Annotated in this window: 427 protein-coding genes, 5 tRNA genes, 1 other RNA gene, 1 pseudogene and 1 riboswitch (2 of these 435 cut by a window edge); of the genes and pseudogenes, 258 read left to right on the top strand and 176 right to left on the bottom strand. The window is 68.4% G+C overall.

From position 1 onward, the window contains the following. The 47 genes from ACV7NL_RS19335 to ACV7NL_RS19105 all read left to right on the top strand — a co-directional run. Window positions 1-199, top strand: partial view of a VRR-NUC domain-containing protein gene (locus ACV7NL_RS19335; protein ID WP_463356546.1) — the final stretch only. It extends 233 nt beyond the left edge of the window; 199 of the gene's 432 nt are visible here — the last part of the coding sequence; its start codon lies off the left edge, out of view; the stop codon is at window positions 197-199. Beyond that, on the top strand, window positions 196-444 hold the full coding sequence (locus ACV7NL_RS19330; RefSeq protein ID WP_463356545.1) for a hypothetical protein: 249 nt from the start codon (window positions 196-198) through the stop codon (window positions 442-444). The genes ACV7NL_RS19335 and ACV7NL_RS19330 overlap by 4 nt, the downstream gene beginning before the upstream one ends. Continuing rightward, on the top strand, window positions 441-1,025 hold the full coding sequence (locus tag ACV7NL_RS19325; RefSeq protein WP_463356544.1) for an MT-A70 family methyltransferase: 585 nt from the start codon (window positions 441-443) through the stop codon (window positions 1,023-1,025). Before ACV7NL_RS19330 ends, ACV7NL_RS19325 begins: the two co-directional genes overlap by 4 nt. Window positions 1,026-1,032: 7 nt before the next feature. Then, window positions 1,033-1,512 (top strand): HNH endonuclease, encoded by a 480-nt coding sequence (locus tag ACV7NL_RS19320; RefSeq protein WP_463356543.1) that lies wholly within the window; start codon window positions 1,033-1,035, stop codon window positions 1,510-1,512. Beyond that, window positions 1,509-1,730 carry a hypothetical protein gene (locus ACV7NL_RS19315; RefSeq protein ID WP_463356542.1) on the top strand — a complete coding sequence of 74 codons (222 nt, stop codon included), beginning with the start codon at window positions 1,509-1,511 and terminating at the stop codon, window positions 1,728-1,730. Before ACV7NL_RS19320 ends, ACV7NL_RS19315 begins: the two co-directional genes overlap by 4 nt. Next, window positions 1,727-3,136 carry a replicative DNA helicase gene (locus ACV7NL_RS19310; protein ID WP_463356541.1) on the top strand — a complete coding sequence of 470 codons (1,410 nt, stop codon included), beginning with the start codon at window positions 1,727-1,729 and terminating at the stop codon, window positions 3,134-3,136. Before ACV7NL_RS19315 ends, ACV7NL_RS19310 begins: the two co-directional genes overlap by 4 nt. After that, the gene (locus tag ACV7NL_RS19305) at window positions 3,133-4,170 is read left to right on the top strand and encodes a DUF1376 domain-containing protein (protein WP_463356540.1); all 1,038 of its coding nucleotides are present in this window, start codon (window positions 3,133-3,135) and stop codon (window positions 4,168-4,170) included. The genes ACV7NL_RS19310 and ACV7NL_RS19305 overlap by 4 nt, the downstream gene beginning before the upstream one ends. A gap of 106 nt (window positions 4,171-4,276) precedes the next feature. After that, the gene (locus ACV7NL_RS19300; RefSeq protein WP_463356539.1) at window positions 4,277-5,038 is read left to right on the top strand and encodes a hypothetical protein; all 762 of its coding nucleotides are present in this window, start codon (window positions 4,277-4,279) and stop codon (window positions 5,036-5,038) included. Beyond that, window positions 5,035-5,370 carry a hypothetical protein gene (locus ACV7NL_RS19295; protein ID WP_463356538.1) on the top strand — a complete coding sequence of 112 codons (336 nt, stop codon included), beginning with the start codon at window positions 5,035-5,037 and terminating at the stop codon, window positions 5,368-5,370. The genes ACV7NL_RS19300 and ACV7NL_RS19295 overlap by 4 nt, the downstream gene beginning before the upstream one ends. Next, the gene (locus ACV7NL_RS19290; protein WP_463356537.1) at window positions 5,367-5,651 is read left to right on the top strand and encodes a DUF7352 domain-containing protein; all 285 of its coding nucleotides are present in this window, start codon (window positions 5,367-5,369) and stop codon (window positions 5,649-5,651) included. The genes ACV7NL_RS19295 and ACV7NL_RS19290 overlap by 4 nt, the downstream gene beginning before the upstream one ends. Beyond that, window positions 5,648-5,938, top strand: a complete 291-nt coding sequence (locus ACV7NL_RS19285) for a hypothetical protein (protein WP_463356536.1) — start codon at window positions 5,648-5,650, stop codon at window positions 5,936-5,938. The genes ACV7NL_RS19290 and ACV7NL_RS19285 overlap by 4 nt, the downstream gene beginning before the upstream one ends. Then, complete coding sequence (locus tag ACV7NL_RS19280; RefSeq protein ID WP_463356535.1) at window positions 5,935-6,156, top strand: hypothetical protein; 222 nt, start codon at window positions 5,935-5,937, stop codon at window positions 6,154-6,156. Before ACV7NL_RS19285 ends, ACV7NL_RS19280 begins: the two co-directional genes overlap by 4 nt. Continuing rightward, complete coding sequence (locus ACV7NL_RS19275) at window positions 6,156-6,395, top strand: hypothetical protein (protein WP_463356534.1); 240 nt, start codon at window positions 6,156-6,158, stop codon at window positions 6,393-6,395. Before ACV7NL_RS19280 ends, ACV7NL_RS19275 begins: the two co-directional genes overlap by 1 nt. Window positions 6,396-6,457: 62 nt before the next feature. Next, window positions 6,458-7,171, top strand: coding sequence for a transcription termination/antitermination protein NusG (nusG, locus tag ACV7NL_RS19270; RefSeq protein WP_463356533.1), 714 nt, complete (start codon window positions 6,458-6,460; stop codon window positions 7,169-7,171). A gap of 165 nt (window positions 7,172-7,336) precedes the next feature. Next, window positions 7,337-7,413 (top strand) — tRNA-Met (locus ACV7NL_RS19265). Between the two features lie 19 nt (window positions 7,414-7,432). Continuing rightward, on the top strand, window positions 7,433-7,768 hold the full coding sequence (locus ACV7NL_RS19260; protein ID WP_463356532.1) for an HNH endonuclease signature motif containing protein: 336 nt from the start codon (window positions 7,433-7,435) through the stop codon (window positions 7,766-7,768). Between the two features lie 2 nt (window positions 7,769-7,770). Further along, window positions 7,771-8,022: a hypothetical protein gene (locus ACV7NL_RS19255; RefSeq protein WP_463356531.1), complete on the top strand. Its 252-nt coding sequence runs from the start codon at window positions 7,771-7,773 to the stop codon at window positions 8,020-8,022. Window positions 8,023-8,158: 136 nt separating this feature from the next. After that, window positions 8,159-8,752, top strand: coding sequence for a transposase (locus ACV7NL_RS19250; RefSeq protein ID WP_463356530.1), 594 nt, complete (start codon window positions 8,159-8,161; stop codon window positions 8,750-8,752). Beyond that, window positions 8,749-10,488, top strand: a complete 1,740-nt coding sequence (locus ACV7NL_RS19245) for a terminase large subunit (RefSeq protein WP_463356529.1) — start codon at window positions 8,749-8,751, stop codon at window positions 10,486-10,488. The genes ACV7NL_RS19250 and ACV7NL_RS19245 overlap by 4 nt, the downstream gene beginning before the upstream one ends. 6 nt (window positions 10,489-10,494) lie before the next feature. Continuing rightward, window positions 10,495-11,787, top strand: coding sequence for a phage portal protein (locus tag ACV7NL_RS19240; RefSeq protein ID WP_463356528.1), 1,293 nt, complete (start codon window positions 10,495-10,497; stop codon window positions 11,785-11,787). Further along, complete coding sequence (locus ACV7NL_RS19235) at window positions 11,780-12,844, top strand: head maturation protease, ClpP-related (RefSeq protein ID WP_463356527.1); 1,065 nt, start codon at window positions 11,780-11,782, stop codon at window positions 12,842-12,844. The genes ACV7NL_RS19240 and ACV7NL_RS19235 overlap by 8 nt, the downstream gene beginning before the upstream one ends. A 14-nt stretch (window positions 12,845-12,858) precedes the next feature. Next, window positions 12,859-14,121, top strand: a complete 1,263-nt coding sequence (locus tag ACV7NL_RS19230; RefSeq protein ID WP_463356526.1) for a phage major capsid protein — start codon at window positions 12,859-12,861, stop codon at window positions 14,119-14,121. Between the two features lie 68 nt (window positions 14,122-14,189). Further along, window positions 14,190-14,501 carry a hypothetical protein gene (locus tag ACV7NL_RS19225; protein WP_463356525.1) on the top strand — a complete coding sequence of 104 codons (312 nt, stop codon included), beginning with the start codon at window positions 14,190-14,192 and terminating at the stop codon, window positions 14,499-14,501. 23 nt (window positions 14,502-14,524) lie between these two features. Further along, complete coding sequence (locus tag ACV7NL_RS19220) at window positions 14,525-15,796, top strand: hypothetical protein (RefSeq protein WP_463356524.1); 1,272 nt, start codon at window positions 14,525-14,527, stop codon at window positions 15,794-15,796. Continuing rightward, window positions 15,793-16,743 (top strand): hypothetical protein, encoded by a 951-nt coding sequence (locus tag ACV7NL_RS19215; protein WP_463356523.1) that lies wholly within the window; start codon window positions 15,793-15,795, stop codon window positions 16,741-16,743. Before ACV7NL_RS19220 ends, ACV7NL_RS19215 begins: the two co-directional genes overlap by 4 nt. 93 nt (window positions 16,744-16,836) lie before the next feature. After that, entirely contained in the window at window positions 16,837-17,697 is an 861-nt protein-coding gene (locus ACV7NL_RS19210) for a fibronectin type III domain-containing protein (protein WP_463356522.1), read from the top strand. A gap of 11 nt (window positions 17,698-17,708) precedes the next feature. Then, on the top strand, window positions 17,709-18,416 hold the full coding sequence (locus tag ACV7NL_RS19205; RefSeq protein WP_463356521.1) for a hypothetical protein: 708 nt from the start codon (window positions 17,709-17,711) through the stop codon (window positions 18,414-18,416). A 63-nt stretch (window positions 18,417-18,479) separates the two neighbouring features. After that, complete coding sequence (locus ACV7NL_RS19200; protein ID WP_463356520.1) at window positions 18,480-20,027, top strand: hypothetical protein; 1,548 nt, start codon at window positions 18,480-18,482, stop codon at window positions 20,025-20,027. 306 nt (window positions 20,028-20,333) lie between these two features. Beyond that, a complete protein-coding gene (locus ACV7NL_RS19195) occupies window positions 20,334-21,704 on the top strand; it encodes a hypothetical protein (protein ID WP_463356519.1) in 1,371 nt (456 codons plus the stop codon). Continuing rightward, window positions 21,701-21,976 (top strand): hypothetical protein, encoded by a 276-nt coding sequence (locus ACV7NL_RS19190; protein WP_463356518.1) that lies wholly within the window; start codon window positions 21,701-21,703, stop codon window positions 21,974-21,976. The genes ACV7NL_RS19195 and ACV7NL_RS19190 overlap by 4 nt, the downstream gene beginning before the upstream one ends. 85 nt (window positions 21,977-22,061) lie before the next feature. Then, window positions 22,062-22,715 (top strand): hypothetical protein, encoded by a 654-nt coding sequence (locus ACV7NL_RS19185; protein ID WP_463356517.1) that lies wholly within the window; start codon window positions 22,062-22,064, stop codon window positions 22,713-22,715. Beyond that, the gene (locus ACV7NL_RS19180; RefSeq protein ID WP_463356516.1) at window positions 22,712-23,041 is read left to right on the top strand and encodes a hypothetical protein; all 330 of its coding nucleotides are present in this window, start codon (window positions 22,712-22,714) and stop codon (window positions 23,039-23,041) included. Before ACV7NL_RS19185 ends, ACV7NL_RS19180 begins: the two co-directional genes overlap by 4 nt. Then, window positions 23,041-23,721, top strand: coding sequence for a hypothetical protein (locus ACV7NL_RS19175; RefSeq protein WP_463356515.1), 681 nt, complete (start codon window positions 23,041-23,043; stop codon window positions 23,719-23,721). Before ACV7NL_RS19180 ends, ACV7NL_RS19175 begins: the two co-directional genes overlap by 1 nt. Window positions 23,722-23,779: 58 nt before the next feature. Then, window positions 23,780-24,004, top strand: coding sequence for a hypothetical protein (locus tag ACV7NL_RS19170; RefSeq protein WP_463356514.1), 225 nt, complete (start codon window positions 23,780-23,782; stop codon window positions 24,002-24,004). 3 nt (window positions 24,005-24,007) lie between these two features. After that, window positions 24,008-24,469 (top strand): phage tail terminator-like protein, encoded by a 462-nt coding sequence (locus ACV7NL_RS19165; protein WP_463356513.1) that lies wholly within the window; start codon window positions 24,008-24,010, stop codon window positions 24,467-24,469. A gap of 117 nt (window positions 24,470-24,586) precedes the next feature. Next, window positions 24,587-25,060 carry a phage tail tube protein gene (locus tag ACV7NL_RS19160; RefSeq protein ID WP_463356512.1) on the top strand — a complete coding sequence of 158 codons (474 nt, stop codon included), beginning with the start codon at window positions 24,587-24,589 and terminating at the stop codon, window positions 25,058-25,060. A 42-nt stretch (window positions 25,061-25,102) separates the two neighbouring features. After that, the gene (locus ACV7NL_RS19155) at window positions 25,103-25,528 is read left to right on the top strand and encodes a hypothetical protein (RefSeq protein ID WP_463356511.1); all 426 of its coding nucleotides are present in this window, start codon (window positions 25,103-25,105) and stop codon (window positions 25,526-25,528) included. Continuing rightward, on the top strand, window positions 25,453-25,947 hold the full coding sequence (locus tag ACV7NL_RS19150; protein ID WP_463357170.1) for a phage tail assembly chaperone: 495 nt from the start codon (window positions 25,453-25,455) through the stop codon (window positions 25,945-25,947). The genes ACV7NL_RS19155 and ACV7NL_RS19150 overlap by 76 nt, the downstream gene beginning before the upstream one ends. A 19-nt stretch (window positions 25,948-25,966) precedes the next feature. Continuing rightward, a complete protein-coding gene (locus ACV7NL_RS19145; RefSeq protein WP_463356510.1) occupies window positions 25,967-29,242 on the top strand; it encodes a phage tail length tape measure family protein in 3,276 nt (1,091 codons plus the stop codon). Window position 29,243: 1 nt separating this feature from the next. Further along, on the top strand, window positions 29,244-29,813 hold the full coding sequence (locus ACV7NL_RS19140; RefSeq protein ID WP_463356509.1) for a hypothetical protein: 570 nt from the start codon (window positions 29,244-29,246) through the stop codon (window positions 29,811-29,813). Continuing rightward, entirely contained in the window at window positions 29,798-30,211 is a 414-nt protein-coding gene (locus tag ACV7NL_RS19135) for a DUF6950 family protein (protein ID WP_463356508.1), read from the top strand. Before ACV7NL_RS19140 ends, ACV7NL_RS19135 begins: the two co-directional genes overlap by 16 nt. Next, complete coding sequence (locus ACV7NL_RS19130; protein ID WP_463356507.1) at window positions 30,204-32,303, top strand: phage tail protein; 2,100 nt, start codon at window positions 30,204-30,206, stop codon at window positions 32,301-32,303. Before ACV7NL_RS19135 ends, ACV7NL_RS19130 begins: the two co-directional genes overlap by 8 nt. Further along, window positions 32,303-33,019: a hypothetical protein gene (locus ACV7NL_RS19125; RefSeq protein WP_463356506.1), complete on the top strand. Its 717-nt coding sequence runs from the start codon at window positions 32,303-32,305 to the stop codon at window positions 33,017-33,019. The genes ACV7NL_RS19130 and ACV7NL_RS19125 overlap by 1 nt, the downstream gene beginning before the upstream one ends. A 36-nt stretch (window positions 33,020-33,055) precedes the next feature. Then, complete coding sequence (locus ACV7NL_RS19120) at window positions 33,056-34,135, top strand: hypothetical protein (RefSeq protein WP_463356505.1); 1,080 nt, start codon at window positions 33,056-33,058, stop codon at window positions 34,133-34,135. Next, window positions 34,132-34,989 (top strand): hypothetical protein, encoded by an 858-nt coding sequence (locus ACV7NL_RS19115; RefSeq protein ID WP_463356504.1) that lies wholly within the window; start codon window positions 34,132-34,134, stop codon window positions 34,987-34,989. The genes ACV7NL_RS19120 and ACV7NL_RS19115 overlap by 4 nt, the downstream gene beginning before the upstream one ends. Then, the gene (locus tag ACV7NL_RS19110) at window positions 34,989-36,422 is read left to right on the top strand and encodes a hypothetical protein (RefSeq protein ID WP_463356503.1); all 1,434 of its coding nucleotides are present in this window, start codon (window positions 34,989-34,991) and stop codon (window positions 36,420-36,422) included. Before ACV7NL_RS19115 ends, ACV7NL_RS19110 begins: the two co-directional genes overlap by 1 nt. A gap of 62 nt (window positions 36,423-36,484) precedes the next feature. Beyond that, a complete protein-coding gene (locus ACV7NL_RS19105; RefSeq protein WP_463356502.1) occupies window positions 36,485-36,628 on the top strand; it encodes a hypothetical protein in 144 nt (47 codons plus the stop codon). Between the two features lie 28 nt (window positions 36,629-36,656). Here ACV7NL_RS19105 and ACV7NL_RS19100 read toward each other — a convergent pair whose 3' ends face one another. Then, a complete protein-coding gene (locus ACV7NL_RS19100) occupies window positions 36,657-37,370 on the bottom strand; it encodes a hypothetical protein (RefSeq protein WP_463356501.1) in 714 nt (237 codons plus the stop codon). Window positions 37,371-37,508: 138 nt separating this feature from the next. On the opposite strand from ACV7NL_RS19100, the gene ACV7NL_RS19095 reads away from it, so the two are divergent. The 5 genes from ACV7NL_RS19095 (at window position 37,509) to ACV7NL_RS19075 (ending at window position 41,698) form a co-directional block, all read left to right on the top strand. Next, window positions 37,509-38,174, top strand: a complete 666-nt coding sequence (locus ACV7NL_RS19095; protein WP_463356500.1) for a lysozyme — start codon at window positions 37,509-37,511, stop codon at window positions 38,172-38,174. Window positions 38,175-38,239: 65 nt separating this feature from the next. Then, window positions 38,240-38,752, top strand: a complete 513-nt coding sequence (locus ACV7NL_RS19090) for a hypothetical protein (RefSeq protein WP_463356499.1) — start codon at window positions 38,240-38,242, stop codon at window positions 38,750-38,752. Window positions 38,753-38,775: 23 nt separating this feature from the next. Beyond that, window positions 38,776-39,237, top strand: a complete 462-nt coding sequence (locus ACV7NL_RS19085; protein WP_463356498.1) for a hypothetical protein — start codon at window positions 38,776-38,778, stop codon at window positions 39,235-39,237. After that, a complete protein-coding gene (locus ACV7NL_RS19080) occupies window positions 39,227-39,673 on the top strand; it encodes a hypothetical protein (RefSeq protein ID WP_463356497.1) in 447 nt (148 codons plus the stop codon). Before ACV7NL_RS19085 ends, ACV7NL_RS19080 begins: the two co-directional genes overlap by 11 nt. 558 nt (window positions 39,674-40,231) lie before the next feature. Continuing rightward, window positions 40,232-41,698, top strand: a complete 1,467-nt coding sequence (locus ACV7NL_RS19075; RefSeq protein ID WP_463356496.1) for an Ig-like domain-containing protein — start codon at window positions 40,232-40,234, stop codon at window positions 41,696-41,698. Window positions 41,699-42,016: 318 nt separating this feature from the next. On the opposite strand, the gene ACV7NL_RS19070 is transcribed toward ACV7NL_RS19075, so the two are convergent. From ACV7NL_RS19070 to ACV7NL_RS19050, 5 genes are all read right to left on the bottom strand, one after another. Continuing rightward, window positions 42,017-43,057 (bottom strand): hypothetical protein, encoded by a 1,041-nt coding sequence (locus ACV7NL_RS19070; RefSeq protein WP_463356495.1) that lies wholly within the window; start codon window positions 43,055-43,057, stop codon window positions 42,017-42,019. A gap of 180 nt (window positions 43,058-43,237) precedes the next feature. After that, window positions 43,238-43,561: a hypothetical protein gene (locus ACV7NL_RS19065; protein ID WP_463356494.1), complete on the bottom strand. Its 324-nt coding sequence runs from the start codon at window positions 43,559-43,561 to the stop codon at window positions 43,238-43,240. Next, window positions 43,558-43,698: a hypothetical protein gene (locus ACV7NL_RS19060; protein WP_463356493.1), complete on the bottom strand. Its 141-nt coding sequence runs from the start codon at window positions 43,696-43,698 to the stop codon at window positions 43,558-43,560. The genes ACV7NL_RS19065 and ACV7NL_RS19060 overlap by 4 nt, the downstream gene beginning before the upstream one ends. A gap of 89 nt (window positions 43,699-43,787) precedes the next feature. Continuing rightward, window positions 43,788-44,078 carry a hypothetical protein gene (locus ACV7NL_RS19055; protein ID WP_463356492.1) on the bottom strand — a complete coding sequence of 97 codons (291 nt, stop codon included), beginning with the start codon at window positions 44,076-44,078 and terminating at the stop codon, window positions 43,788-43,790. Then, window positions 44,068-44,448, bottom strand: a complete 381-nt coding sequence (locus tag ACV7NL_RS19050; RefSeq protein WP_463356491.1) for a hypothetical protein — start codon at window positions 44,446-44,448, stop codon at window positions 44,068-44,070. The genes ACV7NL_RS19055 and ACV7NL_RS19050 overlap by 11 nt, the downstream gene beginning before the upstream one ends. Before the next feature lie 448 nt (window positions 44,449-44,896). Between ACV7NL_RS19050 and poxB the strand changes: the two genes are divergently transcribed. The 3 genes from poxB (at window position 44,897) to ACV7NL_RS19035 (ending at window position 49,507) form a co-directional block, all read left to right on the top strand. Beyond that, window positions 44,897-46,672 carry a ubiquinone-dependent pyruvate dehydrogenase gene (gene poxB / locus ACV7NL_RS19045; protein ID WP_463356490.1) on the top strand — a complete coding sequence of 592 codons (1,776 nt, stop codon included), beginning with the start codon at window positions 44,897-44,899 and terminating at the stop codon, window positions 46,670-46,672. Between the two features lie 347 nt (window positions 46,673-47,019). Beyond that, the gene (locus ACV7NL_RS19040; protein ID WP_056184177.1) at window positions 47,020-49,062 is read left to right on the top strand and encodes a calcium-binding protein; all 2,043 of its coding nucleotides are present in this window, start codon (window positions 47,020-47,022) and stop codon (window positions 49,060-49,062) included. 301 nt (window positions 49,063-49,363) lie between these two features. Then, complete coding sequence (locus ACV7NL_RS19035; protein WP_156633981.1) at window positions 49,364-49,507, top strand: hypothetical protein; 144 nt, start codon at window positions 49,364-49,366, stop codon at window positions 49,505-49,507. A 140-nt stretch (window positions 49,508-49,647) separates the two neighbouring features. Here the strand turns inward: ACV7NL_RS19035 and ACV7NL_RS19030 are convergent, their stop codons facing one another. Together ACV7NL_RS19030 and ACV7NL_RS19025 are read right to left on the bottom strand one after the other, a co-directional pair. Further along, entirely contained in the window at window positions 49,648-50,268 is a 621-nt protein-coding gene (locus tag ACV7NL_RS19030; RefSeq protein ID WP_463356489.1) for a PilZ domain-containing protein, read from the bottom strand. A 212-nt stretch (window positions 50,269-50,480) separates the two neighbouring features. Then, on the bottom strand, window positions 50,481-52,382 hold the full coding sequence (locus ACV7NL_RS19025; RefSeq protein WP_463356488.1) for a putative bifunctional diguanylate cyclase/phosphodiesterase: 1,902 nt from the start codon (window positions 52,380-52,382) through the stop codon (window positions 50,481-50,483). Window positions 52,383-53,075: 693 nt separating this feature from the next. On the opposite strand from ACV7NL_RS19025, the gene ACV7NL_RS19020 reads away from it, so the two are divergent. The 8 genes from ACV7NL_RS19020 to ACV7NL_RS18985 all read left to right on the top strand — a co-directional run bounded on the left by ACV7NL_RS19020 (window position 53,076) and on the right by ACV7NL_RS18985 (window position 63,071). Next, entirely contained in the window at window positions 53,076-53,819 is a 744-nt protein-coding gene (locus ACV7NL_RS19020) for a (Fe-S)-binding protein (RefSeq protein WP_056184171.1), read from the top strand. Beyond that, window positions 53,816-55,480, top strand: coding sequence for a lactate utilization protein B (locus tag ACV7NL_RS19015; protein WP_156376033.1), 1,665 nt, complete (start codon window positions 53,816-53,818; stop codon window positions 55,478-55,480). The genes ACV7NL_RS19020 and ACV7NL_RS19015 overlap by 4 nt, the downstream gene beginning before the upstream one ends. Further along, window positions 55,477-56,073, top strand: a complete 597-nt coding sequence (locus tag ACV7NL_RS19010; RefSeq protein WP_056184166.1) for a LutC/YkgG family protein — start codon at window positions 55,477-55,479, stop codon at window positions 56,071-56,073. The genes ACV7NL_RS19015 and ACV7NL_RS19010 overlap by 4 nt, the downstream gene beginning before the upstream one ends. An 819-nt stretch (window positions 56,074-56,892) precedes the next feature. Continuing rightward, window positions 56,893-57,753 (top strand): transglutaminase-like domain-containing protein, encoded by an 861-nt coding sequence (locus ACV7NL_RS19005; RefSeq protein ID WP_056184357.1) that lies wholly within the window; start codon window positions 56,893-56,895, stop codon window positions 57,751-57,753. A gap of 137 nt (window positions 57,754-57,890) precedes the next feature. Then, entirely contained in the window at window positions 57,891-59,288 is a 1,398-nt protein-coding gene (locus ACV7NL_RS19000) for an ethanolamine ammonia-lyase subunit EutB (RefSeq protein WP_463356487.1), read from the top strand. Further along, window positions 59,285-60,100 (top strand): ethanolamine ammonia-lyase subunit EutC, encoded by an 816-nt coding sequence (eutC, locus tag ACV7NL_RS18995; RefSeq protein WP_463356486.1) that lies wholly within the window; start codon window positions 59,285-59,287, stop codon window positions 60,098-60,100. The genes ACV7NL_RS19000 and eutC overlap by 4 nt, the downstream gene beginning before the upstream one ends. Window positions 60,101-60,454: 354 nt before the next feature. Continuing rightward, window positions 60,455-62,185, top strand: coding sequence for a dihydroxy-acid dehydratase (gene ilvD / locus ACV7NL_RS18990; protein ID WP_463356485.1), 1,731 nt, complete (start codon window positions 60,455-60,457; stop codon window positions 62,183-62,185). Continuing rightward, entirely contained in the window at window positions 62,172-63,071 is a 900-nt protein-coding gene (locus tag ACV7NL_RS18985) for a tetratricopeptide repeat protein (RefSeq protein ID WP_056184156.1), read from the top strand. The genes ilvD and ACV7NL_RS18985 overlap by 14 nt, the downstream gene beginning before the upstream one ends. A gap of 46 nt (window positions 63,072-63,117) precedes the next feature. Here the strand turns inward: ACV7NL_RS18985 and ACV7NL_RS18980 are convergent, their stop codons facing one another. Then, complete coding sequence (locus ACV7NL_RS18980; RefSeq protein WP_056184154.1) at window positions 63,118-63,747, bottom strand: glutathione S-transferase family protein; 630 nt, start codon at window positions 63,745-63,747, stop codon at window positions 63,118-63,120. Window positions 63,748-63,829: 82 nt separating this feature from the next. After that, window positions 63,830-64,624 (bottom strand): exodeoxyribonuclease III, encoded by a 795-nt coding sequence (xth, locus tag ACV7NL_RS18975; protein WP_056482173.1) that lies wholly within the window; start codon window positions 64,622-64,624, stop codon window positions 63,830-63,832. 127 nt (window positions 64,625-64,751) lie between these two features. Between xth and ACV7NL_RS18970 the strand changes: the two genes are divergently transcribed. The 5 genes from ACV7NL_RS18970 (at window position 64,752) to ACV7NL_RS18950 (ending at window position 70,930) form a co-directional block, all read left to right on the top strand. Then, window positions 64,752-65,456 (top strand): ceramidase domain-containing protein, encoded by a 705-nt coding sequence (locus ACV7NL_RS18970; protein ID WP_463356484.1) that lies wholly within the window; start codon window positions 64,752-64,754, stop codon window positions 65,454-65,456. A 172-nt stretch (window positions 65,457-65,628) separates the two neighbouring features. After that, window positions 65,629-66,951 carry a homoserine dehydrogenase gene (locus tag ACV7NL_RS18965; protein WP_463356483.1) on the top strand — a complete coding sequence of 441 codons (1,323 nt, stop codon included), beginning with the start codon at window positions 65,629-65,631 and terminating at the stop codon, window positions 66,949-66,951. 136 nt (window positions 66,952-67,087) lie between these two features. Next, window positions 67,088-68,080 (top strand): class II fructose-bisphosphatase, encoded by a 993-nt coding sequence (gene glpX / locus ACV7NL_RS18960; protein WP_056184148.1) that lies wholly within the window; start codon window positions 67,088-67,090, stop codon window positions 68,078-68,080. Window positions 68,081-68,369: 289 nt separating this feature from the next. Further along, window positions 68,370-70,037 carry a methyl-accepting chemotaxis protein gene (locus ACV7NL_RS18955; RefSeq protein WP_463356482.1) on the top strand — a complete coding sequence of 556 codons (1,668 nt, stop codon included), beginning with the start codon at window positions 68,370-68,372 and terminating at the stop codon, window positions 70,035-70,037. Window positions 70,038-70,147: 110 nt separating this feature from the next. Continuing rightward, window positions 70,148-70,930, top strand: a complete 783-nt coding sequence (locus ACV7NL_RS18950) for an SGNH/GDSL hydrolase family protein (protein ID WP_463356481.1) — start codon at window positions 70,148-70,150, stop codon at window positions 70,928-70,930. An 11-nt stretch (window positions 70,931-70,941) separates the two neighbouring features. On the opposite strand, the gene ACV7NL_RS18945 is transcribed toward ACV7NL_RS18950, so the two are convergent. From ACV7NL_RS18945 to ACV7NL_RS18930, 4 genes are all read right to left on the bottom strand, one after another. Beyond that, window positions 70,942-71,817 carry a tetratricopeptide repeat protein gene (locus tag ACV7NL_RS18945; RefSeq protein WP_056184142.1) on the bottom strand — a complete coding sequence of 292 codons (876 nt, stop codon included), beginning with the start codon at window positions 71,815-71,817 and terminating at the stop codon, window positions 70,942-70,944. A 261-nt stretch (window positions 71,818-72,078) separates the two neighbouring features. Continuing rightward, entirely contained in the window at window positions 72,079-73,188 is a 1,110-nt protein-coding gene (locus ACV7NL_RS18940; protein ID WP_348772984.1) for a 5-(carboxyamino)imidazole ribonucleotide synthase, read from the bottom strand. A gap of 48 nt (window positions 73,189-73,236) precedes the next feature. Further along, on the bottom strand, window positions 73,237-73,734 hold the full coding sequence (gene purE / locus ACV7NL_RS18935; protein ID WP_247635497.1) for a 5-(carboxyamino)imidazole ribonucleotide mutase: 498 nt from the start codon (window positions 73,732-73,734) through the stop codon (window positions 73,237-73,239). A gap of 136 nt (window positions 73,735-73,870) precedes the next feature. Further along, entirely contained in the window at window positions 73,871-74,089 is a 219-nt protein-coding gene (locus ACV7NL_RS18930) for a YdcH family protein (protein ID WP_056184136.1), read from the bottom strand. 242 nt (window positions 74,090-74,331) lie between these two features. Between ACV7NL_RS18930 and ACV7NL_RS18925 the strand changes: the two genes are divergently transcribed. The 6 genes from ACV7NL_RS18925 to ACV7NL_RS18900 all read left to right on the top strand — a co-directional run bounded on the left by ACV7NL_RS18925 (window position 74,332) and on the right by ACV7NL_RS18900 (window position 78,940). Next, window positions 74,332-74,514: a YdcH family protein gene (locus ACV7NL_RS18925; RefSeq protein ID WP_056184134.1), complete on the top strand. Its 183-nt coding sequence runs from the start codon at window positions 74,332-74,334 to the stop codon at window positions 74,512-74,514. Between the two features lie 240 nt (window positions 74,515-74,754). After that, window positions 74,755-76,725, top strand: a complete 1,971-nt coding sequence (locus tag ACV7NL_RS18920; RefSeq protein WP_463356480.1) for a propionyl-CoA synthetase — start codon at window positions 74,755-74,757, stop codon at window positions 76,723-76,725. 96 nt (window positions 76,726-76,821) lie between these two features. Next, on the top strand, window positions 76,822-77,940 hold the full coding sequence (locus ACV7NL_RS18915; protein ID WP_463356479.1) for an NADH:flavin oxidoreductase/NADH oxidase: 1,119 nt from the start codon (window positions 76,822-76,824) through the stop codon (window positions 77,938-77,940). 84 nt (window positions 77,941-78,024) lie between these two features. Further along, the gene (locus ACV7NL_RS18910; RefSeq protein ID WP_056184127.1) at window positions 78,025-78,384 is read left to right on the top strand and encodes a hypothetical protein; all 360 of its coding nucleotides are present in this window, start codon (window positions 78,025-78,027) and stop codon (window positions 78,382-78,384) included. A gap of 33 nt (window positions 78,385-78,417) precedes the next feature. Next, entirely contained in the window at window positions 78,418-78,600 is a 183-nt protein-coding gene (locus ACV7NL_RS18905; RefSeq protein WP_056184125.1) for a hypothetical protein, read from the top strand. A 25-nt stretch (window positions 78,601-78,625) separates the two neighbouring features. Then, a complete protein-coding gene (locus ACV7NL_RS18900; protein WP_056184123.1) occupies window positions 78,626-78,940 on the top strand; it encodes a hypothetical protein in 315 nt (104 codons plus the stop codon). A 9-nt stretch (window positions 78,941-78,949) separates the two neighbouring features. On the opposite strand, the gene ACV7NL_RS18895 is transcribed toward ACV7NL_RS18900, so the two are convergent. Then, complete coding sequence (locus tag ACV7NL_RS18895) at window positions 78,950-79,795, bottom strand: phosphodiester glycosidase family protein (RefSeq protein ID WP_463356478.1); 846 nt, start codon at window positions 79,793-79,795, stop codon at window positions 78,950-78,952. Between the two features lie 243 nt (window positions 79,796-80,038). Between ACV7NL_RS18895 and ACV7NL_RS18890 the strand changes: the two genes are divergently transcribed. Then, entirely contained in the window at window positions 80,039-80,530 is a 492-nt protein-coding gene (locus tag ACV7NL_RS18890) for a hypothetical protein (protein WP_056482203.1), read from the top strand. A gap of 163 nt (window positions 80,531-80,693) precedes the next feature. On the opposite strand, the gene ACV7NL_RS18885 is transcribed toward ACV7NL_RS18890, so the two are convergent. Beyond that, window positions 80,694-81,089: a DUF4174 domain-containing protein gene (locus tag ACV7NL_RS18885; protein WP_056482206.1), complete on the bottom strand. Its 396-nt coding sequence runs from the start codon at window positions 81,087-81,089 to the stop codon at window positions 80,694-80,696. A 356-nt stretch (window positions 81,090-81,445) separates the two neighbouring features. Between ACV7NL_RS18885 and ACV7NL_RS18880 the strand changes: the two genes are divergently transcribed. From ACV7NL_RS18880 to ACV7NL_RS18850, 7 genes are all read left to right on the top strand, one after another. Beyond that, a complete protein-coding gene (locus ACV7NL_RS18880) occupies window positions 81,446-82,477 on the top strand; it encodes an NADP-dependent oxidoreductase (RefSeq protein ID WP_056482209.1) in 1,032 nt (343 codons plus the stop codon). 221 nt (window positions 82,478-82,698) lie between these two features. After that, a complete protein-coding gene (gene ssb, locus ACV7NL_RS18875; protein ID WP_056184115.1) occupies window positions 82,699-83,283 on the top strand; it encodes a single-stranded DNA-binding protein in 585 nt (194 codons plus the stop codon). 501 nt (window positions 83,284-83,784) lie between these two features. Next, window positions 83,785-86,445: a DNA gyrase subunit A gene (gene gyrA, locus ACV7NL_RS18870; protein WP_443136753.1), complete on the top strand. Its 2,661-nt coding sequence runs from the start codon at window positions 83,785-83,787 to the stop codon at window positions 86,443-86,445. Window positions 86,446-86,619: 174 nt separating this feature from the next. Continuing rightward, entirely contained in the window at window positions 86,620-87,120 is a 501-nt protein-coding gene (coaD, locus tag ACV7NL_RS18865) for a pantetheine-phosphate adenylyltransferase (protein WP_056482212.1), read from the top strand. A gap of 48 nt (window positions 87,121-87,168) precedes the next feature. Next, entirely contained in the window at window positions 87,169-87,741 is a 573-nt protein-coding gene (locus tag ACV7NL_RS18860) for a peptidylprolyl isomerase (protein WP_056184108.1), read from the top strand. A 1-nt stretch (window position 87,742) separates the two neighbouring features. Further along, the gene (locus tag ACV7NL_RS18855) at window positions 87,743-88,222 is read left to right on the top strand and encodes a hypothetical protein (protein ID WP_463356477.1); all 480 of its coding nucleotides are present in this window, start codon (window positions 87,743-87,745) and stop codon (window positions 88,220-88,222) included. Window positions 88,223-88,226: 4 nt separating this feature from the next. After that, window positions 88,227-88,685 (top strand): peptidylprolyl isomerase, encoded by a 459-nt coding sequence (locus tag ACV7NL_RS18850; protein WP_056184106.1) that lies wholly within the window; start codon window positions 88,227-88,229, stop codon window positions 88,683-88,685. 197 nt (window positions 88,686-88,882) lie between these two features. Here the strand turns inward: ACV7NL_RS18850 and mobA are convergent, their stop codons facing one another. Then, window positions 88,883-89,503 (bottom strand): molybdenum cofactor guanylyltransferase MobA, encoded by a 621-nt coding sequence (gene mobA / locus ACV7NL_RS18845; RefSeq protein WP_056482215.1) that lies wholly within the window; start codon window positions 89,501-89,503, stop codon window positions 88,883-88,885. A 4-nt stretch (window positions 89,504-89,507) separates the two neighbouring features. Then, a complete protein-coding gene (locus ACV7NL_RS18840) occupies window positions 89,508-90,647 on the bottom strand; it encodes an Mrp/NBP35 family ATP-binding protein (protein ID WP_056482217.1) in 1,140 nt (379 codons plus the stop codon). A gap of 462 nt (window positions 90,648-91,109) precedes the next feature. Between ACV7NL_RS18840 and ACV7NL_RS18835 the strand changes: the two genes are divergently transcribed. The 3 genes from ACV7NL_RS18835 to ACV7NL_RS18825 all read left to right on the top strand — a co-directional run bounded on the left by ACV7NL_RS18835 (window position 91,110) and on the right by ACV7NL_RS18825 (window position 94,499). Further along, window positions 91,110-92,429, top strand: coding sequence for a GGDEF domain-containing protein (locus ACV7NL_RS18835; protein ID WP_247635505.1), 1,320 nt, complete (start codon window positions 91,110-91,112; stop codon window positions 92,427-92,429). Between the two features lie 65 nt (window positions 92,430-92,494). Further along, window positions 92,495-92,998, top strand: coding sequence for a pyridoxamine 5'-phosphate oxidase family protein (locus ACV7NL_RS18830; RefSeq protein ID WP_056184098.1), 504 nt, complete (start codon window positions 92,495-92,497; stop codon window positions 92,996-92,998). Between the two features lie 208 nt (window positions 92,999-93,206). Then, the gene (locus ACV7NL_RS18825; protein WP_463356476.1) at window positions 93,207-94,499 is read left to right on the top strand and encodes a nicotinate phosphoribosyltransferase; all 1,293 of its coding nucleotides are present in this window, start codon (window positions 93,207-93,209) and stop codon (window positions 94,497-94,499) included. A 92-nt stretch (window positions 94,500-94,591) separates the two neighbouring features. Here the strand turns inward: ACV7NL_RS18825 and ACV7NL_RS18820 are convergent, their stop codons facing one another. Beyond that, window positions 94,592-95,671, bottom strand: a complete 1,080-nt coding sequence (locus ACV7NL_RS18820) for a methyl-accepting chemotaxis protein (protein ID WP_056184094.1) — start codon at window positions 95,669-95,671, stop codon at window positions 94,592-94,594. A gap of 568 nt (window positions 95,672-96,239) precedes the next feature. Here ACV7NL_RS18820 and ACV7NL_RS18815 point away from each other — a divergent pair. Further along, window positions 96,240-98,213, top strand: a complete 1,974-nt coding sequence (locus ACV7NL_RS18815; RefSeq protein WP_463356475.1) for an AI-2E family transporter — start codon at window positions 96,240-96,242, stop codon at window positions 98,211-98,213. A gap of 136 nt (window positions 98,214-98,349) precedes the next feature. Further along, window positions 98,350-99,138, top strand: coding sequence for a histidinol-phosphatase (gene hisN, locus ACV7NL_RS18810; RefSeq protein WP_463356474.1), 789 nt, complete (start codon window positions 98,350-98,352; stop codon window positions 99,136-99,138). Window positions 99,139-99,141: 3 nt separating this feature from the next. On the opposite strand, the gene ACV7NL_RS18805 is transcribed toward hisN, so the two are convergent. Beyond that, window positions 99,142-100,122 carry an alpha/beta fold hydrolase gene (locus ACV7NL_RS18805; protein ID WP_247635509.1) on the bottom strand — a complete coding sequence of 327 codons (981 nt, stop codon included), beginning with the start codon at window positions 100,120-100,122 and terminating at the stop codon, window positions 99,142-99,144. A gap of 180 nt (window positions 100,123-100,302) precedes the next feature. Between ACV7NL_RS18805 and ACV7NL_RS18800 the strand changes: the two genes are divergently transcribed. After that, window positions 100,303-100,776: an Hsp20 family protein gene (locus ACV7NL_RS18800; protein ID WP_247635510.1), complete on the top strand. Its 474-nt coding sequence runs from the start codon at window positions 100,303-100,305 to the stop codon at window positions 100,774-100,776. Window positions 100,777-100,848: 72 nt separating this feature from the next. Here the strand turns inward: ACV7NL_RS18800 and ACV7NL_RS18795 are convergent, their stop codons facing one another. After that, a complete protein-coding gene (locus ACV7NL_RS18795) occupies window positions 100,849-101,166 on the bottom strand; it encodes a hypothetical protein (RefSeq protein ID WP_463356473.1) in 318 nt (105 codons plus the stop codon). Between the two features lie 55 nt (window positions 101,167-101,221). After that, window positions 101,222-101,689 (bottom strand): RNA polymerase subunit sigma-70, encoded by a 468-nt coding sequence (locus ACV7NL_RS18790; protein WP_463356472.1) that lies wholly within the window; start codon window positions 101,687-101,689, stop codon window positions 101,222-101,224. Between the two features lie 326 nt (window positions 101,690-102,015). On the opposite strand from ACV7NL_RS18790, the gene ACV7NL_RS18785 reads away from it, so the two are divergent. Together ACV7NL_RS18785 and ACV7NL_RS18780 are read left to right on the top strand one after the other, a co-directional pair. Beyond that, a complete protein-coding gene (locus ACV7NL_RS18785) occupies window positions 102,016-102,882 on the top strand; it encodes a Kdo hydroxylase family protein (RefSeq protein ID WP_463356471.1) in 867 nt (288 codons plus the stop codon). Window positions 102,883-102,915: 33 nt separating this feature from the next. Further along, entirely contained in the window at window positions 102,916-103,215 is a 300-nt protein-coding gene (locus ACV7NL_RS18780; RefSeq protein ID WP_463356470.1) for an antibiotic biosynthesis monooxygenase family protein, read from the top strand. 6 nt (window positions 103,216-103,221) lie between these two features. Here ACV7NL_RS18780 and ACV7NL_RS18775 read toward each other — a convergent pair whose 3' ends face one another. Together ACV7NL_RS18775 and ACV7NL_RS18770 are read right to left on the bottom strand one after the other, a co-directional pair. Beyond that, window positions 103,222-103,650, bottom strand: a complete 429-nt coding sequence (locus tag ACV7NL_RS18775) for a hypothetical protein (protein ID WP_463356469.1) — start codon at window positions 103,648-103,650, stop codon at window positions 103,222-103,224. A gap of 59 nt (window positions 103,651-103,709) precedes the next feature. Then, complete coding sequence (locus tag ACV7NL_RS18770; RefSeq protein ID WP_056184072.1) at window positions 103,710-104,057, bottom strand: hypothetical protein; 348 nt, start codon at window positions 104,055-104,057, stop codon at window positions 103,710-103,712. A gap of 253 nt (window positions 104,058-104,310) precedes the next feature. Between ACV7NL_RS18770 and hemC the strand changes: the two genes are divergently transcribed. Next, complete coding sequence (hemC, locus tag ACV7NL_RS18765) at window positions 104,311-105,234, top strand: hydroxymethylbilane synthase (RefSeq protein ID WP_056184069.1); 924 nt, start codon at window positions 104,311-104,313, stop codon at window positions 105,232-105,234. A gap of 31 nt (window positions 105,235-105,265) precedes the next feature. On the opposite strand, the gene ACV7NL_RS18760 is transcribed toward hemC, so the two are convergent. Then, window positions 105,266-106,315, bottom strand: a complete 1,050-nt coding sequence (locus tag ACV7NL_RS18760) for a GSCFA domain-containing protein (protein WP_463357169.1) — start codon at window positions 106,313-106,315, stop codon at window positions 105,266-105,268. Between the two features lie 108 nt (window positions 106,316-106,423). Here ACV7NL_RS18760 and ACV7NL_RS18755 point away from each other — a divergent pair, with 108 nt between their 5' ends. After that, the gene (locus tag ACV7NL_RS18755; protein WP_463356468.1) at window positions 106,424-107,395 is read left to right on the top strand and encodes a WcbI family polysaccharide biosynthesis putative acetyltransferase; all 972 of its coding nucleotides are present in this window, start codon (window positions 106,424-106,426) and stop codon (window positions 107,393-107,395) included. A 10-nt stretch (window positions 107,396-107,405) separates the two neighbouring features. On the opposite strand, the gene ACV7NL_RS18750 is transcribed toward ACV7NL_RS18755, so the two are convergent. Then, the gene (locus ACV7NL_RS18750) at window positions 107,406-107,831 is read right to left on the bottom strand and encodes a response regulator (protein WP_056482263.1); all 426 of its coding nucleotides are present in this window, start codon (window positions 107,829-107,831) and stop codon (window positions 107,406-107,408) included. 147 nt (window positions 107,832-107,978) lie between these two features. On the opposite strand from ACV7NL_RS18750, the gene ACV7NL_RS18745 reads away from it, so the two are divergent. The 6 genes from ACV7NL_RS18745 (at window position 107,979) to glmM (ending at window position 115,186) form a co-directional block, all read left to right on the top strand. After that, entirely contained in the window at window positions 107,979-108,368 is a 390-nt protein-coding gene (locus tag ACV7NL_RS18745) for an Hpt domain-containing protein (RefSeq protein ID WP_082503801.1), read from the top strand. Between the two features lie 377 nt (window positions 108,369-108,745). Further along, window positions 108,746-109,267, top strand: a complete 522-nt coding sequence (pal, locus tag ACV7NL_RS18740) for a peptidoglycan-associated lipoprotein Pal (protein WP_056184345.1) — start codon at window positions 108,746-108,748, stop codon at window positions 109,265-109,267. A 202-nt stretch (window positions 109,268-109,469) separates the two neighbouring features. After that, window positions 109,470-110,438 carry a tol-pal system protein YbgF gene (ybgF, locus tag ACV7NL_RS18735; RefSeq protein ID WP_463356467.1) on the top strand — a complete coding sequence of 323 codons (969 nt, stop codon included), beginning with the start codon at window positions 109,470-109,472 and terminating at the stop codon, window positions 110,436-110,438. Window positions 110,439-110,494: 56 nt separating this feature from the next. Then, a complete protein-coding gene (gene tilS, locus ACV7NL_RS18730) occupies window positions 110,495-111,460 on the top strand; it encodes a tRNA lysidine(34) synthetase TilS (RefSeq protein ID WP_463356466.1) in 966 nt (321 codons plus the stop codon). A 227-nt stretch (window positions 111,461-111,687) separates the two neighbouring features. Continuing rightward, window positions 111,688-113,604 carry an ATP-dependent zinc metalloprotease FtsH gene (ftsH, locus tag ACV7NL_RS18725; protein WP_056482272.1) on the top strand — a complete coding sequence of 639 codons (1,917 nt, stop codon included), beginning with the start codon at window positions 111,688-111,690 and terminating at the stop codon, window positions 113,602-113,604. Between the two features lie 238 nt (window positions 113,605-113,842). Further along, window positions 113,843-115,186 (top strand): phosphoglucosamine mutase, encoded by a 1,344-nt coding sequence (gene glmM / locus ACV7NL_RS18720; protein ID WP_463356465.1) that lies wholly within the window; start codon window positions 113,843-113,845, stop codon window positions 115,184-115,186. Between the two features lie 30 nt (window positions 115,187-115,216). Here glmM and ACV7NL_RS18715 read toward each other — a convergent pair whose 3' ends face one another. Continuing rightward, window positions 115,217-115,543: an MmcQ/YjbR family DNA-binding protein gene (locus tag ACV7NL_RS18715; RefSeq protein ID WP_082503832.1), complete on the bottom strand. Its 327-nt coding sequence runs from the start codon at window positions 115,541-115,543 to the stop codon at window positions 115,217-115,219. A 218-nt stretch (window positions 115,544-115,761) separates the two neighbouring features. Here ACV7NL_RS18715 and ACV7NL_RS18710 point away from each other — a divergent pair, with 218 nt between their 5' ends. From ACV7NL_RS18710 to ACV7NL_RS18695, 4 genes are all read left to right on the top strand, one after another. Further along, window positions 115,762-116,643, top strand: coding sequence for an outer membrane protein (locus ACV7NL_RS18710; protein ID WP_463356464.1), 882 nt, complete (start codon window positions 115,762-115,764; stop codon window positions 116,641-116,643). Window positions 116,644-116,926: 283 nt separating this feature from the next. Further along, a complete protein-coding gene (locus ACV7NL_RS18705; RefSeq protein ID WP_056184052.1) occupies window positions 116,927-117,781 on the top strand; it encodes an outer membrane protein in 855 nt (284 codons plus the stop codon). A 202-nt stretch (window positions 117,782-117,983) separates the two neighbouring features. Continuing rightward, window positions 117,984-118,907: an outer membrane protein gene (locus ACV7NL_RS18700; protein ID WP_056482277.1), complete on the top strand. Its 924-nt coding sequence runs from the start codon at window positions 117,984-117,986 to the stop codon at window positions 118,905-118,907. Between the two features lie 80 nt (window positions 118,908-118,987). Next, complete coding sequence (locus ACV7NL_RS18695) at window positions 118,988-119,251, top strand: hypothetical protein (RefSeq protein ID WP_156633979.1); 264 nt, start codon at window positions 118,988-118,990, stop codon at window positions 119,249-119,251. A 6-nt stretch (window positions 119,252-119,257) separates the two neighbouring features. Here the strand turns inward: ACV7NL_RS18695 and ACV7NL_RS18690 are convergent, their stop codons facing one another. Continuing rightward, complete coding sequence (locus tag ACV7NL_RS18690) at window positions 119,258-119,806, bottom strand: HNH endonuclease (protein ID WP_056184046.1); 549 nt, start codon at window positions 119,804-119,806, stop codon at window positions 119,258-119,260. Between the two features lie 599 nt (window positions 119,807-120,405). Here ACV7NL_RS18690 and ACV7NL_RS18685 point away from each other — a divergent pair. Both ACV7NL_RS18685 and ACV7NL_RS18680 read left to right on the top strand, forming a co-directional pair. After that, on the top strand, window positions 120,406-123,093 hold the full coding sequence (locus ACV7NL_RS18685) for a DUF3772 domain-containing protein (protein WP_463357168.1): 2,688 nt from the start codon (window positions 120,406-120,408) through the stop codon (window positions 123,091-123,093). A 31-nt stretch (window positions 123,094-123,124) separates the two neighbouring features. Next, window positions 123,125-123,622, top strand: coding sequence for a CAP domain-containing protein (locus ACV7NL_RS18680; RefSeq protein WP_463357167.1), 498 nt, complete (start codon window positions 123,125-123,127; stop codon window positions 123,620-123,622). 124 nt (window positions 123,623-123,746) lie between these two features. On the opposite strand, the gene ACV7NL_RS18675 is transcribed toward ACV7NL_RS18680, so the two are convergent. From ACV7NL_RS18675 to ACV7NL_RS18665, 3 genes are all read right to left on the bottom strand, one after another. Then, on the bottom strand, window positions 123,747-125,435 hold the full coding sequence (locus ACV7NL_RS18675; RefSeq protein WP_463357166.1) for a methyl-accepting chemotaxis protein: 1,689 nt from the start codon (window positions 125,433-125,435) through the stop codon (window positions 123,747-123,749). Between the two features lie 336 nt (window positions 125,436-125,771). Then, on the bottom strand, window positions 125,772-126,605 hold the full coding sequence (locus tag ACV7NL_RS18670; RefSeq protein ID WP_056482287.1) for an OmpA/MotB family protein: 834 nt from the start codon (window positions 126,603-126,605) through the stop codon (window positions 125,772-125,774). 61 nt (window positions 126,606-126,666) lie between these two features. Beyond that, window positions 126,667-127,440: a motility protein A gene (locus ACV7NL_RS18665; RefSeq protein WP_056184035.1), complete on the bottom strand. Its 774-nt coding sequence runs from the start codon at window positions 127,438-127,440 to the stop codon at window positions 126,667-126,669. Between the two features lie 247 nt (window positions 127,441-127,687). Here ACV7NL_RS18665 and ACV7NL_RS18660 point away from each other — a divergent pair, with 247 nt between their 5' ends. Further along, window positions 127,688-129,463 carry a glucan ABC transporter ATP-binding protein/ permease gene (locus tag ACV7NL_RS18660; RefSeq protein ID WP_056184033.1) on the top strand — a complete coding sequence of 592 codons (1,776 nt, stop codon included), beginning with the start codon at window positions 127,688-127,690 and terminating at the stop codon, window positions 129,461-129,463. A gap of 163 nt (window positions 129,464-129,626) precedes the next feature. On the opposite strand, the gene ACV7NL_RS18655 is transcribed toward ACV7NL_RS18660, so the two are convergent. Continuing rightward, on the bottom strand, window positions 129,627-130,451 hold the full coding sequence (locus tag ACV7NL_RS18655; protein ID WP_463356463.1) for a transglutaminase-like domain-containing protein: 825 nt from the start codon (window positions 130,449-130,451) through the stop codon (window positions 129,627-129,629). Between the two features lie 127 nt (window positions 130,452-130,578). Then, window positions 130,579-131,463 (bottom strand): YihY/virulence factor BrkB family protein, encoded by an 885-nt coding sequence (locus ACV7NL_RS18650; RefSeq protein ID WP_463356462.1) that lies wholly within the window; start codon window positions 131,461-131,463, stop codon window positions 130,579-130,581. Between the two features lie 156 nt (window positions 131,464-131,619). Here ACV7NL_RS18650 and ACV7NL_RS18645 point away from each other — a divergent pair, with 156 nt between their 5' ends. Beyond that, window positions 131,620-132,492 (top strand): DMT family transporter, encoded by an 873-nt coding sequence (locus ACV7NL_RS18645; protein ID WP_056482293.1) that lies wholly within the window; start codon window positions 131,620-131,622, stop codon window positions 132,490-132,492. A 212-nt stretch (window positions 132,493-132,704) separates the two neighbouring features. Further along, window positions 132,705-134,387 (top strand): acyl-CoA dehydrogenase family protein, encoded by a 1,683-nt coding sequence (locus tag ACV7NL_RS18640; RefSeq protein ID WP_056184026.1) that lies wholly within the window; start codon window positions 132,705-132,707, stop codon window positions 134,385-134,387. A gap of 169 nt (window positions 134,388-134,556) precedes the next feature. Here ACV7NL_RS18640 and ACV7NL_RS18635 read toward each other — a convergent pair whose 3' ends face one another. Continuing rightward, complete coding sequence (locus tag ACV7NL_RS18635) at window positions 134,557-134,739, bottom strand: hypothetical protein (protein WP_056482791.1); 183 nt, start codon at window positions 134,737-134,739, stop codon at window positions 134,557-134,559. A gap of 125 nt (window positions 134,740-134,864) precedes the next feature. Further along, window positions 134,865-136,139: a glycosyltransferase family 4 protein gene (locus tag ACV7NL_RS18630; RefSeq protein WP_056482296.1), complete on the bottom strand. Its 1,275-nt coding sequence runs from the start codon at window positions 136,137-136,139 to the stop codon at window positions 134,865-134,867. A 163-nt stretch (window positions 136,140-136,302) separates the two neighbouring features. Here ACV7NL_RS18630 and ACV7NL_RS18625 point away from each other — a divergent pair, with 163 nt between their 5' ends. From ACV7NL_RS18625 to ACV7NL_RS18595, 7 genes are all read left to right on the top strand, one after another. Next, the gene (locus ACV7NL_RS18625; RefSeq protein ID WP_463356461.1) at window positions 136,303-137,556 is read left to right on the top strand and encodes a glycosyltransferase; all 1,254 of its coding nucleotides are present in this window, start codon (window positions 136,303-136,305) and stop codon (window positions 137,554-137,556) included. A 127-nt stretch (window positions 137,557-137,683) separates the two neighbouring features. Then, window positions 137,684-138,046 carry a phasin gene (locus ACV7NL_RS18620; protein ID WP_463356460.1) on the top strand — a complete coding sequence of 121 codons (363 nt, stop codon included), beginning with the start codon at window positions 137,684-137,686 and terminating at the stop codon, window positions 138,044-138,046. Window positions 138,047-138,323: 277 nt separating this feature from the next. Continuing rightward, window positions 138,324-139,025, top strand: a complete 702-nt coding sequence (locus tag ACV7NL_RS18615) for a hypothetical protein (RefSeq protein WP_463356459.1) — start codon at window positions 138,324-138,326, stop codon at window positions 139,023-139,025. Between the two features lie 121 nt (window positions 139,026-139,146). Beyond that, complete coding sequence (locus tag ACV7NL_RS18610) at window positions 139,147-140,625, top strand: Do family serine endopeptidase (RefSeq protein WP_463356458.1); 1,479 nt, start codon at window positions 139,147-139,149, stop codon at window positions 140,623-140,625. 152 nt (window positions 140,626-140,777) lie between these two features. Then, window positions 140,778-141,758: a hypothetical protein gene (locus ACV7NL_RS18605; protein WP_463356457.1), complete on the top strand. Its 981-nt coding sequence runs from the start codon at window positions 140,778-140,780 to the stop codon at window positions 141,756-141,758. Between the two features lie 75 nt (window positions 141,759-141,833). Continuing rightward, window positions 141,834-143,150, top strand: coding sequence for a replication-associated recombination protein A (locus ACV7NL_RS18600; protein WP_463356456.1), 1,317 nt, complete (start codon window positions 141,834-141,836; stop codon window positions 143,148-143,150). Window positions 143,151-143,381: 231 nt separating this feature from the next. Continuing rightward, entirely contained in the window at window positions 143,382-144,878 is a 1,497-nt protein-coding gene (locus ACV7NL_RS18595) for a carboxypeptidase M32 (RefSeq protein ID WP_463356455.1), read from the top strand. A 63-nt stretch (window positions 144,879-144,941) separates the two neighbouring features. Here ACV7NL_RS18595 and ACV7NL_RS18590 read toward each other — a convergent pair whose 3' ends face one another. Beyond that, on the bottom strand, window positions 144,942-147,056 hold the full coding sequence (locus tag ACV7NL_RS18590) for a putative bifunctional diguanylate cyclase/phosphodiesterase (RefSeq protein WP_463356454.1): 2,115 nt from the start codon (window positions 147,054-147,056) through the stop codon (window positions 144,942-144,944). Window positions 147,057-147,697: 641 nt separating this feature from the next. Here ACV7NL_RS18590 and ACV7NL_RS18585 point away from each other — a divergent pair. The 8 genes from ACV7NL_RS18585 (at window position 147,698) to ACV7NL_RS18550 (ending at window position 155,744) form a co-directional block, all read left to right on the top strand. Then, window positions 147,698-148,945 (top strand): Hsp70 family protein, encoded by a 1,248-nt coding sequence (locus tag ACV7NL_RS18585; RefSeq protein ID WP_056482794.1) that lies wholly within the window; start codon window positions 147,698-147,700, stop codon window positions 148,943-148,945. A gap of 90 nt (window positions 148,946-149,035) precedes the next feature. Beyond that, window positions 149,036-150,466, top strand: a complete 1,431-nt coding sequence (locus ACV7NL_RS18580) for an RluA family pseudouridine synthase (RefSeq protein WP_463356453.1) — start codon at window positions 149,036-149,038, stop codon at window positions 150,464-150,466. A gap of 175 nt (window positions 150,467-150,641) precedes the next feature. Then, window positions 150,642-151,118, top strand: coding sequence for a hypothetical protein (locus ACV7NL_RS18575; RefSeq protein WP_463356452.1), 477 nt, complete (start codon window positions 150,642-150,644; stop codon window positions 151,116-151,118). 30 nt (window positions 151,119-151,148) lie between these two features. Then, a complete protein-coding gene (locus ACV7NL_RS18570) occupies window positions 151,149-151,826 on the top strand; it encodes an HAD-IA family hydrolase (RefSeq protein WP_463356451.1) in 678 nt (225 codons plus the stop codon). A gap of 54 nt (window positions 151,827-151,880) precedes the next feature. Beyond that, the gene (locus ACV7NL_RS18565) at window positions 151,881-152,726 is read left to right on the top strand and encodes an ATP12 family chaperone protein (RefSeq protein ID WP_463356450.1); all 846 of its coding nucleotides are present in this window, start codon (window positions 151,881-151,883) and stop codon (window positions 152,724-152,726) included. 80 nt (window positions 152,727-152,806) lie between these two features. Next, window positions 152,807-153,802: a phosphatase PAP2 family protein gene (locus ACV7NL_RS18560; RefSeq protein WP_463356449.1), complete on the top strand. Its 996-nt coding sequence runs from the start codon at window positions 152,807-152,809 to the stop codon at window positions 153,800-153,802. Window positions 153,803-153,961: 159 nt separating this feature from the next. Beyond that, the gene (locus ACV7NL_RS18555) at window positions 153,962-155,494 is read left to right on the top strand and encodes an acyl-CoA carboxylase subunit beta (protein ID WP_056184002.1); all 1,533 of its coding nucleotides are present in this window, start codon (window positions 153,962-153,964) and stop codon (window positions 155,492-155,494) included. 121 nt (window positions 155,495-155,615) lie between these two features. Beyond that, a complete protein-coding gene (locus tag ACV7NL_RS18550; protein ID WP_274533552.1) occupies window positions 155,616-155,744 on the top strand; it encodes a hypothetical protein in 129 nt (42 codons plus the stop codon). A 51-nt stretch (window positions 155,745-155,795) separates the two neighbouring features. Here ACV7NL_RS18550 and ACV7NL_RS18545 read toward each other — a convergent pair whose 3' ends face one another. The 3 genes from ACV7NL_RS18545 to ACV7NL_RS18535 form a co-directional block, all read right to left on the bottom strand. Continuing rightward, window positions 155,796-156,746 carry a metallophosphoesterase gene (locus ACV7NL_RS18545; RefSeq protein WP_463356448.1) on the bottom strand — a complete coding sequence of 317 codons (951 nt, stop codon included), beginning with the start codon at window positions 156,744-156,746 and terminating at the stop codon, window positions 155,796-155,798. 167 nt (window positions 156,747-156,913) lie between these two features. After that, the gene (locus ACV7NL_RS18540) at window positions 156,914-157,072 is read right to left on the bottom strand and encodes a hypothetical protein (protein ID WP_463356447.1); all 159 of its coding nucleotides are present in this window, start codon (window positions 157,070-157,072) and stop codon (window positions 156,914-156,916) included. Window positions 157,073-157,430: 358 nt separating this feature from the next. Beyond that, entirely contained in the window at window positions 157,431-158,828 is a 1,398-nt protein-coding gene (locus tag ACV7NL_RS18535) for an aminotransferase (RefSeq protein ID WP_247635542.1), read from the bottom strand. Window positions 158,829-158,945: 117 nt separating this feature from the next. Here ACV7NL_RS18535 and ACV7NL_RS18530 point away from each other — a divergent pair, with 117 nt between their 5' ends. Continuing rightward, a complete protein-coding gene (locus tag ACV7NL_RS18530) occupies window positions 158,946-159,485 on the top strand; it encodes a hypothetical protein (RefSeq protein ID WP_056183995.1) in 540 nt (179 codons plus the stop codon). Continuing rightward, window positions 159,475-160,203 carry an HAD family hydrolase gene (locus ACV7NL_RS18525; protein WP_463356446.1) on the top strand — a complete coding sequence of 243 codons (729 nt, stop codon included), beginning with the start codon at window positions 159,475-159,477 and terminating at the stop codon, window positions 160,201-160,203. The genes ACV7NL_RS18530 and ACV7NL_RS18525 overlap by 11 nt, the downstream gene beginning before the upstream one ends. On the opposite strand, the gene ACV7NL_RS18520 is transcribed toward ACV7NL_RS18525, so the two are convergent. Next, on the bottom strand, window positions 160,200-160,682 hold the full coding sequence (locus ACV7NL_RS18520) for a MarR family winged helix-turn-helix transcriptional regulator (RefSeq protein WP_463356445.1): 483 nt from the start codon (window positions 160,680-160,682) through the stop codon (window positions 160,200-160,202). The two genes, ACV7NL_RS18525 and ACV7NL_RS18520, sit on opposite strands and share 4 nt — an antisense overlap. 139 nt (window positions 160,683-160,821) lie before the next feature. Here ACV7NL_RS18520 and ACV7NL_RS18515 point away from each other — a divergent pair, with 139 nt between their 5' ends. After that, window positions 160,822-161,601 carry a DUF1499 domain-containing protein gene (locus tag ACV7NL_RS18515; RefSeq protein ID WP_463356444.1) on the top strand — a complete coding sequence of 260 codons (780 nt, stop codon included), beginning with the start codon at window positions 160,822-160,824 and terminating at the stop codon, window positions 161,599-161,601. A gap of 6 nt (window positions 161,602-161,607) precedes the next feature. Here the strand turns inward: ACV7NL_RS18515 and ACV7NL_RS18510 are convergent, their stop codons facing one another. Next, a complete protein-coding gene (locus tag ACV7NL_RS18510) occupies window positions 161,608-162,525 on the bottom strand; it encodes an MBL fold metallo-hydrolase (protein ID WP_247635546.1) in 918 nt (305 codons plus the stop codon). An 82-nt stretch (window positions 162,526-162,607) separates the two neighbouring features. Then, a complete protein-coding gene (locus ACV7NL_RS18505) occupies window positions 162,608-163,636 on the bottom strand; it encodes a DUF2865 domain-containing protein (RefSeq protein WP_463356443.1) in 1,029 nt (342 codons plus the stop codon). Between the two features lie 1,040 nt (window positions 163,637-164,676). Here ACV7NL_RS18505 and ACV7NL_RS18500 point away from each other — a divergent pair. After that, on the top strand, window positions 164,677-166,374 hold the full coding sequence (locus ACV7NL_RS18500) for a methyl-accepting chemotaxis protein (RefSeq protein WP_056183982.1): 1,698 nt from the start codon (window positions 164,677-164,679) through the stop codon (window positions 166,372-166,374). Window positions 166,375-166,563: 189 nt separating this feature from the next. Beyond that, window positions 166,564-167,940 carry an Nramp family divalent metal transporter gene (locus tag ACV7NL_RS18495; RefSeq protein WP_463356442.1) on the top strand — a complete coding sequence of 459 codons (1,377 nt, stop codon included), beginning with the start codon at window positions 166,564-166,566 and terminating at the stop codon, window positions 167,938-167,940. Window positions 167,941-168,020: 80 nt separating this feature from the next. Here the strand turns inward: ACV7NL_RS18495 and ACV7NL_RS18490 are convergent, their stop codons facing one another. The 5 genes from ACV7NL_RS18490 to ACV7NL_RS18470 all read right to left on the bottom strand — a co-directional run bounded on the left by ACV7NL_RS18490 (window position 168,021) and on the right by ACV7NL_RS18470 (window position 180,976). Further along, window positions 168,021-168,170: a hypothetical protein gene (locus ACV7NL_RS18490; RefSeq protein ID WP_463356441.1), complete on the bottom strand. Its 150-nt coding sequence runs from the start codon at window positions 168,168-168,170 to the stop codon at window positions 168,021-168,023. Between the two features lie 209 nt (window positions 168,171-168,379). Then, on the bottom strand, window positions 168,380-169,756 hold the full coding sequence (locus ACV7NL_RS18485; RefSeq protein WP_463356440.1) for an aminotransferase class I/II-fold pyridoxal phosphate-dependent enzyme: 1,377 nt from the start codon (window positions 169,754-169,756) through the stop codon (window positions 168,380-168,382). Between the two features lie 37 nt (window positions 169,757-169,793). Next, complete coding sequence (locus tag ACV7NL_RS18480; RefSeq protein ID WP_156376037.1) at window positions 169,794-177,215, bottom strand: type I polyketide synthase; 7,422 nt, start codon at window positions 177,213-177,215, stop codon at window positions 169,794-169,796. 513 nt (window positions 177,216-177,728) lie between these two features. Then, window positions 177,729-179,849, bottom strand: a complete 2,121-nt coding sequence (locus tag ACV7NL_RS18475) for a glycosyltransferase family 2 protein (protein WP_463356439.1) — start codon at window positions 179,847-179,849, stop codon at window positions 177,729-177,731. An 80-nt stretch (window positions 179,850-179,929) separates the two neighbouring features. Next, window positions 179,930-180,976, bottom strand: coding sequence for a hypothetical protein (locus ACV7NL_RS18470; RefSeq protein WP_463356438.1), 1,047 nt, complete (start codon window positions 180,974-180,976; stop codon window positions 179,930-179,932). A gap of 274 nt (window positions 180,977-181,250) precedes the next feature. On the opposite strand from ACV7NL_RS18470, the gene ACV7NL_RS18465 reads away from it, so the two are divergent. Then, a tRNA-Val gene (locus ACV7NL_RS18465) sits at window positions 181,251-181,325 on the top strand. A 285-nt stretch (window positions 181,326-181,610) separates the two neighbouring features. Here the strand turns inward: ACV7NL_RS18465 and ACV7NL_RS18460 are convergent. Both ACV7NL_RS18460 and ACV7NL_RS18455 read right to left on the bottom strand, forming a co-directional pair. After that, window positions 181,611-183,395: an HAD-IIIC family phosphatase gene (locus ACV7NL_RS18460; RefSeq protein ID WP_463356437.1), complete on the bottom strand. Its 1,785-nt coding sequence runs from the start codon at window positions 183,393-183,395 to the stop codon at window positions 181,611-181,613. 195 nt (window positions 183,396-183,590) lie between these two features. Continuing rightward, window positions 183,591-183,908 carry a hypothetical protein gene (locus ACV7NL_RS18455; RefSeq protein WP_463356436.1) on the bottom strand — a complete coding sequence of 106 codons (318 nt, stop codon included), beginning with the start codon at window positions 183,906-183,908 and terminating at the stop codon, window positions 183,591-183,593. An 845-nt stretch (window positions 183,909-184,753) separates the two neighbouring features. Here ACV7NL_RS18455 and ada point away from each other — a divergent pair. From ada to ACV7NL_RS18420, 7 genes are all read left to right on the top strand, one after another. After that, the gene (ada, locus tag ACV7NL_RS18450; RefSeq protein ID WP_056183968.1) at window positions 184,754-185,875 is read left to right on the top strand and encodes a bifunctional DNA-binding transcriptional regulator/O6-methylguanine-DNA methyltransferase Ada; all 1,122 of its coding nucleotides are present in this window, start codon (window positions 184,754-184,756) and stop codon (window positions 185,873-185,875) included. 219 nt (window positions 185,876-186,094) lie between these two features. Then, window positions 186,095-188,443: a TonB-dependent receptor family protein gene (locus tag ACV7NL_RS18445; RefSeq protein ID WP_463356435.1), complete on the top strand. Its 2,349-nt coding sequence runs from the start codon at window positions 186,095-186,097 to the stop codon at window positions 188,441-188,443. Between the two features lie 302 nt (window positions 188,444-188,745). Further along, window positions 188,746-190,362 (top strand): ABC transporter substrate-binding protein, encoded by a 1,617-nt coding sequence (locus ACV7NL_RS18440; protein ID WP_463356434.1) that lies wholly within the window; start codon window positions 188,746-188,748, stop codon window positions 190,360-190,362. A 173-nt stretch (window positions 190,363-190,535) separates the two neighbouring features. Continuing rightward, window positions 190,536-191,489, top strand: a complete 954-nt coding sequence (locus tag ACV7NL_RS18435; RefSeq protein ID WP_056183962.1) for an ABC transporter permease — start codon at window positions 190,536-190,538, stop codon at window positions 191,487-191,489. Next, window positions 191,489-192,418 (top strand): ABC transporter permease, encoded by a 930-nt coding sequence (locus ACV7NL_RS18430; RefSeq protein WP_056183960.1) that lies wholly within the window; start codon window positions 191,489-191,491, stop codon window positions 192,416-192,418. Before ACV7NL_RS18435 ends, ACV7NL_RS18430 begins: the two co-directional genes overlap by 1 nt. Further along, window positions 192,415-193,476 carry an ABC transporter ATP-binding protein gene (locus ACV7NL_RS18425; protein ID WP_463356433.1) on the top strand — a complete coding sequence of 354 codons (1,062 nt, stop codon included), beginning with the start codon at window positions 192,415-192,417 and terminating at the stop codon, window positions 193,474-193,476. The genes ACV7NL_RS18430 and ACV7NL_RS18425 overlap by 4 nt, the downstream gene beginning before the upstream one ends. Next, entirely contained in the window at window positions 193,473-194,492 is a 1,020-nt protein-coding gene (locus ACV7NL_RS18420) for an ABC transporter ATP-binding protein (protein ID WP_463356432.1), read from the top strand. The genes ACV7NL_RS18425 and ACV7NL_RS18420 overlap by 4 nt, the downstream gene beginning before the upstream one ends. A 326-nt stretch (window positions 194,493-194,818) precedes the next feature. On the opposite strand, the gene ACV7NL_RS18415 is transcribed toward ACV7NL_RS18420, so the two are convergent. From ACV7NL_RS18415 to atzD, 6 genes are all read right to left on the bottom strand, one after another. Continuing rightward, on the bottom strand, window positions 194,819-195,709 hold the full coding sequence (locus tag ACV7NL_RS18415) for an ABC transporter permease (RefSeq protein WP_463356431.1): 891 nt from the start codon (window positions 195,707-195,709) through the stop codon (window positions 194,819-194,821). Window position 195,710: 1 nt separating this feature from the next. Beyond that, entirely contained in the window at window positions 195,711-196,658 is a 948-nt protein-coding gene (locus tag ACV7NL_RS18410) for an ABC transporter permease (protein WP_056183951.1), read from the bottom strand. A gap of 92 nt (window positions 196,659-196,750) precedes the next feature. Continuing rightward, window positions 196,751-198,025, bottom strand: coding sequence for an ABC transporter substrate-binding protein (locus tag ACV7NL_RS18405; RefSeq protein ID WP_056183949.1), 1,275 nt, complete (start codon window positions 198,023-198,025; stop codon window positions 196,751-196,753). Between the two features lie 29 nt (window positions 198,026-198,054). Continuing rightward, window positions 198,055-199,047 (bottom strand): ABC transporter ATP-binding protein, encoded by a 993-nt coding sequence (locus ACV7NL_RS18400; protein WP_463356430.1) that lies wholly within the window; start codon window positions 199,045-199,047, stop codon window positions 198,055-198,057. Between the two features lie 76 nt (window positions 199,048-199,123). Continuing rightward, on the bottom strand, window positions 199,124-200,545 hold the full coding sequence (gene hydA, locus ACV7NL_RS18395; protein ID WP_463356429.1) for a dihydropyrimidinase: 1,422 nt from the start codon (window positions 200,543-200,545) through the stop codon (window positions 199,124-199,126). A gap of 3 nt (window positions 200,546-200,548) precedes the next feature. Further along, a complete protein-coding gene (gene atzD / locus ACV7NL_RS18390; protein WP_463356428.1) occupies window positions 200,549-201,655 on the bottom strand; it encodes a cyanuric acid amidohydrolase in 1,107 nt (368 codons plus the stop codon). 411 nt (window positions 201,656-202,066) lie between these two features. Between atzD and ACV7NL_RS18385 the strand changes: the two genes are divergently transcribed. From ACV7NL_RS18385 to ACV7NL_RS18360, 6 genes are read left to right on the top strand one after another with little or no spacing between them, the layout of a single operon-like run. Next, window positions 202,067-203,320 (top strand): urea ABC transporter substrate-binding protein, encoded by a 1,254-nt coding sequence (locus ACV7NL_RS18385; protein WP_056183943.1) that lies wholly within the window; start codon window positions 202,067-202,069, stop codon window positions 203,318-203,320. A gap of 9 nt (window positions 203,321-203,329) precedes the next feature. Continuing rightward, complete coding sequence (locus tag ACV7NL_RS18380) at window positions 203,330-204,202, top strand: branched-chain amino acid ABC transporter permease (RefSeq protein ID WP_056183941.1); 873 nt, start codon at window positions 203,330-203,332, stop codon at window positions 204,200-204,202. Then, window positions 204,199-205,290 carry an ABC transporter permease subunit gene (locus ACV7NL_RS18375; protein WP_056183939.1) on the top strand — a complete coding sequence of 364 codons (1,092 nt, stop codon included), beginning with the start codon at window positions 204,199-204,201 and terminating at the stop codon, window positions 205,288-205,290. Before ACV7NL_RS18380 ends, ACV7NL_RS18375 begins: the two co-directional genes overlap by 4 nt. Further along, on the top strand, window positions 205,287-206,030 hold the full coding sequence (locus ACV7NL_RS18370; RefSeq protein WP_082507844.1) for an ATP-binding cassette domain-containing protein: 744 nt from the start codon (window positions 205,287-205,289) through the stop codon (window positions 206,028-206,030). Before ACV7NL_RS18375 ends, ACV7NL_RS18370 begins: the two co-directional genes overlap by 4 nt. Continuing rightward, window positions 206,027-206,740 carry an ABC transporter ATP-binding protein gene (locus tag ACV7NL_RS18365; RefSeq protein ID WP_463356427.1) on the top strand — a complete coding sequence of 238 codons (714 nt, stop codon included), beginning with the start codon at window positions 206,027-206,029 and terminating at the stop codon, window positions 206,738-206,740. The genes ACV7NL_RS18370 and ACV7NL_RS18365 overlap by 4 nt, the downstream gene beginning before the upstream one ends. 54 nt (window positions 206,741-206,794) lie before the next feature. Continuing rightward, window positions 206,795-208,339: an amidase gene (locus tag ACV7NL_RS18360; protein WP_463356426.1), complete on the top strand. Its 1,545-nt coding sequence runs from the start codon at window positions 206,795-206,797 to the stop codon at window positions 208,337-208,339. A gap of 51 nt (window positions 208,340-208,390) precedes the next feature. Here ACV7NL_RS18360 and ACV7NL_RS18355 read toward each other — a convergent pair whose 3' ends face one another. Further along, window positions 208,391-209,161 (bottom strand): MOSC domain-containing protein, encoded by a 771-nt coding sequence (locus ACV7NL_RS18355; RefSeq protein ID WP_463356425.1) that lies wholly within the window; start codon window positions 209,159-209,161, stop codon window positions 208,391-208,393. 467 nt (window positions 209,162-209,628) lie between these two features. On the opposite strand from ACV7NL_RS18355, the gene ACV7NL_RS18350 reads away from it, so the two are divergent. From ACV7NL_RS18350 to ACV7NL_RS18330, 5 genes are all read left to right on the top strand, one after another. Next, window positions 209,629-210,381 (top strand): DeoR/GlpR family DNA-binding transcription regulator, encoded by a 753-nt coding sequence (locus ACV7NL_RS18350; protein WP_056183929.1) that lies wholly within the window; start codon window positions 209,629-209,631, stop codon window positions 210,379-210,381. After that, window positions 210,356-211,654 (top strand): allantoate amidohydrolase, encoded by a 1,299-nt coding sequence (locus ACV7NL_RS18345; RefSeq protein WP_463356424.1) that lies wholly within the window; start codon window positions 210,356-210,358, stop codon window positions 211,652-211,654. The genes ACV7NL_RS18350 and ACV7NL_RS18345 overlap by 26 nt, the downstream gene beginning before the upstream one ends. Continuing rightward, window positions 211,651-212,616, top strand: coding sequence for a phosphotransferase family protein (locus ACV7NL_RS18340; protein ID WP_463356423.1), 966 nt, complete (start codon window positions 211,651-211,653; stop codon window positions 212,614-212,616). The genes ACV7NL_RS18345 and ACV7NL_RS18340 overlap by 4 nt, the downstream gene beginning before the upstream one ends. Before the next feature lie 46 nt (window positions 212,617-212,662). Further along, a complete protein-coding gene (locus ACV7NL_RS18335; protein ID WP_463356422.1) occupies window positions 212,663-213,619 on the top strand; it encodes a phosphotransferase in 957 nt (318 codons plus the stop codon). A gap of 112 nt (window positions 213,620-213,731) precedes the next feature. Beyond that, on the top strand, window positions 213,732-214,535 hold the full coding sequence (locus tag ACV7NL_RS18330; RefSeq protein WP_056183921.1) for an inositol monophosphatase family protein: 804 nt from the start codon (window positions 213,732-213,734) through the stop codon (window positions 214,533-214,535). A 21-nt stretch (window positions 214,536-214,556) separates the two neighbouring features. Here ACV7NL_RS18330 and ACV7NL_RS18325 read toward each other — a convergent pair whose 3' ends face one another. From ACV7NL_RS18325 to urtA, 13 genes are all read right to left on the bottom strand, one after another. Beyond that, window positions 214,557-215,687, bottom strand: coding sequence for an acyltransferase family protein (locus ACV7NL_RS18325; RefSeq protein ID WP_463356421.1), 1,131 nt, complete (start codon window positions 215,685-215,687; stop codon window positions 214,557-214,559). Window positions 215,688-216,272: 585 nt separating this feature from the next. Continuing rightward, complete coding sequence (locus ACV7NL_RS18320; RefSeq protein WP_056183917.1) at window positions 216,273-216,917, bottom strand: NADPH-dependent F420 reductase; 645 nt, start codon at window positions 216,915-216,917, stop codon at window positions 216,273-216,275. A gap of 180 nt (window positions 216,918-217,097) precedes the next feature. Next, complete coding sequence (locus ACV7NL_RS18315) at window positions 217,098-217,544, bottom strand: Rrf2 family transcriptional regulator (RefSeq protein WP_056184331.1); 447 nt, start codon at window positions 217,542-217,544, stop codon at window positions 217,098-217,100. Window positions 217,545-217,710: 166 nt separating this feature from the next. Continuing rightward, a complete protein-coding gene (locus ACV7NL_RS18310) occupies window positions 217,711-218,763 on the bottom strand; it encodes an aliphatic amidase (protein ID WP_056183914.1) in 1,053 nt (350 codons plus the stop codon). 159 nt (window positions 218,764-218,922) lie between these two features. Continuing rightward, window positions 218,923-220,413, bottom strand: coding sequence for a carbohydrate porin (locus ACV7NL_RS18305; protein ID WP_463356420.1), 1,491 nt, complete (start codon window positions 220,411-220,413; stop codon window positions 218,923-218,925). Between the two features lie 138 nt (window positions 220,414-220,551). Beyond that, window positions 220,552-220,875: an FmdB family zinc ribbon protein gene (locus tag ACV7NL_RS18300; protein ID WP_056183909.1), complete on the bottom strand. Its 324-nt coding sequence runs from the start codon at window positions 220,873-220,875 to the stop codon at window positions 220,552-220,554. A 226-nt stretch (window positions 220,876-221,101) separates the two neighbouring features. After that, a complete protein-coding gene (gene fmdA, locus ACV7NL_RS18295; protein ID WP_463356419.1) occupies window positions 221,102-222,331 on the bottom strand; it encodes a formamidase in 1,230 nt (409 codons plus the stop codon). A 114-nt stretch (window positions 222,332-222,445) separates the two neighbouring features. Further along, entirely contained in the window at window positions 222,446-223,462 is a 1,017-nt protein-coding gene (locus tag ACV7NL_RS18290) for an alpha/beta fold hydrolase (protein WP_463356418.1), read from the bottom strand. 11 nt (window positions 223,463-223,473) lie between these two features. Beyond that, entirely contained in the window at window positions 223,474-224,163 is a 690-nt protein-coding gene (gene urtE / locus ACV7NL_RS18285; RefSeq protein WP_463357165.1) for an urea ABC transporter ATP-binding subunit UrtE, read from the bottom strand. 73 nt (window positions 224,164-224,236) lie between these two features. Further along, the gene (gene urtD / locus ACV7NL_RS18280; protein ID WP_056183903.1) at window positions 224,237-225,022 is read right to left on the bottom strand and encodes an urea ABC transporter ATP-binding protein UrtD; all 786 of its coding nucleotides are present in this window, start codon (window positions 225,020-225,022) and stop codon (window positions 224,237-224,239) included. Between the two features lie 8 nt (window positions 225,023-225,030). After that, window positions 225,031-226,182: an urea ABC transporter permease subunit UrtC gene (urtC, locus tag ACV7NL_RS18275; protein ID WP_463356417.1), complete on the bottom strand. Its 1,152-nt coding sequence runs from the start codon at window positions 226,180-226,182 to the stop codon at window positions 225,031-225,033. Window positions 226,183-226,196: 14 nt separating this feature from the next. Then, window positions 226,197-227,123, bottom strand: coding sequence for an urea ABC transporter permease subunit UrtB (gene urtB, locus ACV7NL_RS18270; protein WP_056183900.1), 927 nt, complete (start codon window positions 227,121-227,123; stop codon window positions 226,197-226,199). A gap of 205 nt (window positions 227,124-227,328) precedes the next feature. Next, window positions 227,329-228,588, bottom strand: coding sequence for an urea ABC transporter substrate-binding protein (gene urtA / locus ACV7NL_RS18265; RefSeq protein WP_056184327.1), 1,260 nt, complete (start codon window positions 228,586-228,588; stop codon window positions 227,329-227,331). Between the two features lie 313 nt (window positions 228,589-228,901). Here urtA and ACV7NL_RS18260 point away from each other — a divergent pair, with 313 nt between their 5' ends. After that, window positions 228,902-232,297, top strand: a complete 3,396-nt coding sequence (locus ACV7NL_RS18260; RefSeq protein ID WP_463356416.1) for an ATP-binding protein — start codon at window positions 228,902-228,904, stop codon at window positions 232,295-232,297. After that, window positions 232,290-233,198: a response regulator transcription factor gene (locus ACV7NL_RS18255; RefSeq protein WP_056183896.1), complete on the top strand. Its 909-nt coding sequence runs from the start codon at window positions 232,290-232,292 to the stop codon at window positions 233,196-233,198. The genes ACV7NL_RS18260 and ACV7NL_RS18255 overlap by 8 nt, the downstream gene beginning before the upstream one ends. Window positions 233,199-233,497: 299 nt before the next feature. Here ACV7NL_RS18255 and ACV7NL_RS18250 read toward each other — a convergent pair whose 3' ends face one another. Both ACV7NL_RS18250 and ACV7NL_RS18245 read right to left on the bottom strand, forming a co-directional pair. Then, complete coding sequence (locus ACV7NL_RS18250) at window positions 233,498-234,967, bottom strand: methyl-accepting chemotaxis protein (protein WP_463356415.1); 1,470 nt, start codon at window positions 234,965-234,967, stop codon at window positions 233,498-233,500. Window positions 234,968-235,076: 109 nt separating this feature from the next. Beyond that, the gene (locus ACV7NL_RS18245) at window positions 235,077-235,634 is read right to left on the bottom strand and encodes a hypothetical protein (protein WP_463356414.1); all 558 of its coding nucleotides are present in this window, start codon (window positions 235,632-235,634) and stop codon (window positions 235,077-235,079) included. A gap of 10 nt (window positions 235,635-235,644) precedes the next feature. Here ACV7NL_RS18245 and ACV7NL_RS18240 point away from each other — a divergent pair, with 10 nt between their 5' ends. The 3 genes from ACV7NL_RS18240 (at window position 235,645) to ACV7NL_RS18230 (ending at window position 239,216) form a co-directional block, all read left to right on the top strand. Further along, window positions 235,645-236,907 carry an SMP-30/gluconolactonase/LRE family protein gene (locus ACV7NL_RS18240; protein WP_463356413.1) on the top strand — a complete coding sequence of 421 codons (1,263 nt, stop codon included), beginning with the start codon at window positions 235,645-235,647 and terminating at the stop codon, window positions 236,905-236,907. Window positions 236,908-237,021: 114 nt separating this feature from the next. Then, window positions 237,022-238,008: an SMP-30/gluconolactonase/LRE family protein gene (locus ACV7NL_RS18235; protein WP_463356412.1), complete on the top strand. Its 987-nt coding sequence runs from the start codon at window positions 237,022-237,024 to the stop codon at window positions 238,006-238,008. Between the two features lie 35 nt (window positions 238,009-238,043). Beyond that, the gene (locus tag ACV7NL_RS18230; protein ID WP_463356411.1) at window positions 238,044-239,216 is read left to right on the top strand and encodes an SMP-30/gluconolactonase/LRE family protein; all 1,173 of its coding nucleotides are present in this window, start codon (window positions 238,044-238,046) and stop codon (window positions 239,214-239,216) included. 5 nt (window positions 239,217-239,221) lie between these two features. Here ACV7NL_RS18230 and ccmB read toward each other — a convergent pair whose 3' ends face one another. From ccmB to relB, 3 genes are all read right to left on the bottom strand, one after another. Then, a complete protein-coding gene (gene ccmB, locus ACV7NL_RS18225; RefSeq protein ID WP_200935841.1) occupies window positions 239,222-239,887 on the bottom strand; it encodes a heme exporter protein CcmB in 666 nt (221 codons plus the stop codon). Further along, window positions 239,887-240,543 (bottom strand): heme ABC exporter ATP-binding protein CcmA, encoded by a 657-nt coding sequence (ccmA, locus tag ACV7NL_RS18220; protein WP_056183888.1) that lies wholly within the window; start codon window positions 240,541-240,543, stop codon window positions 239,887-239,889. Before ccmA ends, ccmB begins: the two co-directional genes overlap by 1 nt. 175 nt (window positions 240,544-240,718) lie before the next feature. Continuing rightward, on the bottom strand, window positions 240,719-241,078 hold the full coding sequence (gene relB / locus ACV7NL_RS18215) for a type II toxin-antitoxin system RelB family antitoxin (RefSeq protein ID WP_244476882.1): 360 nt from the start codon (window positions 241,076-241,078) through the stop codon (window positions 240,719-240,721). A gap of 301 nt (window positions 241,079-241,379) precedes the next feature. Between relB and acnA the strand changes: the two genes are divergently transcribed. Continuing rightward, a complete protein-coding gene (gene acnA / locus ACV7NL_RS18210; protein ID WP_056183884.1) occupies window positions 241,380-244,079 on the top strand; it encodes an aconitate hydratase AcnA in 2,700 nt (899 codons plus the stop codon). A gap of 84 nt (window positions 244,080-244,163) precedes the next feature. Here the strand turns inward: acnA and ACV7NL_RS18205 are convergent, their stop codons facing one another. Next, the gene (locus ACV7NL_RS18205) at window positions 244,164-244,901 is read right to left on the bottom strand and encodes a class I SAM-dependent methyltransferase (protein WP_056482444.1); all 738 of its coding nucleotides are present in this window, start codon (window positions 244,899-244,901) and stop codon (window positions 244,164-244,166) included. Between the two features lie 307 nt (window positions 244,902-245,208). On the opposite strand from ACV7NL_RS18205, the gene ACV7NL_RS18200 reads away from it, so the two are divergent. Genes ACV7NL_RS18200 through dprA form a run of 3 tightly spaced genes read left to right on the top strand, consistent with a single transcriptional unit; the run spans window position 245,209 to window position 248,337 of the window. Then, the gene (locus ACV7NL_RS18200; RefSeq protein ID WP_156376058.1) at window positions 245,209-246,516 is read left to right on the top strand and encodes a dihydroorotase; all 1,308 of its coding nucleotides are present in this window, start codon (window positions 245,209-245,211) and stop codon (window positions 246,514-246,516) included. Between the two features lie 5 nt (window positions 246,517-246,521). Then, window positions 246,522-247,133, top strand: a complete 612-nt coding sequence (gene plsY, locus ACV7NL_RS18195) for a glycerol-3-phosphate 1-O-acyltransferase PlsY (RefSeq protein ID WP_463357164.1) — start codon at window positions 246,522-246,524, stop codon at window positions 247,131-247,133. A gap of 31 nt (window positions 247,134-247,164) precedes the next feature. Continuing rightward, on the top strand, window positions 247,165-248,337 hold the full coding sequence (gene dprA, locus ACV7NL_RS18190; protein WP_463356410.1) for a DNA-processing protein DprA: 1,173 nt from the start codon (window positions 247,165-247,167) through the stop codon (window positions 248,335-248,337). A 6-nt stretch (window positions 248,338-248,343) separates the two neighbouring features. On the opposite strand, the gene ruvX is transcribed toward dprA, so the two are convergent. Together ruvX and ACV7NL_RS18180 are read right to left on the bottom strand one after the other, a co-directional pair. Then, entirely contained in the window at window positions 248,344-248,850 is a 507-nt protein-coding gene (ruvX, locus tag ACV7NL_RS18185; protein ID WP_247635679.1) for a Holliday junction resolvase RuvX, read from the bottom strand. Window positions 248,851-248,942: 92 nt separating this feature from the next. Further along, window positions 248,943-249,488, bottom strand: a complete 546-nt coding sequence (locus tag ACV7NL_RS18180; protein ID WP_463356409.1) for an SMI1/KNR4 family protein — start codon at window positions 249,486-249,488, stop codon at window positions 248,943-248,945. Between the two features lie 228 nt (window positions 249,489-249,716). Between ACV7NL_RS18180 and ACV7NL_RS18175 the strand changes: the two genes are divergently transcribed. From ACV7NL_RS18175 to ACV7NL_RS18150, 6 genes are all read left to right on the top strand, one after another. Beyond that, window positions 249,717-249,854 (top strand): hypothetical protein, encoded by a 138-nt coding sequence (locus ACV7NL_RS18175; RefSeq protein WP_200935842.1) that lies wholly within the window; start codon window positions 249,717-249,719, stop codon window positions 249,852-249,854. A 131-nt stretch (window positions 249,855-249,985) separates the two neighbouring features. Beyond that, window positions 249,986-250,273 carry an Asp-tRNA(Asn)/Glu-tRNA(Gln) amidotransferase subunit GatC gene (gatC, locus tag ACV7NL_RS18170; protein WP_056482465.1) on the top strand — a complete coding sequence of 96 codons (288 nt, stop codon included), beginning with the start codon at window positions 249,986-249,988 and terminating at the stop codon, window positions 250,271-250,273. A gap of 106 nt (window positions 250,274-250,379) precedes the next feature. Then, complete coding sequence (gatA, locus tag ACV7NL_RS18165; protein WP_056183871.1) at window positions 250,380-251,876, top strand: Asp-tRNA(Asn)/Glu-tRNA(Gln) amidotransferase subunit GatA; 1,497 nt, start codon at window positions 250,380-250,382, stop codon at window positions 251,874-251,876. Window positions 251,877-251,886: 10 nt separating this feature from the next. Next, window positions 251,887-252,186 (top strand): hypothetical protein, encoded by a 300-nt coding sequence (locus tag ACV7NL_RS18160; protein ID WP_463356408.1) that lies wholly within the window; start codon window positions 251,887-251,889, stop codon window positions 252,184-252,186. A 68-nt stretch (window positions 252,187-252,254) separates the two neighbouring features. After that, a complete protein-coding gene (gene gatB, locus ACV7NL_RS18155; protein WP_056482474.1) occupies window positions 252,255-253,727 on the top strand; it encodes an Asp-tRNA(Asn)/Glu-tRNA(Gln) amidotransferase subunit GatB in 1,473 nt (490 codons plus the stop codon). Between the two features lie 292 nt (window positions 253,728-254,019). Further along, the gene (locus tag ACV7NL_RS18150) at window positions 254,020-254,259 is read left to right on the top strand and encodes an N-acetyltransferase family protein (RefSeq protein ID WP_463356407.1); all 240 of its coding nucleotides are present in this window, start codon (window positions 254,020-254,022) and stop codon (window positions 254,257-254,259) included. A 384-nt stretch (window positions 254,260-254,643) separates the two neighbouring features. Here the strand turns inward: ACV7NL_RS18150 and ACV7NL_RS18145 are convergent, their stop codons facing one another. The 5 genes from ACV7NL_RS18145 to ACV7NL_RS18125 form a co-directional block, all read right to left on the bottom strand. Then, window positions 254,644-255,654 carry an efflux RND transporter periplasmic adaptor subunit gene (locus ACV7NL_RS18145; protein WP_463356406.1) on the bottom strand — a complete coding sequence of 337 codons (1,011 nt, stop codon included), beginning with the start codon at window positions 255,652-255,654 and terminating at the stop codon, window positions 254,644-254,646. Between the two features lie 2 nt (window positions 255,655-255,656). Further along, entirely contained in the window at window positions 255,657-255,851 is a 195-nt protein-coding gene (locus ACV7NL_RS18140) for a DUF1656 domain-containing protein (protein ID WP_463356405.1), read from the bottom strand. Continuing rightward, window positions 255,851-257,866 (bottom strand): FUSC family protein, encoded by a 2,016-nt coding sequence (locus ACV7NL_RS18135; protein WP_463356404.1) that lies wholly within the window; start codon window positions 257,864-257,866, stop codon window positions 255,851-255,853. The genes ACV7NL_RS18140 and ACV7NL_RS18135 overlap by 1 nt, the downstream gene beginning before the upstream one ends. Next, window positions 257,863-258,339 carry a DUF4345 domain-containing protein gene (locus ACV7NL_RS18130; protein WP_463356403.1) on the bottom strand — a complete coding sequence of 159 codons (477 nt, stop codon included), beginning with the start codon at window positions 258,337-258,339 and terminating at the stop codon, window positions 257,863-257,865. Before ACV7NL_RS18130 ends, ACV7NL_RS18135 begins: the two co-directional genes overlap by 4 nt. A gap of 117 nt (window positions 258,340-258,456) precedes the next feature. Continuing rightward, window positions 258,457-258,744 carry a hypothetical protein gene (locus tag ACV7NL_RS18125; RefSeq protein ID WP_156633970.1) on the bottom strand — a complete coding sequence of 96 codons (288 nt, stop codon included), beginning with the start codon at window positions 258,742-258,744 and terminating at the stop codon, window positions 258,457-258,459. Window positions 258,745-258,974: 230 nt separating this feature from the next. Here ACV7NL_RS18125 and ACV7NL_RS18120 point away from each other — a divergent pair, with 230 nt between their 5' ends. After that, window positions 258,975-259,610: a glutathione S-transferase N-terminal domain-containing protein gene (locus ACV7NL_RS18120; protein ID WP_056183854.1), complete on the top strand. Its 636-nt coding sequence runs from the start codon at window positions 258,975-258,977 to the stop codon at window positions 259,608-259,610. A gap of 24 nt (window positions 259,611-259,634) precedes the next feature. On the opposite strand, the gene ACV7NL_RS18115 is transcribed toward ACV7NL_RS18120, so the two are convergent. Then, window positions 259,635-260,177: a DUF2147 domain-containing protein gene (locus ACV7NL_RS18115; protein WP_463356402.1), complete on the bottom strand. Its 543-nt coding sequence runs from the start codon at window positions 260,175-260,177 to the stop codon at window positions 259,635-259,637. A gap of 242 nt (window positions 260,178-260,419) precedes the next feature. Here ACV7NL_RS18115 and ndk point away from each other — a divergent pair, with 242 nt between their 5' ends. Together ndk and ACV7NL_RS18105 are read left to right on the top strand one after the other, a co-directional pair. Further along, window positions 260,420-260,842 carry a nucleoside-diphosphate kinase gene (gene ndk / locus ACV7NL_RS18110; RefSeq protein WP_056183849.1) on the top strand — a complete coding sequence of 141 codons (423 nt, stop codon included), beginning with the start codon at window positions 260,420-260,422 and terminating at the stop codon, window positions 260,840-260,842. 189 nt (window positions 260,843-261,031) lie between these two features. Next, entirely contained in the window at window positions 261,032-261,409 is a 378-nt protein-coding gene (locus ACV7NL_RS18105) for a hypothetical protein (RefSeq protein ID WP_056183847.1), read from the top strand. 18 nt (window positions 261,410-261,427) lie between these two features. On the opposite strand, the gene ACV7NL_RS18100 is transcribed toward ACV7NL_RS18105, so the two are convergent. Continuing rightward, on the bottom strand, window positions 261,428-262,591 hold the full coding sequence (locus ACV7NL_RS18100) for an AI-2E family transporter (protein ID WP_463356401.1): 1,164 nt from the start codon (window positions 262,589-262,591) through the stop codon (window positions 261,428-261,430). Between the two features lie 308 nt (window positions 262,592-262,899). On the opposite strand from ACV7NL_RS18100, the gene ACV7NL_RS18095 reads away from it, so the two are divergent. From ACV7NL_RS18095 to ACV7NL_RS18055, 9 genes are all read left to right on the top strand, one after another. Then, a complete protein-coding gene (locus ACV7NL_RS18095) occupies window positions 262,900-263,202 on the top strand; it encodes an acyl carrier protein (protein WP_055949487.1) in 303 nt (100 codons plus the stop codon). Window positions 263,203-263,279: 77 nt separating this feature from the next. After that, window positions 263,280-263,750 (top strand): 3-hydroxyacyl-ACP dehydratase FabZ family protein, encoded by a 471-nt coding sequence (locus ACV7NL_RS18090; protein WP_056184313.1) that lies wholly within the window; start codon window positions 263,280-263,282, stop codon window positions 263,748-263,750. Window positions 263,751-263,760: 10 nt separating this feature from the next. Beyond that, window positions 263,761-264,900: a beta-ketoacyl-ACP synthase gene (locus tag ACV7NL_RS18085; RefSeq protein ID WP_463356400.1), complete on the top strand. Its 1,140-nt coding sequence runs from the start codon at window positions 263,761-263,763 to the stop codon at window positions 264,898-264,900. Between the two features lie 69 nt (window positions 264,901-264,969). After that, window positions 264,970-266,268, top strand: a complete 1,299-nt coding sequence (locus ACV7NL_RS18080; RefSeq protein ID WP_463356399.1) for a beta-ketoacyl-ACP synthase — start codon at window positions 264,970-264,972, stop codon at window positions 266,266-266,268. Further along, complete coding sequence (locus tag ACV7NL_RS18075) at window positions 266,265-267,041, top strand: SDR family NAD(P)-dependent oxidoreductase (protein WP_463356398.1); 777 nt, start codon at window positions 266,265-266,267, stop codon at window positions 267,039-267,041. The genes ACV7NL_RS18080 and ACV7NL_RS18075 overlap by 4 nt, the downstream gene beginning before the upstream one ends. A 14-nt stretch (window positions 267,042-267,055) precedes the next feature. Next, entirely contained in the window at window positions 267,056-267,349 is a 294-nt protein-coding gene (locus ACV7NL_RS18070; RefSeq protein ID WP_056482501.1) for an SH3 domain-containing protein, read from the top strand. 221 nt (window positions 267,350-267,570) lie between these two features. After that, window positions 267,571-268,593: a zinc-binding dehydrogenase gene (locus ACV7NL_RS18065; RefSeq protein WP_247635667.1), complete on the top strand. Its 1,023-nt coding sequence runs from the start codon at window positions 267,571-267,573 to the stop codon at window positions 268,591-268,593. A 92-nt stretch (window positions 268,594-268,685) separates the two neighbouring features. Next, window positions 268,686-269,744: a lipid A biosynthesis lauroyl acyltransferase gene (locus ACV7NL_RS18060; RefSeq protein WP_247635666.1), complete on the top strand. Its 1,059-nt coding sequence runs from the start codon at window positions 268,686-268,688 to the stop codon at window positions 269,742-269,744. Window positions 269,745-269,748: 4 nt separating this feature from the next. Then, entirely contained in the window at window positions 269,749-270,519 is a 771-nt protein-coding gene (locus ACV7NL_RS18055; protein WP_463356397.1) for a DUF1223 domain-containing protein, read from the top strand. 157 nt (window positions 270,520-270,676) lie between these two features. Here the strand turns inward: ACV7NL_RS18055 and ACV7NL_RS18050 are convergent, their stop codons facing one another. The 3 genes from ACV7NL_RS18050 to ACV7NL_RS18040 form a co-directional block, all read right to left on the bottom strand. Next, window positions 270,677-271,957, bottom strand: a complete 1,281-nt coding sequence (locus ACV7NL_RS18050) for an aminopeptidase (RefSeq protein WP_056482507.1) — start codon at window positions 271,955-271,957, stop codon at window positions 270,677-270,679. Window positions 271,958-272,051: 94 nt separating this feature from the next. Further along, complete coding sequence (locus tag ACV7NL_RS18045; RefSeq protein ID WP_056482511.1) at window positions 272,052-272,345, bottom strand: DUF2218 domain-containing protein; 294 nt, start codon at window positions 272,343-272,345, stop codon at window positions 272,052-272,054. Window positions 272,346-272,667: 322 nt separating this feature from the next. Further along, entirely contained in the window at window positions 272,668-274,101 is a 1,434-nt protein-coding gene (locus ACV7NL_RS18040) for an FAD-binding oxidoreductase (RefSeq protein WP_463356396.1), read from the bottom strand. 158 nt (window positions 274,102-274,259) lie between these two features. On the opposite strand from ACV7NL_RS18040, the gene ACV7NL_RS18035 reads away from it, so the two are divergent. The 4 genes from ACV7NL_RS18035 to ACV7NL_RS18020 all read left to right on the top strand — a co-directional run bounded on the left by ACV7NL_RS18035 (window position 274,260) and on the right by ACV7NL_RS18020 (window position 275,824). After that, on the top strand, window positions 274,260-274,958 hold the full coding sequence (locus tag ACV7NL_RS18035) for a fumarylacetoacetate hydrolase family protein (RefSeq protein ID WP_463356395.1): 699 nt from the start codon (window positions 274,260-274,262) through the stop codon (window positions 274,956-274,958). Window positions 274,959-274,963: 5 nt separating this feature from the next. Continuing rightward, a complete protein-coding gene (locus ACV7NL_RS18030) occupies window positions 274,964-275,440 on the top strand; it encodes an NUDIX domain-containing protein (protein WP_056183827.1) in 477 nt (158 codons plus the stop codon). A gap of 124 nt (window positions 275,441-275,564) precedes the next feature. Beyond that, window positions 275,565-275,639 (top strand) — tRNA-Gly (locus ACV7NL_RS18025). 110 nt (window positions 275,640-275,749) lie between these two features. Continuing rightward, window positions 275,750-275,824: transfer RNA gene (locus tag ACV7NL_RS18020), tRNA-Gly, on the top strand. 80 nt (window positions 275,825-275,904) lie between these two features. On the opposite strand, the gene ftrA is transcribed toward ACV7NL_RS18020, so the two are convergent. Continuing rightward, window positions 275,905-276,900, bottom strand: a complete 996-nt coding sequence (ftrA, locus tag ACV7NL_RS18015; protein WP_463356394.1) for a transcriptional regulator FtrA — start codon at window positions 276,898-276,900, stop codon at window positions 275,905-275,907. A gap of 87 nt (window positions 276,901-276,987) precedes the next feature. Here ftrA and ACV7NL_RS18010 point away from each other — a divergent pair, with 87 nt between their 5' ends. From ACV7NL_RS18010 to ACV7NL_RS18000, 3 genes are all read left to right on the top strand, one after another. After that, window positions 276,988-277,386 (top strand): rhodanese-like domain-containing protein, encoded by a 399-nt coding sequence (locus ACV7NL_RS18010; RefSeq protein WP_056482520.1) that lies wholly within the window; start codon window positions 276,988-276,990, stop codon window positions 277,384-277,386. 201 nt (window positions 277,387-277,587) lie between these two features. After that, a complete protein-coding gene (locus tag ACV7NL_RS18005; protein WP_056482523.1) occupies window positions 277,588-278,718 on the top strand; it encodes a serine/threonine-protein kinase in 1,131 nt (376 codons plus the stop codon). Then, complete coding sequence (locus ACV7NL_RS18000; RefSeq protein WP_463356393.1) at window positions 278,715-280,247, top strand: DUF2336 domain-containing protein; 1,533 nt, start codon at window positions 278,715-278,717, stop codon at window positions 280,245-280,247. Before ACV7NL_RS18005 ends, ACV7NL_RS18000 begins: the two co-directional genes overlap by 4 nt. Before the next feature lie 16 nt (window positions 280,248-280,263). Here ACV7NL_RS18000 and ACV7NL_RS17995 read toward each other — a convergent pair whose 3' ends face one another. Further along, on the bottom strand, window positions 280,264-281,034 hold the full coding sequence (locus ACV7NL_RS17995) for an NAD kinase (protein WP_056183818.1): 771 nt from the start codon (window positions 281,032-281,034) through the stop codon (window positions 280,264-280,266). Between the two features lie 159 nt (window positions 281,035-281,193). Between ACV7NL_RS17995 and cutA the strand changes: the two genes are divergently transcribed. Then, window positions 281,194-281,538 carry a divalent-cation tolerance protein CutA gene (cutA, locus tag ACV7NL_RS17990; RefSeq protein WP_056183817.1) on the top strand — a complete coding sequence of 115 codons (345 nt, stop codon included), beginning with the start codon at window positions 281,194-281,196 and terminating at the stop codon, window positions 281,536-281,538. On the opposite strand, the gene ACV7NL_RS17985 is transcribed toward cutA, so the two are convergent. From ACV7NL_RS17985 to croR, 9 genes are all read right to left on the bottom strand, one after another. Further along, window positions 281,517-282,647, bottom strand: a complete 1,131-nt coding sequence (locus ACV7NL_RS17985) for a glycosyltransferase family 2 protein (RefSeq protein WP_463357163.1) — start codon at window positions 282,645-282,647, stop codon at window positions 281,517-281,519. The genes cutA and ACV7NL_RS17985 overlap by 22 nt on opposite strands. Further along, window positions 282,647-283,417, bottom strand: coding sequence for a lysophospholipid acyltransferase family protein (locus tag ACV7NL_RS17980; RefSeq protein WP_463357162.1), 771 nt, complete (start codon window positions 283,415-283,417; stop codon window positions 282,647-282,649). The genes ACV7NL_RS17985 and ACV7NL_RS17980 overlap by 1 nt, the downstream gene beginning before the upstream one ends. A gap of 58 nt (window positions 283,418-283,475) precedes the next feature. Beyond that, window positions 283,476-285,017 carry a phytoene desaturase family protein gene (locus ACV7NL_RS17975; protein ID WP_056183811.1) on the bottom strand — a complete coding sequence of 514 codons (1,542 nt, stop codon included), beginning with the start codon at window positions 285,015-285,017 and terminating at the stop codon, window positions 283,476-283,478. A 123-nt stretch (window positions 285,018-285,140) separates the two neighbouring features. After that, window positions 285,141-286,349, bottom strand: a complete 1,209-nt coding sequence (locus ACV7NL_RS17970) for an ABC transporter permease (RefSeq protein WP_056482538.1) — start codon at window positions 286,347-286,349, stop codon at window positions 285,141-285,143. Then, window positions 286,346-287,332 carry an ABC transporter ATP-binding protein gene (locus tag ACV7NL_RS17965; protein WP_463356392.1) on the bottom strand — a complete coding sequence of 329 codons (987 nt, stop codon included), beginning with the start codon at window positions 287,330-287,332 and terminating at the stop codon, window positions 286,346-286,348. Before ACV7NL_RS17965 ends, ACV7NL_RS17970 begins: the two co-directional genes overlap by 4 nt. A gap of 7 nt (window positions 287,333-287,339) precedes the next feature. After that, window positions 287,340-287,783 (bottom strand): DUF2141 domain-containing protein, encoded by a 444-nt coding sequence (locus ACV7NL_RS17960; RefSeq protein ID WP_463356391.1) that lies wholly within the window; start codon window positions 287,781-287,783, stop codon window positions 287,340-287,342. Continuing rightward, window positions 287,780-289,360, bottom strand: coding sequence for a phytoene desaturase family protein (crtI, locus tag ACV7NL_RS17955; RefSeq protein WP_056183801.1), 1,581 nt, complete (start codon window positions 289,358-289,360; stop codon window positions 287,780-287,782). The genes ACV7NL_RS17960 and crtI overlap by 4 nt, the downstream gene beginning before the upstream one ends. Before the next feature lie 216 nt (window positions 289,361-289,576). Next, entirely contained in the window at window positions 289,577-290,317 is a 741-nt protein-coding gene (locus ACV7NL_RS17950; RefSeq protein WP_463357161.1) for a TrmH family RNA methyltransferase, read from the bottom strand. Window positions 290,318-290,393: 76 nt separating this feature from the next. Then, a complete protein-coding gene (gene croR / locus ACV7NL_RS17945) occupies window positions 290,394-290,873 on the bottom strand; it encodes a 3-hydroxybutyryl-CoA dehydratase (protein WP_056183799.1) in 480 nt (159 codons plus the stop codon). Window positions 290,874-291,161: 288 nt separating this feature from the next. Between croR and ACV7NL_RS17940 the strand changes: the two genes are divergently transcribed. The 3 genes from ACV7NL_RS17940 (at window position 291,162) to ACV7NL_RS17930 (ending at window position 292,950) form a co-directional block, all read left to right on the top strand. After that, window positions 291,162-291,800: a cation efflux transmembrane domain-containing protein gene (locus tag ACV7NL_RS17940; protein ID WP_056183797.1), complete on the top strand. Its 639-nt coding sequence runs from the start codon at window positions 291,162-291,164 to the stop codon at window positions 291,798-291,800. A gap of 16 nt (window positions 291,801-291,816) precedes the next feature. Next, complete coding sequence (locus ACV7NL_RS17935; RefSeq protein WP_056183795.1) at window positions 291,817-292,662, top strand: metallophosphoesterase; 846 nt, start codon at window positions 291,817-291,819, stop codon at window positions 292,660-292,662. A 66-nt stretch (window positions 292,663-292,728) separates the two neighbouring features. Continuing rightward, the gene (locus ACV7NL_RS17930; protein ID WP_056183792.1) at window positions 292,729-292,950 is read left to right on the top strand and encodes a hypothetical protein; all 222 of its coding nucleotides are present in this window, start codon (window positions 292,729-292,731) and stop codon (window positions 292,948-292,950) included. Between the two features lie 21 nt (window positions 292,951-292,971). Here ACV7NL_RS17930 and ACV7NL_RS17925 read toward each other — a convergent pair whose 3' ends face one another. Next, a complete protein-coding gene (locus ACV7NL_RS17925) occupies window positions 292,972-293,349 on the bottom strand; it encodes a 4a-hydroxytetrahydrobiopterin dehydratase (protein WP_463356390.1) in 378 nt (125 codons plus the stop codon). A gap of 250 nt (window positions 293,350-293,599) precedes the next feature. Between ACV7NL_RS17925 and ACV7NL_RS17920 the strand changes: the two genes are divergently transcribed. From ACV7NL_RS17920 to xoxJ, 6 genes are all read left to right on the top strand, one after another. After that, entirely contained in the window at window positions 293,600-294,592 is a 993-nt protein-coding gene (locus ACV7NL_RS17920) for an ABC transporter substrate-binding protein (protein WP_247635651.1), read from the top strand. Between the two features lie 55 nt (window positions 294,593-294,647). Further along, window positions 294,648-295,385, top strand: coding sequence for an ABC transporter permease (locus ACV7NL_RS17915; protein WP_056183787.1), 738 nt, complete (start codon window positions 294,648-294,650; stop codon window positions 295,383-295,385). Continuing rightward, entirely contained in the window at window positions 295,366-296,136 is a 771-nt protein-coding gene (locus tag ACV7NL_RS17910) for an ABC transporter ATP-binding protein (RefSeq protein WP_463356389.1), read from the top strand. The genes ACV7NL_RS17915 and ACV7NL_RS17910 overlap by 20 nt, the downstream gene beginning before the upstream one ends. A 673-nt stretch (window positions 296,137-296,809) precedes the next feature. Next, a complete protein-coding gene (gene xoxF1 / locus ACV7NL_RS17905) occupies window positions 296,810-298,612 on the top strand; it encodes a lanthanide-dependent methanol dehydrogenase XoxF1 (RefSeq protein ID WP_056482568.1) in 1,803 nt (600 codons plus the stop codon). A gap of 135 nt (window positions 298,613-298,747) precedes the next feature. Then, window positions 298,748-299,353 carry a c-type cytochrome, methanol metabolism-related gene (locus ACV7NL_RS17900; protein WP_082503815.1) on the top strand — a complete coding sequence of 202 codons (606 nt, stop codon included), beginning with the start codon at window positions 298,748-298,750 and terminating at the stop codon, window positions 299,351-299,353. Next, on the top strand, window positions 299,353-300,207 hold the full coding sequence (gene xoxJ, locus ACV7NL_RS17895) for a rare earth element methanol dehydrogenase accessory protein XoxJ (protein WP_463356388.1): 855 nt from the start codon (window positions 299,353-299,355) through the stop codon (window positions 300,205-300,207). Before ACV7NL_RS17900 ends, xoxJ begins: the two co-directional genes overlap by 1 nt. An 89-nt stretch (window positions 300,208-300,296) precedes the next feature. On the opposite strand, the gene folK is transcribed toward xoxJ, so the two are convergent. The 16 genes from folK to ACV7NL_RS17815 form a co-directional block, all read right to left on the bottom strand. Further along, entirely contained in the window at window positions 300,297-300,791 is a 495-nt protein-coding gene (gene folK / locus ACV7NL_RS17890) for a 2-amino-4-hydroxy-6-hydroxymethyldihydropteridine diphosphokinase (protein ID WP_463356387.1), read from the bottom strand. After that, window positions 300,788-301,162, bottom strand: coding sequence for a dihydroneopterin aldolase (gene folB, locus ACV7NL_RS17885; protein WP_463356386.1), 375 nt, complete (start codon window positions 301,160-301,162; stop codon window positions 300,788-300,790). The genes folK and folB overlap by 4 nt, the downstream gene beginning before the upstream one ends. Beyond that, window positions 301,159-301,932: a dihydropteroate synthase gene (gene folP / locus ACV7NL_RS17880; RefSeq protein ID WP_156634000.1), complete on the bottom strand. Its 774-nt coding sequence runs from the start codon at window positions 301,930-301,932 to the stop codon at window positions 301,159-301,161. Before folP ends, folB begins: the two co-directional genes overlap by 4 nt. Window positions 301,933-302,364: 432 nt before the next feature. After that, window positions 302,365-302,745 (bottom strand): hypothetical protein, encoded by a 381-nt coding sequence (locus ACV7NL_RS17875; protein ID WP_056183771.1) that lies wholly within the window; start codon window positions 302,743-302,745, stop codon window positions 302,365-302,367. Further along, complete coding sequence (locus ACV7NL_RS17870; RefSeq protein ID WP_056482580.1) at window positions 302,726-303,451, bottom strand: hypothetical protein; 726 nt, start codon at window positions 303,449-303,451, stop codon at window positions 302,726-302,728. Before ACV7NL_RS17870 ends, ACV7NL_RS17875 begins: the two co-directional genes overlap by 20 nt. Next, window positions 303,448-304,605: a pyrroloquinoline quinone biosynthesis protein PqqE gene (gene pqqE / locus ACV7NL_RS17865; protein ID WP_463356385.1), complete on the bottom strand. Its 1,158-nt coding sequence runs from the start codon at window positions 304,603-304,605 to the stop codon at window positions 303,448-303,450. Before pqqE ends, ACV7NL_RS17870 begins: the two co-directional genes overlap by 4 nt. Beyond that, a complete protein-coding gene (pqqC, locus tag ACV7NL_RS17860; protein ID WP_463356384.1) occupies window positions 304,602-305,684 on the bottom strand; it encodes a pyrroloquinoline-quinone synthase PqqC in 1,083 nt (360 codons plus the stop codon). Before pqqC ends, pqqE begins: the two co-directional genes overlap by 4 nt. 142 nt (window positions 305,685-305,826) lie before the next feature. After that, window positions 305,827-306,729 (bottom strand): pyrroloquinoline quinone biosynthesis protein PqqB, encoded by a 903-nt coding sequence (pqqB, locus tag ACV7NL_RS17855; protein WP_463356383.1) that lies wholly within the window; start codon window positions 306,727-306,729, stop codon window positions 305,827-305,829. 58 nt (window positions 306,730-306,787) lie between these two features. After that, window positions 306,788-306,877 (bottom strand): pyrroloquinoline quinone precursor peptide PqqA, encoded by a 90-nt coding sequence (gene pqqA, locus ACV7NL_RS17850; RefSeq protein WP_055889187.1) that lies wholly within the window; start codon window positions 306,875-306,877, stop codon window positions 306,788-306,790. 217 nt (window positions 306,878-307,094) lie between these two features. Continuing rightward, entirely contained in the window at window positions 307,095-307,799 is a 705-nt protein-coding gene (locus ACV7NL_RS17845; protein ID WP_056183761.1) for a response regulator transcription factor, read from the bottom strand. After that, complete coding sequence (locus tag ACV7NL_RS17840; protein WP_463356382.1) at window positions 307,796-309,433, bottom strand: sensor histidine kinase; 1,638 nt, start codon at window positions 309,431-309,433, stop codon at window positions 307,796-307,798. Before ACV7NL_RS17840 ends, ACV7NL_RS17845 begins: the two co-directional genes overlap by 4 nt. A 268-nt stretch (window positions 309,434-309,701) precedes the next feature. Beyond that, the gene (locus ACV7NL_RS17835; protein ID WP_056183757.1) at window positions 309,702-309,908 is read right to left on the bottom strand and encodes a hypothetical protein; all 207 of its coding nucleotides are present in this window, start codon (window positions 309,906-309,908) and stop codon (window positions 309,702-309,704) included. 205 nt (window positions 309,909-310,113) lie between these two features. Next, the gene (locus tag ACV7NL_RS17830) at window positions 310,114-310,908 is read right to left on the bottom strand and encodes a formylmethanofuran dehydrogenase subunit C (protein ID WP_056482595.1); all 795 of its coding nucleotides are present in this window, start codon (window positions 310,906-310,908) and stop codon (window positions 310,114-310,116) included. Next, a complete protein-coding gene (fhcD, locus tag ACV7NL_RS17825) occupies window positions 310,905-311,861 on the bottom strand; it encodes a formylmethanofuran--tetrahydromethanopterin N-formyltransferase (RefSeq protein WP_056482598.1) in 957 nt (318 codons plus the stop codon). Before fhcD ends, ACV7NL_RS17830 begins: the two co-directional genes overlap by 4 nt. Before the next feature lie 49 nt (window positions 311,862-311,910). Further along, window positions 311,911-313,554, bottom strand: coding sequence for a formylmethanofuran dehydrogenase subunit A (locus tag ACV7NL_RS17820; RefSeq protein WP_463356381.1), 1,644 nt, complete (start codon window positions 313,552-313,554; stop codon window positions 311,911-311,913). Continuing rightward, the gene (locus ACV7NL_RS17815) at window positions 313,548-314,627 is read right to left on the bottom strand and encodes a formyltransferase (protein WP_463356380.1); all 1,080 of its coding nucleotides are present in this window, start codon (window positions 314,625-314,627) and stop codon (window positions 313,548-313,550) included. Before ACV7NL_RS17815 ends, ACV7NL_RS17820 begins: the two co-directional genes overlap by 7 nt. A gap of 405 nt (window positions 314,628-315,032) precedes the next feature. Between ACV7NL_RS17815 and ACV7NL_RS17810 the strand changes: the two genes are divergently transcribed. From ACV7NL_RS17810 to fae, 7 genes are all read left to right on the top strand, one after another. After that, the gene (locus tag ACV7NL_RS17810) at window positions 315,033-316,001 is read left to right on the top strand and encodes a beta-ribofuranosylaminobenzene 5'-phosphate synthase family protein (RefSeq protein ID WP_156633998.1); all 969 of its coding nucleotides are present in this window, start codon (window positions 315,033-315,035) and stop codon (window positions 315,999-316,001) included. 110 nt (window positions 316,002-316,111) lie between these two features. Further along, on the top strand, window positions 316,112-317,005 hold the full coding sequence (locus tag ACV7NL_RS17805; protein WP_056482610.1) for an NAD(P)-dependent methylenetetrahydromethanopterin dehydrogenase: 894 nt from the start codon (window positions 316,112-316,114) through the stop codon (window positions 317,003-317,005). Window positions 317,006-317,217: 212 nt separating this feature from the next. Continuing rightward, complete coding sequence (locus ACV7NL_RS17800; RefSeq protein WP_463356379.1) at window positions 317,218-318,168, top strand: ATP-grasp domain-containing protein; 951 nt, start codon at window positions 317,218-317,220, stop codon at window positions 318,166-318,168. Next, the gene (gene mch, locus ACV7NL_RS17795) at window positions 318,165-319,151 is read left to right on the top strand and encodes a methenyltetrahydromethanopterin cyclohydrolase (RefSeq protein WP_056482613.1); all 987 of its coding nucleotides are present in this window, start codon (window positions 318,165-318,167) and stop codon (window positions 319,149-319,151) included. The genes ACV7NL_RS17800 and mch overlap by 4 nt, the downstream gene beginning before the upstream one ends. A 187-nt stretch (window positions 319,152-319,338) precedes the next feature. Beyond that, a complete protein-coding gene (locus ACV7NL_RS17790; RefSeq protein ID WP_463356378.1) occupies window positions 319,339-320,250 on the top strand; it encodes an ATP-grasp domain-containing protein in 912 nt (303 codons plus the stop codon). Next, window positions 320,247-321,149 (top strand): triphosphoribosyl-dephospho-CoA synthase, encoded by a 903-nt coding sequence (locus ACV7NL_RS17785; protein ID WP_463356377.1) that lies wholly within the window; start codon window positions 320,247-320,249, stop codon window positions 321,147-321,149. Before ACV7NL_RS17790 ends, ACV7NL_RS17785 begins: the two co-directional genes overlap by 4 nt. A 219-nt stretch (window positions 321,150-321,368) precedes the next feature. Continuing rightward, window positions 321,369-321,881, top strand: coding sequence for a formaldehyde-activating enzyme (fae, locus tag ACV7NL_RS17780; protein WP_056183739.1), 513 nt, complete (start codon window positions 321,369-321,371; stop codon window positions 321,879-321,881). Window positions 321,882-322,017: 136 nt separating this feature from the next. Here the strand turns inward: fae and ACV7NL_RS17775 are convergent, their stop codons facing one another. Then, window positions 322,018-322,713, bottom strand: a complete 696-nt coding sequence (locus ACV7NL_RS17775) for a HisA/HisF-related TIM barrel protein (protein ID WP_247635639.1) — start codon at window positions 322,711-322,713, stop codon at window positions 322,018-322,020. 62 nt (window positions 322,714-322,775) lie between these two features. Here ACV7NL_RS17775 and ACV7NL_RS17770 point away from each other — a divergent pair, with 62 nt between their 5' ends. From ACV7NL_RS17770 to ACV7NL_RS17760, 3 genes are all read left to right on the top strand, one after another. Beyond that, complete coding sequence (locus tag ACV7NL_RS17770) at window positions 322,776-323,828, top strand: hydantoinase/oxoprolinase family protein (RefSeq protein WP_463356376.1); 1,053 nt, start codon at window positions 322,776-322,778, stop codon at window positions 323,826-323,828. Continuing rightward, on the top strand, window positions 323,825-324,025 hold the full coding sequence (locus ACV7NL_RS17765; RefSeq protein WP_056183735.1) for a hypothetical protein: 201 nt from the start codon (window positions 323,825-323,827) through the stop codon (window positions 324,023-324,025). The genes ACV7NL_RS17770 and ACV7NL_RS17765 overlap by 4 nt, the downstream gene beginning before the upstream one ends. A gap of 233 nt (window positions 324,026-324,258) precedes the next feature. Then, entirely contained in the window at window positions 324,259-324,804 is a 546-nt protein-coding gene (locus ACV7NL_RS17760) for a hypothetical protein (RefSeq protein WP_463356375.1), read from the top strand. 172 nt (window positions 324,805-324,976) lie between these two features. On the opposite strand, the gene ACV7NL_RS17755 is transcribed toward ACV7NL_RS17760, so the two are convergent. The 7 genes from ACV7NL_RS17755 to ACV7NL_RS17725 all read right to left on the bottom strand — a co-directional run bounded on the left by ACV7NL_RS17755 (window position 324,977) and on the right by ACV7NL_RS17725 (window position 330,945). Beyond that, window positions 324,977-325,888 (bottom strand): YncE family protein, encoded by a 912-nt coding sequence (locus ACV7NL_RS17755; RefSeq protein ID WP_244476898.1) that lies wholly within the window; start codon window positions 325,886-325,888, stop codon window positions 324,977-324,979. Window positions 325,889-325,941: 53 nt separating this feature from the next. Continuing rightward, complete coding sequence (locus ACV7NL_RS17750; RefSeq protein WP_056183731.1) at window positions 325,942-326,478, bottom strand: SRPBCC family protein; 537 nt, start codon at window positions 326,476-326,478, stop codon at window positions 325,942-325,944. 30 nt (window positions 326,479-326,508) lie between these two features. Beyond that, a complete protein-coding gene (locus tag ACV7NL_RS17745) occupies window positions 326,509-327,105 on the bottom strand; it encodes a DUF447 domain-containing protein (RefSeq protein WP_463356374.1) in 597 nt (198 codons plus the stop codon). A 4-nt stretch (window positions 327,106-327,109) separates the two neighbouring features. Continuing rightward, a complete protein-coding gene (locus ACV7NL_RS17740) occupies window positions 327,110-328,744 on the bottom strand; it encodes a DUF6513 domain-containing protein (protein WP_463356373.1) in 1,635 nt (544 codons plus the stop codon). Then, window positions 328,741-329,331, bottom strand: coding sequence for an amino acid kinase family protein (locus tag ACV7NL_RS17735; RefSeq protein ID WP_463356372.1), 591 nt, complete (start codon window positions 329,329-329,331; stop codon window positions 328,741-328,743). Before ACV7NL_RS17735 ends, ACV7NL_RS17740 begins: the two co-directional genes overlap by 4 nt. Then, complete coding sequence (locus ACV7NL_RS17730; RefSeq protein WP_463356371.1) at window positions 329,331-330,059, bottom strand: (5-formylfuran-3-yl)methyl phosphate synthase; 729 nt, start codon at window positions 330,057-330,059, stop codon at window positions 329,331-329,333. Before ACV7NL_RS17730 ends, ACV7NL_RS17735 begins: the two co-directional genes overlap by 1 nt. A gap of 340 nt (window positions 330,060-330,399) precedes the next feature. Beyond that, window positions 330,400-330,945: a DUF3280 domain-containing protein gene (locus tag ACV7NL_RS17725; RefSeq protein ID WP_082503839.1), complete on the bottom strand. Its 546-nt coding sequence runs from the start codon at window positions 330,943-330,945 to the stop codon at window positions 330,400-330,402. A gap of 243 nt (window positions 330,946-331,188) precedes the next feature. Here ACV7NL_RS17725 and ACV7NL_RS17720 point away from each other — a divergent pair, with 243 nt between their 5' ends. The 9 genes from ACV7NL_RS17720 to ACV7NL_RS17680 all read left to right on the top strand — a co-directional run bounded on the left by ACV7NL_RS17720 (window position 331,189) and on the right by ACV7NL_RS17680 (window position 340,354). Further along, window positions 331,189-332,436: an ABC transporter substrate-binding protein gene (locus tag ACV7NL_RS17720; protein WP_247637086.1), complete on the top strand. Its 1,248-nt coding sequence runs from the start codon at window positions 331,189-331,191 to the stop codon at window positions 332,434-332,436. Window positions 332,437-332,613: 177 nt separating this feature from the next. Then, a complete protein-coding gene (locus tag ACV7NL_RS17715) occupies window positions 332,614-333,630 on the top strand; it encodes a YVTN family beta-propeller repeat protein (protein ID WP_056183720.1) in 1,017 nt (338 codons plus the stop codon). Between the two features lie 236 nt (window positions 333,631-333,866). After that, window positions 333,867-334,301 (top strand): cupredoxin domain-containing protein, encoded by a 435-nt coding sequence (locus ACV7NL_RS17710; RefSeq protein ID WP_463356370.1) that lies wholly within the window; start codon window positions 333,867-333,869, stop codon window positions 334,299-334,301. Between the two features lie 12 nt (window positions 334,302-334,313). Further along, complete coding sequence (locus tag ACV7NL_RS17705; protein ID WP_463356369.1) at window positions 334,314-334,571, top strand: hypothetical protein; 258 nt, start codon at window positions 334,314-334,316, stop codon at window positions 334,569-334,571. Further along, window positions 334,568-335,311: an ABC transporter ATP-binding protein gene (locus ACV7NL_RS17700; protein WP_056183714.1), complete on the top strand. Its 744-nt coding sequence runs from the start codon at window positions 334,568-334,570 to the stop codon at window positions 335,309-335,311. Before ACV7NL_RS17705 ends, ACV7NL_RS17700 begins: the two co-directional genes overlap by 4 nt. Then, on the top strand, window positions 335,308-336,216 hold the full coding sequence (locus ACV7NL_RS17695) for an ABC transporter permease (RefSeq protein ID WP_056183712.1): 909 nt from the start codon (window positions 335,308-335,310) through the stop codon (window positions 336,214-336,216). Before ACV7NL_RS17700 ends, ACV7NL_RS17695 begins: the two co-directional genes overlap by 4 nt. 41 nt (window positions 336,217-336,257) lie before the next feature. Further along, window positions 336,258-336,881: a hypothetical protein gene (locus ACV7NL_RS17690; RefSeq protein WP_463357160.1), complete on the top strand. Its 624-nt coding sequence runs from the start codon at window positions 336,258-336,260 to the stop codon at window positions 336,879-336,881. Window positions 336,882-337,143: 262 nt separating this feature from the next. Further along, complete coding sequence (locus tag ACV7NL_RS17685) at window positions 337,144-339,585, top strand: TonB-dependent receptor (protein WP_463356368.1); 2,442 nt, start codon at window positions 337,144-337,146, stop codon at window positions 339,583-339,585. A gap of 409 nt (window positions 339,586-339,994) precedes the next feature. Continuing rightward, on the top strand, window positions 339,995-340,354 hold the full coding sequence (locus ACV7NL_RS17680; protein ID WP_056183708.1) for a hypothetical protein: 360 nt from the start codon (window positions 339,995-339,997) through the stop codon (window positions 340,352-340,354). A 118-nt stretch (window positions 340,355-340,472) separates the two neighbouring features. On the opposite strand, the gene ACV7NL_RS17675 is transcribed toward ACV7NL_RS17680, so the two are convergent. From ACV7NL_RS17675 to ACV7NL_RS17660, 4 genes are all read right to left on the bottom strand, one after another. Continuing rightward, window positions 340,473-342,362, bottom strand: a complete 1,890-nt coding sequence (locus ACV7NL_RS17675; RefSeq protein WP_463357159.1) for a hybrid sensor histidine kinase/response regulator — start codon at window positions 342,360-342,362, stop codon at window positions 340,473-340,475. Between the two features lie 458 nt (window positions 342,363-342,820). Beyond that, entirely contained in the window at window positions 342,821-344,359 is a 1,539-nt protein-coding gene (locus ACV7NL_RS17670) for an undecaprenyl-phosphate glucose phosphotransferase (RefSeq protein WP_056183703.1), read from the bottom strand. A gap of 78 nt (window positions 344,360-344,437) precedes the next feature. Next, a complete protein-coding gene (locus tag ACV7NL_RS17665; protein WP_463357158.1) occupies window positions 344,438-345,649 on the bottom strand; it encodes a glycosyltransferase family 4 protein in 1,212 nt (403 codons plus the stop codon). Window positions 345,650-345,982: 333 nt separating this feature from the next. Next, window positions 345,983-346,555: a polysaccharide biosynthesis/export family protein gene (locus ACV7NL_RS17660; protein ID WP_463356367.1), complete on the bottom strand. Its 573-nt coding sequence runs from the start codon at window positions 346,553-346,555 to the stop codon at window positions 345,983-345,985. A 186-nt stretch (window positions 346,556-346,741) separates the two neighbouring features. Here ACV7NL_RS17660 and ACV7NL_RS17655 point away from each other — a divergent pair, with 186 nt between their 5' ends. Then, the gene (locus ACV7NL_RS17655; RefSeq protein WP_463356366.1) at window positions 346,742-349,279 is read left to right on the top strand and encodes a Wzz/FepE/Etk N-terminal domain-containing protein; all 2,538 of its coding nucleotides are present in this window, start codon (window positions 346,742-346,744) and stop codon (window positions 349,277-349,279) included. Between the two features lie 435 nt (window positions 349,280-349,714). Next, window positions 349,715-350,107, top strand: coding sequence for a RidA family protein (locus tag ACV7NL_RS17650; RefSeq protein ID WP_056183696.1), 393 nt, complete (start codon window positions 349,715-349,717; stop codon window positions 350,105-350,107). 6 nt (window positions 350,108-350,113) lie between these two features. On the opposite strand, the gene ACV7NL_RS17645 is transcribed toward ACV7NL_RS17650, so the two are convergent. Next, the gene (locus ACV7NL_RS17645; RefSeq protein ID WP_463356365.1) at window positions 350,114-351,313 is read right to left on the bottom strand and encodes a GNAT family N-acetyltransferase; all 1,200 of its coding nucleotides are present in this window, start codon (window positions 351,311-351,313) and stop codon (window positions 350,114-350,116) included. A gap of 205 nt (window positions 351,314-351,518) precedes the next feature. Here ACV7NL_RS17645 and ACV7NL_RS17640 point away from each other — a divergent pair, with 205 nt between their 5' ends. Beyond that, the gene (locus ACV7NL_RS17640) at window positions 351,519-352,583 is read left to right on the top strand and encodes a polysaccharide deacetylase family protein (RefSeq protein ID WP_463356364.1); all 1,065 of its coding nucleotides are present in this window, start codon (window positions 351,519-351,521) and stop codon (window positions 352,581-352,583) included. Window positions 352,584-352,589: 6 nt separating this feature from the next. Here ACV7NL_RS17640 and ACV7NL_RS17635 read toward each other — a convergent pair whose 3' ends face one another. The 6 genes from ACV7NL_RS17635 to ACV7NL_RS17610 form a co-directional block, all read right to left on the bottom strand. After that, window positions 352,590-353,006 (bottom strand): hypothetical protein, encoded by a 417-nt coding sequence (locus ACV7NL_RS17635; RefSeq protein WP_056183690.1) that lies wholly within the window; start codon window positions 353,004-353,006, stop codon window positions 352,590-352,592. Window positions 353,007-353,109: 103 nt separating this feature from the next. Next, window positions 353,110-353,352, bottom strand: a complete 243-nt coding sequence (locus ACV7NL_RS17630; protein ID WP_056183688.1) for a DUF2842 domain-containing protein — start codon at window positions 353,350-353,352, stop codon at window positions 353,110-353,112. Window positions 353,353-353,452: 100 nt separating this feature from the next. Then, on the bottom strand, window positions 353,453-354,211 hold the full coding sequence (locus ACV7NL_RS17625) for an ABC transporter ATP-binding protein (protein ID WP_056184296.1): 759 nt from the start codon (window positions 354,209-354,211) through the stop codon (window positions 353,453-353,455). Then, on the bottom strand, window positions 354,211-354,963 hold the full coding sequence (locus ACV7NL_RS17620) for an ABC transporter permease (RefSeq protein ID WP_463356363.1): 753 nt from the start codon (window positions 354,961-354,963) through the stop codon (window positions 354,211-354,213). Before ACV7NL_RS17620 ends, ACV7NL_RS17625 begins: the two co-directional genes overlap by 1 nt. 178 nt (window positions 354,964-355,141) lie before the next feature. Next, complete coding sequence (locus ACV7NL_RS17615) at window positions 355,142-356,146, bottom strand: NAD-dependent epimerase/dehydratase family protein (RefSeq protein ID WP_463356362.1); 1,005 nt, start codon at window positions 356,144-356,146, stop codon at window positions 355,142-355,144. Window positions 356,147-356,703: 557 nt separating this feature from the next. After that, window positions 356,704-358,341, bottom strand: a complete 1,638-nt coding sequence (locus tag ACV7NL_RS17610) for an inorganic phosphate transporter (protein WP_463356361.1) — start codon at window positions 358,339-358,341, stop codon at window positions 356,704-356,706. Window positions 358,342-358,681: 340 nt separating this feature from the next. Between ACV7NL_RS17610 and ACV7NL_RS17605 the strand changes: the two genes are divergently transcribed. Beyond that, window positions 358,682-359,029 (top strand): GcrA family cell cycle regulator, encoded by a 348-nt coding sequence (locus ACV7NL_RS17605; RefSeq protein ID WP_274533550.1) that lies wholly within the window; start codon window positions 358,682-358,684, stop codon window positions 359,027-359,029. A 93-nt stretch (window positions 359,030-359,122) separates the two neighbouring features. On the opposite strand, the gene ACV7NL_RS17600 is transcribed toward ACV7NL_RS17605, so the two are convergent. Then, window positions 359,123-359,725, bottom strand: a complete 603-nt coding sequence (locus ACV7NL_RS17600; protein ID WP_463356360.1) for a hypothetical protein — start codon at window positions 359,723-359,725, stop codon at window positions 359,123-359,125. A gap of 336 nt (window positions 359,726-360,061) precedes the next feature. Here ACV7NL_RS17600 and ACV7NL_RS17595 point away from each other — a divergent pair, with 336 nt between their 5' ends. Then, window positions 360,062-360,625 (top strand): superoxide dismutase family protein, encoded by a 564-nt coding sequence (locus tag ACV7NL_RS17595; RefSeq protein WP_463356359.1) that lies wholly within the window; start codon window positions 360,062-360,064, stop codon window positions 360,623-360,625. A gap of 58 nt (window positions 360,626-360,683) precedes the next feature. Here the strand turns inward: ACV7NL_RS17595 and dxs are convergent, their stop codons facing one another. The 6 genes from dxs to ygfZ all read right to left on the bottom strand — a co-directional run bounded on the left by dxs (window position 360,684) and on the right by ygfZ (window position 365,932). Then, window positions 360,684-362,636 (bottom strand): 1-deoxy-D-xylulose-5-phosphate synthase, encoded by a 1,953-nt coding sequence (gene dxs, locus ACV7NL_RS17590; RefSeq protein WP_463357157.1) that lies wholly within the window; start codon window positions 362,634-362,636, stop codon window positions 360,684-360,686. 158 nt (window positions 362,637-362,794) lie between these two features. After that, window positions 362,795-363,073 (bottom strand): exodeoxyribonuclease VII small subunit, encoded by a 279-nt coding sequence (locus ACV7NL_RS17585; RefSeq protein WP_056186867.1) that lies wholly within the window; start codon window positions 363,071-363,073, stop codon window positions 362,795-362,797. A gap of 187 nt (window positions 363,074-363,260) precedes the next feature. Then, on the bottom strand, window positions 363,261-363,788 hold the full coding sequence (locus ACV7NL_RS17580; RefSeq protein ID WP_463356358.1) for a tyrosine phosphatase family protein: 528 nt from the start codon (window positions 363,786-363,788) through the stop codon (window positions 363,261-363,263). Further along, the gene (locus ACV7NL_RS17575) at window positions 363,788-364,390 is read right to left on the bottom strand and encodes an HD domain-containing protein (protein ID WP_056186873.1); all 603 of its coding nucleotides are present in this window, start codon (window positions 364,388-364,390) and stop codon (window positions 363,788-363,790) included. Before ACV7NL_RS17575 ends, ACV7NL_RS17580 begins: the two co-directional genes overlap by 1 nt. Continuing rightward, window positions 364,387-365,007: a DNA-3-methyladenine glycosylase I gene (locus ACV7NL_RS17570; RefSeq protein WP_247636616.1), complete on the bottom strand. Its 621-nt coding sequence runs from the start codon at window positions 365,005-365,007 to the stop codon at window positions 364,387-364,389. Before ACV7NL_RS17570 ends, ACV7NL_RS17575 begins: the two co-directional genes overlap by 4 nt. Window positions 365,008-365,077: 70 nt before the next feature. Continuing rightward, window positions 365,078-365,932, bottom strand: coding sequence for a CAF17-like 4Fe-4S cluster assembly/insertion protein YgfZ (gene ygfZ, locus ACV7NL_RS17565; RefSeq protein ID WP_463356357.1), 855 nt, complete (start codon window positions 365,930-365,932; stop codon window positions 365,078-365,080). Window positions 365,933-366,031: 99 nt separating this feature from the next. Here ygfZ and ACV7NL_RS17560 point away from each other — a divergent pair, with 99 nt between their 5' ends. Further along, window positions 366,032-367,369, top strand: a complete 1,338-nt coding sequence (locus tag ACV7NL_RS17560) for a dihydroorotase (protein ID WP_463356356.1) — start codon at window positions 366,032-366,034, stop codon at window positions 367,367-367,369. A gap of 133 nt (window positions 367,370-367,502) precedes the next feature. Here the strand turns inward: ACV7NL_RS17560 and ACV7NL_RS17555 are convergent, their stop codons facing one another. The 6 genes from ACV7NL_RS17555 to pdxH all read right to left on the bottom strand — a co-directional run bounded on the left by ACV7NL_RS17555 (window position 367,503) and on the right by pdxH (window position 371,527). Beyond that, complete coding sequence (locus ACV7NL_RS17555; RefSeq protein WP_056186885.1) at window positions 367,503-367,757, bottom strand: hypothetical protein; 255 nt, start codon at window positions 367,755-367,757, stop codon at window positions 367,503-367,505. A gap of 161 nt (window positions 367,758-367,918) precedes the next feature. Next, window positions 367,919-368,344 (bottom strand): TIGR02301 family protein, encoded by a 426-nt coding sequence (locus ACV7NL_RS17550; protein WP_056186888.1) that lies wholly within the window; start codon window positions 368,342-368,344, stop codon window positions 367,919-367,921. 62 nt (window positions 368,345-368,406) lie between these two features. Continuing rightward, window positions 368,407-368,883 (bottom strand): NUDIX hydrolase, encoded by a 477-nt coding sequence (locus ACV7NL_RS17545; RefSeq protein WP_463356355.1) that lies wholly within the window; start codon window positions 368,881-368,883, stop codon window positions 368,407-368,409. Continuing rightward, the gene (locus ACV7NL_RS17540) at window positions 368,880-370,025 is read right to left on the bottom strand and encodes a hypothetical protein (RefSeq protein ID WP_463356354.1); all 1,146 of its coding nucleotides are present in this window, start codon (window positions 370,023-370,025) and stop codon (window positions 368,880-368,882) included. The genes ACV7NL_RS17545 and ACV7NL_RS17540 overlap by 4 nt, the downstream gene beginning before the upstream one ends. Continuing rightward, window positions 370,018-370,740 (bottom strand): SDR family NAD(P)-dependent oxidoreductase, encoded by a 723-nt coding sequence (locus ACV7NL_RS17535; RefSeq protein ID WP_056186898.1) that lies wholly within the window; start codon window positions 370,738-370,740, stop codon window positions 370,018-370,020. Before ACV7NL_RS17535 ends, ACV7NL_RS17540 begins: the two co-directional genes overlap by 8 nt. Before the next feature lie 184 nt (window positions 370,741-370,924). Then, window positions 370,925-371,527, bottom strand: a complete 603-nt coding sequence (pdxH, locus tag ACV7NL_RS17530) for a pyridoxamine 5'-phosphate oxidase (RefSeq protein ID WP_280138740.1) — start codon at window positions 371,525-371,527, stop codon at window positions 370,925-370,927. Between the two features lie 199 nt (window positions 371,528-371,726). Between pdxH and ACV7NL_RS17525 the strand changes: the two genes are divergently transcribed. The 3 genes from ACV7NL_RS17525 to fabI all read left to right on the top strand — a co-directional run bounded on the left by ACV7NL_RS17525 (window position 371,727) and on the right by fabI (window position 374,466). Beyond that, a complete protein-coding gene (locus ACV7NL_RS17525; RefSeq protein WP_463356353.1) occupies window positions 371,727-372,284 on the top strand; it encodes an RT0821/Lpp0805 family surface protein in 558 nt (185 codons plus the stop codon). 200 nt (window positions 372,285-372,484) lie between these two features. Next, the gene (locus tag ACV7NL_RS17520; protein WP_463356352.1) at window positions 372,485-373,420 is read left to right on the top strand and encodes a DnaJ C-terminal domain-containing protein; all 936 of its coding nucleotides are present in this window, start codon (window positions 372,485-372,487) and stop codon (window positions 373,418-373,420) included. A gap of 203 nt (window positions 373,421-373,623) precedes the next feature. Beyond that, window positions 373,624-374,466, top strand: coding sequence for an enoyl-ACP reductase FabI (gene fabI, locus ACV7NL_RS17515; RefSeq protein WP_056186907.1), 843 nt, complete (start codon window positions 373,624-373,626; stop codon window positions 374,464-374,466). Between the two features lie 24 nt (window positions 374,467-374,490). Here fabI and ACV7NL_RS17510 read toward each other — a convergent pair whose 3' ends face one another. Further along, window positions 374,491-375,531: a polyphosphate kinase 2 family protein gene (locus ACV7NL_RS17510; RefSeq protein ID WP_463356351.1), complete on the bottom strand. Its 1,041-nt coding sequence runs from the start codon at window positions 375,529-375,531 to the stop codon at window positions 374,491-374,493. A 122-nt stretch (window positions 375,532-375,653) separates the two neighbouring features. Here ACV7NL_RS17510 and ACV7NL_RS17505 point away from each other — a divergent pair, with 122 nt between their 5' ends. The 5 genes and pseudogenes from ACV7NL_RS17505 (at window position 375,654) to ACV7NL_RS17485 (ending at window position 381,021) form a co-directional block, all read left to right on the top strand. Then, window positions 375,654-376,241 carry a histidine phosphatase family protein gene (locus ACV7NL_RS17505; protein ID WP_056481367.1) on the top strand — a complete coding sequence of 196 codons (588 nt, stop codon included), beginning with the start codon at window positions 375,654-375,656 and terminating at the stop codon, window positions 376,239-376,241. 143 nt (window positions 376,242-376,384) lie between these two features. Next, window positions 376,385-378,253 (top strand): annotated as a pseudogene (locus ACV7NL_RS17500) (amino acid adenylation domain-containing protein); the annotation flags it as partial. After that, window positions 378,251-380,473 carry a Pls/PosA family non-ribosomal peptide synthetase gene (locus ACV7NL_RS17495; RefSeq protein ID WP_463357156.1) on the top strand — a complete coding sequence of 741 codons (2,223 nt, stop codon included), beginning with the start codon at window positions 378,251-378,253 and terminating at the stop codon, window positions 380,471-380,473. The pseudogene ACV7NL_RS17500 and the gene ACV7NL_RS17495, both read left to right, overlap by 3 nt. 60 nt (window positions 380,474-380,533) lie before the next feature. Beyond that, the gene (locus ACV7NL_RS17490) at window positions 380,534-380,746 is read left to right on the top strand and encodes a DUF5397 family protein (protein ID WP_463356350.1); all 213 of its coding nucleotides are present in this window, start codon (window positions 380,534-380,536) and stop codon (window positions 380,744-380,746) included. After that, window positions 380,746-381,021, top strand: a complete 276-nt coding sequence (locus ACV7NL_RS17485; protein WP_463356349.1) for a virulence factor — start codon at window positions 380,746-380,748, stop codon at window positions 381,019-381,021. Before ACV7NL_RS17490 ends, ACV7NL_RS17485 begins: the two co-directional genes overlap by 1 nt. Window positions 381,022-381,141: 120 nt before the next feature. Here the strand turns inward: ACV7NL_RS17485 and ACV7NL_RS17480 are convergent, their stop codons facing one another. Continuing rightward, window positions 381,142-381,798 carry an alpha/beta hydrolase gene (locus ACV7NL_RS17480; protein WP_056186925.1) on the bottom strand — a complete coding sequence of 219 codons (657 nt, stop codon included), beginning with the start codon at window positions 381,796-381,798 and terminating at the stop codon, window positions 381,142-381,144. Window positions 381,799-382,130: 332 nt separating this feature from the next. On the opposite strand from ACV7NL_RS17480, the gene ACV7NL_RS17475 reads away from it, so the two are divergent. From ACV7NL_RS17475 to ACV7NL_RS17450, 6 genes are all read left to right on the top strand, one after another. Next, the gene (locus tag ACV7NL_RS17475) at window positions 382,131-383,291 is read left to right on the top strand and encodes a cysteine desulfurase family protein (protein ID WP_463356348.1); all 1,161 of its coding nucleotides are present in this window, start codon (window positions 382,131-382,133) and stop codon (window positions 383,289-383,291) included. 67 nt (window positions 383,292-383,358) lie between these two features. Beyond that, the gene (gene sufB / locus ACV7NL_RS17470) at window positions 383,359-384,828 is read left to right on the top strand and encodes a Fe-S cluster assembly protein SufB (RefSeq protein WP_056186931.1); all 1,470 of its coding nucleotides are present in this window, start codon (window positions 383,359-383,361) and stop codon (window positions 384,826-384,828) included. 282 nt (window positions 384,829-385,110) lie between these two features. Beyond that, the gene (sufC, locus tag ACV7NL_RS17465; RefSeq protein WP_056186935.1) at window positions 385,111-385,863 is read left to right on the top strand and encodes a Fe-S cluster assembly ATPase SufC; all 753 of its coding nucleotides are present in this window, start codon (window positions 385,111-385,113) and stop codon (window positions 385,861-385,863) included. Between the two features lie 2 nt (window positions 385,864-385,865). Then, the gene (gene sufD / locus ACV7NL_RS17460; protein ID WP_463356347.1) at window positions 385,866-387,188 is read left to right on the top strand and encodes a Fe-S cluster assembly protein SufD; all 1,323 of its coding nucleotides are present in this window, start codon (window positions 385,866-385,868) and stop codon (window positions 387,186-387,188) included. 67 nt (window positions 387,189-387,255) lie between these two features. Next, window positions 387,256-388,500, top strand: a complete 1,245-nt coding sequence (locus tag ACV7NL_RS17455) for a cysteine desulfurase (RefSeq protein WP_463356346.1) — start codon at window positions 387,256-387,258, stop codon at window positions 388,498-388,500. A gap of 56 nt (window positions 388,501-388,556) precedes the next feature. After that, a complete protein-coding gene (locus ACV7NL_RS17450) occupies window positions 388,557-388,937 on the top strand; it encodes an SUF system Fe-S cluster assembly protein (protein ID WP_055954150.1) in 381 nt (126 codons plus the stop codon). A gap of 11 nt (window positions 388,938-388,948) precedes the next feature. On the opposite strand, the gene ACV7NL_RS17445 is transcribed toward ACV7NL_RS17450, so the two are convergent. Next, window positions 388,949-389,545 carry a Uma2 family endonuclease gene (locus ACV7NL_RS17445; protein ID WP_463356345.1) on the bottom strand — a complete coding sequence of 199 codons (597 nt, stop codon included), beginning with the start codon at window positions 389,543-389,545 and terminating at the stop codon, window positions 388,949-388,951. A 177-nt stretch (window positions 389,546-389,722) separates the two neighbouring features. Between ACV7NL_RS17445 and ACV7NL_RS17440 the strand changes: the two genes are divergently transcribed. After that, window positions 389,723-390,100 carry a HesB/IscA family protein gene (locus ACV7NL_RS17440; RefSeq protein ID WP_056481384.1) on the top strand — a complete coding sequence of 126 codons (378 nt, stop codon included), beginning with the start codon at window positions 389,723-389,725 and terminating at the stop codon, window positions 390,098-390,100. Between the two features lie 33 nt (window positions 390,101-390,133). Here ACV7NL_RS17440 and ACV7NL_RS17435 read toward each other — a convergent pair whose 3' ends face one another. Continuing rightward, window positions 390,134-391,216 carry a GGDEF domain-containing protein gene (locus ACV7NL_RS17435; protein ID WP_463356344.1) on the bottom strand — a complete coding sequence of 361 codons (1,083 nt, stop codon included), beginning with the start codon at window positions 391,214-391,216 and terminating at the stop codon, window positions 390,134-390,136. A gap of 176 nt (window positions 391,217-391,392) precedes the next feature. Further along, a complete protein-coding gene (locus ACV7NL_RS17430) occupies window positions 391,393-392,985 on the bottom strand; it encodes a DEAD/DEAH box helicase (RefSeq protein WP_463356343.1) in 1,593 nt (530 codons plus the stop codon). Window positions 392,986-393,352: 367 nt separating this feature from the next. On the opposite strand from ACV7NL_RS17430, the gene ACV7NL_RS17425 reads away from it, so the two are divergent. Together ACV7NL_RS17425 and ACV7NL_RS17420 are read left to right on the top strand one after the other, a co-directional pair. After that, window positions 393,353-394,090 (top strand): aspartate/glutamate racemase family protein, encoded by a 738-nt coding sequence (locus ACV7NL_RS17425; protein ID WP_056186956.1) that lies wholly within the window; start codon window positions 393,353-393,355, stop codon window positions 394,088-394,090. Between the two features lie 632 nt (window positions 394,091-394,722). Next, a complete protein-coding gene (locus ACV7NL_RS17420) occupies window positions 394,723-395,589 on the top strand; it encodes an outer membrane protein (protein ID WP_463356342.1) in 867 nt (288 codons plus the stop codon). Between the two features lie 192 nt (window positions 395,590-395,781). Here the strand turns inward: ACV7NL_RS17420 and parE are convergent, their stop codons facing one another. The 8 genes from parE to ACV7NL_RS17380 all read right to left on the bottom strand — a co-directional run bounded on the left by parE (window position 395,782) and on the right by ACV7NL_RS17380 (window position 407,536). Then, window positions 395,782-397,857 carry a DNA topoisomerase IV subunit B gene (gene parE, locus ACV7NL_RS17415; protein ID WP_463356341.1) on the bottom strand — a complete coding sequence of 692 codons (2,076 nt, stop codon included), beginning with the start codon at window positions 397,855-397,857 and terminating at the stop codon, window positions 395,782-395,784. 254 nt (window positions 397,858-398,111) lie between these two features. Beyond that, on the bottom strand, window positions 398,112-400,079 hold the full coding sequence (locus ACV7NL_RS17410; RefSeq protein ID WP_463356340.1) for a PhoX family protein: 1,968 nt from the start codon (window positions 400,077-400,079) through the stop codon (window positions 398,112-398,114). A 92-nt stretch (window positions 400,080-400,171) separates the two neighbouring features. Continuing rightward, window positions 400,172-400,645 carry a hypothetical protein gene (locus ACV7NL_RS17405; RefSeq protein WP_463356339.1) on the bottom strand — a complete coding sequence of 158 codons (474 nt, stop codon included), beginning with the start codon at window positions 400,643-400,645 and terminating at the stop codon, window positions 400,172-400,174. 15 nt (window positions 400,646-400,660) lie between these two features. After that, on the bottom strand, window positions 400,661-401,290 hold the full coding sequence (locus ACV7NL_RS17400) for an alpha/beta hydrolase family protein (RefSeq protein WP_463356338.1): 630 nt from the start codon (window positions 401,288-401,290) through the stop codon (window positions 400,661-400,663). A 446-nt stretch (window positions 401,291-401,736) separates the two neighbouring features. Beyond that, entirely contained in the window at window positions 401,737-404,529 is a 2,793-nt protein-coding gene (topA, locus tag ACV7NL_RS17395) for a type I DNA topoisomerase (protein WP_056486776.1), read from the bottom strand. A gap of 158 nt (window positions 404,530-404,687) precedes the next feature. Further along, window positions 404,688-406,595 (bottom strand): AI-2E family transporter, encoded by a 1,908-nt coding sequence (locus tag ACV7NL_RS17390; protein WP_463356337.1) that lies wholly within the window; start codon window positions 406,593-406,595, stop codon window positions 404,688-404,690. A gap of 125 nt (window positions 406,596-406,720) precedes the next feature. Further along, a complete protein-coding gene (locus ACV7NL_RS17385) occupies window positions 406,721-407,104 on the bottom strand; it encodes a response regulator (RefSeq protein ID WP_056183028.1) in 384 nt (127 codons plus the stop codon). Window positions 407,105-407,308: 204 nt separating this feature from the next. After that, on the bottom strand, window positions 407,309-407,536 hold the full coding sequence (locus ACV7NL_RS17380; RefSeq protein ID WP_056183242.1) for a hypothetical protein: 228 nt from the start codon (window positions 407,534-407,536) through the stop codon (window positions 407,309-407,311). Between the two features lie 258 nt (window positions 407,537-407,794). Here ACV7NL_RS17380 and ACV7NL_RS17375 point away from each other — a divergent pair, with 258 nt between their 5' ends. The 4 genes from ACV7NL_RS17375 (at window position 407,795) to ssrA (ending at window position 409,856) form a co-directional block, all read left to right on the top strand. Continuing rightward, entirely contained in the window at window positions 407,795-408,967 is a 1,173-nt protein-coding gene (locus ACV7NL_RS17375; protein WP_056486779.1) for a zinc-dependent alcohol dehydrogenase, read from the top strand. Between the two features lie 182 nt (window positions 408,968-409,149). After that, window positions 409,150-409,341 (top strand): hypothetical protein, encoded by a 192-nt coding sequence (locus ACV7NL_RS17370; RefSeq protein WP_056183034.1) that lies wholly within the window; start codon window positions 409,150-409,152, stop codon window positions 409,339-409,341. Then, on the top strand, window positions 409,322-409,672 hold the full coding sequence (locus ACV7NL_RS17365) for a hypothetical protein (protein WP_200935904.1): 351 nt from the start codon (window positions 409,322-409,324) through the stop codon (window positions 409,670-409,672). The genes ACV7NL_RS17370 and ACV7NL_RS17365 overlap by 20 nt, the downstream gene beginning before the upstream one ends. Before the next feature lie 56 nt (window positions 409,673-409,728). Next, window positions 409,729-409,856: a transfer-messenger RNA gene (ssrA, locus tag ACV7NL_RS17360) on the top strand. Between the two features lie 372 nt (window positions 409,857-410,228). Here the strand turns inward: ssrA and ACV7NL_RS17355 are convergent. Both ACV7NL_RS17355 and ACV7NL_RS17350 read right to left on the bottom strand, forming a co-directional pair. Continuing rightward, window positions 410,229-410,909 carry a hypothetical protein gene (locus ACV7NL_RS17355; protein ID WP_247636639.1) on the bottom strand — a complete coding sequence of 227 codons (681 nt, stop codon included), beginning with the start codon at window positions 410,907-410,909 and terminating at the stop codon, window positions 410,229-410,231. Between the two features lie 80 nt (window positions 410,910-410,989). Then, the gene (locus ACV7NL_RS17350) at window positions 410,990-411,376 is read right to left on the bottom strand and encodes a hypothetical protein (protein WP_056183249.1); all 387 of its coding nucleotides are present in this window, start codon (window positions 411,374-411,376) and stop codon (window positions 410,990-410,992) included. A 469-nt stretch (window positions 411,377-411,845) separates the two neighbouring features. Here ACV7NL_RS17350 and ACV7NL_RS17345 point away from each other — a divergent pair. Beyond that, window positions 411,846-411,922: transfer RNA gene (locus tag ACV7NL_RS17345), tRNA-Arg, on the top strand. Between the two features lie 463 nt (window positions 411,923-412,385). Here the strand turns inward: ACV7NL_RS17345 and ACV7NL_RS17340 are convergent. The 5 genes from ACV7NL_RS17340 to ACV7NL_RS17320 form a co-directional block, all read right to left on the bottom strand. Then, window positions 412,386-412,640 carry a hypothetical protein gene (locus ACV7NL_RS17340; protein WP_463356336.1) on the bottom strand — a complete coding sequence of 85 codons (255 nt, stop codon included), beginning with the start codon at window positions 412,638-412,640 and terminating at the stop codon, window positions 412,386-412,388. A 163-nt stretch (window positions 412,641-412,803) separates the two neighbouring features. Next, window positions 412,804-413,169 carry a hypothetical protein gene (locus ACV7NL_RS17335; RefSeq protein ID WP_056486785.1) on the bottom strand — a complete coding sequence of 122 codons (366 nt, stop codon included), beginning with the start codon at window positions 413,167-413,169 and terminating at the stop codon, window positions 412,804-412,806. 79 nt (window positions 413,170-413,248) lie between these two features. Further along, entirely contained in the window at window positions 413,249-416,395 is a 3,147-nt protein-coding gene (locus tag ACV7NL_RS17330; protein ID WP_463356335.1) for an efflux RND transporter permease subunit, read from the bottom strand. A 25-nt stretch (window positions 416,396-416,420) separates the two neighbouring features. Continuing rightward, window positions 416,421-418,142 (bottom strand): efflux RND transporter periplasmic adaptor subunit, encoded by a 1,722-nt coding sequence (locus ACV7NL_RS17325; protein ID WP_463356334.1) that lies wholly within the window; start codon window positions 418,140-418,142, stop codon window positions 416,421-416,423. Window positions 418,143-418,232: 90 nt separating this feature from the next. Beyond that, on the bottom strand, window positions 418,233-418,736 hold the full coding sequence (locus tag ACV7NL_RS17320) for a hypothetical protein (RefSeq protein ID WP_463356333.1): 504 nt from the start codon (window positions 418,734-418,736) through the stop codon (window positions 418,233-418,235). A 324-nt stretch (window positions 418,737-419,060) separates the two neighbouring features. On the opposite strand from ACV7NL_RS17320, the gene ACV7NL_RS17315 reads away from it, so the two are divergent. Then, window positions 419,061-420,692, top strand: coding sequence for a multicopper oxidase family protein (locus ACV7NL_RS17315; RefSeq protein ID WP_463356332.1), 1,632 nt, complete (start codon window positions 419,061-419,063; stop codon window positions 420,690-420,692). 83 nt (window positions 420,693-420,775) lie between these two features. Here ACV7NL_RS17315 and ACV7NL_RS17310 read toward each other — a convergent pair whose 3' ends face one another. Continuing rightward, the gene (locus ACV7NL_RS17310) at window positions 420,776-420,979 is read right to left on the bottom strand and encodes a DUF2934 domain-containing protein (RefSeq protein ID WP_463356331.1); all 204 of its coding nucleotides are present in this window, start codon (window positions 420,977-420,979) and stop codon (window positions 420,776-420,778) included. 108 nt (window positions 420,980-421,087) lie between these two features. Further along, window positions 421,088-421,291, top strand: a riboswitch (cobalamin riboswitch). Between the two features lie 453 nt (window positions 421,292-421,744). On the opposite strand from ACV7NL_RS17310, the gene ACV7NL_RS17305 reads away from it, so the two are divergent. From ACV7NL_RS17305 to ACV7NL_RS17295, 3 genes are all read left to right on the top strand, one after another. Beyond that, window positions 421,745-423,859: a TonB-dependent receptor gene (locus ACV7NL_RS17305; protein WP_463357155.1), complete on the top strand. Its 2,115-nt coding sequence runs from the start codon at window positions 421,745-421,747 to the stop codon at window positions 423,857-423,859. Further along, window positions 423,859-425,322: a PepSY domain-containing protein gene (locus tag ACV7NL_RS17300; RefSeq protein WP_463356330.1), complete on the top strand. Its 1,464-nt coding sequence runs from the start codon at window positions 423,859-423,861 to the stop codon at window positions 425,320-425,322. Before ACV7NL_RS17305 ends, ACV7NL_RS17300 begins: the two co-directional genes overlap by 1 nt. A gap of 437 nt (window positions 425,323-425,759) precedes the next feature. After that, window positions 425,760-426,107 carry a hypothetical protein gene (locus ACV7NL_RS17295; RefSeq protein WP_056486808.1) on the top strand — a complete coding sequence of 116 codons (348 nt, stop codon included), beginning with the start codon at window positions 425,760-425,762 and terminating at the stop codon, window positions 426,105-426,107. 194 nt (window positions 426,108-426,301) lie between these two features. On the opposite strand, the gene ACV7NL_RS17290 is transcribed toward ACV7NL_RS17295, so the two are convergent. The 4 genes from ACV7NL_RS17290 to ACV7NL_RS17275 form a co-directional block, all read right to left on the bottom strand. After that, window positions 426,302-426,553 carry a hypothetical protein gene (locus ACV7NL_RS17290; RefSeq protein ID WP_056183076.1) on the bottom strand — a complete coding sequence of 84 codons (252 nt, stop codon included), beginning with the start codon at window positions 426,551-426,553 and terminating at the stop codon, window positions 426,302-426,304. Further along, the gene (locus tag ACV7NL_RS17285) at window positions 426,543-426,818 is read right to left on the bottom strand and encodes a hypothetical protein (RefSeq protein ID WP_244477045.1); all 276 of its coding nucleotides are present in this window, start codon (window positions 426,816-426,818) and stop codon (window positions 426,543-426,545) included. The genes ACV7NL_RS17290 and ACV7NL_RS17285 overlap by 11 nt, the downstream gene beginning before the upstream one ends. Window positions 426,819-426,924: 106 nt before the next feature. Beyond that, window positions 426,925-427,800, bottom strand: coding sequence for an SDR family oxidoreductase (locus ACV7NL_RS17280; protein ID WP_463356329.1), 876 nt, complete (start codon window positions 427,798-427,800; stop codon window positions 426,925-426,927). Between the two features lie 25 nt (window positions 427,801-427,825). Beyond that, complete coding sequence (locus ACV7NL_RS17275) at window positions 427,826-428,482, bottom strand: phosphatase PAP2 family protein (RefSeq protein ID WP_463356328.1); 657 nt, start codon at window positions 428,480-428,482, stop codon at window positions 427,826-427,828. 551 nt (window positions 428,483-429,033) lie between these two features. On the opposite strand from ACV7NL_RS17275, the gene ACV7NL_RS17270 reads away from it, so the two are divergent. Then, window positions 429,034-429,696, top strand: coding sequence for a DUF2147 domain-containing protein (locus ACV7NL_RS17270; RefSeq protein ID WP_056183086.1), 663 nt, complete (start codon window positions 429,034-429,036; stop codon window positions 429,694-429,696). A gap of 84 nt (window positions 429,697-429,780) precedes the next feature. On the opposite strand, the gene ACV7NL_RS17265 is transcribed toward ACV7NL_RS17270, so the two are convergent. Together ACV7NL_RS17265 and ACV7NL_RS17260 are read right to left on the bottom strand one after the other, a co-directional pair. Next, the gene (locus ACV7NL_RS17265) at window positions 429,781-431,007 is read right to left on the bottom strand and encodes a serine hydrolase domain-containing protein (RefSeq protein ID WP_463356327.1); all 1,227 of its coding nucleotides are present in this window, start codon (window positions 431,005-431,007) and stop codon (window positions 429,781-429,783) included. Window positions 431,008-431,079: 72 nt separating this feature from the next. Further along, on the bottom strand, window positions 431,080-431,574 hold the full coding sequence (locus ACV7NL_RS17260) for a DUF427 domain-containing protein (protein WP_463356326.1): 495 nt from the start codon (window positions 431,572-431,574) through the stop codon (window positions 431,080-431,082). Window positions 431,575-431,699: 125 nt separating this feature from the next. On the opposite strand from ACV7NL_RS17260, the gene otsB reads away from it, so the two are divergent. The 11 genes from otsB to ACV7NL_RS17205 all read left to right on the top strand — a co-directional run bounded on the left by otsB (window position 431,700) and on the right by ACV7NL_RS17205 (window position 441,024). Continuing rightward, entirely contained in the window at window positions 431,700-432,455 is a 756-nt protein-coding gene (gene otsB / locus ACV7NL_RS17255) for a trehalose-phosphatase (RefSeq protein WP_463356325.1), read from the top strand. Window positions 432,456-432,521: 66 nt separating this feature from the next. After that, a complete protein-coding gene (locus tag ACV7NL_RS17250; RefSeq protein WP_463356324.1) occupies window positions 432,522-433,532 on the top strand; it encodes a glucokinase in 1,011 nt (336 codons plus the stop codon). Between the two features lie 65 nt (window positions 433,533-433,597). Next, window positions 433,598-434,311 (top strand): DUF2459 domain-containing protein, encoded by a 714-nt coding sequence (locus tag ACV7NL_RS17245; protein WP_056487458.1) that lies wholly within the window; start codon window positions 433,598-433,600, stop codon window positions 434,309-434,311. Between the two features lie 86 nt (window positions 434,312-434,397). Then, on the top strand, window positions 434,398-435,924 hold the full coding sequence (locus tag ACV7NL_RS17240) for a Do family serine endopeptidase (RefSeq protein ID WP_056183253.1): 1,527 nt from the start codon (window positions 434,398-434,400) through the stop codon (window positions 435,922-435,924). A gap of 302 nt (window positions 435,925-436,226) precedes the next feature. Beyond that, window positions 436,227-436,397 carry a hypothetical protein gene (locus tag ACV7NL_RS17235; protein ID WP_244477047.1) on the top strand — a complete coding sequence of 57 codons (171 nt, stop codon included), beginning with the start codon at window positions 436,227-436,229 and terminating at the stop codon, window positions 436,395-436,397. Between the two features lie 102 nt (window positions 436,398-436,499). Further along, on the top strand, window positions 436,500-437,795 hold the full coding sequence (locus ACV7NL_RS17230) for an aspartate aminotransferase type Ic (RefSeq protein WP_056183107.1): 1,296 nt from the start codon (window positions 436,500-436,502) through the stop codon (window positions 437,793-437,795). A 96-nt stretch (window positions 437,796-437,891) separates the two neighbouring features. Continuing rightward, entirely contained in the window at window positions 437,892-438,365 is a 474-nt protein-coding gene (locus ACV7NL_RS17225; protein WP_056183110.1) for a hypothetical protein, read from the top strand. Window positions 438,366-438,417: 52 nt separating this feature from the next. Next, complete coding sequence (locus ACV7NL_RS17220) at window positions 438,418-438,945, top strand: hypothetical protein (protein ID WP_056183112.1); 528 nt, start codon at window positions 438,418-438,420, stop codon at window positions 438,943-438,945. Between the two features lie 9 nt (window positions 438,946-438,954). After that, window positions 438,955-439,818 carry a 3-deoxy-8-phosphooctulonate synthase gene (gene kdsA / locus ACV7NL_RS17215; RefSeq protein WP_463356323.1) on the top strand — a complete coding sequence of 288 codons (864 nt, stop codon included), beginning with the start codon at window positions 438,955-438,957 and terminating at the stop codon, window positions 439,816-439,818. A gap of 190 nt (window positions 439,819-440,008) precedes the next feature. Next, entirely contained in the window at window positions 440,009-440,338 is a 330-nt protein-coding gene (locus ACV7NL_RS17210) for a hypothetical protein (RefSeq protein ID WP_247635778.1), read from the top strand. Window positions 440,339-440,502: 164 nt separating this feature from the next. Then, window positions 440,503-441,024: a hypothetical protein gene (locus ACV7NL_RS17205; RefSeq protein WP_463356322.1), complete on the top strand. Its 522-nt coding sequence runs from the start codon at window positions 440,503-440,505 to the stop codon at window positions 441,022-441,024. A 21-nt stretch (window positions 441,025-441,045) separates the two neighbouring features. Here the strand turns inward: ACV7NL_RS17205 and queF are convergent, their stop codons facing one another. Continuing rightward, window positions 441,046-441,510 (bottom strand): preQ(1) synthase, encoded by a 465-nt coding sequence (queF, locus tag ACV7NL_RS17200; RefSeq protein ID WP_056183122.1) that lies wholly within the window; start codon window positions 441,508-441,510, stop codon window positions 441,046-441,048. 133 nt (window positions 441,511-441,643) lie between these two features. Between queF and ACV7NL_RS17195 the strand changes: the two genes are divergently transcribed. The 4 genes from ACV7NL_RS17195 to ACV7NL_RS17180 all read left to right on the top strand — a co-directional run bounded on the left by ACV7NL_RS17195 (window position 441,644) and on the right by ACV7NL_RS17180 (window position 444,622). Continuing rightward, window positions 441,644-441,847 (top strand): hypothetical protein, encoded by a 204-nt coding sequence (locus ACV7NL_RS17195; RefSeq protein ID WP_056183260.1) that lies wholly within the window; start codon window positions 441,644-441,646, stop codon window positions 441,845-441,847. A gap of 244 nt (window positions 441,848-442,091) precedes the next feature. Beyond that, window positions 442,092-443,381: a phosphopyruvate hydratase gene (gene eno / locus ACV7NL_RS17190; protein ID WP_056183125.1), complete on the top strand. Its 1,290-nt coding sequence runs from the start codon at window positions 442,092-442,094 to the stop codon at window positions 443,379-443,381. Window positions 443,382-443,473: 92 nt separating this feature from the next. Beyond that, complete coding sequence (locus ACV7NL_RS17185; protein WP_082504231.1) at window positions 443,474-443,914, top strand: thiol-disulfide oxidoreductase DCC family protein; 441 nt, start codon at window positions 443,474-443,476, stop codon at window positions 443,912-443,914. Window positions 443,915-443,968: 54 nt separating this feature from the next. Continuing rightward, a complete protein-coding gene (locus ACV7NL_RS17180; RefSeq protein WP_463356321.1) occupies window positions 443,969-444,622 on the top strand; it encodes a DUF1345 domain-containing protein in 654 nt (217 codons plus the stop codon). A 6-nt stretch (window positions 444,623-444,628) separates the two neighbouring features. Here the strand turns inward: ACV7NL_RS17180 and ACV7NL_RS17175 are convergent, their stop codons facing one another. Next, the gene (locus ACV7NL_RS17175; RefSeq protein WP_463357154.1) at window positions 444,629-445,678 is read right to left on the bottom strand and encodes an endonuclease/exonuclease/phosphatase family protein; all 1,050 of its coding nucleotides are present in this window, start codon (window positions 445,676-445,678) and stop codon (window positions 444,629-444,631) included. 107 nt (window positions 445,679-445,785) lie between these two features. On the opposite strand from ACV7NL_RS17175, the gene ACV7NL_RS17170 reads away from it, so the two are divergent. After that, a protein-coding gene (locus ACV7NL_RS17170) for a pentapeptide repeat-containing protein (protein WP_463356320.1) crosses the window boundary here: on the top strand, window positions 445,786-447,087 show its 5' portion. The gene runs 78 nt beyond the window's last position; the window shows 1,302 of its 1,380 coding nt (coding positions 1-1,302); it begins with the start codon at window positions 445,786-445,788; its stop codon lies off the right edge, out of view.

Genomic DNA, 447,087 nt, shown 5'->3' with positions numbered 1-447,087 from the left:
GAAGACCCCGACTGGCCGGCTCTCGCTCGAGCAGAAGCTGTTCCGCGGCCTCTGCTCATTCGTCTCCATCCCGTTCGTCGACACCTACGGTCGCGACGAGCCCATCGCCATCCTCGAGTCGTGGGGTGTCGTGCGGCCTCAGGTGAACGGCCCGGCAGCCTATCAGACCGATCCCTCACAGCGTGGAGCCCGGCCATGACCCGCGCCATCCTCCGCATATCCTCGTCGCCTGAAATCGAGAGCCAAGCCCGCGATCTCGTTCTCCGCGTCTGGAAGTCCGGCCAGAGCACCATCGAGGCGGCGCAGGCGATCTGCGTCCACCTTGAAGTCATGCGCGAGCCCTTGCCGAAGCTGAGCCTCGCTCAGGCTTACGCCGCCAACGTCATCGGTCGTCATCAAGACGCCCTCTACGCCGCCCGTCAGCAGGAGGCGCAGCGCGCATGACGTGGCCCTTCGGTCTCTTGGCGCCCTTCGGCTTCGACATCATCATGGTCGATCCGCCGTGGGCCTTTGCTCTTCGGTCCGACCGGGGCGAGTCCAAGGGCGCTCAGGCTCAGTATGCCTGCATGTCGCTCGAGGAGATCAAGGCCCTGCCTGTCGCGCAGCTCGCGCGCGGTGACGCCTTCCTGTGGCTCTGGGCCACGAACCCGATGCTGCCCCAGGCGCTCGACGTCATGGCGGCCTGGGGCTTCACCTTCACGACCGCTGGCACCTGGGTGAAGACGACCTCTGGCGGCAAGCTGGCTTTCGGCACGGGCTATGTCCTGCGCTGCGCTTCGGAGCCTTTCCTGATCGGCAAGTTTGGCCGTCCGCGCGCGGGCCGCTCCGTCCGTAGCGTCATCATGGGGCCGGTTCGCGAGCACAGCCGGAAGCCGGACGAAGCGTATGCCGCCGCCGAGGCACTGATGCCGGGCGCGATGAATCGGGCAGACCTGTTCAGCCGCGAGTCCCGTGAGGGTTGGTCCTCCTGGGGTCACGAGGCTGCGAAGTTCGACGCTTTGCACCTCGCCACGGCTGCGGAGTAGCGCGGACATGAGCAAGACCCGCCCCTTCCGTCGCGTTGAGGCTCTACGGCTCTCCTGCCCGAAGTGCGGGGCGCTCGGCGGCAAGCCGTGCCGCGGGCCGCGCGGGGCGCTGCGCCGGCTTCATCCTGAGCGCTTGGCCGCGGTGCCGTACCGCCCCTATCGCCGGCCCGGCCAGACCGTCTTGCCACTAGGCGACACCTCGCTGGCCACGGCGCCGAAGCCGGCAGCTGACGACTTCTACCTGACCGACGCTTGGCGCACCGTCCGGTACGAGGCCCTGCGCCAACATGGCGGGGCTTGTCAGTGCTGCGGCGCCACCCCTACGCCCGGCTATCCGCTCCACGTCCACCACATCAAGCCGCGGTCGCGATTCCCCGAACTCGCTCTCGTCGTCGCGAACCTTCAGGTGCTCTGCGAGGACTGCAACCTCGGTAAGGGCGCCGCGGACGAGACCGATTGGCGGCCGACATCGAGGGTGACGCCATGAGCATCGTGCACCTCACCGAAGAGCGCGATCGGCGCGCGACTGCAGCTTGGGACGCCTACGTGATGGCGAAGCAGCGCGCGGACGACACGCTGTCCCTGACCGATGGTCTAGCGGCTGGCAAGGCGTGGCGGACCTTCCTGACGCTGTTTCAGTCGGCAGAGCAGAATGAAGGCGATCGCGCGTTGGATGCCCGCCTTGCACAGAGGCATCGCGCATGACCGGGCAGGCCCAGGCGGAAATCACCATTCCCCATGCCCTTGAGGCCGAGCAGGGACTCCTCGGCGCCGTACTCCACGTGCCGGAGGCCTTGGACCGGGCCCGGGAGTACGTGAAGGCTGAGGACTTCTTCGAGGGCGTGCACGGGCACATCTTCGACGTGATGTGTCAGCGTCGCGACGCGGGCGAGACCATCGACTTCACGCTGATGAAGATGGTCCTCGGCAACGCCGATCTCGGTGGGCAGACGGTTGGCGCCTACATCGCCCGGCTGATCTCCAGCGCCACTACGATCAGCGGCGCTCCGGGCTACGCCAGGATGATCGCCGAGGCCGCGCGGATGCGCCGGGTACTAGACACGGCACAGCAGGCCGTTGCTGCAATGACGGCGGGCGCGGTCGCGAATCCAGCCGCTTATGCGGCCCAGATGATCGCTTCCCTCGACGAGGTGGCCAGCGCTGGTCTCAGCCAGGGCATGCGCGGCACGACGCTCGGCGCGAGCCTGGGGCGGGTCATGAAGCGCCTCAACCACATGCGGACGACGAACGACGCCTATGGGGTGCCCTTCGGCATCCCGAGCCTGGACCGCGCAACGCTCGGCATGGGCGAGGCCCAGTTCATCGTGCTCGCCGGCCGGCCTGCCATGGGCAAGACGGCGGTGGCGCTGCATACGGCGATCTGCGCAGCGCGCCAAGCGGGCCCAGTCGGGTTCATCTCGCTGGAGATGAGCGACGTTGAGCTCGGCCAGCGCGTGCTTGCTGCCGTCGCCTACAACCCTCGGGAATGGGAGCAGATCAGTTACCGCTCTATCGCGGAGGCCCGCAGTCTCTCCGACGATGCGCTGCGGCGGCTCTACGACGCCGAGCGCGAGGCGGCCCGCATCCCGATCTGGATCGAGCCTCAGCCGGCCGTCACGCTCTCGCAGATCGCCGCCCGTGCCCGGCAAATGGCGATGCGGGCGGAGCGAGCCGGTACCAAGCTCGCGGCACTGGTCGTGGACCACATGGGCCTCGTGCGCCCATCTCAGCGCTACTCGGGCAACAGAGTTCAGGAGATGACGGAGATCTCGGGGGGGCTGAAGGGTCTGGCGAAAGAGCTCAGCATCCCGATCGTTGGCCTGTGCCAGCTAAGCCGTGCCGTTGAGACCCGCGAGGACAAGCGCCCCGTCCTCTCTGACCTGCGCGACAGCGGATCGATCGAGCAGGACGCCGATGTGGTGCTCGGGCTCTTCCGAGAGGCCTACTACCTCGAACGCAAGATTGATCGGACCGACGCCGAGAACGATCGGCTCGCGATGCGTCGAGAGGTTCTTGAGATCGAGATCCTGAAGCAGCGCTCGGGCCCCACGCTTCGCATCGACTGCTTCTGCGATGTGGCGTGCAACGTCATCGCGGAGATGGTCCGATGAAGCCGGAATTCTACAAGATGGATTTCCGGGCCTGGAATGTCGGGACCGTCGACCTGACCCTTGAGCAGGAGGCGGCGTACCTGCGCCTCTGCCACGCGATGTACGACGCCCGCGGGCCGGTGCCCGAGTCCACCCGCTTGCTCCAGGGCCTCTTCCGGTGCGGGAACGTCAAGGCAACGGCTCTGGTCCATCAGCTTGTCGCAGCCGGCAAGATCGTCCGCACCGAAGACGGCAAGCTCACCAACGCGCGCGTCGTGGCCGAACTCGCAGGGCGCGAAGCGCTGTCCGAGAAGCGGGCGGCGGCGGGCGGCGCGGGAGGACGCGCAAGTCGAGTGAGTGCGGAGTGCGGAGCCAGTGATGCGGAGGTGGATACCCAGTGCACCACGAGTGCGCCAGAGGTGCGTACCGAGTGCACCACGAGTGAGACCGAAGTGAATGGCTTTAACCCATTGAAAGATAACGCCACAGGACAAGCAAATGCTTCGACATCTGAAAGCAGAGAAGAGGAGAGAAGAGGAGAGAAGACCCCTGTAGTCCCCAAGGGGACGGAACCCGAGGGCTTCGCCGAATTTCGAGCTGCCTACCCGAAGAGAAGCACGGCCTTCCCGGTCACCGAAGCGCGGAAGCGTTGGCTCGAGGCTCGGCGTCGCGGAGCCACACCTGCCGAGATCATCGCCGGCGCCAAGGGCTACGCCGCGGAGCAAACCCGTCTTGGCAAGGTCGGCACTGAGTTCGTGCAGTCCGCGAACGTGTGGCTGAACAAGCAGCGTTGGAAGGACTACCAGCCGCAGGAGCTCTCAGCCGCCGGAATCGGGCAGCCCGCCGAGTCCACCTACCTCGCTGGCCTGACGGATGATCGTTGGCGGGCTGAGGTTCGGCGCTGGCGCAACACCTTCGGCGCATGGGACCTCGCAGGGCACACGCCTCCCCCGGATGCACCCGCCACGAGGGTTCCATCGCACATCCTCCGTGAGTTCAACATCCAGCCTCGACCAGCCAGCCCGACTCATGAGCGCGGCCGACAGGCAGCTTGACCACCGGCAGCGGGGCCGCAGCCGTCCAAAGCACAGCCCCGCTGCCTACTCCGACCCCTCGCTACCAACGAGGGACCAGCGACCACCGAGATGCAGGAACATCACGATGACCGAAGCGACGCATAGCACTGCCCCGGCGCAGACGGCGAGCCTCCAGGAGGTTGCGCTGATCGAGCGGGACGGCGAGCCACGTGCTCGCGATCTCGAAATCGCCGAGCGCCTTGGGTTCAAGCAGCCCCGCGACATCCGAAAGACGTTAGCGCGCCACCGTGGCGCGCTTGAGGGGTTCGGCCCCGTCCTGGTGGTCGAGACCACCTATCGGGGGCAGAAGTCCGAGGAATGGCACTTGAACGAGGAGCAGGCGCTCTACGCTGCCGCCGTATCGGATGCGCCGAACGCGCCAGCGGTCCGGGCTATGCTCATCCGGACGTTCGTGGCTTGGCGCCGCGGTCACCTCGACGTTCCGGCCACCATCGACATGAAGGCCGTCGGCGGGATGATGAAGGGCATCCTGGCCAAGCAGTTGGGCGAACTCTTGCCGATGATGGTGCGGGAGCAGGTGGCGGAGCAGCAGCACTCGGTCGTGCGAGGCGTCAGCGCGGGGCAGGTACTGGCCATGGCGGGCCTTGGCGCTCGGAAGGGCCTGCGCGGGATGGCCCCGTGGGTCTCGCATCGCCTCCGTCGCTTCCACGCTCAGAAGGGCGCGGTGGTCCGTATGGCCTCGCTCGGCAGCAGCCAGGCCTACGTCTTCGATCCGCTAGTCGCTCGGGCGTGGCTGGACGAGGGCGGCCGGGCGGAGATCGAGCACAAGGCAGCCGAGCGGCGCGGCCAGGGCAAGCTGACATTGGTGCAGGGCGACCGGCCATGAAGGCGACCGTCACCACCCGCCCCGCCGTGACGACCGGCTCACCCGAGTGGCGTGCCGCTCTCTTCGCCCAGGCCATCGCCTACGCCGCCCATCTGAGCGGGCCCATCAGCCCGCATGCTCTTCACAAGCACCTCCGCACCTTCATCGGCCAGTCTGAGGACCGATGCGGATGGGAGGTCTGTGACGCTGTCCTGATGCTGATTCAGACCGGTCTCTTCACCGTCAACACCATGGGGGACGACGGAGAGACCATCATCTTCCAGGACGATACGATGCTGACGGTGGGTCCGATGCTGACGGCCTACGTCTACGGGGAGATCGGACAGCCATGAAGACGGTCTGGAAGTTCACCCTCAAGCTGCAGGCCGAACTGCAGGAGTTCACGGCGCCGGGCCTCGGGCGGATCGTCCACTTCGATATCCAGGACGGGCGCTACTGCTTCTGGGCTGAGGTCGTTCAGGTCGAGCCCGAGCGCACCATCAAGGTCGGCATCTTCGGCACTGGCAATCGCATACCGGAACCCTGGCTGCACTGCGGCTCCATTCAGGACGGCAGCTTCGTCTGGCACCTCTATCGGAGCCCAGCCGCACAGCCCACGGAGATCGCAGCATGAGTGAGAGCAAGCGTCGCGAGGCCGCCGGACACCGGCCGCCCGAAGGCATGATGAACGTCTCCGGCCGGCATGTGGCCGATCTCGCCCGAGGCGTCATGGACCTGCTGGAGAAGCCCTTTGCCGAGGGCATGCAGGCCGACGTCGCAGCTCACGCCCTCGTCGCCTCAGCCATCGACCTCTGGCGGGCGAACTACGGCGACGAGCAGGTGGCCACCGCTCTGAAGCAGGCGATCGACCGGCGGCTGGAGAAGCCTCTGGAATACTGGGGCGGGGAGCGCGGACGATGAATCGCATCCCCATCAGCGCGGCCCGGCAGATCGCCGAGGCCTACGGCTACGACCAGGTTGTCATCTACGCCCGCAAGGTGGGTGACGACCCCGCGCCCCACGGCGAGCACATGACGACCTATGGCGTGAGCAAGGAGCACTGCTCCGTCGCCGCCAAGATCTCCGACACCCTCCAGCGCTTCATGGGCTGGAAGCCCGCCACCAGGGAGATCGCGTGATGGATATTCGGGACAAGGAAAAGCACGAGCGCGTCGTCGACGTCTACCTGACGCGCGAGCAGTTGGACGACATCGTCGAGCGGGTCATTGCCGACAGGCTCGGCATCCCGGTCGACACGCTTCGCAAGCACGGCAAGTTCAAGATCGAACCCAACATGTGCGGCTCGCCGGAATACCAGAGCGGCTTCAAGGCCAGCTTGCGAGCCACGATTCCACTGGATTTGCCCAGCGAAGCCTGAGCCCCGCCGGCTGCCACCGGTCCTTCTCCCCATCCTCTCGTAGCGTATCGAGGATTCACACCATGGGTGCAAAGCTCCACGGCCAGCGTTTCCAGGCCCGAGTGACCCCGCAGCACAATGCCATCATCGCTCAGGATGAGCCGATCCCGGAGGAGCGTCGCAACAAGACGCCGAACCTTTGGGCCAAGGCTGTGCGCTGGTACGTCTGCACGACAGCGCCGAGCCGGGAGTTGTCGGCTGCCGCCAGCGTCAGGCAGATCCAGCTTGGTGGGCGCAGGGACGGCGAGACGCCCTTCCTGGCCTACGTCCCGTGCGAGTTCACCTGGAGGCGTGCGGTCCGTTCGAACCTGCGGGTGCCGCGCCGTGAGCAGCAGCGCCCCATCATGCGCTCGTACCTGTTCCTCGGCGTGCTCGGGGGCCTCTGCGATGTGACCATGGCGGCGCTGCGGGAGCGGGACATCGACCAGCGCAACGTCCACGGCCTCTCAGGTATCCTTGGCTCACCAACGGCAGGACCGCTGCGCATGAACGCCGAGGGCCTGCGCTGGATGCGGAAGCAAGGTGAGGACGAGATTGCGGGCCGCACCAACCTCAACCCACTAGCTGGCCTGCAGGCTGGCGATGAGGTGCGCGCAGGCTCGGGCGTCTTCAGCGGCTTTGCAGGTAGCTTCGTTGGTACGGCAGAGGGCGGCACTGTTGGCGTCATCTCGCTGACCGTGATGGGCTCAGCCTGCAACGTCAGCCTGCCGATCGAGGATGTGCACAAAGCGGCTTGATCATCGGCGCGGCCTATTGATTGCTTGACCTTTGGTAGGCCAGCCCTATTGTCCCTCGCGTGCCATCGAACGAAGCGGAACCGCTCGGATGGCTGCGAGGACGGATGTGAGGCCTATGCTGGCCCTGCCGCTTCTTACGTTGGGAAAGTCGTCCCTCAAGTTCATCGTGGCGTAGCGCAGTCCGGTAGCGCGTCAGGCTCATAACCTGAAGGTCCTCGGTTCGAATCCGAGCGCCGCAACCATTTCCAGCAGCGAGGCGACATGGCCCGCCTCACCACCATAAGCTCTCGCCTCTCCACCCTCGACACGCGCACCTCGCGCCCTCCGCCCAAGACGGCAGAGGCAGACCTCCTCACCCCAGAGCACAAGGCCTGGAGGCAGGAGGTGCTGAAGCGAGCAGGGTGGAAGTGCCAAGCCCCGGGCTGCACGGCCCACGGCAGGCGTGGCGGGGTCAGGCTCTACGCTGACCACATCATCGAGCGCCGGGATGGCGGCGACCCTCTGGACCCGAAGAACGGCCAGGCCCTGTGCCCGCCGCATCACCAGAAGAAGACCGCAGCCGCTAGGGCGCGTCGCATGGGCACGATGGGGGCCTGAGCATGCAGATCGGTCGCGTCGAAGGCTGCACTCGGGTGCTCGGCAAGAGCCAGGGCTACCTCGGCCTGCCCATCCGTGACGAGGTCATCACCTGCAGCGTGGGCGGACCAGAGACTCCAGCCATGACCACGGCCTGGCTGCCGACCCCCGATGAGCTTGCTGCCCTCCTGGCGGGCGCGCCCATCCACGTGCGGATCCTCGGCACGGCCCACCCGCCCATCATGGTCGAGGTGGGCGCCACCCCCGAGGGCTGACCGCCTGCCTACCAGGAGGTAGGGGGGCATCAAATGTTAACGGCGGCCTAGGGGTGTCACCGCACAGGGTCCCATTCGCAGATTTTATCCTGGTGGGTCGTTTCAGGTAGTGCGGAGTAGCGCGGACATCGCAGCCATGGCCAAGGCAAAAAAACCTATCGACTGGGCCGGGATCGAGCGCGATTTCAGCAAAAGCACAAGCTCAATCAGGGAGATAGCCCGCTGGTTCGGGTGCTCTGAAAAGGCCGTCCGCCTTAAGGCGAAGGAAAAGGGCTGGGCCCGTCCCGAGGGTGTTACTCCGCGTCCTGCTCCGCAGGCTCCGCCGACCCTCGACGAGGTCGTGGCCCCGCTCGTGGCCCGCATGAAGCCTACCGACGCCGAGCCAGTGAAGCCTGAAGCCATCCTCGACCGTGGCCGCGATCTCGTGGTCCGGATGATGGACGAACTGGAGGTCACCACCTCCTACATCGGCGAGATGGAGGAGCAGATCCTCGCCTCGACGCCGGGCAAGAACGACGGCAACCGCCGTGAGGCGATGATGAAGGCGGTCAGCCTATCTACCCGGGCCGGCACGCTGAAGAATCTGGCCTTGGCCGCCAAGACCCTCGCGGATGCGGCCGTGCCGGAGGGCAAGAAGAAGCAGCGCCAGGCCGGCGCGGACGAAGCAACCTCGGGCGGCGGCAAGTTCGCCCAGCGGACTGGCCCGCGGCTGGTGGCCAATAACTCGTGACCGCAAAGCCTGAGTGGACGACGGCGTGCCCGGACTGGGAGAAGCGAATCGTCGCCGGACGGTCGCTCATCCCGTGCAAGCCGCTGTTCCCTGAGGCCGCCGAGGATGCGCTGCGCGTGTTCAAGGCGCTCCGGGTGGTCGACCTGCCCGGACAGCCGACCTTCGGTGAGGTGAGCGAGCCCTGGGTCATCGACTTCGTGGCCGCCATCTTCGGCGCCTACGACGAGAGCACGGGCAAGCAGCTGATCCGGGAGTTCGGCCTCCTCATCTCGAAGAAGAACACCAAGTCGACCATCGGGGCGGGCATCATGCTCACCGCCCTGATCGTGAACTGGCGGCACAACGAGGAGGTGTTGATCCTCGCGCCGACGATCGAGGTGGCGCAGAACAGCTTCAAGCCGGCCGCCGCGATGGTGCGTGCCGACCCGGAATTGGACGCGGCGTTGGGGGAGGGCGGCTTCCTGCATGTGCAGGACCACCTCAAGACCATCACGCACCTGAGCACGAAGGCGGCCTTAAAGGTGGTCGCCGCGGATACCGACACGGTCTCGGGCAAGAAGTCAGGGCGCATCCTGATCGACGAGCTCTGGATCTTCGGAAAGCGGGCGAACGCCGATTCGATGCTGCGCGAGGCGACCGGTGGTCTGGTCTCCCGGCCCGAGGGCTTCGTGATCTGGCTCTCGACGCAAAGCGATGAGCCACCCGCCGGGGTGTTCAAGGCGAAGCTGGACTACTTCCGGGACGTCCGGGACGGCAAGATCAAGGATCCGAAGAGCCTCGGCCTCCTCTACGAGTTCCCGAAGGCGATGATCGAGGCCAAGGGTTACCTCGACCCTGAGAACTTCTACATCACGAACCCGAACATCGACCGTTCGGTGAGCCGGGAGTGGCTGCAAGACGAGATGGTGAAGGAGGAGGGCAAGGGCGAGGACACTCGCCGCACCTTCCTTGCGAAGCACCTGAACGTCGAGATCGGGATGAACCTCCGGGCCAATCGCTGGTCCGGCTCGGAATACTGGAGCGCTCGGGCGGATGTCGCCCTGGTCTCGACAGCGGATGATAGCCGCGCTGGGCTGCAGGTGATCCTGGACCGATGCGAGGTCGTCTGCGTCGGCATCGACGGCGGCGGCCTGGACGACCTCTTCGGCCTGACGGTACTCGGGCGAGAGAAAACAACTCGCGACTGGCTCGCCTGGACCCATGCCTGGTGCCACGAGGGGGTGCTAACGCGGCGCAAGTCAATCGCGCCGCGCCTGCGAGATTTCGAACGGGCCGGCGAGCTTACCATCGTGAACGACGAGCTCGGCGACATCGGGCAGATCGTCGAGGTAGTCGCCAGCATCAAGGATGCCGGTATCCTGGCCTGTGTCGGCGTCGATCCGGCCGGTCTCGGCGAGTTCATCGAGGCCATGGCCGAGATCGGTGTCACCCAAGAGGCAAAGCTCCTCGTGGGCGTGCCCCAGGGCTACGGCATGATGAACGCCATCAAGACCGCCGAGCGGAAGCTTGCGAACGGCACGCTCCGGCATTCCGGATCCAGCCTCATGGCCTGGGCCGTGGGCAACCTGAAGATCGAGCCGACCGCCACCGCCATACGGGCGACGAAGCAGAACGCCGGCGACGCAAAGATCGACCCGGTGATGTCCCTGTTCGACGCGGTGGTTCCGATGTCGTTGAACCCTGAGCCCGTCAATACGCGGTCGGTCTATGAGGGGCGGGGCCTCATACTGGTGTGAGGCCGAATGGGCATCCTTGATCTTTTCCGCTCCACCCCGAAGCCCGAGCAGGCCGCTGCAGCAGGGCCCGGTGTCGTAGCTGACGGCAGCGCGGTCGCCTTCTACGGGCTGAGCGACCCGGCGCTGGTCGAGTACCTGCGCTGCGGCAACGGCTCGTCGGCTGGCATCGAGGTGACCGTCGAGCGAGCAATGAAGAACCCGGCCGTCTTCCGGTCGGTCAGTCTCGTGTCCGAGTCCATGGGCATGCTGCCCACCCACGTCATCAACAAGGCGACGAAGGAGAAAGCGAAGGATCTGCCGCTCTATAAGATCCTGCATCGCCGCCCGAACGAGTGGCAGACGGCCTACGACTTCAAGACGCTTCTTCAGCTCCGTGCCCTAGTGCACGGGGACGGATACGCTCGGATCATCCGCTCCCGGGACTTCGCCCGGCGCCGCGACACGATCGTGGGGCTTGTACCGATTGACCCGATGCGGGTCACACCGATTCAGAACGCGGACTGGACAGTGTCCTACCGCTACAAGCCAGCCAGCGGCCCGAGCGTCCTCTTCGCTCCGCGGGACATGTTCCACCTTCGGGGCATCTCCCTGGATGGGATCAAGGGGATCTCGCGTGTTCGACAGGCGGCTGACGCCATCGGTCTCGCTATCGCAGCCGACCTGGCGTTGGGGCGTCTCTACAAGAACGGCAGCTTCATCAACGGGTATCTCGCTCACCCGAAGACCATCAGCGGCGAGGCCGTCGAGCGCCTGAGGCACTACTGGTCGAGTCGGTTCTCGGGCGCGGCTGACGCTGGGAAGACCCCGATCCTCGAAGAGGGCCTGGAATACAAGCCGATCGGCTCGACGGCGAAGGACGCGCAGTCTCACGAGACCCGCGGCCGGCAGATCGAGGAGATCGCCCGGATTTTCGGCGTGCCCCGGCCGCTGCTGATGATCGACGAGACCAGCTGGGGCTCCGGCATCGACGTCCTGGGCCAGTTCTTTGTGCGGTACGCCCTGAGTTCGTGGTTCGAGGCGTGGCAGCAGGCGGCCGAGCGGGCGCTTTTCAGCGACGAAGAGGCGGATCTCTACGAGATCAAGTTCAATGCCGGCGCGCTGCTCCGCGGGTCGATGAAGGATCAGGCCGACTTCTTCGCCAAGGCGCTCGGCGCCGGCGGGCAGCAGGCCTGGATGACCCCGAACGAGGTCCGCGAAACCCTCGACATGCCGTCACATGAGAACGGCGACGACCTCGGCAATCCGATGATGGGCCACAACGGCGGCCCGCCTATCCAGGAAGGGACGGCAAATGGCTGATGAACCCCGCAAGCCGACCCCGGCCGAGCAGCAGGATCAGACTGCCGAGACCGAGAGGAAGGGCAAGCCCAAGCTGGCGGCGAGCGAAGAGCTTGGGTCGCTGGTAAAGGCGCAGCGTCCTCAGGGCATGATCGGTCGCATCCGCGCGGAGGGTGAGGACCCGCGCGCGGCTCGCCCGAAGGCTCTGCCGGTGCCGCATCGGCGCAACGTCTCGGCTTACACCCCGCCGCCGGTGATCGAGCGGTGGAATGCCGACGCGGCCGGTGTCCGCGCCGTGGAGTATGGCGACAACGTCATCACGATGTTCGGCCCCATCGGCGAGGACTTCTGGACCGGAGACGGCGTCACCGCCAAGCGCGTGACTGCTCAGCTGCGCGCGATCGGGGCCCGCCCGGTCGAGGTGCACATCAACTCGTTCGGCGGCGACATGTTCGAAGGCCTCGCGGTCTACAACGTGCTGCGCGAGCACCCCTTTGACGTCACCGTGAAGGTGATGGGAATCGCGGCGTCGGCCGCATCCATCATCACGATGGCGGGCAACCGGATCGAGATCGGCACCGGCAGCTTCATCATGATCCATAACTGCAGTGTCATGGGCGGCGGCAACCGGCACGACTTCGCCGAGATGGCCGCTTTCCTCGAGCCCTTTGATGTTGCCATGGCCGGGGTCTACGCCGAGCGAACCGGCCTTGAAGTCAGCGTCATCTCCAAGATGATGGATGACGAGACCTACATGTCCGGCGCGACTGCGGTCGAGAAGCACTTCGCCGACACTATCATGGCCGCCGACAAGACGAAGGTCGACGAGAAGGCCAAGGCCGCCGACCACTCCGTCAACGAGCTTCGCGCGTTGGAGCTGCAGCTCGTCGCCTCCGGCATGTCGCGCACCGATGCGCGCGAGCGGATCAACAAGATCAAGGGCACGCCAGGCGCTGCCCATGAAGAGGGTACGCCTGGCGCTGCCCTCGAGCCCGGCCCTGCCGGGTCCGCCGAGCCAAAAGCAGGCGATTTCGATTGGTCCAGCCTTGCTGGACTGGCCGCTGTAATTCGTCCCTGAAGGCACCCACCACCATGAAATACGTTTCCGCTGCGGCGGCCCTCGCGGGCGCGTCCGCCATCGTCCGTCCGCGCGCGCTGCTGAGCCCCGGCATCCGCGCCGACGCCTCCGATCCGAAGGCCATCATCGCCGCCCTGCAGAAGGGCTTCGAGGACTTCAAGAAGGAGAACGACGACAAGCTGAAGGCTAAGGCCGACGTCGTAGCCGTCGAGAAGCTTGATCGCATGAGCGCTTCCCTCGGCGACATGCAGACGGCCTTCGACGACATGCAGAAGAAGCTGGCCGCCGCCACCATGCGGCCAGGCGAGCAGATGGGCGACCTGCCGCCGACCGACCCCGGCTACATCCAGGACTACAAGGCCTGGATGCGGAAGGGCAACGTTTCTGCCGCCATGGACAAGGGCACCGACACGAACGGCGGGTACTTGGCGCCAGTCGAGTGGGACCGCTCCATTGTCGCCAAGCTGAAGCGCATCTCGCCGATCCGCGCCAACGCTCGCGTCCAGAACATCTCGGTCGCTGGCTTCAAGAAGGTCTTCTCGGACCGCTCCGTTGGCTCGGGCTGGGTCGGTGAGACCGCCTCGCGGCCCGCGACCTCGACCCCGCAGCTCGGCATCCTCGATTTCACCCCGGGCGAGCTCTACGCCAACCCGATGATTTCTCAGCAGCTGCTCGACGATTCCGCCGTGGATCTGGAGCAGTGGCTCGGCGACGAGGTCGATACCGAGTTCGCGCGTCAGGAGGGCATCGCCTTCCTGTCGGGCAACGGCACCAACAAGCCCTACGGCATCCTGACCTACGTCGCCGGCGGAGCGAATGCTGCCCGCCATCCCTGGGGTGCGATTCCGACCATCAACTCCGGCGCGGCAGCGGCCCTCACCGGCGATGGCTTCATCAGCCTGATGTACGACCTGCCGTCCGAGTTCGCGATCAATGCGAAGCTCTACCTGAATCGGCTCTCGCTCGGTCAGGCCCGCAAGCTGAAGGACGGCCAGGGCAACTACCTCTGGCAGCCGTCCTATCAGGTGGGCGAGCCCCAGACCCTCGCCGGGGCGCCGATCATCGAGGTGCCCGACATGCCCGTCGTCGCGGCCGGCAACATCGCTGCCCTCTACGGCGACATGGAGGCTACCTACCTCGTGGTCGATCGTCTCGGCATCGTGGTGCTCCGTGACCCCTATACCAACAAGCCCTACGTGGCCTTCTACACGGTCAAGCGGGTCGGTGGCGGCGTCTACAACCCCGAGCCCATGCGGGCGCTCCAGATCGCGGCCTGAGCCCGGTCAGGTCGGCGGGCGTTCGGCTCGCCGACTCTCCCCACATCATCTCGCATCAGGAGGCCACCATGGCCGCGAACACCGATAAGGCGCCGGACGGCAAGCTGGCCGAGACTGAGGGCGCCAAGGCCGCCAACATCCCTGCGGCGACCAGCGTCGACACGTCCGGCGCTCCGCAGCAGGTGGTGCCGGACGTCGACATGAGCCACCCGGCCGTGGACGACAATCCGCGCGCCAACACGACGGTTGACCAGAACCGCATCGACTTCAACGACCCGACCATCCCGGGTCACGATGCGGTCGCTGATGCGCTCAACGCGCAGGGCGTGCCGACCAAGAGCGGCCAGGAAGCCGCTGCTTCGGTCAAGAACGCCAAGTAGCGTCCCAAAGCGAGGGTCGACCCATGCTCTTCCGCCTCTGGGCCCTGGCCCTCGCTTGCCTCATCTCGTCGGCCGCCTATGCCGACCCGCCGCCCGCTACGGCGCCGGCCTACCGCTCGAATGTTGCCCTGCAGCCAGTGTCGATCTACGACGCCGCCGGCAATATCGTCTCCGGGTTTGGAGGAGGCGGGTCTGGCGGGGCTTCGGCGGTGACCGGCTCCATGGAGCAAGATGTCCGCGGCACTGGCACGCTGAACGCGACATCGACCGCCTCCACTCTCGTCATCCCGATCAACGGTCAGTCGACCGTAGGCTTGACCTTCGCGGGCCTGACGGGGTCGGGCGCCACCGTTACCTACGAGCAGTCCAACGACGGCGGCACCACCTATACGGGCGTGAACGAGGTCAACGCCGGTACGGGCGTGCCTGCCGCCACGCGTACCGTCGACGGGCAGACCCGCGTTGCCGTCCAGGGCCGCACGAACCTGCGCCTTCGCATCAGCACAGCCGGTACCGGCACCATCTCCGTTGCCTGGACCGTCAGCGTCCGCGAGGGGCTGGTGACGCTGGCGTCGCCGCTGCCGCCCGGTACCAACGCGATCGGCACCTTTGGGCTGAACGGGCCCCTCCCGGCCGGCACCAATGCCATCGGGACGGTCACCGTGGCCAACCCAACCTCGGCAGGCTCCGTCACAGCACCCGGGACGACCGGCACAGCAGCCCAGGCCGTGCAGGGCGTCACTGGCGGTGTTCCGCAGAACGCGTTCGCCGGCCAGTACAACGCCACGCTGCCGACGCTTACCACAGGGCAGTCGGCCTACCTCTCGGCGGACAGCAACGGCAGGCTGATCCTGTCGAACACGAGCGCGCTTCCTGTGACGCTGCAGGGAGGGTCCAATAGCATCGGTGGTCTGACTGCCGTTGCGACCAACGGTGGCGTGGATGGCTTTTCGCGGATCGTGTCTTCGGCGGCCACGAACAACGCGACCGTCGCGAAGGCCTCGAGCGGGCGGCTCTACAAGATCTACGCCTGCAACACCTCGACCAGCCCCGTCTACATTCGGTTCTTCAACCTCGGATCGGCGCCGGTGCCTGGGACGAACACCGTGGCGATGAGCCGTGTGTTTCCCCCGGCTGCCGCAGGCGGGCTCGCCTGCACATCCTTCGACCAAGCGGATCTTGGATGGACCTTCAGCGTCGGCATCGCCTACGTCATGACGACCGGAGCAGCCGACAACGACAATACAGCTCTGGCCGCCGGTCAGATTGCTCAGCTCAGCGTTGAGTACAAATGATGCGCGCGCTCCTGGCTGCCGTCTTCGCCATTGTCTGGTCGGCTGCCGCATGGGCGGACAGCATTTCCCCGTCGATGTCGCCGGCTCCCAGCCCGTCGATCGCAACGGTGACGGGGACGATCTCAGCGCAGGGCGGCAGCATCTCGCTTGACGTCACCGGCTTCGCTTCGGCCAACATCTCGGTCGCCGGGACATTCGTCGGGCAGCTGCGCGTCCGCGGCGGCGCCGATGGTACCGCCTCGCTGGGCGGCCGGATCATTTTCAAGTCTGGCGTCGGATCGCTCGGTAAGAACACCATCGACGGCACGGGCGTAGCCTTTGCGAGTGACTACCGGGTCGTCGCCGGCGGCAAGATCCTGGTCATTGATGCCCCAGCATGGACTTCGGGCTCGGCCACCATCACCATCACGGCGTCGCCCTCGCCTTCGATCCTGTTCGTCAACGGACCGGTGCACAACGCCGTTGAGGAGGCCGTACGGGCCGGCCGAGCCTACTCGGCATCGACCTCAATCCAGACGGTCAACGCCGCGAACTTCCTGAATTCCCGGCTCTGCAACCCGGCCGGATCGAACACGATCGCCTATGTCTATCAGCGCCGCTTCGACAACAGCACCGGCGGGGCAATTGAGTATTACGGCGTGTCGAACCCGCTCGCTCTCTCGGGCACGGTCACGACTGTCACGCCGAACAACTTCATCGCTGGCGCTGGCCCCTCAGCCCTGACCCTGACGTGGTCGATGAACACGACCCGCCTCGACAGCAGCCCGACGACAGCCAGCCCGATCGGCGGCATCGCAGCCCCATCCTCTGGCACGCATGTCGATAATGTCCGGGTGATCACGCCGGGCAACTGCTTCGGCCATTTCATGGGTGGCGCTGGGGGCGGACTGTCAGCGGCGGCTCGGCTCGGCGTGGCTTGGTTCTGGATCGAAGAAACCCAGAACTGAGGTCGGCCGCAGGGCCTGAGCATCCGGAAAATCTGACCTTCCCAACACGACCTCGTTTGGGGCGCTCACTGCCCTCGCCTGGAGACACGCCTCATGCCAGATCCCGTGACTCCGAATGGCGCCATCACGCTTCCCCTTGAGCCCAGCAAGGTGCTGACGGTCAAAGCAGGGGCGGGTGCGAGCGGTTCGATCGCCGTCTTCAACGGCCAGACCGTCGAGACGAAGGAGCAGATCGCCGCCAACGCCACCAAGACCTACGGACCGTTCGCCAGCGCGCGCCTGGTGCGGATTTTCGCGCAAGCCGGCACGATCTCGTATCAGGTGGCCGCGTCGGTCTCCGCGCTACCGGCCCTCGCGCAGGCTGTGGTGTCCGAGGACGGCAAGACCATTTCAGGCATCGGCGTGAAGCCGTTAACGGCCGTCCTGGTCTACATGTTCGACACCGGCGTGCAGCTTGGAGCGCCTACCTCGCTGGCAGACGGAAGCTGGAGCCTGTCGCTCAAGACCGCCCTCAGCCAGGGTGACCGCATCGGATATGACCCGACCGTCATCGGTCCTGTGACCACGGTGGGGGCAATCGTCGGCGTGCCAGGGCAGGTGGCACAGCCGACCCTTGGAACGGCAACCGACACGACCCAGCCCATCTCGTGGTCCGCTCCGACCACCGGGGGAGCGCCAGACGACTACACCCTCGAGTACCGCGTGGCCGGGCAGGCCATCTGGACCGAGTTCCCGACTGTGGGCACCGACACGAGCGCCACGGTCACAGGGCTCACCGCAGCGACGGCCTATCAGTATCGCATCACCGCATCCAACGGCGCCGGCGCTGGCCTCGCGTCCGCGGTAGCCAGTGGCTCCACCGCCGCTGCTCAGCCCCCCGGCACCGCGCCGGACCTCGCTGCGAACTTCGACGACGAGTCGAACCTCCCCCTCAAGTCCTCCACCGGCGTCTAGGAGCCACCACCATGATGAAGCGTTCTCACGCGGCCCTGGCGGCTGCGCTCTCCCTGCTCGCCATCTCGCCGGCGGTCGCGGATTATTCATTCCAGGCGGGTGGCGCGACGGTCACTCAGGGCGCGACGGTGGTCGGCGGCAAGTCCCGCTCCCACTTCATCCTGTACGACGCGGCCGGCAACCCGGCCCTGACCACGGGCAATCCGGGATTCTTCAGCCTGTCCGGCGGGATCCCGGCCGGCACGAACGCGATCGGCACTGTCGGCGTCACCGCGCTTCCTCCGCTGCCCGCAGGCACGAACTCCATCGGATCGGTCACGGTGACCGGCGGCGCCACGGCGGCCAAGCAGCCGGCCCTCGGCACCGCAGGGGCGCCGTCCACGGACGTGCTGTCCATCCAGGGCGTCGCCAACGGGGCCGCGCTGCCGGTCGACACCATCGTTCGCAGCAACAGCACGGATCGCGGCGGCACGGTCACGGCAGGCGGCACTGCTCAGCAGTTCATGGCGGCCAACACCAGTCGCCGTGGCTACCTGTTCCAGAACCAGTCGACCGGCGACCTCTACGTCAACTGCCTGACGACAGCCGCCGCGAACCAGACCAGCCTGCGGATCCCGCCAAACGCACTCTACGAGACCGGGCCGCACCACGCCGGCACCGGCGCGTGCTCCGTGTTCGGGGCCACCACCGCTCAGGCGTTCTACGCGCGCGAATTCTGACGACGCGAGGGCGCCGCTTGCACTGAGCGGCGCCCTGCTATCCCGGCTTGAGAGGGCAGCCGCATGAACAGGTTCGTAAAACAGGCCCTGCTGCTTCTGATGGCGCTGTCGGTCGCCGTCAGTCCAGTCCAAGCCAGGATGACTTTCGACTCGGGGGGCACCGGCAAGCTCCGAGGCGTGGACCTCCGGAACCTCTCGTCCCTGATCAACCTGTCGGGCGCCGCCGCTCGTGTCGGCATCACCGACGCGTCTTACTGGATCCGGACTGGCGGTACCCTCGCGCGGACAACCGACACTGCCTACGAGACGAACCTCAAGGGGTCTTCCACCAGCCGGACGATTCCGATCCCGTCGGCTCAGCAGATCCCCGCCGGTTCGATCGGCTACGTCTCGATCAAGCATGAGGCCGTCAACGCCGATAGCTCGCCGCCGCTGTTCATCAATTGGGACGGCAATGCGAGTCTGCCCTCCACGACGTCCCCGCTCGTACCCACGGTCTGGTACTCGAACGACAGCACCGACGGATCGCCCGACACGGGCTCGTGGACGCAGGACACGGCGTTCACACCGTTCCGGCCGACCGCGGCTACCGATGCGGCCTACACGGGTCGTGGCCAGCGATACTTCTGGCTGACGACTACCGCTCGCTGGGTCCAGGTCCGCTTCGACGTGACCGTGTCGGGCATGACGCAGAACGTCACGCCGCATATCGCCTGCTCGTCCGGCCAGTGGATCTGGAAGCCGGGCATGTCGATCGTGCGCAATCAGTACACGAACATCTCGGCGGTCAACAATTCTCGGGCGGCCTTCATCGCTAACGTTCCCGGAAGCGATCCGTTTTTCTTCGTTACAGCCCGCAGCGGCGCCAATCAAACTCAGATCAAATCTGAGCAGGTGGACGTTGTTCTCGCAAGCGCGACCCTCAAGCGGAACCTTCGTGCCGCTGACATGGACCCTTGGGTCAACGACATCGCATATGTCAGTCAGGACGTCCGCCCGTACTCAGTTGCCCTCGGGAACGGTAATGCTGCGGTCATCCGCGCTCGCAGCGACGGCCTGATCGCCCAGGTCAAGAGCCTCGGTCTCGTCGTCACGGCCCCGGACCTGTCGTTCCTCAACTTCACCTCCGCTGACGCAACGGCCAACGCGAGCCCCTACGTCAACTCGGACTTCCAAAGCCCGAACGGCGCCTTCCCCTACAATCAGAATGTCTTTGGCCCCGCGATCAAGACTGGGCTGCCCATGTCGTGGGACAGCAGCTTCGATCTGCCTTGGGTGTCCAACTATGCCGGTGTTGCCGAGAAATTTGAGACTGACACGCCATATGCGGCGGGGGACAGCGTGCACCCCAACGGCACCGGGTATACGAACTGGCGGTCCCGCCGCGCTCCGCTCGACCGCATCCTGTTCGGTCAGGCGCCCGGCCAGAACACGCTGCAGACGCGGGTAGACGCCCTTGTGGCTCTCGGCGCCTCGGCGACTGCCGCTCAGAAGACTCGCCTCCAGGACGTGTTCACCGCGACGTATGCGATGTACCCCACGAACGACAACGTTGCGCTCTCGAACCGTAGTGCCCTCAGGGCGCGGCTCGATGCTGTATCGGTCCCTTAGACGGTAGCTCCCCTCCACAAGGAACTGCCCTTACTCAAGACGGCCAGGCTCTGACGCAAGACGGCGCGGCACTAACCAATACGGGGCCCTGAAATGGTACATCGGCGCAACCTTTTGCTGGGCGGCATAGCGGCTCTAGCCGCAGCAGCGGCGCCGATCCCGTTCGCCAGCCCGGCGCGCTCGATCGAACTCCGGGATGTCCTCTCGCAGTACAGCGGAGAGATTGACCCGCACCTTCCGCCGTACAGCGTCAGGGGCGACGCGCTCCAGGGTTCGAACGGCGCCGTTGACGGGAACACGTTCTCCTTGAACGTCTACACCTTCACCGCCGCCGACATCGGCAAGACGATCTATTGTGATGCGTTCGGCGGAGCCCGGACCCTCACGTCCCTGGTCGCCGGCAACCCGAACGCCGTGACCTTCAGCGGAACGGCCGCAGGCGCCGCCAGCGGTCGTGGATTCATCTTCGGCAGCGACGATACGGCCGGATGGCAGGCGGCGGTCGACGATGCCCGTTACGGCTCGACTGGCGTGTTCACCGGAGACCCCACGGCCGCGGTCGGGAACCGGAACTTCGGGCGTCTGGTCCGGATGCGATCCGGACGCCTCTACCTCATCGGCAACACCTCCGCGCAGTACAACGCAGGTGCCGGGCGTCTCGGTGCGCTCGTGCTTCATCGGCGAACCGGCGTCGTGGGCAGCGGCGCGGCGACCTCCGCCTTCGTGATCGCGCCTGGCTCCTACGGGTACGGGGTGGTCAACGACAACGCGACGACTACCGGCTCGAACAACGCGTTCTGCGATTTCATGACCTTCTCGAAGACCGCCGTCTTCGGGGCGAAAGGCTTTGGCCAAGCGAACATGCTTGGCTTGTTCCGGTGGTCGCTCAGCTTCCAGGGCTACGATTACACCGACGCCTGGAACACCTCCGACGACTTGCTGCTCGTCGATGCTCCGGGCGACGGCCTCTACGTGAGCGGCCGCGGCGAGTTCATGTTCTCGCGCATACGGTCACTCAACGCGGCCGGCTACGGGATGACGCTGTCGACCGTGGACAGCTCGTTCGTCCAGCTCAGCTCCGGCGGGGCCAGCAAGGGCGGCATCCGCGTCTATTCGAACCCCAACACTCGGATCAGCAACGCCAAGGCTTGGTACTCTGGCAAGGGCGGCGGCACCTCTTATGAGGACTGCGCCAACTGGGTGGTCGACGCCGATCAGGCGAAGAACGGTGTTGTCGCCTTCGACAATTGCGAGGGTCAGGAAGCGCGTGGCAGCGGCTGGGTCATCAAGACCGGCTATTGCACCTTCAGGGCCTGCCGAACCCAGGATGCGGGGCAGGCGAACGGCCTGGACGGGGGCGCCGCGCTTCCGGATATCCGCGCTGGCGTCCATCTGTTCGGCTCGGGCTGCATTGAGAACGACATCGACATCTTCGTTCAGGCAGGCGTCCGGATCTTCAGCAGCACGTCGACCTTCCTCGGCACCCACGCGCTGTACGTCGCCGCCGATGCCGCTAACAACCGGGGCAGCGTCGAAGCCATGGGGCTGCTGAGTTACACCGGCCGTGCCGCCAGCAGCGGCGGCTTCGCGCGCGCCGACACCACCAAGCTCGGTGGGCCGGGCGTCTCGAACGGCAAGAACACCCGCCTCCTCATGGACGGAGTCGCCCTGACATGAGCATCGAACCCAAGCCCGCTGCGGCGATCACATACCGGAAGGAGGCGCAGCGCCTCATGTTCCGGCTGGTGGACGACCCGACCCAGACCCTGCGCACAAACTACGTCGCGGCGGATCACGTCATCAAGCTCGAGCTCCACGGGCTGATCACCAAGACGGACAGCCTGTTCGGGATGGGCCACAACTATGCGCTCTACAGCCCGACGCCGGAAGGCATCGCTTGGGTAGCGGAAGAGCGCGCCCGCCGCGCTGCGAACCGCGCGGTCTCCTGACCTTTCGGGCGAACCGAGACTGATCCGGCGCCGACCGCACCTCGTGGTGCGCGAGCGCCAGATGCCGCCTTTGAGTGGGTTCCGCATGAGCGTTTCCATCATCACCCCTGCAACGGTGCGGCGCCTGACGACCACAGCCAACGTGCGGGGGGACCTTGGTCTCTCTGCCGAGACCCCGGCAGAGGCGCAGCTCCAGCGCTGGATCGACCAGGCATCTCAGCAGGCGGCCACCTACTGCCGGCGCTCTTTCGGACGTGAGACGGTGTCGGAGCGCTTCGACCTCTGCTGCCCTGGCGTTATCGGCGAGTGCGGCGGCATCCTGCTCGACCGTGCGCCGGTCATCACCATCGCAAGCGTGAAGGTGGGCGGAATGCTCCTTGCCCCCGACACCTACGCCACGGACGGGCGCATGCTCTACCGGATGGACGGGGACGAGCGCCGGGGGTGGGCCGGCCGCGATCTGGTCGTCCAGTATCACTCGGGCTGGATCCTTCCAGGTGAAGCACGCGAAGGCTCGCAATCTGGCACGGCGCAGGATCTACCGGCCGACATCGAGCGCGCCGTCATCCAGCTGGTTGCCGTCTCTATCTCGGCCGTGGGCCGGGACATGATGATCAAATCCGAGGACGTCATGGGCGTGGGCAGCCGGGACTTCTACGTCCAGGGGGCGAACGCTTCGCTGCCTCATCCCGAAGCCGAAGCCACTCTCTCGCAGTACCGCAGGCTGATGTTCGTATGACCCCGGCCGGTGCCATTGCGATGCTCGACCGGCAGATTGCGGCCCACGGGCAAACCGCAAAGCTTGAGCGGCTGTCGCCGGCGGCTATCGGCGATGTCCGAGTGTTCTTCCGGGGCTACAAGCCGGAGGAGCTGTCGGGCGGCATTCAGCAGGGCGACAGCACGGCTATCCTGTCGCCGACCAGCCTCAAGGCTTCCGGCCTGCCGGGCCTGCCCGCGGTGAATTGGAAGCTCACCGTCTCCGGGCGGAAGCGAAACGTCCAGGCAGTCGAGCCCGTCGAGATGGATGGCGTTCTGGTACGCGTGAATCTGTGGCTCCGGGGCTGATGGCCGTTCGGTCCTCCTTCCGCCTTGACCCAATCGCTCGGGACATCGCGCTTATCATCGACGAGGAGCTTTCACTGGAAGCGCAGGGCCGGAAGCTGGCCGAGGCTGCACAGGCGGCGCTGATCGAAGCCCAGGGCGTAAACCAGAGAGCCCTCGGCTACGTGCCGGATCACGACACCTACGTGGACGGCGCGAAGCGGGCGGATCTCGGCAGCGTCCGGGGCGGCAGCGTCATCACCTTCGAATTCCACCTGCTGGTCGACGTCATCCAGTGGGTTGACGAACAGCTGATCCTCCACTCGCCTGTAAAGAGCGAGCGCTACGCCCGGAGCCACGTCTGGTTCGCCGACGGCGTCGAGTTCGACCCGATGAGCCCGGTCCCGGCCGAAGAGTACATCGTGCTCAACGCCCAGCCGTACAGCCGGAAGATCGAGCGCGGTCAGAGCCAGCAGGCACCCGAGGGCGTGTACGAGGCGGTGGCCAACCTCGCCAAACGGCGCTTCGGCAACATCGCCTACGTCGGCTTCTCCTACCGGTCGTTCCCTGGCGGTGCGATCGGGAAATGGGCGCAGACGCAGGGCGCCCAGGAACTCGCCAAGCGCGTCCGGAGCGGACGCACCGCGGCGAAGCAGGATTGGCTGACGCGTCAGCCGTGCATCAAGATCGACCCGGGGCAGTAACACCATGCGATATGGCAACGTGAAGGTTCAGGGCGGCCCGGCCGGAAACGGCGTGACCGTGACCGATGTGGAGACGGGCGAGCCTATCAAGGGGATCGAGGCCGTCGACATCGAGGTGAGAGTGAACGAGCCGATCCGCGTCAATCTCACCGTCGCATTCGCGGAGATGAACCTGATGGGTAAGCCTTCTTTCCGGATGGCAGACCCCAGGACGGGCTCCATGCGGAAGATCGCGAAGGTGGTCTTCGCGGACGGCCAGGTCTTCGAGCCCGAGACCGAATAGGCCATGCCGCAGAAAGCTGTCGTGGATGCCGTCGAGGCGCGGCTGCTCGCTCGCTGGTCCTCGTCCGAGGCGGTCGCCTCACGCAAGGCGGGGGGCCTTCCTGAGTGCCCCGTGCTCGGCATCAACATCACGGGCGAGACGCCGCCGGACGGCGACACCTACCTCCAGGTTCAGTATCCGGTCGCGAACGTCAGCCAGATGGATCTCGCCGGCACGATCTACCGGGAAGAGGGCGCGGTCCGCCTCATCCTGAATGTGCAGCGCGGCGCCGATTTCGGGCCCGGCCTCACGATGGCCGACAGCCTCGCGACGCTCTTCCGTGGGCGCAAGTTCGACGGAGTGCAGACGTTCTCGCCCTCGAGTCCAGTCATCGACGACCGCAACGAAGAGGGCATGTATTTCTCGCTCAGCCTGAGCATCCCGTACGAGTTCGACTTCGTCGATCGGGGCGGCTTCTACGCCTAAGCGCGCGGCGCCGGCGGGCTCTTCCACTTCCCAAATTCCGACCTCTCGGAAGCCAATCCCTGCCGCGGGCGGGGTGTGTAACGCATGGGCCCGCGTGGCCGACATCAGGAGACCACCATGGGCGACATCACCACCGCTTCGGGCGCCAAGATCTTCATCGGTCCGGCCGTCCTGTCCACGACCGACACCGTTGCTGAGTTCGCATCGCTTCAGTTCACCGAGATCGGCACGGTCGAATCGCTTGGTGAGTTCGGTGACGAAGCGAACATCGTCAACTTCGCCGCGCTGAACGACGGTCGGCAGCGGAAGTCCAAGGGCGTGCGTGATGCAGGCAACTTGGCGCTGACCTGCGGGCGAGACCCCACGGATCCTGGCCAGGCAGCCATGATCGCGGCCGAGGCCACGAACAACAAGTTTGCCTTTAAGGTGACCTATCCGGATCGGCTGACGCCGGCCGGCACCGACACAATCGAGTATTTCCGCGGCCTCGTGTCCTCGAAAAAGGGCAACATCGGCAACGCCGACAATATCATCAGGCGCATGTTTCAAATCGCAATCGACTCCGCGATCGTCGAGGTTCCCGCCACCTGATCGCGCCAATCGCAGCACTCCCGACCCATCGACAGGTGATCAATGAAACTCGCAAGCCTCAAGATTGATTCCGCGCGCGTCGAGCAGGGCGACTGGGTTGGCTCCATCCCCGGCATGGGCGACCTCGAACTCAAGGTGCGCGGGTTCGGCAACTCGGACTACCAGCGCATCATCGCCAGGGAGCAGCAAGCCATCGGTCGCGACAAGCGCATCAACGGCCGCATTGATCCCGTGACCCTCGACGGCATCATGGCCCGCGCCATGGCGGACGCCGTTCTGCTCGACTGGCGCGGCCTCACCGGCGCCGACGATCAGCCGGAGCCCTACACGAAGGAGCTCGCGACCAAGCTCCTCACGGACCCCGATTTCCGGCCGTTCCAGGAAGCGGTGTCCTGGGCTGCCAACGTCGTCCAGGACGCGCGCGCCGAGCGCACCGAGGAGGCCGTGGGAAACTCTGCGAGTGCCTGAGGTGGCACCTTGATTGGGCTCCGAAGGCAAAGCTGATCGCGAACCTGGAGCGGAGGCAGCGCCCGCTCCCCGACGGATACCTCCGCCGGCCGCTGATTGAGACCGGCCTCCAGTTCTACTGGGCGTCGTTCTGGGAGCTGACGACAGACCGGCATCTCGGCTTCGGCGCAGAGAGCCGGATCCCCTCGGCGGCCATCCACCTCTACGCAGAGCGGTACGGCATCCTCTGCCCCGACGAGTTCGAGTGGTTCCTCGGCATCATCCGGGCAATGGATGCGGAATACCTTGGGCTTCGAGCCCCGCCCATCCAGAACCCGGTCCTCAACGAGGTCGCGGTCACTGACGTAAAGGGTGTGCGAGGCCTCCTGAGGCGTCTCGCAAAACGACAGCCGCCTACGGCTGATCAATCTCCGTCCTGACATCCATCGCGGACCTTCCATGCCATCTCTGAACACCCTGCGCACGGTGACGATCCGTCAGGTCTCAGAGGGGGCCGACAAGGTTCGCTCCGACCTCGACGGTTTGGCCGCTGCGCAGCAGCGTGTGGCGCAGGCCAGCGAAACGACCGCGACCGTTACGGAGATGTCGTCTCGGCGACAGCTCTCGGCCGCCGCTGCCTACGATAAGGTGCGAGCTGCGGTGGATGCGAACTTCCGCTCCCAGCAGCAGATGGAGCGCTCGACGCGGACCCTGGATCGCGCTCTCCAGCAGGGCATTATCGACGCGGGTGCCTACGAGCGGACCCTTGGGCAGTTGCAGGCTCGCTACGCCACTGTCGGGGCGGCAGCAACGGCCTCCATGCGGTCTCAGCGCGACGGGTGGCGTGAGCTTGGTGAGCAGGGCCGAACCGCGCTCCAGAACCTTGAGGCGAGCCGGAAGCTGGGTGCCCTGGGCGGAACGGCCGGGCCCGCAGCGAACCAGAACAATCGCCTTCGCTCCGACCAGGTCCAGAACCTCGTCTATCAGGGTGGCGACATCCTCTCGTCGCTCGGCAGCGGGTCGAACCTGTCGACGGTTGCCCTCCAGCAGGGTCCGCAGATCGCACAGGTCTTCGGCGGGGCCGGCGGCGCCAGCGTAAAGGGGGCTCTCGCCCAGGCCGGCGAGGCCGCCAGCGGACTGGCTGCGCGTGTCGGTATCGTCGGTGGTGCCATCGCTGGCATGACGACCCTGGCGCTCATTGGGGTTGTCGCCTGGAACTCCTACGACGACAGCCAGAAAGCCGTCCGACAGAGCCTCGCCGGCATTGGTCAGGCGTCCGGCGCGACTGTGGCGCAGATCAACGCGCTGGCTCCCGCCGCCGCGGCCGCCGGCAACGTCTCCACCCGTTCTGCCCGCCAGATGGCCAGCGAGTACGCTGCCACCGGCAAGATCGGCACAGAAATGTATGTCGGCCTCATCGGCTCGGCCAAGGACTATGCTGCCACGACCGGGCAGAACATCTCGGACGCCAACAAGGCGCTCGCGCAAGCCTTTGCCGACCCAGCCAAAGGCGCGGACGCGCTGAACGCGCAGCTTGGCTTTCTCAACGATACCACGCGAGAAAACATCCAGCGCCTTGCCATGCAGGGCGACCGGCTTGGCGCGCAGAGAGCGTTGATGCAGGCGTACGAGGGTAGTCTGACCAAAGCATCCGAACTTACGTCTGGATGGGGGCGTGTAACCGATAGCGTAACGACAAAGATTGGGAGCCTCTGGGACACACTTGGCCGTGGCGTCGATACAGCACTAGGTGGCGGCTCGCTTGAAGACCAGCTTAAGAATGTTGAGGTCCGCCTCGACGCGATCAAGAAGAACAACAGCAGCAGCATTTTTGGCCCAAACACTGCCCTACAGACGCAGATCCAAGGCGAGGCGGATAAGCTCCGCTCGCAGTTGCAGAAGAGGGATGCTGACGCTCAGCAGAAAGCCAGCAACCAGACCTCAACGCGCATCGGCGACATCGTGAAGGAGCTCAGCCCGGCGGCCGAGCAGATGAAGAAGATCGCGGACCAGGCTCAGGACATCCGGAAGAACCTGACCCGCCTGCCACTCGATGAGCAAGGCGCCGCGCGTGCCGCGATGGAAGGACTCGTGGCTCAGTCCCGCCAGTTGCGAGAGAACATGCAGGCCGGTGGCGCCGAGTACGCGGCGAGCTTGCGCGCAGCCGGCTTCCAGCAGCGCACGGCCGGGTTCAGCCCGACGGCGCAGACCGCCGCCGGCATCGAGAATGACATCGCCGAGCGCAGTCGCACGGCTGAGGCCAGCGGCACGCGTGAGGAGCAGCTTGCCCGTCTGCAGACGCTCGAGCTCGAGCGCGTCACCCGCCTCCAGACGCTGGAGAGCCAGACCTATCGAGACACTGCGACGGGCAGCGGCAGGTATTCTATGGGCGTCGGCCAGGCGCCGGCGCAGTACCGTGGCCTGATCTTCGATGCCGCGAACGCCAATGGTGTGAATGCCGATTTGCTGACTGCGCAGATCCGGCAGGAGAGCCGGTTCAATCCGAACGCCGTCTCTCCGGCGGGCGCGCAGGGCATCTCGCAGTTCATGCCGCCGACCGCCCGGGGTATGGGGCTGCAGAACGCCTTTGACCCGGCGCAGGCCATCCCGAAGCAGGCCGAGCTGATGGCTCAGCTGCTTCGCCAGTTCAACGGCAACGAAGTGGCCGCGCTCATCGGCTACAATGCCGGCCCGCGCACGGCTCAGCGGTTTCTCGCCGGCGGTAACGATGTCTCGACCCTGCCCCGAGAGACCCAGGACTACATCAAAGCCATCCTCACGCCACCGCCGGGCGCTGAGCAGATGGTGCGCGATGAAGCTGCCCGCCGTCAGGAGATCCAACTCGCCAACGACAACTTGCGCACCAACACCCAACTCTACGGCCAGAACGGCCTCCGGCTCGAGGCGGCGACGGAGGCGAACCGCCGCCTTGCCGAAGAGCAGGGCAAGGGCGTCGCGATCACGGACAGCTACCGCCAGAGCATCGTTCAGACCGCGACCGCGACGGCGACGGCCGCCCAGCAGCTGAAACTGGTCCAGTTCAGCCGCGACGTGGCCTTTGATCGCGAGCAACTGGGCCGGACCGCGCCTGAGGCTGCGGCCTACGCGCGGGCTCGGTCGCTCGTCGGCGACACCTCCACCCCTGGGGCTCAGAAGATCATCACCGAGAGCCGGGCAACGAACGAGCTCGTGGACGCCAAGAACATGGCCTCCAGTGCGCTGAGCGGCTTCTCTCAGGATCTGCGCAACGGCGCCACCGCGGCGCAGGCGGCCGGAAACGCTCTCGGTCGCCTCGCCGACAGCATCATGAACAAGGTCATCGACAGCGTTGTGTCGAGCGCCTTCGGTGCGGCTTCGAAGGGCGGCATCGCCGGCCTGTTCGGCTTCGCCACCGGCGGCATCATGACCAGCAACGGGCCGCTGCCGCTGCACTCATACGCGACGGGCGGTATCGCGAACTCGCCGCAGCTGGCGCTATTCGGCGAAGGACGCGGCCCGGAGGCCTTCGTGCCGCTCCCCGACGGCAAGCGCATCCCCGTTTCGATGTCGGGACCGGTCAACAGCAACAATCCGGCCTCAACCACCGACGCCCGCACATTCAACATGGACCTGCGCGGATCCACGCTGTCTCAGGGCGAAGTGCAGGCCGCCATCACTCGAGCCCTGGCCGCCAACAACTCGGACCGAGACCGGACGATGGGCCAGCGGTTCACGGCCTGGAAGGAGAGCGCCTGACATGCCCCGCATGCCAGCGACGATCGCCGCGCTCCAGCAGGGCCGCACGGTGCGCCCGATCCGCCTCGTGCGCCTCGACTTCGCCAGTGAGACGAAGCGGGTGCACCAGGGATTCGGGCCCATCCGAACGGCCGATGGTCAGGTCTGGTCTGGGCTTGGCGAGCTCGGGCAGATCTCCGAGATCGACCGCGCCGTGGTCCCCTCCGGCGGGGCGCCTGTGACCCTCACGCTCTCAGGCGTCGAGCCGGGCCTGATCGCCAAGACACTCGCGGCCTCGTCCGAGGTGAAGGGCCGGCCGGTCCGGATCTTTGACCAGCACTTCAACGACGACCTCGGGCTCCTGGACGCGCCTCTGGCCATCCTCACTGCCCTGATGGACCGCATGTCGATGCAGGATGACGGCGCCACCGCGACCATCACCGTCACCACCGTGACCTTGCTCTACAATCGCCGCAGGCCAGCGTTCGGCTATCTCAACGCGGCCTCGCAGCGGAAGCTCTACCCGGCAGATGGGGGCGCTGATCAGCTCTCCCGGCTCGTCCAAGCGACTGAAAAATGGCCGCAGTATTGAATCCGGCCCTCCTGGCGCACTTGCGCGCCGGAATGGAAGCCGAGTTCGACCGAGCGACTGGACAAGACTGCGCGCTCTGGGTCGCTACGTGGGTGGAGAAAGCCACCGGCATCGACCCGGCCGGACATCTGCGCGGGACCTACACCAGCGGGTTCGGTGCGCTCCGGCAGATCGCCCGCTGGGGCGGGTTCGAGGTGATGTGGCGCGTGCATATGGCCATCGCCGGCTTCGTAACGACCCGGGCTCCGCAGGAGGGCGACGTAGGCGTGGTGGTCGATGCTGCCGGCAACACGGTCTCGGCCATCCGCTTCGATGACAAATGGGCCGCCAAATCCGAGGGCGGCATCGTGGTTGAGGACTTCCGCATGCTGGTCGCCTGGAGCCTGAAGCGTGGTTGAGGCCATCGGCATCGCGATCCTGAGCGCAGTCGGCACCTCGGCCGCCGTCGCCACTACGGTCGGCATCGCTGGGATCTCGCTGGCGACCATCGTGGGCACCGCGACGGTGCTCGGTGGGTCGCTCCTGCTCCAGACGCTGACCACGCCCGACACGAAGCAAAAGGTGGCGGCGCAGCAGTTCTCGTCGCGCCAGTCTCTACCGCCGCGCCGGCGCGCCTACGGCACCGTCATGCTGGCCGGCCCAAAGGTCGAGTACCGGAGTTTCGCGGGCAAGTTCTACAATGCGATCTACCACGTGGAGGGGCCGATTGGTGCCTTCCTCGGCTACTGGCTCGAGGACAAGCGCACGGCCCTGCCGGAGGGCTCGCTCGGCGGTCCGTCCGGCATCGCGCCCTTTCAGGACAACGTGGTGCTGGAGGGGCATCTCGGCGGGACTGATCAGCCGGCCTCGGCGCTCCTGCAAGCCCTGCCGCAGTGGTTGATCGACGACCGCCTGCGTGGCTGTGCCTACAGCGTGATGATGGCCATAGCGCCGAAGGAGAAGAACTTCCCGAAGTCGTTCCCGTCAGGCACCTGGCCGGAGCACCGCGTGCTCATCCGCGCGTCGCGGGTCCGGAACCTGAACGACCCGGCCCAGACTGACGATCCGGCGACCTGGACATGGTCGGACATCCCGGCCCTGTGCATTCGGGACCTCATCACGCATCAGACCTGGGGCATGAAGGTGCCCTACGCGCTGATCGACGACGCCTCGTTTGCGGCTGCGGCGAGCCTCCATTTCCAGCCGGTAATCAATAAGGCTGGCGAGAGCTACCCGCGGTACTATCTCGGCGGCGCTTTCGACCTCACCGACGAGCCGGCCGACACCCTGCAGGGCATGCTCGACGCCTGTGACGGCCGCCTGTATCTGACGCCCGAGGGCAAGATCGGTATCAGCGGCGGCGAGTATGTCGCGCCCGAGGTGACGCTCACCGATCCCAAGATCATCTCAACGGGCCAGATCGAGGTTGGCTCGGGCAAGCGCGCCACCTTCAACCGGCTGAAGATTTCCTACGTCTCGCCCTTCCACGACTATCAAGTCATCGAGGGCGATCCTTGGGAGGATCTGGCCGGCCAAGCGCTCTCGGGGGAGATCCTGGAGGCTGACTTCGCGCGCCAGTGGGTGCAGAACCACAGCCAGCTTCGACGGCTGGCTAAGATCTACACAGCTCGGAAGAATCCACAGTACCGGATCACAGGCCTGGTCACCGATCGCTCCGGACTGCCAGCGCTTTTCGAGGATGTTATCCGGCTGACGCTTACCCGGTACGGTATCGACGCCGTGTTCACGGTCGAGCGGGCGGTGGCAGCCGGCGATGGCTCGACCTGCACCTTCGACCTCGTGTCGATCGATCCCGCAGCCTTCACCTTCGACACAGCGACTGAGGAGGGCATCACGCCAGTCATCCCCGGTGTCGATGCAGCGGCCGCACTGCCAGATCCGCCGATGGACCTTACCGTCAGCATTGAGCGCCGGCCGGTCAGCGGCGACCTCAACGCTACCTTCCTCGTGCTGACCACGGACGAGCCAGACCGCCAGGACCTCACCCTAATCGGGCGCTATCGTGCGGTCGGGGCTGCCGACTGGATCGACATGGCAACAGAGGGGGAAAGCCGCGGGCGGGTTGTCTCCTCGGTTTTGGCCGACGGGCAGTCCTACGAGGCGCAGGGGGCCATCGCGACCTACGGCCGGGCTTCGCAGAGCAACTGGACCGCGACAACCCCAGCAACCATCACCGCCATCGCAGACGACAGCTCGACGGGCGTACCCACTGGCTTCGTGGTCACCGGTGGCGCCGGTCAGGCAGCGGGCGCTTTTACCACGCCGAACGCAGCCAACTTCGGGTCTGCCAAGGTCTTCCGCAGCACCACGACGAACTTCGCGCAGGCGACGGCGATCCTCACCTACAATGGGTCGCCCAGCCAAGCCTTCGACTTCACGGATCAAGGCCGCCCACCTGGCACCTACAGCTACTGGGTCCGGGCCTACAATCGCAGCGGCTTCGGTGATGCTTCGAGCACATCCGGTCCGATCACGGTGACGGTGACCTGATGGCGACACTCTCCCTGCCGCCACGCCTGCGCCGGTTCACCGAGGGCTGGCGCATCGCCAACACCTCGCGCGGCGGCGGCGCCTCACTCACCGGGCAGCAGCAATTCATCGTTGGGCCGGCCGGGCGCTGGGAGGCGAAGCTCAGCCTGCACTGCCTGGACGATGACGACTACCTCGATGCCGATGGGTTCCTGGCCGGGCTGGACGGTTCGGCCAACGCGATCCTGTGCGGACCCGAGGACTGGCGCGGCCGCCCCTGGAACATCGATCCCCTGACGGGCGCCAAGATCACTCCGAACTTCGCCGCGCTTGACCTGTCCATCGACCCGGCCTTCGAGACCAACCCCAACACCACTGGGGCGCTGCAGTTCGCGCTGGCGGCTCCGGCAGCCATGAACGCCACGACCCTGTCGATCCAGAGGATCAAGGGCGGCGCCCTCAAGCGCGGGCAGTACCTCTCGATCAGCCAGCGACTGCACATCATCACAGGGCTGACGACGGGGGACCCGACTGACCCGGATAGCGGTCTCGCCATTGCCGGTACGATCGGCGTCGCGATCCGGCCCTGGCTCCGCACGGACTATGCGGCCGGCACTCCGGTCGAGTTCGCCAAGCCCGTTGGTCTCATGCGTCTGACCCCCGATGCAGTCGCCATGGTGGAGCGGACCACATCGCCTCTGTCCGATCTGTCGCTCGACCTCGTCGAGTACCTGTAGCGCACGCTGGCGCAATCGCTCCAATACGAGGCTCGCATGGCCCTAGACGAAATCGCGGCGAACGCGCCGTCGCTGACCTATGCCCGCATCAACGCGGCCATCCGCGCGATCAACATCCTGATCCAGCAGGTGGCCGCTGCCGATGAGGCTGATCAGGCGCAAACGCGTAATCTGCTATCGATCATCGGCGCGAGGGCCCCGCAGAGTCAGGTCGACATCCTGATCCAGCAGGTGGCTCAGAAGGCAGAAGAGGTCTCCATCGAGATCCTGGAACAGCTGCTCAGCATCGCGAACTCGGATCGGGTAAAGGGCGATGCTGCGACCCTCCTCGCCATCCTGCGCGGAGATCAGCCTGGAGTTTCGCCGATCGCCTTCTCAGCCACGGCAACCGGCTCGACGGAGGATGCTCCAGCGCTCAACGCCAACGGTCGAGTCTCGACCGCTCTGGGCGCGGCTTACCAGATCGCCGGCGCGGGCCTGATCGCTCCGCGCGGGACCATTGCCGTCGACCCCGACGCGATCTGGATCCTGCGGGCTCGATACTGGCGTCTCGCCGACGTGCTCGACCCCAACAACAACGCCGTCGACCTCGGCATCCAATGGCTCGATGCATCGGACCGCGATGCGGGCCAAACCTTGATCCGGCGCGAGACCAATCTGCTGCGCCAGGACGGCCCACGCTTGCTGACGATCCGGGTGCCATCTCTGGTGGGTGATGCGCCCGCCATCGTGCCGCCCAAGGGCGCCGTGGCGTGGCGCCCGTACCTACGGACCTACGGGGCAGACGGTGCCACGGCCATCGGCTTGCTCGGGGCGAGCAACGCCACTTTTGCCGGTGTTTACGCCCCCGACGTGTCGGCGCTCGCCGCGCGCATGGGCACGATCGAGGGCAAGATCGCGGCGGGACTGCCCTTCGCGACGCCGATCCTTCCTGCCTTCGCGGTCGCGGATCTTCCCAAGGCCGGCACTCCAGGACGCAAAGCCTTCGCTCGTGATGGTCGAGCGCCGAGCGCGGCCGGCGTGCTGGAGGCGGCAAACGCCGGCACGGGAGTCGAGGTGATCGATAACGGCTCGAAGTGGGTCATCAGCGGTACGAACCAGGCGGTGCAGGCATGAACGCGATCACTCCCCTTCAGCGCTGGAAGCGCGACGACTGGGTCATACCGTGCACCCTGCGCGATCCGGGCGGTGCCCCTGTGGACCTTACGGGTTCGACGGTCGGCGCCGAACTTTGGCTGTCCGGCTACAACGTGTTCCAGCCCCTCACAGTGGCCAACGGCGGCATCGTGCGGGTCTCGGATGCCGCCGGCCAGTTCACGGTGATCGCCTCACGCCTTCTGACCGCCCAGGCGCGCGGCGATGCGTCGGGGCTGGTCGCCAAGGACCGCACCCGGGTGCTCATCTACAAGATCGACACCTACGGCCGGCGGCAGACGCTCGGCGTGGTGCCCTTCGCGGTCTTCGACGGCGCGGAGAGCCTGTCGATCGACGAGATCCCGCAGGTCGCCCTCGTTTCCGAGAGCACGTCGTTCAATCTCGTGGTGGCAGCGGCGCAGGGCGCACCTGGACCCTCGCAGATCGGAGCGGCGCAGATCTCCGACGGCACCGACATCGGCCGGGCGCTGCTGAAGGCGCAGGATGCCGCGGCTGTGCGTGCGGCACTGTCCGTTGCCGCCTTCACCCGAGCGGCCGTCCAGGACACGAACTACGCGGTCAAGGTGGCGGACACCTACGTCGGGCTCGCCAAACTCACCGCGCCCCGCACGATCACGCTGCCGGCGGCCAACGCCTATCCGCAGGGGCAGCCCCTCTACGTCGCTGACGAGACGGGAGACTGCTCGACCGATAGATCCATCATCGTGGCCGCGGCCGGCTCCGACACCATCGTGGGCCAGCCGAACCAGATCATCGCGAGCCCCTACGGGAAGTTCGCATTCCATTCCAACGGCACCAACCTCTGGACCGTCTGATGCGCAAGCTTCTCCTTGCGGCCTTCGCCGCGTTCGCCGCTATCGCTCCAGCCGAGGCCGATCAGCTCCTCGGCCAAGGCCGGATCGATAACAGTAGCCGGGTGATACTGCCGGGCGGCCCGACCCTCGGGCGCTGGCAGGGCAACAAATACACCGCCACGCCCGACGCCCTCGTGCTGCCATCGACCGACCAAGGCTCCACGGGCAACCTGTCCGGGATGAGCGTCACTCCCTCAGTGACCGCTTCCGCCAACACGCTGGCGCGCCTGCTGGGCGACCTCTCTGGGTTCAAGGCTCCCGGCCTGACCGGATTCGCGAACCTCGACGCTGCCTACTTCACCCTGAACAGCCGGACTTTGATCAACTCGCCGCCCTCGGGCCCGCCGACGAATTGGCTCGGGAACGCCGCCGGTGGGTCGGCCTCGCAATACGCTTACGGCGGCATCGGTCAGACCGTATCCTTGTCAGGCATCGGCGACGTGGGCATCGTCGGCGCAACGCGCACGACGGATATGACGTCCTCCGGTCGACTCCCGATCGGCACGATGGGCTGGGGCTTCAACTTCCGCACCGATGGCTCGGTCGTCCCCCTGACGTCCGCCTGGGGAGGCTACTTCGAAGCGCGGCGCAAGACTGGCGCTGGCTCGGCGCAGGCGATGGAGATCAACGTCACCGAACTCGGCTCGACCGACGTGGCCGACATCAGCGCCAAGAACACCGCGCCGAACGCCTACTTCAACTACTCATCTGCGGCGCTCAATCTCGCCTCGGGCGGCAACTGCACGACCTTCGCAGGCTCGTGCTGGGATGGAACGAAGCTGGCCAACGCGGTCGATGCTTCGGTTGCGCTGGTGATCCACGGCAACGGGGCGAAGTTCCGGAAGGGCCTCATCTTCGCTCAGGACGGATTGACGGGCTGTGACGGAGCCGGCGGCAAGGCGTGCACGGCGATCGAGGCCGGCCGGGGCGCGACCTACGCGTGGATCGACAGCACGCTGAGGCAGGCTGCGAAGATCCGCGCCGATGTCTCCCCATCCGGTGACCCGCTTGGCATGACCTTCACCGATGGCGGTGTTCAGTTCGATGGCGGCGGCGCAGTGACGATGCAGGTCGCAGCCAAGGCGAGCGACGTGAACGGGCTCCAGGTGATCGGCGGTAGCGCCGCGGGCAACCCGGCACGTCTCGTCGCAACGGGAAGCGCCAACGCCAGCCTCGCCCTGTCGCCGAGTGGGGCCGGCACCGTGCAGATGCAGGCCCCCGTGCAGCTCGCCCTCTTTACGGTGGCGACGCTTCCGGCATGCAACGCAACCCGGGAGGGTGCGATGGCCTACGTCAACGATGCGCAGACGGTAACCTATCGGGCCGGCGTCACAGGTGGCGGCGGGTTGCGAACCCCCGTGTTTTGCACCGGTACGGCATGGGAAGCGCACTGACGTACTGATTGCAGCGTCGTCGGGCTCTGAGGCCTGACACCCCGACAAGCCGAAGGCCATCCATGACCCGCGCCCTGCTCGCCGCCGCGCTTCTGTGCGCGGCGGCTTCTCCAGCCATGGCCGCCCGTCACCGCACGGTCTGCGTGGCCGTCGACATAGAGGGCATCCCGTCCCTCGTATGCTCTCGGCCGGCCCGGCGCCGCTGATCCTTCCAGAGCCTGCTGGTGCTGGTCATCACGCGAGACTGAACTTGCTAGTCATATCCGTCACGATCTGACGAACCCCCCTGCATGCGTGCAGTGAGAAAGCAGCTGCATTTACGTCATAGCCTTCGATGATAAAGGCATGCCAGACCTCGATTTTCTCTGTAACGCCCGGCGTCGGAATGATGCGCTGTGTGGCCGGGTTTAAGGGCGCACCCATAATTCGCGCTCCGCCACCAAACATTGCTCCAGAGCCATATGAGACGCTAACGCCGCCTGGGCCGGTTAATGTCGTTCTACGCTCCTCGATGCGCTTCTGCGGCACCAAATCGATGTGCTTTCCGGCATTAGCTAGATCTGTGAGCGTCTTTAGCCATCGATTTGAGGTTGCGCTGAAGGGCTGGAGGCCATGAAGGTAGTCGTACAGAGCATGATGATCCTGCCTCACTGCTTTCCATCGCCAGCGGCCAAGCGAGCTATCAAATGCATGCTGGTCTGGAGTTACCGGGAAATAAATAACAGCACTATCCCGATCTGACCGCTGCAGGCTTGGGCTAACCTTACGATCCCAATACAAGCGTGCAGTCCGGTCGAGAATTCCACGAAGCTGTGCACATATCTCATGCGTTAGGTGCTCGGCCTTCGTAGTAACAGCTCTGCTGCCGAACGATAACTCATATTCAGCCATAAGCTCAGTATTCAACTCATCGGCCCGCTGCAACGAGTAGGATAGATTCTTATTCATCGGAGCTCCCCTATGGCTCTGGTAGGTAAGAAGCGACTCTTTATGAGTCCAGGTCCGCACGGTCACGGGACGCCGATTTCAAGGGCTTGCGGCAAGCCTCACCCAGGCCGTCTCTTCTATTAACCCCCGGAGACCATCATGGACCTTTCGCCCATCGGCGAAGCCGTGCTCATCGCCCGTGAGGGGCGGCGCCTGAAGGCCTATAAAGATTCGGTGGGCGTCTGGACCATCGGCATCGGCCACACCTCGGCAGCCGGCGCGCCGCTGGTGACCTCCGGGCTGACGATCACCTCGGCGCAGTGCGACGCCATCTTCGAGCGTGACGTGCAGAGCTATGTGGCGGCCGTGCGTAAGGGCCTGAAGGTGGCGGTCTCTCAGAACGCCTTCGATGCCCTGGTGTCCATCTGCTACAACATCGGGCCCGGCGCCTTCGCCGGCTCTACCTTTCTCAAGCGCATCAACGCTGGCGACACGGCCGGCGCCTATGACGCGATCCTGATGTGGAAGAAGCCGGCGGCGATCATCACGCGCCGGCAGGCCGAGGCGCAGCAGTTCGTCACCGCCTACGCCACCACGATGCCGCGGGCGACGACGATCGCCAAGCCCATCGCCGTGGCGGCGCCCGTCGTTGAGGTGATGCACGACGCGATCCCGACGCCCGTCATCGTGCCCGTTGCCCCGGGCGTCACCGCGCAGCCCAACCTACTGATGCGATTCTTGCGCTGGATCGACGACACCTACGGCGACAGCCGGAAGGCCACCGCGAACGACAACGCCGCGCCGAGCATCTGCCGCGCCGCTTGACCTGAGATCCCGCGCCGGCCGGGTCACGCCGCGCATAGCCCCCAACTCTGACCGAAAGCCACACCATGAACCGCATGCTCCCGCTCGCGGCGCTGGCGCTCGCCTGTGCCCTCTCCAGCCATGCCCTCGCTGCCGAGGTCGTCGCGCCCGTACCCGTAGCGCCAGCCGTCATCCTGCCCTGGGGCGACTGGGTCGTGGCCATCGGCCAAACCCTCACATCGGTGCTGCTGCCCGTCCTCGTCGCCCTGCTCGGCAAGGCCGTCTACCAGATCGCCCCCTGGGCCCGCCTTTTCCTGACCCAGGCCCGCCTCGAGCAGATGACCAAGGCCATCACCGACTACGCCTTGAACGCCACCGAGGGCGTCGTGAAGGGTCAGGCCCTGACCATTCCCGTCGGCTCGGCTGTGATCGCCAAGGCCGTGCAGCGTGCCGTCGATGCGGCGCCCGCAAAGGTGGTGGCGGCGGCTGGCGGCCCGAATGGGGTGGCCGAGCTCGTGTTCCGGACCCTGCACCTGCAGGACGGCGCCACGGCCGCGAACACCCTGGCGCCGGCCCAGGCCGCGATCGTCGCGAAGTGAGGACGACCGCCGGAGGCGCCGCCATGCACCCGATCCACAATCCGACCGCCATGAACAAGACGCGGTCTACCGAGTGGATGCTGTCGTGCATGCTCTTGGTCTGGGGCACCAGCATGCTCCGTCCCGAGGCGTTCTTCGACATGCCGGTCTACCGGATCATGGGCGAAGTCATGACGGAGTCGCGTTGGGGCATGGTGGCGGCTTCGGTCGCCATCCTCCGGATGGTCGGGCTTGCGATCAACGGGTGGTGGCGCCGGACGCCGGTGATCCGGTTTGTCGGCGCGCTCTCCGGCGGCCTGTGCTGGCTCGCCATCGGTTTCCTGATGCTGGTCGGCTCCTACGCCCTCAACGTGAGGCTGCCGGCCGGCTATGGCTGGTACTGGGTCTGCTTTGGCTTCGAGGGCTGGTGCGTCCTCGCGACCGGCTACGATATGTTCAAGAACGGTTCCCTCTCTGCCGGAGCTGCGCCGCGCAATGTCGCCTGATGACGTGAAGCAGTGGGTCGACATTCTGAACACCCTTCTGGCTGCGGGCAGCGGCGGTGGGATTATCCTCGCGATTGTCGGCTACATGCGGGCGAAGGCGGAGAAGCCCCACATCGCCGACAAGCCGTCGATTGGTTCGGCCGGCCTTGCCCAGATCGGCGGCATGGTGATGGGCCAGAGCGATCTTCAAAGCCTCATCGACGCTATGCGTGGGGTCTCAGCTTCACACGACCGCTGCACCCTGGCGCGAGAAGCTGATGTGGCGTCGCGGAAGAAAGAGGCTGAGGAGCATCGCGAACACGAGCGGCGCCTGCTGGAAGAGCGGCGCCAGCACGAGCAGCGCATGGCGGAGGATCGGCACCGCGAACACCGAGAGACCATCGAAGCGTGCCAAGGTCTTACTCGAGTCGTTCGGGAGATGCGCTGCGCGGGATAAGCCGATCGACGATTTGAGAAGCGCCGCTTTGATCACCGCAACGTGACCGCTGGTCAGGGCGACGGTCTGAAACACCCAATCCGCTGGGCTGGTATTCCAATGGCTGGAAAAAACCGCAGGTGGGAGACTAGATGGGATATGCGGAGCCGCCAGCCTCAGAGTGCGACGACAATCGGAAGCGTACATACCGTGCCATCACCCGGCATAGTGATGGACGCATCATCCATGTCCTGGACATTGAGGCGGACAGCGATGACGAAGCGATTTCAATCGTCACGGCGCGAGGCAGCGACATCCGGACCGACCTTTGGAGTGACCGTGGGCTCGTGAAGCGCTTCGGTTTCGGAGCTCCACTGTTCGGAACAAATCCAGCGCGGCGAAGTTCAGACTGCTCCCAATCATACGACCCGACCTTCACCCGCCCGGAGCAATCCGCGGCGGGTTTTTCGTATCTGGGCCTCCTCGCCGCCTTCAAACAACTACCTGTGCACAAAGTATCCATCTTGCTCGCAAACGGTTGACAACATACGGTGCCCCGGCAGAGCCCGAGGAAGCCAGATGACACTGATCAATCAGTTCCCGTTCAACATTGAGCGAAGCATAACAGTAGGTGTTGGCGATAGACTGCAAATTGATAATTCAGGAGTGAAGTACGGCGAAAACTTCATCCCGGCTGGCAATGGAAGCTTTCACTTTGAATATGAGTCATTCCCAAATGGCGGCGATTTTGATAACCCGTACGTTCTAACCTATCTTGTTCCGGATGACTCGGGTCACATAGATTACTATCAGGGCCTAAACATCCGAGGCCTAGACAACTTAACTCATTACGTTGTGACTGTTCTAAATGGCGATGGAAGCGCTCCCTCCCAGTCTGCTCCTATAACTGCAGAGGACAGCTTCAACGCAACCGCGGGCTCCCAGGGCACCTTCAGCAATGCCTTGCTGCTATCCAATGACTTCGACCCTAACAACGACGTGCTGAAGCTTGATTCCATCAAGGTTCTGTCAGGACCAGCTACTGCTGAAATCAATTACTCTTTCCAGAGCGACGGAAATTTCAGCGTCTACCCCGGCGCAACGCTACCTGACGGTTCACCAGATCCGACTTTCTCGGGGATAGTAGACCTTGAGTATGTCGTTTCCGACAGCCGCGGCGGCCTTTCAACGGGCACGGCTCACATTACGTTTAACGCCACGCAGCACAAGCCTGTGGCGGTCTCTGAGGCCTACGCGACGGGTTATCAGACGCTCTTGAAGATCGACCTTCCGGGTGGCGTCCTGGCCAACGATTCGGACGCCGATGGCAATGCTCTGATTGCGAACCTGAAGACCGGCCCAGCGCACGGGACACTCGATCTGAACCAGGACGGCTCGTTCTCCTACACGCCGGAAGCTGGGTACTCGGGCAAGGACAGCTTCATCTATGCCGCCAGCGACGGCACGTATGCGAGCGCGAACACGACCGTCGAGATCTCTATCGGCGCAGCGCCTCAGGCTCCGCAAAGCAGCTTCATGACGCTCACTGCCGGCGCAGATGACGCTTCGTATGCGAGCTCGAAGGTGGGCATGCTGATCCAGGCGATGGGCGGCGACGATTCGGTCACCGGATCGCGGTTCGACGACAGCCTCAACGGCGGCGCCGGTACCGACTTCCTTCGTGGTGGGGCTGGCAAAGACTTCATTACGGGCGGCGCCGGGTTTGATCGCGTCTCCGGCGGGATCGGCAACGACACCTTCGCATTCGCCAAGGGTGATCTAGTGAACCCGCAGGAGAATGGCGGCCGGATGGATCACATCATCGACTTCCATGGCGCCGGCGTCGGCGGTTCGGGCGAGAACGATTTCCTGCGCTTCAGCGGCTTCGGGAAGGGTGCGCTCGAATTCGATCACGACCTAGGCGGCGAGGCACACACCCAGATCTACAAGGTGATGGACGAGACGGGCGCCTACCAGGGCTCACTGATTGTTCAGATGGCTGATTCGGCCAAGCACCTTGCGGCTGGAGATTACGCTTTCGCCTGATGGCGACGGCGCTAGCACTTCGAGCAGAATAACCCCGAAGCTTATTCACCCGCCCGGCTTCGGCCGCGGCGGGTTTTTCCATTTTCGCTTAGGCAAGCACTACACACATTGAGTGCCAAATTGATTAAGCACCATCGGCATCCTCAATCACACTAACAAAATCGCTGAGAGACATGCTCCTCGGGGCAAATGAAAGCACACCTCTTATTCTATACGTAATTAAATCGTCGCGTACGGCGACAACAACGAGCACATCTTTAGTGTTGATCTTGCGGAATTTGGCCCCAGGCTTAATTTCAGAAACGTCCATGTTGCACCCTATTGTACGGGCGGTAGATTTCCGCCTCTTTTCAGAAGATCAAGATGCGGTCGAAGGACAGCCCAATTAGCTAACAATATGTCATTGTATTGCAAAGATTCCTCAGTGCGCAATGTGACAACGGCTGGGCTCTCGCGTCCATGAGCCAGCTCAAACATTTCTTCAGCCATGTGGCAGGCGCTATCGACAAGCGCATTGATATCCTTCAGTTCAGTTTCCGCAGATAAAACTTGATATCCCACCGACAATGCGTTGTACGCCCGAATAAAGCCGGGAGGGTGGTCATCCATATCTATATCGTCAATAGACCACACGCTTTCACCAAACAGCTTAAAGGTAGAGTAGATCGCTCCGATGACGAAAATTGCCCGGGTGGCGCCTATACCATGCCTGCTTTCCAGCTCTTGATTCAAGAAACCATTTGGAAATTGGTCGTGTATTTTTTGAGCGCTCGACAATCTTATGGCGTTCGCCACCCCGTACCCATCAGCATCCATTTCAAAAGTTTGATAATCAATACCGCTGATGTTTCCAGACTTATCGAACCGGAGCTCCTCCAATCTTTTTAATCCAATTTCGCAATTTACCAAGTCTACGTGCCCGTTCCAAAGATGACCTAACTCATGGTTTATCAAGAAATCCATTGCATATACGAACATCTGCTGAGCGATCAGCCCTCCAAACCCATGATGGTTGGGGATTAAAAAGCTCCCTCCATTGTAAAGCTGCTTAAACGTTGATTCCGCCGGATTTATATCGAATCCTAGCTCAGCAACATCTCTAGTATCAACGATGCTATGATTTCTCAAAAATTTTGTTGAGCAGACATCGAAATAATTTTTTAATATATAGATGGTTCCTGAGTTAACTCCGATGTTGTCTCCACCCTCTATTGAAGCAAAAGCGTTCAGCTCAGGACTTTCAACTATCGAAAAACCCACCTGATGACCAGGCCTCGTTGCGTCAGCCTTAGAAGTCACAATATTGTTTACTCTTACTGTAAAAGCATCGACTATGATCCGAAACACATCATTGTCCATGTGTGAACTCCATAAGTGCGTTTGAAAAAAAACGAATGCGGCTGATCCTCAGTACCTGAAGCGTGGCTCAGAGGTCGACAGCGATTGATAACTCTATTTTTCGCTTAGTGGTAAGGCATAAAACGCCAGGCTCATCTATTTGGCCTCATTCTATTCAAGTAGGTGATAGGATTGCGCCAATCACCGCGCGAACCCCTTTGCACCTACTCGCCGCCGCCTACCATCCTTCGTCTGGATCCAGGTCTCGGCCACGCAGGTGATCGCCGGCGGCCCGGCGTCATAGTCCCAGTACCAGGACGGATCGGCCTTCGGGCCGCGCTTCAGGTCGACCGCCTCTCGGAGGATCAGGCGCAGCCGGTACTCGCCCCGGTGCTGCCCCTCCAGCAGCGCGTAGACGCGGTCGCTCGATGCGATCCATGGTGCGCTTGGCGTCGGCGCCGGGAAGATGCGCGGGGCGTAATCGTCGGTCGTGATCTCGCGCCAAGGCGGCAGTCCGTCACTCACGGCAGCTCCTCCGCGCCTAACGCCTTCAGCAGTTCGCGGCCCGCTGGCGTGATGAACCGGCCCAGGTCGCCCGGCTTCGCGCTGTCCCACCGCGCCTGCCGCTCCACGACATACCCGAGTTCGATCAGCGCCGGCATGGCAGACGGATGAGCAGAGAGGCGGAGCCCGCGCGGGTGGAGTGCGACAGCACGGAGGGCTTCAAGGGCACGGCCGCGGATGGGCGGCTTCACGCCTTTTCGGGGCGGGCGAGGAGGATCGCCGTTCGGACGGCCCCTCGGCGCAGGTGCTCGGTAGCGTCCTGGTTCGCCACGGTAGCCTTGGCCCACGGGTGGGCCTTCACGGCGGCGGCGGGGTCCAGGGTATGGCCGCTATCGAATCGGAACAGGCTCACCGTCGCATCGCGCATGAAGACGTCGACCGCCGCATCGACCTCGGCGCCGGTGATCGTCTTCGCCTTGAACAGTTCGCCGGTCGTCGGGTGCTCAGCCATGGCGGCAAGATAGGGCTTAGCGCCCAAATACCCAGATCGGGACGGCGCCGGCTGGCCGGCCTGGCGTGTCTCGATAGAAGGTCGTGTTCACGAAGCGCATCTGGGTTTTCGTGATGCCCGACGCTTTCTCGGTGCCGAGCACCAGGGCGCCGCAGAAATCTGGACGGATTGTGCCAGCCTCGGGATGCACCCCGAACACGTCCAGCGTCGTCCAGCCGAGGGCGACCGCCTCGTCCGCCCAACGATCTAGGAAGTCGATGCACGCTTCATGCGCACCTCCCCACGATTGCAGGGTGTAGCCGGGGCAGGGAACGACGCTCGGCCGAAGGTTGAGGAAGCCCTGGCGCCAGAGCGCTGGGTCGGCAGGGACGATCTTCGGTTTCGCTGAGGCTGACATGGGGTCCGGCAGTTGGTGCGGGCCGGACGGGATAGTGGAAGCAGGGCAGGGTGCCTATGGCTGGAGGGGCACAGATGGACCCGATCCAGCGCCGAAACCGGTTTGCAACTGGTGGCCTAAGTCGTTGATCGGATTATCCGGCAAACCCACGCGGTTTGCAGGAATGTCCTTAGAACCCTAGTCGCGGGACTAATCTGGGGGACTAGGGGTCGGAGGTTCGAATCCTCTCGCTCCGACCATTTCCCCGCTCGGCGACGCCGCAGATTCTCCCCCCAAACCGGTCTCTCGTATACCAACACCGTTTCGTCGACGTCGCGAAACGCGGGGGTATGCGTTTCGTCGCGGTCACGAGGCGTGGTGGATGACAGATCCGCGCCCACTACAACCCTGGGGCGGAACCCCGGGGCGCGGCGTTGGGTTCGGCTCGGGTGAACCGGAGCCGAGCGCCATGACGAGTACCCCCACCAAGATCGTGACCGTCGCGGACCTGATCGTCGACACCCTCGACCAAGCCGGCATCCAGCGCATCTACGGCATCGTCGGCGACAGCCTGAACGCCCTGACCGAATCGCTGCGGGCGCGCGGGACCATCGATTGGGTCCATGTCCGGCACGAGGAGGTGGCGGCCTTCGCGGCGGGGGCGGACAGCCAGCTCTCGGGCAAGCTCGCGGTCTGCGCCGGGTCGTGTGGACCGGGCCACGTCCACCTGATCAACGGCCTGTACGATTGTCACCGGACCCGCACCCCGGTTCTGGCGATCGCGGCGCATGTCCCCACCGCCGAGATCGGCTCCGGGTATTTCCAGGAGACGCATCCGGGCGAGCTCTTTCGCGAGTGCAGCCATTACTGCGAGATGGTGGGCGACGCCTCGCAACTGCCGCAGGTGCTGGAGAACGCCATGCGGGCGGCGATCGGGATGAGCGGCGTCGCCGTGGTGATCATCCCGGGCGACGTCGCGCTGATGGACGCGCCGACCCGCGGCGTCGCGCCCAATGCCGGGCTGATCCCGCCCCGGCCCATGGTGCGTCCGGCCGAGCCCGAGCTGAACGCCCTGGCCGACCTGCTGAACGGCTCGGAGCGGATCACCCTGCTGTGCGGGCGCGGCTGCGCCGGGGCCCATGCCGAACTGCTCCAGCTGGCCGAGGCCCTGAAGAGCCCGATCGTCCACGCCCTCGGCGGCAAGGACGTGGTCGAGTACGACAACCCCTACGACGTCGGCATGACCGGGCTGATCGGCTTCGCCTCCGGCTACGCCGCGATGATGTCCTGCGACACCCTGCTGATGCTCGGGACCGACTTCCCCTACCGGCAGTTCTACCCGAAGGACGCCCGCATCGCCCAGGTCGACATCCGCCCGGGCCAGCTCGGGCGCCGGTGCAAGCTCGATCTCGGCCTCGTCGGCCATGTCGACGACACCCTGCGGGCGCTGCTTCCGAAGCTGACACCGAAGACCGAGCGCAAGCATCTCGACGCCGCCCTGAAGCATTACGCCAAGGCGCGGGAAGATCTCGACGACCTCGCCACCGGCGCACCCGCCAAGGGCTGGTTCGGACGCAAGACCGGCCCTCAGCCGATCCACCCGCAATACCTGACCAAGCTCGTCAGCGAGGCGGCCGCCGACGATGCGGTGTTCACCGCCGATGTCGGCACCCCGACGATCTGGGCGGCGCGCTACCTCAAGATGAACGGCCGGCGCCGGCTCATCGGCTCCTGGGTCCACGGCTCGATGGCCAACGCCATGGCGCAGGGCATCGGCGCGCAATCGGCCTATCCCGACCGGCAGGTGGTGTCGCTTTCGGGCGACGGAGGCTTCGCGATGCTGATGGGCGACCTCCTGACCCTGCGCCAGCAAAAATTGCCGCTGAAGATCGTGGTCTACAACAACGGCACCCTCGGCTTCGTCGAGATGGAGATGAAGGCCGCCGGCTACCTCGAGACCGGCGTCACCCTGGACAACCCGGACTTCGCCGCCATGGCCCGCGGCGCCGGCCTCCACGCCGTCCGGGTCGAGGACCCGGCCGAGCTGGAGGCGGCCGTCCACGACGTCCTGGCCCATCCCGGCCCGGCCCTCCTCGACTGCGTCGTGGCCCGCCAGGAACTCTCGATGCCCCCCAAGATCGACGGCCAGCAGGTGAAGGGCTTCAGCCTCTACGTGCTCCGCGCCGTGATGAGTGGGCGCGGGGATTCGGTGCTGGATCTGGCGAAGACGAACCTTTGGCGGTGAGGGCAGGGGCTGCCGAGCCGTAGGAGAAATCGGATGGGTGTCTCCAAGCACATCCACACCCACCGGTTTCCGGACCGCCTGCTTTTAAGCAATGAACAGCCTTGTTTAAATTCGCCCAAAGCATGCAACAGGGCCAAACATCGTTTTAATCCGCAAAAATATTGAAATTCGAACTTTATTTTTGCAAAGCCATCCAATTATTTCTGCTGGAAAGAACGTGAGATCAAAGAATTCCATATTCTGACTTTTGAGGCCTGAAACTTTCTTGGTTAACGATACGTAACCTCCAAGCTGCCGACCTGCGAGCCGCACGTGCATCTCAGGCTGCGAGCAAGGGAGAAGACGTAATGGCTACGATCAATGGCGATGGCGGCAACAACTTCCTGAATGGCACCGAAGAAGAAGATGTGATCAACGGCCTGGGCGGCAACGACACGATCGACTCGATTGATCGTCCGGAAAATATCTTCGCGGGATCAATCAATCCGAGGCGCGACCTCGTCAACGCTGGCACGGGAGACGACTTCGTGACCGGCGGCAAGCTGGATCAGCTTGATGGCGGAGAAGGCAACGACTTCTTACTTCTCAATTTCAATTTCAATGGTCCAGTTGCCGGCTCGGCTCAACCAATATCGTTGACCCTCGATGCAGATGGAACTGGCACGGCATCTGACGGCACCTTCATCACCGGCTTTGAGTCAGTGAACTTCAACCTGTCCGATATCGGCAACAACGTCGTGAACACCGGCAACGTCCAGGCTCAGATCACGGGTGGAAACGGGAACGACACGCTCACAACGGGATCCTCGGACGACTTCGTATTCGGGGGCGGCGGCAACAACATCATCTCGACCGGTAGCGGCAATGATACGATCAGTGCCGGCTCGGGGAATGACACGGTGCTCGGCGGTGATGGCGACGACACCTTCGGCGTCAACGTTTACACCGACGGCAGCGACCAGGTGAACCTTGGGGCGGGAAATGACACGGTCCGTTTCGATCGCTTCGATGGCGGCACCGGCAACGTCCGGCTGACCTTCACTTCGGCTGAAGTTGGTAACGGCAACACCAATGACGGTGGAAGCGCGGCAAACCAGGATGGGGGCCTTGCTGTCCGTGTCCAAGCCGAAGATGCGGACGGCAACCTTACTGGAGCGGTTTCCCGCTACGATGATGAGGGCATGACCTTCGTTGCCGGAACGCAGGGGGTCACCTTCGATGTCCGTGACCTCGTATCAGGTGCGGCGCGCGGCAACACCTTCGAGGGCGTCGTACTCGGAACCAACGGGAACGACGCACTGACGTTCTTCCCGCCTTTCCGCGCTGGGCAGGACTTCTACTACAACGCAGGGCAGGGCGATGACACGATCACCGCCGGGGCTGGCAACGACTTCCTGGTCGGTGGTCTCGGAAACGACCAGATGTTTGGCGGCGGTGGTAACGACACCTACATCGTCGACTCTTTGCGCGATGTCGTGACCGAAGCAGACAGTGGGGGTACCGATACCATCCTGACAGGCTTGGGTCGGTATGTACTTGCAGCGAATGTCGAGAACCTGACCTACACCGGTCAGGGGAACTTCACCGCCGTCGGCAACGACCTGGACAACCGCGTAACCGGCGGCGGCGGCAATGACATCATCCGCAGTGGCGCCGGCAGCGATACGATCATCGGCAACGGTGGTGACGATACCCTCGACGGAGGTACAGGTATCGACACGATGGTCGGGGGTGCCGGTAACGACGCCTACATCGTCGACAATGTTGGAGACGTCGTCGACGAGACAGGCGCGACGGGCATCGACAGCGTCGGCAGCTCAGTGAGCTACACGCTTGGTACCAACGTCGAGAATATGTCCCTCATCGGCATGGGTGCCATCAACGGCACCGGGAACGAACTCGACAATCGGGTCCTTGGAAACGACGCTGCAAACGTGCTCGTTGGTGGCGGCGGAAATGATCAGCTGATTGGGGCTGGCGGTGACGACACCCTACGTGGCGGCACAGGCAATGACTCCCTGAGCGGCGGCTCCGGCAACGACATCATTGCGGGTGATGCTGGAAACGACGTCATCACAGGTGGTCTTGGTGCTGACCGCCAGGGTGGCGGTGCAGGGGATGATACCTTCGTCATCGATTTTGGCGACTTGGCCATACGGGGCGCTACCGATCTGATCGTGGACTTCCAGGGCGCAGGCCAAGCCGGGGGCGATGTGATCCGCTTCAGCGGCTTTGCTGCAGACTCGACCCTGGAACTGGTTGGCACCTCGGGCAACGCGCGGGTGTACGAAGTGCAGGACGGTGCGGGTGTGTCCGAGGGACAGCTTCTGATCAGCGCAGGTGGTACGCTGGGTCAGGTGCTCACCACGAGCGACTACGCCTTCGCCTGAACCTCGGAAGGGACCCGGCTTGGTCCGGGTCCCTTACTTTGGAGCACCCGGACGCAGAACAGCAACGTCCACTTCGCCAATCACCCGCTCAAAAGTGGATCAGCAAGAACCACCCGACCTTGTCGGACTCTCTGCGCCCTCAGTGATTTGAAAGTGGATCGACACAGGGTTTGCCAAAGATCGGCCCGCCATCCGCGCGAAGACCGGGCCGGGTGGAAAGCCTCAGTCCGCTTTTGAGACGGTCGCATAAGGAGTTGCCGTCGGATCACAGGATGCGAGCCCGGTCAGGAGAGCGATTGTTTTGACCAGCCCGTTCTTTGTCGAAACGCTTTTGCAAAGCACGGCAGAGGCCGAGCCGGACCGTGCCTTCGAGTTCTGGCAGGACTCGATATCGGCACTGAGCGGTGTCGACATCTGGGGGGCAAAGCAAGCGCGCGCAGGGTGATGTGTCGACGTCCCCAGCCTTCGATGACGAACTGCGCCTCCTTGACCGTTCGGCGGCCTGAATTATTGAGGCAAGTCATTCATATCTTGGATGATCCTGTACCCGATCAACTGTACCAACCTCTTCAAAGTCAATGTCGGTCAAAGCACCAAGCTCGCATTGAACGTTTCGTCGCTGAACGGCAGGCGGAAGCGAATCGCGATGACGGTGTCCTCGACGCGGACCACGGTGGCGAAGCGCTTGCCGGCCGTCACGGCGGCGCCGACGATGGCGGCGGGGGTGGCGCGGAAGAGTTGGATCTTGGCGCCGGTCCTGGACAGGTCCAGGATTTCGCCGTGCAGCATTTCACCGGTTGTGATCGCGTCGTCGGCGAAGCGCACCTGCACCTCGCGGTGTTCCGGCACCAGGCGCAGGGCCTCGCGCTGCTCGGTGGTCCATCCGGCCCGGGTGGTCTTCCAGGCCAGCCGTGCGGTGATGCGCTTGCGGCGCTCCTCGTTGAGCGTCGGGTGCAGGGTCAGGCCGTCCGGGTTCCGCGCGGTGATCCGGCCGGGGACGGCGCCGATGCCGTCGAGATAGCACACCGCCTCGGCGAGCAGCTGGCCCGGGGCCTGGGTGAACACGGTCAGGGTTTGCAGATCGTTGGCCTGCGGATCATTCGGCTGCGGATCGTCGGCTTTCAGCTCGGTGAACTGCGCCGTGCAGGTGAATTCGGGGCCGTCGGCGACCATGATGCGGCCGGACAGGATCGTGGGTGCGTCCATGGATCGGATGTCGCCAGAGGGGAGGGGCAGGGCTCGGCCGCACCGGCCGGGATTTCTGGGGGAAATGAGACGCGTGCGAAAACCGAAAATCTAGCCGAAATCTTGCCGGCGGTCCTGTTTTCGAACCGGGTTTCCTGTTCTTGGGCGGGCGCTCATCAGGCGGGTCGTCCGACCGGTCACGATTCTGGTCCCGGTCACGGGTGTAGTCCCGCTCACGCTGCGGCCCGAGCGCGGTCGGCCCGGAGGAAGTCCCGGGCCGCCTCAGGGGTGAGGGGCTGGCTGAACAGGAAGCCCTGCACTTCGCTGCAACCCTCGCCGCGGACGCGTTCGAGCTGCTCCGACGTCTCCACCCCCTCTGCCACGATGGCCATGCCGAGGCGGTCGCCGAGGCCGACCACCGCGCGCACGATGGCGGCGGCGTCCGGCTCGGCGATGTCGCGGATGAAGGTGCGGTCGATCTTGATCTCGTCGAACGGGAAGTGGCGCAGGTAGCTCAGCGACGCGTATCCGGTGCCGAAATCATCGAGGGCGATCTTCACGCCCTGCGCCCGCAGGCGGTGCAGCGTCGCCACCGCGGCCTCCGGGTCCTTCATCAGGGCGCTTTCGGTGACTTCGAGCCTGAGCCGGCTGGCCGACAGCCCGGCCGCGTCCAGCGCCCGCCGCACCGCCTGTTCGAGGCCGTCGCGCACCTGCACCGGCGACACGTTGACGGCGACCCGGATCGCCTCGGGCCAGGCCATCGCCTCGCGGCAGGCCTCGGTCAGGGCCCAGCTACCGAGCGCCACGATCAGGCCGGTCTCCTCGGCCACCGGAATGAACTCGGCGGGCGCGATCACCCCGTGCTCGGGATGGCGCCAGCGCATCAGCGCCTCGCAGCCCGTGACCGTGTCGGTGGCGACGTCGACGACCGGCTGGTAGGCCAGGAAGAAGTCGCCGCGGCGGATCGCCTCCTTCATCTCGAAGGCCAGGCCCTGGCGCCGCGAATGGCGCGCGGCCAGGGCCGGGGCGAAGCGCCGATAGGTATCGCGCCCGAGGGTCTTGGCCTCGTAGAGCGCGATGTCGGCCCGGCGCAGCAGGGCATCGGCGCTGATGCGCTCGCGCCAGGCCAGGGCCGACCCGATGCCGACGCCGACCGCGACGCTCATGCCGTCGATCTCGATCGGCTCGCCGAGGGCCGCGATGATGCGGGCCGCCACCGCGTCGGCTTCCGCGAAACCGGCGGCCTCCTCTCCGAAACCGGCGGCAGCCTGTTCCAAACCGGCGGGACTCTGTTCCAGACCGGCGGAAGCCTGCAGCACCACCGCGAACTCGTCGCCGCCGAGGCGCGCCACGGTGTTGGACGCGCCCGCCGCCCGGCGCAGCCGCTCGGCCACCACGCAGAGCAGGCGGTCGCCGCCCTCGTGGCCGAGGGTGTCGTTGACCACCTTGAAGCCGTCGAGATCGCAGGCCAGCACCACCGCCGGATGCGGGCCGTGCTCGGCCTGCGCCAACGCCTGATCGAGGCGCTGGCGGAACAGGCGGCGGTTCGGCAGCCCGGTGAGGTCGTCGTGCAGGGCCATATGGGCGACCCGCGCCTCGGCCTCGCGCCGATGGGTGATGTCGATCTGGGTGCCGACCGCCCGCAGGGCGAGCCCCTGCGGATCGTGATCGACCACCCGCCCGCGGGTGAGCACCCAGACCGCGCTGCCGTCGCTGCACACCACGCGGTGCTCGCACTCGAAAGCGAGGGTGGCGCCCCGGATGTGCTCGATCATCACCGCGCTCAGGCGGTCGCGGTCGTCCGGATGGATGATGTGCTCCATCGGCTGGCGCGTCTCGACGGTGTCGCCGGCATAGCCGAGCCGGGCGAGCCAGGCCCGCGACACCCAGATCCGCCCGGTGACGAAATCCCAGTCCCAGATCCCCTCGACGCCGCTGTCCAGGGCAAGGGCGAGCCCGTCCTGGCCCGGCCGCATCGGACCTTCCCCGACGCGCGGGGCCGCCTCCGCCTCGCGCCCGAGCAGCCACGCCGACAGCCGCGGCGCCAGGGACCAGGCCGTGCTCATGTTCGGCGCCCTCCCGCGGTCGCTGTCGTCGTCGCGCTCGCCTGCAAAACTCAGGACCCTGCCGGTCATGCCGATGTCCTCGTCGGGTTTCTGGCCGAATTCATCGTCGAAGTCGGCGCGCGCTCGGGCGGTCGTCCCGCCCCGCACCGCGCACCGGGATTGCTGCTCGACCTGCCGCCATCCAGACCCCTCCCGGCAGGTGGACACCTGCAACCTGGAGCGTTTATCCCGGCCAGGAATTAAGGGTTCATGAAGCCTGCCAGCTTTTGCGGTCTTTCATTTTGTATTCGAGTGGACTCAACTTTTTTTATATAACATATGTCGGACAATTCCCGGAACCGGGGATGGACATACTTTGATCTATGACAAAGAGGCTTCTGAAATCCGACCCTCTGTCGCGGCTTACTGCCGCTCATACAAAAACGTATCGCCACCTTTGATACAGTGCCGGTTCAGCGGGCGAGGACCCGTGTCCGAAGACACGCGACCGATATCGACATCTGAGTTTCCGGGAGCACGACTTGCGACGGACTTGATCTCGGACGAGGCCGCACGACCGGAAGCTGTCCATCCCCACCGTGCGCAGGCGCCGAAGCTCCGTGGCCTGGACGGGCGTCTCCACAACGCAGCCCGGACCGGCCGAATGCGCTTTCCCCCGTGGCGCGGGATGGTCTAAACCGGGACCCAGAGTAGAACATTTCCAAGGCGGTCGGCGGCAGGCAATGCCGGGCGCGCGGGGCCAGGATTCATCCAGGACACATCATGCGCATCGGACTGTTCGTGCCGTGCTACGTCGACGCCTTCGAGCCGGAGGTGGGCATCGCCACCCTGGAGCTGCTCGAGCGCTTCGGCCTCGACGTCCAGTATCCCTTCGACCAGACCTGCTGCGGCCAGCCGATGACCAACACCGGCTGCCACGCCGAGGCGGCCGCCACCGAGGCCCTGTTCGTCAAGAATTTCTCCGGGTTCGACTACGTGGTGGCCCCCTCCGGCTCCTGCGTGCATCAGGTGCGCGAGCATCTGACGGCGATTCCGCAGACCGACGCGGTCAAGGCGGTGCGGGCCAAGACCTTCGAGCTGGTCGAGTTCCTGCACGACATCCTCAAGGTCGAGGAATTTCCCTGGGCCGAGTTCCCCCACAAGGTCGGCTACCACGGCAATTGCAACGCGCTCCGGGGTATCCACCACGCCCGCCCGTCCGAGCTGAACGCGCCGTTCTTTTCCAAGCCCCTCGACCTCCTCAAGAAGGTCAAAGGCATCGAGATCGTGGCCCCGGCCCGGCCCGATGAATGCTGTGGCTTCGGCGGCACCTTCTCGGTGTTCGAGCCCGCCGTCTCGGCCAAGATGGGCTACGACAAGGTGGCGGACCACGCCCAGGCCGGGGCCGAATACGTGGTCTCGGCCGATTCCTCCTGCATGATGCACCAGAAGGGCTGCGCCGAACGCCTCGGCGTGCCGCTCAAGTACATCCACATCGCCCGCATCCTCAATGGAGCGACCGCATGAGCGCGTCAGACGAACTCCGTCCCCGTGACGATGCGCGCCGCGACGGCGTGATCCATCCCGAGGTGCTGGCCGGCAGCGACGAGAGCGAGCGGGGCCAGGACGGCCAGCGCCTCCAGCACGCCGAGGGCGCCTCGCGGCCGATCTCGGCCAAGGCCATCTCCCCGAAGGCCCCCCGCGAGCCCCAGCCCCGCGGCGCCAAGATCCGGGGCGACCGGCCGATCGACCAGGCCGAGGCGGCCGAGCGCTTCCTCGCCGCACCGCTGCACCAGAAGGCGCACGACGCCCGGCTCTGGGATTTGCGCACCAAGCGCGACACCGCCGCCTTCGGCATCCCCGAATGGGAGGAGCTGCGCGAGCTGGCCTCGCAGATCAAGACGCACACCCTGGCGAACCTCGACCGCTACCTCGAGCAGTTCGAGGCCCAGGCCAAGGCCAACGGCGTTCACGTGCACTGGGCCGCCGACGGGGCCGAGCACAACCGCATCGTCCACGGCATCCTCAAGGATCACGGCGCGAAATCGCTGATCAAGTCGAAGTCGATGCTCACCGAGGAATGCGGCTTCCGGCACTACATGGCCGGCACCGGCATCGAGGTGATCGAGACCGACCTCGGCGAGCGCATCCAGCAGCTCGACAACGAGGAGCCGAGTCACGTGGTGGTGCCGGCCGTGCACAAGACCCGCTTCGACGTGGCCGAGGTCTTCTCCCGCACCATGGGGACCGACCCCGAGAACGACGACGCCCACTACCTCGCCGAGAGCCAGCGCATGCACACGCGCCCGCTCATCCTGGAGGCGGATGCGGGGCTGACCGGCTGCAACTTCGCCATCGCGGAGACCGGCACGGTGGTGACCTGCACCAACGAGGGCAATGCCGATCTCTCGGGCAACGTCCCGAAGCTTCAGATCCACTCCATCGGCATCGAGAAGCTGATCCCGCGCATCGAGCATCTCGGGGTGTTCCTGCGCCTGCTCTCGCGCTCGGCTCTGGGCTCGCCGATCACCCAGTACACCTCGCATTTCCGCGCGCCCCGCAAGGGCACCGAGATGCACATGGTGCTGGTCGATAACGGCCGCTCCGAGCGCCTCGGCATGGAGGAGTTCTGGACCTCGCTGAAATGCATCCGCTGCGGCGCCTGCATGAACACCTGCCCGGTCTACCGGCGCTCGGGCGGCCTTTCCTACGGCGCCACCTATTCGGGGCCGATCGGGCTGATCATCGACCCGACCTTCAACAAGCGGAAATACTCGACCCTGCCGTTCTCCTCGACGATGAACGGCAGCTGCACCAATGTCTGCCCGGTGAAGATCAACATCCACGAGCAGATCTTCGCCTGGCGGAAGGTCCTGGCGGAAGAACATCAGATCCCGCTCCTGAAGCAGGGCATGATGAAGGCGGCGGGCCAGGTGCTGAGCCGCCCCGCCACCTACCGGGCCGCCATCGGCGCCGCCGATTCCGCCCTCAAGGTGCTGCCGCGCTTCGCCGTCTACAACCCGCTCAACACCTGGGGGAAGGGCCGCGAGATGCCCGAGGCCCCGCGCCAGACCTTCCATGCCTGGTACAAGCAGAACCGCATGGGCAAGGCCGATCTCAAGAGCGCCGGCAACAAGAGCGCGGGCAGCAGGAGTTCGGGCAGCAAAATTTCGGACGGTGTGAAATGAGCGTCCGCGAAGCCACCCTCGCGCGCATCCGCCAGAACCGGCCGGCGGGCGACTATCCGCTGCCGGACGTGCCGCTGTTCGCGCCGCTCGTCGGCGACGACCACGTGGCCGAGTTCGGCGAGCGCCTGAAGCGCATGGGCGGCCGGCTGGCCGAGGTGGTCCCGGGCGCCGATCCCTTCGCCAGCGTGCGCGAGCGCCTCGACGGCGCGGCGGTCATCGCCTCGGCCGTCCCGGAGATCGCGGGCAACCGGGACCTGCGCGCCGTGGCCCGGCCGCAGGACCTCGCCGACGTCGACGTCGCCATCGTGCGGGCGGTGTTCGGGGTCGCCGAGACCGGCTCGGTGCTGTTCACGCAAGCCGAGTTGCAGGTGAATGCGGTCGCCTACCTCGCCCAGCACCTGATCGTGCTCCTCGACCCCGCCGACATCCTGGTGAACATCCAGGCGGCCTACCGCCGCCCGGATTTCGCCCGCGCCGATTACGCCGTGCTCCACACCGGCCCCTCGGCCACCGCCGACATCGAGGGCGTGCTGATCCACGGCGCGCAGGGCGTGCGCTCGCTCACGGTGATCCTGGTGCCGCGCCGGGACTGAAGCCTCGCCGCTTTGCGTGCGGCGAGGCTCGATTTGTCGCGTCAGGCCATCGCCATCGCCGTCTGCAATGGGGGTGGAACGAGCTTACGCATCCGCTTGGCCAGATTGGTTGGCGCGTTGCAGATCGTAACCAGACGCCAGACAATCGACCATCCGTCCTCGACCGTCGCCTTGGTGAAGGAGAAATTCGCCTGCGTCGGCTGGCGGACGCCGTTCTGGTCGCTGAGATAGTACTGCCAAACCGAGTAGGGATTCGGCGTCGGCTCAGTGAAGCTCTGGGCGAGGCGATAGAACCCCGCCGGATAGGGAATTCCGGTCCGGCCCGTGAATGGGGCAGGGTGGTATTGGGCGATCGAATTGACGATCTCGTTCTGATCGAACGTGATCTGGGTATAAAAAAATTCGGATCGGCTTGATACAGGTACTGCATGATGTTGGCGACAGTGTTTCCCTTCGTATTCGCAAGATCGACTTCGGTGCGGTAGAAAACACCGACGACACTGAATGAAACGCTCATAGACGATTCCTCTCGGCAGCCGTGATCGGCGTCAGGCCACTGCCGGTGCAGCGCGACGTTTCCCTCCTTCGTGTCAGCCAGGAAGGGAGATTCCCGCGAATGCATTGGAGGACACCTCAAGTTTTCTCGATTCGCGATGTTTCGAAACTTGAGATTTACAGTTTTTAAAAAATGTCCCAGAAACGATTGAGATATCCGCGCTCGCTTCCGGTCCGATCTCAGAATCCAACCAGCTCGGGCGCTCCCGCAGGCCCGAACCTTGCTATGCTGAGAGATAGGAAACGTCGCCGAAGGAGCGGATGGTGCGCTATCAACTGGGCTGCAATTTATCCTACAACATCCTCTCGGACACGACCTTCATCTTCAATCTTGAAGTGGCGCGCCTGCGCAGCGTCGAGATTCTCAGTGAAAGCTTGACGCTGAGCCCCGACCTCAAGCGCGACATTTACATCACGCCCGACCTTCAGAACCGCTATCTCGGCGTCAACGTCCCGGTCGGGCAGTTCGCGTTGGAATACAACGCCGAGGTCGATCTGACCGTGCACCGGGCCGACCCGGCGACGGTGAACGAGACCCCGATCGCGCAACTGCCCCTCGACATCCTGCCGTTCCTGCTGCCGAGCCGCTTCGTCTCGTCCGACCGGCTGACGCCGTTCGCGCTGGCCGAGTTCGGCGCGCTGCCGAAGGGCCACCAGCGCGTCAACGCGATCTGCAACTGGATTCACGACCACCTGACCTATCAGCCGGGTTCCAGCGACGGCGAGACCACGGCGCATGAGAGCCTGCTGAAGCGGGCCGGCGTCTGCCGCGACTTCGCGCATATCGGCGCCGCCTTCTGCCGGGCGCTCGGCATCCCGGCCCGCTTCGTCAGCTGCTACGCCCACGGCCTCGTGCCGAGCGATTTCCACGCGGTGTTCGAGGCCTATCTCGACGGGCGCTGGTGGCTGTTCGACGCCACACGGCAGGCCGACCTCGACGGGCTGGTGCGCATCGGCGTTGGCCGCGATGCCGCCGAGATCGCGTTCTCGACCCCCTGGGGCAACATGCAGCCGGTCAACCAGCAGATCCGGATCAGCCGCTCGGACGGGCAGGGCAGCCCGCCCCAGCGCACCGTCGACGCGATCTCCACGGAGGAGCCGGCCCCGCACGCGGGCGCGGCCTGAGGCGTCACAGGATGCGGTGATCCCCGGTTCCCCTGCCGCCGGGCGTACCGTACCCCTCGTGGCGAGCGGCGCGGCGCGGCCCATTCGCGGCTGCGTTCGAGGATGCGAATGTCTGTCCTTCAGGAGAGGGTCGAGCCATGGCCTATCGTCACATCGTCGGTCCACGCACCCACGTCTTCGCCGATCTCGCGACCCTGATGGCCAAGGCGACGCCGGTGCGCTCCGGCGACCGGCTCGCCGGCGTGGCGGCGGAATCGGCCGAGGAGGAGATGGCGGCGCGCTGGTGCCTCGCCGACGTGCCCCTGCGCGAGATCCTGGCCCGGCCGCTGATTCCCTACGAGGACGACGACGTCACCCGGCTGATCCTCGACACCCACGACGTGCCGGCCTTCGCGGACATCGCCCATCTCACGGTCGGCGACTTTCGCGAATTCCTGCTCACGGCCTCGTCCGAGACCCTGGCGCGGATCGCGCCGGGCATCACCCCGGAAATCGCGGCGGCGGTCAGCAAGATCATGCGCAACCAGGACCTGATCCTGGTGGCGCGCAAGTGCCGGGTGGTCACGCGCTTTCGCAACACCATCGGGCTGCCGGGGCGCCTCGCGGTGCGGCTGCAGCCGAACCACCCCACCGACGATGCCGCCGGCATCACCGCCTCGATCCTCGACGGCCTGTCCTACGGCTGCGGCGATGCGGTGATCGGCCTGAACCCGGCCTCGGATTCGGTCTCGACCCTGAGCGGGCTGCTCCACCTCTTCGACGACCTGATCCGGCGCCTGGAGATCCCGACGCAGGGCTGCATCCTCACCCACGTCACCGCCACGATCGAGGCGATGAACCGGGGCCTGCCGGTCGATCTGGTGTTCCAGTCGATCGCCGGCACGCAAGGGGCCAATGCCAGCTTCGGCGTGACCCTGCCGATCCTCCGGGAGGCGCACGAGGCGGCGCTGGCCCTCAAGCGCGGCACAATCGGCGACAACTGCATGTATTTCGAGACCGGGCAGGGCTCGGCCCTCTCGGCCGGCCAGCACCATGGCATCGATCAGCAGACCCTGGAGGCGCGGGCCTACGCGGTGGCGCGGCCGTTCCGGCCGCTGCTCGTCAACACCGTGGTGGGCTTCATCGGGCCGGAATACCTCTACGACGGCAAGGAGATCATCCGGGCCGGGCTGGAGGACCATTTCTGCGGCAAGCTCATGGGCGTGCCGCTGGGAGTGGACGTCTGCTACACCAACCACGCCGAGGCCGACCAGAACGACATGGACACCCTGCTGACCCTGCTGGGGACGGCGGGCTGCAACTTCGTCATGGGCATTCCGGGGGCCGACGACGTGATGCTGAACTACCAGTCGACCTCGTTCCACGACTCGCTCTACCTGCGCGAGGTGCTGGGCCTGAAGCGCGCCCCGGAATTCGAGGCCTGGCTCGCGCAGATCGGGCTCACCGACGCGGACGGCACCCTGCTGCCGGAGGGGCCGAGCGCCCGCCTCATCGCCGCCGCCCCCGGCCTGGGCGATCGGGGGATGGCCGCATGAGCGACGATCACACCACGACGGACGCCGATCCCTGGGCCCGCCTCGCGCGGCTTACCCCCGCCCGCATCGGACTCGGACGGGTCGGCTCCGGCCTGCCGACCCGCGAGGTGCTGCGCTTCGGCCTCGCCCACGCCCAGGCCCGCGACGCCGTGCACACGCCCCTCGACGGGGAGACGGTCAGGGCCGGCATCGCGGCGCTCGGCTTCGACACCCTGGCGCTGGCCTCCGCCGCGCCGGACCGGGCGACCTACCTGCGCCGCCCCGACCTCGGCCGTGCCCTCGGGGACGAGGCGCAGGCCGCCCTCGCGGCCCGGGGCGACGGGCCGGTCGACCTCGCCCTGGTGGTCGCGGACGGGCTCTCGGCGCGGGCGGTGCACGAGGGCGCGGCCGGCTTCCTCGCCGCCTTCCAGCCGCACATCGCGCGCGCCGGCTGGCGCCTCGCCCCCATCGTGGCGGCGACGCAAGCCCGGGTCGCCCTCGGCGACGGCATCGGCGCTGCGCTGAAAGCCCGCGCCGTGGTGGTGATCATCGGCGAGCGGCCCGGCCTGTCCTCGCCGGACAGCCTCGGGCTCTACCTCACCTTCGGCCCGCGGGTGGGGCGCTCGGATGCCGAGCGCAACTGCATCTCGAACGTGCGCCCGGCCGGGCTCTCGCACGAACTGGCCGCGTTCAAGCTCGACTGGCTGCTGACCCAGGCCTTCGCCCTGGGGATCTCGGGCGTGTCCCTGAAGGACGGCAGCGGGCCGGCCCTGGAGGCGGCGCCGGACCCGACGAAGCTCGGGCCCGGCCCGACGGGGCAGCCGCCCGCCTGAAGGCCCGGCCAAGCTCCGCCAAGACGCCGGAGCGCGAAAACCGCTGCGGGCGCAGGTTGTTCGGAAGGTTTTCCGCACCAAAGCGTGGCTGTGGCGGGGTCGCAACACCCTGAAAGCATCCCGACTTTGCCTTGGGAGACCCCTTTCGCCGCCGCGATCCCGCCATAAACCGGGACCACCTCAGCAACCGCGGTAAACGATAGTCCCCCCAACGCTTTACCGCGGAGTTCAGACGCTTTCCGAGAAACGGTCCGGTGGGACCGCGCGCCGTGGGTTTCCCCGGAACGCACCCACCTGTCCGCGGTCGCCCCGAGCTCACCCATGCGGATCAGGCCGGGGCGGCGAGACACCACGATGGACGCGCGTAAAACCGACAAGTCGAAGCTTCCGAGCCGCCATGTCACGGAGGGGCCCGAGCGCGCCCCCCACCGCTCGTACCTCTACGCCATGGGCCTCACCCGCGAGCAGATTCACCAGCCGCTGGTGGGCGTCGCCTCGTGCTGGAACGAGGCCGCGCCCTGCAACATCTCGCTGATGCGCCAGGCGCAGGCGGTCAAGAAGGGCGTCTCGGCCGCCAACGGCACCCCGCGCGAGTTCTGCACCATCACGGTGACGGACGGCATCGCCATGGGTCATGCCGGCATGCGCGCCTCGCTGCCCTCCCGCGAGGTCATCGCCGATTCAGTCGAGCTGACCATGCGGGGCCACGCCTACGACGCCCTCGTGGGGCTGGCCGGCTGCGACAAGTCCCTGCCCGGCATGATGATGTCGATGGTGCGCCTCAACGTGCCGGCGATCTTCATCTATGGCGGCTCGATCCTGCCCGGCTCCTTCCGGGGTCGCCCGGTGACGGTGCAGGACCTGTTCGAGGCCGTCGGCAAGGTCGCGGTCGGCGACATGTCCCTCGACGATCTCGACGAGCTGGAGCAGGTCGCCTGTCCTTCGGCCGGAGCCTGCGGCGCGCAGTTCACCGCCAACACCATGGCGACCGTCTCCGAGGCCATCGGCCTGGCGCTGCCCTATTCGGCCGGAGCCCCGGCGCCCTACGAGATCCGCGACAGATTCTGCATGACCGCGGGCGAGAAGGTGATGGAGCTCATCGCCAAGAACATCCGCCCGCGCGACATCGTCACCCGCAAGAGCCTGGAGAACGCGGCGGCCGCCGTCGCGGCCTCGGGCGGCTCCACCAACGCCGCCCTGCACCTGCCGGCGATCGCCCACGAATGCGGCATCAAGTTCGACCTGTTCGACGTCGCCGAGGTGTTCAAGCGGACGCCCTACATCGCCGACCTGAAGCCGGGCGGGCGCTACGTCGCCAAGGACATGTTCGAGGTCGGCGGCATTCCGCTCCTGCTCAAGACGCTGCTGGATCACGGCTTCCTGCACGGCGACTGCATGACCGTGACCGGCCGCACCATGGCGGAGAACATGGAGAAGGTGCATTGGAACCCGGACCAGGACGTGGTCCGCTCCGCCGCCACGCCCCTGACGCCGACCGGCGGCGTCGTCGGCCTGCGCGGCAACCTCGCCCCCGAGGGCGCCATCGTGAAGGTGGCGGGCATGTCGGAGGACAAGCAGGTCTTCACCGGCCCGGCCCGCGTCTTCGACGGCGAGGAGGCCTGCTTCGAGGCGGTCCAGAAGCGCACCTACCGGGAAGGCGAGGTGCTGGTCATCCGCTACGAGGGTCCGAAGGGCGGCCCCGGCATGCGCGAGATGCTGTCCACCACCGCCGCCCTCTACGGGCAGGGGATGGGCGACAAGGTCGCGCTGATCACCGACGGACGCTTCTCGGGCGCCACCCGCGGCTTCTGCGTCGGCCATGTCGGCCCCGAGGCGGCGATCGGCGGCCCGATCGGCCTGATCCAGGACGGCGACGTCATCACCCTCGACGCCATCAAGGGCACGCTCGACGTGGCCGTGACCAACGAGGAATTCGCCAAGCGCCGGGCCGCCTGGACCCCGCGCACCAACTCGGCCACCTCCGGCTACCTGTGGAAGTACCAGCAGACCGTCGGTCCGGCGGTGAACGGCGCGGTGACCCATCCGGGCGGCGCCGAGGAGACGCACACCTATGCGGACATCTAGGACAGCCCACGGCCGCGCCCTGCGGCCGGTCCGGGCCGCCCGGGATCGGCCGCTGGCGCTGCGCGTCCGTCGGCTCGCGGCGGCGGCGGGGCTCGTGTTCCTCGGCGCCGGTCCGGCGATGGCGCTCGACGCCACCGTGCGGACACCCGTGCCGACCGGCAACTATCGCAGCGCCCGCGAGGCCCTGCGCACGGGCGTGCGCGACTACAATGCCGGCGACAAGGTCGGCGCCGCACGCGCCCTGGAATATGCCGCCGACCAGGGCCATGCCCTGGCGCTGTGGAAGCTCGGCCGCATGTATGCGGAGGGCGACGGCGTGCCCCACGACGACCTCAAGGCGTTCGAGTTCTTCTCGCGCATCGCCGACGATCCGACCGACGAGGGGCCGGATGCCCAGAACTCGGGCGTGGTCGCGAGCGCCTTCACGGCGCTCGGGGCCTACTTCCTCGACGGGATCAAGGGCACCTACGTGCGCCCGAATCCCGAGCGCGCCTACGACATGTTCAACTATGCCGCCTCGTATTTCGGCGACCCGAACGCGCAGTACAATCTCGGCCGCCTCTACCTCGACGGCACCGGCGTCGACACCGATGCGCGCCAGGCCGCGCGCTGGTTCAACCTCGCCGCCGAGAAGGGTCATGCCCCGGCCCAGGCCCTGCTGGGCCAGCTCCTGGTCAACGGCCAGGGCGTACCGGCCCAGCGCGCCCGCGGGCTGATGTGGCTGTCGATGGCCCGCGACGCCGCACAGGGGCGCAAGGACGACTGGATCGTCGCCCTCTACGAGAAGGTCTGGGCCTCGGCGAGCGAGGAGGACCGCGCCGCCGCGATGGAGCAGGCCTCCCAGGCCAGCGCGCAGGTCACCGGCTCGGCCCGCCGCCGCCGCTGACCCGCGCGGGATCGGATGGATCCCGCAGCGAATTCGAGCGGAACCGTCAGTTCGCGCTCGTCCGCGCCGCCAGGGCGGTGACGAAGGACGGCCGCGCCAGGATGGCGTCGACATAGGCCGCCAGCTTGGGCCAGCGCCCGGCATCGACCCGCTCGCCCGCCAGATGCAGGTTGTGGAAACCCGTCACCACCGAGATGTCCGCGATGCTGAAGGCATCACCGACGAGGTAGGGCCCGTCGATCTGCGCCTCCAGGTAATCGTAGATGGGCGGCAGTTCCTCGGTCAGCGCCTTGGTGACGGCGGCCTCGTCGCCGGGCTTGCCCTGCATCTTCGGCTTCACGACCCGGTTGGCGAACGGCTTGATGATCACGTCGAACATCTCGGTGTCGCCGTACTTGTCGAACCAGATCGCGCGGCCGAGCGCCTTGGCGTCGGTCGGGTACAGCGCCGGGCTCGGAACCTTCGCTTCGAGATAAGTCAGGATCGCCGAGGAATCGGCGAGCAGAAAGCCGTCATCGTCGAAAGCCGGGATCTTGCCGAGCGGACTCGCCGCCTGGAAGGCCGGATCCGTGTCGTGGAAGAACAGCGGGATGTGCTCGAAATCCTGGCGCTTCTCGGCCAGGGCGACGAGGACCTTGCGGACGTAGGGCGAATAACCGGTGCCGTAGAGTTTCACGCGGGGGTTTCTCCTGGTGGATGGGGCAGCGTCTGCGCATAGAGACAGCGTAGCCCAACCCCCGGGGGAGCCGTTCGTTCGCTCACGCGTCGGTGAGTTCCACCGTCACCGGTACGTGGTCGGAGGGCTTCTCCAGGCCGCGCAGGTGCTTTTGCACCGAGGCCGAGACCAGCCGGTCGGCGGCCTGAGGCGAGAGCAGCAGGTGGTCGATGCGGATGCCGGCATTCCGGTTCCAGGCGCCGGCCTGGTAGTCCCAGAAGCTGTAGAGGCCCGGCCGCGGATCGCAGGCGCGGACCGCATCCGTGAAGCCCTCGGCCAGGAGGGCGCGGAACGCCGCCCGGCTCTGAGGCAGGAACAGCGCGTCCGCGCGCCAGGCCTCGGGATCGGCGGCGTCCTCGGGCTCCGGGATGACGTTGTAGTCACCGGCCAGGACCAGCGCCTCCTCGGTCTCGCGCAGAGCCCGCGCGTGGGCGCGCAAGCGCTCCAGAAAGCCGAGCTTGTAGGGGTATTTCGGGGTGTCGACCGGGTTGCCGTTCGGCAGGTAGATCGAGGCGACGCGGACCGGCCGCACGCCCTCGCCGGAGATCAGCGCCTCGATGTAGCGGGCCTGCTCGTCGGTGTCGTCGCCCGGCAGGCCGCGGCGGATCTCGGACATGGCGAGCGGTGCCCGGACCAGCAGGGCGACTCCGTTATAGGCCTTCTGACCGAGCGTCTCGACCGCGTAACCCGCCGCCTCGATCTCGGCCCGGGGAAAGCCCTCGTCCTGACATTTCAGCTCCTGCAGGCAGACCACGTCCGGCTTGGCGTCGTCGAGGAACCCGACGAGGTGCCCGACGCGCTGCTTGATCGAGTTGACGTTCCAGGTGGCGATCCGCATGGGCAGGGGGTCTCTGAGGGCGTTTGCGCGCGAAGGTCCGTCATCGGGCCTTCGCTTCCGGCTGGCAAGGCTCGAAGCGGGCAAGGCTCCCGGAGCACAAGGCTTGAGGCCTGGGATGGAGGGCCGGATGGCCGGGGACTGGTGGGCACCGATCTGCGCCTATTGCGAGCGGTCCGATCCGGGCTTCTGGGCGGAGCCGGTCAACGCCCTGTCGAACGGGGCCTTCCTGGCCGCTTCCGCCGCCGTGGTCTGGCGGATTCGGCGCTCGGGACGCTCCGACGGACCGGCGCTGCTCCTCGGCGCCCTGATGGCGGTGGTGGGCCTGGGCTCGTTCCTGTTTCACACCCTGGCGGTGCGCTGGTCGCTGCTGGCCGACGTGATCCCGATCGCGCTGTTCATCCACGGCTACGTCCTGCTCGCCCTGCGGCGCTTCTTCGGCCTCGGCCTCACGCCCGCGCTCCTGGCCACCCTGGCCTTCGCGGCCTTCGGCTTCGGCCTGGAGCCGGCCCTCGACGCGCTCACCGGCCGCTCGACGGAGGTGCTCACCAACGGTTCGGTCGCCTACCTTCCGGCCATCCTGGCGCTGGCGGGCGTCGCCGCCGGCCTGCTGCGGCCCCAGGCTTGTGCCCTCGGCCCGGCCCGCGCCGAGGCCGGGCGGGCGCTCCTGTGGATCGCGGCCCTGTTCTGCCTGTCGCTGACCCTCCGCACCCTGGACCGGGCAATCTGCCCGGTCTGGCCGCTGGGCACCCATGCCCTGTGGCATGTCCTGAACGCGGGCGTGCTCTTCGGGCTGACCCTCACCGCCGTCCGCTACCGCCGGCGCGGTGCGTGACCCGCACGGACGGCGGCGGACCGCCGTTTTGTTGCGCCCCCCGACAATTCGTTGCAGAAGATCGGGCCGCGTCGAGCGCGGCGCACGCATCCGCCGATCGACGCGAGACCCCCGCCGGGTTCACCGCCGGCGCGGCAGGTCCACGGCGCGACAGAGTGACGGACAGACAGCCATGACACAGAGCCTTCGCCTCGGCGTTGCCGGCCTCGGCACCGTGGGCGCCGCCGTCGTCCGCATGGTCGCCCGCCGGGCCGAAGCCCTCGGGCAGACCAGCGGGCGGGCGATTCGCGTCACCGCCGTCTCGTCGCGCGACAAGGGCCGCGACCGGGGCCTCGACCTCGCGGGCGTGAGCTGGTTCGACGATCCGGTGGCTTTGGCGCGCTCGGGCGAGGTCGATTGCGTGGTGGAGCTGATCGGGGGTGCCGAAGGCCCGGCCCGGGCCACCGTCGAGGCCGCCCTCGCGGCCGGCAAGCACGTGGTCACCGCCAACAAGGCACTGCTCGCCAAGCACGGCGCGGCCCTGGCCCGGCAGGCCGAGGCGGCGGGCGTGGCCCTGGCCTACGAGGCCTCCGTCGCGGGCGGCATCCCGGTGATCAAGGCCCTGCGCGAGGGCCTGACCGGCAATGCCGTGTCGCGCGTCTACGGAATCATGAACGGCACCTGCAACTACATCCTGACCCGGATGGAGCGCGAGGGCCTGACCTTCGAGGCCTGCCTCAAGGACGCCCAGGCCCTGGGCTATGCCGAGGCCGACCCGACCTTCGATGTCGAGGGCTTCGACACCGCGCACAAGCTCGCCATCCTGACCAGCCTCGCCTTCGGCACCGAAATCGACGCCGAGGGCGTCTCGGTCGAGGGCATCTCGGCGATCCAGCCCCTCGACCTGACCATGGCGGAGGAACTCGGCTACCGGATCAAGCTGCTCGGCGTGGCCCAGGCGGCGGCCGGCGGCATCGAGCAGCGGGTCCACCCGACGATGGTGCCGAAATCCTCCGCCATCGCGCAGGTCATGGGCGTGACCAACGCGGTCACGATCGACGCCGACGCGGTGGGCGAGCTCACCCTGATCGGCCCCGGCGCCGGGGGCGAGGCCACCGCCTCGGCCGTGGTCGCGGATATCACCGACATCGCCGCCGGCACCCGGCGCCCGACCTTCGGGCGGGCCGCGGCCACCTTGAGCCCGTCGCAGCGCGTCGCCATGCAGCGGCACGAAGGCGGCTACTACATCCGCCTCACCGTGCACGACCGCCCCGGCGTCGCGGCCGGCGTCGCCACCCGCATGGCTGAGCGCGACATCTCGATCGAGAGCATCCTGCAGCGCCGCTCCGAGAGCGCCGCCACGAAGGACCCGCACGGCCGCTCGGGGCAGCCGGTGCCCCTGGTGCTGATCACCTACGCGGCCACCGAGGGCACCATCCGGGCGGCCCTCGATGCCATCGCGCAGGACGGGTTGCTGGCCGAGGCGCCTCAGCTGATCCGGATCGAGCGCGAGTAGCGACGGTTCCGTCCGGTTTGGTACGGTGTGTGGACCCACGACGATAAAGTGCGTGCTCGCGGCGAAACTTCGTGCCTCGCTCGCATTTTAGTTCATAAGGAGCGCCCGTAGAGAGGCGCAGGGGCGCGAGGCTCACATGTCCGGTGGCAATTTGGAATCGCGCGTGCCGGTGGCCCGCTCGCTGACGCTCGAACTCGCGCGCGTCACCGAGCGCGCGGCCATCGCGGCGGCCCGCCTGCGGGGGCAGGGCCGCGAGAAGGAGGCCGACCAAGCCGCCGTCGACGCCATGCGCCTCGAACTCAACCTCCTGCCCATCGACGGCACCGTGGTGATCGGCGAGGGCGAGCGCGACAACGCCCCGATGCTCTACATCGGCGAACGCCTCGGCACCGGCCACGGCCCCAAGGTCGACATCGCGGTCGATCCCCTGGAGGGGACCACCCTCTGCGCCAAGGACATGCCCGGCGCCATCGCGGTGACGGCCCTGGCGGAGGCCGGCTCCCTGCTGGCCGCGCCCGACGTCTACATGCAGAAGATCGCCATCGGGCCCGGCTATCCGGCCGGCCTCGTCGACCTCGACGCCAGCCCGGCCGACAACATCGCGGCACTCGCCCGGCACAAGGGCGTCGATCCGGCCCAGATCACCGCGATCATCCTCGACCGGCCGCGCCACATGCAACTCGTCGCCGCCGTGCGGGCCACGGGGGCGGGCATCCGCCTGATCTCGGACGGCGACATCGCGGGCATCATCCACACCGCCAATGCCGACGCGACGGGGGCCGACATCTATCTCGGCACCGGTGCCGCGCCGGAGGGCGTCATCGCCGCCGGCGTGCTCCGCTGCATCGGCGGCCACATGCAGGGCCGCCTGATCCTCGACAGCCACGACAAGCGCGAGCGCGCCGCCCGGATGGGCATCAGCGATCCGAACCGGAAATACGAGCTGCGCGACATGGCCCGCGGCGACGTCATCGTGGCGGCCACCGGCGTCACCGACGGCGCCCTGCTCAGGGGCGTGCGCTTCAAGCCCGGCATGATCGAGACCGAGACCGTGGTCTACCGCTCGGCCACCGGAACGGTGCGCCGCATGCTGTGCGAGCACCGCCAGGCCGACACCGCTGCGTCGTAGGGATCGGGCGCCGCACGGCGGGCGAACGCGAAGATCTCCCAAACCATCAAAGATCAAGATCGGCGGGCCGAAGACAAACGTCGGTCAGTGCTCGGCGCCGTCAGAGAAAGCACGGCAGAAGTTTCTCACGAAGATTTTTATGGGCCGTGAAACGCTGCTCGTGAGGACCGACGTCGATCTTCATACCTTGGCGCATACCTGGGCTTGAGAAGGTTCTTCCATGAACCCCGGGCCTGTGCCGACGCGGCGGGGCTTCGGACACCCGACGTTCGTTTCGGCAGGCCATCCCATGCTCACCACCATCAAAGGCCGCCTCGTCACGCTCCTCGGCGTGATGGGGCTTCTGCTGCTCGCCGCATCGGGGATCGGCAATCTCGCCCTGTCGGCCAACCACCAGAGCTTCAACGCGGTGTTCGGCGACCGCATCGTGCCGCTGCGCCAGTTCAGCCTGATCCGCGATGCCTATGACGACCTGCTGGCGACTTCGCGCGAACTCCGGAACCGGCACGGGCAGGCCAGCCGCGCGGAGGCGAAGATCGCGGTGGATCTCGGCAGCATCGGGACGCAGTGGTCGGCCTATCTCGCCACCTACCTGACGCCCGAGGAGAAGGACCTCGCCGCCGAGATGCAGCGGCGCATCGACCACAACGGCGCGGTCGCGGCCGACATCCTGCGCCGCCTCGCCGCCGGGGGCACACCGGATTTCGAGGCGACCCATGCGGCGCTGGTGAAGGGCATGGAGGAGGCCAACGCCGTCCTCAGCCGGCTCACCGCCCTGCAGGTCCGCGAGGCGCAGGCCGAGTTCGAGCGGGCCGAGACCGCGTCCGACCGGTCGCGCCTGGCGCTCCTCGTCCTGCTGGCCCTGGCCACCGCCGTGATCGGGGTCGGCCTCTACACCGTGCTGGTCCTGGTGGTGCGCCCGCTCGGCGGTATGACCGGCACCATGGCCCGCCTCGCGGGCGGCGATGTCGACGCCGCCGTCGCGGGGGCGCACCGCCGGGACGAGATCGGCGCGATGGCCCGCGCCGTCCAGGTCTTCAAGGACGCGATGATCGCCAAGCGCGACGCCGATGCCGCCGCGGCCGTCGAGGGCACGGCGAAGATGCGCCGGGCCGAAACCCTGGACGCGGCCACGCGGGCGTTCCAGGCCCAGGTCTCGCATCTGACCCATGGTCTGTCCTCCGCCGCCACCGAGATGGAGGCGACGGCGCGGGCCATGAGCCGCACCGCCGACCAGACGGCCGACCAGGCCTCGCGTGCCGCCTCGGCCGCCGGGCAGACCTCGGCCAACGTCCAGACCGTGGCGGCCGCGAGCGAGGAGATGGCCTCCTCGATCGGTGAGATCGCCGCCCAGGTCGCCCGCTCGACGGCAATGGCCGAGCGGGCCGCCGAGAACGCCGCCGCCACCGACACGATCATGCTCGGCCTCGCCGAGGGCGCCGAGCGCATCGGCACGGTGGTGGGCCTGATCTCCGGGATCGCGGCCCAGACCAACCTGCTGGCGCTCAACGCCACCATCGAGGCGGCCCGCGCCGGGGAGGCCGGCCGGGGCTTCGCCGTGGTGGCGGGCGAGGTCAAGAAGCTGGCATCCCAGACCGCCCGGGCCACCGCGACGATCTCCGATCAGATCACCACGATCCAGGGTGAGACCCGCCAGGCGGTCGCGTCGATCCGGACCATCGGGGCGACCATCGGCGAATTGCGCAGCATCGCGATGGGCGTCGCGGCGGCGATGGAGGAGCAGGGGGCGGCCACCCAGGAGATCGTCCGCAACGTGAACCAGGCCGCCCAGGGCACGCACTCGGTCACCCTCAGCATCGGCAGCGTGACCCAGGCCGCCGGCGAGACCGGTGCGGCGTCCTCCCAAGTCCTGGCCGCCGCCTCCGAGCTGTCGCGCCAGTCCGAACAGCTCGGGGCCGAGGTCGCGGGCTTCCTCGCCACGGTCCAGGCGGCCTGACACCGTAGACAGGCTGGCTGGGCTTGAGACAGGCTGGCTGGGCTTGCCGGGAGCCCGTCTTTCGCGGCTGATGCCGGTGATCGCGAGCGCGTGTGGCATCGGGAGAACGGATGAGCGGGTCACATGACGACCGGTCGGGATGGGGGACGCGACGCCGGTTGCTCGCCGGCGGTCTCGGGGCCGCAGCGCTCGGCGCCCTGACATTCGGCGTTTCGATGTTCGGCGTCGGGACGCGGTCCGAGCCATCGGAGGCGGGGCGGCGGAACCGGGAGATCGCCGACGCGCACTTGGCCAAGCGCCTGCCGGCGATCCGCGCGGCGCTGGCGGAAGCGGCTCCAGGCTTCGTGTTCCTGGCGGGCAACTCGCATGCCGAGCTTGTCGGCGACGTGCTGGCGCGGCGGCCGGACGTGGTCAACGGCGGCATCGGCGGCACCTCGGCCCGCCGTTATGCCGACGTGATCGACGCGTTGGTCTTCCCGGTCCGGGCCGGAATCGCGGTGCTGTTCGTCGGCACGAACGACATCCTGCGCCGGGCCGATCCCCTGTCGACGCGCACGTCCGGCGGATTCGAAGCGGCGGTGGCGCGCATCGTCACCGGGCTGGCGGCGCAGGCGGATCGCGTGCTGGTCGCCGCCGTGCCGCCGATCGGACCGGAGGCGCGAACGGGGCGCGATCCGGCGGCGGTGGCCGCCTACACGGCGATCCTGGAGCGGCTCTGCGCCCGGCACGGATGCCGGGTCTTCGACCCGTTCGCGGAGTTGCGCGACGGGGAACCGGGGCTCACCACCCTGGCGGTGCCGCCGGACGGCGTGCACCTGCAGGACTACGAGGCCCTGGCAGCCGGGATCGCGGCCTATCTGCGGGCGATGGCCGCCGACCGAGCGCCGGACTGAACAGCCGGGCCTTAGTTGAACAGCGACCCGACGCCACCCTGGACGCGGCCGAGGCCCTGCTTGGCGATCGGGTTGCCGGGCTCGATCTGCGCGGCGCGCTGGTAGCTCTCCGTCGCTTCCTTCTTGCGGTTCGACTTCTCGTAGGCGAGGCCGCGATAGGCCCAGGAGGTCGCGTCCTTGTTGTTGACGTTGAGGGCCGCGTTGTAGTCCTCGATCGCCTTGTCGTACTGGTTGGTGGCGATCAGGCTCTGGCCCCGGGCGGCGTAGGGCGCCGCCACGAAGGGGTTGCGGTCGATGGCGGCGTCGAAATCCGCGATGGCCTGGGTGTTCTGGCCCTGCTTCTGCCGGACGAGCCCACGGGCGTGGTAGGCCTCGGCCGATTCCGGCGCGAGGCGGATCGCCTGATTGAGGTCGGTGGTGGCGCCGTCCAGGTCGCCCTGGGCGCGCAGCACGTTGGCGCGGCCGATATAGGCCGGGGCATAGTTCGGATCGGCCGAGATCGACTTCGAGAAATCCTGCAGCGCGGCGTCATTGCGGCCGATCTGGCGGTTGGCGAGCGCGCGGTTGTTGTAGGCCGAGGCCGAGTTCGGGTCGATCTGCACCGCCTTGGTGAAATCGCCGATGGCGTCGTTGAACTGGCCGGCCCGGGCATAGGCCGCGCCGCGCGTCACGTAGGCGGCCGCGTCGTTCGGGTTGCGCTGGATCACGTCGGAGAGCGAGGCGATGTTGACCGTGGTGGCGCCCGTCTGGTCGGATTCGAGCACGGCGAACTGGCGCGACGCGGTGGCGCCGCCGCCATAGGTCTCGCAGCCCGCCAACGCGGCCGCCACGAGCGCCGTGGCCCCGATCAGCCCCGCCTTCGATGCCCGCAGCTTCAAAACCGTCATGGTCCTCGCTCCCCCCGGCATCGCGCGCGATGCCGCCCCCGAATCGATCGCATCCCCGCCCGGCATCCGCCTGGGCGGAACCGGGTGCGCCGGCACCCTCCCGCATCGCGGTGAATGCGCGCTTAAAATCGGCGACAGGTCCCGCTCAAGCGTTCGGATGTGGCGAAGGTATGTCCCGCCGGAAGCCGCGCTTCCGAAAGCATCGCGGACCGGTCAGGCCGGGGTCGGGTGTAGCAAACGGGCCGCGGTTTCGGGCCGGAATCAGGTCTTCGGCAGCAACTCGGTGACGTGCCCCATCTTGCGGCCGGGCCGGGCCTCGCCCTTGCCGTAGAGGTGGAGATGCGCGCCGGGGCGGGCCAGGATTGTGGCCCACGCATCGACATCGTCGCCGATCAGGTTGTGCATCGCGACCGCCATGCCGCCGATCCGCGACGGATCGCCGAGGGGCCAGCCGCACACCGCACGGACATGCTGGTCGAACTGAGAGGCGGTCGCCCCCTCGATGGTCCAGTGACCGGAATTGTGAACCCGTGGGGCGATCTCGTTGACCACGACCCGAGCGGGGCCATCCGCCTGGGGCACCAGGAACATCTCGACGGCCAGCACGCCGACATAGTCGAGCGCCTCGGCGATGCGCCGGGCGATGCCGATGGCGGCGGCCTCCGTCTGCGGCGCGATGCCGGGGGCGGGCACGCGGGTGACCGCGAGAATGTGGTCGCGATGCTCGTTGGCGCAGGGGTCATAGGCCGCGAACGCCCCGTCGGCGCCGCGGGCGGCCACCACCGAGACCTCCGCCTCGAACGGCACGAAGCCTTCCAGGATGCAGGGCGCGCCGTTGAAGTCGGCCAAAATCGCCGCCGCGTCGGCGTCACCCTCGGCCCGGATCATGCGCTGACCCTTGCCGTCATAGCCGAAGCGGCGGGTCTTCAGCACCGCCGGACGGCCGATCTCGGCCAGCGCCCGGGTCAGGTCCTCGGGCGTGTCGACGGCCCGGAACGGTGCGGTCTCGATGCCGAGATCGTTGATGAAGCGTTTTTCGGTGAGCCGGTCCTGGGTCGTCGCCAGGGCGGCGGCGTTGGGATGCAGCGGCGCCTTGGCGGCCAGGGCTTCGGCGGCCTCGGCCGGGATATTCTCGAACTCGTAGGTGACCACGTCGACGCTGGCCGCGAAGCGCGCCAGGGCGGCCACGTCGTCATAGGCCGCGACCGTGCGCTCGGACGACACGTCGAAGGCCGGGCTGTCGGCGTCGGGGGCGAAGATGTGGACCTTGAGGCCGTAAGGCGCGGCCGCGAGGGCGATCATGCGGCCGAGTTGGCCGCCGCCCACGATGCCGAGGGTCGCGCCGGGCTGGAGGGGAGGGCGTGCGGTCACGAACGGGGACTTCTCAAAACGGGCTGCTTTTCCAGGAGTCACGAGGCTTCAGGGGAGATCGCTGCGCGGCGTCTCGGCGACGCTGGCCGTCTGCGCGGCACGCCAGGATTCGAGCCGCGCGGCGAGGTCCGCGTCGGTCAAAGCCAGGATGGCGGCGGCGAGCAGGGCGGCGTTGACCGCCCCCGCCCGCCCGATGGCGAGGGTGCCCACCGGGATGCCGGCCGGCATCTGCACGATGGAGAGCAGGCTGTCCTGGCCGGACAACGCCTTCGATTCGACCGGCACGCCGAGGACGGGGAGGGACGTCATCGCCGCCGTCATGCCCGGCAGGTGGGCGGCGCCGCCGGCTCCCGCGATCACAACCTGGAAGCCTTCCGCCTTGGCGCCCTTGGCGAAGGCCACGAGGCGGTCGGGCGTGCGATGGGCCGAGACGATGCGGTCGTCATGGGCGACGCCGAGCGCATCCAGCGTCTCGGCCGCATGCCGCATGGTCGCCCAGTCCGACTGACTGCCCATGATGATCGCGACCGGGGAGGCTCCCGCCATCGTCGTCACATCCCTTCGCGCACATGCGAGACAAGCCGGGCGACGTGCCGAGGCTACCGGAACGCCGAATACAAAAGCGACGCCGCGCCCGCAAGGGAGCAGGCCAGCGCGGCAGCACGCCGAGGCACCCCCGTGATCAGGCGATGATGTCGGGGGTGATCTGGTCCTCGAGATAGGAGATCCGGTCGCGCAGGGAGAGTTTGCGCTTCTTCAGGCGCTGGATCTGGAGCTGGTCGGCGATCACGCCGAGTTCGAGGGCATCGATCGCCCCGTCGAGGTCGCGATGTTCCTGCTTCAACCGCGCCAACTCGTCGGCCGGTTCCACCGAGGCATCGTTATCGAACTGAACCGCCATCGCACCTGATGTCCCGGGCCACCGTCATGGGGGACCATGCGACAGCCGGTCGGCCCCGGCAAGAACCCGGCCGGGCTCCTGCACAACCATCCGCGGACTCGACCCCGCGCCTGCGCAAAGATCCATCACGCCAAAAATTCATCACGCCAAAAATCCAGCAAGCATGGCCGTCGATACCCTTCGACAGCCGGCTGATCATATGCCAGTCTGGCCCCGTCGAAACGAGACAGGAGACACAGCTCATGTCACTGCAGACGCACCTGACCCAGCTCGCCCGCAAGCACGAAGCCCTCGAGCGGGAGATCCACAACGCCACCGTCCGACCCTCGGCGAACGACCTGCGCATCGCAGAGCTCAAGAGACGCAAGCTCCACCTCAAGGACGAGATGAACCGCCTGCGAACCGATACCGACGCGCTGCATTAGCGGCCGTCCCGTTCCTCCCTCGTAGTCTCTAGAGCGTTCGCCGCCGCCGCTGGTCTCCAGGGCGGCGGTTTTCGTTGGGAAGGGACTTTTGTTGGGAAGAGACTCTGTGCCGCTGGTCTCCAGGGCGGCGGTTTTCGTTTCAGATCCTTCAAGCACCACCGCCGGGCAGTCCGGCGGCGAAAAGTCCGGTAGAGTGCCGGGCAAACCGGCGCGCACGACCGGTCGCCCGCAGGATACGCGATGGACGCCACGCCTCACGCCCCGAACCCGCGGCCCGGCCGCTATGCCGAGACCCACGCGGCCTCGCTGGCCGATCCGGAGGCCTTCTGGCTCGACGCGGCACGGGCGATCGACTGGGCCAGCCCACCGACCCGCGCCTTCGATCCGACGCTCGGCGCCTATGGCCGCTGGTTTCCCGACGCGACCCTGAACGCCTGCCACAACGCCGTCGATCGCCACGTCGCCGCCGGGCGCGGCGACCAGGCGGCGATCCTGTACGATTCGCCCGTCACCGGCACGAAGCGCCGAATCACCTACGCGGAGCTGCGCGATTCGGTGGCGGTGCTGGCCGGCGCGCTGCGCGATCTCGGAGTCGGGCGGGGCGATCGCGTGGTGATCTACATGCCGATGGTGCCCGAGGCCCTGTTCGGGATGCTTGCCTGCGCCCGGCTCGGAGCCGTCCATTCCGTGGTTTTCGGCGGGTTCGCCGCCAACGAGCTGGCGATCCGCATCGAGGACGCCGCCCCGAAGGTGGTGCTGGCCGCCTCCTGCGGCATCGAGCCGAGCCGCGTCGTCGCCTACAAGCCGCTGCTCGACGCGGCGCTGGCGGCCTCGACCCACATACCGGCCGCCTGCCTCATCCTCCAACGCCCGCAGGGCCCGGCCGATCTGGTGCCGGGGCGCGACCACGACTGGGCCGAGACGGTAGCGCGGGCCGCCGCCGCGGGCCGGGAGGCCGCATGCGTGAGTGTGGCGGCCACCGACCCGCTCTACATCCTCTACACCTCGGGCACGACGGGGAAGCCGAAGGGCGTGGTGCGGGACACCGGCGGCTACTGCGTGGCGCTGGCCTGGTCGATGCCCAACCTCTACGCCGTGGCGCCGGGCGAGACCTACTTCTGCGCCTCCGACATCGGCTGGGTGGTGGGCCATTCCTACATCGTCTACGCGCCCCTGCTGCAGGGCTGCACGACGGTGCTTTACGAGGGCAAGCCGGTCGGCACGCCCGATGCCGGCGCCCTGTGGCGGGTGGTCTCGGATAACGGCGCCGCCTGCCTGTTCACCGCGCCGACGGCGCTCCGGGCGATCAAGAAGGAGGACCCGCGGGCCGAGCGGGTCGGCGCCTACGACCTCTCGGCCTTCCGCACCCTGTTCCTCGCCGGCGAGCGGGCCGACCCCGATTCGGTGGCCTGGGCCGAACGCACCCTCGGCCGACCGGTCATCGACCATTGGTGGCAGACCGAGACCGGCTGGGCCATCGCGGGCAATCCGGTCGGCCTCGAAGCCTTGCCGGTCAAGCACGGCAGCGCCTGCGTGCCGATGCCCGGCTACGACCTCAAGGTCCTCGACGAGGCCGGCAAGCCGGTGCCCGCCGGCACCATGGGTACCATCGCGCTGAAGCTGCCCCTGCCGCCGGGCTGCCTGCCGACCCTCTGGGGTTCGGAGGCGCGCTTCCGGTCGAGCTACCTCGCCACCTTCCCGGGCTGGTACGACACCTCGGATGCCGGCATCGTCGATTCCGACGGCTACGTCACCGTGCTGGGGCGCACCGACGACATCATCAACGTCGCCGGGCACCGGCTCTCCACCGGCGGCATGGAGGCGGTGCTGGCGAGCCACCCGGACGTCGCTGAATGCGCCGTGATCGGCATCCGCGACGCCCTGAAGGGCGAGCAGCCCTGCGGCTTCGTCGTGCTGAAATCGGGCGTGGACCGGTCGACGGCGGCGATCGAGGCCGAGCTGGTGGCCCTGGTCCGCGACCAGATCGGCCCTGTCGCGGCCTTCAAGCTGGCGCTCACCGTGCAGCGGCTGCCGAAGACGCGCTCGGGCAAGATCCTGCGCGGAACCATGAAGCGCATCGCCGACGGCGAGCCCTGGACGACGCCGCCGACCATCGACGATGCCGGCGTCCTCGACGAGATCGGCGCCAGCCTGAAGGGCCGGGGGATCGGAGGAGGCGGATCGGGGCAGGGGAACCGATCGGGCGGGTAGCCAAGCGCGCGCCGACGCGCCACCTATGCGGGGACGCCGCCGCGCATGCAGCCAGGCCCGTGGCCCAGCCAGCATGCATCCAAGCCGGAGCCCCGCATGAATGCCCGCCTGTTCGAGCCGCTGCGCCTCGACGACCTCACCCTCGACAACCGCATCATCGTCGCGCCGATGTGCCAGTACTCGGCCCATGCGGGCGAGGCCGGCGATTGGCACCTGATGCATCTCGGCCAGATGGCGATGTCGGGCGCCGGCCTCCTCACCCTGGAGGCGACCGCGATCTCGCCGGAGGCCCGCATCTCGCCCACCGACCTCGGGCTCTATTCCGACGAGACCGAGCGGGCGCTCGGCCGCGTCCTCGATGCGGTTCGGGGCTATGCGCCGGTGCCGATCGCCATCCAGATCAACCATGCGGGCCGCAAGGCTTCCAGTCGCGCCCCCTGGGACGGCGGCGCCCAGATCGACCCGGAGGCTCCGGACGGCTGGCGCACGGAAGGCCCCTCGGCCCTGGCGCACGGGGACGGCGAGGTCGTGCCCCACGCCCTCGATTCGGAGGGGCTGAAGCGCATCCGCGACGGCTTCGTCGAGACCGCGCGGCGCGCCCTGCGCCTCGGCGTCGACGGGTTCGAGCTGCACGGCGCCCACGGATACCTCCTGCACCAGTTCCTGTCGCCGCTCTCGAACCAGCGCACCGACCAGTATGGCGGCTCGCTGACCAACCGGATGCGGTTTCCCCTGGAATGCTTCGAGGCGGTGCGCGAGGTCGTGCCGGCCGGCAAGCCGGTCTGGATGCGGGTCTCGGCCACCGACTGGGTCGAGGACGGCTGGACACTGGAGGAGACGGTGGAATTCGCCCACGCCCTGAAGCGCCGGGGCGCGGCGGCGATCCACGTCTCCACCGGCGGCCTCTCCACCCGCCAGCAGATCCCGCTCTCGGCGGGATACCAGGTGCCCTTCGCCGAGCGGATCAAGGCCGAGACCGGTCTCACCACCATCGCGGTCGGGCTCATCACCGAGGCGGCCCACGCCGAATCGATCCTCAAGGAGGACAAAGCCGACGCGGTCTCGCTGGCGCGCGCCCTGCTCTACAACCCGCGCTGGCCCTGGCACGCGGCGGCCGAGCTCGGCGCGCAGGTGCGGGCGCCCCGGCAGTACTGGCGTTCGCAGCCGCGTCAGTTCAAGGACCTCTTCACCGATACCCGGCACGGACAGCGCTGAGCGAGCCCGGCGAAACCTCCCGGCCCTCGGCCGCTTCCCTTCTGTCACCCCGCCGCGGCGGGCGTTTCGCGAGAGACACACGGCATGGACGACGACGACGTCACGACCTTCGCGGTGGAGCGGGTCCGCCTCGACATTGAGAATGGCATCACCCTGATCTCGGGGGCCGACGACGAGGAGGAACCGGCGGGCTACTTCATCATCCAGATCGAGAAGGGCGATCCGGACGGGCCGCTGATCGAGGTCTTCGGCGAGGACCTGACCCAGTCGGACGGCGTCACCGGCCTCGAACTCGGCCTGCGCCACATGCGCTTCGACTTCGACCCGCGCAGCACCATCGGGGCCGAGATGCCCTGCGTGCGGATCGAATCACGCACCGAGATCCCCGAGGGCGTGCGCGCGCGCCTCTCGGTCGCCTTCGGCAAACGGGCCAGGCGGGCCTGACACTCATCCATCACAGAGGCGAGGAGGCGTTCCGTGGAGACCCGAGCCGTGGCGATCAAGGTCGGCGACTACGTCGCATCCGACGACAACGAGGCCACCATGACGGTGGTGGCCCTGGACGGGGACCGGGCCCTGTGCCGCTGGTTCGTGGACGGCGACGTCGATGGCGACGAGCAGGAGGCCTGGATCGACCTGACCGCCCTGACCGTTCTCTAGGACGGAGAGCAACCCGGGAGGGGACATGTCCGAGATCGAGGACAAGCGGCATGAGATCGCCGAACTGATCGCGCTGGAGCTGGGCTTCGGCGACCTCGACGCCGCGAGCGCGGCCGATCGGGCGGTCATCGAGCGGCAGACCGACGAGACCATCGCGGGCTGTGCGGCGGACAGCCCGGAGCCGGCCGACTGCACCGAGGCCAACATCCGCCTGCGCGGCCTGCTCCAGCAGTACCGCGCCCTCCAGATTCTTCGTGACGACCAGATCCTTCGCAGCGATGAGGCCGATGCACGGCTGGCGGAGGAGGGCGAGGTCTTCAGCCGCGAGGACGATGCCTGAGGCCGGAGGTCAGCGCGCCACCGCTCCGACCATCGGGCCGAGGGGGCGGCTGATGTCCTGGCGCTTCATCGACGGGGCATAGAGGCTCGACACGCTGCCGTCGAGAAACAGCGCGTTGCGGCAGCCCAGGCCGTCCTTGAACAGGCGCGCGAAGGCGCCGAAGCTCACCGGACGCTCCGAGATCGCGAACACGGCGGTGCGCCCGTCGTCGCGCACCCCGACGCCGTTGCGGATCTTTTGGCTCGGGCCGTCGGCGGAGATCTTGGGATGGATGTGCCCGTCCACCACGAGCATCGGGCCGGATTGCGTGGCGAAATCGGGCTTGGGCGGGCTGCGCAGGTAGCGGCCCGTCTCCATCACCCCGGCCCGGTCGCCCTTCACCCAGAAGATGCCATTCGGCTTGAGATGGAAATTGCCCGGCCCGTTGGCGGTGGAGACGCCCTTCAGCTCGCGCCCGTCCTCGATGTAGAGCCCGACCGGGGCCTGACCTTTGTCGTACATGCCGGCATTCATGGCGAAGCGGAGGGACGCGCCCTGCTTCTCCGCCAGAGTCGAGAGCGAGGAATAGGGCAGGCCGTCCGCCCCGAGCCAGAACAGGCGCACCCGCTCACGCCGCAGGTCGACCGTGCACACCGTATAGGTCTCGCCCTCCGCCAGGACGGCGCGGCAAGGTGCCGACACCGCGGAGGACACCGGGGCAGGGACCGACGCCGCTTTGGGAGGGGAGGCCGGAGCGGCGAATGCCGTGCCGGTCAGCGCGAGGCCGAGGCAGGCGGCGCGGATCAGGGTCCGGACCTGACCCGGAGAACGGCTCGTCCCAAGGCGAGCCCGCGCGACACCCTGAACCATCATCATCCCGCATGTCCGCCGACCGCGCGCCGAGGGATCGCGGCGGTGGCCCGCTTCCTCGCCCGAAACCGACGCTGATTTCAAGAGCGCCCGCACGCGGGCAATGGGTCAAGTGCGCCCGCACGCGGGCGACGGGCGGAGGTGGGTTTCACGAAAGCGGGAGGGATGCAACGCACCTGAACCGTTTCCGGTGCCACGGCGTTCTCAGTCATAAGGGGACTGTTTTCGATTCTCTCGGAGTATCCTGCGATGAAACGAGTGGTTCTGGCCTCTGCGGCCATGATCGGCGCCCTCGCGATGATCCCGGCCACGGTCGAGGCCCGCGGCTTCCATGGTGGTGGTTTCCACGGCGGCGGATTCGGCGGCGGTGGGTTCCGGGGCGGCTTTGGCGGCGGCGGTTTCCGGGGTGGCTTCGGCGGCTATCGCGGCGGCTTCGGGGGATACCGCCATGCCGGATTCGGCGGCTACCGCGGCGGCTTCGGTGGTTATCGCGGCGGCTATTACGGCCGTGGCTATGGACGCGGTTTCGGCTACGGTCTCGGCGGCCTGGGTCTCGGCGTCGGCCTTGGTCTCGCCGCCGGCGGTCTCTACGGTGGCTACGGCCCGGGCTACGGCTACGGCTACGCCCCCGTCGGCTACGGGGCCTACGATTACGGCTACGGCGGCGGCTGCTACACTGTCCCGCGCGTGCGCTGGACGCCTTACGGCTATCGCCGGGTGCTGATCGAGCGCTGCTACTGAGCCGTTCCGGCGACACGGAAAGGGCCGCTGCGTGCGGCCCTTTTTCGTTGGGCGACGGATTTCCGGCCGATCAGCGACGCCGCTCGTCGCGGCGCTCCATCTTAACGACGCCGCTCGTCGCGGCGCTTGACCTCAGCGACGCCGCTCGTCGCGGCGCATCACCTCAGCGACGCCGCTCGTCGCGGCGCATGGGCATCGCGTCGATGGTGTCGAACAGCGCACCGGCCGCCAGCGGAGATGAGTCGGTCCGTTTCGCCCCGCCGTCCTTACCGACCAGGACGACCCGGAACGTACCGCCCGGCAAACCGAGTGCGCCGCGCAGCCGATGGGCCTCCGGGGTGTCGCCGATGGCCTCCAGGGTTACCAGGTCCCGCTCCCTCACACCCGGCGCGGCCTTCGCCAGAATGGCGCGCTGCGCGGCGAGGTTCGGATCGGCGGCGTCGGGCGCCGAGAGCACCAGAACCCGCGAGACCCAGCGATACCGGGCCAGCGCATCCTCTGCGGCCTCCGCCGCGCCGATCCCCAGCAGCGTCGCACCGATCATCAACCCCAGCCGCATCCGCGTCCTCCCGCCTGAGCGTTCCGATCGGACAACGCGCAACCGCCCCGCGCGGAACCCGGCGCCCGGTTCGTGCGGTCGATTCGACGCGTCGTCTTCGCCCCGCTGCATCCATTTTCGCAATCCGGCCCCCGTTCTCGTTCATGGAACCGCGTTGCGCATTCATCGACGTTTTCTGTTCTTTCGCGTTGCCCATTTTCCGCGTTGCCCGTTTTTCCGCGTTGCCGGCTCTTCCGCCATGTCTGCCATCCGCGTTGTTGACTGCATGCCGGGCCGGCCGTGCCCACCTTCTGGCCCACTCACCCGTTCGTCGATTCGCCCGCCATCGCGCAGGCATGAGAATCCCCGGAGACGCCATGACCGCCGTTCCTGCGACCACCCTCAATCGCCGCATCGTCCTCGCCGCCCGCCCGCACGGCGAACCGAACGCGTCGCACTTCCGCCTGGAAGAGGCACGGATGCCGACCCCGCAGGCCGGCGAGGTGCTGCTCGCCAACCGCTATCTCTCCCTCGATCCCTACATGCGCGGCCGCATGAGCGCGGCGAAATCCTATGCCGAGCCCGTCGCGATCGGCGACACCATGGTGGGGGCCACCGTGGCTGAGGTCGCGGCCTCGAACCATCCCGATTACCGCGTCGGCGAATGGGTGGTGGGGTTCGGCGGCTGGCAGGATTTCTATACCGCGGCGGGTGAGGGCCTGCGCAAGCTCGATCCCGAAGCGGCCCCCGTGACCACCGCCCTCGGGGTCCTCGGGATGCCCGGCATGACCGCCTATACGGGCCTCCTCAACATCGGACAGCCCAAGGCCGGCGAGACCGTGGTGGTGGCCGCCGCCGCTGGACCGGTCGGCTCCCTCGTCGGGCAGATCGCCAAGCGCAAGGGCGCGCGGGCGGTGGGCATCGCGGGCGGCCCCGAGAAATGCGCCTATCTGCGCGAGACCCTCGGTTTCGACGTCGCCCTCGATCACCGGGCCGAGGATTTCCCCGACGCCCTGGCGGCCGCCTGCCCGGACGGCATCGACGTCTATTTCGAGAATGTCGGCGGGGCGGTGTTCGATGCGGTGCTGCCGCTCCTCAACACCTTCGCGCGTATCCCGGTCTGCGGTCTCGTCTCCGGCTACAGCGCCACCGAACTGCCGCCCGGGCCGGACCGGATCCCGCTGCTAATGCGGGCGATCCTGTCGAAGCGCCTGCACGTCCAGGGCTTCATCGTCTGGGATTTCGCCGCCCAGGAGCGGGACTTCCTCGCCGAGGTCGGCAGCTGGCTCCGCGACGGGCTGATCGTCCACCGTGAGGACATCGTCGACGGCCTGGAGAACGCCCCCGACGCCTTCGCGGGCCTGCTGAAGGGGCGCAACTTCGGCAAGCTCCTCGTGCGCCTCGGGTGAGGCCGAGGGCAAGGCGCATCCCCGCGATGCGCCTTGCCAAAAGATGAGAACAAATATAGAACGTGAACCTGCGCGAATCCCGTGAGAGTCACGGGGACAGTTCGCTGGCCGCGATTGCCCGGAGCCGTTCGGAAGCTCATGAAAGGCGACATCGCGGCCGCCGGGAGGACGGGTCCCGGAGCTGCGGCGCATCGTGAGATCGATCGGTAGGAGAGAGCGGCATGGCCGGCAGCGTGAATAAGGTGATCCTGGTGGGCAATCTCGGGCGCGATCCCGAGACGCGGCGCCTCGCCTCCGGCGATCCGGTGGTGAACCTGCGCATCGCCACATCCGAGTCCTGGAAGGACAAGATGTCGGGTGAGCGCAAGGAGAAGACCGAATGGCACTCGGTGGTGATCTACAACGAGAATCTCGCCCGCGTGGCGGAGCAGTACCTGCGCAAGGGCTCGAAGGTCTATATCGAGGGCCAGCTCCAGACCCGCAAATGGGCCGACCAATCCGGCGCCGAGAAGTACACCACCGAGGTGGTGCTGCAGCGTTTCCGCGGTGAGCTAACGCTCCTCGACGGGCGCAGCGGCGGCGGCGAGATGGGCATGGACGAAGAGGGCGGCGGCCAGATCAGCCGCGGCGGCGATTTCGGCGGCGGTGGCGGACGCGGCGGCGACCGGGGCGGGGATTACGGCGGTGGTGGCGGTGCCGGCGGCGGCCGCTCGTCCGGTGGCGGCGGCGATCGCCGGCCCGCATCGGGTGGGGGCAGCGGCGGCTCCAAGCCGAACTTCGACCTCGACGACGATATCCCGTTCTAGAGTTTGTCAGGGATCAGGGGAAACCGGTGATCCCGACCAGACACACGAGAACGGAAGACTCCCGGGCCAAGGTCTTCAAGGCCACGCGCCGTACCGAAGATCGTCCCTCACGGATCAGCCGAGCCCTCGCGGCGGCTGACGGGCGCGGCACCGGGGGTGTCGCGCCCGTTCGCGTTCGGCGGACGGCCGTCTCTCGCCACCCCCGCACGAAAGCGTCCTGGGCGACGCCTGCGCAAACCGTTGGCTGCCAGAGGGTTAAGGCTGATTTGGTGGCCTGCGCCATCGAAATGCGCTATGGCTTTGGGCAGGACCATGCGTGGCCCGGCCCGATCGCCGGTGATGCGCACACACATCCCGTGAGCGGGCGCGCCTGACCGGCGCCGCCGACGCTCCGGGCCTTCGTATCAGCAGAGACCGAAGACCTTGGCAGACAACGAACTTCCGGGCGCCGGCACGCCGCCGCCCGCCTCCGATATCAAGCCCGTCTCCATCACCGACGAGATGAAGCGCTCCTACCTCGATTACGCCATGAGCGTGATCGTGAGCCGGGCGCTGCCGGATGCGCGCGACGGCCTCAAGCCGGTGCACCGGCGCATCCTCTACGCGGCCTACGAGAGCGGGCACCTGCCCGAGCGCAAATACGTCAAGTCGGCCCGCATCGTCGGCGACGTGATCGGTCTCTACCACCCGCACGGCGACCAATCGATCTACGACGCCTTGGTCCGCATGGCCCAGGACTTCTCGATGCGCCTGATGCTCATCGACGGGCAGGGCAATTTCGGCTCCGTCGACGGCGATCCGGCGGCGGCCATGCGCTACACCGAGTCGCGTCTCGCCAAGCCCGCCAACGCGCTGCTGGCGGATATCGACAAGAACACCGTCGACTTCCAGCCGAACTACGACGAGTCGCGCGAGGAGCCGACCGTCCTGCCGGCCCGCTTCCCCAACCTGCTGGTCAACGGCGCCGGCGGCATCGCGGTGGGCATGGCCACCAACATCCCGCCGCACAATCTCGGCGAGCTGATCGACGCCTGCGTCGCCCTCATCGACGAGCCCGGCCTGTCGATCGAGCAGCTCACCGAGATCGTGCCCGGCCCCGATTTCCCCACCGGCGGTTCGATCCTGGGACGGGCCGGCACGCGCCAGGCCTACGCCACGGGGCGCGGCTCGGTCATCATGCGGGCCAAGTCCCACGTGGAAGAGCTGCGCAAGGAGCGCGAGGCGCTGATCTTCACCGAGATCCCGTATCAGGTGAACAAGGCGACTCTGATGGAAAAGATCGCCGAGCTGGTGAAGGAGAAGCGCATCGAGGGCATCTCCGACCTGCGCGACGAATCCGACCGCGACGGCATGCGCATCGTGGTCGAGATCAAGCGCGACGCCATGGCGGACGTGGTGCTCAACCAGCTCTACCGCTTCACCCCGCTGCAATCGTCCTTCGGCTGCAACATGGTGGCGCTGAACGGCGGCCGCCCCGAGCTGATGAACCTGAAGGACCTGCTCCAGGCCTTCATCGATTTCCGCGAAGAGGTGGTGTCCCGCCGGACCAAGTTCCTCCTCAACAAGGCGCGCGAGCGCGCCCACGTGTTGTGCGGCCTCGCCATCGCGGTCGCCAACATCGACGAGGTGATCCGCCTGATCCGGACCTCGCCCGACCCCAACAGCGCCCGCGACGCACTGATGGCGCGCGACTGGCCGGCCCACGACATCGCGCCGCTGATCGCCCTCGTGGACGATCCGCGCCACCGGGTGTCGGATGACGGCACCTATCGCCTGTCCGAGGTCCAGGCCCGCGCCATCCTCGACCTGCGCCTGCAGCGCCTGACCGCCCTCGGGCGCGACGAGATCGGCGACGAGTTGAAGAAGCTCGCCGACGAGATCGCCGACTATCTCGACATCCTGCGCTCGCGCCTGCGCATCATGGGTATCGTCAAGGACGAGTTCGCCGAGGTCCGCGAGGCCTACGCCACCCCGCGCCGGACCATGATCCTCGACTGGGACGCCAACGTCGAGGACGAGGACCTGATCCAACGCGAGGACATGGTCGTCACCGTGTCCCACGCGGGCTACGTCAAGCGCGTGCCGCTCTCGACCTACCGGTCCCAGCGCCGCGGCGGCAAGGGCCGCTCCGGCATGGCGACCCGCGACGAGGATTTCGTCACCCGCCTGTTCGTGGCCAACACCCACACGCCGGTGCTGTTCTTCTCGAACCAGGGCCAGGTCTACAAGGAGAAGGTCTGGCGCCTGCCGATGGCGGCGCCGAACGCGCGCGGCAAGGCGCTGGTCAACATCCTGTCCATGGATGCCGGCACCGAGCGCATCACCACCATCATGCCGCTGCCGGAGGACGAGGCCTCCTGGGAGACCCTAGACGTCATGTTCGCCACCGCCAGCGGCGGGGTCCGGCGCAACAAGCTCTCGGACTTCGTGCAGGTGAACCGCGCCGGCAAGATCGCCATGAAGCTCGATGAGGGTGACCACATCGTCCACGTGGAGATCTGCCGCGCCGACCAGAACGTGCTGCTCACCACGCAGGCGGGCCAGTGCATCCGCTTCCCCGTCGAGGATGTCCGCGTCTTCAAGGGCCGCGATTCCACCGGCGTGCGCGGCATCAACCTGGCCAAGGACGACCGCGTCATCTCGATGACCATCCTCAACAGCTTCGACGCCAGCCCCGAGGAGCGCGCCGGCTACCTGAAGATGCGGCGCGCTGTGATCGGCGACGGCGTCGAGGGCGAGGAGACGACGAGCCCCGAGGCGGAGGAGGGCGTCGCAGAGGCCAGCGCGATCTCGCTCGATCGCTACAACGAGATGGGCGCCAACGAGCAGTTCGTGCTTACGCTGTCGGAGCGCGGATTCGGCAAGCGGACGTCGTCCTACGAATACCGGACCTCGGGCCGCGGCGGCAAAGGCATCACGGCCATGCGGGTCAATGCCCGCAACGGCAACCTCGTGGCCTCCTTCCCGGTCCAGCCCTCCGACCAGATCATGCTGGTCACCGATGGCGGCCAGCTGATCCGGGTGCCGGTGGACGACATCCGCATCGTCGGCCGCGCCTCGCAGGGCGTGACGGTGTTCAACACCGAGAAGACCGAGAAGGTCGTGTCGGTGGAGCACATCGAGGGCGAGGACGAGACCGAGGGCGGCGACGAGGCCGCGTAGGCCACGGCGCACGGCCACGAACGAACGACACGGGCGGGCCTTCGGCGGAGGACCCGCCCGTATCGTTTCCGGGCTGAAGGGTTGCTTCGCGGCTGAGGGGTTCCCTCCCGGCTGAGGGGTTCTCTCCGGGCCGGAGGTTCCGTTTCGAGACGAAATGCTCTACCCCGGGCCGCGATGATCCGCACCGCCCTCTATGCCGGCTCGTTCGACCCGGTCACGAACGGACACCTCGACGTCATCCGTCAGGCGTGCCGGCTCGTGCACACCCTCGTCATCGCCATCGGTGTGCATCCCGGCAAGGCGCCGATGTTTTCGCCCGAGGAGCGGGCGGAGCTTCTGCGCCTCACCTGCGAGCCCCTGGCCGAGGCCGAGGGCACGGCGCTGACGATCGTGACCTTCGACGACCTCGCGGTGACGGCGGCGCGACGGGTCGGCGCCAGCGTCTTCATCCGCGGCCTGCGCGACGGCACCGACCTCGACTACGAGATGCAGCTCGCGGGCATGAACGGCGCCATGGCGCCGGAGGTGCAGACCGTGTTCCTGCCTGCGTCCACGGGCGTCCGGCCCATCACCGCCACCCTGGTCCGCCAGATCGCCGCCATGGGTGGCGATGTTTCGCCGTTCGTGCCGCAGGTGGTGGCGACGCGCCTCGCGCAGCGCTTCGGCACGGCCTGAACGCCACTGATTCCCTCCGTCACGTCCAACGAGAGACCGCTGATTCTCATGACTTCTGGCAAAAAGACTTTCGGACTCAACCGCCGGGTCGCCCTTCTGGCCGTGGCCGGCCTGCTGGCGACCGCACCGGCGGCGCGGGCGGCGGACGAGAACACCGTCTACCTGGACACCAAGGACGGCCGCGTCACCATCGAGCTGCGGCCCGAGCTGGCGCCGAAACACGTGGCGCAGCTCAAGACCCTGATCAAGCAGGGCTTCTACAACGGCCTCAAGTTCCACCGGGTGATGGACGGCTTCATGGCCCAGACCGGCGACCCGAAGGGCAACGGCACCGGCGGCTCGAGTCTGCCCAACATTCCGGCCGAGTTCTCGCAGGCCTCGTTCCGTCGCGGCACGGTCGGAATGGCCCGCTCGTCGGACCCGAATTCGGCCAATTCCCAGTTCTTCATCTGCCTCGGCGACGCGCCGTTCCTGAACGGCCAGTACACGGTGGTGGGGCTGGTCTCCTCCGGGATGGAGGCCGTCGACGCGATCAAGAAGGCCGCCCCGGGCGCGCCCGGCGGCGCGGTCCAGAACCCCGACAAGATCGTGAAGATGCAGATGGCACAGGGGGCCAAGTAAGGTGCGGCAGGGCGGCCTGCGGAGCGCCCTGATCGGAGCGGCCACGCTCACGGTCTCGGCCGTCGCGCAGGCCGCCCCGTCGACCGGCCCGCTGAGCCTTCCCGAAACCCTGCGCGGCACCGTCCGGGTGCCGGTCCCGGGCCGGGCGGACGCGCGGTCGCCCGCTGATACGCTCCGAAGCCTGTATCCCGTCCTCGCCGCCTGCTGGAAAATCCCGCAGGGGCTGACGGGTTTGGGGCGCGCCGAGATCACGACCCGCTTCGCGCTCCGGCGCGACGGCAGCGTCATCGGCGCGCCGCGCGTCACCTACGCGACGCAGGATTTGGATACCCGTGCCGACCGCATCCTCACCGATGCGACCCTGGCGGCGATCCGGCGCTGCACGCCGGCCCGGATCACCCCCGCCCTCGGCGCGGCCATTGCGGGGCGCCCCATCGCGCTCCGCTTCATCTACCAAGGACCCAAGGGACAAGGAGTCTAGACCCATGGCAGAGACCGAGACCATCATCCTGGAGACCACCAAGGGCCGCGTCGTGATCGGGCTCCGCCCCGACCTCGCCCCCAGCCACGTCGAGCGCCTGAAGACGCTCGCCGGACAGGGCTTCTATGACGGGGTGCCGTTCCACCGCGTCATCGACGGCTTCATGGCCCAGACCGGCGACCCGACTGGCACCGGCTCGGGCGGCTCCGACCTCCCCGACCTGAATGCCGAGTTCAACGCCGAGCCGCACGTGCGCGGCACCTGCTCGATGGCCCGCACCAACTTCCCGCACTCGGCCAACTCGCAGTTCTTCATCTGCTTTGGCGATGCCCGCTTCCTCGACAAGCAGTACACCGTCTGGGGCAAGGTGGTTGAGGGCATGGACGTGGTTGACACCCTGAACAAGGGCGAGCCGCCGCGCACCCCCGACAAGATCGTCAAGGCGACCGTCGGCGCCGCCTGATCCGACCCGGATCGACCGGTCTTCGGGGAACGCTTCTTCGAGAACGGTTCTTGGGGAACGGTTCTTGGGGAACGCTTCTTCGGGAACGATCGATCTTGAAAGACGTGTCCGCGCGAGAGCGCGGGCACGTCTTTCGTTTTACGGGGTCCGTCCTCAATTCCCGCCGCACCCGGTCCCGTCGCCGACCGGCCGGGCGATCACGGCCCGGCCATGTCGGCCAGGACCGCCTCCGCCGCGACCAGGTCCTCCGGCGCATTGATGTTGGCGAACGGATCGTAGGGTTCCACCGGCCACGATACCGCGACGGCCGCGTGGCGCCTCAGGAAGGCGCCGACCCGGCGCTCGCCCCGCACCACGAGGGCCTCGCGCAAGTCCGCCCGCAGGGCCACCGGCCACAGCGCCACCGTGAAGTGTTCGCGCGCGCCCGAGGCCGCCATCGCGATGGTGCCGACCGGTTCGGCCGCGTCGGCGAGTCGGGCGACGAGGTCGAGGGGCAGGAACGGCGCATCGCCCGAAACGCTGGCGAGATGGGTCACCACCGGATGGTGGGACGCCGCGTGATCGAGGCCGGCGAGAATGCCGGCCAGGGGACCCGGGTGGTCCGGAACGCCGTCGGGCACGACCGTGCCGGGAAACCCCGGAAACCGCGCCGGGTCGCCATTGGCGTTGAGGATCAGGCCGGCCCCGCATTGCGGCGCCAAGCGCGACACCACGCGGTCGAGGAGGGTGCGGCCGCCGAGCTGGCGCAGCGGCTTGTCGCCGCCGCCCATGCGTCGCGAGAGCCCTCCGGCGAGGACGACGCCCAGCACCGGTGGCATCGGCCTACTCGATGACGATGCGGGGGGCTGCGCGCGGGGCCGGGCCGCCGGTCAGGTTGGCCCAGAGCTTGGCGGCGATGCCGCGATAGACCTGCGCGTGCGGCCCGTCCGGGTCCACCGCCACCACGGGGCGGCCGGCATCGGAGGTCTCGCGGATGGTCATGTTCAGCGGCACCTCGCCGAGGAACGGCACCTCCAGGCGCTCGGCCTCGGCGCGGGCGCCGCCATGCCCGAAGATGTGCGAGGCAGTGCCGCAATGTGGGCAGATGAAGGTCGCCATGTTCTCGATGACGCCGAGGATCGGCACCGCGACCTTACGGAACATGGTGACGCCCCGGCGGGCGTCGATCAGGGCCAGATCCTGGGGCGTCGAGACGATGACGGCGCCGGAAAGCGGCGTCGCCTGCGCCATGGTGAGCTGGGCATCGCCGGTGCCGGGGGGCATATCGACCACCAGCACGTCGAGTTCGCCCCAGGCGACTTCGCGCAGCATCTGAGTGATGGCGGATTGGACCATCGGACCGCGCCAGATCATCGCCGTCTCGGGTTCGATCAGGAAGCCGATCGACATCACCTTGATGCCGAAGCCCTCCATCGGGGCGAGCAGGCGCTCCTCGATGACGCGGGGCTTGCCCGACAGGCCGAACAGCTTCGGCACCGAGGGTCCGTAGATGTCGGCATCGAGCAGACCGACCTTCAGGCCCTGCGCGGCGAGCGCGAGGGCGAGGTTGCAGGCCGTGGTGGACTTGCCGACGCCGCCCTTGCCGGAGGCGACCGCGACGATGTGGCGGACGCCCGGCAGGGCCGGGCCGGTGCGAGGCGGCGGGGCCGCCGCTGCGCGACCGGAGGCGGGGGGCTGGGGCGGCGGCGGCGTCTGGGCCGATTGGTTCGGGCCGCGCTCCGAGGTCAGGCTCGCGAACACGCCGGAGACGCCCGGTGTCGCCAGGAGCGCGCCCTCCGCCCGGCGCCGGATCGGCTCGAACCGCTCGGCTTCGCTCGGGTCGATCAGGATCGAGAACATGACCCGGTTGGTCGGATCCACCACCACCTGCGACAGGCGGCCGGAGGCCGGCAGGGTGGTCCCGGCCGCGTCCACGGTCACGGTCGAGAGCACCTTCAGGACGTCGTCACGGGTGATCGCCAAGGGGCCGGCTCCTTACCGCGTCCGGCCGAAACGGCTGGGGCGGGAGACTAACGGGGAAGCGCGGATCGTCCGGCGGCGGCCGTCCCATCCACGGGGAACCCATGCGACAGCACAGGCGCCGCCCGAGCGCAAGGCTTGCCCGGCCTCCCGGGGGCGAGACCGCGGGTCGCGGGTGGGCGCTGGCCGGATCGGGACGAGGGCGCCGGCATCATCCGCCAAGATCCGGGTTTCAGAGACTTCATTCAGATTTCGCTAGGCATGAGGCGAGGGGACGAGGGGGACTTTGCGTCCACCCGCCCCTCGGCAACGTTCGATAGGCCACATAAGGAGGGCGCCGGACGGCGGCCTCGCTCCTCTCAGGATCGACCATTCGTGTTTCATTGGTTGCGTTTTCGGTTTCCGACTTCGGTACGGGGCTCGCAGGTCCGTGCGCGCGGTGACGTCGCCGACGGCGACCTGACGATGAGCCGCACGCTGCTGCGGTTCTCGCGGCCCGTCTCGGCCCGCTTCGAGATCGACACCGGCCGGGAGCGGGCGCTGCATCTGCGCCGCACGATCCTGATCGGCCTCGTGTTCCACAACGCCTACAATCTCACGACGGCGCTGCTGATGCCCGGCATGCTGCCCCTGGCGATGGGCCTGAGACTGCTGCTGGTCACGCCGATCGGCCTGCTGCTGGCCTGGTCGGTGACCCGGATGTCGGGTCCGCGACGCGAGCGCATGGTCACCGCCACGATGCTGCTGGTGACGGCGGTGCCGATCCTGCTGTTCAGCCTCGAGCGCGAGACGGTGAGCGCCGTCTGCTACATCGAGTATCCGCTGATGATGGTGTTCGCCACCATGATGCTGGTGCTGCGATTCCCGCACGCTCTCATCCTCACCGGCCTCAGCGCGGCGGCGTCCTTCGCCAGCATCGGGCTGCGCTCGGACCTCTCGTCCGAACTCGCCCTCTGCCTCGCCTTCCAGACCCTGACCGGCAGCTTCTTCGTGCTCTACGGCAACCACCAGATCGAAGGGGTCCGGCGGCGGGCCTACCTGGTTTCGCTCCGCGAGATCCTGCGCTCGGCCGGCCTGGAGCAGGACCGGCGGGTGCTCACCGTCCTGTCCGAAACCGACGCCCTGACGGGCCTGGCCAACCGCCGCGCCCTGGATTCCGCCCTGGCCGCCACCGCCGGGGAAACCCGCGGAATCGCCCTGCTGATGATCGACGTCGATCACTTCAAGCGCTTCAACGACGCCTATGGCCATCCGGCGGGCGATGCCTGCCTGCGCCGGATCGCCGAATCCCTGTCCGGCGAGACGCGCAACGGCCGCGATTGCGTGGCGCGCTACGGCGGCGAGGAATTCTCGATTCTCATGCGGGGCTGCGATGCCCGGGCGGTCGACCGCGTGGTGCGACGGCTGCGGGCCGGCATTGCCGGGCTGGCCATCCCGCATGGCGGGCGCGGCGATGGCCACGGTCTCGTCACCGTGAGCATCGGGATCGCGGTCGCGGGATCGGGCCGGGCGACGTCGGCCGACGAACTTCTCCGCGAGGCGGACGGCGCCCTCTACGAAGCCAAGCGCCACGGCCGAAACTGTCACGTGGTGCGATACATCGGCGGGGCCACCATGATGCCGGAGGACCGGCGTCTCGGACGGCTCGGGGCGATGCGCCGCCAGCCGCCGCGCGTCACGCACCAGACCGCGGCCCCGACCAAGATGGCCTCGGCGACCAAAGTGGGCCCCCCGATCAAGCCCCCCGCGCTCGCCTCCGAAACCAATGCCGCCCTCGCCCGTTGAGGACACGATCCGGTTGCGTGCGAGCGCGCCGGGATGCCGTTCGACGAGTTGGAGATGACGATCCCATGCACCAGGGCAACCACCGCGACCACGAGGGCGCCAAGAAGCTGTTCGCCCTCATCAAGGAGGTCAAGGTCGCGATGATGACCACCGCCGACCAGGACGGGAAGCTCTACAGCCGCCCGATGTGGTGCCAGGAAGCCGATGAGAACGGCGACCTGTGGTTCTTCACCAAGCTGCATTCGCCCAAGACGGCCGAGATCAGCAAGGACAACCAGATCAACCTCGCCTATTCCGACCCGTCGAGCCAGACCTACGTGTCGATCGCCGGCAAGGCCGAGATCGTCACCGAGCAGGCGACGATCGACGACAAGTGGAGCGAGAGCCTGAAGACCTGGTTCCCGAACGGCAAGGACGACCCGGAAGTCGCCCTGATCCGCGTGCACCCCGAGAAGGGCGAGTATTGGGACAGCCCGAACGCCACGATGCTGCACGTCTACGGCTACGTGAAAGCCGCGCTGACCGGTGAATCCCCGAAGACCGAGACCAAGAAGGTCGATCTCGCCTGAGCGGATCCGCCGGCGTGACCAGAACGGGCGGCGTGCCGAGGGGCGCGTCGCCCTTTTTCGTGATGGCGCAGGGTCGCCCACCCGTCGCGCCCGGCGCCGCTCCTCATGCCTGCTCCGTGCGTGGCACGATTGACTTGTTGCCGGATGCCGTGCGCCTCTTCCGGCGCGCAGACGCCGGAGATCCGCGCCAGGGACCGTGATCCGAACCATGCTCGATCTGGCCACGCGGGTGTACAATCACAGCTTCAAGATCGACCCGATCGTCCGGTCTCTGCTCGACACCGATTTCTACAAGCTCCTGATGGCGCAGACGATCTTTCGCCGCCATCGCGACGCGCGCGTCACCTTCGGGATCCAGAACCGCTCGCGGCAGGTGCGCTTGGCCGAGTTCGTCGATGCGGGCGAGCTGCGCGAGCAGCTCGATCACGCCCGCTCGGTCCGCTTGAGCCGGGGCGAGTCGACCTGGCTGCGCGGCAATACCTTCTACGGCCAGCGCCAGATGTTCTCGGCCGACTTCATGGATTGGCTCGAGGGCTTCCGGCTGCCCGAATACGAGCTGGAAGCCCGGGACGGGCAGTACGTCCTGACCTTCCACGGCCCCTGGCTCGAAACCACCATGTGGGAGGTGCCGGCGCTCGCCATCCTCAACGAGCTGCGTACGCGCGGCGTCGTGCGCCATCTCGGCAAGCTCGACCTGCAGGTGCTCTACGCCCGCGCCATGACGCGGGTCTGGGAGAAGATCGAGCGGCTGCAGCGCCTGCCCGGCCTCTCCATCGCGGATTTCGGCACGCGCCGGCGCCACGGCTTCCTGTGGCAGGACTGGTGCGTCGAGGCGATGCACGAGGCCCTGGGCGACCGCTTCCTCGGCACCTCGAACTGCCTCATCGCCCTGCGGCGCGAGGTCGAGGCGGTCGGCACCAACGCCCACGAACTGCCGATGGTCTACGCCGCCCTGGCCGACGACGACGCGGGCTTGGCCCGCGCACCCTACGACGTGCTGGCCGACTGGCAGCAGGACTACGCCGGCAACCTGCTGGTGATGCTGCCCGACACCTATGGGACCACGGGCTTCCTGGCGAACGCCCCCGACTGGATGAACGCCTGGACCGGCATCCGCATCGACTCGAAGGAGCCGATCGCCGGCGGCGAGGAGGCCATCGCCTGGTGGCGCTCGCGCGGCTCGGACCCCCGCGAAAAACTCGCGATCTTCTCCGACGGGCTCGACATCGACACCATCGAGGCGATCCACGCCCATTTCCACGGCCGGATGCGCATCGGCTACGGCTGGGGCACCCTTTTGACCAACGACTTCCGCGGCCTCGTGCCGGATGGCCGCCTCGACCCGATCTCCATCGTCTGCAAGGTCATCGACGCCGACGGGCGGCCCACCGTGAAGATCTCGGACAATCCCTCGAAGGCGATCGGTCCGGCCGAGGCGATCGCCCGCTACACCCGGGTCTTCGGCGTCGACGGTCAGGCGGCGATGCCGGTTCTGGTCTGAGACGCAAGCCCGACTCCCAGACGCAAGCCCGACTCTCAGATGCGGGCCTGACTCCGAAATGCGAACCTGACTTCGAGACGCGAGCCCGCGCCTCAGGTCGCGGATTGAACGATCACCCCGTACCAGCCCAGTCCCGCATAGGTCTCGTAGCCCGGGGTGCGGTGGAAGGCGACGGTGCGACCGGTCCGCGGGTCGAGATCGGCGCCGCTGTCCCGTCCGGCGATGCCGAGCGGCAGGGTTTCTTCCAGCACGCCGCGCCCGTCCGAAGCGGCGATCACCCGCTGCCGGGCATCGACCAGCAGGACGCGGGTCCGCGCCCGGTCCTCGTCGGCGACGCGGACGCCCTCGACGATGGCGCGGGCCTGGGCCTGCCAGTCAAAATGGATCGCCAGAACGCCGATGGGCGCGGCCCGGCTGTTGCCCTCCTGGCGGATGCTGGCGCAGTAGGTGGCGACCTGCGCCCCGTTCAGGAGCGGCTGACACATGACGTCGGCGGCCACGTAGGCGTCGCCGTCGGGGAGGGCGGCCGCACGCTGGAACCAGGCCTGATCGGCAACATTGCGGCCCACGACGTCGGGATAGCGGTCCGGCCGTCCATGGGCCAGGACCTTGCCCTGGAGATCGCAGATCCACAGGTCGAGATAGACCGTGTAGGCATCCAGGATGATGCCGAGTCGGGCGGTGGCGTGATCGGACGTCGCGCGCGCCGGCGCCGCCGCGCAGGCGACCAGCGCGGCATCCGTCGCCCACCAGCGCACGTCGCAGGTCCGCTCATAGAGATTGCGGTCGATCAACTCGACCGCATTCAGGGCCAGGTCGATCAGCCGCGTCGTCTGCGACTCCTCCGCGAAGCTTTTGACCCGGACCTGCAGGCCGGCGATGCGGTTCGACAGCTCGACCTCGAGCGCCTTGGCGACGCTCTCGACCTCGGCACCGATCGCCCGCACCTCCTGCGCGACCACGGAGAAGCCTCGGCCCATCTCACCGGCCCGCGCCGCCTCGATCAGGGCGTTCAACGCGAGAATCTTGACCTGCCCGGTGATCGCCTGGATGCGGCGGCTCTTGTCGGAGGAGATGCGCTGCAGCGCGGCGATTTCCGTCGCGATGTCACGAAGGTTCGTGGCGTCGGACGCATCCGATCCGGGGGCCACCTCAATCGCCGCGTCGTACAAACCCGCCTCCAGTCATTCTGCCTGGTCGATCGCTCATCGAGCCTCCGACACGGGATAAGCGAACAAGTTTATCGTTCCCTTAAATGGCAATCTATCGTTGTTTTTCGGCGATGATACTGTGCCTCGGTGTTGTTCTTCCAAATACAGAAGACCGATATTCATTCTGATACGGAAAGGTGTCAGCCTCCGTCACAACGTCGATCCGGCTGCCCCAATCGGTTGCTCCCGCATCCGATCGCACAAAGCGCCTGACAACCTGAGATTTCGTCCGGTCGCTACCGAGTGAGATCTTCAGCTCATCACGCAAGAGCCTCGCACCTTCCCAAATCGGCAGCCCATCATCGACGAACCGTCCCGGCGCTCCTATCATGAACAGGTGCTTTACAGCCGCACCGCTTCCGCAGTCATGCGTCGGATGCAGGCCTTCCGCATGAGATCACGGTTTCGCGACGAGACGAACGGGTCCGAGGGATCGTTTTCGCCAAGCTCATCGTTCTTCGGGCAGCCTTCTCATCGCCGTAGCCCGGTCGACGGGAGCGCGCGCGTTGCGTCGAGAACCGGAATCGGAATGGCCCTGACATCGACCCCAAAGCCGTCCCTCGTCCCTCCGCGACCGACACGCATCGCGGCGGCCGCAACGCCGCCCCAGGCTCTCACCTCCCCGTTGATCGTCGCGGCCCTGATCATGGCCGGGCTCTATGTCGGACGCGACGTCCTGATCCCGATCGCCATCGCGATCCTGCTCTCCTTCGTGCTCGGCCCACTGGTGAACCTGCTGCGGCGCTGGCATTTCGGCCGCTTCCTGTCTGTCGCCACCTCGGTGGTCCTCGCGCTCGGCACTGCCGCAGCCCTGGCGACCCTGATCGGCGTCCAACTCGCCGACATCGCCAAGGACGTCCCGCGCTACCGGAGCACCATCGAGCGCAAGATCGAGGGCCTCAACGACACCCCCGCCGGGCGCCTGGCCGGCTACGTCGCGAGCATCGGCCGGACGATGCACGAGAGCCAGGAGGAGGCGAAGCCGGAGCCGAAGCCCGAAGTGAAGTCCACGGGCCCGAATCCCCAGGCCAATCCCGCCCCGCCCGACAAGGCGATCCTGGTCGAGGTGAAGGAGCGCGTACCGGGTCCGGTGACGCTGGCGGGCACGCTGCTCTCGCCGATCCTGCATCCCCTGGCGACCATCGGCATCGTGTTCGTGGTGCTGCTCTTCCTGCTGATGCAACGCGAGGACCTGCGCGACCGGATGATCCGGCTGGCCGGGTCCAGCGATCTCCACCGCACCACCGTGGCGATGGACGATGCCGCCAAGCGCCTCAGCCGCTACTTCCTGGTCCAGCTCGCCCTGAACGCCTCGTTCGGCCTCGTGGTGGGCGTCGGCCTCTACATTCTCGGCGTACCGAACCCGGTCCTGTGGGGCATCTTCTCGGCGCTGATGCGCTTCGTGCCCTACGTGGGCGCCTTCGTCTCGGCCCTGTTCCCCCTCGCGCTCGCAGCCGCGGTCGACCCAGGCTGGTCGATGGTGATCGGAACCCTGATCCTGTTCCTGATCCTCGAGCCCCTGGTCGGGCACTTCATCGAGCCGATGCTCTACGGCCAGTCGACCGGCATGTCGCCCTTCGCGGTCCTGGTCTCGGCCCTGTTCTGGACCTGGCTGTGGGGACCTGTCGGCCTGTTGCTCTCGACACCGCTCACGGTCTGCCTGGTGGTTCTCGGTCGCCACGTCGACAAGCTCGAATTCCTCGACGTGCTGTTCGGCGACCGGCCGGCCCTGACGCCGGTGGAGAACTTCTACCAGCGCATCCTGGCCGACGACCCCGAGGAGGCGCAGGAGCATGCCGACCTCATCCTGAAGAACTGCTCGCTCACCGCCTATTACGACGAGGTGGTGGTGAAGGGCCTCGAACTGGCGGCCCGGGACGCGGCCCGCGGCGTGCTCACCACGGACCAGAAGACCGACATCCGCACCAGCGTCGGCGGCCTGATCGCGGAGATGGCGGACCGCGACGACCTGCGCGGCGACACCGAGGCCAAAGCCGACCCGGACGCGCCGCGCCCGGAGCCGGTGCCGGAGACGTGGCGGCCCGCCGGCACGGTCCTGTGCGTGGCCGGACGCAGCTTCGTCGACGAATCCGCCTGCGCGATCCTGGCGCAACTGCTGGGCAAGCGCGGGATCGGCGTCCGGGTGGTGCCGTTCTCAGACGTTTCGCGCGCGAAGATCGCGGACCTCGATCCCGGTCCCGCCAAGCTCGTCTGCATCGTGTCGATGGCGATCAGCGGCGAGCCGACCCACCTGCGCCGGCTGACCGAGCGCCTGCGCCGGACGCTGCCCGACGCCCGGCTCATCCTCGGCCTGTGGCAGGCCGACGATGCCGGTCTCGACGAGGCGACCCGGCGCCGGGCCGTCGATGCCGACATCCACGTCTCCTCGCTGCGCGCCGCCGTGGACGCGGTGGTGGCCGCCGCCCATGGCGAGGTCATTCCTGCGCCGAAGGCCCCGGAACCGGAGGGCGAATTCGCCCGGGTGCAGCCGATGCCCGCCTGACGCCCTGCCGGAAGCCCTGCCGGAAGCTCTCCCTGAAGCCCTGCCGCCGGCATGGTTCTCCGGGGGCGATGTTTGGACTTGACCATGCCCCCTCGGGTCCGCTTCGCTGCGCCGCGTTTCTGAGGAGGACAGGCCGATGAGTGTGGTCGATCTCGCGCGGTTCATGGACGATCTTGCGGACGCCTCGGGGCAGGCGATCCTGCCGTTCTTCCGGGCTGCCTTCGGCATGGACGACAAGGCGCGGGGCGGAGCCGCCTTCGACCCCGTGACCGAGGCCGACCGGGCCGCCGAGGTGGCGATGCGCGGCATGATCCGCCGTCATTTCCCGACCCACGGCATTCTCGGCGAAGAGTTCGGTTCGGAGAATCTGGAGGCCGAGTGCGTGTGGGTGCTCGACCCCATCGACGGGACGCGCGCCTTCGTCTCGGGCCTGCCCACCTGGGGCACGCTGATCGGCCTGACCCATCACGGTGCGGCCGTGCGCGGACTGATGCACCAACCCTATCTCGGCGAGCGCTTCTCCGGCGACGGCGCCAGCGCCCGCCTGCGCTCGGCACGCGGCGAGCGCCAGCTCCTGACCCGGCGCGGCACTGCCCTGGATCAGGCCATCCTCGCCACCACCGACCCGCGCCTGTTCGCGCAAGGCGAAGAGCGCGAGCGCTTCCTCGGCCTCGAAGAGGCGGTGCGCCTCTCCCGCTACGGCACCGATTGTTACGCCTATTGCATGCTGGCGGCCGGGCAGATCGACCTCGTGGTCGAGGCCGGCCTGAAGCCCTACGACATCGTCGCCCTGATCCCGATCGTCGAGGGGGCCGGCGGCATCGTCACGACCTGGGACGGCGGCCCCGCCACGGGCGGCGGGCGCATCGTCGCCGCCGGCGACCGCCGGCTGCACGAGGCGGCCCTGCGCCACCTCAACCCCTGAGGCTTAGGCCTCGACCCGGTCCTTCTCGATCGGTTCGGAGGTGTCGGAGCCCGGCATGAAGGCATCGAAGGCGGCCCAGAAATCCTGGCGGATGGCGTCCCGCTCCGACAGGATCTCGTGGCGGGCATCGGGCAGCACCAGGATATGGCCGGCCCGGAGGCCGCGGGCGAAGCGCTCGGTGATATGCGTGCCGCAGACCGGATCGGCGCCGGCGGCGATGATCAGGGTCGGCAGGGTGATGCGTCCCGGAACGGCCGGATCGGCGAGGCGCTTCATCGCCCGGAAGGCGCCGGTGAGCCAGGCGATGCTCGGATCGCCCACCGCCCCGGCGCCGACGTCGCGTGCGGCGGCGGCATTGCGGGCATAGCGCTTCGGGTCCTGGCACAGGCGGTTGTTCCGGTACGGCTTCGTCGCCATCGAGACCGCCGAGCCGAACGGGATATAGGCGCGCCCACGTCCGATCGCGTGGAGGAGCCGGGCCAGTACCGCCGCGCCCGCGGGCCAGCGCACCATGCGGATCGACAGCATTGGCGCCACCGTGACGAGGCGCCGGAACGGCAGCCATCCGTCATGGGCGCCGGTCAGCGCGATGGCGCCGCCCATGGAATGGGCGAGACCCAGATGCGGGTGGGGCATCGACGGGCGCAGGATCGCCTCCTCGATCGCCTTCAGGTCGAGGCGGTAATCGTCGAAATGGGCGACGTGGCCCCGATGCGGATCGTCGGTCTGCCGCTGCGACTCTCCCTGTCCACGCCAATCGAAGGCGACGACGGCGAAGCCGCGCCCGCGCAGGTCGGTGATGGTCTCGTAGTACTTCTCGATGAATTCGGCCCGGCCCTGGAGCAGGCAGACCGTCCCTTTCACCAACCGGGTGGTGGGGCGCCAATGCGCGGCGCGCAATTCGATCCCGTCCTCGGTGCGCACCGCCTTCAAGGCACCGCCCGGCGGAACGGGATTGTCGGGGGTGGAGCGCAGGGTCAGCATCGCGGACGTCTCACGTCAGGAAAGGGGCTTAAAAATTTCGAGTGCGGGGCTGGTCGAGGCTCTTGCGAGCGTGGAGAGCCGCGCCAATATCACGGAGGCACCGGCCAATACGGCGGTGCGACTGGTCCGGCCCTCGGGCGGACCGAGACTGTGCATGTTGCTTCTTATGGAGAATATGTGATGCGTCAGTTCGACCTTGCTCCCCTGTATCGTTCCACCGTCGGTTTCGACCGCCTGTTCTCGGCCCTCGACCAGTTCGTCAGTGCCGATGCGGCGCCGACCTATCCGCCCTACAATATCGAGCGTACCGGCGAGAACGCCTACCGGATCACCGTGGCGGTGGCCGGCTTCACGGACTCCGATCTGTCGATCGAGGTCAAGGAGAATGCGCTGACTCTGAAGGGCGAGCGTCAGTCCGATCCGTCCAAGCCGGCGGAGTTTCTGCACCAGGGCATCGCGGCCCGCGCCTTCGAGCGCCGGTTCCAGCTTGCCGACTACGTGCAGGTGACGGGCGCTGCTCTCGAGAACGGTCTCCTTCACATCGACTTGGTTCGCGAGATTCCGGAAGCCAAGAAGCCACGCCAGATTCAGATCGCGACGACCCGCGCGTCCAACGCCCCCGTCATCGAAGGCGCCGTCCAGCAGGCCGCCTGACCGGCGATCGGCTCCGACGCAGGATGCGGTGAAGGGCGCTCCGGCCGCAAGGCCGGGGCGCTTTCATGGTTTTCAGAATCCGTCGTCGAGCCAGTCCCCGCGACTCGGCTCCCGGCAGCGATAGCCGACGAAGCAGCGCGGCGTGTCGCCGGCCGGCACGAAGGCCGGAACCGTGATTTCGGTGATCTCGCAGAAGCTGCGGTCACGTACGAAGCGGTCATAGGTCTGGCCGCCGGTTCCGAGCACGAGCCCGCCCTGGCGGTCGACCAATCCCTTCGCCTGTCGACAGGACATGGCAGTGGTCGAGGGCCGCTGCGCCAGCGACGGACCGGTGATCGTCAGGATCGCGCCTGCGAGGCAAACGACACGAAGGGTCCGGGAGCGGGTCATGCCGCGAGAACGCGATTGATGGTCCGGATGATCCCCTTCCGAGCCGTTCGGCCTGTCAGAGGTCGCCGAAGATCAGCTGACCCTGCGGGCTCGGACGCCGGACGGGAGCATTCGGCTTGGCACTCCTGGCGCGCTTGGCCCCCGGCTTCGCTGCCGCGCCCTGGACGGCGGGACGCTGGGCCGGGAGATCGGCGCGCAGCCGTGCCTTGGCCCGGTCGCGGGCGATCGCTTCCGGCGCGTGCGGATCGTCGTCGAGCCACTTGCCGCGCTTGATCACCTCGTTGACGCGGCCCTGATTGACCCCGACCTTGAAGGCGATCTCCTGCTGGGTCATGCCGGTGGAAGCGTGCAGTTCCAGGATCGCACGGGCGAGGTCCGGCGTCATCTTCTGCCCGGTGAGGCGGCGGGCCGGCTTGATCGTGCGCGTGGCCCGGTCGCGTTCCCGCAGACGTTCGAGCAGGGCGAGGGCCATGTGCATGCCGTGCTCGCGCAGGGACTCCTCGAATTCCTTCAACGTCGCCATTGTCGGCATCCTCATCGCCGCGGGGTTCCGTGAGGCCGGAACCGCGGCTGTTCTATCAACGCGACCGAAACGCCAGGGTTGCGCCGGACAGACGGTGAGGGTTGAGCCTCGTCGACCGCGTTGACAACGACCAACCTGCGCCATCCACCGGTATTCGCACCCGGAGCGGCGGTCCGACATCTGGAACTTGCTGGTCCGCGCCGGGCGGCTCCGCTTCGAAGCCCGCGCCCGGGTTATCCGGTCCGGTCGCCGCGATCGCCCGTGGCAACCGGCGCGGCATTCGGCTAAACCGCCGATCCTGCCGCGGTTTTCGAGGATCCCGCCCGATGATCAGCCCGATCGTTTCCGTCTCGCGCACCGGGCCGGCGCCCGGTACGCCTTCCCTGGTGGATGCCCTGGAGAACGGCGCGGTCCTGATGTTCCCGGATCTCGACTTTCCGCTGAACGCCTTCGAGCAGCGCTTCGTCGAGCGGCCCTTCGCAGATGGCAAGGCCAAGAACGTCAACATCCGGGGCGCCGCCGCCACCCTAAGGGGCGCCGCCGGCACGCCGGAGGAGCAGGAGGCCCTGCGTCAGGTCCTGATCCGCTACCAGGCCTTCGCCGAGGCGCTGATCGCCGAGCATCTTCCGGCCTATGCCGGCAAGGTCACGCTGGCCGGCACCTCGTACCGGCCCTTCGACGTCGACCGGCGCAAGCTGAGCTGGCGCCGCGACGACACCCGCCTGCACGTGGACGCCTTCCCGTCGAACCCGATCGGCGAGAAGCGCATCCTGCGCATCTTCCGCAACATCAATCCCAACGGGCAGCCGCGCCACTGGCGCGTCGGCGAGGACTTTTCCGCGATGGCGGAGAAATTCCTGCCGCGGCTGCCGGGCTATTCGCCGCTCTCCGCCCGGATGCTGGCGCTGCTCAAGATCACCAAGGCCCGGCGCAGCGAGTACGATCACCTCATGCTTCACCTGCACGACGCCCTGAAGCAGGACATGACCTACCAGGAGACGGCGCCGCAGGCCGACGTGCATTTCGCCCCCGGACAGACCTGGGTGACCTTTTCCGACCTCGTCATGCACGGGGCCATGGGCGGCCGTTACATGCTGGAGCAGACCGGCTACCTCGCGGTCGCCGATCAGGCCCGGCCCGAGCGCAGCCCGCAGCGCCTGCTCGCCAAGGCCCTCGGCCGCCCCTTACGCTGACCGCAACGCCCTTTCACGACCGGAGACCGACCCATGATCCTCGAAATCGCCCAGATCGACGTCAAGCCCGGCCTGGAGGCCGAGTTCGAGGCCGGCATCGCCGAGGCCGCCGCGATCTTCAAGGCCGCCCAGGGCTGTCGCAGCTTCGCGGTCCGTCGCTCCATCGAGAAGCCGCAGCGCTACCGCCTGCTCATCGAATGGGAGACCCTGGAGAACCACACCGTGGACTTCACCGGCTCCCAGGCCTGGAAGGATTACCGGGCGATGGTGTCGCCCTGCTTCGAGGGGCCCCCGAGCGTCGAGCACACCGAACTGACGCTCCAGGCGTTCTGAGCGGGTCTAGCGGCCGGACCCACGCACCAGCATCTTGATGCGGTCATCGAGCTTCCTGACCCGCTCGCGAATGCCGGCGGTGCTGCAGCTCGTGAGGGTTTCCCCGGCGAAGAACCCGAACTGCTTCTCCCGATCGCGGCAGGCCAGGACCGGCGGCAGGGCGAGCACGAGGCCGAACGGCGCGGCGAGCAGGAACAGGTTGAGGACGAGCGACGCGACCCAGCCGAGGGTGACGGTGCGGACCTCCGCTTCCTCGCCCTCGCGCGCGGCACGGTGGAAGGACCGCACCAGCCTGGGCCGATAAAGGGTATCGCGGAGTTGCGCCCCGCCGGACCGGGCCGTGGGCGGCGCGGTGTAGGGATCCGTGGCGTCCTCGGCTTCCGGCCGCAGCCCGTAGGGATCGTCGGTGAGCACGCCACCGGATTGAAGCTTCATCGCGACGTCCTCTCAAGATGCCGGGCGAGACCCCGAGGGCCGGTTCGACGCATCGATGTCTACCGGATGCTGTTCACGACGGTGCGGAGGTTGCCGTCCAGGTTGAGCACCCGGCCGGCGAAATCGCGTCGGGCGCAGGCCGTACTGCGCAGGATCTCGGGAACCCACGATCCGCGCGAGACACTCTGGCAATCCATCAGCAGGGTCGCGCCGAGCAGGATCGACATCGGCCCCAACATCAGCGCGAGCTTGAACAAGCGCAGGACGCCGAAGCCGCTCCGCCGTCTCCGGGCGGGACGCACGTCGCGCCGCCTCGGCGAGGCGGAGTGATCGGGCTCATCGTCCCCTTCGGCCTCGCGGGCGCCGAAGGTCTCCACGTAATAGGCTTCGAGCTTGCTGCGCTTCATCGGTAAGCATCCGCCGATCCGGCTGATAACGTCGTTGTGACCCCGTCATACCCGAGCTTGCGTCGAGGGCGGGCTAACATCCGCCCGGGGACTGCGTCAACGTCGGGTTGTGGTTTCCGAATGCTTGCCGGATCGAACCGTTCGAACCGGTTTCCGGTGACATCCGGCCACGGACTGCGTACCTAGGGACCGACATGTCCCACCGGTTCCCAGCGCCGCCACCGGTCGACCCTTACACGAGCGATCCTCGCCCATGATCCAACGCCCCCTGCGCATCGGCACGCGTGGAAGCCCGATGGCCCTGGCTCAGACCGGGATGGTCCGGGACCAGATCGTCGCCGCCAATCCCGGCCTCGAGACCGAGATCGTGGTGGTGAACACCGTGGCGGACCGCATCCTCGACCGTCCGCTGTCGGAGATCGGCGGCAAGGGGCTCTTCACCAAGGAACTGGAACAGGCGCTGTACGCCGACGTGGTCGACGTCGCCGTGCATTCGATGAAGGATGTCGAGACCTGGTTGCCGGACGGGCTCGTCATCGCCTGCATCCTGGAACGCGACGACCCGCGCGACGCGTTCCTGTCGCCGCGCGCCGCCGGCTTCGCCGATCTCGCCCCCGGCGCCCGGGTGGGGACCTCCTCCCTGCGCCGCGCGGCCCAGGTGCTGATGCGGCGGCCCGACCTGCGGATCGTGCCCCTGCGCGGCAACGCCAACACCCGGATGCGCAAGTTGGAGGAGGGCACCTGCGACGCCACCCTGCTGGCGCTCTGCGGCCTGGAACGCCTCGGCATGGCGGACATGGCGCGCAGCGTCCTCGACGTCGGCGAGATGCTTCCGGCCGTGGCCCAGGGCGCACTCGGCATCGAGTGCCGCGAGGCGGATGCCGAGGTGCGCGCCCTCCTCACCCCCCTGGTCTCCGCCCGCGCCACCGCCGAGCTGGATGCCGAACGCGGCCTTCTGGCCGAACTCGATGGGTCGTGCCGGACGCCGATCGCGGCGCTGGCCCGGATCGCCGGCGATACACTGGCCCTCGACGGTCTGCTGTTCCTGCCCGACGGCAGCGCCCATTGGGGCGTGCAGCGCGCCGGACCGGTCGCCGATGCGGCTCGGATCGGCCGCGAGGCCGGCGCCGAACTGAAGCGCGCGGCGGGCGACACCTACGCGCGGCATCTTCAGTAGGAACGGGGCCTTAGAAGGTCCCGGACGCCCTTCAGACGAGGCTGCGTTCGATCGCCTCCTCGTCGCAGACGATGCCAGCGGCGCGCACGTATTCGAGGCCGAGCGGATGGGTGAGGGCAGGGGCCGTTCCGGATTCGGTGAAGGCCTCCAGGAAGACCCGCATCACGTGCGCCACCGCGACCGGCGTGACCGAGCGCAGATCGTCGGCATAGTAGCGGCCGGCATTGGCGGTGCTGGTGACGATCTCGAAGGCGGGGAAGTAGACGGCGCGCGGCTCGGCCGCGACGATCTCCTCGGCGGCGACCCGCAACGCCGCCTTGCTGTAGGTGTTCGAGACCAGCACGTGCCGGTCGGCATAGGTGGCGATCAGCGGCACCGGCGACACCGTGAGGATCACCCGCGCGCCCGGGTTCACTGCGAACAGGCGCGCGAGGAAAGCCAGCATGTCGTCGCGCACGTCGCCCGCCCGCGCATTCACGAAGGCGTAGGTCTCCGGGTCGAAGCTGCCGCCGATGACGCCGGGAGCGACGGGCAGCATCGCGCCGTCCGGCCGGTGCATCCAGCCCTCGGTCAGCCCGAGGGTGAAGACGAAGACGTCCAGGGTCTCGAACATCGCCCGCACCGCGGCGAGATGCGTCGCGCGCGCGGTCTCCAGGGCCTCCGGATCGGGAAAGCCGTCCGGTTCGATGCCCGGACGGAACGGGTCCACGAGGCGCCCGTCCGGGCGCGTCCAGGCCGCGAGGGCCGGTGTGTAGGTCCCGTAAGCGCGATCGAAGAGCTGCAGCAATTGGCGGGCGGTGTAGACGTTGCCGTACCGGGCCGAATAGGTGCCGTATTGCCGGTCGGCCGCGATGTCGGGGGCCAGCCCCTCGGGCGCCGTCTCGGCGAGGTAATGCCCGAAGCCGGCCTCGGTCAGGGCGCGGGCGACGTGCTGGGCGAAGCACGAGCCGGCCGTCGCCACCCGGGCGTCTCGCGCGATGGTGAAGCGCTCCGACGGCCCCGGGGCGAGGGCGAAGGGTGGCACCCCGGCCACCACCTTGCGCCAGAATCGCTCGGCCGGTAGATCGGCGTAAGGGTTCATCACCACGGCGGCATCTCCATCCGATCGCTCACGCATCTGCCGCGCACCACCACTCCGTCGGGTTCCCTCGCGGCGCGGGTCGCACCCCTGGCGCGCTCGGTCTCATCGTTGAGATCCTGGGCGGGAGCATGGCGCAGGGCGGCCCCCTCCGTCGATCCGACCCGCACCGGTCCGCGCCTCGCCGTGCTGGGCAATTGCCAGGCCGAAGGGGTCGCCCAGGCGCTACAGCTGATGGTCCCGACCGCTCGCGTCGCGCTGATCCCCCTGGGGCGTCTCACCCGGCACTACGGAACCCTCGATCGCCTGCGCACTCACCTGGACGCTTTCGATCACGTCTTCACGCAGTTCTTCCCCACGGGCTTCGTCGAGGGCGGCAACGTCCACGCCCTGGCGGAGGGCGACCCACGCGTCCGCCTGTTCCCCACCATCCTGTTCCCCGGCTACCACCCCGACATGGTCCATGTCGGCGATGTCGGCGCGCTCTCCGCAGCGCACCTCGTGCGCTCGCCGGTCGGCCCCTACCACTCGGCCATCATCCTGTGCGCCTATCTCGAGGGCCTGAGTCCGGCGGACACCGCGGCCCTGTTCCGGGATTCCACCTACGCGCAGCTCGGCTATTACGAAGCCTGGAACGAGGCGGCGGCCTACCTCCTCGGCGGCGGCCGCGACATGGTCTTTCCGCTGGAGGCGGATCTTGCCCGGTGGTCACGCCGCGGCTGCTTCATGCATGTGCTCAACCACCCCAAGCTCTTCGTGCTCGCCGACATCGCCCGCCGCCTCGCCAGCGAAGCCGGGCTCGCGCCGGTCGACGTGCCGGTGGAGGATTACCTGCCCGACGAACTCGCCGCCGACGTCGTCTGGCCGCTCTATCCGGATTTGGCCGCGCGCTACGGCCTGCCGGGAACGATGGTGTTCAAGGACAAGGCCCGCGGCGCGGCCTTCCCGAAGCTCTACGACCTTCCGGCGTTCGTCGCGGCGAGTTTCGCGATCTATCGGCGGCACGATCCAGCGGCGCTCGCGTGCACCCGCGTCGAGGCCTGGCGGGCCGATCCGGCGGTCCGGGCGATCTTTCGGGCCTGATCGCCGGGGCTCAGGCCAGCGCGGCGCGGGCGTCCGCGCTCCGGTCGGCCGGCCCCGTCCGCATCAGAGCGCCGGTCAGATCCACCACATCCTGGATGCGAAACGGTTTGCCGAGAAAGACGCTGTCCGGCACGGCGCGCCGGTCGCTGCAGCCGCTGGTCGAGGTGTAGATCACCGGGCAGTCCGGATTGAACTGCCGGAAGGCGTCCGCGACCGTCCAGCCGTCGATGAGGCCCGGCAGGTTGATGTCGGTGAGCAGGAGCGCGAACCCGCCCTCGGGACTCGCAGGCTGGGTCCCAGCCCGCCGGATCGCGGCGATTGCGGCCTCGCCGCTGGAAACAGACACCACGGCAATGCCGCTCCGCTCGCAGAGGCCAGTGAGCATGTCGAGGAGCAGGTAGTTGTCCTCCACCATGAGGACGTGACGGTGTCGCATCGATCGCACCAGAGGCTTTGCACCCCCGACTTGGTCCGATATTGGTTAAGTGACGATCAACGGATGCAGTGTTTCGGCGAAGTCGCGATTATGGCGTCGTCGTGGCTTCGGCAAAAACGTGGCCACAGGACTTCTCGGAACGCCCCCATGCCGGATCATCCGCTCCCCGAAGCCGGGACGTCCCCGGCGCGGTCCGGGTCGGTCGCTGCGATGCGCCCGGTCTACGATCCCGGGACCCTGACCGAACTCGAAGGCATCTTCGGCCGTCCGCGGCTGATGGACCTGCTCGACCGCCTCAGGACGGAGATCGCCCAGCGCCTGAGGGCTCCGGCCTCGGACCGGGCCACCCTCGGCCACGATGCCCACACGCTGCTCTCGGTGAGCGGGTCGCTCGGCTTCAACGAACTGTCCGGCCGCTGCGCCGAGATGGAACGGGCCTGCCTGCAGGGCGCCGACCTGACGCGGCCGCTCGCCGCGGCACAGGCGGCCGCCACCAACGCGATCGCAGCGATCGAGACCCTTCGGGATCGCCCCTGACGCGACTTAGACGAAGACGGATCGCAGCGGGCGTTCTGGGCGGCACCTCAGGTTCAGTCCCGCCTGTTGCCGCTGCGCAACAGCCTGATCCTTAACGGTGGCGGCCCGGCCGATGTGCTGCCGATGTCCTGCCGATGCCGCAATCGCGCGCGATTCCGAACCGTGTCGTCCGGGTCGACCTCCGGTCCTTCTGCGACGCGTTCGGGTCCGCATCCCAGCAATCTGGCCGGATTCGGAAAGGGTTGCTCAAGGTTGACGGAACCTTCGCTTAACCGAGATCGACTAAGAACCGCCCATGCGGCCCCGAGGGGGCCCCACGAGGCGCCGTCGCCCCGATTGTGATCGATTTGGCGGCACTGCCCGAGGAGAACAGGATCATGTCCATGACCGCGCGCTTCCGCGTGTTTCCGCTGGCGGCCGCCCTCTGCGCCGCTCTCAGCGTCGCCGCCTGTACCAATGACAAGGATCTCGCCGACGCGTCCGGGTTCGGTGCCGGTGGCGGCGGCCTGAACGGCGGCGCCAATACGCCCGGCAGCGCCCAGGACTTCGTGGTGAACATCGGCGACCGCGTGTTCTTCGAATCGGACTCCACCGACCTGACCTCCACCGCCACCGCCACCCTCGACAAGCAGGCGAACTGGCTGCAGCGCTACCCGCGCTACACCTTCCTGATCGAGGGCCACGCCGACGAGCGCGGCACGCGCGAGTACAACTTCTCGCTCGGTGAGCGGCGCGCGCAGTCGGTCAAGGATTATCTCGCCTCGCGCGGCATCGCGGGCGGACGCATCCGCACGGTCTCCTACGGCAAGGAGCGTCCGGTGGCGGTCTGCAACGACATTTCGTGCTGGTCGCAGAACCGCCGCGCCGTCACCGTGCTCGACCGGGGCGCCGGTTCGTAAGCCACCGGACGCCCCGTCGCCGTGCCGCGCGTGCGGCGACGGGGTCTCGTATTCGCCAAGGCACAACGCTTCGAAAAATCGCCGGGCAGGTCGGGCGGGCCGCACCGGGCCGCATTTTTGCCGTGCGGCACGGCATTTGGTATCGGACGGATTCTGTTCCCGGGACAACGCCCTCGTCCTTTGACCACCGGTAACCACCGCCATGCTTGCCCGCCTCCTCCGCGCAACCCGCCTCGCTGTCGCGACGGGCCTCGTCTCGGGACTTCTGCTGTCGGGATCTCCGGTGCCGTCCCAGGCGCAGGATGCGTCGGACTTCGTGGTCCGGCTCAACCGGCTGGAGAATCAGTCGCGTCAGACCGCCGGGCAGATCGAGACGCTGCAATACGAGAATCGCCAGCTCAAAGAGCAGCTCCGCAAATTCCAGGAGGACGTGGAGTTCCGGCTTCAGGAGATGAAGGGCGGACGCCCAAGCGCCCCGGCGGGCACCAATCCGGCCGCGGCCAAGCCGCAGAAGCGCAGCGACGCCTTCGATCCCGACCAGAACCCCGGTCGTCCCGGCGCCCCGATGAAGCTCGGGACCACGACGCCGACCGCGCCCGTCGCCGAGGCGCCGCGCATGCGCAGCGTGCCTCCGACGGTCGTGGATTCCGACGACGACGAGCCCGGCCTGACCCCGCCCGGCCTCGGCGGCCCGGTGGACCTGACGCCGCCGGCGCGGGTTCCCACCACGGGCGCGCTGCCGAATCCGCCGCGGCCCGGCAGCGTCGCCGCCACCGGATCGGGCGATGCCCGCGCCGACTACGAGACCGCCTACGCCTACATCCTGCAGCGTCAGTACGAGCAGGCGGAGATGGGCCTGCGTCAGTTCATCCAGTCCCATCCGCGTGATGCACTGGTGCCGGCCGCGACCTACTGGCTCGGCGAGAGCTACCTGCAGCGCAACCGCAATCGCGAGGCGGCCGAGCAGTTCCTAAAGGTCTCGACCGATTACGCCCGTTCGGCCCAGGCGCCCGACGCCATGCTGAAGCTCGGCGCCTCGCTCAACGCGCTCGGCGCCCGCGAACAGGCCTGCGCGACCCTGGCGGAACTGGAGCGGAAGTTTCCCTCGGCCAGCGCCAGCGTCCGCCAGGGCGTGAGCCGCGAACAGAAGCGCGCGCGCTGCGCCGCCTGACCATCGCGCCGGAGACGGTCGAGGCCGCGATCCGGCCCTGGCTCGGCACCGAGGCGGTGCTGCTCGCGGTCTCGGGCGGGCCGGACTCGACGGCTCTCATGGGCGCGGCCGCACGGGCCGGATCCGCCGCGCCCCTCCACGTCGCCACCATCGACCACGGCCTGCGCCTGAACTCCGCCGCCGAGGCTGCCGCGGTGGCGATGGCCGCCCGGACCTTCGGCCTGCCGCATCGGACGCTGGTCTGGACCGGACCGAAGCCAGCGAATGGCGTGCAGGCCGCGGCGCGCGCGGCGCGCTACGAACTCCTGGCGGCGCATGCCGAGTCCCTCGGCGCCGGCCTCGTGCTGACCGGCCACACCCGCGACGATCAGGCGGAGACGGTCCTGATGCGGCTGCTGGCGGGGAGCGGCCCGGCCGGCCTCGCGGGCATGCGCCCGACCCGTGATCTGACCTCCTCGATCCGCCTGGGGCGGCCCTTCCTGGGCCTCGCGAAAGCCGACCTCGTCGATTACTGCGCGGCGCGGGGACTGGCCTTCATCCGCGATCCCTCGAACCGCGACGACCGTTACGCCCGCGCCCGCCTGCGTCGCCTGCGGCCCGACCTCGACCGGGAGGGCCTGAGCACCGACCGCCTGTGCCGCCTGGCGGAGCGCTGCGGCCGAGACGACGCCGCCCTGGCCGCCTGGGCCGGCACGGTCTTCGCGGATGCGACGACGTCGCAGGCCGGAGGGACGATCCGTCTTGACGGCACCGCCCTGCGCGCCCTGCCGGATGCGGTGCTTCTTCGTGTCGCGAGCCTGGCCGTCACCCGCCTTACCGCGACGTGGGACCATTCCGTCGGCCGCGAGCGCCTGGAGCGTCTGGAGCGTCTGGTCCTCGACTGGCTGGTTCCGGCGCTGCGCAGCGGCACGCCTCTGCGTCGGACCCTGCGCGAGACCCTGTTCGAGGTGACCCGCACCGGTGATCTCATCCTGAGACCGGCCCCGACGCGCCGGACACCCGGGACTGCGTCGCAGCATTAGGGCTGTGTCGAAGCATTAGGCTTGTCACCCTAAGGTTCGGCCACGGCCTTGCCGCCGCGTCACGCTCATGGCTACGTCGCTGCGGCCGCGTGCCCATGGCTGGGGCCATGACATGGCCGGCACGTCGACTTGGCAAGGGGTGACTCGCTGCCTACATTGGGAGCGAGCGTCAGGATTGACTCGCCCCATTTCGCGCGGCGGGCCCGGACGCCTCCAGGGAAAGATCGATGAACCCGAATTTCCGCAATTTCGCCTTGTGGGTCGTCATCTTCCTGCTCGTGCTCGCCCTCGTGACCCTGTTCCAGAACCCGGGTCATCGCGGTGGCGGCTCCGAGATCGCCTACAGCCAGCTTCTGAACGATGCCGATTCCGGCAAGATCCAGACGGTTGTGATCTCCGGGCAGGACGTCAGCGGCACCTATGTGGGCGGCGGCAACTTCACCTCCTACGCCCCGAATGATCCGAGCCTCGTCTCGAAGCTCCAGAGCAAGGGTGTGCAGATCACCGCGCGCCCGCCATCGGACAACACGCCGTGGTTCATCCAGTTGCTGGTCAGCTGGTTGCCGATCCTGGTGTTCATCGGCGCCTGGATCTTCCTGTCCCGCCAGATGCAGTCCGGCGCGGGGCGCGCCATGGGCTTCGGCAAATCGAAGGCCAAGCTGCTGACCGAGGCTTCCGGCCGCGTCAGCTTCGACGACGTCGCCGGCGTCGAAGAGGCCAAGGAGGACCTGCAGGAGATCGTGGAGTTCCTGCGCGACCCGCAGAAGTTCCAGCGCCTCGGCGGCCGTATCCCGCGCGGCGTGCTCCTCGTCGGCCCCCCTGGTACGGGTAAGACCCTGATCGCCCGGGCGGTCGCGGGCGAGGCCAATGTGCCGTTTTTCACCATCTCGGGCTCGGACTTCGTCGAAATGTTCGTCGGTGTCGGCGCCTCCCGCGTGCGCGACATGTTCGAGCAGGCCAAGAAGAACGCCCCCTGCATCATCTTCATCGATGAGATCGATGCGGTCGGCCGTCATCGCGGCGCCGGCCTCGGCGGTGGCAACGACGAGCGTGAGCAGACCCTGAACCAGCTCCTGGTCGAGATGGACGGTTTCGAGGCCAACGAGGGCGTGATCATCATCGCGGCCACCAACCGGCCGGACGTGCTCGATCCCGCTCTGCTGCGACCGGGCCGTTTCGATCGCCAGATCATGGTGCCGAATCCCGACGTCGTCGGCCGCGAGCGCATCCTGCGCGTCCACGTCCGCAAGGTGCCGCTGGCGCCGGATGTCGACCTGAAGGTCATCGCGCGCGGCACCCCGGGCTTCTCGGGTGCCGACCTGATGAACCTGGTCAACGAGTCGGCGCTGCTCGCCGCCCGTCGTGGCAAGCGCATCGTCACGATGCACGAGTTCGAGGACGCCAAGGACAAGGTGATGATGGGCGCCGAGCGGCGGACCCTGGTCATGACCGAGGACGAGAAGCGCCTGACCGCCTATCACGAGGGCGGCCACGCCATCGTGGCCTTCAACGTGCCGGCGACCGATCCCGTCCACAAGGCGACGATCATTCCGCGCGGCCGGGCGCTGGGCATGGTCATGCAGCTGCCCGAGCGTGACAAACTGTCGATGTCGTTCGAGCAGATGACCTCGCGCCTCGCCATCATGATGGGCGGACGTATCGCCGAGGAGATGACCTTCGGCGCCGACAAGGTGACCTCGGGCGCCCAGTCCGACATCGAGCAGGCCACCCGCCTCGCTCGCATGATGGTCACCCGCTGGGGATTCTCGCCCGAGCTTGGCACCGTTGCGTACGGCGAGAACAACGACGAGGTCTTCCTCGGCATGTCGATGGGCCGGCAGCAGACTGTGTCGGAAGCCACCGCCCAGAAGATCGACGCGGAAGTTCGTCGCCTCGTCGAGACTGGCCTGGAAGAGGCGCGCCGCATCCTCGGCGAACACAAGGACGACCTCGAGGCCTTGGCGCAGGGGCTGCTCGAGTACGAGACCCTCTCGGGCGATGAGATCAAGAACCTCATCGCCGGCCGACCGCCGATCCGCGATGCGGGCGATGGTCCGACCACCCTGCGCGGGTCGTCGGTCCCGTCCACGGGTCGCGGTCGTCCCCGCGGCAGCGACGGCCTGGAGCCGCAGCCCCAGGCCTGATCGCCACCGCGCGAACCGATCGCTCCGACACCACGAGCCCGCCTCCGGCGGGCTCGTTCGTATCAAGTCTCCACGAATGCTGGTTCGGGTTCCTCTATCGCCCGTGATCCCGCAACTGGATCTTCAGGCTGTCGGGTGCATAGATCCTGACGCATCATCTCCGATGAGGCTGGGAGAACGGCGTCCGGAAACGGAGCTGGCCTCCTCGACTCAAGATTAGAAACGGGACGCGAAGATCATGGCGCGCAAGTATTTCGGCACGGATGGTATCCGGGGCCGCGCCAACGGCGTCATCACGCCGGAACTCGCCCTCAAGGTCGGTCAGGCCGCCGGCCTGGTGTTTCAGCGCGGCGATCATCGTCATCGCGTCGTGATCGGCAAGGATACCCGCCTGTCGGGCTACATGATCGAGACCGCCCTGATCGCCGGCTTCACCTCTGTGGGGATGGACGTGCTCCAGCTCGGGCCGATGCCCACCCCGGCTGTGGCGATGCTGACCCGCTCCATGCGCGCCGATATCGGGGTGATGATCTCGGCCTCGCATAACCCGTTCGAGGATAACGGCATCAAGCTGTTCGGGCCGGACGGGTTCAAGCTCAACGACGACGTCGAGCACGAGATCGAGGCCCTGATCGACGGCGAGTTGCACAGGCGTCTCGCAGGCTCGCGCGATCTCGGACGCGCCAAGCGCATCGAGAGCGTGCATGCCCGCTACATCGAGTTCGCCAAGCGTTCGCTGCCGCGCAACATCACCCTCGACGGCCTGAGGATCGTGGTCGACTGTGCCAATGGCGCGGCCTACCGCGTGGCGCCCGAGACCCTGTGGGAACTCGGCGCGGAGGTCATCGCCATCGGTGTCGAGCCGGACGGCTTCAACATCAACCGCGACGTCGGATCGACCGCACCGGCCGCGCTCTCCGCCAAAGTCCGGGAACTGCGCGCCGATATCGGCATCGCCCTCGACGGCGACGCCGACCGTGTCCTCATCGTCGACGAGAAGGGCCAATCGGTCGACGGAGACCAGCTGATGGCGGTGGTCGCCCGCTCGTGGAAGGAGGACGATCGCCTGACCCAGCCGGGCCTGGTCGCGACCATCATGTCCAACCTCGGCCTCGAGCGTTACCTTGGCGGGATCGGGCTTAACCTCGCCCGCACGGCCGTGGGCGACCGCTACGTGCTCGAGCACATGCGCGAGCACGGCTACAACCTCGGCGGCGAGCAATCCGGCCACATCATCATGTCAGACTACGCGACCACCGGAGATGGCCTCGTGGCCGCTCTCCAGCTGCTCAGCGTCGTCAAGCGGCAGGAGCGCCCCGTGAGCGAGGTCTGCCACTGCTTCGAGCCGTTGCCGCAGATCCTCAAGAACGTGCGCTATCGCTCCGGCGAACCTCTGCGGGCGGATTCGGTGGTCACCGCCATCGCCCAGGCCCGCGAGCGCCTCGGCAATTCGGGGCGCCTCGTCATCCGCCCCTCGGGCACAGAGACGGTGATCCGCGTCATGGCCGAGGGCGACGACCGGCGCCTCGTCTCCGAGGTGGTCGACGAGGTCGTGGAGGCGGTGACCAGGGCGGCGGCCTGAGAGGTCCGATACCGGGATCGAAGCCCGGCCTCAAATCCGGTCCTCATCCGCCGGCGCGACTTCGCGCCAAGCGGCCAGGAGGGCCGCAAGCAGCGCGTCCTCATCGGCCTCCCAGAGATTGAGATTGGTCCAGCCCCGGCGGCCCCAGGCGCCCTCGATCGCCTCGAAGCGGTCGGGTTCAGCCTCGACCCATTCCGCCTGCTGGGCGCGCGACAGGCGCAGAACCACTCGCTCTTCCTCGACCCAGAGCGTCGCGAAGATGCGTCCCCACACGCGGAAGTCGGGATGGCCGCTATGGGCGCCCTCGACGACTTCCGGCAGGGCACGGGCCAGACGCCGAACATCCTCGGGTTTCATGGTCACGAACGCGACGTCTCCCTGGTCATCGTGAAGCGCGATGTCTCTTGCTGGACGATGCTCGCAAGTGCCCGTCGCAATACAACCAAACCGGTGTCAACGCTTCGGCAAGGATAAGATTTAACGTTAAATCCGATTTAACACTTCCCCACCATGGTGTCCTCGTCATCCCGCCGGCGTCTTGAGCTTCCGGCACACGGTCGATTGAAGGACATCCGATGCGCCGCACCAAGCTGTCTGCCTTGGCGCGCTCGATCACGCTCATTGTGAGCGTGGCAGCGCCCTGCCTCGCCCAAGCGGCGGATCTGCTGCCCCCGCTGCCGCCCGAGCCGCTGCCCCCGCCGGTCGAGATCGGCGGCGGCTGGTACCTGCGCGGCGATGTCGGAGTCGGCGCGACCAATGTCGGTGCCATCTCGACGACGGTGCATGGCGAGGGCCTTCCTTCAGGCTACCGCTACGATCAGAAGTCGGTCGAGGACAGCTACTTCGCCGGCGGCGGCGTCGGTTACCAGTTCGGCAGCTACTTCCACGGCGACATCACGGCCGAATATCGGGGCGGCAGCAAATTCCGCTTCCAGGACAGCTACGACTCCGTCTGCGGCGGCGACAACGCCTATCCGTGCAAAGGCGTGAACGCCTACAACGCCAACCTGTCGTCGGTGGTGGTGATGGCCAACGGCTACATCGATCTCGGCACCTGGTACGGGGTCACGCCCTTCGTCGGCGGCGGCGTCGGTACCGCATTTCACCGCCTGAGCGGATTCAACGATTCCGGCTTCGGCGCCGCCTCGGGTGGCTACGGCTACGCCAAGGACAAGAACACCAACACCTTCGCGTGGGCCGCCATGGCGGGCCTCGGCTACAGCGTCACCCCGAACGTGAAGCTGGAACTCGGCTATCGCTACATGAACCTCGGCCATGTCGGCTCCAAGCCGGTGACCTGCATCAACGATCCGGGCTGCGGCGGCGCCGTCTACAAGATCAAGGACATCACCTCCCACGACGTCCGGATCGGCATGCGCTGGCTGCTCGGAGGCGTCGTCGCCCCGGCGGTCGTCGAGTACCAGCCCGAGCCCGCCCCGCTGATCCGCAAGTACTGATCCGGAAACGACAGTCGGGAGCCGCCAAGCCGCCCTCGTCGTCGCGACCGCTGAACGTTCATCAAGCACCGATCCAAAACGGCCACGACAGCGGGAGACCGCTCGCGTGGCCGTTCTGCTGTGTCGCATGGGGGTGAAATCCTCAGGTGACGAAAACCTTTTCGCAGCAGAGGGTTAGGGTTAAGTCCTCTCTAACGCTTCCCGTGCAGGATCGCCAGAACGGCAATCCGCACCGCGTCTCCAGCGCCCGGTCTGCCACGCGTACCGTGAGTTCGAGGGCGTTATGGCCGCACACCGATTCCGCACCGCGACGGCACTCGCCCTCGCACTCTCCGCATCCGGCTGGGCCACGACCGTACGGGCCGCCGATCTTCTGCCGCCCCCGCCGCCGCCGATCGCACCGGTAGCGATTGGCGAGGGTTGGTATCTGCGCGTGGACGCCACCGTCAGCGACTACGCCCGGCCGCGCGATGCAACGCCGCGACCGGCCGACGGCAGCCCGATCGTTCCCCTGACGCGCATGAGCCTCGAGACCGTGCCGGGTTACGGCGGCGGCATCGGCTACCGGATCAGCAACTGGCTCCGCGTCGACGCCACGATCGATCAGCGCATATCCGCGCGCTACAGCGCCTATTCGTCCGGGTCCAATTTCGTGACCGGCTACAATGTCGAGGCGGGCCAGATCGACGTGCTCACCGGCCTCGTCAACGTCTATGCCGATCTCGGCACCTGGTGGGGCCTGACGCCCTATATCGGCGGCGGCATCGGTTTCGCCGACAAGCGTTTCGCCAAGGCCTACACTCAGACCACCTGCATCCTCGAATTCTGCGACAACAATGCGGGCACGGGCCCGCGCGACGCGGTGCGCCGGCCGAGCCGGTCCGTCACCTCCCTCGCCTGGGCTCTCACCGGTGGCGTCTCCTACGACATCGGCCATGGCCTCAGCCTCGACACCAGCTACCGCTACGTCGATCTCGGCCGGGCCAAGACCGGCGTCGATGCCTTCGGGTACGATTCGCGCCTGAAGGATCTGGCCTCGCACGAGGTCCGGGTCGGCTTGCGCTACCGCTTCGCCGACGCCTCCGGTCGCCTGCCCGGCCTGGCGGTCCCGAGCTGGAGCCGGAATCCCTACGAGTAGGGGAGGGGACCCGCAGGCTCTCGGCGCACCTCGTTCGGGGGAGCGTCGGACCGCCGCGTCCTCCCGAGTCCCGTCCCGCCACGGGACGGCTCTCCACTACATCAATTCGCAAACCGCAACGGAGCGTTAAGGTTACTCAAGTAGAACCAGGCTACAGGCACAGCACTCTCACCCATCGGGCTGCGCCGTTAGGACGACATCGATGCGTACCGCAACCCTCGCGCTCCTGGCCAGCTTCACCCTCGGGGTCATCGCGCCGGCGCAGGGGGCCGACCTCGATTACGGCGTGCTGCGCGGGTCGGACTACGAGCCCGAGATCCAGCTCATCGACTGGAACGGCATCTATGTCGGCGGGCATGGCGGGTATACGTCCGCCTCCGCAGGCTTCAAGAACGTCTACACTCCGTTGATCTTGAACGAATTGCGGGATTCGTCGGCTGAGAGCCTTTTTGGCGCCTCGACCCTGCTCCCTTCGCGGACCGGCACCACGGAGGGTTCCAGCTACGGCGCGTATATCGGTTTCAACTATCAGTTCGAAGAGACGGTGATCGGTATCGAGGCCGATTACACGCGCTTCGATCGGACCACTTCGGCGCGCGACAGCATCGCTCGTTTCAAACTCAGTCCCGATGGCTACATGGAAAGCGTCTCCCTCGACGGGGCGGCCACCTCACGCGTCGAGGATTACGGGACGCTGCGGGCGCGTGGCGGCTACGCGATCGGAAACTTCCTGCCCTACATCACCGGTGGTCTGGCGATCGGCCGCGTTCATGTCGATCAATCGGTCGCCATTCAGTATCATGGCTACGACGCGGCCGCCTACAAAGCCAATCAAGCCCTCCAGGTGGGCGCCAAGGCCGTTGCCGTGAAGGATTTCGGTTACGTGAATGGCGGCTTCGATCCGAACAACCCTGAAGCCGGTATCCCGGCAACCAGGCGGGTGCGCAACGCCAAGACCAAGACCATGGGCGGATTCGTCCTCGGCGCCGGCCTCGAATTTGCCCTCACCAGCAACATCCTGCTTCGGGCCGAATACCAGTACGTGATGCTTAACGACTTCCAGGAGAGTGCCGCCAACCGCGTCGCCATCAACACCGTGCGTGCCGGTGCCGCGGTGAAATTTTGAGGGGACCGTTAAGCAGTCGCCCCTATCCTGGCGGTTCGATCGTCAGCCGCAGTTGGCCTGCGCCCGCCGGGATGTTCTCCATGCTTCGACTCGTGCTCGCCGGCAGCGTCTTCGTCGGCAGCGTGCTCACGATGCCCGCGGGCGTCGGAATGGCTCTCGCGGGGGGAGAGCCCGGGCCGGCCTATCGGCGCCCGCTGCTTCCGCCCGACATCGCTTATCGCGACCCGACCTACGTCGCGCCGCCGCCGCTTCGGACCGTGGTCCTGGCGCCGGTCCTTCGCGCGCCGCGCTCCCTGGCGCTTCCGCTCTACAACGAGCCGCCGCCGCGCTTCCCCACCCCATAGACCGCCTCAGCTTTCCAGCTCGGTGTCCCAGTAGAGGTAATCGAGCCAGGTGTGGTGGTACTCCCGGTGGTCGAATTCCGGCTGGCGGCGGTGAAGTTCGTGCCGCGTCGGCCGGTGCGGCTCGTGCAGGAGCGGCATGTCGGCCTCGGCCGGGGTGCGGTTGGCCTTTCGCAGGTTGCAGGGGGAGCACGCCGCCACGACGTTCTCCCAGCTCGACTGGCCGCCCCGCGAGCGCGGCACCACATGGTCGAAGGTCAGGCCCCCGGAGGGCAGGCGCAAACCGCAATATTGACAGGAGAAGGTGTCGCGCAGGTAGATGTTGTAGCGCGTGAAGGCGGGACTGCGCGCCAGGGTCACGTAGCTCTTCAGGGCGACCACGCTGGGAACCCGCAGGGACCGCGATGGGGACCGCGCCTCGACATCGTAGCTCGCGACCAGGGTGACCCGGTCGAGGAACAGGGCGGTGAAGGCGTCCTTCCAGGACCACAGGGACAGCGGATTGTAGGAGAGCGGCCGGTAATCCGCATTCAGGACGAGCGTTTGGAGATCCAGCATCGGCGCTACCCTCTCGACGGGTCAACGAGGGGACAACGCGCAGGAATCGGCCGACGCATCGTCCCGGGTTGGTGAAAGATCAGACATCTCCGCAATCCGGGGCGTCGAGGCGCGCGACGGAAGAGCGGGGGAACCGGGTGTCCGCGATGGGGCTGGTGGGGCCGAAGCGGTGACACGCCGAAGGCAGATTTGCCGGACGTTGGCCAAAAGCCGTCGCATCGGGCGGGAACGCCCGGTTCGTGGCGACGCTCATCGGCGCGGATGGGCGTCGCCACCTCCTCGCACGGGAACGAAAAGGCCAAGTCCATCGGGGCTTAGTCTAATATCAGCGTGACACGCTTGTGAAGGTCACTCCGGCTTTCCACGACGTCGCGCCCACAACCCGGACGCGCAGGTCCGGGTTTCCGCCCGGAAACCGCCACTTCGTCAGCCTTTCGCCCCATTGCTCGGCGATGGGGCGGGCCACGGCCGCTCCCCGCTCCCCGACTCGCACAGATCCTGCTGGGGCGATTCGAGCCCTGCGGGTTGCCAGCGGCTCGGCGAAGCGGCGCGTGACGGCGGGCCACGAGCGCGCGTTGGCGCGGCGCGAAAGGATCGACATGGGCGGTATCCCGAGAGGCCAGACACCCTGGGGCATCCGGAGGGCAGCGGTGATCGCCGCCTGGCTCGGGGCCCTCGTGCTGGCTCCCATCGGTGCGGTCGCGCAGGGCACTCAGACGGCCCCGGCCAAGCCCGCCCCCGCTGCGGCGCCTGCGGAGACCAAGCCCGCGCCGGCGGACCCGAAGGCGGCGCCAGCGGAGGCCAAGCCGAAACCGGCCGTACCGAAGCCGGCGGTCTCCGAAGAGATCCAGAACGTTCGCGCCGAGCTCGACGCCGCCAAGGCCGATTTGGAACAACGCGAAAAGATCCTGAGCGGGCCCAACGTCGGCAGCGGCGACCTGACCCGTGCCCGCGAAGGCATCGAGGGGATCGCCGACAAGATCCGCCACGTCATCGATATCACCACGCCGCGCCTGGAGGCCGCCCGGGAGCGCCTGACCCAGCTCGGCCCGAAGCCCAAGGAGGGCGAGGAGGGCGAGGACGTGGCGCGCGAGCGGACGGAGCGCGAGCACGCCGTCGCCGAGATCGACGAGACCCAGCGCCTCGCTCGCTCGCTGCTGGTGCAGACCGATCAGATTATCGACCAAGTCTCCAACCGCCGGCGTGCGGCTTTCACCCGCGGCCTGTTCGAACGTTCGACCGCCCTGGTCAGCCCCGACCTGTGGATGCGGATCGCGGCGGATGTCCCGCGCGACCTGCGGGCGCTCCAGAGCGCGGTGGAGGACACCGTGGCGCTGTTCGCCCGCAACGGCACCATCGGCAACCTCCTGCTGCTCGGGGTCGCCTTCGGCATCTCGATCGCCCTGTATTTCGGGCGCCGCAACATTGCGCCTCGTCTCGGCCGCCGCGACGCGAAGGCCGTCGCCCCGTCGCAGCGCAAGAAGCTCCTGGCGGCCTGGCGGGTGTTTCTGCTCGGAACCATCCCGGCCATCATCGGCAGCTACGCGGTCTATTACGCCCTGGACGCCACCGACCTCCTGCCCCTGCGGCTCCTGCCGGTGGCCGGCGCCATCCTGGGCGGTCTCGCCTTCGTGGCCTATGTCGAGGCCCTGGCCGACGGGCTGCTCTCCCCGGGCAAACCGTCCTGGCGCGTCGCCACCATGAGCGATGCGGCCGCCTCGCGGGTGACGCGGCTGGCGGTCGGCATCGCCGTCGTCATCTCGGTGGTCAAGTCGATCGAGGCCCTGAATTCCGGCCTCTCGGCGGCCCTGCCGATCTCGATCGCCACGCGCGGCATCGGCGCGCTGGCGACCGCGCTCATCCTCGCCATCGGCCTGCACCGCTTCGCCGATTCGGCGGAGCAGGAGGAGGCCTGCTTCGGTCCCTACGTGGCTCCCGAAGCCACCACCGGCATCGGCGGCCCGGCGCGGCTCCTCGGCTGGGCGGCCGCGGTGGTGATCGCGATCGCCGCCCTCGTCGGCTACGTCGCCTTCGCGGCCTTCGTCATCGACCAGCTGGTGTGGACGGCGGGCCTGCTGGTCCTCCTGTTCCTGCTGACCTCCAGCGCCGACACCTTCATCGGCGGGACGCTCGGCGACGACACCAAGTTCGCCACGGCGCTCCAGGCCAATACCGGCCTGCGCAAGCGCTCGATCAACCAGATCGCCGTACTGGCCTCGGGCTTCGCCCGCGTGGTCCTCGTGCTGATCGCGGCCCTGCTGGCGCTCGCCCCCTGGGGTCTCGACTCGACCGACGTCTTCAGTTCGGTGCGGACCGCCTTCTTCGGCTTCAAGGTCGGTGACGTCACCATCTCACTCTCCACCATCGCGCTGGCGATCGGCCTGCTGATCCTCGGCATGACACTGACGCGGGCGATCCAGCGCTGGCTCGAACAGACCTACCTGCCGGCCACCGACCTCGACGCGGGCCTGCGCAACTCGATCTCGACCATCGCCGGCTATGTCGGCTTCCTGCTCACCCTGGCGCTGGCCTTCTCGTATCTCGGCCTGAGTCTCGAGAAGCTCACCATCGTGGCCGGCGCGCTCTCGGTCGGTATCGGTTTCGGCCTGCAATCGATCGTCAACAACTTCGTCTCCGGCCTTCTGCTGCTGTGGGAGCGACCGATCCGCGTCGGCGATCAGGTGCTCATCGGTGACAGTGAGGGCATCGTGAAGCGCATCTCGGTGCGCTCCACCGAGATCCAGACCTTCGACCGGTCGGCCGTGATCGTTCCGAACTCGAACCTGATTTCGGGCATCGTCAAGAACCGCGTGCGCGGCGACCGGACCGGCCGGGTCAGCATCACGGTCAGCGTCCTGCGCAATCAGGACCCGGTCCGGGCGGCGGAACTGCTGATGAACTGCGCGCAGGCCCAGCCGGACGTGCTGAAGGAGCCGCCGCCCCGGGTGGTGTTCCGCAAGATCGGCGACCCGTTCCTGGAATTCGAGCTGATCGCGATGATCGTCGACATCAGCCTCAGCCTGAAAGTGCAGAACGATTTGAACTTTGCAGTCTTCCAGACCTTGTCTGGGGCCGGAATGATCCCGGCTCTCGGCCCGGGCTCCAGCGTGGTTACGGTCCAGGGGCTGGATTCCTTCCAGTCCGCCATGGGCCAGATCGCCAGCACGTTCACGCCGCCGCAGCGGCCCGGCGAGCAGGCGAGTCCGGCTCGGGCCGCGGAGGACCGTCTCGACGAGGCCGAGCCGATGCGCTCGGCCGAGGCGGCGCGCCGGCGCGCGGGAAGCTGAACGTCAGGGAGATCGGGTCGTGGTGAGGCGGATGTCGGTGAAGGGATTGGGGATCGGCTTCGCCGCCGGTGGGATCGGGCTCCTGACGGGATGCGCCACCCCGGAGCCCGTGAACGCGACCCTTCCGAGCCTGTACTGGCCGATGACCACCCAGACGGCGCAGGTCGACACGGCGACGGCGCGTGACATGATCTCGGCCTATCGGGCCCGCAGCGGTGCGGGTGCCCTGCGCCTCGATCCAGAGTTGCAGAAACTGGCGGAGGCGGAGGCCGCCTCCATGGCGATGGCGGATCGGCCGAGCAAGGCGCAGACCGTGAAGAACGCCGTCGAGCGGCTCGGCTTCGAATCGGCTGAGGCCAACCTGTCGGCCGGCTATCACACCCTGGCGGAGGCCTTTTCGGGCTGGCGGGATAGCCCCGCGCACAACGCCGCGATGCTGTCGCCCACCGCCCAGCGCATGGGCATCGCCACAGCCTACGCGCCGGGCTCGAAATACAAGGTCTACTGGGCGCTGCTGCTGGCGAAATAGCGCTCCGGCAGGAGCCTCCCGCCGGTGCGCCTGACGGGTTCTGCCAACCGAGGAACCCAAGCCGACAAGCTTGGATCCCTGGTGACGTAGGCTGGCTCCTTGCCCAGTCGGCTGCCGCAGGCTGTCAGGCGGCCCGGACGGTGGCGAGGAAGCGCTGGATCTCGCCGTCGAGATGTTCGCTCTGGCGCGACAACTCGGAGGCTGCGCCCAGGACCTGCTCGGCCGCCGCTCCCGTCCCGGCGGCCGCATTGGCCACGCCCGTGATGCTGGTCGTCACGACGTCCGTGCCGCTGGCGGCCTGGGCGACGTTGCGCACGATCTCCTGGGTGGCAGCCCCCTGTTGCTCCACCGCCGCCGCAATGGTGGTAGCGACCACGCTCATCTCGCGGACCTGGTTGGCGATCCCCTCGATGGCGCCTACGGCGCGGCCGGTGGAATCCTGGATCTCGTTGATCTGCCGGGCGATCTCGTCCGTGGCACGGGCGGTCTGGCTCGCCAGTTCCTTGACCTCGGTCGCGACGACCGCGAAGCCGCGGCCCGCCTCGCCGGCCCGCGCCGCCTCGATGGTGGCGTTGAGCGCCAGCAGGTTGGTCTGCCCGGCGATGCTGGAGATCAGACCGACGACCTCCCCAATCTTGGCGGCACTCCGCGACAGGGCCTGGACCAGGATCGTGGTCTCGGCCGCCTGGGAGGCGGCCTGATTGGCGAGATGGGCCGAGCCGTCGACCTGCCGGCCGATTTCGGCGACGGAGGAGCCGAGTTCCTCCGCGGCCGACGCCACCGTGGTGACGTTGGTGGCGGCTTCCTCGGCCGCGGCGGCGACATTCGTCGACTGATTGCTGGTCTCGGTCGCCGTCGTGCTCATGACCTGGGCGGTCGCCTGCAACTCGGTGGCCGAGGCCGCCACCGCGCCCACGATGCCGCCCACGGCGCGCTCGAACCCATCGGCCAGCTCGCGCATGGCAGTCTGGCGCTGGACCTCGATGCTGGCCCGCGCCAGTTCGGCCTGCCGTTCCAACTCGGCGGTCCGGATCAGGTTGTCCTTGAACACGCCGACCGCCGCCGCCATCGCTCCGACCTCGTCGCGGCGCCCGGCCCCCGGAACCGCAAGCGACAGGTCCCCGGCCGCGAGACGCGCCATCATGGCGGTCATGGCCCGTATCGGCCGGGCAATCCCGAGATGCAGCAGCAGCAGGCTGAGTGCGGAGACCAGGAGGATGACGCCGATCCCGATCCAGTTCGCGAGCCGGGACGCCAGGGTCGCGGCGGCGGCGGCGGCCCCGCGGGTCTCCAGCAAAGACGCCTCGTCGGCCACGATCTCGGCCGCCTTGACTCTCAGAGCGTCCATTGAGGCCTTGCCGGCTCCCGAAGCCTCGACGCGGCGCGCCTCATCCTGCGTGGCCGGATCGGCCATGAGGCGGATTTCCTTCTCCGCGACGTCCCCTTGCCACTGCCGCGCGAAGCCCTCCACGGCGCGGAGCCGCTCCTGCTGGCGGGCGTTGTCCGAGGTCAGCTGCCGCACCGCGCCCAGGGAGGTGGCGAAGACGGCTTGGCCCGCCTTGTAAGGGGCCAGGAAGGCGTCATCGCCGGAGACGAGATAGCCGCGCACCCCCGTTTCCTGATCGACCATCGCGCCGGTGAGGCGGCTCATCTCGCCCAGCACTTGGTAGGTGTGGCGTGTCCATTGGTTGGCCTCCTCAATCGCCGAAAGGTTTCGGAGCGATACAACCGAAACGGTTGTGGAAGCCGCCAGAACAACAGCAAGGGTTGCACCAATCTTCGCAGCGATCTTGAGGTTGATGAGCCGGGACAACATTGAGAATGTCTCTTCGTTGCGGGTGCAAAAAGCCTTCTGCTCCCGTCTGTGGCGAAAAAATCCGCTTGTCGAAGAGCTAGTCTTATCCTTTATAACTATGTCTTACGCCTCCCTATCATTTATCAATTTCGGCCCCCAGGATGCAGAAGCGCGACAGCATCGTCCGCTCGCGGCGGGGCCGCGGCGTAGGCTGATCGGTCGGGGGAGGTGGTGATCGTCCGGCAGGCCGCCGCCATGCGCGGGGTGGGGCGCCAGAAGGACGAGGCTGTGCGGTGGACGCGGTGTCGGGACATCGGGGGCGATCCGACCGGCGGTCGGAAACGCCCTCCACCGTCAGGGGAAGTGCTTCATCCGCGGCGAAGGAGACGATTCGCTGATCAGCGTCACGGTCACGCGGCGGTTGGCGGGCAGGTAGGGGTTGTCCGGAAACATCGGCTCGGTATCCGCCTTGCCGGCGACGGAGGCGAAACGGTCGTCGGGTACGCCGCTGCCCGCCAGGATCTCGCGCACGCTGATCGCCCGGTTGGCCGAGAGTTCCCAGGGCGGGGCGGGGGCGCGCGTTCCGGGCCGGTCGGTGGCGGTGTAGCCCGTGATGGCGATCCGGTTCGGCATCTTGCGCAGGGTGACGGCGATGCGTTCGAGCAGGCGGCGGGTGCGGGCGTTCGGTCGGCTCGATCCATCGGGAAACATCGAGGCTCCGTCCTGGTCGACGATGGACAGGTCGACCCCGCGCTGGGAGGGCGCCACGATAATGTTCTTCGACAGCTCGGCCACCTCCGGCATGTCCTGAAGCGCCTGGCGCAGGCTCGCGGCCGCCAGACCCGCGCCGTCGGGATAGCCCTTGTCCGGCATGCCCTCGTCGACGTTGCCGTCCACGGCCGGCGGCGTGGTGTGATCGGAGGCGAGCTCCGGCGGGATGTCGCGCCGGTACTTCACCTTGTCGGCATGGGCCAGACCGTCCTTCTCAATGATGCCGGCGAAGCGCGATTCCTTATTGACGCCGAAGGCATCGCGCATGGAGCCGGCCACCGCCTGCATCTTCTTCTGATCCTGCGTCGAATAGGCCGCGATCATGACGAAGAAGCTCATGAGCAGCGCCATCAGGTCGGCGAAGGTCACGAACCAGCCGTGGCCGCCATGCGCGCCGCCGCGCTTCTTCTTAGCCATGAGCGGTACCGCGCTTGTTCTTAGTCATGCGTGATACTGCGCCCGATGCGAACCCGCGCCATCAGGCCGGCTCGGCCACGAGTTCGTCACGGTGGTTGTGCGGCAGATAGGCGATCAGCATCTCGCGCACCAGGGAGGCGCTCTTGGCATCGCGGATGAGCAGGATGCCGTCGATGATCAGCGAGCGGGAGACGTCCTCCTCCTCCAGCTTCACATGCAGCTTGTCGGCCAGCGGCAGGGTGATCATGTTGGCGATTAGTGCGCCGTAGAGGGTGGCGAGCAGCGCGGTCGCCATGGCGGGGCCGAGCTTCGAGGGGTCCGACATGTTGGCGAACATCGTCACCATGCCGAGAATCGTCCCGATCATGCCCCAGGCCGGGGCGCAGTCGCCGAAGGCCCGGTAGATCTTCGAGCCCTCGTCGAGGTGCATGAGGAAGTTGTCGCGGTCGCGCTCCATCGTGTCGCGGATGAACTCGCGGTCGTAGCCGTCAGCGATGTAGCGCGCACCCTGGGCCAGGAAGGGGTCGGAGATCTCCATGTTTTCCAGGGCCATCGGGCCGGACTTGCGCACCACGTCGGCGATCTTGGTGATCTCCTCGATGAGGTCGCGCGGCTTGATGGCGCGCATCGAAAATGCGTAGCGCAGGCCCATCGGCAGCCCGTGCATCATGGTGGAGAACGGGAACCGCATCATCGTGGCGGCAGTGGCGCCGCCGAAGATCACGATGACCGCGTGCTTGTCGAAATAGGCGGCGAAATTGCCGCCGTCGATCATGATCAGGATGAAGACGACGGCGAAGCCGCCGACGAGGCCGATACCGGTTGCGAGATCCATGATCACTCGAGCCTGAGCGGCTGCCCGCATGCCGCGTTGGCACCGCACGACGAGGCGCCGCTCCCACCGTTACGCATTCAGGTTGAACGAACCGTAAAAACGCCGGCGGTCTCTGGCCAAACACCGTGTGATCGCGTCATGCACTGTTCAGGGAGCGCCGGACATAAGGCACGCCACGCCAAGGATTTGGCGGCCTCCGCCGGGATGCGTTCGCGCAACCCGGTCAGGGATCGGAGCACACGGTATCATGTCGTTGGTTCGTCTTTACGCACGGGTCATGGGTCTCCTGGGTGCCGACCGCCGTCTGGCGGCGGTCCTGGCCTGCGCCAACGTGGCGCTCGCAGTGGCGGCCTTCGCCGAGCCGCTGCTGATGGGCCGCATCATCGACCAGCTCACCCATCTCAAGAGCAGCACCAACGCCTTCGCCACGCTGGCGCCCCTGATCGGCGCCTGGGTGGGCTTCGGCCTGTTCACGATCGCGGCCGGCGTGACGATCGCCCTGCACGCGGACCGGCTGGCTCACCGCAACCGCCTCACCGCCATGGCCAACTACTTCGAGCACGTGCTCGAACTGCCGCTCGCCTTCCATTCCTCCAATCATTCCGGCCGCGTCCTGAAGGCGATGCTGGAAGGCTCGAACGGCATGTTCTGGCTCTGGCTCGGCTTCTTCCGCGACCACTTCGTCGCCTTCGTGTCGCTGATCGTCCTCCTGCCCATGACCCTGTTCGTGAACTGGCAGCTCGGCTCGATCCTGGTCGTGCTCGTGCTCGCCTTCACCGCCCTGACCACGATGGTCATGCGCCGCACCGAGACCCTGCAGGGCCGGGTCGAGGCCTATCAGTCGGGCCTCGCCGAGCACGCCTCGGACGCCCTGGGCAACGTCGCCGTCATCCAGTCCTTCACCCGCGCCAAGGCCGAGAAGGAGGCGATGCACGACATCATCCGCAACCTGCTCGCCGCGCAGATCCCTGTCCTGTCCTGGTGGGCGCTCGCCAACGTCGCCACCCGCGCCTCCGCGACCCTGACCATGACGGCGATCTTCATCACCGGCATCGCGCTGCACCAGCACGGCCAGGCCAGCGTCGGCGAGGTCGTGGCCTTCATGAGCCTGGCCACCATGCTGGTTTCGCGCCTCGATCAGGTCGCCACCTGCATCAACGGCCTGTTCCAGCAGATGCCCAAGATCGACGAGTTCTTCGAGATCCTCGACACCACCCCGGCCGTTCACGACCGTCCCGGCGCCCAGCAGGTCGCGCGCTTCGACGGCGAGGTCGCCTTCGATAGCGTCGGTTTCTCCTACACGGCCCGCCGCAAGGCCCTGGAGGATGTCTCCTTCACCGCGCAGGCTGGCCAGACCATCGCCCTCGTGGGCACCACCGGCTCGGGCAAGTCGACCACCCTCGGCCTCCTGCACCGCGCCTTCGATCCCGACCATGGGGCCATCCGCATCGATGGCACCGACATTCGCGACATCGGCCTGTCCAGCCTGCGCCACAACATCGGCGTGGTGTTCCAGGAGCCGATGCTGTTCGCCCGCTCCATCCGCGAGAACCTTCAGGTCGGCCGGCCGAACGCCACCGATGCCGAGATGCTCGACGCCCTCGAGCGGGCCCAGGCCACCGAGTTCATGGCCCGCCAGGCGGACGGCCTCGACACGGTGATCGGCGAGCGCGGCCGCTCGCTCTCCGGTGGCGAGCGCCAGCGCCTGTCGATCGCCCGCGCCCTGCTCAAGAACCCGCCGGTGCTGATCCTCGACGAAGCGACCTCCGCCCTCGATGCAACCACCGAGCGCAAGCTCCAGGGCGCTCTGGAGGCCGTGATGGAGGGCCGCACCACCTTCGTCATCGCTCACCGGCTGGCCACCATCCGCAACGCCGACCGCATCCTCGTCTTCCACGAGGGCCGGATCGTGGAATCCGGCACCTTCGACGACCTCGTCGCCCAGAACGGCCGCTTCGCCGATCTCGCCCGGGCACAGTTCATGGCGGCGCAGGAACCGGACGGGATGGCGCTGGCAGCCTGACCCCCGGCGCATTTGACGCCAGCGCGCCGTAGGCCCACCGACTGACGCCTTCTCCCGACCCTCGGGGGAGGGCGTCTTCGTGCCGGGGTCGGGTGGCGCGGACACGCAGCCCGCGCAGGGGAGGGCGCCGAGGCCAGTTTGTCAGGACGGAGAGCGCGGGGGATCAGTCCGACGGGACCGACGTCCGCGCGTCCTCGGCCCAGACCCGGAACTGCGTCAGGCGGTTCGAGCCGAATGTGTGGGTCAGCGGAACGTCCGCCGCGTCCCGGCCACGCGCCACCAGGATGCGACCGCGGCGGGGTGCATTGTTGCGCGGGTCGAACACGTGCCAGGCCCCCCCGAGATACACCTCGGTCCAGGCGGCGAAGTCGCCGGGCCCATGCGGTTCGGGCTCGCCGATGAAGCTGAGATAGCCGGTGCAGTAGCGGGTCGGGATGTTGAGCGCCCGGCAGAAGGCGACGAACAGGTGTGCGTAATCGCGGCACACGCCGCGCTGGCTGGCGAAGGCATCGGCGGCGGTACGGTCGACATGGGCGTAGCCGTAGCCGAAGGTGATGTGGCCGTGGACGTAGTCGCAGATCGCCTGAACCCGCGACCAGCCGGGCTCGAGATGGCCGAACAGGTTCCAGGCCTCGTCGGAGAGCAGGTCGGATTCGCAGTATCGGCTCGCCACCAGGAAGGGCAAAGCCTCCTCCGGCAGATCCTCGACCGCATGCTCGGCCGCATCGGCGACCACCGGGTCGAGGGCGCCGTCTTCGTCGATCTCGGCGTGAACGCTCAGGGTTACGGCGCCGGCCGGAGCCACGAAGCGCACCGTGCGGTTGCCGAAGACGTCGCGGAAGGGGCGCACCGGAAGGGGCGGATCGAGGGTGAGCACGTCCGGCGGCACCGCCGCCAGGCCCTTGATCGGATAAGAATTCAGGCGGGCGATGACGGGGGTCGGCTGTGGGAAATCATAGCCCATCTCGCAACCGAACCTGATCCGCATCGAAACTCCCCCGGGCTCGCCGCCGCGCCGCTCAGCCCTCACTGCCCGCGCCCGGCCGGGGACACTAGGCCGCCGAGGTCACAGGCGGATGTCATCGCACGCCCTGCGCGCAGATGAAGCAGCCGGGTCAGAGCCCTCTGGCCCGGGCCTGCTTCTCCTGCATCCGCGCCTGGAGCCGCACCCGCCGCGCTGCAATGACGGTGCCATTGATCTCGCCGCCGAACAGGAACATCGCGGCGAGCCAGTACAGGAAGACGAGGAACACCATCGCGGTGGCGAGCCCCCCGTAGGTGGAAGCGTAGGCGTTGGAGAAGCGATCGAGATAATAGCCGAAGCCGAGGCCGGCGAGGAACCAGAGCAACAGCGTGACGGCGATGCCCGGCACCACGGCCAGCACCGAGCGGCGCCCCGCGGCCACGAACTTGTGGGCGATCACCAGCACGGTGAGGAGCAGGAAGGCGGTGATGCCGATACGGCCGATCGCCACCGTCAGGCTCAAGGGCTCCAGTCCCGGCGCCACGTTGATCACCTTGCGCCAGATCAGCGGGCCCAGCACGACGAGGAGCGCGAAGGCCAGCATGGCGAAGGCGCCGCACACGACGTAGCCGATCGATTCCAGGCGGGTAAGCCACCACGGGCGGACCTCGCGCAGGCCGTAGGCGCGGTTGAGCCCGACCCGCAGGCTCTCGACCCCCGAGGACGAAAAGTACAGTGCCAGCAGGGCGCCGAGGGTCAGCACCCCGCCGCGCTGCTCGGTGAGCACCCGGTGCACCTCGCCCGCGATGGGATTGGCGACGGCGCGCGGCCACGCATCGAAGATGAGGTCGCTCGCCCCATCGGCGAGGGACTTCGTGCCGAACAGGCCGGCCAGGGCGCCGAGCAGAATCAGGAACGGAAACAGGGCGGTGAGAGTCGAGAGCGCGATATGGCTGGCGATGGCCCAGCCGTCATGGGCGACGAAGCGTTGCGCGGCGACGTTCGCGATCTCGAAAAGCTTGCGGATGCGACTCACGGGGCGGGGGTTCGTCCTCGAGCGATCAGGATGGGGCGCCAAGCGGCGGGCTGTCTTCTAAACGCAACGGGACCCCATTGCGCAACGGGCCGCGGGCCGACCCCGCGCGGAACCGGCTTGAAATCCCGGGGGCACTGTGATGCCTGCGGCCTTGCCATGGCACCATTCACTTCATCCCTGATCCCGGCCCTGTTCGTTCTGATCTGGGCGACGGGCTTCGTCGCGGCCCGCTTCGTGGCGCCGCATGCCGAGGCCTTCACCTTCGTGGCGATCCGGGTGGTGGGCGTCGCCCTCGTCCTCGTGGGCCTGGCCCTCGCCCTGCGGGCACGCTGGCCGCGCGACCGGGCCGGTTGGTTCCATGCCGCCCTCGCCGGCATCCTGATGCAGGGGATCTACGTCATCGGCGTATTCTGGTCGGTCCAGCATGGGCTACCGGCGGGCATCGCCGCTCTCGTGGGCAGCCTCCAGCCCTTATTGACGGCGATGCTGGCCGGTCGCCTTCTCGGTGAGCCGGTGAGCGGGCGGCGCTGGCTCGGGATCGCCACCGGGTTTTCGGGAGCGCTCCTGGTGCTGGCCCCGAAGATCGGCGCCTCCGATCCCGCCGGCATCCCGGTCCCGGCACTCGCCGCATGCCTGTCGGCCATGGTGGCGATGACGGGCGGAACGCTCTGGCAGAAGCGCCACGGTACCGGGGGCGACCTCCTCAGCAATGCCGCGCTTCAATTCCTGGGCGCCGCGACCCTTGCCGTGCCGGCGGCACTCCTGTTCGGAACCGGCGGTTTCGATGGATCGACGCCGCTCTGGTTCGGGCTCGCCTGGTCGATCGTCGTGAACTCGGTGGGCGGTATCCTGCTGCTGCTGGTTCTGATTCGGCGCGGGGCCGTGGCGGGCGTCGCCTCGCTCCTGTTTCTGGTGCCGCCGGTCTCGGCCGTGATGGCCTACGTTCTGTTCGGCGAGGCCCTGGTGCCGATCCAGATGGGGGGCATGGCCATCGCCGCCCTCGGCGTCGCGATCGCCAGTCGAGGCTGATTCGGCGACGGACCTGCGTGACTTTTTCTTTGAGAAACATCTCAATAAAATTCAGCATTGAGCCGTTTGCCAAGAGAAATCAGGGTTTTTCGCCCGCGCGGATTATGAATTCACGAGGGATAGTGCCGCGCTGCGGCGAGACGCCTCTACAGGCCCGTCAAACCTGCCTATAATGAGCAGCAAAGCGTGATCTCTTTTCCAGCGAGTGTGCCATGTCAGCTTCCCCCGTCGTTTCGACCGAACCGCAGGATCTCCTGACCCTGGCCCGCGAGGCGGCCGAATCGGCCAAGGGCCTGGTGGCCGAGGCGACCCGCCGGGTGCGCACCACCATCCTGTCCGACGAGGGTAAGATCTCGGCCGAGAAGATGGAGACCGAGCAGCACGCGACCCACGGGCTCGCCTGGATCGCCACCTATGCCGAGGGCGTGCGCGAGCTTGGCGCCTACGCGCAGCGCCTGACCGAGGCGGGTGAGTTCGGCGAGACCGAGAGCCTGCTCGTGCGGATCGGCCTCGGCGAATACCTCGACCAGATGTTCTCCGGCATTCCCATGAGCCAGGGCGAGATGGTGCGTCCCACCGGCTCCCTGGGCCTCGCGGCCCGTGAGGTGGCCAAGTTCCGCACCGAGGCGGTCGAGGCTCTCATCGCCGAGGGCAACACCCCCGAGAACCGCGCCGCGCTCGTCGCCCGCATCCGCGACAACGGCGGTGCGGCCACCATCGGCAAGTCCGGCCTCGACGAGGACATGGAGGCGATCCGCTCCGAGATGCGCCGGTTCGGCCTCGCCGAAGTCGTGCCGCACGCGCATGAGTGGCACAGCCAGAACGCCTACATCCCGATGGAGATCGTCACCAAGATGGCCGAACTCGGCGTCTTCGGCCTGACCATCCCCGAGGAATACGGCGGCATGGGCCTGCCGAAGATCTCGATGTGCGTGGTCTCCGAGGAACTGTCCCGCGCCTATATCGGTGTCGGCTCGCTTGGCACCCGCTCGGAGATCGCGGCGGAACTCATCCTCTGTGGCGGCACCGAGGAGCAGAAACACCGCTTCCTGCCCGGCATCGCCTCGGGCGACACGCTTCCCACCGCCGTGTTCACCGAGCCGAACACCGGCTCCGATCTCGCTTCGCTGCGCACCAAGGCCGTCCGGGACGGCGACGTCTGGAAGATCTCGGGCAACAAGACCTGGATCACGCATCCGGTGCGCGCCGATATCATGACCTGCCTCGTGCGCACCAAGCCCGAGGAGAAGGGCCACCGCGGCCTGTCGCTGCTCATCGCCGAGAAGCCGCGCGGCACCGATGCCGAGCCCTTCCCGGTCGCCGGCCTGTCCGGTGGCGAAATTCACGTGCTCGGCTACCGCGGCATGAAGGAATACGAGCTCGCCTTCGACAATTTCGAAGTACCGGCGGGCAACCTGCTCGGTGAGGTCGAGGGCAAGGGCTTTGCGCAGCTCATGCAGACCTTCGAGTCGGCCCGCATCCAGACCGCGGCCCGCGCCATCGGCGTGGCGCAGAACGCCCTCGATCTCGGCCTGCGCTACGCCGAGGATCGGGTGCAGTTCGGCAAGGCGCTGATCAACTTCCCGCGTGTGGCCGACAAGATCGCCATGATGGCGGTGGAGATCAACATCGCCCGCCAGCTGACCTACTTCTCGGCCCGTGAGAAGGACGAGGGCAAGCGCTGCGATCTCGAAGCCGGCATGGCCAAGCTGCTCGGCGCCCGTGTCGCCTGGGCTGCGGCCGACAACGCCCTGCAGATCCATGGCGGCAACGGTTTCGCGCTGGAATACGCGGTCAGCCGCGTGCTCTGCGACGCACGCATCCTCTCGATCTTCGAAGGTGCCGCCGAGATCCAGGCTCAGGTCATCGCCCGCCGCCTGCTCGAAACCGCCTGAGCCGAGAGCGGCACCGACCTCACCCGGTCCGGCGGAGCGCCCTCTCTGTCGGGGTCGGGGGCCGAACCGGGTCTCCGTCCAGAAACGCAGAACGCCGGGGCGATCATCGCCCCGGCGTTCTGCGTTTCCCGCTTTGGAAGCCGAAGCGAGCGGACAGCCGTGCGAAGGGCTACTTCGTGATCTTCACCGACACGGGATCGCTCGACGGAAACGTCTCCTCCAGGGCCTCGTCGAGACGCTCGTCGCGTTCACCCGTCTGGCTCACGGGACGAGTCCCGTCGGACCCCTTCGGGGCCGGCTTGCCGGTGGTGGAGATGATGTCGGTCTCGGGGGTCTTCTGATGATCGGCCATGCACGGCACTCCCTCGGCTCGGCGGCCGGCGACCTCGCCAGCACCTTCCTCGACGATGAGCCGGGACAACGCCGGGCGCGCCTCCGGTTTCCACGATGGCGCGGCCGTGGTTCCGCCCGGCTCCCTCAGAGTGCCGCCGGGACCTGCGGACGCGTCGCGACGCGCCGGCCGCGCAGGTCGGCCGTCCGCCATTCGCGCAGGACGAAATCGTAGACCTGGCCCAGGCGATCGAGATGCGCATCCGGCGTCAGGGGAGCCGCCCAGTAGCGCTTGTAGGCGGCGCGGCTCATGCGCTCCGCGAGGCTGTCGTCGGAGAGACGGACGAGGTGGGCGGCGAGGGAGTCGGGATCGCCGGACCGGAACCAGAAGCCGGTCTCGCCGTCCTCCACCGCTTCCCGCCCGGCACAGGCGTCGCTGACGACCACGGGCGCACCGCAGGCGAGCGCTTCGTACACCGTCAAAGGCTGGCCCTCGTACCAGACGCTCGGAAAGACCAGGGCGCGGGCCTGCCGCATCAGGGCCTGGACACCGGCCTCGTCGCGCCAGCCGAGCATCACCGCCTCGGGATAGCGCGCCTCGAGTTCGGCGCGCGCCGGACCGTCGCCGACGAAGACCGGGCGGATGCCGGCGCGGCGCGCCGCCTCGGCAAAGATCGGAGCGCCCTTCTCGGTGGAGATGCGGCCGACGAACAGACACGCGCCGGGTGGGCCGGTGCGGAGCGGCGCCTGTGCGACCGCAATGGGATTGTCGACCCGGTGGAAGCGGGTCGCGGGGGGCAGGTGGGGGGCGATCACCCGCTCCTGTAGGGCACTGATGGTCACGATATGGGGGAACAGGGCCTTCATGCCAGCCAGATGCTCGAGGGCGAGGTGGCGCACCACCCGCAGGAGCTTGCGAGGGTAGCTGCGCGCATCGCAATTCGTGGTCAGGCAGCCCGGGGACATCGGTGTGCGCTGGCAGATCCGGGCGGCGGGATACTCGTAGAAGCCGCCATTGGGGCAGACGAGGAAGAACTCGTGCATGGTGTAGAGCAGCGCCAGCCCGGAGGCCGCGAGGCTGCGCCCGATCGAGGGCGAGAGGGCCTTGGCGAAGGCGTGGACGTGGACCACCGTGTCGTGCGGATCGAGCCCCTGCAGTTCGGCGGCGAGGCGCCGGGCCGCCGGGCGATTCCAGATGGCCTGGGCGGCGAAGGCGAACTTGTTCGTCGTCGTGCCCACATCGTCCTGGCCGAGACAGACGACGCGGATGCCCGCGGCCTCCAGGCGCGGGTCGGCGGGACCGACCGCTGCGAACACGGTGACGCGGTGTCCGCGGGCGCGTAACCCCAGGCCCGCATCCAGCGCGACCTTGGCCTGCCCGCCATTGATGTAGGCGTGGTCGACGACGAGGACGACATGCATGGTGGACAGTCCCGGCCAACGATGACAGTTCGTCCGATCTTTACCGAACGTGCGTTGATCTCCGGTAAATCGCTGATCCGGGTGCGGAGAACGATGGAAGTCTCCCGACATTCTTGGGTCCCGCCCGTCACCTTGGGCGTTACCCGTCACCTGGGGCAGGGCCATGCAGATCGTCGTGTTGGCCGAGTTCGCGGTGGCGAGCGGGGGCGCCGAAAAGGTCGCGGTCGAATCCGCGCGCGGCCTCGCCGAGGCCGGCATCGACGTCACCTACATCCAGGCCATCGATGGCCCAATGGATCCGCTCCTCGACCATGCCCGGATCCGCCGCATCACCCTCGGCAATACGGACATCTGGGCGCGACCGGCGCACAGGGCCGCATTCAGCGGCCTGTGGGACGCCGGGGCGGCCACGCGCCTGGGGGCGGCCCTCGATGCCCTGCCGGTGCGGCCGGACCTGATCCATCTCCATCAATGGACCCGCAGCCTGTCGCCGAGCGTGTTTCCGATCCTGTTCGCGCGCAACCTACCGGTAGCGGTGACGGCGCACGACTACTTCCTCGCCTGTCCGAACGGGGTGTATTACCGCTTCGATCGGGCCGAGCCCTGTACCCTGAAACCCCTCTCGGCCCCCTGTATCGCAGCACCCTGTGACGGCCGCACCCGCCTGCACAAGCTCGTGCGGGTGGGTCGCTCGATGGCTCAGCGCGCGACCCTGAAACGCCGACGGCTCGCTGTCATCCATGTCTGCGATGCGAGCGTGGCGCGCCTGGGCGGCCTCCTTCAGGAGTTGGACGTCACCCATTACCGGGTCGACAACCCGGTCCGGGTTGAGCGCCAGCCGCCGGCCGATCCAGCGCGGGGCGATGCCATCGCGTATGTCGGTCGCCTGACGCGGGAGAAGGGTGCCGACCTCGTGGCGGAGGCCGCGCAGGCGGCCGGCCTGCCCGCCCTGTTCATCGGGGCCGGTCCCCTGGAGGACGAACTGCGCGCGCTGCCGGGCGTCGAACTCGTCGGCTGGCAGGCTCCCGAAGCGGTCTGGACCCTGCTGCGTCGGCGGGCCCGCGCCATCGCGGCGCCGTCGCGCTGGTACGAGACCGGCCCTCTCACGGTCTACGAAGCTCTCGCCCACGGCATTCCGGTTCTCGCCTCCGATCGCTCCGGAGCATCCGATGCCGTCATCGACGGGGTGAACGGGTGTTCCGTCTCGCCCGATCCGGACACCCTGGCGCGGGCCGCCGCGCTGTTCCGCGACGATACCCGAACCGCCCGCCTCGGTGCGGCGGCGCATGCCGGCTACTGGTCGCGCCCCATGACCCTGACCAAGCATGCCGACGCGCTGATCGGTGTCTATGAACGCATCCTCGCCGTGCCGGGCACCGCTGTCCCAAGTCTTCGCAGCGCGATCCGGGCCTCGTGATCCCGCATCAGCAAAGCGGCAAAATTTTTCACCTGTCAGCCGTAGACCCATTGACCTGCATGGTGCGGCGCAACATAAATCTCTCGCAGCGCACCGAACGACTCGGTGCACTCTGGAGCGTATCGCAATGAACGGTCAAACCTTCGAGATCCCCACCGAGATGCGCGCGCTCGCCGAGAAGAGCGTCGACGAGGCCCGGGTCGCCGTCGGCAATGTCATCGGCACCGCCATCAAGACCGCAGAGCAGATGCAGACCACGTCGAAGTCGGTGCAGGAATCGATGCAGACCGTCGTCGTCAAGGGTCTCGACCAGGTTCAGGAAAACGCGGCCGCGACGTTCGACTTCGCCCAGAAGCTGGTCCGCACCCGTGACCTCCGCGAAGCCTTCGCGCTGCAAGGCGAATTCCTGCGCAGCCAGATCGCCACCCTGCAGGCGCAGGCCAAGGACCTCGGCGCCCTCGCCCAGAACACGTTGCGTCCCTCGGCCTGAGGGACGATCCGGCCCCGAACTCAGGCATCGGCGCGGGGCTTCTGCGCGACACGCCTGCGCGACACCGGCCCGTTTCGGGTTCATCATCGACCCGGAGCGGCAAGGAGACAGCGACATGTCGAGACGGCGCAGGATGCCACCTCAGGGGCACGGCAAGAATCAGGGTCAGGGCAAAGATCAGGGTCCGGGTAAAGATCAGAGTCCCGGGCAAGACAAGGCCGGGGCTTCCCCCAAAATTCAGGAGGGCGGACCGAGGAACGTCGAGGACGCCGACCCGGTGGCGGCCGTGACCGGCGGCGACGGTAAGCCCGGCCTCGTGCCGGTCTCCCAGGGGTCGGAGGCCGCTGCGGCCAACACCAACGATCGGTCGCCCGGCACAGGGTCGGTTCACGAAACGTTGCTGGAAGGTGTCTCGGCTGAGACCCTGGTGGCGAGCCACGCGGGCGAGGGCGGATCGGGTCGCAACGAGCCCGAGCTTGAGCCTGCGCCCGAGCCGACATCTGCGCAATCCCCCGGCGACGGGGCCGAGGCCGCGCCTCTCTCGGACGATCTCACGGTGGTCCCAGAGGAGGCGCCCGAGCCGGCCCAGCTCGCCCGTGAGACGGTCGCGGTGGCGACCGAAACGGTCGAGACCGTGAGGCAGACCCTTCCCGAGGCGGCCGACGCACCGTCGACCCTTCCCGCACTGGCCCCCGCCGTGGCGAGCCCGCCAGCGACGACCGGAGCGCTCACGCCGCCCCGATTGACGGAGCTGATGGGTGAGGTGGGCGAGGTGAACACCACGGTTCTCGCCTATCTGCGCGGGGAGAGCGTGGCCGCCATGGCGCATCTGAAGGCGCTCTCGGGCGCTGCGACTCCGGCGGATGCGATCCGCCTGCAGGTCTCCGAGATGCAGCGGGCGGCCGATGCCTCGCTGAGCTGCTTCGCGGCACTCGCCCGGCGGACCAGCCGTCTCACCGCCGCGATCGTGCGGCGCTGAAAGTCCCCGGACGCGGCGCCCCTCGCGCCGACGGCCCGACCCGTCTAGATATCCCGGCATCCGTCGCGGCCACGTCCCAGACCGGGGCATGGCTGCGACGCCAGGTCCCCGGGAGTTGTCCATGCCGCGTTCGTCCCTTCTGCTCGTCCCGCTGCTGACCGCGACGCTCGCCGCCGCGCCGGCCTCGGCGCAGATGATGAAGACGCCGGAGGGGCCTGCCGAGAAGGCGTCCCCGGACAGAGCGCTTCCCGACAAGGTGGCGCCCCTCGCCAAGGGGCAGGTGCAGCTCTCCTTCGCGCCCGTGGTCAAACGGGCCGCGCCCTCGGTGGTGAATGTCTACGCCTCGCACGTGGAGACGCGCGGCCAGAGCCGCAGCGCCATGGACGAGTTCATGCGCCGGTTCTTCGGCGAGAACGGCGGCCGTGGTCGCGGCGGAGCCCCCGGGGAGCGCGCCCAGAAGTCGCTCGGATCCGGCGTGATCGTCGACGAGTCCGGCCTCGTCATCACCAACAATCATGTCATTGAGAACATGAACGAGGTGCGGGTCGCGCTCGCCGACCGGCGCGAGTTCGAGGCCACCATCGTGCTGCGCGATCCGCGCACCGACCTCGCCGTGGTCAAGATCAAGAACCCGACCGGCGGCCTGATCCCCATGGCCTTCGGCGATTCCGAAGCCCTCGAGGTCGGCGATTTCGTCATGGCGATCGGCAATCCGTTCGGTGTCGGCCAGACCGTGACGCAGGGTATCGTCTCGGCGCTGGCGCGCACGCAGGTCGGCTCCTCGGACTATCAGTTCTTCATTCAGACCGACGCCGCCATCAATCCGGGCAATTCCGGCGGGGCCCTGGTCGATCTCCAGGGACAGCTCGTCGGCATCAACACCGCGATCTACTCGCAATCGGGCGGCAGCCACGGCATCGGCTTCGCGATCCCGGCGAGCATGGTCCGGGCCGTGGTCGAGACCGCCAAGGGCGGCGCCACCGCCGTACGCCGGCCCTGGCTCGGCGCGCGCGTACAGAGCGTGACGCCCGACATCGCCGAGAGCATGGGCCTCGACCATCCGACGGGCGTCCTGGTGGCGAGCCTGCAGCCGAAGAGTCCGGCCGAAGAGGCCGGCCTGAAGCGCGGCGACCTCATCCTGACCGTGGACGGCAAGGTCGTCGACGACCCGGAGGCCTTCGGCTACCGCTTCGCCCTGAAGGGCCTCACCGGCCAGACCAAGTTCGGCATCCTGCGCGGGACCGGGCGTTCGACGATCGCCGTCAAGCTCGGGCCGGCGCCGGAGACCCGGCCGCGCGACACCCTGAAGGTGCGGACCCGGTCGCCCTTCCTCGGCGCCACCCTGGTGAACACTTCGCCGGCCGTGGCGGAAGAGCTCCAGGTGGATTTCCCGTCCGAGGGCGTGGCGGTCGCCGGCGTCGATGAGGGTTCGATCGCGGCCCGCGCCGGCCTACAGAAGGGGGACATGATCGTCGCCATCAACGGCCTGCCGATCGCCACCACGAAGGACCTGGAGCGGGTCACCCGCAACAGCCTCAACATGTGGGAGGTCTCGATCAACCGCGGCGGCGAGGTGATGACATCGATGTTCGGGGGGTAAATATGTCAAAGCCTCTTCGAAGCCGAATTTTGTGGAATAAAATATCGTCGCTAGTAAGTTTTTTTAGCAAAAAAACTTGTCTGATATCCAATTTTCCTACTGTAAAACAATTTAACACTCAGCTTGCTCCTGCTTTAGATTTGAGCGAGATAATGAAAATCCCTGGATACAGCCGGGTTAATATTAACTCAGAAGGAAAAATAATAGTAAAATACCGAGCAGTAGACCCGGAGGATATTCATACAAATTATATCAGGTCGCTCAAAATCAACGATGCATCTGAATCGGCCAATAAGCTCTGTGCTATTAAAGACCACGCGGCAAGTTTATTCAACGTCATTAGGGATTTAGATCTCGATAATCAATTTAAATCCATCAAATGTACCGACTACAATTGGGAATCTGTACGTAATCAGATTCATATGGCAGCAAGTATTAATGATGTATATGCCGATACGTCATCGGTCGACGACTCCGGATCGATTTCGTATTGTCGGCCCGCCTGGGAGTTTGAGAAGGCCCACAGTGAGACCGTTAGTAAGTATATAGCATCGCAGATATTTTTTAACTTTGTGTGGTTGGCATACGAGTGCGCGATTGAAGTAGCAGGAGACACGAAAGAGATCAGGAAAAAAACTGGGGCAAAGGGACGAGTTATTCTAGCAGAAAGTAAATTTCCGGACTATAGTCTTCCGTTTTTGCGAGATATCTATATTCTTTGCCTTAGATCATGCTACCAGGACGGGAGCACTAGAAATTCGAAAGACATTCAGAAGCTTCTCCGAGAGTTAGACAAACCCATCGTTGAACAAGCCGCTGAGATAATACGCATTGTTCGCAATCGCGTTATGCACGGTGAGGAAACTGCGCCATATCCAGAGGACCACGGCGGGGACGGGGAAAGCGATGTCGTAAATTCCACCCAGAGGCTATATTATGCAAGCCGAATAACTCTTATACTAATTCAGGCTCTTGCATTTACATGTTTAGTAGATCCATCATCAACAATAAATCGGGAAATTTACGATGAAATGGATGATGAAATTCTGTCACCGAACAATATAGGGACAATTATTCTCAATATTCATGCGACGATAGCATCAAAAAGTAAAAATCAACTCATTTTGATTTAACAAAACTCTAATTTTTTCTAATTATCCTAAATCTAATACAGTCAAATAACCTAACTTTAAAGCTTTGATGTGCCGATGTCCGACCTCTTCGCCTCCGCCGGCCTCGCCCATGCCGCGCCCCGCCCCCTCGCCGATGCCCTGCGGCCGAAAACCCTGGCCGAGGTGGTGGGCCAGGAGCACCTGACAGGTCCGGACGGAGCGCTGACCCGCCTCCTCAACGCCCGGTCGTTCGGCTCGCTGGTGTTCTGGGGGCCGCCCGGCACCGGTAAGACCACCGTGGCGCGCCTGCTCGCGCACGAGACCGACCTGCACTTCGAACAGATCTCGGCGATCTTCTCCGGCATCGCCGAACTTCGGAAAGTCTTCGACGCGGCGCGCGGGCGCCGGGCCATGGGACGGGGCACGCTGCTCTTCGTGGATGAGATCCACCGGTTCAACCGGGCGCAGCTCGACGCCTTCCTGCCCGTGATGGAGGACGGCACGGTGACGCTGGTGGGCGCCACCACCGAGAACCCGTCCTTCGAGCTGAACGCCGCGCTGCTCTCCCGTGCCCGCGTGCTGCTGTTCCGGGCGCTGGACGATGCCGCCATCGCCAAGCTGCTGGTCCGCGCGGAAGCTCTGACGGCGCAGCCGCTCCCCCTGGACGAGGAGGCGCGCGGCGTGCTCGTCCGCATGGCCGACGGGGATGGCCGCGCGGCCCTGACCCTGGCCGAGGAGGTCTGGCGCTCGGCGAAACCGGGCGAGGTCTTCGACGCGGAGCAGTTGCAGGCGATCATCCAGCGGCGGGCGCCGATCTACGACAAGAGCCAGGAGGGGCACTACAACCTCATCAGCGCCCTGCATAAGACCGTGCGGGGCTCAGACCCCGACGCGGCCTTGTATTATCTCTGCCGGATGCTCGACGGGGGCGAGGACCGCCTGTTCATCGCCCGCCGCCTCGTGCGCATGGCGGTGGAGGATATCGGGCTCGCCGACCCGCAGGCCCTGGTGGTGGCCACCGCGGCGAAGGACGCCTTCGATTTCCTGGGCTCGCCCGAGGGCGAGCTGGCTCTGGCCCAGGTCACGGTCTATCTCGCCTGCGCGCCGAAATCGAACGCGGTCTACAACGCCTACAAGGCCGCCACCCGGGTGGCCAAGGAGCACGGCTCCCTGCCGCCGCCTCGCACCATCCTCAACGGATCGACCAAGCTGATGCGCAAGATCGGCTACGGCGAGGGCTACCGCTACGACCACGACGAGCCGGACGCGTTCTCGGGCCAGGATTACTGGCCCGAGAAGCTCGGGCGCCAGCACTTCTACGCGCCCACCGACCGGGGCATGGAGCAGCGCTACGGCGACCGCCTGGCCCATTGGGAGGATCTGCGCCGCCAGCGCCGCGCCGACGAAGACTGAACCGCCGGCAGGCCCGGCGGAGCATGGTCAAGCCAAGTATGACCCAGCGGAGGGTGACCCAGCGGTGGATGGCCGTCGCGCTCTGCCGCGGATACGGGCTGCTGTGAGCCGACCCGCTGCCCCACACCTCCAGCGGTTGCCAGCGCGGCCGCTGGACAGCGCGGCCGGGAGGGATGAAGGCTGGAGGGCGAAACCGATCCGCGAACGCTCACAGGTCCGAAGACTCCACCCATGCAGGCCTACCACACCCTCACCGCACGTTTCGCCCGCCTCGGCGCCCTCGGCGACGCGGCCGGCATCCTCCACTGGGATCGCCAGACCCTGATGCCGGCCGGTGCGGCGGACGGGCGGGCCGAGCAGTTGGCGCAGCTCTCGGTCATCGCCCACGAGATCCTCACCGCGTCGCAGACCGGCGACCTGATCGACCAGGCCCATGACGAGCGCCAGCACCTCGACCCCTGGGAAGGGGCGAACCTGCGCGAGATGCGCCGCGCCTATCTCCATGCCTCGGCGGTCCCGGCCGACCTCGTGGCGGCAAGCTCCAAGGCTTCCTCGCGCTCCGGGATGATCTGGCGCGAGGCCCGCGCGCAGTCCGATTTCGGGCAGCTGGCGCCCGCCCTCGCCGAGACCCTGCACCTGCAGCGCGCGGTCGGTGCAGCCAAGGGGACGGCGCTGGGCCTCGATTCCTACGATGCCCTCCTCGACGGCTACGATCCCGGCATGCGCCGCGCCACCATCGATCCCCTGTTCGCGGATCTGCGCGCGACGCTGCCGGGCCTGATCGAAGCGGTCCGCGCCCGTCAGGCCTCCGGCCCGGCACCGCTGCCGCTGCCGGGTCCGTTCCCGGTGGAGACGCAGGCGGCGATCGGGGAGCGCCTGATGCAGGCCGTCGGCTTCGACATGACCCGCGGCCGCCTCGACGTGAGCCTGCATCCGTTCTGCGGGGGCGCGGCCGACGACGTGCGGATCACCACCCGCTACGACAGCGACGATGCGTCTCGCGCTCTGATGGGCGTGCTGCACGAGACCGGGCACGCCCTCTACGAGCAGGGCCTCCCCGCCGCGTGGCGCCATCAGCCGGTAGGCACTGCCAGGGGCATGACCCTGCACGAGAGCCAATCGTTGCTGGTGGAGATGCAGGCCTGCCGCTCGTTCGCGTTCTGCAGCTTCCTCGCCCCCGTCCTGCGGGAAGCCTTCGGCGGGGAGGGGCCGGCCTGGACCGCCGAGAATCTGCACGGGCTCTACACACGGGTCGAGCCAGGCTTGATCCGGGTCGATGCCGACGAGGTCACGTATCCGGCGCATATCCTGCTGCGCTACGACCTCGAAACCGCGATGATCGCGGGCGACCTCGCGGTGAACGACCTGCCCGGTGCCTTCAACGACGGCCTGCGGGATCTCCTCGGCCTGACCGTGCCGGACGACCGCCAGGGCTGCCTCCAGGACATCCACTGGCCGAGCGGAAGCTTCGGTTACTTCCCGACCTACACCCTCGGCGCCATGGCGGCGGCGCAGTTGTTCCGGGCCGCCTGCGAGGCGGCGCCGGGCATCCTGACCGGCCTCGCCGTCGGCGACTTCACGGATTTGCGCGGCTGGCTGCGCGAAAGTGTGCACGCGCGGGCCAGTCTGCTGGAGACCGATGACCTGCTCGTGGCCGCGACCGGACGTCCGCTGAGCGCCGCGGACTTCACGCGCCACCTGCATCACCGCTACCTCGGAGAGTCCTGACATTCCGGTGACAGCGGCGTGCAGAGGCGGCCTCATCGCCGCAGGCGGGTGGCTCCGAGTCCGTTACGACGCGATCGCCCGGACCTGGGACGTCGGCCGATGCAGGGCCGCCTGCCGGTTCAGCGCCGCGATGGTCGCGGCATCGCGCGCGGAGGGCACGGGACGACCGAGCAGGTAGCCCTGGACCTCCGTGCAGCCCTCGGCCGTGACGAGATCGAGATGGGCCTGGGTTTCGACCCCCTCGGCCACGGTGGTGACGCCGAGGCGGCGGCCGAGATCGGCGACGACCCCGACGATCGCCGCGCATTCAGGACGCTGCACCGCATCCTGCACGAACGACCCATCGATCTTGATCTTATCGAAGGGGAAGGAGCGCAGATGCGCCAGCGACGAGAACCCGGTTCCGAAATCGTCGAGCGCCACCCGGACGCCGAGATCGCGGACGCGACGCAGATCCGCGAGGCAGTCGAGCTCATCGGCGAGCAGGGCACTCTCGGTGATCTCGATTTCCAGGCGGCTCGGCTCCAGGCCGGCACCGACCAGCGCCGCCAAGATGTTCGACGCGAGGGTGCCCTTGCCGAGCTGCTTGGCCGAGACATTGACGGCGACCCGCGCGTCGTCGTCCCAGGACGCGGCGTCCCGGCAGGCGCGATTGAGGACCCAGATGCCGAGTTCGTCGATCAGTCCGCTCTCCTCGGCGACCGGGATGAACTCGGCGGGTGAAATCCAGCCCCGCGTCCGATGATGCCAGCGGATGAGGCCTTCGCGCGCCGTGACCCGTCCGGTCGCGATGTCGGTGATCGGCTGGTAGAACAGGAACAGGCTGTCGGCCTGCGCGAGCGCCGCACGCAGCTTGCCTTCGAGGCGCACGCGCTCGTGCACCCGCGTCTCCAGTTCGGGTGTGAACACCCGGAAGGTCTTCTTGCCGGCCGCCTTGGCGGCATAGAGCGCCATGTCGGCCCGCGACAGCAGGATCTCGGAATCGGTTCCGTGCTCCGGCGCCGCCGCCACGCCGATCGAGGCGCCGATCTCGAGCCGGCGTTCGGCCTCGATCTGATAGGGCGCGACGATCTCGAGGAGCAGGGTCCTGGCGACGTCCCGCGCCTCCTCGATGCCGGCCTCGGCGATCAGGATGGCGAACTCATCGCCGCCCAGGCGCGCGACCATGGTTCCGGGGCGTCCGCAGCAGGCCCGGAGCCGATCCGCCACCCGGATCAGCAGCGTGTCTCCGACAAGATGGCCGTGGGAATCGTTGACGAACTTGAAGCCGTCGAGATCGATGAACAGCAGGCCCAGCTTGGGATCGGGACGCGCGAGGCAGGCCTTGAGGTGCTCGCGGAAGGTGTTGCGGTTGGCCAGGGCGGTCAGCGTGTCGAAATGCGCCAGCTGCTGAATTCGGGCTTCTGCTGCAACCTGCTTGGTGATCACGGACCAGGTCAGCATCGGGCCGAGATAGACGCCATCCGTTCCCGTCACCGCCGAGACCTGAAGGTCCAGCACCTCGGACCCGAGCTTGATCCGGGCGTGATGGGGAAGGTTGGCGGGGTCGGCCAGGAGCTGGCGCTGGTGGTGCGGATGGCGATGGAAGACGTCGATTGAGGCCCCGAGCAACTCGGACGGCTTGATCGGCAGCAGATCCTTGATCTGCCCCAACGTCCGCTTCGAGGTCTCGTTGAGGTAGGAGATGTTGAAGGTGACGGGATCGACCGTCATCACCGCCACCGGCATGTCGTCGATCATACGCAGCAGGCGATACTCCTCCTGTTCCTTGGCGACCTCCGCGGTTGCGATGGCCCAGACCAGCAGGGCGCGGCTGACCCGTCCCGTCGAGTCGGGCAGAGGATGGATATGCAGGTCGAGCCATTCCTGGCCGAAGCAGATCCGCGCCTTGTGCGGCAGCCGCCCCGAATCCGACAGAAGCGTGCGCTGGTGAAGCGGATCCCGGTGAAACACGTCGATCGAGGTGCCCACGATGGTCTCCGGATCGAACCCGAGCGTCTCACGGATCGATTGAAGCAGGGCGATCGAGCACGGATTGGCGTAGTCGATTTTGAAGGTGTCGAGGTTGCACGTCATGGCGCCGACCGGAAGGACGTCGAACATGCGCTCGAAGTCGAGAGGTTCGAGCGGCATGGCGGTGCCGGGCGGTGCTTTCGCGAGAATCGGACAGCCCGTCATCGTTTCCATCCCACCCGGAATCCGTGCCTCACGATCCGCCATTCCGGCAGCCGTTACGCACGACCCTTCAGAGCCCATGCCCCCTGAGCGTCGAACGCCTGGGATGCCGTGTTGACCAGACCCGACGCTGTGCTTCAAACAATTGAATTTTTTCTAAATCATGCTTTTTGTTGCTTGATATTCTCAAATATAAACTCCACAACCCTAGATTATATTGTCTATATTCGCCAGAAACGACAATAGCAGCTGGCAAGATGATAGTGCTCTGCCATGAGGTCCGGGTGCTGTACGCCGAGAATTCGGCACGGGCCGACAAGCCGATTCCGCGCCGTCCGCGACGACCTGAAGGTTCGATGACGATGCACTTGCCTCGACTGGCGTCGCGAATCCGCACCACCGCACCGTCCGGCCATACGATCCACTGGCAGAACCTCATCGGCGGGCTCGAACACAGCCGCACTTCACCAATTCGTGATCGACATGACCCTCTGGCGAATCGGCGCTCCCGTCGCGCGGCGCGCGCTCGCGCACCGGAGGGCTCGGGTCCGGCACGGCCGCACTGCACAAAACTCATGGACCTCGCGGGAGCCAGCCTGTAGGGGAGCCGGCCCTATCATCCAGCGCTGATGCCGGAGACCATCATGGCGGCCTGCGGCCTCGACTTCGGTACCTCGAACACCACCCTCGGCCTCGTGACCGGGCAGCGTCCGCAGCTCATGCCCCTCGAAGGGCGCCATGTGACGATCCCCAGCGCGATCTTCTTTCCGCCGGGACAGCCGCCCTTCGTCGGGCGCGCTGCCATGGCCGAGTACGTGGAGGGCACACCGGGCCGGCTGATGCGAAGCCTCAAATCGGTGCTCGGTTCGTCGCTGCTCGAGGAAACCACGCCGGTCGGGCGCGAGCGCATCAAGTTCCGCGACGTGATCGGGCGCTATCTCAGCGCCGTGAAGGCCCGCGCGGAGGCGGCGAGCGGCCAGTCCCTCGACACCGTGGTGCACGGCCGCCCGGTCCACTTTGTCGACGGCGATCCGGAGGGCGACGCTCGGGCCGAGGACGCCCTGCGGGAGATTGCAACCAGCATCGGCTTCCGTCACGTCTCGTTCCAGTTCGAACCGATCGCGGCGGCCCTCGACTACGAGCAGCAGGTGCGCGCGGAGGAGATCGCCCTGATCGCGGATATCGGGGGCGGCACCTCGGATTTCTCGATCGTGCGCCTGTCGCCGGAGCGGCATGCCAAGCGCGAGCGCAGCGACGACATCCTGGCCAATGACGGCGTGCGCATCGGCGGTACCGATTTCGATCGTCGCCTCAGCCTCGGGACCGTGATGCCCCTGCTCGGCCTGGGCAGCGCCATGAACCGGGGCGATCTCGACGTGCCGACCGGCTATTTCCACGACCTCGCCACCTGGTCGAGCATCAACCGGCTCTACAACGCCAAGACCCTGCGGGAGATCGAGGAGGTGCGCCGCGACGCCCGCCGCCCCGATCTCCTGGCGCGGCTCCACACCGTGGTGGAGGCCGAGCGCGGTCATTCCCTGGCCATGGAAGTAGAGGGCGCCAAGATCGCGACCTCCGAAGACGGCGAGGGCCGGGTCGACCTCGATTGGGTCGAGGCCGGGCTCCGGGCCGAGATCGATCGGTCGGGACTCGTCCTTCATACCGACGAGCTTGCCCGGCGCATCGCCGAGCGCATCGGACGCTGCCTCGCGCAGGCCGGCCTGACCGCCGACCGCATCGATGCGCTCTTCCTCACGGGCGGCTCGACGGGCTTGCCCCATGTCCGTGCGGCCCTGACCGCGTGCGTGCCGAACGCCCGCGTGGTCGATGGTGACACCTTCGGGTCGGTTGGGACCGGCTTGACCATCGAGGCGGCGCGGCGCGCGGCCTGAACGGGACGTCGCCCACGCGGGAATCCCTCCGCGACAAAACCCGACCGACCCGCGCTTTGTCGCGAGGCTGGCCGGTGATACGAGCAGGCCATGACCACACGACCACCATCACGCGGGGGATCCGGGCGCAAGGGCGCCGGGCCGAGCCGCAGCGGCCCAGCAGGCCGTCCCGGCCGCCCCGGCAAGCCGGGCGCCTTCATCCGGCCGGAGCGCGAGCGGACGGGCCCCCGCACCAGCGCCCTCGACGCCGCGCAGCGCGCCGCGCAGGGACGGGGCGACGCCGCCGCCAAGCACGCGCCCTGGCGCCCCGGGCAGGAGCCGTGCGACCGCGCCGATGCCGCGCCGGAGCCGTTCGAGGCGATCGACGAGGCACCCCGCCGGGTCCGCCGCCCACGCACCGAACGGGCGGATGACGCGGCGGCGACGCTTCCGCGCCGGGCCGAGGCCACGGCGCGCGGCGGCGCGCTCGTCACCGAGGGGCCGACCCGGCGCGAGCAGCGCGCGGCGGCCTCCGCCACGCTGGCCTCCGGCGTTCAGACGCTGACCGTGGACGAGGACGAGGCCGGTATGCGGATCGACCGCTTCCTGACCACCCGTTTCCCGCAACTGCCCTTCACCCGCGTCCAGAGCATCGTCCGCAAGGGCGAACTTCGGGTCGATGGCAAGCGTGCCAAACCCAACGACCGGCTGGAGCCGGGCATGAGCGTGCGCGTGCCGCCCCTCAAGCTGGAGGCGCAGGGCGAGCGCCCGCGCTCTGTCGCGCGGGATGCCACCGATGCCGATTTCATCCGCTCGCTCATCCTCTACGAGGATGCCGAGATGATGATCCTCAACAAGCCTTTCGGCCTCGCGGTGCAGGGTGGCTCCGGAACCGTGCGGCACGTGGACGGCCTCCTGGAGGCACTGACGGGCAAGGACGGCCAGAAGCCGCGCCTGGTCCACCGCCTCGACAAGGACACCGCCGGCTGCCTCATCGTGGCCAAGACGCGGCTCGCCGCCGCCACTTTGGCGAAAAGCTTCCGCTCGCGCTCGGCCCGCAAGGTCTACTGGGCTCTCACCGCCGGTGTTCCGCGCGTGCCGCAGGGTCGCATCTCCACCTATCTCGCCAAGGAGGAGCCCACGGACGCCGATGCGCGGATGCGGGTGGCCAAGCATGGCGACGAGGGGGCTGCGCACGCGCTGACTTACTACGCCATGGTCGACAACGCGGCCCAGAAGCTGTCCTGGCTGTCGCTGAAGCCGGTGACCGGACGCACCCACCAGCTGCGCGCCCATGCAGCCCATATCGGCCATCCCATCGTCGGCGATCCGAAATACTTCAGCATCGAGAACTGGGAATTGCCCGGCGGAATCCAGAATCGCCTGCATCTTCTCGCACGCCGAATCGTGATTCCCCATCCGCGCACGGGCAAGCCCGTCGACGTCACGGCTCCGCTTCCACCGCATATGGCGCAGAGCTGGAACCTCCTTGGATTCGACGCGTCCCGCTACGATCCGATCGTCGAGGCCCCCGAAGCCTGAGCCCACGATCCCGACGTCCGATGCCGGGGCAGAATGCGCCGGCAAGGCCAGAACGGGGAGGGCACGCGTGTTGAACCTTGCCACGTTGCACCTTGGCAAGCGCCCGCCAGGGCCTATCCTCTTCGACACAGCCCGGCTCGGCGCCTCGCCGCCGGCCAAGGACCGGCGCGCCACGATGCCTCGAGACACGATCCTGAAGCCCGCCAACGCGATCGGCTTCGCGCTCCTCGCCCTCTCGGTGTTCACCGTGGGCGGCGCATACGACAGCAAGGTCTTCGCGCAGGCCGCCCCGCCGGCGCAGACCAGGGCGCCGTCCCAGATGGCACCCCAGGCCCAGCCGCCACTTCAGAACCCGGCCACGCCTCAACAACCCCAAGGATCGCAGCCGGCGCAGCCGCAATCGCCCCCCGCTGCTCAGCCTCAGGGCCAGGGCTCGCGCTCCGCGGCGCCCAGTCAGCCGGCCGGGGCATCGGCGGGGCGCGGCACGGCGCAACAGGCCAGCCGGCCCCGTCGGCGGTCCTATGCGGCGTGCAACCGCATTTCGCACACGCGCGGCTTGCGCGGCGGGGCTCGGCGCCGATTTCTCGTCCGCTGCAAGCTCGGCTACGATCGGCCCCGCAATGGCCAATCCCAGCCCAACCGGCAGCCTTAATCAGATCGTCCGCAGCACGAGCCCGATCCCGTGAAGCTCATCGTCTTCGACGTCGACGGAACCCTGGTCGACAGCCAACATCTGATCGTAGCCGCGCAGGGCATGGCCTTCGCCGAGCACGGCCTGACGGCCCCGAGCCGCACCGAATCACTCTCCGTGGTCGGATTGTCCCTGCCGCAGGCGTTTCGACGCCTCGTGGGCGAGGATGGCCCGATCGAGGGTCTGTCGGAGAGCTATAAGCGCGCCTTCAATATCCTGCGCCTCGATCCGAACTACGAGGAGCCGCTGTTTCCCGGCATGGGCGACCTTCTCACCCGCCTGCATGCCCGCGACGACGTGCAACTCGGCATCGCAACCGGCAAGGCGCGGCGCGGCGTCGACCGGCTGATCGACACCCATGGCTGGAAGGGCTGGTTCGCCACAACCCAGAGCGCCGACGACGCCCCCTCGAAACCGGACCCGGCGATGCTTCTCCAGGCCATGACGGACACCGGCTCCGAGCCGGGCGCCACGTTGATGATCGGAGACACCACCTACGACATGGCGATGGCGGTGAGCGCGGGCGTGGCGGCGGTCGGTGTCGGCTGGGGCTATCATCCGGTCGGCGCCCTCTTCGGCGCGGGCGCCTCCATCGTGGTCGACACCGCGGACGATCTCGGCGCCTTGTTCACCGGAACGCTCCGCGATCCGACGGCGGCGACAGCCTGATCCTTCGGCACCGGCGTCTCGCAGGCTGCGGGCCGATGCCCTATCTGACCCTGCATGAGCGACGATCCAAAATCCGAAGTCCCGAGCCGCGATGGGGCGAACCGTGACGGGCCGGACGCCGGCTGGCTCGGCGCGCCCGATTCCGCGCCCCCCCCCGATCCCACTCGTTCGGCGCGCGGCCCCGGCAAGCCAGCGCTGCCCAAGCGCTTCTATGCCGAGGCGGCCCTCGGCGAGCACGCCGGCGGCTTCCGCCTGACCCTGGACGGACGTCCCGCCAACACCCCCGCCCGCAATCCCCTCGCCTTGCCGACGCGCGCGCTCGCCGAGGCCGTGGCCGCCGAGTGGGCGGCACAGATCGACGTCATCGACCCGTCCCGAATGCCACTGACGCGTCTCGCCAACACCGCCATCGACGGAGTCGCGCCCCGGCGCGAGGCCGTGGTGGACGACCTGTCGGCCTATGCGGGCACCGATCTGCTGGCCTATCGGGCCGGCGATCCGGACCGCCTCGTCCAGGCGCAGGCCGAAGCCTGGGACCCGGTGCTCGATTGGGCGCACGAGGCCCTGGGCGCCCGCTTCATCCTCGGGGAGGGAGTGATGCATGTCACCCAGCCGGACACCACGGTGGCGGCCCTGCGCCGGGCCATCGGCGAGACGGACGGCCCCTTCCGTTTGGCCGCCCTCCACACCCTCACCACCCTGACGGGATCGCTCGTCCTCGCCCTCGCAGTGCTGCGCGGCCGGCTCACGCCCGCTCAGGCCTGGACGGCGGCGCATGTCGACGAGACCTATCAGGCGAGCGTCTGGGGGCAGGACGAAGAGGCGGCGGCCCGGCAGGCGCAGCGCCGCGCCGAATTCGACGCCGCGGCGCACCTCTCGGCCCTGTCCGACGCCGGGTGATGCGGCGGCCCTGACACGATCCGAACGGGTTCCGTTAATACCCCCGTGCTAGGCCGCCCGTATCACGGGGGCGACGTGACATGTCCGGACGGGACCAGAAAAGCCTTGCCGCACAGGCGCACACGCTGGCGTCCGACGTCCCGAATGTCCGGGCGCGCCTGTGGTTCGCGATCCTGGTCCTCGGCGCCATCACGACCCTGTGGATGCGCGTGGCCGGCCTCACGGTCGATCTCCCGAGTGCGCTGCCGCCCGCCCTGGCCTGCGCCGGACTCGAACTCCTGGCGACGTTCTATCTGACGAGGCGGCCGGAGCCGCGCTTCGCCGTGACCCTGTCGGGTCTTGCGCAGATCATCGCGGTCAGTGCCTTTGCCGGCCTGCTCTCCTATGCGGTGGCCGCCACCGGCGGCCCGCTCTGGGACGGCACCTTCCAGGCGCTGGATAAAGCTCTCGGCCTCGACTGGCCGGCCTATCTCCATACCCTGAACGACCATCCGAAACTCGGCTTCGCCCTGTCGCTGGCCTACCAAAGCCTGATGCCGCAGATGATCCTGGTGGTGATCGTGCTCGGCTTCAGTGGACGCCTGAGTGCCGTACGGGACTTCGTACTGGCCTTCATGATCGCCGGTCTCGTCACCGTCCTGCTCTCGGGCTTGATGCCCGCAATGGCGATGTTCGTGCATCTTGGGCTACGTCCGCAGGATTTCCCCGGGTTGAATCCGGCCGCCGCTTACGTTCATCTCGCCCCCCTGTCGGGCCTGCGCGACGGGACAGTCCGGATCATCTCCCTCGCCGAGATCGAAGGGATCATCACCTTCCCGAGCTTCCATGCGGCACTCGGGGTCCTGTTCGCGCGCTTCTTCTGGATGTCACGGATCACGCGCTGGCCCGGCCTCGCCGTCAACGCGATGCTGATCGCCGCGACACCGATCGATGGCGGCCACTACTTCGTCGATGTCGGTGCGGGTGCCCTGATCGCGGTCGCGGCGATTGCGGCGGCCCGAATCCTGAACCGGAGCGCGACGCGCCGGAGCGTCATGTCGGGTGCTCCAGTCGCCTTGACGGCGACATCCGCCTGAACCCGGGCTTCCGACGCAACGATCGATTTTCGTGAGAGAATCCCTGTGGTATGGCCCCACCAGGCCGACCGCCAAGCTCGCCGCGAGAGGGGCTGGTGGCTCGTGGCCGGAAACGCCAGCACAAGCCACGAGGCGCAGCCCCATGAAGGACATCCTCGCATGAAGGACATTCTCGAGAAGCTCGAAGAGCGGCGCGCCCAAGCCCGCCTCGGCGGCGGCGAGAACCGCGTCGTGGCCCAGCACAAGCGGGGCAAGCTGACGGCGCGCGAGCGCATCGAACTCCTTCTCGACCATGGGTCGTTCGAGGAATTCGACATGTTCGTGCAGCATCGCTCCACCGATTTCGGCATGGAAAAGCAGAAGATTCCCGGTGACGGCGTCGTCACGGGTTGGGGCACCATCAACGGCCGCACCGTCTTCCTGTTCTCGAAGGACTTCACGGTGTTCGGCGGCTCGCTCTCCGAGACGCACGCCGCCAAGATCGTGAAGGTGCAGGACATGGCGCTGAAGATGCGCGCGCCCATCATCGGCATCTTCGATGCCGGCGGCGCCCGCATCCAGGAGGGTGTCGCGGCGCTGGGCGGCTACGGCGAGGTCTTCCGCCGCAATGTCGCGGCCTCCGGCGTCATTCCGCAGATCTCGGTCATCATGGGTCCCTGCGCGGGCGGCGACGTGTACTCGCCGGCCATGACCGACTTCATCTTCATGGTGCGCGACACGAGCTACATGTTCGTCACCGGACCGGACGTGGTGAAGACGGTGACCAACGAGGTCGTGACCGCCGAGGAACTCGGCGGCGCCAAGGTTCACACCACCAAGTCCTCCATCGCCGACGGTTCCTTCGAGAACGACGTCGAGGCCCTGCTGCAGATCCGCCGTCTGGTCGACTTCCTGCCCGCCAACAACATCGACGGCGTGCCGGAACTCGAGAGCTTCGACGATCCGCTCCGCCTCGACATGAGCCTCGACACCCTGATCCCCGATAATCCGAACAAGCCCTACGACATGGGCGAGTTGATCCGCCGCGTGGCCGACGAGGGCGACTTCTTCGAGATCCAGGCCACCTACGCCCGCAACATCATGACGGGCTTCGGCCGCATCGAAGGCCGCACCGTGGGCTTCGTCGCCAACCAGCCGATGGTGCTGGCCGGCGTGCTCGATTCCGACGCCTCCCGCAAGGCCGCCCGGTTCGTGCGCTTCTGCGACGCGTTCTCAATCCCGATCGTGACCTTCGTCGACGTGCCGGGCTTCCTGCCGGGAACGGCCCAGGAATACGGCGGCCTGATCAAGCACGGCGCCAAGCTGCTCTTCGCCTACAGTCAAGCCACGGTGCCGCTGGTGACCATCATCACCCGGAAGGCCTTCGGCGGCGCCTACGACGTGATGGCCTCCAAGCACGTGGGGGCCGACCTCAACTATGCCTGGCCCACCGCACAGATCGCCGTGATGGGTGCCAAGGGCGCCGTCGAGATCATTTTCCGCAGCGAGATCGGCGATGCCGGCAAAATCGCGGAGCGCACGTCGGAGTACGAGGATCGCTTCCTCTCGCCGTTCGTGGCGGCCGAGCGCGGCTACATCGACGAGGTGATCATGCCCCACTCCACGCGCAAGCGCATCGCCCGGGCGCTGAGCATGCTGCGCACCAAGGAGATGGAGCAGCCCTGGAAGAAGCACGACAACATCCCGCTCTGAACCCGGATGTGACGATCAAGCCCGGCGCTCACTGCGCCGGGCCGGTTTGGCGAAAGATTCCGATGGCCTATTCGCGGAAGGGTGCCATGATCCCGCACCCACAACCGGGAGGAGACAGGTCATGGCGGCTGAACAGAAGCGCGGAAGTCGCGAGGCCAAGAAGCCCAAGAAGGCCGTGACGAAGACGATCGCGGCGGCACCCTCCACAAAGGGCACGGTGGTGGCCGCACCGAAGGCCGGCAAGAAGTAGCAAGCCCGACCAGGGCCGGCGGACGGCTCCAGGGCCGCGCCGGCCGAGGCCTCAGCTCCGAATGATCCGGGTCCGCTGGACGGTCTTCGCACTCGACTCGGGCGGGCCTCCGAGTTCCAGAAGCACGATCTCCGGCGGAACGCCGAGACGTACCGGAATCCGGCTGACGCCAAACCCCCCCGACACGATCATGTGGCGTCCCTTCCGGACCACGTGGCCGTAGGCGAAGTCGTTTCCGCGCACCGAGGGGATCACCGGTGAGTAGCCGAACAGGCGGACCTGACCGCCATGGGTATGGCCAGCCAGGGTCAGCGAGACCCGGTCCGGCACGTCCAGGAAGAGATCCGGCTCGTGGATCATCAGGAGCACCGGTGCCGAATCGGTGATCTTGGCGAGGGTGCCCGGCAGGTCGTCGCGCCCCTGCTCGATCCGCTGGAGAAGGAACGGGATCTGATCGCCGACGCCGGCGACCCAGAACGGCTTGCCATCCTTTACCAGGCGCACGGCATCGTTCTCGAAGACGGGAATGCCGACATTCTCCAATGCGCGCTGCACCGCGATGGGGCCGTCGAGGCGCACCTGCGCCTCCTCGTCATCCCACCAATCGTGGTTTCCCAGAACCGAGTACACGCCGAGCGGCGCCCGAAGGGGTGCGACCACCTTGGCGAAATCGGTCAGCGGAACCTTGCGGAAGGTCACGCTGGGGCCGGCCGGGTAATCGCCGAGCATCAGGATGAGGTCGGGGTTGAGCGCGTTCGTGGCGTCGACGATCTCGGCGATCCGGTCCAGCGGCATGAATGGTTCGCCGACATGGAAATCCGCCAGCACGGCTACGCGCAGGGACAGGCCCGGCGTCCAGTTCGGTAGAGCCGGAGCGTAGGTTGTGACGACCAAGCGATAGAGCGGCTCGATTCCGAGCGCATAGGCGCCGGTTCCGCCCAGGGCGGCCGCACTCGCTCCGAATCCGGTCAGGAACTGCCGGCGACTCGGCAGGATCAGCATCGTCAGGCTCCCGGACCGCCAGAAGGGCGCGGATCCATGCCCTCGCCGTCAATGGTGACGAAATCGAGGAGACAGCCGCGCCCGACGCTAGCGTTAGGCCCGATGCATTGACGAAGCGATACCGGATTCGTTGAAATCAGCCGGTGACGGCGACCGATCCGACCATCTCAGGAAAGGGGCGTATCCTCGTGCTCGAAGCGAGAGGAACGCGGGCCGCTCACGATCGCGGACCGGTCCGATTTCCGGGCCGTGGCGGTGACCTGTACGGCGGCCGCCAGGGCCGGAAGCGCGACGGGACGGAACGTCTCGGCTTGATGATCAACCATGATGGAGGATCGGCCCGAACGTTGAGCTTGGCTCGAAGTCTGTCGACGGGGGTACATGCAACCGATGTCCTGTTGTGCCCGACCAGCTTAGTGAGATGATCTGCCTCATTATAAGCCATGCACGTCTCACGGGCACCGTTTGGTTCCACCCGGACGCTTATCGAGCAACGATGCAACCATAAAGCCGGCCTCAACCTGAATGAAAGCTTAAACCTGTCGCAATCCTTCGACTGATAAGGATTTCGGCTGCGATTCCCTTCGTCAAAACACTTAAGCATCGGGTGCATTGCAACGCAAAACAATGATGCATCGCGAAGACTAGTTTATCGAAGACGATCGGCGAAGCATGTTTCGGCGGTCAGCGCGACGGGACCGGAGCCGCGACCAGCCCTTGTTCGGCGATCCAGGCGACGGTCCGGTCGAGGGCGCGGCTGAGCCGATCGAACAGCGCGTCCACTTCCGACGGCGCGATCACAAGAGGTGGGCAGATGGCGATCCGGTCTCCGGCCAGGAATCGGACGATCAGGCCCTCCGCCTGGGCGAAGGCGACGCAGCGTGCCGCAACCCCGGCCTTCGGCTCATACTGGCGCTTGGTGGCCTTGTCGGCCACGAGTTCGATGCCGCCGATGAGGCCGATGCCGCGTGCTTCGCCGACCAGCGGATGCTGACCGAGGGCCGACAGGCGCGCCTGGAAATGCGGCGCCTTCTCGCGAACGCCTTCGACGATGCGGTCGCGCTTGTAGATCGCGATGGTCTTCAAGGCGACGGCGCAGGCCACCGGATGCCCGGAATAGGTCGTGCCGTGTCCGAAGGTGCCGAGCTTGGCGCTCTGCTGCACCATCAGGCGGTAGAGCGGCTCGTCCACCGAGACGCCGCCCAGCGGCAGGTAGCCCGAGGTCAGCGCCTTGGCGAAGGACAGGCTGTCCGGCGTCATCCCCATAGCCTCCGAGCCGAACCAGGTTCCCAGGCGCCCAAAGCCGCAGATCACCTCGTCGGCGATGAAGCGCACGTCGTGCCGGGCGAGCACCGCCTGGATCTTGGCGTAGTATCCGGTGGGCGGCAAAATGGCGCCGCCGGCGCCCAGCACCGGTTCGGCGATGAAGGCCGCGACGGTATCCGCCCCCTCCCGCTGGATCACCGCTTCGAGTTCGGCGGCGAGTCGGGTGGTGAAGGCGTCCTCGCTCTCGCCCTCCTGTCCGAAGCGATAATGGTGCGGGCAGCCCACATGCAGGAAACCGGGCAGCGGCAGATCCCAATCGGCGTGATTGGCGGGCAGGCCGGTCATCGACGCGGTGGCGACCGTGACACCGTGATAGCCCCGGAGGTGGGAAAGGATCTTTTTCTTGCGCGGGCGACCGAGCGCATTGTTCATGTACCAGGTCAGCTTGACCTGGGTGTCGTTGGCTTCGGAGCCCGATGAGGTGAAGAAGATCTTCGAGGTCGGAACCGGCATCAGCTCCTTCAGGGTCTCGGCCAGCTCGATCGCCGGGTCGTGGCTGCGGCCCGAGAAGAGATGCGTGAAAGGCAGGCGCGACATCTGCTCGCTGGCCGCCTCCACCAATTCTTCGTTGGAGTAGCCGAGCGCCGTGCACCACAGGCCCGCCATGCCCTCCAGGTAGGGCCGGCCGTCGCTGTCGTAGACCCAGACCCCGTGACCGCGTTCGAGCACGAGGGGTCCCGTCTCCCGAAAGGTCTCCAGATTGGTGTAGGGATGGATCAGGGTTTCGACGTCGCGAGTCGCGAGGTTCGAGAGCATATTTTTGCCTGACGGTTGGACGATGGCCGACATGGGTGCGTGACTGTAACGAGGGCTGCCCGCCGTAGAAACCCGCGCGACGTCGCAACCGGCGTGAGGCCACAAATGGAAAGCGCCATGCTCGACCCTGCAACCATCGTGGCCCATCCGGCCCCCGGCCGCGCCTGCGGATCGTGCACACTCTGCTGCAAGGTCTACGACGTGCCGGCAGTGGAAAGCATGGCGGGGCAATGGTGCCGGCACACCCGACAGGGACGGGGTTGCGCCATCCACGCGACGCGGCCTGACCATTGCCGCGCCTTCCACTGCCTCTGGATGACGGAGGCCTGGCTCGGCCCGGAATGGAAGCCCGAGCGGGCCAAGATGGTACTGAGCCTCGATCCGGTTTCGCGAAACATGAACGTGCAGGTCGATCCTGGTCAGCCGAACGCTTGGCGGCGCGAGCCCTATTACGGCCAGCTCAAGCGCTGGGCCGTATCGTCCCTGGCCCAGAAGCGCCACGTCCTGGTCCACCTCAACAAGACCACGACCGTGGTGCTGCCCGACCGCGACGTGGCTCTGGGCGTGTTCGAGCCCGGCGACCGCATGGTGGCCCGCGAACGCATGACGCCGCAGGGCGTGATCATCGAAGTCGAGAAGGTGCGCGATGCGGCCTGATTCGCTCGGCGGCACGATCTGCGGCATCCTGTTCGACAAGGACGGCACTCTGGTGGACTTCGACCGGACTTGGGGGCCGGCCGCCTACGCCGTGATGTCCGACCTGTCGGGCGGCGACCGGGGCCGCCTCGAGGCCCTGATGCGGGTGAGTCACTACGTCGAACAAGAGCAACGCTTCCTGCCGACTTCGCCGCTCATCGCCGGCTCGTCGGCGGGATACGGTCCCCTCTGGGCCGACGTGCTGGGCCGCCCGGCGGGACCGGTGCTCTATGCCGAGATGGACGCGCTCTTCCGCGCAGCGGGACTGGCCTCGCTGACCCCGATCGAGGCGCCCGCGCAGCTCGCCGCGACCCTCGTGGCCGCCGGCTACGCGCTCGGCATCGCCACCAACGACGCCGAAGCCTCGGCGCGGGCTCAATGTGCGGCGCTGGGCCTCGATCCCCATTGCGCCTTCGTCGTGGGCTATGATTCCGGGCACGGGTCCAAGCCGAAGCCCGGCATGGTCACGGCCTTCGCCGATTATCTCGGCGTCCCGGCCCGCCGGATCGCGATGGTGGGGGATTCCCCTTACGACCTCGTCGCGGCCCGAAGCGCCGGAGCGGTTTCGATCGCCGTGCTCAGCGGCCCCCTCGGCCCGGCGGCCCGCGACGAGATGGGGCCGCTGGCCGATCACATCCTCGACTCGATCGCCGACCTGCCGGCGCTGCTCGGCCTCTAACTCTCGTTGTCGGAAACCGGTTGCTCCCGGGCCAGATCGCGCCATCGCAGCACCAGGCGCTCGAAATCCGCGATGTCCTCGGCCGGCAACTGGCCGAGGGTCCGGTTGACATAGGCCTTCTGAGCCAAGATCCCGCGGGTCGCCAGATCGGTTCCGCCCGGGGTGAGGTACAGGGCGTGCGAGCGGCGGTCGCCCGGGATGGGGCGGCGTTCCACAAGGCCCGCCTCCACAAGGCGATCGATCAGCCCCGAGACGTTGCCCTTGGTGACGTAGAGCCGGGCGGCGAGGTCCTGCTGCGTCATGCCCTCGCGCTCAGTGAGGGTCGAGAGCGCATCGAATTGCGGGATGGACAGGCCGAGACCGCGGAGTTCCCCGGCCATCGCCGCGGTGACCCGGCGGTTCAGGCGGATGAAGCGGAACCAGACCCGCAGCGGATCGGCGGCCTCTGCGGGCGTCGGGGAAGGCGGGGCTGGCGACATCGTGGCGTGGCTATAGCAGACCGGCGCCGAGTCTCGGAAGCAGTGCGATGCACGGTGCGGGTGGCGCCGCCGGTCGCGGACCGGTAAAGCTCGCCCGACACCGCCCCGCGACCCTTCGGACAGCGAATCCCCTTACAGCATGCGTCGTCTGCCCTACGAGGATCCCGTTAACCGAGCCGGCCCGGCCGCGCGCACTGTCGCGATCCTCGCCGTACTGGTGACGGTGTTCGCCCTGCTCCTGGTGCGCGATCCCCGGGCCGAGGCGGGGCCGGCCCTGGCAACCCTCGGCGCCGGACTGGTGCTGGCCCTGGTCGCCGTCGCCTTCGCGCTGATCGCCTTCGTACGGGTCTGGCGCGAGGGTGCGCGCGGTCTCGGCGCGGCGCTGGCAGGCGTGTTCCTGGCGAGCCTGGTTCTCGCCTACCCGGCCTTCGCGGCGCTGCGCGGATTGCGGCTCCCGGGAATCGCGGACGTGACCACCGATACCGAGAATCCGCCCGCCTTCTCGCGCTCCCGCGCCGCCTTCGCCGCACGCGACGGGCGCTACCCGCCCGATCCCGGACCAGCCGCCCGCGCCGCCCAGCGCGCGGCCTATCCGCAGATCGCCCCCCTCACCCTCGACCTCGACGCGGACGAAGCCTTCGAGCTTGCCCGCAAGGCGGCGGTGAACCGGCGCTGGCAGATCGTCGAGGCGATCCGGCCCGGCGGTCGCATCGGCAATGGACGGATCGAGGCGGTGTCGCGCGGGCCGATCCTCAATCTCGCCGATGACGTCACGGTCCGGGTCCACCCGCGCGCCGATGGCGCCCGCATCGACGTCCGCTCCGCCTCGCGTCTCGGAACCCGCGATCTCGGCAGCAACGCCGACCGCATCCGCGCCTATCTGGACGAGGTCGCCAACCTCGCCATCGCGGTGAAGTGACCGGCCTCAGACCGGCGCGTAACGGCTGGTGAGCAGAACGGGGCCGTCGCAGCGCGCGAGGTCGCGCTCGACCAGATCCTCGAGATGGGCGAAGACCGACAGGGCCGCCGCACCGCGCAGGGCCGGGTTCAGTCCCTGGTAGATCGCTCCCACGATGGCGCCGATGTCCCGATCCCCGGCCTCAAGGCGGGCTCGAATCGCCGTCTCGCGCTGGCGCCGGTGCGTGGCGAGGCCGCGCACGAAGCGACGGGGATCGCGGACCGGGCCGCCATGGCCGGGCCAGTAGATCGTCTCGTCGCGGCTGCGCAACGCGTCGAGGGACTCCAGGTAGGCCCGCATCGAGCCGTCGGGCGGCGCCACGATGCTGGTCGACCACGCCATGACGTGATCCCCGGAGAACAGGGCGGCCTCCTCCCGCAGGGCGAAGGCGAGATGGTTCATGGTGTGCCCGGGTGTTTCCAGGGTCTCCAGGGTCCAACCCGGCCCCGCAATGATCTCGCCAGCGCGCAGTTCGCGGTCGGGCCGGTGATCCCGGTCCGCGCTGGCATCGAGATGCGGAAACTCGCCCTCGGCCAGGGCCCGTGCCGCGCGATGCGGGCCGCACCCGACGATCGGCGCACCGGTTCGAGCCTGAAGGAGGCGGGCGCCGGGCGAATGATCGCGGTGGGTGTGGGTGACCAGGATGGCCGCGACCGGGGCTCCCGCACAGGCCTCGAGGAGCGCGGCGATGTGGTGCGCGTTCTCCGGTCCGGGATCGATGATCGCGACGCTCTCGGCACCCACGATGTAGCTGCAGGTACCGGTGGCGGTAAACGGGCCCCCGTTCGGCGCGATGCGCCGCCGGACCAGCGGCGACAGCCGCACCGTCTCTCCACTCGGCGGCTGAGCTTCGTCGAGAACGGGATCGGTCTGCGTCTCGCTCATGCCGGCTCCTCACCGCGTGGATATTGCCGCGGGCCTATGCCATCGCCGCACCCCGGACATTACGCGGCATCCGGCAGACCGCTCAGTACACGAAGGGCGACGCCATCACGATCCGGGCCGGTGGGCGCACCGGGACGAAGCGCGGCTCGACCTCGATCGGCGGAGGTGCGGGCTCGAACCCCGAGGTGGCGGCCACGCGGACGCGACCCGAGCGATCGGCGGTGCGCAGGGCCTTGCGGAAGGCGCGGGCGTCGGCCTCCCGCCGGACCACATCGACCTTAGCGTCGATGTCCCGCCGCACGCGGCGGGACAGACCACTGGCCTCCCGAAAATCCACCATCGTGAAGCCGCCGGACCGCCGCCGCGCGACAACCTCGGCACTCGCCTCGGTGGCCACCACGTCGCCGGCACGCAGGGTCAGGTCCTGGAGGATCGGCAGGGGCGTGGCGACCCCCTGCTCGGGCTGGCAGGCGCAGTGCGCGACACGCTTCGTGCGATAGAGATTGGCCACCGCAAGGCTGCGATAAGGCTTTCCGTCGAGGCCGACCGCACGGTCGAGCTCGGTGTCCCGGCCTCCGAGGGTGAACAGCCGCGTGGCCGTGCTCGGACAGGCGGCTGCGCAGGCGGCCTCGTGGATCGGCAGGTCCGCACGGGAGGCGAGGCGGCCCACCGGGAACAGATAGCCGTCGCAGGACCGAACGCAGACCGTGCGTGCCCCTAGCATCGCGTGGGTCAAGCCACCGATCGCCCCAGCGTTCCCCTTGACCACCATGGCCGGTGCGTCGGCGCGACGCCTGAGAGTTCGCCGCACTGGCGACGCGTCGGCGACGGGTCGCCGTGTCTGGCGAATCGCCCTTGCTGCCGTCACCCGCCGGGCATCGGGAAGCGACGCGTAATGGGCCGGGCGGCGATTGACCGGTGCCATCGCGACCGGCGCCGGCGGTGAAGCGCGAAAGATCGTCTCCAGGAAGCCGACTAGGCCGCTGCGCTCGGAGGCCTGGACCAGAGTCGTCCCGGCGGTGACGCCGCCGAAACCGAGCAGCAGGCCGGCCAGGGCCGTCACCGTCATTTGCTGACGCGTGCCGGCCGGTGCGAGACGCTGCCAATTCATTCCTGCGGCCCCCTGGCCATGCCCGCCGACGATGGTGTCCCCGCGTCAAGCGGCGAAGATGGCGCCGGGGCGGTCCGGCCCCTCCAGCTACACAGCAGGACGCACCGGACGCAACGGCGGCAAACAACCGAGACGAAGGGATCGGAGCAAGGCACCGTTCCCCGGCATCCGATCAGGGAGAGACCGGGGGTCCCGGACCATTGGCCGGCCGCGGCCGATCTCGGGTCCGAGCGAAGCGGGCGCATGCGTCGGCGCAGAGTCCGGGAGCTGCGGTTTGTTCGCGGCGCGGAATGTCGTCCGTAGGGTCGGGGCCGAACCGCAACCTCCCCAATCAGAATGGAACTCCGTTTGGATTCTTTGCGCTCCCACCCGCTTGACGGAAGAAAAGTGAAACGCAAAGGTTCTATAATCTGTGGTTGTATATTCGAAAAAAAACGCTTGTTCTCGCCTCTGCTTCAAAGATGTTCCCTGCTCATTATGAGGCAAGACTTTCAGAAACTGCGCAGAAAAGCTCGCACCGGCTCAATGGGCACTTTCGGGCCTGCGGATGGATGACCTGAGATTTATTACCTCGACACCAGAAAAAACAATCTTCATGCATGATAACATCACGGATCAAGCCCCTCGATTACATGTCACATTGAATTTATCTGAATTTTAAATCAACTTTAATAAATCTGTTGCATAAACGATCGGACACAAGAAACAAAAAGGTAAACAAACCGAGCTTGGTTATTCGGGCTGGTTTGTTTCCTCGGGCTGGCAAGAGGCGAGCATCTTCGAGACATACCAAGCGTCGGGAAGCCAACCGAACCCAGGCATTTCTACAAAGCACCGGACTAACGGCTCACGAAGGACGGACCCAATCCGGCCTAGTGACCAACAACTCGACTCGGTTCCTGATCCTCAGAGAAGATCACTTCGCTCGACTGATTTCCTCACCCCAACCGCAAGCGTTCCCTCCTATCGCCGCCGCGCTCACTGCGTGCCCGTTGGCTCCCCAAGCCGAGCGGGGTGCTGCCACGCCCAGGATCCCGTCCATGACTTTCTTCGGCAACAAGACATCGGCGAAGCTGCAGGCTCTGGACCGCTCTCAGGCCGTGATCGAATTCGCGCCCGATGGAACGATCATAAGCGCGAACACGAACTTTCTTGGAACGGTGGGGTATGATCTCGCGGAGGTCCAAGGCCAGCACCACCGGATGTTCGTGGACCCGGCGGAACGCGACAGCCCGGCTTACACGGCGTTCTGGGCCGCGCTGGCACGGGGAGAATACCAGCGCGGCGAGTACAAGCGCCTCGGCAAGAACGGCCGCGAGATCTGGCTGCAGGCGACCTACAATCCGATCCCCGGCCGCGACGGCCAAACCACGGGCATCGTCAAGTTCGCGACCGACGTCACGGCCGAGAAACTGCGCAGCGCTGATACCCGGGGTCAGGTCGAGGCGATCGGTCGTTCGCAGGGTGTCATCGAATTCGCCCTCGACGGAACCATCCTCACCGCCAACGCGAACTTTCTCGATGCGGTCGGCTACAGCTTGTCGGAGCTGAAGGGCCAGCACCACAGCCTCTTCGTCGATGCGGCCGAACGGGAAACGGCGCCCTACCGGGCGTTCTGGGCAGCGCTCGCGCGAGGCGAGTTCCAGTCGGGGGAGTTCCGCCGGATCGGCAAGGACGGCCGCGACATCTGGCTTCAAGCGACCTACAACCCGATCCTCGATCCAACCGGTCGGCCCCTCAAGGTGATCAAGTTCGCCACCGACATCACTGCCGAGAAGCTGCGCAACGCAGAACTGCAGGGTCAGGTCGAAGCCATCGGCCGTTCGCAGGGTGTGATCCATTTCGATCTCGACGGTCACGTACTCGATGCCAACGCGAACTTCCTGTCCGCCCTCGGCTATGGCCTCGATCAGATCCGGGGCCGGCACCACCGCACATTCGTCGATGCCGCCCATGCCGCTTCGCCCGAGTACCAAGCGTTCTGGGCGGCCCTGCGCCGGGGTGAATTCCAGGCCGGGGTGTACCAGCGCGTGGGCGCCGGCGGTCGCACGATCTGGATCCAGGCGTCCTACAACCCAATCTTCGACATGAGCGGCAAGCCGTTCAAGGTGGTCAAGTACGCCACCGACGTCTCGGCCCGGATGCGCTCGCAGATCGAGGCCGCCGAGGCCTCGACGCAGACCCTGACCAACGTCCAGGCCGTCGCCTCGGCCGCCGAGGAACTGAACGCCTCGATCTCCGAGATTGCCGGCAGCCTCGCCCGCTCCCGACAGGAAGTCGACGAGATGGATGTCCGGGCTCAGAGAGCCGATCGCTCGACGGGCGAACTCGCGAGTGCGGCCAGTTCGATGAACGGGATCGTGCAGCTGATTCAGGGCGTTGGCGGGCAGATCAATCTCCTGGCGCTCAACGCCACCATTGAGGCCGCACGCGCGGGCGAAGCCGGGCGCGGCTTCGCCGTCGTGGCCGGCGAGGTCAAGAACCTCTCGAACCAGGTCACGAGCGCCACCGCGCGCATCGCCGACGACATCAAGGCGATGCAGGCGATTTCCGGCGATGTGGTCACGTCCCTGACGGCGATCGGACAATCGATCGAGGCTGTGCGGGGCTTCGTGACCGGCGTGGCCTCGGCGGTGGAGGAACAGAGCGCCGTCACCCGAGAGATCTCGATGAGCATGCAGACCGCAGCACACGGCGTGGCCGATATCGACCGCAACCTGCAAGCCCTGGCATCCTGAAGGCACCGAGCGGAAGGCGTTGAGCGAACGGCACCCGGCGAGAGGCATCGAGCAGATTGCGCGCGGGCGCCTCCAACCCCGGACATAGCCGTTGGATCGTAATATAGCCTATGCTATGAGGTCCCGGGCGGCGCTACGGGCCGATGGTTCTGCTGCCCGATGGTTCTCCCGCTGGAAACGCGCGCAAGCATGGCTCGAAACGAATCCGTCACGCTTCCGTCTCCCCCTCGCGACACGGGTCAATCCTGGCGCTTCAGCGATCCATCGCACGCGCAGCCGAGCCTCGGACGCATGAATGGCAGCGTGCCGGTGCTGGCGACCGGCACCTGGCTGCGCCGCCTCCTCGCCTTCATCGGCCCGGGCTACATGGTCTCGGTCGGCTACATGGACCCGGGCAACTGGGCCACCGACATCGCGGGTGGCGCGCAGTTCGGCTTTACGCTGCTCTCGGTCATCCTGCTCTCCAACCTCATGGCAATCGTGCTGCAGGCCCTATCCGCCCGGCTCGGCATCGCCACGGGACGCGACCTCGCGCAGGCCTGCCGCGATCACTATCCCCGCCCGGTCAGCATCGTGCTGTGGCTCGCCTGCGAAGCGGCGATCATCGCCTGCGACCTCGCCGAAGTGATCGGAACGGCGATCGCCCTCAAGCTCCTGTTCGGCATCCCGCTGGTGCTCGGCGCGACGCTGACTGCCCTCGACGTCTTCCTGATCCTGCTCCTGATGCGGCGCGGGTTCCGCGCCCTGGAGGCGTTCGTGATCGCCCTGCTGGTGGTCATCTTCGTGAGCTTCGGCGTGCAGATTGCCCTCGCGGCCCCGCCGATCCAAGCCGTCCTCGGGGGCTTCCTGCCGTCACCCGAGATCGTCACCAATCCGGCCGCGCTCTACATCGCCATCGGGATCATCGGGGCCACGGTGATGCCCCACAATCTCTACCTGCACTCGTCGATCGTGCAGACGCGAGCCTATCCCCGGACCGAGTCCGGGCGGCGCGGCGCGATCCGCTTCGCGGTGACGGATTCCACCATCGCCTTGATGCTCGCGCTGTTCGTGAACGCCGCCATCCTGATCATGGCGGCCTCGGTGTTCCACGCCCAGGGACGGACCGACGTCCAGGAGATCGAACAGGCCTACGAGCTTCTGTCGCCGCTCCTCGGCGCAGGCATCGCCTCGACCTTGTTCGCCGTCGCGCTGCTGGCCTCCGGCCTGAACTCGACGGTCACCGCGACCCTGGCCGGGCAGATCGTGATGGAAGGCTTCCTCCGGCTGCGCATTCCGGACTGGGCGCGGCGGCTGATCACCCGCGGCATCGCCATCGTGCCGGTCGTGGTCGTGACCACGCTCTATGGCGAACAGGGCACCGCGAAGCTGCTGGTCCTCAGCCAGGTGGTGCTGTCGATGCAGCTGCCATTCGCCGTCATCCCGCTGGTCGCCTTCGTCTCCGACAAAGCAAAGATGGGTCCCCACATCATCCCCGCCTGGCTGAAAATCCTGTCCTGGATCATCGCGGCGATCATCGTCGTGCTGAACCTCAAGCTGCTGTTCGATACGATTGCGGGCGCTTGAACGACAAAAGGCCGGACGTCCTGTCCGGCCTCCCGAGTCACCCGGGTTGTCCCACCATCTGATCGGGACGCCGCACCGCCTCAGCGACGCCGATCGGTCCTGATCCGTACCGGCACGGGCTGCGGCGCGGGCATCGCGCCTTCCAGCACCGCATCGACGAGCGACCGGCCAGTTTCGGCAACGGATTTGATCAGACGTCGCGCGATGGAGGCGACAGTCGATTGTCTCATGACGGGCTCCTGACCGACGGGCAGAGGACGAACGTCGCAGTCCGGGCCGGGTTCCGGTTGCGATAGACGACAGATAGCGACGTCAGTGTCTCCTGCTCAGGGGCTGAGGGCAATCCGCCGCATCGCGTGTGAGCGCAAAAAAGCACCGGCGCGAACGCCGGTGCCCAGAAGTCGCGCAGGTGACGGGATCGAGCGTCGAGGCTCGGAGCCTACGGCTTTCCGCGCTTGGCCATGAGTTGCTCGATGAGGGAGCCGCCCTTCTCGATCGCCGCCAATTCCTCGGCGACCGCGTCGACGGTCTCGCGGATCTGTTCCGGCGTATGCTCGGACGTGATGAAGAAGCGCAGGCGCGAGGCGCGCTCCGGCACGGCCGGGTGGATGATCGGCTGTACGTTGATACCGCGCTTGAAGAGGCGATCCGACAGGGTCACCGACTTCAGGGAGTCGCCGACGATGACGGGGATGACCGCCAGGCCGAGACTCGTCCCTGTGTCGAGTCCATGCTTCTTAGCGCAGGACAGGAACAGGTGTCCGTTCTGGCGCAGCCGTTCCACGCGGTGTGGCTCGGCATGCATGATCTCAAGCGCCGTCTCCGCAGCGGCAGCCAGTGGAGGCGAGATGCCGACGCTGTAGATAAAGCCACCGGCCGTGCACTTGAGGTACTCGATCAGCGCGGCCGGTCCGGCGACGTAACCGCCGCAAGTCGACAGCGTCTTCGAGAGTGTGCCCATCCAGATGTCGACGCCGTGGGGATCAACGTCGCAATGCTCGGCCAGGCCGATCCCGGTCCGGCCGAGGACGCCGAGGCCGTGCGCATCGTCGACCATAAGCCAGGCCTCGTAGCGCTGCTTGAGGGCGATGAGGGCGGCGAGGTCCGGCGCGTCGCCGTCCATGCTGTAGAGGCCCTCGACCACGATCAGCGCGCGGCGATGCTCGTGGCGGGTTGCGCCGAGCAGGGTTTCCAGGGCGTCGAGGTCGTTGTGCGAGAACGAGCGGCGCTGGGCACCCGAGAGCTGCGCGCCGGTAACGATGCTGTTGTGGCTGAGGGAATCGTGGAAGATCACGTCGCCGGGCTCGAGCAGGGCACCGATCGTCGTGACGTTGGTGGCGTGTCCGCTCACCATCACGACGCAGGCCTCGGTATCGTAATGGTCAGCCAGGGCCTTCTCGAGGGAGAGGTGCCCCGGGCGCTCGCCGGCCACGATGCGGCTCGCCGAGGCCGAGGTCCCGTAGGTCTCGATGGCGCGGGCGGCCGCGGCATTGACGTCCGGATGCCCGTTGAGGCCGAGGTAATCGTAGGACGAGAAGTTGATGAACGACTTGCCGGCGATGCGCGTGGTGGCGCCGGCCTTGGTCTCGTGCACCCGGAAGAACGGGTTACCGAGGCCGATCAGGTCGGCGGCCGAACGCTGAAGCCGCAGTTCGCGATAACCCGGCAGCGTTTCGAAATTCTGCACCGAGGAATCGCCCGAGGGCCGCGGCGCCGGGCGCGCGGTGGCCGGACGGTTGGCGTTGCGCCCGAGGCGGTTCGTCACGAAGCCTGCCAGGGCCGCGCGTCCACCATCCGGTCTCGCGGGATTGCTCATGCGGAAACGCTCATGCGGGATGTCACGGCCAGATGGGTCACGGCAGGATCTCTTTGATCGCGAGGCTGTTTTCTTCGACCATCGCGTGGAAGGGCTCGAGGGTGCGGACGTCGACGCCCTCGCTGGCGTGGCGCTGAGCCAGGCTCATCACGGCTGCGGCCGCTTCGTCGACCGGGGCCGCGATCGATTGGATCAGGGTCTCGGTCAACTCGTTCACCGTCAGGCCCGAGGAGATGCCTGAGGGCGGCGCCTCCAGCGCGAAGCGCTCCTGCAGGCTGGCGCCGAGTTCGACGCCCATCAGCGAGTCAAGACCGATCTCGGAGAGATGGCGGACGCGGCTGATATCGTCCTTCGGCAGGCGCAGGATCCGGGCGATGTCCTCCACGATGGCATCGGCCACCGTCTTGCGCACCGCGTCGATATCCTGGGTCTTCAGCAGCATGCCGATGTTGATGGCCGCCACCGTTCCAGCTTCCATCTGCTGGTCGGACCCCAGCTCGACGTAGCTGGGGCTCTTCATCGTGGCGAGGCGTTCGCGCGCCTTCCCCCAATGCATCGACGCGATGGCGATCACGGCGTCGTCCGGGTTGGTACCCTGGCCTTCGAGCGCGTCGGCCATGAGGTCGAGGCAGTGACGGGCATCCATCGGGGTCACGCCGACGCGACCCGCGAGGGTCTCCATCACGGCGCGGTTGCGGGCGAGAACGCCGACATCGCCGATGGCACCCCAGGCGACGGCCAGGGCGGGCAGTCCGAGCTTGCGCCGGCGCCGGGCGAGACCTTCCATGAAGCCGTTCGCCGCCACGTAGGCGCCCTGCCCAGGATTGCCGATGAACGTGGTCGCCGAGGAGAACATCACGAAGTAGTCGAGCGTGCGCCCGCGCGTCGCCGCATCGAGATGCTCGGCGCCGATGACCTTCGGGCGGATGACCGCATCGAGCGCGGCGGCGTCGACATTCGCAATCAGGCCGTCCTGGAGCACCATCGCACCGTGGATCACGCCGGCGAGCGTCCGCCCGTCGCGCTCTACCTCGGCCAGCAGCCCATCCACCGCCTTGCGATTGGTGATGTCGCAGGCCATGGCGGCGACGTTGACGCCCCGCGCTCCGAGATCGGCCACAACCTGCTTCGCCTCGGAGCTTGCGGCCCCGTTGCGGCCGACGAGGACGATGTGCTTCGCCCCCCGATCAGCGAGCCAGCGCGCCGCCTCGATACCGAAGCCGCCAAGGCCGCCGGTGACCAGATGGACCCCATCGGTCGAGATCGTGAAGGCGGTCCTGGTCGCCTGCATCACGCTGCCGGGCTTCGGCGGCGCGATGACGATCTTCCCCACATGTCCCGATTGCTGCATCAGCCGGAACGCGTCGGAGACCTCGTCCGCCGTGAAGGGCTGGAAGGGCAGGGGCTTCAGACCCCCTTCCTTGAACAGGGCCATCACCTCGCGGAAGAGCCGTGCACCATCCTCGCCCTGGTGCTGGAGCACCTGATCGAGGTCGACACCGAAATACGAGAGATTCCGGCGGAACGGACGCAGGCCGATATGGGTGTTGGCGACGTAGTCGCGCTTGCCCAACTCGATGAAGCGGCCGAACGGCTTCAGGACGTTGAGGCTACGCTCCATCGCCTCGCCGAACAGGCTGTTCAGCACCACGCCGACGCCGTCACCGGTGATGCGGCGAACATCGTCGACGAAGGCGAGCGAGCGCGAGTCGAGCACGTGCTCGGCCCCGAGCGCCTTGACCAGGGCGCGCTTCTCGCGCGAGCCGGCGGTGGCGATGACCCGCGCGCCCTTGAGCTTGGCGATCTGGAGGGCGGCCAAGCCGACGCCGCCGGCGCCGCCATGTACCAGGACCCACTCGCCGCGACGCAACCGGGCGCAGCTGACGAGGCCATAATAGGCCGTCAGGAAGGCCACCGGAACGGTCGCGGCGGCCTGGGCATCGAGCCCGGGCGGGCTCGGCGCGACAACCAGTTCGGGCACGACGATATGAGTTGCGAAGCCCGATTGCGCAAAGGCGACGACCCGGTCGCCGACCTTGAACGCCTCGACGCCCTTACCGACGGCCAGCACCCGGCCGGCCACTTCGAGGCCGAGGCGCGGACCCGCGAAGCCGTCCTCGAGAATCTCCTCGGGCAGCATCGACAGAGCCCAGAGCACGTCGCGGAAATTCAGGCCGGTGGCCTCGACCGCGATCTCGACCTCGCCGTGCCCTGGGGCGCGACGCTCGGCCGGCCCCCACGCCATCTCGTTGAGGCCGCCGGTGTTACTCCGCTCGAGACGGGCCGCCGGTGCCGGCACCGCATCGGCGTTCGGACGGCGGGGCAGCTGGCCCGGCGAGAACCGGATCACGCGGGTGCAGTCCGGATCCAGGATGATCTCAGTCTCGAGGGTGCCCGACAGGATGAGATCGCGCAGCCGCTCGGCGGCCGCCTTGGTCGACAGGGCTTCGGCGAGGTCGATCCGACGCACGTCGAGATTCGCCACCTCGTTGGCGAGCGTCCGGCTGAAGGCCCAGACACCGGCCTCCACCGATCCGGTCGGGTCTCCACCGTCGCGGGTCGCGCCGGGACAGACCACCCAGAGTCGGGTCTGACGGTTGCCGAGATGCTCGACGCAGCGCTTCAGGCTGAGACAGCGCTCACGCAGACGATCGGCCGCCGCGCCATCGTGATTGAAAGCGCCGGCAAGGAACACGACCGTATCGGGTGTCTCGCGCTCGAGTTCGAGCAGCGACTGCTCGGAATCGAGAATGATCGAGACGTGGACGCCGCTCGCCACGAGGAGTGTCGCCAGCGAAGACGCCGTCTCCGCCGCGACGGCATCGTGCGAGCCGATCACGAAGGCGAAGGTCTGCCCCGGAGCCGGCCGTGCCCGTACGGGAGCCTCGGCGAAGAACAGGAGATCGTCGCCGTTGCCAGAGACGGCGCGATCGACCGCCACCCGAACCAGTCCGGTATCGCTCAGGGCGCGCTGCCAGCCGGTGATGTCGTCGAGGCGGCCCACCGGCATGTCGGCGGCGATGTCGAACCAGTCCGGCGTCAGTCCGAAGACCAAGTCGCGGAACAGCGAGGCACCGGGCTCGACGGCGACGAGGAAGCCACCGGTGGCCAGGGCATCGGCGATCTTGCCGAGAAGCGGGCGCTCGAACCGGTGCAGAACGTTGCTCGCCAGAATCGCATCGAAGCTCCCGGACGCCAGTTCCGCCGCATCCTCGATGACGGTGACCCCGCGCGGCAGGGCAAGACGTGCCCGCTCCGCCAAGCGCCGGTCGGCCTCGAACACGGTGAGTTGGGCCTCGACGGTTCCGGCGAAGGCGGCGGCCTGGGCCGAAAGCGGGCCGAAGCCGACCTGCAGGACCCGGAGCGCGCGGTCACGGGGCAGGGCCTCACGACCGGACTCGGCGAGGGTCGCGATGACATCGGCCGAAGCCCGAGCCGTCGCACTGCGCAGGATGAAAGCGTCGAGGGCATTCTGCGACAGGGTCGGCGCCTCGGCCAAGTCACCTGCGAGCAGGCGGCCGACGACGGCCCCGATATCCGCGGTGAGCACGAGTTCGGCCGACAGCTCGGGATGATCCGCCGCGATCCAGCGCATGATCTCGTCGGGCGCCGGAAGGGTCACGTCCTTGCGCAGGATCCAGCGCTCGCCGTCGAGGGTGGCGAGATCGCTGCTCTCCAGGGCGAAGAGCGCATTGAGGAGCCAGGGGCGCATCGCCTCCGGGACCCGATCGTCGATCGCCACGGTGCCGGAGCGCTGCAGGCCCTCGGCGAGGCGGTAGGCCATTGAGGTGGCCCATCCTTCGAGGAGGAGATGGCCGGGCGCCAAGGGAGCTTCCGCCGGAGCGACGGACGCCTTGAAAGCCGGACGCACCGCATCCGCGATGCGCTGCCCGCGCACCATCGGAATCGCCGTCGGCTCGGTGGCCAATTCGGGCCGCTGTGCGATGGCGTAGGCCGCGAGATCGCTGCCGTTCTTGGCGCGCAGGGCCTGGAACCGCCCCTCGCGCAGGGTCGCGACGACAGCGCCGTCCGCATCCACGAGGGTGAAGTCGGCCAGGATGCTGCGCTCGTTGGCGCGCCGGGTCTTGATCATCGCTCGGGCAACGACGGCACCGGGCTTCACCAAGCGGATCTCGCCGAAGCGAACCGGGACATAGGCCTTGGTGGAGCCTTCGCCCATCAGGCCGGCAAACAACAGGATGAGGCCATGGAAGCAGGAATCGAGTCGCGCCGGCACCAGTCCGAAGCGAGGATCGGCGTCCGCCGGCACCAATTCCGAGACGATGGTGGTCTCGTCGAGGCGTGCGCTGATCGCGACCTGGCGGAAGCTCGGACCGAAGCCGAGGCCGGAGGCGGCCGCCAGTCGGTACAGGGCAGCCCCGTCGACCGCGTGTTCGGCCGGAACGTGGATATCCACCGGCGCGGGCGCCGGGAAGCTGCCGTCGATGATCTTGGCTGCGGCATGGATCTGCCACGCCGCCTGGGTCAGGCGCGGGCGGCTGAGGATCTGAATCGCATTGCCGGACCCGGCGACGCGGACCGCGACCTCGCGCAGGGATTCTTCGCCGAACACCATCGGCGACTGGATCTCGAACTCGGCGAGAACCACAGTGTCGCTCTTCATCACCTCACGGGCGACGCCGAGCGCCATCTCGATGAAGGCCGCACCAGGCAGGATCGCCTGCCCATCGATGCGGTGATCGTCGAGATCCGGCACTGTCGCGATGTCGACGTGACCGTGCCATTCCAGGCCGTCCGGTGCGACGCGGGAGCCGTAGAGCGGGTGATAGGGGCGGGGGGTGGCGGCGCCGACGCCTTCGGTGGTCTCGGCGAGGCGGAACGGGCGGCGCTGCCAGGGATAGAGCGGCAGCGGGACGTCGCCCTTCGGATTGTGGCCGAATACCGTATCCTCGTCGACGGCAGCCCCCTGGACGAGGGCGGCCGCCACGGTGCGGGCAATCGGATCGCCGCCAGCCGGCTTGCGGTGCAGGACGCCGATGGTGGCGTTCTCGATACCCAACGGCTCGATCGCGTCACCGATATGCGACAGGAGGGTCGCGCGCGGGCCGACCTCGATGAAGACGCGGGCACCCTGGCGGGTCGCCTCCTGCACGGCCTCGCTGAAGCGGACCGGCTCGCGGATGTTGCGCCACCAGTAGCCGGCCCCGAACTGGTCGCCCGCCAGCACCTTACCGGTGACGGTGGAGACCATCGGAGTCGTAGCGGCCTGCGGCTTCAACCCGGCGAGGTCGCGCAGGAGCGGCTTCTCGGTCGGGTTCATCAGGCGACCGTGGAAGGGATATTCCAGGTCGAGCTTGCGCCCGCGCCGGCGCTTGCGCGACAGCGCCTTCATGGCGGCGTCGATATCCTCCACCGGCCCCGCCACCGTGATGGCCTTGGGGCTGTTGTAGGCGGCGATGTCGAGACTTGGATAATCCTTCAGGAACAGCTCGATCTCGTCGGCCGGCGCCAGCAGAACCGCCATGGTGCCGAAGCCGCGCGTCGTCTCCTGGTGCTTGCTGCGATAGAAGATGACCTTCACGGCCTGTTCGAGGCTGAGGATGCCGGCGGCCTCCGCGGCGGCGATTTCGCCGACGCTGTGGCCGAGGACGTAGCTCGGCTTCAGGCCACGCGACCGCAGCGCCGTCGTGGACGCGCTCGAAATCGCGAAGATCAACGGCTGGGACACGCGGGTGAGGACGAGGCGCGCGTCGAGATCCTCGGCGAACAGTGCCTCCTTCAGCGACCAGTCGGACAGCTTGAAGAACAGACCATCGATCCGGTCGAAGGCGTCGCGGAACGCGCCGTTCTCCTCGTAGGCCTCGCGGCCCATGCCGGCCCACTGGCTGCCGTTGCCGGAATACACGAAGGCGACCTCGGCCGCGCGGTCTACCGCGGTCCCCAGGAGGGCGTCCGGCGCGTCTTCCGCCTCGCCGACGGCGCGCAGGATGGCGGGAAGGTCGGCATCGAGGGAGACCGCCAGGCGCGAGGACAAGCGCTCGCGGCGGTGAGCGGCGGCGGCGGCGATCCGGGCGATGTCGCCCTTGTCGGCGCCGTCGAAACGCTCGGCATAGTCGAGGGCGAGTTCATTGAGCGCGGCGCGGCTCTGGGCGGAGAGCAGCAGCACCTCGGGCATCCGCACCGTCTCGGGCGCACCCGCATCCGTACGTACGGGCGGAGCATCGGTGAGGACGACGTGCGCGTTCGTGCCGCCGAAGCCGAAGGAGTTCACCCCGGCGAAGCGGACCTTGCCATCGCGTGCCAGCGGCAGGGGCTTGTTCGTGACCGAGAGATTGAGATCCCGGAACGGAATGTCGGGGTTGAGCTCGGCGGCATGCAGCGAGGTCGGGAACAGATCATGCTCGAGAGCGAGGCTCGCTTTGAGCAGGCCGGCGAGACCCGAGACCGGCTCGGTGTGACCGATATTGCTCTTGATCGAGCCGATGGGCAGGGGCTCCCTGCGTGGCCGACCGAGCTTTCCACCGATGGCGCTGGCCTCGATCGGGTCGCCGACGGGCGTACCGGTGCCGTGCGCCTCGACGAAAACGACCGAGTCGAGATCGATCTCGGCCTCACGATAGACCTGCTCCAGCAGCGCGCCCTGCGCGTAGCCGGAGGGTAGCGAAATGCCGGTGGTGCGACCGTCCGAGTTGACGCCGCTGGCTGCGATCACGCCGCGCACCGTGCTGCCGTCGCGCAGGGCCGCCTTGGCGGATTTGAGCACGAGGACGACACCGCCTTCGGAGCGCACGTAGCCGTCGGCGCTCGACGAGAAGGCTTGGCACAGACCCGTCCGGGAGAGCATCTGCGCGTTGGAGAAGCAGATGAAATTGAACGGGCTCGCCAGCAGGTTGACGCCGGCGACGACGGCGGTGTCGATCCGGCCGCTGGCAAGGGCTGCCACCGCGGCATCGAGCGCCACGAGCGAGGACGAGCAGGCCGTATCGACCGTGAAGCTCGGGCCCTTCAGGTCGTAGATGTAGGAAATGCGGTTGGAGAGGATCGAGAGCGTGTTGCCGGTGGCCGCATAGGCATCGCCCGAAGAGGTATCGAGGACGCGCAGGTTACCGTAATCCAGCGAGGAGGCGCCGACGAAGACGCCAATCGGGCTGCCGGCCACATCCGAGGGACGCAGGCCCGCATCCTCCAGGGCCTCCCAGGTCAGTTCCAGCAGCAGGCGCTGCTGCGGGTCCATCTGCTCCGCTTCGCGGGGCGAAATTCCAAACACGCCCGGATCGAACGACCAGATGTCGTCGAGGACGCCGGCCGACCACGTGTAGCTTTTGCCGCGCTCCTGCGCCCGCGGATGCCCGAACCGCTCGAGTGACCAGCGATCATCCGGAATGCGGCCGACCGCGCATCGCGCTTCGGTGAGGAGCTGCCAAAGACCTTCGACACTGGAGGCGCCGGGGAGCCGGCAGGCGCGGCCGACGATGGCGATGTCTGTTCGTTGTGTCACGTTCGGTTCGCACACGCTCTTGAACGGGGGGTAGGATCGACTGGTCGCACCGGGGCATCCAACCGATTCCTTAGTATGGCTCCAGGCTAGTGTCCAACCTGCGAGCCCCAAACCGACGGGATCAACGCTCGGTAACATCGACCCTGTTGCACGTATTCATCAATCAATCTGAGCAGTTGAACGCTTCAAAGGCCCCAAGGACCGTCAGCCGTCCTCTCGCTCCACCGCGATCTATTTCCAACAATTACCACATTCCCGGTGGCCGGGCGAAGTTCACACCAAGTCTCGGCAAGAACGACTCACGGCAACCTGGACACCGCACGTCCGTCGCTCCGGCGCCAGACCCTACCACCGGGAGCGGATCAGGCATGAACATTGAGTATCGGTGTCGAAAGACGCGCCTCGCCACTCCGGCGTCGGCACAGCGGACGCCGCTGCGGCATGAGGCCATCGGGATTAAGCGGCTGAATACGGCGACTTTGCGGTGCGACGCGCTGTCGCCGCGTCGCAGCATCAGAGGCGGTAACGCGCCGCATCCCGCGACAGATTGGGATTGTAATAGGGATCGGCCCGCAGCGCCGGTCCCCAGCGGTCCTGCATCACCCGGACCTCGCGCTCGAAGCGCGCTCGCTTCTCGGGCGTATCCTCGGGACCGCGGCTCTTCGATTCGTGGTGAATCAAACAGGCATGGGGCGTCCACACGTTACGATATCCCTGCCTCCGCAGGCGCAGGCAGAGATCGACGTCGTTGAACGCCACGGCGAGGCGTTCGGCGTCGAAGCCCCCGCTCGCGGCGAAGACCTCCGTCCGCACGAGCAGGCAGGCACCGGTCACGGCTGAGACCTCCTGGGTCAAGACCATGCGGGCGAAGTAGCCGGGATCGCCGTCCGGCAGTCCGGGATGGCTGTGACCGGCGACGCCGCCGATCCCCAGCACGATCCCTCCATGCTGCAGCGTCCGATCGGGATAGAGCAGCTTGGCCCCAACGGCGCCGATATCGGGCGTGAGGGCGATCGACACCATCTCGCGGAGCCAGCCCGGCTCGATCACCTCGATATCGTTGTTGAGGAACAGCAGGAGGGCGCCGCGGGCGTCTGCCGCCCCTCGGTTGGACAGGGCGGAGAAATTGAACGGCCCCGGCACCGGGAGCACGCGGACGCGGACATCCCCGGCATGGCGTGCGAACAGGGCGCGCGTCCGCGCATCCTGGCTGTCATTGTCCACGATGAGGATTTCGAGCGCCGAGTACGCCGTTCCGGACAGAAGCCCATCGAGGGCGACAGCCAGCAGATCCGCGCGGTCCCGGGTCGGGATGATCACGGAGACCAGCGGAGCGGGTTCCGGGACCGGACGGACCAGCCTGTTGAAGCCCAGAGGCCCGCGCGTCGCAGTCGCCCCCGTGGGCGCGACGACTTCCGCGAGGGCTCTCAGGCGCGCCACTTCCGTTCGCTCCGACGCCCGGTCCGAGAAGGTGCCCGAGCCACCGGCGGCACGCCAGTGATAGAGCACGCGCGGGATGTGCCGGATGCGTTCAGGTGCCAGCCGGGCAGTGACCCGCAGGAGGAGGTCGTGATCCTGGCTCCCTTCGAACCCGGGTCGCAGACCGCCCGCCGCCCGGATCGCGTCGGCCCGGATCACCGTGAGATGGTTGATGTAATTCTGGCCATAGAGGAGTTCGCGGTCGAACCCCGATTTGAAGTGAGGCTCGAACCGGCGCCCGCGTCCATCGATCTTGTCCTCGTCGCTGTAGATCAGCACGAGGTCCGGCGCAGCGCGGATCGTACCGGCCACGTGGTAGAGCGCCACCTCGGCCAACACGTCGTCGTGATCGAGGAAAGCTACGAACTCTCCGCTCGCCTCCGCGAGGGCGTCGTTGGTCGCACGGGCGATATGCCCGTTCTCGGGCCGGCGGCGGACGCGAATACGCGGATCGTCCGCGGCATGGCGGGCGAGGAGGCGGGGAATTGCCGGATCGGTCGAGGCATCGTCGGTGATGCAGAGATCCCAATTCGGATAGAGCTGAGCCCGAACCGAGCGGATGGCGGCGTCCAGAATGCGCGGCGCGGGATCGTGGACCGGCATCACCACCGAAATCCGCGGCGGGTCGACCCAGGCTGCGATCTCGTCACGGATGCGGCTGCGGTCGGCATCCGTCAGGGTGTCGAAACGGGCGACCCAGGTCTCATAGCCGGTCTCGCATCGGTCGTTCAGGGCGCGCAGAAGCAGGGCGCGGCCGCGGACCTTCAGGCCGAGGGCGCGCCAGTACGCGGCGCGGGCCGCCAGAGCCGGGTTCCGGCGCAAGCCAAGGGCGATCAGGGCGAGCGGGCTCCTGCGCCGAATGGTCAATCCGTCGAGCCGAAGCGGTGTCTCGCGTGACAGGGGCGACAGCCGCAGAGCGCTCAGACCGTCGGGCAGACGCCCGGTCCAGGAGAAGCGGTCTCCGCCCTCGGCGTCCTCGGACAGAGCCACGAGGCCGGTCTGTCCGTCGGGACCAACGAACCGCGCACTGAGAACCAGACGGCAGACACCAGCGCTGCCCACATCCCGGAAACGGATCGTCGCCCAGACACCCCCGAGATCGGCCGCCCGCAAATCGAGGTCGAAGGCAGGTCCGTCGGGCACGAGGTCACGCATGACCGGGGGCCTGAGGGCGCGCATGAGCGAGCCCGTGCCAGGCCGGGGGAGGGCGGCTGCAGGCGGCATCGCGCCCATGGTCAGCGATCCCATCCCCGGCTCACCGCATCCCGCACCGCGTCCGTCATGGCGACGTCGAACACGAGCATCTCCTGGGCGAACTTCAGGTCACGCAGGCGCTCGGCGAGGGCCAGCGTCTCGGTCGGGATCGGCGCGGGCATGGGAATCGGGGCATCGACCCCGAGGCGATCGAACAGCGTGGCGGCGAAGGCCTCGAAATAATCGCGATGTCCGACGATGCCGATGCGGGCGAGAATCTCGATCGCCACGATCGAATTGCCCGGCAGCAGGCGGTCATCCGGCAGCTTGGTGCCGAATTGCCGGGTGAGGGGATTGTAGAGCAGCCGGTAGGCGCCTTCGGGGAGCATCCGGAAGAAGCGCTTGAGGCTCTTGCCATCCGCGAAATCGTAATCGGCGGTGAAGGCGGCAGCCTCGGCCATGATCCCCAAGCGCCAGGCCTGCGCCGGATCCGCGCCGATCGCAGTCCGCGCCTTCAACCAGCGCAAACGGCTCGCCATCTCGATGAAGGGATCGTGGACCAGGGCGGTGGTGAGGAAGTTCTCGCCGCTGAAAAAGCCTTCGTAGCGCGGCACCACGATCGCGCCCGACAGGAATGACGAGGTCAGCCAGGGGCTCTCGAACAGCACCCGCAAGACCTCGTCCGAGAGCTTGCCGATGCCGAAGTAGCTCTGCTGGAACCGTTCGAACAAAATCGACTGGAGGGCGCTGTCGCTGTTGATGCTGGTATCGACGAGGAGCACCTTGCCGCGGATAACGTCCGGGCGCGGCGCGCGTCGATAGACGAGCACGTTGGTGTCGGCATCGTAGATCTCCACGCGCTGCGCCGCGCTGATCCCCGGAACCTCGGCCTCGGTGGCCTCGAAGATGCAGCGGCCGGTGGCGTGCCAGCCCTGTGCGCGGATCGATTCATCCGTGATCGTGGCCTCGAGGTCGGTGACTCGACGGCCGTCGACGACCACCCGGACGCGGCTGATCGCCATGGGGTTGTCAGGCACGACCCAGCCCCGGACGAGGTGCCCCAGATCATAATCGACGTAGAACCGCATTCCCCAACCGTTATCCCGAAGCTTGACCTGGCGCGGAACTCTCCCTGACCCGGAAGCAGAATCGCACGATGCGACCCCGATCTCCGAGGCGACGTCCCCGTCGCTCCCCGGGTAGGCGCGCCGGCTTACCGCATTTTTGATGCCGGTGCAGCGCCCCAGGCCGAACACGGCCCAACTCTCCGAATCCCCCGCGAGATTCCACTCCGCAGGGGCCTTGCGCCCCCCGAAACCCCACGCTATAGCCCCCTCCATCGGCGCCGGACGGCACCGGTGAGGGCGCGTAGCTCAGCGGGAGAGCACTACCTTGACATGGTAGGGGTCACAGGTTCGATCCCTGTCGCGCCCACCATCTATCTCCTTCATGTCACAGGTTTTTGCCTGCCGGGAGATAAACCTACGATAAGTGAGCGTAGGTTCTGCGAACCCGATTGAGGTTCGGTATCAGCCATATCTAGGTTCGTAAGCACGCCCGAACCCCTTCGTCTCCCGTCGCCCTGGCAACTCGTCAAATTCGCCGAAGCATCGGGGATTGAAGACGCACGCGGGATCGCCGTGAGCATGGCGCGGTTGGCCCGAATGCTTGAGGCTGGCGAGAACACGCCCGTGTGTAAGCCGCCCGATCGCTCAGCGCCTGTTATCTAGACGTATTCGCCACGCGGATGAACGCCGGAATGGACGGACGGTTCTGCGGGTGGAGCCGCCACTCATCGCCCGCCATCGTGAACCCGCATCGTGACCAAAAATCTCGGCACAGCAGGTTTGATGGCGTCTCCTTGAACGTGGCCGTTACCACCTCGTCGCCGGGGATAGCGGCCAGGATCGTAGCGAGGGCAGCCATCTCGACGTCGAGGCCGTTCACTCGGCAGCTCATCACGAACTGGTCGATGTTCCGCCTCGATCGCAGGCATACCCCCACCAAGCCATAGCTGGTCAGACGATCGCGAACCTCGAAGGCGTCCAAGGTCATGCCGGCGTCCATCGCCGCCTTGATCGCATCGGCCGACCACCGCCGCCCCGTCGTGTTGAACTGGTTAGTTTTATTGATGAGTTCGAAAGCCCTCGCGAACCGAGCCGAACCATAGGACACCGGGAAGACCGAAACCTCAATCTCCAGCGTAGCGAGGAACACGGATCGGGGCAGCGTCGCCCGGGCTTCCTCGCGCACGACCTGGGATTGGATCATCTGCGTTCGACGGCCCGACTCGTCGGTGATGCTGGCGACCTGGGTTTCCGGTGCCCACGCGAGTGTCCGCCGGAGATAGAACGGATAGCGGCCCAGGACCCGTATGCCAGGATAGGCGTGGGCCATCTCGGCGCGCTCGACCGGGTTGTCGTCGACGTAGACCACGGAATGGGGAAGCACGTTCACTGCGCGTAGGATCGCAGCCATGTTCTCGGATTTGGGAGTCCAATTGATCCGTACGACGGCAAAATCGTCGAGCGACATGTGCGATCCGAAGATGCGCGGCCAGATCGAGCGGATGCGGGCCTCGTCGTTCTTGCTGATGATGCCGAGCATCACGCCGCGCTTTTTCAGGTGCATCAGCGTCTCGATGATGCCGAGGGGCCACCCTTCGATCATCTCGGGGCCAATCACCGCGTCGTCGCCGCTCACACCGCGCCAGAGCGTATCGTCAAGGTCGACGACCACCAGCTTGACGGCATCGGCCGCCCGGAGGGTCCGGTAGGACGCAGCAATCTCCTGCCAGAGCGCGCTCATAAATTTCGGAAGGTCGGTGTGATAGTGCTCATAGACGTGAGCCATCGGCTCGATGCGGACATCCTGATCCGAACCCATCGGCATGAGCGAGCTGTGGGTAAACCAAAAGACCCCGTCATCCTGCGCATATCGGCGCCCCAACGAAGCCGAGACCTTGTCGACGTCGAGCAGGTAGACGTTGGCGTACTGCTGAATCGTCCGGCCTATATGCCGGTTCAATTCCTCGACGAAATACATCGTGTTGCGCAGATCGTACCTGGGCAGAAGGCGTCCCGTCAGGTCAGATTGCGGCACCATAAGATTGCACACAAGGGTCGGGATGCCGTGGGCCAACGTCCACTTGAGATTTTCGGCAACGTAGTCGTCGATCATCCGACACGCGTGCTCGAACACGCGGTGATGGCTCGCCTCGTCGTCGTAGTCGAGCGACCAGATCGCATTCGCAGGCAGCAGGCCACGAAACGGGATTTGCAGGACGATCAAGTCGTAGTCAGGTGCCGGATGCGGCATTGCGTCGGGGAGCTTGGCGTGAAAGTTCGCGAGCCAGAAATCGCGCGTTCCATCCAGCGCATCGGACGCGTGTCCGGCGATCGGCTCAAGAAAGCATGACCCAATCAGCAGGATTCTGTTGGCACTCACTCTGGTGACGGCGAGGTCACCGGGCGTCAGGTAATGCTCTCCCCCGTGGACGTCGCGCATCGCCCGAAATTGAGCCGCGGCCCTGTCCGAGTCGGCACCGTTCGGTTTTCACCCCTCGTCTTTTCCGAACAAAACGTAGTGCTGATAGGCGCCGGCCAAGTGTCCCGCCGCGATAGCAGTGGCAACGTCTGGGTATTCGTTCGCGTACCAATCCGCGTCGAAATCAGCAGGAGGGGTCGACTTCCTACGCATGGATCATTCCGAATCGTTCAGGCGAAGAGACAACCATTCCGCTCGTCTTAAGGCGTGCGCGCAGCCTGCGATATTGCCTGGACGCAACAGGCCGTCTGAGCAGGCGTGGCGCCTGCCAAAAGCCTTCCCGTGCAGGCGGCTCTCCAGGACTGCGTCAAGCACCTTCTTACGGGTCGCCCGTACCTCGTTCTGGATCAACGAAATCAGCCCGCAGATCCGGCCCTCAAGCCGGGGGATGGCGTCTCCGATCAAGGATGGGCAAACGACCTCAACCTTAAAGGCGTTGCGCTCCTGGCCCTGCCGCTCCAGGCCGAGTTTCACGTTCACTAGGCCGGGTTGCAGCGGCGAGACCGCGGCTCTGGTCCCCGACGTGAACCGAGACATGAAGCAGCCCAACCCTTCAGACGCGCGACAACAGCTGCCGCGACCCAACGAACGCCGGTCAGGTCATCGTGGCACCGGAAAGGAGTGAAATGTCCATCATGAACCGCTTCCGGGAATGAAGGCCTGCCAGTGTTTGGTCGCGCGGAAGAGAATCAGCGCGACCGGTCGCGGTGTACGCTGGCGATTCAGACACGCTCCGAGTGCCCCAGGAGGATTTTGCCCGGTCGAGGCCCCCGGCCTCCGTGATAAACCGAACCCGGTAGTCACCGGACAGCGCCCCGTCAGGGATTTCGGGGAGGGCCGTTGCGAGCACTCGGCCACGCAGTCGGGGCGGATGCCAACGTCACGCGCACGCTCGGCCTAGTGGCGCTGGAGTGCTCGCAGCCGGCGAGCATTCTCACCCGAAGTGCAGCGATGATCCTGCTCCGGGTCCCGAGCCAAGTTTAGGCCCATGTCATCGAGAAGGTTCCGCAGTTTCAGGTTGTTTGCGTCTACGGCGGTGAGGTCTCGAATGGCCTGGCCGACGACGCACTCGGTGATGCTCTTCGCGATCCGGGTGCGGTCCGACGAAGCACAACCGCATACGGAGCCAGGTCCTAAAGGAATTCCAGCGGAAGGCATCGGGCAAGCATCAGTTCGGCCCGCTAAGCGGCGGACCGCCGTTGCGGTGTAGAATTCGGCAGCAAGGATCGGGATGCGGTCCGGCTCGGATCGGGGCTAAGGTCCGAGCGTCGGGGGGACGCCGCTTCGGGTCACTCGCGGAGAACGGAGCACGCATCGTCATGCAGCGGGTCAAAGCGGAGCCCACGCCGACGCTTCCAGAGGTCGAGGATGCGGCGCGATGGACGGCTCTGGCGACCCGCGATGCCCGGGCTGATGGCCGTTTCGTGTATGCGGTCCGCACCACCGGCGTGTATTGCCGCCCGAGCTGTGCCGCACGCCCAGCGAAACCCGGCAACGTCAGCTTTCACGCGACCTGCGCCGAGGCCGAAGCGGCGGGGTTCCGCCCCTGCCGGCGCTGTCGGCCCAATGAGGCGGCCTTGGCCGACCGGCAGATCGAGGCCGTCATCCGGGTCTGTCGGATGATCGAAGCGTCGGACGGCATCCCCTCCCTCGATGTGCTGGCGAAGGCGGCCGGAATGAGCGCATTTCATTTTCACCGGGTGTTTCGCGCCAGCACCGGGATCACCCCGAAGGCGTACGCGGACGCGAAGCGCGTGGAGCGCTTGGCGCGAAGCCTGCCGCAGGCCGGTTCGGTGACCGAAGCCGTGTTCGAAGCTGGGTACAATGCGGCGAGCCGCTTCTATGCGCAGGACACGCAGCGGCTCGGCATGAGCCCGTCGACCTACCGGAAGGGTGGGACCGGCATCGCGATCCGGTTTGCGGTGGGGCAATGTTCGCTCGGGGCGATTCTGGTCGCGGCCACGGCCCGGGGAGTCTGTGCGATCCTCCTCGGGGACGATCCCGAAGCCCTGATGCGCGACCTGGAGGACCGGTTTCCCAAGGCCACGCTCTCGGCCGGCGACCCCGAGTTCGACGGTTGGGTGGCGCAGGTCGTGGGTTTCGTCGAGGCGCCCGGCCTCGGGCTGGAGTTGCCCCTCGATATCGGCGGCACCGCCTTTCAGCAACGGGTCTGGCAAGCCCTACGGGCCGTGCCGGTCGGTACCACGACAACCTATGCGGAGGTCGCCCGGGCCATTGGATCGCCCAAGGCCACGCGTGCGGTGGCACTGGCCTGCGGGTCCAACCGGCTGGCGGTCGCCATCCCGTGCCATCGCGTGGTGCGGTCGGATGGGTCGCTCTCCGGCTATCGCTGGGGCGTTGGCCGCAAACGCGATCTCCTGGACCGTGAGAGAAGCGCATGCGTGGGCGATCCCGGCGATTGTGACGACGCCGCGTCCTGAAGAGGCCACGGCCATCCATCTGCCGGCGTGATGCATGCGCCACACTCCGCCGCATGCGCTGTCGCCACAACCGGATCAGGGGTTACAAGACACCTCCATACTTTAGGATGTGTCTGCGGGCCGAACACCCGTTCGAATCCTGGCCGCGACAGCCCGCGTTTCCCCGCCGACCCACACGACGCGGCGTCGCCCGCGGGCCCTTCGTGGTCGAGACACAACATGGCCGCTCTCTCCCCTGACTGCCGGTGCCCGGCGATGCCGCCCGGTGCCATCGGGGGAGCCGCATGGCTCGCGGTGCTGACAGCGGTGCTGACCCTGATCTTGCAACCGGTCGTCGTCCTGGCCGAAGCGGCGGCCGACGGTATCGTCCTGGAGGAACTCGCGGTCGCGGGTGAGTCCCGTAACGCCGTGCCGTTCGGCGTGTCGGCTCCGCCCGGGTCAGCGCCGGGCGTGATCGAGCAGCCGGCGGGAGCGGCCGCGACCCGCATCGCGGGGCCCGGCAACATCGTCGAACGTGCGGCGACCAGCATTGGATCGGTGCTCCTCGACAGCCCGGGCGTCAGCGTGCGCCAGGGCAATGGCGGCCGCGACGTCGTCATCTCCATCCGCGGCAACAATGCCCGGTCCACCGGCGTCATCCGCAACATGGTCGTGCTGGAGGACGGATTCGTTCTGACCCAGCCGGACGGCGCCTCGCGCTTCGACCTCGTGGACCCGCGTGCCTACGGACGCATCGACGTGTTCCGGGGGCCGCAATCGGCCCTGTTCGGCAACTACGCCACCGGCGGCGCCCTGGCCTTCCGCACCCGGACCGGGCGGGAGATCGACGGTTATGAGATCGGCACCGATGCGGGCAGCTTCGGCTCCCTGAGCAACGCCTTCACCGTCGGCGGCGTCAGCGAGCCCATCGAGATCAGCCTGTTCGCCAGCAATGTGCGAGCGGATGGCTACCAGGACCACAGCGCCTACGACACGCAGACCATCAATGTGCTGGCGAGCTACACCCCAACGCCGGACAACCGCTTCACGCTGAAGGTGATCAACAATCAGCTCAGAACGGAGCTGCCCGCCCGCTCCTCCCTCGACCAGTACCGGCTCAACCCCTATCAACGCGGCTGCGCCGTCGCTGCGACGGCGGCGCCGGGCTGCACGCTCACGAACCTGCTGCGCAACGGGGCCTTCGGCGCCACCGTGCCGGTCACCGCCCGCGAGGGCGCGTTCGGGCGCGACGATCGACGCACGGTCGTGGCTCTGCGCTGGGAGCACGATTTCGAGGGTCAAACCACCTGGCGGACTCAGCTTGGCTTCGACGAGCGCAACTTCGATCAGCCGTTCTACACCTCGGCCTTTCGCGGGTCCTATCCGTCCCTGACCTTCCTCACTGATCTGACGAGCCGTTACGATCTGATGGGTCGACCGGCGATCGGATACATCGCCCTCAACACCGAGATTCTCGTCAACCATCTCACCACCTTCAACCGCACCCTGGGTCAGGGTCCCGCCCTGGGAGCGCAGATCGGCGATCTCCGCGGCGACCAGAGCAATCTCGGCGGCCGCGCCCGCACGGAGGTGGCCCTGTCGGAGTCCTGGATCGGCATTCTCGGGTTCAGTGCGACGAACACCACCATCACCGGGCGGAACGTCGCCTACAGTTACGGTGCGGCCGGCCGCACGGCGGCGGTGATCGACGCCTCACGGAGTTTCCTCAACGTCGCACCGGAGCTTGCTCTGGTTTTCCAAGCGGGGGAGCCCTGGAGTATCCGCGCCCGGGTCGCTTCGGGCTACGCGACGCCGACGGGCAGCAATCTCTTCGTCACGAGCGCCGGCCTCCCTGGCAACAACACCCAGCTCCAGGCACAGGAGAACCTCGGCTTCGATCTCGGGGCCGACTGGACGCCGGCGGCATCCCTGCGCGTCAGCCTCACGGGCTTCTACGAGTTCTTTCGCAACGAACTCCTGTCGCAAGCTCCGGGCGGCGGACGGTTGAGCTCCTTCGTCAACGCACCGGCCTCCGAACATCGCGGGCTCGAACTCGGCGGCGAATGGGCCTTCGCCCCCGGTTGGCGCGGAACGCTGGCCTATACCTTCGACAACCAGATCTACACGCGCTTCTCCGAGTCGGTGAGCGCGGGAGCGTTCGTGGCCCGCCTCGATCGGGCCGGAAAGTCCATTCCCGGAGTTCCGCAGCACCAAATCCTGGCCCGGGTGGGGTACGAGCAGGTCGGCGGCCTCTTCAGCGGGGTCGGGGCCTTTCTCGAAACCGTGGTGCAGGACGGCGTCTTCCTCGACAATGGAAACCAACTCAGGGTGCCGGGCTACGCCCTCCTCAACGCCAATCTTCACTACGCGACGGACTTGGCGGGCGGCTACGCCAAGCGCCTCAGCCTCTATCTTGAGGTTCGCAATCTGCTCGACAGAACCTATGTCGCGTCGGCCCAGAACCTTGCCAGCTCGCTCAATCGCGTCACAGGTTTGGAGAGCGGCGCGGATGTTCTCTCGGTCACCACGGGCTCGATCTTCGCCGGAGCGCCGCGGAACGTCGTCGGCGGGATGAAACTGTCGTTCTGACGGTCCGGATCTGTGGGCCCCAGCATCGACGGAAATGCTTATTATTGAGGCACTTGCTGCGCCGAAATAGCCGGATTGCGCTTGGGCTCCGTAATTTTGAGCCGGATCGGAGCCATACAAGCGCCGTACCGACGGGGTTGCCTCATACCTGAGCAACCTATCGCGACGTCTGAATGAGCAAGTGCCGAAGACGGCGTCACGGTCGATCGTCCTCACGACTCCGCGGACGTCAGACGGGTTGGCCGGCGGTTTGCATTCACGGCTTCGTCAGCCGCTGGCTCCCCCAGGAAACCTCCCGTCGCATGTTTGCTCCAGTCTCTCGTTGGTCGAAGTCCCGCCTCCTCGCAGCGGCCCTGCTGTCCGGCGCGATGATGCCTGCCGCCCTGGCCCAGGGCGTCCTCAAGATCGGCATGACCGCCTCCGATATCCCGTTGACGACCGGTCAGGCCGACAATGGCGGCGAGGGCATGCGGTTCATGGGCTATACCGTCTATGACGGGCTGATCAATTGGGACCTCTCCTCCGCAACGAAGCCGTCGGTGCTGGTGCCGGGCCTCGCCACCAGCTGGACCGTCGATCCCGCCGACAACACCAAGTGGACGTTCAAGCTGCGCGAGGGCGTAACCTTTCATGACGGCTCGCCCTTCACGGCGGAGTCAGTGGTCTGGAACCTCGACAAGATCTTGAAGACCGACGCGCCGCAATTCGATCCGCGCCAGTCGGCCCAGGGACGCTCGCGCATTCCGGCCGTCGCCAGCTACCGCGCCATCGATCCGACCACCCTCGAGGTCATCACCAAGAACCCGGACGCGACGCTGCCCTACCAGATCGCCTGGATCATGATCTCGTCGCCGGCCCAATGGGACAAGCTCGGCAAGAGCTGGGACGCGTTCGCCAAGACCCCCTCGGGTACGGGTCCGTGGAAGCTGACCCTGTTCGCCCCGCGCGAACGCGCCGAAATGGCGCCGAACAAGGAGTACTGGGACAAGGCGCGGGTGCCGAAGCTCGATAAGCTGGTGCTGGTGCCGCTGCCCGAGGCCAATGCCCGCGTCGCAGCCCTCCGGTCCGGTCAGGTCGACTGGATCGAGGCGCCCCCGCCGGACGCCGTCGCCTCGCTCAAGGCTGCCGGTTTCGGCATCGTGACCAACGCCTACCCGCATAATTGGACCTGGCACCTCTCACGCGTCGAGGGCTCTCCCTGGAACGACATCCGCGTCCGCAAGGCGGCCAACCTCGCCATCGACCGGGAAGGCATGAAGGAGTTGCTCAACGGCCTGATGATCCCGGCGCAAGGCTTCATGCCGCCGGGCTCGGCCTGGTTCGGCAAGCCCACCTTCAAGCCGACCTACGATCCGGAGGCCGCCAAGAAGCTGCTGGCAGAGGCCGGCTACGGCCCCAACAAACCCATCGTCACCAAGATCCTGATCGCGCCCTCGGGCTCCGGCCAGATGCAGCCTCTGCCGATGAACGAATTCATCCAGCAGAACCTCGCGGATGTCGGCATCAAGGTCGAATTCGAAGTGGTCGAGTGGAACACGCTGATCAACCTGTGGCGCGCCGGCGCGAAGTCCGACATGTCGCGCAAGGCGACGGGCATCAACTTCTCATACTTCATCCAGGACCCCTTCACCGGGTTCATCCGGCACCTGCAATGTAACCTGGCGGCGCCGAACGGTACCAACTGGGGCTATTACTGCGACCCTGAGATGGACAAGCTGTTCGATCAGGTCCGCACCACCTTCGATCCGGCCGAGCAGACCAAGGTCCTGGAGAAGGTCCACGAGAAGTACGTCAACGAAGCTCTGTTCCTGATGGTGGCCCACGACACCAACCCGCGCGCCATGAGTCCCAAGGTGAAGGGCTTCGTGCAGGCGCAGAACTGGTTCCAGGACTTCTCGCCGATCTCGATGGGCAAGTGATGCGACGGGTCATGGGCTGAACACGCCTCCCTCCCCCTTGCGGGGAGGGATTGAGGGTGGGGGTGGTTGGGTGACCCTCACGGTGCGAAGGCCGGCGGAGCTACCTCCACCTCCAACTCCTCCCCACAGGGGGAGGAGGGCCGCGTAACCCGAGAGGAAATTCGGATGCGCTCATGCTGAAATTCATTGTCCAGCGCCTGCTCACCGTCACGCCCGTGGCACTCGGTGTGAGCGTCGTCTGCTTCATGCTGGTTCACCTCGCCCCCGGCGACCCCTTGAGCGCCGTGCTCCCGGTGGACGCCACGCAGGAGACCATCGACGCCATGCGGGCGGCCTACGGCTACGACAAGCCGTTGCCGGTGCAGTACGTGATCTGGCTCTGGCACGTGCTCCAGGGCGACCTCGGCACCTCCATCGCCACCGGCCGTCCCGTGGTGCAGGAAGTCGGCCGGGCGGTGGTCAACAGCCTGATTCTGGCCTCCGTGGCGACGCTGATCGGCTTCACCTTCGGCTGCCTGTTCGGCTTCGTCGCCGGCTATTTCCGCAATTCGATCCTGGACCGGCTCGCCTCGGCGGTCTCGGTCTTCGGGGTGAGCGTGCCGCATTACTGGCTCGGCATGGTGCTGGTGATCGTGTTCTCGGCCCAGCTCGGATGGCTGCCGCCGACCGGCGCCGGCCCGGATGGCTCGGGTAACTGGCGACCCGATTTCGACCACCTGCGCTACATCATCCTGCCGGCCCTCACGATGTCGGTGATCCCCATGGGTGTCATCGCCCGCACGATCCGCGCCCTGGTCGGCGACATCCTCGCCCAGGACTTCGTCGGCGCGCTCCGGGCCAAGGGCATGAGCGAGTTCGGCGTGTTCAAGCACGTGGTGAAGAACGCCGCGCCGACGGCGCTCGCCATCATGGGCTTGCAGCTGGGCTACCTCCTCGGCGGCTCGATCCTGATCGAGACGGTGTTCGCCTGGCCCGGCACCGGCTTCCTCCTGAATGCCGCGATCTTCCAGCGCGACCTGCCGTTGCTTCAGGGCTCGATCCTCGTCCTGGCGATGTTCTTCGTCGCCCTCAACCTCATCGTCGACGTCGTGCAGACGGCGCTCGACCCGCGCATCGAGAGGGGCTGATGGCACTCGCGACACAGGCCGCAGCGCCGGTCCTCGACATTGCCGGCGGAGCCGCCCCGGCACCGGCCGCGGCGGACGCCTTCGTGCCCTCGCGGGGGTTCTGGGGGCAGGTCGGCCACAAGCTCCTGCGCGATCCCGTGGCGATGGTGGCCGCCTGCATCATCCTGGCGATCATCGCCATCGCGGTGCTCTCGCCCTGGATCACCCCGATGGACCCGTATCGCGGGTCGATGCTGCGGCGCCTGAAGCCGATCGGCGATGCGACCTACATCCTCGGCTCCGACGAACTCGGCCGCGACATGCTGAGCCGCCTGATGCTGGGCGGCCGCCTGTCGCTGTTCATCGGTGTGACGCCGGTCATCCTGGCGTTCATCATCGGGTCCGCCATCGGGATCCTGGCTGGCTATGTCGGAGGCTGGGTCAACACCGTCCTGATGCGCACGGTGGACGTGTTCTTCGCATTTCCCTCCGTGCTGCTCGCCATCGCGCTGTCGGGGGCGCTGGGGGCCGGCATCTTCAACTCGATCGTGTCGCTGACCTGCGTGTTCGTCCCCCAGATCGCCCGGGTGGCCGAGAGCGTGACGACTCAGATCCGCGCCCGGGACTACGTCGACGCGGCCCGGCTGTCGGGCGCCTCGACCCTGACGATCCTGCGCGTGCAGGTCCTCGGCAACGTGCTCGGGCCGATCTTCGTCTACGCCACCAGCTTGATCAGCGTATCGATGATCCTGGCCTCGGGCCTGTCCTTCCTGGGCCTCGGGGTGAAGCCGCCAGAGCCCGAATGGGGCCTGATGCTCAACACCCTGCGCACGGCGATCTACGTGAATCCGATGGTCGCGGCCCTGCCGGGACTGGCCATCTTCATCGTCTCGATCTCGTTCAACCTGTTCTCCGACGGATTGCGGTCCGCCATGGAGGTGAAGGCATGAGCATGCCCATCGGCAGCCCCACCGTTCCGCTCGCCCGCGACCGGGGGGGGCCGGCTCAGCCGCTTCTCACGGTCGACGGCCTCGTGAAGCATTTTCCGGTCAAGAAGGGCTTTGGCGGCGCCAAGGCCGTGGTACGCGCTGTCGACGGCGTCGATTTCGAGATCCTGAAGGGGGAAACCCTCGGGGTGGTCGGCGAATCCGGCTGCGGAAAATCGACCACCGCCCGGCTGATCATGGGCCTGATCGCACACGATCAGGGAAACCTGCTGTTCGACGGCGAGCGCATCGGCAGCCGTGCGCTTCCGCTGCGCGACTTCCGCGCTCAGGCCCAGATGGTCTTCCAGGACAGCTACTCATCCCTCAACCCGCGCATGACCGTCGAGGGCTCGATCGCCTTCGGCCCGCGGGTGCACGGGGTGCCGAAGCGGCGGGCCATCGAGCGCGCCCGCAGCCTGCTCGCCCGGGTCGGGTTGGAGCCGGCGCGCTTTGCCGCGCGCTATCCGCACGAACTCTCCGGCGGCCAGCGCCAGCGGGTGAACATCGCCCGCGCACTCGCTCTCGAGCCGCGTCTCGTGGTCCTCGACGAGGCCGTGTCCGCCCTCGACAAGTCGGTGGAGGCACAGGTGCTGAACCTGCTGATGGACCTGAAGCAGGAGTTCAACCTCACCTACCTGTTCATCAGTCACGACCTCAATGTCGTGCGCTTCATCTGCGACAGGGTGGCGGTGATGTATCTCGGCCAAGTGGTGGAGATCGGGCCGGCGGACACGGTGCTGGCGGCCCCCGCCCACCCCTACACGGCGGCCCTCCTGTCCTCGATGCCCTCGATGGACCCGGATGCGCGCACGCAAGTGGCGCCGCTCGCCGGCGACCCGCCGAACCCGATCGACCCGCCCGCCGGGTGCCGCTTCCATCCGCGCTGCGCGCTGGTGGAGCCCGTCTGTCGCGGCACGGTTCCGCCGTTGGACCCCATCGATTCCATCCATCGGGTCGCCTGCCTCGCCCGCCAGCCGAACTCGGGGCATTCCCTGGCTCAAGCCCGGAGGGTCGCCGCATGAGCGCATCCGAACCCGCGGTCGCGATCCGGGGTCTGACGGTCGTATTCGGCGGCGTGGTCGAGGCCGTCGACGGCGTGGACCTCACTCTGGAGCGCGGCCAAGCTATAGCGCTGATCGGTGAATCCGGCTCCGGCAAGAGCGTGACCCTGCGGGCGATCATGCGCCTGAACCCGGAGCGCAAGACCAGGATCGGCGGCGAGATCCGGGTCGGTGGCGCGGACGTCATGGCGATGTCGCCCAAGGCCCTGCGGGCGTTGCGCGGCCGCGCTGTGGCGATGATCTTCCAGGAACCGCTGCTGGCCCTCGACCCGGTCTATACCGTCGGCCAGCAGATCACCGAGGCGATCCGCCAGCACGAGCGGATCAGCGCCGGGGCGGCACGCCAGCGTGCCTTGCAACTGTTCGAGCGGGTGCGCATTCCGAGCCCGGAGCGGCGCCTCGACGCCTATCCGCACGAGATGTCGGGGGGCATGCGCCAGCGCGCGATGATCGCCCTGGCGCTCGCCTGCCGACCCCAGGTCCTGCTCGCTGACGAACCGACCACGGCGCTGGACGCCACGGTGCAGATCCAGATTCTGCTGCTGCTCCGCGAGTTGCAGGCCGAACTCGGCCTCTCAACGATCTTCGTCACACACGATCTCGGCGCCGCCGTGGAGGTCGCCGACCGGATTGCCGTCATGTATGCCGGCCGCATCGTCGAGGAAGGCTCCGCCCGTGACGTGGTGCTGAATCCACACCATCCTTATACGATTGGCCTCCTGCGCAGCCGCGCCGACGGAGCGCTCGCCAAGGGCACGCGCCTCAAGACGATTCCGGGCAGCCCTCCCGATCTGGCCAATCGCCCGCCGGGCTGCCCCTTCGCGCCGCGCTGCTTCCTGGCGGAGGAACGCTGCCGGATCGAGGCGCCTGCTTACGTGGACGTGGAGCCCAGCCACCGCGCCGCCTGCTGGCGCACGGACGTGGCGCACGCGGCCTTCCAGGCGGACAAAGCACCGGTGCTGGAAGGGGTTTCGTAACGCGAACTTGAGGTCACAGGCCTGCCGTCTCCGGGCAGGCGGCGTTTGCAGGCAGAGAGAGAGCTTCGTGCCAATGCGACCGTGAAACATGGCGCATCCTCATTCCGCGGCGCCGCAGGCGAGCCCGGAATCCAGAGCCGCCGACGGTGTAAAATCTTGCATAGCCTGCGTTTTTGGATCCCGGGCTCCGCTCCGCGGGTCCGGGATGACGTGGTGCTACGCATGGGTTTCGACAGGCAAATCGGTCGATGCGATCGCTGATCCCGCTTGAGGAACGCCGCGGCGAATGTCGGTCTGCGAGGGCGATTCGCCCCGGGCCTCCGACGTCACCCCTGCCGCAAGCCAGCCCTCGCCTTGCGCCGCTGGAGGTATAGGCTTGTCCCCAGCGCCAGACCGATCACTGCCAGCGACATGCCGGTGGTAAGGGTGCCGAGCGCATAGATCTCCGGCGTGGTCACGGTGGTGGTGAGGCCCTGCAGTTCCAGCGGCAGAGTATTGCGGCCGCCGATGGCTTGGCTGGTGCGGGCGAGTTCATCGAAGGACAGGGTAAAGCCGAACAGGGCGACGCCGACCAGGGACGGCCCCAGGATCGGCACCACCACGTGGCGCAGGGTCTGGGAACCGGTGGCGCCAAGATCACGGGCGGCCTCTTCGTAGGCCGGATCGAACCGGTTGAAGACCGCAAACATGATCAGGAGACCGAAGGGCAGCGTCCAAGTCAGGTGCGCGCCCAGCGCCGAGGTGTAGAGCCCCATCAGGGTGCCGTGCTCCTGCAGCCAGCCCCAGTCGGTCGCGGCCGCGGCCCAGTTGACGGCGTCGTCGAGGAGACGGAATTCCAGGCCGATGCCGAGGGAGACCACGATGGACGGCACGATCAGGCTCGCCACGGCAATCGTGAACAGCATGCCCTCACCCTGAAAGCGCTTGCGGAAGGCGAGGCCGGCGTAGAACGCGATGACGACGGTCAGTCCCATCACCACGAGGCCGAGGCGGAGCGAGCGCCACAGCGCCCCCCAGATGTCGACGATGCCGAGGCCGGCCCAGAGCTTGCCGAACCAGTGCGTCGAGACGCCGTTCATCGGAAAGGTCAAGCCACCCTGCGGCCCCTGAAAGCTGAGGACGAGGATGGTCAGCGTCGGCCCGTACAGAAAGGCGACGAACAGGGCGAAGAACGCCGCTAACGCGTAGAAGGCCGGGGAGCGGGGCCGGTCGCTCAACTCAGAGTTCCTTCCGGAGGTCGATCAGGCGGGTCATCGCCACGATCATCAGCATCACGGCGCCGAGCAGCACCACGGCATTAGCAGCCGCCGCCGGTAGCTGCAGCGCGGACATCTGGACCTGGATGACCTTGCCGACCGAGGCGATCTGCTGGCCGCCCATGACGCCGACGGTGACGAAATCGCCCATCACCAAGGTGATCACGAAGATCGACCCGATGGCGATGCCGGGTTTGGCGAGCGGCACTACCACGTTCCAGAGAGTTTGCCATCCGGTGGCCCCGGAATCATAGGCCGCCTCGATCAGCGAGCGGTCGATGCGCGCCATGCTGTTGAAGATTGGCACGATCATGAAGACCGTGTTCAGGTGGACGAAGGCGAGCACCACCGAAAAGTCGGAATACAGCAGGCCCTCGATCGGGGCCCGGATCAGGCCCAGTCCCATCAGCGTGTCGTTGACGAGGCCGTTGCGGCCGAGCAGTGGAATCCAGGAGATCATCCGGATCACGTTCGAGGTCCAGAACGGAATGGTGCAGACGAGGAACAGCGCCATCTGCATCGTCTTCGAGCGGACGTGGAAGGCGACGAAATACGCCACCGTAAAGCCGATCACGAGGGTGCAAGCCCAGGTCAGGGCGCAGAACTTCAGGGTCGACAGGTAGGTTCGAACGGTGGTGCAGGCATCGGCCGTGTTGAGGCAGCCCTCGAACACGTCGATGTAGTTCTGCACCGTGAAGGCCGGGATGATCTCGTATTCGTTGTACGACCAGAAGCTGACGATCAAGGTCAGCGCCAGCGGCACCACGAAGAAAACCAGGAATACCAGCGCCATCGGGGCGGCCTGAAGATAAGCCAGCACCCGGCGCCGACGCGTCTTGGCCGTGAGGCTTGTAGTCGATGCCGATGCGGTCGCGGTGTTCGCGATGGCGGGGAGGGCGATGTCGGTCATGGCTCAACCCTCGTGAGACACTGATCCCTTCCCCCTATGCGGGGGAGGGTGCCTACGGAGCAGGCGGGAGAGGGCAACGTCACACGCTCCGCTCACGCGGCGATGAACTCGTTCCACTTGCGGACCATGTAGGTGTTCTCGTCCATGACGGCGTTCCAGCAGGCGACCGAGCCCATACGGGTCTCGAAGGAGCCGCCGTCGCGGGTCGCGCCGGCCTTCTCCAGCACGCTGCCATCCGGCCCCTTGATGTCCTTCTCGGCGGGCTTCCCCTCCATCCAGTAGGCCCACTCGTAGGGTTCCATGTTCGCCTTGGCGGTCTCCAGCACCGCCGAGTAATAGCCCTGGCGGTTGAGGTAGGCGCCGGCCCAGCCGGACAGGAACCAGTTGATGAAGTCGTAGGCGGCGTCGAGCTTGCGGCCGGTCAGAGTCTTGGGCAGGCCGAAACCCGTGGCCCAGGCGCGGTAGCCTTCCTTGAGGGGCTGGTAGGTGCAGGCCACGCCCTGGGAGCGCACCTTGGTGACGGCGGGCGACCACATCGACTGGATCACCGTCTCGCCCGACGCCATCAGGTTCACGGATTCGTTGAAGTCCTGCCAGAAAGCGCGAAACTGACCGGCGCGCTTGGCCTCGATCAGCACCTTGATGGTGCGATCGATCTCGGCCTTCGTCATGTTGCCCTTGTCGGGATAGGTGTAATCGCCGGTCGCCTCGATCACCATGGCGGCGTCCATGATGCCGATGGACGGGATGTTGAGGATCGAGGCCTTGCCCTTGAACTCGGGGTTCAGAAGTTCCTTCCAGCTCGAGATCGGGCGCTTGATCAGGTCGGGTCGGATGCCCAGCGTGTCGGCGTTGTAGGTGGTCGGGATCAGCGTGATCCACTCGGTGGCCGAACCGGCGAAATTCTTCGAATTTTGTCCCTCGAGGTAGAATACCTTCTTGGGCGCCGTACCCTGGTCGCCGATCTTTTTGCCTGCGACTTCTCCCTTGGTGAAGACGGGCGTGATGTTGTCGGCCTGCTTGATCCGGCGAGCATCCATGCCCTGGATGTTGCCCGACGGGATCAGCTTCTTCAGGCTGAAGAATTCGGTATCCAACAGGTCGAAGGAGTTCGGCTGCGTCACCACGCGCTTCGTCACCTCGTCGGTGACGACGGGGATATACTCGATGGTGATCCCGAGATCCTCCTTCACCTTCCGGGCGATGTCGCCGGACTGGTTCACGGCGGTGCCGAGGTAGCGCAGGGTCACCGGCTCGGCGGCGATCACGTTGGGAAAGCCCGTGATCGGACCGGCACCGAGTGCCAGTCCGGTGGCACCCGCACCCTGGAGGAGGGTGCGGCGGCTCAGCTTGATCGTGGTCGTCATGCAGGGTCCTCTACGGAACGGAGATCGGGTCAGGCACCCAACCGGTGGGCGGCATCGGCATCCCAGCCGAGCGGCACGGTCTGGCCGAGGGCGAGGGGGTGCCCAGCATAGGCCGCATCGTCGATGACGGCCGTGAGCGGCGTGGCGCCGGTCCCCCCGAGCCCGTCCGCCTCGAAGCCCACATGCACGCTGGTGCCCTGATACTCGACCGAGACGACGCGGGCCGGCACAGCCTCCGGACCGGCCTCCGGACCGAGGCGCATCCGGTCGGCGCGCACGGCGACCTCGGTCGCGTCGGGCAGGCGGATGATGTTGTGGCCGCCGATGAAGCGGGCGACGAAGGCGGTGGCGGGGCGCTCGAACACGTCGCGTGGGGCCGCCGCCTGCTCGATGCGCCCGCCATTCATCACAACCACGATGTCGGAGAGGGCCATCGCCTCCTCCTGGCTGTGGGTGACGTGGATGAAGGTGATCCCGAGTTCGGCCTGTAGCCGCTTGAGCTCGGTCCGCATCCGCACGCGCAGGAACGGATCGAGGGCCGACAGGGGTTCGTCGAGGAGCAGAACCTTTGGTCCAGTGACCAGCGCGCGGGCGAGGGCCACGCGCTGCTGCTGGCCACCGGAGAGCTGGGCCGGCAGACGTTCGGCCAGATGCGCCATCTGCACGAGGTCCAGCATCGCCAGCGCCTTGGCGCGGCGCTCGGCCTTGGCGACGCCCCGCATCTTCAGGCTGAAGGCGACGTTGTCGCGGCAATTGAGGTGGGGGAACAGGGCGTAGCTCTGGAACATCATCGCTGTGCCCCGCTCGGCCGGCGTGGCATCGCCGACGGCGCGCGGACCGATGACCACGTCGCCGCCGGACACGGTCTCGTGGCCGCCGATCATCCGCAGGGTCGTGGTCTTGCCACAGCCGGAGGGGCCGAGCAGGCAGCAATAGGCGCCCGAACGGACCTTCAGGTCTATGCCATCCACCGCAACGGTGTTGCCGTAGCGCTTGGTCAGGCAGATCAGCTCGACGTCCATGTTGGCCTCCCGATGCGTATCCAGCAAGCCGCGGGCCAGACGCTATCTGATTCGCCCCGGATGTCGCGGCGCTCGATCAGGACAACGGCGCGGATTGAACAGCCCGGTCGATCACCCGGCCTCGCCCGAAAGCGCCGGTGATCCGCCCATCCTCGGCGATGATTTCGCCGCGCGCGATGGTCATCACTGGCCAGCCCGTCACCGCGAAGCCCTCCCAGGGCGTGTAGTCCGAACCATGGTGGAGGTTCGCCTGCCGGATCGTCTCGCGGCGGTTCGGGTCCCACAGCGTCAGGTCGGCATCGAACCCGACGCCGATCGAGCCTTTGCGCGGGTAGAGACCGTACAGCTTGGCGTGGTTCGTGGCGGTCAGTTCCACGAAGCGGTTGAGGGAGATGCGGCCGGCCGAGACCCCCTCCGAAAACAGGATGGGCAAGCGGGTTTCGATACCCGGGATGCCGTTCGGAACGTAGCGGAAGGAGGTCCGGCCCTTCGCGGTCAACTTGCCGGCCGGATCGTCGTAGCGGAACGGGCAATGGTCGGACGAGACCACGTCGAACAGGCCGGACTGGATGCCGCGCCAGATCGCCGCCTGGTTGGAGGCCTCGCGCGGGGGCGGCGAGCACACGTATTTTGCCCCCTCCATCGGGTCGTCGGAGCCGAGACCCTTCATGTGGTCGGCCGTCAGCGTCAGGTACTGCGGGCAGGTCTCGGCGTGGACCTTCAGGCCGCGCCCCCGAGCCCAGGCAATCTGCTCCATCGCCTGCTCGCCTGAGACGTGGACGATGACGATCGGCAGGTCGACAAGTTCGGCATGGGCGATCGCTCGATGCGCCGCCTCGCGCTCGACCAGTTGCGGCCGGGACAAGGCATGGCCGAAGGGGCGGGTCTCACCGGCCTTCTCGAGCCGCTCGGTCATGTACCGGATGGCGTCGTAGCCCTCCGCGTGGACCATGACGCGCGCGCCCTCGCGACGGGCGAGGTCGAAGACGTCGAGGATCTGGCGGTCGTTCAGGACGAGGTCGTCATAGGTCATGAAGACCTTGAAAGACGTGTAGCCCTCGGCGATCAGGGCTGGCAGCTCCTGCCCCAGCACCGCGGGGGTCGGGTCCGAGACGATGAGGTGAATGGCCACGTCGATGTGACACTGCCCTTCCGCCAGCGCCCGGTAGGCGTGCGTCGCCTCCCGCAGCGATGCACCGCGCGGCTGAAGCGCGAACGGCATCACGCAGGTGTTGCCGCCGGCCGCCGCCGCCCGGGTCGCCGAGGCGAAATCGTCCGCCATGACGATACCGGGGCCGGATGCCTGCGCGATGTGGACGTGGCTGTCGATGCCGCCGGGCAAGACGAGGAGGCCGGAGGCGTCGAGGGAGCGGGCCGCATCGGTGATGCGCTCGGCCACCGCCGCGATGCGCCCATCGCGGATCCCGAGATCCGCGCGAAACGTGTCGGTGGCGGTGACCAGGGTGCCGCCCCGGATGGCGAGGTCGAACGCGGGCATGTCTCAGGTCCTCACGCGGGCGATGATCGCCACCGGCCCGCCGCCATCCGGGCCCTGGTGCTCGGCGCCGCCCGAGACAAAGAGGTCGGTCCGCCCGATCGCAGCGGCGGCGACCCCACCCACGAGGGCGCGGGCGTGCCGCGTGGCGTTGATGTCGCTGTCGTCGTTCATGATGTGGCGCCGCCCGCGGATCAGCCCGTCCCGTGAGGGTTCGGCCTTCGCCAACAGGGCGACGACGCGCTCGGAATCCTCGGAACTCAGTTGGCCCGCAGCGCCGAACCCGAGATCCGCCAGCACGCCGAGGATCGCAGAGACATCGATGCCGTCGCGCATGACCCGGTGGGCGATGGCGTAAGGGCCGGCCCAACCCAAGGCGTTGCCGAGGACGATGATCTCGTTGCGCATCAGCTCGATGCCGGCCGAGGCGCTGGCACGGCCTGAGAACAGGTCCGGCCGCACCCCGATGACCGCGTCCGACAGATGTTCGGCCGCCACCTCGCCGAGGGCGAGCGCGATGCCGAGCGCCGAGGCGCCGCGCGACAGCCCCATCGACGCGTAGGTGTCGTGGGTGGCGACGTCATGGCCGCGCGCCGCGGCGGCCTGAATGCGCGCACTGGTGAGAAGTGGGCATTTAACCTGGACGAAATGGACGTCGTCGGGACCGTCGATCCCGGCCCGGGCCATGGCCAGAGCGACAGCATCGGCCGTCGCCCGCACCTGCGCCATGCGGCCGATCTCCTCGGGCCGGAAATCGGCGGTGAAGGCGGTACCGACGGCGAGCGCCGTCGCACCGGGGATCGGGGCATCGCCGCGACGGCCGAGAACCAGCAGGTGAGGAGACAGGCCGCCCTCCGTCCCGCCCGACATCACCAGGGCGATACGCCCGCCGACATCGTCCGGCGAGCAGCCGATGGCGCCGGCCAGAGCGGTTTCCAGCGCCATCACGGCGAGCTGGCGGGTGAAATCGTTGACGCAGCCGTTGCCCTCGGTCTTGCCGAAGATCGCAACGATCTCCGACGCCGCGAGGGCTCCGGACGCGATGAGGTCCATCACACCCGAGACATCGGCGGGATGCCGCGTCGGCACGCGGAAGACGAGACATTCGGGCATGGGACGATCGGATGAGAGCGGGAACGGACCCATAAGCTAGGCCGACCGAACGACCCACGCGAGTGCTGGTTTGCGCACGCCGCGCTCCCGAACCGGCAACGGCGATTGGGGCCGGAACGGTATGGCTCTTGCCGATACGGCGGAGCCGGGTGCGATCGGCGCTCGATGCAAAGCGGGGCGACGCGCTGGGGCTGGGGCATCGGTCGTGCACGGTTTGTGGCTTTCGAGGCGGCACTGATGGCGCCGGTTTGTCCGATCTGACCATGCGGGCGGCAATCCTTTCGTTCCTTCGTCCGAATGACCGATCTGTGGGATTTGTTGGCATTGGTCTTGCCATGTCGTATTCCGAGGGGTCCCGACGCCGCCCGGCGGACGAGACCTCCCGGCCGCAATGCCATGGAGCGCGTACGCATGACCCATTCGACGATCAGCCGACGTGGCGCGCTCAAGCTGGGAACCGCCGCTGCCGCAAGCGCGGTGGCCATGCCGTTCTTCGCGCGCAACGGCCTCGCCGCCGGCGAGCCGATCAAGCTCGGGAGCCTCCTCGACGGCAGCGGCGCCCTCGGCCTGGAAGGCAAGCGGATGATCGAGACCACCGAATACGCGGTGGACCTGATCAACAAGGCTGGCGGCCTACTGGGTCGGCCGATCAAGATCTTTGCCTACGATACGCAGTCGAGCATGCAGCTCTACACCCAGTACGCCCAGCAGCTGGCGTTGAAAGAGAAGGTCGACGTCATCCAAGGCGGCATCACCTCGGCGTCGCGCGAGGCCATCCGGCCGATTTTCGGTCGTTCCAAGACCCTGTACTTCTACAACACCCAGTACGAGGGCGGCGTCTGCGACCGCAACGTCTTCTGCACGGGAACCACGCCGGCCCAGACGGTCAACCACCTCGTCGACTACGCGCTCAAGACCTGGGGCAAGAAGGCTTACATCATCGCGGCGGATTACAATTACGGGCACATCACCGCGAGTTGGATGACGAAGTTCATGAACGAGGGTGGCGGGTCGGTCGCCGGCACCGACTTCTTCCCCCTCGACGTGACGAACTTCTCCTCCGCGATCAGCCGGATCCAGCAGGCCCAGCCGGACCTCGTGCTCTCGGCCCTGGTCGGCGCCAACCATTCGGGTTTCTACCGTCAATGGGACGCTGCCGGCATGAAGAGCCGGATTCCCGTCGCCAGCTCGGTCTTCGGGCTGGGCGACGAACTCACCACCATGGATGCCTCGACCACCAACGGCATCGTCACCTGCTACGGCTGGTATAACGACCTGCCGGACGCCCGGAGCGTCGAATTCGTGAAGGGCATGCAGGCGAAGTTCGGCGCCGATGTCACGGATCTCAGTGAACTCGACACCGCCACCTATGACGGCATCATGCTCTGGGCCGAGGGCGTGAAGAAGGCCGGCTCCCTCGACCGCGACAAGGTCCTCGCCGCCCTTGAATCCGGCATCTCCTACGAGGGGCCGACCGGCAAGGTGACCATGGACGGGGCGACCCATCACACCATCCGCAACACCTACCTGGCCCGGCCGAAGGACAAGAAGTGGGAGATTCTCGCGAGCTTCCCGGAGCAGTTTCCCGCCGACACGGCCGGCGCCTGCGACCTCCTGAAGAATCCGAAGATCAACAAGCAATTTACCCCTGACCTCAAGGGTTGAGAGCCGAGCATGGCGCCCGATCTCGTCGGCCTTTTATCCTTCAACGTCCTGGCGGGCATCGCTACGCTGGCGCTGATCACCCTCGGCCTGGGGGTGATCTACGGCATGATGCGGATCATCAACCTCGCCCATGGCGAGTTCATGATGCTCGGGGCTTACACAGCGGTCGCCGCCACCGATGCCGGCCTCAACATCTGGGTCGCCATGCTTGTGCTGCCGCCCCTGGTGGTCGGTCTCATCGGCCTTGTCCTCGAGCGCACCGTCATCCGCTTTCTCTACGGGCGCATGATGGACACGATGCTAGCGACCTGGGGCATCAGCCTCGGGCTCATCGGCCTCGTGACGTCGGTCTACGGCAACGTCGTTCGGGGCGTGTCCACGCCGGTCGGCAGCTTCGAGATCGGACGCTACGGCGCGAGCCTCTACAGCCTGGTCATCGTGGCGGTGGCCTGCGCGGCGCTGGCCGGATTGTACCTGCTGCTGCGCCTCACGAAGTTCGGGCTGATCCTGCGCGCCACCATGCAGAACCCGCGGATGGCCGCTTCCCTGGGGGTCTCGCCGGACCGGATCTACATGGCGACCTTCGCCCTCGGGGCGGGCCTCGCCGGTCTCGCCGGCGGCGTGCTCGCACCGATCTCCGGCATCTCCCCGGCCATGGGGGCGGCCTACATCTCGCGCGCCTTCATCACCGTGCTGGGCGGCGGCCCGGCGATCATCACCGGCACGGGGCTCGCATCCACCCTGTTCGGGTTCATCAACGAACTCGTCTCGTTCAAGACCACCCCCGTCATCGGCGATGTGGCCCTTCTGGTCGCCGCAGTCCTGCTCATCCGGGTGCTGCCCCAGGGGATCACCGGCCGCTACCTGAGGCGCAGCCTATGACCCGTCCCCCGTCGCCGCTCCGCGCCCTGGCTCGTCCGGCGGCCCTGAGCTTCCTCGCCATGGTCGCGTCGGGTGCCGTTATCCTCTTCGGCGCACCGCACGTCCTCGACACCTTCGGCCTCGTGCAGATGACGAGCTTCGTGGCCCTGGCGATGTTCGCCCTCAGCCAAGGCTTCATCTGGGGCTATGGCGGCGTGATGTCGTTCGGACAGGCCGCCTTCCTGGGGCTCGGAGGCTACGCCTATGCCATCGCGGTCCTGAACCTGGGCGACTCGACCCTGCCGGTCCTGCTCGCCATCGTGGTGCCGATGCTGTTCGCGGGACTGCTCGGCTACTTCATGTTCTACGGCCGGATCTCGGACGCCTATATCGGGGTGATCACCCTGACGGTCTCGGTCATCCTGTTCCAGCTCGTGAACACCACCTCGGGCAGCCAGTACCGGATCGGAGAGGCTGAGCTCGGGGGTTTCAACGGCATCCCGGCCATTCCCGCCCTGAACCTGCCGGGCGACGCGGGAAACCAGCTTGATCCGGAAGGCATCTGGTACGCCGCAATGGGCAGCCTGATCGTCGTCTACATGGTCCTGCGCGCCATCCTGGCGAGTCGGTTCGGCCGGGTCGTCGTGGCGATCCGCGAGAACGAGACGCGGGCGCAGCTCATCGGCTACGACCCGCGACTCTACAAGCTCCTCGCCTTCATGATCTCGGCCGGCATCGCGGGCCTCGCCGGCTGCCTCTTCGCCAACTGGGGCGGCTTCATCAGCCCCACGGTGTTCGGCCTGACCATGTCGGCCCAGGTCATCATCTTCGTGCTCGTGGGTGGGCTCGGCACCCTCCTGGGGCCGATCCTCGGGGCGGTCCTGATCCAGTGGCTGACCATCGAGGCCGGCTCCCAGAGCGTCATCGATTCCAATCTCGGCCTGGGCGTCATTCTCGTCATCTTCGTGCTGCTCATCCCGCAGGGGCTGGTCCCGGTCGCCCGCAACCTCCTCCAACGCGCCGGCGCCTCTCTGACCGGACGACGACTGAGGACCAAGCCGATCGGACCGGCTCCGGGTGCGGCGCTTGCTGGGGAGGTCCACCGATGAGCATGGCGCCGACGCCGAACCCCATCCGCCCCCTGCTGGAAGCGAAGGGCGCCACCATGCGCTTCGGTGGCGTGACCGCCGTCAACGCGGTCGACTTCGTTCTCGGCGAGGTCGAGCTGCGCTGCCTAATCGGCCCGAACGGCGCGGGAAAGAGCACCTTCTTCAAGATGCTCACCGGTCAGCTGACCGCCAGCGCGGGCAGAATCCACCTCCGCGACACCGACATCACAGCCGCGCACCCGCACGAGATCGCGCGCCTTGGGGTCGGCATCAAGACGCAGGTGCCCAACGTCTTCAACGGCCTCTCGGTGCGCGAGAACGTGTTCGTCGCCGCCGGCCGCAAGAAGTCCCTCGCGCGCACCCGCGCCATCGTCGAGGAGACGCTGACCCGCCTGAAGCTCACCGAGATCGCCACGCGCCTCGTCGGCCAGCTCGCCCACGGCCAGCGCCAATGGGTCGAGATCGCCATGGTGCTGGCCCAGGAACCCGAGCTGATCCTCCTCGACGAACCCGCCGCCGGGATGACCAAGGAGGAGGTCGAGCGCACCGCCGCCCTGATCCGCGAGATCAACCGGACCCACGCGGTCATCGTGGTGGAGCACGACATGCCCTTCATCCGAATGATCGCCAAGACCGTGACGGTGTTCAACCAGGGCCGGATCCTGATGGAGGGGGATGTTGACGCCGTGCTGGCCGACACCCGCGTCCGCGACGTCTACCTGGGCAAGCAGGCCGCATGACCGCTCCGCTCCTGAACGTCCACGACCTGCATGCCGGCTACGGCCGCATTCCGATCCTCGGCGGCGTCTCGCTGCATGTCGGCGAGGCCGAATTCGTCGGCATCCTCGGCAATAACGGCATGGGCAAGTCGACCCTGCTGCGGACGCTCACCGGCAACCTGCCCGCCACCGCCGGATCGATCACCTTCGATGGGCGCGACATCACGCGCCTCTCGCCAACGGCCAGAGCCCGAGCCGGAATCGGCTACGTGCCGCAGGGGCGCGAGATCTTTCCGGCGCTCAGCGTCCACGAGAATCTGCGGATGGGGTGCCTTCTCGGTCCGGAGAAGGAGGACGCCACGATCATCGACATCCTGACTCTCTTTCCCCGCCTGAACGCCTATCTCGACCGGCCGGGCGGCGCCCTCTCGGGGGGCGAGCAGCAATTGCTGGCGCTGGCCCGCTGCCTGTGCGGATCGCCCCGCATCATCCTCCTGGACGAGCCCACGGAAGGCATTCAGCCCTCGATCATCGAAGAGATCATCGAGACGCTGCAGGCGATCGGTCGGCAGCGCGGACTCACGGTACTGCTGGTGGAGCAGAACCTGAACTTCATCGCCTCGCTCTCGCAGCGCGTGCTCATCCTCCAGAAGGGCCGCATCACCCGCGAGGTGCCGCCCGACATCGCCCGCGACCGGACGATGATCGACGAGTTCCTGGGCATGGCCTGAGGCCTGCCCATCTGCCTTGGACCGCTGCCTCTTCCGCCACAGGAGACATCCGGCATGGATGCCAAGACACCCGCTCCCTTCGACGTGATCGAGATGACACTGGCCGATGCGGCCGAAGCCTTCGCCAGCGGCGTCAGCGCCGAGGCGTTGACGCTGGCCTTCCTCGACCGCATCGCAACCCACAATCCACGCTACAATGCCCTCATCATCATGAACCCGGACGCCCTGTCCGATGCCCGGGCCATCGACGCGCGTCGCGCCGCCGGCGAGGCGCTGGGTCCCCTGGCGGGAGTACCCGTGGTGATCAAGGACCCGATGGACATGGCGGGGCTGCCGACGACAGCGGGCTGGCGCTGTCTCAGCGCCCGGGCCGGCGGGGTCGATCTCATCCCGGAAACCGACGCGCCCGTGGTGGCGCGGATGCGAGCCGCCGGCTGCGTCATGCTCGGCAAGACCAACGTGCCGGTGCTGAGCGCCACCGGCAGCCACGCCAATGACAGCTGGGCCGGCCCGACCCTGAACTCGGCCGCCCCCGGGAGCCTGCCCGGCGGCAGCAGTGCCGGGACGGCGACGGCCGTCGGCGCCAGCCTCGCGGTGCTGGGCCTCGCCGAGGAGACCGGCGGGTCGATCCAGAACCCCGCCTCGGCGCAAGGGCTGGTCGGCATCAAGCCGACCTTCGCCCTGGTGCCCAATGCCGGCGTCGTGCCGCTCGCCGGCAGCACCCGCGACGTGGTCGGCCCAATCGCCCGCTGCGTCCGCGACGCCGCACTCACCCTCGACGTGCTGGCCGGCTACACCCCCGCCGACCCCAAGACCGTGGCGGGCATCGGCAAGCGGCCGAAGGGTGGCTACGCATCGCGCCTTGATACTGAAGCGCTGAGAGGCAGACGCCTCGGCCTGTACGGACCGGGCTGGCGCGACCTGCCGCTCTCGGCCGAGGCGACGGACCTCTATGCGCACGCGCAAGGAGAGATAGCCGCGCGCGGCGCCACCCTAGTGGCCGATCCCTTCGCGGAGACCGGCTTTGGCGCGCTCGCTCGTCCGACCCCGGGCCTGAACCACTTCGATGCGCGCGGCATGGAATCGGTGCCCTACGATCTGCACCTCTACCTCCAGCGCCTCGGTCCCAGCGCCGCCCTCCGCAGCGTCGAGGCCTTCGCCGATGCGACGAAGGACGAGGATGCCTTCGGCCCGAACGGCGTGCTGCGCCATCTGCACGCCATTCCGGCCTTCGCGCCGATCCTCGCCCACCCGACCACTCCGCCCGATCTCTCGGCCTTCCTCACCCTGCGCGAAGCCTACCTGGCGATCTTCGACGCGGTCCTCGAGGCGAACGCCCTCGATGGCCTCGTCTTCCCACAGATGCGCGACGAACTCCCGCCCCTTCACAGCGGGCAGGCGATCAACGAGACCACGGTGTGCGAGATCAATATCGCGGGCCTGCCCGGCGTGACGGTACCGGCCGGCTTCTACGCCTCTGGCGCGCCGTTCAACCTGATTTTCGTCGGCCGGATGTGGAGCGAGGCCGACCTCCTCGGCTACGCCTACGACTACGAACAGGCGACGCATCACCGGCGCGCCCCCGCCCTCATCGGCTGAGGCGCCCGGCGCGATCTGCCTCATGCCCTCCGCCGTAGGCGGAGGTTCGTATCAGACCGTCACGACGTCACCGACCTGTAGGTCTCCGTCGTTCAGCACCTCCAGATATACGCCAAGGTCGACATGCCCGAAATGCTGGCGGATCGCCCGCGGCAGGTTGGCGTCGCGCTCGGCGGTGACCGGATTCACGTTGACGGCCGCGCAGCGGGGTGTGCGCGCGAGCCCGCGGAAGCGGACGCCCCCGATCCGCACCGGGCGGTCGACCCAGTCCAGCTCAACCCAGGGCTCCAAGCCTTCGAGGTGGATGTTGCCGCGAAAACGCAGCGGGTCCAGGGTCCGGCCGGTTGCAGCCTCCAGGACCCGGACCGAAGCGAGGTTGATCACCGAGACGGCGCGCATCATCACCGGCGACAGCACGCTCGCATCGGTGAACTTGTGGCCATCCGCCCGTACCATGCGCGGAGGCCCCTTGGTCGCCGCCCCGAGATACGCCGCGAAATAGGCCTCCGTGTCCGCGCGGCCCTCCGGCGTGGACAGGTCTGCGCTGAAAGACGGATGCGCTGCGCGCTCGATCGTCAGGCGATGCGTATCGGGATCGACGCGCGTCCGCAGGGCCGCCAGTGCCTCGTTGTTGCGCAGCATCAGGAAAGCCCCCTTGTCGAGGGGTTCCGGCCGCTCCGGATCGAACGCCGTCGTGCCCAGCGCCAGGGCATAGACGCGGTCGAACGGCAGACCGTGCGCGGCGCTCAGGGACACTGCCGTGAGGGGTTCGGGCGAGAGGCCCTTGACGGGGTAGCGATAGAGATCGGTGATCGCAGCCATGCATCCTCGCCGGCGTTGGAGTGGCACCGCACATTCGTGCGGTGACGGGGCCGGCAAGGCCATACGCGTTTCTGCGTAGGCGCAGAGGCCTGGAATATCCCGTGGGCAGGTCTGCCTAGTTCGCGAGCAGAGCGCCGCGATTTTAAGCACCTAAACCACAAATCCCACAAATACCAAAAAATCCAGATTGACGCTGTCGATCAGGACCGGCGTAGATAGTCCCATGATTTCTGCGCGATCCTCGATCGTCCGACCGGACCGCTGGGCTCCAGGGAGATACCCGGTGGGTGTGGGTTCTGACCGATCCGGCACACCTATGCGGAAGGCTGGCCCGAGCGTTTCCGGGCCGCTCGGTTGCACTACAACGCAAACGAGCACGGGATACCGCGTCCCGCCCCTGCATTCCCGCGCGACCGCAGGCATGGATCACCGCTATCATCGGGACGACGGTAGGACGGCCATCGAGCATGCTGACGGATCATCGCCACCAGGAAATCCTGTCCCGCGTCCATGGGATGGGCCGGGTCGGTGTCGCGGATGTGGCCCTGTTCCTGAAGGTCTCGGAGGAGACCATCCGGCGCGACCTGAAGATGCTGGAGGAGCGCGGCCTGCTCCGGCGCATCCACGGGGGGGCCGTTCCGCCCCGGCTGGACCAGGAACGCCCACTGCAGGAGCGCGGCAAGCTCAACACCCGCGAGAAGGGACGCGTGGCCGTGGTGGCCGAGGCCCTGGTGCTCGACGGTATGTCGATCTTCATCGACACCGGCACGACCACGCTGGCGCTGGCGCGCCGGCTGACGGGGCGCAATCTGACCGTGACCACCAACTCCGTCGATGTCGCCCTGCATCTCGGCGGCGGCCCGGCGCGGGTCAACCTGACGCCCGGCACTCTGCGGAGCAACGACAACGCGCTGGTGGGCTACGAGACGGTGGCCTACGCCCAGCGCTACTTCTTCGACATCGCCTTCATGGGGATCGCCGCCTGCGACCTCGATCACGGCTGGATGGATTACGAGGAGCACGAGTCAGTCCTGCGCCGTACCCTGCGGGCCCAGTCGCGCCGGGCCGTCCTGCTCGCCGATTCGCGCAAGTTCGGGCGTCAGGCCAATCTCTGCACCTTCGGGCTGCGCGAGACGCTGAGCGTCGTCACGGACAAGCCGCCGCCGGAGGCATTCCAGGATGCGTTCGCCCGGCATGACATCGAGGTCCTTCATACCTGAGGTCGACGGGCCGCAACGTCTCGAAGAGCTGCTCGCCCGGTTCTCAGCCTGCGGCGCCACGCCCGGCGGTGGGGTGACCCGGCTCTGCGCCAGCTCCGAGGACGGTGCGGCACGCGACATTTTCGGAGACGAGGTTCGCGCCGCCAGCGGCAACCTGCGCGTCGATGCGGTGGGCAACCAGTTCGGGCTGTTCTCGCTGGCGGATCAGGCGGATGCGCCGCTGGTCATGATGGGCTCCCACCTCGACAGCCAGAGCCGCGCCGGCCGCCTGGACGGCACCTACGGCGTCGCCGCCGCCCTGTGCGTCGGTGCGGGGCTGATGCGGGCGCGGCGCGCGGGCCGGCGCTTCACCGCCGATTTCTGCGCCGTGAACTGGACCAACGAGGAGGGCGCACGCTTCCGGCCGAGCCTCCTCGGCAGCGGCACCTATCTCGGGCGGCACGCCGTCGCCGAGGCTTTGTCCTGCCGGGACGAATCCGGCACCACCTTGAGCGAGGCGTTGGATGCGATCGGCTATCGCGGCGGCGATGCGCCCCCTCCGCGTCCGGCCTGCTACCTCGAGGTGCATGTGGAGCAGGGGACCGTCCTCGAGGAGACGGGACGGACCATCGGCATCGTCACCCGGAACTGGGGGGCGACCAAGATCGAGGCCGCGTTCCTCGGGGTCCAGGCCCATACAGGTCCGGGCCGGATGGAGCTTCGGCGCGATGCGCTGCTCGCCGCCGCCTATGCCATCGCGGAGATCCGGGCGCTGGCCGATGCGTGGCCGGGGCTGCTGTATACCGCAGTGGGTCGCGTCGCGGTCACACCCAATTCCGCCAACGTGGTGCCGGCACGCGTCGAACTCTCGGTCGAGTTGCGATCCGCCGACGACGCGGTCCTGGCCGAGGCCGGGCGGAGGGCCGACCGGCTCCTCGACGCCGCGGCGGCGCGAGCCGGAACCGGCCTGACGATCCTCGGCCGGAACGAGCGTCCGATCCGGGCCATGCCGGAGGCGGTCTGCGACCTGGTCGCCGTCTGCGCCGAAGCCCGGGGGCTCGGGGCCCTGCGGATGGACACCGTAGCGGGGCACGATGCCCTGAGCTTCCTCGGGATCTGCCCGACCGGGCTGGTCTTCGTCCCGAGCATCGGCGGCATCGCCCACAACGAGGCCGAGGCCACCGACCCGGCGGATCTCGCCGCCGGCCTTGCGCTGATGCGGGAGGCGGCCGACCGCCTGTGCCGAAGCGGTGGCGATCCCGTCCGGGCCGCCCGACCGGAGCATGCAGGATGACGTCTCCCGAACCGGCTTTCGAAGATCGGATCGCGGCAGCCCTGGGGCGGATGCCGGACTGGCAGGCCAGGACGACCCGCATCGCCTGTGCGGCCCCCCCTGTCGCCTCCCCGACCCACCGGGCGGTCGCCTCGGACTGTGCGCGGGTGTGGCTGGAGGGAACCGGACCGGTCTTCCTGAAGGTGCGCCACGCCGACATGGCCACCGACGTGCTGCCGGCCATGCCAGAGGCGACCCGGAAGGCCGGCGCCCTCGGGCTCGGGCCGGCGGTACTGGCGCAGGCCGAGGGGACGATCGTCCTCGCCGACCTGCCCGAGCCCTGGGCGTACGCCCGGGTCGGCGATCTGCAGGACGGGGATACCATGGCGCAGGTGCTCGGCGCCCTGCGCCGGCTGCACGGGGCCGAGCCCCTCGGCCAGGCCTTCTGCCCGTTCGACCGGATCGCGGCCCTGGCGGCGGAGGCCAGGGCCTGCACCGCGCCGCTGCCGGACGATCTCGACGGCCTGCTGGCGAGCGCCGACCTGATCCGGGCGGCGATCCGCGCGGCCGGCTTCGACCGGGCGTTCTGCCGCAACGACGGCACGGCCTCGAATCTCATGCTGCTTCACCGGCCCGGGGGCGGCCTAGCGCCGGACGGCGTCCGCCTGGTCGATTTCGACCTCGCCGGCGATTACGATCCCTGGTTCGAGATCGGATCGCTGCTCAACGAAGCCTACGTGTTCGAGGCCGAGCGCCGGCAGGCGATCGAGATCTATGCCGGCCGCTGCACCGAGGCGTTGTTTCACCGCTGCCGCCTCTACGGCGCGGTCGACGACCTGATGTGGGGCCTGTGGGGCATCACCCGGGCGATCACCTCGCGCCGGCCCGGCATCGAATTCTTCAAGTACGGCCAGTGGCGCCTGCTGCACGCGCGCACCACCATGGCGGCGCGCGATTTCGAACTCTGGCTGCGCCGGCTGTGACGGATCGGGCGGGTGACGGGCCGGAGCCCGGCGTGAGGAGGGGGCGATGAGCTGGACACGCAGGGGCGAGGGCGCGAGTCCGCCCGAGCAGGCTCTGGAGGCGATCCTCGCCCGAATTCCCGGCTGGGCGGACGCGCCCCTGCGCTACCGGCCGGTCTCCGGCGGTATCAGCAACACCAACTGGCGTGTCCAAGCGGGGAGCGGAGCGGGAGACGGAACAGGCGCGGACGTCTTCCTCAAGGTGCCGGGGCGCGGGACAGAGATGTTCATCACCCGGGCCGCCGCTCACGAGGCGAGCCGGCGGGCGGAAGCCTGCGGCTTCGGCGTGGCGGTGCTCGACTACCTGCCCGAGGACGGCGTCGAGATCTTCGCCTTCCTGGAAAGCTTCCGCGCCTCCTCGAACCTCGATTTCCTGCGCCCCGGCGTGCGTCACAACGCGGTGCGGGCGCTGCGTGCCTTTAACGATTCTCCGGCCCTGACCCTGACCAAGACGATCTTCGACATGATCGAGGAGCATGTCCGCCAGGTGGATACGGTCGGCGGCCGGGTGCCCCAGGATACGGCCTTCTTGATGCGCCGCTACGGCGAGGCCAAGGCCGCGCTCCTCGCCTCCGGCCTCGACCTCGTGCCCTGCATGAACGACACGCTCGCCGGCAACTTCATGCTCGACGCCGCGGATCAGGTCCGCTTGGTGGACTTCGAATACGCCTCCAACAACGAGCGCGCCTACGAGCTTGCCCTGTGGTTCGACGAGATGGCCTTCCCGGCCGATGTCGAGCGCGAGATGATCGAGGCCTATTGGGGCCGTTGGGATGTCGGGGTCGCCGCCCGCACCCAGGTGTTGAAGGCGCTCGGCGATCTCAAATGGGCGACCTGGGCGATGATCCAGGACAGCGTCTCGACCCTCGACTTCGACTATTACAAGTACGGAACCTGGAAGCTGTCGCGGGCCCGGACCCTGTTCCACCATCCCGACTGGCCGCGCTGGCTGAGGCTGCTGTGAGCGGCTCCGCCCAGGGCGCCTCCGTCCGGTTCCGGATGCCCTCTTTCCCGCAATTCCCCCTTCCAGCAAGGCCCCCTTTCCCGCAAGGCCCCCTTCCAGCAAGGCCCCCGCCATGATTCCGACCTCCACCGCGCCGGTGACCTTCGACGCCAGCGCCGACGGGTTGATGGCCTTCGCCCATCACCTCGCCAACACCGTGCGGCCCCTGGCGCGCCGGCATTTCCGCACGCCGCTCGCGGTCTCGACCAAGGCCGACACCAGCCCGGTTACCGAGGCGGATCGGGGCATCGAGGCCCGCCTGCGCGCCGAGATCCGGCTGGCTTATCCGGATCACGGCATCCTGGGCGAGGAGGAGGGCGGCGACTTCTCGCGCGACCTGACCTGGGTGGTCGATCCGATCGACGGAACCCAGAGCTTCATCACCGGGATGCCGCTGTTCGGCACTCTGATCGCCTTGGTGCGGGACGGGCGGCCGCTCCTGGGCCTGATCGACATGCCGGCGCTGGCCGAGCGCTGGCACGGCAACGGCACAGGCGCTTGGTTCGGCGGCAAGCCGATCCGCACCAGCCGGCGGTCACTGCGGGAGGCCCGTCTGTTCGCCACCTCGCCGGACCTGTTCCAGGGCACCGATGCGGACGCTTTCGCATCCTTGAGCGCCGCCGTGGGGATGCGACGCTTCGGCGGCGACTGCTACGCCTACGGGCTTCTCGCCTCCGGCCATTGCGACCTCGTGGTGGAAGCCGGCCTGAAGGTCTACGATGTGATGGCGCTCGCCCCCGTCGTGGAGGGCGCCGGCGGCGTGATGACCGATTGGGCCGGGCGTCCGCTCACCCCGGATTTCGATGGCCGCGTGGTCGCCGCGGCCAATGGGGAGCTGCATGCGGCAGCCCTGCGCCACCTCGCGGGCTTCGCCTGACCCCGCCGGGCGGCCGGAGCCCTAAGGCCGTGCGCCGGAGGCCACCACCGGCGCCGCGTCCGAGCCATCGGCCGGAGCCGCGCGGAACAGACGTCGGCCGGGCTTCTCCACGAGGCGAAAGGTGGCCAGCGACAGGAGCACGGTCACGGGGATCAGGATCGCGGCCGACATCAGGTGCGGATGCGCCACCTGCGCGCCCTCGAACAGCGCCGCGAGCCGGGGCTCCAGGTGGGTGAGGATCGGGAAATGCACCAGGTAGATTGAGTAGGATAGAACCCCGAGCCGGTGGATCGGCGCCAGCGCCAGGATGTGGGCGGACAGGCTCGTCCCCGTCGCCAACGCCATGATCAGGGCCGGGAACAGCAGGATCAGGATCAGGTCGCTGCTCGGAACCGCCATCAGCAGCAGCACGCACAGCACCAGGGTGTCGCCGGTGCCCCGCCACGCCATGACGCGCCGGCACACCGGGAGGCTCGTCAGCCGCCAGGCGACGAGCCCGAGGCTGAAACCGACCAGGCAGCGCAGCAGGGGATAGGCGGTCTCGCCGATATACAGATCCAGCAGGCCGAAGCGGAAATCCTGGTGGACGGCCTGATTCGGCAGCCGGCCGAGGATCCACAGCAGGGCGGCCGCCAGCGCCAGGAAGGGCGGGATCGCGCGCCGGGGGCCGTGCAGCAGGCCGAAGGCCAGGGCGGGAAACATCAGGTAGGCGAAGAACTCGGTGCTGATCGACCAGCCCGGCCCGTTGAGACTCGCGCCGATGGCCCAGGACTGGACCAGCACGACATTCGACACGATCGTCAACAGGGACGGCGCCGGGATCCGGTCGTGCACGGAGCCATCGACGAGCCAGAGCGCCAGGCAGGCGAAGCTGGTGACGATGTAGAGCGGATAGATGCGGGCGAAGCGCTTCGTCAGAAAGCGGCGGAACGGCGCGAGCGCGTATCCCGATGGAAAGTCCCGGCCGTGGCTCAGGGCCATCACGAAACCGCTGAGCACGAAGAACAGGTCGACGGCGAGGTATCCGTGCTTGATGAAGGCTCCGCCGAGGCCCGATCCCGCCCCCAGGGCCAGGTAATGATACACGACCACCAGGATGGCGGCCGCGCCCCGAATCCCGGTCAGAGCTCGGATCTCCTGCTGTGACGGCATCGCTGCATCAGGTCTCGCGGTCCAGACCGAACCATAGGCGGGACCGCGTTAAGGCTTGGTGCCCGGCCGATCCAGGCGCGACACCGGACGGACGATCCCGGTCGACGTCCGCACCGATCCCCGGCACGCCCACAGGACGACCCGCGACCGACCCGACGTCTCCGCGAGGCCGGTATCTTCGCGAGGCCGGTGTCTTCGCGAGGCCGGTGTCTTCGCGAGGCCGGTGTCGCCGCGAGGCCGGTGTCGCCGCGAGGCCGGTGTCGCCGCGAGGCCGGTGTCGCCGCGAGGCCGGTGTCGCCGCGAGGCCGGTGACTTCGCAAGGCCGGTGACTTCGCAAGGCCGGTGACTTCGCAAGGCCGGTGACTTCGCAAGGCCGGTGACTTCGCAAGGCCGGTGACTTCGCAAGGCCGGTGACTTCGCAAGGCCGGTGACTTCGCAAGGCCGGTGACTTCGCAAGGCCGGTGTCGCCGCGAGGCCGGATCACGTGGAGGACGGGCCGGAGGACGGCGTGTGGGTCGCGCCCCGGCGACACCGTCGCCCCGAAGGGCGGCGGCCGACAGGCGATCCCCGAGGGGACGGTGGCCTTCACACCTTGACGAAGTTGATGGCCGCCAGGGGGCCGAAAGGCAGTTCCGCCAGCGGGCCGCCGGTGTCGAGGGCGCCGAGATCGACGGGGAAGAACTGCATGGCCTCGATCAGCGCGCGGATCTCGGCCTTCGCGGCCGCGTCGTCGCCAGAATAGAACAGCACCCGCTGCCCGCCGGAGAGTTGGGGCTGGGGCAGGGCGTTGACGTCGAGGTGGTTGAAGGCCTTGACCACGCGCGCCCCGGGGACGAGGGCGCGGATCAGGCTGCTCGACGCGCGGCCGCCGAGATCGACCGCCTTGATGCCGTAGGCCGCCAGCGGGTTGGCCGGATCGTTGGCGTCGGGCGAATTGGGGTCGAGGAACTCGACCGGATTGGTGCCGTCGACCACGATGCGGTTGTTCCAGGCCGGTAGGCGGCTCAGCACGGCCTCGGTGTCGGTCCAGCGCACGGCGACGAAGACGATGTCGGCGCTGGCCGCCTCGGCGACGGTGCCCGCCTTGATGCAGGGGCCGAGTTCCGCGACGAGGTCCGCCAGCGAGGCCGGACCCCGGCTGTTCGCCACGGTGGCGGCGATGCCGTTGCGGGCTAGGGCCCGCGCGAGGTTGGAGCCGAGGCCGCCGGAACCGAGAATGCCGATGCTCATGGTGTCACTCCTGTTGCTAAAGGTTGATGCTGGGGCTTGATGCCCGGAGCCTGATTCCGGGGGCTTGCGTCTTCGAGCCGTCCGCGCCCCCGCGGTGAACGGTTCGCATTCGGTGCCGACCGCATCCATCTCGACTGTTACTATGTCGACGACGCGATGACACTTTAGGGCGAAGAAGGATTACCAGGTGAGGGGGATCGTGAACTTGCCGAGTCGCGCCACCTCGGCGGCGACGTCTGCGACGGTGACCTTTGCCAACTCAGCCTCCAGGGCCTCTCGAGCCCGCCCGAGGATCGGGCTCAAGGCGGCCTGAATCTGCCCACCGACCGCGCAGGTCTCGCAGGGCGGCGTTCGATGCAGGGTGAACAGCGCCGTATCCTCCACCGCCTCATAGACGTCGAGGAGACGGATGCGTTCGGCCGGTCTGGCCAGCAGCGCTCCACCGCCCGCCCCCATTTGCGAACGGGTCAGCCCCGCCTCTCCGAGACGGGACAGGAGTCCCCGGATCACCACCGCGCCCGTGTTGACGGAATAGGCGAGATCCTCGGACCGGAGCGGCTTGCCGCCGCTCACCGCCAGGGCGGCGAGGATATGGACGGCGACGGCGAATCGGGTGGTGGTAGGCATGTCCAGTTCCGCTTGTGTGTTGATGACACTACGACATATTTTCCGTGTGTCAACGGGGTTGTGCGCGCTTTCATGCCTTCACTGTCGAGGCCCCCAGCAAAAAGGCCGGCTCCGCGCGAAGCGGAGCCGGCCCCCTTGAGGGTATCACGCGGGCGCTTGTGCCGGATCAGGCCGGATCGGGCGGACCCTCGCCCTTGCCGACGAAGGGGATGCCCTCGATCGGACATTCCTCGGTGCCGACGCTCGGGCGGGTGATGGCCCGCACGGCGTCGCGGGTGCCGTCGGGGTCCTCGATCCAGCGGCGGTAGAAGTCGTAGGGGCATTCCGACAGGCCGTGCCGGTTCTCCTTCGAGGCGATCATGCCGGTGTAGCCACGGTGGAGCAGCTTGAAGAGGTGGTTCTCGGATTGCCCGTGGGCGCGGGCATCGCGGATCAGGAACTTCGACAGGGCCGCGTACTGGATGCCCATCTCCTCCTCGCCGCACTCGCCCAGCGTCCGCCCGTCGAAGCCGATGATCGCCGAGTGGCCGAAATAGCTGTAGACGCCGTCGAACCCGGCGGCGTTGGCCACCGCCACGTAGGTGTTGTTGGCGAACGCCATCGCCTTCGACATCAGGACCTGCTGCTCCTTGGCCGGATACATGTAGCCCTGGCAGCGGATGATGAGTTCGGCGCCCCGCATGGCGCAGTCGCGCCAGATCTCCGGGTAATTGCCGTCGTCGCAGATGATGAGGCTGATCTTCAGGCCCTTGGGGCCGTCGGAGACGTAGGTCCGGTCGCCCGGATACCAGCCCTCGATCGGAGTCCAGGGCATGATCTTGCGGTACTTCTGCACGATCTCGCCCTGGTCGTTCATCAGGATCAGGGTGTTGTAGGGCGCCTTCTTCGGGTGCTCCTCGTGGCGCTCGCCGGTGAGCGAGAACACGCCCCAGACCTTCGCCTTGCGGCAGGCGGCGGCGAAGATGTCGGTCTCCGGCCCCGGGATCGAGGTGGCGGTTTCGTACATCTCGGCCGCGTCGTACATGATCCCGTGGGTCGAGTATTCGGGGAAGATCACCAGGTCCATGCCGGGCAGGCCGGACTTCATGCCCACGACCATGTCGCCGATCTTGGCGGCGTTCGCCAGAACCTCGTCCCGCGTGTGCAGACGGGGCATCTTGTAGTTCACGACGGCGACGCCGACGCTGTCGGCGCTGGACGAGATGTCTCCGTGCATCATGGCGCGATCCTCCGGTTTCTTGAGATGGGGCGCGTGCCGCCGCGTTGGGCGGCACGCGCGGGGGGACGTGGTCCCTTCAGCCAAGCCTGTCCGGGCCAAGCCTGTCCGGGCCAAGCCTGTCCGGGCCTCAGCCCGCCCGGGCGTCAGCCCACCCGGGCGTCAGCCCGGCGCGAGACCCAGGAGGGTTCCGAGGGGAACCACGAGGGTGAAGCCGCCGTAGACGCCGTCCTTCGGGCGCCGGGCGGTGTAGGGATTCCAGAACGAGTTCGGATTGACGACGTACTGGACCACGGGCTCGAGAATCACGCCGGCGCCGATGTCGATGTGGGCGTTGGCCTCGAAGATGAACTTGTCGCGCGAGAACGGTGCGCCCGAACCGCCCGAGATGAAGTTCGCGTCCGCCAGGAAGTCGGCGTAGTTGGCGTTGATCCGCTGCCAGTTCGCCTTCAGCCCGTAGGTGTCGTTGGGCCGGGACTGGTCGGGCGATTGCAGCAGGATGCCGGCGAAGGAGTTGAACCGGATCGGGATGGTGGGATCGAAGGCGTAGCCGGTGCCGGTATAGACCGAGACCGAGGCCGGGTGCGGGTTGTCGGCTTCGCGCCCGCCATCGGCACGCCACACCGTCTGCGAGGCGGTCAGCACCACGCCCGAGGTGCCGGATTTCTGCAGGACCGGATCGCCGGGGAACAGCCCCTTGGAGCGCCCGAGCGCCGTCTTGAAGTTATCCTCGTGGTCGGCGGTGTTGTAGAAGCCGGTCAGGGAGACGCGGCCCGGATAGGCCTCCTGCGTGAAATCGGTCTTGCGGCCGATCTCGGTCATCACCACCGCGCCGGCGAGGCGCTCGTATCCGAAGTCGTAGCCCGACAGCCCGTTGGTGTTGGGGTTCACGCTGAAGGCGCCCGCCTGGATGTAGGTTGTCGGCGAGAGCTTGTAGGCCACGTTGGCGCCCCAGACACCGTAGAGCGGCGAGGTGAAGCCGGCGTTGAAGTAGAACATGTCCTGGAAGCAGGAATTGATCGAGTTGCACGGCGGCAGGCCGTAGTACCGGTCCGGATGGGTGCGGCCGACCTCGACCACGAGGCGGTCGTCGAGCAGCTTCTGCTGGTAGGTGAACAGCGAGAGCCGGGCGAAATCGGGGTTGTAGGGCGGCTGGTACCCGACCGTGGTGTCGCCGATGTCGGCGGCCATGTTCAGGTTGCGCACCAGGCCGAAGAAGGTCTGGGTGAAGTTGATCGTCCCGCCCGAGATGCCGGCGATCTTCTGCATGTCGGCCGTCATCGACAGCACGAAATAGGCCGAATTCGACTGCTCGCCGGGTCGTAGGCCCATGGTCGGGTTGGCCTGGTAGAAATCGTAGATGTTGACGTCGAAGGTGATGCCGCGGGCCGCCATCTCGGTAGCCCAGAGGGCCAGCGGTCCGACGCGGACCGGGTCCGCCGGCTTGGCGGCGACGGCCGGATCGGTGCGCGGCTGCGTCTGGTCGTTGAGCTGGCCCACCGGAGAGGCCGTCTGCGCCTCGGCCGAGGCGGCGGCCAGCAGGAACGCCGCCGAAGCGGCGATGCCCCGAAGGGCTGGCGAAGCGGCGAGGCCCCGAAGGGCGGTTCTCCGGCGCCCCGGCACCGGCCTGATCGTGCTTGTCGGTCTCATCATGCACCCCCGCATCCTAGCATTGATCCTGCCTGAGCCCGCCCCATCCACTTTTCCTGTGGAATTATATCTCGTTAGGCACAGACAATAGGCAGATCACCCGCCAACCAATACTTTGCAATTAGGATGCCAGTGCTGAAATCAGTGACTGATCATCCAGGGACGCGCGGAAGGAAAGCTTTTCACGGCCGGACTTGCTTGCGATTTGGTCTTTGCCGATCCGCTGCAGCATCCGCATCCGGCACCGTGACCCGAGACCTTGCGGGGGGCGTGGCGGCTACGCTCGTTGGTGGCGTGCGCCTTGCGCAATCCGGCATCCATGGAAGCGAGGTTCGGCGCGGTGAGGAAGGCGCGGCCACAGGACGATCCGCAATCCGGGCAGTCGTGGGGGTCGCGGAACTCGGCCATCGGGCGCAGCACCGTGAACGGGCCGCAGGCGTCGCAGGCGTAATCGTAGACGGGCATCGGGGCCTCTCCGTGATTTCTGCGTGATGAGAGGGTGGGGCGGCACGGCCCTCCTCCCCAGCGGATCCCGGGCCTGCCCGAGATCCGTCGAACTGGTGGAGAGGAGTGGGAGGTCGGGCAGGTCCGCCAGCCTCCGCATCCTGAGGATCACCCCATTACCCCCAACTCCTGCTCCCTCCCCACAAGGGGGAGGGGGCTTCGCGCTGATTCGGGCGCGACCAGGCCCTCAAAGATCGGGCGAGAGCGGCATCTGGATCGAGCCGTCGAGGAACTTCGTCGGACCGTCCGCACCCGGATTGATGTCGAAGTCGAAGATCTTGGTCGGAATCCACAGGGTGGCGCAGGCGTTCGGGATGTCGACGACGCCCGAGATGTGGCCCTGCACCGGCGCGGTGCCGAGGATCGAGTAGGCCTGGGCGCCCGAGTAGCCGAACTTCTTCAGGTACTCGATGGCGTTGAGGCAGGCCTGGCGATAGGCCACCGTCACGTCGAGGTAATGCTGCTTGCCGTACTCGTCGACGGAGACCCCCTCGAAGATCAGGTGGTCGTCGAACTTCGGTGTGATCGGCGACGGCTTGAAGATCGGGTTCTTGATCCCGTACTTCGACATGCCGTCCTTGATCAGGCTGACCTTGAGGTGGACCCAGCCCGCCATCTCGATCGCGCCGCAGAAGGTGATCTCGCCGTCGCCCTGGCTGAAATGCAGGTCGCCCATGGAGAGCCCGGCCCCCGGCACGTAGACGGGGAAGTAGATCTTCGAGCCGCGCGACAGATCCTTGATGTCGCAATTGCCGCCATGCTCGCGGCCCGGCACCGTGCGGGCGCCCTCGGCGGCCGCCTTGTCACGGCCCTCGCCCTTGAGTCGACCCATATGGGCGGTGGGCGCGAAGGGGAGGGTGGCCAGAGCCGGCACCCGGTTGGGGTCGGTGTCGAACAGGGCCTTCTCGCGGGTGTTCCAGGTCCCCAGCATCTTGGGATCGGGCAGGCAGCCGATCAGCCCCGGATGGATCAGGCCGGGGAAGCGCACGCCGGGGATGTGGCGCGACTGGGTGAACATGCCCTCGAAATCCCAGATCGATTTCTGGGCCTGGGGGAAGTGTTCGTCGAGGAAGCCGCCGCCGTTCTTCTTGGAGAAGAAGCCGTTGAAGCCCCACTGGCTCTCGGGCTTGGCGCCGATGTCGAGGAGGTCGACCACCAGGAGGTCGCCCGGCTCGGCGCCCTCGACGCCGATCGGGCCGGACAGGAAGTGCACGATCGACAGGTCGATGTCGCGCACGTCGTCTGCCGAATCGTTGTTCTTGATGAACCCGCCGGTCCAGTCATAGGTCTCGACGATGAAGTCGTCGCCGGGCTTCACCTCCGCCACCATGGGGATGTCGGGGTGCCAGCGATTGTGCACCATGTCGTTGTCGTAGGCCGATTGGGTCAGATCGACCTTGATCAGGGTCTCTGCCATCGTCACGTGCTCCCTTCCCTGGGTGAGGACATGCGTCCCCGTTCGCGCCGGCGGTCCGATCCTCCGGCGTGCGATGTGGCGGTGATCGTCGGGCCGGTCCGGCCCCGGTCTCCGTCAGCGTGCGAGCAGCTCCTTGAGGGCCGCATCGAGTGTGGCGATGTCGTCGGGGCTGGTGCCCGGCCCGCCGGCGAAGTGGCCCCACCAGGTCTCGATGACGCGCAGCTCCGCGTTCGGCATGGCCGCCGCCTCGATGGCGTTGTCCTCGGGGGGAAAGTACAAGTCGGTTGAGGCCGGCATCAGGATCGCCCTGGCGCGGATGGCACCGAGGGCGGCCTTGAGATCGCCGTTGAAGCGGTCGTTGGCGCTGATGTCGCCGTTCTGCCAGGTCCACAGCATCGCCAGCAGGTCGTTGGCGTCCCGGGTGTAGAACAGACCTTCCCAGAACCCGACCAGAAAATCCTCGAGCGAGGCGTAGCCCATATGCGTCTTGTCGGCCTCGATCCGGTAGAACGTCTGCGACAGGCCCCAGCCGGCATAGACCCGGCCGAAGGCGCGCAGGCCCCGGTTCGGCGGGCTTGTGTACCAGCCCTCCGCATAGGCGGCGTCGGCCTGGAGCGCGGCCTTGGCGCCTTCGAGGAAGACGGAGTTGTGCCGGGAACACTTGGCCGAACCCTGAAACGGCAGGATGCGGGGCACCATGTCGGGGTAGAGGGCGCCCCAATGGTAGGTCTGCAGGGCGCCCATCGACCAGCCGGTCACCAGCACCAGCGTTTCGATGCCGAAATGCTCGGTGACGAGGCGGTGCTGGGCCGTGACGTTGTCGTAGGCCGTGACGTTGGGGAATCTTGGCCCGTTCCAGGGCGCCGGCGTATTGCTCGGCGAGGACGACAGCCCGTTGCCGAACATGTTCGGGATGATGATGAAGTACCTGTCCGGGTCGAGGGCCTTGCCGGGACCGATCAGCCATTCGTTCTCGGTGTGCTGGCCCGAATACCAGGTCGGGTAGACGATGGCGTTGTCCTTGGCGGCATTGAGGGTGCCGAAGGTCTTGTAGGCGAGCCGGGCATCGCGCAGCGTCTTGCCGCACTGGAGGACGAAGTCACCGAGCTCGAAGATCTCGTAATCGACCATTCCGACCTCCGTCAGACCGAGAGGAAGCGCGCGACCTGGGCCTCGTCGATGTCGGCGCGCAGGGACTCGTGCACGATCACGCCGTTCTCGATGACCAGAACCCGGTCGGCGACGTCGAGGGCGAAGCTCAGCACCTGCTCGGAGACCACGATGGAGAGGCCTCGTTCGTCTCGGATCTTCTTGAGGGTGCGGCCCATCTCGCGGATGATCGAGGGCTGGATGCCCTCGGTCGGCTCGTCGAGGAGGAGGACCTTGGGCCGGCTCGCCAGCGCGCGGGCGATGGCGAGCTGCTGCTGCTGGCCGCCCGAGAGATTGCCGCCGCGCCGGCCCTTCATCTCCAGCAGCACCGGGAACATGGTGTAGAGATCCTGCGGCACCCGGCGCTCGTGGGTGACGGTGAGCCCCGTCTCGATGTTCTCCTGCACGGTCATGGCCGAGAAGATCATGCGGCCCTGCGGCACGTAGGCGAGACCGCGTGCCACGCGCTGGTGGCTCTTCAGGGCGCCGACATCCGCACCGTCGACCCGGATCGAGCCGGATTTCACCGGTACGATCCCCATCAGGGTCTTCATCAGCGTGGTCTTGCCCATGCCGTTGCGGCCCATCACGGCGACGATCTCGCCGGGCGCCACCGCGATGTCGAGGCCGTGCAGAACCTCGCTCTGGCCATAGGCCGAATGCAGGTCGCTGATCGCCAGCATCGGCTGGACGCCACCCTGACGATGAGGCGCGGGGGAGGAGGCAGGCGCGGTCTGGAGCATGAGCCTGTTTCCCTCAATGGCCGAGATAGACTTCGATGACCTTGGGGTCGTTCTTGACCCGCTCCATCGACCCTTCCGACAGGACCTTGCCCTGGTGCAGCACGGTGACCCGGTGGGCGATGTCCTCGACGAACTTCATGTCGTGCTCGATCACCAGGACCGAGCGGCCTTTGATGATTTCGTTGAGGAGTTCGGCGGTCTTGATGCGCTCCCCGACGCTCATGCCGGCCACTGGCTCGTCGAGCATCAGCAATTCCGGGTCCTGGATCAGCAGCATGCCGATCTCGAGCCACTGCTTCTGGCCGTGGCTGAGGAACTCGGCCCGCTCCAGGAGTTGGTCCTTAAGGAAGATCATGCTGGCGACCTCCTCGATGCGGTCGCGGACCTGGGCGTCGCGCTTGAAGGTCAGCGCCCCGAACACCGAGCGGCCGCGCGGATAGGAAATCTCCAGGTTCTCGAAGACGGTGAGGTCGTCGTAGATCGACGGCGTCTGGAACTTGCGGCCGACGCCGGCCAGCACGATGGCGCTCTCGGACAGCTTGGTCAGCTCCTGGCCCTTGTACTTGATCGAGCCGGAGCTGGCCTTGGTGCGGCCGCAGATGAGGTCGAGCACCGTGGTCTTGCCGGCGCCGTTGGGGCCGATGATGACCCGGATCTCGTTGGGATCGACGTAGAACGAGACGTCGTTGACCGCCTTGAAGCCGTCGAACGAGACGGTGAGGGATTCCACCGCCAGCAGGAAGTCCTTCTCGGCCGGATCGGCGCCGATGAGGTGCGAGGGCAGGATGGCTGCGTTCATCGGAGATCCTACTCGGCCGCGTGGGACAGGGCGACGGCGGGCGCGGGCTCGAGAGCCTTCACGCGCCGGGTCAGGCGGGGCTCGATATAGGTGCGGTAGATGCCCGCCAGACCGTTGGGGAAGGCCAGCACCACGAGGATGAACAGGCCGCCGAGGCCGAACAGCCAGAGTTCCGGGAAGCTCTCCGAGAAGGTGGTCTTGGCCCAGTTGACCAGGAGCGTGCCCCAGACCGCGCCGAACAGGGACAGGCGCCCGCCGACGGCGGCGTAGATCACCATCTCGATCGACGGCACGATGCCGACGAAGGAGGGCGACATGAACCCGACCTGGAGGGTGAACATCGCGCCCCCGATGGCGGCGAACACAGCCGCGAGGCAGAACGCGAAGGTCTTGAAGCTCGCCACCTGGTAGCCCGAGAACCGGACCCGGTCCTCCTTGTCGCGCATGGCGAGCAGGATGCGCCCGAGCTTCGACTTCTTCACGGCCTGCGCGAACAGGATGCAGGCGACGAGCAGGCCGGCGTTGACGAAGTAGAGGATGTTGTGGGCGCTGTCGGTGCGGATGTCCCAGCCGTGCAGGGTGCGCAGATCGGTGATGCCGTTGATGCCGCCGGTGTAGCCCTGCTGGCCGACGATCAGGATCGTCAGGATGGCGGCGATGGCCTGGGTGATAATGGCGAAGTAGGTGCCGCCGACGCGGCGGCGGAACATCGCCGTGCCGATGACGAAGGCAAAGAAGGCCGGCACCACCAGCACCGCGATCAGCGTGAAGGGCAGGCTGGTGAAGGGCTTCCAGAACCACGGCAGTTCGGTGATCTGGTTCCAGTCCATGAAGTCGGGAATGCCCGGGGTCGACTGGATCTTGGTATTCTCGACGCTGGACGCTTCGAGCTTCAGGTACATGGCCATCAGGTAGCCGCCGAGGCCGAAGAACACGCCCTGGCCGAGCGAGAGGATGCCGCCGAATCCCCAGCAGATGACCAGGCCGAGGGCCACGAACGAATAGGTCAGGTACTTGCCGACGAGGTTGAGCCGGAAGGCGTCGAGCAGCATCGGCAGCAGGATGAAGATGACGCCGACGAGGAGCGCCAGGCTCACCCATTCCATCGGCTTCATGAACGGGTTGTCGTTGACGATCGTCTTGGGTGTGGAGCGGGTCATGACGTTCAGGCTCCTCAGCGCCGGACCTTGAGGGTGAAGAGGCCCTGGGGCCGCAGCATCAGGATGCCGACCACCGCCAACAGCGTGAGCACCTTCGCGGTGGAACCCGAGAGGAAGAATTCGAGGGTCGATTGCGTCTGCGAGATCGAGAAGGCGGACGCGATGGTGCCGAGCAGCGAGGCGGCGCCGCCGAACACCACGATCAGGAAGGTGTCGACGATGTAGAGCTGGCCGGAGGTCGGCCCGGTCGAGCCCACCATGGTGAAGGCCGAACCGGCGATGCCCGCGATGCCGCAGCCGAGGCCGAAGGTGAGGCGGTCGACCCGTTCGGTGTCGATGCCGACGGCGCCCGCCATGGCGCGGTTCTGCACCACGGCGCGAACCTGGGCGCCGAAGCGCGAGCGGTACATCAGGAGGGCGACGCCGACGGTGATCAGCGTCGTGATGGCCATGACGAACATGCCGTTGATCGGGATCTCGATGGTGTCGGTGACCTGCACCGAGCCGATCAGCCAGGACGGCAGCTCGACGCCGACCTCGCGGGCACCGAAGATCGAGCGGTAGGCCTGCTGCAGGATCAGCGACAGGCCCCAGGTGGCCAGCAGCGTATCGAGCGGGCGCTTGTAGAGGTGGCGGATCAGGGCCCATTCCACCAGCATCCCGAGCGCCCCCGAGGCCAGGAAGGCGAGCGCCATCGCGATGAAGAAGTAAGCCGGGAACAGGGCCGGCAGTTGGGTTTGGAAGAAGCCCGAGCAGAGATAGGTCATGTAGGCGCCGAGGATCATGAACTCCCCGTGCGCCATGTTGATCACCCCCATCTGGCCGAAGATGATCGCCAGCCCGAGCGCCATCAGCACGTAGACCGAAAACAGGATCAGTCCGGCAAAGCCCTGCATCGCGAAGATCGCGCCGAGATCACCGAGCGAGTAGTCACCGAACATGGGTCCGTTCTCCGAAGGATGCCGCGCGTGTCGTGCAAGCATCAGGCCGTCGCGGACAGACGCGCCCTCTCATGAGACGCGCTCCCTCCCCCTCGTGGAGGCGTAGGGGTGGGGGTGGCGCCGCCAGCCTCCGCCGGTCGAGCGTCACCCAACCACCCCCACCGCCAACTCCTCCCCACAAGGGGGAGGAGGGCACGTTTGAGCCCTACTGGTAGCCCTTGGGGAACGGGTCGGGCTTGATCAGTTCGGGGCTGGTGTAGACGATCTCGAACTGGCCATCCGGCAGGGCCTTGCCGACGCGGGTCTTCGACCAGAGGTGGTGGTTCGGATCGACCCGGACGTAGCCTTCCGGCGCGTCCTTGTATTCGAGCCCCGGCGAGGCGGCGACGACCTTGTCGACATCGAACGAGCCGGCCTTCTCGCAGGCCATCTTCCACAGGTGGGGCCCGAGATAGGCGGCCTGGGTGACGTCGCCGATGACGGTCTTCTCGCCCCACATCTTCTTGAAGGCGGCGACGAAGGCCTTGTTGTTCTCGTTCTCGATCGACTGGAAGTACTTCATGCAGGAATAGGCGCCGGCGATGTTGTCGCCGCCGATGCCGTCGATCTCGTCTTCCGTCACCGAGATCGTCAGGAGGATCTGCTTCGACAGGTCGATGCCGGCGGCCTTGAGTTGCTTATAGAACGCCACGTTCGAGCCGCCGACCACGTCGGCGAAGATCACCTTCGGCTTGGTGAGCTTGATCTTGTTGATCACCGAATTGAACTGGGTGTGGCCGAGAGGGAAGTACTCCTCACCGACGACCTTGCCCTTGAGCACGTTCTCGACGTGCTTTCGGGCGATCTTGTTCGAGGTGCGCGGCCAGATGTAGTCCGACCCGATGAAGAAGAACGAATCGCCGCCCTTCTCCTTGTGGACCCAGTTGAGGCCGGCGAGGATCTGCTGCGTGGCTTCCTGGCCGGTGTAGAAGACGTTCTTGGACTGCTCCAGGCCCTCGTAGAAGGTCGGGTAGTACAAGAGGCCGTTATACTGCTCGAACACCGGCAGCGCGGCCTTGCGCGAGGCCGAGGTCCAGCAGCCCATCACGGCGGCGCAATGGTCGTTGACCAGGAGCTTCTTCGCCTTCTCGGCGAAGGTCGGCCAATCGGAGGCGCCGTCCTCCTGGATGATCTTGATCTTGCGGCCGAGCACGCCGCCCGCCTCGTTGATCTGCGAGATCGCGAGCTTTTCGGCCTGAATGGAGCCGGTCTCGGAGATCGCCATGGTGCCGGTGGCCGAGTGCAGGATGCCGACCGTCACCTCGGTGTCGGTCACGGCGAGGCCGGTGGTGTTCACCGCCGACGTCGCCGGTCCCGCCGCGAAGCTCATGCGCGGCATCAGGGCGATCGCCGGAGCGCCGGCGAGCCCCATCAGAAGCCTGCGCCGCAGCGCCGATTGCAGGCCCTTGCCCTTGTCCTCTGCCATCGTGCCCAAACCCCTGTCGGTCGTCGCGCGGCGCTCGGGACGGCCGCGGATCGACGGAGCGGAGGCTAGGCTGCAGGGTGCCGTGCGGCCTATACGCTGTATTGCGTATGTCGGAGCCCGGCGCACAGGCCCATGCTGGTGAACTTGCTCGCGCGAGTCCGTGGCCCGGACCGCGCCGTCCGAAGCGCCGGGTCGCGCCCGGCATCGGGGCACGGTCCTTGCTAAGCTGGGGACGACGGACCGCCATCGTCACGGACGGGCCGGGATGCCGCGCCATCCCCCGTGCCGCATGATACCGTCCACCCCGAAGACGATGACCGAGCACCAGCGTATCCTGCCGATCCGGCGCGACTACAATCGCCTCGTCGCCGACGAGACGCTGGAGGATTATGCGCTCCGCTTCACCGCCAAGAAGGCGCGGCGGTGGTCGGGCTTCCGGGTCGCCCAGACGGCGCTCGGCTCCCTCTCGTTCCTGGCCCTGGAGGCGATCGGCGGCACCCTGGTGCTGAGTGTCGGGTTCACCAACACCCTGGCAGCACTCCTGCTGGTGAGCGCGATCATCTTCGCCACCGCGACGCCGATCAGCCTCTACGCCGCGCGCTACGGCGTCGACATCGACCTCCTCACCCGGGGCGCCGGCTTCGGCTATATCGGCTCGACGGTGACCTCGCTGATCTACGCGAGCTTCACCTTCCTGTTCTTCGCCATCGAGGCCGCCATCATGGCTCTGGCGCTGGAGCTGTGCTTCGGGCTGCCGCCGAGCCTCGGCTACCTCGTCAGCGCCCTCGTGGTGATCCCGCTGGTGATCTACGGCATCGCGATGATCAGTCGCTTCCAGCTCTGGACGCAGCCGGTCTGGATCGTGCTCAACCTCGTGCCGCTCGCCTGCATCGCCTTCGCCGGGGACGCGCCGGTGGCGACCTGGCTCGACCATCCGGGCAGCGACGGCCTCGGCGGCTTCGATTGGCCCCGCTTCGGCCTCGCCTCGGGCATCCTGCTGGCGCTGCTGGCCCAGGTCGGCGAGCAGGTCGACTTCCTGCGCTTCGTGCCGGAGCGCGAACCCGGCCGTTCGGCCCGCTGGTGGGCGGCGGTGCTGAGTGCCGGCGGCGGCTGGATCCTGCCCGGGATGCTCAAGATCCTGCTCGGCTCGTTCCTCGCCGTGCTCGCCCTCGCGCACGGGGTGCCCGCCGAGCATGCCGCCGAGCCGACGCGGATGTACGCGGTGGCCTTCGGCTACGTGGTCTCCCCCGGGGCCGGCGCCGTGGCGCTGATGACGCTGTTCGTGGTGGTGTCGCAGCTCAAGATCAACGTCACCAACGCCTATGCGGGCTCCATCGCCTGGTCGAACTTCTTCTCGCGCCTGACGCATAGCCACCCGGGCCGGGTCGTCTGGCTGGTGTTCAACGTCGCCATCGCGCTCCTGCTGATGGAGCTCGGCATCGACAAGACCATCGCCAGCACGCTCTCGCTCTACGCCGTGGTGGTGTCGGCCTGGGTCGGCGCGCTCGCGGCGGACCTCGCCATCAACAAGCCATTCGGCCTGTCCCCGCCCGGCATCGAGTTCAAGCGCGCCCATCTCTACGCCATCAATCCCGTCGGCACCGGCGCCATGGCGCTGGCGATCCTCACGGGGTTCGTGGCCCATGCGGGCTGGATCGGGGCGATGGCCGTGCCGTTCGCGCCGCTGCTGGCGCTGACCGTCGCCGTCGCGGGGGCGCCCGCGATCGCGCTCGCCACCGGCGGGCGCTACTATCTCGCCCGAACTCCGCGGACCGACTGGCACGGTGCGTCCGAGATCACCTGCCGCGTCTGCGAGCACCCGTTCGAGCCGGAGGACATGGCCCAGTGCCCCGCCTATGCGGCTCCGATCTGCTCCCTGTGCTGCTCGCTCGACGCCCGCTGCGGCGATCTCTGCAAGCCGCACGGGCGCCTGGAGGCCCAGGCCCAGGCGGTGCTCGCGCGCGTCGCCCCGGCCCGCACCGCCGCCTGGATCGGCGCGCCCCTGGGGCGCTACCTCGCGCTGATGCTGACGCTGGTGGCGGCGATCGCTCTGATCCTCGGTATCGTGCATGCGGGCGCCAGCGCCGAGCATCCCGAGCACCGCGCGGTGCTCGGCGCGGCGCTGACCAGCGTGTTCCTGATCCTCATCGTGATCCTGGGCATCGTCGCCTGGCTGTTCGTTCTGGCGCAGGAGAGCCGGCGGGTCGCCCTCGAGGAGACTGCGCGCCAGACCGGGCTCTACCAGGCCGAGATCGAGGCCCATAAGATCACCGATGCCAAGCTGCAGCAGGCCAAGGAGACGGCGGAGGCCGCCAATCTCGCGAAAAGCCGCTACGTGGTCGGCATCAGCCACGAGTTGCGCACGCCCCTGAACGCGGTGCTGGGCTACGCGCAGCTGCTGGAGGGCGACCCCAGCATCCCGGCCCCGCGACAGAACGGCATCCGGGTCATCCGGCGCTCGGCCCAGCACCTGTCGGGCCTGATCGACGGCCTCCTCGATATTTCCCGGATGGAGGCGGGTCGCCTCCAGATCCACCGCAACGAGGTACGTCTCGCCGACTTCCTCGACCAGATCGTCGACATGATCCGGCTCCAGGCGCAGGGCGCTGCCCTCGATTTCCGCTTCACCCGACCCGAGGCCCTGCCGGCGGTGGTCGCCACCGATGAGAAGCGTCTGCGCCAGATCCTGCTCAACCTCCTGTCGAACGCGATCAAGTTCACCCCCGCCGGCACGGTCACCCTGGATCTGACCTACCGCAATCAGATCGCGGTGTTCACGATCAGCGACACCGGCCTCGGCATCCGCCGGGACGATCTGGAGCGCATCTTCGAGCCGTTCGAGCGCGGCTCGCTGGCGGCTGCGCGCTCGACGCCCGGTACCGGCCTGGGGCTGACCATCGCGCACCTGCTGGCCCAGGTGATGGGCGGCGAGATCACTGTCGAGAGCGAGGTCGGGCGCGGCACCCGCTTTCGCGTGCGCCTGATGCTGGCCTCGGTGGCCCGGCCGAAGCCCGTTCTGGCCGCACCCGCGAGCGCGCCGGTGCGGGCCTATGCGGGCGCCCGGCGCACCATCCTGGTGGCCGACGACGATGCGGCCCATCGCGGGCTGATGCGCGACATCCTCGAACCCCTCGGCCTGGTGGTGTGGGAGGCCGGCGACGGCCCGGCCTGCCTCGCCCTGGCGGAGACCCGGCCGCCGGACCTGTTCCTCCTCGACATCGCCATGCCGGGCATGAGCGGCTGGGTGCTGGCCAAAGCGCTGCGGGAGGCCGGCCACACCGCCCGCATCGCCATGATGTCGGCCAACGTCCACGAGATCAGCCCGGTGCGGGGTGACGACGCGCCCCACGACGCGATCATCGCCAAACCCTTCGACCTGCGCGACTTCCTTGAATGCGTCACCGGCCTGCTCGGCCTCGCCTGGACCGCGCAGGAGCCTCCCGGAATCGACGCCGCCGCACCGACGCCGGAGGCGTCCCCGGCCCCACGGCCCGGGCAGGTGGCCGATCTCCTGCGCCTCGTGCGGATCGGCCACGTGCGCGGGATCGACGCCAAGCTAGCCGAGATGGAGGCCGAGGCGGACGCCCCGACGGCCTTCATCGTGCAGATGCGGGGCCTCGCCGCCGCCTTCGACCTGCGCCGGGCCCGCACCGTGCTGGAAGCCCTGAGCCCTCCGCAGGACGTGGCGGAAGGCGTGTCGGATGTCTGAAGCCCAGCGCGACATCGTCCTCGTGGTGGACGATTCCCCCGAAACCCTGAGCTTCCTCACCGAGGCGATCGAGCGCTCGGGCGCCACTGTCCTGGTGGCGGTGGCGGGCGACCTCGCCCTGGCGCTGGTCGACGAGATCACCCCCGACGTCATCCTGCTCGACGCGATGATGCCCGGCATGGACGGGTTCGAGACCTGCCGTCGCCTCAAGGCGAAGGGCCATCTCGCCCACGTGCCGGTGATCTTCATGACCGGCCTGTCGGAGACCGAGCACATCGTGAAGGGCCTGGAGGCCGGCGGCGTCGACTACGTGACGAAGCCGATCGCCCCCGACGAGATCCTGGCCCGCATCCGGGTCCATCTCGCCGGCGCCCGTGCGGCCCAGAGCGCGCGGGCGGCCCTCGACACCACCGGCCGCACCCTGTTCGCAGTGGACCGCGACGGCGCGGTCCGGTGGTGCACGCCCCAGGCCGCGCGCCTGCTCGGCGGGGTCACCGAGCCCGGCGCGCCGCTGGGCCTGCCGCCACAGGGCGGGGCCTGGCTGAAGGCCTGCCTGGGGGGCGCGTCCACCGCCCCTCTGAGCCTCGTGGACCGGGCAGGCACCGCCTACACCTTAAGCTTCATCGGCGGCACCGGCGACGAGATCCTGCTGCGGCTGGCCCGGGACGGCACCCAGGCCGGTCTGGAGCGCCTGCGCCTGCGCCTGCGCGTCACCGGGCGCGAGGCGGAGGTGCTGCTCTGGCTCTCGCGGGGCAAATCCAGCCGCGACATCGGCGAGATCCTGGGCTTGAGCCCCCGCACGGTGACCAAGCACCTCGAGGGCATCTACGAGAAGCTCGGGGTCGAGAATCGCACGGCTGCGTCAGTCATCGCCGCACGCCACCTGCAGGATCTCGATTGAGGGTCGCCCGGTCGGGCGGCGCACAGGATATTTCTGCGGTCGGCCCTCGCTTTGGCGCGGCGGCACCCGATCTATCTCATCACGGACAATCGGGAGCTTCGCAATGAACTGGATGACGTGGTTGGTCGGCCGTTGCGTGGATCTCACGGAGCGCGTCGTCCCGGGTCTCGACCGGCGTGAGCCGGGCCGAACGGGTGGGACCCAGAGCCTGCGGGGCCGGGTCCGGGGTTCGGCCTCGGAACCGACGGTGATCCAGCCGGGGATCGGAGCCCGGCCGGATTGACGGGCGGCGCGTCCGCTCAGGCGAGCGCCCGGGCGGCGGCGCCTGCCTTGCGCACGGAGCCGTCGACATCGTGGGCGGCCTGGGCGATGCCGTCCATGCTCTGTCGGACCTGCTCGACGCTCTGAGCGGCGGTCTGCATGTTCACCGACATGTCGCGCGTGACCGCCGCCTGTTCGGTGACCGCCGACGAGACGCTGAGTGAGATCTCGCTGAGATGCGCGATGGTGCGGGCGATGGCCTCGATGGCGTTCACCGCCTGGCTGGTGGAGGTCTGAACCGCCGCGATCTGGGTCCCGATCTCCTCCGTTGCCCGCGATGATTGGTTGGCCAGGGCCTTCACCTCGCTGGCGACCACCGCGAAGCCCCGGCCGGCCTCGCCAGCGCGGGCGGCCTCGATGGTGGCGTTGAGCGCAAGCAGGTTGGTCTGGTCGGCGATCGAGCGGATCACCGAAACCACTTCGCCGATCTTGGTTGCGGCCGAGGTCAGGCCCGCGACGATCCCACCGGCCTCTTCCGCCCGGATCACGGCCTCGTCGGAAGCGGCCTTCGCCTCGACGGCGTGGCGATTCAATTCCTCGATCGAGGCCGAAAATTCCTCGGCACCGGCCGCCACGGCCTGCACGTTGCCCGAGGTCAGGGCCGCGGCCTCGGCGGTGGTGCTCGCCTGGCGGCTGACCTCGGCGATGGAGTCGGTGATGCCGCCGAGGTCCCGGTCAATGGCGCGCTGGCCCTCGAGGCGGCGGAGGCGATCGGCGACCTGATGGGTCACGTCGTTGGCGAACTTGACCACCGCCACGGGCTTACCGTCCGGGCCGAGAACCGGATTGTAGGCCCCGTAGATCCAGACCTCGCGTCCGCCCTTGGCCATGCGGCGAAACTCGCCGGCCTGGTACTCGCCGCTGGCGAGCGCCTTCCAGAAGGCCGCATAGGCCGGCGTGTCCCGGTCCTCGGGCGCCATGAATTGGCTGTGGTGCCGACCCTTGATCTCGTCCAGGGTATAGCCGAGCGCGGCGAGAAAGTTCGGGTTGGCATCGGTGACGAGGCCGTCGGGCGTGAAGTGAATCACCGCCTGCGAGCGGTTGATCGCCGCGATCTGGCCCTCGTAGGCCGCGTTGCGCCGGGTCTGCTCGGTGATGTCGGTCGCGAACTTGACCACCTTCACGGGCTTGCCGTGCCGGTTGAGGATCGGGTTGTACGAGGCCTGTATCCACCGGCTGCGCCCGTCCTTCGCGATCCGGCGAAACTCCCGGCTCTGGAACTCACCCCGGCGCAGGCTGTCCCAGAACTGGCGATAGGCGACGGTCTCTCGCTCCTCGGGCGCGACGAACAGGCTGTGGTTCTGGCCACGGACCTCGTCCAGCGTGTATCCGACCAGGTCGAGGAAGATCTTGTTCGCATCGCGAACCGTCCCATCCATATCGAACTCGATCCGACCCTGCGATCGATCGAGTGCGGCCAAGGTGGCGCGAAGACTTGATCCCAGCATGTGGTCTTCTCTTACTCGGTCGGCGAAGCGAAATGCGCCACCAATCCCGCTCCTGGCGCGCCGTACCATATGGGAATTATAATTGTAAAATTCGTATTAATAACAATAATCATTCCGCTGTTCTCGGCGTATGAGCTGTCTTTCGTTGAAATTCGACATTGCCTGGCCCAATCCCCCGCCCGCCGACGATAGGGTCGGTTGCAGGTGCGGGCTTGTAGTTGGGGGGCATTTCTCGGCGCGGGGCTTGCCGGTTCCCGTGCCAAGGCTGGCCCGCGTCCGGGGCCGTGACATCCGGCCGGACCTGCAACCGCGGCGTTTCGGGATGAACCTTGCCGGGATGAACCTTGCCGGGATGAACCTTGCCGGGATGAACCTTGCCGGGATGAACCTTGCCGGGATGAACCTTGCCGGGATGAACCTTGCCGGGATGAACCTTGCCGGGATGAACCTTGCCGGGATGAACCTTGCCGGGATGAACCTTGCCGGGATGAACCTTGCCGGGATGAACCTTGCCGGGATGAACCTTGCCGGGATGAACCTTGCCGGGATGAACCTTGCCGGGATGAACCTTGCCCAAATGAACCTTGGCCGCCCCCTCGTGCGTTAGGCCGTCGATGACCCATTCCGATTCGCGCCGCACGAAGAGTCGATCGATGCCCCGCCGCACGTCCGTTTCCGTGACGATCAGATCCGCAGACGCCCGGCGGAAAGGCGAAGTCCTGCGCACCGCGCTCTGCGCCGTCGCCCTGGCGAGCCCGCTGCTGGCATCGCCAAGCCGGGCGCAGACCGCGCCGGTTGCACCCGCTCCGACGGCCACAACCCCGCCTGCCGCGACCCTCACCAAGGTGGCGAGCTTCGAGCATCAGGTGACCGGCGTCACCGTCTCGAAGGACGGACGCATCTTCGTCAACTTTCCGCGATGGACCGAGGACACCGAGGTATCGGTGGCCGAACTCAAGGATGGCAAGCTGGTGCCGTTCCCGGACGCGGCCTGGAATTCCTGGCGCAACGCCAAGAAGGACGAGGTCACGGCCAAGGACCATTGGGTCTGCGTCCAGAGCGTGGTCGCCGGTCCCAACGGCAATCTCTGGGTGCTCGATCCGGCCGCTCCCGCCATGGCGGCCCTGGTGCCCGGCGGTCCCAAGCTCGTCGAGATCGACCTGAAGACCAACCAGCCGGCCCGCACCATCGCGTTCGACGACAGCGTGGCGCCCCAGGGCTCCTACCTCAACGACGTGCGCTTCTCCCCCAACGGCAAGACCGCCTACCTCACCGATTCCGGCGCCCGGGGCGCTTTGGTGGTGGTCGACCTCGACAGCGGCCGCGCGCATCGGGTGCTCGACGGCGATCCCGCGACGCAGCCCGACCCAAGCGTCACCGTGACCTATGACGGCAAACCCCTGCGCCGCCCGGACGGGCGCGGCGTCGAGTTCGCGGCCGATGGCATCGCTCTCTCCCCCGACGGCAAGACGCTCTACTGGCAGGCGATCAAGGGCAAGACGCTCTACAGCCTGCCCACCGAGACGCTCGCCGGCAGCATCACCACGGCGCTGATGCCGGCGGCCCTCGCGGACAAGAGCGTGGCCGGCCGGATCGAGACCGTGGGCGAGAACGGCCCGGCGGACGGGCTGATCATCGCCCGCACCGACGGCCGGATGTACGTGACGTCGCCGCAGGATGATTCGATCAAGGTCCGCGACCTGTCGGGCAAAGGGAACAGCCTGAGCACCGTCGTACAGGACAAGCGCCTGCGCTGGCCCGATACCTTCGCGGAAGGACCGGACGGCACGCTCTACGTCACGACCTCGCACATCCAGGACTCGGCCTTCTACAAGCCGGACGCGCCGGCAGCCCTGCCGACCGAGTTGTGGAGTTTCAAACCCACGGCCGTGGAGGCGACCGGCGCGACAGGCGCTCCCGCGACCCCCGCCCAGCGCTGAGACCTGTCACCCTCGAGGCTTATCCAATCCCAGGCTTGGCGCACGCCCAGGCCCGGCGCATCGGCCGTCGCCAGCCGGTGCGTCCCCTTGCCCTTCCAACCGTTCCGGAACCGGATGCCGACGATTCGACGACGCACGTTCCTCGGCACCGCTCTGGCGGCGGTTAGCCTGTCGGCCACCCGCGTCGCGGCTGCGCCGATCCTGCGCAGCGACGACCCGCGCTTTTCCGCGGTGGTCGCGCCTCACACGCCCCTGCGCACCCTCTACGCGGCCGGGCGCTGGTGCGAGGGCCTGTGCTACGCACCGGCGCTCGGCGGCCTGATTGTCAGCGACGTCCGGGCCAACCGGATGCTGCGCATCGGCGACGATGGCGCAACGCAGGTCTTCCGCGATCCGTCGAACAACGCCAACGGCAACACCCTTGACGGCGAGGGCCGGCTCGTCACCTGCGAGCACCGGGGCCGGCGCGTGGTGCGGCGCGAGCCGGATGGGCGCCTCACGGTGCTGGCGGAGACCTATGAAGGGCGGCCGCTCAATTCCCCCAACGATGCCGCCCTGGCGCCGGACGGCGCGATCTGGTTCACCGATCCGGTCTTCGGCATCACCATGCCGGACGAGGGCCTGATGGCAGCACCCGCCCAGGCAGCCCGGCGGGTCTATCGGATCGATCCCGGCTCCGGGCGGGTCGAGGCGATGACCGACGCGGTGGGGCAGCCCAACGGGATCGTGTTCAGCCCGGATGGCACACGCCTCTATGTCAGCGACACCAGCGCGGCCCTGAAGAACCCAGAGGGCGCCCGGACGATCCTGATTTTCCCCGTCGAGCGGGGGCGCCGGCTCGGCAACCCCCGGGTGTTCGCCACCGTGGAGGCCGGCGTTCCGGACGGGCTCACGGTCGATGCCGGGGGCCGGCTCTACGCGGCCTGCTTCGACGGCGTGCGGGTGTTCGATTCCGACGGGACCCGGCTCGGCCGCATCGCCACCGCCACCGATGCCGCCAACGTCGCCTTCGGGGGACCAGACGGCAACCGCCTGTTCATCGGCGCCGGCCCGATCGTCCACGCCATCGACCTCGCGGTCCGCGGCCCCGCCCGGGGCTGACCCGTCTCACCTCCCGTCCGAACCGGAACCCCGCCATGACGCTCGCTCGCCGTGATCTCCTCGCCGCCGGCCTCACCGGCGCGGCGGCTCTCTCCCTCGGATCCGAAGCGCGGGCGGCGGCGGAGGCGCCGGTCACCACGGAACGCGCCATCGGCGGCCTCGAACTCGCCTTCACGGCCGATGCGCCCTCGACCCCCACGGGCCTCGCCATCTCGGCGCAGGGCCGGCGCTTCGTGATGATGCCGCGCTTCAACGCGAAGGTGCCCTACACGCTGGGCGAAGTGCTGCCGGACGGCGCGGTCCGGCCCTATCCGGACCTCGCCACCAACCAGCCCGACCCGGATCAGCCGCAGGGGCGCCTGTTCCACGTGCCCAACGGCGTCTTCGACCGCGACGATACCCTGTGGTGCCTCGATGCCGGTCTGCCGGACGGCTCCGGCCCGCCCGTGAAGGGCGGCGCGAAGCTCGTGCAGATCACCCTCTCGGACAACCGTATTCGTCGAGTGGTGCCGCTGGACGCGGGTATCACCCTGACCTCCTCGCTCAACGACCTGCGGGTGGACATTCGCAACGGGTACGCCCGGGCCTACATCACCGATCAGGGCCAGGACGGGGAGGGCGCCATTCTGGCGGTCGACCTCGCGACGGGCCGAGTGGTGCGACGCCTCGCGGGCCACGCCAGCACCAAGTCGCAGAAGGGACTCCTCAAGATCGTCGAGGATCGTGCCGTGGTGCAGCGGAAGGGGGACGGGCCGCCGCGCCCGGTCCAGGGCGGCGCCAATGGCATCGCCCTCAGCCCGGACGGTCGTCGCCTTTACTACGCGCCCCTGATCGGACGCCGACTCTACGCGGTGGAGACCGCCGCGCTCCTCGATCCCGAGACCAGCGATGCCGGGGTGGCGGCCGGGGTCGAGGACCTTGGCGAGAAGGGCATGACCGGTGGTCTCACCACCGATTCGAAGGACCGGGTCTACCTCGCCATGCAGGAGTTCAACGCGGTCGGCCGCCGCGATCCCGACGGCACCGTCACCCTCATCGCCTCGGACCCGCGCCTGATCTGGGCCGATACGTTCTGGATCACGTCCGACCGCTGGCTCCACATCTCGTCCGCCCAGGTGAACCGGCGCCCGGAATACAACGGCGGCCAGGATCTCCAGAAACCGCCCTACGCCATCCTGCGGATGCGCATCGACGCCGACCCGGCGTAGGCATCCTATTCCGACCAGCGCAGGGCCGCGGCGGCGGCCAGGGTCCCGATCACGCCCGCGATCAGGCTGAGGGCGCACAGAATGGCGAGCGGCGTTGTGAAGGGTACGGTACCACCGAGGGCTGCTTCGCTCGCCGAGACGCCGAAGATCAGCGTTGGGATCATCAGCGGTAGCACCACCACCGCCAGGATCAGCCCGCCGCGACGGATCGAGGCGGTGAGCGCCGCGCCGACCGCGCCCACGAAAGTCAGCGCCGGGGTTCCCACGAGGAGGGTCAGGGCGGTCGCCGCCATCGCCCGGCCGTCGAGGGCGACGAGGAGGCCGAACAGGGGCGAGGCGAGGGCGAGCGGCAGGCCGGTGGTCAGCCAATGGGCCAGCACCTTGGCGAGCACGATGCCCTCCAGGGGGGCCGGCGAGCCGGTCATCAGGTCGAGGGAACCGTCCTCCTCGTCGGCCTGGAATAGCCGGTCGAGGCCGATCAGGGTCGAGAGCACGGCGGCGAGCCACAGGATCGCGGGGCCGATCCGGGACAGCAGGTTGAGATCCGGGCCGAGGGCGAACGGCACCAGAGCGACGATCATCAGGAAGAACACGAGGGAAAGCGCCCCCGACCCACCGACCCGGGCGGCCAGCGCAAGGTCGCGGGCGACGAGGGCCTTCAGCGCGCGCATCACCACCACACCTCGTCGGCTGCGACCGTGGACCGGGCCGCGCCCGGTGCGGTGGTCCGGGGCGCCTCGATCCGCAATTCCTGCGCGTCCTCCAGGCCGAGAGGCTGATGAGTCGCCGCGATGACGAGGCCGCCCTCGGCCCGGTGGCGTGCCATCATGCCGGCGAGGACCGCCTGAGAGGCCGTGTCAAGGGCCGCCGTCGGCTCGTCGAGGAGCCAGAGCGGGCGCCGGCAGACGAGGAGGCGGGCCAGGGCCACGCGCCGGCGCTGGCCGGCGGAGAGATAGCCGACCGGCAGCCGCAGGGCGTGGCCGAGGCCGAGTTCCTCCAGCGCGGCGCGGGGGCTCGCGGTCGGCGCCCCGAGGAGGTCGCGGGCGAAGGCAAGGTTCTCCTCGGCCGTGAGCGGACCCTTCAGGCCGTCGCGATGGCCGACCACGTGCAGGCATTCCGACAGGGTCGCCTCGCCGACCTCCCGCACCGTGACCGTTCCGGACTCGGGCTTGAGCCGGCCGGCCAGCACCGCCAGCAGCGTCGACTTGCCGGCGCCGTTGCGGCCCGTGACCATCAGGGCCGCGCCGGGGCCGAGTTCGAAGGACAGGTCCGAGAAGATGCGGCGGCCTGAGCGGCGGACGGCGAGATCTTGGGCGGTCAGCCGCACGGGGGGTCCTGCATCATGAGCCCGGGATTTTGAGCCTCGTCGAACCGGCTACCGGTCGACGTCGCGCCGATGGCCGATCTTCATCACGAGGATGCGCAAGGCGTCGTCCGCGATCGTGGCAATTCCGCGAAAGTCACCGATCGGTATTTTCAGATGTTGCCCAACCGAGAGCCCTTCAGGGCTTCGCCAATGGCACGCGAATCGTCCAGTGGCGAGACCCGGTGGCGCAGAAAGCCCAGGATGCGCCTGACCGCCTCACGGTCGAGCTTGGCGAGTTCGCGTTCCACGGAACGCGCGAACGCGATCCGCCACGCCCTAGCGCGACAGCAGGTCTTCGAGAGGCTATGGTGTCGCTTTCGCCGCTTCGGACGGCCGCGGGGTGCTGCTCGGCGGCCTTGAGGTTCTCCAGGTGCGCGAAATTCTCAAAGTGCTCGAGGATGGCGTCGCGCGCGTGGTCGTCCTTGCTCCGGCCGGTATGCCGCGCCAGGGCCTTCAGGCGGTCTTCGATCTCGGGCGGCCGGCGCAGGGCGAGCATCGGAGGCTCCTTCGCGGGATCAAAGTCCAGCGTGGGCGCCCTCCGCTGGCGAAGGTACGACCGAACAGAACCGTAGCACTGTCAGCCCCCCGGTAGCGGCCAGTTTCGAAGTGTTCTATAACGCGCGCAGGCTGCGCCGCGCGAGTTTCAGGGCGTCCAAATCGCCCTTCGCGCATCATCCTCACTCGGGCACCCCCGGGGCGGCGCGCGCTTCACAGCGCTCCCAGCCGAACACGTGTTTTCGTGGCGCAGGTTATGCCTGCGCGTGTTCGACCAACCGCTCGCGAGGAAATATAACGCCGTGGCATCGCTCGACAGCTTCCAGTCCCGCCAGACCCTGACGGTCGGCGACAAGGCCTATACCTACTATTCGATTCCGCATGCCGAGAAGGCCGGCCTCGCCGACGCCACCGCGTTGCCCTTCTCCATGAAGGTGCTGCTCGAGAACCTGCTGCGCTTCGAGGACGACCGCTCGGTCAAGAAGGACGACATCTCGGCCACCGTCGCCTGGCTCGGCAACAAGGGCAAGACCGAGACCGAGATCGCCTTCCGCCCCTCCCGCGTCCTGATGCAGGACTTCACGGGTGTGCCGGCCGTGGTCGACCTCGCCGCCATGCGTGACGCCATGGTCGCGCTCGGCGGCGACCCCCAGAAGATCAACCCGCTGGTGCCGGTCGATCTCGTGATCGACCACTCGGTCATCGTCGACGAGTTCGGCACCCCGAAGGCGCTGGCCGACAACGTCGCGCTCGAATACTCGCGCAACGGTGAGCGCTACACCTTCCTCAAGTGGGGCCAGTCGGCCTTCGACAATTTCTCGGTTGTCCCGCCCGGCACCGGCATCTGCCATCAGGTCAACCTGGAATACCTGTCGCAGACCGTGTGGACGAAATCGGAAGACGGCACCGAGCTGGCTTATCCGGACAGCCTCGTCGGCACCGATTCGCACACCACCATGGTCAATGGCCTCGCCGTGCTGGGCTGGGGCGTCGGCGGCATCGAGGCCGAGGCCGCGATGCTCGGCCAGCCGCTCTCCATGCTGATCCCGGAAGTCGTCGGCTTCAAGCTGTCGGGCAAGCTGCCCGAGGGCACCACCGCCACCGACCTGGTGCTGACGGTCACGCAGATGCTGCGCAAGAAGGGCGTCGTGGGCAAGTTCGTCGAATTCTACGGCCCCGGTCTCGACGACATGGCGGTGGCCGACCGTGCCACGATCTCCAACATGGCCCCGGAATACGGCGCCACCTGCGGCTTCTTCCCGATCGACCAGAAGACCATCGATTTCCTCACCGTCACCGGCCGCGCCGACGACCGGATCGCCCTGGTCGAGGCCTACGCCAAGGCGCAGGGCATGTGGCGCGACGCACAGACCCCCGATCCGGTCTTCACCGACACGTTGGAGCTCGACATGGGCGACGTGCGCCCATCGCTCGCCGGCCCCAAGCGCCCGCAGGACCGGGTGCTTCTCGACGGCGCCAAGCCCGGCTTCGCCGCCTCCATGGAGACCGAGTTCAAGAAGGCGGCGGACATCGCCCGGCGCTACCCGGTGGAGGGCGCCAATTTCGACATCGGCCACGGTGACGTGGTGATCGCCGCCATCACGAGCTGCACCAACACCTCGAACCCCAGCGTGATGATCGGCGCCGGCCTGCTCGCCCGCAACGCGGTGGCCAAGGGCCTGCGCTCGAAGCCCTGGGTGAAGACCTCGCTGGCACCCGGCTCCCAGGTGGTGGCCGAGTACCTGGAGAGCGCCGGCCTGCAGACACCCCTCGACGCCCTGGGCTTCAACCTCGTCGGCTTCGGCTGCACCACCTGCATCGGCAACAGCGGCCCCCTACCGGCCCCGATCTCGAAGGCGATCAACGACAACGACGTCGTCGCCGCCGCCGTGCTGTCGGGCAACCGCAATTTCGAGGGCCGGGTGAATCCCGACGTGCGGGCGAACTACCTCGCCTCGCCCCCCCTGGTGGTCGCCTACGCGCTCGCCGGCTCGATGCAGATCGACATCACCACCGAGCCGCTGGGCACGGGCTCGGACGGACAGCCCGTCTACCTGAAGGACATCTGGCCCTCGACCGCCGAGGTGCAGGAATTCATCGAGGCCAACATCACTTCGACCCTGTTCAAGTCGCGCTATGCCGACGTGTTCGGCGGCGACGATTACTGGAAGGCCGTCGAGGTCACCGAGGCCGAGACCTTCAAGTGGGATTCGACCTCCACCTACGTGCAGAACCCGCCCTACTTCGTCGGCATGCAGAAGACGCCGGCCCCGGTGGAGGACGTCATCGACGCCCGCATCCTCGGCCTGTTCCAGGACTCGATCACCACCGACCACATCTCGCCGGCGGGTAACATCCGGGCGAATTCTCCGGCCGGCGCCTACCTGCAGGAACACCAGGTCCGGGTGCAGGACTTCAACCAGTACGGCACCCGCCGCGGCAACCACGAAGTCATGATGCGGGGCACCTTCGCCAACATCCGCATCAAGAACCAGATGGTGCGCGACGCGTCCGGCAACGTGGTCGAGGGCGGCTGGACCCTGTTCCAGCCCACCGGCGAGCGGATGTTCATCTACGACGCCGCGCAGAAGTACCAGGCCGAGGGCACGCCGCTGGTGGTTTTCGCCGGCAAGGAATACGGCACCGGTTCATCGCGCGACTGGGCGGCGAAGGGCACCAAGCTGCTCGGCATCCGCGCCGTGGTGGCCGAGAGCTTCGAGCGCATCCACCGCTCGAATCTCGTCGGCATGGGCATCGTGCCCCTGGTCTTCCAGGGCGAGACCTCCTGGGCCTCGCTGGGCCTGAAGGGCGACGAAACGGTCTCGATCCGGGGTCTGTCGGGCGAATTGAAGCCGCGTCAGACCATGATCGCCGAGATCACCTCCGCCGACGGCACGAAGCGGGAGGTGCCGTTGACCTGCCGCATCGATACCCTCGACGAGCTCGAATACTTCCGCAACGGCGGTATCCTCCCTTACGTGCTGCGCTCGCTCGCGGCGTAAAACTCTCCAGATCGCGATGACGAGGCCTCGCCCGTTCGGGCGAGGCCTTTTTCATGTTGGAGCAGCGCGTTCGGACAAAGGAGATCACAGCTTACGCGCAGCGATTACACGCATTCCCCCAATGGCTCCGTCGTGATCGACGACAAAGCCGATTCCCGCCAATTCCTGCGTGACTGATGCCGAGTCGAGACGTAATTTTCTGTAGCTGCTCTTGTGAAGCGTCCACCCATTCTCCGCATGGATATGAATCAGGTCTGTCACCACAACACGATCGGGCTCGTACTCCAACGCGCACGTCATGATGCGCTGATCATCAGCGCGAATGGGAAGGAAGCGATCGAGTCCGGTCAGCTCGGTCGAAAGATCGCGGAATGTCAGGGCCAAACGCCCATCCGAACGCAACACCTCGTGCGCGTCTTGGAACAGCGTCCAGACGTCGGACAGGTCGTTCAGATGGGTCAGAGTATCTCCCATACAAACAACAGCATCGACGCTGGTTTTCTCGACAAACGTCGGAAAATCACGCAAGTCGGCCAGTATCGCTCGGATCGGATAACGGTCGTTCGCCGCCTCCAGCTCATCTAGGAGAGGACGGCTGGTATCCAACGCTAAGATCGTTTCAAAGCCAATTTCGCCCAGGGCGTGGGCTTGATAGCCCGGACCGGCGCCGAGATCGATGGCCAGTCCTTTTGACCCCATGCCGATGCCAAGGCTAGTCAGAAGTGCCCGTTGCTCGGCAACCTTCTCCTCGAACGGCATCCCGTTCATCCAGGAATAGTGAGCGGCGAGCAGGTTACAATAGTGATCTTGGACTTGGCTCATCCTGACCCCTTGCAGTTCCTCTATGCGCTATACAACCTTTGGTTTCGTAATGTCGAGGCGCCATGTATGGAAGCTGCTTGTGGCGATCGAGATCGGCCGGCCTGCCGTTTCGGCAACATCCGACCCACCCCGGATCTGATTGGGCGGCCATTGTTGCTTGACGCCGCGCCGCGCGCAGTCGAAACGCGGGCGCAGTTCTAAAGCCGCGACGGAGCAAGGATTCTCAGGTGCCTCGCTTATCCGATGATCTCATCCCGTCCGCGCCGTGCCTGAAGCCTTCCGTCACTGCGGGTCGAGGGTAATGAGCGTGCGCCCCATACTCCTGACCAACGCCACCTTGTGCGACCCGGCCACGGGCCGGCAGGCGCCCGGCCACGTCCTCGTCCGCGACGGCCTGATCCACGATGTCGGCTGGGGGCCGCTGGCCGGAGTGCCGGACGAGGCCGAGACGATCAATTGCGGCGGCCACGTTCTCAGCCCCGGCCTGATCGATCTGCGCGCCTTCGTGGGCGAGCCCGGCGCCGAGCATCGCGAGACCCTGGCGAGCGCCAGCGCGGCGGCCGCGGCCGGAGGCGTCACCACGCTGGTCTGCATGCCGGACACCAATCCCATCATCGACGGACCGGCCATCGTCGACTTCGTCCTGCGCCGGGCGCGCGATACGGCCAGCGTCCACGTCCTGCCGGCCGCCGCCATCACCAAGGGCCTTGCCGGCCAGGAGATGACCGAGTTCGGCCTGCTGCAAGAGGCCGGCGCCGTGGCCTTCACCGACGGTCTCAAGGCGGTGGCGAACGCCCAGGTCATGCGCCGCGCGCTCACCTACGCCCGCGATTTCGGCGCCCTGCTGATGCAGCACGTGGAGGAGCCGGACCTCGTCGGCGACGGCGTGATGAACGAGGGCGAGATGGCCTCGCGGCTCGGACTGCTCGGCATCCCGCGCGAGGCCGAGACGGTGATGCTGGAGCGTGACATCCGCCTCGTGCGCCTCACGCAAGCCCGCTACCATGCGGCGATGATCTCCTGCGCCGATTCGGTCGAGATCGTGCGCCGGGCCAAGGCGGACGGGCTGCCCGTCACCTGCGGCGCCTCGGTGAACAACCTCGTCCTCAACGAGGGCGACATCGGCCATTACCGCACCTTCTGCCGGCTCTCGCCGCCGCTGCGCCACGAGACCGACCGGCTCGCCCTGGTGGCGGCCCTGAACGACGGGGTGATTGACGTCATCGTCTCCGACCACAACCCGCAGGATGTGGAGACCAAGCGCCTGCCCTTCGCGGAGGCCGCCGACGGCGCCCTCGGCATCGAGACCCTGCTGGGCGCGGCCCTGCGGCTGGTCCATACCGGCGATGTCGGCCTGCCGCGCCTGCTCGCGGCCCTGACGGCGAACCCCGCCCGCCTGCTCGGACGCCAGGCCGGACGGCTCGCGGCGGGCGCCCCCGCCGACCTTGTGCTGATCGACCCCGACCTGCCTTACGTGCTCGACAAGCGCCAGTTGAAGTCGCGCTCGAAGAACTCGCCCTTCGACGAGGCCCGCCTGCAGGGAGCCGCCATCCTGACGATGGTCGAGGGACGGATCGTCTTCCGCGCCCCCGCCGAGACCGAGGCCGCCGCGTGAGCCCGATCGATTCGCAACTCTGGCCTGTCCTGCTGGCGGCGCTCGCGGGGGGCTACCTCCTCGGGTCGATCCCGTTCGGGCTGATCTTCACCCGATTTGCCGGGCTCGGCGACGTGCGGGCGATCGGTTCGGGCAATATCGGCGCCACCAACGTGCTGCGCACCGGGCGAAAGGGGCTGGCGGCCGCCACCCTGCTGGGGGATGCGCTGAAGGGTACCGTCGCGGTCCTCCTCGCCGGGCGATTCGGAATGGAGGCGGGTCTCGTGGCAGGTCTCGTGGCAGGTTTCGGCGCCTTCCTCGGGCACCTGTTCCCGGTCTGGCTCGGGTTCAAGGGCGGCAAGGGCGTCGCGACCTTCCTGGGCGTCCTTCTGGCCCTGAGCCCGCTCGGCCTCCTGGCCTTCGCGGCGATCTGGCTCGGACTCGCCTTCACGCTGAAATACTCGTCCTTCGCGGCTCTGGCCGCATCGGCCCTGACACCTCTGGTGCTATGGACATTCGGACAGCCCTCGGTTGCATTTTTGTTTCTCGTGCTCGCAGCCCTGCTATGGTGGAAGCATGCGCCCAACATTCGCCGGCTGATCGACGGAACCGAGGGGCGCATCGGGCAGAAGGGCTGAGGCCGGCTGCCCGCTCCGGAGGGGGAGGGCGATGCAGCTCACCGATGCTCAGCGTCTCGACTGGCTGCGCCTGATCCGCACCGAGGGCATCGGCCCGCGCAGCTTCCGCACCTTGGTCAATCGCTTCGGCGGGGCCGGTGCGGCCCTCGAAGCCCTTCCGGGCCTGACCGGCCGCGGCGGCCAGCGCATCGTGCCTCCGGGCCGTGCGGAAGCCGAGGCCGAGATCGCCGCCGCCGGCCACCTCGGTGCACGCCTCGTTGCCCTGGGGGAAGCCGATTACCCGAAGCTGCTGCAGGCGGCCGATTCGGCTCCCCCCCTGATCGCGATCCGGGGGCCGGCCGCGATCCTTCACCGCCCCGCAATCGCCATCGTCGGATCGCGCAACGCCTCCGCCGCGGGGCTCGCCTTCACCGAGCGCCTCGCGCGCGGGCTCGGCGAGGCCGGGCTGGTCGTGGTCTCGGGGCTGGCGCGCGGCATCGACGCCCGGGCCCACAAGGCCGCGCTGGTACCGGGCACCGTCGCGGTGCTGGCCGGAGGGCAGGACCGGATCTACCCGACCAACCACGCCGCCCTGGTGGATGCGATCCTGGAGGCGGGGGGCGCCATCCTGGCCGAGATGCCGATGGGCTGGGTGCCGCGCGGACGTGACTTCCCGCGGCGCAACCGCATCATCTCGGGCCTCGCCTACGGCACCATCGTGATGGAGGCCGCCCGCCGCTCGGGCTCGCTGATCACCGCCCGCTTCGCCCTCGAACAGGGCCGTGAGGTCTTCGCCGTGCCGGGCTCGCCCCTCGACCCGCGGGCGGAGGGTACCAACGACCTGATCCGCCAGGGCGCCACCCTGGTCTCCGAGGTCGCGCACGTCACAGAGGCGATCGCACCGCTGCTGGAGGAGGGCGGCGCGGGCGGACGGGACGCCCTGGCGGTCGACCGCCCGGACCTCGCCGACGCACCGATCTTCTGGGACGAGCTCGATGTCGACGGAATCGTCCTGCCGATGCCCGCCGAGGAGATCGAGGCGCCCGACGCCCGCGATGATCGCACCCGGCTCATCGGGTTCCTGAGCCCGACGCCGATCGGGACCGATGAACTGGCGCGCACCGCCGGCCTCAGCGTCCGCGTCGTCCAGACAACCCTGCTCGAACTCGAGCTCGACGGGCGCATCGAGCGCCACGGCAGCGGGGCGGTGTCGCTGGTGGGATAGGGCGGCTCAGGGTTCGTCGCCGGACTCCGCGTCGTCGGCGTCGTCGCCGAGGGCGCCACGCATCTGGTCGAGGCAGCCCTGCAGAATGTAGGCGGCGGCCAGCATGTCGACGACCTCGCCGCGCTTGGCCCGCGAGGCATCCGCGGCGATCAGCGCGCGGGTGACGGCGGCGGTGGACAGGCGCTCGTCGCAATAGAGGACGGGCAGGGGCAGAAGCGGCTTCATGTTGCGCACGAAGGACCGGGTCGACTGCACCCGCACGCCCTCGCTGCCATCCATGTTGAGGGGCAACCCGATCACGAGGCCGCCGACGCCGTGCCGTTCGCACAGGGCCGCGAGGTGCTTCACGTCCGGGGTGAATTTGACCCGGCGGATGGTCTCGAGCGGCGAGGCGATCTGGCGCCCGACATCCGACAGGGCGAGGCCGATCGTCTTGGTGCCGAGATCGATCCCGATCAGGCGGGGCCCGCCCTGCGAGGCCTCCGCGAAGGCCCGCATCTCGGCCACGTCCATGTGCCATCCTCTCCTGTGCGCCCGCTCCTCCTGATCGATCCGGCGCGGAACGGCAAGGAATCCCGATGCGGGGCGCCGGTGGCCATGCCGGCTTAGTGCAGGCCGGCCGCGCCCGCAGTGCCGTCGCCGACGAAGCTGGCGGGGAGGGGGGCTGCCCCCATGCCGAGGATGCCACGCACCGCCGGCCCCTGGCTCCGGCGCATCAGGTCGACGAGATCGGCGCCCCCGAATCGGACCGATTCGAGGTCGGCGCCCAGCACCCAGATCTCGTACTCGTCGCGGCCCGGCACCACGTCCCAGAATAGGAACTCGCCGGCCTCCGAGCGCCCGAAGAAGCCGGCCCGCTCGACGACGGCAGGATCGTCGCCCTCGACCTCGAAGCGGTGGTCCGGTCGCTCGCCGATGACGGAGGCGATGCTGTGCGCGATCAGTTCGGACTGGGCGAGGAGATCGGTCTCCGGATCGTCGCTCGGGACGGCGACGCGGAAATAGCCGTTGGCGAGCCCTGCCCCGAGGGTCCGGCAGAAGGCGCGATAGCTCTCCGTCAGGCCGTATCCGAGCTCGGCCTCGGCCCGGTCGAGGGCCGCCTCCGTCGCCACCGGCCCCGGCGCACAGGGCGAGAAGACCGCTTCCCACATGTGAATGACCCTCCTGGTCCGCATTAACCTTAAGGAAGCGTTGTCATAGCCTTGCGTGGACCCCGTGAGCCAGAGCATCGTTAACGCATCGTTAAGATCCTGGATGCGGCCCGAATGACTCCGACCTTTCCCGATGCGCCTCCTGCTCCTCACCCGCTTCTTGCCCCTCACCCGCTTCCTGCCTCCGCGACAAGCCCTGCCTCCGCGACAAGCCCTGCGCGGCGTGCGATGCCCCTGCGGCACAAGCTGATGCTGGCCCTCGCCCTCGAAATCCTGGTGCTCGGATTCCGGCAGGCGGAGCCGAACGCAGCCCGGTCCGGCATCCTCATCGAATCCCCGCTGCTGCCCCACCACATCATCACCTGACGGGTGCGGGGCTCGGGCGGAGCGACCCGGCGTTGCGAGCGCGGGAAGGCGGGTGCTATAGCCCGCCCGAGGCCCCATCGCCCGCGAGCCTCGCGGGCCGGCGCAGGGGTGCCTGAGGATCTGAAGACAGCATGTCGGTCGACGCAACGACGGTGAGGCGCATCGCGCACCTGGCGCGCATCGCGGTGAGCGAGGACGAGGTCGCTCCTCTGCAGGGTGAACTCAACGCGATCCTGGCCTTCGTCGAGCAACTCGGCGCCGTCGACGTGACGGGCGTGGAGCCGATGACCTCGGTGACCCCGATGGCGATGAAGAAGCGCCGGGATGTCGTCACCGACGGGGCCAAGGCCGACGCCATCGTGGCCAACGCGCCCGAGACCGAGGACCATTACTTCCTGGTCCCGAAGGTCGTCGAATAGGCGCGCGACCCGCCCCCTAGCGAACGAGGCCGCCCCGAGCGACGGTCCGCCCGGCGCCCACGGGATGGCGACGGCGGAGCATCGGGGCTCAACAGGACGAGCGCCCATGACTGCCTCCGGTACGACGATTCTGAATGAACTCACCCTAGCGGAAGCCCGCGACGGGCTGAAGGCCAAGGCCTTCTCCGCTGCCGACCTGACCCGGGCGCATCTCGCCGCCATGGAGAAGGCGCGCGGCCTTAACGCCTATCTGGTCGAGACGCCGGATCAGGCCCTGACGATGGCGCAGGCCGCGGATGCGAAGATCGCCGCCGGCGAGGCCCGCCCGCTCGAGGGCATTCCCCTCGGGATCAAGGACCTGTTTTGCACCGAGGGCGTGGCGACCACCGCCGGCTCGAAGATCCTCGAGGGCTTCACGCCCGCCTACGAATCGGCCGTGACCGCCAACCTGTGGCGCGACGGCGCGGTCCTGCTCGGCAAGCTCAACCTCGACGAATTCGCTATGGGCTCGTCCAACGAGACCTCCGCCTATGGCGACGTGGTCTCACCCTGGCGCAGGGCCGGATCGGACACCCGGCTGGTACCGGGCGGCTCGTCCGGCGGCTCGGCGGCGGCGGTGGCCGCGCATCTCTGCCTCGGCGCCACGGCGACGGATACCGGCGGCTCGATCCGCCAGCCCGCCGCCTTCACCGGCACCGTCGGCATCAAGCCGACCTACGGCCGGGTTTCGCGCTGGGGCACGGTGGCCTACGCCTCCTCCCTAGACCAGGCCGGGCCGATCGCCCGCACGGTGCGCGACTGCGCCATCCTGCTCGGCTCGATGGCGGGTGCGGACGCGCGCGACACCACCTGCGCCGACCTGCCCGTGCCCGACTTCGAGGCGGCGGTGGCCCGCGGCGTGAAGGGCCTGACCATCGGCATCCCGAAGGAGTACCGGGTCGAGGGCATGTCGGCCGAGATCCAGGCGCTGTGGGACCAGGGCGCCGCGATGCTGAAGGATGCCGGCGCCACGATCCGCGAGATCTCGCTGCCGCATACATCCTACGCTCTGCCGGCCTATTACATCGTCGCCCCGGCCGAGGCCTCCTCGAACCTCGCCCGCTACGACGGCGTGCGCTACGGCCTGCGGGTGCCCGGCAAGGACATCGCCGGAATGTACGAGAACACCCGCGCCGCCGGCTTCGGCCGCGAGGTCAAGCGCCGAATCATGATCGGCACCTACGTGCTCTCGGCCGGCTACTACGACGCCTATTACGTGCGGGCGCAGAAGATCCGCACCCTGATCAAGCGCGACTTCGAAGAGGCCTATGCCGCCGGCATCGACGCGATCCTGACGCCCGCCACCCCATCGGCGGCCTTCGGCGTCGGCGAGAAGGGCTCCGGCGACCCGGTCGAGATGTACCTGCAGGACGTGTTCACCATCACGGTGAACATGGCGGGCCTGCCCGGTATCTCGGTGCCGGCCGGCCTCGACGCGCAGGGGCTGCCCCTCGGGCTCCAGCTCATCGGCCGACCCTTCGACGAGGAGACGCTGTTCGCCGCCGCCCAGGTGATCGAGGACGCTGCCGGGCGGACCAGGCTGCCGCCCGCGTGGTGGGCATGAGGCGCGGCCGATGACCGTCCCGGTCTATCCCTTCGACGTCTGGATCTGGGCCGCCTTCGATCCCGTCCTGATCGCCATCGCGCTGGTCATGGGCTGGAAGTCGGATCAGTTCGTGAAGATCATCCTCGTTTCGCTGATGGCGTTCGCGGTCTCGGTGCTGGTGTCGTGGAGCGTCACCGCGATCGGCATCCCGTGGCCGGCGCCGGTGAGCCACGACGGCCCGACCTTCTTCCCCGTGCGCTGGATCGCCGCCTTCCTGTGGGGCGCTCTCGGTTTCCTGGCGCACCAGCTCTACCGCCTGCGCGCTTGACCGCGCCGGCCGGCACTTCCACCCTTCAGGCGCGCATTCGCGCCCCGCAACGCTGAATCCGGGCCATCATGACCGCTGCCGTGAACCCCAAGAAGCTCATCAAGGGCGGCCTGCACGACTGGGAGGTCGTGATCGGCATGGAGATCCACGCCCAGGTCACCAGCCGATCCAAGCTGTTCTCCGGCGCCTCGACCGAGTTCGGCGGCGAACCGAACGACCACGTCTCCCTGGTCGATGCAGCCATGCCCGGCATGCTGCCCGTGATCAACGAGGAGTGCGTGGCCCAGGCCGTGCGCACCGGACTCGGGCTGAAGGCGCAGATCAATCACCGCTCGGTGTTCGACCGGAAGAACTACTTCTATCCGGACCTGCCGCAGGGCTACCAGATCAGCCAGTTCAAGGATCCGATCGTCGGCGAGGGCGAAGTGCTGGTCGACTTAGCCGAGGGCGAGACCATCACCGTCGGGATCGAGCGCCTGCACCTGGAGCAGGATGCCGGCAAGTCCCTGCACGACCAGAACCCGACCCAGAGCTTCGTCGACCTCAACCGCTCGGGCGTCGCCCTGATGGAAATCGTGTCCCGACCCGACCTCCGCTCGTCGGAGGAGGCGCGGGCCTACGTGACCAAGCTGCGCACCATCCTGCGGTATCTCGGCACCTGCGACGGCGACATGGAGAAGGGCTCGCTCCGCGCCGACGTCAACGTCTCGGTGCGGAAACCCGGCGCCCCGCTTGGCACCCGCTGCGAGATCAAGAACGTCAACTCGATCCGCTTCATCGGTCAGGCCATCGAGACCGAGGCGCGGCGCCAGATCGCCATCATCGAGGATGGCGGCACCATCAGCCAGGAGACCCGCCTGTTCGATCCCGGCAAGGGCGAGACCCGGTCCATGCGCTCGAAGGAAGAGGCGCACGATTACCGCTACTTCCCCGACCCGGATCTGCTGCCGCTGGAATTCGACCAGGCCTATGTCGACGCCCTGGCGGCCGGCCTGCCGGAGCTGCCCGACGCCAAGAAGGCGCGCTTCATCGAGACCTACGGCCTCAGCTCCTACGATGCGGGCGTGCTCATCGCCGAGCGCGCCTCGGCCGATTACTTCGAGGCGGTGGCCACGGGCCGCGACGGCAAGGCCGCGGCGAACTGGGTCATCAACGAGCTGTTCGGGCGCCTCAACAAGGAGGGCCACAGCATCGAGACCAGCCCGGTCTCGGCGACCCAGCTCGGCGCCATCGTCGACCTGATCGGCGAGGGCGTGATCTCGGGCAAGATCGCCAAGGACCTGTTTGAGATCGTGTGGTCCGAAGGCGGCGACCCGCGCGAGGTCGTCGAGTCACGCGGCATGAAACAGGTGACCGACACCGGCGCCATCGAGGCTGCGGTGGACGCGATCATCGCCAAGAACCCGGACAAGGTCAGCCAAGCGCGCGAGAAGCCCACCCTGCTCGGCTGGTTCGTCGGCCAGACCATGAAGGCCACCGGCGGCAAGGCGAACCCGGCGGCCGTGAACGCCCTGCTCAAGGCGAAGCTCGGCATCGAGTAGCCTCCTGCCGGACGGACGAAGGGGATGCGGCTCATGGGTTCCATCCGCAGGCTTGAAACCCGGGATGCGGCTGCGTTCCGAGCCCTTCGCCTCGACGGCCTCGCCCGACACCCGGAGGCCTTCGGCGCCTCCTGGGAGTCAGAGGCCGAACAGCCGCTCGAGTGGTTCGGCGCCACGCTGAAGACCCACGCCGTATTCGGCGCCCCGGATGGAGACGGGCTCGTCGGTGCAGCCGGGCTCTTCATGCCGGACTCACCGAAGCTTCGGCACAAGGGGACGCTCTGGGACGCCTATGTCAGGCCAGACGCGCGGCAAGGGAATCGGAACGGCGCTTATCTCCGCCCTCATCGACTACGCGACGAGCCGCATTGAGGATCTCAACCTGTCGGTTGGGGCAACCAACACGCGTGCGATCCGGCGTTACGAAGCAGCCGGTTTCAAGCCATACGGCCTGGAGCCACGCGCCTTGAAGGTCGGTGAGCAATACTATGCGGAAGTCTTGATGATCTTGAATCTCAACCAAAGCGGTTGAGTTCGCGTGATCGGCGGCGGAAGCGGCCGAGATGGAGCCTGGTGCATGTCTGAAGTCGTGCCGTTCCGGCCGCTTCTGCGCTCCTGAGACCGCTTCCGTCCCGATATTCGCGTGTGCGCTGCTCAACGTCCGGGTCGAATCAACCCCGGATGATCGCCGCAGCTGCCTGCTGGGGTGGCGTCATTCCCATATCTCCTGCTTCTCGTTGGTCATGATCGTCGGACGATCAAGCCTCCTCGTTGCTTGAGCTGTGCTTTGCCGTCGAAGCACCACATCAAGGTGCGACCCAATCGGAGATGCGTCAAGACCCTATTTTCGCGATTTCGCGACAGTCCTCCTTCCCATCGCCACAGCCTGAAGAATCCCTGCCGCGGCGCCTATCGCTCAAGGGGTCGGCGCAGCCGCGCCGCTGAAGCGGCCGCGCAGGCGGGCAAGCCAGTCGTCGCGATGCCGGCCGGGCTCCCCCACCGAGACGGTGGCGGTCATGCCGGCGACCAGGGTGACGCCCTCGGGCACGCGCGCGATGCGGATCCGCACCGGCACGCGCTGGGCCAGCCGCACCCAGGTGTAGACCGGGTCGACATTGGGCAGGCCCTGGGTGCTCGCGGTGGCGTTGGCGGTGCTGATGCCCAGCGTGATGCTCTCCACGAAGCCGTGGATCAGCGGGTCGTAACCGAGGAGTTCGGCCGAGACCGGATCGCCGACATGGATGTGGGCCATCTTGGTCTCCTCGAAGTAGCCGTCGATCCAGAACGAGTCGGTGTCGATGACGGCGATGTTGACGGTGCCGGTGGTGGCGTAGTCGCCCGGCCGCAGGAGCAGGTTGGTTACCCGCCCGTTCACCGGCGCGCGCACCTGGGTGCGCTCCAGGTTGATCTTGGCCTGGGAGAGCTGTGCCTTGGCCGAGGCGAGGGCCGCCTCCGCGATCTTGGCGGTGCCGGCATATTGCTGCTTCTCCTCCACCGAGGTGGAGAGGGTGGTGAGAGCCTCGCGGCGTGCGGCCTGGGTGCGCTTGACCTGAAGGTCGGCCTCGCGGTTCTCGAGTTCGGCCTGGGCCGAGGCCACCGAGACCTCGAAATCGAAGGGGTCGATGACGTAGAGGATGTCGCCCTTCTTCACCTGCTGATTGTCGGCGACGCGCAGCTCCGTGATCTGTCCGGAGACCTGGGGGGCGACGGCGGCGACCTGGACCCGCACCCGCCCGTCCCGGGTCCACGGGGCGGTGACGTAGAACTGCCAGACGAGGGCGGCCGCCACCACCGCGCAGGCCAGGATGATTCCCGTCACGACGAGGCGCAGGAGGCGGCGGCCGCGGCCGGACCGGCGCGGGCTGGTGTCCGGTCCGCGTACCTGCGGGGCCTGCTGGGGCGTATCGTCGGGTTTTTGGTCGGCCATCGTCACAGGAACACGATCAGGAGGGCGAGGATGCAGACGTAGAGGCCGGCCTCCGCGAGCGGTGGATTGGCGACGTACCGGCTGATGCGGAAGCGGGCGAACAGGAGACGCAGGAGCACGAGGATGGCCAGGGCCCCGGCGGCATAGGCCACGAAGGGCGAGATCAGGATGCCTCCGACATTCAGGTCGCTGCGCATCAGGCGGCCCCGATGCCGAGGCGGCGCAGGAACCGTCCCTGGCTCTCGATCACGTGCGCGGCGGTGGTCAGGTCGCTCACCGCGCGGGCCAGATGCATCCGCGTCGCCGGCACGGCATCGCGTCCCGCCGCCAGCAGCGCCCGGGCGGAGGCCCGCATGCCGGCGGCATCCGCGGCCGTGATGGCGGCGGCCGCCAGCACGGCAAGGGCGGCGAGCGACGGGTCCTGCGCCAGACCGCGCAATTGCGCGTGGGCGCGGGCGGCGGCGGATTCCATCCGCGCCAGGTCGAAGGCCCGGTCGAGGCTGGAGGCGCGCACGGCGCTGCTGCCCGAACTCCAGCGAGCGAATTGCAGCAGGCGGTCACTGTTGAGGCTGGTCCGCGTCGTGGCGTCGCCGCCGCGGCCGGCGAGCGCATCCACCAAGGCGCGCCGGGCCGAATCGAGGGCAAAGATCCGGTGGCGACCGGCGGAGATGGGCAGGATGATCCGAACGGTGAAGAACAGGATCAGCGCCGCGACGATGACCAGGAAGGCGTTGGTGAGGAAACCCTGCGGATCGTAGGTCTGCGGGTTCGAGGGGGAGAGCAGCACGGGGAAGAACACCAGCAGGATGAAACCGATGCCGAAGGTCGGGGGATTGAGGCTGAGGAAGCAGGCCGTGAACACCACTGGCGCCATGGCGATGGCCAGCAGGGGGAAGCCCTGCACCCCCGCCAGGGCGCCGTACAGCACGAGGCCGGCGCAGAGGGCCGCCAGCGGCATGCCGATGAGCACGCCCTTGGCGAAGGCTCGCGGGTCCGGCGTGATCGACGACAGGGCACAGGTGGAGGCGACCTGCACCAGGGCGAAAGAGGTCGCAGGCCAGCCGGCATGGATGAGGAGGAGAGCGCTGAGGCCGAAGGCGATCGCCACCCGCATCGCCCCCCGAAGGGCTTCCGGCACGTCGCGGTGCGTCGGGAGGGGAACGTCTCGACGTGGCCGTCCTCCCTCGGCCAGGGATCGGTAACCGTCCTGCGCGAAACCGGACGCACGGGCGAAATCGAGGGCGCGCTGCAGGGCCAGGATCGCATCGAGCGGCACTGCGCCGTCGCGCATCGCAGACTCGACGAGGACGGAAAGCCGGTCCACCGCCCGGTCCGGATCGCCCTCCGGCTCGGTGAGTTCGAGGCAGAGGCGGCGCGCCTCCTCCAAGGCGGGCGACGTTTCGTCCAGGCACGCCAGGGCGGCCCGGAGATGGCGGGCGGCGGCGGCCATCACGTAGAGGCCCGCGATGGCGCTGCGGGCGCCGGCGGCTCGATCCGGGCCGTCATCGAGTTCGCCCGCGATGGCGCTGGCATCGCCCCGCATGGCGGCGATCCTGCGGATCAGCGCCGCCGCGCGCTCGGAGCCGGGATCGCCCCGCATCAGGGTCTCACGGGCGAAGGTCCGGGTTTCCCCGATGGCGCCCGCAAGCGCATCGCGCACCGAGCGCCAGATGCTCGGAGATCCGAGGGCATCGTTGATGAAGGTGATCGCCACGATGCCGAGGGTGATCGCCGCGACGCGGTCGACGGCGGCATCGAAGGTGTTCTGCGGACTGTCGATATGCGCAATGGCGATGATCGCCACGGTGTAGCCGGACAGCATGGCGCCGTAAGCGCGGGTGTCCTGGAGGAAGTGGGCGGTGAAGACGCAGAGGCCGAGCCAGGTCGCGAAGGCCACGAGGAGCACGACACGGTCCTGCGCGAACAGCGCCATCAGGACGATTGCCACGACCGCGCCCACGAGGGTGCCGAGGAAGCGGTAAACCGCCTTCGAGAGCGCCTGGCCGCGGGTCGGCTGCGCCAGGATGGCCACGCAGACGGCGGCCGAGGATGCGCTGGAGAGCTGCAGCCAGAAAGCCGCGTACAGCGCCAGGATCATGGCGAGCCAGATCCGCACGGCGAAGGCCCAGGCGCTGGGCTTCGGGACGAAGCGCTCCAACAGGGCGAGGCCCCGATCCACCGGGTGGGGGCGTGCCTCGGCGAGGTCGCTCACCCGGCGGCCCTGCGCGATGTGGCCTGACGGGCCAGCCCCTCATGAGAGAGGTCTCGATGAGTGAAGTCCGGACTGGACGGGTCGGCCCCATACCGCGCCGCGACCCGGGCCTGCCACAGGCAGAGCAGGGGGGTGACAACCAGCTCGACCGCGAGGGCGGCCAGCATCAGGACCGACGGCAGCCCGGTCAGCGCCCATCCGAGCAGGCGGGCGAGCCCGCCGAGGGCCACCACCAGCGTGAGAAACCGAAACAGCGTCGTCTTCGCCGCGATGCCGGGCACACAGGTCCAGAACAGGATGCCGATGCCCATGTGCAGGCCGGACAGGTAACGGAAGTGGCTGTCGGCGGACACGTCGACGAGCCCGGTAGGGCCGAGGCCGTTCAGGCCGAACAGCACGCCGTAGAGGCCGGAGGCCACCGGAACCAGGGCCACCAATGCCACCGCACGCTGCAGCGCCCGCCGCTCCCGCATCGTTCCATCCCGCCACCGCATCACCCGACCGCTTCGGAAACCGGTGCGGTCAGGCTTGCGTTCCTTACACGCTCAGGAAAGCATCAGGTCGGCGAAGGGAAACGGGCGTCGAACCCCTCAGGCCTTCACCTGCTTCAGGCGCTTCACGCACTTGCTATAATATTGCGGCCATTTCGGTCCCTGGGTGGCCTTGTCGGCGACCGAGAGGGCGCGCCACTCGGCGCCACATTTCTTCTGGCGCTCGCGCGCGGCACTCTGGCCGACGCTGAGTTCCTTCGCGGGCTTCGGCGCGGCCTGCGCCAGCGCACCGCCGGTGATGACGGGACTCGTCAGGATGAGGGGACTTGCCAGAAGCCCGAAGGCCGCGAACAAAGCAGCGGTGCGACGCGAACGGAATGACAGCATGACGACCCCCGGGACGCTTGGGCGCCGCCGTGCAGCGGGCCGGCCGCATCACAGCCACAACCCTGAGCGGTGGCAAGCACCATTCTCGCGGCTTCCCGGGCGATCCACTGCTCGTGTCGTCGCCTGTGCCACGGCCCCGTGTCCATGGCACGGAGTCTGCAACCTTCCGCCCGCATCCCGGATTGTTTCGGCGAATCGAGCGGGCCTGAACTGGGCTGGATAAGAACCGCATGGCACACGCGCCGGGAAAACCCATCGACGTGCACACCTGGAGCACGCCGAACGGCTGGAAGATCCCGATCATGCTGGAGGAGTGCGGGCTGCCCTACCGGGTGGTGCCGGTGAATATCGGGCGCGGGGATCAGATGGCCCCGGACTTCCTGAAGATCTCGCCGAACAACAAGATCCCGGCCATCGTCGATCCCGACGGGCCGGGGGGCGAGCCCATCACGGTGTTCGAATCGGGCGCCATCCTGCAATATCTCGGGCGCAAGACCGGATGCCTGTATCCGGCCGACGAGCGGGCACGGGTGGCGGTGGACGAGTGGCTGTTCTGGCAGGTGGCGGGCTTCGGGCCGATGCTTGGCCAGGTCCACCATTTCCGCATCTACGCACAGGAGAAGATCCCCTATGCCATCGAGCGCTTCACGACGGAGGCCCAACGCCTCTACGGCGTGCTCGACCGGCACCTCGCGGAGCGGGACTACGTGGCGGGCGATTACTCGATCGCCGACATCGCGATCCTGCCCTGGGCCAAGTACCACGAGAAGCAGAGCATCGAACTGGCCAGCGTGCCCCATGTGCGAGCCTGGCTCGACCGCGTGATGGCACGGCCGGCGGTGCAGCGCGGGTTCGCGGCGGTCTGAGACCGCCGCTCCGCGCCGGCCGGACTACTCGGCGGGCACGACCGCCGGCTTGGCCGGGGCCGCCTTGGTGGCCTTAGGCGCGGCCTTCACGGCGGGGACCGGCTCCGGCTGGGCGGAAGCCTGCTGGTTCACGTCCGGCACCCGGGTCCAGGTCTGCGAGCCGCACAGCACCTTGAGCAGGCACCCCGAGACCGACAGCTCGGAGCTGCTCTCGCGCTCCAGGCTGACCTGGTACATCTTGCCCTCGTCGGCGTTGTAGATCTCGCCGGAGAACTTGGTTTCCTCGGGCTTCAGGTTATCGAGGAGCGTCAGGCCGACCACCGGCCGGCTGCGCTTCTTCGGATCGGGATTCTTGAAGTCCGTGCGCAGGCTGCCATCCTCGTTGGTGGCGGTCTTGGCCCAGACCACCTTGCCGCAGATGTTGGCGGCACCCGGCCCGCATCGGTCGATGCGCACCTTGGCGCGGCCATCGCCGGTGAGCCAGGTGCCCGTCGGGTCCTGGGTCGGTGCCGCGGCGGCGGGAGCGAGGCCGGCGAGGATGAAGGCGGCGGTGAGGGCGACGCGCATGTCCTGGTCTCCGTATGGCGTTTTATTGCGGAAGAGGGGGCCGTGATCGTCTGGCCACAGGAGGCCTCCGCAATCGGGCGTTTTTCCGGCATTGTTGCGCCAAAGCCATGTTCGCTGAGAATCGCACTGCTTCGGACCGGTTATCCCCAGTAATCCCGCCTCGGGTTGAGGGGAGGGAGCCTGCCCGCTATAAGCCCGGCGCCGAAGCCATTTTCGGCTGAGCGATCACACCCGGACGGACCATGGCCACCGAGCGCACCTTCTCCATTCTCAAGCCCGACGCGACGAAGCGGAACCTGACCGGCGCGGTCAATGCCGTGATCGAGAAGGCGGGCCTGCGCATCGTCGGCCAGCGCCGCATCCAGATGAGCCGCGCCCAGGCCGAGAAGTTCTACGAAATCCATAAGGAGCGCCCGTTCTTCGGCGAGCTGGTCGAGTTCATGACATCGGGTCCGGTCGTCGTGCAGGTGCTCGAGGGCGACAACGCCGTCGCGAAGTACCGCGAAGTGATGGGCGCCACCAACCCGGCCAATGCCGACGAGGGTACCATCCGCAAGACCTTCTCCGAGTCGGTCGGCGAGAACACCGTCCACGGTTCGGACAGCCTCGAGAACGCCAAGGCCGAGATCGCCCAGTTCTTCCAGGATTCCGACATCGTCGGCTGATGCCGAAAGCCCGATCGCATCGGTTGATCGAAGGTTCCGACAGCGTCGGATAGTCTGGATACGCGCGCCGCGGCCCCTTCGGGGCGGCGGCGTTTGCGTCTCCACTGTGGCCCCGGCGCCCTTGCGCGGGCGGGACCCTCACGGGAAACCGGTTCGTTCCCGAATCGCTTTCACGGACCCATCGATCCCATGCGCCTCATCGCCCCGCGCACCGGCCGGCTCCTCCTCGCCGCCGGCCTGCTCTCGCTCGTTGCCGCCTGCAATGCCAACAAGCCCGGCCCGACCGCGTCGCTGGAAGGCTACACCCCCGATCCGGCGCTGAAGACCGCATCGGCGAGCAACCTGACCGGCCGCGTGCGTCACGCCTGCACCGTCACCCAGGCCCGCCTGCAGAATGTGTCCGAGGTCTCGCTGGCCCGCCCCTGCGGCTGCTACGCGAACCAGACCCTCGCCACCCTCGACAAGTCCGAGCTGGATGCCTACCGCAGCACCGGCTACTTTAACGACTCCGCCCGGGCCAAGGCCCTGAACGCCCTCGACAGCTGCAAGCTGCCGCGCCCGGCCTGAACCGCCGCGCCCCCGGGCTCAGGCCCGGGGCTCCTCGATCTCTGCGCCGTGCGTGAAATCCCGCCACAGCAGGATCAGCGCCGCCATCACGGCCGGGCCGAGGAACAGGCCGAGCAGCCCGAACGTCTCGACCCCGCCCAGGATGCCGAGCAGCACCCAGAGGAAGGGCAGGCGGGTGGTGCCGCCGATCAGCGCCGGGCGCACGAAGTGGTCCGCCACGAAGGTGACGACGAGGCCCGCTGCCACCACGACCGCCGCCGGTACCACCGCACCGTTGGCGAGTAGGAACGCCGCCCCAAGGCCGAAGACCAAGGGTGCGCCGAACGGGATCATGGCGGCGACCGCCGTCAGCGCCCCGAGCAGTACCGGATGCGGTACACCGGCAAAGAAATAGACGATTCCGAGCAGCACGCCCTCGCCGAGTCCGACCAGGACCAGTCCGTTCACGGTGCCGTGAACCGAGGCGACCATCTGGCGTGCCACCCGCTCGCCGCGCGGGCCGAACAGCTTGGCGCTGGCCGTCAGAACCTGAGCCACGACCGTGCGCCGGTCCCGGAACAAGAAGAACAGGGCCACCAGGCTGAAGCCGAACAGCACGGTGCGGCGGACGATCTCGGCCCCGAGGCTGCGCGTCGCGCCGAGCACTACGGACTTGTCGAAATGCTGCAGCAACTCCGAGCCCGCCGCCGGGTGGCTCAGGGTCTCCGCCCACCAGGCCTGCGCCTGCGCCGCCCCGAAGGGCAGATGACCCAGCAACTCCGGCACGGGAATGCCGGTCTTCTCGAAGGAGCGGACCCAACCGGCCACGTCGTGAGCCTCGCGGGCCGCCTGCACCCCCAGCACGACGAGAGGGATCAGGAAGACCAGCGCCACGCCCGCCGTGAACAGGGCCGGCAGGGCGATGTTGTGGCCGCTCGGCGGCCACCGTCGTTCGGCACGGACGTAGAGTGGACCCAGCGCAATCGCCAGGATCACCGCCCAGACCAGGGCCGGGATGAAGTGGTGCAGGACCCAGAAGCCGAGCCCCGCGAGAACGACGACGAGGGCGAGTCGGGCGACGCCCTGTGCTGCCCGGGACAGGGGGTGCGCGCCCGCACCCTGCGGAACGTCGGGCGCGAGACGTGGGTCGAGGGCGCCGATGGAATGCGTCACTGGGGACGTAAGGGAGGGAGGGTGTGCCATCGTCCTGCTCGACCTTATGCGGAACGGCCGCCCGCGCGACATCCTGGCGTCCCTCGGCGTGCATCTAGGCCATTCGCGCAGGATCGGAATGGAGACGAGGGCCGGATCGCGACGCCGTGATGGCCAAGGTTGCCCGTCCTACCCCCCTCGTGTAAGGGACCGCCTTCCCTGTCCAGGGTCGGCGGAGACGCCGGCTCACGGGGCATGCTGCGCGACCGGGGGCACCGGGCATCATGCGCCGGATCATTCCGGCCCCCGATCGGCATGGGCCGATTCCGGCGGGATACCCAGTCACACGGCGAGAACGCATGTCCGACCAGACCCATACCGCCACTTTCGACCGCGTCGCGGACATCATCGCCGATACCGCCGACATCCCGCGCGACACGATCACGCCCGAGAGCCACGCCATCGACGATCTCGGGATCGATTCGCTCGCCTTCCTCGATATCGCCTTCGCGGTGGACAAGGCCTTCGGCATCAAGCTCCCGCTCGAGCGTTGGACCCAGGAGGTCAACGAGGGCAAGGTGCCGGCCGAGGAGTACTTCGTCCTCAAGAATCTGTGCGCCCGCATCGACGCCCTGGTGGCCGAGAAGGCCGCCAAAGCCTGACCGCAGGCGTGATCTCGGCCGTCCCGACCATCCGGCGCGGCCTCTTCGAAAACCCGCCCGCACGGGATCTGGACGCCATGCGCCTCGAATACTTCGAGATGATCGACGCCGTGACCCGGTTCGACCGCGAGGCCGGCAGGATCGAGGCCCTGGCCCGCGTGCCGATGGAGAGCCCGGTCTTCGAGGGGCATTTTCCCGACCATCCGCTGGTGCCCGGCGTGCTGCTCACCGAGACCATGGCGCAAGCCTCGGGCTACCTCGTCCTCGCGCATCTGGGCTTCCGGCAGATGCCGTTCCTGATGGGCGTCGACAAGGCGCGTTTCCGTGCCTTCGTCGGCCCGGGCGCCGAACTCCAGATCGAGGCCAGCCTGGAGCATGACGGTTCGGGCTACGCGGTGACCAAGGCGGCGATCCGCCACGACGGCAAGCCGCTGGCCAATGCCGAACTGCGCTTCCGCACCATGCCGTTCCCGGCCGGGCTGGACGGGCCGATGCGCGAGCGGGCCCGCAGGATCGGCCTGTTCGATCTCGCGGGGGAGCCTGCATGAGCGTCCTGACATGAGTATTGCGCGCGACGTCGTCGTTACCGGCATCGGTCTCGTCTCCTGCGCGGGCGAGGGCGTTGCGGCCCATCTGGCGGTCTTGGCAGCGGGTGCCCCCGCGCGGACGGACACCGAGACGTTCGCGCCCTACACGGTGCATCCGGTCGCGCCGATCGCCCTCGACGGACAGATCCCGAAGAAATCGGATCAGCGCCAGATGGAGCCCTGGCAGCGCCTCGGCGTCTACGCCGCCGGCCTCGCCCTCGAATCCGCCGGGGTGAAGGGCGATGCCGACCTCAAGAGCCGCATGCACCTCGTGGTCTCGGCGGGCGGTGGCGAGCGCGACACCGCGGTCGACGGCGCCATCCTCACCGGCCTGCGCGAAGCGGCCGATCCGGGCGCCTACCTCAACGAGCATCTCCAGAACGACCTGCGTCCGACCCTCTTCCTGGCCCAGCTCTCGAACCTGCTCGCCGGCAATATCGGCATCGTCCACGGGGTCACGGGGGCCTCGCGCACCTTCATGGGCGAGGAGGCCTGCGGCACCGACGCGCTGCGCATCGCCCAGGCGCGGATCGCCTCGGGGCAGGTCGAGTGCATGCTGGTGGGCGGCTCCTACAGCGCCGAACGTCCCGACGTGATGGTCATTCACGAGATGGGCGGCTACCTGCGCGCCCACGATTTCCGCCCGGTCTTCGACCGGACACCGGACAGCGAGGCCGGCTTCATCCTCGGAAGCGCCGCCGCCTTCCTGGTGCTGGAGACGGCGGAGCATGCGGCAGCGCGCGGGGCAAAGGCGCTGGCACGCCTCGACATCGTGGCGAGCGACCGAACCCGGCGGCAGCCCGGCAGCACCGAAGCCAGCCTCGCCGCGCTCTGGGCCAGCACGGGCCTCGACGCCCCGGACGCCGTGATCTCCGGCGCCACCGGAGTCGCCCCGATCACCGCGGAGGAAGGCGCGGCCCTGGCGCGCCTCGCCCCGGGAATTCCCGTGACAGCGCTGGGCGACGTGACGGGCCACAGCCTCGAGACCACGGCGCCCTTCGGGGCGGCGCTGGCGGCGGCCCTGGTCTCGGAGACAGGTCTGCGCGAAGTCGCCGTGACGGTGGTGGGCCATCGCCGCGGCGAGGGTGTGATCCGAGTCACGGCGCCCTGAGATGCCGATTCGATCGGAGCGGCCACAATGGGCGAAGGGCCCTTGCAAAGAACGGTGTAGAACGGCGCGATGACGAACCCATCTCCCCGGCACGCGACGAATCGGGACACGAAGGGCCGGCCGCTGGTGGCGGTGACAGGTCTCGGCATCGTCACCTCCCTCGGCCAGGGGCAGGCCGACAACTGGGCCGCCCTGACGGCCGGCCGCTCAGGGATCCACGCCATTCGGCGCTTTCCCACAGAGGGCCTGCGCACCCGCATCGCCGGCACCGTCGACTTCCTCGACACCGATCCGCTGGTCGCCCCCGCCCTATCGCAGCGCTTTGCGGAGGAAGCCGCCAATGAGGCCATCGAGCAATCGGGCCTCGGCCGCCCCGGCGACTTTCCCGGTGCCCTGTTCATCGCCGTGCCCCCGGTGGAGATCGAATGGCCGCAGCGCCAAGCCCTGGCCGAGGCCTCCGGCCAGAACGGCCCGATCACCTATACCGACCTGCAGCGCGCCGCCGCGAGCCGGCGCTTCGACGCCTGGCACGACCTCTTCATCTTCGGCACGGTGGCCGACCACATCGCCGACCGCTTCGGCACCAAGGGCTCGCCGATCTCGCTCTCCACCGCGTGCTCGTCGGGCGCCACCGCGATCCAGCTCGGGGTCGAGGCGATCCGGCGCGGCGAGGTGAAGGCCGCCCTCTGCATCGGCACCGACGGCTCGGTGAACCCGGAATCGCTGATTCGCTTCTCGCTGCTCTCCGCCCTGTCCACCCAGAACGACCCGCCGGAGGCGGCCTCGAAGCCGTTCTCGAAGAATCGTGACGGCTTCGTGATGGGCGAGGGCGCCGGCGCCCTGGTGTTGGAGGACGCGGAGGCCGCACGCGCCCGGGGCGCGAAGATCCTTGGCTACGTGCTCGGCTGCGGCGAGAAGGGCGACGGCTTCCACCGCACCCGGTCGAGCCCCGACGGCGCCCCCGGCATCGCGGCGATCCGCGCCGCCCTGGACGATGCCGGTACGGAACCCGACGCCATCGACACCGTGAACGCCCACGGCACCTCGACGCCCGAGAACGACAAGATGGAAGCGATGAGCTGCGCCGCCGTCTTCGGCGACCGCATCCGCACGCTGCCGGTGTCCTCCAACAAGTCGATGATCGGGCACACCCTCACGGCCGCCGGAGCGGTGGAGGCGGTGATCTCGCTCCTCACCATCACGCATGGCCGCATTCCGCCGACCATCAACTACGCGATGCCCGACCCGGCCATCCCCCTCGACATCGTAGCGCAAGCCCGCGACGTTCCGGTGCGCCGGGTTCTCTCGAACTCGTTCGGCTTCGGTGGCCAGAACACCTGTCTCGTGCTGGCGGACGAGCCGGCATGAAGACGGACCTGCGCCCCGAATCCCATACGCGCGTCCTCGTCACCGGCGGCGCCTCGGGCCTCGGAGCCGCCATCGTGCGGGCGCTCGCCGCCGCCGGACACGATGTCACCTTCACGTATCGCTCCTCCGGCGCTGCGGCCGAGGCCCTCGTGGCGGATCTCGTCGCGACGTATCCCGGCCGCGCGATCACCGCCGAAGCCCTGGACCTCGCGGACCGGCCCGCGCTCGACGCCTTCTGCGACCGGATCGAGGACGAGCGCTTCTACGGCTATGTCCACAATGCCGGCCAATCCTCCGATGCACTCGCGGCGATGCTGGACCAGGACCGGGCCGAGGCGGCCATGCAGGTGAATTTCTGGTCGCTCACCCGCCTGGCGAAATCCCTCGTGCGGGGCATGATCCGGGGGCGTTCCGGGCGCATCATCGCCATCGGCTCGGTGGCGGCCCTGCAGGCCAGTCCGGGCAACGCGGCCTATGCGGCCACCAAGGGCGCCCTGATCGCCTATTGCCGGACGCTCGCGATCGAATCGGCCAAGCGCGGTGTCACCGTCAACGTGATCGCGCCGGGCTTCATCGACACCGAGATGATGGCGCCTTATGCCGCCTATCGCGCCACCATGGAGCGCCAGATTCCCGCCGGCCGCTTTGCGAGGCCCGAGGACGTGGCGGCCCTCGCGGCTTTCCTGATGGGCGAGGGCGCGGCCTACATCACCGGGACGGTTCTGCCGGTCGATGGCGGCCTCACCGCCATGATGGGCGTCCACCGCACCTGAGACCAAGCCGTCCCATGTTCTCGCGCCTCTCGTCCGCCATCCCAGCCGCGCTGGTCCTGGCCCTGCTTGCCGCTGTCCCGGCCTCGGCCGCCGAGGCGTACCGGGTCGACGGCCTTCCACGCGGCGAGACCCTCAGCATCCGCGAGACGCCGGACGCGGCTGCCCCCGCCCTCGGGCAGGCGCCGGTGGGCGCCCGCCTGCGCGGCTTCGGCTGCACCGCCGACACCCCGAGCGGGCTGACCTGGTGCCGGGTCAAGGCCGGCCCGATCCTCGGCTGGGCCCGGCGGCGCTATCTGTCGCCGGAGTGAATGCGGGCCGACGGGTTGATGCCCCGTGCCGCGAAGGTTAGCCAGAGCGGCATCACCGCATTCCCCTCTCCACTCCGCGGGAGAGGGGGGCCCGCACCGGCGGGTCGGGTGAGGGGAGCGCCATCTCCGGACAGGGCGCCCCTCGCCCGCCTGCTCCACAGGCACCCTCCTCCGCAGAGGGGGAGGGTATTCGGATGCGCCCGCGAAGAGAAAAGAGCCCCATGCAAGCCCTTCAGCTCCACGGCGACCGCGACCTGCGCCTCGAAGACGTCGCGGAGCCCGCCGCCCCCGGCCCCGGCGAGGTCCAGATCCGGGTGCGCGCCGTGGGCCTCAACTTCATCGACGTCTGGGGCTTTCGCGGCATGGCCTTCGCCAAGCGCAAGCTTCCCCTCGCCGTGGGGGCCGAAGCCTCGGGCGAGATCGTCTGCGTCGGCGAGGGCGTCGCGGATCTGGCCGAGGGCGACCGGGTGGCGATGTACGGCGCCCAAACCTGCGGGCGGTGCAGGGCCTGTCGGGAGGGGCGTGACAACCTGTGCGAGGATGTCTCCGGCGTCATGGGCTTCCACATCGACGGCTTCGCCCGCGAGCGCGTCACCATGCAGGCCCGCCTCGTGGTCAAGATCCCGGACGGCGTCAGCTTCACCGATGCGGCCTGTGCCCCCGTGGCCTTCGGCACCGTGCAGCACATGCTGTTCGACAATGCCCGCCTGGAGCCCGGCGAGAGCATCCTCGTCCATGCCGGCGGCTCCGGCATCGGTACGGCGGCGATCAAGATGGCCAAGGCCATCGGCTGCACGGTGTTCACCACCGTGGGCGACGACGCCAAGGGCGAGAAGGCCAGGGCGCTCGGGGCCGACCACGTCATCAACTATCGCGACGAGCGCTTCGAGGGCGAGGTGCGTCGCCTGACCAAGCGCAAGGGCGTCGACGTGGTGTTCGAGCATGTCGGACCGGACACCTGGAACGGCTCGCTCCTGTGCCTCAAGCGCGGCGGCCGCCTCGTCACCTGCGGCTCGACCTCGGGCGTCTCGACCACCATGAACCTGATGCAGCTGTTCCAGCAGCAATACCGCATCACCGGCTCGTTCGGCTGCTCCATGGCCAATATCCGCGACGCCATGGCCAAGATGGCGCAAGGCATCACGCCGGTCGTGGACACGGTCCTGCCGCTGGCCGATTTCGCGCAGGGCCTGGAACGCCTGGAATCCCGCAAGGTCTTCGGCAAAATCCTGGTGACGCTCTGAGTTGCAGCGCACACGGGTGCCGTCAAAGGCTAAAATGAATTATGCCAGGGATCAGGGTCGTCGACGGAACGCCCCGCGTCACGGGATTCGTTTTGCTCCGCCTTGCCCTCGTTCTGAAGCGTCACCTGCCGCGGCTCGCCGGGCTCGCGATGATCCCCCTGATCCGGGGTCTGTTCTGGCTGGCGCGCCTGCTCGGGGCGGAGCGGGCGAGCCGGGTCGGCGGATGGGTCGCCCGGACGGTCGGGCCGTTCCTGCCGGCCCACCGCACCGCGGTCGCCAACCTGCGCGCCGCCTTCCCTGAACGCGATGCGGCGGCGATCCGCGCGCTCGCCTTGGAGGCGTGGGACAATCTCGGCCGCACCGGCGCGGAATACGCCCATCTTCACACCCTGTTCGATCTCGATCCGGCGGACCTCACGGCCCCCGGGCGCATCACGGTCGCGGGCGAGACCCACTTCGCCGACCTGCGCGACGACGGCAAACCGGGCCTGATCTTCTCCGCCCACCTGGCGAACTGGGAATTGCCCGCGATCTGCGCGGCGCGGTTCGGCCTCGACGCGACGGCGATCTTCCGTCCCCCCAACGATGCGGCTTCCGCCCGCCTCGTGCAGGAGGTCCGGCGCCAGACCATGGGGGGCCTCGCGGCAGCCGGGCAGGGCGCGGTTTTCGCCATGCAGGGCGTGGTCGAGCGCGGCGGCCATCTCGGCCAGCTCATCGACCAGCACTTCACCCGGGGCGTGGTGGTGGAGTTCTTCGGCAAGCCCGTGCTGGTCAACCCGCTGCTCGGCAAGCTCGCCCGCCATTACGAGTGTCCGGTGCACGGCGCGCGCGTCGTCCGCCGCGGGGGAACCCGGTTCCACCTCGAACTGACGCCTCCCCTCGACCTGCCGCGCGATGCCTCCGGTGCCATCGACGTCCAGGGTGCGATGCAGGCGATGACGCGGGAGATCGAGGGGTGGATCCGCGAGAATCCCGGCCAGTGGCTCTGGATGCATCGGCGCTGGCGCCCCGCGATGCTGCCGAAGCCGAAGTTGAAGCCAAAGTCCTCGCACGATCCGGTGCACGGGTCGGCCGGGGACCCGGCGCCGACGACCCCGGCCGCGGATCGAGCGACCGTGATGCCGGAGAACGGCCAACCGTCGGTATCATGACGGCATGAGGCTCGCCGCGATGTTCCTGCTGCGCCGTACCGGCGGCCTGCCCCTGGCACTGGTCCTGGCCGGCGCCCTGACGGCCGTCGCGACGATGGCCCGTGCGGGCGAGCGCTCGCCGGTGGTGATCGAGCTCTACACGAGCCAGGGCTGCGCCGCGTGCCAACCGGCCTCGCGGGTGCTCGGAGACTTCGCGCGGGAGCCCGGCGTCATCGCTCTGACCTTCCCGATCACCTATTGGGACTATCTCGGCTGGAAGGATGCCTATGGCCAGCCGGCCTTCACGGAGCGGCAGCGGGCCTATGCGTCCCTGCGCGGCGAACGGCAGATCTTCACGCCCCAGGCCATCGTCAACGGCGAGCCGTCGATGATCCGCTCCGACCGGAACTCCCTGGAGCGCGCCCTGCGGCGCGCCCGGGCGAGCAGCGTGCCGTCGGTCTCGGTGAAGAGCTGGGAGGAGGGAGACCGGATCTGCATCGACGTCGGCGCGAGCACCGGGCCGGAGGCCAAAGCCGACCTGTGGCTCCTGCCGGTCATGCGCCGGCGCCGCCTCGCCATCGGCGGCGGCGAGAACAAGGGGCAGGTCTTCGACTACATCAACGTGGTGCGGGGGATGCACCGGATCGGCGCCTGGACCGGACAGGCGGCGCATTTCGAGATCCCGCACCGGATGGCCGAGGTGACCGAGGCCGACACCTACGTCGTAGTGCTCCAGGGCGGCAACGAGGGTCGCCCGACCCGCATTCTCGGTGCCGCCAAAGCGCCAGGGTTCTGAAGGCCCCCCGGCTTCCGGGAACGCCCCCTGTCCTCAGGACCCGATGCGGGCGCCGCCCGGGCACGGCTCCCCGGGTCGCCGCCGCCCGAGCGGCCCGTGGTTCGAGGCTGACCTCACGCGGGTTGAGGTTGAATCAGGCCACGGTTCCGATCCGGGCTCACGCCACCCATTCGCCGGCCCGCATCACCGGAATCGCGCGGCCCTCGGCGGAGAGACCGTCGACGTCGATCTCCTTCGAGCCGATCATCCAGTCGATATGGATGAGGCTGCGATTGGCCCCGCGCGCCGCGAGGTCGTCCTCGCTGAAATCCGCGCCGCCATTGCGAAAACACTTGCTGTAGGCTTGGCCGAGGGCGATGTGGCTGGCGGCGTTCTCGTCGTAGAGGGTGTTGTAGAACAGCAGCCCTGAGGCCGAGATCGCCGAGGAAGCCGGCACCAGCGCGACTTCGCCGAGGCGGCGCGCGCCCTCGTCGGTCTCCAGGACCTTGGCCAGGACGTCGCCGCCAGTGCGGGCGGTGGCCTCGACGATGCGGCCGTCCTCGAAGCGCACGCGGATGCCGTCGATCAGCGTGCCCTGGTAGGACAGGGGCTTGGTGCTGGTGACCGTCCCGTCGACCCGGTCCTTGTGCGGGGTGGTGAACACCTCCTCGGTGGGGATGTTGGCGTTGCAGACGATGCCGCTGCGCGAGGCCGAGGCGCCGCCGCACCATTCGTGATCATCGGCGAGGCCGACCGTAAGATCGGTGCCGGGACCGAAGAAGCGCAGAGCCGCGAAGCGGTGCGCGTTGAGGGCGTTCATGCGCGTGTGGAGAGCGGCATTGTGCGCCTCCCAGGCCGCGACCGGGTCGGGACCGTCCACGCGCGAGGCCGCGAAGATCGCATCCCACAAGCGGGCGACCGCCTCGGCCTCGGGCAGGTCGGGGAACACCGTCCTGGCCCACGGCGTGGTCGCAGCCGAGACGATGGTCCAGTTGGTGGAAAAGTTGGCGATGAGTTCGAGAGCCGGCACATAGGCCTTCGAGCGGGCGCGATTGGCGCGCGCGACCTTGCCGGCATCCTGGCCCGCCAGCAGGGACGGGTCGTCCCCCGCGATGGCGAGGCGGGCCGCGCCGTTGCGGTAGGCCTCGGCCATGCCGCTGTAGAGCCAGCCGGCGGCCGTGTCGAAGGCGTCGTCCGGCGCGTGGGCGAACCGCGCCAGGGTGGCGGCATCGTCCGCGTAGAAGGTGGTGACGAGCGAGGCTCCGGCCTTGTAGGCCTCCTCGGTGATGGCGCGAGCCAGCGGCACCGTTTCGAGCGGCGCCGTGATCACCAGTTCCTGTCCCGGCCGCAGACCGAGGCCGACTTTCACGGCGACTTCCGCAAGGCGCTGGAGCCGCTCCGCATGCGGGGCCGCGCCCGAAGGTGCCGCTCCGTGCGTCGTCTGCGCGATCCCGTCCATCCCGTGTCTCCCGGTCCTGCCTGAAGCGTCTCGCGCTCAAGATCAGGTCTCGGGAGGCCAGGTCAAGCGCTGCGCGCGCCGCCCCCGCGCCAGGTCAGGCCGCGCGCGACCAAGTGATCTGGCCGAGGTTCTCCCGGAAGGCAAAGCGCAAGAGGTGGTCGGAGACCACGTTCTCCAGGCGTGTGAGGGCAGCCGGATCGGGAGTGGCCACCCGCATCAGGAGCGCGTCGGGACCGGCCTCGAAGGTACAGACCCGGTCCTCGCCGAAGGGCACGCGACCGGCAGCCTCGGTGGCCTCCACCGGGAACTTGTGGCTCCAGTGACGGCAGAGCTGCTTGAGATAGCGGCTCGCCTCGGCGGTCGGAACTCTCGCCTGGGAAGTCGGCATCGAACGTGTCTCCTGCTCGGTCTTCGGTTGCGAACCGCGTGGTGCTGCCTCTCCGCAGGAGAGGACAAAGCGGTTAAGGGAAGCCTAACTCGCCGCACTGCACCCAATCGGCCGTCGTTGCGGTTCAGCCTCTCCAGTCCACAGAACAGCCGATTTATGGCGCGCTGCCGTCGACAATCTGACAATCCTTTGTGCGGCGCACAATAGTAATCCGACGGGATGCGACAGGGTTCCGGCTAAATTTTTGTTGAGGCCTCCGATCAGACGTATGACGCCGCGAAGCGGGGAGGCGCTGCGGCTACTCACGATCGAGCATTCGAGATCAGCCGGGGTTCAGAATCTTGCTCGGGTCGAGGATTTTACCCGGGTTCAACAGATCGCCCGGATCGAGGGCGGCCTTGAGGCGGCGCATGAGGTCGAGGGCGACCGGGTCGGCGTAGCGCGCCAGTTCGTCTTTCTTGAGCAGGCCGACTCCATGCTCGGCCGCGATCGATCCGCCGAGGGCGTCGACGATGTCGTGGACGATCCGGTTGAACCGCCCCCAATCCGCCAGGAAGGCGGCGCGGTCCATGCCAACGGGCTGACTTAGGTTGAAGTGGATGTTGCCGTCACCGAAATGCCCGAAGGCGCAGACGCGCAGGCCCGGCATCTCCGCCTCGCAGGCCTGCGTCGCGCGCGCGAGAAACTCGGGCAAGCGGGAGAGCGGCACCGAGACGTCGTGCTTGATCGAGCCGCCCTCGGCTTTCTGGACTTCGGACAGGCTCTCGCGCAGGTCCCAGAAGGCGTTCGCCTGCGCCTCGCTGGCCGCCAGTGCGGCATCGTCGAGGCGGCCTTCGTCCTGGGCCCGGGCGAGCAGCGTCTCCATCAGGGTCGCGGCCTCCTCGCCCGGGCGCGTGGTCGAAACCTCCACCAGCGCGTAGGCCCCGTGGCGTCCGGCCAGGGGCGCGCGCGCGCCGGCCCGGTGGCGCAGCACGATCTCCAACCCGAAGGGCGCGATGTACTCGAAGGCGGTGAGGCCGGCCCCGGCCTCCGCCCGCAGGCGCCGGAACAGGTCCAGGGCGGCCTCGGCCGAGGTGAGGCCGAGGAAGGCCACGGCGCGGGAGGTCGGCCGGGGAAAGAGTTTCAGCACCGCGGCGGTGATCAGCCCGAGCGTTCCTTCCGAGCCGAGGAACAGATGCTTGAGATCGTAGCCCGCATTGTCCTTGCGCAGGCCCTTGAGCCCGTTCCAGATCCGGCCATCGGCCAGCACGACCTCAAGCCCAAGGACGAGGTCGCGGGCGTTGCCGTAGGCCAGCACGGCGGTCCCACCCGCATTGGTGGAGAGATTGCCGCCGATTCGGCAGGAGCCTTCGGAGGCCAGTGAGAGCGGAAACAGCAGGCCGGCGGCCTGGGCCGCCGCCTGAACGTCGGCCAGCACCATGCCGGCCTCCACGGTGATGCTGGCATTGACGGGGTCGATCGCCCGCAGGCGCGTCAGGCGTGCCATCGACAGCACGATGCCGCCCTGCGGCAGGCCGCCGCCGACATGACCGGTGTTGCCGCCCTGGGCCACCACCGGCACCCCGGCCTCGGCGCAGGCCCGGACCACGAAGGCGACCTCGGCGGTGTCGGCGGGCCGCACCAGCGCCAGGGCGTGCCCACGCTGCAAGCCGCGGGTCTCGGCGAGGTGGGGCGCGAGGTCGGTCGCGTCGGTCAGGACATGGGCGGGGCCGAGGCACGTGGTGAGGTATGCCAGCAGGCGGGAAGGATCGGTCACCACAGGTCTCGCACGTTGGATCTCACCGGCCCGGACCCGCACCGCGACGGGATGGCGCGGCCGAGCCTGCAGCCTATGATAGGGATGGCGGGACGTCCTGTGCAGGGCGGGCGACCGGGCGCAGCGCCGCATCGTCCCGGAAATGAGGTTGGCTTCCCATGTTGTCCGTGATTCCAAACCCACCCCGCATCGCCCTGCCGATCGTCGGCAGCGACGACCTGTTCCCCGTGCGGCGGGTCTACTGCGTCGGTCGCAACTACGCCGCCCATGCCCGCGAGATGGGCAAGGACCCCGACCGGGAACCGCCGTTCTTCTTCATGAAGCCCGCCGACGCCCTGCAGATCGTCACGGGCGACGATCCGGTCGACCATCCGTATCCGCCGCGCACCGAGAACTACCATTTCGAGGTGGAGATGGTGGCGGCCCTCGGCCTCGGCGGTCGCGACATCGCGGAGGCATCCGCCCTTGACCATGTCTACGGCTATGCGGTCGGCCTCGACATGACCCGGCGCGACGTCCAGGACGAGGCCAAGCGCCTGGCACGGCCCTGGGACCTCGCCAAATCCGCCGACGCCTCGGCGCCGATCGGACCCTTGCACCCGGCCTCGGCCATCGGTCACCCCGCGCGGGGCGCCATCACGCTGGCGGTGGACGCGCGGGAGCGCCAGCGCGGCGACCTCTCCGAGATGATCTGGTCGACCCAGGAGCAGATCGCGCTGCTCTCGACCTATTTCGAGTTGCACCCGGGCGACCTCATCTTCACCGGCACGCCGTCCGGCGTCGGCGCGGTGTCGCGCGGCGAGACGATGACGGCCGCCATCGACGGCTTGGGCGTCATCCACCTGCGGGTCGTCTGAGGCGGATGCTCCTCGACCGATCCTGGATGCGGCGCCTGATCCAGTATGGCGCCCTGGCGACGCGCGGCATGACGCTCGGCGTCCGGGGCGCCGCCCTCGACGCGGAGGGCCGGGTTTGCCTCGTGCGCCACACCTACGTGGCGGGCTGGCACCTGCCGGGCGGCGGCGTCGAGGCCGGCGAGAGCGCGGCGGCGGCGATGATCCGCGAGTTCCGCGAGGAGGCCGAAATCGTGGTCGATCCCGACCGACCGATGCGGCTGCATGGGTTCTACCACAACCGAACGGCGGCGGGGCGCGACCACGTCGCTCTCTACGTGGTGCACGCCTTCTCGGTTCGGGTTCCGAAGGCGCCGGACCGCGAGATCGCGGCCTGCGGGTTCTTCGCCCTCGACGCGCTGCCCCCGGAGACCACCGCCGCGACCCGCGCGCGCCTGCGCGAGATCCGCGAGGGTGTGCCGTCATCGGCCCACTGGCAGGCCTGAGGGCCGGACGCGATGCCGGCAAACCGCCCCGGCGATTCAGCGCTTGCAACGCCCGGCGGAATGGTGTTTAGAGACGCCGTCCGGGGCCGCCGGCGGGTCTTTCCCACCAGCGGTGCGGTTGTGAGCGGGTGTAGCTCAGGGGTAGAGCACAACCTTGCCAAGGTTGGGGTCGAGGGTTCGAATCCCTTCGCCCGCTCCAATTGACAGACCGAGACGACCGGAGCGACAGCCGCTGCAAGGCGGCTTTTTGCTTCGTTGAGACGACGAACCGTCCGGCCGGGAACACCGCCTGGGCCACGACGGGTGTGAGCGGGTGTAGCTCAGGGGTAGAGCACAACCTTGCCAAGGTTGGGGTCGAGGGTTCGAATCCCTTCGCCCGCTCCAGTTTTCCAGCCGAAGTCTGATCGACTTGACGCCCCTCGGGGCGTTTTTGCGTTTGAGGGCCGTGCGTTGCCAGCGCCGGCTCAAGGACCGCGGGATCGTCCGAGACAGCTTTCCCGATAAGCAGACGGCGTCACCGCGAAGCGGCGGCGGAACTGCTGGCGAAGGGCTGCGGCCGTGGTGAAGCCGGCCGCTTCGGCGACGGCCTGGAGGGGGTGATCCGCCTGCTCCAGCAGGTCGCGGGCACGGGCGAGGCGTAGCTCGAGAAGCCAGCGGGCGGGCGTCGTGCCTGTCGCTGCGGAGAAGCGCCGCAACAGGGTCCGGGAACTCATGCCGGCGCGGGCGGCGAGATGGGCGACCGGCCAGGCGCCGGCCGGGTCCGCCCGCATCGCGTCGAGGAGGGGGCCGATCCGGGCGGCCTCGTGCAGCGACGGTACCGCGCCCATGACGATCTGGGCCTGTCCGCCGTCCCGGTGGGGCGGGACCACGAGGCGTCGGGCGACGCGATTGGCGGCGACCGGGCCGAAATCGCGCCGCACCAGGTGCAGGCAGAGGTCGATCCCGGCGGCACTGCCGGCCGAGGTCAGGATCGCGCCCTCGTCCACGTAGAGCACGTCCGGAGTGAAGCGGATGCCCGGATGGCGAATGGCCAGGGCCTCGGCGTGGCGCCAGTGCGTGGTGGCGCGTCGGCCGTCCAGCAGCCCGGCCGCCGCGAGGACGAAGACGCCCGAACAGATCGACAGGATGCGCGCGCCCCGCGCGGCGGCCGCCCGGAGGGACGACACGAGGGCCTCCGGCACCGGTATCTCCGCACCCCGCCAGCCCGGCACCACGATGGTGCCGGCCTGATCCAGGAGGTCGAGCCCGCCGTCGACGAGGAACCGGACTCCGCCCTCGGCCCGCATCGGGCCGGGATCGAGAGCCGCCACCGCGAATCGGTACCAGTCCGCTCCCATTTCCGGACGCGGCAATCCGAAGATCTCCACGGCGACACCGAATTCGAAGGTGCAGAGCCCGTCATAGGCCAGCACCACCACGAGACGGTCGGCTGGGGGAAGGCGCACCTGCGGCTTTGGCATGATCGCAACGCTAACTGGCAATCCGGCCCACCGCCAAGCCGCCCGGGCGTTGGTAGGTTGGTCGTCCATGTTGGAGGAAGATCACCGATGAGCCTCGTCAGCGCCATTCCCACCTGTTCGCCCGCCATCGCACGCGCGCATTTCCGACGCCGTCTGGCTTTGGAGACCGATTGTGCCGACGTGGCTGCGGCCCTTCGGGCGGGTGCGCCCGACTTCGTGCTGCTGCACGCGGTCGGTTCGGAGGCCGCATTCCGCAAGCGCCATATCCCCGGGGCGCTGCATCTGCCGGCTCGCGGGATCACGGCGGAGCGCCTGGGCGCCTGGCCCGCGGACACGCTCTTCGTGGTCTATTGCGCCGGGCCCCACTGCAACGGCGCCGACCGGGCCGCCCTGCGGCTCGCCGAACTCGGCCGCCCGGTGAAGGTGATGCTCGGGGGTCTGACGGGCTGGGCCGATGAGGGCCTGGGCTTCGCAAGCGAGATTTGACCTTCTCAGGCGAAATCTGACTTGCGCAGGCGAGGCCTGACCCGCGCGGGAGATGCGTCTGCGCAGCAGAAGGAACCCGGAATTCGGACGCGATCCTGAAATCGGGCAAGATCAGGACCGCACTCTTCAATCTTCCTTTACCATAGAGCGAACAAAGTTGCCCTCGGGGCGTCGCCAGGGTCCGCCTCCAGCCGGACGTCCATGTTCCTGTTCACCACGCCCCCCGCCAATTCCCGCGATTCCGGCGCAAGCCGGGATGCGGGATTGCGCGACACGCCCCCCGCCGGGCGCGCGACCGCACCGGGCGGCGTGATCGAGGCGATCCGGGACGGGGCGCAGACCTCCGGGACCGGCTTCGACTATCTCCTCGCCACAGCGCAGCGGGAATCCTCGCTCGACCCCTCGGCCAAGGCCGGCACCTCCTCGGCCACCGGCCTGTTCCAGTTCATCGAGCAGACCTGGCTCGGCACCATGAAGAATGCCGGGCCACGCCTCGGCTTCACCACCTACGCCGATGCGATCACCAAGGGGACCGACGGCACCTACAGCGTGAGCGATCCGGCCGCCAAGCAGACCATCCTGGACCTGCGTCGCGATCCCCGGATCGCCGCCACCATGGCGGGCGCGCTGACCGAGCGGAACCGCGAGACGCTGACGGCCGCCCTCGGGCGCGAGCCCACGGGGGGCGACCTCTACGCCGCCCACGTCCTCGGCGCGCGCGGGGCCGCCGCTCTGATCAACACCGCGCAGGCGAGCCCCGCCCGAGTCGCCGCCCTCGACATGCCGGAGGCGGCCGCAGCGAACCGCAGCCTGTTCTACGACAAGGCCGGGCGTCCGCGCGGAGCGGCCGAACTCTACGCCCATCTGGCCGCGGTACGCCCTGCAGCGCCGCAGGCGGTGTCCGGCACCCAGGCAGTCTCCGGCACCTTGGCAGTCTCCGGAACCCTGGCGCTGCCCGAGGGTACCACCGCCTACGCCTCCCTCAACGAGGGTGGCCTGCGCTCGATGTTCCAGACCGATCCGCGCCAGCAGGGCGGCGTCTCGGCCGGCGTCGCCCGCCTCTGGCAGGGGCGAAACGCCGGCCAGGATGCGGTTCGGGCGGAGCCGCCGCGAGCCGCGCCGACCTACTTCCCCCGCTCGGACGGCACCGAGACCGGGAGCGCCGCCGTCGCCCCGGCGGTATCGACGCCTGCTCTCCCGGTCCCCTCGGCGGCCCTCGTCGGCGCGCCGCAGCCGCCGCGCCGGCCGGCGGAGTTCGGCGGGTCCGGACCATCGGCGCGGGCCGGCGCACCCCTCGATTTGTCCCTCTTCACCATTCGGAGCGGCTCATGATCATCCGCCAGTTCCTCACCTGGACGCAGCACACCTCCGCCGCGCGACGGGCGGAGGCGGCCGGTGCCCTGGCCCGTGCCTACCTGTATGGCGGCCTCGGCGAGGACGTCGCCTGGGAGGCGGAAGCCGCGCTCCTCGCTCTACTCGACGATCCCTCGAGCCTGGTTCGACGCGTCCTGGCCGAGGCCTGCGCCGCGTGCGCGAACGCCCCCCGTACCCTGATCGTGGCCCTGGCGAGCGACCAGGCCGAGATCGCCACCCTGGTGCTGGCCCGCTCGCCGGTGCTGAGCGACGCCGACCTCGTCGACGGCGTCGCCATCGGCTGCCCCGCCACCCGCCGCGCCATCGCGAGCCGGGTGGACCTGTCGCCCGCCGTCGCCGGGGCGCTCGCCGAAATCGCCGAGCCCGAGGCACTGGTCGTGCTGGTTCGCAACCGCAGCGCCCACATCACCACCGGCAGCCTGATGCGGATGGTCGAGCGCCACGGCGACGTGGCCGCCCTGCGCGAGGCAGTCCTGGCCCGTCCGTACCTGCCCCTCGAGGTGCGCCAGTGCGTGACGATGCGTCTCGCCGAATCGCTCTCCGCCTTCGCGGTGTCCTCCGGCTGGCTCACGCCGGCCCGTAGCGCGCGCGCCAGCCGCGAGGCCCAGGAGCGCACCACCCTGGCCTTCTGCGCCGAGGCCCATCCGATCGATCTCGCCCGCCTCGTGGCCCACCTCAAGGCCTGCGGCCAGCTCAATGCCGGCCTGCTGCTGCGAGCGATCCTGTCCGGCCACATGGCCTTCGCCGAGATGGCTCTGGCCGATCTTGCAGGCCTTCCGGCCCGGCGGGTGGCGGGCCTGATGCAGGAGGCCTCGAGCGCCGCCTTCGCCGCCCTCCACCGCAAGGCTGGCCTGCCCGCCGTGCTTCTGCCGGCCTTCAGCGCCGCCCTCTCGGCTTGGCGCGAGGCCGGCCAGGGCACCACCACCAAGGCGGGCGCCGGCCTGTCGCGCCTGATGATCGAGCGGGCGCTGACCGCCTGCGAGACGATGCCCTTCGCCGAGGCGCAGAGCGTCATGGCTCTGCTGTCCCGATTCGAAGCCGAAGCGGCCCGCGACGAGGCGCGGGTGCTTGCGCGCGAACTCGCGGCGGAAGCGGAGCAGACCGAAATCCTGCGGATCGAGCGCGAGATCCTCGATGCCGAATGGCGCGAGGCGCAGCGCCAAGTCATCGCCCGCTGGGACGAGCCGGAGCGTCCGGCCGTTGCGGTGGCCGCGCCGGCACCGGTCGAAGCGCCCGTAGTCCAAGCACGCGACGTGGAATTCGCCTTGCCCGCTTTTCCCGTGCCCGCTTCTCCCTTGCCCGAATCCGATTCGGCCCGCACCGATCCGGTCGGCCTCATCCTCGATGGCCTGTCCGACTCGATCATGGCCGAGTTCCAGGGTAGCCGCGCACGGGTCCACGCGGTAACCGTCGAAGTCGTGCTGGACGCAATCCCCGACGCCCTGATCGCGAGCTATCGCGACGACCGGGCGCGGATCGCCGCCTGAGGCGTTCGGCGGCGCCTCAGCCGAACTGCTCGCGCAGGATGCGCTCGTCGAGGCTGTGGCCGGGATCGTGCAGCAGGGTCAGGTTGGTGGCGTGGTCGAGCCAGGTCTCGACCGTGCAGACCCGGCGGAATTCCGTATGGTCGGCCACCGCCGCCACCGGGCGATGCGCGGGATCCAGCACCTCGATGTGGATGCGCGCGTAATCGGGCAGCAGCGCCCCGTGCCAGCGCCGCGGCCGGAAGGCCGAGATCGGTGTCAGGGCCAGGAGCCGGGCGTTGAGGGGCAGGATCGGGCCGCCGACCGAAAGGTTGTAGGCCGTCGAGCCAGCCGGAGTCGCCGCCAGCACACCGTCGGCGATCAGTTCGGGCAGGCGCACATGTCCATCGACCGAGATCCGCAGCTTGGCGGTCTGATGGGTCTGGCGCAGCATGTAGACTTCGTTGAGGGCGCGCGCTTCGTGCCGGCGCCCCTCGGTGTCCACCGCCTCCATCATCAGCGGGTGGATGATGCTGCGCTTGGTGTTCTCCAGGCGCTCGATCAGGCCGTCCTCGCGAAACTCGTTCATGAGGAAGCCGACCGTGCCGCGATTCATGCCGTAGATCGGCGTGCCGGCATGCATGAAGCGGTGCAGGGTCTGGAGCATCAGGCCGTCACCGCCGAGCGCCACCACCACGTCGGCCTCGTCGGGGGGCACGTGGTCGTAGCGGCGCATCAGGATGGCGGCAGCCTGCCGGGCGTCCTCCGTGGGACTCGCGACGAAGGCAAGCCGTTCGAACCGCCGCGCCATGGGCCTACATCCGCCTTGCCGAACAACCGACCGGTCACCTTGCCGGACACCCCTCCGAGGCGGAGCGTCCGCTTCGGCGTTCGCGTTAAAATCCCATCGGCATTCCGCCGATACGCTCCCGCCTGGGGAGCGGCAGAACCTTGGTCGGAGACCCATAGCATGGAGCGACCGCTTCTCGTCTACACCACCTTCCCGGATGCCGGCACCGCCCTGGCGATCGGCGAGGAACTGGTGCGCCTCAAGCTGGCCGCCTGCGTCAACGTCCTGCCCGGCATGCTGTCGGTCTATGCCTGGAAGGGTGTGGTGGAGCGGGGCGAGGAGGTGGCGGTCATCCTGAAGAGCCGGGAGAGCCTAGCCGAAGCCCTTGGCGCATCCTTGAAGGCGCGTCACCCCTACGAGACGCCGATCATCCTGCATCTCCCGGTGACGGGGGCCGACCCCGACACCGCGGCCTGGATCCTCGCCGAGACGGACGCCCATATTCAGGAATCACCGACCGGATAGCTGCGGCCCTTCCACATCGGGGTTCCGGCCCCCTTGCGCCGCAGCAGAGCGGTCCACTGGATCGCCAGTGCCACCAGCACGGTCAGGGGATGAAGCAAGATGGTGCCCGCCGGCTCGCGGGTCACCAGGGTAATCGCGGCCCGGGTGGCCAGCGAGAGCAGGGCAGCGGCGAAAGCCAGGAAGGCGGCGGTCCCCGAACCGATGCCGCACAGGGCGAGGATCAGGAGAAGCCAGGGCAGGACGTGTCCGCCCGCCAGCAGCAAGGTCCAGACCGGCAGGGCTCCGGGCGTCGCCATGCCCTCGCGTGCGTTCTTCGAGAAGCCGGTCCAGCTCTGGCCGAACCCGCGATACATCCGGCAGGTGGCGAGGGCGTGCGCGGCCACGAGATCGGTCCGGTAGCCGGCCGAGCGGAAGCGGCGCGGAAGCACGACACCGTCGTGGAGACTCATGCGCAGGGCGCCGTGGCCACCGATGTCCTGATAGGCGCTGCGCGCGACCAGTACGAGCTGGCCACAGGCGGCCCCAAGGCTGGGGCGCAGGGAGGCTCGCATCATCGCCATCGGCAGGTAGCCGACGAGCAGAAAATTGATCATCGGCACCGTCAGGCGCTCGCCGAGGGAGCCCATATGCTGGCGCGGAACCCCGCTGACCAGGGCCGCATCGGTCCGACGGGCATGAGCGGCCAGCGCGGCGGCGGCGGCGGGGGCCAGGGTCACATCCGCATCGACGAACAGGAGATGGGTGCCCTGTGCCGCCTCGGCGAGGCGGGCGCAGGCGTGGTTCTTGCCCGTCCAACCGTCCGGCAAGGGCGGGATCGGGACAAGGCGCAGGCGCGGGTCGGTGGCGGCGATGGCGGAGACGATCGCGGCGGTGTCGTCGGTGGACTGGTCGTCGCCGACGAGCACCTCCAGGGCGACTCCCGCGCTGGCCAGGGCGGCCCGCACCGTCGCGGCGATGACCTCCGCCTCGTTGCGAGCCGGGATCAGCACCGAGACCTTGGCCCGGACGTCGAGATCCGGTTCGGGGGTTCGCAGGATGGACAGGTTGATCCAGGCGATCAGGCCCGGCAGCAGGGCGCAGACGAGCGCCAGGATCGCGAGGCCTAACATCACGGGACCAGATCTCCCTTGCGGCTGGGTGCATCCCCCGCCTGATGGGCCGGCTCGAAGCGCCGGCCGCCGAGGACGGCACGCAGGCGCCGCCAGAGATCGTAGACCCCGCCGATCCCCTTGGCACCGGAGGCGACGGCCGTGAAGCGCGCGGCGTCGCGGGACACGACGTCGGCGCTGAGGCGATCGAGGGTGGCGGTCAGGTCGGCCTCCATCCGGGCGAGCCGCTCCGGCCGGGGGAGGGCGAGCAGTTCGGCACCGGACACCGGCTTGCCGAAGGCCGCGAAGGCCTCCCCGCCGCGCTCCTCCCAGAAGGCGTATTCGAGGGCGAGGGGCACGAACAGGGCCTCGGGCGCGATCTCGGGCAGGCGTCCGACGCCGCCGCGCAGGGCCAGCGGACGCGCGCGGACATCCTGAAACCGTCCCTGCGCGGTGATCCAGATCATCCGGTTCGGCACCCCCAGGATGCGCCGGCTCGCCTTCAGGAACTGGGCGGCGCCGCGCGCCGATTCGAGATCCACCGCGAAGGCCCCCATCCGGGCGAACACCGCGTATTTCTCCAGCATGCGCGCATCGAAGGGCGCGTAGCTGTCGCGGCTCGGAAACAGCCGCCCGGCCAGGAGGATGACCACGGCGGCATCCCACCAGGCCGGATGGTTGCAATACACCACCACCGGACCGGGATGATCCGCGCAAGCCGGCACGCCCCAGCGGGCGAGCCGTAGGGCGTTGAGGTGGCGCCGCAGGTAGCGGTCGAAATACCCGACCATGAACCGCCACAGGGCGGGTGATCGGGCCGGAACGTCCTCGCGGGACACGCGTCGGGCCTCAGGCGCTGGCGCGCACCTCGCTGCTCGCGTCGCTGCCCCGCGCATCGGTGTCGAGGGCGTCGGCCGCGATCCAGCCCGACATCATCACCATGGGCATGCCCGGCCCCGGATGGGCGGCGCCGCCGGCGAGGTAGAGGCCGCGCACCTGCCGCGAGCGGTTGCCGGGCTTGAAGGCGCCCATGAACTTGCCGTGCGAGGCGAGGCCGTAGATCGCGCCGTTCAGCACCTTGTAGCGCTCATGGATATCCTGCGGTGTCAGGTGCCGCTCGACCACGATGCGCTCCTCGAGGTCGGGCATGTTGCCGGTGCGCTTGAGCTTGTCGAGGATGACCTGGCGGTAGGCCGGGAACATCTTCGACCAGTCGTGGTGCGGGCGCAGGTACGGCGTATGGACCAGGACGTAGAGCGCCTCGCCGCCCTCGGGCGCCACCGAGGGATCGGTGGAGGAGGGGGCCGCGAGGTAGGCGGTCGGGTCCGGGGCCGGCTCGCCCTTGTGATAGATGTAGTCGAACTCCTCCTCCGGATCGCGGGAGAAGACGAAGTCGTGGTGGTTCAGGTGCTCGTAGCGCTTGTTCAGCCCGAGATAGAGCACCACGCCGGAACAGGCCGGCTCGAAGCTCTTCTTCTCGTAGGTCTTGCCGACGTCGCCGCCGACGAGTTCGCGATAGGTCCGCACCGAATCCATGTTGGAGATCACGGCGTCGAACGGAGTGATGCCGGCGGCGGTCTTCACGCCCTTCACCGCGCCCTTCTCGATGGCGAGGCCGGTGACCTCGTCGCCGGGACGCAGGGTCGCGCCGAGTTCACCCGCGAGCTTCGTCAGGGCCTCGGCCACCGCGCGGGTGCCGCCCATCGGGTACCAGACCCCCTCCGCCGTCTGCATATGCGCGATGGCGCAGAGCACGGCCGGTGCGCCGTAGGGCGAGGAGCCGACATATTGCACGAAGTGATCGAGCATCTGTGCGAGGCGCGCGTCCTTCACCTTCGACCGGATGGTACCCGCCACCGACGAGCCCATGCGCAGGGAGAGCACGTCGCGCAGGGTGCCGGGGTTCATGTTGGCGCGGATGTTGATGGTGTCGAACAGGTCCTCGACCGGCTTCCAGAAGAAGAACTTGTTCGAGACGTCATGCAGGTGCTCGGAGATCTCGAGGAACTTCTTGTAGCCCTCGCCGGCGCCGGTGTTGGGCGCGAAACGCTCCATGTCGGCCGCCATGGTGGGGACGTCGGCCATGAGGTCGAGATGGGTGTTGTCGTCGAAGAAACAGCGCCATTGCGGATCGAGGCGGCGCAGGTCCAGGTAGTCGTGGATGTTGCGTCCGGCCTCCTGGAAGATCCGCTCCAGCACCTTCGGCACGGTCAGGATGGTCGGCCCCATGTCGAAGCGGAACCCGCCCTCGTGCAGGACCGCGGCTTTGCCGCCGAGCCAGTCGTTCTTGTCGTAGAGCGTGACGGTATGGCCCCGCGCGGCGCTCACACAGGCCGCCGCCAAGCCGCCCAACCCTGCGCCGACGACGGCGACCGAAGACCCAGCCCGCATGTTCGTGTCACTCCCCGGGCCGGTTCGAAAGCCCTTATCCGTCATGAAGCTAGACCGGATGGGCGCGCGGTCAACGCGCTAACCGGTCGCGGCGCGGACTTTCACCGGCTTTGGCTCCGCAATCTACCCCGCCCGCCGCGACACCAGCCTCAGCGCGAGACCCAATCCTACCGCCGCCACGATCCCCATCACGCCCCAGGCGGGCAGGGCAGCGGTCCAGCCCTCGCTCAGGGCGTTCTGGTAGCCCTCGATCGCCCAGGCGTTGGGGGTCAGCCAGCCGGCTTGCTGCAGCCAGGGCGGCATCAGGAAGCGGGGCACCATGCTGCCGCCCACTGCCGACAGCAGCAGCACGCCGAAGGTGGCGGCCAGATGCGCCTGCTGGCGTGTGGCCGAGGCCGCGCAGGCGGCCAGCGCGAGGCCGGCGGCCATCGCCGAGACCAGCAGCGAGGTCACCAGCCAGGCACCCAGATGGGGCAGGATGTCGACCCCGTGCAGCAGGGCGGCGGCGCTGAAGATCAGGCCGGCCTGGACCAGGCCCTGGCCGACCAGGAACAGGAACTTGCCCAGCACCACCACGGCGAGGCCGCCGGGCCCCGCCATCAGACGGTCGGCGAGGCCCGACTGGCGCTCGTCGACGAGGGAGAGAGCGCCCTGCATGGCGGCGAAGAGCAGGAAGACGGCGGTGATCGCGCCCGCGTAGTAGCTGACGCGGTCGTTGGTGCCGCCGGAAGCGGTGCTGCGCCGCTCGACCAGGGTGGCGAAGGAGAACGGCTCCTTGCGGGCGCGCTGCTCCGCGAAGGCCTGGTTGAGGAACGCGCGCTCGTCCGGACCGATCTTGCCCGAACGCTCCACGTCGGCGACGATCCGGGCCAGGACCACGTCCGGCAGGGCCTCGTTGAGGACGCGCTGGAGTTGGCCGAGGGCGATCGGGGTTGCCAGCGCTTTGGCGGGGTTCTCGATCAGCACCACGGGCTGGTCGGCGCGCGTCGAAGCGCCTCCCGGCGAGCCGGCCTCGAGGTCGCCGCGCAGCACCAGGGCGACATCGACCTCGCCGCGCCGCACCGCCGCGAGCGCGCCGTCGAGATCGGTGGCGGAGAGGCGCCCGACCCGCAAGGACGGATCCGCCTCCAGGGCCTGCATCAGGCGCTGCGTCGTCGGCGTCCGCGCAAGGTCGAGCAGGCCGAGATGGATGCGGATGCGGTCGCCCAAAGCGCCGGAGAAGATCGCGGCGAAGATCACGAAGATCACGGTGGGCAGCACGAAGGCCATCACCAGGGCGGCGCGGTCGCGCACCAGCCCGAGCAGCATCACGCGGAAGGCGGCCGAGATCATGCGGTGCGCTCCCGCGCGACGGCCCCGTCGCCGGCCTGCGCCGAGGACTGCGCCAACGCATCGCGATAAACTGCCTCCAGGCCGGGCGCGCGGATGCGGATCTCGGCGATCGGCACCCCGGCATCCCGGAGGGCGGCGAGCAGGTCGGCGCCGTCGCGCGGCGTGTCGGAAAGCCGGCGTGCCCGCCAAGTCGAGCCGGTATCCACGGGCAGGAAGCCGGTCCGGCGCAGCACCGCCTCCGCTGCCGCGTCGGCGGGGGCGACCAGGGCCGCCTCGTGCTCGGGCGCATCGGCGCGGAGGCGCGCCAGGAGTTCGGCCAGGCGTCCGTCGGTGACGATCCGGCCCCGGGCCAGGATGACGACCCGGTCGGCCAGGCGCTCGGCCTCGGCGAAGTCGTGGGTGGCCACCATGAGGGCTGTGCCCGCTTCACGCAGGCGCCCAAGCACGGCGTGGATCGCCGCCCGTGCATGAAGGTCGACCCCCTGCGTCGGCTCGTCGAGGAGGACGAGGCGGGGCCGCGCCATCAGGCTGGCGGCGATGTTGACCCGGCGCTGGTAACCGCCGGAGAGCAGGCCGACCGGGCGCTTGGCGACCTCGGCAAGCGCGCAGAGCGAAAGCCCGCGGGCCACCGCCTCCGCCCGCTCGCGCCGCGCGACCCCCGCGAGCTGGGCGAACACCGACAGGTTTTCGGCCACCGACAGGCGGGGATACACCGCGATCTCCTGCGGCACCCAACCGATGGCCCGCCGGGCGGCCGGACTGCGATGCGGATCGTCGCCGGCGAAGCGGACGGTGCCGACCTGCGGGGCCAGACGACCGGCGATGAGGCGCATCAGCGAGGTCTTGCCGGCGCCGTTGGGTCCGAGCAGGGCGAGGGTCTCGCCGGCGCCGAGGGTCAGATCGACGCCCTCCAGCACCGGGGTGCCCCGATAGGCGAGGGCGGCGCCGGCCACCCGCAGGAGCGGCTCGGAACGGGCGCTCACGCGGTTCTCAGCGGCGGGGCAGGGCGCGCGACAGGCGGACCCGGACGGTCGCGCCGGGCTCGCGCACGGAGAAGCGCGCGCGCGCGAAGTCCGGGCGTGCGGAGCGGGCGGTCTCGCCGGAGAACCCGTAGGGCTCGAGCGGCAGGCCGAGGCCGGTGCGATCGAGGCGGCCGTTGCCGTTGCTGTCCTGATAGGCGACAGCCGCGTAGACCCCGGGCGCCACATTCGCGAACACGAAGCGCTGCGCCGCGGCCTGGGGTGGGGCCTGCTGTCCCGTCTGGCAATCGGCCTCGGTCAGGCCGTCCTGGCACAGGGCGACCGAGAGCAGGCCGGCGGGTTCTATGCCTTCGACCTCCACCGCCACGGTGGCGGCCGGCGCTGCACCCGCACCGAGACAAAGAGCGCAGACGCCCGCCAAGGCCTGCGACAGGAGCCGGGCCGAGCGCCTCAAGAGGCGTCGCCCGAGGCGGCGAGCGGGGCGGTGGTGGGGATGCCCGCGCTCGTCGCGCCGACGCGCCCCGCGGAGAGTTCCTCGATGAGGAGGCGGGCGGTGATGCGCGCGCCCTCGTAGATCACCGGCAGGCCGGAGCCCGGATGGGTGCCGCCGCCGACGAGATAGAGCCCCGGCCCGAAGCGATTGTGCGGCCGGAAGTAAAGCATCTGCATCAGGTCGTGCGCGAGATTGAAGGTGGCGCCCTCGTGCACGAAGAAGTCGTCGCGCCACTCGGTCGGATCGACGATGCGCTCGTAGCGGATGCGTGATTCGATATCGCCGAGCCCGAGCAGTTTCAGGCGGTCGAGGACGAGTTGGCGATAGGTCTCCCGCAGCCCGCGCCAGTCGATGCCCGCCTTGAGGTTCGGAACCGGAACCAGAACGTAGAGGCTGGTCTGACCGGGAGGCGCCATGCCGCCGTCGGTGAAGCCCGCATGCTGCACGTAGAGGGAGGGCTGCATCGGCAGGATGCCGTCGGTGATCTCCCGGATGTTGCGGGCGTAATCCTCCGACAGCAGGATGGTGTGATGGCCGAGCGCCTCCGGCATCGGCCCGTCGAGGCCGAGATACAGCATGAAGGTCGAGCAGGAGAGGCGCGCCTTGGCGATCTTGGCATCGCGCCAGCGCGGGCGATGCTCCTGCGGCACCAGATCCTGGATGACCTTGGCGAAGTCGCCGTTGATGACCACCGCGTCGGCATGGATCGTCTCGCCGTTGCAGACGACCCCGCTGGCGCGCTTGCCTTCGAACAGCACCCGATCAACGCCGGCCCCGAGCCGGATATCGACGCCCATGCGCCGGGCGAGCCCCGCCATGGCCTCGGAGACCGCGCCGCAGCCGCCGACCGGATGGTAGACACCATGCTCGTATTCGAGGAACGACAGGATGGTGAACAGGCTCGGGCATCGGAACGGCGACATGCCGAGGTATTTGGTCTGGAACGCGAAGGCGAGGCGGACGCGCGGGTCCTTGAAGTAGCGCTGCAGGTCCTTGTCGACGCTGCGGCCCGGATGGAGATGGGGCAGGGCGGCGATCATCGCCGGGGACGCCATGGCCCGCAGGGTGTGGAAGGCCTGCTCCAGCACCGGCTTGAAGAACTTCAGCTTGACCCGGTTGTCGGCGAAGAACTTGCGCACGTTCTTGGCGTCGTCCGGCGCGATGCGCGCCACCTCGGCCTCGAGCCGGTCCATGTCGTTGGTGGCGCGGATCTCGCCGCCGGCCTCGAACACGAGATGGTATTGCGGATCGAGCCGCTCGAGCTTGACGTGGTCCTCGAGGCGCTCGCCGCAGGTCTCGAAGATGTCGGCGAGAATCTGGGGATAGAGGAAGAAGGTCGGCCCGATATCGAAGCGGAAGCCGCCCGGAGCCTCGATGGTCTTGGTGCGGCCGCCCACCGCCGGATCCTTCTCCAGCAGCGTGACGTGAACGCCCGCTCGGGCCAGGAGGAGGGCGGTGGCGAGGCCGCCGGGACCGGCGCCGACGATGATGACGCGGCGTCCGGACAAGGTCCGCAAGCCATCCCGTGACTGCAACAACGCTACCTACTCCTTCGTCTGCGCCCTCACCCCTGCCATGTGGCGCGGAACGATGGTCCGTCCAGGGCTCGAAAGCCGTGCGCGTAATCTTGACCGTAGCAGCGCGTGCGGCAATGGGGGCGCAATGTCGCGCGCAATCTTGGTCGCGCGTAATCGTGGTCCCGCGTCATCCTGATCGCGCGTCATCGTGGTGTCGGCGCCGTATTCGTTCGGCGCTCAGCGCGAGGTTGTCAGGTGGTGGAGCGCGATGGCGCCCGCCGTGGCGACGTTGAGCGAGTCGAAATCGGCCGCCATGGGGATGCGCACGGTGCGCAGGCGCGCCATCAGAGCCGGCGGAAGACCTGGCCCCTCGGTGCCGAGGATCAGCAGGGTGCGGTTCGGGCGGGCCAGACCGGACAGGATTTCGCCACCGCCCGGGCTGAGGGCGAGCGGGGTCAGCCCGTGACGATCCGCGTAGGTTAGGAGCGCGTCGGCATCGTCCAGGCGGCGGAACGGCACCGTCAGGGCTGCGCCGGCCGAGACCCGGATCGCCTTGCGGTAGAGCGGATCGCAGGTGGCCGCATCGAGCAGGACCGCGTCGGCGCCGAAGGCGGCCGCGTTGCGCAACAGGCCGCCGACATTGTCGTGGTTGGTCAGGCCGACGAGGCCGATCACCAGGACGGATGCGGGCGCGGGCGGCAAATCCGGCTCGACCTCGGGTCCGCGCAGGCCGACCGCGAGCACGCCCCGATGGATGGGAAAGCCGGTGATCGCGCTCATCACCGGCTTCGTCGCCGTGTAGAGCGGCACCCCCTCGGGCAGGCGACGCAGGACTTCTTCGAGGCCGTCGAGCCGCTCCGGCGCGAGCAGGACCGATTCGAGCCCGAAGCGCGCCCTCCCCGAGAGCATGACCCGCAGGGTTACCTCGCCCTCGACGATGAAGCGGCCGGCGCGCCCGACGAGGTCGCGCTCGCGCATCGCCGTATAGGGCGCGAGGCGCGGATCGGCGGGATCGTCGATGGCGACCGGCTTGGGGGCGGCGCTCAAGGGGGTGTCAGGCGCCCGCCGGACGTCCGCCCATGCGCACCGCGAGCGGATCGGCCTCGGCCTTGGTCGGCACCTTCACCAGGGCCTCGCCGTCGAGGACGACCTCGCCGGCCACCGAGCAGGTGCATTTCAGGCGCGCCCGGCGGCGCTCCGGCACCAGTTCGGCCACCTCGACGGTGACCTGGACCGTATCGCCGATGCGAACCGGTGCCCGAAAGTTCAGGGTCTGGCTGATGTAGATGGCGCCGGGGCCCGGCAGGCGGGTGCCGAGCACCGCCGAGATCAGGCCTGCGGTGTAGAGGCCGTGGGCGATGCGGGTGCCGAAGGGCGTGCGGGCCGCGAAGTGTTCGGAGAGGTGGATCGGGTTGCGGTCGCCGGTGATCTCGGCGAAACCCACCACGTCGGAGGAGGCGATGACCTTGTTCAGCGTCTCGGACAAACCGAGTTCGAGGTCCTCGAAGTACAGGACGCGCAGTTCGGGCATCATCGGCGTTTTTCCCTGATCGCGATTGGTGGCACGACGATCGCGTGCGGCGTGAGTGTCTTGCAGCGTCGCTGTCGGACGGCTTGGCTTTTCGCCTCGCACAGGCGGCGGGCCAAATCCAGTATCAGCCTCGCGAAAAGCCGAGGGTCGACAAGCAACGCTTCGCACGAGGTCTCGACAGGGGGACGCCTCTCGCGTCAAGGAGGGCGTCACCGGGCGGAGGTCCCGACCAACCGCGAGCCTTGCGCCCGCGCGATCACCCCTCCGCCACCTCCAGTCGAGCAGCGTTCCGTGCCCGCCACCCCCTCCGCCACCCTGCGCCCGGTCGTCGCCCGCGTCGCGGGATTGAATCTCGGGTATTTCGCCGTCGAGATCAGCGTCGCGCTGGCGATCGGTTCGCTGGCGCTGATCGCCGACAGCCTCGACTTCCTGGAGGATGCGGCAATCAACCTGCTGATCTTCGCCGGGATCGGCTGGAGCGTGCGCAACCGGGCCCGCCTCGGGGCGGTGCTGGCCGGCATCCTGCTGCTGCCCGCGCTTGCCACGGCCTATGCGGCCTGGGCGAAGTTCGCCACGATGGCGCCACCCGCCCCGGTGCCGCTCACGCTCACCGGCCTCGGCGCGCTGGCGGTGAACCTCACCTGCGCGATGATGCTGAGCCGCCACCGCTCGGGCGGCGGCAGCCTGACCCGGGCGGCCTACCTCTCGGCCCGCAACGACGCCTTCGCCAACCTCGCCATCATCGCCGCCGGTCTCGCCACCGCCCTGACCCTGTCAGCCTGGCCGGACCTGATCGCGGCTGCCGGCATCGCCATCCTCAATGCCGATTCGGCCAGCGACATCCTGAAGGCGGCGCGGGCGGAATGGCGGGCGGCCAAGGCTGTGTCCGAGCCCGCGCCCGAAACCGAATCCGGTTCATCGCTTCCCTGAGAGGTTCCGCGCCGTCATGCGCCTGTTCCCGATCTCCGACCTGCACCTGGAACGCCGTCGCCTCGAGGTCATCCCGCGCCCGGGTGCGCCCTTCGACGTCCTGGTCTGCCCCGGCGACCTGCACGAGGGACGGCCCGAATCGGGGCTCGCGGCGCTGCTGGCCCTGGCGCAGGGCCGTCCGATCGTCCTGGTCCCGGGCAACCACGAGCATTATGCGCCGACCGGGGACGGGCGCACCGCGCCGGACCTCCTCAAGGCCCTGGAGGCCGAGGTGGCGCGGCTGAACCGGGCGGGCGCGGCGATCCACCTGCTCCAGCGGGCTTCGTCCATCCTCCTCGACGGCGTCCGCTTCGTCGGAACCACCCTGTGGAGCGACTGGTCGCTGGCCGGTCGCTGGCTCGACGAGACGGTGCCGGACCATCCCCCGGACCCGGTCGCGTTCGCAGCCGCGCGCATGACCGACCCGGTGACCGGCTCACGCGAGTTCCGGGGTTCGATCCGCAACGGCGACGGCTCGGTCTGGTCGCCGGCCGACGCGATGGCGGCCCATGCGGAGGAGCGCGCCCTGCTGATCGCCGCCCTGTCGCAGCCCCATGACGGCCCGACGGTCTGCATCACGCACCATCCGGCGAGTCCGCGGGCAGCGGATGCGTTCCGCCACGTGCCCGGCGTCCCGTGGTGGGTTCCGGCCTTCTACGCCACCACCGTGCTGGAAGACCTCCCCGAAGCCGCGCGGCCCGACCTATGGGTCTCGGGGCATTTCCATGCCGGGCACGACCTGTGGGTCGGCCGCACCCGTTGGGTCGCCAACCCGGTCGAAGGCCGGGATTTCTCGGCCGATCACATTCTCACGATCGGGTGAGACCCGAGGCCTGGCACGGGCGTACCGTATCCGAGCCGTGTCGGAGCCCCCTCAGGAAAGCCCCCCATGAACGCCTTCATCGCCGTGGTCCTCGTCTGCGCCAATGGCATCCCGATCGAGGGCTGCACCGACGACCGGGCGAGCGAAGTCCGCAAGGTCCGCGTCTCCAACGAGCTCGGCTGCACCAACGGCTGGCAGGAGATCATCGCCCGCACCGACCTGCGGGACGAGGTGGGCAAGACCAGCTACCTCAAGACCGAATGCCGCCGGGTGAAGCAGGCGGACTGAACCGCCCGCTGCGCGGTCCGGCTACCGGTCGTGCTTGATGTAGGCGAAGCGCGGGTCGGTCGGGGTGCCCTCCAGGGCTCCGCCCTCGGTTCCGGGCTGCCACCCCACGACCTCCTCGATCTTGGCTGCGAGGGCGAAATCCTTCTCGGTGACGCCCTTGGCGGCGTGGTTGGTCAGCCGCACCTCGACCCACGCATAGGAGGCGGTGATGTCCGGGTGATGCCAGGCGGCCTCGGCGAGGTGCCCCACCGTGTTGATCACCATCAGCGTGCTCTTCCAGCCCGCGGTCTTGTAGGTCCGCTTGATCCAGCTCTCTTCGAGGCGCCAGGCCGGCAGTTCCTCGGCGAGCCGCGCCGTGATCGTTGCGTCGTCGATGACGTCTTCCCGTGTTCCGGCCATGATTCCGTTCCTCCCAGCAAGATTTCAGGGCAGCCTGCGCCGCGCTCCTGAAGCATGCAAGGTGGTCCGGACCCACTGAATTCGGTCCGAAGCGTCGACCGAAAGCCCCCGGGGGCGACCATCGGCCTCCGGCACCCGCCCGATCGGCCAGTGGACGCTCTCCACCCGAACTCCTATGAAGAGCGCCAACCAGCGCCGGCCCTCTCGGGACAGACCGGACGTTCGACCGAGAATTCAGGGAGAGTCCCTCATGCTGTCACGGCGCGCACTGCTCGCGACGGCGGCTCTCTGGCCCCTGCCTTTCGGCCTCGCCAGGCCGGCCCGCGCAGCCGCGTCGACGTTCCGGGTCGGGAGCCTGCCGTTCGGGACGGTGTCCTGGGAAGCCGCGGTGATCAAGGCCCGCGGGCTCGACAGCGCCAATGGCTTCACCCTCGACGTGGTCAAGCTCGCCGGCAACGACGCCGCGCGGATCGCTTTCCTGGGCGGTCAGGTCGACACCATCGTGGGCGACCTGCTCTGGGCGGCGCGCCTCGGCAACGAAGGCCGGTCGATCCGCTTCTTTCCCTACTCGACCACCGAGGGCTCCCTGATGGTTCCGGGCGACAGCCCGATCCGGACGCTCGCCGACCTCAAGGGCAAGCGCCTCGGGGTCGCCGGCGGCCCCCTCGACAAGAACTGGCTGCTGCTGAAGGCGCAGGCCCGGGACACCGCCGGGATCGACCTCGAGACCCAGGCCGATCTCGCCTTCGGCGCTCCGCCGCTGCTGGCGCTGAAGCTCGAGCAGGGCGAGCTCGATGCCGGGCTGCTGTACTGGACCTACTGCGCCCGCCTCGAGCCCAAGGGCTTCCGCCGCCTGATCGGCTCGGACGACATCATGCGGGCCTTCGGCGCCACCGGCTCGATGGCGCTGATCGGCTACCTCCTGGACGGCGAGACCGTGAAGGAGAAGCCGGAAACCGTCGAGGGCTTCGCCCGTGCCTCCAAGGCCGCCAAGGAGGCGCTCGCCAACGATCCGAAGGCATGGGATGTGGTGCGCCCCCTGATGGCGGCGGACGACGAGGCCACCTTCCAGGCCCTGAAGCGCGACTTCCTCGCCGGCATCCCGCGCCGGCCGCTGGCGACCGAGCGGTCTGACGGCGAGAAGCTGTTCGGCGTGATGGCGCGCCTGGGCGGCGAACGCCTGGTTGGGCCGGGCGCGACCCTTCCGCCGGGCCTCTATTTCGATGGCGGCGGGAATGGCTGAGGCGCCGGGCGCGGCGCGCGCCCTCCGAGGCCCCGGCGCCATGACGCCCTGACCCATGGGCTTTGCCACCCGCCTCGTTTCCGTGCTGATCCTCCTTGCCGGGTGGCAGGTCGCGGCCTCCGCTGCCGGCTCGCGGCTGCTGCCGCCCCCCCTCGCGATCCTGGACTTCATCGCGCGGGAATCGGCGCGCGGCGACCTCTGGTGGAATGTCGGCATCACCCTCTCGCGGGTGGGCATCTCCTTCTTCCTGGCGATGACGCTGGGCGTGCTGCTGGGCATCGCGCTCGGCCGCTCCCGCCGCCTCAACCTCGTCCTCGACACGCCGCTTCTCATCCTCCTGAACACACCGGCCCTGGTGATCACGGTGCTGGCCTACATCTGGGTCGGCCTCAACGAGGCGGCCGCGATCGTCGCGGTGGTGCTCAACAAGCTGCCGAACGTCGCCGTGATCCTGCGCGAGGGCGCCCGCGGCCTCGATCCGCAATTGGAGGAGATGGCCCGGACCTACCGCTTCGACCGGCGGACCTGGATCGCCCACGTGCTGGTGCCGCAGCTCCAGCCCTTCGTGGTGGCGGCGGCGCGCTCCGGCCTGTCCCTCGCCTGGAAGATCGTGCTGGTGATCGAACTTCTGGGGCGCCCGAACGGGGTCGGCTTCGCGATCAACTACTACTTCGTTCAGAGCCTGAACGTGGCGGCCATCCTCGGCTACAGCCTCGTCTTCATGAGCGTGATGATCGCCATCGACATCCTCATCCTGCAGCGACTGGAAGCCTATGTCCGACGCTGGCGCTGAGGGGAGCGGTTCGGCCGATCGCGGCGATGCGGCCCTGCGCGTCGTCATCGCCCGCAAGGTCTACGGTGCCAACGGTCCGGAACCGGTGGAGGCGGTGCGCGATCTCGCCTTCTCCGTCGCCGCCGGCCAGATCACCTGCCTGATCGGCCCCTCGGGCGCCGGAAAGACCACGACCCTGCGCATCCTCCTCGGCCTCGACCCCGATTACGAGGGCAGCGTCACGCCGCACCCGGACGAGGCCGGCATCGCCATGGCGTTCCAGGAGCCGCGCCTGCTGCCCTGGCGCACGGTGGAACAGAATGTCCGCCTCGCCCTGCCGCGCACCGCGCGCCGGCAGGATCTCGACGCGCTGTTCGCCTCACTCGGGCTTACGCCGTGGCGGAGTCGCTATCCCGGTGCGTTGTCGCTCGGAATGGCGCGGCGGGTCTCTCTGGCGCGGGCGCTGGCGCAGAAGCCCGGCATCCTGATCCTGGACGAGCCCTTCGTCTCCCTCGACGATACGTCCGCGGCGGCACTGCGCGCCCTCGTGGTGGAGGCGGTCGATCGCACCCGGATGGGCGTCCTGATGGTCACCCACAACGTCGCGGAGGCTATCGAGATCGCCGACCGGCTGCTGCTGGTGTCCGGCCGGCCCGCGACGCTGCTGGGCAGCATCCCCCTCGAAACCGCCCGGGGCAGCCGCGAGCGGTCTTGGATCGAGGCCCGCCGAACGGATCTCGCGAAGCGATTCCCCACCGTCATCGCCGGCTGATTCTCAGGGCGGACCCACGAAGGCCCGCCCGTGACGCGAAGCCTCCGGCGGAACTCCTCGACCGGATGCGGCGAGACCGCGCATCGAAACCTCTCGACTCGGGCAGATTCGGCAACGGCTCAGTTCCTCGGATGGCCGGCGCACCGGCCACGCCTTCTGAATTATTGTTCTACTTCTCTCGCCGATCTTGGCAGACGCTTGGTATGCCACCGTACCGTCGCCAAGGTCAGCGTGCCGGAAGCATGCCAGAGAAGCTTTCGCGACAGCCCCATGCACCCCTCGCATGAAGAATGTCGGAAGGTGATAAAAACTCTTTGTCTTAGCGCCAGCTTGTATTGCACTGCACCATATGATGTTGCGCGGTCTGTGCCATGTCGTTCCCTTGGAATCATTCACGAGGACTTGTGCGCGTCGCAGGTAGAGGGCGCGCAAGCGAGTTGACGCCGGCGGAATTTTTCTTAGAGTTCATTCAAGCTTCGGTTTCGAGGGGCGCCGCAAAGGGATAGCGGCCCCTGACCGTAAGGTTCTTGCAACCATCCTCTCAAGGATGGGAAGCGAAGGACTTGGCGTCCGCTACCGGAGCGAACCTATCCCTGTCGCAAACAGTCAGATCACAGCGTGATCATGCGGATTTTCCGTAGGATCGCAGCTGTAAGATCTGTCGGAGGAATCCATGAGAGCGGTACATCTTCTCGCACTCGGCGCCGGCATGGTCGCTTCGACCACGGCGTTCGCCAACGAAGACGTCCTGAAGCGCACGGCCAACCCGGCCGAGCAGGTCCTTCAGACCGTCGATTACGCCAACACGCGCTATTCGAAGCTCGACCAGATCAACGCCAGCAACGTGAAGCAGCTCCAGGTCGCCTGGACCTTCTCCACCGGCGTGCTGCGCGGCCACGAGGGCTCACCGCTCGTCGTCGGCAACATGATGTACGTTCACACCCCCTTCCCGAACATCGTCTACGCTCTCGACCTCGACAAGGACGGCGTGATCGTCTGGAAGTACGAGCCGAAGCAGGACCCGTCGGTGATCCCGGTGATGTGCTGTGACACGGTCAACCGTGGCCTCGCCTACGCCGATGGCAACATCATTCTGCACCAGGCCGACACCACCGTCGTCTCGCTCGACGCCAAGTCCGGCAAGGTGAACTGGTCCGTCGTCAACGGCGACCCCAAGAAGGGTGAGACCAACACCGCCACCGTTCTCCCGGTGAAGGACAAGATCATCGTCGGCATCTCCGGCGGCGAGTTCGGCGTGAACTGCCACGTCACGGCCTACGATTCCAAGACGGGCAAGATGGCGTGGCGCGGCTACTCCCAGGGTCCCGACGACAAGATGTTGATGGACCCCGAGAAGACCACGTCGCTCGGCAAGCCGGTCGGCAAGGACTCCTCGCTGAAGACCTGGGAAGGCGATCAGTGGAAGACCGGCGGCGGTTGCACCTGGGGCTGGTTCTCCTACGATCCCAAGCTCGACCTGATGTACTACGGTTCGGGCAACCCCTCGACCTGGAACCCCAAGCAGCGTCCGGGCGACAACAAGTGGTCCATGACCATCTGGGCGCGTAACCCCGACACGGGCGCCGCCAAGTGGGTCTACCAGATGACCCCGCACGACGAGTGGGACTATGACGGCATCAACGAGATGATCCTCACGGATCAGAAGGTTGACGGCAAGGAGCGTCCGCTTCTGACGCACTTCGATCGTAACGGCTTCGGCTACACCCTCGATCGCGCCACCGGCGAGCTCCTGGTCGCCGAGAAGTTCGATCCGGTGGTGAACTGGGCCTCCAAGGTCGACATGGACAAAGGCTCGAAGACCTACGGTCGTCCGCTCGTCCAGGCCAAGTACTCCACCGAGCAGAACGGCGAAGATACCAACTCCAAGGGTATCTGCCCCGCGGCTCTCGGGACCAAGGACCAGCAGCCTGCTGCGTTCTCGCCCAAGACCAACCTGTTCTACGTGCCCACCAACCACGTCTGCATGGACTACGAGCCGTTCCGGGTGAGCTACACCCCGGGTCAGCCCTATGTCGGCGCGACGCTGGCCATGTACCCGGCTCCCAACAGCCACGGCGGCATGGGTAACTTCATCGCCTGGGACGGCGTCGCTGGTAAGATCAAGTGGTCGAACCAGGAGCAGTTCTCGGTGTGGTCGGGCGCTCTCGCCACCGCCGGTGACGTGGTGTTCTACGGTACCCTCGAGGGCTACCTGAAGGCCGTCGACTCCAAGACCGGTAAGGAACTGTACAAGTTCAAGACCCCGTCGGGCATCATCGGCAACGTGATGACCTACCAGCACAAGGGCAAGCAGTTCGTTGGCATCCTGTCGGGTGTCGGTGGCTGGGCTGGCATCGGCCTCGCGGCCGGCCTGACCGACCCGAACGCCGGTCTCGGCGCGGTGGGTGGCTACGCTGCCCTCTCGAACTACACCAACCTCGGTGGTCAGCTGACCGTCTTCTCGCTGCCGAACTAATCGGTCGCACGTAGCGGTAGATCAAAGGGTGCCGGCGCGGGTTTCCGCGCCGGCACCTTTATGATTAGAATTGGAAGAACAACACGCGAAACACGCGGCTCGTGAGCCGACGTGGTGTTCCTGGGAGAAACGTCGTTGTACACCATTAGCAAAGCCGTCATCCGTCCTCTCGCGGCAGCGATTGCCCTTGCGTCGGTCTCGACGCTCGCCGTGCAGGCCCAGGATGCGAAGAAGGCTGATCCGGCCCTCGCCAATCAGCTCGATCCCAACGCGTCCGAGAAGGACTCGAAGCTGATCGACAAGTTCGCGGCCGTGAAGGTCGAGGACGGAAAGTATCAGGACGCCGAGGGTCACCCGACCTATCACATCACCAATGACGGCAAGAAGTTCGACTGGTACGCCTACTCGGGCTACCGCCGCTATCATGCCGAGTGCCACGTCTGCCACGGCCCCGACGCCATGGGTTCGACCTATGCTCCGGCCTTGAAGGACTCGCTCAAGACGATCAACTACGAGGAGTTCATCGGCATCCTCGCGGGCGGCAAGCGTGACTCGCAGGCTGGCCAGGAGCGCGTGATGCCGGCCTTCGGCGATAACAAGAACGTCATGTGCTACGCTGACGATCTCTACGTCTACCTCAAGGCCCGTGCCTCCGGCGCCATGCCGCGCGTGCGCCCGACCGACAAGGAAGACAAGCCCGATGCCGCCAAGGCGGCCGAGAAGGAGTGCCTGGGCGGCTAATGACCCGCTCACGCACCCGGACACATGTCGCGCTCGCGCTCCTGCTGCTCTCGGCAGGGGCGCGACCCGCATTGGCGCAATCGCTGCCGGATCTGGTGACGACCGATACGCTGCGGGTCTGTGGCGATCCGGGCAACATGCCGTTTTCGCAGCGTAAGGAAGACGGCTTCGAGAACAAGATCGCGGCGATCATCGCTGATGAACTCAAGGTCAAGATCCGCTACTACTGGCTGACGCAGGGACCGGGTTTCGTCCGCAACACCCTCGGCACCGGCCTGTGCGACCTCATCATCGGCTCGGCCGCCGGCGGTGAACTCGTCCAGCACTCCAATCCCTATTATCGCTCCGCCTACACCCTGGTCACCCGCAAGGGTGAGTTCGACGACGTGACGCGTCTCGACGATCCGAAGCTCAAGGGCAAGTCGATCGGCGTCATCGGCGGTACGCCGCCGGTCAACCGGATGGGCGAAGTCGGCCTGATCAATGCGATGAAGGCCTACGCACCTTACCAGCTCGATCCGTCGCGCAAGCACCAGACGGTCTCGGCCGAGGTCATCGCCGATCTCGCCGAGAAGCGCATCGACGCCGCGATCCTGTGGGGACCCGCCGCCGGCTGGCTCGCCAAGCAGAGCGGCGTGCCGATGAGCGTCGTACCCCTGTTGCAGGAACCCGACCGCCCGCCGCTCACCTTCCGCATCGCGCTCGGCGTGCGGCTGGAGGAGAACGACTGGAAGCGGACACTGAACACCATCCTGCGCAAGCGTCGGACCGATATCGAGCGGATCCTGCGGGATTACGACGTGCCGCTGCTGGAGGAAGAGGGCAACAAGCTCCTCGAGACCCCGGCGCCCTGAAGCGGCTCCCTCGGACCTGACGAACCACACGGGCGGCGGAGAGAATCCGCCGCCTGTGTGGTTTCCGGACTGTCCCGGCGTCTCGCAGGTTAGACGCGTTCGATTCCGGTGGGGTCGAGCTTCGCCAGGGCCTCCGTCACGGTCTCGGGGCCGATGCGCAGGTCCGGTGCGATTTCGGCGAGCGGCACCAGCACGAAGGCGCGCTCGCGCACGAAGCGATGCGGCAGCACCAGGCGCTCGTCGGAGATCGCGGCCCCCGCATAGGACAGGACGTCGATATCGATCACCCGTGGCCCCCAGCGGCGCTCGCGGACCCGCCCCATGGCCGTCTCGATGGCCAAGCCTGCCTCCAGCAGCGCATGGGGCGTCAGGGTGGTCTCGACGCCGATGGCCGCGTTCAGGAACCAGTCCTGATCGGTGTCGCCCCAGGGCGGCGTGCGGTAATTCGAGGAGCGCGCGCCCACACGGATACCCGGCGTCGCGGCGAGTCGCGCCACCGCGTCGGCCAGCGTCGCGGCCTTGTCGCCAAGATTGCTGCCGAGGCCCAGATAAGCCGCGTGCGCCAACGTGTCCGCGGCCGTCATCGGCCGCCCGCCCGCGTTCGGACGATCTCGATGGCGACACCCTCGATCACCGCCGGCACGGGAGCGCTCGGCTTGTCCACCCGCACCCGAACTTCGGTGATGGCCGGGTGCTGGCCCAGGATGTCTCCGGCAATCGCTTCGGCCAGCGCCTCGATCAGGGCGAAGCGCCGCTCGGTGGCGATGCGGGTGACGATCTCGGTGAGATCGGCATAGCTCACGGTCCGGGCGACGTCGTCGGACCGGCCGGCGGGAGAGAGATCGAGCCGGCAATCGAGGGAGATGTAGAAGCGCTGACCGAGGCGTGCCTCCTCGGCCAGGAGCCCATGATAGGCGAAGACCGCGATGCGGGTGACGAGGATGCGGTCGCTCATGCGGGCCTCCGAAGCACGGCATCGACCACCCGAAGGGCATCGACATGGGGTCGCACATCGTGGACGCGCACGATCTGTGCCCCGAGCGTCGCCGCCAGGACGTGGCTGCCGATGGAGCCGAACAGCCGGTCCACCGGGCGGGTCTCGGCATCGTGCAGGCGCCCGAGCAGCGACTTGCGCGAGACCCCGACGAGGACCGGGTAGCCCAGGGCAACGATCTCGGGCAGGCGCCGAAGGGCTTCGAGATGCTGCTCCCAGCTCTTGCCGAATCCGATGCCGGGATCGAGCACGATGTCGCGGTCCGGAATGCCGGCCGCCCGGGCGATCGTCAGCGAGCGTTCGAAAAACCGCAGCATGTCGGCCACGATGTCGATCGACGCGTCGATGCTCTCGCGGTTGTGCATCACCATCACGGGCGCGCCGTGATCGGCCGCGACCCGGGCGATGTCGGGCTCCCGTTGCAGGCCCCAGACGTCGTTGACGATGCGGGCGCCGGCCTCCAGCGCCACGCGCGCCGTCGAGGCCTTGTAGGTATCGACGGAAATCGGCACCGGCAGGCGCGGGGCGAGATCGCGGATCACCGGGAGGATGCGGGCCTGCTCCTCCTCGGCCGAGACCGGCACGTGGCCGGGGCGGGTGGATTCTCCGCCGATATCGACCAGGGCCGCTCCCTCCGCCACAAGTGCCTCGGCTTGAGCGCGCGCGGGATCGAGGTCCGCGAACCGACCGCCATCGGAAAACGAATCGGGTGTGACGTTGAGGATGCCCATCACGAGCACCCGCCGCCCGAGATCGGGCAGGAGCGTCGTCAGCGAAGCCGGCAGATCTGGGGGCACGGGACTCTCACGGTCGGAGCGGCCGGGGCGGGCACGCCGCACGATCGACCGGGATGCCGCTGTCTTTGAACGCAATGCGAGGCCGGAGCAACGCCGGAGGCAGTCGATCGCGGACCACGGCGCTCCGTCACTCCGGTCTTCGGCTCTTGCCGCGACCCCGGACGTCTGAGGGCGTTGCGGCGCATACGTGGGGCCGACATCGGGTTACGCCGACCGTTACTGGAGCGTACGCCTCTCGGGACGATCCTTCATTGTCGGCAACCACGGGCGGCACCCCGAGACGCTGGGGCACCATCCCGGGTTCTCTCGACGCGCCGACCCGCAGGGGCCGAGATTCCAGCCCGTGCGGGCGGCACCGTGCGTCCGTCAGGTCCCGCCGCGATAACAGCGGATCTCGGCCTCGGCCTGGGCCCGGCGCAGGTCGGCGACCTGGTCGTCGAACACCTTCGTCGATTTGAACTGGGTGGTGCGCTGGCCGATGCCCTGGCGCAGCGACAGCACCGTGCTGGCCTGGACGTACTTGTCGTAGGACAGCAGCGACGCGAGGGCATCGAGGGAGCAGGAGCAGCGCGACAGGGATTCGCGGGACTGCCCGTTGGCGGCCATGCAACCGAAGATGTAATCGGCGCGCGCCTCGGTGGGATAGTCGTTCTCGAGCTCGGCGGCGGCCAAAGGTCCGGCCAGGAACGCGACGGCGCAGGCCCCGGCGGCCACGCCGCGGGAGAGCTTAACCAGCGTTCTGATCATAGGTCAGGTTCTCTTGCAGGAGTTCGCCGCCTTCGGCGTTCTTGGACGAGGCTTCGATCGAGACCAACTCGCCCGGGACCGCGTCGGACGTGACGAAGGTATAGGTCAGGTTCTCGAAGCCACGCATACGCTCCTTCATCTTGTCGCCGACGAAGGGCTGGGTCGTGATGCGCCAAGCGTCCACCTTCCGGCCTTTATAGTCGACCTGCGTCGGCGTCACGGTGGCGTTGTCGCGCAGGCCCTTGCGGATCGCGTTCTTGATGTAGCGCGGGTTGGCCATCAGCACGCGGGCGAGATCCATCAGGTGATGCTCGAGGAAGAGCGTCATCACCGGGTTGCCCGGCATGTCCTCGAACGGGCCGGCCGGGAAACGGTTGGCCCCGGAGAACATCTGCACCCGGATGTTGCGGTTCTCGGCGGCGTTGCCCGGCTCGATGCCGAGCTTGATGGTATCGTCGAGGGGCGGTCCGAACGGCCCCTTCGAGATGCCGCTGCGGCGCAGGTAGGTGTAGGTCAGGCTCGTTCCGGGCGGGACATTCTTCATCTGCGGCTGCTCGAAGAGCAGGTCCGAGGCATTGGGCGCCGTCGTGGTGTTGGTCTTGGTGACGGCAGGCACCTCGGGGCTCGCGGGCGTGGCCGGCGCGGTCTGGGCGAGGGCGGGTGCGCCTGCGAGCATCAGCAACGCGGCAAGTGTGACGGGCTTCAAAGCGGCGCTTCCTCATTCAGCGGCGTACGCACATTGGGCTGCACGTTACTGCCGATGGTCCGGTAGACGTAATCGGGCGGGGTCTCGGCCGCCTCTTCGACGGCGAGGTCCCGCACCTTGGCGTGGAGAGGCGAGAGCGAGCAGGCCGGGTCGGTCGCCGCCGCATCCCCGGCGAGTGCCAGGGCCTGGCAGCGGCAGCCGCCCCAATCCTTCTCCCGCCGGTCGCAGGAGCGGCAGGGCTCCTGCATCCAGTCCGTACCCCGATAGGCCGTGAAAGCCGGCGAATGCGCCCAGATATCCCCGAGCGAATGATCGGACACGTACCAGAATTCGAGGTTCGGGATCGTCTCGGCCGCGTGGCACGGCAGCACCTTACCCTGCGGCGTCACGTTCATGAGCTTGCGGCCCCAGCCGCCGGCGCAGGCCTTGGGGTATTTCGCGTAGTAGTCCGGCACCACCAGATCGATGACGAGCTGCCCCTTGAGGCGCTCGCGAGCGGCCTCGACGATCCGGATCGAGCGATCGACCTCGGCCTTGTTCGGCATCAGGGCGGCGCGGTTCGCGTAGGCCCAGCCGTAATACTGGGTGTGGGCGACCTCCAGGCGCTTGGCCCCGAGCTTGACCGCGAGGTCGATGAAGCCCTCGACCTCGTGAATGTTGCCCCGGTGGATCACTGAATTCAGCGTCAGGGGCAGGCCGAGCTGGGTCACCCGCTCGGCGAAGGCGAATTTCTGCGGCTGGGCGTTCTTGAGGCCGCCGATCTTCTCGGCGTTGGCGGCATCGACGCCCTGAACCGAGAGCTGCACGTGGTCCAGACCTACGTCATACAAGGCGTCGAGCTTGGCGAGCGCGCCGCCGACGCCGGAGGTGATGAGGTTGGAGTAGAGCCCGAGCTTGGCGCAGGTCTGGGTGATCTCGACGATGTCGTTGCGGGCCGTCGGCTCGCCGCCGGAGAGATGGACATGGAGCACGCCGAGGCCCGCCGCTTCCGTCAGCACCCGCTGCCACGTGGCGGTGTCGAGTTCGCCTGAGCGCCGATCGAGTTCGAGCGGATTCGAGCAATAGGGACAGCGCAGGGGGCAGCGATGGGTGAGCTCCGCAAGGAGCCCGACCGGTGCGGGCAGAGTCGGGACGTTCGGCGTGATCGCGTTCATCGCTCCAGAACCCGTTTCGTGGCCAGATCGTTCAGCATCACGAGGATGTCGGCCTCGATCACGGCGGGGTCCGCCGTGAACTTATCGCCGAGCAGGGTGGCGATGTTGCGCACGCTGCGCTGGCCGTCGACCAGTTCGAGAACCGCCACCGCGTTGGCGTCGAGGTCGAAGGTTCGCTCGGGCGCCAGCAGGACGTACTGATCGCGCACGGCGTCATGGCGCAGGCGCACGCCGCGCGGCAGGCGCGGCACGTCGTGGGCCGTGATCGTGCCGGTGCCGGCCGCCTGAGAGATCGCCTGCTCCTGCACCAGGCCGGCGCCCGGCGTCCAGGCATCCGGCGGAATCATGCCGGGGGCGACGTAGGCGAAGTACAGGGCGTCGAGCTGAGTCCACAGCACGTTGCACTTGAAGGTCAGGGCGTCCATCGCCTGACGCTGCAACGCCGGCGTGGTGGCGTGCTCCTTGACATACGCGATGGCAAAGTCGGCATCCCGCGGCGCCTGGGTCAGACGCTTGTCGAAATAGGCCAGCGTGTCCTTGGTGATGAAATCGTAGTTCTTCAGCATCCCGGCGACGCGCTCGGAGATGATGGTCGGCGAGAACATCTCGGTCAGCGAGGAGGCGATGGCCTCCAGCAGCGAACGCTCCTTCACGAAATGCACGTAGGCGTCGACCGAGAAGCGGGTCGCCGACAGGATCCCTTGCGTGGATTCCACGTAGTCGCGTGCGAAGCCGACGCCCTCGGCGAGCTTCAGCCAACGTTCGATGCCGCCATCGCCGGGCGCATCGCCGTCATGATCGACGATGCGCTGGCGCCAGACCCGGCGCAGGGACGCGTCGGTCATGCGAGCCAGCACGGCGGCGTCCTTCACCGGGATCATCGCCTGGTAATAGTAGCGGTTGAGCGCCCAGGCCCGGACCTGATCCTTGTTCAGCTTACCGTCGTGCAGCAGGCGATGAAACGGGTGCAGGTTGTGGTAGCGGCGCGCGCCGATGTCGCGAAGCGCCGCCTCCAATTCCTCAGGCGAGAGCAGGCGCTGCGCCTCGTCGGTCTTCGGGGTCGGAAAGGGCGCGGTCATGGCGTGGCTCGCGGATCTGCGGGGTCGATTTTAGGAACTTTTCTTATCCCTTGCGGACCGAGCCGTGAAGGGATCGGCTCAGATCACGCAATTCAATCGGACACAATGTATGGTGCCGGCACTAAATTGCCAGCCGCACGCGTCACGAAAGGTCGAGCGTCAAACCGTCATGGGCCACGGTCCAGCCCGCGGCCTCGATGCGGCGGCGCTCGTCTGAGCCTTCCACCAGCACCGGATTGGTGTTGTTGATGTGAACGAAGACCCGGCGCCCGATCGCCACGTCGGCGAGCGCCGCGATGGAGCCGCCCTCGCTGGTCATGGGCACGTGACCCATGCGCCAGCCGGTCTTGGTGCCGACACCGGCCCGGATCATGTCGTCGTCGAGGAGGACGGTTCCGTCGAACAGCAGCGCCTCGACACCGCCGATGCGGGCCTTCAGCCCCTCGGTGACGCGGGCACAGCCGGGGATGTAGGCGAGGCGGCGCCCGTTCGATTCGATCATCGCCCCCACGGTGGTCTCGGTCTCGGCGCCGAGTTCCAGGGTCTCGTCCTCGAGCCAGAGCGGCACCTTGCCGGGTACGGCGAACAGCGTCACCGTCAGGCCGGGCACCGGCTCGAAACTGCGGTCGAGGGCGATCGGTTCGCGCGCGACCACGCCCGACGCCATCACGTCGAAGACCCGGTTGGCATTGACCGAGTCGAGGATGCCGGCGGTGCCGTAGAGCGTGAAGGGCTGCCCCTCGCGCAGCGTCAGCAGCCCGGCGACGTGGTCGACGTCGCCGTTGGTCAGCAGAACCGCGTGGATCGGCGAATGGCGCAGGCCTTCGCGCGGATGCATCGCGGGATTGTCGAACAATTGCTGGCGGATATCCGGGGAGGCGTTCACCAGGAGCCAGCGTTCCCCATCGGGGGAGACGGCGATGCTCGACTGGGTCCGCGGCCTGACGCGGGTGGCGTCCTCACGGGCGAGGGCGCAGATCGGGCAGCGGCAATTCCACTGGGGAAGGCCGCCGCCCGCGGCCGAACCGAGGATCAGGACATGCATGGGGAAACCGACGCTGCCTCAAGAACCCTCGGGTTCAACGAATCTCAGTTGCGAGAGATCAGTTGAAGGTGTCGATCTCGGCGGACTCGTAGCTGGTGACTTCCATGCCGACGCAGATCTCGGAAACGATGGGGGCAGCCCAGGTCATGGTGTTTCTCCTGAAGGTTTCTTCTGAACGTCAGCAGCATCCCGATCCCATAAGAAGATCGTAAGACACTGACGGCGCAGTGGTTTCTGTCGCCGGAGTGATATCGACAATTTGGCTCGGCAGTTCAAGCGCTAAATTGCCGGTTTCTCCCATCGACCCCTGCGAATCCGTGGCCGACGTTAACGCGGGGTGCCGCCTCGGTGCCGGAAATCCGGGCTCAGTGCCGGAAATCCTGACCTTTCAGGTCCAGCATGAAGCCCCGTCCCCGGACGGTGACGATGACCGGACCGCCGAGGCGGACGAAGTCGGAGAGCTTCGTTCGAAGGTAACCCACGTAGACATCGACGACATTCAGCGACAGGCCGCCCTGGCCGGCCCAGAGCTTGTCGAAGATGTCGCCCCGCGTCACCGGATGGTTGGCGTTGTCCATGAGCAGGGCGAGCAGTTCCGCCTCGCGGGGGGTGAGGCGCGCCGTCGCATCCAGGAATCCGACCTGCCGGATGTTGAGATCGAGGACGAGCTTCCCGGCCGTCACGATGGTGCGTGGCTCCTCCGACGCCTTGCGGCGCAGGAGATGGGTCTGGAGCCGGGCCAGCAATTCGTCGAAGACGAAGGGCTTCACGATGTAGTCGTCGGCGCCGAGCGCCAGCCCCTCGGCCCGGTCGCGGACCTCGTCGCGCGCCGAGAGGAAGAGAATCGGTCCCGGATAGCCGCCTTCGCGCAGCGAGCGGCAGACATCGTGGCCCGACCCGTCCGGCAAGGTGATGTCGAGCACCACGGCTTCAGGTGAATCGGCCCGAGCCGCCGCCAGGGCGTCGTCGACGCAGCCGGCGACGCCGACCGAGAAGCCCTCGGCCTCGAGTCCCCGGGCCAGCATGGCGCGGATGTCGCTGTCATCCTCCACGATCAATACGCGCGTCATGCCGCGGTCTCCTTTCCGACCCGATCCGGGCCGTCCTGATGCTGCGTCCCGGGATCGGATTCGGTCACGGCGGAGTCCATGACCGGCAATTCGAGGGCGACCTGAGCGCCCCGGCCGTCGGGTCCGCTACGCAGGTGGATCGACCCATCATGGCGCTCCACCACCCAGCGCGCCAGGGCCAGACCGATGCCGAACCCCGTTTCGCCCGACGGGCTCTCGCGGCGGAAGCGCTCGAACAGCCCATCGCCGAGATCGGGGAAGCCCGGCCCGTCATCCGTGATCGTCACCACGCCGCGCAATCCCTCAACCGCCGCCAACGCCACGGTCACGCGCGTGAGCCCGGTGGCGTGGCGCAGGGCGTTGTCGATCAGGCTCTCGATCACCTGGCGCAGCCACTCCCGGTCGGCGAGCAGCCTGGGGTCGTGGCCGGAGGGGGCCAGGCTCAGCGCCACGCGCCGGCGCGCGGCCTCCGACGCCATGCCGTCGACGGCGTCGGACAGGATCGCCGCGACGGCGACCGGGCGCCGGTCCAGTTCGATCTGGCCGGATTCCGAGCGGGCGACCCGCAGCAGATCCTCGACGCGGCGCTGCAGACGCAGGGCCCGCTTGCGGATGGTGGCGAAGACCGGACCGAAATCGACCTGACGCCCGGCCGAGCGGGCGGCGATGTCGCACTCGCCCAGGATCACCGTGAGGGGCGTGCGCAGCTCATGGCTGACATCGGCGAAGAAGCGCCGGCGCGAACGGTCCACCGCCTCCAGGCGGGCATTGGCCGCGCGCAGGTCGAGCGTACGGGCCGCAACGGTGTCCTCGAGCGAGGCCCGGTCCGCCGCGAGCCGGCCCTCGCGCCGGGCCAGACGGGCGGCCATGCGGTTGAAGTTCGCCACCAGCAGGCCGAGCTCGTCCCGGGTCGCCACCGACAGGCGGGTGTCGAGTTCGCCGCGCCCGACCGCGCTGGCGGCGCGGCGCACCGCCTCGATCCGGGCCAACACCGGCCGGGTCACCGCCCGGTAGAGCAGCAGCACGAGGGCGAGGGCCCCCGCCACGGCGGCGAGGGAGGCGATCCGCAGGGTACCGGACAGGGCGCGCGCCGCGTCGGAGCCGGCGATCATCGAGCGGCGCTCGACCTCGATAAGGAAAGAGAGGGGCTGGCCCGTCATGGCCCCGAAGCCGTTGAGGGCACCCCGGATCGCCGCCCGGCGGGATTCATCCTCGGACTGGCGCAGCACCTGCGTCACCTGCCGGTCAAGCACGGCGCGCGCCGCGCGCAGCTGGGCCAGGGGCCGGGTGCGGGCGGCATACTGGGTTCGGTCGAGGCGATCGTCGCTCGCCGCGATGCTGCGCCCCAGGGCTTCGTCGACCGCCACCAGGGCGCGGTCCACATTGGCGCGCGCCACCGCGAGTCCCTCCGGCTGCGCGTCCGGGTTGCTCACCGCCTCCAGGGCGGCGAGCCCGTACTGGGTCATGCGGCCGGAGAGTTCGACCAGGAGTTCCAGGCGCCCCTGCGCCGCCAGCGTCCGGTCGATGGTGCGCTCGGCGGCGCTGATCGAGGCGAGGACGCCGATGGCCGCCAGGACGACGAGGAGCGCGGTGCCCCCGAGCAGCAGGGCGAATCGGACCTTCAGCGAGCGCATGGTGGTGCCGACATCGTCCTACCCGATCGTCTTACCGAACCGCTTTGCCAAATCGTCCCGAGATGTTTCCCAGGGCCTCACCAGGACTGCACTGCCATCCCTGCCTGCCTGATCATCCCGTCTGCTCCGGCGATCTTGCGAACAACATCGCGGATGCAGGTTCTGTAGGCTCAGGGTCGGCTCCGTTGCAAGCGCTACCGTGTGGGAGCGTCATCCCGTGGAAGCGTCCCGGCGCGGACAGGAGATGCGGGAAGCGCGGGCGTCCCGGTCACAGGTCGCGCGGCTGGCTGCCCCGGACGGCACAGCGCCACTTGGTCACCTGCCATTCGGGATGGTCCGCCTGCCACTTGGCGATGGCGCTCTGGGAGTTGCGCAGGCAGATGTTCGGGCTGCGCGCTTCGAACGACAGGTCGATCTTGTCCTCGCGGCACTGCGAGGGCTGCGACAGGAGGCAGATCGAGAGCAGAATGAGCATCGGGAAGCCGGGTTCGCGCTGCGGAAACGCGGAACGCCGGCACTATGCTGCCGCCCGCGGTGGCAGAAAGTCGACCGATCGGGAGGATTGTGCAAGTCCGGATGGCGATTGGCCCCGGATCGCCCCCGGCTCGACCGAGGGCGAGGGGATCGGCGCATTCCGCCGGGCCGCCCCGGCAGGCGAGCCCGGACGGCGGTCGACGGCCTCAGGCCGTCACCCAGAGCTCGCCCTTGCCGAGGGTCGCGAGATCCCCCGAGTAGCGCGTCAGGGCTCCGGCGGCGAGATCCGCATGGGCGGGGCTGAGGGGCCGCAGGGCGCGGGCGAGGAGGCGCAGGAACACGAGATCGTGCGAGCCGGTCTCGACGAAGCTGGGGCTGAGCGCCCCGACCGCGCCGGTCAGGATGGTGCCCCTGCGCATGCCGAAGCCCGGATGATCGCCGAGACTCGTCGCCGCGATGGTGCCGGCGATCATCCGCGCGCCCGCATGGGCGCCCGCCCGGCCGACCAAGATGAGTCCGCGCCGCATGCGGTCGCCGAGATAGTCGCCGGCGCTGCCGCGGATCACCAGGGTGGCACCGTCGAGACCGGCCTTGGCGGCGTAGACCGCACCGCCGGCATGGTCGCCGGCATCGCCCTCGATGGTAATCGTACCGCCGGTGGCGCCCGAACCCGCGAAGGGGCCGGCCGAACCGGTCACCGTCACCGAGCCGCTGCTCATGCCTTCGCCGAGGCGCTGTCCGACATCGCCGGTGACGCGGATGGAACCGCCGCTCAGCGACGCGCCGACCCGGTCGAGGCGCGACGAGCCCCCCTCGATGACGAGTTCGTCCGAGCCGTCGAGGGCGAGCGTGAAGCAGTCGCCCAGGGTCAGGCCGCGCCGGCCGGTGCCGACGGGGAGCCTGGCCGCCTCGGCCTCGGTCAGGCCGCTGAGCGCCAGCGGATTGACGTGCAGGAAGTCGAGCCGCTCCGGCGGCTCCTGGCGCAGGGTGAGGGTGCTCATGCCGCTCCAGCCTCGCTGCCCGGCTCCTTCGAGAGCAGGTTCTTCAGGTGATAATGGTGGCGGCCGAGATTGCCGCCGTAATTACCGGCCGTGACGGCCACCAGCCCGTGCGCCGCACCGACTTCAGTGGCCGCATGCAGGGCCGCGCGCATCGATTCCGCCACCGCATCGGAGGTCAGCGCGTCGATGACGATCTCCAGGACGACGCCGACCTCGGCCGAGAGTTCAGTGCCGGCCCGGCCCTTGAGGGTCGGGCAGTAAGCATCGTTGGTCGAGGCCATCATGCCCTTGGTGCGGGCGCCCACCTTCGAGCCGGAGCGGACGATGCCGCCCGGGAAAGGCAGGATCGCGCCCGAAACCGAACGGGCGGCCTCGACCGCGATCTCGGCGACCTTCAGGGTGTCGGCGTGCTTGCGCCCGAGGAACAGCAGGTTGCCGCCGCCGACCGCGCCGTCCACCGCGCGGACGAAGTCCTCGCACAGGAACTCGCCGTCCATGACGGGGATGCGCCAGTAGCGGCGGGCCTTGCCGGTGACCGGGTCGGTCAGGCGCTTGGCCACCGCGAAGCCGTCGCCGAAATAGCGGATCGCGCCCCCGAGCTTGATCTTCGTGGGGCCTTCCACGCCGGCGTAGCAGGCGGTGCCCGGGCAGGTGAGGATGCACTGGCCGACGCGTTTGAGGAGCTGGTCCTTGAGGCCGTTCGGCTCGAAGCCAAACAGCAGCACGCGCACGCCGGGGCGCCCGTCCGGGGTTTCCTCCGGAGACAGCTCGCAGTCGATTCCGGCCTCGGCGCCGCAGCCGATCACCGAGGTGGCAAAGCCCGTCATCACGGTGGCGGCGATCATCGCCCACTTGGCCGTGTCGTTGGTGATGATGATCGCCGTTCCGGCGACGTCGAACGCCTCCGCGAAGGTGTCGATCACCGGAATGCCGTTGAGGGTGAGGTCCGTCATCTCAGTCACCGGTCCTCACGCGTTGCGCGGAGCGCACATCCGATTTCGTTCATGACCGACATGCGACCTCCGCGAACACGTCCGGTTTCGGGAAGGCCTCGTCCGGCACCGCGAAGCTCTTCAGGCCCGTGCCGAAACGGTCCTGCAGATAGGTTTCGGAGCGGGCCACCATCGCCTTGTCGGACTCGACGGCGAGTTCGAGGGTGCGGCCGGAGCGCCAGGCCACCACCTCGCCGTCCTCCACGATGGTCTCGCCGTCCTTGAGCACCAGCTTGGCGCGGGCGAACATGGCGGTGCGGTTCGGGTCGTCGCGGTAGATCGCGACGTCGGCCCGGGCGCCCTCGCGCAGGTGGCCGCGATCGGCGAGCCCGAGCAGCTTGGCCGGCCCCGAGCGCGTCAGCTGGGCGATCTCGGAGAAGCTGTACTCGCGCTCGATGGCACAGAGGCCGGAGCGCTCGGCAATGACCTTGTGCAGGCTGGCGATCTCGCGGTCGCGCTCCTCCTTGTCCATCAGGAAGTGGATGATGCGCGGGTAATCGGTGAACGGGCCACCGTTGGGGTGGTCGGTGGTCAGGATGGTGCGCTCCGGCTCCTTGGACAGCAGCATCAGCTCGAGGCCGATCGCCCATTGCAGGGAGCTCACGGGGCCGCGCGGCTTATACAGGAACGGCACCACGCCACCGCCCTCCGCATCCCCCGCGTTGACGATCCACTTCTTCGGGTTGGCGCCCTTGCGGCCGGCGAACTGGCGCAGGATGTCCAGCGAGATCGTCACGGTCTGGCCAAAAGCGACCTGGCCGACGTCGTAGGTCGCGTTGGGGTGCGCCTCCATCGCCTCGGTGATGCGCTCGGCCGCCGAGCGGAAGCCGCCGGTCAGCGGATTCTCGGGGTCGGCGACGCCGTAGCCGTAGAACTGGGCGTGGGCGAAGTGGATGCGCCGCCCTTCCGCCGCCTCCAGGGTCGCGACGAACGACTCGTCCGCGCCCGGGATGCCGAGATTGTTACAGTGGACGTGCAGCGGGTGCGGCACGCCGATCTCCTCGACCGCGTCGAGGAGGGCGCCCATGATCTTGCGCGTCGACAGGCCGTAGACCGGGATCTCGTCGTCGAGGCTGAGCTTCAGCATCCCGTCCTTGAAGGCCGAGGCGCCGCCCGCGTTGATGCACTTCACGCCGAGGCCGCGCGAAGTCGCCACCGAGAGGGCAACGAGATCGCGCACCGCGGCCTTGCCCTCACGCTCCCGCAGGAGCTGGAGCAGGTGGTCGTCGTTGCCCATCACCGTCAGGGCGCCGCGATCGAGGAGCGGGATGTCGGCGAGTTCGAGCTGGGTCGCCAGGGCGTTGGCGGGCGGCATCGCCGGCTCGACCGCGAGGGTGTAGCCCATCCGGGCGTAGTTCGCGCCGATCCAGGCGGCCGAGCCGCCCGCATGCGCGAACGGATGACCCTCGGGTGCGGCCTCGCTGGCGTAGAGCTCGGGCAGCAGCAGGCGGCTCATCACCACGTTGCCGCCGGCGATGTGCGAATGAACCTCGACGCCGCCGGCCATCACCACGCAGCCGGTGGCGTCGATGGTGCGGTCGGGCGCACGGTCCGAGGCGGGCACCACGCGCCCGTTCTCGATCCAGACCTCGCCGACCGCGTCGCGGCCGGCCGTCGGGTCGACGACCCGGCCTCCGTGAATCCGGATCAGCATGCGGCGGCCTTCTTCTGCATGAGGCGTTCGTGAATGGCGGTGAGGATGCCGGCCGCGCTCAGTTCGGCCGTCGGGCCGGGTGCCGGCGCATAGGTGATCGCCGCCCGGCGCTCGTCCCACAGGGCTCCGCCGGCGCTCTCACCGGGGACGCCCACGGCGAAGACCACGTCGGCGACGTCGCCGCCGGCCTCCGGGCTGCCGACGCCCACGATGGCGACGCTGGGCAGGGTGCCGAGCCAGTCGGGGCGCGGGGCGGGCAGGGAGGCGAGCCACAGGGCCGCATCGGCCTCGCCGGCGGCGATCTGGCGGGCGCTGTCGAAGCGCCAGGGATCGTGCTCGGGCACATGACGGCCGAACCCGACGCGGGGGGCCTGGCCGGTGGTCCAGGCGGCAAGCTGCAGCAGGGCGCGACCCTGGAACGGATCAGCCAGGGGCAGGCCGAAGAAACGCGTGACCTCGTTGAGATCCTTGATCATGCCCTGGAGCATCTCGACGCCGAGTTCGCCGATCTCGGCCGGGTCGTACAGGACGACGCCGTACTGAGCGGCGGCGAGGCGCCGGGCCAGATCGGCATAGGCCGCCTCGCCGGCGAGGTTGCCCTTGAGGAAGGCGCGCAGGTGCGCCACCGAGACGGCGAGGCCGCCGGCCTCCGCCGGGTAGGCCACGTGCCGGGTGGCGCCGTTGCGCGGACCACCCAGGGACAGGATCACCCGTTCGGCGCCGGCGGCGCGGCCCCGCGTCGCCTGCGTGCCGGCGATGTCCTGCACGATGGGACGGTCCCACGGGGCGTTGCCCACGATGAGGACCGCATCGGCCCGGCCGACCGCCTCGGCCGGCGTCGTCGTCATGGCCCCGGTGCGGCTGAGGGCTCCGAGTTCGGCATAGAGGCTCGGGCCGGCCACGGGATCGACGGAGGCGCCGAGGGCGTCGGCGAGGTGGTACGCGGCGCGCACCGCGCTCAACTCGGCGCAGAGCCCCGCCAGGACAGCATTCTGCGCCGAAGCGAGGAGCGTGGCGGCGGCCTCCACCGCCGCGTCCGCGTCCGTCGCACCACCCTTCACCCAGGCCGCCATGCGTTGCACCTTGGAAAATCGAGGGCCCGGCGCGCACCGTGTTCGGCGTCGCGCACGGCGGGACTGAGCCAGTCCATGTCGTTGGGGCGGCACGTTTGCATCGCGGCCGCTTTCCAGGCAACCCCCCCGGACCCCTTCGGGCGAATCAGGGTCCCGGCGCCGCGCCGGAAGATTTGACCGATGCGCTTGCGACGGGTCGCCGCTCCGTGGGAGAAGCCGCCGGGCGCAAGGGTCGCGGCCCGGGGTCATCACCGAGGGGTCGTGACCGAGGAGTCGTGGCGGAAGAGTCGTGGCGGAGGAGTCTTGGCGGAAGCGTCATGGCTCGCCGAGTGATCCGAGGCACGAGGTCGGATGGGACAGGACCGCGTGGGACAGGGACGTGTCACGATGGAGGGACTCGACGTGATGCGGCCGACGAGCGGACCGGGCGCAGCCGCTGCCGGCCTGCGCGTCCATGCCCCGGCCCGTCTGCATTTCGGGTTTCTCGACCTGCATGGCGGCCTCGGCCGGCGCTTCGGCAGCATCGGCCTCGCCCTCGACGCCCCCGCCGTGGACCTCACGGCGCGGCCGAGCGACCGCCTCGACGTCACCGGGCCGGAATCGCGCCGTGCGGCAGCCTACGCCCTGGCGGCGGCGACCCATCTCGGCATCCCCGGTCACGCCGCGCTCACCATCGACTCCGCCATTCCCGCCCATGCGGGCTTCGGCTCGGGCACGCAGCTCGCGCTCAGCGTCGCGGCGGCGCTCGCCGGCCTCGCCGGGCGCCCCTTCGCGCCGGAGGATTTCGCCGACGCCCTCGACCGGGGCAACCGGTCGGGCGTCGGCCTTGCGGCCTTCACCCAGGGCGGCCTCATCGTCGACGGCGGGCGCGACCCCGAGGGCAACCCGCCCCCGGTGATCGCCCGGCTGGCCTACCCGGAGGCCTGGCGCGTCGTGCTGATCCTCGACACCGGCATGACCGGCGTCCACGGCAGCCGCGAGGTCGCGGCGTTCCGCGATCTGCCGCGCTTTCCGGAGGCCCAGGCCGCCGAGATCTGCCGTATCGTGCTGATGCAGGTGCTGCCGGCGGCCGTCACCGCCGAACCGCTCGGGTTCGGGTCCGGCATCACCCGGATCCAGCAGCTGATCGGCGACCATTTCGCCCCGCACCAGGGGGGACGCTTCGCCAGCCCCGCCGTGGCCGAAGCCCTCGCGGCGATCGCGGCGGAGGGCGTGGCCGGCTACGGCCAGAGCTCATGGGGGCCGACCGGCTTCGCCCTGATGCCCTCGGAAGCGGAGGCGCGCGCCCTCGTGGCCCGGCTGGAGCGGCCCGGTGCCTTGAAATTCCTGATCGCCCGCGGGCGCAACACCGGCGCGTCGGTGACGACGCTTTAAGACGAAGCCCGCTAAACCGAAGCTTCGGGGCACCCGGACCGGGTCGCCTTTGACAATTCGACGCCTCGGCGCACGATCGGGCCGCGTCACAGCATGAAGGGAGTCCGACGATGGCCCGCTCGATCCTGCACATGATCACGCCCCTGAAGCATATGAGCCCGTTCGACGTGAACATGGCGGCGGATGCGGGCTTCGAGACGATCGCGACCTACACCAACGCCACGCTCGCGGACGTGACGACCCTGGTTCAGGACTCGATCTTCTCGCGCAGCCCGCAGGACGGCGTCCGCACCGGCATCTTCATCGGTGGCAAGAACGCCGAGGACGCCCTCGACATGGTCGACCGGGCCAAGAAAGCCCTGGTGCCGCCCTTCGCCAACCACATCTTCGCCGACCCCGCCGGCTCCTTCACCACCGGTGCCGCGATGGTGGCCGAGGTGACCCGCGCCCTGAAATCGAAGTTCGACACCGGCCTCGAGGGCAAGCGCATCGTGATCTTCGGCGGTGCCGGCGTCGTCGCCTATGTCGCCGCCGTGATCGGCGCCCTCCACGGCGCCAACGCGGTGATCGTCGGCCATGACGGCGAGGAGCGTGTCAGCAAGATTGCCAACACCATGCGGTGGCGCTTCGGCGTCGAGGTCGAGGCCGTGGACGGCTCCACCGTCGCCGCCCGACGCGCCGCGATCGGCAAGGCTGACGTCATCCTGTCGGCCGGCCCGGCCGGCATCCCGATCCTGACGGCGGAGGATCTCGAATCCGCCCCGAACCTGCTCGTGGCCTCGGACGTCAACGCCGTGCCGCCGGCGGGCATCGCCGGCATCGACGTCAACGCCGTCGACGTGCCGCTGCCCACGGGCCGCGGTGTCGGCATCGGCGCGCTGGCGGTCGGCAACGTCAAGTACCAGACCGAATCCCGCCTGTTCCGCCGCATGCTCGACGCCGACGAGCCCCTCTGCCTCGATTTTCGCGATGCCTACACGCTGGCCGTCGAGGTGGCGGGCTGAGAGCGGGCCAATCGGAGCCGGGTGCCGGACGGACCCTCCTCATCGCGGCCCAGTCCGGCCGGGCCCTGGCCCAGGCGGCCCGGCGGGCGGGTCTGCGGCCCCTCGTCCTCGACCTGTTCGGCGATGCCGACACGCAGGCGCTCGCCGAGGGCTACCGCCAGGCCGAGGGCCGCTTCGGGGCCGGGCTCGCGGGTGATGCCCTCGTCGCCCGCTTGGACGAACTCGCGTCCCTCGGATCGGACAAGCCCCTCGGCATCGTGCTGGGCAGCGGCTTCGAGGCGGCGCCCGCGCTGATGCGGGCCATCGCGGGTCGCTACCTTCTCCTCGGCGCCGGCCCGGATTGCGTCGGTGCGCTGAAGGACCCGCTCGCCTTCGCGGCCCTGTGCCGGGCGCACGGCGTGCCGCACCCGGCCGTCACCCGCGACCCCGTTCCGGACCGGTCCGCCTGGCTCCTCAAGCGGGCCGGGGGCTCGGGCGGCACCCATATCCGCCGGGCGACCGCCGGTGCAGCGCCGCCCGGTGCCTATTTTCAGGCCCGGGTGCCGGGCCGCGCCATCGCAATCTCGGTCCTGGCGGCCGGCGGCGCCGTCCGGGTGGTGGGCGTCACCGAGCAATGGTGCGCCCCGTCTCCCGTGCATCCCTTCCGCTATGCCGGCGCCCTGGAGCGCGGCCGCCACGAACCACCGATCCTCGAGCCCCGCCTGCAGGCGGACATCGTCGCAGGCGTGACCCGCCTCGCGGCGGCGACCGGCCTCACGGGCCTCGCCAGCGCCGACTGCCTCGTCGACGGCGAGGCCTGGTGGCTGACCGAGATCAATCCGCGCCCGGGGGCGACCCTCGACGTGCTCGACCGGCGCGCGACACCCCTGCTCGGCCTGCATATCGCCGCGAGCCTCGGCCACCTCGGCGATCCCGAACCCGCACCGGTGGATGCGGCGGCGTCCGAAATCTGCTACGCGGCCAGCGGCTACGCGCCGATACCGCCGATCACCTGGCCGGATTTCGTGCGCGACCGCCCAAGACCCGGCACCACGGTGGCGCGCCACGCGCCCCTGTGCACCCTGTTCGCCACAGGGCCGGACTCGGCCGCCACGAGAGCGATGTTGCGAGGCCGGGCCGCCGAATTGCGGACCCAGCTCGCCCTGACGGAGGGACACCCATGACCACGAGCCCGAGCGGCGCGAAATTCCCGTTTCCGAGCGTCAACGCTCTGACCGCTCCCCTGGTGGAGCGGCTGGTCGCCGATGCCGAGGCCCTGCGCCTGTCCGTGACCACCGAGAACGGCGCCCGCATGGTCGATGCCGGCGCCACCGTGCGCGGCTCCATCGAGGCCGGCCGCCGCATCGCCGAGATCTGCCTCGGCGGCCTCGGTACTGTCTCGATCGCGCCGTCCGGCCCGATCGCGTCCTGGCCCTATTCGGTCATCGTGCACGCCGCCGATCCAGTCATCGCCTGCCTCGGCAGCCAGTATGCCGGCTGGTCGCTGGCCGACGAGACCGGGGATTCGGGCTTCTTCGCCCTCGGCTCCGGCCCCGGCCGCGCCGTCGCAGTGGTGGAGGACCTCTACGGCGAGCTCGGCTACAAGGATTCCGCGCAGCAGACCGCCCTGGTGCTGGAAGCCGCCGGCGGCCCGCCGGCCTCCGTCATCGCCAAGGTGGCCGAGGCCACCGGCCTGGCGCCTGAGCAGCTCACCTTCATCTACGCCCCGACCCAGAGCCTGGCCGGCTCGACACAGGTCGTCGCCCGCGTGCTCGAAGTCGCCCTGCACAAGGCCCACACGGTCGGCTTCGATCTGCACAAGATCGTGGACGGCATCGGCACCGCCCCGCTCTCGCCGCCGCACCCGGATTTCATCCAGGCCATGGGCCGCACCAACGACGCCATCATCTACGGCGGCCGGGTGCAGCTCTTCGTCGAAGCCGACGAGGCCGATGCCCAGCAGCTCGCCGAGCAGATCCCGTCGTCGAATTCCGCCGACCACGGCGCGCCCTTCGCCGACATCTTCTCCCGGGTCAACGGCGACTTCTACAAGATCGACGGCGCCCTCTTCAGCCCCGCCGAAGTCATCGTCACCTCGGTCACCACCGGCAAGAGTTTTCGCGGTGGCAAGCTGATGCCGGAGCTGGTCGAGGCGTCGTTCCGGTAAAGCGCCGATGCATGAACCCTCCCCCTTTGCGGGGGAGGGTGGTCGCGGAGCGACCGGGAGAGGGGCCACATCCTCTCCGAATCTGGCCCACCCCTCTCGCGGGATTCAGTCCCGGCCCGACCCGCCTGACGGGCCACCGTCTCCGGCGGTGGGGAGACGGGATCGACGTCGAGGTTTACGAAGAACAATGCGGATCGGGCTCGCGGCCGATAACGGCAACTGGCACAAGGCGCGCTTGAAGGCCGCCCTCGAACAGCTCGGCGCCGAGCCGGTGCTGTTCTCCCTGGCGGACGTCGCGGTGGTGACCGGGGGCCCCGAGCCCCTGCGGGTGCCGGGTTTCCAGACCCTGCCGGACGGCGTCCTCCTGCGCACCATCGCGGGCGGCACCTTCGAGGCGACCACCCTGCGCCTCGGCGTCCTGCACGCGCTGGCTGCCACCGGCACCACGCTGTGGAATTCCCCCGGCGCCATCGAGCGCTCGGTCGACAAGGCGATGACCAGCCTGCTGATCGACCGCGCCGGCCTGCCGACCCCCGAGACCTTCGTGGTCTCCCGGCGCGAGGCCGCCGCCGAGTTGGTGGCACGGGAGGCGGGGCCGGGCCGGCCCCTGGTGCTGAAGCCGCTGTTCGGCTCGCAGGGGGAGGGGCTCCAGCTCATCGAGCGTCCGGAGGACCTCCCGGACGAGGAGGCGGTGTCCCGGGTCTACTATCTCCAGCGCTACATCGCCCGTACCGACGGGCTGTGGCGCGACTACCGGGTCTTCGTCTGCGAGGGCCGCGCCATCGCGGGCATGATTCGCGAGGGCGACGGCTGGATCACCAACGTCCATCGCGGAGGCCGGCCGCTGCCCTGGGCGATGCCGGAGGCCGCGGCCGAACTGGCCGAGCGCGCGGCGGCGGCGGTCGGCGTCGACTACACCGGCATCGACCTCGTCGAGGATGGGGCGGGCGGCTACCTCGTGCTCGAGGTGAACTCGATGCCGGCCTGGTCGGGGCTGCAGCAGGTCACCGAGGTCGACATCGCGCTCGCCGTGGCGCGCGGCTTCCTCAACGCGGTGCGGGCGGCGCATCCGCCCCGCCTCGTCTCGGCCCTGGGATGAGCGGACTCGATCCGGGCACGATCGCGGAGGCCTATCGGGCGAGCTGCCGCGACGAACTTGACGCCCTGAAGCCCGGCAACGTCCACGCCTTCGCCGACGGCCACCGGATGGCGGTGGCGGATTTCGTGGCGAGCGCCGAGGTCTCGGCGCCGCACCTGACGGATGCCGGCGCCCCGGTCGGCCGGCGCGTGCTCCGGGCCGTCGAGGCGACGATGGAGCGCGTCGGCCAGAACACCAATCTGGGCATCTTGCTGCTGTGCGCGCCCCTGGCGAAGGCGGCGGAGACCGGTCGCCCGCTGCGCTTCGCGCTTCAGGCGGAACTCGACAGCTTCGACGAACAGGACGCCCGCGACGTCTTCGCGGCGATTCGCTGGGCCAACCCGGGCGGGCTCGGCCGGGCCGAGCGCCACGACGTCACCGATCCGGCGGTCCCCCTCTCGCTGCAGGCCGCCATGGCGGAAGCCGCGCCGCGGGACGCCATCGCGCGCGCCTACGTCACCGGGTTCGCCGATCTCTTCGCCATCGGCCTGCCGGCCCTGACGAGCGCCGCAGCGCGTGGTGTGGCGCCGCCCTGGAGCACGACGGCCGTGTTCCTGGCCTACCTGGCCCAGGTGCCCGACAGCCACGTGGCGCGCAAGCACGGCCCCGAGCGGGCGGAAGCCCTGCGGATCGAGGCCGAGGCTCTGCTGTCCCTCGACCTCGCGCAAGCGCCGGTGACGGCCCTGCTGGCGCAGGACACGGCCTGGAAGGCCGCGCGCCTCAACCCTGGCACCAGTGCGGACTTCACCGTGGCCACGCTGTTCCTGGCGCGTCTCCTCGGCGGGCTGGGCGAAGCGGACGTGACGGCCGCGTCCGGAAACGATGCCGAGAAAGCCCACACGGATCGCCGGTTTTCCTAACCTCATGCGAAGGTTCCGTCCGGACACGAATAAATTGCCGGCCTGCACCGTCCGCATAGGGTTGTTCCCGGCCAGACCCCAGAGTAGGGTCCGCGCCGCGATCCGGGCTAACCGGTCCGGTCCCTCGATGGACTGGACGCCGTGAACAAGGATAGCTGCCGGCCGCCCCCTGAGCTCGGGAGCGGCCACGTCTTTTCAAGACTTTGGGAGAAACCCCACATGGCGAAGATCAACAAGGTTATGGTCGGCGAAGCCCTCGTCGGCGATGGCAACGAAGTCGCCCACATCGATCTGATCATCGGACCGCGCGGTTCGCCGGCCGAGGCCGCTTTCTGCAACGGCCTCGTGAACAACAAGCACGGCTTCACCAGCCTGCTCGCGGTCATCGCGCCGAACCTGCCCTGCAAGCCCAACACCTTGATGTTCAACAAGGTCACCATCAACGACGCCCGTCAGGCCGTCCAGATGTTCGGCCCTGCTCAGCACGGCGTTGCCAAGGCCGTTCAGGATTGCGTGGCCGAGGGCACGATTCCCGCCGATGAGGCCGACGACCTGTTCATCCTGGTCGGCGTGTTCATTCACTGGGAAGCGGCCGACGACGCCAAGATCCAGAAGTACAACTACGACGCCGTGAAGCTCTCCATCGAGCGCGCCGTCAAGGGCGAGCCCACCGCTGCCGTCGTCACCGAGCAGCGCAACTCCGCTTCGCACCCCTTCGCGTCGAACGCTTAGATCGGGGGCAGTCCTGGGCAGAGCGCGCCTCCGCCCGCACCGCGGGGCCTGCTCCAGCGACTGGCTTCCATCTTCCTCGGACGATGAACATGAGACGGGGCGGCCTTCGGGCCGCCCCTCTTTTTTGTCCGGTGCCTCAGAGCCTTGTAGGCCCGCGCAGGGCGCCGTCGTGGATCGCCGAGGCGATCAGGGCTCCGGCGATGCCGTGCGCCTTCAAGGCGGCCACGTCGGCCCAGCCCCGCACCCCGCCCGCCGCGTAGAGACGCGTCGAAGGGTTCGAAGCCGCCAGGGCCGCGAGCCGGTCGAGGTCCGGTCCGGCCCCGATGCCGATCCGCCCCAGGGTCATCACGATCACGTCGCGCGGCCAATGCGCCGGCGCGTCGTGCAGGGCCGCCGGGCCGAGCCGCTCGCCGCCGCGCGTGTCGAGGGAGAACACCGCACGGTCACCGAGCGTCCGAACAAGATCCGCATCGGCCTGGCTCTCGCTGCCGATCACCGGCCGGCCGAGATGGGCCGCCAGGAAGGCCTCGACCCCGGCCGGTCGCGAAAATCCCGCATCGACCCACAGGGTTGTGCCCGGGCAGGCGGCCGCGATGGCGGAAAGGCTCGCGATGTCGGGCGCCGCCCCATCGACGATCGCGTCGAGGTCGGCCACGTAGAGGATGCGGGCCGGCACCGCCCCCAGCAGCCCGCGGGCGACGTCCGCCGGCGCCGACCCCTTTGCCAAGGGCGTCCTGATCGGGGCATAGGAGTCGCGGTCCCCGGCCCGTGCCCGCACCACCGCTCCGTGGCGCAGATCGATCACCGGAATGATCTCGAATTCGTCCGCCATCCGGCTTCCTCCGATGTTCAGGCCCGCCCGTGACACCACAGACTCCATCCCCTGACACGCCGGTGATCGGCTGGGATCTCGGCGGGGTCCATGTCAAGGCAGCTTTGGTTCGCAACGGCGGCGTCGAGACCGTGGTGCAGGCGCCCTGCCGGCTCTGGCGCGGGTTGCCGGCCCTCGACGAGACGTTCGCGCAATTGCCCAATTGGGCCCGGGCCGAGGCCCACCACGCCGTCACCATGACGGGGGAACTCACCGACTGCTTCGCCGACCGGCAGGACGGGGTGACGCAGCTCGCCGGCTGGGCCGGGCGGACCCTTCCGGGCGCGGTGCGGATCTACGGCGGCCGCGCCGGGCTGCTCGATCCGGATATGGCTCCGGCGCACGCCGCCGCCATCGCCTCGGCGAACTGGCACGCCACGGCGGCCCTGATCGGACACCACCTCGCCGACGCCCTCCTGGTCGATATCGGCTCCACCACCGCCGACCTGATCCCCATCGTGAGCGGCCAGCCGGCGGCGACCGGCTACAGCGATGCCGAGCGCCTGGAGACGGGCGAACTGGTCTATACGGGCGTGGTCCGCTCGCACCTCGTCGCTCTGTCCGACCACGCCCCGTTCCAGGGCCGCCGCACCCGGCTGATGGCCGAGACCTTCGCCACCACCGCCGACATCTACCGCATCCTCGGCGACCTGCCGGAGGGGGCCGACCAGCAGCACAGCGTCGACCTGAAGGGCAAGTCGCTCCCCGAGAGCGAGACCCGGCTGGCCCGCATCGTCGGCCGCGACCATCGCGAGGGCAGCGCCGCCGACTGGCGCGTCCTGGCGGCGCATTTCTCCGAGAGCCAGATGCGGCTCCTGCACGATGCGGCCGCCCTGCTGCTGTCGCGGCCCGACCTCCCGGCCGATGCGCCCCTGGTGGTCTGCGGCGCCGGCCGCTTCCTCGCCGAGCGCCTGGCCGCGCGCCTCGGCCGGCCAACGGTCGCCTTCACCGACCTGATCGCCGAAAACCTCGCCGAGGCCGGCGCCGACTGGGCCTCCACCTGCGGCCCCGCCGTGGCGGTGGCGCTGCTGGCCGCCCATCCATCCTGGAACCCCGGAGAGAGACCCCGCGCATGAGCACGACGCAGAAACTCGCCCGCATCCTGGCCGCCCGCTCAGGCAGCGGGATCGAGCTGGCGCTGGCCACCGAGTCCGGCCAGACCCTCAAGGTCCTGGCCACCTCCGAGCAGATCGACATGCTGGTGGACGAGTTGGAGGACATCCTGAACTCGCCGGAAGAGCCCGAGGCCCCGGAGCCACCGGCTGCGGCGTGAGGTGCGGGCGGTCGTAAGCGCTCGTGGTCAGAGCTTGACGCTCGGTCCCGTCCGTTTGCGACCCTTTGGAGATGCCCGGAACGTCCGCTTGCAGGCGACATGGTGCGGCGGCGTTCTGCGTCCGGGACGGGTGGATTTTTGCCAGCCCGCTTCCGAACAGCGGATGCATTGAAGCGGACTTAGCTGCGGGAACCGCTTACGAACCTTTGCAGCCCTTCTGCAATGATGATCAGATGTGGCGCAACCAGCGCGATCAACTCAGTCGGACGATGTCGCATCAAACCCCAACCAGCGTCGAATTCGGTCCGTGGCCTACAGATGTAGACATGGACGAGCTTTGGTTCGGAAAATTGAATTTCGACGTTGGCGCGCCACTGGTCACGCTCATCGAAGCAAGTACCAGCTACTCGCTACCGCTATCAAGCCCGGATCATAATCACAGATTAGAAGCAGATTTCGTTTCCATCGAAAGAGGATCTGTCTTCCGGTTCACATTCGAAGAGGTCATCGCATTTCGTGTCTTGGACGAAAACGGACTTCTGGAATTGTGGGACGCGTCGAGCGCAAGCCCGCGTCCAGCAAAAACTACTTTCCGAGCAAGAGGGCATGCCTGGACCAGAGAGAGCTTCCTAGTATTCATGGCACAAGGTTCCGAAACGCGATTTAGCTACTTCGTTGCAACAGAGGAGCACTGCCTTGAGGTTGTTTGTGACAAGGAGCCCAAATTGACGGATATGGGTCCGGCACGCGTTACGACTGCGAGACTGAATGACCGATGACCACCCCGATGCGAAGCCGGGCGGCTGACGAACGGCCGCTTTAGGGAGATACCTACAGCAGCCTCACCGGCTGGGTCGGGTCGGAGACCGAACGTCCGCTCCAGGGCGGAGGGCCAGGGTCCAGTGCCCAGCCGCTCCAACCCTTACGCGCGGCGCACCCAGCCTCCGACACTCACCGCAAAAAATCCCCGAACGCCCTCGGTCCGTCCGGGACCTTGATCTCACCCGTCACCTTCAGGGTGGTGGCGTCGATCACGCTGAGGGTGTTCGAGCCCCAGTTCGCCACCGTGAGGGTGCGGCCGTCGCGGGAGGCGGCGATGCCCTCGGGGTGGTCGCCGACCTCGATGGCGGCGACGTTGGTGAGCGTCTTCAGGTTGAACACCGTGACGGTGCCGGAATACTGGTCGGTGACGAAGCCGCGCGGGCCGGCCAATGCCACCACGTAGGGGCGCTCGCCGGTGGTCACCCGGCCGAGTTCGCGTCCGCCGGTCACGTCGATGACCGAGACATCGTTGGAGGTGACATTGGCGGTGTAGGCGCGGGCGCCGGCCGCATCGAGGGTGATGCCGAAGGGATGGCGCCCGACCGGGATCTTGCGGGTCTCCCGGGCCGTGGCAACGTCGACCACCGAGACCGAATCGCCCTCGCGGTTGGCGACCAGCAGCGTGGCGCCGTCGGGCGTCACGGCGATCCCGGACGGGGAGGCGCCGACCTGGATCTCGGTCTCCAGCGTGGCACCGTCGGGCGAGACCACGAAGATCCGGCTGCCATACCAGTCGGCCACGTAGACGGCGCCGGATTTCGGGTTGACCGCGATCCCCAGAGGACCGCCGGGCAGGGCGAGGGTGCGGGTCACCGTGCGGGTGGCGAGATCGACCACCGCCAGCCCCGGCCCCTCGGGGCGGGTGACGTAGGCGGTCCGGCGGTCCGGCGAGAGGGCGATGCCGGCGGGCGCGCCGTCGATCGGCACCTGCGCGGCCACCGTGCCGGCCTCGAGATCGACGATCGCCAGCACGTTCGCGCCCTGCGCGGTGACGAGGGCCTCGTCGGCTCGGGCGGGCGCACCGAGCCACAGGAGGCTCAAGAGGAGAGGGCCGGCAAGGCGCCGGCCCGTCCCCGTTCTCCAACGTGGAGCGATCAAGAACCGCTCTTCTCGAGCTTGGCCTTCAGGGCGTCGAGGCCCGTGCGGTAAAGGCCGCGCACCGCCTTCTGAGAGGCCTCGTCGTTCAGCTCGGGCGGCGGATCGTTGTTCATGTAGCCGCGGTAGAAGGCGCCGTCCCAGACGACCTTGGACTTGCCGCCGCCGGCATCCTCGACCTTCAGGGTGGACGAGTAGTCGTTCACCGGCAGGGTCTTCACATCGACCTTGTTGATCCGGTACGAGTAGCTCATCTTCTCGGCGGAGTACTTGTACAGCTCTTCGTCGACGGTGGCGCCGCCCTTGAGCGTCAGGGTCCGGGTGGCCTTGATCTCGTTGCCGCCCTTGCCCTCGGTCTTCTCGACCGGCGGCAGCCAGCTCATGTCCTGGAAGTTGCCGATCACGGCCCAGACCTTGTCGGGGGCCGCGTTGATCTCGACGGTCTCCTCGACCTTCTTGCGGGTCGGGCCGTGCGCCTGGGCGCCGAACGACACGACGGCGAAGGCCGCCGCACTCGCCAAAGTGAATAGCTTCATCGGGTCCTGGTCTCCTCGGGAACGCACATTCTAGGGTGCTGGGGGGGAACGCTCGAGGATGCGGTCGTCGCGGCCCAGGGCCGTGGCCACCTTGTCCTCGATCCAGTCCCAGGCCTCGCGCTCGGCGGGCCCGGCGGTCTTGGCGATCGCGATGGCATGGTAGCGCATCTCGGTCAGGATCTTGTCGGGCTCCAGCATGTGGAGGCGGGTGGAGAGGATCGCCGCCTCCAGCACCGCCGCCTGTGCCCGGTTATAGCCGAAGAACGGCATGTGCGCGGCCGAATGGACCATCCGTCCCCGGTAACGCGGCCGCACCGGGTCGTCCTCGATGGCCACCACCTCGAATTCCGCGTGGCCGAAGCTCTCGGCGAGGCGGCGGCCGTCGATCCGGTCGCAGGGCAGGGTGACCCAGTCGCGCCGGCCGGTCACGGCCCCGGCGATCACGCGTACGTCGCTCGGGCTGGAAGCGGCGAAGACCGGGTTGTCGGCGAGATTGAGGATGGTGGGGGAGGGCCGGAACGGGGCCAGGATCCAGTCCGCCCCGTCCTGGATCAGCCCGAACGGCACCAGATGCAGCGCGCCGTCGCGGGCGGTGGTGGTCACCACGGTCTCGAGGATCAGCGGCACGGGATCAGGCCTTTCCCGTCGCGGCGGGGGTCCGGTCGGGCACGAACGTGCCGCAGACGATGCGGCCGCCGCCCTCCGGGGGCGTCTCCGGCACCGCGTCGGCGGACGGCTCCTCGCCCGGTCCCGTGGTCTCCGGCGCAGTCGCGCCGGCCTCGACCGGAGTCGCGTCGCGGGCGACCGTCTCGGCGGCGGCGGGACCGGAATGCTTGGTGTGCCCGGCCTTCTTGAAGGCGGTGGTGTCCTCCACCTCGGCATCGGCGGCCGCGCCCCAGACCAGGGCCTCGTCCTGGACATAGCGCTTGCCGAGGCGCCAGGCGGTCTCGGCCTTGGTCAGCTCGCCGCCGAGATAGAAGGCGTGGGCACCGTCGCTGGCCACGTCGAGGCGGGGGAAGAACGCCATCGCGTCGGTGCCGATCGTGTGAACGTCGCGGTTGAACACGTGGATGCCGTCCTCGGCCACGGCGATGCGGTAGTTCGGGTCCTTCACCTCGGCCGCCTGGGCCGCGATCTCGTCCGGGGTCTGCACATAGGGCCGCTTGTCGTGCAGCGCCAGCAGGCTCCGTCCATAGCCCTTGGGCAGGGCCGAATCGGCATGGGCCGCGAACATCACCCGGCGGGCGGCGTCGTGCTCCTCCACCGTGCGGCGGGTGTGGTTCGAGACCTGGACGATGAGCACGTTGCGGATGGCGAGTTCCGAGCACATGCCCACCAGCAAGGCGGTGACGCCAAGGCTGTCGGCCTCGGTGAGTTCGGTGAGGTTGCCGGTGCCCATCATCATCTCGATGCCGGGCCAGCGCCTGCGGGTCTCGTGATAGCGGGTGATCGACTCGACGAAGCCGAAATGGATCGGCTCCAGGATCGGGTCGGCCATGTAGGGCCGCCCGGCCTTCTCCATCCGCTCGATGGCGCGGTCGAGGGAGGGCAGGTCGTCGGGCCGCACCGGCACCAGAACCGGCACGGCGTCGGTCTCGAAGGCGAGGTCGAGAGTGTTCTCGTTGAGGCTGAGCAGGTAGTCGGCCCCGGCCCGGGCGCCGCGCGTCAATTCGTCGAGGGAGAACGAATCGACGCTCACCCGCAGTCCGGCGCCCTTCAGCAGGCGCACGCACTCCTCGAGATGCGGGAAATCGGTGTCGGGCAGGCCGCCGAGGTCGATCACGTCGGCGCCGCGCCGGGCGAGGTCGAGGCCCTTGGCCAGGATCTGCTCGGGCGTCATCTTCGAGGCGTCGACGATCTCGGAGAAGATGCGCAGGTCGTGGCGGGAGAGATCGACCGTGCGCCCGGCCAGCCCGAGATAGGCCGGCAGGTCGACGATCTCGTCGGGGCCGCGCTCCACCGGCAGACCGAAATGCTGGGCCAGCGCCTCGGGATTCGCCCGGCAGCGCCCCGGCAGGACGATGCGGGTCGCGCCCTCCGGGATCGTCACCCGGCGCCGGATGATCTCCTCCGTCATCAGGGCGGCGACCTTCACGCCGGCATCGGCGATGCTCCAGGCGTAACGCTCCGGCGGCAGGGTGGCGGCGACCTTCTCCAGCCGCGCCTTGGCCATGCGGCCGGTGATGAAGACGAGGTGCTCGGGCGAGACGGGCTCGGACGAAGTCGGGTCGGGCGAGATCGGATCGGATGCCGTCGGGCTGCTCATGCGGCGGCCCTCCGCAGGTCCGTGCCGGGGCCGAGGATCTCGATGCGCCCGGCATAGCGTTCGGCGAAGATCGGGAAGGCCGCATCGACCAGTCCCATCCGGGCGAGGTCGGTCCAGCGGGTGCGCAAGGGGCGGTCGACCGACTTCACCAGCAGGCAGACCGGCGCCCCCACGGTGCCGGCGAGCCAGAGGGCGAGGCTGTCCGAGGTGACCTCCCAGGTTTCCGGAATATCGGGATGCCCGGCCTTGAGGGCGACGGGGTCCCAGACCGGCACCCGCCCGGCCGCGAGGGCGTCCGCGATGGAAGCGAGGTCGCGGGCGACGACGAGACGGGGCTCCACGTGCGAAACGATCTCGGCCATGTGGCCCATGGCGTCGAGGGCGAGGCGGTGGGCGAGGGCATCGGAGAAGCCCAGGGCGCTCTGCGTCGTCCGCACCGCATCGGCGAACGGACCGCCGCCGGGCACGAGGAGGCAGGGGCCGAGCTCGCCGTCGGCGAGGCGTGCGAGCTGCGCCCGCAGGCGGCGGGCATCGGCCACGAGGCTGCCGCCGATCTTCACCACGGTCGGGGCGGCGCCGAAGCCCATCAGGCGGCGTCCCGCCGCGACAGGGCGCGCAGAAGGCGCACGGCCTCGGTCACCCGGGCGGGATCGAGGCCGCGCCTGCGGTCGCTGGCCGCGCAGAGGCCGCCGCGGAACCCGAGATAGTCGGCCCCGAGGGGGGCCAGCGCGGCGATGTCGGTGAGCGCCAGGGAGCCGGCAAGTCCCGAGACCAGGCCGTGCGACCGGCAGGCCCCGGTAAAGGCCGCCAGGGCCGGAAGGGGCAGGTGGTCGGTGAGGCGGCGGCCGTCCTTGCCGGCCGTGTCGATCATGGCCCCGAGGAAACCGGCGCGGGCCAGGCGCGGCACCAGGTCGAGGGCGCCGCCCGCCTCGGCGAACAGCACCGCGATCAGGCGACCCGGCGCCGCGGCGGCGGCCTCGGCGAGATCGTCGTCCGCCCACCCGGAGCGCACCGCCACCTTGACGAAGCCGACACCGGTCGCCGCCATGGCGTCGATGCAGGGACGCAACGCCGGCCGGTCCGGCTCGCCCGCCACCGCGCTGGTCAGCGCACCGCCCTCGACCCGCGCCACGATGGCGCGGACGCGGTCGGGCGAGAGGGCGCCGAGCGCCCCGCGGTCGGGGTCCTTGGCATCGACGAGATCGGCCCCCGCGCGCGCCGCCAGGGCGGCCTCGTCCCCATCGCGCACGCTCACGAGGAGGCGCGGCGCGGACGCGGCGGGATCGGAGGGAGAACAAACGCGGGACGACGGCATCAGCGCGGGTTTCGGTTGCCTGGGGTCTTGGGCGGGGTCTTGAGCGGGGTCTTGGGCGGGGTCTTGGGCGGGGTCTTGGGCGGGGTCTCGGGAGAGACCAACGACGACGCCCGGGTCGGGAAGCGCCGCACCCATGACGGCGCGGCCGGGGCAGGTTGGGCCTCGAGCGGACGCTTCCGGCCTGTGCGGGGGCCTAGCGCATGGACCGGAAGAAGGGAAACCCCATTGAAGACAGGAGATCCCTTCGAAGACCCCCTCCAGGGAAATCCCTTCCAGGAAGATCCCTTCAAGATAAGGAGATCTCGTGAGCGGGATTCCCTGATGTCGAAACGCCGCCCGGTCACGACCGGTTCGGCAGCGGCTCGGCCAGGATGCGATTCTTCACCACCCAGCGCATGGCATGCGCCCAGGTGTCGTCGGTGTCGGCGCGGATCACCACGCGGCCGCCGCGGATGATCTTGCCGGTGCCGGCCTCCGCGACGGTGACGGTGAGGTTGAAGATCTGGTTGGAGCCCTTCTCGACGTAGCCGCTGACCGCGAGATCGGCCCCGAGGCTCTTGGCGATGGCGGCGGCGCAGCCGTCGCATTTGTAGAGCGGCGCCTGCTTGGCGATCTCGGCGGCCTGGGGCGCCACGTCGACAGCCTCGACGCTGTCCCCGAGGGCCTTGCGCAATTCGTCGGTGACGAGCCCGAGGCGCCGGACCTCGTCGGGCCGGGCCTTGCGGCCACCGACCACGCCGGGATCGAACAATTCCACCCCGAAGATGGCGGCCTTCTCGGGCGCCGCCTGCGCCGGAGCCGCGAGGGCAGCGACCGCCACCAGGGCGGCGAGGGGCCAGCCCAGCCAGGAGCGGACCGACGACCGGTCGTTGGAGAACAGAGCCATGGGCAGACCTCTCCGGGTGAAGCCGGACGCGACGGGCATCGGAGAACGCGCCGGCGCGTTCGGCGATCCCACGCCCGTCATCAGTTCTACGAGATCGGCCCGGAAACGGGCGGGCGGGTAATTGCCGCGCGAGGGCCGAGCTCGGTCCCGAAGTTCCCTGAAGGACGGGACGAGACTCCTTAGGAACCCCTTATCAATCCGCGATTGAGCGCAGGTCCGCAATGTTGTTAGCCTGCCCACCACATGCACAATCCTGCTCGCATCCTTCTCGCCCCGCTTGCCCTCGGCCTCAGCCTTTCCGGCCTTTCGGCCGCACGGGCTCAGGAACCAGTCGCCCGGGAACCTACGGCCGCGATCGCCCCCAGCGAGACCGCGATCGGGCTGATCTACCGGCCGGAGGCGGCGCCGTCCTCCTACGACGCCGAGGCCGTGCCGGAGGACGAGGGCGTCGCCGGCGCCCGGATGGCGGTGAAGGACAACAACAACACCGGCCGCTTCACCAAGCAGACCTACCGGCTGGACGAGGTCGCCCTGGAGCCCGGCACGGGCGGCGATGGCGGCCAGAAGGCGGCGGCGGCCGCCCGCGACCTCGCCGGGCGCGGCATCCGCTACCTCATTGTGGCGCTGCCGGCGGACGAGGTGCTCGCCGTCGCGGATGCGGTGAAGGGGCAGGGTGTCACGGTCTTCAACGTCGCGGCGCCCGACGACCGCCTGCGCGGGGCCGATTGCCGGCGCAACGTCTTTCACGTCATCCCGAGCCGGGCGATGCAGACCGATGCCCTGGCGCAGTTCTTCACCCTGATGCGCTGGCGCAAGATGTTCCTCATCGTCGGCCCGCAGGAGAACGACCGGCTCTATGCGGACGCCTTCAAGACGTCCGCGAAGAAATTCTCCCTCAAGATCAACGCCGAAAAACCCTGGACCTTCGGGCCGCTCGCCAAGGCGCGCGGCGATACGCCGACCCGCTCCGAGGCGATGGTGTTCACGCGGGGCGTCGATTACGACCTCGCCATCGTGGCCGACGAGGCCGGCGACTGGGGCGATTACGTCCCGTTCCGCACCGTCGACCCGCGCCCGGTGGCCGGCACCCAGGGCCTGATCGCCACCACCTGGCACCCGATGCTGGAGACCTGGGGGGCGGCCCAGGCCCAGAACCGGTTCCGGCGCCAGAGCGGCCGGCTGATGCGCCCCCTCGATTACCAGGCCTGGGAGGCGGTGCGCTCGGTCGGCGAGGCGGCGACCCAGAAGAAGACCGCCGATCCGGCGGTGCTGGCCCCGTACTTCGCCGAGCCGGGCTTCAGCCTTCCGGCCTACAAGGGCGTCTCCCTGACCTATCGCCCCTGGGACCACCAGCTGCGCCAGCCTCTCATCGTGGTGCAGCCGAAGGCCCTGGTCTCGGTGGCGCCCGAGCAGGGCTTCACCCACCAGCGCACGCCCCTCGACACCCTCGGCATCGACCTGCCGGAAACCACCTGCAAGTTCGCGGATTGAGCAAGTTCGCGGATTGAGCCCTCACGTTCGCGAGAGACCCGGACGGGCTCTCGCCCACCTGCGGCAACACGGTCCTGTGCCCGCTTGCAGTCCTGCGCTCCCCGTGAGACGGGGCTGCACTATAATAACGCCCCATCAATCGCGGACGACACAGCGATGGCCCCGAGGAGGAACCCCATGAGCCGCGGCTTCAGGGCAGGCGCGCCCGGTACGGTACTGGGCCTGGCATTGCTGGCCGGCACATCGTTGGCAGGCTTCGGGCTCGCAGGCGTATCGCCGGCGCAGGCCTACACGGTCTACGTCACCAACGAGAAGGGCAACTCGGTCAGCGTCATCGACACCGAGACGATGGCGGTGACCGGCACCTGGAAGGTCGGCCGGCGCCCGCGCGGCGTCACCACCAGCAAGGACGGCAAGGAATTGTTCGTCTGCGCCAGCGACGACGACCGCATCGACGTGCTCGACACCAGCTCGGGCAAGGTGGTGCGCTCGCTCCGCTCCGGTCCCGATCCGGAGCAGTTCATCCTCGGGCCTCAGGGCAACCTGCTCTACGTCGCCAACGAGGACGACAGCCAGGTCACCGTCATCGACGTCGAGAAGAACAAGGTCATGGCCGAGGTCCCCGTGGGCGTCGAGCCGGAGGGCATGGGCCTGTCGCCGGACGGCAAGGTCCTGGTGAACACCTCCGAGACCACCAACATGGCCCACTTCATCGACACCACGACCTTCCAGGTGATCGACAACATCCTGGTGGATGCCCGTCCGCGCTTTGCCGAGTTCACGGCGGACGGGAAGTATCTCTGGGTCTCGGCCGAGGTCGGCGGCACCATCAGCGTCATCGACGTCGCCGCCCGCCGGGTGATCAAGAAGATCACCTTCAAGATCCCGAGCGTGAACGACGAGGCGATCCAACCGGTCGGCATCCGCATCACCCGGGACGGCACCAAGGCCTTCGTGGCGCTCGGTCCGGCCAACCGCATCGCGGTGATCGACGCCAAGAGCTACGCGGTGGAGAAGTACCTGCCCGTGGGCCAGCGCGTCTGGCAGCTCGCCTTCACGCCGGACCAGAAGCTGCTGTTCTCCACCAACGGCTCCTCCAACGACATCTCGGTGGTGGACGTGGCGGCGGAGAAGGTGGTGAAGAGCATCCCCGTCGGCCTGCTGCCCTGGGGCGTCGCCGTCTCGCCGAACTGAGCAATCGGTTCGTCGACAAGAGCTGTAGGAGATCGACGGGTCCCTCTCCCCTGTGGGGAGAGATCAGAACCGGGGATGGCCGGGTGACCCGCAGCCGGGAAGCCTGGCAGCCCCCACCTCCGACTCCGCCCCACAAGGGGGTGGAGAGCACGGAGCGACCAACGAGACACGTCCGCCCCAAGGCGGCACCGCCCTCGGGCGGCACCGCCTCGAGGCGGCAAACGGGAGGACACCGAATGAAGCGGACGATGCGGATCACCGCGCTCGCCCTGGCGACGCTCCTCGGCGTGGGGTCAGCCCAAGCCCTCGATCTCACGAAGAAGCGCCAGAACCTGCCCGACCTCGTGCTCGGCAACGAGGAGGGCAACGACTTCGTCGTGGAGAACAAGGAGATCGAGCTTGAATCCGGCAAGGCCTATCGCCTGCGCATCGTCGCCAAAGGCCGGCAGGAGTACAAGTTCTACGCCACCGAGTTCTTCCGCAACATCTGGTTCAACCAGATCGTCATCCAGCACCTGGAGATCCACGGCAGCGGCCCGCCGGACCACCTGGAATTCGACGATCCGGGCGAGATCGCGATCGAATTCGTGGCGATCAAGCCGGGCGAGTATCCCTGGTCGGTGCATGGCCTCGAATCCAAGGGCATGACCGGCAAGTTCGTCGTCAAATAGGAGCCCCCGTCGATGCGCCTCGCCTCCCTCGCCCGCGCGTGCCTCGCCCTCGCCTCGGCGTCCCTGGTCACGGCCGCCCTGGCGGACGACAAGGCCGCCTGCCTCGACGGCATCGCGATGATCAAGGCCGAACTCGCCAAGCCCGCCCCGGAGGCCGTCCAGCCCAGGCTGAAGAAGGCCCTGCGGGTGGCCGAGCGCGAGTTGGGGGAGGGCGAGTTCGACGAGTGCCTGGACGCGGTCGGCGACGCCCGGCGGGCCTTGAAGCCGTGAGCGCCGGTCCCGCCCTCGACGTCGCCCATGTCAGCCACCGTTTCGGCACCCGGGCGGCCCTGTCCGACGTGTCGCTCAGCGTGGCGCGCGGACATTTCACCGCCCTGCTCGGGCCGAACGGGGCGGGCAAGACCACCCTGTTCTCGGTGATCACCCGGCTCTACGCCAACCAGGACGGCCGGGTCTCGATCCTCGGCCATGCCCTCGACCGGGAGCCGAGCCGGGCGCTGGCCCGCCTCGGCGTGGTGTTCCAGGCCCGCACCCTCGACACCGACCTCACCGTCGCGCAGAACCTGCTCTACCACGCCAGCCTGCACGGCATCACCCGCAAGGCCGCCCAGGCCCGGATCGCGGTGCTGCTCGCCCGGGTCGGGCTGAGCGACCGGCGCGACGACAAGGTCCGCACTCTGTCGGGCGGCCAGTCCCGCCGCATCGAGATCGCCCGCTCCCTGGTGCACGAGCCCCGGCTGCTGCTCCTCGACGAGCCGACCGTCGGCCTCGACCTCGAATCGCGCGCCGATATCGTCGCCATCGTGCGCGCCCTGGTGCGCGAGGAGGGATTGTCGGTGCTCTGGGCCACCCACATCTTCGAAGAGATCGACGCGGGCGACGACGCGGTGGTGCTGCACAAGGGCCGCATCGTGGCGCGCGGCACCGCCGGCTCGATCGCCCGGGGTGACGAGACCCTGGAGGCCGCCTTCCGCCGCCTCGTCGCCGAACCCGCCCGGCAGGCCGCATGAGTACGATCAAGAGCACGCTCAAGAGCACGCCCCCGCACCCGCCCGTGTCGGCCGCGGCCGAGGCGCCCGTGCCCCATCTCGGGCGCCTCGACACAATCGGCTACCTGATCTGCCTCGGCGGCATCGTGCGCCGCGAGCTGCTGCGCTTCTTCAATCAGAAGGAGCGCTTCTTCTCCGCCCTCGTCCGTCCGCTGGTCTGGCTGTTCATCTTCGCCGCGGGCTTCCGCAACACGCTCGGCGTCTCCATCGAGCCGCCCTACCAGACCTATGTGCTGTACGAGGTCTATGTGGTGCCGGGCCTCGCCGTGATGATCCAGCTCTTCAACGGCATGCAATCCTCGCTCTCGATGGTCTACGACCGCGAGGTCGGCTCGATGAAGGTGCTGCTGACCAGCCCCTATCCGCGCTGGCTGCTGCTGCTGGCCAAGCTGATCGCCGGGGTCACCGTCTCGGTGGTGCAGGCCTACGCCTTCCTGGCCATCGCGTGGTTCTGGGAACTGGACATCCCGGCCCTCGGCTACGTGGCGGCGCTGCCGGCCTTCATCGCCTCGGGGCTGATGCTCGGCGCCATCGGCCTGCTGCTGTCCTCGATGGTCAAGCAACTCGAGAACTTCGCCAGCGTGATGAACTTCGTGATCTTCCCGATGTTCTTCGCCTCCTCGGCGCTCTACCCGCTCTGGCGCATCCGCGAATCCTCCGAGACGCTGTACTGGATCTGCCAGCTCAATCCCTTCTCCCACGCGGTGCAGCTCGTGCGCTTCGCCCTCTACGGGCAGTTCGAGCCGGTCGCCTGCGCGGTGGTCGTGGGCACCACCCTCGTGTTCTTCACCCTCGCCGCCGTCGCCTACGATCCCGGCCGTGGCATCATGGCCCGGCGCGGCGGCCCGGCCGGAGACAATTCCTGATGAGCCTTCACATCACTTCCCTGCGCATGACATCCCTGCGCATGACATCCCTCCGAGCCCTCGCGGGCCTCGCCGTCCTCACCCTCGGGGTCGGCTCCGCCGTCGCGCAGCCCAAGTCCGATCCCGATTGGCCCTGCGTCCAGCGCAAGGTCTCGACCCTCAGCCCCGGCTCGGTCTGGACCGGGCCGGACCTGGAGGCCGCGGGCCCCTGGGGCGACGATTTCGAGGCTGCGGCGCTCGCCCAGAAGATCGCTTCCCGCCGCACCCCCCTCAACGAGGTCGACCCGCTCCTCGACGACTTCGTCGCCAAGGCCGGCGCCGAGAAGGACAAGCGCCTGACCCGCGTCTTCGCCGGCGTGTTCGAGGTCATCAACGGCGAGCGCAACAAGGTGATCTCGGGCATCGGCCGCTACGCCCAGGGTCAGCGCCGCATGGCCGAGCGCATCCGCGACGAGGCCGACCAGATCAGCGCCACCAAGGACGGCCCGAGCGCCCAGGATGCTCGCGACATCCCCAAGGATGCGTCGGAGCTGGAGACCAAGTTCACCTGGGACCGACGCATCTTCCAGGAGCGCAGCCAGTCGCTGACCTATGTCTGCGAGGTTCCGACCCTGCTGGAGCAGCGTCTGGGCGAGATCGCCCGCCGGATTCAGGCGCGCCTCTGAGACGATCGCAGAGCGGGATCGGCGGAGCGCGGATCGGGTTGCCACTTTATCCCGATCGGCTTGCTGAAACGTCCCTAAGGCCTTGAAATCAGACCGAAAAATGTGTCCGCGATGACACGCCGAACGGCCAAGCAAGGTTTGGCACGGTAAATCCACGCAAACGGCCCGCCGCGCGATTGTTCTTCGTCACCGATCCTCTCAAAAGTGTGACCGAAGCCCCGGACAAGGGGCAGGGACACGAAGACGACCGAGGGGCTTGGGGATGAAGAAGCGGACCTTGCGCGGCAGCTTGTTGCTGTCGGTGGCACTGATTCCGGGCGCGGTTTACGCCCAGGGCGCGGTGCCGGCGGGTGGACAGCAGGCGGTCACGCTGTCGGAACTCGACGTGGTCGCGACCACGCCGGTCAGCGCCACCGGCGGTGGCGGCGGCCAGTCGCTCTACAAGATCCCCAACACGGTCGAGACCGTGACGGCGGCCGAGTTCGCCCAGGACCGGGCAACCCTCGACCCGACCTTCACCCTGGCCCGCAAGACGCCGGGCGTGAACCTGTCGGACGGACAGGGCAACGGCTTCCGCCAGACCCTGACCTATCGCGGCTTCGACGCCTCGCCGCTGCAGGGCGCGCCGCAGGGCCTCGCCGTCTATCAGAACGGCGTCCGCATCAACGAAGCCTTCGGCGACGTGGTGAACTGGGACCTGATCCCCTCGGTGGCGATCAACCGGATCGACATCGTCACCGGCAACCCGGTCTTCGGCCTCAACGCGCTCGGCGGCGCGGTCAACATCGAGATGAAGAACGGCTACACCTGGCAGGGCAAGGAGATCACCGTCAGCGGCGGCTCCGACGGGCGCATCAGCGGCTCCCTGCAATACGGCGAGGTCATCGGCCCCTGGAGCTTCTACTTCGCCGGCGAGGGCCTGCGCGACGGCGGCTGGCGCTTCCGGTCGCCCTCGGAAATCGGCCGCGTCTACGCCGATCTCGGACACAAGACCCTCGATTCCGAGTTCCACATCATCGCCTCGGGCGCCAAGACCTTCTTCGGCGCCGCCGCCGCCACGCCGGTGGACTTCACCCACGTCAACGAGCGGGCGATCTTCACCTCGCCGCAGACCATCTCCACCGAGCAGGGCCAGATCCAGGTCACCGGCAAGGTCGCGGTCTCGCCGACCTGGGACCTCCAGGGCAACGCCTACGTGCGCCGCCTGAGCCAGTTCGTGATCGACGGCAACGACGGTAATTTCGAGCAGTGCAGCACCCGCTCCAGCAACCGCGGCTTCCTGTGCTTCGAGGATGACGGCTTCGAGCGCGGCGCCCTGAGCGACCGGGCCTTCCGCGATCAATTCACCATCGTCGGCCGCCAGGGCCAGCGCATCCCGTTCACCACGGGCGTCCCCTACGGCACCCTCGACACCATCCGCACCGAGGCGGTGGGCTACGGCGGAACCCTGCAGGCCACCAACCGCGACCAGGTCTTCGGCCACAACAACACCTTCGTGGTCGGCGGCAGCATCGATGCGGCCAACTATTCCTACAAGTCCTCGAGCACGCTCGGCGTGATCAACCCGGATCTCAGCGTCACCACCGATCCGCTGAACCCGAATTACGGCACCATCCCGGGCCTCGGCACCGAGGCGATCCGCACGGCGGCGGCGCTGGGCATCGCGCCCAGCAACGTCACCGGCTCGAACCTCTACATGGGCCTCTACGCCCTCGACACCTTCGACGTCACCGACGCCCTGTCGCTCACCGCCGGCGCCCGCCTGAACTTCGCCCGCATCTCGACCCAGGACCAGACCGGCTTCTCGCCGGACGTGACGGGCACCCACTACTTCACCAAGGTGAACCCGGTGGTGGGCGCGACCTATCGCTTCTTCCCCTGGCTCAACCTCTACGGCGGCTACTCCGAGTCGAACCGCGCCCCGACGCCGCTCGAACTCGCCTGCGCCAATCCCGACCGTCCCTGCCTGCTGCCGAACTCGCTGGTGGCCGATCCGCCGCTCAAGCAGGTCACCGGCCAGACCTACGAGGTGGGCTTCCGCGGCACCGTGCCGAACTTCTACGAAAACGGCCTGTTCAACTACAAGATCGGCGCCTTCCGCACCGACCTGCGCAACGACATCCTGCAGGTCGCGGTGCCGGGCAACGCCGCGCGCGGCTACTTCGTCAACGTGCCGGCCACCCAGCGCCAGGGCATCGAGGTCTCGGGCGAGTATGTCGGCGAGCGCCTCAGCCTCTATGGCAACTACGCGCTCATCGACGCGACCTTCCAGTTCGACGGTGAGCTGTCCTCGCCGAACAACCCGCTGGCCGATGACGGCCTGATCAACGTGCGCCGCGGCAACAACGTGCCGCTGATCCCGAACCACCAGTTCAAGGCCGGGTTCAACTACCTGATCACGCCGATCTGGACCTTCGGCATGAACCTCTCGGCCTTCTCCTCGTCCTACTTCCGGGGCGACGAGTCGAACATCAACCGCAAGCTGCCGCCCTACTTCACCGCCAACCTGAACACGAGCATTCAGGTCACCCAGAACGTGCAGGTCTTCGCGCTGGTCACCAACCTGTTCAACAACCGCTACGCCAACTTCGGCACCTTCGCCGAGACGGGCTCGGTCGCGGGCAACTTCGTGATCAACGATCCCCGCACCACCACCCTGGTGCAGCCCCTCTCGGCCTATGGCGGCGTCCGCGTCACCTGGTAAACCCGCGCGACGCGGCGCCGACCCCGGGTCGGCGCCGCCGCCATACCAGCGGCCGTACCAGCGGCCATGAACCAAGCAACGGCGCGGATCCCGAGATCCGCGCCGTTCGTCGTTGGAGACCCGAGCGATGCGGCGCAATGAGGCGCGATGATCCCCACGGCAGGGTGATCCTGCCGACGACGCCCGCCGCCGTTGCGGCCGACGGATCGGCCTTCGGTCCGGATCGCGACGGCCCGCTCGGGAAGGCGGAGCACCGCACCGGTGTGGCGGCGCGCTTCAAAGCCGCAGGCCCGGAGGCCGCAGGGACCCTCGATACAAAGGAACTCTCGTCGCCCGCCGGCGCTTCCTTGGCGACCCTGACGAAGTCGGCCGCCCATCGGGGGCGGCCGCCCCTCTGGAGAGCCCATTCATGCGAATCACCCTCGCCCTTCCGGCGGCCCTCATCCTCCTCGGCACCGCCGGTCCGGTCCTCGCCTCCTCCTGCTCCGAGCAGATCGCCACCATCGAGCGCCGCCTCGACAGTGCCGGCGCCGAGCAGGTGACGGGCAAGGAGCCGCCCGGCGGCCCGACCTCCTCGCACTCGGACAAGGCCCTCGACCACGCGCCCAAGGGCAAGCCGACCGACCCGTCCACCACCGCCAGCGCCGGCGGCGTCGCCGAGGCCCGCGACCTGATCAAGAAGGCCCGCGCCCAGGACAAGGCCGGCGACATGAAGGGCTGCGAGGACACCATGACCGAGGCCAAGAAGAAGGCCGGCGCGCTGCCGTAGGGCACCCGACACCCGAGGCGTCCGGTCAGGCTGAGCCGAGCCGGACGCCCGATCGACCAACGACGACATCGGCTGCGCCTCTCGGGGGCGCAGCCGATGTCGTTTGGAACCGAGGAACTCAGCCGCCGGGCACGCCCCCGGACCGGGCTGTGGCCCGGTGCAGGATGCGGGCGATCTGCTCGGCCGAATAAGGCTTGTGCAGCAACTCGAAATCCTGGGCGCCTTCCTCGGCGAGGACGTGGCTGTATCCGGAGGCCAGGACCACGGGCAGGTGCGGCAGATGGCGGCGCAGGTGGCGGGCCAGCGCGATGCCGCCCATGCCGGGCATCACCACGTCGGAGAACACGACGTCGTAGCCCGCGCCCCGGTCGCCGAGCCGCTCCAGGGCCTCCTCGGCATTGGCCGCCCAGGTCGTCTCGTAGCCGAGGTCCTGCAGGATCTGCGTGGCGAAGCGCCCCACCTCGACATTGTCCTCGACCACGAGGACGCGCTGGCCGGACCCGACCGGGGAGGGCGCCTCGGCCGGGGCGGCGGAGCCTTCGGCCGGGGCCGGCGCCACCTCCGGCAGATAGAGCGTGAAGGTGGCGCCGAGGCCGGGCCGGCTCGTCACGTCGACGTCGCCCCCCGACTGCTTGGCGAAGCCGAACACCTGGGAGAGGCCGAGGCCGGTGCCCTTGCCGACCTCCTTGGTGGTGAAGAACGGCTCGAAGATGCGCCCGAGCTGGCCCGGGGTGATGCCCGGGCCGGTATCGCTGAGCGCGATCGCGGCGAACGGCGCCCGCGCGCCCGCATGCCCGCGGATCGGCGGGATGCCGTTCGCGCAGGTGAGCCGCAGGGTGAGACGGCCCTCGCCCGCCATGGCGTCGCGGGCATTGATCGCCATGTTCACCAGGGCGGTCTCGAACTGGCTCAGGTCGGCGCGCACGAAGCAGGGCGCCTCGGGCAGCTCCGTTGCCACCCGGATGCGCGCGCCCATCACCGGGTCGAGCATCTCGGCCAGGGCCCGCAGGCGCGTACCGACCTCGAACACCTCCGGCTTCAGCGTCTGGCGCCGGGCGAAGGCGAGGAGCTGTCCCGTCAGCTTGGCGGCCCGGTCCACCGTGTCGGAGACCGCATCGAGGTAGCGCCGCTTGCGCACCTCCGGCAGGTCCGGCCGGCGCAGGAAGTCCACCGACGAGCGGATGATGGTCAGGAGGTTGTTGAAGTCGTGGGCGACGCCGCCGGTGAGCTGTCCCACCGCCTCGAGCTTCTGCGACTGGCGCAGCTGCTCCTGGGCCACCGCGAGGGCGGCGGAGGCTTCCTTCTCCCGGGTGATGTGGCGGCCATAGGCGTAGATCAGCGCGCCCTCCGCCGAGCTGTGCCAGGAGATCCAGCGCGGGCTGCCGTCGCGGTGGCGGTAGCGGTTCTCGAAGCTGGTGAGGTCATCCTGCATGGCGGCCTGGTCGACGGCCCTCTGGGTCAGGTCGGTATCCTCGTGCCAGACGAAGTCGCGGAAGCTGCGGCCGACGATCTCCTCCGGGGCGAATCCCAGGATCTCGTCCCAGGCCGGGTTGACCGCGCGAAAGATCCCGTCGGTGCCGACCACCGCCAGGAGGTCGCGGGAGTTGCGCCAGACCCGGTCGCGCTCGGCGGTGCGCTCCTCGACCCGATGCTCCAGGGTCTCGTTCATCTCGCGCAGGCCGCGCTCCGACAGCACCCGTCGCGTGGTCTCGTTGGTGATGCAGAACATGCCCGCGATGGCGCCGGCATCGTCGTAGACCGGCGAGTAGGAGAACGACCACCAGGTCTCTTCCGGGACGCCGTAGGACGCGGTGGTGAGCGGCAGGTCCTCGAAGCGGCTCGCCTCGCCGGCCAGCGCCTTCTCGACGATGGGCAGCACCTGGTCCCAGACATCCGCCCACAGCTCCGCCAGCGGCTGGCCCTGCCGCTGGGAGCGCTGGGGACCGAGGAGGGGCCGGTAGGTGTCGTTGTAGAAGAACAGCAGGTCCGGCCCCCAGGCCAGGAACATGCTCTCGGGCGAGTTCAGGACGAGGCCGAGGGCGACCCGGAGGGCGCAGGGCCAGGTCTCCAGCGGCCCGAGCGGGGAGGCCGACCAGTCCTCTCCGCGGATCGCCGCCCCGGACGCGCCGCCCCCGACCAGGAAGGCGCCGGCCTCAGCCGACATCGGGACGGCCTCTCTCGGCAACGCCCCCCCAAGCTCGGGACCGTGACGGTCCAGGGGCTCGGGGAGCCGGCGCGCGCAGGCGGGCAGGGCGGGAAGATATCACGAAAACGGCTTGCACCCTCGAATGGATTCAAGCCCCGTTCCATGGCCAAGCCGCCGGCGCCGGTCAACAAATTCCACGCCCGCAGCGTTGACGCAGGGCGGCGGCAAGAAAGGGAAGCCCCGCAGCAGCCCGCCGCAGCGTCGTCGGCGCCCCGATCACACCGCCGGACCGGTCTCGCGCTGCCGGGAAGCGGACCGGATCAGTAGGCGTTCTTGGTCCGAAACAGCGAAAGCGGGGTCGCCAGCATGATCTTCACGTCGAACAGGATCGACCAGTTCTCGATGTAGTGCAGGTCGTGCTCGACGCGCTTCTGGATCTTGTCGCTGGTGTCGGTCTCGCCGCGCCAGCCATTGACCTGGGCCCAGCCGGTGATGCCGGGCTTGACCTTGTGTCGGGCGAAGTAGCCGTCCACCACCTGGTCGTAGAGGGTGTTGGCGGCCTTGGCCTGGAGGGCGTGGGGCCGGGGACCGACCAGGGAGAGCTCGCCCTTGATGACGTTGAAGAGCTGCGGCAGCTCGTCGAGCGAGGTCTTGCGGATGAACCGGCCCACGGGGGTGACGCGCGGGTCGTCGCGGGTGACCAGCCGCGCCGCGCCGGCATCGCTCTGGCTGACATACATCGAGCGGAACTTGAACACCTCGATCAGCTCGTTGTTGAAGCCGTAGCGCTTCTGCCGGAACAGCACCGGGCCGGGCGAGGTCAGGCGCACCGCCAGGGCGACGGCGAGCATCACGGGCGCCAGGACCAGGAGCATCGCGCAGCCGACCACGCGGTCGAAGATGGTCTTGGCCACGATGTCCCAGTCGGCCATCGGCTTGTCGAAGATGTCGAGCACCGGCACGCCGCCGAGATAGGAATAGGCGCGCGGCCGCAGGCGCAGCTTCGAGGCCTGGGCCGAGAGGCGGATGTCGATCGGCAGCACCCAGAGCTTGGCCAGCATCTGCAGGATGCGGTCCTCGGCGGCGATCGGAATGGTGAAGATGATGAGGTCGAGGCGCGTGGTTCGGGCATAGGCGACGAGGTCGGTCACGGTGCCGAGCTTCGGGTAGCCCGCCACCACCGTGTCGGAGCGTGTGTCGCCCCGGTCGTCGAACACGCCGACGATGCGGACGCCGGAATCCGGCTGCCCGTCGAGGGCGCGGATCAGTTCCTCGGCGACGGGGCCGCCGCCCACGATGGCGGTGCGCCGGTCGAAATGGCCGCGCTGCATCTGGGCGGTGATGAAGCGCGCCAGGGTGAAGCGCCCGACCGCGAGGGCGGCGAGCCCGGTGACGAAGAAGCTCGCCAGCCAGATCCGGGAATAGTGATCCGCGATCTTGGCGAAGACCATGATGGCGGCCACCACCAGGAAGGCCAGGGACCAGGCGCCGGCGAGCCGCAGGGCCGATCCGGGCAGGGACCGGAAGGCCGCCATGCCGTAGGCCCCGGTGACCTGGAGCAGGAGCACGGCGAGGCCGGCGATGCCGAGGGCGGTGGCGAGGTAGCGCGGCGACAGCGCCACGATCCCGGCGAGCTGCAGGCGCTGGATCACGAGGCCGATGGCTGCGACGCCGACGAATTCCGCGATCCGGACACAGCCCGCGAGCACCACCGGCGAGTGCAAGGCCGGCGCCGGGGCCGGCATCGGGCCGGGCGCCCGCGCCTCGGCGGGCGGCAGGGCGACGGAGAGGCCGCCCTCGGGCTGGGGCGCGAACCGGCCGGCAGCGTCCAGCAGGTCACGGACATCGAAGGCGCTCATACGGGCTTCCGGGCTTTGTTTCGGGCGCAAGGGACAGCGGGGGCGGCGATCGGGCGGGCAGGGGACAAGGCCGTCGCGTCACGGTCCCGCCGAGGCGACCGCGGGGCGGGCGGCCTCCGCCCGGGCGCGCTGGGCCGCAGCATAGCCCGACAGCACGTCCGAGCCCATCCGGGTCATCGAAAACCGCGTCCGCACCGAAGCCGCCAGAGCCTCGAAGCGCTGGCGGCAGGCGGCGGGCTCCTCGTCGAGGACGCGGGCGATCGCGGCCGCGAGGGCCTGCCCGTCGCGCGGCGGCACCAGGTCGGAGGCGGCGGCCCCGAAGATCTCCGGAATGCCGCCCACATCGGTGGCGACGAGGGGCTGGCAGGCGGCGGCCGCCTCCAGCACCACGTAGGGGAGGGATTCGGCGAGCGAGGGCACCACCATGATCCGGCCGCGGGCCAGCACCGGGCGGATCGCCTGCGGCGGCTCGAATGCCACCGCGTCTCGCAGGCCCATGGCCGCGACCCGCTCGGCCAGAACCTCGGAATCGGGGCCGGAGCCGACCATCAGCAGGCGCAGGGGGCGGCCCTCGGCGCGCAGGCGCAGGAGGGCGTCGAGGAGGAAGGGCACGCCCTTCGCGTCGCGCAATTCGCCGATATAGACGAGGTCGGCGCGCTCCTCGGCCGGCACGATCGGGGCGAATTCCGCCTCGCTGATGCCGTTGTGGACGATGCGGGTGATCCGGCCCGGGTCGCCCGCATAGGTGCGGTGCCGCCCGGCGACGTACTCGCTCTCGAACAGGAAGACGTCGGTGCGCAGGGCCATCAGGCGCTCGACGCCCATATAGACCCGGTGGGGCAGGGTGCCGGGCTTGTGGTTGTAGCTCCCGCCATGGGGGGTATAGGCGCGGATCGGCCCGCGGTCGCGCAACGGGGCCATGCGGGCATAGACGCCGCCCTTGGCGCCGTGGCCGTGCAGCACGGTGACGGCCACGGCCTCGGCGTGCCGGGCGACGGCGCGCAGGATCGTCAGGTCCGAGACATGCGGATTGCGGTGCATCGGCAGGCGCATCAACCCCAGGGCGAGGCAGGGGGCGAGGTCCGCCAGGGCCCGGGCGGCGCGCTCGCCGCCGGTGGCGGCGTCGCAGAGGATGCCGACCTGATGGCCCGCCATGGCCTGAAGGCGGGCGAGGTCGAGGACGTGGCGGAAGAGACCGCCGACGGGCGCGCGGAAGATGTGGAGGATGCGCTGCGAGGCGCTGCCGGACCCGCCGGTCAGGACCGATGCGGACAGGTCGGACCCGGCGATGGGCGCGGCGAGGCCAGAGGTGGCAAGGCTGGACCCCGAGACGCCGGAGCCGATCAGACCAGGGGCGAACGCACGCACGACAAGCTGCTCCACGCGACACGGGACCAGCGGTCAGACCGCATGTCCGTCGGGGGAACCTGGCGTCCGAGAGGTGGGCGGACCGTTAAACGGACCGCCGCGCGGCCCCGTCCGGTCAAAGATCGGCAGAATCCTTCGCGGTTCGGTTAGGCGAGTCCTAACTTCCGGAACAGTATTGCGAAGATCGCGGCCCGAAGCCCGGCATTCGAAAGCCCGGCATTCGGAAATCCGGCATTCGATAATCCCGCATGCCGATCAGAAGAAGCGCTCCTTGATCACGATGGTGTCGCCGGGACGCACCGGATAGGTCATCGGCACGATGCCCGAGACGAGGCCGTCCCGGCCCTCGCGGGTCAGCACCGCGTAGTCGCGGGCGGCGCGGGGCCCGAAGCCGGCCGCGATCGCCACCGCGGTCTCGACCGCCATGCCGTTGACGTAGGGATACTGGCCCGAGGTCGTGACCTCGCCGAGGATGTAGAACGGCCGGTAGGCGTCGACCTCGACGGTGACGTGGGGCTCGCGCACGAAGCCGGCCGCGAGCTTGGCCTCGATGGTGCGCGCGGCCTGGGCGGTGGGCTGGCCGCCCACCTTCACCAGGCCGATGAGCGGCATCGCGATGTTGCCCGCGCCGTCGACCGCGTAGATGTTCGACAGGTTGTCCTGGCCGAAGACGATGACCCGGAGGCGGTCGCCGGCGGAGAGCGTGTAGCGCGCCCCGATCGAGCCGGTGCCGGTCGCGTCGAGTTGATCGGTCCGGAAATCCGGGCGCAGGCAGCCGCCGAGCATCAGGCTCGACGTCAGCGTTATGAGAAGTGATCGCCGGTTCATCACTACTGCCGTCGTGAGGAAGATTCGATCCCACTCCTAGGCCGACATGGTTAACGAACACTGACGTCCCGCAACGATCCGTGCGAAACCCCGCCTCTTAACGTCCAATCAACCTTAACCCGCTCTATTCGCATCAGAGCCGGCCCGCCCGCGGTCGACCTCCTTGTCTTGCGTAAAGATCGAGCCATGCCCCGCTCTTCGCCGTTCCAGCCCACCCGCGACGCCCCGCCCGCCGAAGGCGAGGGGTTGGGGCTGGCGCAACTCGCCGGCCTGCTGCGCCGGTCCTGGCGCTGGATCGTGATCCCGACCGCTCTGGCGACGATCGGCGCCATCGCGTTCGTGCAGGTGGTGTCGCCGCGCTACACCGGCGAGGCGAAGATCCTGCTCGAGAGCCGCGACACGCCCTACACCCGCACCGCCCAGGAACGCGGCGAGCAGCCCCAGCCGATCGACGAGCAGGCGGTGGCGAGCCAGGTCCAGGTGGTGATGTCGCGGGACCTCGCCCGCGAGGCGATCCGCCGGCTGTCGCTGGCCGGCAACGCCGAATTCGATCCGAGCGTCGCCGGCTTCGGCCCGCTGCAGCGCGCCCTGATGATGATCGGGCTGGCCCGCAATCCGATGGAGCGCCCGCCCGAGGAGCGGATCCTGGAGACCTATTTCGACCGCCTCAGCGTCTACCCGGCCGGCAAGTCGCGCATCCTCACGGTGGAGTTCCGCTCGCAGGATCCGCACCTCGCGGCCCAGGCGGCCAACACCATCGCGGAACTCTACATCGGCTCCCTCGAAGCGGCGAAGACCGACACCGCCCGCTACGCCTCGAGCTGGCTTGGCGGCAACATCGAGGCCCTGCGCACCCGCGTCGCCGAGGCGGAATCCAAGGTCGAGGCCTACCGCGCCAGCCATGGCCTGATCGCCACCGGCGGCGCCGCCGGCCAGCCTCTCGGCGCCCAGCAGCTCGGCGAATTGTCGACCCAACTGTCGCAGGCCCGAACCGCCAAGGCCGATCTCGCCGGGCGCGCCAAGCTGATCAAGGAGATGATCAAGGACGGCCGCGCCTTCGAGATCCCGGATGTGGCCAACAACGAGATCATCCGCCGCACGGTCGAGCAGCGCATCACCCTGCGCAACCAGCTCGCCCTCGAATCCCGCACCCTCCTGCCCGCCCATCCGCGCATCAAGGAACTGACCGCGCAGATCTCGGACCTCGACGCCCAGATCAAGGCCACCGCCGAGCGGGTGGTCCGCACCCTCGAGAACGACGCCCGCATCGCCGAGGCCCGGGTCGAGAGTCTGAGCGCCGCCGTCGACGCCCAGCGCGACGTGGTCTCGAAGGGCAATTCCAGCGAGGTCCAGCTCCGCGCCCTGGAGCGCGAGGCCAAGGCCGAGCGCGAACAGCTCGAATCCTACCTCGCCCGCTATCGCGAGGCCTCGGCCCGCGACGCCGAGAGCGCCGCCCCGGCCGATGCCCGCGTGGTCTCGCGCGCCATCACGCCCGAGACCCCGTCCTTCCCCAAGAAGCTGCCGATCGTACTGCTGGCGGCGGTGCTCGGCCTGCTGTTCTCGATGGGCGCCGTCATCGCTCGCCACCTCCTCACCGATCCCGACGGCTCGGGCCGGCGGCGGCGGAGCGAGACGGACTCCGAGTCCGGCTCGGAGCGTCCGATCCACCGGCACCAGCCCTTCGCCTTCCCGGAAGCCTCCCTGGCCATGGCGCGCCAGGGTGGGCACGGCCCGGCCCCGCTCACCGCCGGCACGCTCGGGGAGCCTGAGCGCACGGTCCTCACGCCGGAGGTTCCGGTGGCGGACACCGTCGCCACGCGCCCGATTCTGTCGGCGGCCGGCATGGAGCCGGACAGCCCCAGGCCGGCGCAGCCCGAAGGCTTAAAGCCGGCGCAGCCCGAAGGCTTCAGGCCGGCGCAGCCCGAAAGCTTAAAGCCGGCGCAGCCTGAAAGCGCAAAGCCGGCGCAGCCCGAAAGCCTCACGCCGGCGCAGGCAGAAAGCCTGCCGCAGGCCCGGGGCGCCGGAGCCCCGAAGGCCGGGGAGGCGGGCAGCTACGCTCTCGACCCGCTGGTGGCGCGCCTGCGCGACGGCGCCGCGCCGGCCCGGGATGGGGCGGGCCGCACCGTCCTGGTCATGGAGGACGCGCCGGTCCGGCGGGCGGAGGCCGGGCTGGCCGTCAGCCTCGGCAGCGCGCTGACGGCGGGCGCCAGCGTCCTCGTCCTCGATCTCAACGGCCCTGCCTGCGGTCCGGACGAGGCCGGCCTGACCGACCTCGTGGCGGGCGAGGCCGCCTTCCTCGACGTCATCCAGGCGATCCCCGGCTCGCGCCTGCACGCGATCCCGCGCGGCTTCCTCGCCGCCGGCATCCTGCTGGAAGAACCTCAGGCCCTGGCGATCACCCTCGACGCCCTGGCCCAGGCCTATGACTGGGTGGTGTGCCGCCTCGGCGCACCGCAGACCCGCACCGCCCGCGCGATCCTGGAGATGGCCGGACACCAGATGGACGCGGTGGTCATCGCCTCCGACCGCGATCCCGAGGATGCCGACCTCCTCGACCTCTACGGCCTGGCCGAAGCCTCCGGCGCGGGCCAGATCCTGGTGGCCCAGGATTTTGCAGCCCAGGATTTGGCAGCTGCGACCCTCGCTCCGGCGGGCCCGGCTATCGCCGAGCGCCCCGCTTTCGCGGACGAGGCGGCGATGCCGCTGCGCCGCTCGGCGGCCTGAGCCCAGCCGCCGCTCGTCCCCCTCTCTCCAGGCTGAACCACCCCGCCCTTCGCGTCGGACGAAGAGTGGGTCTTGCGAAGGGCGGGTCTTGGCGTTCCGCCGTCCGATCGGACGAACGCGCGGCGATCACTCCACTCAGCCACGCCTCGGAATACGACGACCGGTTGACCGACCGGGAATCTTGCGACCTAAGATGGCTGTCCTTCGGCCATGCCGATCCCGTATTCCGCGGAGGAGCGACCCGAGCCCCGGCACCCCGCTGCCATCGAGACGTATCTCCGAGCCTGTGCGGCCGAGACCGATGCTGCGCCGAACGCGGTCGGCACGCCTGCGGCTGCCTCCGGGGTTGGCACGCGTCGCACCCGACGCAGGGACTGTCTTCGGCTCAGGCCGTCCGCGAGATGTCATTCGATCCCGAAGCAGGACTGGATCACGATGCTGCGTCCGATCAATCCGCCCGGTCCGTCCATTCCCGGCATCTCGCAAGCCATGCTGCTCTCGGAGGGGCGACTTCTCATCCTGTCCGGCCATGTTCCCTTCGATGACACGGGCACCATCGTCGCCGGTGATCGGGCGACGCAGCTCGATCAAGTCTTCCGGAACATGCAGGCGACGCTCCATGCGGCCGGCGCCGATTTCAGCGCCGTCGCGCGCCTCACGATCTACGTCCGTGACTACGATCCGGCCGAGCTGCCGGCGATCCGGGCGGTGCGGGATCGCTGGATCAATGCCGCATGCCCACCCGCCAGCGCCCTGATCGGTGTCGCGGCGCTCGCCTTCCCCGACATGCTGGTGGAGGTGGATGCGATGGCGTTCCTGCCGCCGTAGTCCAGCCTACTCGGTCGCGGCCCGGTGGCGGCGCAGGCGGGACACGAGCGCCATCAGGCGCGGGTCGCGCTTGATGCGGCGCTTGAGGCGGGCGGCCGCGATGATCCGCAGGGCGAAGACATGGCCACGCAGGGTCACCGGCAGGGTCACCTCGCCGAGTTCGATGGTCTCGTCGCAGATGCTGCTCTTGTAGCGGGCCTCGCCGACGCCGAGGTCGAAGCTGCGCCGGCCCCGCGCCGTCTGGTCGGCGATGAGGTGGTGCAGGAGGATGTCGCCGGGGCTGGACCGGCTCACCGCCGGATCGGCGTCGAAGGACGTCATCATGCCGCTGTAGCGCTGCGCATCGACGGCGCCCGCGAAAACCGCGAAGACGCGGCCGGTCCCGGCGGCCACCAGCGCGGTGACCTCGATGGCGGGGCTGGCCCCGGGAACCGTCGCCCGCGCCAGGAAGGCCCGCACGGCGGGATCGGCATAGGGGTTGGCGAGCCCCATGCCGGCGAAGCGGGCGGCCTTCTGTTCGTAGAACGCGGCCAGATAGCGCTCGACCGCCTCCGGGGTCTCGGCCCGTTGGCACGCCACCGGCCCGAACGCCTCGACGAGCTTCTTCTCCTTGGCCCGCAGCTTCTTGCGCGCATCGCTGCTGAAGACCCGCTTGAGGGTGGCGTCGGGGTCGGGTCCGAGCATCAGCCCATAGGCGTCGCTCGGGGCCGGTTCGGCCTCGTGGTGCAGGGGATTGGCGGCCCCGTCCCAGAAGCGGGGCTGGTGCGACAGGGCGAAGACGTCGATGCCGGCCTTGCGTCCGATCAGGCGCAGCGCGTCGGACAGATCCTCCGGACGCATCGCCGCCGCCTCGCGCGAGGCGAAGAGCGGCATGTGGTAGTTGGCGTGCTTGGCGCCGATCACGCGGGCGACCCGTGCGCCGCCCTCGCGGGCGACCACCAGGGGGATCAGCACGCGCGCGCGGGCGGCGGGATCGCGCAGCACCACGACGCGCAGATCCGCCTCGGCCCCCCCGGTTCCGGCGACGAAGGCCGCGACCCAGTCGAAGCGCTGATAGGGCGTCGCCAGCGCGGCCGGATCGGATTCCATCGCGCGCCACAGGGCCTCGGCGGTGCCGAGATCGTCGAGGATGTCGGCCCTGAGGCCGTGCTGCACCCGCGCCCGCATCGCTCCGGCTCCAGTCAGGTCATGAGCGAGAACAGCCATGGGATCATCCTGGGCCCGCCGCGCGGGCCATCGGTCCGGTTGACCGGCGGATCGGAACCCGCCGGATCGATCGACCGACCCTGCGCCGCCAAGCCTTAACCCGTCCGTGACGCCGGACCGACGAGGACCGCCTGTCTGCCCACGTGGGTAACGAAACCTTGCCGGTTGGCGTGCTCCCCTGGCGTCCCGCCCGATCGGATTCCCCATGTCGGCCACCGAAACGCCCGCGCTCAGCCGGCGCCACCGCCTGTTCGCCGCCGGCTTCCGCGCCATCGCGGCGAGCCGGGCCGACCTGTGGCTCGGCCCGGTGGCGCGCGGGCGCGGGCTGATCCTCACCTTCCACCATGTCCGGCCGGAGCCGCCGGCGGCCTATGCGCCGAACGGCCTCCTGGCGATCACCCCGGACTTCCTCGACCGGACCGTCACGCTGGTGCGGAAGCGCGGCTTCGAGATCATCGCCCTCGACGCCGTGCCCGAACGCCTCGCTCGCGGGGGACGGCCCTTCGCGGTGCTCACCTTCGATGACGGCTACCGCGACAATGCCGAGCATGCGGCCCCCGTCCTGCGCCGCCACGACGCCCCCTGGACCCTGTTCGTCACCAGCGCTTTCGCCAGCGGCCACGGGCGCCTGTGGTGGCTCGAACTGGAACGGGCGATCGGCCGCCTCGACCAGGTGCGGGTGCCGGACGGCGATCTCGACCTGCCCGCCCGCGATGCGCTGGACAAAACCGCGGCCTTCGCGGCGGTCTACCGCCATCTGCGGGCCGGACCCGAGGCGCGGCTCCTCGCCGTCATCGCCGGCCTCTGCGCCGAGGCCGGGCTGGTGCCGGACAGGCTGGCCGCGGATCTGTGCCTGTCCTGGTCCGAGCTGCGCGACCTCGGCCGCGACCCCCGCGTCACCTTCGGGGCGCACACGATCAGCCACCCGATGCTGGCCAAGCACGATGCGGCGGTGGCGCGGCGGGAGATCGAGGCGGGGCGGGCGCGGATCGCGGCCGAACTCGGGCGCCCGGTCACGCACCTGTCCTACCCGGTGGGCGATCCGACCTCGGCGGGGCGGCGCGAATTCGCCCTGGCGCGAGACCTCGGCTTCGCCACGGCGGTGACGACCCGGCCGGGCCACCTCTTCGGGGGCCATGCGGCCCACCTGCACGCGCTGCCGCGGGTCTCGGTCAACGGTCATCACCAGACGGAGGCCGCGCTCTCGGCGCTGCTCTCGGGCGTGCCGTTCCTGGCCTGGAACCGGGGGCGCCGGCTCAACGTCGACTGATGGGATTCAGCGCCGGCGGCGGTGGCGGCGATACGAGCGGCTCTCTCCGCCCGCGACGGCGAAGCTGGCGCTCTGGCGGCCGTGGCGCGCGTACCGGCCGCGCCGTCCGCGATGCCCGATCGCGGCGATCGCCGCCCCGGTGGCGGCCGCGCTCGCCTCCAGGCGCTGGGGGATCGCCGCCAGCGCGGAGGCGACCGAGGCCGAGGCGGAGGCCGCCCCGGCGGCGGCCCCGCTGGCGACGTTCTTGGCGGCCGGCCCGAACATCGCGAGGCACTGGTTGTAGGCGAGGTCGTTCTTCAGGCGCTCGCAATCCGAGACCGAGCGCGGCGTCGATTGCGCCCCGGCCGGCCGGGCCGACAGGACGGGAACGGCCACCAGGAACGCGAGGCCGAGGGCGAGCGAGGACGGGCACAGACGCGGCATTGAGCGGGACAACGGCCTCTTAACGAATGACACGCCGCGCTTCTGGGCCGCGAGTGCGGCGAAAACCCGACGTCACCCGGCGATTCTGGCGCCGAATGGGGCGTCAGCCCCGGTCGCCCGCATCGTTCGTCGCATCGTTCGTCGCATCGTTCTTGCCCATCCAGCTGATCAGCGGCATCAGCGGGAAGATCCAGGCGATGCCGAGGAGGGCGTACAGCACCGCCTGCACGGGGGCCGGCGTCTGCGAGATGCGGCTGTCGGCCAGCGCCATCGCGAGCGGCGCGTAGAGGATGATGAAGGCCAGCATCACGATCGTGCCGATCAGCGAGCGGGTGCGGCGGCGCATCGGCCAGGTCCTTGCAGCGAACGGGGGCTCCCGCCGGGGTAGAGCCCCGGGCCCCCGATGGCAACGGCCGCGCCCGCGACCCTTTTGGCATCCCGTGCCGTCAGAGTTCCGACGAGCGGTTCGACAGCTCCATCCGCAATTGCCGGGCGGCCTCCTGCAGGGCGGCATCGCGCCGGCGCCGGGGCCGGGGCACGGTGATGGGCATCTCGGCGGCGAGGTGGCCCGGGCTGCCGGCCAGCACCACCACCCGGTCGGCCAGGGTGACCGCCTCGTCGATGTCGTGGGTGACGAACAGGATGGTCTTGCCCGTCGCCGCCTGGATGCGCTGCAACTCGTCCTGCAGGCCCTCGCGGGTGAAGCTGTCGAGCGCCGAGAACGGCTCGTCCATCAGGAGCACGTCGGGGTCGACCGCGAGCGCCCGCGCGATGGCGACGCGCTGGCGCTGGCCGCCGGAGAGCTGGTGCGGCCAGCGCTGCCCCAGATCGCCGAGACCGACGAGGTCGAGCATCGCCTGCGCCTTGGCCAGGCGCTCGGCCTTCGACAGGCCGCTGCCCTCGAGCCCGAAGGCCACGTTGGCGATGACCCGGCGCCAGGGCAGCAGCCGCGCATCCTGGAACACCAGGGCCATCGGCGTGCGGCAGCCCGGCCGGGCCTCGATCCGCACGGTGCCGGCGCTGGGCTGGGCCAGCCCGATCAGCACCCGCAGCACCGTCGACTTGCCGACGCCGGATTCGCCCACGATGACGAGGAACTCGCCCCGCGCCACCGCGAGGTCGAGGTCCCGCAGGATGACCGTCCGGGCGCCGTCGCGCGCGTAGGCGAGTTCCAGCCCCGCGATGGAGATGATCGGCTCGGACATCAGGCGCGCCACCGGAGAAGCCAGCCCTGGAGGGCGACGAAGGCCGTATCGAACAGGCCGTAGAGGGCGGCCATGGTGAGCATGTAGACCACGACGATGTCGGTTGAGAGCAGGCTGGAGGCCTGCATCATCCGGGCGCCGACGCCGGGCACGCCGAAGATCTCGGCGGCCACCACCGCCATCCAGGCCTGGCCGAGCGCGGTCCGCAGGCCGACCAGGATGCCGGGGGTGGCGGCCGGCAGCAGGATCTTGGTGAGCCGCGCCCAGGGCGAGCTGAAGCCGAAGGCCTGGGCCACCTCGACGAGGTCGCGGTCGACGCCCCGCACCGCCCCCTGCGTGGCGAAGAACACGATCCAGAACACCCCGATGGCGATGATGAAGACGGCCGCCTCCGGCTGGACGCCGAACCAGATGATGGCGAACGGCACCCAGGCCAGGCCCGGAATCGGCCGCAGCAGGCGCACGATCCAGGCGGTGAAGGCCTCGAAGCCCCGGAACATGCCGCTGAGCAGGCCGAGCCCGATGCCGGCTCCCGCCCCGACCCCGAGGCCCGCCACGTAGTGGCTCAGGCTCGACAGCACCGCCTCGCCCCAGACCCCGAGGCGGACCTCGTTGAGGAAGGCGGCCGGAATGGTGCTCGGCGGCGGCAGGAAGGCCGGGTTGATCAGGCCGAGGCGCGGCATGGCCTCCCAGAACAGCAGGAAGGCGAGGAGCCCCGCCGCCGCCAGGGCTGTCGAGCGCAGGGCCGTCATCGGCGGGCCACCGGCGCGGCGCGCCCGGGCGAGAAGGGTCTGGAGATCATCGGGCGGCTTAAGCTCGGCAAGTTGGGCTCGGCAAGAGGTTGGCGTCCGGGGAGAGGTTGGCGTCCGGGGAGAGGGAGCTGAGAGAGAGGCGGGTTCGACGAGGTCACCCGCCCTGGGGTGGGCCGGATCAGGCCCCGTAATAGTCCCGATACCACGCCACGAAGGCGGCGATCCCGGTGCTCAGCGGGGTGTCCGGCACGGCGCCGACGAGGGCGCGCAGCAGATCGGTGCTGGCCTCGGTGCGCGGCACGTCGCCGGGGGGCAGGGGCTGGAGGATGCGTTCGGCGCGGCGCCCCAGGGCGCGCTCCAGTTCGTCGATCATCGCGTCGATGCGGACCGGGCGCCCCCCGCCGATATTGACCAGCCGGAACGGCGCCACCGGACTCAAGGTGTCGCCGGGACAGACCGGCCCCTCGGCGGGCGCCGGCGGCCGGTCCATCAGGCCCCGGATCGCCGCCACGAGGTCGTCCACGTAGGTGAAGTCGCGCTCGGCCGCACCTCCGGCATAGACCGTGATCGGCGCGCCGGCCAGGATCTTGGCGGTGAACAGGAACAGGGCCATGTCCGGCCGACCCCAGGGGCCGTAGACGGTGAAGAACCGGAACGCCGTGGTCGGAATCGCGAACAGGTGGCTATAGGCATGCGCCATCACCTCGCCGGCCAGCTTGGAGGCGGCGTAGAGGGTGAGCGGTGTCACCGCCGGGTCGGTCTCGCGGAACGGCAGCGCCGTGTTGCCGCCATAGGCCGAGCTGGTGGAGGCGAACAGGAGGTGGCGCACCGGATGCGCCCGCACCGCCTCGATCAGGTTGGCCATGCCGACGAGGTTGGCCTCCACGTAGGCCCCGGGATTCTCCAGGCTGTGGCGCACGCCCGCCTGAGCCGCGAGATGCACGACGATGTCGGGCGCGGCCCGTTCGACCGCCTCCCGCAGGGCACCCGGGGTCTCCAGCCGGGCCTCGACGGCGGTGAAATCCGGGCTCCGCGCGAGGTCGGCATGGCGCGCCCGCTTCAAAGCGACGTCGTAATAATCGCTGAACCCGTCGAACCCGGTCACGGCGTGGCCCTCCGCGAGGAGACGCCGCGCGAGATGGTAGCCGATGAAGCCGGCGGTGCCGGTCACGAAGACGCGCATGCAATCCCTTGCGGCCGTCCGAACCGGATCGCGCCTGCCCCCGACCTACACGCAGCGCCGCGCGACCTCAAGAAAGCGGGGGGTGCGGGCGATTCCGGCGGCCGCGACGCGGCCCTCCGCCCGAGAATGGCTGTTGGATTCATCCCGCGCTCTCGGGTGCGCTGACGCGATTCGCCCAGGCGCGGGTTCGCCCCTCCCTCTCTGCGGAGCAGGCGAGAGAGGGGTGCCTGCGGAGCAGGCGGGAGAGGGGGCGACTTCTCCGAACCGCGCGTTCCCCTCTTGCGGGACGGCGTGCCGGCCCGATCCGCTACGCGGGCCACCCGCTCCCGCAGGGGCGACTGGATTCACCCAACTCTGACGGGGCAAACCTCGATCGGGAACAGTGTGATGGCGGTCATCTGCGGGTGGGCGTGAGACGCACCGGGTCTCCCTCTGCTGGAAGGAAAGGGGACCCCTGCAGCCCGCGCGTTGTGGGAAGGCCGTAGCCCAACGGGGGATAGGGCGACGCGCGCGAAATCCACGTCCTGCGAGCCGGTTGGCGGCGAATCCCCCAGCCCTCAGAACACCTGCCGCAGGACGAAGAACAATCCGCCCGCCAGGGTGATGGCGGCCGGCAGGGTCAGGACCCAGGCGAGCGCCATGTTGCGCACGGTGGCGACCTGGAGGCCCGAGCCGTTGGCCGCCATGGTGCCGGCAACGCCGCTCGACAGGATGTGGGTGGTGGAGACCGGCAGGCCGTAGAGTTCGGCGAGCCCGATCGTGCCGGCGGCCACCATCTCGGCCGAGGCGCCCTGGGCGTAGGTCAGGTGGGTCTTGCCGATGCGCGCGCCCACCGTGACGACGATGCGCTTCCAGCCCACCATGGTGCCGAGGCCGAGCGCCAGGGCGACGCAGACCTTCACCCAGGTCGGGATGTAGCGGGTACCGTCGTTGAGGAGGCCGGCATAGGCCTTGAGCACCTTGCCCTCGGCCTCCGGGAAGCCCGCCCCGGTGCCCGGCAGGAGGCGCACCGCGTCGGCGGCAAGGTACATGTCGTTGCGCAGATTCGGGGTGGCGGCGGCCGGCACCTGCCGGATCGCGCCGTGGCGCTGGACCGAGGCGGCGATATCCTCCGAGAGGGCGGCGAGCGCCGCGTAGACGGCAGGCGTGTTCAGCGCCTTCGTGCGCAGGGCCTCGGCGACCTGGACCCGGGCGGCGGCCGCGTCGGGGGGCGCCATGGTCCCGGCCCGGGCGGCGAACACCGCGCGCGCATCCTGCGACTGCTTCACGAAAACCGGCGTCATGTCGTCCGACATGGTGCGGTTGAGGGCATAGGCGGTGGGCGCCGCGCCGATCAGGATCAGCATGATCAGGCCCATGCCCTTCTGGCCGTCATTGCCGCCGTGGAAGAACGACACCAGGGTGCAGGTGAGAATGAGCAGGCCGCGGATCCAGAGCGGGGGCGGGGCCTCGCCCGCAGGCGCCTCGTACAGGTCCCGGCGCTTGACGACGGCCTTCATGGCCACGAGCAGCAGGGCCGCCAGGACGAAGCCGAGGACGGGCGAGATCAGCAGCCCCTCCAGCACCGTCACCGCCTGCCCCCACTCGACGCCGGAGGTACCCTGGCCCTCGGGCGCCATCAGCTGGTTGGCGAGGCCGACGCCGATCACCGAGCCGATCAGGGCGTGCGAGGAGGAGTTCGGCAGGCCGAGCGCCCAGGTGCCGAGATTCCACAGGATCGCGGCGATCAGCAGGGAGAAGATCATCGCGTAGCCGGCCGACGACCCGACCTGCAGGATCAGCTCCACCGGCAGCAGGGTGACGATGGCGTAGGCTACCGCGCCGGAGGACAGCATCACCCCGAGGAAGTTGAAGGCGCCGGACCAGATCACCGCGACCAGCGGCGGCAGGGCATGGGTGTAGATCACCGTCGCCACCGCGTTGGCGGTGTCGTGAAAGCCGTTCACGAACTCGAAGGCCAGGGCGATCAGGAGAGCCAGCGCCAGCAGCGCAAAGGCTCCGATCGCCAGCGGTGTCTCACCGACCGCGTTCATGTCGTGAACGAGGCTGTATCCCGCATAGGCGAGGCCGCCGAGGAGGACGAGCGCGAACCCGATCAGGCCCGAGACGTGGAGGCGCCCGTCGAGCTGCGGCCCGCCATCCAAGCCGATCGGTCGCCCGGCGGCGATCACGGGGGATAGGCGCGCGTCGGACATGATTCGGGCCCTCGCGAGTCATTCACGCCAGCGGGATGATCCACCGACGCCCCTCGCATGGTCCGCCTCTAGGAGTCGCGTGTCACAGTTCGATGACAGGCCGGGATTCGTCTTCCGCAACAGGGATGAGACCCGCCGTCCCAGCCGTGCGAACTGGGCGATGCGGTGCCGGCCCCTGTCCCGGAAGCCGGGAAACCTGTGCGCTGCAACGCATCCATGCGTCGGCACTTGTTTGCCGGAGCCCAAACCCCAGATATAACAGCATCATGACGCTGTCGCGCCCGGTTCGGTCGCGTGTCCGACCCGATCCGGGTCGGCGAATCTCCCGAGACGTGCGGCGGTGCATCCTTCGTACCCGTGCGGATCGGGGGGCCTTTCGGACGCGACGCGCTTCTCATCTGCCACATTCCGCAGGGCTCAGCCCGCGAAAGCCAGTCCGCGAGTCATTCGATCCATGAACCAGCTTGTCCGCATGTCACAGGTCGGCGAGGCCGATGCCATCGCCGAGCCCTCCGCCGAGCTGCGGGTGCCGTTCGCGCAGTCCGGCGCCTTCGTGTGCAAGTTCATCATCGGCGAGCCCAATGACCGCGCCGTCTGCTGCGGCGCCCCCGCGCCGGACGGCAAGAGCTGGTGCGCCTTCCACCGCCGCATCGTGTTCGAGCCGGCCCGGCCCGGCCGCCTGCGCTGACGCGCGCGCCCGTCCAACCCGCTCTCCACCCCGATTTCCCGAACCCCGCCGGTGCTGCCGGCGGGGTTTTTCGTTGCGGTGCGCCGGCTCGGTCTAGTCGTCGCTGTCGTCCTCGATCGGGCGGTAGGTGCGCAGGCGCCGTCCGTCGGGGAACTCGACGCTGCGGGAGCGCACCACGAGGTAGCCGGCTTCCTGGGCCTGCCGGATGCGGCGGGCGCGATCGTCTCCGTCCACGAAGGCGCCGGTCGCCTCCGCGCGCGATCCGTCGCCATAGCCGTATCCAGAGATGTCGCCGTTCCGGACGAAGCCCGGCGGCAGAGGCCGGACGACCGGTCGGGCCGCGAATTTGCGCGGCGCGACCGGCGTTGCGACACGCGCGGCCCGTCGACGCGAGACGACAGTGCTTCGACGCGCGACCTCGACACGACCCTCGGCGTATACGCGGGGGCGTTTGGGGGTCCGGGCGGCGCTGCGAACCGGGCGGGCCGCCCGGGCCGGCGCCGGGGCAGCCTCGGCGCGCCGTCCGGTCTCGGGTGCCACGGCAACGGGGTCGGACCGGGCCTCGGCGGTGCCGCGGGCGGGTGGATCGGTCCAGGTCCGCCCGGATTGGGGAGCCGACTCCGCCAGGGCCAGGCCCGGGAACAGACCGAGCGCGAAAGCAACGCCCCGGATGCGGCGAGACATCAAGACCGTCATGACGACCTCCCAACACGCTTTGGGCGAAGTACCGGGGTGGGACGGGTCCCTCATCGGTCTGCGACGCCGGCCTCGGATCACCGCGAAAGAACCTCAACTCAGCAAAAGACTTGCCGGATCGGGATCACGACCCGGGCTCTCACTGTGGAAACCTAGCGAAACCTTGAGAGTTCGTCCACGTGCTGCCGGTCCAGCCGTTTTCCTCGGCCGGCCGATCGACCGCGCGTCACCCCGCTCGGGAAACCTGGCGCCCGTCCGGCATTGTCGTGGATCGCCCCGGGACCATCTTCGTTGACGCTCCACAGGCGTACCCGGCGTGGAGAGGAGAGCCAACTCATGAGACGACTTCCGTCGGTCCTCGCCCTCGCGGCGAGCTCGGCCATCGCTGCCCACACCGCCCTCGCGCAGCCCGCTCCGGCCGCGCCCGCTGAGGCAGCGCCCCCCGCGGCCCCGCAGACCTTCGAGAGCCCGATCCAGAACGGCAAGGGCGAACCCATTGGAAAGATTATGATTCGCGACGGTGCGAGCGCGCTCGTCATGCGGGTGACGATCCAGTCCGGCGGACTCCCGCCCGGCTGGCACGGCATCCATTTCCATGCCGTCGGCGACTGCTCGGACACCGCCAAGTTCGAGAATTCGAAGGCGCATGTGAATCACGACCAGAGCAAGCACGGCCTGCTCAATCCCGAAGGCCCGGACGAGGGCGACCTCCCCAACGTCTTCGCTAACGCGGACGGTTCGGTGAACGCCGAGGTGTCGAGCGAGACGCCGCTGACCGGCGAGGGCGCCCTGAAGGATGGCGATGGTTCGGCCCTGATCATCCACGCCAACGAGGACGATCACGCCACCCAGCCCATCGGCGGCGCCGGGGCCCGCATCGCCTGTGCGGTGATCAAGTAGCCGCCCGATTCGGACCGGCCCCGCGGAGCGCAACCGCTCCGCGGGGCAAGGGTCGTCCTTAGTTCTGGGCGACGCTGACGAGCTTGGCGCTGCGCATCTTCCGTTCGGGCAAGGCGGCCTTGACGGTGTTGAGGATGCCGGCGGCGTCGAGGCCGGCCTCGGCGTACATCGCGTCTGGCGCATTGTGGTCCTGGTAGCTGTCCGGCAGAGTGAGCGTGCGGACCCGCACCCGGCCGGCATCGAGCGCACCGCGCTCGGCCAGCAGATGCAGCACCATGGCGCCGAAGCCGCCCACCGAGCCCTCCTCCAGCGTGACCAGAACCTCGTGGTTCGCCGCCAGGTCCAGGATCATCGCCGCGTCCAGCGGCTTGGCAAAGCGCGCATCCGCCACCGTCACGGCGATGCCCTCGGCCTCCAGCAGATCGGCCGCCTTCAGCGCCTCGGACAGGCGCGTGCCCAGCGCCAGCAGCGCCACCCGCGCCCCCTCCGGCGCACGCACGATCCGCCCCTTGCCGATCTCCAGCACCGAGCCGCGCTCGGGCAGGTCGACGCCCACGCCCTCGCCGCGCGGGTAGCGCAGCGCGATCGGGCCGGTGTCGTGCGCGTGGCACGTCGCCACCATGTGCACCAGTTCGGCCTCGTCCGAGGCCGCCATCACCGTCATGTTCGGCAGGCAGCACAGATAGGCCAGATCGAAGGCCCCCGCATGCGTCGCCCCGTCCGCCCCCACCAGGCCGGCCCGGTCCAGGCAGAAGCGCACGGGCAGGTTCTGCAGCGCCACGTCGTGCACGACCTGGTCGTAGGCCCGCTGCAGGAAGGTCGAGTAGATCGCCACGAACGGCTTGTAGCCCTCCGTCGCCAGCCCGCCCGCGAAGGTCACCGCGTGCTGCTCGGCGATGCCGACGTCGAAGGTCCGGTCCGGATGCGCCTTGCCGAACAGGTCGATGCCGGTGCCGCCCGGCATCGCGGCGGTGATCGCCACCACCCGGTCGTCGGCATCCGCCGCCTTGATCAGGCTCTCGCCGAACACCCGGGTGTAGGCCGGGGCGTTGGGCTTGGCCTTGGCCTGCACGCCGGACAGCACGTCGAACTTGACCACGCCGTGGTAGCGGTCGGCCGAGGCCTCGGCCGGCGCGTAGCCCTTGCCCTTCTGGGTGACGACGTGGAGCAGGATCGGGCCCTGCTCCGAGTCGCGCACGTTCTTGAGCACCGGCAGCAGGTGGTCGAGGTTGTGACCGTCGATGGGCCCGACATAGTGGAAGCCCATCTCCTCGAACATCGTGCCCGAGCCCACCACCAGGGAGCGGGCATATTCCTCGGCCGCGGCCGCGCGCTGGTAGAGTGCCTTGGGCAGGAGCTTGCCGAGCTGCTTGGCGGTCTCGCGCAGGGACTGGTAGGTGTCGCCCGAGGCCAGCCGCGCGAAATAGGCCGACATGGCGCCCACGGGCGGGGCGATCGACATGTCGTTGTCGTTGAGGATGACGATCAGGCGGGATTTGAGCGCGCCGGCATTGTTCATGGCCTCGTAGGCCATGCCGGCCGACATCGAGCCGTCGCCGATCACCGCCACCATGTTGCGGCGCTTGGGGGCGGGGGCGCCCTTGGCCTGGGCGGCCGCGTCGTCGAGGTCGCGCGCCACGGCCATGCCGAGGGCCGCCGAGATCGAGGTGGACGAGTGGGCCGCGCCGAACGGATCGTAGACGCTCTCCGAGCGCTTGGTGAAGCCCGACAGGCCGCCGGGCTGGCGCAGGGTCCGGATGCGGTCGCGCCGGCCGGTGAGGATCTTGTGCGGATAGGCCTGGTGGCCGACATCCCAGACGATGCGGTCGTCGGGCGTGTCGAACACGTGATGCAGGGCCACCGTCAGCTCGACCACGCCGAGCCCGGAGCCGAGATGCCCGCCCGTCACCGAGACCGCGTCGATCATCTCGGTGCGGACCGCATCGGCCACCGCCTGCAGCTCGCTCTCCGGCAAAAGCCGCAGGGCCGCTGGCTCGGACAGACCGTCCAGGATCGACGGACCCTCCGACAGCCCCGACGCGGACGCGGAGGACGCTGGCGAGGTTTCGCCCGTGGTTTCTTGCCGTGACACCGAACCAACCTCACGTCCGGAGGGAAAACATGCGCGCAATTGCTTGGCGCCAATGAAGAAGATCGACTTGCCCTAAGCTAGTCGACATCAAGCGGTGCGACGCCGGCCGCCTGACCGTCGGCACCGAGGGTGATCTTCTGAATGCGGGCCTCGGCCTTCTGCAGAAGGCCCTCGCAGTGGCGCTTCAGCGCCTCGCCGCGTTCGTAGATCGCCACGGATTCGTCGAGCGGCACATCACCCTTTTCCAAGCGACGCACGATATCCTCGAGTTGCTCCAAGGCTTTCTCGAACGGCAGGTCGAGGGCCGGCTCACCGGCACTGGCCGTCGACGCAACGGCGGGTCGCGTGACACTCATCCTAAACTACCCCTTGATTTTGTCGGTCTAAGCCGGTCGCCCCGAAGCCGGCAACCCGATCCCAGGAATCCGGCTTCGTTTCATGGGCCGGGCGGCCTTTGCGCCACACTCCCGCACAAGCCCGCAAAGGCCCCGAGATGCGACACTGATCAGAAAATATTTTTGTCACCTTCTCAGTAGCTTAGAGTCATATCCTGACATTCGACATCAGGTTCAGGCTGAACGGCTCGCCCTCAAACGCATCGGCTCCGCGCCCGATCTCCGCGATGGCCGCGACCATGCGCCCGTCACGGCCAAGCAGACGATCGGCGATCGACACGAAGAGCGCATTCGGCGTCGCCGAGGGCGAGGCGATCCGCAGGGCGCGGGCGATCTCGGCCTCGTCGCGCTCGGGAGCCAGCGCACAGGCCGCGATGTAGGCCGCCGCTGTCGAGCGGCTGATCCCCGCATAGCAGTGGATCAGCAGGGGCTCCTTCCGATCCCAAGCTTCGGCGAAAGCGAGGATCGCCGCCACATGCCCGTCACCGGGCGTCACGTGTCCGTCCATCGGCGCGACGATGTCGCTGACCTCGACGACGCAGTGGCGTCCCTCCGCGATGCCGGCGGGCCGGGAAATTGCGGTTCCGACCTTCATCAGAGTCATCAGATGCCGGGCGCCAGACCCCTCGAGCGTCTCCGGCAACCGTGACAGGGGGCAGACCCGAAGGTACGGCATCAGGCGACCTCCGGCCCGACCAGGACGTCAAAGCGGGCGAGGAAGCGCGCCTGCGCCACGTCGCTCGACCACGGATCGAGCAGCGCATCAGCCTCCGGGGAGAGGGGCGCGCAAGCGTCGAAGATGGCATCGGCCTCGTCGCGAGAAAAGCCGGCGAGCCGGATGGCCTCGTGATAGGCCGCGCTGCCGTCCGCTCGCTTGACCAGCATGACCAGGTCTCGGCCAGGCTCAGGCAGGCCGAAGCGCTGCCGGATCGCGGCCAGGAGCCGACGCTCGACGGCCTTGTAGGAATCGCCGATGGCCGCTTTGAACGGCGAGATGATGTCGCCGACCACGTATTCGGGTGCGTCGTGCAGCAGGAGTTCGAGGCATGCGCCGGCGCCCAGGTCCGGTGCGAGGGCGCGGCCGATGGCTTCCACCAGCAGGGCGTGCTGGGCCACCGAGAAGACGTGCGGCCCCGCGGTCTGCCCGTTCCAACGGGCGACGCGGGCGAGCCCGTGGGCGATATCGGCGATCTCGATGTCGCGCGGAGACGGATCGAGCAGGTCGAGACGGCGCCCGGATAACATCCGCTGCCAGGCGCGCCCGCGATCGGCGCTCATGCCCGGCCTCCGAGGGTCGCGCAGGGTCCGTGGCGATGGCAGCCGACGAGGTGATCGTTGACGAGGCCCACCGCCTGCATGAAGGCGTGAACGATGGTGGGGCCACAGAACGCGAAGCCCTCCGCCTTCAGGGACTTCGCCATCGCCCGCGAGACCTGCGTCTCGGTGGCGATGGCGCTCCGGCTCGCGGCGCAGCCCTGGATCGGCACGCCATCGACGAAATCCCACAGGAAGGAGGCGAAGCCGGGTCCCCGGGCCTCGATGGCGAGGTAGGCACGCGCGCCCGCGATGGTGCCGACGATCTTGGCCCGGTTCCGGATGATGCCGGTATCCTGCATCAGGCGCTCGACATCGGCGTCGGTGAAGCGCGCGATGACCTCCGGATCGAAGCCCGCGAAAGCGCGGCGGAACCCCTCGCGGCGGCGCAGAATGGTGATCCAGGACAGACCGGCCTGGAAGCCGTCGAGGATGAGCTTCTCGTACAGGGCCCGGCCGTCGCGCTCGGGTACACCCCACTCGGTGTCGTGATAGGCCACATAGACGGGATCGAGCCCGGCCCACCAGCAGCGGGCGCAGCCGTCGGGATGATCAATCAGGCCGGAAACATCGGTGCGCATCGCCGAGGGTTTAGCCGGGTGACGGCTGCGCGTCGATGTCGGCCCATCAGCCCAGGGGGCAGGCCACACCTCAGCCGGCTTGGGCGACCTCGGGAAAACCGAAGGTGGCGAAGGCCGGCTTTTCCACGCCGATCAGGGCATGACCGGCACGCAGAGGCTCGCCGGCCGCGAGGGCATCGGCGAGGCGGTCGAGGCGCAGAAGGCCGAGGCCACGCCGTCCGGCGACGCTGCCCACCGTGCCGAGCGTCCGCTGTCCGGCACTGATCTCAGCCCCCGTTTCCAGCCCATGGTCTGAGACCGCCACGAGGGGCACGATCCGGGTGCGGGCGGTGCCGCGATGCTGCATGCGCGAGACCACCTCCTGCCCGACATAGCAGCCCTTGCGGAAGTCGACGCCGCCGAGCTGATCCATCAGCGCCTCGTGCGGAAAGGCGTCGGACCAGGGAAAGTCGCGCCCACCCTCGGGGATGCCGTGGGCGATGCGATGCGCATGATAGTCAGCCTCCGTGGCATCGGCCGAGAAGGCCCCGGCTGCAAAGAACAGGCGCTCGCCGAGGGCGGCAAGGCGCCCGTCGTGGCGACGCAGCACGGTGGCGCTGGTTTCCGCACCCTCCCAGGCCGCGGCCACACCCAACGTCGGGTCAAGGGTGATCGCCACCTTGGCCCGCAATCGGTAGAGCCCAAGGCGCTTGGCGAGATCCGATGCCCGCTCGGTGGCGACGTCGAGCAGGAACCCATCCCCGGCACCGCGGGCGATCAGGAAGTCGAACAGGATCTTGCCCTGGGGCGTCAGCAAGGCGCCCAGGCGGGCCTCGCCAGCCTCCAGGGTCTCGACGTTGCACGTCACCACGCCCTGCAGGAAGCTCGTCGCATCCTCGCCCGAGACGGTGACGATGGCGCGGTCCGGCAGCAGGGCGATCGGCATGGCGGCTCCTTCAACAAGCGGCAGCGGCATTGCGCGCCGTCCGGGCCTGACATAAGCCGCCCGCGACCCCGTCTCAATGCACATCCCGGGAGCTTCGGCATGGACCGGCCCTTCGACCTCCTCCTCACCGGCGGCACCGTGGTGAATCAGGACGGCGCCCACCGTGCCGACCTCGGCATCCGCGCCGGTCGCATCGCGTCGATCAGCGACCTTTCAGGGGCGACGGCCACGGAGCACCGCGACTGCACCGGCCTGCACCTGCTACCCGGCGTCATCGACAGCCAAGTGCATTTCCGCGAGCCGGGGCTCGACCACAAGGAAGACCTCGAATCGGGCTCGCGGGCCGCCGTCATGGGCGGCGTCACGACGGTGTTCGAGATGCCGAACACCAACCCGCTCACCACCACCGCCGAGGCGCTGGCCGACAAGGTCGCTCGCGCCCATCACCGGATGCATTGCGACTTCGCCTTCTGGGTCGGCGGCACGCACGAGAACGCCCACTTGGTGCCGGAACTGGAGCGGCTGCCGGGAGCAGCCGGCATCAAGGTGTTCGTCGGCTCCTCCACCGGCTCGCTCCTAGTCGAGGACGATGCCGGCGTCACCGAGATCCTGAAGCGGACCCGCCGGCGCGCCGCCTTCCACGCCGAGGACGAACCGATGCTGCGGGCGCAGAAGGACCGGCGCGTCCCGGGCGATCCGTCCTCGCATCCGGTCTGGCGCTCGCCCGAAGCGGCCCTGAAGGCGACCCAGCGTCTCGTGCGCATCGCCCGGGCCACCGGTGCCCGAATCCACATCCTGCACATCTCGACGAAGGAGGAGATGGTGTATCTGGCCGAGGCCAAGGACGTCGCGACCTGCGAGGTCACGCCCCACCACCTCACTCTCGATGGCGACGAGGCCTATGCACGCCTCGGCACCCTGGTGCAGATGAATCCGCCGGTGCGGGGCGCCGACCACCGCGACGGAATCTGGCACGGCCTGTCGCAAGGCGTCGCCGACATCCTCGGCTCCGACCACGCGCCGCACATGCTGGAGGAGAAGGCCAAGCCCTATCCGAATTCCCCCTCGGGCATGACGGGGGTGCAGACCCTGGTACCGATCATGCTCGACCACGTAGCGGCGGGGCGGCTGTCGCTGAGCCGGTTCGTCGACCTCACCAGTGCCGGCCCGAAGCGCCTGTTCGGCATCGCCCGGAAGGGACGCCTGGCAGTCGGCTACGATGCCGACGTGACGGTGGTCGATCTGAAGCGCCGCGAGACGATCCGCAACGACTGGATCGCCTCGAAATGCGGCTGGACCCCGTATGACGGCGTCACGGTCACGGGCTGGCCGGTGGGCACCCTGGTGCGCGGCAACAGCGTGATGTGGGACGGCGCGCTCACCGCACCGTCGCGCGGTGAGGCGGTGTTGTTCGAGGAAGCGCTGGCGCCGGCCTGAGCGCGAGCGCGTCGGCATCAACGAACTCGGAACCAACGAGAAGGGCAAGCGCGGATGCGCTTGCCCTGGATCTGCCGAGCTTGGCGATGTCGGCGCCGGAGGTGGTTACGCCTCCGACCTCACGCCTGGGATCTCAGTGCTGAGGACTCGTGGTGAAGGCGCCCCCGCGGATGCGGTCCGGAAACCCCTCGGCGTAGCGGGCGGTGGCCTCCTCGCCATAGGTCGTGACGAGTTCCTGGAACGCCGCGAACAGAGCGGCCTGAGCCATGCAGTCCCCATCGAGGCCATCGAGACAGCCTTCGGCGAACGCCTCCGAGACGTAGCCGAGCGCGGCGCGCTTGTCGTCGAGATCCGCCTCGAAGGGCGCGGAGACCGTATCCATGTGCATGGGCCACATCATCGTTGGGCCGGCGAACCAACCGGCCAGTGACCATGAGGATAGGGCGAGCCGAGGGGTTCGCAAAGCCAGGAATTGCGAAGCGGTTAACGCGGGCACTCAAATTCTTCGTTTCTGGGCGAGGCGCACGATCTGTGACCGCGCCGCATCACCTATCCGCCGAACCGGCTCGCCAAGGCGTGCGACAAGCGCTCGCCCTCGGTGACGTACCGGGCGGCGGCCTCCGTGGCCGCGGGCGTGCAGACCCGGTAGGTCAGGCTGTAGCCGCGATATCCGCGGTTGTAGGCTCCGGCGAGGCGGTCGCGTCGGCCCGGGGTCACCCCTTCGGCCTCGATCAGGGCCTTCATGCGCGCCGGCCATTCCGGGGCATCCGCAGCACCGCAGAGGTCGCGCAGGAAGGCCAGAGAGCCGATGACCTCAGAGAGGCGCAGCAGGTCGCGATCGTAGGGAGCCGGCGGCGGCTCGGCGGGCGGTGGCGGCTCCTTCTCCTTCTCGATCGGTTTCGGAGCGGACCGGGCCGAGCCGCCACGGGATTGCTGAGCCAGCCCCGCGTCCGGAACGGCCATCAGCACGGCCATCAGCACGGCGGGTCCGGCGAGCGTCGCCAGCCTGGCTCCGCAAGCCCTGATGCCGCGAGCCTTCATGCCGCAGGCTCCGCCCGCGAGGCGGCCAGGGCGAAGGCCTCGCGGACAGTGTCGGCGAGGCCGGGCGTGGTCGCCAGCGTCTCGAGTTCGGCGAGCGTGGCCCACCGGACTCCGAGCGCCTCGGGTCCAGCCACCGGCTCGCCCCCGATCCACAAGGCCGCATGGGGATGGACGACGTAGTGGTGGCGGACGCGATCCGTGCCGTCGCGCAGGATGATCTCGGTGGGACTGAGCACGCCGATCACTGCGGCATTGAGGCCGACTTCCTCCTGCAGTTCGCGCAGAGCCGCCTCGGCCAGAGCTTCGCCAGCTTCCACGAGACCGCCCGGAAAGGTCCACACGCCGCGCATCGGCTCGTTGGCGCGGGCCGCAAGCAGCACGCGCTCGTCGCGCAGGACGGCAATCGAGGTGCCGACGAAGGGGCGCGTCGGAAACAGCCGCGCCTGGGGATCGTCCGGATTTGTCCCGGTCACGGCGTCACCACGGCGATCCGGCCATCAGCGAGGCCCACCAGCAGGCGGGCGGCGGGTCCCCGGCCGAGGCTGGCAAGTCCGAAGGCCGCAAGCCCCGGCAGCGGGATGCGCAGGCGCTCGCGGATGCCGTCCTTCAGGACCAGGATTGCGAGGGCGCTTCGGTCGGCCACCGGCAGGGCGAGTTCGGGCGGCCCGGCTCGCTCCGGCTCCACCAGGGCGGCAAGGTCGACCTCTCCCTCGCCGGGAGAGACGTTGGTGTAACCCGGAGCCTCGTGGACGCGGCGTAAGGCACCGGCGTCCAGGGCCCAGAGCTGGAGCAGCCCGGCGCCCTCCGGGTTCGCGACGGCCGCGATCTGCGGTTGCCCGGCGCCGGCGAAATCCGCAATTCCCGCCGGCTTCAGCGGCTGACCGCCGGGTCCCGTCTCTTGAGCCGGACTGCGGGCCAGGAGCGACCAGGGGACGCCTGGTTTCGAATCGGGCTTCGGATCGGCTGGCGCCCCGCCGAACAGCGCCAGCTCGGATGCTCCGGTGGACGTGACAGTGACGGCGACGATGACGGGCTTCTCCGCGAACCGGGCGATGCGGGGGCGGCGCAGGGCGAACACCGTATCGGGGGCGGCGGCCAGCGTCGTGGTGACGATCGGCACCGGCTTCGGGTCCCCGCCCATCGCCACGGGTTGACGCTCCCGGATGACCAAGCTCGCTGCCTGTTCGGGGCCACCCGCGAGCCCCGGAACCGGGTTCGCCAGGTAAGCGCTCAGGGGACCCGAGACCGCGCGCCGCGAGCCGGGCAGGGCGCCGCGTGGAGTTTCCGCGGCGGCCAGGCCCTCGATCGCCTCGGCGCCCAGCAGGGTGGTGGCCACCTGTCCGTCGACCAGGCTGAGCGCGGCGCCTCCGCCATCGCCCCAGACCACCACGATGGGAGCCTCCTGCTCAATGCCGGTCGGATTGGGGTTGCGACTCCGGGCCAGCGGCAGGAGGCCCGAGGTCGCCACCGCGATGGCGACCTCGCTGCCCGGGCCGCGCAGGGCCTTGGCCCGGAACGGCAGGTCGAGAATCGTCACGGAGGGTTCCGCGAGGGCGGGGGCGGTGAGGACCAGGAACGCGACGAGAAGCGCCGAGCGCGCGACCCGTTCAGACATGCTGGCCGCCGTTGATGTGCAGTTCGGCGCCGTTCACGTAGGACGACGCTTCGGTGCACAGGAAGTAGATCGCCTTGGCGACCTCGTCGGGGGTGCCGAGGCGGCGCTGCGGGATGCCGGCCACGATCTTGTCGGTGCCGGGCGACAGGATCGCGGTGTCGATCTCGCCGGGCGAAATCGCGTTGACGCGCACGCCGAGGGGACCGAAATCGCTGGCCATCTCACGGGTCAGGCCGGCCAGCGCCGCCTTGGACGTGCCGTAGGCGGCGCCCGCGAAGGGATGGACGCGCGAGCCGGCGATGGAGGTGACGTTGACGATGGAGCCCTTGGCGCGGGTCAGTTCCTCGCAGAGGCCTCGGGCCAGGAGCAGGGGCGCGAACACGTTGACCTGGAATACCCGCTGCCAATCCCCGAATTCGGTGGCGATGGCGCCGAGGCGCTCGCCCTGCGGCCCTTTCGGCGAAATCCCGGCATTGTTGACGAGCGCGTGCAGAAGCCCCCCCTCGGCGGCGAGGCGTCCGGCCACCTCCTCGATGCCCCGCACCGTATCCTGCGGGTCGGAGAGATCGACCTGCAGGTGATCCTCCGGTCCCATCTCCCAGGGGCAGTTCTCCGGAAAGGGGTGCCGGGAGCAGGTGATCACCCGCCATCCGGCAGCCGAGAAGCGCTTCACGGTGGCATGCCCAATGCCACGGCTCGCCCCCGTGAGCAGCATGACGCGCCGGCGTTCGTTGGATGAGGCCAAGACCGTTCCTTCAGGATCGGGAGACGTCCGGCAGGCGAAAACGCCGGACGACCTCCACGCCGCGTTCAGGTCTAAGCGGCGCGGGGTCTAAAATCCAGGGTCCTGCCGCGACGCAGCAAGACGGTGATCCGCGGCTCTACGGTGATCCGCGGCTTTAAGGATAGAGCCGCGCCCCGCGCCAGCCCTCGCCGTCGCGGGTGAAGCGGACCCGGTCGTGCAGGCGGAACGCCCCGTTCTTCCAGAACTCGATCGAGACCGGCGCGATGCGAAAGCCCGTCCAGTTCTCGGGACGCGGGACCGGTCCCTCGCCATAGCGCTCCGCCAGGGCCGCCACCTCGCGTTCCAGGGTGGCGCGGTCGGCGAGGGGACGCGACTGTCGGCTCGCATGGGCTCCGAGGCGACTGTTGCGCGCCCGGCTGGCGAAGTAGGCATCCGCCTCCTCGGGGGTGACGGGGGTCACCGGCCCACGGGCACGGACCTGTCGGCCGAGGCTCTTCCAATGCAGCACCAGGGCGGCCTGCGGGTTCTGGCGCAGTTCGTCGCCCTTGGCGGAATCGACGTTCGTGTAGAACACGAAACCGTGCGCATCGACGCCCTTCAGCAGCACGACGCGCACGTCCGGCAGCCCGTCCGATCCGGTCGTCGCCAGCGCCATGGCGTTGGGATCATTGGGCTCCGACGCCTCGGCCTCGGCCATCCATGCGGCGAACAGGGCCCACGGGTCGGCTGCACGCGTGAAGTCGCCATTGGGACCCAGGGGGTCCGGGCCCGAGTTGGGGGAGGCGGGATCATCGATCCTTAACCGTTCCAAGGCGTAATCCTGTGGTGAGATCCGGGTCGGGGGCACCGACGTGGGACACGAGCGTTATCGGCCCAACACGTCGTTGAGATCAGGTGTAATGCGTCGGCGCGACTGTAAAGCCCAGGCCGTACGAGACCGTGCGGCAAGAGACGATATGGCTCAAGACGATATGGCTCGGGAGCACGACCGGGACGGGCGTATCCTCGCCGGGGAGCGACTCGTCAGGCCGGAACGCTGGGCCTCGGCCCTTGCTTTGACGGCCTTGCTCGGTCTCGGCGGCTGCGGCCTGCCGATCATCACCTTCCAGGGTGAGGAGACGGCGGAGGCCGGACCGAAGGCCCCGAAGGTCGCCCGCGCCAGTACCGTCCTGCCCGACGAGCCGATCAGCACCGGCAGTATCGACAAGCGTCCGCTCGGTTTCGGCAACGATCTCGGTGCGGAGGATTGGCGAAGGGCGCATGCGGCGCTTTCCGTGGCCCTCGATCCGCAGGGCAATGGCCGCCCGGTGAAGTGGGACAACCCGGAGACGACCCTGCGTGGCTCGGTCAACCCGACCGGCCTGCCTTACGTGGCCAACGATCTCGTCTGCCGCGACTTCCTGGCCTCCGTCATCACACCGGCGGGCAGTCGCTTCGTGCGCGGCACGGGGTGCAAGCCGTCGGGTGGAGACTGGACCCTGACCCGGATTCGGGCTGCGAAATCGGCAGCCTGATCGAAACCCGCCGTGCGGGAGCCGGACTCCCGGCCCGATCGGGATCAGAGTACAGCTCCAGGCGTTGACGGCGCGCGATTCGAAGCGAATTCTCGCGCGAGACCGTTGCAGAGAAGCAACAGGCCGTCCACATGACCGACGAATCCGAAGGCGCCGGGCCATCGCCCGGCCTCAGGCGGCACCGAGAATTCTGAAGACCGATGCGAAATCCCTATGACGTGCTGGGTGTCCCCAAAGGCGCCAGCGAAGCCGATATCAAGAAGGCCTACCGCAAGCTCGCCAAGGCCTACCATCCGGACCGCAACCAGGACGACGCCAAGGCGAAGGACCGTTTCGCGGAAGCCAACAGCGCCTACGAGATCCTGGGCGATGCGGGCAAGCGCGCGCAGTTCGATCGCGGCGAGATCGACGCGGACGGCAAGCCGCGCGCCACCGGCTTCGAGGGCTTCGGCGGGTTCGGCGGACGCGGCGGTGGCGGTGGCGGCTTCGATTTCGAGAGTGCCGCCCGCGGACGCGGCCCAGCTGGCGGCGGCGGCATCGGCGAGGACATCTTCTCGCACCTGTTCGGCGATGCCTTCCGGGCTTCCGGCGCCGGCCCGGGCGGTGGCCCGCAGCGCGGTCCGGTCAAGGGCGAGGACGTCGCGGCCGAGCTCAGCGTCACGCTGGAACAGGTTGCCAGCGAGGAAAAGCTGCGCCTGTCGCTGCCGGGCGGGCGCGATGTCGACGTGGTGGTGCCCCGGGGCGTGGTCGATGGTCAGACCATCCGTCTGCGTGGCCTCGGCAATCCGGGCGGCCTGCGGGGCGCGCCGGGCGATGCGCTGCTCACCATCCGCCTCCTGCCGCATACCCGCTTCACCGTGGAGGGCGCCGACCTGCGCGCCTCGGTGGAGGTACCCCTGGAGGACGCGATCCTGGGCGGCCCGATCCGCGTGCCGACCCTCACCGGTGCCGTGGAGATGAAGATCCCGCCCATGACCGGGTCGGGGCGCACGTTCCGCCTCCGGGGCAAGGGCCTGCCGAAGAAGGACGGAACCCGGGGCGATCTCCTCGCCGTCACGGCCGTGATGCTGCCGAGCCAGGAGGATGCGGCGCTCGTCGACTTCGCCCGCGCGCGCCGCGCTGCCAAGGCCGGGTGAGTTAAGCCCGGCGGAACCAAGCTCAGCTGAGCCTGGCCCCCGCGGATCGAGTGTCGCAACCCATCCGCGACGGCCTCCCGGCGCTGTCAGGTCCCGGACTTCCGTCCCAGGCGCGGCTCCGCTAAGGATGCCCGGCGCAAATACGCCGATCCGTCGCCCGACGGGACCGTCGGCGCGCGCCACGGCTCTCGCTCAGGTGACACATGGCGGACACGCACCCGGTTCACGATCACGTCGGCGGACTTCTCGCCGGCAAGCGCGGCCTGGTGCTCGGTGTCGCCAACAACCGCTCGATCGCCTGGGGCATCGCCAAGAGTGCGGCCGCCCACGGCGCCAAGCTCGCCTTCACCTACCAGGGCGACGCCCTGAAGAAGCGCGTCGAGCCCCTGGCCCGTGAACTCGACGCCCACGTGGTCGGGCATTGCGACGTCACCGATCCGGCTTCGATCGATGCGGTCTTCGCTGCGGCCGCCGAGGTGTTCCCTGAGGGGATCGACTTCGTCGTCCATTGCATCGCCTTCTCGGACAAGGACGAACTCACGGGCCGCTACGTCGAGACCTCGGAGGCGAACTTCACCAAGTCGCTCCTGATCTCGTGCTACTCGTTCACGGCGGTGGCCCAGCGCGCCGAGAAGCTGATGCCGAACGGCGGCTCGCTCCTCACCCTGACCTATTACGGCGCCGAGAAGTGGATGCCTCACTACAACGTCATGGGCGTCGCCAAGGCCGCCCTCGAGGCCTCCGTGCGCTACCTCGCCGCCGATCTCGGCCCTTCGAAAATCCGCGTCAACGCGATTTCGGCCGGCCCGATCAAGACGCTGGCCGCCTCCGGCATCGGCGACTTCCGCTACATCCTGAAGTGGAACGAGTACAACGCCCCCCTGCGGCGCACCGTGACCATCGAGGAAGTCGGCGAGACCGCCACCTACCTCGTCTCGGACATGAGCAAGGGCATGACCGGCGAGATCCTCCACGTCGATGCCGGCTACCACGTCGTCGGCATGAAGAACCCGGAAGCCCCGGACCTCAGCCTCGACAAGGATTAGCGCCCGGCGATTGGCGGTCCACGCCTAATCCGGCACGGTCATTCCGGCGATGTCGGCCTGCGCTTCTGGAAACCGCGGGTCCATCGCCTCCAGGGTGTCGGCGATGGTGCGGGCGATGAGGAGGTTGCGGTACCACTTCCGGTTGGCCGGCACCACGTGCCAGGGCGCCTGCGGCGTCGAGCATTCGGAGAGCGCATCGGCGAAGGCTGCCTGGTAGGCATTCCAGGCCTTGCGTTCGACGAGGTCGGCAGGGTCGAACTTCCAGTGCTTGTCCGGGTTCGCGATGCGGGCCTCCAGCCGCTCCTTCTGCTCGTCCTTCGAGATGTGGAGGAAGAACTTGAGCACGGTGGTGCCGGCCGCGCTGAGCATCCGCTCGAAATCATTGATCTGGTCGTAGCGCGCCCGCCAGACCGGCTCCGGCACGAGATCCTTCACCCGCACCACGAGGACGTCCTCGTAATGGCTGCGGTTGAACACGTTGATCATGCCGCGTGCCGGCGCCTTGGCGTGGTAGCGCCACAGGAAGTCGTGGTCGCTCTCCTCGGCGCTCGGCACCTTGAACGACCAGACCCGGCAGCCCTGCGGGTTCACGCCTTCGAACACCGCCCGGATGGTGCCGTCCTTGCCGCCGGTGTCGATGGCCTGGAACACCACGAGCAGGCTGCGCTTGTGCTCGGCATAGAGCCGCTCCTGCAGGGCGACGATGCGGGCGCGCTCGGCGGCGAGTGCCGCCTTGGCCTCGTCCTTGTCGAGCCCGCCATCCGTATTCGCATCGATCGCGTCGAGGTCACACCGTGAACCCGGCCGTACGGTGACGATGCCCTTCGCCGCCGGCGCGAGCGCTGGGCCCGGAGGGGGCTCGGCGTGGGGGGCCAGGCCTTCCGTCTCTCGAGCCCACAGAGCGGAGGAGGGCGGCCGATGGCCGGGGTGGCGCGCCCGGGTCTTGCCACCCTGCTCGCGGGTCTTGCCGCTCTTCTTGCGGTGCGAAACATCACGTTGCGGCGCGGAAGCGTCCGTTTCCCCGGGACGTTGGCCCTGCCTGTGCTTGCCGTGGCGCTTCGACATAATGAGACTCGCTTGCTCGGTTGGGGGCGGGGAACGGCGGCCGCCGGCATGCAGGGCCAGGATGTGAGTGCGAAAACGAATTCCCGGCTCGGCCGTTCCAGCCTGCGGCGGGGCCTGAGACGGTGACCCCGATCTACTTCATCCGCCATGGACAGACCGACTGGAACGCGGAAGGGCGCCTCCAGGGGCAGCGCGACATCGCTCTCAACGCCGAGGGCCTGCGTCAGGCCGAGGACGTGGCCCGGCGCCTCGCGGCCGTGGCGGAGGCCGACGTCGCCACGATGGACTATGCCGCGAGCCCGCTCGCGCGGACCCGGCGCACGATGGAGACCCTGCGGGCCGCCCTCGCTCTGCCGCCGGAGGACTATCGTCTCGACCCCCGGCTGAAGGAGATCAGCTTCGGAACCTGGGAGGGCTCGACCTGGGCCGAGATCCGCCGGCGCGACCCCTCCGGTGCGGCGGCCCGGGACCGCGACCGCTGGGGTTATCGCCCGCCGGGCGAGACCGGAGAGAGCTACGCCATGCTGGTGGAGCGCGTGACTCCGGTGGTCACCGGCCTGACGCGCCCCACCGTGATCGTCGCCCATGGCGGCGTGGCCCGGGCGATCCTGGTGATCCGCGGGCATCTCGGGGTGCGGGACGCCCCGCGCATCGGCATCCGCCAGGGCAGCGTCCTGGTGCTCGATCGGGCCGGATGGCGCTGGGCCTGACCGGCCTCGTCCTGCGCGTTCAACCCCGGTTCAAGCCTGCCCCCCAAACGTGCTAGACGCGCCGTGATTTCGGCGCGATCCGGGCGCCTACCCGGCCAAAAGGACGGCCCTCGATCGATCGGGGGCCGACAGCGGAGCAGCGGATGAGCAGTCTCGCCGAGACGACCCGGCCCCGGGCGGAAACGCGCGGGCCTGAGGACGAGGTTTCTTCCGTCGTATCCGGGGCCTCCGCCATGCTGCGCGGGCCGGCGCGGCCCGACCTCATCCGCGACGAGGTGCTGGGCGAGATCTTTCGCGAGAGCGCCCGGGCACGGGGCGATCACCCGGCCCTCATCGATGGCGCGCAGACCGGCGTCGATGGAACCCATCCGGTCCTGACCTACGGCGAGGTCGAGGCGCAGGCAGCCGCGATCGCGCGCGGGCTGTCCCATCGCGGCATCGGCCCGGGCGACGTCGTCGGCCTCTGGATGGCGCGCGGGACCGACCTGCTGATCGCCCAGATCGGCATCACCCTGTCGGGGGCCGCCTGGCTGCCCTTCGATGCCGAGGCACCGGCCGACCGGGTCGCGGTCTGCCTGGAGGATGCCGCCGCCAAGGCGCTGCTGGTCTCGCCGGCCCTGGAAGCCCAGGCGCTGGCCGGCACCCCGGCGGTGACCGTGGCGGCCCTGGCCGCCGGAACGCCACGCGACGCGACCGTGCCCGATCTGCGGATCCTCGGCCTGACGCCGGATCATCCGGCCTACCTGATCTACACTTCGGGCTCGACCGGCGTGCCCAAGGGCATCGTCATCAGCCACGCCAACATCTGCCACTTCCTGCGCTCGGGCAACGCGCTCTACGGCATGCGCGCCGACGACGTGGTGTTCCAGGGCGCCTCCGTCGCCTTCGATCTCTCGATGGAGGAGATCTGGGTGCCCTACCTGGTGGGCGCGACCCTGTTCGTCGCCTCGCCGGCCATGATGGGCGATGTCGAGGCCCTGCCCGGCATTCTGGCCCAGGCCGGCGTCACCGTGCTCGATACCGTGCCGACCCTCCTGGCGATGATCTCCCAGGACCTGCCCACCGTGCGCCTCGTGCTGCTCGGGGGCGAGGCCCTGCCCGAGCCCCTGGTCGCCCGCTGGGCCACGCCCTCGCGAAAACTCTTCAACACCTACGGACCGACCGAGGCCACGGTGGTGGCCACCGCCGCCGAGATGCGCCCGGGCGTGCCCGTCACCATCGGTGGCCCGATCCCGAACTATTCGGTGTACGTCGCGGGCGAGAACCTGGAGCTTCTGAGGCCGGGCCAGCAGGGCGAACTCCTCATCGGCGGTCCGGGCGTGGCGAAAGGCTATCTCAAGCGCCCCGAACTAACGGCGGACAAATTCATCGCCAACCCGTACGACTCGGACGGGACCGACCCGCTGCTGTACCGCTCCGGCGATGCGGTCTCCCTCGATGCCACCGGCAACATCGTGTTCCACGGCCGGATCGACGACCAGGTCAAGATCCGCGGCTTCCGGGTGGAACTCGGCGAGATCGAATCCCGCATCCAGGTCCTGCCCGGCATCAACCAGGCGGCGGTGGTGCTGCGCCAGGACGACGGCGTCGACCGCCTCGTCGCCTTCCTGGTGCCCGACCGCGGCACCACGATCGACAAGGCCGCCCTTCGGCAGACGCTGGCCGGGCAGATGCCGCCCTACATGGTGCCGGGGCATTTCGAGACCGTGGAGGTCCTGCCCCGCCTGACCTCCGGCAAGGTCGACCGCAAGGCCCTGCGCATCGCCACGCTGACGGTGTCCGACACCAGCGGCGAGCAGGAGCCTCCGCGCAACGAGACCGAGGCGGCGCTTCTCGCCGCCGCCAACCGCATCTTCGGCAACCAGGCGATGCCGTTCGACGGCGACTTCTTCGCCGATCTCGGCGGCCATTCCCTGCTCGCCGCCCGCTTCGTCGGGGCGGTGCGCGAGGTGCCGGCGCTGGCCGCCATCACCCTGCAGGACGTCTACGGCCAGCGCACCCTGCGGGCCATGGCCGACACGCTCATCGCGCGGACCGGCGGCGCCGGCACCGAGATGGCGATCCGCGATCTCAGCTTCCCGGCGCCGTCCCTGAAGCGTCGCTTCCTCTGCGGCCTTGCGCAGGCGGCGGCCCTGCCCTTCGTCATCGCGCTGGCGACCGCGCAATGGCTCGGCATCTTCGTGACCTACCTGCTGCTCACCGGCGGCAGCCTCGGGTTCTTCGGCGAACTCGCCGTGATGCTGCTGGTCTATATCGGCATCAACGCCGTGACGGCCACGATCGCGGTCGCGGCCAAGTGGTTGATCCTCGGGCGCACCAAGCCCGGGCGCTACCCGCTCTGGGGCACCTACTACTATCGCTGGTGGCTGACGCAGCGCCTGACCCCCCTGGTCCACATCAAGTGGCTCCAGGGCTCGCCCGCCATCGCGTTCTACCTGCGCATGCTCGGCGCCGAGATCGGCAAGGACGCCCTGATCTCCGACATCGAGGTCGGTGCGCCGGACCTGCTCAGCATCGGCGCGGGCGCCTCGCTGGGCGGCCGTCTCGTCATCGCCAATGCCGAGGTGGTGGGCGACGCGCTGATCATCGGCCGCGTGGCGATCGGGGCGGACGTGGCGATCGGGGCCTCCTGCGTCATCGGCCCCGACACGGTCATCGGCGACCATGCCGAGATCGGGGACCTCACCACCATCCCGACCGGCACGCGGGTCGGCGCCGCCGAGATCTGGGACGGGTCCCCCGGCCGCAAGGTCGGCGAGGCCGACCCATCGGCGCTGCCCGCCCCCGCCACGGCCTCGCCCCGGCGGCGCTTCGCCTTCGCGGCGCTCTACACCTTCCTGCTGGCGGCGATCCCCGCCATCGGCCTGCTGCCGATCTTTCCGGCCTTCTACCTCTTCGACCAGATCAGCGATTCGCTCGGCGACATCACCGACATCGATTATCACTGGTACCTGCCGCTGCTGACCTGGCCGACCGCCATGCTGATGACGGCCGGCACCGTGCTGCTCATCGCGGGCATCCGCTGGCTGGTTCTGCCGCGGGTGTCGTCGGGGACCTACTCGATCTACAGCGGCTTCTACATGCGCAAGTGGGCGGTGGCCCTGGCCGCCGAGGTCACGCTGGAGACCCTCTCGTCCCTGTTCGCCACCGTCTACATGCGGGCCTGGTACCGCCTGATGGGCGCCCGCATGGGGCAGGGGGCCGAGATCTCCACCAATCTCGGCGGGCGCTACGACCTCGCCGATATCGGCGCGCGCAATTTCGTCGCCGACGAGGTGGTGTTCGGCGAGGAGGAGATCCGCCGCGGCTGGATGACGATGCACGAGGTTCACACCGGGGCGCGCGTCTTCGTCGGCAACGACGCCGTGGTGCCCCCCGGCACGGTCATCCCCGACGACGTCCTCATCGGCATCAAGTCGAAGCCGCCGGCCAACGCCCTGATGAGCCCGGGCGATACCTGGTTCGGCTCCCCGCCGATCAAGCTGCCCTCCCGGCAGCGGGTCGATCTCGGCTCGAACACCCAGACCTACGAGCCCGGCGTGGGCCCGAAGCTCCGGCGCGGCATCTTCGAGGCGTTCTCGACCTCGTTCTCGCCGATGCTGTTCATCAGTCTCGCGATCTCGGCGATCGATTTCTACTTCTATCCGGCCATCCTGGCCGAGAACTGGACCGGCCTCGCGGTCAGCTTCGTCGCCGTCTCCGTCGCCATCGCGTTCATCCAGTCCTTCACCGTCATCGCGGTGAAGTGGCTACTGATGGGTGTCTACAAGCCCGGCATGCAGCCGATGTGGTCCTGGTGGGCCATGCGCACCGAGGCCGTCGCGGTGCTGTACTGGGGTTTGGCCGGCAAGGTGCTGCTGGAGCACCTCGTCGGCACGCCGTTCCTGCCCTGGATGCTGCGGCTGCTCGGCGTGAAGGTGGGCCAGGGCGTGTGCATGCTCACCACCGACATCACGGAGTTCGACTGCGTCACCATCGGCGACTACGCCACCATCAACCGCACCTCCGCTCTCCAGACGCACCTCTACGAAGACCGCATCATGAAGGTCGGCCGGGTCGTGGTCGGCCGCGGCGTCTCGGTGGGTGCGTTCTCGACGGTGCTGTACGACACCAAGGTCGGCGACTACGCCCGCCTGCGCCCGCTCACCATCGTGATGAAGGGCGAGTCGATCCCGGCCCATTCGGAGTGGGAAGGCGCGCCGGCGGTGCCGGTGGTGCACGCGAAGGCGTGAGGGTGAGGATCGGGTTCGTTCAGCGCTAGGCGGTCATGGGAATCACTGTAGGATACCCGCATGAACGACATGGCGCCCGCCTCATTCCCGAAGGTCCAGGCGTTCATCGGGACTTGGTGGCGCTTCGGGCAGGTCGGCCCCGTCTACGAGATCGTCAGCGTGGGTGACGCACTCGCGGGCGGCGATCGAATGATGCGGATTCGCGTGCTGGAGACCTGCGAGGAGGTCGATTACCGGCTCGCGGACATCCTGGACGATCCCCGGGAGCGCTGATGTTCGCCATCGCGTTCGACCTCGTGGTCGCGGAGGCGCAAGCCCACCATCCCAAGGGCGTATCGCAGGCCTACAGCGACATCCGCACGCTCTCGGGCCACGGCTTCGATTGGGTGCAGGGAAGCCCCTACACCAGCAAGGACGAGGATCTGGCGAGGCTGTTCTCTGCCATCGCGGCCCTGAAGGGGCTCACGTGGTTCTCGCGCTCGGTCCGGGATCTGCGGGCCTTCCGCGTCGAGCAATGGTCGGATTTCACCGCCTTCATCAAAGCGTAGGCTCGACCGACATCCTGCACGTCTCGCGTTGGGGGAAGCCGGCCGCCCCCGCATAAAAACCGGCGAAGCCGAGGGCTCCGCCGGTATTCGCCTCCCGATCGCCGCGCCTCGGCGTTGGCCTTAGGCGGCCTCTGGCTTCGGGCCGAGACGCTTGTCGAGGTAGGTGTCGACGGTCTGGGTCAGTTCGTCGACCTTGCCGTCGAAGAAGTGGTTGGCGCCCTCGACCATCTGGTGCTCGATGATGACGCCCTTCTGGGTCTTCACCTTCTCGATCACCGGCATGACCTCGCGGGCCGGGGCGACCCGGTCCTCGGAGCCGTGCACGAACAGGCCCGAGGACGGGCAGGGGGCCAGGAAGGTGAAGTCGTAGCGGTTGGCCATGGCGGCGATCGAGATGAAACCCTCGATCTCGGGCCGGCGCATCAGCAATTGCATGCCGATCCACGACCCGAACGAGACGCCGGCGATCCAGCAGGCGCGGGCCTCGGGATTGACCGACTGCACCCAATCGAGGGCGGACGCCGCATCCGAGAGTTCGCCGGTGCCGTGATCGAACGCGCCCTGGCTGCGGCCGACGCCGCGGAAGTTGAAGCGCAGGGCCGCGAAGCCGCGATTGGCGAAGGTGTAGAACAGATTGTACACGATCTGGTTGTTCATCGTGCCCCCGAACTGGGGGTGCGGATGCAGCACGATCGCGATCGGCGCGCCCTTCTTCTTGGGCGCCTGATAGCGGCCCTCGAGACGACCGGCGGGACCGGTGAAGATGACTTCGGGCATGGCAACCAACACTCCTGGGCGGATACCGCGATCGGGCATCGCGCGGGGGATCGCCGGCTCGACGGGACGACGCGCGGATCCGAACGCCGGGGCAAAGCCGTGAAGCGTGCCTTGACTCGTCCGGCCACGAACCTAAAAGCGCTCTTAGAACAATTCTAGCTGACTAGAATTGTTCTAAACAAGCGCCGTTCGAGCCAGCTTCGGATCGGCGCGTTCCCCGCACGTCGGGCGACCGGAACACGTATCGTGCCCGCGCCTTAGCATGATCGTGGGGGGCAAAAGCAAGGATTTGTCGCGTTCGCACTTGACGCCACCAGTGGTTTTTCGTCCGCATGACTGCACGCCGCGCCTATCTCGACCACAACGCGACCTCACCGGTTCGACCGGAGGTCGCGGCTGCCGTGGCGCGGGCGCTTACCCTTCCGGGCAATCCGTCCTCGATCCACGCCGAGGGCCGCGCCGCCCGCGCCGCCCTGGAGGCGGCACGGGCCGCGGTCGCTCGGCGAATCGGGGCGGGCAGGGGGCGGGTGGTGTTCACCAGCGGCGGGACGGAAGCCGCCAACGCGGTCCTGTCCGGCGCCCTGGCGCGCACCGGCCAGGCGGCTCCGACGCGTCTTCTCGTCGGCGCCACCGAGCACCCCTGCGTCGCGGCCGGACACCGATTTCCGGCCGATGCGGTCGCGGTGATCCCGGTCGATGCGTCCGGGGTGATCGACCTCCCGGCCCTGAAGGGTCTGCTCGACCGGCATGCCGAGACCGATCTCCTGATCTCGGTCCATGCCGCCAACAACGAGACCGGCGTGATTCAGCCGCTCCAGGCGATCGTCGCCCTGGCCCGCGCCCATGGTCGCGCCCTGGTGCACTCGGATGCGGTGCAGGCGGTCGGCAAGATCCCCCTCGACATGAGCGCGCTCGGCCTCGACGCCCTGACCCTGTCGGGGCACAAGTTCGGTGGTCCGAAGGGGACCGGTGCCCTGGTGCTCGCCGAGGGCGTGACCCTGAACGCCGCGTTCCTGCGCGGCGGCGGCCAGGAGGCGCGCCTTCGCGGCGGCACCGAGAACGTTCCGGGCCTCGTCGGGCTCGGCGTGGCGGCCGACCTGGCCGACCCGGCGCTGTCGGACCGTCTTGGCATCCTGCGCGACGGCATCGCGGACGCTCTGTGCGCGAGCGCGCCCGGGTGCGTCGTGTTCGGCGCCGGTGCCCCGCGCCTGCCCAACACCCTGTGTTTCGCGGTTCCGGACCTCGACGCCGCGACGGCGCTAATGGCCCTGGATCTCGCCGGCGTGGCCCTCTCGTCGGGCTCGGCCTGCGCCTCCGGCAAGGTCGCCCGCTCGCCGGTCCTCGCGGCCATGGGCGTCGCCCCTGCGCTGGCCGCAGGGGCGCTGCGCGTGAGCCTCGGGTGGAACAGCACCGAAAGCGACGCCGCGCAGTGTCGCGCCGCCTGCGAAAGGCTGGTGGCGACCCTATATCGTCGGCAGGGGCGCGCGGCATGAGCGCCGCTCTCCCAAGCCATCTCACCAACACCCGGTCCTTGACGCCGGGCATGTCAGGAGACGCCTAATGCCTGCAGTGCAGGAAACCATCGATCGCGTCCGCTCGATCGATCTCGATCAGTACAAGTACGGATTCGAGACGACCATCGAGATGGAGAAGTCCGCAAAGGGCATCTCCGAGGATGTCATCCGCTTCATCTCGGCCAAGAAGGACGAGCCCGAGTGGATGCTGGCCTGGCGCCTCGACGCCTATAAGCGCTGGCAGACCATGCAGGAGCCCGATTGGGCCCGGGTCTCCTATGACAAGGTCGATTACAAGGACATCTACTACTACGCGGCGCCGAAGCGCCCGGCGGCGATGTCCCTCGACGAGATCGACCCCGAGATCCTGAAGACCTACGAGAAGCTGGGTATTCCCCTTCGCGAAGTCGAGGTGCTGGAGGGGATCGCCCCCGAGCGCCGGGTGGCGGTCGACGCGGTGTTCGACTCGGTGTCGGTGGCCACCACCTTCAAGGCCGAGCTGTCCAAGGCCGGCGTGATCTTCATGCCGATCTCCGAGGCGATCCGCGAGTATCCGGACCTCGTCAAGAAGTATCTCGGCTCGGTCGTGCCCGTGACCGACAACTTCTTCGCGACCCTGAACTCGGCGGTCTTCTCCGACGGATCGTTCGTCTACATCCCGCCGGGCGTGCGCTGCCCGATGGAGCTGTCGACCTACTTCCGCATCAACGAGCGCGACACCGGCCAGTTCGAGCGCACGCTGATCATTGCCGACAAGGGCTCCTACGTCTCGTATCTCGAGGGCTGCACCGCTCCGAAGCGCGACGACAACCAGCTCCACGCCGCCGTGGTCGAACTGGTCGCCCTCGATGACGCCGAGATCAAGTATTCGACCGTCCAGAACTGGTACCCGGGCGACAACGAGGGCAAGGGCGGCATCTACAACTTTGTCACCAAGCGCGGCGATTGCCGCGGCGCCAACTCGAAGATCTCGTGGACGCAGGTCGAGACCGGCTCGGCGATCACCTGGAAGTACCCGTCCTGCATCCTGCGCGGCGACAATTCCCGCGGCGAGTTCTACTCGATCGCGGTGTCGAACGGCATGCAGCAGGTCGATTCCGGCACCAAGATGATCCATCTCGGCAAGAACACCACCAGCCGGATCATCTCGAAGGGCATCTCGGCCGGGCGTTCGCAGAACACCTACCGGGGCCTGGTCTCGGCGCACCGGAAGGCGACGGGCGCGCGCAACTTCACCAATTGCGATTCGCTCCTCATCGGCGATCAGTGCGGCGCGCACACCGTGCCGTACATCGAGTCCAAGAACGCGTCGGCCCAGTTCGAGCACGAGGCCACCACTTCGAAGATCTCGGAAGACCAGATGTTCTACTGCCAGCAGCGCGGCCTCTCCAATGAGGAAGCGACCGCGCTCATCGTCAACGGCTTCGTCCGCGACGTGCTGCAGCAGCTCCCGATGGAGTTCGCCGTCGAGGCCCAGAAGCTGATCTCGATCAGCCTCGAAGGCTCGGTGGGCTAAGCGTCTCGTCGTGACATACGAAAAGAGCATGCTGAGAGCTGCGCATATTCACAGTTCTCAGCATGCCAAAGAGGTCAGAAGTATTTCTATATGCGGATGCTTCTTTTGCCTCAGCATATTCCCACCGGCCGAGATTAGGGACTGGCTTCCTCGCGCGGAAACCGCCTTGTGTCCCCGGTGTAACATCGATGCGGTGATCGGCGATTGTTCGGGCTTTCCGGCCGGGAACATCGCGTTCCTCGAAGCGATGCACAATGAATGGTTTGAAGGACTTAGACTAAAATGATCGAAATCAAGAACTTGACCGTCGCCATCGAGGACAAGCAGATCCTCAACGGCCTCAACCTCACCGTGAACGACGGCGAGGTCGCCGCCATCATGGGCCCGAACGGCTCGGGCAAGTCGACCCTGTCCTACGTCATCGCCGGCAAGGAAGATTATGAAGTGCTCGACGGCGAGATCCTGCTCGACGGCGAGAACATCCTCGAGATGAGCCCCGACGAGCGCGCCGCCTCGGGCGTGTTCCTGGCCTTCCAGTACCCGCTGGAGATCCCGGGTGTCGGCACCATGACCTTCCTCAAGGCCACCCTGAACGCCCAGCGTCGGGCCCGCGGCGAGGGCGAGCTCTCCACCCCCGACTTCATCCGGAAGGTGAACGGGGCGGCCGAGAAGCTCGAGATCAACAAGGAGATGCTCAAGCGCGCCCTCAACGTCGGGTTCTCCGGCGGCGAGAAGAAGCGCATGGAGATCCTGCAGATGGCGCTCCTGGAGCCGAAGTTCTGCGTCCTCGACGAGACCGATTCCGGCCTCGATATCGATGCCCTGCGCATCGTCTCCGGCGGGGTGAACGCCCTGCGCGCGCAAGGGCGCTCGTTCCTCGTCATCACCCACTACCAGCGCCTGCTCGACTACATCGTGCCGGACGTCGTCCACGTGATGTCGCAGGGCCAGATCGTGAAGTCGGGCGACAAGGACCTCGCCAAGGCCCTCGAAGCCTCCGGCTACGCCGAGTACCGCACGGGCGAGGCCGCCTGATCATGGCCGACATCACCCCGCTCCGCACCGCGGCCGAGACCGGGCTGTCCAAGCTCTTCGAAGCCACGAAGATGAAGTACCCCACGGGCGTCTCGATCGCCCGCGAGGAGGCCTTCCGCTACTTCGAGGCGGTCGGCCTGCCGACCCGCCGCGTCGAGGCCTTCAAGTACACCGACCTGCGCTCGGCGTTTCGCGATGCCGCGCACCCCGCCGACATGCCTTCGGCCGAGGTCGCGAAGGCGGCCGTGGCCGATGCGAAGGGCTTTGCCGGGATCGAGGCCGTGCGCCTCACCTTCGTCAACGGCCATCTGATCGAAGCGGAATCCGATCTCGGTCGCATTCCGGCCGGCATCACCGTGACCTCCCTGAGCCGGGCACTCACCGAGGGCCATCCTCACCTCGATCGGTTGACGCCTGTCCGTCAGGCCTCGGAGAACCCGATCTATCAGCTCAACACCGCCTTCCTGGCCGATGGCGTGCTGATCGCGGTGGAGGCCGGCGCCAAGGTCGAGACCCCGCTGCACCTGCGCTTCGTCGGCACCGGGACGGAGGCCTATTCGACCGCCACCCGTGCCCTCGTGGTGCTGGGGGAGGGCGCGGAGGCTCTGGTTCTGGAGAGCCATGAAGGGCCGGACGGGATCGCCTACCAGCCCAACGACGCCCTCGACGTGACGGTGGCCGACAACGCCACCTTCCGGCACGCGCGCCTGAACGCGGAAGGGCGCGCGGCCGTGGCCCTGTCGACCCTGTCCGTCAAGCTCGGCGCCGCATCGGCCGTCGAGACCGTCAATGTGGTCGTCGGCGGCGTCCTCTCGCGCCACCAGGTCTACCTGAACTTCGCCGGCGCCGACGCCCGCGCGGCGGTGAACGGGGCGGCCATGCTCAACGGGCGGCAGCTCGCCGACACCACCTTCCTGGCCGACCATGCCGCCACCGGCGGGGTCAGCCGCGAGCTGTTCAAGACCGTGGTGGATGGCGAGGCCACGGGCGTGTTCCAGGGCAAGATCATCGTCCAGCAGGCGGCCCAGCAGACCGACGGCAAGATGATGTCGGCCTGTCTCATCCTGTCCGACGAAGGGCAGATGATGAACAAGCCCGAGTTGGAGATCTTCGCCGACGACGTTGCCTGCGGCCACGGCGCCACCTGCGGCGCCCTCGACGAGGACCTGCTGTTCTACCTGATGCAGCGCGGATTGCCGAAGGCCGAGGCCGAGAGCCTGCTGGTCCAGGCTTTCCTCGGGGCTGCCATCGAGTCGGTCAGCCACGACGGCGCCCGCGAAGCGCTGATCGGCACCATCGAGGCGTGGCTGAAAGCGCGGGGCTGATCGCACCCCGCAACGCCCCTCTCCCGCAGGGAGAGGGGCGCGCGTCCGACACCACACAGGTCCCCGCATGAACGCACCCGTCCCGAATATTCCCTACGACGTCGAGGCGATCCGGGCTGAGTTCCCGATCCTCGGCGAGAAGGTCTATGGCCGGCCGCTGGTCTATCTCGACAATGCGGCCTCGGCGCAGAAGCCGCGCGCGGTCATCGACGCGATGGTGGCCTGCATGGAGACGGGTTACGCCAACGTCCATCGCGGCCTGCACTTCATGGCGAATGCCGCCACGGAGGGCTTCGAGGGCGCGCGCGAGACCACCCGGCAGTTCCTGAACGCCGAGTCCACCGACGAGATCATCTTCACCCGCAACGCCACCGAGGCCTACAACCTCGTGGCTTCGTCGATGGGCCTGCTCGGCCAGATCGGGGAGGGCGACGAGATCATCCTGTCGATCATGGAGCACCATTCCAACATCGTGCCCTGGCACTTCCTGCGGGAACGGCGCGGCGCGGTGATCAAGTGGGCGCCGGTGGACGATTCCGGCAACTTCCTCATCGAGGACTTCGAAAAGCTCTTCACGCCGCGCACCAGGATGGTGGCGATCACCCATATGTCGAACGTGCTCGGAACGGTGACCCCGGCGGCCGAGATCGTGCGCATCGCCCACGCGCACGGCGTGCCCGTGCTCCTCGACGGGGCCCAGAGCGCCGTGCACATGCCGATCGACGTGAAGGCGCTGGATTGCGACTTCTTCGTCTTCACCGGCCACAAGGTCTACGGCCCCACCGGCATCGGCGTCCTCTACGGCAAGAAGGAATGGCTGGAGGGGCTTCCGCCCTATCAAGGAGGCGGCGAGATGATCCGCACGGTCTCCCAGGACAGCATCACCTACAACGACCCGCCGCACCGGTTCGAGGCGGGTACGCCGGCCATCATCGAGGCGGTCGGCCTCGGGGCCGCGCTGGAGTTCATGATGCAGGTCGGCCGCGACCGCATCGCTGCGCACGAAGCCTCGCTGCTGGCCTATGCCCAGGAGCGTCTCGGCGCCATGAATTCCCTGCGGATGATCGGCACGGCCGAGGGCAAGGGTGGCGTCATCGCCTTCGAGATGAAAGGGGCGCACGCCCATGACATCGCCACGGTGATCGATCGCTACGGTGTCGCGATCCGGGCGGGGACGCATTGCGCGATGCCGCTGCTGACCCGCTTCGGCGCCACCTCGAGCTGTCGCGCCTCCTTCGGCCTGTATAACACCACCCAGGAGGTGGACGCCCTGGCCGAGGCGCTGGCCAAAGCCGAGATGATGTTCGCCTGACCGATTCTGGAGCGGCCCGGCCGCTCCCCGCCATCGCGAGACCAGGACAGAGACCCATGAGCGATTCAGCCATCACCGGGGGGGCCAACACCCCCACCATCGCGAGCGACTCGGCGATCCCGCCGGAGGAGCTCGATCGCCTGACCGACGATATCGTGGTCGCCCTGAAGAGCGTCTACGATCCGGAGATCCCGGCGGACATTTACGAGCTCGGCCTGATCTACAAGGTGGACATCGCCGACGACCGCAAGGTCGCCATCGACATGACCCTGACGGCCCCCGGCTGTCCCGTGGCCGGCGAGATGCCGGGCTGGGTCGAGACCGCCGTGGCCGCCGTGCCGGGCGTCCAGTCCTGCGCCGTCACCATGGTGTTCGATCCGCCGTGGGACCAGAGCCGCATGTCGGACGAAGCCCGCGTCGCCCTCGATATGTGGTAGCGGACGCGCGGTCAGCCCTCGCTGGCGAGATCCCGGCGCGGCGGGAAGACGGCGCCATCATAGATATCCGCCATCGCCAGCGTCGCGCCGATGGCGGCCATGTCGATGACAGCGTCCAGGCCCTCGAAGGTCTCGATCTCCCAGTCATCTCCGATGCGCCAGTACAGCAGAGCCTGCGGCTTCAGCGTCTCCACGAGAAGGATGTAAGCCAAGGTCGGGTGACGCTTGTACTCCTCCACCTTGCGAGTCTGGTCGATCGTGGTGGTCGAGGGCGACGCGACCTCCACGACGAGCTTGGGTTCGCGTGCCTCGTAGGTATCCGGCACCAGGGGGGCGCACTCGACCATCACGTCCGGCCGACGCAAGCCCCGGATGCTGGTCCGGATCGAGATATCGGCCGTCGTCGGGCGGCAAGATTTCCCGCGCAGTTGCATTCCCAAACTGACGATGATGTTCACCGTCGCGCGATCGTGCTGCATACTTGCCCCGGTCATCATCCGGTGCCGCGGCACTGGATGACCATCGACGAGTTCGTAGAGTTCGTCCTGATCGCGCTGCCAGACGAAGAAGTCTTCGGGCGTCATGGTGAGGCGTACGGCATCGGCCATGGTGATCCCTCCGTCCGGCCACCCTATCATGCAACATCGATCCGATGCGCATCAGGCCAGCGCGCTTCAATCCATCTGCGCACGATGGATAGACCCCGGCCTCCGCAATCCCTATCTTAACCGGGTTCCACCACCCTCACCCGCCCGGGCCTTGAACCCGGCTGTCGGAGAGACATCATGGCATCGAAGTTCAAGGTCCTGTCGCTGACCGACGCGGCAGCCGATCGGATCAAGGCGATCATCGCGGATGCGGACCAGCCCATCGCGGGTGTCCGGGTCGGCGTGAAGAACGGCGGCTGCGCCGGCATGTCCTACACCATGGAATATGCCGAGGCGCAGAAGCCCGGCGAGGACAAAGTCGAGGACCGCGGCGTCACCGTCTTCGTCGATCCCAAGGCGCTGCTGTTCCTGCTCGGTACGCAGATGGACTTCCAGACCAGCAAGCTCGCGTCGCAATTCGTGTTCAACAACCCGAACCAGACCTCGGCTTGCGGCTGCGGCGAGTCCGTGGCGATCACGCCGGTGAATCCCGAGGCCGTTCTGGCAAGCGCCTGAGCGCGTCGAGCCCGGACCGTCAGGCCGGGACCATCAGGCAACGTTCGACAGGTTCCGGTCCAAGACGGCGTCGGCCGGAATCCCGTCGGCGTCGTCCACCGTGCGGTTTCGACCGTCGCGCTTGGCCCTGAACATGCACTGGTCGGCACGCTCCAGGAACGACACCGCCGTATCGCCCGGCTGGTGCATCGCCAAGCCGAGGGAAATCGTGATCTTGCCGAGCGACTCGCCGGTCGAGCGCTTCACCAGTTCGCGTGCCATCACGCTGGTGCGAACCGTCTCGGCGATGGCATAGGCCGCCGCCCGCCCGGTATCCGGCAGCAGCATGGCGAATTCCTCGCCGCCGAAGCGGGCCAGGATCGCCCCGGCCTTGACGTGCTCGCGCATGACCAGGGCCACGAGGCGCAGGACCTGATCGCCCGTGATGTGACCGTAGACGTCGTTGAAGCGCTTGAACGAATCGACGTCGATGACGATCAGGCAGGCCGGCTTGGCTGCGGAGGCGCCCTGGACCAATTCGCCCAGGCTGTCCTCGAAGTGCTTCCGGTTCGACAGGCCGGTGAGCGGATCGATCAGGCTCTCCAGGCGCGTCGCCTCCAGGGTCTCGCGAAGGGCCTCGATCTCGCGCCGGCTCTCGCGCATCCGGGCCTCGAGGGTGCGGTTGTTGGCGGTCACCTCGCGGGTCGTCGCCACCAGAGCGGCGACGACTTCGCGCACGCTGCTGGTCTGGTTCGACGGCATGCCGTCGAGATCCTGCGTCAGGGTCCGCAGGGAAGCCGCATATTGCGCCGAGGACCCGAGCGAGAGGTCCAACACCTCCATCACGCCGGCAATTTCCGAGAGCACGCTGCTGCTGGCCCGCTCGGTGGCGGCCGAGAGGCGTGCCGGATCGAGATGGCTCGCGTAGAGGCTCTCGATGTCCTGGCCGGTCAGGCACCCGGACGCGCCCGTGAGGCGTTTCAAGGCATCATTCATGTGCGGATACGTGCCGGCGACGTAGGCGTACCAGACGGCATAGGAATGCGGCGTCGCCGAGGGACCGTAATCCCGCATCAACGCGTTGGCCCGCTCGGCCAGCGCAAAGCTCCGTTCGCGGTCGCCGTGTATCCCGTCCATGATCCGCCCAACTGTCCCGCCCCCCGGTCGTCTCACAGGGTGGCGCATCTCCGCGTTTTGATCGTTTTACGGAAATGTTCGTGCAGAGGCCGTTAAGGGCTCGGACGAAAGGCCATTTCGGCTCCCGAGAACGGTTGGCGTACCGATCTCGTCGCGCTCCATTCTCTCTCGACGGGTTATTTGGACGGCTTGACCACCGCCGGACGCAGGAGAAACGCCGGCACGTGCGAGCCGAGACCGATCGGGGTATCGCCGTCCTCCTCGTCGCCGCGACGGCGGGCCTGCGGGCGTCGATCGTCGCGCGAACGCTCGGCCGTCCGCTCGGGGCGGGGCGACTGTGGCGGCGTCTGCTGTGGCGCAGGGGCGGCGGCCACCACGTCCCGCTCGGCCTCCGCCGCGGGTGCGGCGCGCTCGGGCGCGGCGCGGCGCGGCGCGGCCCTGCGGCCGCCCGCCTCGGCGCGGCCCTCCCGCTTCGGCGGCCGGCTCTCCGCCTTGCCCTCGGCAGGCGCACGGCCTTCCTGATTACGAGCTTCCGGATTGCGGCCTTCGCCACCGCGGACCCGCCGGCCCGTGCCGGTCTTGCCGCGATAGCGGGTGCGCGTCGACTCGCCCTCCTCGGACGGTGCCGATACGGGGACCGAAGCGAGGTCGCCCTCCGCCCAGGGAATCGGCTGCCCGATCAGCGCCTCGATGGCGTGGAGCGAGCGCTCGTCGGCCCGGCTCACCAGGGTGAAGGCGTGCCCGGCGCGACCCGCGCGCCCGGTCCGGCCGATGCGGTGCACGTAGTCTTCCGGGTGATGCGGGACGTCGAAGTTGAAGACGTGGCTCACGGCCGGGATGTCGAGGCCGCGCGCCGCCACGTCGCTCGCCACCAGCAGCGGCACCTCGCCGGAGCGGAAGCCGTCGAGGGCGATGGTGCGGGCGCGCTGGTCCATGTCGCCGTGCAGGGCCGCCACGTTGAAACCGTGGCTGGCCAGCGACTTCTGCAGCAGTGCCACGTCGCGCTTGCGATTGCAGAAGATGATGCCGTTGTTCAGGTCCGCCTCGCCGCGGATGAGGCGGCGCAGCAGGTCGCGTTTCTCGTGGCCTTCGGAACTCGTCGCCACGAGCTTCTGCACGATGGTCGAGGCGGTGGAGGCGGGACGCGCCACCTCGATCCGCTGCGGCGTGTGCAGGAACATGTCGGCCAGCCGCTCGATCTCCGGCGGCATGGTGGCGGAGAAGAACAGGGTCTGGCGGGTGAAGGGCACCATCTTCACGATGCGCTCGATGTCCGGGATGAAGCCCATGTCGAGCATGCGGTCCGCCTCGTCGATGACGAGCAGCTCGACGCCGGTGAGCAGCAGCTTCCCGCGCTCGAAATGGTCGAGCAGCCGGCCCGGCGTCGCGATCAGCACGTCGGTGCCGCGCATCAGCTTGGCATCCTGCTCGGCGAAGGAGACGCCGCCGATGATCAGCGCCACGTTGAGCTTGTGGTTGATGCCGTAGCGGTCGAAGTTCTCCACCACCTGGGCGGCGAGCTCGCGGGTCGGCTCCAGGATCAACGTGCGCGGCATGCGCGCCCGGGCGCGGCCGTTCTCGAGCAGCGTCAGCATCGGCAGCGTGAAAGCCGCCGTCTTGCCGGTGCCGGTCTGGGCGATGCCCAGAACGTCGCGGCGCGCGAGCACGTGAGGAATGGCCTGGGCCTGGATCGGCGTCGGCTCGGAATAACCGGCCGCCGTGACGGCCTGGAGGACCTTGTCGCTCAATCCGAGGTCGGCAAAAGACATATTCTATGAGAACCGTTGCGCGCGGGAATGGACCAACCGGCGCGGAGGACATCGACACGGCGACGGCTGGCTCAAGGGCGGCTTCGACACACGACCCGCCGCGCACACGCGTTGCGGGGACACTTAGGGCCTTGCACGGCCTTGTCAATCGAGAGCCCCCGTCCGCACAGGCTTATCCGCAACGCGGTGCGCGAATCGGGCTCGCCCCTTGGCCACCTCCTTGGCCGCCTCCTTGGCCGCTCCCCCTTGGCCGGCCCCTTGCGTCGAGGCGGACGCCCGAGACCCGGCCTGCGCCGGTCCGTCCCACCTCCCACGCGACCGACACCTGAGACGCAGCACATCCCCCTTACCGAAGGTCCGACCGGTCTTGCGCATCCTCCTGATCAATCCGAACACCACCCCGGCGGTCACGGACCTCGTGGCGCGGCACGTGCGCACCATCGCGGGGGCCGCGGCCACCATCATTCCCGTCACGGGGCGATTCGGCGCCCGTTACATCGCGAGCCGCGCGGCCTCGGCCATCGCGGCCCATGCCGCCCTCGACGCCCTCGCCGAGCACGTCGCAGGCTGCGATGCCGTCTATCTCGCCTGCTTCGGCGATCCGGGTCTTGCCGCCCTGCGCGAGGTCTCGCCCGTGCCGGTGATCGGCATGGCGGAGGCGGCCTGCCTGGCCGCCAGCGCCGGAAGCCGACGCTTCGCCATTGTCACCGGCGGGGTCCTGTGGGGGCCGATGCTGACGGAGTTCGTCACCGGCATCGGCCTCCGCGACCACCTGACCGGCGTGCGCACCGTTGCTCCCACCGGGGGTGAGATCGCGGCAGACCCGGAGGCGGCCCTCGGTGCGCTCGCGGCGGCCTGCACCGCCTGCGCCACGCAGGATGGGGCGGAAGCGGTCATCCTGGGCGGCGCGGCCCTGGCCGGGCTGGCCGCCCGCATCCAGCCGGACGTGCCGGTGCCCGTGCTGTGCTCGGTGGAGGCCGGGACCCGCGCCGTTCTGATCGCAGGCACGGCTCCCGAGACCCACGGTGGCACAGGGGAGGTCCCGACGCCGCTCGCGACCCTCGGCCTCGCCCCCGCCCTATCGGCGCTGCTCGGGCGCATCTGAACTCCGCCGCCTCATCTCGGCTGCCACGTCTCGGCTGCCGCGTCTCGGCTGCCACGTCTCAGCTGCCGCCTCTCGGTCCCGCGTTGGCTTGCGCCGCAGCCATCACAAACGCGTCAGCCGCGGCCCCTGCGAACCGAGCGACCGCGCGGTTGAGACCCGATCCGGACGGTCGTCCGACCGAGAGGAAAGGTCCGCCCGCGACCACCTTTCCCCTGGCGAGTTCTTTCCCCGCGAGAATTCATCCGGAATACGCGGCAGCGAATTCCGGGATGACCGAAGCTCGTTGCCGGCGACAAACCGCAGCAATATGGGTCTCTTCAAGCCCCCAAACAGGCATTAAAACGCAAAAATCCCCCTTACGAGGCAGGATCGTGCCGATAATTCAGATCTGAAGAAAGTCTTTCTCGGCCCCTTGAATCCAGCAATTGATGCACAGGGGCGAGTTCCTGTGTTGAGCTGGATGTGCGTGATGGCACGATCGCGAGAAGGCAAAAATGACGGCCTACTAACCTTTACCCTTCTTTGACATCTGCGCTCCTAAGAGATGACCTTGTTGCAGGAAAGCGACAGACCTCGCATCGGCCAGGGACTACAAGCGCGCCGGCTCTCGCCAATCAGGACCAGGTAAAACAATGAAAAGACTGCTTCTCGCCTCCACTGTGCTCGCCGGCCTGACTGCCGTCGCTTCGGCCGCGGATCTTCCGCGCCGCGCGGCTCCCCCGGTGTTCGTGCCGGTGCCGGTGTTCACCTGGACCGGCTTCTACGCTGGTTTCAACGCCGGTTACGGCTTCGACGCCTCCAGCCGCGACACCAACGTCTACAACAACGTGTTCCCGAACCTCGTGCGTGGCCCGAACGGCCTCGTCGGCGCCGGTGGCCCGTCGCAGGTCGCCTACTCGAACAACTCCAACGAGGGTTTCACGGGCGGCGGTCAGATCGGCTACAACTACCAGTTCACCCCGGGTTCGGGCGTGGTCGTCGGTATCGAAGCTGACGCCCAGTACGTCGACTTCGGCCGCAGCCGCAACAACTCGATCCTGACCCCCGGCTTCACCGCCGTCCCCGGCGTCACCTTCGTCGATCCGCGCGGCACCGCCAGCCTCGACTACTTCGGCACCGTCCGCGGCCGCCTCGGCTACGCCTTCGACCGCACCCTCGTGTACGGCACCGGCGGCTTCGCCTACGGCGCCGGCAGCAACGAGCGTTCGTTCGGCGGCTTCCGCGGCAACGACGACTTCCGCACCGGCTGGGCCGCTGGTGGTGGCATCGAGTACGCGCTCCCCACCGACTCGTTCCTGAACTTCTTCCGTTCGTCGGCCGTCACGCTCAAGGTCGAAGGCCTGTACGTGAACCTCGACAACAACAACCGCAACGCCGGCGTCTACGCCTACGACACCAACAACGTCCTCTACCGCCAGCCCGGCTTCTCCAACCGCAACAGCGGCACCGAGTTCGCCGTCGTCCGCGCCGGCCTGAACTACAAGTTCGGCTCGTACTAGGACCCGATCCGGCGGCATCTCGCGCGACCCATTCGGGTCGCGCGAGACTTCCTCCAACAAGAAAGCCCGGCCTCGCGGCCGGGCTTTCTTGCGTCTAGCCTCTTCTTCCGTCTGAACCCCAGCGAACGAAGGCGCCGACCGATCACCGGCCGCGCCCCTCCGGAGGTCCGGACGGGCGGGCACAATCCATCCTCAGATGTCGAGTTCCGCCCCGTCGGCGAAGGCGGCACGTTCGGAAATGAAGGTGAAGCGGGCCTCGGGCTTGTTGCCCATCAGGCGCTCGACCGCATCGCCGGTGGAATCGCGCGCCTCGTCCAGGACCTCGACCCGCAGCAGCGTACGCTTCTTCGGGTCCATGGTGGTCTCCTTCAGCTGCGCCGGCATCATCTCGCCGAGGCCCTTGAAGCGGCCGATCTCGACCTTGCCGTTCTTGAACACCGTCTTGATCAGCTGGACCTTGTGATCGTCGTCGCGGGCATAGGCGGTCTTGGCGCCCTGGCTGATCCGGTAGAGCGGCGGGATCGCCAGGTAGAGGTGTCCGCGATCGATGAGCTTGGGCATCTGCCGGTAGAAGAACGTGATCAGCAGCGAGGCGATGTGGGCGCCGTCGACGTCGGCGTCCGTCATGATGATCACCTTCTCGTAGCGAAGGTCTTCCGAGCGGTAGCCGGTGCCGGTGCCGCAGCCGAGCGCCTGGGTCAGGTCGGAAATCAGCTGGTTGGCGCCGAGTTTGTCGCGGCTGGCCGAGGCCACGTTCAGGATCTTGCCGCGTAGGGGCAGGATCGCCTGGGTGGCGCGGTCGCGCGCCTGCTTGGCCGAACCGCCGGCCGAGTCACCCTCGACGATGAAGATCTCCGAGCCGGCCATGCCGGCCTTGGAGCAGTCGGCGAGCTTGCCCGGCAGCCGCAGCTTGCGGGTGGCGGACTTGCGCGCAACCTCCTTCTCCTGCCGCCGGCGCAGGCGCTCCTCCGCCCGGTCGATCACCCAGTCGAGAAGCTTGTTGGCCTGGGCCGGGGAGGCGGCGAGCCAATGGTCGAAGGCGTCGCGGATCGCGGTCTCGACGATGCGCGAGGCCTCGACGGTGGCGAGCTTGTCCTTGGTCTGGCCCTGGAACTCGGGTTCGCGGATGAACACCGAGAGCATCGAGGCGCAGGTCGCCATCACGTCGTCGGTTGTCACCGCAGTCATGCGCTTGGCCTGGCCGACGCGCTCGGCATGCTCGCGCAGGGCCCGCAGCAGGGCGACGCGCAGGCCGCTCTCGTGGGTGCCGCCCTCGGCGGTCGGAATGGTGTTGCAGTAGGAGGCCGAGACACCGTCGTCGGTGACCATCCAGGCGACGGCCCATTCGAGGGAGCCGTGCCCGCCCGGCTTGGTGATCTTGCCCGAGAAGATCGCGTCGGTGACGAGTTCCTTGCCCTCCAGATCGCGGGCGAGATAGTCGCGCAAGCCCCCGGGGAAACGGTGCACGGTCTCGGCCGGCACGTCGTCCAGGCCCTCCAGCAGGGCAGGGGCGCAGCGCCAGCGGATCTCGACTCCGCCGAACAGGTAGGCCTTGGAGCGCGCCATCTTGAAGAGGCGGCGCGGGTCGAACTTGAGGGCGCCGAAGATCTCGGCGTCGGGATGGAAGCGGACCCGCGTCCCGCGCCGATTCTGCACCCGGCCGACGGTTTCCAGCGGCCCCTGCACATGTCCGCGCGAAAAGGTCTGGCGATAGAGGGTCTGGCTGCGGGCGACCTCGACCTCGAGTTCGTCCGAGAGGGCGTTGACCACCGAGATGCCGACGCCGTGCAGACCTCCGGACGTCTCGTAGACCTTCGAGTCGAACTTACCGCCCGCGTGCAGGATGGTCATGATGACCTCCAGGGCGGACTTGGTGGGGTATTTCGGATGCGGATCGACCGGGATGCCGCGGCCGTTATCGGTGACCACGAGGTGGCCGCTCTCCTCCAGTTCCACCTCGATGAAGCTGGCATGGCCCGCCACCGCCTCGTCCATCGAATTGTCGATCACCTCGGCGAAGAGGTGGTGCAGGGCGCGCTCGTCGGTGCCGCCGATATACATGCCGGGGCGGCGGCGCACCGGCTCCAGCCCCTCCAGCACCTCGATGTCGGAGGCGTCGTAGCCGGCTTCCGCCGAGACGGGCGGAAGCGGCGCCACGGCGTCGAGCTTGCGTCGCTCGGCGGGCTTTGAGGCAGGGGGCTTCGGCGCGGGAGGCTTCGGCACAGGAGGCTTGCCGCCGGCGAAGAGATCGCGTGCGGGGTCGCTCACCGGAGCGCCTCGCGCCGGGGATGGTGAGGCCGCGGGCTTCGCGGACCGGATCGCAGAGGGAGACCGTGCAGCATTCGCCTTCATCCTCTCACCATACCGGAACAAACCGGAAACAGAAAGGGGTTCCCGTCTCGCAGGGGCTGGGGCTCGGAGCCTCCGCCGCACGAAACGTACCACCCCATGACATGGTATGGGGGTGGTTAAGAAGGCCTGACCGTGGCGGAGCCGCCTTACGGGCGGGACAGCCCGATCTTTCAGGTCCCGACGCGGCCACCGCCCCGCTTCGTGATCGCCACCACGGCGGGGCGCGGCGGCATCGCCGGGTCGAAGTCGGGCCAGCGGGTGGCGGGCGCCTCGAAGGTGGCGGGCACCGCCTTCGGGTCCTCCTCGTCGGCCTCGCCGGGATGCTGCACGGCCACGAAGAAGGTGGTGTCGTCGCGGGTGAAATAGGGGCCGCACATCTCGGCGCCGTCGGGCACGCGGAAGAAGTGCTTGCCCGTGCCGCGGCCCGCCCCTTCGGTCTCCATCGCCCAGATGCCGTCGTTGCGGCCGGTGCGCGAGGGGGCATTGCCGTCGGTGGCGACCCAGAGCCGGCCGAGCCCGTCGACGGCGCAATTGTCCGGCATGCCGAACCAGCCGTTGGTCGTGGTGGCCGACGAGAAGGTGGCGCCCACCGCAGCGATACCGGGGTCGCCGCAGCGGACCAGGATTTCCCAGGTGAAGCCCGTGGCGGCGTGGTCGCCGTCGTCGGGGGTGAGTTCGACGATGTGGCCGAAGCGGTTGTCGGCGCGGGGATTGGCGGCGTCCGTCTGGTCGGCCTTGCGCTTCCCGTTGTTGGTCAGCATCACGTAGACCTTGCCGGTCTTGGCGCTGGCCTCGACATCCTCGGGCCGGTCCATCTTGGTGGCCCCGAGCCGGTCGGCGGCGAGCCGGGCGCCGATCACCACGTCGGCTTGGGATGCAAAGCCGTTCTCGGGCGTCAGCGGCCCTTCGCCGAGCACCAGCGGCATCCAGGTGCCGCGCCCGTCGGCCTCGAAGCGGGCAACGTGGAGCGTGCCCGCATCGAGGAGATCGCGGTCGCCGCTGTCGGCCCGCCCGGCGGTGACGAACTTGTAGACGTAGTCGAAGCGCTCGTCGTCGCCCTGATAGATGACGTAGCGGCCGTCCCGGGCGACGATGCCGGCGGCGCCCTCGTGCTTGAAGCGGCCGAGCGCCGTACGCTTCTTTGGGGTCGATTGGGGATCGAACGGGTCGATCTCCACCACCCAACCGAAGCGGTTGGGCTCGTTGGGCGCGCGCGAGACGTCGAAGCGCTCGTGGAATCGGCCCCACGCATAGGCGCCGGCCGGCAGGTTGAAACGCTTGTGGTTGGGGGCCTCGGGCGAGGCCTCCGGCAGCGTGCCGGAGAAGTAGTAGTTGATGTTCTCCTCGCAGGTCAGCCAGGTGCCCCAGGGCGTCGTGCCGCCGGCGCAGTTGTTGATCATGCCGAGAACCGCCCGCCCGCCGGGGTCGGCCGCCGTCTTCATCCGCTCCGTGCCGGCGGCGGGGCCGGTCAGCATCATCGGAGTCTGCGCCGTGATGCGGCGGGCATAGGGCGAATCCGGCACCACCGCCCACCGGCCATCGGTGCGGCGGATCTCGATGACCGAGCCGCCATGGGCCGCCATCTCGATGTCGACGAGGTTCCGGGTCATGCCCTTGAACGCGGCCGCCCGAGTGTCCTGGCGCCCCAGGCCGGGGAACATCAGTTCCTCGTTGGTGTATTCGTGGTTGACCACGAGGAGGCCGTGCGCCGCCGGGTCGGCCGCCCCCGGCATCGGAAAGTAGCCGACGAAGTCGTTGTTGTAGCCGAACTGCTGGGCCTGGGCCGCCGCCGATTGCTGGTGCGGGTCGAAGGTCGGCGCACCGGGCAGCACCGGGTCACCCCAGCGGATCAGGATGTCGGCATCGTGCCCGGCGGCGACGTGATGGTGCGCGTCCGACCCGGCCTCGATTTCTTCGAACGGAAAGCGCGCGCTGGCCGCCTGGGCCGCACCGGCGGCCAGTGCACGCGGCGTCACCACCGCCGCGATGGCGCCGACGCCGAGCAGCCCGCGCAGGAGGTCGCGCCGGTCGAAGCGCGCCGCCACCACGTCGCCGAAGGTCGGGTTGGCGCTGGCGTTGGAGCCGCGATCCTCGGCGGCCTCGGCGGCCTGCGAGCGGGTTCGCGTCGGTTCGGTCATGGGACGGTCCGTAGAGGCTGGCGGCAACCTCGCCCGTTAACCCGATCGCATGGCACAGGTGTGACGGCCCGGATCGTGACGGGCGTCCGGGTTCATGGATCGACCACGTAGGCGTCGTCGACGGCATGGAGCCGGCAGATCGTGCCGGTGGCACGCGCACAATTCGCGAGGGCGCCGTCGCGCGCCTCAAGGGCCGAAACGCGTCCGGTGCGCCAGCCATATCCGCCCGTGGCGGACACGGCAAAGGCCTTGCTGCCGGGGCTGTCGAGATAAGTCTGGAAAGCGGCCTGCCCGGCAGCGCCGAGGGATTGCGGAGGCTTCAGCGACGAGGGTGTCGAAGGACGGACCGCCGGGAGATGAAGACCCTGCCGGACCAGGAACGCCTCGACGATGGGCATCCAGATGTCCCGACCGTTCGGAGCCGAGAACAGGGCGTGACCATCTGACCCGAAGGCCGGAGCGGCGACGAAGCTGACCTGCCCGCCAGAGTCCTGAAAGGCCGCACGGAACCGCCGCGCCAGAGCCGGCCCGAAATAGCGGTCGTTCTCGGTATAGATCCACAGCATCGGTACGTGCGACCGTCATCCGAAGGTCCCGAAGGCGCGAACCAGCGCGTCCTCGTCACAGACCGAGTCGGGTGCGCGCGAGCCGCGGCCGCCGGCGAAGCTGATCGCTGCCACGAGACCGGAGGGTGGATCGGCCGTGAGCGCCACGGTGGCGAAGCCTCCGGCCGATTGCCCCACCGCGACGATCCTGGTGATATCGACATCATCGCGGCGGGTCATGAACGCGATCGCCGTCCGGATATCGGCCGCGCCCGCCCGAGCCGATCGGGCGTAATCGGCCTTCTCGCAGGGCCCGGAGCCTTCTGCCCAGGGTCCGACCGAGGTGCCGTAACCCCGACGCAGGACACTCACGGCGACGAAGCCGCGCCGGGCGAACGCCACCAGTTGCGGCATCATCCCGCGCGCCCTCATGCCGGGGCGGTCGCGCGCCTCACGGGGTGATCCGTGGCTGAGGATGACGAGAGGATGCCGGCCGCCGCCGAGCGGGAGCACCATGACGGCCTCGAGGCTGCCGCCCTCCTGCGCCGCAATCGGTATCCGTAGATCGACGCCGGCATAGTCCGCGGCCCGAAGCGGCGCGCCTGCAACCCAAAGCGCGGCGAGTCCCCCAAGACCCACCAACCGGAACATCACCCAAACGTGCATGGGGCATTCCGCCGTCGATCGGAGGACAGGATGGCTGGACGAAGGGCTTTGGCCCAAGCTCGGGCAGCCTGGCCTCACCCCGTCCGGAACGCAACCGTTCCGGGTCTTCCGTCCTCCACCGAACGTGTCCCTGCGACGGGGGCGGTCCGTGAAGGCGCCCGGCGACCGTCGCCGACCATCAAACTCACCCGGCAGAGCGATGACGCGCGTGGATCGCCCCGGAAGCGGCAGGGCGCGCGGGCGGCACGCCAGGACGGCTCTGCGTGCGGATCGGCGCCGCCATCGACCTCCACGACCGCCAGCCCCCGACGGGTACGGCCCGGAATCAGCCAGGAACCGAAGCGGACCGTTGCCGTTCGGGAGAGCGCCCCGGCCCGCGACCGAGAGGTTTGTCAGGAAACCTCAGCGGTCGCGGGGTGGGACGCAGCCGATGCCAGAGCGGGCGCTCACGCCTTCTTGCGGGCCGCCGCCGTGGGCGTGTCGGCGGCGCTTTTCGCTGGCTTTTTGGCCGCAACCGCCTTCGCCGTCGACTTCGCGGCCGGTTCATCGCCGTCCGCCGCCTTCTTCGCCGGCGCCTTCTCGGCGGCCGCTTTCTTGGCCGGCGCCTTCTTGGCCGCAGCCTTCTTTGCCGGCGCCTTCTTGGCCGGCGCCTTCGCACCCGCAGCCTTGCGCGCCGGAGCCTTCTTCTTGCCCCCGCCGGCGGCTTCCCGCGCGGCGATCAGCTCCAGCGCCTGGGCGAGCCCGATCTCCTCGGCCGCTAGGGTCTTGGGCAGCGTCGCGTTGGTGCTGCCGTCGGTGACGTAGGGGCCGTACTTGCCCGACTTGACCACGATCGGCTTGCCGGTCTCCGGGTGCTCGCCGAGCGCGCGACCGGGATCGGAGGCCGGACCGCGCCGGCCGCCGCCCTGCTCCTTGGCCACGATGAGGTCGATGGCCCGGTTGGCGCCGATCTCCAGCACGTCGTCGTCGCGCCCGAGATTGGCGTACATCTTGCCGTGCTGCACGTAAGGTCCGAAGCGGCCGAGATTGGCCAGGATCGGTTCGCCGGTCTCCGGGTGCCTCGCCACCTCACGGGGAAGCGACAGCAGCTTCAGGGCCATGTCCAGGTCGACCGAGGACGGGCTGGTGCCCTTCGGGATCGAGGAGCGCTTGGGCTTCGGGGCCTCCTTCTCCGTCGAGGCCTCGCCGAGCTGGACGAAGGGACCGAAGCGGCCGTCCCGCACCGTCACGGGCAGGCCGGACGCGGGATCGTTGCCGAGCACGCGGGTGCCCGGCTGGCCGCCGTTCTCCGAGGAGCCCTCGCCGTCGCCCTCGACGCCGGAGGCGGCGAGCTGACGGGTGTACTTGCACTCCGGGTAGTTCGAGCAGCCCACGAAGGCGCCGAACTTGCCGAGCTTGAGAGAGAGCTGGCCCGAGCCGCAGGTCGGGCAGGTCCGTGGGTTCGAGCCGTCGGCCTTCTCGGGAAAGATATGGGCGCCGAGCAGGTCGTTGAGGGCATCGAGCACCTCGGTGACGCGCAGTTCCTTGGTGCCCAGGATCGCGGCGGAAAAATCACGCCAGAAATCGCGCAGCACCTCGCGCCAGTCGATCTCGGCGTTGGAGACCCGGTCGAGCTGGGTTTCGAGCTCGGCGGTGAAGTCGTACTCCACGTAGCGCTTGAAGAAGCTCTCAAGGAAGCCGGTGACGAGGCGGCCCTTGTCCTCCGCCACCAGGCGCTTCTTCTCGATCCGCACGTATTCGCGGTCGCGCAGGGTCTGCAGCACGGCCGCGTAGGTCGAGGGCCGGCCGATGCCGAGCTCTTCCATGCGCTTGACGAGGCTGGCCTCGGAGTAGCGCGGCGGCGGCTCGGTGAAGTGCTGGGTCGAGGCGATGCGCTCGCGCTTGAGCGGATCGCCCGCGCTCATCGGCGGCAGGCGCCGGCCGTCCTCGTCCTCCTCGTCGTCCTTGCCCTCCTGGTAGAGGGTGAGGAAGCCGTCGAACTTCACCACCTGGCCGGTGGCGCGCAGCTCCAGCTTGCGCGGGCCGACCTGGGCGACGATGTCGACCGTGGTGCGCTCCAGCTCGGCCGATTCCATCTGGCTCGCCACCGTGCGGGTCCAGATCAGCTCGTAGAGCCGGGCCTGCTCGGCATCGACGGTGCGGGCCACCGTCTTCGGCAGGCGGCTCATGTCGGTGGGGCGCACGGCCTCGTGCGCCTCCTGGGCGTTCTTGGCCTTGACGCTGTATTTCCGCGGCGCACCCGGCAGGTAGCGCTCGCCGTATTCCTTGCCGATCACCCGGCGCACGTCGGCGATGGCTTCGGGCGCCATGTCGACGCCGTCGGTCCGCATATAGGTGATCAGGCCGACCGTCTCGCCGTCGATCTCGACGCCCTCGTAGAGCTTCTGGGCCGCCCGCATGGTCTGGGCCGGCGCCATTCCGAGCTTGCGCGAGGCCTCCTGCTGCAGGGTCGACGTCGTGAAGGGAGGTGCGGGGTGGCGCTTGGCGGGCTTGGCCTCGACGCTGGCAACCTGGAAGGTCGCCAGTTCGAGGTCACGCTTGAACGCCGCCGCCTCGTCGCCGGTGCCGACGTCGAGGCGCTGGATGCGCTTGCCGTCGGCGCCGGTGAGCCGGGCCTCGAAGCTGGCGCCGGTCTCCGTCGTCAGGGTCGCCACCAGCGACCAGTACTCGCGGGGGCGGAAGACCTCGATCTCGCGCTCGCGCTCGCAGACGAGGCGGAGCGCCACCGATTGCACGCGGCCGGCCGAGCGGGCGCCGGGGAGCTTGCGCCACAGCACCGGCGAGAGGTTGAAGCCCACGAGGTAATCGAGCGCCCGGCGGGCCAGATAGGCGTCGACCAGGGCCTGGTCGATCTGCCGGGGCTGGCGCATGGCGGTCTCGACCGCCGCCTTGGTGATGGCGTTGAAGGTCACCCGCTCCACCGGTATGCCCTTGAGGGCGCGCCGGGCGGTGAGCGCCTCGACCACGTGCCAGGAGATCGCTTCGCCCTCGCGATCCGGATCGGTGGCGAGAATCAGGCCGTCGGCGCCCTTGAGCGCCCTGACGATATCGGAGACGCGCTTCGATCCCCGGTCGTCGAGCTCCCACAGCATGTGGAAGTCGGCCTCGGGATCGACGGAACCGTCCTTGGCCGGAAGGTCACGGATGTGGCCGAACGAGGCGAGAACCTCGTAATCGCGACCGAGATACTTGTTGATCGTCTTGGCCTTGGCCGGCGACTCGACGACGACGACTTTCATGTGCTGGTACTAGCCTCTCGTCAGGGCCTGACCCACAGCAACGACCGTTCGCAGATTGTGCGGGGGGCGTCGCCACCCGTCCGGAGAGGGGGTCGGCGCCGGGGAGAAGTGGGTCAACCCTGGGGGGAAGTCAAATGATCGGTCCCGCCGCACCGGTCTCACCCTCGTTTGGCGAAGGTCAGGGCTGCATCGAGGGCACCGTTCAGGGTGGTCACCAGCACGTCGGCCGAGAGGGTCCGCCGCAGGCGATCGAGGGAGGCGGGATCGCGCTCGCGCCAGAAGCCGACCAGTACCCGCACGCCGGGAATCGCCCGCCGCGCCTGGCGGACGTTGAGCCGGATCTGCGACAGGCTGACGGGCTCCAGGTAGGAGAAGCATACCAGGGCGATGCCCCCGAGGTCGTCCGGCACCGCCCCGCGGCGCAGGTCCGCCATCGACATCACCTGCGCGGCGAGGCCGTGGCGGTCAAGGATCTGGCCGAGCATGGACGTCGCCGCCTCGTCGAAGGGGCCGCGGCTCGAGACGCAGAGCACGGGCCGGGCCGCCCGCCAACGCGGCGGGAGTTCGTCCGGGCGCAGCACCATGGCGGCGACCTGCCGGTCCGGCCCGATGGCCGCGAAGGCCGCCGACGTCTCCGAATTGCCCGCCGCCTTGGTGGCGGAGCCGCCCTTCCGGCCCGCCGGCACGGTCCCGAGCCGGGTGACCACCGCCCGCAGAGCGGTGCCGACCTCGTCCTGCCGGGTCCGGTCGAGGGTCCCGCGCGAAAGATCCTCCTGCGCCATCAGCAGGCCGGCCAGCACCACCTCGTCGTAGTAGGTGACGAGGGCGCGCGCCTTCAGGAACATCCGGCCCTGGTCGATCGCCTCCTCGGGATCGCCCGCCAGCATGCGCTGGTAGAAGATCTCGGGCGGCGCCAGGGCCGGCCGGTCGCCCAGGATCACGTCCAGGAACCACAGGCGCTCGATGTGCCGGCCCAGAACCACGAGACAGACGGTGATCGGCGTGGCCAGCACCAGGCCGATCGGCCCCCACAGGAACGCCCACAGGGTGGCGGCCAGGATCACGGCGATCGGCGAGAGGCCGGTGGAATGGCCGTAGAGCAGGGGCTCGATCACGTGGCCGGCGATGGGCTCGACCACGACGAAGAGGGCCGCCGTGGCGATGACCATGCTCCAGCCGGGATCGACGGCGGCGGCCACGATCAGCGGCAGCAGGGCGCTGATCGCGGCGCCGATATAGGGCACGAAGCGCATGATCGCGGCGAGCACCCCGAACAGGATCGGGTTCGGCACCCCGATCCACCACAGCCCGACGCCGATGACGATGCCGAAGGCGATGTTGAGGATGAGCTGGGCCAGGAAGAACCGGCTGAGACGGGCCGCCGCATCGTCGATGGCCGCCGTGGTCCGCCGCAGATCGCCCGAGCCGGCCAGGCGGATCGCGCGGTTCCGCAGATCCTCCCGCTGCAGCAGGATGAAGATCGTGAAGATCAGGATCAGGCCGGTGGTGGCGAGCGGATGCAGGATCGGCCCCACCACGGCGCCGAGGGTTCCCAGGAGCCCCGCCTTGGCGGAGGCGATCTGCACGTGAAGAGGATGGGCGAGACTGCCGGCGCTGCCCTCGGGGGTCGTGTTCTTCAGGTCCGGCTGTAGCTCGGCGCTGAGGTCCTGCACCATGTCGACCATGCGCGAGAGCGTGCCGCTCCCGGCCGTCGCCTCCTTCAGGGAGGCGATCTTCTCCCGCATGGTGACCTGATAGCGGGGCAGGTCCGAGGCGAGCTGCGCCGTCTCGTTGGCGATCAGGAGGGAGACACCGAGGAGCGCCCCGAAGGCGGTGAGCACCACGACCAGTACGGCGAGCGCCCGCGGGACCCGGATGCGGCGCAGGAGCCTCACCCCCGGCACCAGGACGAAGCTGAGCAGGATCGCCAGCGTCACCGGCACGAAGATGTCGCGCCCCAGATAGAGCGCCGCCGCGATGGTGATCACGAGGAGGCAGGAGGCCAGGGTCGTGAAGACCGGCATCGCCTGCCGCAGCAGGCGGGCGGTGATGGGATCGTCGCTCATGGATGGGCCGGGTCTCGTGGGGGTGAGCGACGCTGGCGCCGACGATCGGATGTCGGGCGGGACGGGCGACGAAGGGGCGGATGAGGGTCGGGCGAAGCCTGGGACGGGACGGGAGCGGCCGCCTTTCAGGGCACCGCGGGCGCCTGCGGTCCGACGGCGGCGTTGATCTGCGTCAGCAGCTTGGAGAAATCCACGGGCTTCGGGTGGTAGTCGTTGCAGCCGGCCTGAATCGCCTTGTCGCGGTCGCCCGACATGGCATGGGCGGTCAGCGCGATGATCGGGATGCCCTTGGTGTCGCTGCCGGATTTCAGCACCCGGGCCGCCGACCAGCCGTCGAGAATCGGCAGGTTCATGTCGAGGAGGATGACGTCGGGCTGTCCGGTGCGCGCCTGCTGCACGCCGGACTCGCCGTCATGGGCGAGGATCACGTCGTAGCCGCGCCGCTTCAGCCGGCGGGACAGGAAGTCCCAGATCTCCTCGTGATCTTCCACCAGCAGGATTTTCGCCATTGCCCCTGAACCCCTCGAACGTCGCCGGCATCATCACCGCGCAGCCCATCGCACGCCGGACACGCGCCCGGATACCGGTGCCCGAGCAAGACATCAGCCCGGGCCGTCGTGTGAACGCACGATGCGCCGGAACGGTCCATGGCATGCCACGCGATCGAGCGACACAGGGTCCGCGCCGTACCGGCCTGCCTCGGTGCGACGCGATCAGGGGAGGGTGGGCGCCGGCGCCGGGCGATCGAGGCTCGTCTGGGGGCGACGATCGCTCAACGGCCCCTGGGTGCCCGGCAGGAGGCCGCTGTCCTGCAGCCAGATCATCAGGATGATCGAGGCCAGCAGGGTCGCGAACGAGGTCAGCCGGCCGATGTAGCGGCGGCGGACGACCATCAGCACCAGGGTCGCGAGCAGCACGAGGGACAGGACGAGGATCAGCATGTGGCCTTCCTGGGCACGCATTCCGGCGCGAATCCGGAGGCCAACGGGACGCAGGCGCCACCCGTTCCCCCCGGCCGGTCCCGCGGAGAAGACCGGGATATCGCAAGAAGCCGCCGGAGAACCGAAAAAATCCCCGGGGAACAAGGCCGCCGGGCCGGACCTTCTCGCGAAGGGCAGCCCCTTTCGAGGCTCCCCCTCTCCCCACAACCAGCCCTGCCCACGCGCAGGAACCCGGTATCGGCCGGATGGAGATCCGCGATGAAGGCATTGTGCTGGCACGGCAAGGGCGACATCCGCTGCGATACGGTCCCGGACCCGCAGATCGAGGATGCGCGCGACGTCATCATCAAGGTGACGAGCTGCGCGATCTGCGGTTCGGACCTCCACCTGATGGACGGCCAGATGCCCACCATGGAGTCCGGCGACGTGCTCGGCCATGAGTTCATGGGCGAGGTTGTCGAGGTCGGGGCCGGCTTCACCAAGTTCCGCAAGGGCGACCGCATCGTGGTGCCCTTCAACATCAATTGCGGCGCGTGCCGGCAGTGCCGGCTCGGCAACTGGTCGGTCTGCGAGCGCTCCAACCGCAATGCCCAGATGGCGGCGGCCCAGTTCGGCTACACCACCGCGGGCCTGTTCGGCTACTCGCACCTCACCGGCGGCTACGCGGGCGGACAGGCGGAATACGTCCGCGTGCCGATGGCCGACGTCGCCCCCATGAAGGTGCCGGACGGCATGGACGACGAGTCGGTCCTGTTCCTCACCGACATCCTGCCGACCGGCTGGCAGGCCGCCGAGCATTGCGAGATCAAGGGCGGCGAGATCATCGCTGTCTGGGGCGCCGGCCCCGTCGGCCTGTTCGCGATCCAGTCGGCCAAGATCATGGGCGCCGAGCGCATCATCGCCATCGAGACCGTACCCGAGCGCATCGCGCTGGCCCGCCGCTACGGCGCCACCGACGTGATCGACTTCATGCAGGAGGACGTGTTCGAGCGCATCCAGGAGATCAGCAAGGGGCAGGGCGCCGACGGCGTCATCGACTGCGTCGGCATGGAGGCCACCGCCGGCCACGGCATCGCCGGGATGCTCAGCACCCTGCAGGAGAAGCTGACCTCGACCGAGCGTCCCTACGTGCTGGCGGAGGCGATCAAGGCGGTGCGGCCCTGCGGCATCGTCTCGGTGCCGGGCGTCTATGGCGGGCCGGTGCCGATCAACATGGGCTCGATCGTCCAGAAGGGCCTGACCCTGAAGAGCGGCCAGACCCACGTGAAGCGCTACCTCGAGACGCTGACGAAGCTGATCCAGGAGGGCCGGTTCGACATGACCGCGATGATCACGCACCGCTCCGCCGACCTCGCCGACGGCCCCGACCTCTACAAGACGTTCCGCGATAAGAAGGACGGCTGCGTGAAGGTGGTCTTCCACCCCAACTGAGTCGCATCGGACCGGAACCGCGGCTCGATCGTATCGATCCCGCTCTAACCCGGTGCCGGCAAAGATCGGAACCGGGTCGCACGCGAATCTCGGCGCGCGATCCGAGGACACGACAGGATATCTCCGTCGTTCTGCTCCCCTGTGCATTGCCGGTCGGCCCCGGCATCCGCTAAAGCCCAGTCATGTCAGACTTGGATTCTCTCCTCGAACGCCTCAAGGACGCTCAGAGGACGCTCATCCTCGAAGCCGCGAAGATCGCCATGCTGCCGCCCGACAGCATGCTGCGGCGCATCGCCGACCTCGAGAACACCATCGCGGCGGTCGAGGCCCTCATCGAGGAACAGGCGCATCGCCGTGGCCGCGCGGCCGAATAGGGCCGGCCCACCGCTGGAAACCCCGGACGGGCGCTACATCGTGGTGCGCGGCCGCCTCTGGCGCCGGACGCGGCCCGACCTCGACCCTGCGCGCCGAGAGGCGCTGGTGGCGGCCCTGATGGACGGGCGCCGGGCCGTGAAGACCGCCAAGGCCGCAGGGGATGGCGGTGCCCTCGCGCAGGCGCGGGCCGCCGTCGATGCCGCCAAGCACGGCCTCGGCGAGCGCGGCCCGGTCTGGTGGACCGACGGGACGCCCGACCTCAACCGGCACATGGCCCGCAACACCCCCTATGCCGACTGGTACGCCGAGGCCGTGGGTGCGGCGGGATAACGCAGCATCTGGACCCGCCGGGTGATCGCGCGTATATCGGACCTGCGGTTGATGACCGGTTCGGAATAACGTTTCAGGACCCGGAGGGCAGTACTCCGGCGCCTCCACCATAAGCCCACGAGCGCCAGCGCCGGTGGGTTTCTGATGGGGGCGAAATAGGATCGACTGGGCGGTAAAGGGATCGCGAGTTCGCTTGCACTTCGGTGCAGGACGATGCGGCTGTCGGTAAGGACTCGACCGGTTCGACGCAGGCAACCCCTGTTTCGGGCATTTGGCCAAAACTCTAAATGCCAACGATAACGTTGTCATGGATGCCCGCCTCGCGGCGTAAGCATCTTGCGGTAGGGTAACCGTCGAAACAGAACCCGGGGCTTCGGCTCCGGGACCCACCTTTTCCCGGACGTCGCGCATTGCGCGACGGGGCGTATGCCACCGGACCTGAAAAAGCCCCGACGCCGACCCGGCGCGGGGCTTTTTCTTGGGCTCGATGGTCTTGCGACCCGAGGCCGGGTCGAACGACCACCCCAGAGAGAGGGTGGGCGTCCGGATCAGCCGATCAGACCGGCGTGGTCGGGTAGGCACGCACACGATTGCGACCCTCGACGGTGCCGCCGAGCGCATTGCCCGGAATCGCGTCCGGCGAGGTCGCAGCGGCGGCCTGCGGCGCGGTCCAGCCATCGGCGCGCCAGTTCTGCGCGCGCTCGTCCACGTCGATCGAGCCGTGCTCCTCCAGGATGTCCATCACGCGGGTGGCGTGCGCCTGATCGGCCCGGACCGTCACCAGGGTGCCGCCGCGGCGCACGCCCTCGCTGTAGGTGTGGGCATCCGTCTCGCTCAAGCCGGCCCCGGTCAAGCCGCCCGCGAGACCGCCGGCGGCCGCACCGATGCCGGCGCCGGTCAGCGTCGCCACCAGCCATCCGGCGGCCACCACCGGGCCGACGCCCGGGATCGCCAGGAGGCCGAGGCCGGTCAGGAGGCCGGCGGCCCCGCCCAGGACCGTGCCCACGGTCGCGCCTGCGCCCGCGCCGGTGCTGGCCTTCTCGGGGGTGTCCCCATGCGTATGCGGATCGAGGTCGGTTGTGGTGGTGGTGCCGAGACGGCCGGCGTGGCGGTCGCCTTCGTTGTTGCTCACGATGCTGATGTCGGAATGCGAGACGCCGGCGGCCTCCAGCTTGGAGACGGCGGTGCTGGCGTCATCGTAATTGTCGTACAGGGCGGTGATGGTCTGCTGGGCCATGGGATGAACTCCTCTGGGAAAGCCGATCGGGGAGAGCCGCGCGGAGCGGGAGACGTGCTCCGGTCGCGCGGCGCGATGCGCTACTGCGCGGCGACGTTGCCCTTGAAGTCGACACCAACCTTGACGGGCTTGCCGTCCAGCATCGCCTGGCCGCGCCAGATGCCCTTGTCGTCCTTGGTCAGGCCCTTGACGTCCTTGTAGCCCGCCTCGGTGAGACGGTGATGGGTCTGGGCCTCGGTGAAGCTGTTGGCGCCTTCCTCGAGCTTGGCGTTGGCGGCGGCCTTGGTGGTAGCGGGCTTGGTCGCGTCGGGCTTGTCGGTGTTGGGCCGGGTCACGGCCTCCTGGCCGCCCGACGTGGCGCTCGATTTGGCGTCCGGAGCGGGGGTGCCGGTGACAGTGGTCTGCGCGAATGCCGGCCCCGCGCCGAGGACCGACAGAAGGGCGAGGGTGGTCAGGGAGCGTTTCACGGCATTCTCCTTGGAAGGCATCTGAGAACCGCCGATCCGGTGCGGAACGTCCGAAGCGGCGAAAGTCCCTCTCAATCCCGCGAGACCGCAAAGCGTTCCCGGATGCACGTCAAGAATAGCAGCCCGAATGGCCGACACGTTCCGATCGGAAAAAGGTTCCTTCATGATCTGACACGATACATCGGATGAAACGGCAAGCTGATCCTGCGCCGGCGAAAGTCATTCCTGCAACAAGGATCGCCCGTGAACCCTCAAGCTCTCTGTTCGCTCGCCGGGAACACGCCTATCCGCTCCGAAGATCTGGACCCGGACGCTGCCGGAGCCGAAGCGCGAAGCGCCGCTGCCCACGCCCCGGGTCCCGAAATCCGGCCGGCGCGAAAAACTTGTCCGGCCAGGGTTGCCAGCGCAAAACGGAGCCTCTAAACACCCGCTCACACCGGGGCGGCGCCTACCAGCCACCCGGTCGCAGGCGCCCGTAGCTCAGCTGGATAGAGCACCAGACTACGAATCTGGGGGTCAGAGGTTCGAATCCTTTCGGGCGCGCCATTTACCTTATCCAATACATCTCACAGTCGTAACGATCTGGCTGGGTCGCTGGTGCGCGTAGGCGCTCCATCGCCGCGTCGGGCGTTGACGTCAATCCGGTGCGGATCGTGGGAGCCGAGATCGCGAAGTTTCGGTTGCTGGCGATAGATCGGCAGGACCGTCCCGTACAGACGCGGGTGATGCGGTCGGGCAGGGGCGCAGGCCTGCGGCGGCGCGGAACCAGGCCTGATATTCAGTATGACCCGATATCGAACATGCTCCACCGTCCTGCCGGCGGGCTCGGACGGCCGCCGGCCGGGATCGCGTCGGGACGGCGTATCGCCGGTCCATCTCTCACATATTCAGGCGCGTCCTCGCGAGGGCGGGTGGCCGGCGCGGATGACCGCGCCGGCGAAGGACTTTTGCCTGCCAGATCCGACCTGAGTCCTTAGGCCGGGTTCTGCGGGCAGGGCGGGGGCTGGTTTCAGTGGCTGTGCTTGCTCGCCGGCGCGGTGTCCTTGGGCTGGTGGTGATGCCCCTCCTTGGCCGCGGGCGCCTCGACCGGCTTCGTCATGGCGTCCGGGGCGGTGGGGCTATGCGCCGGTCCGCCCGCGGTGCCGCCGCGGTTCGGCGTCGGCTGGGTCTGCTGCTCGGCATTCGCGTTGCCCTGGTCGTCGGCCAGAGCCGGGGAGGCGGCGGCGAGAGCGACCAGCAGCGGGAGCACGGTGGTGAACTTCATGAGGTGACTGCCTTGGTTGTTCGCGTTGGCGTGATCAGGGCCGTCTCGGCCGCCTGACCGGTGGTTCGCAAACGGGAGACGCGCCTGCGCGCGGGTCCCTCTGCATCCCTGTGCGGGATCGTCCGGCGCCGTCCGACCGCGCGTGCGGCGGAGGCGCGAGGCCTCAATGCAATTTGCCGCTGGCGGTCGCGCCGTCGGGTCCGGTGAGCTGGACCGCGCCCTTCGGACGCTCCCCGAGCGCCATCGGCGCCGTGCCGGAGAGACGATTGCCCTCGGCCGGCGCGAGGGGGATGCGGGTGGCCTTGCCGCCGAGGACGAGGATCGCCGTGCCCTTGAAGCCGCCCGCCGGCACCGGTTCCTGCTTGGCGTTCGTGACGAAGATGTCGACGGTCTCACCCTTGGCGATCAGTTCGACGTGATACGCGCCGACATCCGTCGTCCGGCCGCCATGCTGGCCGGCCGCCTCGTGCGCGTGGGCCGCCACGGCCGTCAGCAGGCCGGCGAGCAGGGTCATCATCCATCGCATCATCGGTTCTTTCCTCGTCGGGTGGCCGTGTCAGATGGCCGTCTCGGGTAGCTTGGTCGGGCGGCTTGGTCGGGCGGCTGGATCAGAACGCCTCGACCTGTCGGGGCTTGGCGCCCTCCGGAAGAGGGGCCTCGGCGGCTTCGGCCTGGGCCGCCCGCAGGCGCTCCAACGGCGCCCGCCCGAAGCGCAAGAACAGGACCGGCGTCAGCACCGTGTCGAGGAGGGTCGCGCTGATCAGGCCGCCGAAGGTGGTCACCGCGACCGGGTGCAGGATCTCCTTGCCCGGGGTCGCGGCGTCGTAGAGCAGCGGCACCAGGGCCACGCCGGCCGACAGGGCGGTCATCAGCACCGGCGTCAGGCGCTCCAGGCTGCCCCGCACCACGAGGTCGCGCCCGAACGGCATGCCCTCGTGCAGCGACAGGTTCAGGTAGTGGCTGATCTTCAGGATGCCGTTGCGGGCGCTGATGCCCGTCAGGGTGATGAACCCGATCATCGACGCCACCGAGAGCGGCTGCCCCACCAGCCACAGCGCGAGCACGCTGCCGATGAGGGCGAGCGGCACGTTGCCCATGATGATCAGCGCCAGCACGGCCGAGCGGTAGCGGCTGTAGAGGATGGCGAAGACCAGGGCGAGGGACAGGGTGGACAGGGCCGCGATGGTCCGGCTCGCCTCCTCCTGCGCCTGGAAGGTCCCCTCGAGCTTGGCGAAGAACCCCGGGGGAAGCTTGGCCTCGGCCACCTGCTCGCGAATGGCCGCCACGATGGTGCCCATGTCGCTGTCCCCGTTGGTGTTGGCCTGCACCACGACACGGCGCCGGCTGTTCTCCCGCAGGATCTGGTTGGGGCCGTCCGTCTCCCGGATGTCGGCGATCTGGCGCGCCGGCACCCAGCCGGACGGCGTCTCGATCAGGAGGTCCTTGAGCCCTTGCGTCGTGCGCTGCCCTTCGGGCAGACGCAGGAGCACGTCGAAGCGCTTGTAGCCGTCGGCTACGGTCGAGACGACGCGCCCGTTGGAGAGGCGGCTGAGCTGGTCCACCACGGCCGAGGGCTGGACCCCGTAGAGGGCGGCCCGGGTGTAGTCGACCCGGATCTCCAGCTGCGGAATGCGAACCTGCTTCTCCACCTGAAGGTCGACGAGCCCGGGAATCCTGGCCATGCGTTCGCGCAGATCGTTGGCCACGCTGCGCAGGGCATCGAGATCCTCGCCGAAGATCTTCAGGGCCAGCTCGGCCCGCACGCCGGAGAGCATGTGGTCGAGGCGGTGCGAGATCGGCTGCCCGACATTGATCGACACGGGAAGCTGGGCCAGGCGCTGACGGATGTCGGCGATCACCGCATCCTTGGAGCGACCGCCCCCCTTCAGCTCCACCTCGATCTCGGAGGAATGGACGCCCTCGGCATGCTCGTCGAGTTCGGCCCGGCCGGTGCGGCGGCCGACCGCGCGGACCTCGGGGATATCCAGGAGCAGGCGTTCGGCGATCAGGCCGACGCGGTTGCTCTCGGACAGCGAGATCCCCGGGTTGAACGTCGTGTTGACGGTGAACGAGCCCTCGTTGAAGGGCGGCAGGAAGGCGCGCGGCAGGTTCCAGGCGACGATGCCGGCCACCGTGACGGAGACCGCCACCGTGGCGACCAGCACGCCCTGGTGCCGGAAGGCGACGTCGAGCAGGCGGGCATTGCCGCGCTTGAGCCACCGCAGCAGGGCGCTGTCGTGCTCCGTCAGGCTCTTGAGGCCCGGCAGCAGGTAATAGGCCAGCATCGGCGTCAGGGTCAGCGACACCACGAGGCTCGCCAGGATCGAGATGATGTAGGCCTGGCCCAGGGGCGCGAACAGCCGGCCCTCGATGCCCGACAGGGCGAACAGCGGCACGAACACGAGCACGATGATCATCGTCGCGTAGACGATGCCGGAGCGCACCTCCGAGGACGCCGCCACCACCACGTCGAAGGTCGAGCGCGGCGAGCCGGCCGCCCGGTTCTCGCCGAGCCTGCGGAAGATGTTCTCGACGTCGACCACCGCGTCGTCGACGAGTTCGCCGATGGCGATGGCGAGCCCGCCGAGGGTCATCGTGTTGATCGACAGGCCGGCGAGGTGGAAGGCCACCGCGGTCGCCAGGATCGAGACCGGGATGGCGGTGAGTGAGATGGCCGTGGTGCGCACGTTGAGTAGGAACGCGAACAGCACGATGGCCACCACCACGATGGCCTCGACGAGCACGCGCTCGACATTGGCGATCGAGGCCTCGATGAAGTTCGCCTGACGGAACAGGATCTGGTCGGCCTTGATGCCGTTCGGCAGGGTTGCGGTGATCTCCTTCAGGGCGGACTCGATCTCGCGCGTCAGCTTGACCGTGTCGACGTCGGGCTGCTTCTCGACGGAGACGATGACGCCGGGCTTGCCCATGTAGCCGGCATCGCCGCGCTTCACCTTCGCCGCGAAGGAGACGTCGGCCACCTGGCGCAGGTAGACCGGGGCATCGCCGACATTGGCGACCACGACGCTGCGCAGGTCGTCGAGGCTCATGGTCCGGCCGATGTTCCGGATCAGGAATTCGCGGGCGTACTGATCGGTGAAGCCGCCGCCCGCATTGGTGCCGAACTGCGCCAGGGACGATTCGAGCTGGGCATTGGTCACACCGAGCGCCCGCATCACCGCCACGTTCGGACTGACCCGGAACTGGCGCACCTCTCCGCCGATGGGAATGACCTGGGCCACGCCCGGGATGGTGAGGAGCCGGGGACGCAGGATGAAGTCGGCGACTTCGCGCATCTCCATGGGGGTGGCCGTCTCGCTGGTGACGCCCACCAGCAGGATCTGCCCCATGATGGAGGAGATCGGCCCCATCTGCGGGGTCACGTTCGGCGGCAGCTGATCACGCACCAGGGTGAGGCGTTCGGCGAGCTGCTGCCGGTTGCGGTAGATGTCGGTGCCCCAGTCGAATTCGACGTAGACGATCGAGAGACCGACGCCGGAGACCGAGCGCACCCGGCTGACGCCGGGCAGGCCGTTCATCCGGGTCTCGATCGGATAGGTGACGAGCTGCTCGACCTCCGGCGGGGCGAACCCCTCGGCCTCGGTCATGATCGTGACCGTCGGTTTGTTCAGGTCGGGAAACACGTCCACCGGCAGCCGCGTCGCCGTGAAGGCCCCGTACAGGATCAGGACGGCGGCGACCGCGAGGACGAGGAGGCGATTGCGCAGGGACTGCGTGACGAGAAAGTTGAACATGGCCTTGCCTCCTCAGCGGACTTGCTCAGCGGACCTGATCGAGGAGTTCGGCACCTTCGGTGACGATGCGCCTGCCCGCGCCGACCCCTTCGGCGACGAGCACGTTGGTCCCGTCGAGGGGCTCGACCCGGACCGGACGGGCCTCGAAACGCTCGGCGGCGACGTGCTCGTAGACGATCGCCTGCCCGTTCCCGGCGCGGATGACGGCGGCGCGCGGAAGGGCGAGGCCGGACTGTTCGGTATCGGTGCCCGCCAGCACGGTGAGGAACTGCCCGACCCGCAGCCCGCTGGTGCTGCCCTGCACGGCGAACTGGACCGGAAGGGCCTGGTTTCGGTCGGCGAGGCCCGCGCCCTTGTAGACCAGGGACAGGGTGCGCCCGTCGGCGAAGCGGGCCGTGGCGTTCTGGGCCGTGGTCAGGGCGTCGAAGCTGAGCGCCTCGACCCACAGGCGGTCGGGGTCCACGATCTGGAACACCATGGCGCCGGCCGCCGCCATCTGGCCCGCCACCGCGGAGGCCTGCGCGATCACCCCGTCGACGGGCGCGACCAGGGCCTCCGGTTGATGGCGCACCTTGTCGAGGGCCAGGCGGCGGTCCCGCGCTCCCTGCAGTTCGGAGAGGGCGTCGTCGAGCTGGGTCTGGGCGACGGCCCCGGTGGTCGCGAGCTTGCGGTAGCGATCCACCCGCCGCGCGAGGACGTCGATCTGCTGGTCGAGCTCGCCCTGGCGCTGGCGCATGTCCGAGACGTCGATGGCCTGGACCGGGGGCGTCACGTAGGCGAGCACGTCCCCCTTCTTCACGATCGTGCCGAGCCGCGGGAAGAGCCCGGAGGGCGGCGGCGACAGGCGGCCGCCCACAGAGGATTGCACGACGCCGCTGGCGTTCGGGTCCGGAATGACGCGGGCCGGCAATTCGACGGTGCGGTGGAAGGTGCTCTGCTTCGTCAGAGTGGTGCGCAGGTCGAGGAGGCGCTGGGTCGGCTTGGGTACGAACACGGAGCCGTCGGGCAGGCGCTGGGCGAGGTCCGTCGCGGCTTTTCCGGGACCCGGCAGGGCGGCCCCCGTCACCGGCGCGCCGTGATCCTCGTCGCCATGGGCGAAGGCGAGCGTGCCCAGGGCCAGGATGACGGCCAGGGCCGCGGCCAGCACGGTCACCAGCGGCAGGCTGCGCCGGGCTCGCGTCAGTCCGGTGACCAGCACCCCGAGGAGGAAGGCGCCCGCTGCGATCAGCATCGGGTTCTGTGCGCCGAGGCGCGCCTTCAGTTCGGCGACCGGAGAAGCCATTCCCTCGGACATCGGCCCGCTGGTGGCCGCCGCGGTCAACGAAGACGCGCCCGCCTTCGGCATGGACAGCGGCACGGTGAGGATGTCGACCACGTCCCCCGCGGTGACGGTCACCAGCAGGTCGTGCAGGCCCGACTTGGCGAGCCACGGCACGGGCAGAACGTAGGCCCCGTCCGCCGTCTTGTCGGCCGTCTGCTGGCCGTCCGGCGTCTCCACCGTCAGGACGGCGTCCCGGACGGGCTGGTTCGTCCGGAAGTGGTCGAGGTAGAACGTCACCGAGGCATCCCGCAGGATGGCGGTCAGCTCGAAGGCGTCCGAGACGGCCTCGCCGCGCGGGGCGACGGACGTCATCACCAGTGCGGGCGTGGCTCCGTCGTCGTGCCCCTCATGAGCCTGCGCGGGACCCGCCAGCGTACCGACCAGCAGCCACACCGCGCCCAGGGCGGCGGCAATTCGAAAAACCATGGGAGAAGCTTCCTCGCGTTCAAATCCCGGGCGTGCCCCCGCCTTCGGCGGGCACGATCCGACCGTCGAGCGCCTCGGGGGCGCCGTTCGTTACGCGAGGAGTCTGGGGGGCCTGGAGAGCGTCTCGGGTCCGAGACCGCGGCGGCGATCGACCGGCCGGGAGACGCGGACCACCCGTCCGTAGGCGAGCGTCGGCAAGGTGGCCGTGGCCGACAGGATGCCCGACGCACAGCAGATCGGGGTTCCGCAGCGGGTGCCCGTGCACGGACCGGAGCAGCAGCCCCGCCCCGTGTCGTCGGAGATCAGCCCCGCCACACGGACCAGGGCTTCCACTCCGAGCAGGGCTTCCGCTCCCAGCAGGGCTTCAGCTCCCAGCAGGGCGTGCGTTCCCGGACCGACGGTCACCGCCGTGGCGATGAATGGAGATTCGGGCGCGACGGCCGGCGCGCTCTGCGCCTCCGCCATCGTCAGGGCGGGGGCCATCGCCGCAGGGGGATGGCCCTCGTGAGCCTGAGCAGCGGACGGCGCGACGTAGGCGATGATCATCACGATCACCGCCGCCATCAGGCGCACGAGTTGCTGCTCGAATCTCATAGGGGCTGGTTACACCATTTCCTGACACCGAGAAATAGGTGGAATTCAGTATGACGGATCGGCCGACGATTTTTATCCTTAAAGATCTCATCACGCCGCGAATGTTATGGGCTCTGCTCTATCAATCGCCGGGAGGATGAGGCTAAAAGATTCGGTCAGAGGCCCATCTGAAGGCATCGCCGTCGAAACGACGGCCCCGTTACCAGGGCAGCGCCGATCGGTCCGCTACGTCCGCGATCGAGACCCGGTTCGTTCGCGCAACGAACGGCCGCTGGATTGAATTCCAGCCGTCATGGGCGACCGCTTTATCGAAAGACCACCGACATGCAGCGGCGCACATTCCTGGCAGGTCTTGCGGGGGTCCTTGGAACCGCACCGGCATCGGCTCAGATGAAGCACGACATGGGAGCCATGGGGAACATGGGACCCATGGGAGCCGGGGCCGGGCCGGGCGGGCCGATGGCACCGATGGCCGGCACCGCGCCGGTCCTGCCGCAGGGGCAGCCGTTGAAGGAGCTGCCCCGGCTCCGCAACCGCTCGACCCGACCCGGTCGATTCGAGGCCACGATCGCGGCGCGCCCCGGCGTGGTCCGCTACGCGGAGGGCCTCGACACGCCGGTGCTGCTCTATGACGGCGGCCATCCGGTGATCGAGGCGCAGGAGGGCGACCGGGTCGCGATCACGTTCCAGAACGGCATTCCGGGGCAACCCTCCACGATCCACTGGCATGGGATGCCGGTGCCGTCCGACCAGGACGGCAACCCGATGAACCCCGTCGCGTCCGGGGCCGAACACGGCTACGCCTTCGACCTGCCCGAGGGCAGTGCGGCGACCTACTGGTTTCATCCGCATCCGCACGGCCTCACCGCCGAACAGGTCTATCGCGGCCTCGCCGGGCTCTTCCTGGTCAAGCCGAAATCCGATCCGATTCCGGCCGCCTATGGCGACACGGTCCTGATGCTCACCGATCTCCGGATCGCGGCGGACGGGACGATGCCGCCCAGCACGATGGTCGACCTGATGAACGGTCGCGTCGGCGACCACGTGCTCGTCAACGGCCAGAGCAATCCGGTGATGACGGTGGCGCCGGGCGAGAAGCGCCGCCTCCGGCTCGTCAACGCGACCAACGCGCGCTACCTGCGCCTGCGCTTCGCGGGCGCCCGCATGACCCTGATCGGCACCGATGGCGGCCTTGTCGAGGCGCCGGTCGCCGTCGACGAGGTGCTGCTCACCCCCGCCGAGCGGGTGGAACTCATCGTCTCCTTCGATCAGCCCGGCCCGGCCAAATTGACCACACTCGCCTACGAGCGCGGCTGGATGGGACCGGGGGAGCCGAAGGAAGCGGGCAAGGTCCTGCTGACCGCGAACGTGGCGGGACGACCGGCGACGCCGCCACCGCCGCTGCCGAAGATGCTGCGGGCGATCGCCCCGCTCCAGGCCCCGGTCGTCACCCGCCGCTTCGTGCTGACGGAGGACATGGGCTCCATGGATCACGGTGCCATGCCGGGCATGGATCACGGTGCCATGCCGGGCATGGATCACGGCGCCATGCCGGGCATGGATCACGGCGGAACCGCGAAAGGCGGTGCCGCCTCCGCCAAGCCGCCCGGCAGCCACGACATGAAGTTCCTGATCAACAACAAGAGCTTCGACATGACCCGCATCGACGAGGTCTCGAAGGTCGGTCAGGTCGAACAATGGGACATCGTCAACCAATCGGACATGGATCACCCGTTCCATGTCCACGGAACCCAGTTCCAGATCGTCGCCTACGAGAAGGACGGACAGGTCAGGACCCCGGGCTATCGCGCCTGGAAGGACACCGTGAACGTCGTGCCCGGCGAGACGGTCCGGCTCCTGCTGCGCCAGGACCAGCCGGGGCCGCGCATGTACCATTGCCACATTCTCGAGCACGAGGAACTCGGCATGATGGGCGTGCTCGACGTCCGATCCTGACGGTTTTCCGTCCCAGCAGGCGGCACGCGCCTTACCGCGGGCCTCGTCGGCCTATCCTCGCCCGAAGGCGAGCGACGCCGGCCTCACCGGGCGGTCGTGTCGGCCCCCGGCGGCGTCTCCGAGGCGGTCCGGTCGGCGGCCGGCTTGCGGCGGGCCTGCTCGGCGCGGAGTTCCCGCTCGGCCATCAGCCAGAACTCGACCTCGAAGCCTTCGGGACGGTGGTTGCGCTCCCAGATCTCGTGGGCGCGCTCGCGGACCCGTTCGAACGTGATCCCATCCTCGGACATCGTGCTTCTGCTCCTTCGTGACCGGCGATCGCAGGTGCGACCCCCGCCGCGGGGCCAACGCTCCCGGGGGCAAATCGTCCCCGTCGATTGACGCCGGCGCCGGAAACCGCCTAGCTTCGGCGCGACGGTTCCTCGGATCGAGGATCAAAAGGGAACGCGGTGCGGGGCTCTGCCCCAACGCCGCGGCTGCCCCCGCAACTGTAAGCGGCGAGCCCATCATCAACACGTCACTGGGGGTTGCAAGCCTCTGGGAAGACGATGAGAGGGCGGTGACCCGCGAGCCAGGAGACCTGCCGTCAGTCGTGGTCACACGCGAAACGCATCGGGCGGGGTGTCCTGGTGGGTGTCGGGGCGTTCGCATGCGGCGAACGGACCGACCTCTTCGCGGTGACGTGCCACTCCGCGCGACCCGTCGCGTCAGCCGTCCCGTCGATGCCCGTCTGCGCCCGCGCGTCCCGCTCCCGTCCGCCTCGTCCGATCGCCCCGCGCGGTCCGAAGACGGCTGGCTTGCGGACAACGTCGCGTCCGGCACCACTCAGCGATTGTAACATTATAACATTCGCTTTAGCAGAGGTGGCTCGTCGGCCCTGGCCGATGCCCGCGCCCCTTCCCGGTTGTCCCATGGCCCTCGCCCAAATCCCGTCCCGATCCCCACGCGCCCGACGCGCACGGCAGGGCCACGTCTTGCCCCTGATATCCCGGCCCCCGATATCCCGGCCCCTCACATCCTGGCCGCTCGCGGCCCTGCTCGGCGGCCTGCTGCCGATGCCGGCCGACGCCGCGCCCGGCGAATCCCACTCGGCCGTCACCCTGGAGACCCTGGAGGTCGCGGGCTCCGGGCGCGGCGGCCCGCCGCCCGCCGAGGGGCTGAACCTGCGCAGCTCGAGCCGCAGCGCCAGCCGCCTCGGCCTGACGCCCCTGGAAACCCCCGCCAGCGTCGACGTGATCGCGGGTGAGACCACGCGCCTGCGCGGCCAGAACACGGTGGCGGAGGCCGTCACCCAGAACGCCACCGGCATCACCACGGTGGCGGCCCCCGGCAACGGCAACGGCGCCTTCACGGCCCGGGGCTTCGCCGGCCCGAACTCGATCCAGCAGCTCTACGACGGCACCCGCCTGTTCGTCGGGGCGGGCACCGTCACCTTCCCGTTCGACACCTGGAACGTCGAGCGCATCGAGGTGCTGCGCGGGCCGGCCTCCGTGCTCTACGGCGACGGCGCCATCGGCGGCGTGATCAACGTGGTGACGAAGAAGCCGGTCTTCACGCCCCTCAACGTGGCGCGCGCGGCCGTCGGCTCGGATGGTCTGGCGCGCTTGGCCCTCGATTCCGGCGGTCCCATCGGGGACGCGCTCGCCTACCGCCTCAACATCAGCGGCAACCGCGACGCGGGCTGGATCGCGCCGGACGGCGACTTCCGCAATCTCGCGGTCTCGGGCGCCCTGACCCTGCAGGCGAATCCGGACCTCGCCATCACCCTGAGCCATGATTTCGGCTACCAGGAGCCGGCCCGCTACTGGGGCACGCCGCTCATCGACGGGCGCATCCGCGACGCCATCCGGTTCAACAACTACAACGTCCGCGACGCCCAGATGCTCTGGACCGACAACTGGACGCAGCTGCGAGCGGAGTGGACGCCGAGCGCCGACATCACGATCCGCAACACCGCCTACCGGCTCCAGAGCCGGCGCCAGTGGCGGGACATCGAGCAATACGCCTTCAACCGTGATACCGGGCGGATCGATCGCTCGGCCTACACCGAGATCTATCACAGCCAGGAGCAGATCGGGAATCGCCTCGACGCGACGGTCCGGGGCACAGTGTTCGGATTCCGCAACGAATTCCTGGCCGGGTTCGACGTCAACGCCATCGCGTTCCGGCACACCAACAACTTCAGCTCCGAGGGCGGCGGCCTCACCACCAGCGTCGATCCCTTCGCCTATGACCCGGGTCTGTTCCCGGCCAATGGCCGCGCCACTCCGGCCTACGTCACCAACACGCGCCAGGCCTCGGTCTTCGCCGAGAACCGCCTGATCCTGTCCGATCAGCTCTCGCTGCTGGCCGGCATGCGCTACGACGCGCCGGTGCTGCACCGGACCAACCTCGTCACGGGCGCCGCCTTCGAGCAGGATTTCCAGGCGCTCAGCTACCGCTTCGGCGCCGTCTACAACCCGACCCCCCTGCTGGCGCTCTACGCCCAATACGCCACCGCCACCGATCCGGTCGGCAGCCTGATCTCGCTGTCGCAGAATCTGTCCGGTTTGAAGCTCTCCACCGGCGAGCAGGTGGAGGTCGGCGCCAAGGGCGTCGCCTGGAACGGCCGGGCCGAGTGGACCCTGGCCGGCTACCGCATCGTCAAGGACAATCCGATCACGCGGGTGCCGGGCGAGGCGGCGCTCGCGACCCAGGTCGGGCAGCAATCCTCCCTCGGCGTCGAGGCGGCCCTGAGCCTGCACCTGTTCGAGGCCTGGCGCATCGACGCCAACGTGGCCCTTCTCCACGCCCAGTACGACGCCTTCAACCAAAGGGTCGGGGGCGCAGTGGTCTCCTATGCCGGACGCCAGCCCATCGACGTGCCGGAGCGCGTCGGCAACCTTTGGGTCAATTGGGCCTTCGCCCCCGCCTGGGAGGCCCGGATCGGCCTGCAGCACGTGGGCGAGACCTTCAGCGACTTCGGCAACCAGGCGCAGCGCCCGGCCTACACCCTGGTCAATGCCGGTCTCGACCACCAGGTCACGCCGTCCTCGCGGCTGTCCCTGCGAGCCTACAACCTCTTCGACGAGATCTACGCGATCAGCGGCAACGCGGTGAACGGGGTCGGCACCAACTGGCTGCTCGGCCGCCCGCGCTCCTTCGAGGTGGCCTACAGCGTGCGGTTCTGATGCGGGCCTCTTCGACGCGGGCGCTCCTGAAGCCCGTCAAGCGCTGGCTGATCCTCGGCCATCGCTGGCTCGGCATCGTCACCGGGCTGTTCCTCGCCACCTGGGTGCTGTCGGGGCTGGTGATGCTCTACGTGGCGTTCCCGGCCCTCACCGAGGCCGAGCGCCTGTCCCATCTCGCGCCCATCGCCTGGGACCGGGTGCATCTCGGCCCCGACGCGGCCCTGGCCCGGGCCGGGCTCGACCCGCCCCCCGGCGGCCTCAGCCTGTCGATGCGGGGCGGGGCGCCGGTCTATCAGGTCACCGCCCGCGACGGCGCGCGCCACGCGGTCTCGGCCGAGACCGGGCAGACCCTCGGCCCCATCGACGCGGCGGCGGCCGTGGCGTCGTTCGCGCCGGGCGCCACCGTGCGGGCGGTGCGGCGCGACCAATGGACGGTGCGGGACCGCTACGACCCTCTGCGCCCCTTCCACGTGGTGGCGCCGGGCGACGCGTCCGGCACCGAGCTCTACGTCTCGGCCCGCACCGGCGCGGTCGTGCTCGACACCACCCGCCGGGAGCGCCTGTGGAACTGGCTCGGGGCGATCCCGCACTGGTTCTACCCGACGCCCCTGCGGGCCCGGGCCGAGCTGTGGCGCGGCACGGTGCTGTGGGTCTCGGGGATCGCCATCGCGGGGGTGCTCAGCGGCCTCGTCCTGGGGATCTGGCGCCTCCGGCTGCGCCGGCCCTACGCCTCGGGGGTGACGCCCTATCGCGGCCTCGCGCGCTGGCACCACCTCCTCGGCACCCTCGGGGGCCTGAGCCTCCTCACCTTCGTGGCGAGCGGCTGGCTCTCGATGAACCCCAACCACTGGTTCTCGCCCCGCTCCCCGCCGGAAGCGATGCGCGAAGCCTATGCCGGGCCTGTCCATCCGGTCGGCCGCACCGCCCTCGACGGCCTTGCTTTCGACGGCCTTGACCTCGATGATAGGGCCCGGCCCCGCACCGTCGAGGTCCGGTTCACCCAGGTCGACGGCCGGCCCGTGCTGATCGCCGCCGACGCGCGGGGTGGGCGGCGCGTGGTTCCGCCGCCGAGCCCCGAGGCCCTGCGGGCGGCCGCCGCCCGCGTCCTGCCGGAGGCCCGCATCGCCGCGATCGAGACGCTGACCGCCTACGACGCCTACTGGTATCCCCACCACGACACCCGGCCCCTGCCGGTGCTGCGGGTGCGCTTCGACGATGCCGCCGCGACCTGGCTCCACCTCGACCCGGAGACCGGCGCGCTCCTCGACCGCCTCGACGCCAGCGGCCGCCTCCAGCGCTGGCTGTTCGAGGCGCCGCACCGCCTCGATTTCGCGATCCTGTTCCAGGCGCGCCCGGCCTGGGACCTCGTGATGTGGCTCCTCAACGGCCTCGGCGCCGGCATCGCCGTCTCGGGCGTGATCCTGGGCTGGCGCCGCCTGCGCCGCACCGCGCGGGTGGGATAGGGCCGGGCGGAACACGGCATCACCCGGCCGCCGCGCTCCGTCGGCAGCGACAAGCCCGGCACCCCGCCGCCCGAAGGGAGTCCGTGGCGCCAGCGGACGGCGGACCACGCGGCGCCCGGCCGCTCGGTATCCGGAGACGACCGCTTCTCGACCCGGTGGCGGCGGTGTCTCCCTGCGCCGGGGCGGGCGGGGCGCGGGCGCTCCGGTTCTGGACGACAGCTGCGCAGAATCCCAGTGCAGCAGAATCTCGGTGCCGCAGGGCGACACGGCGACAGTGGAAGCGAGGCGGGTGTTCGTGGCACAATCGGTTCGGGGTTGCGCGGTTTCCGTCGAAGGCCGGCGGGCCGTGACGGGTTCGGTGACGCCGATTGCGGCGTGCCGCCGCCGTCCGTCCGGCACGCCCGCATCCCCCCGTTCGCACGCAGGAGCCCGACGCCATGATCCGCCCACGGACGACCGTGCTGTCCCATGCGGCTCCCCCGGGACCGGCCGCGCCCTCCGCACCGCCCTGGCAGGAAGCGATCGTGCCGATCGCCGAGGCCCTGCTGAGCCTGGTGGCGGCCGTGGAGAGCGGGCCGACCGCCGGCCCCGCCGTCAAGGCCTTCCAGGCCGCGATCCGGCGCAAGGGCGAGGAGGCGTCCGCCGCCGGCGGGCGCGAGGCGATGGAGGCCGCCCTGCGGCGGGTGGCCGATGCCGCCGGCGACCGCGCCGCGCGCCGGGACCGCATCATCGACACGGCCTGGGCCGGCCTGCCGGGCTGGCGCCCGGACGAGTCCCGCCCCTGACCGCCTGCCGCCCCCGCCGCGCGGGTTCCTCCCCGGACGGAAAGGGCGCTCCGGGGCGACTCACGCCCCCGCCCGGATCGCCGCAACCCACGAATCCTGCAATCGACGATCCTGCATCCCACGGCGCGGGATCGTGCCCGACCCCGCCAGCGCCGTGCGAACCCGGGCGCCCGGCGCGCCGGACGGTCGGCCCCTCAGTGCGGCGCGGCCGGCGTCGTGTCCCGCTGCAGGGCGGCGGCTTCGGCCAAAGCCGCCCGGCCCTGGACCCAGGCGGCCTCGGCATCGGGCAGCGCGTAGGGCGCCGTCCGCACGGGGTGCAGGCCCGCCCGCAGGGTCCAGCGATAGCGGCCGGCATCCTCGGGGCAGGGCTCGACCTGGAGGGTGAGGGGCCCGCCCGTCTCCTCGGCCGGAGGGGTGTTCTGTGCCGGGGTGGGGTCACGCGTCATGGTGGTCGCCTCCGCTGCCGTACCGGTGGATCTCGGATTCGGGCGGACGCGCCGGTCCGGGCGGACGGTCGGGAAACTCCATCCAGTCCGTGAAGGCGTCGGCCGGGTAGCTGTGCTGGCAGGAGGCGACGTGCCAGGGCCGGGGATCGACCGCGTTCTCCGGGTCCCAGCGGATCACCGCCCGCCGGTCCGGGTCGTCCCGGTGGATCGCGATGATCCAGCGCCCGTCCTGCGGCGCCCGGTCCATGGCCCTCCAGGTCCGCATCGTGCCGTCCCCCCTGTTCGAGGCGACAGGAACGCACGAAGCGCCGGAACCGTTCGGTCCCGGCGCTTCGGTTTCTGGGATAGGCGCTTCGGTTTCTGGGATGGGGTCAGAGGACCGGCATGGCTCCGGCGACGGTGACGAGGGCACCGGAGGTGTAGCTGCTCTCCGGCGAGGCCAGCATCACGTAGGCGGAGGCGAGTTCGGCCGGCTGGCCCGGACGCCCGAACGGGACCTGGCTGCCGAAGGACTTGACCGAATCCTCGCTCATCCCCGAGGGAATGAACGGCGTCCAGATCGGTCCCGGCAGCACGCCGTTCACCCGGATGCCCTTCTCGGCCAGGAGCTGCGACAGGCTCAGCACCATGTTGCTCAGGGCGCCCTTGGTGGCGCTGTAGGCCATCAGCGAGGGCATCGGGTGCTTGGAGTTCACCGAGGAGGTGAAGATCACCGAGGCGCCGGGCTTCAGGTGGGGCAGGGCGGCCTTGGTCAGGTAGAACGGTCCGAACACGTTGGTGCGGAAATGGTCCTCGAAGACCGTGTCCTCGATGGCATCGAGCCCCTGGTTCGGCTGCTGGAAAGCGCCGTTGTTCACCAGCACGTCGAGGCGGCCGAAGGCGGCGACGGTCCGCTCCACCAGGTCGCGGCCGTGGGCCGGGTCCTTGAGGTCGCCCGGCAGCAGGAGGGCGCGGCGCCCGGCCCGCTCGATCCAGCCGGCCACCGCCTCGGCATCCGCCTGCTCCTCCGGCAGGTAGGCGATCGCCACGTCGGCCCCTTCGCGGGCGAAGGCGATGGCCACAGCCCGGCCGATGCCGCTGTCGCCGCCGGTGATCAGGGTAGCCTGGCCCGTCAGCTTGCCCGAGCCCCGGTAGCTCGCCTCGCCGTGATCCGGCTCGGGGGCCATCCTGCCGGTCTTGCCGGGAAAGCTCTGCGGCTGGCCCTCGAACGGGGGCCGGGGGTACTGCGTCAAGGGATTGGTGGTCACGCGGAGTCTCCGTTGGAATACCGCGTCAACCGGAGGCTGCGTCGCCCCGTTCCTGCTGCCCGATGCCGCGTGACCGCGACGCGACCTTTCGGAATACCACGCCGGCGATGACATCCCGCCCGAGGGCGATCCGGTGCTCGGCGGCCTCGGCCGAGAGACCGATCAGCGCCCCCGCCGCCACGTCGGACGGGAAGTGCGCGCCGCGCAGAACCTGGACCCCGACGACGCCCAGGGCCGCCGCCGTGGCCACCCCGCGGATCTCCGGATAGGCCCGCCCGGCGGCGCGCGCCACCGCCACGCTCAGAGCCGAATGCCCCGACGGAAACGACTGCCACGGCCCGACATTCGGCCCGAACCAGCCGGTCTCGTAGAGGCCTTCGTCCATCAGCACGTTGGGCCGGGTGCGATGGACGATCCGCTTCACGGTCGTCTTCGTCATCGCCGCCATGATCCCGGAGACGAGCATGTGCCGCCCGGCCTCCGCCAGACGCCGGTCCCGCCGCAGCACCCCCACGGCGAGGGTTCCGGCCGAGAGAGCGAGCAGCCATTTCCAGCCCCCCGCCTCGCTGGCCGCTGCCAGGCCCCGCACCCCGCGGGTGTCCTTCGCACGGGCGAGCGACACACCGAGGCGGATGTCCGCCGCCTCCAGGCGCCGCCGCAGCCCCGCCGATTCATCACGCATCAACGGGTCCGCCATTCGGGGTGAAGCACGGCCGTAAACGCGGAGCGCCCCGGATCGTTCGATGCCGCGTTCGGCCGGTGCCCCCCCGGCCCGAAACGACCGCGTCGCAGGTCGGATCGTCCTCCCGAGAGCGGCCTGCGAGACCTGCCGCGTCTTCGACGACCACGTGCCGGACGGCCCGGGGCCGTGGCCGGTCGCAGTCGGCGAGAACCGATGCGATCACCTCACCGCCGCGAAGACCCTCGTCGAATTGGGTACCGCCCGGCGTTTTCGCGATCGACCCCACATCTTCGGGATAAGGCTTCGCAACAGGTCTTCGCGAAGTCAGGACAGGCCGGTCCGGCCGATCGTCCGTCCGCATACGACCTGGGAGGTCTGCCCGAAGCTTGTTCGTCGAGCCTGTCGGTGCGCCAAATCTTCGGGACTCACCCATACCGGCCATGATCCCGTCACCTTCGCAGCGGATGGCGAGGCATCAGGTGACGGGCGCTGACCGTCCTTCGGATAGGGGCGGGTCGCCGCGGGGCGAGCGCATGAGGGTTGTTGGAAGCATGATGAATCGTTCGACCATCGCGGGCGCCGCACGCCGGCTGGTGCCCCTGGCCGGCCTCGCGGCCGCTCTTCTGCCGGGCCTTGCTCTGGCCGCTGCCCCGAACGATGCCAGTGGAACCTGGCTCACAGAGGATGGACGCGCCCGGATTCGCACCGAGAAGTGCGGCCCGCAGAACACCAACCTGTGCGGCTATGTGGTCTGGCTGAAGGTGCCCCTGAACGATCAGGGCCAACCCCGCATCGACTTCAAGAATCCCGACCCGAAGAAGCAGGCCCGGCCCTCCCTCGGCCTGCAGCTCATCATGGGGCTGAAGCCGCAGCCCGACGGCCATTACGGCGGCAAGATCTACAATGCCGACGAGGGCAAGTTCTACGACGTGACGATGTGGTCGGACCAGCCGACCGAACTGTCGGTGCGCGGCTGCCTCCTCGGCTTCCTCTGCGGGTCCCAGACCTGGAACCGGGTCAACGATGTGCTGCCGGGACAGCTCACCGGCCCGACCAACGGCCCGGGCGGGCCGCGCTCCGACGCCGAGTGGGCTCCCAAGGCCCCGGCCGCCGCGTCCGGCGCTCCTGCCGGCGGCGCCGGAACCGCCAAGCCGGCGCCGAAGGCTGCCCCGAAGGCGGGTGCGGCGCCGGCGGCCGCCCCGGCCGCGGAATAGACGGCCCATCCTGTCGACGACCGACTGAACCCAGAAGACGCCGCTCCCGACCCGGGGCGGCGTTTCGCGTTCGCCCCCGAGGACTCAATCCACCAGGGCCGCGTAGGTCAGCACCCGCAATTCGCGCCGGAGCGGCAGCGCCGACGAGGGAATGAGCTGGGTCAGTAAAACCACGGCGAGATCCTCGGCTGGATCGACCCAGAAGGCGGTGCTGGCGAGCCCGCCCCAGGCCACCTCGCCCGGTGTACCGACGATCTGAGCGCGAGCCGGATCGAGCATGACCGAGAAGCCGAGGCCGAAGCCGATGCCCGTGTAGGCCGTCTCGGAGAAGCGCGGCTGGCCCATGGCGGCCAGGTCCCCGTCGAGGTGGTTCATGAGCATGAGGTCGACGGTCTTGCGCCCGAGGAGGCGGGCGCCATCGAGTTCGCCACGCCCGAGAAGGAAGCGGCAGAAGCGCATGTAGTCGGACGCCGTTGAAACGAGGCCGCCGCCCCCGGAGGGGCAGGCCGGGGGTGTCGCGAAGCGGCTCCCCACCGCGTCGTCGTAGAGCTTCAGGGTGCGATCCCGGAACAGGCTGTAATTGGCCGCGAGGCGCGGCAGCTTGTCGGCGGGCACGAAGAAGTCGGTATCGACCATGCCCAGCGGCCGGATCACCCGTTCGCGCAGGAAGTCTGCGAAATCCTGGCCCGAGACCACCGCCACGAGATGCCCGAGGACGTCGGTGGCCACCGAGTAGTTCCATTCGGCGCCGGGCTGGGCGAGCAGCGGCTGCCGCGCGAGCCGTCCGACCACGTCGGCCAGGCTCGCCTCCTGGGCCTCTCCGAAATCGACGCCGTTCTGACGGTATAGCGCATCGACGAGGGTCGCCTCCATGAAACCGTAGGTCAGGCCGGAGGTGTGGGTGAGCAGGTCGCGGATGGTGATCGGGCGTTGGGCCGGCTCGCTGTCGAATTTCGCTCGGTTGCCGCCGGTAAGAACCCGCATGTCCGTGAATTCGGGCAGGAAGCGGGTCACGGGATCGTCGAGTTGGAAGCGCCCCTCCTCGTAGAGCATCATCACCGCCACCGAGGTCAGCGGCTTGGTCATCGAGTAGATGCGCGCGATGGTGTCAGGCTTGAAGGCTGCGTTGCGGGCGATGTCGGCGCGGCCATGGGCGCGAAAGAACGCGGTCTGTCCGCCACGCGCCAGCATCACGGACAGACCAGCGACCTTGCTATCGCCGACCAGGCGCTGCATCCAGCCGTCGATGCGCTCCAGGCGATCCGGACAGAAGCCCAGAGCCCGTGGCTCGCATCCGATCTCACCCTGCATCCGCACGCTCCGTTCCGTGATCACCCTATCCCGGCATAGCGCGGGAGCGGTCCTGCGCAAGGCCTCGGCCAATCACCAGCCCATGCTTCCGGGACCGCCCTTGAAGGGGCCGATGATGCCCGGGCTGATCCAGCCGCCGTAGAAACCGCCCGGCTGCGGTGTCACCCGCGCATCGCCGACGAAGCATCCATCCATCGGTCCGGCATAGAAGGCGATGTAGCCGGCGATCGCGGAAAACCCAGGTGTCGGAGCGGGGTAGGCCCAGGCAGCGCCCTCGGCACGGGCCAAGCCCGCCACCACGTCGTACAAAACGGCGCGGCCCTTCCACTCGCAGATCCCCGCGCGGCGGGCGGGTCCGAGCACGCCGGCCACCACATCACCAGCCGGAAAGTAATAGGTTGGCGGATGACTCGTCTCCAGCACGCGATACCCGGCCCGGGTCTCGGCGATGGTCTGACCGGCCAGGGCAACCCGCAGGCGCGCGTCGACGGCCTCCAGCCGTGGTGGCCGCGGATAGTCCCACACGCTCTCGTGGTTCGGGCCGGGCGGGATCGGGGTGGGCCACATGGGTCGGAACCTTGCCTCGGTGGATCGGAAGCCCTGACAGATAGGGCAGGGCGGTGCGGCCGCCCGTTTTCCCCCGGCGCAGGGCATGGTAGCGCAGGCCCGGATCAGACGAAGGGACATCCCGCGTGACCGAGCCGACCGCGTTCGCCCTGTACCTCGACTTCGACGGCACTCTGGTGGAGATCGCCCCCAAGCCCGATCAGGTGCGGGTCGATCCGGCCCTCGCCCCGGCCCTGGAGCGCCTGCGCACCCGGCTCGGCGGCGCGCTCGCCATCGTCACCGGGCGGCCGATTGCGGTGATCGACGGCTTCCTCGTACCGGCGCGGTTCGACGTCGCCGGCCTGCACGGCGTCGAGAGCCGGGTCGACGGCGTGGTCTCGGGCGGGCGAGCGGAGGACCATCCCGAGTTGCGCGCCCAGGTTCCGGCCCTGCATGCGGCCGTGGCGGCGCTGGAGCATGTGCTGATCGAGGACAAGGGCGCTTCCGTAGCAGTCCATTGGCGCCTCGCCACGCCAACCGATGCCGCCGCGGCCGAAGACGCGGTCAAGGCCGCTGCGGCCCATCTCGGGAGCGCCTACCGCCTCCAGCTTGGCAAGGCGGTCGGCGAGATCGTGCCCGCCTCCGCCACCAAGGGGCACGCCATCCGGGCGCTCGCCGGGAACCCGCCCTATGCGGGCCGCCGGGCGATCTTCCTTGGAGACGATCTCACCGACGAGAAGGCCTTCGCGGTGGTCAATGAGCTCGGTGGCATTAGCATCCGCATCGGGGGCGCCGAGACCATCGCATCGCGTCGCCTGATCGATCCTGAAGATGTCCGGCGCCTGATCTATGGATGGGCCGATGGCGCCCCCATCGATCCCGACGCCTTGCCGCCAGCCTAGAACCGCATTTCAGGCCCCCAATTTCCCGCCCAGCCCGGTCCCGGGCACCCGATGGAAGAGGCGCGCATGTTCGAGTTCCCCGTTCTCGTCGGTGATATCGGCGGCACCAACGCGCGCTTCGCTGTGGTGCCGGAGGCGGGCGCGAAGCCCATCCTGCTCTCCCACGAGGCGACGGCCGGCCATCCCGATCCCAGCGCCGCCATCCGGGCTTCGCTGGCCCAGGGTGACGGTCCCGCCCCGCGCTCGGCAATCCTCGCGGTGGCGGCCCGGGTCGACGGACCGGCGGTGCAGCTCACCAACGCCCATTGGGTGATCGAGGGTGCCCGGATCGGTCGGGATTTCGGCCTCTCGCGCTCCGTCGTCGTCAACGACTACGTGCCGGTCGCGGCAGGCGCGGCGGGGATCAGCCCCTCCGAGCTCACGCCGATCGGTCCTCATCGCGAGGAAGGCCGAGAGGGCGATCAGGGTGCCCGGCTGGTGCTCGGTCCTGGCACCGGCTTCGGCGCGGCGGCGCTGCTGCCGGTCGGCAAGCGGCTCGTCATCGTCTCCACCGAAGCGGGACACACGGATTTCGGACCGAGCAATGCCGCCGAGCACGCGCTGTGGCCGCACCTGGAGCGCGTCGAGGGTCGCGTGACCGTGGAGACTCTGCTCTCCGGCCCCGGCCTGACGCGGCTCCATGGGGCACTGCACCGTCTGCGCACCGGCACAGACGGCCCTCGGCGCGATCCGGCATCCGTGACCGAAGCCGGACTCTCGGGCACCGATCCGGATGCGGCAGCGTCCCTGAACCTTTTCGCGAAGCTTCTCGGCAGGGTCTGCGGCGATCTCGCCCTGACCTTCCTGGCGACCGGTGGCGTCTATATCGGCGGCGGGATCGCGCCCCGGATCATCGACGTGCTGCAGCGCGGAGCGTTTCGTGAAGCCTTCGAGCGCAAGCCGCCCTTCATCGCACAGATGCAGGTAATCCCCACCAGCGTCATCGCCGTGCACGATCCGGCCCTGACCGGCCTCGCCGCCCTGGCGAGCCAACCTAATCTGTTCGATTATCACGGTCAGGTCTGGCAGCCCGACTGATCGTCCAAAATCCGATGTGCACGCGCCGTACCGCCCTGTACCGGACCGGTCGCCTCTTCGCAGCCATGGTGGCCGTCGTGGCGATCACCATCGGCGTGCTGGTCCTGGCGGCGCTGATGACGGCGCACCCGGGCGATCCCGACCTTTATCCCGCTCGTGCAGAGGACGGCGAGACCATCAGCCTCGTCTCGCATGGCTGGCACTCCGGCCTGATCCTGCCCCGCGCGGCCTTGATCGGGCCCGGCGGGGGGCCGGCGCTTGCCAGCATCGCTACCCGGTTTCGCGCCTATCCGCAGATCGAATTCGGCTGGGGCGAAGCCCGTTTCTACCGGGCGACGCCGACCCTGGCGCAATTCGATGCTCGCCTCGCCCTTGAGGCCCTCTTCACGCCGGGGGGTCGCGCAGGCGTCATCCAGGTGGTCGGTCTGGAGCGTCCGGTGCGCGAGAGCTTTCCTGGTTCCGATATCGTGCCCGTGCGGGTCTCGCGCGCCGGCCTCGCGCGCCTTCTCACCCGGTTAGAGGCAGGATTCGGCCTCGTGGAGGGACAGCCGATCGCCGGCGGACCAGGCCTCTACGGCCCGAGCCTGTTCTACGAGGGGACGGGACGCTTCTCCTACGCGAATGTCTGCAATCATTGGGCCGCACGGCTGCTGAATGCGGCCGGCCTCCCGATCACGCCAATCCTCGACACGTATCCGGCGGGCTTGCTCCTCGACCTGCGCTGGCGCGCCGGCCTCACGGCCCTTCCTGCCGCGACCGCGAACCTGTCCAAACCGTAATCCTGGCGCCACGCGGGGGTCAGGCGGCACGCCTTACAAACCGGATCACGGCGTGCCGCTGCGCGCCACCCGATCCGGAGTCCATGATGATCGCTCAGCCCAACCGCCTGCGCCGCAATGCTCTCGCCTCGGTCGCCGTTGCATCCCTCGTCGCGACGGGCGCCGCCGGCTTCGGCCTGACCCAACCGTCGACGCCGGCCTATGCCCAGTCCCTATCCAAGAACCCGATCGAGACGCCCGACCATCCGCCGGGCTCCTTTGCCAGCGTCGTCGACAAGGTGAAGCCGGGCGTCGTCGCCGTGAAGGTGAAACTCGACGATAGCGCCACGTCGGACGATGACGACGGCCCCGGTCAGGGCCAGGGTCAGCAGGTTCCGCCTCAGCTCCGGGAGTTCTTCAAGCGCTTCGGCCAGGGCGGTCCGGGCCAGGGCCAGGGTTTCGGCGCGCCCAAGCGCCAGGGCCAACGCGGCGCCATGGGCTCCGGCTTCATCATCTCGGCCGATGGCTACGTGGTGACCAACAACCACGTCGTCGACAAGGCCAAGTCCGTGCAGGTGACGCTCGACGACAACCGCACCCTCGACGCGAAGGTCATCGGCAAGGACCCCAAGACCGACCTCGCTCTCCTGAAGATCACCGAGGGCGGGACCTTCCCATACGTCTCGCTCAGCAAGTCGGCCCCCCGGGTCGGTGACTGGGTGGTGGCCATCGGCAACCCGTTCGGCCTGGGTGGCACCGTCACTGCCGGCATCGTCTCGGCCCGCGGCCGCGACATCGGTGCCGGCCCTTACGACGACTTCCTGCAGATCGATGCGCCGATCAACAAGGGCAATTCCGGCGGCCCGACCTTCAACGTCGGCGGCGAAGTGGTGGGCGTGAACACCGCCATCGCGTCGCCTTCAGGCGGCAGCGTCGGTCTCGCCTTCGCGATTCCTGCGGAAACCGTTCAGGCGGTGGTCGACCAGCTCCGGGCCGACGGCAAGGTGGCGCGCGGCTATCTCGGGGTTCAGGTCCAGCCGGTGACGAAGGACATCGCCGACGGCCTCGGCCTCGACAAGGCCAAGGGCGCCCTCGTGGACCACGCCGAGGCCGGGACCCCCGCGGCCAAGGCCGGTCTGAAATCCGGTGACGTCATCGAAACCGTCAACGGCACGCCGATCAACGATGCCAGGGAGCTGTCCCGCAAGATCGCCGGCATCAAGCCGGGTGCCAAGGTCGAGCTGACCTACCTGCGCGGCGGCAAGTCCGATACCGCGACCGTGGAACTCGGTGTCCTGCCGAACGACACCCGGGTGGCGAACAACGATCGCGGTTCGTCGGCAAACGGGCAGCCGCGTCTGGGCCTCAGCCTCGCTCCGGCCTCCGAAGTCGGTGCCGGCTCCGAAGGTGTGGCGGTGATGGAGGTCGATCCGGATGGTCCGGCAGCGGCCAAGGGTATCGAGCAGGGCGACATCATCCTCGATGTCGCAGGCTCCAGCGTCTCGCAGCCCTCCGAGGTCGCCGAGCGGATTCGCTCCGCCGAGACGAGCGGCCGGAAGGCGGTCTTGATGCGCGTCAAGAGCCAGAAGGGCGTCACCCGCTTTGTGGCGGTGGCCCTGAACAAGGCAGGCTGATCCCGAGCGGGCTGATCCCAACCGCCTCGCATCGCGAAAAACGAACCCGGCGCCGGCTCATTGCATGGGCCGGCGCCGCCCGTCGTCCGGGCGCCGATGACGTCAGGTCTTTGGCGGGTTCAGGTCTTCGAATGCGTCCGGGGACGCACTGTCAGGTTATGTCAGGCGGCATACGTGACTGTCTCGCAGGTTTCCTTCGCAGAATCTGCGACTCAAGCCCTCGTGCAGCCTCATACGGAGTCCCGTATGGCTCGGTCCTGACCGAGCTTGCCCGGGAACACGGGGTCAAGGATGGCGCGGTGGTGCTGGCTTGGCTTCTCAGGCGCTCGCCCGTGCTGCTTCCGATTGCTGGCACCGGCGATCGGCAGCATCTGGCCGACAACATGGCGGGCGCAGGCCTCGATTGGATTGAGGCCAAGTACAACGCCCTCGACGCCCAGGGGTGCGCGGCCTGGCAGACCACGCAACCCTGATCCGTCGCGGGCTGCATTTCAAACGGGGTGACGCAGGCGGCGCGAGGCGTCATGGTGCGCCGCGCTTGCCGCTCGCGCGGCCTCACTCGGACTCGAGACATCATGACGACGATCGCCGACCGCAGCCCGGCCGAACTCGCGGATCTGCGCGCCCAGGCTCAAGCGGCCTATGACGCCTTCAAGGCGCGGGGCCTCAAGCTCGACATGACGCGTGGCAAACCGGCGCCCGAGCAGCTCGACCTGTCGTCCGGTATGCTCGCGCTGCCCGGCAACGGCGACTACACCACTGCAGCCGGGGAGGATGCCCGCAATTATGGTGGCCAGCAGGGCCTGCCCGAGTTGCGCGCGCTGTTCTCGCACCTCATCGACGCGCCGGCGGACCAGATCGTGGTCGGAGGCAATTCGAGCCTCGCCCTGATGCACGACACCATCGCGTGGGCGCTGCTGAAGGGCGTACCGGGGTCCGAGCGGCCCTGGTCGAAGGAGGACGCTCCGGTCTTCCTCTGCCCGGTCCCGGGTTACGACCGCCACTTCGCCCTGTGCGAGGAATACGGCATCCGCATGATCCCCGTGCCGATGACGGGACAGGGACCGGACATGGACGTGGTCGAGGGTCTCGTCGCCGACCCGGCCGTCAAGGGCATGTGGTGCGTCCCGAAATACGCCAATCCGTCCGGAGAGATCTTCTCGGACGAAACTGTGCGGCGCCTCGCCGCGATGAAGACCGGCGCTCCCGACTTTCGCCTGTTCTGGGACAACGCCTACGCGGTGCATCACCTGACGTCGGATCGCCATCCGGTGCAGGATATTCTCACCGCCTGCACCGAGGCCGGCAACCCGAACCGTCCCTTCCTCTACGCCTCGACCTCGAAAATCACGCTTGCGGGCGCCGGTCTTGCGGTCTTCGCCGGCTCGCCCGAGAACACGCGCTGGTTCCTGGCTCGATCCGCGAAGCAGACCATCGGTCCGGATAAGCTCAACCAACTGCGCCACGTGCGCTTCTTGCGGGATGGCGCTGGCCTTCAGGCCCACATGGACGCCCACCGCGCCCTGATCGCGCCCAAATTCGCTGCCGTGCAGGCGGCGCTTGACCGGCACCTCAGCGGCACGGGTGCCGCACGCTGGACGCGGCCGGAGGGAGGCTACTTCATTACCGTGGAAGCCCGTGAGGGCACGGCCACCGAGGTGGTGCGGTTGGCCAAGGATGCCGGCATCGCCCTCACGCCGGCCGGAGCGACCTCGCCCTACGGCCGTGATCCGAAGGACAGCGTCCTGCGTCTCGCGCCCACCTATCCCAGCCTCGACGACGTCACGAAGGCAGCCGAGGGCATCGCGCTGTGCATCCTTCTTGCATCCCTCGACGCCGAACACAGGACCCGTGAACGAGCGGCGGCCTGAGACCTGCCTCGGCATCCGGGTCACAGATCGGATGCCGAGGCGTGGGGCCGGGAGGCGCCAGGATGACGACGGTGAGGACGTGACGAGGGTGAGGACGTGACGACGATCAGAACATGGCGCTGGGACGGTCCGCCGTGCCGGGCGGTCGTGACGGTCGTCATGCTCCTCAGCGCCGCAACGCAGGCGCAGGCACGCTCCGCCTGGATCACCGGCACCTTCGTCTATGCCGATCTCTGCACCGTTCGGGACAATGGCGCACGCAACGGACACCGGGTCATGCTGCGGCGCTCGCCAAACGGCAATGCCGTGACCTTCGAGGGCGCGGACCACATCGGCCCCGTTGCGGTTGAAGCCATGAGCCTCGACGATTCCACCAGGGCGCTTACCTTCGCGGTCTCGACCGAGGCGGGCGCGATTCGTTTCCAGGGCGTCGTCGAACCCGGCGCTCTGACGGGCACCATCGAGGACGAGGCGGGGCTGCATGCAGTTCATCTGCCCCGTGTGTTGCGCTCTCACACCCATGAAACTTGCTCCGATGAGATCACCGGGGCGATCGGCCAACACCAATAAGTGTGGGACTTGGAGTGTGGGCCTTGAGCCGGGCGTGCGTTAAATCAACACGATGACGATTTCTGTTCGCCTTTCCTTGATTCTTGCCGCGAGCACTTTGGTCTCCCTGGCTCCGGCCCAGGCAGCGGATACCTGTGATACCCTTACCGTCCGCATGATCCGTGCAACGGGAGCATCGCTGGCCGGACGCGTCGGCTCCCGGGCCGTCTTCCGGGCGGCCGATGCGGAACGCATGAGCCTGGATTGCCGGGCGCCGCGCCGGATGGTCCTCATCGCCCGTGAACGCGAACCAAGCCGCCGGTTCTACGAACTGATCGGTGACGCCGCGCAGGCCTTGACCGGCGCGAGCGCCGAAGCGGCAGAGACGCTGGCGCTGGTCCTGCAGCAGGAGGCCCTGGCGACAGGACGTCCACAGCAGGGGACGACCAGGCGGGTCGCCATTCGATGCGAAACCGCTTCGGATGCAGACCCCTTCGACGGTTTGCGTACCCGTTGCATCCTGGCCCCCCTCCCGGTTCCTCATGCGAAGCCCGTGCTTCGACGCCGGGCCGGCCTTTTCGTTGGGACCGCAGCGGGCTAGACCGACGTCATGCCTGAGATCACCCCCTCCACCGCTCCCGTGGTCACCGCTGGTTCGGTCGCCTTCGCCAACCATCTGCCCTTCGCGCTGATCGCCGGCCCCTGCCAACTCGAGAGCCGCGACCACGCCATCGAGATCGCCGACGCCTTGAAGGCGATGACCGACCGCCTCGGGATCGGCCTGGTGTTCAAGGCCTCGTTCGACAAGGCCAACAGGACCTCCGGCAGCACCGCTCGCGGGCTCGGCCTGGAAGGGGCGCTGCCGATCTTTTCCGAGATCAAGGACCGTTTCGGCCTGCCCGTGCTCACGGACGTACACGAGGCGGCGCAGTGTGGCCCCGCCGCCGAGGTCATCGACATCCTCCAGATTCCGGCCTTCCTATGCCGGCAAACCGACCTGTTGCTCGCGGCCGCCGCCACCGGACGCGTGGTGAATGTGAAGAAGGGCCAGTTCCTCGCACCCTGGGACATGGCCCACGTGGCCGCGAAGGTAACGGGGGCCGGCAATCCCAACGTGCTGGTGACCGAGCGCGGCGCCTCGTTCGGATACAACACCCTCGTCTCCGACATGCGCAGCCTGCCGATCATGGCGCAGGTCACGCATGGTGCCCCTGTGGTGTTCGACGCCACCCACTCGGTGCAGCAGCCCGGCGGGCAGGGCGCGACCTCGGGCGGTCAGCGCGAATTCGTCGCCGTGCTCGCCCGCGCGGCCGTCGCCGTCGGCGTGGCCGGGCTTTTCATCGAGACGCATCCCGACCCGGACCATGCCCCCTCGGATGGCCCGAACATGGTGCCGCTGAAAGCGATGCCGGCCTTATTGGCCGAGTTCCAGGCGTTCGACCGGCTGGCAAAGGCGCGAGTGACCGACGCGTAGAGCGCGATCGTCACAGACCTTCCGGCAGCCTGTACAAATGCAGACGCTGCTCCGGCACCCCAGACCTACAACAGGCAGCGGAACCGGACGCGCGATCCGCTCCGAATCTTCATCCGATCCTGTGATGGGAACGATCAGGTCAGCTTGACGTTGAAATATCCAATACATTCTCGAACGCTGAGGGATACTCATGCGCAAGCTCGCTCTCGTTTCTGCCCTGACCCTTTCGCTGGGTGGACTCGCTGCCACAACTTCGGCTGAAGCCGGCCCACGTGGACATGGTTACGGCCATGGCGGATACGGTCACGGTCACGCCTACGGCCATCGCGGGTACGGCCGCGGCTATGCTTATGGCGGCCGTCGTCGCGGCATCGGAACCGGTGCTGCCGTGGGCCTGGGCATTGCCGGTCTCGCCGCCGGTGCCATCGCCGCCGGTGCAGCACGGGACGCCTATTACCGGGACGGCTATGCCCGTCCGGCCTACGGCTACGGTGCTCCCGCTTACGGTTACGGCTACTAAGTTCTTCGAATCATTTGTCGGAATGGGGCAGTCGGCGTGTGCCGGCTGCCCTTTTTCATGGGTTCCCGCTCGGCCTGCCATTTGTCATCGCAGCCCGTGGGCTGTGAATCATTAGAAGAGGTTGCATGGGATCGCTTCCGGACATTTCCGATGGGCGATCGTCGATGCCATTCCTCCTCGCGGTCGCGGGCATGCTCGCGACAGGGCTGGCCTACTGGATCCGGTATGGCGATGGAATGGTCCAGATTGACCACACCCTGCACGATTGGCGCAAAGGCCGCCGGCGCAGGGCGGGCGATCTCCAGCAACGCTTGGCGCCGCTCAAAGCGATGCGGGAGCCGGCGGATGCCGCCGGGGTTCTGTTGACGCTGGTTGCTCGCCAGCGCGGCGTGCCGACGCCGGAACAGGAGAATGAAATACTGTCTCGAATGCGTTCAATCACCGCGATCCCGGAGGAAGACCTTGCGATCCGGATGGCGGTGATCCGCCACGCGGCGAACCAGTCCCCCGACAATCAGGATGCGATCGCGGTCCTGGCGCCGCTCCTGCACGACAGGCTCACCCCCTACGAGGTCGAGGACCTGGTCGACATGCTCCAGGCCGTGGCGTCCCTCCATGGCGGCCCAACGGAGGGGCAGAGCCACCTCATCGACCAGGTCCACCGCGCCATCATTGAGGATCGGTAGTCCGTTCGAGCATCCGCGCTCTCAGCGAGCCCGGTAGGGGGGCACGCCGGGATCCGGGAGCCAGACGGATTTCAGCGGCTCGCCGGTCTGCCAGAACACGTCGATGGGAATGCCGCCGCGTGGGTACCAGAAGCCCCCGATGCGCAGGTAGCGGGGCGCCAGCAACTCCGTGAGCCGCAAACCGATCCCCACCGTGCAATCCTCGTGGAAGGCCCCGTGATTGCGGAAGGCTGTCAGGTAGAGCTTGAGCGACTTCGATTCGACGAGCCATTGATCCGGCACGTAGTCGATCACCAGGATGGCGAAGTCCGGCTGGCCGGTGACGGGGCAGAGTGAAGTGAACTCAGGTACGGTGAAGCGGGCGAGATAGTCAGTGCCCGGATGCGGGTTCGGTACCCGGTCGAGGCGGGCCTCGTCGGGACTGGTCGGCAGGGGCGTCGTCTGTCCGAGTTGCAAGCTCTCGGCGCCTGAAGGTGGCTGCGTCATGGGCAAAATCTTCCGGTGACGGGGGCGACACGCTTGTCGCACAGGTCACGCCTTATGCTGAAATCCAACCAATTTGCCGCCCAAGTGGCGACGGTGAGTGGCAGGCGCGATGTCCGCGTGCCATATGGGAACCATGAGCGACGAAAACACGGCCACCTATCCCTACACTCTGGAGATCCAGCCGCCCAAGGCGCCCGGCAGTCCATACCAATGGGCCATCCGCCGGAAGGGCAAGCTGATCCAGCGATCCGACCGCAATCACCCGACCGAAGCCAAGGCGCGTGAGAACGGAATGGCGCAGATCGAGCTGCTTCTGTCCGGAGCCGGTGACCGCTAGGCCACTTCCCTTCGCTTCAGGCGCAACGATCAATCCCCTGCGGCCGACGGGCTGGAATACCAGTTCCAGCGCGCCGGCAGTCTTGCAGGAGGCGACAGGACGCTTGCCGGACGCGAAGCGTTGACGGATAAGCCTCGGCGAAATCGTCCGGTCCCGGGGCATGTCATCCGGACATCCTTGGGCATCGGACCCGGCCTCGCGTGACGAGGCCTCGATAAGCCGCACCGTCCGCAAAGGCGCTTCCATGACCGCGATCACGAACATCGCCGCCCGTGAGATCCTCGACAGCCGAGGCAACCCGACCATCGAGGTCGACGTGTTGCTCGAAGACGGCTCCTTCGGGCGCGCGGCTGTTCCCTCGGGCGCCTCCACCGGCGCGCACGAGGCCATGGAACTGCGCGACGGGGACAAGGGTCGGTACGGCGGCAAGGGTGTCCGCAAGGCGGTCAACGCGGTGCAGTCGGACATCCTCGACGCCATCGGCGGCATGGATGCCGAGGATCAGATCGCCATCGACGAAGCGATGATCGAGCTCGACGGCACGCCCAACAAGAGCCGCCTCGGCGCCAACGCAATCCTGGGCGTGTCACTCGCTGTCGCCAAAGCCGCCGCCGAGACGGCAGGCCTGCCGCTCTACCGCTACATCGGCGGAACCCAGGGCCGGGTACTGCCTGTGCCGATGATGAACATCATCAACGGCGGTGCCCATGCCGACAACCCGATCGACTTCCAGGAATTCATGATCATGCCGGTGGGCGCGTCCTCGCTCGCCGAAGCCGTGCGCATGGGTGCCGAGGTGTTCCACACCCTCAAGGGTGCATTGAAGAAGGCCGGCCACAACACCAACGTGGGCGACGAGGGCGGTTTTGCCCCGAACCTGCCCTCGGCCGAGGCCGCTCTCGATTTCGTGATGCAATCGATCCAGGCCGCTGGTTTCAAGCCCGGCACCGACATGGTGCTGGCTCTCGACTGCGCAGCGACCGAGTTCTTCAAGGATGGCGCCTACCACTACGAGGGTGAGGGCCAGACCCGCGATATCGAGGCGCAGGTCGCCTATCTGGCGGGGCTCGTCGACGCCTACCCGATCCTGTCGATCGAGGATGGTATGTCGGAGGACGATTGGGAGGGCTGGAAGCTTCTCACCGAGCGTGTCGGCGACCGTTGCCAGCTGGTCGGCGACGACCTGTTCGTCACCAACGTGACACGCCTGTCGCGCGGCATCGCCGAGCAGACGGCCAACTCGATCCTAGTGAAGGTGAACCAGATCGGTTCGCTCACAGAAACGCTGGCCGCCGTCGATATGGCCCAGCGGGCCGGCTACACGGCCGTGATGTCCCATCGCTCCGGTGAGACCGAGGATTCGACCATCGCTGACCTCGCGGTTGCGACGAACTGCGGACAGATCAAGACCGGCTCGCTGGCGCGCTCCGACAGATTGGCCAAGTACAATCAGCTCATCCGCATCGAGGAAGGCCTTGGTTCACAGGCCCTCTATGCCGGTCGTAATGCCCTGAAGGCGCTGGCCCGTCGCTGAACCCGGTCTGAGAGACCCATGCGGGACAATGACACGGTCGCGAAGCGATTCACGACCGTGTCACGGGGGCTCGTCACCCTATCTTCCAAGGCATGACTCCGACCGCGCCATCGTCGCCGACCCTGACCGTCTATTATGACGGGGCCTGTCCTCTTTGCGCTGCTGAGATCCGGCTCTACCGGCGCTCGCCGGGCGGAGAGCGGGTCGCTTGGATCGACGTCGCCGCCGAAGACCCCGCGGATCTCGGTCCCGACCTGACCCGAAGCGCAGCCCGTGCCCGCTTCCATGTCCGCCGCCCGGATGGTGCGCTGGCATCGGGAGCGAGAGGTTTCGCTGCGCTCTGGGCCGTGCTGCCGCGCTGGCGTATCCTTGCCCATCTCGCTCGCCTGCCTGGGCTGATCAGCCTCGGCGAGGTCGCCTATCGCTTGTTCCTACCGCTGCGACCGTGGATCGCCCGCTTCCTCCCAGGCCGCAGAGCAAGCTGTGACAAGGCTTGTGGAGACAAGGCTTGCGGAGACAAGGCTTGCGGATAAGGCATCTCCGCGCGAGAGCAGGATCGAATCGCGAATGGTCGAGACGATCCTCACATGCTGAATCCCTTTCAGGCCTTCTGGCTCCGTCCGCGCCTTCTCGCCTCCGTAGGGCTCACCCTCGTCCTCGCGTTGATTCTTCCCTTCGCAGACCTGTCGGTTCGGCTGCTGCTCGGCTGGTGCCTCGGCGTTCTCGCCTATTGCGGGTTGATCGTCGGGAAAGCAGCGCGTCAGTCGCAGGACTCGCTGCGTAGGGAGTCGTCGCGCCTGGACGACAGTGCTCTCACCGTAACGCTCTTCGCGATTCTGGCGGCCGCCGCGAGCTTCGGCGCCGTGGCGATGCTGGTACTCGGCGGCAATGGAAGCGAAGCGTATCGTTTGAGCCACCTCGCGCTCGCCGCAGCGACCATGATCTGCGCTTGGCTCTTCGTGCAGGTGGTCTTCACGGTGCACTACGCGCACCTGTACTACGGGACCGAAGCGGACACATCGCGCCGCGGACTCGACTTCAATGGCGAGGAGAACCCGGATTTCTGGGACTTCTTCTATTTCTCCGTGACCATCGGGGCGACGTCGCAGACATCGGATACCGATATCACCAGCAAGGCGATGCGCCGTGTTGCGACAGTGCAGACCATCTACGCCTATATCTTCAATACCAGCGTGCTGGCCCTCGCCATCAACATGGCGGCCGGTGTTGCCCAGCGTTGAGCCCCATCATCGGGCCGCCTCTACCGCCTCCTGTGCATCCTCGTGATCCTGCGCCGTGGCTTGCGGGGCATCCTGCAGGCGTGGCGCCCGATCCGTGCGGCAGAGGCTGATCAGGATTGGAAAGTGGTCCGACTGGATATGAGGCAATCGCTCGATCCGGCCGAGGAGAAAATCGTCGCTGAAGAACACATGGTCGAGGGGCCAGCGCAGCAGCGGCCATTTGGCGTTGAAGGTCGGATAGAGACCACGGCCGATCCGCGGATCGAGGAGACCGCTGATACGCTGAAACAGGTCGTTCGTCTTCGACCAGGCGACGTCGTTCAGGTCGCCTGCCACCACTGCCGGGCCCCCCTCCGCCGCAACCTCGCGCGCCACCATCACGAGTTCGGCGTCACGCGGCGCGCTGCTCTGACCCGGATGAGGCGGCCTGGGATGCACGCCGAAGAAGGTAAAGCGCTCTCCCGAGCGGAGCGTCACACCGGTGCGCACGGAGGGGACGTCGTCCTGCAGCAGGAAACGCACCTCCGGGTTATCTAAAGCGAGCTTGGAATAGAACATCAGCCCGTAGGTGTTGTGCTGCGGCTGGGCCACTCGGTATGGATACCGCGTCCGCAGGGGTTCCAGAGCCTCCGCCCAGAGTTCGTCGGTCTCGACGAGCAGCAACAGGTCGGGATCCTGCTTGGTGACGAGGTCGAGCAGGGGCGCGTAGGCGCGGTTCGATTCCAGCACGTTCGCGATCATGATCGAGAAGCCCGCCTCCGAGCGGCAGGATTCCGGCTCTGCCGCGGCCGCCTGCGGCGAGACCAATCGGGTGAACGGGTAGATGCACACCAGTTGGTAGGCTAGGGCTGCGGCGAGCGCGGCAACGAGTGTGAGACCCGAAGTGTCGCGGGCAGCGATCAGCAATCCCAGGATCACGGCCACGATCAGGGCCGCAATCTGCAATCGCGGGAAGTCGAAGGTGCGGATGAAGCCGGAATTGCTGGGAATGAAGGGCAGCAGGGTCGCGACCACGAGGATCCCCCCGGCGGCCTTCAGGCCGATCTCCACCCACATCACAGCCACACCGCGCTCCCCGTGCCGTCGCCGGCACGCCGTGGCCAAGCACTTCGAAACGTCCGAGGCCCGGAATGGTGCCCACGCGACAGGTCTGGAGCCCCGCCATGAACCCTGAGGCGGATCCGATCACCGCCGCGCAGGCTCGTGCCGACCGGGTCCTGGAACGCCTCGCAGCTCTCGCCGGCACGGCCTTCGCGGCGGGCGACGACACCCGTGCCCTTGCGGGACTCCCCCTCGGACGCGAGGCGTTGGCAGCCCGTCTCGGTGCGGATACGGAACCGCCTGCCTGGTGGGACGCCAAGCAGGCCGGCCTGGCCCTGGCTGGAGCGGATCTCACCGACGCACACCTCGAGGACGTGGATCTCTCCGGAGCGAACCTCTCAGGTGCGACGCTGGCCGGCGTGCTCGGCCGGTCCGCCGATTTTACCGGTGCCACCGTGGAGGAGGCGAACTTCGCCAATGCCGACCTCAGCGGCGCCCGCTTCACTGGCATTGCCGGGGGCGAGGCGAACTTCGACGATGCGATGCTGGAGGATGCGCGTTTCGACGGTGCGGCGATGCGCTTCGCCAAGCTGCGTCGTGCGCTCCTCGATGGAGCCAACTTCGAGGGCGCCGACCTCTGGGGCGCCGATTTCACCGGGGCCGACGCCGACTACACCCATTTTCGCGGCGCTCGCCTGGACGAGGTCAAGCTCGTGGGCGTCAACCTGACCTACGCCGATTTCGAGGGCGCCAGCCTCAAGAAGACGCAGCTGACCGGCTCGCGCCTGCGGGGCGCCAACCTCACCGGCGTGAAGTTGGACGGGGCCAACCTGTCGGAGGCGGACCTCTCCGAGACCAGCCTCGTACGCCTCAACCTCTCCACCTGCGACCTGCGCCACGCGCGCTTCGCCGGCGCCTGGCTCAACGGCACCCGGATGCGGGTGGACCAGCTTGGCGGCGCGGTGGGCGAGGAGGTCGCTCGAGATTACCCCGCGGCTCAGGCGAGCTACCTGGCGCTCGAGCAGAATTTCAAGAGTATCGGCAGCCAGGACGCGGCAAGCTGGGCCTATAAGCGCGGTCGCCGGATGGGTCGTCTCCATGCGGGCGCTCAGGCGCGGGCAGCCTGGGACGCGCGTTCAGGCCCGGACCTGCTCCGCCACGGTTATCAATGGGTCGCGGATCGCTTCGTGGAGTGGCTTTGCGACTATGGCGAAAGCCTGTCGCGGATCGCCCGCGCGTTCGTCATCCTCATCGGCGTCTTCGCAGCGCTCTACGGTCTGACCGGTGGATTGATTCCCGAGGGTAGCGACGGCCGGCCGACCTACAACCCTCTGGACCTGGTGAGCTACAGCGCTCTCAACATGATGACCGCCAATCCTCCCGAGATCGGCGTCAAACCCGTGGGACGCGTCACCAATCTTCTC

The organism is Methylobacterium sp. Ger2507, assembly GCF_055231875.1.
Note: the sequence above shows the minus strand (reverse complement) of the source record. Positions and strands in the feature narration are given on the sequence as shown.

Excerpts from the sequence above, each read along its gene's own strand:
- folP (WP_156634000.1), bottom strand. The coding sequence starts at position 301,932 with ATGGGCATCCTCAACGTCACACCCGATTCGTTTTCCGATGGCGGTCGG.
- ACV7NL_RS18900 (WP_056184123.1), top strand. The coding sequence starts at position 78,626 with ATGTCCGAGATCGAGGACAAGCGGCATGAGATCGCCGAACTGATCGCG.
- ACV7NL_RS17450 (WP_055954150.1), top strand. The coding sequence starts at position 388,557 with ATGAGCGATTCAGCCATCACCGGGGGGGCCAACACCCCCACCATCGCG.
- ACV7NL_RS18850 (WP_056184106.1), top strand. The coding sequence starts at position 88,227 with ATGGCAGAGACCGAGACCATCATCCTGGAGACCACCAAGGGCCGCGTC.
- ACV7NL_RS18555 (WP_056184002.1), top strand. The coding sequence starts at position 153,962 with ATGAAGGACATTCTCGAGAAGCTCGAAGAGCGGCGCGCCCAAGCCCGC.
- ACV7NL_RS18340 (WP_463356423.1), top strand. The coding sequence starts at position 211,651 with ATGACGTCTCCCGAACCGGCTTTCGAAGATCGGATCGCGGCAGCCCTG.
- ACV7NL_RS18315 (WP_056184331.1), bottom strand. The coding sequence starts at position 217,544 with ATGCCTACCACCACCCGATTCGCCGTCGCCGTCCATATCCTCGCCGCC.
- ACV7NL_RS18065 (WP_247635667.1), top strand. The coding sequence starts at position 267,571 with ATGCAAGCCCTTCAGCTCCACGGCGACCGCGACCTGCGCCTCGAAGAC.
- ACV7NL_RS18885 (WP_056482206.1), bottom strand. The coding sequence starts at position 81,089 with ATGCGGCTGGGGTTGATGATCGGTGCGACGCTGCTGGGGATCGGCGCG.
- ACV7NL_RS18535 (WP_247635542.1), bottom strand. The coding sequence starts at position 158,828 with ATGCTCTCGAACCTCGCGACTCGCGACGTCGAAACCCTGATCCATCCC.
- ACV7NL_RS18565 (WP_463356450.1), top strand. The coding sequence starts at position 151,881 with ATGAGCGACGATCCAAAATCCGAAGTCCCGAGCCGCGATGGGGCGAAC.
- purE (WP_247635497.1), bottom strand. The coding sequence starts at position 73,734 with ATGGCGGGAGCCTCCCCGGTCGCGATCATCATGGGCAGTCAGTCGGAC.
- ACV7NL_RS18440 (WP_463356434.1), top strand. The coding sequence starts at position 188,746 with ATGTTTGCTCCAGTCTCTCGTTGGTCGAAGTCCCGCCTCCTCGCAGCG.
- ACV7NL_RS19000 (WP_463356487.1), top strand. The coding sequence starts at position 57,891 with ATGGCCTATCGTCACATCGTCGGTCCACGCACCCACGTCTTCGCCGAT.
- ACV7NL_RS17920 (WP_247635651.1), top strand. The coding sequence starts at position 293,600 with ATGCTGTCACGGCGCGCACTGCTCGCGACGGCGGCTCTCTGGCCCCTG.
- ftsH (WP_056482272.1), top strand. The coding sequence starts at position 111,688 with ATGAACCCGAATTTCCGCAATTTCGCCTTGTGGGTCGTCATCTTCCTG.
- ACV7NL_RS17630 (WP_056183688.1), bottom strand. The coding sequence starts at position 353,352 with ATGCGCCGCCGCACCCGCTCGCTGATCGGCACGATCGTGATGCTGGCC.
- ACV7NL_RS19095 (WP_463356500.1), top strand. The coding sequence starts at position 37,509 with ATGGACCTTTCGCCCATCGGCGAAGCCGTGCTCATCGCCCGTGAGGGG.
- ACV7NL_RS18620 (WP_463356460.1), top strand. The coding sequence starts at position 137,684 with ATGAACGGTCAAACCTTCGAGATCCCCACCGAGATGCGCGCGCTCGCC.
- pqqB (WP_463356383.1), bottom strand. The coding sequence starts at position 306,729 with ATGCATGTCCTGATCCTCGGTTCGGCCGCGGGCGGCGGCCTTCCCCAG.
- ACV7NL_RS17730 (WP_463356371.1), bottom strand. The coding sequence starts at position 330,059 with ATGCCGTCGTCCCGCGTTTGTTCTCCCTCCGATCCCGCCGCGTCCGCG.
- mch (WP_056482613.1), top strand. The coding sequence starts at position 318,165 with ATGACCACGAGCCCGAGCGGCGCGAAATTCCCGTTTCCGAGCGTCAAC.
- dprA (WP_463356410.1), top strand. The coding sequence starts at position 247,165 with ATGCAGCTCACCGATGCTCAGCGTCTCGACTGGCTGCGCCTGATCCGC.
- ACV7NL_RS18895 (WP_463356478.1), bottom strand. The coding sequence starts at position 79,795 with ATGATGATGGTTCAGGGTGTCGCGCGGGCTCGCCTTGGGACGAGCCGT.
- ACV7NL_RS18485 (WP_463356440.1), bottom strand. The coding sequence starts at position 169,756 with ATGAGCAATCCCGCGAGACCGGATGGTGGACGCGCGGCCCTGGCAGGC.
- ACV7NL_RS17790 (WP_463356378.1), top strand. The coding sequence starts at position 319,339 with ATGCGGATCGGGCTCGCGGCCGATAACGGCAACTGGCACAAGGCGCGC.
- ACV7NL_RS17410 (WP_463356340.1), bottom strand. The coding sequence starts at position 400,079 with ATGACCGAACCGACGCGAACCCGCTCGCAGGCCGCCGAGGCCGCCGAG.
- ACV7NL_RS19010 (WP_056184166.1), top strand. The coding sequence starts at position 55,477 with ATGAGCGTCCGCGAAGCCACCCTCGCGCGCATCCGCCAGAACCGGCCG.
- ACV7NL_RS18575 (WP_463356452.1), top strand. The coding sequence starts at position 150,642 with ATGCCTCGAGACACGATCCTGAAGCCCGCCAACGCGATCGGCTTCGCG.
- ACV7NL_RS18425 (WP_463356433.1), top strand. The coding sequence starts at position 192,415 with ATGAGCATGCCCATCGGCAGCCCCACCGTTCCGCTCGCCCGCGACCGG.
- ACV7NL_RS17810 (WP_156633998.1), top strand. The coding sequence starts at position 315,033 with ATGCGGCCGACGAGCGGACCGGGCGCAGCCGCTGCCGGCCTGCGCGTC.
- ACV7NL_RS18320 (WP_056183917.1), bottom strand. The coding sequence starts at position 216,917 with ATGAGCATCGGCATTCTCGGTTCCGGCGGCCTCGGCTCCAACCTCGCG.
- ACV7NL_RS17690 (WP_463357160.1), top strand. The coding sequence starts at position 336,258 with ATGACATCCCTCCGAGCCCTCGCGGGCCTCGCCGTCCTCACCCTCGGG.
- glmM (WP_463356465.1), top strand. The coding sequence starts at position 113,843 with ATGGCGCGCAAGTATTTCGGCACGGATGGTATCCGGGGCCGCGCCAAC.
- ACV7NL_RS18550 (WP_274533552.1), top strand. The coding sequence starts at position 155,616 with ATGGCGGCTGAACAGAAGCGCGGAAGTCGCGAGGCCAAGAAGCCCAAG.
- ACV7NL_RS18405 (WP_056183949.1), bottom strand. The coding sequence starts at position 198,025 with ATGACGACCACGATCAAGCTGAGCCGCCGCACCCTCCTCCAGGGTGCG.
- ACV7NL_RS17785 (WP_463356377.1), top strand. The coding sequence starts at position 320,247 with ATGAGCGGACTCGATCCGGGCACGATCGCGGAGGCCTATCGGGCGAGC.
- ACV7NL_RS17435 (WP_463356344.1), bottom strand. The coding sequence starts at position 391,216 with ATGGACGGGATACACGGCGACCGCGAACGGAGCTTTGCGCTGGCCGAG.
- ACV7NL_RS18055 (WP_463356397.1), top strand. The coding sequence starts at position 269,749 with ATGAGGCTCGCCGCGATGTTCCTGCTGCGCCGTACCGGCGGCCTGCCC.
- ACV7NL_RS17645 (WP_463356365.1), bottom strand. The coding sequence starts at position 351,313 with ATGGCTGTTCTCGCTCATGACCTGACTGGAGCCGGAGCGATGCGGGCG.
- ACV7NL_RS19175 (WP_463356515.1), top strand. The coding sequence starts at position 23,041 with ATGGCCGTTCGGTCCTCCTTCCGCCTTGACCCAATCGCTCGGGACATC.
- ACV7NL_RS17925 (WP_463356390.1), bottom strand. The coding sequence starts at position 293,349 with ATGGCCGGAACACGGGAAGACGTCATCGACGACGCAACGATCACGGCG.
- gatC (WP_056482465.1), top strand. The coding sequence starts at position 249,986 with ATGTCGGTCGACGCAACGACGGTGAGGCGCATCGCGCACCTGGCGCGC.
- folK (WP_463356387.1), bottom strand. The coding sequence starts at position 300,791 with ATGACGGCCGCGGACACGTTGGCGCACGCGGCTTATCTGGGCCTCGGC.
- ACV7NL_RS17325 (WP_463356334.1), bottom strand. The coding sequence starts at position 418,142 with ATGGTTTTTCGAATTGCCGCCGCCCTGGGCGCGGTGTGGCTGCTGGTC.
- ACV7NL_RS18610 (WP_463356458.1), top strand. The coding sequence starts at position 139,147 with ATGCCGCGTTCGTCCCTTCTGCTCGTCCCGCTGCTGACCGCGACGCTC.
- ACV7NL_RS18180 (WP_463356409.1), bottom strand. The coding sequence starts at position 249,488 with ATGTGGGAAGCGGTCTTCTCGCCCTGTGCGCCGGGGCCGGTGGCGACG.
- ACV7NL_RS18330 (WP_056183921.1), top strand. The coding sequence starts at position 213,732 with ATGATTCCGACCTCCACCGCGCCGGTGACCTTCGACGCCAGCGCCGAC.
- ACV7NL_RS17305 (WP_463357155.1), top strand. The coding sequence starts at position 421,745 with ATGCCGGCCGACGCCGCGCCCGGCGAATCCCACTCGGCCGTCACCCTG.
- ACV7NL_RS17560 (WP_463356356.1), top strand. The coding sequence starts at position 366,032 with ATGGACCGGCCCTTCGACCTCCTCCTCACCGGCGGCACCGTGGTGAAT.
- ACV7NL_RS19295 (WP_463356538.1), top strand. The coding sequence starts at position 5,035 with ATGAAGGCGACCGTCACCACCCGCCCCGCCGTGACGACCGGCTCACCC.
- ACV7NL_RS18475 (WP_463356439.1), bottom strand. The coding sequence starts at position 179,849 with ATGCGTGACCTCGTGCCCGACGGACCTGCCTTCGACCTCGATTTGCGG.
- ACV7NL_RS19075 (WP_463356496.1), top strand. The coding sequence starts at position 40,232 with ATGACACTGATCAATCAGTTCCCGTTCAACATTGAGCGAAGCATAACA.
- ACV7NL_RS17480 (WP_056186925.1), bottom strand. The coding sequence starts at position 381,798 with ATGCCCGAAGTCATCTTCACCGGTCCCGCCGGTCGTCTCGAGGGCCGC.
- ACV7NL_RS18045 (WP_056482511.1), bottom strand. The coding sequence starts at position 272,345 with ATGCCGACTTCCCAGGCGAGAGTTCCGACCGCCGAGGCGAGCCGCTAT.
- ACV7NL_RS19060 (WP_463356493.1), bottom strand. The coding sequence starts at position 43,698 with ATGCCGGCGCTGATCGAACTCGGGTATGTCGTGGAGCGGCAGGCGCGG.
- ACV7NL_RS17390 (WP_463356337.1), bottom strand. The coding sequence starts at position 406,595 with ATGAGCGACGATCCCATCACCGCCCGCCTGCTGCGGCAGGCGATGCCG.
- ACV7NL_RS18520 (WP_463356445.1), bottom strand. The coding sequence starts at position 160,682 with ATGTCGCCAGCCCCGCCTTCCCCGACGCCCGCAGAGGCCGCCGATCCG.
- ACV7NL_RS18625 (WP_463356461.1), top strand. The coding sequence starts at position 136,303 with ATGCAGATCGTCGTGTTGGCCGAGTTCGCGGTGGCGAGCGGGGGCGCC.
- ndk (WP_056183849.1), top strand. The coding sequence starts at position 260,420 with ATGGCCACCGAGCGCACCTTCTCCATTCTCAAGCCCGACGCGACGAAG.
- ACV7NL_RS18095 (WP_055949487.1), top strand. The coding sequence starts at position 262,900 with ATGTCCGACCAGACCCATACCGCCACTTTCGACCGCGTCGCGGACATC.
- ssb (WP_056184115.1), top strand. The coding sequence starts at position 82,699 with ATGGCCGGCAGCGTGAATAAGGTGATCCTGGTGGGCAATCTCGGGCGC.
- ACV7NL_RS18160 (WP_463356408.1), top strand. The coding sequence starts at position 251,887 with ATGACCGTCCCGGTCTATCCCTTCGACGTCTGGATCTGGGCCGCCTTC.
- ACV7NL_RS18880 (WP_056482209.1), top strand. The coding sequence starts at position 81,446 with ATGACCGCCGTTCCTGCGACCACCCTCAATCGCCGCATCGTCCTCGCC.
- ACV7NL_RS18715 (WP_082503832.1), bottom strand. The coding sequence starts at position 115,543 with ATGAAACCCGAGGATGTTCGGCGTCTGGCCCGTGCCCTGCCGGAAGTC.
- ACV7NL_RS18530 (WP_056183995.1), top strand. The coding sequence starts at position 158,946 with ATGCTCGACCCTGCAACCATCGTGGCCCATCCGGCCCCCGGCCGCGCC.
- ACV7NL_RS19105 (WP_463356502.1), top strand. The coding sequence starts at position 36,485 with ATGACCCGCGCCCTGCTCGCCGCCGCGCTTCTGTGCGCGGCGGCTTCT.
- ACV7NL_RS18420 (WP_463356432.1), top strand. The coding sequence starts at position 193,473 with ATGAGCGCATCCGAACCCGCGGTCGCGATCCGGGGTCTGACGGTCGTA.
- ACV7NL_RS18305 (WP_463356420.1), bottom strand. The coding sequence starts at position 220,413 with ATGATGAGACCGACAAGCACGATCAGGCCGGTGCCGGGGCGCCGGAGA.
- ACV7NL_RS18150 (WP_463356407.1), top strand. The coding sequence starts at position 254,020 with ATGTCAGGCCAGACGCGCGGCAAGGGAATCGGAACGGCGCTTATCTCC.
- ACV7NL_RS17335 (WP_056486785.1), bottom strand. The coding sequence starts at position 413,169 with ATGATGCGATGGATGATGACCCTGCTCGCCGGCCTGCTGACGGCCGTG.
- ACV7NL_RS18010 (WP_056482520.1), top strand. The coding sequence starts at position 276,988 with ATGAGCCTCGTCAGCGCCATTCCCACCTGTTCGCCCGCCATCGCACGC.
- ACV7NL_RS18070 (WP_056482501.1), top strand. The coding sequence starts at position 267,056 with ATGTTCTCGCGCCTCTCGTCCGCCATCCCAGCCGCGCTGGTCCTGGCC.
- ACV7NL_RS19030 (WP_463356489.1), bottom strand. The coding sequence starts at position 50,268 with ATGGACGCACCCACGATCCTGTCCGGCCGCATCATGGTCGCCGACGGC.
- ACV7NL_RS18665 (WP_056184035.1), bottom strand. The coding sequence starts at position 127,440 with ATGGATCTCGCAACCGGTATCGGCCTCGTCGGCGGCTTCGCCGTCGTC.
- ACV7NL_RS17620 (WP_463356363.1), bottom strand. The coding sequence starts at position 354,963 with ATGACGGCCCTGCGCTCGACAGCCCTGGCGGCGGCGGGGCTCCTCGCC.
- ACV7NL_RS18600 (WP_463356456.1), top strand. The coding sequence starts at position 141,834 with ATGTCCGACCTCTTCGCCTCCGCCGGCCTCGCCCATGCCGCGCCCCGC.
- ACV7NL_RS18685 (WP_463357168.1), top strand. The coding sequence starts at position 120,406 with ATGGGCGGTATCCCGAGAGGCCAGACACCCTGGGGCATCCGGAGGGCA.
- ACV7NL_RS18640 (WP_056184026.1), top strand. The coding sequence starts at position 132,705 with ATGTCAGCTTCCCCCGTCGTTTCGACCGAACCGCAGGATCTCCTGACC.
- ACV7NL_RS18540 (WP_463356447.1), bottom strand. The coding sequence starts at position 157,072 with ATGGTTGATCATCAAGCCGAGACGTTCCGTCCCGTCGCGCTTCCGGCC.
- fae (WP_056183739.1), top strand. The coding sequence starts at position 321,369 with ATGGCGAAGATCAACAAGGTTATGGTCGGCGAAGCCCTCGTCGGCGAT.
- ACV7NL_RS17615 (WP_463356362.1), bottom strand. The coding sequence starts at position 356,146 with ATGCGCGTCTTCGTGACCGGCACCGCCGGCTTCATCGGCTACCATCTC.
- ACV7NL_RS17185 (WP_082504231.1), top strand. The coding sequence starts at position 443,474 with ATGACTCCGACCGCGCCATCGTCGCCGACCCTGACCGTCTATTATGAC.
- ACV7NL_RS19215 (WP_463356523.1), top strand. The coding sequence starts at position 15,793 with ATGATGCGCGCGCTCCTGGCTGCCGTCTTCGCCATTGTCTGGTCGGCT.
- ACV7NL_RS19290 (WP_463356537.1), top strand. The coding sequence starts at position 5,367 with ATGAAGACGGTCTGGAAGTTCACCCTCAAGCTGCAGGCCGAACTGCAG.
- ACV7NL_RS18580 (WP_463356453.1), top strand. The coding sequence starts at position 149,036 with ATGACCACACGACCACCATCACGCGGGGGATCCGGGCGCAAGGGCGCC.
- ACV7NL_RS18500 (WP_056183982.1), top strand. The coding sequence starts at position 164,677 with ATGACTTTCTTCGGCAACAAGACATCGGCGAAGCTGCAGGCTCTGGAC.
- ACV7NL_RS17510 (WP_463356351.1), bottom strand. The coding sequence starts at position 375,531 with ATGTCGAAGCGCCACGGCAAGCACAGGCAGGGCCAACGTCCCGGGGAA.
- ACV7NL_RS19155 (WP_463356511.1), top strand. The coding sequence starts at position 25,103 with ATGAAACTCGCAAGCCTCAAGATTGATTCCGCGCGCGTCGAGCAGGGC.
- ACV7NL_RS17180 (WP_463356321.1), top strand. The coding sequence starts at position 443,969 with ATGCTGAATCCCTTTCAGGCCTTCTGGCTCCGTCCGCGCCTTCTCGCC.
- ACV7NL_RS17975 (WP_056183811.1), bottom strand. The coding sequence starts at position 285,017 with ATGCGGGCTGGGTCTTCGGTCGCCGTCGTCGGCGCAGGGTTGGGCGGC.
- ACV7NL_RS19185 (WP_463356517.1), top strand. The coding sequence starts at position 22,062 with ATGAGCGTTTCCATCATCACCCCTGCAACGGTGCGGCGCCTGACGACC.
- eutC (WP_463356486.1), top strand. The coding sequence starts at position 59,285 with ATGAGCGACGATCACACCACGACGGACGCCGATCCCTGGGCCCGCCTC.
- ACV7NL_RS18785 (WP_463356471.1), top strand. The coding sequence starts at position 102,016 with ATGATCAGCCCGATCGTTTCCGTCTCGCGCACCGGGCCGGCGCCCGGT.
- ACV7NL_RS19145 (WP_463356510.1), top strand. The coding sequence starts at position 25,967 with ATGCCATCTCTGAACACCCTGCGCACGGTGACGATCCGTCAGGTCTCA.
- ACV7NL_RS18700 (WP_056482277.1), top strand. The coding sequence starts at position 117,984 with ATGCGTACCGCAACCCTCGCGCTCCTGGCCAGCTTCACCCTCGGGGTC.
- ACV7NL_RS18255 (WP_056183896.1), top strand. The coding sequence starts at position 232,290 with ATGTCTGAAGCCCAGCGCGACATCGTCCTCGTGGTGGACGATTCCCCC.
- ACV7NL_RS19115 (WP_463356504.1), top strand. The coding sequence starts at position 34,132 with ATGAACGCGATCACTCCCCTTCAGCGCTGGAAGCGCGACGACTGGGTC.
- ACV7NL_RS18035 (WP_463356395.1), top strand. The coding sequence starts at position 274,260 with ATGTTGTCCGTGATTCCAAACCCACCCCGCATCGCCCTGCCGATCGTC.
- ACV7NL_RS17695 (WP_056183712.1), top strand. The coding sequence starts at position 335,308 with ATGAGTACGATCAAGAGCACGCTCAAGAGCACGCCCCCGCACCCGCCC.
- ACV7NL_RS17655 (WP_463356366.1), top strand. The coding sequence starts at position 346,742 with ATGCCCCGCTCTTCGCCGTTCCAGCCCACCCGCGACGCCCCGCCCGCC.
- urtB (WP_056183900.1), bottom strand. The coding sequence starts at position 227,123 with ATGTTCGGTGACTACTCGCTCGGTGATCTCGGCGCGATCTTCGCGATG.
- ACV7NL_RS18205 (WP_056482444.1), bottom strand. The coding sequence starts at position 244,901 with ATGAGCCAAGTCCAAGATCACTATTGTAACCTGCTCGCCGCTCACTAT.
- eno (WP_056183125.1), top strand. The coding sequence starts at position 442,092 with ATGACCGCGATCACGAACATCGCCGCCCGTGAGATCCTCGACAGCCGA.
- ACV7NL_RS17240 (WP_056183253.1), top strand. The coding sequence starts at position 434,398 with ATGATCGCTCAGCCCAACCGCCTGCGCCGCAATGCTCTCGCCTCGGTC.
- ACV7NL_RS17930 (WP_056183792.1), top strand. The coding sequence starts at position 292,729 with ATGAACGCCTTCATCGCCGTGGTCCTCGTCTGCGCCAATGGCATCCCG.
- ACV7NL_RS18100 (WP_463356401.1), bottom strand. The coding sequence starts at position 262,591 with ATGGCACACCCTCCCTCCCTTACGTCCCCAGTGACGCATTCCATCGGC.
- ACV7NL_RS17380 (WP_056183242.1), bottom strand. The coding sequence starts at position 407,536 with ATGCTGATCCTCGTCCTGTCCCTCGTGCTGCTCGCGACCCTGGTGCTG.
- ACV7NL_RS17705 (WP_463356369.1), top strand. The coding sequence starts at position 334,314 with ATGCGCCTCGCCTCCCTCGCCCGCGCGTGCCTCGCCCTCGCCTCGGCG.
- ACV7NL_RS17290 (WP_056183076.1), bottom strand. The coding sequence starts at position 426,553 with ATGACGCGTGACCCCACCCCGGCACAGAACACCCCTCCGGCCGAGGAG.
- gatA (WP_056183871.1), top strand. The coding sequence starts at position 250,380 with ATGACTGCCTCCGGTACGACGATTCTGAATGAACTCACCCTAGCGGAA.
- ACV7NL_RS19280 (WP_463356535.1), top strand. The coding sequence starts at position 5,935 with ATGAATCGCATCCCCATCAGCGCGGCCCGGCAGATCGCCGAGGCCTAC.
- ACV7NL_RS17220 (WP_056183112.1), top strand. The coding sequence starts at position 438,418 with ATGACGATTTCTGTTCGCCTTTCCTTGATTCTTGCCGCGAGCACTTTG.
- ACV7NL_RS18355 (WP_463356425.1), bottom strand. The coding sequence starts at position 209,161 with ATGGCTGCGATCACCGATCTCTATCGCTACCCCGTCAAGGGCCTCTCG.
- ruvX (WP_247635679.1), bottom strand. The coding sequence starts at position 248,850 with ATGGACGTGGCCGAGATGCGGGCCTTCGCGGAGGCCTCGCAGGGCGGG.
- ACV7NL_RS18230 (WP_463356411.1), top strand. The coding sequence starts at position 238,044 with ATGACGCTCGCTCGCCGTGATCTCCTCGCCGCCGGCCTCACCGGCGCG.
- ACV7NL_RS19275 (WP_463356534.1), top strand. The coding sequence starts at position 6,156 with ATGGATATTCGGGACAAGGAAAAGCACGAGCGCGTCGTCGACGTCTAC.
- ACV7NL_RS18140 (WP_463356405.1), bottom strand. The coding sequence starts at position 255,851 with ATGCGCAGCGACCTGAATGTCGGAGGCATCCTGATCTCGCCCTTCGTG.
- ACV7NL_RS17815 (WP_463356380.1), bottom strand. The coding sequence starts at position 314,627 with ATGGCGGCCTGGGTGAAGGGTGGTGCGACGGACGCGGACGCGGCGGTG.
- ACV7NL_RS18800 (WP_247635510.1), top strand. The coding sequence starts at position 100,303 with ATGCGTCAGTTCGACCTTGCTCCCCTGTATCGTTCCACCGTCGGTTTC.
- ACV7NL_RS18370 (WP_082507844.1), top strand. The coding sequence starts at position 205,287 with ATGAGCATGGCGCCGACGCCGAACCCCATCCGCCCCCTGCTGGAAGCG.
- ACV7NL_RS17670 (WP_056183703.1), bottom strand. The coding sequence starts at position 344,359 with ATGAGCGCCTTCGATGTCCGTGACCTGCTGGACGCTGCCGGCCGGTTC.
- ACV7NL_RS17580 (WP_463356358.1), bottom strand. The coding sequence starts at position 363,788 with ATGCCGTACCTTCGGGTCTGCCCCCTGTCACGGTTGCCGGAGACGCTC.
- ACV7NL_RS18805 (WP_247635509.1), bottom strand. The coding sequence starts at position 100,122 with ATGCTGACCCTGCGCTCCACCCCCGACAATCCCGTTCCGCCGGGCGGT.
- gatB (WP_056482474.1), top strand. The coding sequence starts at position 252,255 with ATGACCGCTGCCGTGAACCCCAAGAAGCTCATCAAGGGCGGCCTGCAC.
- ACV7NL_RS17845 (WP_056183761.1), bottom strand. The coding sequence starts at position 307,799 with ATGACGCGCGTATTGATCGTGGAGGATGACAGCGACATCCGCGCCATG.
- ACV7NL_RS19110 (WP_463356503.1), top strand. The coding sequence starts at position 34,989 with ATGCGCAAGCTTCTCCTTGCGGCCTTCGCCGCGTTCGCCGCTATCGCT.
- queF (WP_056183122.1), bottom strand. The coding sequence starts at position 441,510 with ATGACGCAGCCACCTTCAGGCGCCGAGAGCTTGCAACTCGGACAGACG.
- ACV7NL_RS19220 (WP_463356524.1), top strand. The coding sequence starts at position 14,525 with ATGCTCTTCCGCCTCTGGGCCCTGGCCCTCGCTTGCCTCATCTCGTCG.
- xoxF1 (WP_056482568.1), top strand. The coding sequence starts at position 296,810 with ATGAGAGCGGTACATCTTCTCGCACTCGGCGCCGGCATGGTCGCTTCG.
- ACV7NL_RS18105 (WP_056183847.1), top strand. The coding sequence starts at position 261,032 with ATGCGCCTCATCGCCCCGCGCACCGGCCGGCTCCTCCTCGCCGCCGGC.
- ACV7NL_RS18595 (WP_463356455.1), top strand. The coding sequence starts at position 143,382 with ATGCAGGCCTACCACACCCTCACCGCACGTTTCGCCCGCCTCGGCGCC.
- xoxJ (WP_463356388.1), top strand. The coding sequence starts at position 299,353 with ATGACCCGCTCACGCACCCGGACACATGTCGCGCTCGCGCTCCTGCTG.
- ACV7NL_RS18605 (WP_463356457.1), top strand. The coding sequence starts at position 140,778 with ATGAAAATCCCTGGATACAGCCGGGTTAATATTAACTCAGAAGGAAAA.
- ACV7NL_RS17455 (WP_463356346.1), top strand. The coding sequence starts at position 387,256 with ATGAACGCACCCGTCCCGAATATTCCCTACGACGTCGAGGCGATCCGG.
- ACV7NL_RS18005 (WP_056482523.1), top strand. The coding sequence starts at position 277,588 with ATGTTCCTGTTCACCACGCCCCCCGCCAATTCCCGCGATTCCGGCGCA.
- ACV7NL_RS19125 (WP_463356506.1), top strand. The coding sequence starts at position 32,303 with ATGGCGACACTCTCCCTGCCGCCACGCCTGCGCCGGTTCACCGAGGGC.
- ACV7NL_RS18965 (WP_463356483.1), top strand. The coding sequence starts at position 65,629 with ATGACACAGAGCCTTCGCCTCGGCGTTGCCGGCCTCGGCACCGTGGGC.
- ACV7NL_RS17420 (WP_463356342.1), top strand. The coding sequence starts at position 394,723 with ATGAAAAGACTGCTTCTCGCCTCCACTGTGCTCGCCGGCCTGACTGCC.
- ACV7NL_RS17550 (WP_056186888.1), bottom strand. The coding sequence starts at position 368,344 with ATGGCCGTGCTGATGGCCGTTCCGGACGCGGGGCTGGCTCAGCAATCC.
- hemC (WP_056184069.1), top strand. The coding sequence starts at position 104,311 with ATGATCCAACGCCCCCTGCGCATCGGCACGCGTGGAAGCCCGATGGCC.
- ACV7NL_RS18290 (WP_463356418.1), bottom strand. The coding sequence starts at position 223,462 with ATGGTCGATTACGAGATCTTCGAGCTCGGTGACTTCGTCCTCCAGTGC.
- ACV7NL_RS18690 (WP_056184046.1), bottom strand. The coding sequence starts at position 119,806 with ATGCTGGATCTCCAAACGCTCGTCCTGAATGCGGATTACCGGCCGCTC.
- ACV7NL_RS17320 (WP_463356333.1), bottom strand. The coding sequence starts at position 418,736 with ATGAGATTCGAGCAGCAACTCGTGCGCCTGATGGCGGCGGTGATCGTG.
- ACV7NL_RS18445 (WP_463356435.1), top strand. The coding sequence starts at position 186,095 with ATGGCCGCTCTCTCCCCTGACTGCCGGTGCCCGGCGATGCCGCCCGGT.
- ACV7NL_RS17725 (WP_082503839.1), bottom strand. The coding sequence starts at position 330,945 with ATGGCTCTGTTCTCCAACGACCGGTCGTCGGTCCGCTCCTGGCTGGGC.
- ACV7NL_RS18780 (WP_463356470.1), top strand. The coding sequence starts at position 102,916 with ATGATCCTCGAAATCGCCCAGATCGACGTCAAGCCCGGCCTGGAGGCC.
- ACV7NL_RS19310 (WP_463356541.1), top strand. The coding sequence starts at position 1,727 with ATGACCGGGCAGGCCCAGGCGGAAATCACCATTCCCCATGCCCTTGAG.
- ACV7NL_RS17765 (WP_056183735.1), top strand. The coding sequence starts at position 323,825 with ATGAGCACGACGCAGAAACTCGCCCGCATCCTGGCCGCCCGCTCAGGC.
- ACV7NL_RS17635 (WP_056183690.1), bottom strand. The coding sequence starts at position 353,006 with ATGCCGCGTCTGTGCCCGTCCTCGCTCGCCCTCGGCCTCGCGTTCCTG.
- pqqA (WP_055889187.1), bottom strand. The coding sequence starts at position 306,877 with ATGACCTGGGCTGCCCCCATCGTTTCCGAGATCTGCGTCGGCATGGAA.
- ACV7NL_RS18710 (WP_463356464.1), top strand. The coding sequence starts at position 115,762 with ATGCGCCGCACCAAGCTGTCTGCCTTGGCGCGCTCGATCACGCTCATT.
- ACV7NL_RS17475 (WP_463356348.1), top strand. The coding sequence starts at position 382,131 with ATGACTGCACGCCGCGCCTATCTCGACCACAACGCGACCTCACCGGTT.
- urtA (WP_056184327.1), bottom strand. The coding sequence starts at position 228,588 with ATGGCAGAGGACAAGGGCAAGGGCCTGCAATCGGCGCTGCGGCGCAGG.
- ACV7NL_RS18695 (WP_156633979.1), top strand. The coding sequence starts at position 118,988 with ATGCTTCGACTCGTGCTCGCCGGCAGCGTCTTCGTCGGCAGCGTGCTC.
- ACV7NL_RS19205 (WP_463356521.1), top strand. The coding sequence starts at position 17,709 with ATGATGAAGCGTTCTCACGCGGCCCTGGCGGCTGCGCTCTCCCTGCTC.
- sufB (WP_056186931.1), top strand. The coding sequence starts at position 383,359 with ATGCCTGCAGTGCAGGAAACCATCGATCGCGTCCGCTCGATCGATCTC.
- ybgF (WP_463356467.1), top strand. The coding sequence starts at position 109,470 with ATGCTTGCCCGCCTCCTCCGCGCAACCCGCCTCGCTGTCGCGACGGGC.
- ACV7NL_RS18115 (WP_463356402.1), bottom strand. The coding sequence starts at position 260,177 with ATGCGCGTCGCCCTCACCGCCGCCTTCATCCTCGCCGGCCTCGCTCCC.
- ACV7NL_RS18955 (WP_463356482.1), top strand. The coding sequence starts at position 68,370 with ATGCTCACCACCATCAAAGGCCGCCTCGTCACGCTCCTCGGCGTGATG.
- ACV7NL_RS17840 (WP_463356382.1), bottom strand. The coding sequence starts at position 309,433 with ATGCGCTCGCTGAAGGTCCGATTCGCCCTGCTGCTCGGGGGCACCGCG.
- ACV7NL_RS18910 (WP_056184127.1), top strand. The coding sequence starts at position 78,025 with ATGGACGACGACGACGTCACGACCTTCGCGGTGGAGCGGGTCCGCCTC.
- ACV7NL_RS17260 (WP_463356326.1), bottom strand. The coding sequence starts at position 431,574 with ATGTGGCCCACCCCGATCCCGCCCGGCCCGAACCACGAGAGCGTGTGG.
- ygfZ (WP_463356357.1), bottom strand. The coding sequence starts at position 365,932 with ATGCCGATCGCCCTGCTGCCGGACCGCGCCATCGTCACCGTCTCGGGC.
- ACV7NL_RS17330 (WP_463356335.1), bottom strand. The coding sequence starts at position 416,395 with ATGTTCAACTTTCTCGTCACGCAGTCCCTGCGCAATCGCCTCCTCGTC.
- ACV7NL_RS18560 (WP_463356449.1), top strand. The coding sequence starts at position 152,807 with ATGTCCGGACGGGACCAGAAAAGCCTTGCCGCACAGGCGCACACGCTG.
- ACV7NL_RS19210 (WP_463356522.1), top strand. The coding sequence starts at position 16,837 with ATGCCAGATCCCGTGACTCCGAATGGCGCCATCACGCTTCCCCTTGAG.
- ACV7NL_RS18795 (WP_463356473.1), bottom strand. The coding sequence starts at position 101,166 with ATGACCCGCTCCCGGACCCTTCGTGTCGTTTGCCTCGCAGGCGCGATC.
- ACV7NL_RS17610 (WP_463356361.1), bottom strand. The coding sequence starts at position 358,341 with ATGTCCGACGCGCGCCTATCCCCCGTGATCGCCGCCGGGCGACCGATC.
- topA (WP_056486776.1), bottom strand. The coding sequence starts at position 404,529 with ATGAAAGTCGTCGTCGTCGAGTCGCCGGCCAAGGCCAAGACGATCAAC.
- mobA (WP_056482215.1), bottom strand. The coding sequence starts at position 89,503 with ATGCCACCGGTGCTGGGCGTCGTCCTCGCCGGAGGGCTCTCGCGACGC.
- ACV7NL_RS19325 (WP_463356544.1), top strand. The coding sequence starts at position 441 with ATGACGTGGCCCTTCGGTCTCTTGGCGCCCTTCGGCTTCGACATCATC.
- ACV7NL_RS17370 (WP_056183034.1), top strand. The coding sequence starts at position 409,150 with ATGTCAGACTTGGATTCTCTCCTCGAACGCCTCAAGGACGCTCAGAGG.
- ACV7NL_RS19225 (WP_463356525.1), top strand. The coding sequence starts at position 14,190 with ATGGCCGCGAACACCGATAAGGCGCCGGACGGCAAGCTGGCCGAGACT.
- ACV7NL_RS19040 (WP_056184177.1), top strand. The coding sequence starts at position 47,020 with ATGGCTACGATCAATGGCGATGGCGGCAACAACTTCCTGAATGGCACC.
- ACV7NL_RS18325 (WP_463356421.1), bottom strand. The coding sequence starts at position 215,687 with ATGCCGTCACAGCAGGAGATCCGAGCTCTGACCGGGATTCGGGGCGCG.
- ACV7NL_RS18760 (WP_463357169.1), bottom strand. The coding sequence starts at position 106,315 with ATGAACCCTTACGCCGATCTACCGGCCGAGCGATTCTGGCGCAAGGTG.
- glpX (WP_056184148.1), top strand. The coding sequence starts at position 67,088 with ATGTCCGGTGGCAATTTGGAATCGCGCGTGCCGGTGGCCCGCTCGCTG.
- ACV7NL_RS17375 (WP_056486779.1), top strand. The coding sequence starts at position 407,795 with ATGAAGGCATTGTGCTGGCACGGCAAGGGCGACATCCGCTGCGATACG.
- ACV7NL_RS18375 (WP_056183939.1), top strand. The coding sequence starts at position 204,199 with ATGACCCGTCCCCCGTCGCCGCTCCGCGCCCTGGCTCGTCCGGCGGCC.
- ACV7NL_RS19250 (WP_463356530.1), top strand. The coding sequence starts at position 8,159 with ATGGCCAAGGCAAAAAAACCTATCGACTGGGCCGGGATCGAGCGCGAT.
- ACV7NL_RS17540 (WP_463356354.1), bottom strand. The coding sequence starts at position 370,025 with ATGTCTGAACGGGTCGCGCGCTCGGCGCTTCTCGTCGCGTTCCTGGTC.
- ACV7NL_RS17300 (WP_463356330.1), top strand. The coding sequence starts at position 423,859 with ATGCGGGCCTCTTCGACGCGGGCGCTCCTGAAGCCCGTCAAGCGCTGG.
- ACV7NL_RS19230 (WP_463356526.1), top strand. The coding sequence starts at position 12,859 with ATGAAATACGTTTCCGCTGCGGCGGCCCTCGCGGGCGCGTCCGCCATC.
- ACV7NL_RS18505 (WP_463356443.1), bottom strand. The coding sequence starts at position 163,636 with ATGAATTGGCAGCGTCTCGCACCGGCCGGCACGCGTCAGCAAATGACG.
- ACV7NL_RS18860 (WP_056184108.1), top strand. The coding sequence starts at position 87,169 with ATGACTTCTGGCAAAAAGACTTTCGGACTCAACCGCCGGGTCGCCCTT.
- ACV7NL_RS18435 (WP_056183962.1), top strand. The coding sequence starts at position 190,536 with ATGCTGAAATTCATTGTCCAGCGCCTGCTCACCGTCACGCCCGTGGCA.
- ACV7NL_RS17275 (WP_463356328.1), bottom strand. The coding sequence starts at position 428,482 with ATGCGTGATGAATCGGCGGGGCTGCGGCGGCGCCTGGAGGCGGCGGAC.
- ACV7NL_RS17490 (WP_463356350.1), top strand. The coding sequence starts at position 380,534 with ATGAACGACATGGCGCCCGCCTCATTCCCGAAGGTCCAGGCGTTCATC.
- ACV7NL_RS18490 (WP_463356441.1), bottom strand. The coding sequence starts at position 168,170 with ATGAGACAATCGACTGTCGCCTCCATCGCGCGACGTCTGATCAAATCC.
- ACV7NL_RS19080 (WP_463356497.1), top strand. The coding sequence starts at position 39,227 with ATGTCGCCTGATGACGTGAAGCAGTGGGTCGACATTCTGAACACCCTT.
- ACV7NL_RS17195 (WP_056183260.1), top strand. The coding sequence starts at position 441,644 with ATGAGCGACGAAAACACGGCCACCTATCCCTACACTCTGGAGATCCAG.
- hisN (WP_463356474.1), top strand. The coding sequence starts at position 98,350 with ATGAGTGTGGTCGATCTCGCGCGGTTCATGGACGATCTTGCGGACGCC.
- ACV7NL_RS17995 (WP_056183818.1), bottom strand. The coding sequence starts at position 281,034 with ATGGCGCGGCGGTTCGAACGGCTTGCCTTCGTCGCGAGTCCCACGGAG.
- ACV7NL_RS19235 (WP_463356527.1), top strand. The coding sequence starts at position 11,780 with ATGGCTGATGAACCCCGCAAGCCGACCCCGGCCGAGCAGCAGGATCAG.
- ACV7NL_RS17915 (WP_056183787.1), top strand. The coding sequence starts at position 294,648 with ATGGGCTTTGCCACCCGCCTCGTTTCCGTGCTGATCCTCCTTGCCGGG.
- ACV7NL_RS17595 (WP_463356359.1), top strand. The coding sequence starts at position 360,062 with ATGAGACGACTTCCGTCGGTCCTCGCCCTCGCGGCGAGCTCGGCCATC.
- ACV7NL_RS17555 (WP_056186885.1), bottom strand. The coding sequence starts at position 367,757 with ATGCACATGGATACGGTCTCCGCGCCCTTCGAGGCGGATCTCGACGAC.
- ACV7NL_RS18400 (WP_463356430.1), bottom strand. The coding sequence starts at position 199,047 with ATGGACGTCGAGCTGATCTGCCTGACCAAGCGCTACGGCAACACCGTT.
- ACV7NL_RS19315 (WP_463356542.1), top strand. The coding sequence starts at position 1,509 with ATGAGCATCGTGCACCTCACCGAAGAGCGCGATCGGCGCGCGACTGCA.
- ACV7NL_RS18300 (WP_056183909.1), bottom strand. The coding sequence starts at position 220,875 with ATGCCCGTCTACGATTACGCCTGCGACGCCTGCGGCCCGTTCACGGTG.
- ACV7NL_RS18790 (WP_463356472.1), bottom strand. The coding sequence starts at position 101,689 with ATGGCGACGTTGAAGGAATTCGAGGAGTCCCTGCGCGAGCACGGCATG.
- ACV7NL_RS18130 (WP_463356403.1), bottom strand. The coding sequence starts at position 258,339 with ATGCGGGAGCGGCGGGCGCTGCAGCGTGCGGTGGCATTGGTGGCCCTG.
- ACV7NL_RS17750 (WP_056183731.1), bottom strand. The coding sequence starts at position 326,478 with ATGAAGCTATTCACTTTGGCGAGTGCGGCGGCCTTCGCCGTCGTGTCG.
- ACV7NL_RS19090 (WP_463356499.1), top strand. The coding sequence starts at position 38,240 with ATGAACCGCATGCTCCCGCTCGCGGCGCTGGCGCTCGCCTGTGCCCTC.
- ACV7NL_RS17640 (WP_463356364.1), top strand. The coding sequence starts at position 351,519 with ATGTCGGCCACCGAAACGCCCGCGCTCAGCCGGCGCCACCGCCTGTTC.
- ada (WP_056183968.1), top strand. The coding sequence starts at position 184,754 with ATGCAGCGGGTCAAAGCGGAGCCCACGCCGACGCTTCCAGAGGTCGAG.
- ACV7NL_RS19140 (WP_463356509.1), top strand. The coding sequence starts at position 29,244 with ATGCCCCGCATGCCAGCGACGATCGCCGCGCTCCAGCAGGGCCGCACG.
- ACV7NL_RS18745 (WP_082503801.1), top strand. The coding sequence starts at position 107,979 with ATGCCGGATCATCCGCTCCCCGAAGCCGGGACGTCCCCGGCGCGGTCC.
- ACV7NL_RS17715 (WP_056183720.1), top strand. The coding sequence starts at position 332,614 with ATGAGCCGCGGCTTCAGGGCAGGCGCGCCCGGTACGGTACTGGGCCTG.
- ACV7NL_RS19135 (WP_463356508.1), top strand. The coding sequence starts at position 29,798 with ATGGCCGCAGTATTGAATCCGGCCCTCCTGGCGCACTTGCGCGCCGGA.
- ACV7NL_RS17340 (WP_463356336.1), bottom strand. The coding sequence starts at position 412,640 with ATGAAGTTCACCACCGTGCTCCCGCTGCTGGTCGCTCTCGCCGCCGCC.
- ACV7NL_RS19160 (WP_463356512.1), top strand. The coding sequence starts at position 24,587 with ATGGGCGACATCACCACCGCTTCGGGCGCCAAGATCTTCATCGGTCCG.
- fmdA (WP_463356419.1), bottom strand. The coding sequence starts at position 222,331 with ATGGCAGAGACCCTGATCAAGGTCGATCTGACCCAATCGGCCTACGAC.
- ACV7NL_RS17650 (WP_056183696.1), top strand. The coding sequence starts at position 349,715 with ATGCTGCGTCCGATCAATCCGCCCGGTCCGTCCATTCCCGGCATCTCG.
- ACV7NL_RS17285 (WP_244477045.1), bottom strand. The coding sequence starts at position 426,818 with ATGCGGACCTGGAGGGCCATGGACCGGGCGCCGCAGGACGGGCGCTGG.
- ACV7NL_RS17355 (WP_247636639.1), bottom strand. The coding sequence starts at position 410,909 with ATGGCCCAGCAGACCATCACCGCCCTGTACGACAATTACGATGACGCC.
- ACV7NL_RS18075 (WP_463356398.1), top strand. The coding sequence starts at position 266,265 with ATGAAGACGGACCTGCGCCCCGAATCCCATACGCGCGTCCTCGTCACC.
- ACV7NL_RS19300 (WP_463356539.1), top strand. The coding sequence starts at position 4,277 with ATGACCGAAGCGACGCATAGCACTGCCCCGGCGCAGACGGCGAGCCTC.
- ACV7NL_RS17245 (WP_056487458.1), top strand. The coding sequence starts at position 433,598 with ATGGTGGCCGTCGTGGCGATCACCATCGGCGTGCTGGTCCTGGCGGCG.
- ACV7NL_RS18670 (WP_056482287.1), bottom strand. The coding sequence starts at position 126,605 with ATGGCTAAGAAGAAGCGCGGCGGCGCGCATGGCGGCCACGGCTGGTTC.
- ACV7NL_RS17675 (WP_463357159.1), bottom strand. The coding sequence starts at position 342,362 with ATGTTCCTGGCCTGGGGGCCGGACCTGCTGTTCTTCTACAACGACACC.
- ACV7NL_RS17310 (WP_463356331.1), bottom strand. The coding sequence starts at position 420,979 with ATGTCCGAGGATGGGATCACGTTCGAACGGGTCCGCGAGCGCGCCCAC.
- ilvD (WP_463356485.1), top strand. The coding sequence starts at position 60,455 with ATGGACGCGCGTAAAACCGACAAGTCGAAGCTTCCGAGCCGCCATGTC.
- ACV7NL_RS17445 (WP_463356345.1), bottom strand. The coding sequence starts at position 389,545 with ATGGCCGATGCCGTACGCCTCACCATGACGCCCGAAGACTTCTTCGTC.
- ACV7NL_RS18310 (WP_056183914.1), bottom strand. The coding sequence starts at position 218,763 with ATGATGCACGGAGACATCTCGTCCAGCGCCGACAGCGTCGGCGTCGCC.
- ACV7NL_RS18000 (WP_463356393.1), top strand. The coding sequence starts at position 278,715 with ATGATCATCCGCCAGTTCCTCACCTGGACGCAGCACACCTCCGCCGCG.
- urtC (WP_463356417.1), bottom strand. The coding sequence starts at position 226,182 with ATGACCCGCTCCACACCCAAGACGATCGTCAACGACAACCCGTTCATG.
- ACV7NL_RS17935 (WP_056183795.1), top strand. The coding sequence starts at position 291,817 with ATGCGCCTGTTCCCGATCTCCGACCTGCACCTGGAACGCCGTCGCCTC.
- ACV7NL_RS17830 (WP_056482595.1), bottom strand. The coding sequence starts at position 310,908 with ATGAGCACCCTCACCCTGCGCCAGGAGCCGCCGGAGCGGCTCGACTTC.
- ACV7NL_RS17875 (WP_056183771.1), bottom strand. The coding sequence starts at position 302,745 with ATGATCAGAACGCTGGTTAAGCTCTCCCGCGGCGTGGCCGCCGGGGCC.
- ACV7NL_RS19070 (WP_463356495.1), bottom strand. The coding sequence starts at position 43,057 with ATGGACAATGATGTGTTTCGGATCATAGTCGATGCTTTTACAGTAAGA.
- ACV7NL_RS17385 (WP_056183028.1), bottom strand. The coding sequence starts at position 407,104 with ATGGCGAAAATCCTGCTGGTGGAAGATCACGAGGAGATCTGGGACTTC.
- ACV7NL_RS19200 (WP_463356520.1), top strand. The coding sequence starts at position 18,480 with ATGAACAGGTTCGTAAAACAGGCCCTGCTGCTTCTGATGGCGCTGTCG.
- sufC (WP_056186935.1), top strand. The coding sequence starts at position 385,111 with ATGATCGAAATCAAGAACTTGACCGTCGCCATCGAGGACAAGCAGATC.
- kdsA (WP_463356323.1), top strand. The coding sequence starts at position 438,955 with ATGCCTGAGATCACCCCCTCCACCGCTCCCGTGGTCACCGCTGGTTCG.
- ACV7NL_RS18260 (WP_463356416.1), top strand. The coding sequence starts at position 228,902 with ATGACCGAGCACCAGCGTATCCTGCCGATCCGGCGCGACTACAATCGC.
- ACV7NL_RS18985 (WP_056184156.1), top strand. The coding sequence starts at position 62,172 with ATGCGGACATCTAGGACAGCCCACGGCCGCGCCCTGCGGCCGGTCCGG.
- ACV7NL_RS17950 (WP_463357161.1), bottom strand. The coding sequence starts at position 290,317 with ATGCGCGAGCGCGACCTCGTCGGGCGCGCCGGCCGCTTCATCGTCGAG.
- ACV7NL_RS17250 (WP_463356324.1), top strand. The coding sequence starts at position 432,522 with ATGTTCGAGTTCCCCGTTCTCGTCGGTGATATCGGCGGCACCAACGCG.
- ACV7NL_RS18645 (WP_056482293.1), top strand. The coding sequence starts at position 131,620 with ATGGCACCATTCACTTCATCCCTGATCCCGGCCCTGTTCGTTCTGATC.
- ACV7NL_RS18365 (WP_463356427.1), top strand. The coding sequence starts at position 206,027 with ATGACCGCTCCGCTCCTGAACGTCCACGACCTGCATGCCGGCTACGGC.
- ACV7NL_RS17570 (WP_247636616.1), bottom strand. The coding sequence starts at position 365,007 with ATGCGCACCGATGTTTCCGGCCTGATTGATCATCCCGACGGCTGCGCC.
- ACV7NL_RS19085 (WP_463356498.1), top strand. The coding sequence starts at position 38,776 with ATGCACCCGATCCACAATCCGACCGCCATGAACAAGACGCGGTCTACC.
- ACV7NL_RS17910 (WP_463356389.1), top strand. The coding sequence starts at position 295,366 with ATGTCCGACGCTGGCGCTGAGGGGAGCGGTTCGGCCGATCGCGGCGAT.
- ACV7NL_RS17735 (WP_463356372.1), bottom strand. The coding sequence starts at position 329,331 with ATGGGCTTCGGCGCCGCCCCGACCGTGGTGAAGATCGGCGGCAGCCTC.
- ACV7NL_RS18350 (WP_056183929.1), top strand. The coding sequence starts at position 209,629 with ATGCTGACGGATCATCGCCACCAGGAAATCCTGTCCCGCGTCCATGGG.
- poxB (WP_463356490.1), top strand. The coding sequence starts at position 44,897 with ATGACGAGTACCCCCACCAAGATCGTGACCGTCGCGGACCTGATCGTC.
- ACV7NL_RS17685 (WP_463356368.1), top strand. The coding sequence starts at position 337,144 with ATGAAGAAGCGGACCTTGCGCGGCAGCTTGTTGCTGTCGGTGGCACTG.
- ACV7NL_RS17585 (WP_056186867.1), bottom strand. The coding sequence starts at position 363,073 with ATGAGTGTCACGCGACCCGCCGTTGCGTCGACGGCCAGTGCCGGTGAG.
- cutA (WP_056183817.1), top strand. The coding sequence starts at position 281,194 with ATGGAGCGACCGCTTCTCGTCTACACCACCTTCCCGGATGCCGGCACC.
- ACV7NL_RS17820 (WP_463356381.1), bottom strand. The coding sequence starts at position 313,554 with ATGCTGATCCGGATTCACGGAGGCCGGGTCGTCGACCCGACGGCCGGC.
- ACV7NL_RS18945 (WP_056184142.1), bottom strand. The coding sequence starts at position 71,817 with ATGACGGTTTTGAAGCTGCGGGCATCGAAGGCGGGGCTGATCGGGGCC.
- ACV7NL_RS19120 (WP_463356505.1), top strand. The coding sequence starts at position 33,056 with ATGGCCCTAGACGAAATCGCGGCGAACGCGCCGTCGCTGACCTATGCC.
- ACV7NL_RS18410 (WP_056183951.1), bottom strand. The coding sequence starts at position 196,658 with ATGACCGACATCGCCCTCCCCGCCATCGCGAACACCGCGACCGCATCG.
- ACV7NL_RS18705 (WP_056184052.1), top strand. The coding sequence starts at position 116,927 with ATGGCCGCACACCGATTCCGCACCGCGACGGCACTCGCCCTCGCACTC.
- ACV7NL_RS19180 (WP_463356516.1), top strand. The coding sequence starts at position 22,712 with ATGACCCCGGCCGGTGCCATTGCGATGCTCGACCGGCAGATTGCGGCC.
- ACV7NL_RS17210 (WP_247635778.1), top strand. The coding sequence starts at position 440,009 with ATGCGCAAGCTCGCTCTCGTTTCTGCCCTGACCCTTTCGCTGGGTGGA.
- ACV7NL_RS18235 (WP_463356412.1), top strand. The coding sequence starts at position 237,022 with ATGCCGACGATTCGACGACGCACGTTCCTCGGCACCGCTCTGGCGGCG.
- ACV7NL_RS17175 (WP_463357154.1), bottom strand. The coding sequence starts at position 445,678 with ATGTGGGTGGAGATCGGCCTGAAGGCCGCCGGGGGGATCCTCGTGGTC.
- ACV7NL_RS18775 (WP_463356469.1), bottom strand. The coding sequence starts at position 103,650 with ATGAAGCTTCAATCCGGTGGCGTGCTCACCGACGATCCCTACGGGCTG.
- ACV7NL_RS19165 (WP_463356513.1), top strand. The coding sequence starts at position 24,008 with ATGCCGCAGAAAGCTGTCGTGGATGCCGTCGAGGCGCGGCTGCTCGCT.
- ACV7NL_RS17660 (WP_463356367.1), bottom strand. The coding sequence starts at position 346,555 with ATGAACCGGCGATCACTTCTCATAACGCTGACGTCGAGCCTGATGCTC.
- ACV7NL_RS17315 (WP_463356332.1), top strand. The coding sequence starts at position 419,061 with ATGCAGCGGCGCACATTCCTGGCAGGTCTTGCGGGGGTCCTTGGAACC.
- pqqE (WP_463356385.1), bottom strand. The coding sequence starts at position 304,605 with ATGAACGCGATCACGCCGAACGTCCCGACTCTGCCCGCACCGGTCGGG.
- ACV7NL_RS17760 (WP_463356375.1), top strand. The coding sequence starts at position 324,259 with ATGTGGCGCAACCAGCGCGATCAACTCAGTCGGACGATGTCGCATCAA.
- ACV7NL_RS18950 (WP_463356481.1), top strand. The coding sequence starts at position 70,148 with ATGAGCGGGTCACATGACGACCGGTCGGGATGGGGGACGCGACGCCGG.
- fhcD (WP_056482598.1), bottom strand. The coding sequence starts at position 311,861 with ATGACGGACCTCACCCTCAACGGCATTCCGGTGATCGACACCTTCGCG.
- ACV7NL_RS18630 (WP_056482296.1), bottom strand. The coding sequence starts at position 136,139 with ATGCATGTCGTCCTCGTCGTCGACCACGCCTACATCAATGGCGGGCAG.
- ACV7NL_RS18915 (WP_463356479.1), top strand. The coding sequence starts at position 76,822 with ATGAATGCCCGCCTGTTCGAGCCGCTGCGCCTCGACGACCTCACCCTC.
- ACV7NL_RS18250 (WP_463356415.1), bottom strand. The coding sequence starts at position 234,967 with ATGCTGGGATCAAGTCTTCGCGCCACCTTGGCCGCACTCGATCGATCG.
- ftrA (WP_463356394.1), bottom strand. The coding sequence starts at position 276,900 with ATGCCAAAGCCGCAGGTGCGCCTTCCCCCAGCCGACCGTCTCGTGGTG.
- ACV7NL_RS18030 (WP_056183827.1), top strand. The coding sequence starts at position 274,964 with ATGCTCCTCGACCGATCCTGGATGCGGCGCCTGATCCAGTATGGCGCC.
- ACV7NL_RS18050 (WP_056482507.1), bottom strand. The coding sequence starts at position 271,957 with ATGGACGGGATCGCGCAGACGACGCACGGAGCGGCACCTTCGGGCGCG.
- ACV7NL_RS18085 (WP_463356400.1), top strand. The coding sequence starts at position 263,761 with ATGAGTATTGCGCGCGACGTCGTCGTTACCGGCATCGGTCTCGTCTCC.
- sufD (WP_463356347.1), top strand. The coding sequence starts at position 385,866 with ATGGCCGACATCACCCCGCTCCGCACCGCGGCCGAGACCGGGCTGTCC.
- ACV7NL_RS18495 (WP_463356442.1), top strand. The coding sequence starts at position 166,564 with ATGGCTCGAAACGAATCCGTCACGCTTCCGTCTCCCCCTCGCGACACG.
- ACV7NL_RS19255 (WP_463356531.1), top strand. The coding sequence starts at position 7,771 with ATGCAGATCGGTCGCGTCGAAGGCTGCACTCGGGTGCTCGGCAAGAGC.
- nusG (WP_463356533.1), top strand. The coding sequence starts at position 6,458 with ATGGGTGCAAAGCTCCACGGCCAGCGTTTCCAGGCCCGAGTGACCCCG.
- ACV7NL_RS17495 (WP_463357156.1), top strand. The coding sequence starts at position 378,251 with ATGGCCGACACGCTCATCGCGCGGACCGGCGGCGCCGGCACCGAGATG.
- ACV7NL_RS17805 (WP_056482610.1), top strand. The coding sequence starts at position 316,112 with ATGGCCCGCTCGATCCTGCACATGATCACGCCCCTGAAGCATATGAGC.
- ACV7NL_RS18750 (WP_056482263.1), bottom strand. The coding sequence starts at position 107,831 with ATGCGACACCGTCACGTCCTCATGGTGGAGGACAACTACCTGCTCCTC.
- ACV7NL_RS18360 (WP_463356426.1), top strand. The coding sequence starts at position 206,795 with ATGGATGCCAAGACACCCGCTCCCTTCGACGTGATCGAGATGACACTG.
- xth (WP_056482173.1), bottom strand. The coding sequence starts at position 64,624 with ATGCGGATCGCCACCTGGAACGTCAACTCGATCAAGCAGCGCGTCGGG.
- ACV7NL_RS17485 (WP_463356349.1), top strand. The coding sequence starts at position 380,746 with ATGTTCGCCATCGCGTTCGACCTCGTGGTCGCGGAGGCGCAAGCCCAC.
- folB (WP_463356386.1), bottom strand. The coding sequence starts at position 301,162 with ATGAGCGACCGCATCCTCGTCACCCGCATCGCGGTCTTCGCCTATCAT.
- ACV7NL_RS17775 (WP_247635639.1), bottom strand. The coding sequence starts at position 322,713 with ATGGCGGACGAATTCGAGATCATTCCGGTGATCGATCTGCGCCACGGA.
- ACV7NL_RS18655 (WP_463356463.1), bottom strand. The coding sequence starts at position 130,451 with ATGCGGATCAGGTTCGGTTGCGAGATGGGCTATGATTTCCCACAGCCG.
- ACV7NL_RS17740 (WP_463356373.1), bottom strand. The coding sequence starts at position 328,744 with ATGAGCAGCCCGACGGCATCCGATCCGATCTCGCCCGACCCGACTTCG.
- ACV7NL_RS18145 (WP_463356406.1), bottom strand. The coding sequence starts at position 255,654 with ATGGCCGACCAAAAACCCGACGATACGCCCCAGCAGGCCCCGCAGGTA.
- ACV7NL_RS19305 (WP_463356540.1), top strand. The coding sequence starts at position 3,133 with ATGAAGCCGGAATTCTACAAGATGGATTTCCGGGCCTGGAATGTCGGG.
- ACV7NL_RS17520 (WP_463356352.1), top strand. The coding sequence starts at position 372,485 with ATGCGAAATCCCTATGACGTGCTGGGTGTCCCCAAAGGCGCCAGCGAA.
- ACV7NL_RS17625 (WP_056184296.1), bottom strand. The coding sequence starts at position 354,211 with ATGTCCGAGCCGATCATCTCCATCGCGGGGCTGGAACTCGCCTACGCG.
- ACV7NL_RS17295 (WP_056486808.1), top strand. The coding sequence starts at position 425,760 with ATGATCCGCCCACGGACGACCGTGCTGTCCCATGCGGCTCCCCCGGGA.
- ACV7NL_RS18125 (WP_156633970.1), bottom strand. The coding sequence starts at position 258,744 with ATGCTGTCATTCCGTTCGCGTCGCACCGCTGCTTTGTTCGCGGCCTTC.
- ACV7NL_RS18930 (WP_056184136.1), bottom strand. The coding sequence starts at position 74,089 with ATGGCGGTTCAGTTCGATAACGATGCCTCGGTGGAACCGGCCGACGAG.
- ACV7NL_RS19100 (WP_463356501.1), bottom strand. The coding sequence starts at position 37,370 with ATGAATAAGAATCTATCCTACTCGTTGCAGCGGGCCGATGAGTTGAAT.
- ACV7NL_RS17710 (WP_463356370.1), top strand. The coding sequence starts at position 333,867 with ATGAAGCGGACGATGCGGATCACCGCGCTCGCCCTGGCGACGCTCCTC.
- ACV7NL_RS19025 (WP_463356488.1), bottom strand. The coding sequence starts at position 52,382 with ATGACCGGCAGGGTCCTGAGTTTTGCAGGCGAGCGCGACGACGACAGC.
- ACV7NL_RS18920 (WP_463356480.1), top strand. The coding sequence starts at position 74,755 with ATGGACGCCACGCCTCACGCCCCGAACCCGCGGCCCGGCCGCTATGCC.
- ACV7NL_RS17265 (WP_463356327.1), bottom strand. The coding sequence starts at position 431,007 with ATGCAGGGTGAGATCGGATGCGAGCCACGGGCTCTGGGCTTCTGTCCG.
- ACV7NL_RS17720 (WP_247637086.1), top strand. The coding sequence starts at position 331,189 with ATGCACAATCCTGCTCGCATCCTTCTCGCCCCGCTTGCCCTCGGCCTC.
- ACV7NL_RS18175 (WP_200935842.1), top strand. The coding sequence starts at position 249,717 with ATGCCCCTGCGGCACAAGCTGATGCTGGCCCTCGCCCTCGAAATCCTG.
- ACV7NL_RS18970 (WP_463356484.1), top strand. The coding sequence starts at position 64,752 with ATGGCCGGGGACTGGTGGGCACCGATCTGCGCCTATTGCGAGCGGTCC.
- ACV7NL_RS19020 (WP_056184171.1), top strand. The coding sequence starts at position 53,076 with ATGCGCATCGGACTGTTCGTGCCGTGCTACGTCGACGCCTTCGAGCCG.
- ACV7NL_RS18890 (WP_056482203.1), top strand. The coding sequence starts at position 80,039 with ATGAAACGAGTGGTTCTGGCCTCTGCGGCCATGATCGGCGCCCTCGCG.
- ACV7NL_RS17985 (WP_463357163.1), bottom strand. The coding sequence starts at position 282,647 with ATGTTAGGCCTCGCGATCCTGGCGCTCGTCTGCGCCCTGCTGCCGGGC.
- ACV7NL_RS19240 (WP_463356528.1), top strand. The coding sequence starts at position 10,495 with ATGGGCATCCTTGATCTTTTCCGCTCCACCCCGAAGCCCGAGCAGGCC.
- hydA (WP_463356429.1), bottom strand. The coding sequence starts at position 200,545 with ATGCCCGCGTTCGACCTCGCCATCCGGGGCGGCACCCTGGTCACCGCC.
- ACV7NL_RS18080 (WP_463356399.1), top strand. The coding sequence starts at position 264,970 with ATGACGAACCCATCTCCCCGGCACGCGACGAATCGGGACACGAAGGGC.
- ACV7NL_RS18335 (WP_463356422.1), top strand. The coding sequence starts at position 212,663 with ATGAGCTGGACACGCAGGGGCGAGGGCGCGAGTCCGCCCGAGCAGGCT.
- ACV7NL_RS18590 (WP_463356454.1), bottom strand. The coding sequence starts at position 147,056 with ATGACGGGCTGTCCGATTCTCGCGAAAGCACCGCCCGGCACCGCCATG.
- ACV7NL_RS19320 (WP_463356543.1), top strand. The coding sequence starts at position 1,033 with ATGAGCAAGACCCGCCCCTTCCGTCGCGTTGAGGCTCTACGGCTCTCC.
- ACV7NL_RS18470 (WP_463356438.1), bottom strand. The coding sequence starts at position 180,976 with ATGCGGTTCTACGTCGATTATGATCTGGGGCACCTCGTCCGGGGCTGG.
- ACV7NL_RS18120 (WP_056183854.1), top strand. The coding sequence starts at position 258,975 with ATGGCACACGCGCCGGGAAAACCCATCGACGTGCACACCTGGAGCACG.
- ACV7NL_RS17205 (WP_463356322.1), top strand. The coding sequence starts at position 440,503 with ATGCCATTCCTCCTCGCGGTCGCGGGCATGCTCGCGACAGGGCTGGCC.
- ACV7NL_RS17600 (WP_463356360.1), bottom strand. The coding sequence starts at position 359,725 with ATGACGGTCTTGATGTCTCGCCGCATCCGGGGCGTTGCTTTCGCGCTC.
- ACV7NL_RS19190 (WP_463356518.1), top strand. The coding sequence starts at position 21,701 with ATGAGCATCGAACCCAAGCCCGCTGCGGCGATCACATACCGGAAGGAG.
- ccmB (WP_200935841.1), bottom strand. The coding sequence starts at position 239,887 with ATGCGCGCGCTGAAGGCCCTCGTCGCCCGCGACCTTGCGCTGGCCGCC.
- croR (WP_056183799.1), bottom strand. The coding sequence starts at position 290,873 with ATGATGCCCGAACTGCGCGTCCTGTACTTCGAGGACCTCGAACTCGGT.
- ACV7NL_RS17230 (WP_056183107.1), top strand. The coding sequence starts at position 436,500 with ATGACGACGATCGCCGACCGCAGCCCGGCCGAACTCGCGGATCTGCGC.
- ACV7NL_RS17400 (WP_463356338.1), bottom strand. The coding sequence starts at position 401,290 with ATGCACGTTTGGGTGATGTTCCGGTTGGTGGGTCTTGGGGGACTCGCC.
- ACV7NL_RS18380 (WP_056183941.1), top strand. The coding sequence starts at position 203,330 with ATGGCGCCCGATCTCGTCGGCCTTTTATCCTTCAACGTCCTGGCGGGC.
- ACV7NL_RS18515 (WP_463356444.1), top strand. The coding sequence starts at position 160,822 with ATGCGTCGTCTGCCCTACGAGGATCCCGTTAACCGAGCCGGCCCGGCC.
- ACV7NL_RS19015 (WP_156376033.1), top strand. The coding sequence starts at position 53,816 with ATGAGCGCGTCAGACGAACTCCGTCCCCGTGACGATGCGCGCCGCGAC.
- ACV7NL_RS18680 (WP_463357167.1), top strand. The coding sequence starts at position 123,125 with ATGTCGGTGAAGGGATTGGGGATCGGCTTCGCCGCCGGTGGGATCGGG.
- ACV7NL_RS17430 (WP_463356343.1), bottom strand. The coding sequence starts at position 392,985 with ATGTCTTTTGCCGACCTCGGATTGAGCGACAAGGTCCTCCAGGCCGTC.
- ACV7NL_RS19285 (WP_463356536.1), top strand. The coding sequence starts at position 5,648 with ATGAGTGAGAGCAAGCGTCGCGAGGCCGCCGGACACCGGCCGCCCGAA.
- coaD (WP_056482212.1), top strand. The coding sequence starts at position 86,620 with ATGATCCGCACCGCCCTCTATGCCGGCTCGTTCGACCCGGTCACGAAC.
- ACV7NL_RS17970 (WP_056482538.1), bottom strand. The coding sequence starts at position 286,349 with ATGATCTCGGCCGCCTTCCGCGTGATGCTGCTCGGGCTGGTGCGCGAC.
- ACV7NL_RS17835 (WP_056183757.1), bottom strand. The coding sequence starts at position 309,908 with ATGCTCATTCTGCTCTCGATCTGCCTCCTGTCGCAGCCCTCGCAGTGC.
- ACV7NL_RS18430 (WP_056183960.1), top strand. The coding sequence starts at position 191,489 with ATGGCACTCGCGACACAGGCCGCAGCGCCGGTCCTCGACATTGCCGGC.
- ACV7NL_RS18825 (WP_463356476.1), top strand. The coding sequence starts at position 93,207 with ATGCTCGATCTGGCCACGCGGGTGTACAATCACAGCTTCAAGATCGAC.
- ACV7NL_RS17575 (WP_056186873.1), bottom strand. The coding sequence starts at position 364,390 with ATGAGCGCCGATCGCGGGCGCGCCTGGCAGCGGATGTTATCCGGGCGC.
- ACV7NL_RS17270 (WP_056183086.1), top strand. The coding sequence starts at position 429,034 with ATGATGAATCGTTCGACCATCGCGGGCGCCGCACGCCGGCTGGTGCCC.
- ACV7NL_RS18635 (WP_056482791.1), bottom strand. The coding sequence starts at position 134,739 with ATGGCCGATCATCAGAAGACCCCCGAGACCGACATCATCTCCACCACC.
- ACV7NL_RS18770 (WP_056184072.1), bottom strand. The coding sequence starts at position 104,057 with ATGAAGCGCAGCAAGCTCGAAGCCTATTACGTGGAGACCTTCGGCGCC.
- ACV7NL_RS19260 (WP_463356532.1), top strand. The coding sequence starts at position 7,433 with ATGGCCCGCCTCACCACCATAAGCTCTCGCCTCTCCACCCTCGACACG.
- ACV7NL_RS18925 (WP_056184134.1), top strand. The coding sequence starts at position 74,332 with ATGTCACTGCAGACGCACCTGACCCAGCTCGCCCGCAAGCACGAAGCC.
- pqqC (WP_463356384.1), bottom strand. The coding sequence starts at position 305,684 with ATGACCGCGCCCTTTCCGACCCCGAAGACCGACGAGGCGCAGCGCCTG.
- urtD (WP_056183903.1), bottom strand. The coding sequence starts at position 225,022 with ATGAACGCAGCCATCCTGCCCTCGCACCTCATCGGCGCCGATCCGGCC.
- ACV7NL_RS18345 (WP_463356424.1), top strand. The coding sequence starts at position 210,356 with ATGACATCGAGGTCCTTCATACCTGAGGTCGACGGGCCGCAACGTCTC.
- ACV7NL_RS18510 (WP_247635546.1), bottom strand. The coding sequence starts at position 162,525 with ATGAGCGAGACGCAGACCGATCCCGTTCTCGACGAAGCTCAGCCGCCG.
- gyrA (WP_443136753.1), top strand. The coding sequence starts at position 83,785 with ATGAAGCGCTCCTACCTCGATTACGCCATGAGCGTGATCGTGAGCCGG.
- ACV7NL_RS17680 (WP_056183708.1), top strand. The coding sequence starts at position 339,995 with ATGCGAATCACCCTCGCCCTTCCGGCGGCCCTCATCCTCCTCGGCACC.
- atzD (WP_463356428.1), bottom strand. The coding sequence starts at position 201,655 with ATGCCCGAATGTCTCGTCTTCCGCGTGCCGACGCGGCATCCCGCCGAT.
- ACV7NL_RS17980 (WP_463357162.1), bottom strand. The coding sequence starts at position 283,417 with ATGGTCGGGTATTTCGACCGCTACCTGCGGCGCCACCTCAACGCCCTA.
- urtE (WP_463357165.1), bottom strand. The coding sequence starts at position 224,163 with ATGCTGGCGATCAGCGACCTGCATTCGGCCTATGGCCAGAGCGAGGTT.
- ACV7NL_RS18815 (WP_463356475.1), top strand. The coding sequence starts at position 96,240 with ATGGCCCTGACATCGACCCCAAAGCCGTCCCTCGTCCCTCCGCGACCG.
- ACV7NL_RS18660 (WP_056184033.1), top strand. The coding sequence starts at position 127,688 with ATGTCGTTGGTTCGTCTTTACGCACGGGTCATGGGTCTCCTGGGTGCC.
- ACV7NL_RS19050 (WP_463356491.1), bottom strand. The coding sequence starts at position 44,448 with ATGTCAGCCTCAGCGAAACCGAAGATCGTCCCTGCCGACCCAGCGCTC.
- ACV7NL_RS18545 (WP_463356448.1), bottom strand. The coding sequence starts at position 156,746 with ATGCTGATCCTGCCGAGTCGCCGGCAGTTCCTGACCGGATTCGGAGCG.
- pal (WP_056184345.1), top strand. The coding sequence starts at position 108,746 with ATGTCCATGACCGCGCGCTTCCGCGTGTTTCCGCTGGCGGCCGCCCTC.
- ACV7NL_RS18830 (WP_056184098.1), top strand. The coding sequence starts at position 92,495 with ATGCACCAGGGCAACCACCGCGACCACGAGGGCGCCAAGAAGCTGTTC.
- ACV7NL_RS17525 (WP_463356353.1), top strand. The coding sequence starts at position 371,727 with ATGGCTCAAGACGATATGGCTCGGGAGCACGACCGGGACGGGCGTATC.
- ACV7NL_RS18460 (WP_463356437.1), bottom strand. The coding sequence starts at position 183,395 with ATGCGCGACGTCCACGGGGGAGAGCATTACCTGACGCCCGGTGACCTC.
- ACV7NL_RS18090 (WP_056184313.1), top strand. The coding sequence starts at position 263,280 with ATGCGCCTCGAATACTTCGAGATGATCGACGCCGTGACCCGGTTCGAC.
- relB (WP_244476882.1), bottom strand. The coding sequence starts at position 241,078 with ATGCTCGCCCTGCGCCGGCCGCCCGAGATCGAAGACCGCCTGAAGGCC.
- ACV7NL_RS17535 (WP_056186898.1), bottom strand. The coding sequence starts at position 370,740 with ATGCTGCTCACGGGGGCGAGCCGTGGCATTGGGCATGCCACCGTGAAG.
- ACV7NL_RS17405 (WP_463356339.1), bottom strand. The coding sequence starts at position 400,645 with ATGCTGTGGATCTATACCGAGAACGACCGCTATTTCGGGCCGGCTCTG.
- ACV7NL_RS19330 (WP_463356545.1), top strand. The coding sequence starts at position 196 with ATGACCCGCGCCATCCTCCGCATATCCTCGTCGCCTGAAATCGAGAGC.
- ACV7NL_RS18525 (WP_463356446.1), top strand. The coding sequence starts at position 159,475 with ATGCGGCCTGATTCGCTCGGCGGCACGATCTGCGGCATCCTGTTCGAC.
- fabI (WP_056186907.1), top strand. The coding sequence starts at position 373,624 with ATGGCGGACACGCACCCGGTTCACGATCACGTCGGCGGACTTCTCGCC.
- ACV7NL_RS18835 (WP_247635505.1), top strand. The coding sequence starts at position 91,110 with ATGAGCCGCACGCTGCTGCGGTTCTCGCGGCCCGTCTCGGCCCGCTTC.
- ACV7NL_RS17440 (WP_056481384.1), top strand. The coding sequence starts at position 389,723 with ATGGCATCGAAGTTCAAGGTCCTGTCGCTGACCGACGCGGCAGCCGAT.
- ACV7NL_RS18585 (WP_056482794.1), top strand. The coding sequence starts at position 147,698 with ATGGCGGCCTGCGGCCTCGACTTCGGTACCTCGAACACCACCCTCGGC.
- ACV7NL_RS18385 (WP_056183943.1), top strand. The coding sequence starts at position 202,067 with ATGACCCATTCGACGATCAGCCGACGTGGCGCGCTCAAGCTGGGAACC.